This window comes from Pseudomonas sp. B21128, assembly GCF_044218865.1.
Taxonomy (GTDB): domain Bacteria; phylum Pseudomonadota; class Gammaproteobacteria; order Pseudomonadales; family Pseudomonadaceae; genus Aquipseudomonas; species Aquipseudomonas iridis.
This window is the reverse complement of the sequence record NZ_CP162590.1, coordinates 460,378-921,750: the sequence shown is the minus strand read 5'-3', so window position 1 is coordinate 921,750 and position 461,373 is coordinate 460,378. Positions and strand designations below refer to the sequence as shown.

The 461,373-nt window shown below is 60.0% G+C and carries 390 protein-coding genes, 4 tRNA genes, 3 pseudogenes and 1 riboswitch (1 of these 398 only partly in view); of the genes and pseudogenes, 204 read left to right on the top strand and 193 right to left on the bottom strand.

Translation table 11 applies throughout. From position 1 onward, the window contains the following. The 5 genes from AB4P91_RS04020 to AB4P91_RS04000 form a co-directional block, all read right to left on the bottom strand. A protein-coding gene (locus tag AB4P91_RS04020; RefSeq protein WP_395604360.1) for a DEAD/DEAH box helicase crosses the window boundary here: on the bottom strand, positions 1-32 show its 5' end (the start). The gene continues 2,551 nt to the left of window position 1, outside the view; only the first 32 of its 2,583 coding nucleotides appear in the window; the start codon lies at positions 30-32; its stop codon lies off the left edge, out of view. 408 nt (positions 33-440) lie between these two features. Further along, positions 441-1,706, bottom strand: a complete 1,266-nt coding sequence (locus AB4P91_RS04015; RefSeq protein WP_395604359.1) for a type II toxin-antitoxin system HipA family toxin — start codon at positions 1,704-1,706, stop codon at positions 441-443. After that, positions 1,703-2,197, bottom strand: coding sequence for a helix-turn-helix domain-containing protein (locus tag AB4P91_RS04010; RefSeq protein WP_150596776.1), 495 nt, complete (start codon positions 2,195-2,197; stop codon positions 1,703-1,705). The genes AB4P91_RS04015 and AB4P91_RS04010 overlap by 4 nt, the downstream gene beginning before the upstream one ends. Before the next feature lie 312 nt (positions 2,198-2,509). Continuing rightward, positions 2,510-2,809, bottom strand: coding sequence for a hypothetical protein (locus tag AB4P91_RS04005; RefSeq protein ID WP_150593843.1), 300 nt, complete (start codon positions 2,807-2,809; stop codon positions 2,510-2,512). Positions 2,810-3,200: 391 nt separating this feature from the next. Then, on the bottom strand, positions 3,201-3,524 hold the full coding sequence (locus tag AB4P91_RS04000; RefSeq protein WP_395604358.1) for a hypothetical protein: 324 nt from the start codon (positions 3,522-3,524) through the stop codon (positions 3,201-3,203). Positions 3,525-3,816: 292 nt separating this feature from the next. On the opposite strand from AB4P91_RS04000, the gene AB4P91_RS03995 reads away from it, so the two are divergent. The 4 genes from AB4P91_RS03995 (at position 3,817) to AB4P91_RS03980 (ending at position 8,475) form a co-directional block, all read left to right on the top strand. Next, on the top strand, positions 3,817-4,320 hold the full coding sequence (locus tag AB4P91_RS03995) for a polysaccharide deacetylase (protein WP_150593845.1): 504 nt from the start codon (positions 3,817-3,819) through the stop codon (positions 4,318-4,320). 182 nt (positions 4,321-4,502) lie between these two features. Further along, a complete protein-coding gene (locus AB4P91_RS03990) occupies positions 4,503-6,437 on the top strand; it encodes an ATP-dependent DNA helicase RecQ (protein ID WP_395604357.1) in 1,935 nt (644 codons plus the stop codon). A gap of 227 nt (positions 6,438-6,664) precedes the next feature. Then, the gene (locus tag AB4P91_RS03985) at positions 6,665-7,891 is read left to right on the top strand and encodes a 3-hydroxyacyl-CoA dehydrogenase NAD-binding domain-containing protein (protein ID WP_395604356.1); all 1,227 of its coding nucleotides are present in this window, start codon (positions 6,665-6,667) and stop codon (positions 7,889-7,891) included. Positions 7,892-8,043: 152 nt separating this feature from the next. Then, positions 8,044-8,475 (top strand): acyl-CoA thioesterase, encoded by a 432-nt coding sequence (locus AB4P91_RS03980; protein ID WP_395604355.1) that lies wholly within the window; start codon positions 8,044-8,046, stop codon positions 8,473-8,475. Positions 8,476-8,547: 72 nt separating this feature from the next. Here the strand turns inward: AB4P91_RS03980 and AB4P91_RS03975 are convergent, their stop codons facing one another. The 4 genes from AB4P91_RS03975 to AB4P91_RS03960 all read right to left on the bottom strand — a co-directional run bounded on the left by AB4P91_RS03975 (position 8,548) and on the right by AB4P91_RS03960 (position 13,530). Continuing rightward, complete coding sequence (locus AB4P91_RS03975; RefSeq protein WP_150593849.1) at positions 8,548-9,027, bottom strand: glycine zipper domain-containing protein; 480 nt, start codon at positions 9,025-9,027, stop codon at positions 8,548-8,550. Positions 9,028-9,365: 338 nt separating this feature from the next. Then, positions 9,366-11,714 carry an FdhF/YdeP family oxidoreductase gene (locus AB4P91_RS03970; protein ID WP_150593850.1) on the bottom strand — a complete coding sequence of 783 codons (2,349 nt, stop codon included), beginning with the start codon at positions 11,712-11,714 and terminating at the stop codon, positions 9,366-9,368. Further along, entirely contained in the window at positions 11,711-12,550 is an 840-nt protein-coding gene (fdhD, locus tag AB4P91_RS03965; RefSeq protein WP_395604354.1) for a formate dehydrogenase accessory sulfurtransferase FdhD, read from the bottom strand. The genes AB4P91_RS03970 and fdhD overlap by 4 nt, the downstream gene beginning before the upstream one ends. 92 nt (positions 12,551-12,642) lie before the next feature. Then, entirely contained in the window at positions 12,643-13,530 is an 888-nt protein-coding gene (locus AB4P91_RS03960; protein WP_150593852.1) for a LysR family transcriptional regulator, read from the bottom strand. Positions 13,531-13,669: 139 nt separating this feature from the next. Between AB4P91_RS03960 and lysM the strand changes: the two genes are divergently transcribed. Continuing rightward, on the top strand, positions 13,670-14,110 hold the full coding sequence (gene lysM / locus AB4P91_RS03955; RefSeq protein WP_042557154.1) for a peptidoglycan-binding protein LysM: 441 nt from the start codon (positions 13,670-13,672) through the stop codon (positions 14,108-14,110). A gap of 92 nt (positions 14,111-14,202) precedes the next feature. On the opposite strand, the gene yrfG is transcribed toward lysM, so the two are convergent. After that, the gene (yrfG, locus tag AB4P91_RS03950) at positions 14,203-14,865 is read right to left on the bottom strand and encodes a GMP/IMP nucleotidase (RefSeq protein ID WP_150593853.1); all 663 of its coding nucleotides are present in this window, start codon (positions 14,863-14,865) and stop codon (positions 14,203-14,205) included. An 88-nt stretch (positions 14,866-14,953) separates the two neighbouring features. On the opposite strand from yrfG, the gene nudE reads away from it, so the two are divergent. Both nudE and cysQ read left to right on the top strand, forming a co-directional pair. Continuing rightward, on the top strand, positions 14,954-15,520 hold the full coding sequence (gene nudE, locus AB4P91_RS03945) for an ADP compounds hydrolase NudE (protein WP_150593854.1): 567 nt from the start codon (positions 14,954-14,956) through the stop codon (positions 15,518-15,520). 11 nt (positions 15,521-15,531) lie between these two features. Beyond that, complete coding sequence (gene cysQ, locus AB4P91_RS03940) at positions 15,532-16,359, top strand: 3'(2'),5'-bisphosphate nucleotidase CysQ (protein WP_150593855.1); 828 nt, start codon at positions 15,532-15,534, stop codon at positions 16,357-16,359. A 204-nt stretch (positions 16,360-16,563) separates the two neighbouring features. Here the strand turns inward: cysQ and AB4P91_RS03935 are convergent, their stop codons facing one another. The 4 genes from AB4P91_RS03935 to rfbC are packed head-to-tail and all read right to left on the bottom strand — an operon-like array spanning position 16,564 to position 20,791. Then, positions 16,564-17,019: a YiiD C-terminal domain-containing protein gene (locus AB4P91_RS03935; protein WP_047299311.1), complete on the bottom strand. Its 456-nt coding sequence runs from the start codon at positions 17,017-17,019 to the stop codon at positions 16,564-16,566. Further along, the gene (locus AB4P91_RS03930; RefSeq protein WP_150593856.1) at positions 17,016-18,398 is read right to left on the bottom strand and encodes a sigma-54 dependent transcriptional regulator; all 1,383 of its coding nucleotides are present in this window, start codon (positions 18,396-18,398) and stop codon (positions 17,016-17,018) included. The genes AB4P91_RS03935 and AB4P91_RS03930 overlap by 4 nt, the downstream gene beginning before the upstream one ends. Continuing rightward, positions 18,395-20,203: an ATP-binding protein gene (locus AB4P91_RS03925; RefSeq protein WP_150593857.1), complete on the bottom strand. Its 1,809-nt coding sequence runs from the start codon at positions 20,201-20,203 to the stop codon at positions 18,395-18,397. Before AB4P91_RS03925 ends, AB4P91_RS03930 begins: the two co-directional genes overlap by 4 nt. A gap of 42 nt (positions 20,204-20,245) precedes the next feature. Beyond that, the gene (gene rfbC, locus AB4P91_RS03920) at positions 20,246-20,791 is read right to left on the bottom strand and encodes a dTDP-4-dehydrorhamnose 3,5-epimerase (protein ID WP_150593858.1); all 546 of its coding nucleotides are present in this window, start codon (positions 20,789-20,791) and stop codon (positions 20,246-20,248) included. 363 nt (positions 20,792-21,154) lie between these two features. Between rfbC and AB4P91_RS03915 the strand changes: the two genes are divergently transcribed. From AB4P91_RS03915 to AB4P91_RS03900, 4 genes are all read left to right on the top strand, one after another. Beyond that, positions 21,155-24,067 carry an aminotransferase gene (locus AB4P91_RS03915; RefSeq protein ID WP_395604353.1) on the top strand — a complete coding sequence of 971 codons (2,913 nt, stop codon included), beginning with the start codon at positions 21,155-21,157 and terminating at the stop codon, positions 24,065-24,067. A 305-nt stretch (positions 24,068-24,372) separates the two neighbouring features. Continuing rightward, positions 24,373-25,251: an N-carbamoylputrescine amidase gene (gene aguB, locus AB4P91_RS03910; protein ID WP_395604352.1), complete on the top strand. Its 879-nt coding sequence runs from the start codon at positions 24,373-24,375 to the stop codon at positions 25,249-25,251. A gap of 5 nt (positions 25,252-25,256) precedes the next feature. Continuing rightward, a complete protein-coding gene (aguA, locus tag AB4P91_RS03905) occupies positions 25,257-26,363 on the top strand; it encodes an agmatine deiminase (RefSeq protein ID WP_395604351.1) in 1,107 nt (368 codons plus the stop codon). Between the two features lie 245 nt (positions 26,364-26,608). Further along, complete coding sequence (locus AB4P91_RS03900) at positions 26,609-26,821, top strand: hypothetical protein (RefSeq protein ID WP_150593862.1); 213 nt, start codon at positions 26,609-26,611, stop codon at positions 26,819-26,821. Positions 26,822-27,005: 184 nt separating this feature from the next. On the opposite strand, the gene AB4P91_RS03895 is transcribed toward AB4P91_RS03900, so the two are convergent. Continuing rightward, positions 27,006-29,099 (bottom strand): TonB-dependent receptor, encoded by a 2,094-nt coding sequence (locus AB4P91_RS03895; RefSeq protein WP_395604350.1) that lies wholly within the window; start codon positions 29,097-29,099, stop codon positions 27,006-27,008. Between the two features lie 256 nt (positions 29,100-29,355). Between AB4P91_RS03895 and AB4P91_RS03890 the strand changes: the two genes are divergently transcribed. From AB4P91_RS03890 to AB4P91_RS03865, 6 genes are all read left to right on the top strand, one after another. Then, positions 29,356-30,024, top strand: a complete 669-nt coding sequence (locus AB4P91_RS03890) for a DsbA family protein (protein WP_395604349.1) — start codon at positions 29,356-29,358, stop codon at positions 30,022-30,024. A gap of 297 nt (positions 30,025-30,321) precedes the next feature. Continuing rightward, complete coding sequence (locus AB4P91_RS03885; protein ID WP_395604348.1) at positions 30,322-31,608, top strand: OprD family porin; 1,287 nt, start codon at positions 30,322-30,324, stop codon at positions 31,606-31,608. Positions 31,609-31,840: 232 nt separating this feature from the next. Next, positions 31,841-32,587, top strand: a complete 747-nt coding sequence (locus tag AB4P91_RS03880; RefSeq protein ID WP_042557169.1) for a 2OG-Fe dioxygenase family protein — start codon at positions 31,841-31,843, stop codon at positions 32,585-32,587. Between the two features lie 79 nt (positions 32,588-32,666). Beyond that, on the top strand, positions 32,667-33,044 hold the full coding sequence (locus tag AB4P91_RS03875) for a GNAT family N-acetyltransferase (RefSeq protein ID WP_150594162.1): 378 nt from the start codon (positions 32,667-32,669) through the stop codon (positions 33,042-33,044). After that, positions 33,041-33,757: an AzlC family ABC transporter permease gene (locus AB4P91_RS03870; protein WP_395604347.1), complete on the top strand. Its 717-nt coding sequence runs from the start codon at positions 33,041-33,043 to the stop codon at positions 33,755-33,757. Before AB4P91_RS03875 ends, AB4P91_RS03870 begins: the two co-directional genes overlap by 4 nt. Next, positions 33,736-34,053: an AzlD domain-containing protein gene (locus tag AB4P91_RS03865; RefSeq protein WP_047299318.1), complete on the top strand. Its 318-nt coding sequence runs from the start codon at positions 33,736-33,738 to the stop codon at positions 34,051-34,053. The genes AB4P91_RS03870 and AB4P91_RS03865 overlap by 22 nt, the downstream gene beginning before the upstream one ends. Here the strand turns inward: AB4P91_RS03865 and AB4P91_RS03860 are convergent. Beyond that, a complete protein-coding gene (locus AB4P91_RS03860) occupies positions 33,970-34,896 on the bottom strand; it encodes a LysR family transcriptional regulator (RefSeq protein WP_150593866.1) in 927 nt (308 codons plus the stop codon). The genes AB4P91_RS03865 and AB4P91_RS03860 overlap by 84 nt on opposite strands. 333 nt (positions 34,897-35,229) lie before the next feature. Between AB4P91_RS03860 and AB4P91_RS03855 the strand changes: the two genes are divergently transcribed. The 4 genes from AB4P91_RS03855 to AB4P91_RS03840 all read left to right on the top strand — a co-directional run bounded on the left by AB4P91_RS03855 (position 35,230) and on the right by AB4P91_RS03840 (position 37,041). Then, positions 35,230-35,640 carry an MbcA/ParS/Xre antitoxin family protein gene (locus AB4P91_RS03855; RefSeq protein ID WP_042557176.1) on the top strand — a complete coding sequence of 137 codons (411 nt, stop codon included), beginning with the start codon at positions 35,230-35,232 and terminating at the stop codon, positions 35,638-35,640. Continuing rightward, entirely contained in the window at positions 35,637-36,317 is a 681-nt protein-coding gene (locus AB4P91_RS03850) for an RES family NAD+ phosphorylase (RefSeq protein ID WP_395604346.1), read from the top strand. The genes AB4P91_RS03855 and AB4P91_RS03850 overlap by 4 nt, the downstream gene beginning before the upstream one ends. 156 nt (positions 36,318-36,473) lie before the next feature. Continuing rightward, the gene (locus tag AB4P91_RS03845; protein WP_395604939.1) at positions 36,474-36,767 is read left to right on the top strand and encodes a transcriptional regulator; all 294 of its coding nucleotides are present in this window, start codon (positions 36,474-36,476) and stop codon (positions 36,765-36,767) included. Beyond that, the gene (locus tag AB4P91_RS03840) at positions 36,757-37,041 is read left to right on the top strand and encodes a DNA-binding transcriptional regulator (protein ID WP_191624038.1); all 285 of its coding nucleotides are present in this window, start codon (positions 36,757-36,759) and stop codon (positions 37,039-37,041) included. Before AB4P91_RS03845 ends, AB4P91_RS03840 begins: the two co-directional genes overlap by 11 nt. Positions 37,042-37,401: 360 nt before the next feature. Here the strand turns inward: AB4P91_RS03840 and AB4P91_RS03835 are convergent. From AB4P91_RS03835 to AB4P91_RS03810, 6 genes are all read right to left on the bottom strand, one after another. Further along, a tRNA-Thr gene (locus AB4P91_RS03835) sits at positions 37,402-37,477 on the bottom strand. A 417-nt stretch (positions 37,478-37,894) separates the two neighbouring features. After that, complete coding sequence (locus AB4P91_RS03830; protein WP_395604345.1) at positions 37,895-39,130, bottom strand: methyltransferase; 1,236 nt, start codon at positions 39,128-39,130, stop codon at positions 37,895-37,897. Further along, positions 39,111-39,800, bottom strand: coding sequence for an ABC transporter permease (locus tag AB4P91_RS03825; RefSeq protein WP_047299330.1), 690 nt, complete (start codon positions 39,798-39,800; stop codon positions 39,111-39,113). Before AB4P91_RS03825 ends, AB4P91_RS03830 begins: the two co-directional genes overlap by 20 nt. Next, positions 39,797-40,492: an ABC transporter permease gene (locus tag AB4P91_RS03820; RefSeq protein ID WP_047299331.1), complete on the bottom strand. Its 696-nt coding sequence runs from the start codon at positions 40,490-40,492 to the stop codon at positions 39,797-39,799. The genes AB4P91_RS03825 and AB4P91_RS03820 overlap by 4 nt, the downstream gene beginning before the upstream one ends. Before the next feature lie 78 nt (positions 40,493-40,570). Further along, entirely contained in the window at positions 40,571-41,320 is a 750-nt protein-coding gene (locus AB4P91_RS03815) for an ABC transporter substrate-binding protein (protein ID WP_150596795.1), read from the bottom strand. Positions 41,321-41,333: 13 nt separating this feature from the next. Beyond that, complete coding sequence (locus tag AB4P91_RS03810) at positions 41,334-42,107, bottom strand: ABC transporter ATP-binding protein (RefSeq protein WP_042557182.1); 774 nt, start codon at positions 42,105-42,107, stop codon at positions 41,334-41,336. A 553-nt stretch (positions 42,108-42,660) separates the two neighbouring features. On the opposite strand from AB4P91_RS03810, the gene gabP reads away from it, so the two are divergent. Beyond that, complete coding sequence (gabP, locus tag AB4P91_RS03805; RefSeq protein WP_042557183.1) at positions 42,661-44,052, top strand: GABA permease; 1,392 nt, start codon at positions 42,661-42,663, stop codon at positions 44,050-44,052. Between the two features lie 70 nt (positions 44,053-44,122). On the opposite strand, the gene vapC is transcribed toward gabP, so the two are convergent. The 5 genes from vapC to AB4P91_RS03780 all read right to left on the bottom strand — a co-directional run bounded on the left by vapC (position 44,123) and on the right by AB4P91_RS03780 (position 46,777). Continuing rightward, positions 44,123-44,530, bottom strand: coding sequence for a tRNA(fMet)-specific endonuclease VapC (gene vapC / locus AB4P91_RS03800; RefSeq protein WP_395604344.1), 408 nt, complete (start codon positions 44,528-44,530; stop codon positions 44,123-44,125). Then, positions 44,530-44,760: a type II toxin-antitoxin system VapB family antitoxin gene (gene vapB / locus AB4P91_RS03795; protein ID WP_150593873.1), complete on the bottom strand. Its 231-nt coding sequence runs from the start codon at positions 44,758-44,760 to the stop codon at positions 44,530-44,532. The genes vapC and vapB overlap by 1 nt, the downstream gene beginning before the upstream one ends. Positions 44,761-44,924: 164 nt before the next feature. Next, entirely contained in the window at positions 44,925-45,377 is a 453-nt protein-coding gene (locus AB4P91_RS03790) for a hypothetical protein (protein WP_395604343.1), read from the bottom strand. Between the two features lie 6 nt (positions 45,378-45,383). After that, positions 45,384-45,797, bottom strand: coding sequence for a hypothetical protein (locus AB4P91_RS03785; RefSeq protein WP_150593875.1), 414 nt, complete (start codon positions 45,795-45,797; stop codon positions 45,384-45,386). Between the two features lie 29 nt (positions 45,798-45,826). Next, positions 45,827-46,777: an alpha/beta fold hydrolase gene (locus tag AB4P91_RS03780; protein WP_395604342.1), complete on the bottom strand. Its 951-nt coding sequence runs from the start codon at positions 46,775-46,777 to the stop codon at positions 45,827-45,829. Between the two features lie 310 nt (positions 46,778-47,087). Here AB4P91_RS03780 and AB4P91_RS03775 point away from each other — a divergent pair, with 310 nt between their 5' ends. After that, on the top strand, positions 47,088-47,303 hold the full coding sequence (locus tag AB4P91_RS03775; protein WP_224787133.1) for a YceK/YidQ family lipoprotein: 216 nt from the start codon (positions 47,088-47,090) through the stop codon (positions 47,301-47,303). Between the two features lie 13 nt (positions 47,304-47,316). On the opposite strand, the gene AB4P91_RS03770 is transcribed toward AB4P91_RS03775, so the two are convergent. The 7 genes from AB4P91_RS03770 to AB4P91_RS03740 form a co-directional block, all read right to left on the bottom strand. Then, positions 47,317-47,664 carry a hypothetical protein gene (locus AB4P91_RS03770; RefSeq protein WP_150687640.1) on the bottom strand — a complete coding sequence of 116 codons (348 nt, stop codon included), beginning with the start codon at positions 47,662-47,664 and terminating at the stop codon, positions 47,317-47,319. Positions 47,665-47,694: 30 nt separating this feature from the next. After that, positions 47,695-49,173 carry a PLP-dependent aminotransferase family protein gene (locus AB4P91_RS03765; protein ID WP_395604341.1) on the bottom strand — a complete coding sequence of 493 codons (1,479 nt, stop codon included), beginning with the start codon at positions 49,171-49,173 and terminating at the stop codon, positions 47,695-47,697. A 27-nt stretch (positions 49,174-49,200) separates the two neighbouring features. Then, the gene (locus tag AB4P91_RS03760) at positions 49,201-50,625 is read right to left on the bottom strand and encodes an L-lactate permease (RefSeq protein ID WP_395604340.1); all 1,425 of its coding nucleotides are present in this window, start codon (positions 50,623-50,625) and stop codon (positions 49,201-49,203) included. A gap of 264 nt (positions 50,626-50,889) precedes the next feature. Further along, positions 50,890-50,965: transfer RNA gene (locus AB4P91_RS03755), tRNA-Phe, on the bottom strand. A gap of 103 nt (positions 50,966-51,068) precedes the next feature. Beyond that, positions 51,069-51,341, bottom strand: coding sequence for an oxidative damage protection protein (locus AB4P91_RS03750; RefSeq protein WP_095190072.1), 273 nt, complete (start codon positions 51,339-51,341; stop codon positions 51,069-51,071). Next, on the bottom strand, positions 51,338-52,405 hold the full coding sequence (gene mutY, locus AB4P91_RS03745) for an A/G-specific adenine glycosylase (protein WP_150593880.1): 1,068 nt from the start codon (positions 52,403-52,405) through the stop codon (positions 51,338-51,340). Before mutY ends, AB4P91_RS03750 begins: the two co-directional genes overlap by 4 nt. Next, a complete protein-coding gene (locus AB4P91_RS03740) occupies positions 52,402-54,627 on the bottom strand; it encodes an AsmA family protein (RefSeq protein ID WP_150593881.1) in 2,226 nt (741 codons plus the stop codon). The genes mutY and AB4P91_RS03740 overlap by 4 nt, the downstream gene beginning before the upstream one ends. Positions 54,628-54,980: 353 nt before the next feature. Between AB4P91_RS03740 and AB4P91_RS03735 the strand changes: the two genes are divergently transcribed. The 6 genes from AB4P91_RS03735 (at position 54,981) to hisF (ending at position 60,124) form a co-directional block, all read left to right on the top strand. Then, entirely contained in the window at positions 54,981-56,645 is a 1,665-nt protein-coding gene (locus AB4P91_RS03735; protein ID WP_150593882.1) for an OFA family MFS transporter, read from the top strand. Positions 56,646-56,916: 271 nt separating this feature from the next. Next, positions 56,917-57,510, top strand: coding sequence for an imidazoleglycerol-phosphate dehydratase HisB (hisB, locus tag AB4P91_RS03730; RefSeq protein ID WP_042557195.1), 594 nt, complete (start codon positions 56,917-56,919; stop codon positions 57,508-57,510). Then, positions 57,510-58,148: an imidazole glycerol phosphate synthase subunit HisH gene (gene hisH / locus AB4P91_RS03725; RefSeq protein ID WP_150593883.1), complete on the top strand. Its 639-nt coding sequence runs from the start codon at positions 57,510-57,512 to the stop codon at positions 58,146-58,148. The genes hisB and hisH overlap by 1 nt, the downstream gene beginning before the upstream one ends. Continuing rightward, complete coding sequence (locus AB4P91_RS03720) at positions 58,149-58,409, top strand: DUF2164 domain-containing protein (protein ID WP_150593884.1); 261 nt, start codon at positions 58,149-58,151, stop codon at positions 58,407-58,409. A 101-nt stretch (positions 58,410-58,510) separates the two neighbouring features. Next, entirely contained in the window at positions 58,511-59,260 is a 750-nt protein-coding gene (gene hisA / locus AB4P91_RS03715) for a 1-(5-phosphoribosyl)-5-[(5-phosphoribosylamino)methylideneamino]imidazole-4-carboxamide isomerase (RefSeq protein WP_042557197.1), read from the top strand. 93 nt (positions 59,261-59,353) lie between these two features. Next, entirely contained in the window at positions 59,354-60,124 is a 771-nt protein-coding gene (hisF, locus tag AB4P91_RS03710; RefSeq protein ID WP_007897430.1) for an imidazole glycerol phosphate synthase subunit HisF, read from the top strand. A gap of 60 nt (positions 60,125-60,184) precedes the next feature. Here hisF and AB4P91_RS03705 read toward each other — a convergent pair whose 3' ends face one another. Next, entirely contained in the window at positions 60,185-61,681 is a 1,497-nt protein-coding gene (locus AB4P91_RS03705) for a trypsin-like peptidase domain-containing protein (protein WP_395604339.1), read from the bottom strand. 292 nt (positions 61,682-61,973) lie between these two features. On the opposite strand from AB4P91_RS03705, the gene AB4P91_RS03700 reads away from it, so the two are divergent. Next, positions 61,974-62,729: a substrate-binding periplasmic protein gene (locus tag AB4P91_RS03700; protein WP_395604338.1), complete on the top strand. Its 756-nt coding sequence runs from the start codon at positions 61,974-61,976 to the stop codon at positions 62,727-62,729. Here AB4P91_RS03700 and AB4P91_RS03695 read toward each other — a convergent pair. The 5 genes from AB4P91_RS03695 to gpmI all read right to left on the bottom strand — a co-directional run bounded on the left by AB4P91_RS03695 (position 62,710) and on the right by gpmI (position 69,404). Continuing rightward, positions 62,710-64,077 (bottom strand): Vps62-related protein, encoded by a 1,368-nt coding sequence (locus tag AB4P91_RS03695; RefSeq protein WP_395604337.1) that lies wholly within the window; start codon positions 64,075-64,077, stop codon positions 62,710-62,712. The two genes, AB4P91_RS03700 and AB4P91_RS03695, sit on opposite strands and share 20 nt — an antisense overlap. A 109-nt stretch (positions 64,078-64,186) precedes the next feature. Next, positions 64,187-64,963, bottom strand: coding sequence for a divergent polysaccharide deacetylase family protein (locus AB4P91_RS03690; RefSeq protein ID WP_395604336.1), 777 nt, complete (start codon positions 64,961-64,963; stop codon positions 64,187-64,189). Between the two features lie 2 nt (positions 64,964-64,965). Continuing rightward, a complete protein-coding gene (locus AB4P91_RS03685; protein WP_150593889.1) occupies positions 64,966-66,285 on the bottom strand; it encodes a S41 family peptidase in 1,320 nt (439 codons plus the stop codon). Positions 66,286-66,316: 31 nt separating this feature from the next. Then, positions 66,317-67,621 carry a murein hydrolase activator EnvC gene (locus tag AB4P91_RS03680; RefSeq protein WP_150593890.1) on the bottom strand — a complete coding sequence of 435 codons (1,305 nt, stop codon included), beginning with the start codon at positions 67,619-67,621 and terminating at the stop codon, positions 66,317-66,319. A gap of 253 nt (positions 67,622-67,874) precedes the next feature. After that, positions 67,875-69,404: a 2,3-bisphosphoglycerate-independent phosphoglycerate mutase gene (gpmI, locus tag AB4P91_RS03675; RefSeq protein ID WP_395604335.1), complete on the bottom strand. Its 1,530-nt coding sequence runs from the start codon at positions 69,402-69,404 to the stop codon at positions 67,875-67,877. A 153-nt stretch (positions 69,405-69,557) separates the two neighbouring features. On the opposite strand from gpmI, the gene AB4P91_RS03670 reads away from it, so the two are divergent. Genes AB4P91_RS03670 through secB form a run of 3 tightly spaced genes read left to right on the top strand, consistent with a single transcriptional unit; the run spans position 69,558 to position 70,769 of the window. Further along, entirely contained in the window at positions 69,558-69,971 is a 414-nt protein-coding gene (locus AB4P91_RS03670; RefSeq protein WP_042557204.1) for a rhodanese-like domain-containing protein, read from the top strand. Between the two features lies 1 nt (position 69,972). Next, positions 69,973-70,227 (top strand): glutaredoxin 3, encoded by a 255-nt coding sequence (grxC, locus tag AB4P91_RS03665; protein WP_150593892.1) that lies wholly within the window; start codon positions 69,973-69,975, stop codon positions 70,225-70,227. Positions 70,228-70,283: 56 nt separating this feature from the next. Then, on the top strand, positions 70,284-70,769 hold the full coding sequence (gene secB, locus AB4P91_RS03660) for a protein-export chaperone SecB (protein WP_042557206.1): 486 nt from the start codon (positions 70,284-70,286) through the stop codon (positions 70,767-70,769). A gap of 97 nt (positions 70,770-70,866) precedes the next feature. Here secB and AB4P91_RS03655 read toward each other — a convergent pair whose 3' ends face one another. Then, complete coding sequence (locus AB4P91_RS03655) at positions 70,867-71,322, bottom strand: tRNA (cytidine(34)-2'-O)-methyltransferase (protein ID WP_150593893.1); 456 nt, start codon at positions 71,320-71,322, stop codon at positions 70,867-70,869. On the opposite strand from AB4P91_RS03655, the gene AB4P91_RS03650 reads away from it, so the two are divergent. Then, entirely contained in the window at positions 71,321-71,758 is a 438-nt protein-coding gene (locus tag AB4P91_RS03650; RefSeq protein ID WP_150593894.1) for a hypothetical protein, read from the top strand. The two genes, AB4P91_RS03655 and AB4P91_RS03650, sit on opposite strands and share 2 nt — an antisense overlap. A gap of 623 nt (positions 71,759-72,381) precedes the next feature. On the opposite strand, the gene ntrC is transcribed toward AB4P91_RS03650, so the two are convergent. The 5 genes from ntrC to glnA form a co-directional block, all read right to left on the bottom strand. Beyond that, on the bottom strand, positions 72,382-73,818 hold the full coding sequence (gene ntrC / locus AB4P91_RS03645; protein WP_042557208.1) for a nitrogen regulation protein NR(I): 1,437 nt from the start codon (positions 73,816-73,818) through the stop codon (positions 72,382-72,384). Next, complete coding sequence (glnL, locus tag AB4P91_RS03640) at positions 73,815-74,900, bottom strand: nitrogen regulation protein NR(II) (RefSeq protein ID WP_150593895.1); 1,086 nt, start codon at positions 74,898-74,900, stop codon at positions 73,815-73,817. The genes ntrC and glnL overlap by 4 nt, the downstream gene beginning before the upstream one ends. A 231-nt stretch (positions 74,901-75,131) precedes the next feature. After that, on the bottom strand, positions 75,132-75,755 hold the full coding sequence (locus tag AB4P91_RS03635; RefSeq protein WP_395604334.1) for a DUF4124 domain-containing protein: 624 nt from the start codon (positions 75,753-75,755) through the stop codon (positions 75,132-75,134). Beyond that, entirely contained in the window at positions 75,752-76,264 is a 513-nt protein-coding gene (locus AB4P91_RS03630; protein WP_395604938.1) for a DUF4124 domain-containing protein, read from the bottom strand. Before AB4P91_RS03630 ends, AB4P91_RS03635 begins: the two co-directional genes overlap by 4 nt. 352 nt (positions 76,265-76,616) lie before the next feature. Beyond that, positions 76,617-78,023, bottom strand: a complete 1,407-nt coding sequence (glnA, locus tag AB4P91_RS03625; RefSeq protein ID WP_042557212.1) for a glutamate--ammonia ligase — start codon at positions 78,021-78,023, stop codon at positions 76,617-76,619. Between the two features lie 327 nt (positions 78,024-78,350). On the opposite strand from glnA, the gene thiI reads away from it, so the two are divergent. Beyond that, positions 78,351-79,805, top strand: a complete 1,455-nt coding sequence (gene thiI / locus AB4P91_RS03620; protein ID WP_150593900.1) for a tRNA uracil 4-sulfurtransferase ThiI — start codon at positions 78,351-78,353, stop codon at positions 79,803-79,805. A gap of 139 nt (positions 79,806-79,944) precedes the next feature. After that, a complete protein-coding gene (typA, locus tag AB4P91_RS03615) occupies positions 79,945-81,765 on the top strand; it encodes a translational GTPase TypA (RefSeq protein WP_042557214.1) in 1,821 nt (606 codons plus the stop codon). Positions 81,766-82,188: 423 nt separating this feature from the next. On the opposite strand, the gene AB4P91_RS03610 is transcribed toward typA, so the two are convergent. Continuing rightward, the gene (locus tag AB4P91_RS03610) at positions 82,189-82,626 is read right to left on the bottom strand and encodes a YkgJ family cysteine cluster protein (RefSeq protein WP_042557215.1); all 438 of its coding nucleotides are present in this window, start codon (positions 82,624-82,626) and stop codon (positions 82,189-82,191) included. A 258-nt stretch (positions 82,627-82,884) separates the two neighbouring features. On the opposite strand from AB4P91_RS03610, the gene AB4P91_RS03605 reads away from it, so the two are divergent. The 5 genes from AB4P91_RS03605 to AB4P91_RS03585 all read left to right on the top strand — a co-directional run bounded on the left by AB4P91_RS03605 (position 82,885) and on the right by AB4P91_RS03585 (position 92,482). Further along, positions 82,885-85,335, top strand: coding sequence for a glycogen/starch/alpha-glucan phosphorylase (locus AB4P91_RS03605; protein WP_395604333.1), 2,451 nt, complete (start codon positions 82,885-82,887; stop codon positions 85,333-85,335). Between the two features lie 253 nt (positions 85,336-85,588). After that, positions 85,589-89,161, top strand: coding sequence for a DUF2339 domain-containing protein (locus tag AB4P91_RS03600; RefSeq protein ID WP_395604332.1), 3,573 nt, complete (start codon positions 85,589-85,591; stop codon positions 89,159-89,161). Beyond that, positions 89,158-90,522 carry a DUF3999 domain-containing protein gene (locus AB4P91_RS03595; RefSeq protein ID WP_395604331.1) on the top strand — a complete coding sequence of 455 codons (1,365 nt, stop codon included), beginning with the start codon at positions 89,158-89,160 and terminating at the stop codon, positions 90,520-90,522. The genes AB4P91_RS03600 and AB4P91_RS03595 overlap by 4 nt, the downstream gene beginning before the upstream one ends. A gap of 343 nt (positions 90,523-90,865) precedes the next feature. Beyond that, a complete protein-coding gene (locus tag AB4P91_RS03590; RefSeq protein WP_042557219.1) occupies positions 90,866-91,876 on the top strand; it encodes a class 1 fructose-bisphosphatase in 1,011 nt (336 codons plus the stop codon). A 3-nt stretch (positions 91,877-91,879) separates the two neighbouring features. Next, positions 91,880-92,482, top strand: a complete 603-nt coding sequence (locus tag AB4P91_RS03585; RefSeq protein ID WP_150596814.1) for a DUF924 family protein — start codon at positions 91,880-91,882, stop codon at positions 92,480-92,482. Between the two features lie 183 nt (positions 92,483-92,665). Here the strand turns inward: AB4P91_RS03585 and AB4P91_RS03580 are convergent, their stop codons facing one another. Continuing rightward, the gene (locus AB4P91_RS03580) at positions 92,666-93,430 is read right to left on the bottom strand and encodes a methyl-accepting chemotaxis protein (RefSeq protein ID WP_390896384.1); all 765 of its coding nucleotides are present in this window, start codon (positions 93,428-93,430) and stop codon (positions 92,666-92,668) included. A gap of 141 nt (positions 93,431-93,571) precedes the next feature. Next, a pseudogene (locus AB4P91_RS03575) lies at positions 93,572-94,423 on the bottom strand (cache domain-containing protein); the annotation flags it as partial. A 417-nt stretch (positions 94,424-94,840) separates the two neighbouring features. On the opposite strand from AB4P91_RS03575, the gene AB4P91_RS03570 reads away from it, so the two are divergent. After that, entirely contained in the window at positions 94,841-95,095 is a 255-nt protein-coding gene (locus AB4P91_RS03570; protein ID WP_042557222.1) for a lipoprotein, read from the top strand. Positions 95,096-95,125: 30 nt separating this feature from the next. Further along, positions 95,126-95,695: a lipocalin family protein gene (locus AB4P91_RS03565; protein ID WP_047299365.1), complete on the top strand. Its 570-nt coding sequence runs from the start codon at positions 95,126-95,128 to the stop codon at positions 95,693-95,695. A 107-nt stretch (positions 95,696-95,802) separates the two neighbouring features. Here AB4P91_RS03565 and AB4P91_RS03560 read toward each other — a convergent pair whose 3' ends face one another. Then, positions 95,803-97,167, bottom strand: coding sequence for a formimidoylglutamate deiminase (locus AB4P91_RS03560; RefSeq protein ID WP_395604330.1), 1,365 nt, complete (start codon positions 97,165-97,167; stop codon positions 95,803-95,805). A gap of 145 nt (positions 97,168-97,312) precedes the next feature. On the opposite strand from AB4P91_RS03560, the gene hutC reads away from it, so the two are divergent. The 18 genes from hutC (at position 97,313) to AB4P91_RS03470 (ending at position 119,743) form a co-directional block, all read left to right on the top strand. Then, positions 97,313-98,023: a histidine utilization repressor gene (gene hutC / locus AB4P91_RS03555; protein WP_181818442.1), complete on the top strand. Its 711-nt coding sequence runs from the start codon at positions 97,313-97,315 to the stop codon at positions 98,021-98,023. Beyond that, positions 98,020-98,589, top strand: a complete 570-nt coding sequence (locus tag AB4P91_RS03550) for a HutD family protein (protein ID WP_150593906.1) — start codon at positions 98,020-98,022, stop codon at positions 98,587-98,589. The genes hutC and AB4P91_RS03550 overlap by 4 nt, the downstream gene beginning before the upstream one ends. 437 nt (positions 98,590-99,026) lie before the next feature. Continuing rightward, the gene (hutU, locus tag AB4P91_RS03545) at positions 99,027-100,718 is read left to right on the top strand and encodes a urocanate hydratase (RefSeq protein ID WP_395604329.1); all 1,692 of its coding nucleotides are present in this window, start codon (positions 99,027-99,029) and stop codon (positions 100,716-100,718) included. A 73-nt stretch (positions 100,719-100,791) separates the two neighbouring features. After that, a complete protein-coding gene (locus tag AB4P91_RS03540; RefSeq protein WP_395604328.1) occupies positions 100,792-102,264 on the top strand; it encodes a purine-cytosine permease family protein in 1,473 nt (490 codons plus the stop codon). A 70-nt stretch (positions 102,265-102,334) separates the two neighbouring features. Further along, a complete protein-coding gene (locus AB4P91_RS03535; protein ID WP_150593909.1) occupies positions 102,335-103,303 on the top strand; it encodes an ABC transporter substrate-binding protein in 969 nt (322 codons plus the stop codon). An 83-nt stretch (positions 103,304-103,386) separates the two neighbouring features. Further along, positions 103,387-104,238: a proline/glycine betaine ABC transporter permease gene (locus AB4P91_RS03530; RefSeq protein WP_042557230.1), complete on the top strand. Its 852-nt coding sequence runs from the start codon at positions 103,387-103,389 to the stop codon at positions 104,236-104,238. Next, complete coding sequence (locus tag AB4P91_RS03525; RefSeq protein WP_150593910.1) at positions 104,235-105,065, top strand: glycine betaine/L-proline ABC transporter ATP-binding protein; 831 nt, start codon at positions 104,235-104,237, stop codon at positions 105,063-105,065. Before AB4P91_RS03530 ends, AB4P91_RS03525 begins: the two co-directional genes overlap by 4 nt. A 142-nt stretch (positions 105,066-105,207) precedes the next feature. Further along, entirely contained in the window at positions 105,208-106,731 is a 1,524-nt protein-coding gene (gene hutH, locus AB4P91_RS03520) for a histidine ammonia-lyase (RefSeq protein ID WP_395604327.1), read from the top strand. A 117-nt stretch (positions 106,732-106,848) separates the two neighbouring features. Then, positions 106,849-108,381 (top strand): histidine ammonia-lyase, encoded by a 1,533-nt coding sequence (gene hutH / locus AB4P91_RS03515; RefSeq protein ID WP_395604326.1) that lies wholly within the window; start codon positions 106,849-106,851, stop codon positions 108,379-108,381. 247 nt (positions 108,382-108,628) lie between these two features. Beyond that, positions 108,629-109,834: an imidazolonepropionase gene (gene hutI / locus AB4P91_RS03510; protein WP_395604325.1), complete on the top strand. Its 1,206-nt coding sequence runs from the start codon at positions 108,629-108,631 to the stop codon at positions 109,832-109,834. 10 nt (positions 109,835-109,844) lie between these two features. Continuing rightward, complete coding sequence (gene hutG, locus AB4P91_RS03505; protein ID WP_395604324.1) at positions 109,845-110,648, top strand: N-formylglutamate deformylase; 804 nt, start codon at positions 109,845-109,847, stop codon at positions 110,646-110,648. A 162-nt stretch (positions 110,649-110,810) separates the two neighbouring features. Next, on the top strand, positions 110,811-111,782 hold the full coding sequence (pip, locus tag AB4P91_RS03500) for a prolyl aminopeptidase (protein ID WP_150593915.1): 972 nt from the start codon (positions 110,811-110,813) through the stop codon (positions 111,780-111,782). Then, complete coding sequence (dtd, locus tag AB4P91_RS03495) at positions 111,779-112,216, top strand: D-aminoacyl-tRNA deacylase (protein ID WP_150593916.1); 438 nt, start codon at positions 111,779-111,781, stop codon at positions 112,214-112,216. The genes pip and dtd overlap by 4 nt, the downstream gene beginning before the upstream one ends. A 351-nt stretch (positions 112,217-112,567) precedes the next feature. Continuing rightward, entirely contained in the window at positions 112,568-114,352 is a 1,785-nt protein-coding gene (locus tag AB4P91_RS03490) for a glucan biosynthesis protein G (protein WP_191624040.1), read from the top strand. Beyond that, entirely contained in the window at positions 114,345-116,915 is a 2,571-nt protein-coding gene (gene mdoH, locus AB4P91_RS03485) for a glucans biosynthesis glucosyltransferase MdoH (RefSeq protein WP_395604323.1), read from the top strand. Before AB4P91_RS03490 ends, mdoH begins: the two co-directional genes overlap by 8 nt. Before the next feature lie 188 nt (positions 116,916-117,103). Beyond that, positions 117,104-117,901, top strand: coding sequence for a transporter substrate-binding domain-containing protein (locus AB4P91_RS03480; RefSeq protein WP_150593919.1), 798 nt, complete (start codon positions 117,104-117,106; stop codon positions 117,899-117,901). Between the two features lie 155 nt (positions 117,902-118,056). Beyond that, the gene (locus AB4P91_RS03475) at positions 118,057-119,016 is read left to right on the top strand and encodes an amino acid ABC transporter permease (RefSeq protein ID WP_395604322.1); all 960 of its coding nucleotides are present in this window, start codon (positions 118,057-118,059) and stop codon (positions 119,014-119,016) included. Then, the gene (locus tag AB4P91_RS03470) at positions 119,009-119,743 is read left to right on the top strand and encodes an amino acid ABC transporter ATP-binding protein (protein ID WP_042557240.1); all 735 of its coding nucleotides are present in this window, start codon (positions 119,009-119,011) and stop codon (positions 119,741-119,743) included. The genes AB4P91_RS03475 and AB4P91_RS03470 overlap by 8 nt, the downstream gene beginning before the upstream one ends. A 154-nt stretch (positions 119,744-119,897) precedes the next feature. On the opposite strand, the gene AB4P91_RS03465 is transcribed toward AB4P91_RS03470, so the two are convergent. The 11 genes and pseudogenes from AB4P91_RS03465 to ubiE form a co-directional block, all read right to left on the bottom strand. Continuing rightward, complete coding sequence (locus AB4P91_RS03465; protein ID WP_395604937.1) at positions 119,898-120,602, bottom strand: methyl-accepting chemotaxis protein; 705 nt, start codon at positions 120,600-120,602, stop codon at positions 119,898-119,900. 198 nt (positions 120,603-120,800) lie between these two features. Continuing rightward, positions 120,801-121,697, bottom strand: a pseudogene (locus AB4P91_RS03460) (methyl-accepting chemotaxis protein); the annotation flags it as partial. 232 nt (positions 121,698-121,929) lie between these two features. Next, positions 121,930-122,637: a 16S rRNA (uracil(1498)-N(3))-methyltransferase gene (locus tag AB4P91_RS03455; RefSeq protein ID WP_150593922.1), complete on the bottom strand. Its 708-nt coding sequence runs from the start codon at positions 122,635-122,637 to the stop codon at positions 121,930-121,932. Further along, positions 122,634-123,425 carry a twin-arginine translocase subunit TatC gene (gene tatC, locus AB4P91_RS03450; RefSeq protein WP_395604321.1) on the bottom strand — a complete coding sequence of 264 codons (792 nt, stop codon included), beginning with the start codon at positions 123,423-123,425 and terminating at the stop codon, positions 122,634-122,636. Before tatC ends, AB4P91_RS03455 begins: the two co-directional genes overlap by 4 nt. Continuing rightward, a complete protein-coding gene (tatB, locus tag AB4P91_RS03445; RefSeq protein WP_395604320.1) occupies positions 123,422-123,871 on the bottom strand; it encodes a Sec-independent protein translocase protein TatB in 450 nt (149 codons plus the stop codon). The genes tatC and tatB overlap by 4 nt, the downstream gene beginning before the upstream one ends. Positions 123,872-123,881: 10 nt before the next feature. Then, positions 123,882-124,163, bottom strand: a complete 282-nt coding sequence (locus AB4P91_RS03440; RefSeq protein ID WP_042557245.1) for a twin-arginine translocase TatA/TatE family subunit — start codon at positions 124,161-124,163, stop codon at positions 123,882-123,884. A gap of 25 nt (positions 124,164-124,188) precedes the next feature. Next, positions 124,189-124,521, bottom strand: coding sequence for a phosphoribosyl-ATP diphosphatase (locus tag AB4P91_RS03435; RefSeq protein WP_003220849.1), 333 nt, complete (start codon positions 124,519-124,521; stop codon positions 124,189-124,191). Then, a complete protein-coding gene (gene hisI, locus AB4P91_RS03430; RefSeq protein ID WP_150593926.1) occupies positions 124,514-124,915 on the bottom strand; it encodes a phosphoribosyl-AMP cyclohydrolase in 402 nt (133 codons plus the stop codon). Before hisI ends, AB4P91_RS03435 begins: the two co-directional genes overlap by 8 nt. 120 nt (positions 124,916-125,035) lie before the next feature. Next, positions 125,036-126,640 carry a ubiquinone biosynthesis regulatory protein kinase UbiB gene (gene ubiB, locus AB4P91_RS03425; RefSeq protein ID WP_150593927.1) on the bottom strand — a complete coding sequence of 535 codons (1,605 nt, stop codon included), beginning with the start codon at positions 126,638-126,640 and terminating at the stop codon, positions 125,036-125,038. Further along, entirely contained in the window at positions 126,637-127,260 is a 624-nt protein-coding gene (locus AB4P91_RS03420) for an SCP2 domain-containing protein (RefSeq protein ID WP_042557247.1), read from the bottom strand. The genes ubiB and AB4P91_RS03420 overlap by 4 nt, the downstream gene beginning before the upstream one ends. Continuing rightward, positions 127,260-128,030, bottom strand: coding sequence for a bifunctional demethylmenaquinone methyltransferase/2-methoxy-6-polyprenyl-1,4-benzoquinol methylase UbiE (gene ubiE, locus AB4P91_RS03415; protein WP_395604319.1), 771 nt, complete (start codon positions 128,028-128,030; stop codon positions 127,260-127,262). The genes AB4P91_RS03420 and ubiE overlap by 1 nt, the downstream gene beginning before the upstream one ends. Before the next feature lie 166 nt (positions 128,031-128,196). Here ubiE and AB4P91_RS03410 point away from each other — a divergent pair, with 166 nt between their 5' ends. From AB4P91_RS03410 to AB4P91_RS03400, 3 genes are all read left to right on the top strand, one after another. Further along, entirely contained in the window at positions 128,197-128,472 is a 276-nt protein-coding gene (locus AB4P91_RS03410) for a polyhydroxyalkanoic acid system family protein (RefSeq protein ID WP_042557248.1), read from the top strand. Positions 128,473-128,721: 249 nt separating this feature from the next. Next, the gene (locus AB4P91_RS03405) at positions 128,722-129,144 is read left to right on the top strand and encodes a phasin family protein (protein WP_047299389.1); all 423 of its coding nucleotides are present in this window, start codon (positions 128,722-128,724) and stop codon (positions 129,142-129,144) included. A gap of 10 nt (positions 129,145-129,154) precedes the next feature. Further along, a complete protein-coding gene (locus AB4P91_RS03400) occupies positions 129,155-130,060 on the top strand; it encodes a phasin family protein (protein WP_150596827.1) in 906 nt (301 codons plus the stop codon). 259 nt (positions 130,061-130,319) lie between these two features. On the opposite strand, the gene AB4P91_RS03395 is transcribed toward AB4P91_RS03400, so the two are convergent. The 10 genes from AB4P91_RS03395 to AB4P91_RS03350 form a co-directional block, all read right to left on the bottom strand. Next, positions 130,320-130,940, bottom strand: coding sequence for a TetR/AcrR family transcriptional regulator (locus tag AB4P91_RS03395; RefSeq protein ID WP_042557251.1), 621 nt, complete (start codon positions 130,938-130,940; stop codon positions 130,320-130,322). 30 nt (positions 130,941-130,970) lie between these two features. Next, positions 130,971-132,653 (bottom strand): class II poly(R)-hydroxyalkanoic acid synthase, encoded by a 1,683-nt coding sequence (phaC, locus tag AB4P91_RS03390; protein WP_395604318.1) that lies wholly within the window; start codon positions 132,651-132,653, stop codon positions 130,971-130,973. A 138-nt stretch (positions 132,654-132,791) separates the two neighbouring features. Further along, positions 132,792-133,646, bottom strand: coding sequence for a poly(3-hydroxyalkanoate) depolymerase (gene phaZ / locus AB4P91_RS03385; protein ID WP_395604317.1), 855 nt, complete (start codon positions 133,644-133,646; stop codon positions 132,792-132,794). 94 nt (positions 133,647-133,740) lie between these two features. Next, a complete protein-coding gene (gene phaC / locus AB4P91_RS03380) occupies positions 133,741-135,420 on the bottom strand; it encodes a class II poly(R)-hydroxyalkanoic acid synthase (protein WP_150595997.1) in 1,680 nt (559 codons plus the stop codon). 258 nt (positions 135,421-135,678) lie between these two features. Continuing rightward, positions 135,679-136,050, bottom strand: a complete 372-nt coding sequence (locus AB4P91_RS03375) for a gamma-butyrobetaine hydroxylase-like domain-containing protein (protein ID WP_150593932.1) — start codon at positions 136,048-136,050, stop codon at positions 135,679-135,681. Positions 136,051-136,126: 76 nt separating this feature from the next. Beyond that, positions 136,127-137,464 carry an ATP-dependent protease ATPase subunit HslU gene (gene hslU, locus AB4P91_RS03370; protein ID WP_395604316.1) on the bottom strand — a complete coding sequence of 446 codons (1,338 nt, stop codon included), beginning with the start codon at positions 137,462-137,464 and terminating at the stop codon, positions 136,127-136,129. A gap of 48 nt (positions 137,465-137,512) precedes the next feature. After that, the gene (gene hslV / locus AB4P91_RS03365; protein ID WP_003220875.1) at positions 137,513-138,049 is read right to left on the bottom strand and encodes an ATP-dependent protease subunit HslV; all 537 of its coding nucleotides are present in this window, start codon (positions 138,047-138,049) and stop codon (positions 137,513-137,515) included. Positions 138,050-138,281: 232 nt separating this feature from the next. Continuing rightward, positions 138,282-138,977: an SPOR domain-containing protein gene (locus AB4P91_RS03360; protein ID WP_150593934.1), complete on the bottom strand. Its 696-nt coding sequence runs from the start codon at positions 138,975-138,977 to the stop codon at positions 138,282-138,284. 1 nt (position 138,978) lies between these two features. Further along, positions 138,979-140,715, bottom strand: coding sequence for an arginine--tRNA ligase (gene argS, locus AB4P91_RS03355; RefSeq protein ID WP_395604315.1), 1,737 nt, complete (start codon positions 140,713-140,715; stop codon positions 138,979-138,981). 238 nt (positions 140,716-140,953) lie between these two features. Beyond that, entirely contained in the window at positions 140,954-143,173 is a 2,220-nt protein-coding gene (locus AB4P91_RS03350) for a primosomal protein N' (protein ID WP_395604314.1), read from the bottom strand. A 334-nt stretch (positions 143,174-143,507) separates the two neighbouring features. On the opposite strand from AB4P91_RS03350, the gene rpmE reads away from it, so the two are divergent. The 3 genes from rpmE (at position 143,508) to AB4P91_RS03335 (ending at position 146,003) form a co-directional block, all read left to right on the top strand. Further along, positions 143,508-143,735, top strand: a complete 228-nt coding sequence (gene rpmE, locus AB4P91_RS03345; RefSeq protein ID WP_016984589.1) for a 50S ribosomal protein L31 — start codon at positions 143,508-143,510, stop codon at positions 143,733-143,735. 65 nt (positions 143,736-143,800) lie between these two features. Beyond that, positions 143,801-144,550, top strand: coding sequence for a thermonuclease family protein (locus tag AB4P91_RS03340; protein ID WP_395604313.1), 750 nt, complete (start codon positions 143,801-143,803; stop codon positions 144,548-144,550). Positions 144,551-144,734: 184 nt separating this feature from the next. Beyond that, positions 144,735-146,003, top strand: a complete 1,269-nt coding sequence (locus AB4P91_RS03335; protein WP_042557260.1) for a malic enzyme-like NAD(P)-binding protein — start codon at positions 144,735-144,737, stop codon at positions 146,001-146,003. A 339-nt stretch (positions 146,004-146,342) separates the two neighbouring features. On the opposite strand, the gene AB4P91_RS03330 is transcribed toward AB4P91_RS03335, so the two are convergent. Next, on the bottom strand, positions 146,343-148,790 hold the full coding sequence (locus tag AB4P91_RS03330; protein ID WP_150593938.1) for a penicillin-binding protein 1A: 2,448 nt from the start codon (positions 148,788-148,790) through the stop codon (positions 146,343-146,345). A 216-nt stretch (positions 148,791-149,006) separates the two neighbouring features. On the opposite strand from AB4P91_RS03330, the gene AB4P91_RS03325 reads away from it, so the two are divergent. From AB4P91_RS03325 to hemE, 11 genes are all read left to right on the top strand, one after another. Further along, positions 149,007-150,071, top strand: a complete 1,065-nt coding sequence (locus tag AB4P91_RS03325; RefSeq protein ID WP_150593939.1) for a pilus assembly protein PilM — start codon at positions 149,007-149,009, stop codon at positions 150,069-150,071. Then, positions 150,071-150,637, top strand: a complete 567-nt coding sequence (locus tag AB4P91_RS03320; RefSeq protein ID WP_150593940.1) for a PilN domain-containing protein — start codon at positions 150,071-150,073, stop codon at positions 150,635-150,637. Before AB4P91_RS03325 ends, AB4P91_RS03320 begins: the two co-directional genes overlap by 1 nt. Continuing rightward, positions 150,634-151,257, top strand: coding sequence for a type 4a pilus biogenesis protein PilO (pilO, locus tag AB4P91_RS03315; protein WP_150593941.1), 624 nt, complete (start codon positions 150,634-150,636; stop codon positions 151,255-151,257). Before AB4P91_RS03320 ends, pilO begins: the two co-directional genes overlap by 4 nt. Then, positions 151,254-151,781 (top strand): pilus assembly protein PilP, encoded by a 528-nt coding sequence (locus tag AB4P91_RS03310; RefSeq protein WP_395604312.1) that lies wholly within the window; start codon positions 151,254-151,256, stop codon positions 151,779-151,781. The genes pilO and AB4P91_RS03310 overlap by 4 nt, the downstream gene beginning before the upstream one ends. Before the next feature lie 13 nt (positions 151,782-151,794). Then, on the top strand, positions 151,795-153,870 hold the full coding sequence (gene pilQ / locus AB4P91_RS03305; protein ID WP_150687610.1) for a type IV pilus secretin PilQ: 2,076 nt from the start codon (positions 151,795-151,797) through the stop codon (positions 153,868-153,870). A gap of 4 nt (positions 153,871-153,874) precedes the next feature. After that, entirely contained in the window at positions 153,875-154,393 is a 519-nt protein-coding gene (gene aroK / locus AB4P91_RS03300; RefSeq protein ID WP_042557267.1) for a shikimate kinase AroK, read from the top strand. Between the two features lie 151 nt (positions 154,394-154,544). Beyond that, on the top strand, positions 154,545-155,645 hold the full coding sequence (aroB, locus tag AB4P91_RS03295) for a 3-dehydroquinate synthase (protein WP_395604311.1): 1,101 nt from the start codon (positions 154,545-154,547) through the stop codon (positions 155,643-155,645). A 10-nt stretch (positions 155,646-155,655) separates the two neighbouring features. Next, on the top strand, positions 155,656-157,242 hold the full coding sequence (locus AB4P91_RS03290) for an AAA family ATPase (protein WP_395604310.1): 1,587 nt from the start codon (positions 155,656-155,658) through the stop codon (positions 157,240-157,242). Between the two features lie 349 nt (positions 157,243-157,591). After that, on the top strand, positions 157,592-162,037 hold the full coding sequence (gene gltB, locus AB4P91_RS03285; protein WP_395604309.1) for a glutamate synthase large subunit: 4,446 nt from the start codon (positions 157,592-157,594) through the stop codon (positions 162,035-162,037). Between the two features lie 123 nt (positions 162,038-162,160). Further along, the gene (locus AB4P91_RS03280) at positions 162,161-163,579 is read left to right on the top strand and encodes an FAD-dependent oxidoreductase (protein WP_042557272.1); all 1,419 of its coding nucleotides are present in this window, start codon (positions 162,161-162,163) and stop codon (positions 163,577-163,579) included. 246 nt (positions 163,580-163,825) lie between these two features. Continuing rightward, positions 163,826-164,893 carry a uroporphyrinogen decarboxylase gene (gene hemE, locus AB4P91_RS03275; RefSeq protein ID WP_007909440.1) on the top strand — a complete coding sequence of 356 codons (1,068 nt, stop codon included), beginning with the start codon at positions 163,826-163,828 and terminating at the stop codon, positions 164,891-164,893. Between the two features lie 175 nt (positions 164,894-165,068). On the opposite strand, the gene AB4P91_RS03270 is transcribed toward hemE, so the two are convergent. Continuing rightward, a complete protein-coding gene (locus AB4P91_RS03270) occupies positions 165,069-166,340 on the bottom strand; it encodes an MFS transporter (protein ID WP_395604308.1) in 1,272 nt (423 codons plus the stop codon). 118 nt (positions 166,341-166,458) lie between these two features. Between AB4P91_RS03270 and AB4P91_RS03265 the strand changes: the two genes are divergently transcribed. Next, the gene (locus AB4P91_RS03265) at positions 166,459-167,355 is read left to right on the top strand and encodes a LysR substrate-binding domain-containing protein (protein WP_395604307.1); all 897 of its coding nucleotides are present in this window, start codon (positions 166,459-166,461) and stop codon (positions 167,353-167,355) included. A gap of 52 nt (positions 167,356-167,407) precedes the next feature. Here the strand turns inward: AB4P91_RS03265 and AB4P91_RS03260 are convergent, their stop codons facing one another. From AB4P91_RS03260 to AB4P91_RS03155, 22 genes are all read right to left on the bottom strand, one after another. Continuing rightward, complete coding sequence (locus AB4P91_RS03260; RefSeq protein WP_224790547.1) at positions 167,408-167,584, bottom strand: hypothetical protein; 177 nt, start codon at positions 167,582-167,584, stop codon at positions 167,408-167,410. 153 nt (positions 167,585-167,737) lie between these two features. Further along, entirely contained in the window at positions 167,738-168,541 is an 804-nt protein-coding gene (locus AB4P91_RS03255) for a hypothetical protein (protein WP_150593950.1), read from the bottom strand. 25 nt (positions 168,542-168,566) lie between these two features. Beyond that, positions 168,567-169,793 carry a beta-ketoacyl-ACP synthase gene (locus AB4P91_RS03250; protein ID WP_395604306.1) on the bottom strand — a complete coding sequence of 409 codons (1,227 nt, stop codon included), beginning with the start codon at positions 169,791-169,793 and terminating at the stop codon, positions 168,567-168,569. Beyond that, positions 169,793-170,521 (bottom strand): 3-oxoacyl-ACP reductase FabG, encoded by a 729-nt coding sequence (fabG, locus tag AB4P91_RS03245; protein ID WP_150687603.1) that lies wholly within the window; start codon positions 170,519-170,521, stop codon positions 169,793-169,795. The genes AB4P91_RS03250 and fabG overlap by 1 nt, the downstream gene beginning before the upstream one ends. Further along, the gene (locus AB4P91_RS03240; protein ID WP_395604305.1) at positions 170,514-170,978 is read right to left on the bottom strand and encodes a hotdog family protein; all 465 of its coding nucleotides are present in this window, start codon (positions 170,976-170,978) and stop codon (positions 170,514-170,516) included. Before AB4P91_RS03240 ends, fabG begins: the two co-directional genes overlap by 8 nt. Continuing rightward, the gene (locus AB4P91_RS03235; protein WP_395604304.1) at positions 170,975-172,171 is read right to left on the bottom strand and encodes a beta-ketoacyl-[acyl-carrier-protein] synthase family protein; all 1,197 of its coding nucleotides are present in this window, start codon (positions 172,169-172,171) and stop codon (positions 170,975-170,977) included. Before AB4P91_RS03235 ends, AB4P91_RS03240 begins: the two co-directional genes overlap by 4 nt. Next, positions 172,168-172,650 (bottom strand): hypothetical protein, encoded by a 483-nt coding sequence (locus AB4P91_RS03230; protein WP_150593954.1) that lies wholly within the window; start codon positions 172,648-172,650, stop codon positions 172,168-172,170. Before AB4P91_RS03230 ends, AB4P91_RS03235 begins: the two co-directional genes overlap by 4 nt. Positions 172,651-172,781: 131 nt before the next feature. Then, positions 172,782-173,507, bottom strand: a complete 726-nt coding sequence (locus AB4P91_RS03225; RefSeq protein WP_395604303.1) for a class I SAM-dependent methyltransferase — start codon at positions 173,505-173,507, stop codon at positions 172,782-172,784. Further along, positions 173,504-174,751: an NAD(P)/FAD-dependent oxidoreductase gene (locus AB4P91_RS03220; protein WP_150593956.1), complete on the bottom strand. Its 1,248-nt coding sequence runs from the start codon at positions 174,749-174,751 to the stop codon at positions 173,504-173,506. The genes AB4P91_RS03225 and AB4P91_RS03220 overlap by 4 nt, the downstream gene beginning before the upstream one ends. After that, complete coding sequence (locus AB4P91_RS03215; protein ID WP_395604302.1) at positions 174,738-175,901, bottom strand: sodium:proton antiporter; 1,164 nt, start codon at positions 175,899-175,901, stop codon at positions 174,738-174,740. The genes AB4P91_RS03220 and AB4P91_RS03215 overlap by 14 nt, the downstream gene beginning before the upstream one ends. Further along, a complete protein-coding gene (locus AB4P91_RS03210; RefSeq protein ID WP_395604301.1) occupies positions 175,898-178,237 on the bottom strand; it encodes an MMPL family transporter in 2,340 nt (779 codons plus the stop codon). Before AB4P91_RS03210 ends, AB4P91_RS03215 begins: the two co-directional genes overlap by 4 nt. Further along, entirely contained in the window at positions 178,221-178,823 is a 603-nt protein-coding gene (locus AB4P91_RS03205) for an outer membrane lipoprotein carrier protein LolA (RefSeq protein WP_150593959.1), read from the bottom strand. Before AB4P91_RS03205 ends, AB4P91_RS03210 begins: the two co-directional genes overlap by 17 nt. Next, positions 178,820-179,245: a thioesterase family protein gene (locus AB4P91_RS03200; protein ID WP_095187415.1), complete on the bottom strand. Its 426-nt coding sequence runs from the start codon at positions 179,243-179,245 to the stop codon at positions 178,820-178,822. The genes AB4P91_RS03205 and AB4P91_RS03200 overlap by 4 nt, the downstream gene beginning before the upstream one ends. Further along, the gene (gene hutH, locus AB4P91_RS03195; RefSeq protein WP_150687599.1) at positions 179,238-180,782 is read right to left on the bottom strand and encodes a histidine ammonia-lyase; all 1,545 of its coding nucleotides are present in this window, start codon (positions 180,780-180,782) and stop codon (positions 179,238-179,240) included. Before hutH (AB4P91_RS03195) ends, AB4P91_RS03200 begins: the two co-directional genes overlap by 8 nt. Beyond that, a complete protein-coding gene (locus tag AB4P91_RS03190) occupies positions 180,763-181,710 on the bottom strand; it encodes a glycosyl transferase (protein WP_150593961.1) in 948 nt (315 codons plus the stop codon). The genes hutH (AB4P91_RS03195) and AB4P91_RS03190 overlap by 20 nt, the downstream gene beginning before the upstream one ends. Further along, the gene (locus AB4P91_RS03185) at positions 181,707-182,441 is read right to left on the bottom strand and encodes a glycosyltransferase family 2 protein (protein ID WP_150596018.1); all 735 of its coding nucleotides are present in this window, start codon (positions 182,439-182,441) and stop codon (positions 181,707-181,709) included. The genes AB4P91_RS03190 and AB4P91_RS03185 overlap by 4 nt, the downstream gene beginning before the upstream one ends. Next, positions 182,434-184,113: an AMP-binding protein gene (locus AB4P91_RS03180; protein ID WP_395604300.1), complete on the bottom strand. Its 1,680-nt coding sequence runs from the start codon at positions 184,111-184,113 to the stop codon at positions 182,434-182,436. The genes AB4P91_RS03185 and AB4P91_RS03180 overlap by 8 nt, the downstream gene beginning before the upstream one ends. Further along, positions 184,110-184,655 (bottom strand): hypothetical protein, encoded by a 546-nt coding sequence (locus AB4P91_RS03175; protein WP_150593964.1) that lies wholly within the window; start codon positions 184,653-184,655, stop codon positions 184,110-184,112. Before AB4P91_RS03175 ends, AB4P91_RS03180 begins: the two co-directional genes overlap by 4 nt. Next, positions 184,652-184,906: an acyl carrier protein gene (locus tag AB4P91_RS03170; protein ID WP_042557293.1), complete on the bottom strand. Its 255-nt coding sequence runs from the start codon at positions 184,904-184,906 to the stop codon at positions 184,652-184,654. Before AB4P91_RS03170 ends, AB4P91_RS03175 begins: the two co-directional genes overlap by 4 nt. Positions 184,907-184,915: 9 nt before the next feature. After that, the gene (locus tag AB4P91_RS03165) at positions 184,916-185,176 is read right to left on the bottom strand and encodes a phosphopantetheine-binding protein (RefSeq protein WP_047299425.1); all 261 of its coding nucleotides are present in this window, start codon (positions 185,174-185,176) and stop codon (positions 184,916-184,918) included. Next, positions 185,157-185,966 carry a 1-acyl-sn-glycerol-3-phosphate acyltransferase gene (locus AB4P91_RS03160; RefSeq protein WP_150593965.1) on the bottom strand — a complete coding sequence of 270 codons (810 nt, stop codon included), beginning with the start codon at positions 185,964-185,966 and terminating at the stop codon, positions 185,157-185,159. Before AB4P91_RS03160 ends, AB4P91_RS03165 begins: the two co-directional genes overlap by 20 nt. Beyond that, positions 185,942-186,667, bottom strand: a complete 726-nt coding sequence (locus AB4P91_RS03155) for a beta-ketoacyl synthase chain length factor (RefSeq protein WP_150593966.1) — start codon at positions 186,665-186,667, stop codon at positions 185,942-185,944. Before AB4P91_RS03155 ends, AB4P91_RS03160 begins: the two co-directional genes overlap by 25 nt. Before the next feature lie 356 nt (positions 186,668-187,023). On the opposite strand from AB4P91_RS03155, the gene AB4P91_RS03150 reads away from it, so the two are divergent. After that, entirely contained in the window at positions 187,024-187,794 is a 771-nt protein-coding gene (locus tag AB4P91_RS03150; RefSeq protein ID WP_339478820.1) for a ParA family protein, read from the top strand. Positions 187,795-187,828: 34 nt separating this feature from the next. On the opposite strand, the gene trxC is transcribed toward AB4P91_RS03150, so the two are convergent. Beyond that, positions 187,829-188,263: a thioredoxin TrxC gene (trxC, locus tag AB4P91_RS03145; RefSeq protein WP_150687594.1), complete on the bottom strand. Its 435-nt coding sequence runs from the start codon at positions 188,261-188,263 to the stop codon at positions 187,829-187,831. A gap of 194 nt (positions 188,264-188,457) precedes the next feature. Here trxC and AB4P91_RS03140 point away from each other — a divergent pair, with 194 nt between their 5' ends. Further along, a complete protein-coding gene (locus AB4P91_RS03140; protein ID WP_150593969.1) occupies positions 188,458-188,754 on the top strand; it encodes a type II toxin-antitoxin system HigB family toxin in 297 nt (98 codons plus the stop codon). After that, the gene (locus tag AB4P91_RS03135) at positions 188,751-189,152 is read left to right on the top strand and encodes a type II toxin-antitoxin system HigA family antitoxin (RefSeq protein WP_395604299.1); all 402 of its coding nucleotides are present in this window, start codon (positions 188,751-188,753) and stop codon (positions 189,150-189,152) included. The genes AB4P91_RS03140 and AB4P91_RS03135 overlap by 4 nt, the downstream gene beginning before the upstream one ends. 183 nt (positions 189,153-189,335) lie before the next feature. Here AB4P91_RS03135 and selO read toward each other — a convergent pair whose 3' ends face one another. From selO to AB4P91_RS03115, 4 genes are all read right to left on the bottom strand, one after another. Then, on the bottom strand, positions 189,336-190,799 hold the full coding sequence (selO, locus tag AB4P91_RS03130) for a protein adenylyltransferase SelO (protein ID WP_150593970.1): 1,464 nt from the start codon (positions 190,797-190,799) through the stop codon (positions 189,336-189,338). A 48-nt stretch (positions 190,800-190,847) separates the two neighbouring features. Continuing rightward, positions 190,848-194,225, bottom strand: a complete 3,378-nt coding sequence (mscK, locus tag AB4P91_RS03125) for a mechanosensitive channel MscK (RefSeq protein WP_150687593.1) — start codon at positions 194,223-194,225, stop codon at positions 190,848-190,850. A gap of 34 nt (positions 194,226-194,259) precedes the next feature. Beyond that, a complete protein-coding gene (locus AB4P91_RS03120; RefSeq protein ID WP_042557305.1) occupies positions 194,260-196,002 on the bottom strand; it encodes a potassium/proton antiporter in 1,743 nt (580 codons plus the stop codon). Between the two features lie 433 nt (positions 196,003-196,435). Next, positions 196,436-198,061, bottom strand: a complete 1,626-nt coding sequence (locus AB4P91_RS03115) for a methyl-accepting chemotaxis protein (RefSeq protein WP_395604298.1) — start codon at positions 198,059-198,061, stop codon at positions 196,436-196,438. A 276-nt stretch (positions 198,062-198,337) separates the two neighbouring features. Between AB4P91_RS03115 and AB4P91_RS03110 the strand changes: the two genes are divergently transcribed. Together AB4P91_RS03110 and AB4P91_RS03105 are read left to right on the top strand one after the other, a co-directional pair. Beyond that, positions 198,338-198,568: a hypothetical protein gene (locus AB4P91_RS03110; RefSeq protein ID WP_042557307.1), complete on the top strand. Its 231-nt coding sequence runs from the start codon at positions 198,338-198,340 to the stop codon at positions 198,566-198,568. Beyond that, positions 198,565-198,867 (top strand): cell division protein ZapA, encoded by a 303-nt coding sequence (locus tag AB4P91_RS03105; RefSeq protein ID WP_150593973.1) that lies wholly within the window; start codon positions 198,565-198,567, stop codon positions 198,865-198,867. Before AB4P91_RS03110 ends, AB4P91_RS03105 begins: the two co-directional genes overlap by 4 nt. Before the next feature lie 75 nt (positions 198,868-198,942). Here AB4P91_RS03105 and AB4P91_RS03100 read toward each other — a convergent pair whose 3' ends face one another. The 3 genes from AB4P91_RS03100 to putA all read right to left on the bottom strand — a co-directional run bounded on the left by AB4P91_RS03100 (position 198,943) and on the right by putA (position 205,404). Further along, positions 198,943-199,266 (bottom strand): hypothetical protein, encoded by a 324-nt coding sequence (locus tag AB4P91_RS03100; RefSeq protein ID WP_150593974.1) that lies wholly within the window; start codon positions 199,264-199,266, stop codon positions 198,943-198,945. 125 nt (positions 199,267-199,391) lie between these two features. Next, positions 199,392-201,194 carry an acyl-CoA dehydrogenase gene (locus AB4P91_RS03095; RefSeq protein WP_150593975.1) on the bottom strand — a complete coding sequence of 601 codons (1,803 nt, stop codon included), beginning with the start codon at positions 201,192-201,194 and terminating at the stop codon, positions 199,392-199,394. Positions 201,195-201,450: 256 nt separating this feature from the next. Next, positions 201,451-205,404 (bottom strand): trifunctional transcriptional regulator/proline dehydrogenase/L-glutamate gamma-semialdehyde dehydrogenase, encoded by a 3,954-nt coding sequence (putA, locus tag AB4P91_RS03090; protein ID WP_395604297.1) that lies wholly within the window; start codon positions 205,402-205,404, stop codon positions 201,451-201,453. A gap of 457 nt (positions 205,405-205,861) precedes the next feature. On the opposite strand from putA, the gene putP reads away from it, so the two are divergent. From putP to AB4P91_RS03065, 5 genes are all read left to right on the top strand, one after another. Further along, on the top strand, positions 205,862-207,346 hold the full coding sequence (gene putP / locus AB4P91_RS03085; protein ID WP_150593977.1) for a sodium/proline symporter PutP: 1,485 nt from the start codon (positions 205,862-205,864) through the stop codon (positions 207,344-207,346). A gap of 352 nt (positions 207,347-207,698) precedes the next feature. Next, positions 207,699-209,714, top strand: a complete 2,016-nt coding sequence (locus tag AB4P91_RS03080; protein ID WP_395604296.1) for a type VI secretion system tip protein VgrG — start codon at positions 207,699-207,701, stop codon at positions 209,712-209,714. Continuing rightward, positions 209,704-210,411, top strand: coding sequence for a DUF4123 domain-containing protein (locus AB4P91_RS03075; RefSeq protein ID WP_395604295.1), 708 nt, complete (start codon positions 209,704-209,706; stop codon positions 210,409-210,411). The genes AB4P91_RS03080 and AB4P91_RS03075 overlap by 11 nt, the downstream gene beginning before the upstream one ends. A gap of 333 nt (positions 210,412-210,744) precedes the next feature. Further along, positions 210,745-211,062 carry a hypothetical protein gene (locus AB4P91_RS03070; protein WP_150596030.1) on the top strand — a complete coding sequence of 106 codons (318 nt, stop codon included), beginning with the start codon at positions 210,745-210,747 and terminating at the stop codon, positions 211,060-211,062. Between the two features lie 277 nt (positions 211,063-211,339). Continuing rightward, positions 211,340-212,179: a 23S rRNA (adenine(2030)-N(6))-methyltransferase RlmJ gene (locus AB4P91_RS03065; protein WP_150593982.1), complete on the top strand. Its 840-nt coding sequence runs from the start codon at positions 211,340-211,342 to the stop codon at positions 212,177-212,179. Between the two features lie 124 nt (positions 212,180-212,303). Here AB4P91_RS03065 and msrA read toward each other — a convergent pair whose 3' ends face one another. From msrA to aceE, 5 genes are all read right to left on the bottom strand, one after another. Then, positions 212,304-212,969, bottom strand: a complete 666-nt coding sequence (gene msrA, locus AB4P91_RS03060; protein WP_150593983.1) for a peptide-methionine (S)-S-oxide reductase MsrA — start codon at positions 212,967-212,969, stop codon at positions 212,304-212,306. Positions 212,970-213,080: 111 nt separating this feature from the next. Then, positions 213,081-215,777 carry a putative bifunctional diguanylate cyclase/phosphodiesterase gene (locus tag AB4P91_RS03055; protein WP_395604294.1) on the bottom strand — a complete coding sequence of 899 codons (2,697 nt, stop codon included), beginning with the start codon at positions 215,775-215,777 and terminating at the stop codon, positions 213,081-213,083. A gap of 253 nt (positions 215,778-216,030) precedes the next feature. After that, a complete protein-coding gene (locus AB4P91_RS03050) occupies positions 216,031-217,425 on the bottom strand; it encodes an alkaline phosphatase D family protein (protein ID WP_395604293.1) in 1,395 nt (464 codons plus the stop codon). 275 nt (positions 217,426-217,700) lie between these two features. Beyond that, positions 217,701-219,668 (bottom strand): dihydrolipoyllysine-residue acetyltransferase, encoded by a 1,968-nt coding sequence (gene aceF / locus AB4P91_RS03045; protein ID WP_395604292.1) that lies wholly within the window; start codon positions 219,666-219,668, stop codon positions 217,701-217,703. Positions 219,669-219,679: 11 nt separating this feature from the next. Next, complete coding sequence (aceE, locus tag AB4P91_RS03040; protein ID WP_150593987.1) at positions 219,680-222,325, bottom strand: pyruvate dehydrogenase (acetyl-transferring), homodimeric type; 2,646 nt, start codon at positions 222,323-222,325, stop codon at positions 219,680-219,682. A 384-nt stretch (positions 222,326-222,709) separates the two neighbouring features. Between aceE and glnE the strand changes: the two genes are divergently transcribed. From glnE to AB4P91_RS02985, 11 genes are all read left to right on the top strand, one after another. Next, positions 222,710-225,649, top strand: coding sequence for a bifunctional [glutamate--ammonia ligase]-adenylyl-L-tyrosine phosphorylase/[glutamate--ammonia-ligase] adenylyltransferase (gene glnE / locus AB4P91_RS03035; protein ID WP_395604291.1), 2,940 nt, complete (start codon positions 222,710-222,712; stop codon positions 225,647-225,649). Between the two features lie 996 nt (positions 225,650-226,645). After that, positions 226,646-227,680, top strand: a complete 1,035-nt coding sequence (gene waaF, locus AB4P91_RS03030; RefSeq protein WP_150596036.1) for a lipopolysaccharide heptosyltransferase II — start codon at positions 226,646-226,648, stop codon at positions 227,678-227,680. 1 nt (position 227,681) lies between these two features. Then, positions 227,682-228,743: a lipopolysaccharide heptosyltransferase I gene (gene waaC / locus AB4P91_RS03025; RefSeq protein WP_150593992.1), complete on the top strand. Its 1,062-nt coding sequence runs from the start codon at positions 227,682-227,684 to the stop codon at positions 228,741-228,743. Beyond that, the gene (locus AB4P91_RS03020) at positions 228,743-229,864 is read left to right on the top strand and encodes a glycosyltransferase family 4 protein (RefSeq protein WP_395604290.1); all 1,122 of its coding nucleotides are present in this window, start codon (positions 228,743-228,745) and stop codon (positions 229,862-229,864) included. The genes waaC and AB4P91_RS03020 overlap by 1 nt, the downstream gene beginning before the upstream one ends. After that, positions 229,865-230,671, top strand: coding sequence for a lipopolysaccharide core heptose(I) kinase RfaP (gene rfaP / locus AB4P91_RS03015; RefSeq protein ID WP_150593994.1), 807 nt, complete (start codon positions 229,865-229,867; stop codon positions 230,669-230,671). After that, positions 230,671-231,405 (top strand): lipopolysaccharide kinase InaA family protein, encoded by a 735-nt coding sequence (locus AB4P91_RS03010; protein WP_150593995.1) that lies wholly within the window; start codon positions 230,671-230,673, stop codon positions 231,403-231,405. The genes rfaP and AB4P91_RS03010 overlap by 1 nt, the downstream gene beginning before the upstream one ends. Then, positions 231,402-232,154, top strand: coding sequence for a lipopolysaccharide kinase InaA family protein (locus tag AB4P91_RS03005; protein WP_150593996.1), 753 nt, complete (start codon positions 231,402-231,404; stop codon positions 232,152-232,154). The genes AB4P91_RS03010 and AB4P91_RS03005 overlap by 4 nt, the downstream gene beginning before the upstream one ends. Then, the gene (locus tag AB4P91_RS03000) at positions 232,154-233,605 is read left to right on the top strand and encodes a lipopolysaccharide kinase InaA family protein (protein WP_395604289.1); all 1,452 of its coding nucleotides are present in this window, start codon (positions 232,154-232,156) and stop codon (positions 233,603-233,605) included. Before AB4P91_RS03005 ends, AB4P91_RS03000 begins: the two co-directional genes overlap by 1 nt. Positions 233,606-233,950: 345 nt before the next feature. Next, positions 233,951-235,705: a carbamoyltransferase gene (locus AB4P91_RS02995; RefSeq protein WP_047299460.1), complete on the top strand. Its 1,755-nt coding sequence runs from the start codon at positions 233,951-233,953 to the stop codon at positions 235,703-235,705. Next, a complete protein-coding gene (locus AB4P91_RS02990) occupies positions 235,698-236,606 on the top strand; it encodes a glycosyltransferase family A protein (protein ID WP_150593998.1) in 909 nt (302 codons plus the stop codon). Before AB4P91_RS02995 ends, AB4P91_RS02990 begins: the two co-directional genes overlap by 8 nt. Before the next feature lie 74 nt (positions 236,607-236,680). Further along, complete coding sequence (locus AB4P91_RS02985; RefSeq protein WP_395604288.1) at positions 236,681-238,120, top strand: hypothetical protein; 1,440 nt, start codon at positions 236,681-236,683, stop codon at positions 238,118-238,120. Between the two features lie 3 nt (positions 238,121-238,123). Here the strand turns inward: AB4P91_RS02985 and AB4P91_RS02980 are convergent, their stop codons facing one another. Further along, complete coding sequence (locus tag AB4P91_RS02980; protein WP_395604287.1) at positions 238,124-238,777, bottom strand: lipopolysaccharide kinase InaA family protein; 654 nt, start codon at positions 238,775-238,777, stop codon at positions 238,124-238,126. A gap of 124 nt (positions 238,778-238,901) precedes the next feature. On the opposite strand from AB4P91_RS02980, the gene msbA reads away from it, so the two are divergent. The 7 genes from msbA (at position 238,902) to AB4P91_RS02945 (ending at position 247,146) form a co-directional block, all read left to right on the top strand. Next, positions 238,902-240,722 carry a lipid A export permease/ATP-binding protein MsbA gene (gene msbA, locus AB4P91_RS02975; RefSeq protein ID WP_042557335.1) on the top strand — a complete coding sequence of 607 codons (1,821 nt, stop codon included), beginning with the start codon at positions 238,902-238,904 and terminating at the stop codon, positions 240,720-240,722. Further along, complete coding sequence (locus AB4P91_RS02970) at positions 240,716-241,612, top strand: GNAT family N-acetyltransferase (RefSeq protein ID WP_150596041.1); 897 nt, start codon at positions 240,716-240,718, stop codon at positions 241,610-241,612. The genes msbA and AB4P91_RS02970 overlap by 7 nt, the downstream gene beginning before the upstream one ends. Before the next feature lie 4 nt (positions 241,613-241,616). Beyond that, a complete protein-coding gene (locus AB4P91_RS02965; RefSeq protein ID WP_395604286.1) occupies positions 241,617-243,017 on the top strand; it encodes a PIG-L deacetylase family protein in 1,401 nt (466 codons plus the stop codon). 64 nt (positions 243,018-243,081) lie between these two features. Further along, on the top strand, positions 243,082-244,503 hold the full coding sequence (hldE, locus tag AB4P91_RS02960) for a bifunctional D-glycero-beta-D-manno-heptose-7-phosphate kinase/D-glycero-beta-D-manno-heptose 1-phosphate adenylyltransferase HldE (protein ID WP_042557338.1): 1,422 nt from the start codon (positions 243,082-243,084) through the stop codon (positions 244,501-244,503). Between the two features lie 130 nt (positions 244,504-244,633). Beyond that, positions 244,634-245,608: a glycosyltransferase gene (locus AB4P91_RS02955; protein ID WP_395604285.1), complete on the top strand. Its 975-nt coding sequence runs from the start codon at positions 244,634-244,636 to the stop codon at positions 245,606-245,608. Beyond that, complete coding sequence (locus AB4P91_RS02950) at positions 245,609-246,295, top strand: hypothetical protein (protein ID WP_150594004.1); 687 nt, start codon at positions 245,609-245,611, stop codon at positions 246,293-246,295. A 50-nt stretch (positions 246,296-246,345) separates the two neighbouring features. Beyond that, positions 246,346-247,146 carry a hypothetical protein gene (locus AB4P91_RS02945; protein ID WP_150594005.1) on the top strand — a complete coding sequence of 267 codons (801 nt, stop codon included), beginning with the start codon at positions 246,346-246,348 and terminating at the stop codon, positions 247,144-247,146. 7 nt (positions 247,147-247,153) lie between these two features. Here AB4P91_RS02945 and AB4P91_RS02940 read toward each other — a convergent pair whose 3' ends face one another. The 4 genes from AB4P91_RS02940 to AB4P91_RS02925 form a co-directional block, all read right to left on the bottom strand. Continuing rightward, the gene (locus AB4P91_RS02940) at positions 247,154-248,116 is read right to left on the bottom strand and encodes a hypothetical protein (RefSeq protein WP_047299465.1); all 963 of its coding nucleotides are present in this window, start codon (positions 248,114-248,116) and stop codon (positions 247,154-247,156) included. Between the two features lie 31 nt (positions 248,117-248,147). Beyond that, positions 248,148-248,960, bottom strand: coding sequence for an aldo/keto reductase (locus AB4P91_RS02935; protein ID WP_115145955.1), 813 nt, complete (start codon positions 248,958-248,960; stop codon positions 248,148-248,150). Beyond that, a complete protein-coding gene (locus AB4P91_RS02930) occupies positions 248,957-250,132 on the bottom strand; it encodes an FAD-binding oxidoreductase (protein WP_150594006.1) in 1,176 nt (391 codons plus the stop codon). The genes AB4P91_RS02935 and AB4P91_RS02930 overlap by 4 nt, the downstream gene beginning before the upstream one ends. A gap of 197 nt (positions 250,133-250,329) precedes the next feature. Beyond that, complete coding sequence (locus AB4P91_RS02925; RefSeq protein WP_150596045.1) at positions 250,330-250,662, bottom strand: multidrug efflux SMR transporter; 333 nt, start codon at positions 250,660-250,662, stop codon at positions 250,330-250,332. A 102-nt stretch (positions 250,663-250,764) separates the two neighbouring features. Between AB4P91_RS02925 and AB4P91_RS02920 the strand changes: the two genes are divergently transcribed. Together AB4P91_RS02920 and waaA are read left to right on the top strand one after the other, a co-directional pair. Beyond that, positions 250,765-251,667 (top strand): LysR family transcriptional regulator, encoded by a 903-nt coding sequence (locus tag AB4P91_RS02920; protein ID WP_395604284.1) that lies wholly within the window; start codon positions 250,765-250,767, stop codon positions 251,665-251,667. 11 nt (positions 251,668-251,678) lie between these two features. After that, positions 251,679-252,953: a lipid IV(A) 3-deoxy-D-manno-octulosonic acid transferase gene (gene waaA, locus AB4P91_RS02915; protein WP_395604283.1), complete on the top strand. Its 1,275-nt coding sequence runs from the start codon at positions 251,679-251,681 to the stop codon at positions 252,951-252,953. 84 nt (positions 252,954-253,037) lie between these two features. Here waaA and AB4P91_RS02910 read toward each other — a convergent pair whose 3' ends face one another. Further along, on the bottom strand, positions 253,038-254,471 hold the full coding sequence (locus tag AB4P91_RS02910; protein WP_395599464.1) for a TolC family outer membrane protein: 1,434 nt from the start codon (positions 254,469-254,471) through the stop codon (positions 253,038-253,040). Between the two features lie 196 nt (positions 254,472-254,667). Then, positions 254,668-254,773: riboswitch (TPP riboswitch) on the top strand. A 146-nt stretch (positions 254,774-254,919) separates the two neighbouring features. On the opposite strand from AB4P91_RS02910, the gene thiC reads away from it, so the two are divergent. Both thiC and cytX read left to right on the top strand, forming a co-directional pair. Then, on the top strand, positions 254,920-256,809 hold the full coding sequence (gene thiC, locus AB4P91_RS02905; protein ID WP_150594010.1) for a phosphomethylpyrimidine synthase ThiC: 1,890 nt from the start codon (positions 254,920-254,922) through the stop codon (positions 256,807-256,809). Between the two features lie 103 nt (positions 256,810-256,912). Then, positions 256,913-258,205 carry a putative hydroxymethylpyrimidine transporter CytX gene (cytX, locus tag AB4P91_RS02900; protein ID WP_150596049.1) on the top strand — a complete coding sequence of 431 codons (1,293 nt, stop codon included), beginning with the start codon at positions 256,913-256,915 and terminating at the stop codon, positions 258,203-258,205. On the opposite strand, the gene AB4P91_RS02895 is transcribed toward cytX, so the two are convergent. Then, positions 258,174-258,920, bottom strand: a complete 747-nt coding sequence (locus AB4P91_RS02895; protein ID WP_150594012.1) for an RsiV family protein — start codon at positions 258,918-258,920, stop codon at positions 258,174-258,176. The two genes, cytX and AB4P91_RS02895, sit on opposite strands and share 32 nt — an antisense overlap. Positions 258,921-259,148: 228 nt before the next feature. Between AB4P91_RS02895 and AB4P91_RS02890 the strand changes: the two genes are divergently transcribed. From AB4P91_RS02890 to AB4P91_RS02850, 9 genes are all read left to right on the top strand, one after another. Continuing rightward, complete coding sequence (locus AB4P91_RS02890; RefSeq protein WP_115145950.1) at positions 259,149-259,766, top strand: NUDIX domain-containing protein; 618 nt, start codon at positions 259,149-259,151, stop codon at positions 259,764-259,766. Further along, positions 259,757-260,209 carry a DUF1249 domain-containing protein gene (locus tag AB4P91_RS02885; RefSeq protein ID WP_042557354.1) on the top strand — a complete coding sequence of 151 codons (453 nt, stop codon included), beginning with the start codon at positions 259,757-259,759 and terminating at the stop codon, positions 260,207-260,209. The genes AB4P91_RS02890 and AB4P91_RS02885 overlap by 10 nt, the downstream gene beginning before the upstream one ends. Positions 260,210-260,307: 98 nt before the next feature. After that, the gene (cpdA, locus tag AB4P91_RS02880; RefSeq protein WP_150596050.1) at positions 260,308-261,123 is read left to right on the top strand and encodes a 3',5'-cyclic-AMP phosphodiesterase; all 816 of its coding nucleotides are present in this window, start codon (positions 260,308-260,310) and stop codon (positions 261,121-261,123) included. 291 nt (positions 261,124-261,414) lie between these two features. Further along, entirely contained in the window at positions 261,415-262,023 is a 609-nt protein-coding gene (locus AB4P91_RS02875; RefSeq protein ID WP_042557356.1) for a YqiA/YcfP family alpha/beta fold hydrolase, read from the top strand. 41 nt (positions 262,024-262,064) lie between these two features. Beyond that, positions 262,065-263,969: a DNA topoisomerase IV subunit B gene (gene parE, locus AB4P91_RS02870; protein WP_395604282.1), complete on the top strand. Its 1,905-nt coding sequence runs from the start codon at positions 262,065-262,067 to the stop codon at positions 263,967-263,969. Further along, positions 263,969-264,958 (top strand): esterase-like activity of phytase family protein, encoded by a 990-nt coding sequence (locus tag AB4P91_RS02865; protein ID WP_150594014.1) that lies wholly within the window; start codon positions 263,969-263,971, stop codon positions 264,956-264,958. Before parE ends, AB4P91_RS02865 begins: the two co-directional genes overlap by 1 nt. Further along, the gene (locus AB4P91_RS02860; RefSeq protein ID WP_395604281.1) at positions 264,955-265,479 is read left to right on the top strand and encodes a TIGR02281 family clan AA aspartic protease; all 525 of its coding nucleotides are present in this window, start codon (positions 264,955-264,957) and stop codon (positions 265,477-265,479) included. Before AB4P91_RS02865 ends, AB4P91_RS02860 begins: the two co-directional genes overlap by 4 nt. Before the next feature lie 7 nt (positions 265,480-265,486). Then, on the top strand, positions 265,487-267,751 hold the full coding sequence (gene parC / locus AB4P91_RS02855) for a DNA topoisomerase IV subunit A (RefSeq protein ID WP_395604280.1): 2,265 nt from the start codon (positions 265,487-265,489) through the stop codon (positions 267,749-267,751). Between the two features lie 176 nt (positions 267,752-267,927). Beyond that, positions 267,928-268,641 (top strand): membrane integrity-associated transporter subunit PqiC, encoded by a 714-nt coding sequence (locus AB4P91_RS02850; RefSeq protein ID WP_150594017.1) that lies wholly within the window; start codon positions 267,928-267,930, stop codon positions 268,639-268,641. A gap of 505 nt (positions 268,642-269,146) precedes the next feature. On the opposite strand, the gene AB4P91_RS02845 is transcribed toward AB4P91_RS02850, so the two are convergent. After that, positions 269,147-270,658, bottom strand: coding sequence for an AhpA/YtjB family protein (locus AB4P91_RS02845; protein WP_150594018.1), 1,512 nt, complete (start codon positions 270,656-270,658; stop codon positions 269,147-269,149). A 134-nt stretch (positions 270,659-270,792) separates the two neighbouring features. On the opposite strand from AB4P91_RS02845, the gene serB reads away from it, so the two are divergent. Then, complete coding sequence (gene serB / locus AB4P91_RS02840; RefSeq protein WP_395604279.1) at positions 270,793-272,007, top strand: phosphoserine phosphatase SerB; 1,215 nt, start codon at positions 270,793-270,795, stop codon at positions 272,005-272,007. A gap of 129 nt (positions 272,008-272,136) precedes the next feature. Here serB and AB4P91_RS02835 read toward each other — a convergent pair whose 3' ends face one another. From AB4P91_RS02835 to AB4P91_RS02820, 4 genes are all read right to left on the bottom strand, one after another. Then, positions 272,137-273,888 carry a molecular chaperone gene (locus AB4P91_RS02835; protein ID WP_150596056.1) on the bottom strand — a complete coding sequence of 584 codons (1,752 nt, stop codon included), beginning with the start codon at positions 273,886-273,888 and terminating at the stop codon, positions 272,137-272,139. Positions 273,889-273,953: 65 nt separating this feature from the next. Then, positions 273,954-274,814: an archaetidylserine decarboxylase gene (asd, locus tag AB4P91_RS02830; RefSeq protein WP_150594021.1), complete on the bottom strand. Its 861-nt coding sequence runs from the start codon at positions 274,812-274,814 to the stop codon at positions 273,954-273,956. 18 nt (positions 274,815-274,832) lie between these two features. Beyond that, positions 274,833-275,648, bottom strand: a complete 816-nt coding sequence (rhdA, locus tag AB4P91_RS02825) for a thiosulfate sulfurtransferase (protein WP_150594022.1) — start codon at positions 275,646-275,648, stop codon at positions 274,833-274,835. A 42-nt stretch (positions 275,649-275,690) separates the two neighbouring features. Further along, positions 275,691-277,229, bottom strand: coding sequence for an HDOD domain-containing protein (locus AB4P91_RS02820; RefSeq protein ID WP_150596058.1), 1,539 nt, complete (start codon positions 277,227-277,229; stop codon positions 275,691-275,693). A 166-nt stretch (positions 277,230-277,395) separates the two neighbouring features. Between AB4P91_RS02820 and motA the strand changes: the two genes are divergently transcribed. Together motA and motB are read left to right on the top strand one after the other, a co-directional pair. Beyond that, positions 277,396-278,247, top strand: coding sequence for a flagellar motor stator protein MotA (motA, locus tag AB4P91_RS02815; protein WP_150594024.1), 852 nt, complete (start codon positions 277,396-277,398; stop codon positions 278,245-278,247). Between the two features lie 3 nt (positions 278,248-278,250). Continuing rightward, positions 278,251-279,318 carry a flagellar motor protein MotB gene (gene motB, locus AB4P91_RS02810; protein ID WP_150596059.1) on the top strand — a complete coding sequence of 356 codons (1,068 nt, stop codon included), beginning with the start codon at positions 278,251-278,253 and terminating at the stop codon, positions 279,316-279,318. Between the two features lie 239 nt (positions 279,319-279,557). On the opposite strand, the gene AB4P91_RS02805 is transcribed toward motB, so the two are convergent. From AB4P91_RS02805 to rsgA, 4 genes are all read right to left on the bottom strand, one after another. After that, positions 279,558-280,043: a toll/interleukin-1 receptor domain-containing protein gene (locus AB4P91_RS02805; RefSeq protein WP_150594026.1), complete on the bottom strand. Its 486-nt coding sequence runs from the start codon at positions 280,041-280,043 to the stop codon at positions 279,558-279,560. Then, a complete protein-coding gene (locus AB4P91_RS02800; RefSeq protein ID WP_150596061.1) occupies positions 280,043-281,002 on the bottom strand; it encodes a caspase family protein in 960 nt (319 codons plus the stop codon). Before AB4P91_RS02800 ends, AB4P91_RS02805 begins: the two co-directional genes overlap by 1 nt. A gap of 2 nt (positions 281,003-281,004) precedes the next feature. Further along, on the bottom strand, positions 281,005-281,412 hold the full coding sequence (locus tag AB4P91_RS02795; RefSeq protein WP_395604278.1) for a TIR domain-containing protein: 408 nt from the start codon (positions 281,410-281,412) through the stop codon (positions 281,005-281,007). Between the two features lie 211 nt (positions 281,413-281,623). Next, positions 281,624-282,655, bottom strand: a complete 1,032-nt coding sequence (gene rsgA, locus AB4P91_RS02790) for a small ribosomal subunit biogenesis GTPase RsgA (RefSeq protein ID WP_042557374.1) — start codon at positions 282,653-282,655, stop codon at positions 281,624-281,626. Between the two features lie 107 nt (positions 282,656-282,762). Here rsgA and orn point away from each other — a divergent pair, with 107 nt between their 5' ends. From orn to AB4P91_RS02760, 6 genes are all read left to right on the top strand, one after another. Next, the gene (gene orn, locus AB4P91_RS02785) at positions 282,763-283,305 is read left to right on the top strand and encodes an oligoribonuclease (RefSeq protein WP_150594029.1); all 543 of its coding nucleotides are present in this window, start codon (positions 282,763-282,765) and stop codon (positions 283,303-283,305) included. Between the two features lie 82 nt (positions 283,306-283,387). Further along, complete coding sequence (locus tag AB4P91_RS02780) at positions 283,388-283,999, top strand: trimeric intracellular cation channel family protein (protein WP_150594030.1); 612 nt, start codon at positions 283,388-283,390, stop codon at positions 283,997-283,999. Between the two features lie 179 nt (positions 284,000-284,178). Beyond that, complete coding sequence (locus tag AB4P91_RS02775) at positions 284,179-285,210, top strand: hypothetical protein (protein ID WP_395604277.1); 1,032 nt, start codon at positions 284,179-284,181, stop codon at positions 285,208-285,210. Positions 285,211-285,396: 186 nt separating this feature from the next. After that, positions 285,397-287,778, top strand: a complete 2,382-nt coding sequence (locus AB4P91_RS02770) for a hypothetical protein (protein WP_395604276.1) — start codon at positions 285,397-285,399, stop codon at positions 287,776-287,778. A 337-nt stretch (positions 287,779-288,115) separates the two neighbouring features. Next, positions 288,116-289,102: a hypothetical protein gene (locus tag AB4P91_RS02765; RefSeq protein ID WP_395604275.1), complete on the top strand. Its 987-nt coding sequence runs from the start codon at positions 288,116-288,118 to the stop codon at positions 289,100-289,102. 84 nt (positions 289,103-289,186) lie between these two features. After that, positions 289,187-293,959: an RHS repeat-associated core domain-containing protein gene (locus AB4P91_RS02760; protein ID WP_395604274.1), complete on the top strand. Its 4,773-nt coding sequence runs from the start codon at positions 289,187-289,189 to the stop codon at positions 293,957-293,959. 28 nt (positions 293,960-293,987) lie between these two features. On the opposite strand, the gene queG is transcribed toward AB4P91_RS02760, so the two are convergent. Beyond that, positions 293,988-295,061 carry a tRNA epoxyqueuosine(34) reductase QueG gene (gene queG / locus AB4P91_RS02755; RefSeq protein ID WP_150594035.1) on the bottom strand — a complete coding sequence of 358 codons (1,074 nt, stop codon included), beginning with the start codon at positions 295,059-295,061 and terminating at the stop codon, positions 293,988-293,990. Positions 295,062-295,124: 63 nt separating this feature from the next. Between queG and AB4P91_RS02750 the strand changes: the two genes are divergently transcribed. The 12 genes from AB4P91_RS02750 (at position 295,125) to AB4P91_RS02695 (ending at position 310,115) form a co-directional block, all read left to right on the top strand. Continuing rightward, positions 295,125-296,624: an NAD(P)H-hydrate dehydratase gene (locus tag AB4P91_RS02750; protein ID WP_395604273.1), complete on the top strand. Its 1,500-nt coding sequence runs from the start codon at positions 295,125-295,127 to the stop codon at positions 296,622-296,624. Then, entirely contained in the window at positions 296,612-297,082 is a 471-nt protein-coding gene (gene tsaE, locus AB4P91_RS02745; RefSeq protein ID WP_042557383.1) for a tRNA (adenosine(37)-N6)-threonylcarbamoyltransferase complex ATPase subunit type 1 TsaE, read from the top strand. The genes AB4P91_RS02750 and tsaE overlap by 13 nt, the downstream gene beginning before the upstream one ends. Beyond that, the gene (locus AB4P91_RS02740; protein ID WP_150594038.1) at positions 297,083-298,513 is read left to right on the top strand and encodes an N-acetylmuramoyl-L-alanine amidase; all 1,431 of its coding nucleotides are present in this window, start codon (positions 297,083-297,085) and stop codon (positions 298,511-298,513) included. It begins immediately after the preceding gene. Further along, a complete protein-coding gene (gene mutL, locus AB4P91_RS02735) occupies positions 298,510-300,420 on the top strand; it encodes a DNA mismatch repair endonuclease MutL (protein WP_150596068.1) in 1,911 nt (636 codons plus the stop codon). Before AB4P91_RS02740 ends, mutL begins: the two co-directional genes overlap by 4 nt. Next, complete coding sequence (miaA, locus tag AB4P91_RS02730) at positions 300,420-301,391, top strand: tRNA (adenosine(37)-N6)-dimethylallyltransferase MiaA (RefSeq protein WP_150594040.1); 972 nt, start codon at positions 300,420-300,422, stop codon at positions 301,389-301,391. The genes mutL and miaA overlap by 1 nt, the downstream gene beginning before the upstream one ends. 94 nt (positions 301,392-301,485) lie before the next feature. Beyond that, complete coding sequence (gene hfq, locus AB4P91_RS02725; protein WP_007902656.1) at positions 301,486-301,746, top strand: RNA chaperone Hfq; 261 nt, start codon at positions 301,486-301,488, stop codon at positions 301,744-301,746. Between the two features lie 12 nt (positions 301,747-301,758). Beyond that, positions 301,759-303,060, top strand: a complete 1,302-nt coding sequence (hflX, locus tag AB4P91_RS02720; protein WP_042557387.1) for a ribosome rescue GTPase HflX — start codon at positions 301,759-301,761, stop codon at positions 303,058-303,060. A gap of 96 nt (positions 303,061-303,156) precedes the next feature. Next, entirely contained in the window at positions 303,157-304,326 is a 1,170-nt protein-coding gene (gene hflK, locus AB4P91_RS02715) for an FtsH protease activity modulator HflK (protein WP_395604272.1), read from the top strand. Then, positions 304,326-305,195, top strand: a complete 870-nt coding sequence (gene hflC / locus AB4P91_RS02710; RefSeq protein WP_042557389.1) for a protease modulator HflC — start codon at positions 304,326-304,328, stop codon at positions 305,193-305,195. Before hflK ends, hflC begins: the two co-directional genes overlap by 1 nt. A 313-nt stretch (positions 305,196-305,508) precedes the next feature. Then, entirely contained in the window at positions 305,509-306,696 is a 1,188-nt protein-coding gene (locus tag AB4P91_RS02705; RefSeq protein WP_150594042.1) for an ATP phosphoribosyltransferase regulatory subunit, read from the top strand. Positions 306,697-306,750: 54 nt separating this feature from the next. Continuing rightward, on the top strand, positions 306,751-308,040 hold the full coding sequence (locus AB4P91_RS02700; RefSeq protein WP_150594043.1) for an adenylosuccinate synthase: 1,290 nt from the start codon (positions 306,751-306,753) through the stop codon (positions 308,038-308,040). 140 nt (positions 308,041-308,180) lie between these two features. After that, the gene (locus AB4P91_RS02695) at positions 308,181-310,115 is read left to right on the top strand and encodes a methyl-accepting chemotaxis protein (RefSeq protein WP_395604271.1); all 1,935 of its coding nucleotides are present in this window, start codon (positions 308,181-308,183) and stop codon (positions 310,113-310,115) included. 116 nt (positions 310,116-310,231) lie between these two features. Here the strand turns inward: AB4P91_RS02695 and AB4P91_RS02690 are convergent, their stop codons facing one another. From AB4P91_RS02690 to AB4P91_RS02670, 5 genes are all read right to left on the bottom strand, one after another. Further along, complete coding sequence (locus AB4P91_RS02690; protein ID WP_150594044.1) at positions 310,232-311,797, bottom strand: iron ABC transporter permease; 1,566 nt, start codon at positions 311,795-311,797, stop codon at positions 310,232-310,234. Next, complete coding sequence (locus AB4P91_RS02685) at positions 311,797-312,807, bottom strand: iron ABC transporter substrate-binding protein (protein WP_150596073.1); 1,011 nt, start codon at positions 312,805-312,807, stop codon at positions 311,797-311,799. Before AB4P91_RS02685 ends, AB4P91_RS02690 begins: the two co-directional genes overlap by 1 nt. Before the next feature lie 12 nt (positions 312,808-312,819). Further along, the gene (locus AB4P91_RS02680; protein WP_150596074.1) at positions 312,820-313,068 is read right to left on the bottom strand and encodes a hypothetical protein; all 249 of its coding nucleotides are present in this window, start codon (positions 313,066-313,068) and stop codon (positions 312,820-312,822) included. Beyond that, positions 313,039-313,125: transfer RNA gene (locus tag AB4P91_RS02675), tRNA-Leu, on the bottom strand. Before AB4P91_RS02675 ends, AB4P91_RS02680 begins: the two co-directional genes overlap by 30 nt. Before the next feature lie 181 nt (positions 313,126-313,306). Next, positions 313,307-313,393, bottom strand: a tRNA-Leu gene (locus tag AB4P91_RS02670). Positions 313,394-313,618: 225 nt separating this feature from the next. Here AB4P91_RS02670 and rnr point away from each other — a divergent pair. The 7 genes from rnr (at position 313,619) to dnaB (ending at position 320,916) form a co-directional block, all read left to right on the top strand. Continuing rightward, entirely contained in the window at positions 313,619-316,249 is a 2,631-nt protein-coding gene (gene rnr, locus AB4P91_RS02665) for a ribonuclease R (RefSeq protein ID WP_042557395.1), read from the top strand. Further along, the gene (gene rlmB, locus AB4P91_RS02660) at positions 316,246-317,013 is read left to right on the top strand and encodes a 23S rRNA (guanosine(2251)-2'-O)-methyltransferase RlmB (protein WP_042557396.1); all 768 of its coding nucleotides are present in this window, start codon (positions 316,246-316,248) and stop codon (positions 317,011-317,013) included. Before rnr ends, rlmB begins: the two co-directional genes overlap by 4 nt. A 307-nt stretch (positions 317,014-317,320) precedes the next feature. After that, complete coding sequence (rpsF, locus tag AB4P91_RS02655; RefSeq protein WP_003236224.1) at positions 317,321-317,743, top strand: 30S ribosomal protein S6; 423 nt, start codon at positions 317,321-317,323, stop codon at positions 317,741-317,743. 28 nt (positions 317,744-317,771) lie between these two features. Next, a complete protein-coding gene (gene rpsR, locus AB4P91_RS02650; protein WP_003171373.1) occupies positions 317,772-318,002 on the top strand; it encodes a 30S ribosomal protein S18 in 231 nt (76 codons plus the stop codon). A 36-nt stretch (positions 318,003-318,038) separates the two neighbouring features. Continuing rightward, a complete protein-coding gene (locus AB4P91_RS02645) occupies positions 318,039-318,932 on the top strand; it encodes a hypothetical protein (protein ID WP_395604270.1) in 894 nt (297 codons plus the stop codon). Positions 318,933-318,950: 18 nt separating this feature from the next. Then, a complete protein-coding gene (gene rplI, locus AB4P91_RS02640) occupies positions 318,951-319,397 on the top strand; it encodes a 50S ribosomal protein L9 (RefSeq protein ID WP_042557398.1) in 447 nt (148 codons plus the stop codon). A gap of 121 nt (positions 319,398-319,518) precedes the next feature. Then, on the top strand, positions 319,519-320,916 hold the full coding sequence (dnaB, locus tag AB4P91_RS02635) for a replicative DNA helicase (protein ID WP_042557399.1): 1,398 nt from the start codon (positions 319,519-319,521) through the stop codon (positions 320,914-320,916). Between the two features lie 43 nt (positions 320,917-320,959). Here the strand turns inward: dnaB and AB4P91_RS02630 are convergent, their stop codons facing one another. Together AB4P91_RS02630 and AB4P91_RS02625 are read right to left on the bottom strand one after the other, a co-directional pair. Next, entirely contained in the window at positions 320,960-321,841 is an 882-nt protein-coding gene (locus AB4P91_RS02630; RefSeq protein WP_395604269.1) for an NEL-type E3 ubiquitin ligase domain-containing protein, read from the bottom strand. 210 nt (positions 321,842-322,051) lie between these two features. Further along, positions 322,052-323,839, bottom strand: coding sequence for a hypothetical protein (locus tag AB4P91_RS02625; RefSeq protein ID WP_395604268.1), 1,788 nt, complete (start codon positions 323,837-323,839; stop codon positions 322,052-322,054). Between the two features lie 221 nt (positions 323,840-324,060). On the opposite strand from AB4P91_RS02625, the gene AB4P91_RS02620 reads away from it, so the two are divergent. The 4 genes from AB4P91_RS02620 to AB4P91_RS02605 all read left to right on the top strand — a co-directional run bounded on the left by AB4P91_RS02620 (position 324,061) and on the right by AB4P91_RS02605 (position 333,538). Beyond that, positions 324,061-326,373: a YgiQ family radical SAM protein gene (locus AB4P91_RS02620; RefSeq protein ID WP_150594050.1), complete on the top strand. Its 2,313-nt coding sequence runs from the start codon at positions 324,061-324,063 to the stop codon at positions 326,371-326,373. Positions 326,374-326,797: 424 nt separating this feature from the next. Further along, a complete protein-coding gene (locus AB4P91_RS02615) occupies positions 326,798-330,073 on the top strand; it encodes a DUF2126 domain-containing protein (protein WP_395604267.1) in 3,276 nt (1,091 codons plus the stop codon). Positions 330,074-330,161: 88 nt separating this feature from the next. Further along, a complete protein-coding gene (locus AB4P91_RS02610) occupies positions 330,162-332,648 on the top strand; it encodes a circularly permuted type 2 ATP-grasp protein (protein ID WP_150596079.1) in 2,487 nt (828 codons plus the stop codon). Next, a complete protein-coding gene (locus AB4P91_RS02605) occupies positions 332,648-333,538 on the top strand; it encodes a transglutaminase family protein (protein ID WP_150596080.1) in 891 nt (296 codons plus the stop codon). Before AB4P91_RS02610 ends, AB4P91_RS02605 begins: the two co-directional genes overlap by 1 nt. Before the next feature lie 133 nt (positions 333,539-333,671). Here the strand turns inward: AB4P91_RS02605 and AB4P91_RS02600 are convergent, their stop codons facing one another. Together AB4P91_RS02600 and AB4P91_RS02595 are read right to left on the bottom strand one after the other, a co-directional pair. Continuing rightward, the gene (locus tag AB4P91_RS02600; RefSeq protein ID WP_042557406.1) at positions 333,672-333,860 is read right to left on the bottom strand and encodes a hypothetical protein; all 189 of its coding nucleotides are present in this window, start codon (positions 333,858-333,860) and stop codon (positions 333,672-333,674) included. A 68-nt stretch (positions 333,861-333,928) separates the two neighbouring features. After that, positions 333,929-334,516 carry a TIGR00730 family Rossman fold protein gene (locus AB4P91_RS02595; RefSeq protein WP_047299503.1) on the bottom strand — a complete coding sequence of 196 codons (588 nt, stop codon included), beginning with the start codon at positions 334,514-334,516 and terminating at the stop codon, positions 333,929-333,931. Between the two features lie 344 nt (positions 334,517-334,860). Between AB4P91_RS02595 and azu the strand changes: the two genes are divergently transcribed. Beyond that, a complete protein-coding gene (azu, locus tag AB4P91_RS02590) occupies positions 334,861-335,307 on the top strand; it encodes an azurin (protein WP_042557408.1) in 447 nt (148 codons plus the stop codon). A 173-nt stretch (positions 335,308-335,480) separates the two neighbouring features. On the opposite strand, the gene nadE is transcribed toward azu, so the two are convergent. The 3 genes from nadE to AB4P91_RS02575 all read right to left on the bottom strand — a co-directional run bounded on the left by nadE (position 335,481) and on the right by AB4P91_RS02575 (position 338,649). Continuing rightward, a complete protein-coding gene (gene nadE, locus AB4P91_RS02585) occupies positions 335,481-336,308 on the bottom strand; it encodes an ammonia-dependent NAD(+) synthetase (protein ID WP_395604266.1) in 828 nt (275 codons plus the stop codon). Between the two features lie 4 nt (positions 336,309-336,312). After that, positions 336,313-337,536 (bottom strand): nicotinate phosphoribosyltransferase, encoded by a 1,224-nt coding sequence (gene pncB, locus AB4P91_RS02580; RefSeq protein WP_042557410.1) that lies wholly within the window; start codon positions 337,534-337,536, stop codon positions 336,313-336,315. A gap of 210 nt (positions 337,537-337,746) precedes the next feature. Beyond that, positions 337,747-338,649, bottom strand: a complete 903-nt coding sequence (locus AB4P91_RS02575; protein WP_150594057.1) for a LysR family transcriptional regulator — start codon at positions 338,647-338,649, stop codon at positions 337,747-337,749. A 163-nt stretch (positions 338,650-338,812) separates the two neighbouring features. Here AB4P91_RS02575 and AB4P91_RS02570 point away from each other — a divergent pair, with 163 nt between their 5' ends. The 9 genes from AB4P91_RS02570 to AB4P91_RS02530 all read left to right on the top strand — a co-directional run bounded on the left by AB4P91_RS02570 (position 338,813) and on the right by AB4P91_RS02530 (position 349,991). Then, complete coding sequence (locus tag AB4P91_RS02570) at positions 338,813-340,303, top strand: aldehyde dehydrogenase family protein (RefSeq protein WP_042557412.1); 1,491 nt, start codon at positions 338,813-338,815, stop codon at positions 340,301-340,303. A gap of 152 nt (positions 340,304-340,455) precedes the next feature. Then, the gene (locus AB4P91_RS02565) at positions 340,456-341,739 is read left to right on the top strand and encodes an NAD(P)/FAD-dependent oxidoreductase (protein WP_395604265.1); all 1,284 of its coding nucleotides are present in this window, start codon (positions 340,456-340,458) and stop codon (positions 341,737-341,739) included. A gap of 368 nt (positions 341,740-342,107) precedes the next feature. Beyond that, positions 342,108-343,241: an ABC transporter substrate-binding protein gene (locus AB4P91_RS02560; RefSeq protein WP_150596085.1), complete on the top strand. Its 1,134-nt coding sequence runs from the start codon at positions 342,108-342,110 to the stop codon at positions 343,239-343,241. Positions 343,242-343,481: 240 nt separating this feature from the next. Then, on the top strand, positions 343,482-344,396 hold the full coding sequence (locus AB4P91_RS02555; RefSeq protein ID WP_042557415.1) for a branched-chain amino acid ABC transporter permease: 915 nt from the start codon (positions 343,482-343,484) through the stop codon (positions 344,394-344,396). A 3-nt stretch (positions 344,397-344,399) separates the two neighbouring features. Continuing rightward, positions 344,400-345,701 (top strand): high-affinity branched-chain amino acid ABC transporter permease LivM, encoded by a 1,302-nt coding sequence (gene livM, locus AB4P91_RS02550; protein ID WP_150594061.1) that lies wholly within the window; start codon positions 344,400-344,402, stop codon positions 345,699-345,701. After that, on the top strand, positions 345,698-346,570 hold the full coding sequence (locus tag AB4P91_RS02545) for an ABC transporter ATP-binding protein (protein WP_150594062.1): 873 nt from the start codon (positions 345,698-345,700) through the stop codon (positions 346,568-346,570). Before livM ends, AB4P91_RS02545 begins: the two co-directional genes overlap by 4 nt. Further along, the gene (locus tag AB4P91_RS02540; protein WP_150594063.1) at positions 346,567-347,283 is read left to right on the top strand and encodes an ABC transporter ATP-binding protein; all 717 of its coding nucleotides are present in this window, start codon (positions 346,567-346,569) and stop codon (positions 347,281-347,283) included. The genes AB4P91_RS02545 and AB4P91_RS02540 overlap by 4 nt, the downstream gene beginning before the upstream one ends. 838 nt (positions 347,284-348,121) lie before the next feature. Next, positions 348,122-348,886 carry an SDR family oxidoreductase gene (locus AB4P91_RS02535; RefSeq protein WP_150596087.1) on the top strand — a complete coding sequence of 255 codons (765 nt, stop codon included), beginning with the start codon at positions 348,122-348,124 and terminating at the stop codon, positions 348,884-348,886. Between the two features lie 199 nt (positions 348,887-349,085). Further along, positions 349,086-349,991 carry a cation diffusion facilitator family transporter gene (locus tag AB4P91_RS02530; RefSeq protein WP_150594065.1) on the top strand — a complete coding sequence of 302 codons (906 nt, stop codon included), beginning with the start codon at positions 349,086-349,088 and terminating at the stop codon, positions 349,989-349,991. A 122-nt stretch (positions 349,992-350,113) separates the two neighbouring features. Here the strand turns inward: AB4P91_RS02530 and AB4P91_RS02525 are convergent, their stop codons facing one another. The 7 genes from AB4P91_RS02525 to AB4P91_RS02495 all read right to left on the bottom strand — a co-directional run bounded on the left by AB4P91_RS02525 (position 350,114) and on the right by AB4P91_RS02495 (position 355,396). Beyond that, positions 350,114-351,247: an AGE family epimerase/isomerase gene (locus AB4P91_RS02525; RefSeq protein ID WP_395604264.1), complete on the bottom strand. Its 1,134-nt coding sequence runs from the start codon at positions 351,245-351,247 to the stop codon at positions 350,114-350,116. Positions 351,248-351,448: 201 nt separating this feature from the next. Next, positions 351,449-352,021: a HupE/UreJ family protein gene (locus AB4P91_RS02520; RefSeq protein ID WP_150594067.1), complete on the bottom strand. Its 573-nt coding sequence runs from the start codon at positions 352,019-352,021 to the stop codon at positions 351,449-351,451. Positions 352,022-352,048: 27 nt separating this feature from the next. Next, entirely contained in the window at positions 352,049-352,663 is a 615-nt protein-coding gene (gene ureG, locus AB4P91_RS02515; protein WP_150594068.1) for an urease accessory protein UreG, read from the bottom strand. 37 nt (positions 352,664-352,700) lie between these two features. Beyond that, positions 352,701-353,375 carry an urease accessory protein UreF gene (locus tag AB4P91_RS02510; protein WP_150596089.1) on the bottom strand — a complete coding sequence of 225 codons (675 nt, stop codon included), beginning with the start codon at positions 353,373-353,375 and terminating at the stop codon, positions 352,701-352,703. After that, the gene (gene ureE, locus AB4P91_RS02505) at positions 353,372-353,872 is read right to left on the bottom strand and encodes an urease accessory protein UreE (RefSeq protein WP_150594070.1); all 501 of its coding nucleotides are present in this window, start codon (positions 353,870-353,872) and stop codon (positions 353,372-353,374) included. Before ureE ends, AB4P91_RS02510 begins: the two co-directional genes overlap by 4 nt. Before the next feature lie 301 nt (positions 353,873-354,173). After that, entirely contained in the window at positions 354,174-354,806 is a 633-nt protein-coding gene (locus AB4P91_RS02500; protein WP_042557424.1) for a TetR family transcriptional regulator, read from the bottom strand. Between the two features lie 170 nt (positions 354,807-354,976). After that, positions 354,977-355,396, bottom strand: a complete 420-nt coding sequence (locus tag AB4P91_RS02495; RefSeq protein WP_042557425.1) for a hypothetical protein — start codon at positions 355,394-355,396, stop codon at positions 354,977-354,979. A 385-nt stretch (positions 355,397-355,781) separates the two neighbouring features. On the opposite strand from AB4P91_RS02495, the gene AB4P91_RS02490 reads away from it, so the two are divergent. Continuing rightward, positions 355,782-357,857, top strand: a complete 2,076-nt coding sequence (locus tag AB4P91_RS02490) for an AsmA family protein (protein WP_150596090.1) — start codon at positions 355,782-355,784, stop codon at positions 357,855-357,857. Between the two features lie 117 nt (positions 357,858-357,974). On the opposite strand, the gene AB4P91_RS02485 is transcribed toward AB4P91_RS02490, so the two are convergent. Both AB4P91_RS02485 and AB4P91_RS02480 read right to left on the bottom strand, forming a co-directional pair. Beyond that, complete coding sequence (locus tag AB4P91_RS02485) at positions 357,975-358,508, bottom strand: bacterioferritin (protein WP_150594072.1); 534 nt, start codon at positions 358,506-358,508, stop codon at positions 357,975-357,977. Between the two features lie 91 nt (positions 358,509-358,599). After that, positions 358,600-358,818: pseudogene (locus AB4P91_RS02480) on the bottom strand (LysR family transcriptional regulator); the annotation flags it as partial. 193 nt (positions 358,819-359,011) lie between these two features. On the opposite strand from AB4P91_RS02480, the gene AB4P91_RS02475 reads away from it, so the two are divergent. Further along, positions 359,012-359,890: a triacylglycerol lipase gene (locus tag AB4P91_RS02475; RefSeq protein ID WP_150594073.1), complete on the top strand. Its 879-nt coding sequence runs from the start codon at positions 359,012-359,014 to the stop codon at positions 359,888-359,890. A 122-nt stretch (positions 359,891-360,012) separates the two neighbouring features. Here AB4P91_RS02475 and AB4P91_RS02470 read toward each other — a convergent pair whose 3' ends face one another. Next, entirely contained in the window at positions 360,013-360,900 is an 888-nt protein-coding gene (locus AB4P91_RS02470) for a DMT family transporter (RefSeq protein ID WP_395604263.1), read from the bottom strand. Positions 360,901-360,996: 96 nt separating this feature from the next. On the opposite strand from AB4P91_RS02470, the gene AB4P91_RS02465 reads away from it, so the two are divergent. The 3 genes from AB4P91_RS02465 to AB4P91_RS02455 all read left to right on the top strand — a co-directional run bounded on the left by AB4P91_RS02465 (position 360,997) and on the right by AB4P91_RS02455 (position 363,470). Continuing rightward, the gene (locus AB4P91_RS02465) at positions 360,997-361,791 is read left to right on the top strand and encodes an AraC family transcriptional regulator (protein WP_395604262.1); all 795 of its coding nucleotides are present in this window, start codon (positions 360,997-360,999) and stop codon (positions 361,789-361,791) included. Between the two features lie 63 nt (positions 361,792-361,854). Beyond that, positions 361,855-362,160 (top strand): PsiF family protein, encoded by a 306-nt coding sequence (locus AB4P91_RS02460; RefSeq protein WP_042557433.1) that lies wholly within the window; start codon positions 361,855-361,857, stop codon positions 362,158-362,160. 296 nt (positions 362,161-362,456) lie between these two features. Further along, positions 362,457-363,470, top strand: a complete 1,014-nt coding sequence (locus AB4P91_RS02455) for an AI-2E family transporter (RefSeq protein WP_042557434.1) — start codon at positions 362,457-362,459, stop codon at positions 363,468-363,470. 102 nt (positions 363,471-363,572) lie between these two features. Here the strand turns inward: AB4P91_RS02455 and AB4P91_RS02450 are convergent, their stop codons facing one another. Next, positions 363,573-364,841 carry an Hsp70 family protein gene (locus tag AB4P91_RS02450; protein ID WP_042557435.1) on the bottom strand — a complete coding sequence of 423 codons (1,269 nt, stop codon included), beginning with the start codon at positions 364,839-364,841 and terminating at the stop codon, positions 363,573-363,575. A gap of 292 nt (positions 364,842-365,133) precedes the next feature. Here AB4P91_RS02450 and AB4P91_RS02445 point away from each other — a divergent pair, with 292 nt between their 5' ends. The 3 genes from AB4P91_RS02445 (at position 365,134) to AB4P91_RS02435 (ending at position 367,957) form a co-directional block, all read left to right on the top strand. Continuing rightward, a complete protein-coding gene (locus tag AB4P91_RS02445) occupies positions 365,134-366,084 on the top strand; it encodes a DnaJ C-terminal domain-containing protein (RefSeq protein WP_150594076.1) in 951 nt (316 codons plus the stop codon). A 23-nt stretch (positions 366,085-366,107) separates the two neighbouring features. Beyond that, positions 366,108-366,413, top strand: coding sequence for a chaperone modulator CbpM (locus tag AB4P91_RS02440; RefSeq protein WP_042557437.1), 306 nt, complete (start codon positions 366,108-366,110; stop codon positions 366,411-366,413). Positions 366,414-366,631: 218 nt separating this feature from the next. Then, positions 366,632-367,957: a hypothetical protein gene (locus AB4P91_RS02435; RefSeq protein ID WP_395604261.1), complete on the top strand. Its 1,326-nt coding sequence runs from the start codon at positions 366,632-366,634 to the stop codon at positions 367,955-367,957. A 69-nt stretch (positions 367,958-368,026) separates the two neighbouring features. Here AB4P91_RS02435 and ureC read toward each other — a convergent pair whose 3' ends face one another. From ureC to cbiE, 19 genes are all read right to left on the bottom strand, one after another. Continuing rightward, positions 368,027-369,727: an urease subunit alpha gene (gene ureC, locus AB4P91_RS02430; protein ID WP_150596094.1), complete on the bottom strand. Its 1,701-nt coding sequence runs from the start codon at positions 369,725-369,727 to the stop codon at positions 368,027-368,029. A gap of 123 nt (positions 369,728-369,850) precedes the next feature. Beyond that, positions 369,851-370,156 carry an urease subunit beta gene (locus AB4P91_RS02425; protein WP_150594078.1) on the bottom strand — a complete coding sequence of 102 codons (306 nt, stop codon included), beginning with the start codon at positions 370,154-370,156 and terminating at the stop codon, positions 369,851-369,853. Further along, positions 370,156-370,689 (bottom strand): GNAT family N-acetyltransferase, encoded by a 534-nt coding sequence (locus AB4P91_RS02420; protein ID WP_395604260.1) that lies wholly within the window; start codon positions 370,687-370,689, stop codon positions 370,156-370,158. The genes AB4P91_RS02425 and AB4P91_RS02420 overlap by 1 nt, the downstream gene beginning before the upstream one ends. A 5-nt stretch (positions 370,690-370,694) precedes the next feature. Beyond that, positions 370,695-371,228, bottom strand: coding sequence for a GNAT family N-acetyltransferase (locus AB4P91_RS02415; RefSeq protein ID WP_395604259.1), 534 nt, complete (start codon positions 371,226-371,228; stop codon positions 370,695-370,697). A gap of 9 nt (positions 371,229-371,237) precedes the next feature. Next, positions 371,238-371,540 (bottom strand): urease subunit gamma, encoded by a 303-nt coding sequence (gene ureA / locus AB4P91_RS02410; protein WP_042557443.1) that lies wholly within the window; start codon positions 371,538-371,540, stop codon positions 371,238-371,240. A gap of 433 nt (positions 371,541-371,973) precedes the next feature. Beyond that, positions 371,974-372,813 carry an urease accessory protein UreD gene (locus tag AB4P91_RS02405; RefSeq protein WP_150687539.1) on the bottom strand — a complete coding sequence of 280 codons (840 nt, stop codon included), beginning with the start codon at positions 372,811-372,813 and terminating at the stop codon, positions 371,974-371,976. A 43-nt stretch (positions 372,814-372,856) separates the two neighbouring features. Beyond that, entirely contained in the window at positions 372,857-373,555 is a 699-nt protein-coding gene (gene urtE / locus AB4P91_RS02400; RefSeq protein ID WP_047299522.1) for an urea ABC transporter ATP-binding subunit UrtE, read from the bottom strand. A 140-nt stretch (positions 373,556-373,695) separates the two neighbouring features. After that, the gene (urtD, locus tag AB4P91_RS02395; RefSeq protein ID WP_395604258.1) at positions 373,696-374,565 is read right to left on the bottom strand and encodes an urea ABC transporter ATP-binding protein UrtD; all 870 of its coding nucleotides are present in this window, start codon (positions 374,563-374,565) and stop codon (positions 373,696-373,698) included. Continuing rightward, positions 374,562-375,641 (bottom strand): urea ABC transporter permease subunit UrtC, encoded by a 1,080-nt coding sequence (gene urtC, locus AB4P91_RS02390; protein ID WP_047299523.1) that lies wholly within the window; start codon positions 375,639-375,641, stop codon positions 374,562-374,564. The genes urtD and urtC overlap by 4 nt, the downstream gene beginning before the upstream one ends. Then, a complete protein-coding gene (urtB, locus tag AB4P91_RS02385) occupies positions 375,641-377,143 on the bottom strand; it encodes an urea ABC transporter permease subunit UrtB (RefSeq protein WP_150594083.1) in 1,503 nt (500 codons plus the stop codon). Before urtB ends, urtC begins: the two co-directional genes overlap by 1 nt. A 236-nt stretch (positions 377,144-377,379) precedes the next feature. Then, positions 377,380-378,645, bottom strand: coding sequence for an urea ABC transporter substrate-binding protein (urtA, locus tag AB4P91_RS02380; protein WP_150594084.1), 1,266 nt, complete (start codon positions 378,643-378,645; stop codon positions 377,380-377,382). A 351-nt stretch (positions 378,646-378,996) separates the two neighbouring features. After that, positions 378,997-380,373 carry a PepSY-associated TM helix domain-containing protein gene (locus AB4P91_RS02375; protein ID WP_395604257.1) on the bottom strand — a complete coding sequence of 459 codons (1,377 nt, stop codon included), beginning with the start codon at positions 380,371-380,373 and terminating at the stop codon, positions 378,997-378,999. A gap of 148 nt (positions 380,374-380,521) precedes the next feature. Next, positions 380,522-382,642: a TonB-dependent copper receptor gene (locus AB4P91_RS02370; RefSeq protein WP_395604256.1), complete on the bottom strand. Its 2,121-nt coding sequence runs from the start codon at positions 382,640-382,642 to the stop codon at positions 380,522-380,524. An 84-nt stretch (positions 382,643-382,726) separates the two neighbouring features. Further along, complete coding sequence (locus AB4P91_RS02365) at positions 382,727-383,158, bottom strand: DUF2946 domain-containing protein (RefSeq protein ID WP_395604255.1); 432 nt, start codon at positions 383,156-383,158, stop codon at positions 382,727-382,729. A gap of 21 nt (positions 383,159-383,179) precedes the next feature. Beyond that, positions 383,180-383,659: a copper chaperone PCu(A)C gene (locus tag AB4P91_RS02360; RefSeq protein WP_395604254.1), complete on the bottom strand. Its 480-nt coding sequence runs from the start codon at positions 383,657-383,659 to the stop codon at positions 383,180-383,182. Between the two features lie 48 nt (positions 383,660-383,707). Beyond that, positions 383,708-384,106, bottom strand: coding sequence for a DUF2946 domain-containing protein (locus tag AB4P91_RS02355; RefSeq protein WP_395604253.1), 399 nt, complete (start codon positions 384,104-384,106; stop codon positions 383,708-383,710). A 700-nt stretch (positions 384,107-384,806) separates the two neighbouring features. After that, positions 384,807-385,535 carry a cobalt-precorrin-6A reductase gene (locus AB4P91_RS02350; RefSeq protein ID WP_395604252.1) on the bottom strand — a complete coding sequence of 243 codons (729 nt, stop codon included), beginning with the start codon at positions 385,533-385,535 and terminating at the stop codon, positions 384,807-384,809. Next, on the bottom strand, positions 385,532-386,629 hold the full coding sequence (locus tag AB4P91_RS02345) for a cobalt-precorrin-5B (C(1))-methyltransferase (RefSeq protein WP_395604251.1): 1,098 nt from the start codon (positions 386,627-386,629) through the stop codon (positions 385,532-385,534). The genes AB4P91_RS02350 and AB4P91_RS02345 overlap by 4 nt, the downstream gene beginning before the upstream one ends. Next, a complete protein-coding gene (gene cbiE / locus AB4P91_RS02340; RefSeq protein ID WP_150596107.1) occupies positions 386,622-387,833 on the bottom strand; it encodes a precorrin-6y C5,15-methyltransferase (decarboxylating) subunit CbiE in 1,212 nt (403 codons plus the stop codon). Before cbiE ends, AB4P91_RS02345 begins: the two co-directional genes overlap by 8 nt. A 132-nt stretch (positions 387,834-387,965) precedes the next feature. On the opposite strand from cbiE, the gene cobG reads away from it, so the two are divergent. The 5 genes from cobG (at position 387,966) to AB4P91_RS02315 (ending at position 399,777) form a co-directional block, all read left to right on the top strand. After that, on the top strand, positions 387,966-389,270 hold the full coding sequence (cobG, locus tag AB4P91_RS02335; protein ID WP_395604250.1) for a precorrin-3B synthase: 1,305 nt from the start codon (positions 387,966-387,968) through the stop codon (positions 389,268-389,270). After that, complete coding sequence (locus tag AB4P91_RS02330) at positions 389,270-389,896, top strand: precorrin-8X methylmutase (RefSeq protein WP_150594096.1); 627 nt, start codon at positions 389,270-389,272, stop codon at positions 389,894-389,896. Before cobG ends, AB4P91_RS02330 begins: the two co-directional genes overlap by 1 nt. Continuing rightward, positions 389,893-390,627, top strand: coding sequence for a precorrin-2 C(20)-methyltransferase (locus AB4P91_RS02325; protein ID WP_395604249.1), 735 nt, complete (start codon positions 389,893-389,895; stop codon positions 390,625-390,627). Before AB4P91_RS02330 ends, AB4P91_RS02325 begins: the two co-directional genes overlap by 4 nt. Beyond that, on the top strand, positions 390,627-392,327 hold the full coding sequence (gene cobJ, locus AB4P91_RS02320) for a precorrin-3B C(17)-methyltransferase (protein ID WP_395604248.1): 1,701 nt from the start codon (positions 390,627-390,629) through the stop codon (positions 392,325-392,327). Before AB4P91_RS02325 ends, cobJ begins: the two co-directional genes overlap by 1 nt. A gap of 415 nt (positions 392,328-392,742) precedes the next feature. Beyond that, complete coding sequence (locus AB4P91_RS02315; protein ID WP_395604247.1) at positions 392,743-399,777, top strand: TcdA/TcdB pore-forming domain-containing protein; 7,035 nt, start codon at positions 392,743-392,745, stop codon at positions 399,775-399,777. 56 nt (positions 399,778-399,833) lie between these two features. Here AB4P91_RS02315 and AB4P91_RS02310 read toward each other — a convergent pair whose 3' ends face one another. Beyond that, positions 399,834-400,427: a MarC family protein gene (locus AB4P91_RS02310; RefSeq protein WP_042557462.1), complete on the bottom strand. Its 594-nt coding sequence runs from the start codon at positions 400,425-400,427 to the stop codon at positions 399,834-399,836. Positions 400,428-400,658: 231 nt separating this feature from the next. On the opposite strand from AB4P91_RS02310, the gene AB4P91_RS02305 reads away from it, so the two are divergent. The 3 genes from AB4P91_RS02305 to AB4P91_RS02295 are packed head-to-tail and all read left to right on the top strand — an operon-like array spanning position 400,659 to position 402,857. Next, positions 400,659-401,459 (top strand): hypothetical protein, encoded by an 801-nt coding sequence (locus AB4P91_RS02305; RefSeq protein WP_395604246.1) that lies wholly within the window; start codon positions 400,659-400,661, stop codon positions 401,457-401,459. Between the two features lie 58 nt (positions 401,460-401,517). Further along, positions 401,518-402,231 (top strand): hypothetical protein, encoded by a 714-nt coding sequence (locus tag AB4P91_RS02300; protein WP_395604245.1) that lies wholly within the window; start codon positions 401,518-401,520, stop codon positions 402,229-402,231. Next, positions 402,216-402,857, top strand: coding sequence for a hypothetical protein (locus AB4P91_RS02295; protein WP_150596113.1), 642 nt, complete (start codon positions 402,216-402,218; stop codon positions 402,855-402,857). Before AB4P91_RS02300 ends, AB4P91_RS02295 begins: the two co-directional genes overlap by 16 nt. A 5-nt stretch (positions 402,858-402,862) precedes the next feature. On the opposite strand, the gene AB4P91_RS02290 is transcribed toward AB4P91_RS02295, so the two are convergent. From AB4P91_RS02290 to gcbA, 12 genes are all read right to left on the bottom strand, one after another. Further along, entirely contained in the window at positions 402,863-405,637 is a 2,775-nt protein-coding gene (locus tag AB4P91_RS02290; RefSeq protein ID WP_150596114.1) for a hybrid sensor histidine kinase/response regulator, read from the bottom strand. A gap of 99 nt (positions 405,638-405,736) precedes the next feature. Beyond that, a complete protein-coding gene (purD, locus tag AB4P91_RS02285; protein WP_395604244.1) occupies positions 405,737-407,032 on the bottom strand; it encodes a phosphoribosylamine--glycine ligase in 1,296 nt (431 codons plus the stop codon). A gap of 153 nt (positions 407,033-407,185) precedes the next feature. Beyond that, on the bottom strand, positions 407,186-408,793 hold the full coding sequence (gene purH / locus AB4P91_RS02280; RefSeq protein WP_150594103.1) for a bifunctional phosphoribosylaminoimidazolecarboxamide formyltransferase/IMP cyclohydrolase: 1,608 nt from the start codon (positions 408,791-408,793) through the stop codon (positions 407,186-407,188). Between the two features lie 82 nt (positions 408,794-408,875). Beyond that, on the bottom strand, positions 408,876-409,196 hold the full coding sequence (gene fis / locus AB4P91_RS02275) for a DNA-binding transcriptional regulator Fis (RefSeq protein ID WP_003221275.1): 321 nt from the start codon (positions 409,194-409,196) through the stop codon (positions 408,876-408,878). Next, the gene (gene dusB, locus AB4P91_RS02270) at positions 409,193-410,203 is read right to left on the bottom strand and encodes a tRNA dihydrouridine synthase DusB (protein WP_395604243.1); all 1,011 of its coding nucleotides are present in this window, start codon (positions 410,201-410,203) and stop codon (positions 409,193-409,195) included. Before dusB ends, fis begins: the two co-directional genes overlap by 4 nt. Before the next feature lie 185 nt (positions 410,204-410,388). Further along, the gene (locus AB4P91_RS02265) at positions 410,389-411,657 is read right to left on the bottom strand and encodes a DUF3426 domain-containing protein (protein WP_395604242.1); all 1,269 of its coding nucleotides are present in this window, start codon (positions 411,655-411,657) and stop codon (positions 410,389-410,391) included. A 30-nt stretch (positions 411,658-411,687) separates the two neighbouring features. Further along, a complete protein-coding gene (gene prmA, locus AB4P91_RS02260; RefSeq protein WP_150596118.1) occupies positions 411,688-412,566 on the bottom strand; it encodes a 50S ribosomal protein L11 methyltransferase in 879 nt (292 codons plus the stop codon). 282 nt (positions 412,567-412,848) lie between these two features. Then, on the bottom strand, positions 412,849-414,207 hold the full coding sequence (accC, locus tag AB4P91_RS02255) for an acetyl-CoA carboxylase biotin carboxylase subunit (RefSeq protein WP_042557473.1): 1,359 nt from the start codon (positions 414,205-414,207) through the stop codon (positions 412,849-412,851). Positions 414,208-414,224: 17 nt separating this feature from the next. After that, positions 414,225-414,683, bottom strand: a complete 459-nt coding sequence (gene accB, locus AB4P91_RS02250) for an acetyl-CoA carboxylase biotin carboxyl carrier protein (protein WP_042557474.1) — start codon at positions 414,681-414,683, stop codon at positions 414,225-414,227. 48 nt (positions 414,684-414,731) lie between these two features. Further along, positions 414,732-415,184, bottom strand: a complete 453-nt coding sequence (gene aroQ / locus AB4P91_RS02245; protein WP_042557475.1) for a type II 3-dehydroquinate dehydratase — start codon at positions 415,182-415,184, stop codon at positions 414,732-414,734. 177 nt (positions 415,185-415,361) lie between these two features. Further along, on the bottom strand, positions 415,362-416,405 hold the full coding sequence (locus AB4P91_RS02240) for a methyl-accepting chemotaxis protein (RefSeq protein WP_395604936.1): 1,044 nt from the start codon (positions 416,403-416,405) through the stop codon (positions 415,362-415,364). A 954-nt stretch (positions 416,406-417,359) separates the two neighbouring features. Beyond that, positions 417,360-419,030 (bottom strand): diguanylate cyclase GcbA, encoded by a 1,671-nt coding sequence (gene gcbA, locus AB4P91_RS02235; protein WP_150594108.1) that lies wholly within the window; start codon positions 419,028-419,030, stop codon positions 417,360-417,362. Positions 419,031-419,444: 414 nt separating this feature from the next. On the opposite strand from gcbA, the gene AB4P91_RS02230 reads away from it, so the two are divergent. The 7 genes from AB4P91_RS02230 to AB4P91_RS02200 all read left to right on the top strand — a co-directional run bounded on the left by AB4P91_RS02230 (position 419,445) and on the right by AB4P91_RS02200 (position 427,026). After that, the gene (locus AB4P91_RS02230; protein WP_150594109.1) at positions 419,445-420,512 is read left to right on the top strand and encodes a DUF2333 family protein; all 1,068 of its coding nucleotides are present in this window, start codon (positions 419,445-419,447) and stop codon (positions 420,510-420,512) included. A gap of 3 nt (positions 420,513-420,515) precedes the next feature. Beyond that, positions 420,516-421,073, top strand: coding sequence for an NUDIX hydrolase (locus AB4P91_RS02225; RefSeq protein ID WP_150596121.1), 558 nt, complete (start codon positions 420,516-420,518; stop codon positions 421,071-421,073). A 187-nt stretch (positions 421,074-421,260) separates the two neighbouring features. After that, a complete protein-coding gene (locus tag AB4P91_RS02220; RefSeq protein ID WP_016984929.1) occupies positions 421,261-421,632 on the top strand; it encodes a translation initiation factor Sui1 in 372 nt (123 codons plus the stop codon). A gap of 219 nt (positions 421,633-421,851) precedes the next feature. Then, a complete protein-coding gene (gene speA, locus AB4P91_RS02215) occupies positions 421,852-423,765 on the top strand; it encodes an arginine decarboxylase (RefSeq protein ID WP_042557480.1) in 1,914 nt (637 codons plus the stop codon). A gap of 233 nt (positions 423,766-423,998) precedes the next feature. Next, a complete protein-coding gene (locus AB4P91_RS02210) occupies positions 423,999-425,342 on the top strand; it encodes a type VI secretion system Vgr family protein (RefSeq protein ID WP_395604241.1) in 1,344 nt (447 codons plus the stop codon). Further along, positions 425,339-426,133 (top strand): DUF4123 domain-containing protein, encoded by a 795-nt coding sequence (locus tag AB4P91_RS02205; protein ID WP_395604240.1) that lies wholly within the window; start codon positions 425,339-425,341, stop codon positions 426,131-426,133. Before AB4P91_RS02210 ends, AB4P91_RS02205 begins: the two co-directional genes overlap by 4 nt. Before the next feature lie 17 nt (positions 426,134-426,150). After that, positions 426,151-427,026, top strand: coding sequence for an alpha/beta hydrolase (locus AB4P91_RS02200; protein WP_395604239.1), 876 nt, complete (start codon positions 426,151-426,153; stop codon positions 427,024-427,026). Here AB4P91_RS02200 and AB4P91_RS02195 read toward each other — a convergent pair. Next, on the bottom strand, positions 427,020-428,369 hold the full coding sequence (locus AB4P91_RS02195) for an MATE family efflux transporter (RefSeq protein WP_395604238.1): 1,350 nt from the start codon (positions 428,367-428,369) through the stop codon (positions 427,020-427,022). The two genes, AB4P91_RS02200 and AB4P91_RS02195, sit on opposite strands and share 7 nt — an antisense overlap. Positions 428,370-428,663: 294 nt before the next feature. Beyond that, positions 428,664-428,957: a hypothetical protein gene (locus tag AB4P91_RS02190; protein ID WP_150594113.1), complete on the bottom strand. Its 294-nt coding sequence runs from the start codon at positions 428,955-428,957 to the stop codon at positions 428,664-428,666. A 241-nt stretch (positions 428,958-429,198) separates the two neighbouring features. Between AB4P91_RS02190 and AB4P91_RS02185 the strand changes: the two genes are divergently transcribed. The 5 genes from AB4P91_RS02185 to AB4P91_RS02165 all read left to right on the top strand — a co-directional run bounded on the left by AB4P91_RS02185 (position 429,199) and on the right by AB4P91_RS02165 (position 433,726). Further along, entirely contained in the window at positions 429,199-429,501 is a 303-nt protein-coding gene (locus tag AB4P91_RS02185; RefSeq protein WP_007951009.1) for a MazG-like family protein, read from the top strand. Then, positions 429,501-430,250 carry a methyltransferase domain-containing protein gene (locus AB4P91_RS02180; RefSeq protein ID WP_150596126.1) on the top strand — a complete coding sequence of 250 codons (750 nt, stop codon included), beginning with the start codon at positions 429,501-429,503 and terminating at the stop codon, positions 430,248-430,250. Before AB4P91_RS02185 ends, AB4P91_RS02180 begins: the two co-directional genes overlap by 1 nt. 12 nt (positions 430,251-430,262) lie before the next feature. Continuing rightward, complete coding sequence (locus tag AB4P91_RS02175) at positions 430,263-430,883, top strand: DUF4136 domain-containing protein (RefSeq protein WP_395604237.1); 621 nt, start codon at positions 430,263-430,265, stop codon at positions 430,881-430,883. A gap of 27 nt (positions 430,884-430,910) precedes the next feature. After that, positions 430,911-431,468, top strand: coding sequence for a DUF4136 domain-containing protein (locus AB4P91_RS02170; protein ID WP_395604236.1), 558 nt, complete (start codon positions 430,911-430,913; stop codon positions 431,466-431,468). Positions 431,469-431,728: 260 nt separating this feature from the next. Continuing rightward, entirely contained in the window at positions 431,729-433,726 is a 1,998-nt protein-coding gene (locus AB4P91_RS02165; RefSeq protein WP_395604235.1) for a pilus assembly protein TadG-related protein, read from the top strand. Here AB4P91_RS02165 and AB4P91_RS02160 read toward each other — a convergent pair. Both AB4P91_RS02160 and AB4P91_RS02155 read right to left on the bottom strand, forming a co-directional pair. Next, positions 433,711-436,458, bottom strand: a complete 2,748-nt coding sequence (locus AB4P91_RS02160) for a PAS domain-containing protein (protein ID WP_395604234.1) — start codon at positions 436,456-436,458, stop codon at positions 433,711-433,713. The genes AB4P91_RS02165 and AB4P91_RS02160 overlap by 16 nt on opposite strands. After that, a complete protein-coding gene (locus AB4P91_RS02155; protein ID WP_150594119.1) occupies positions 436,455-436,895 on the bottom strand; it encodes a TadE/TadG family type IV pilus assembly protein in 441 nt (146 codons plus the stop codon). The genes AB4P91_RS02160 and AB4P91_RS02155 overlap by 4 nt, the downstream gene beginning before the upstream one ends. 75 nt (positions 436,896-436,970) lie before the next feature. On the opposite strand from AB4P91_RS02155, the gene AB4P91_RS02150 reads away from it, so the two are divergent. Next, complete coding sequence (locus tag AB4P91_RS02150; protein WP_395604233.1) at positions 436,971-437,441, top strand: prepilin peptidase; 471 nt, start codon at positions 436,971-436,973, stop codon at positions 437,439-437,441. A 124-nt stretch (positions 437,442-437,565) separates the two neighbouring features. Further along, the gene (locus tag AB4P91_RS02145; RefSeq protein ID WP_150594121.1) at positions 437,566-438,339 is read left to right on the top strand and encodes a response regulator transcription factor; all 774 of its coding nucleotides are present in this window, start codon (positions 437,566-437,568) and stop codon (positions 438,337-438,339) included. A gap of 51 nt (positions 438,340-438,390) precedes the next feature. Here the strand turns inward: AB4P91_RS02145 and AB4P91_RS02140 are convergent, their stop codons facing one another. After that, positions 438,391-438,798 (bottom strand): response regulator, encoded by a 408-nt coding sequence (locus AB4P91_RS02140; RefSeq protein WP_395604232.1) that lies wholly within the window; start codon positions 438,796-438,798, stop codon positions 438,391-438,393. 59 nt (positions 438,799-438,857) lie between these two features. Next, a complete protein-coding gene (locus AB4P91_RS02135) occupies positions 438,858-439,145 on the bottom strand; it encodes a Flp family type IVb pilin (RefSeq protein WP_395604231.1) in 288 nt (95 codons plus the stop codon). A 266-nt stretch (positions 439,146-439,411) separates the two neighbouring features. Between AB4P91_RS02135 and cpaB the strand changes: the two genes are divergently transcribed. The 8 genes from cpaB to AB4P91_RS02095 are packed head-to-tail and all read left to right on the top strand — an operon-like array spanning position 439,412 to position 446,849. Continuing rightward, a complete protein-coding gene (cpaB, locus tag AB4P91_RS02130; RefSeq protein ID WP_395604230.1) occupies positions 439,412-440,362 on the top strand; it encodes a Flp pilus assembly protein CpaB in 951 nt (316 codons plus the stop codon). Positions 440,363-440,383: 21 nt separating this feature from the next. Further along, positions 440,384-441,628: a type II and III secretion system protein family protein gene (locus tag AB4P91_RS02125; RefSeq protein ID WP_395604229.1), complete on the top strand. Its 1,245-nt coding sequence runs from the start codon at positions 440,384-440,386 to the stop codon at positions 441,626-441,628. Next, positions 441,625-442,815 carry a pilus assembly protein gene (locus AB4P91_RS02120; protein ID WP_150594126.1) on the top strand — a complete coding sequence of 397 codons (1,191 nt, stop codon included), beginning with the start codon at positions 441,625-441,627 and terminating at the stop codon, positions 442,813-442,815. Before AB4P91_RS02125 ends, AB4P91_RS02120 begins: the two co-directional genes overlap by 4 nt. Beyond that, positions 442,812-444,083 carry a CpaF family protein gene (locus AB4P91_RS02115; RefSeq protein ID WP_150594127.1) on the top strand — a complete coding sequence of 424 codons (1,272 nt, stop codon included), beginning with the start codon at positions 442,812-442,814 and terminating at the stop codon, positions 444,081-444,083. The genes AB4P91_RS02120 and AB4P91_RS02115 overlap by 4 nt, the downstream gene beginning before the upstream one ends. An 11-nt stretch (positions 444,084-444,094) precedes the next feature. Continuing rightward, positions 444,095-444,979: a type II secretion system F family protein gene (locus tag AB4P91_RS02110; protein WP_395604228.1), complete on the top strand. Its 885-nt coding sequence runs from the start codon at positions 444,095-444,097 to the stop codon at positions 444,977-444,979. After that, positions 444,976-445,866 (top strand): type II secretion system F family protein, encoded by an 891-nt coding sequence (locus tag AB4P91_RS02105; protein ID WP_150594129.1) that lies wholly within the window; start codon positions 444,976-444,978, stop codon positions 445,864-445,866. The genes AB4P91_RS02110 and AB4P91_RS02105 overlap by 4 nt, the downstream gene beginning before the upstream one ends. Before the next feature lie 10 nt (positions 445,867-445,876). Continuing rightward, positions 445,877-446,566, top strand: a complete 690-nt coding sequence (locus AB4P91_RS02100; protein WP_150594130.1) for a tetratricopeptide repeat protein — start codon at positions 445,877-445,879, stop codon at positions 446,564-446,566. A 10-nt stretch (positions 446,567-446,576) separates the two neighbouring features. Next, entirely contained in the window at positions 446,577-446,849 is a 273-nt protein-coding gene (locus AB4P91_RS02095; protein WP_150687511.1) for a DUF3613 domain-containing protein, read from the top strand. Positions 446,850-446,996: 147 nt separating this feature from the next. On the opposite strand, the gene AB4P91_RS02090 is transcribed toward AB4P91_RS02095, so the two are convergent. The 4 genes from AB4P91_RS02090 to AB4P91_RS02075 all read right to left on the bottom strand — a co-directional run bounded on the left by AB4P91_RS02090 (position 446,997) and on the right by AB4P91_RS02075 (position 453,305). Next, a complete protein-coding gene (locus tag AB4P91_RS02090; protein WP_395604227.1) occupies positions 446,997-448,664 on the bottom strand; it encodes a ShlB/FhaC/HecB family hemolysin secretion/activation protein in 1,668 nt (555 codons plus the stop codon). 132 nt (positions 448,665-448,796) lie between these two features. Next, positions 448,797-450,782 (bottom strand): collagen-like triple helix repeat-containing protein, encoded by a 1,986-nt coding sequence (locus AB4P91_RS02085; RefSeq protein WP_395604226.1) that lies wholly within the window; start codon positions 450,780-450,782, stop codon positions 448,797-448,799. Between the two features lie 313 nt (positions 450,783-451,095). Then, complete coding sequence (locus AB4P91_RS02080) at positions 451,096-451,950, bottom strand: MaoC family dehydratase (protein WP_395604225.1); 855 nt, start codon at positions 451,948-451,950, stop codon at positions 451,096-451,098. A gap of 2 nt (positions 451,951-451,952) precedes the next feature. Beyond that, positions 451,953-453,305, bottom strand: a complete 1,353-nt coding sequence (locus AB4P91_RS02075) for a 3-oxoacyl-ACP reductase (RefSeq protein ID WP_395604224.1) — start codon at positions 453,303-453,305, stop codon at positions 451,953-451,955. A 238-nt stretch (positions 453,306-453,543) separates the two neighbouring features. On the opposite strand from AB4P91_RS02075, the gene AB4P91_RS02070 reads away from it, so the two are divergent. The 3 genes from AB4P91_RS02070 to AB4P91_RS02060 all read left to right on the top strand — a co-directional run bounded on the left by AB4P91_RS02070 (position 453,544) and on the right by AB4P91_RS02060 (position 457,625). Next, the gene (locus AB4P91_RS02070; protein ID WP_395604223.1) at positions 453,544-454,821 is read left to right on the top strand and encodes an acetyl-CoA C-acetyltransferase; all 1,278 of its coding nucleotides are present in this window, start codon (positions 453,544-453,546) and stop codon (positions 454,819-454,821) included. Positions 454,822-455,225: 404 nt separating this feature from the next. Further along, positions 455,226-456,122, top strand: coding sequence for a PA4780 family RIO1-like protein kinase (locus AB4P91_RS02065; RefSeq protein ID WP_042557508.1), 897 nt, complete (start codon positions 455,226-455,228; stop codon positions 456,120-456,122). Between the two features lie 294 nt (positions 456,123-456,416). Then, positions 456,417-457,625 (top strand): MFS transporter, encoded by a 1,209-nt coding sequence (locus AB4P91_RS02060; protein WP_395604222.1) that lies wholly within the window; start codon positions 456,417-456,419, stop codon positions 457,623-457,625. On the opposite strand, the gene cueR is transcribed toward AB4P91_RS02060, so the two are convergent. The 3 genes from cueR to AB4P91_RS02045 all read right to left on the bottom strand — a co-directional run bounded on the left by cueR (position 457,579) and on the right by AB4P91_RS02045 (position 460,957). Then, positions 457,579-457,992 (bottom strand): Cu(I)-responsive transcriptional regulator, encoded by a 414-nt coding sequence (gene cueR, locus AB4P91_RS02055; RefSeq protein ID WP_047299627.1) that lies wholly within the window; start codon positions 457,990-457,992, stop codon positions 457,579-457,581. The genes AB4P91_RS02060 and cueR overlap by 47 nt on opposite strands. Then, a complete protein-coding gene (locus tag AB4P91_RS02050) occupies positions 457,989-460,382 on the bottom strand; it encodes a heavy metal translocating P-type ATPase (RefSeq protein WP_395604221.1) in 2,394 nt (797 codons plus the stop codon). The genes cueR and AB4P91_RS02050 overlap by 4 nt, the downstream gene beginning before the upstream one ends. Positions 460,383-460,573: 191 nt before the next feature. Continuing rightward, the gene (locus AB4P91_RS02045) at positions 460,574-460,957 is read right to left on the bottom strand and encodes a hypothetical protein (RefSeq protein ID WP_150594141.1); all 384 of its coding nucleotides are present in this window, start codon (positions 460,955-460,957) and stop codon (positions 460,574-460,576) included. 147 nt (positions 460,958-461,104) lie between these two features. Between AB4P91_RS02045 and AB4P91_RS02040 the strand changes: the two genes are divergently transcribed. Continuing rightward, positions 461,105-461,302, top strand: coding sequence for a cation transporter (locus AB4P91_RS02040; RefSeq protein ID WP_042557513.1), 198 nt, complete (start codon positions 461,105-461,107; stop codon positions 461,300-461,302). Positions 461,303-461,373: the final 71 nt, after the last annotated feature.

Sequence of the window (461,373 nt, the reverse complement as noted above, 5' to 3'; positions counted from 1 at the left end):
AGCGTTACATTTGTTTGTTTTTTAAATGCCATTTCAAAATTCCATTTTGTTAACGGTTTGAATTAAAGTCAGAAGTCTGATGGATGATTCGGTGGATTTACCCTCAGTGCACTTTTCAAATGTCAGTAAGATTCAAAGCTAAGCTTGATGGACTTATTCCTAAGATTAAATGTAGTTATAGATTTCGGTTTTCTCAAATCCAATTCGAAATTATTCTTCCCGCGAGCACGTTGAGCGTCAATTCATCGGCTCCATCGGCGTTATGAGTGCTCTGGCGGTTTGATCGAGAGGGCTCGCGCCATGATCAATCAGTATCGCTGATGGAGCTAATGACGCGGTATTTGGTAGGAGTGTGGTTGTACTTTCTCTTCAGGCTAGAAGTACTCGTAAGGTTTTATCTGGATTACATAGAATTGAATGCTCGACTATTCGTATCAAGATCACCAATTCTTAAATGCAGGCGTCATGGTTTCCTGTTCTTGCCTGGACAACCCAATTGCCGCGGCCAATCTCGGCCATTGGCTAACCACTTCTTGAAGATGCTTAATGATGCTTTCAGCATCCGAGCGGCTAACTCGAAAATACTCCGCCACTTCCCTCGCCAGTTCCAAATCCAGCGCATTGTCAGAATCAGTGATGTTCAGCTTCAACCCATCCGCATGCGCCACCGGGTTCATGTCATACGCTGCCGACAAGCGCCACCCTCGACCAGGATCCAGAACAAAACCATGGTTGCGGAGGTGGTCGTCGGTGTTGGATACGAGGATGTTGAAGACAATTCGCGACCACAGCTCACGAAGATCTGCGTTGGGTTCCGAGCCGTGTTCCATGATGACTTCCGCCAACTCAAGATAGCTGGCGCCGGTTGAGGCGTCGTCGCCGTCGACGCGGTTGGTCATGGTCATGGCTGATGCGAAGTGATGTCGGCCGCCGCGTTCGGTTCGGTCGAAACGCTTCACCAGGAAGCAGTGGTGATCGCTTGCGTAGCGTCGGGCCATGGCGGTGGCAACACGTAGACCACAGTTGACCGCCAAAGCGTTTACTACAAATTCCCAACCACCAACATCGTAGTCATCCCTCGTACTTGGGAATTTGGCGATCCATAGTTGGCCGAACTCGTCGACGACGCTGGCTTTCGGTCTGGCGCCGCCCAGTGAGCCGCCCGGTGCGATGAGCATTCTTAGCCATTCGCGGCCCTCGCTGGCTGTGTTGTCCCTGTCGTTTTCCAGGGCGAGACTTGCCTGCTCTAACGCGCGCAGCTCGACAAAGGGTGGAGCGGCAATGCCGTCGCGGTCGTCGAGGAAGTTGCCTTCGTCATTGAGTTTGTACCGAAGGGCGCCGACACGGAAAAGGTCGTGTACGCCAAGCAGGTAATCGGATTCGAACAGCTTGCTGTCCTTGGGAATCAAGCCGTCACGAATGTCCCTTTCCAAGCGGCGTTTCATCAACAGTTGTCCCCAGCGATCAGGACTTGAATCTGCAAATACGCCAAAGCGGCTCTGATGTTCGCCGGGGAATTGGCGGCCTTCGAAGGGGCCGATGCGCGGGTCTAGAGTTATGGAACTCAACTCGGGATCGGCCAACGCTTTCGGGTCGTACTCAAATTCGAACACGTTGGTGTTGCGTGTTTTCCTCACATGCAGAAATCCGAGGCGTCTGGCGCCTTTCAAGGATTCCCAGTCCGCATAAACAGCAATCAGCGTCATTCTTCACCTGTTGGGGGATCAGCCTTTTTCTTCTTGTTCAAAAGGCTGGAGAGTGAGTGTGTGCTGAATGGGAAGTCAGCCGGGATTTTCGTGGTAGTGGCGGCATCGATAACGTTTGAAGTCCCGACGTGTTCGGGTGAGCCCTTTTTTACCGCGCTGGCTGCTCGCACTCGCTGGGGCTTTTTGGCTGCGGATCGTGTTGCAGGCATTAACTGCGCATCCTGCAATTGGCGACCCATTTCATCGGCTGCAGCCAGTTTGTTCAGGTCCTTTTCCAGCCCCAGCACCTGCATGACCGACAGGTAGGCCCCGATGGTTACCCCTGAACCGCCTGACTCCAGATGGCGCAAGGTTGTCAGCGACATGCCTGATCTTTCGGCGACTTGCTTGGCCGTCAATTTGCGGCGTAGGCGAGCCAGCTTCAGTCGTTCACCAAGGTCGACTAAAAGCCGAGCAGTGGAGGGCAAAAGCGGTGCTGTTTTCTTGGCCATGTGGCAGTATTCCTTCATTTTTAAACCTTAACTGCCAGAATAATAGCACTTAAGCTGAAGGACGCTGTTTGCTGCAAGATCCGTGAAAAACGAAGTTAAGTGGCATTATTCCATCTGTTTTCGGTTCATATAGCTAGAATACTGCCACTTAAATATTAGCGCTTCCACGAGTCAGTCCGGTTTTTGCCGGTATTTTTCGAGAACGCTTGGCATCAGTTCATCAAAGAATTTGCTCATGGTTGCTCCCATGTTTGGTTACCGATTTGTTGATCGCTCTTACAGAGTGCATAAGAGCGATACGATCACTCAATTTCAGGCTGGAGCCTTCCAATTGAGCATCTGCTGCTGCGCGACTTGCAGCAGGTCACAGCCATCCTGCGTCAGCAGATAGAGGGCATGGGTGATGTGGGGGATGTCTTCGACGTCGGCTTGTTTGAAGCTGAGGCAGTAGAGAGTGCGTAGCAGATCGGCGGAGGCGCGTAGACGCTGGACCGCGCATTCGAGGATGTCTTGCGGGTTGGCGTTTGTGTCGATGATCAGGGGCTTGGTGTCGGTGAGGTTGGATTCGAGTGGGCGGTAGCGATCGGGGGTGAGCGGGTTCCATGCTTTCATTGTTCTTCTCTCTATGGGCGTTCCAATAGCCGCCGCCATCATGACCAAACGATGGGAGGCGACTGTGTTCGGGTTGGTCAACCAGAGAGAGAGAACTCTGTGTACGCCGAAGCGTCCCAAACACAGCCGCCATAAAGCGTGCCGCGCAATAGATCGCGGCAAGCATACAAGCGCATGCGCAGTTTCTCTCTCTCAATTTCAGGTGACCAAACCCGAGCCGCTGATTTGGCAGCGACAGTCACGACTATAGAGACGAGCTACAGGGCGGCGATAGAAGACAAGGAGTCTGCCCTTGTAGGAACGGGACGGAGATTTGATAGGTCATTGCTGCTGTTCCATCAACAGTTTTAAACGAGCGCGCTTATCTGTCGGCGGATGTGAACAGCGGGATTCAGAGTGCCGGGTTGTTTTCAAGAGGGTTGTTGGTTGCTCGTGGGTGTTCGATTTTAAACTTGGCAACCTCCAGCAGTTCGCAGCCATCCTGAGTCAATAAGTACAGCGCATTGATAATGTTCGGGATGTCTTTGACGTCTGCTTGTTTGAAACACAGACAGTACAGAGTTTCCAGAAGATTGTTGGCGGCGCCCAATCTCTGTTGCGCGGCATTCAGCAAATCTTCATGACAGGCTTCTGTATCGATGACCAGCACCGGCTTGTCGCTGTAGCAGGTTTTCAAACGGCGGTAGCGGTTGAGGGGGAGTTGAGGTGGATTCATGGATCAAGCCTGTCCTTTGAGAGATCGCTACGGCGGGATTCAGTCGCGTCGGCCACTATAAGAGGGCGCTGCGCCGTGGGACAAGACAGCCAGGATGGACAGCGTTTGTAGGGGGTTTACCGGGGTTCGGGTATTTGCCCTACATGTTTTCCAGGGATTTTCAGGGCAAAACCCTTAGACGGAATTTTTCCTACAGGTTTGTCAGGCGTTTCGCGGTAAACCGCTGTATTGTGCGCGCCAGAATCTGTGGGACGTTTCCAAACGTCCGATACGCGCTTAAAGGGAATTAGGTATGAACTGGCTACGAATGGCCTCGATCGTATTGCTGTGGGCCAGTGGTTGTCGTTTGGCAATGTCCGCCGACGTTGGCAATCCGCTGGTACTCGATCATTTGAATCGCACCGGATGGCCGGACGCGCTCACCAGCCAGGCGAATGTCGACACGGCGTCGCGCGCCGAGGTGTTGATGTTCGGCAAAGCCTTGCTCGCCAGCGAAGCGTTGGACGAGTCGGGTTTGAAGCAGAAGCTGGGTGTGCCGAAAGTGCAGTTGAAGTCGATCAGACAACTGCGTGATGGTTTGTGGGATCACTTGCTGGGCACTTATCGCAACGCCAGTCAGGACTGTGCTGAACAACCGTTTTGCCCACAGGTACGCAGTGTTGCCGATCTGCGTCAATTGGCGGCAGCGTTCACCGGCGACATCAGCCCGGCCCATGCGCTATGGGCGAGCAAGAGCCTGGGCGTGCACGAGCAGAGGTTGAATGAGCAACTGCGGGTGGCAATGTTGCGGCCGTGAACGTTTAGATTTTGTGTCATTAGTGCGGGCCTCTTCGCGGGCAAGCCCGCTCCCACAGGGACCGTGGCGTTCAGGTGAATCGCTGTATCATTCCGTATCGATTTGGCCCCCGACCTTTTCTCGACTCGCTGCGATCGCCCGCTAGGCTATTGGCATGGCAGCAGTCAAAGGAGTGACAGCGAATGCACAACACCCTGGAACAGGTTTTTGGTTATCCACAGTTCCGACCCGGACAAGAGGCCGCGATCAGCGCGGTGTTGGCCGGACGCTCGGCAGCGGCGATTTTTCCCACAGGTTCCGGCAAGTCCCTTTGCTATCAATTGTCGGCACTGATGCTGCCGAATCTGACGCTGGTGGTCTCGCCGCTGCTGGCGTTGATGCAGGATCAATTGGCGTTCCTGCAACGCCATGGCATTGCGGCGGGCAGTATTGATTCGGCGCAGAGCCGCGATGATGCCAATGACGTGATGGCTCGCGCCCGATCAGGTGAATTGAAGATCCTGATGATCTCCGTGGAGCGGCTGAAAAACGAACGCTTCCGCAACTTCTTGCAGCAGGTGCCGATCTCGCTGCTGGTCGTGGATGAGGCGCATTGCATCTCCGAGTGGGGGCACAATTTCCGCCCGGACTACCTCAAGCTGCCGGACTACCAACGGCAGTTCAACATCCCGCAAACCTTGCTGCTGACTGCCACGGCAACGCCGAAAGTCATCACCGACATGCAGGCTAAATTTGCCATCGCAGCCGAAGACGTGGTGACCACCGGTTTCTATCGGCCCAACCTCAATCTGCTGGTGGAACCGGTGCGCGGCCAGGACAAGCGTCGGCGCCTGGTGGAGTGGATGGCTGAGCGTCCGGGTCAGCCGAGCATTGTCTACGTCACCTTGCAGAAAACCGCCGAACACATTGCCGAGCACCTGGAGCGTAACGGCATCCAGGCTGAGGCTTACCACGCCGGTTTACCCCACGATAAGCGCGAGGCGATCCAGAAACGCTTCATGGCCGGGCAGTCCAATTGCATCGTCGCGACCATCGCTTTCGGCATGGGCATCGACAAGAGCGACATCCGCAATGTGGTGCACTTCGACCTGCCCAAATCCATCGAAAACTACAGCCAGGAAATAGGCCGCGCGGGGCGTGACGGGCAGCCGTCGGATTGTCTGGTGCTGGCCAATCGCGACAGCCTCAACGTGCTGGAAAACTTCGTTTACGGCGACACACCGGAGCGCGAGGGTATCCGCTATGTGCTCGATGAGTTGAAAGCCTCGGTGCCGGAAGGGCAGTGGGAATTTCTGCTCGGTCCGCTCGCGGATCAAAGCAATATCCGCGCGTTACCGCTCAAGACATTGCTGGTGCAATTGGAGTTGCGCGGCCTTATCGCGCCGCGCTACGCGTACTACGCCGAATACCGTTTCAAATACTTGCTGGAGCCGGATGCGCTGCTTGAACGTTTCGAGGGCGAACGCAGGGAGTTTGTCGCGGCGATCATCCAGACGTCGAGCCGTGCGCGAACCTGGGCAACCGTGAGTTTCGAGGCGATGTACACGCAATATTCGGCAGAGCGAAATCGGGTGGTGAAGGCACTGGATTATTTCCAGGAGAAGGGCTGGGTCGAGCTTGAAAGCAAGCAGATGACCGAGGTCTACAGTGTGCTGCAGAGCGACTTTGACAGCGACGTGTTGAGCGCTGAACTGCATGAATACTTCACCCGCCACGAGCAGGCCGAAGTCGCGCGAATTCACGCGATGCTTGAGGTGTTTGGCACTGAGCGCTGCCTGGGTTATCGCCTGGCCGAGTATTTCGGCGACCACAATGCACCCAAGCGCTGCGGGCATTGTTCGGTGTGTCATGGGCAGGTCGCGCGGTTGCCGGAACCCCCGCCATTGCCGCCGCTTGTGGATAAAAACTTTACAGCGCTGTGCGGCGACTTTATCCACAAGCACGAGCAGCACACCGGCAACGTCCCGACAGCGGAACGACTGACGCGGTTTCTGTGCGGGATCAGCGTACCGCTGTTTACCAAGCTCAAGGCCCGGACGATTTCCGGGTATGCGGCGTTGGAAGACTATCCCTACGCCGAGGTGCGCCGTTGGGCTGACAACCATTTGCTCGACTGAACACAAACCCTGTGGGAGCGAGCTGGCTCGCGAAGGCTTCGTATCGGTCGACCGTTCTTTACATGACACACCGCTTTCGCGAGCCAGCTCGCTCCCACAGGGATTGTGGTGATCAAAGAGAGCTGCATCCATCCGCTGAATATCGATCATCACGGTAATAAACTTCAAAAAGTGTCGTTGGCTGACTATGGTGAGACCAGTCTTTGGATCGCCAACAAGAGAACAATATGAGCCAGACATCTTTCGATATTCAGCAGGCAGCGGTGATCGGTGCGGGCACCATGGGGCGTGGCATTGTCATGTGTCTGGCCAATGCCGGTGTGACGGTGCAATGGGTGGACACCAATCCACAGATGCTCGAGCAGGCGCTCGCAACCGTGGCCGAGACTTATGCACATAACGTGCGTCAGGGCCGGATTGATCAGGCCGAGGCTGATGCGCGTTTGTCCCGGGTCAGCGCCGCGGCGGATTACGCGGCGATCCGCAATGCCGATTTGGTGATCGAGGCGGTGTACGAAAACCTCGAACTGAAGCAGAAGATTTTCCGTGAACTGGATGGCCTGCTGAAGCCGCAAGCGCTGTTGGCGAGCAACACGTCGGCACTGGATATCGATGCAATTGCTGCGGCCACCAAGCGGCCTGAGCAAGTGTTGGGCCTGCATTTCTTCAGCCCCGCGCACATCATGAAACTGCTGGAAATCGTTCGTGGTGCGCAGACTTCGCCGGCAGCACTGGACGCTGCGCTGGTACTGGGCAAGCGCATGGGCAAGGTCAGTGTGGTATCGGGCAACTGCCACGGGTTTATCGGTAACCGCATGCTGCATCCGTATGTGCTGGAGGCACGCAAGATGCTGCTTGAAGGCGCTTATCCACAGCAGGTCGATGCGGCGTTACAGGGATTCGGTTTCGCCATGGGGCCGTTCCGCATGTACGACGTGGTGGGCATTGATCTGGAATGGCGTGCGCGTGAGCTGGCCGGCAAGGGCCAGGATGCCCCGGAAGTTCAGGTGGATAACCGCTTGTGCGAGATGGGCCGGTTCGGTCAGAAGTCTGGTAATGGTTATTACCACTACGAGCCGGGCAGTCGTCAGGCAGAGCATGACCCTGAGGTCGATGCGCTGGTGTTGCGTGTCAGTGAGGGTTTGGGTTTCCAGCGCCGTGAAATCGGCCCGGAGGAGATTCTCGAGCGCTGCCTGCTGGCACTGGTCAACGAAGGCGCGAAGATTCTGCAGGAAGGCATCGCCGAGTCGGCGCATGACATCGATCTGGTGTACCTGAACGGTTATGGCTTTCCGGCGGACAAGGGCGGGCCGATGGCCTGGGCGGATCAGCAGGGGCTTGCAGATATTCATCAACGGCTGCTGGCGCTGGAGACGCGGCAGGGTGATCAGTGGAAACCGGCAAGGCTGATGGGTGAGTTGGCGGCGCAGGGCAAGGGGTTTGCTGACCGCTGAATGACGTGGCGCCTGTGCTGGCGCCTTCGCGAGCAGGCTCGCTCCCACAGGGGATTTGTGTGGTTCGCAGATCCCGACCTCACTGAAGAACCTTGTGGGAGCGATACGCTGTTTAATCAGACTGGCCACTTACCTTCAGGAATCGAAAATTGATGTCCAACCCGACCCCTCAACGCACTGACTACCCGCATTTCCAGCCCATCACCACGCGCTGGCATGACAACGACGCCTATGGCCACGTCAATAACGTCACTTATTACAGCTACTTCGACACGGCTGTGAATACCTACCTGATCCAGGTCGGTGGTCTGGATATCCATGACGGCGACGTTGTGGGTTTTGTGGTCAGCTCGGCGTGCGATTACTTCGCTTCGATCGCGTTCCCGGATCTGATAGAGATCGGTTTGCGGGTCGGCAAGTTGGGCAACAGTTCGGTGCAGTACGAATTGGCGGTGTTCAAGGTCGGCGAAAGCGAAGCCTGTGCGGCGGGGCGTTTCGTCCATGTCTTCGTCGATCGGGCGAGCAATCAGCCAGTGCCGATTCCTGCCGGGTTGCGCGCTGCGCTGGAAAGATTGGTGGTGTGAAAAAGGCAAAAAAAATCGCAGCCCGAGGGCTGCGATTTTTGCTTTACCGGCTAACGAGGTGCTCCGGGCGCCTCAGTCGCGGTAATACTTGTGATGCTTGCGGTGACCGTAGGCGTGGCCGCGTCCCGGGTGACGGTCGCGATAGTAGCGACGGTCGTCGTGACGGCGATCATAGCGACGATCATCGTCATCGCTCTTGTTGCCCATGTAGTTACCCAGCGCGCCGCCGGCGCCGCCACCTGCTGCCGAACCGATCAGGCTGCCGGTAGTGCCGCCCACGCTGCGGCCAACCACGTTACCGCCGGCTGCGCCCAACGCACCGCCGATGGCGGCTTCGCCACGGCTGCGTTTGTCTGCGCCGACCGCGCTACCACCCGCGCCGCCCAAGGCTGCGCCGATGGTGGAACCTGTATTGCCGCCTAAAGACTGACCGACGACCGAGCCAAGAACCCCGCCCAATGCGCCGCCCACACCTGCTTCGGTGGTGCCGCCTGCGGACGCAAAACCACTGACCAGGCCAAGGGACAACAAGAGAATCGAGGAGAACTTCATAGAGGAGCCTCAAAGGGATGACGGCGCCGATCCTGAGGCTGTGTAACACGCGTGACAATCGAAATCCGACGAATAACACGACGTGTATACAATTACGCAAGTTACTGTTTTAGCAGCGGAACTTAAGCGATTTTCGCCGGTCTTTAATTACTTCGGACAGGCCGCTTTTGTGAAAAAGCGGCCTTTTTTGTGGGCGATGGGAAAGTGCAGGGGCGAAGTAGTGCGTTAAATGTCCGGCCGTTTTCGCGAGCAGGCTCGCTCCGACAGTGAGCGCATTCTTGCATAAGGAACGCGATCCAATGTGGGAGCGAAGGGGCCAGTCCAGTCACTCTTTAAGCTTAAGCAGACCTGGCCATGATCAACCCGGTCTCACTCGCCGCTTCCAAGCGGATCGCGATGAACTTCGAGGTCGGCGTATGGCTGCCGTCGCCAGTGCTTTCCAGCGGCACCAGTGGATTCACTTCCGGGTAATACGCAGCGGCCTGGCCGGCAGGGATATCAAACGCCAGCAGTGTGAAGCCCTTCACCCGACGCTCGCGCCCATCGTCCCAGATCGACACGATGTCAGCCTTCTGCCCCGGACGGAAGCCCAGGCGAATAATGTCGGCCTCGTTGGCGAACAGCACATCGCGCTGCCCCTTCACCCCGCGATAACGGTCGTCGAGGCCATAAATCGTGGTGTTGTACTGATCGTGCGAGCGCATCGATTGCAGGATCAGATCCGGCAACTGACCGGTGGCGCGGGTACGTTCGTGGACCAGATCTTTAGGCAGCAGGTTCGGGCGGAAATTGGCGCGGCCCGACGGCGTGTTCCACTTGCGTGCACCGGCGCTGTTGCCGAGGTAGAAACCACCCGGATTCTTGATCTTTTCGTTGAATTCCTTGAAGCCCGGGATGGTGTCGGCGATCAGCTCGCGGATGCGCCCGTAATCGGCCACCAGCCAGTTCCAGTCCACCGGTTTGCTGCCCAGGGTCGCGGCAGCGATGCCAGCGATGATCGACGGTTCTGAGCGCATCTGGTTCGACAGCGGCTGCAACTGGCCGTTGGAGGCGTGAACCATGCTGAACGAGTCTTCGACGGTGACCGCTTGCGCGCCTTCAGTCTGGATGTCGATGTCGGTGCGACCGAAGCACGGCAGGATCAAGGCGTCTTTACCGTGAGCCAGATGGCTACGGTTGAGTTTGGTGCTGATCTGCACGGTCAGGTCACAATTGCTCAGTGCCTCGAACGTGCGCGGGCTGTCCGGTGTGGCTTGGGCGAAGTTGCCGCCCAGACCGATAAACACCTTGGCGCGGCCCTCGGCCATGGCGTGGATCGCCTCGACCACGTTGTGCCCGTTGTGACGTGGCACCTTGAACTGGAAGCGACGCTCCAGCGAATCCAGGAACGCCACGGGTGGACGCTCGTTGATACCCATCGTGCGGTCGCCCTGCACGTTACTGTGACCGCGCACCGGGCACAGACCGGCGCCGGGTTTGCCGATGTTGCCGCGCAGCAGCATCAGGTTGGCGATTTCCTGAATGGTCGGCACCGAATGGCGATGCTGGGTAATGCCCATCGCCCAGCACATGATCACGTTTTTGCCTGTGGCGTACATGCGCGCCGCTTGTTCGATTTCGACCAGGGTCAGGCCGGATTGCTCGACGATCTGTTCCCACGGCGTGTCGTCGACGACACCGAGATACTCCAGCACATTGGCACTGTGTGCATTGAGGAAGTCGTGATCGAACACCGCTGGCTCACCAGCCTTCTGCGCGTCGCGTTCCCATTGCAGAAGGAACTTGGCCATGCCGCGCAGCAGCGCCATGTCGCCACCCAATGCCGGGCGGAAGTACGCGGTGTTGGTCGGTTTGTCACCGTTGGTGAGCATTTCAATCGGGTGCTGCGGGTGCTGGAAACGTTCCAGGCCACGCTCCTTGAGCGGGTTGACGCACACCACCTGAGCGCCACGCTTCACGGCTTCACGCAGGGGTTCGAGCATCCGCGGATGGTTGGTGCCGGGGTTCTGGCCCCAGACGAAAATCGCGTCGGCGTGTTCGAAGTCATCGAACGTCACGGTGCCTTTGCCGACACCGACACTTTGCGCCAACGCCACGCCGCTGGCCTCGTGGCACATGTTCGAGCAATCGGGAAAGTTGTTGGTACCGAAGGCGCGCACGAACAGCTGATACAGATACGCCGCTTCGTTGCTGGCGCGACCCGAGGTGTAGAACTCGGCTTGATCCGGGCTCGACAGGCCTTGCAGGTGTTTGGCGATCAGCGCGTAGGCGTCGTCCCAGGCAATCGGTTTGTAGCGGTCGGTCTCGGCGTCGTAGACCATTGGCTCGGTCAGACGACCCTGATATTCGAGCCAGTAGTCGCTCTGCTCCAGCAACGCGGTAACGCTGTGTTTGGCGAAGAACTTTGCATCCACCCGACGCTTGGTTGCTTCCCAGTTCACCGCTTTGGCGCCGTTCTCGCAGAACTTGACCATGCCGCTTTCCGGCGAATCGCCCCACGCGCAACCCGGGCAGTCGAAGCCGCCGTTCTGGTTGGTCTTGAGCATCATGCGCAGGTTTTTCAGCGCATTGTCGCTGGTCAACCAGGCCTGGGCCACGCTGATCAGGGCACCCCAACCGCCGGCTGCGCCTTTGTAGGGCTTGTAGCGCGGGACAGGTTTCTGGTCGGCTTGATGATGTTGGCTCACGCTTGATTCTCCATCGCGGGGCTATACACCCGCGGCGCATTTTTCTGCGGCAGGTGGATGAGATTGAGGTTGTGTCGACGGGCCCATTGCACGGCAAGGCCCGTCGGTGCGGACAGGCTGACCAGAGTCTGGATGCCGGCGCGCAAAACTTTCTGGATCAATTCGAGACTGCAACGGCTGGTGACAATCGCCAGGCCGCCATCCGTGGCTATCTCCTGGCGGACCAGCCCGCCGATCAGTTTGTCGAGAGCGTTGTGGCGGCCGATGTCTTCGCGCCCGAGCAGCAATTCGCCGCTGGCATTCATGAAAACCGCCGCGTGTACCGCACCGCAATGCTGGCCCAGTGGCTGGAAGGCGCCGATGCGTTGGCGCAGACCGTCGAGCCATGCACTCGGCGGCAACGGCGCACCGGGCAACACCTTGAGATCAGGCAGCGCCTGTTCCACCGCTTCAACACCGCACAGTCCGCAACCGCTGGTACCTGCCAGTTGCCGACGCTGGGTCTTGAGATTCCAGAACGCACGATTGGCGATGGTCACTTGCGCGTATTGCGCCGAACCCGCGCCAGTCAGTTGCAGGTCATAGATCTCATTGGCGTCTTCGATGATGCCGCTGCCGAGGCTGAAACCGACGATGAAGTCTTCGAGGTCCGTCGGGGTCACCAGCATGACGGCCTGGCTGATGCCGTTGTAGGCGATCGCCAACGCCACTTCCTCGGCCAGCGCGGTGCTGGCCGATTCCTCAAGAGGCAGATCGCTGTAACTGTATGTCTGGCTGGCAGCAGGCGCGGGCGTTTCGCGTGCGGGCGCCGCGCAGGCTGGGCGCTTGGTGTTCATGGCATCACCAACGGTTTGATCAACGTTAAGACTAGGCGCGGCAAGATGTCGCGTCTAATCGCTAATGTTGATCTACCGATAGATGCCGTCGATCAAGACTCGCCTGGCGATTTTTGATACAGCGCAAAACAGGCCTCGGCCAGCGCTGAGCGTGGGGCACCCCGGCGCATGATGAACCCCAGCCGGGCGAGGGTTTGGGCACTTTCAATCGGCTGCAGACGCAGATCATCGGTGAGGTTTTCCAGTCCGCCGTCCAACGGCATCACCGCGCAACAGAACCCGCCATGCACAGCTTGTAATAATTGATGCACGGCATCGGTTTGCAGCAGCGTCTGTGGCGTCAGGCCACGGCTGTGGAAATTGTGGTCGATCGACTGGCGAAAGTGCATGCCGCTGGTGAGCATGCCCAGGGGCAGTTCGATCAGCGATTCCCAGGTTAACGGTGCTTCGCCGAAGGAGAAGAAACGCTGGTCATACAGCAATCCCATGCGGGTTTCGCTGAACGCCAGGGATTCGAAGCGCTCACTGTCCAGCCGATCAAGATAGGACACGCCGATATCGATGCGGTTGTTCGCCAGTTGTTCGAGGATCTGTTCGGAACTCAGCGCTGACAATTCAAAACGCAGGTTCGGGTGCTGCCCGTGCAGACGCTGCATCAGCGGCAACGCATCGAAACTCGACAGCGGCACCACGCCCATGCGCAATGTACCGACCAGATTGCCGCGGCACGCTGCCGCTTCCGCTTGCAAGCCGTCATACGCCGCCAACACCGTGCGTGCCCACGCCAGCACCCGTTCGCCCGGTGCGGTGAATCCTTCGAACCGCTGACCCCGGTTAACCAACGGCAGGTCGAGTTCTTCTTCGAGGCTACGCAGGCGCATCGACAGGGTCGGTTGCGTAATGTGACAACGCGCAGCGGCCTGGCCGAAGTGACGGGTTTCGTCGAGGGCGATGAGGAATTTCAGCTGCTTGATGTCCATCTTCGCTCCGAAGGGTGTGGGCGGGGGTGGGCGATTCTAACGCTTGTGGGGTGACAGGGTCATTGGTCGGCTTGGAACCGGGGTTGTCATCGGTGGTCTAGGCTTTGACGTCTGGAACCCAAATCAAGGAGTGTGCGCCATGAGTCTTTTTAGCTTTGTGAAAGAAGCCGGTGAAAAACTGATCGATCTGCTGACCCCGGGCAATGCCAATGCCGGTGAGCAATTGAAGGAACACATCAGCAAGGTCGGGCTGGGCAATCCGAATGTTCAAGCGACGGTCGACGGTGACAAGGTCACGGTGACCGGCGAAGTGGCGAGTCAGGAAGAGAAAGAGAAAATTCTGCTGGCCGTGGGCAATATCGAAGGCGTGGGCAGTGTGGATGACCAGATCACTGTGACCGGCCCGGTAGTGACTGCTGCACAGTTTGTGGTGGTCAAGTCGGGTGACACGCTGAGTGCAATTTCCCTGCGTGTTTACGGCGATGCCAACAAGTATCAAAAAATCTTCGAAGCCAACAAACCGATGCTCAAAGATGTGAACAAGATCTACCCGGGGCAGACGCTGCGTATTCCTGAGTAATTGCGGATAACGCTTTCGCGAGCAGGCTCACTCCCACATAGGATTGCGTTTCAAGTGGGAGCGAGCCTGCTCGCGAATAGGGCAACTCGGTATCAGAGGCCTGTGACCAGGTCGCGGTAGTCTTCAACTGCGGCAAACTCGGCGGTGTCCTTCGGACCTTTTCGGCTGTCGGGCTCTTTGACGGCCAACAGGTGCGCCACGCCAAAATCCCGCGCACTGCGCAGAATCGGCAAGGTGTCATCAATGAACAGACTGCGCGCCGGATCGAAGCCGATGTCCGCCTGCAACGCATCCCAGAATTGCGGATTTTCCTTCGGAAAACCGTAGTCATGCGAGCTGATCAATCGCTCGAAATAGGGCGCCAGTTCAATCCGCTCCAGCTTCAACGACAGCGAATCACGGTGCGCATTGGTGATCATGATCACCCGTTTGCCGGCGCGTTTTATCGCTTCAAGAAAGGTGTCGGCGTCGGTGCGCAAGGCGATCAGGTGCGCGGTCTCTTGCTTCAGTTCACGCACTGACAGTCTCAGTTCGCTGCTCCAGAAATCCAGGCAGTACCACTGCAACTGACCGGCATGGCGCTCGAACAACGGCTGCAACTCCATCTCGGCCATGGCGCGGCTGACCCCGTGCAGTTCGGCGTAGCGCTGGGGCAGGTGTTCCAGCCAGAAATGGTTGTCGAAGTGCAAATCCAGCAGCGTGCCGTCCATGTCCAGAAGAACGGTATCGATGTCGGACCAAGGTAATGAAGGCATGGCAACGTCTCGAGCGGTAGAAAGATATCCGACGTAAACAATCGGGAAAGCCGCGTTATAGTAGCGCGTTCACGCCAAGGAGCTTTGCATGCGCCAGAAACCCACCGTACTTGCCCGCGAGATCGTCGCCACCAGTCGCCTGTTTTGCGTCGAAGAGCTCAAGCTGCGTTTTTCCAACGGTGTGGAACGCACCTACGAACGTCTGGTGGGCAAGGGTGCCGGATACGGCGCGGTGATGATCGTGGCAATGCTTGATGCCGAGCACGCTGTATTGGTCGAGGAATACTGCGGCGGTACTGACGAGTACGAATTGTCCCTGCCCAAAGGCCTTATCGAACCCGGTGAAGACGTGCTGGCGGCGGCCGAGCGTGAGCTCAAGGAAGAGGCCGGTTTTGGCGCGCGGCAACTGGAGCATCTGACCGAACTGTCGCTGTCACCCGGTTACATGAGCCAGAAGATTCAGGTGGTGCTGGCCACTGAGTTGTACGAAGAACGTCTGGAGGGCGACGAGCCTGAGGAAATGCGGGTCGACAAGGTCAACCTGCGTGAACTGTCGGCGCTGGCGTTGAATCCGCAATTCACCGAAGGGCGTGCCTTGGCGGCGTTGTACCTGGCGCGTGATTTGCTGAGCCAGCGCGGTGCCTTTCAACTATGAGTGAGCAATTGATGAACTTTCCCCATCCGTTGATGGCGCCAGTGATTGCGCTGGCATTGAAGGCTGGCGAGGCAATTTTGCCGTTCTGGCGGTCAGGCGTTGAAGTCACCGCCAAGTCCGATGAATCACCTGTGACCGCTGCAGATCTGGCCGCGCACCACGTGATTGTGGACGGATTGGTCGCGCTGGATCCGAGTATTCCGGTGCTGTCCGAAGAGGACGCCAGTATTGCGCAGAGCATACGCGCCGGCTGGCAGCGCTGGTGGCTGGTAGATCCGCTGGATGGCACCAAGGAGTTCATCAGCGGCAGCGAGGAATTCACCGTCAATATTGCGTTGATCGAAAACGGTCGCGTGGTATTCGGTGTGGTGTCGATGCCGACCAACGGCCGTTTCTACGTCGGTGGCGCCGAGCTCGGTGCCTGGCGCTGTGACGCGGGCGGTACTCCGGTTGCGATTCAGGTGCGTGACGTGCCGGGGCCGGGCGAAGCGTTCACCGTGGTGGCCAGTCGTCGGCATTCCAGTCCCGAGCAGGAGCGCTTGCTGGCCGGGTTGAGCGCGAGCCTGGGTGAGCTGCAATTGGCCAATATTGGCAGTTCGTTGAAGTTTTGCCTGTTGGCCGAAGGGGCGGCGGATTGCTATCCGCGACTGGCGCCGACTTCGCAGTGGGACACGGCGGCGGCCCAAGGCGTGCTGGAAGGCGCGGGCGGTGAGGTGCTGGATTTGCAGGGCGAGGCGTTCTGTTATCCGGCGCGGGAATCGTTGCTGAATGAGTTTTTTCTGGCGCTGCCGGCGAAGGCGGCGTGGCGGGCGAGGTTGTTGGAGTTGGCCCGAGGTTAGAGCCAGCCCCGGAAAAGCCCTCACCCCAGCCCTCTCCCAGTGGGAGAGGGGGCCGACCGAGATGTGTTGCGTCGTACATCGACCTGAAAGATCGAGTCGATTATGGATTCAACAAGGTTCTTTCAGGTCGGTGGATCTTTGAAGCATTCCCCAATCGGTCCCCTCTCCCCCCAGGAGAGGGTTAGGGTTAGGGGCTCTTGACCTTCAGCGGTGCAAAACATACTGCCCGCTAAACGTCACCGCATCCTCATCACTTCCGGCATTGACGATCCGAGTATTCAGCGTCAACCGCGCCCGCCCGTAACGCTGATACATCGCCAGAAACTTCTTCCACACCGCCGCATCCGGCGCCGGGCAAATGGCTGTCGCATCCCCAGTCACCGGCAGCGGATAACTGATTTGCCCTTCCTGAATCACGATGTGGCCGTCGATGATCCCTTCTTCCTTCAAGCGCAAATGCAACCAGCCCCAACCCGCCAGCACCGCGCCGCAGTAGAGACTGCCGCCGAACATGGTGCTTTTGTGATTGACGTTGGGCTCCAAAGGCAAATGCAGACTCAACTGCTGTGCCTGCCAGTCGAGTACCTTGATGCCCATGTCCCGGGTCAGGGGAATATCGCGATGCAGCACCGACTCCAGATAGTGAGTGTCCGGGTTCATTCGTTCTCCTCCCCATGGCTGCTGTCGCCGAAGTTGAGGCCGTGTTTGCGCAGTTTGTCGTGCAGGGTCTTGCGCGGTATGCCCAGCGCTTCGGCAAGACTGCGTACCGAGCCGTGGGTGCGTGCCAGTTCGGCGGCGATCAACGACTTCTCGAAGTTTTCCACTTGCTCACTGAGCCCGCCGCCAGTGATTTGGACGGTGGCGCCGCCGCCCTCGTCGCCGCTGTTATCCAGCGCCAGTTCAAGGCCCAGCGCAAAGCGTTCGGCCGCGTTTTGCAACTCTCGCACGTTACCCGGCCAGGTATGGCGCAGTAGCAGGGCGCGCTGTGCCGGTTGCAATTCGTGAGGTGGCAAGCCGTGGCGGGCGCTGGCTTCATCGGCGTAATACTGGAACAGCATCAATGCATCTTCACCACGCTCGCGTAGCGGCGGAATGCGCAGCGGCGCGACGTTGAGGCGGTAATACAAATCGGCACGGAAACGGCCCTGATCGGCAGCCTGGCGCAGGTCTTCCTTGGTGGCGGCGATGACGCGGATATCCAGCGGGATCAGTTGATTGCCGCCCAGGCGTTCGACGACTCGTTCCTGCAGCATGCGCAGCAGTTTCACTTGCACATCCATGCTCATGCTTTCGATTTCATCGAGGAACAAGGTGCCGCCGTTGGCGAATTCGAACTTGCCGATACGGCGTTTTTGCGCGCCGGTGAACGCGCCCGGCTCATGACCGAACAGCTCGCTTTCCACTACCGATTCGGCCAGCGCACCGGCATTGATTGCCACAAACGGCCCGTTGCGACGGCTCGACAGGTCATGCAGCGCACGGGCCACAACCTCTTTGCCAGCGCCGGTTTCGCCGAGGATCAGCACGTCAGCCTTGGTCGCCGCCAGCGCCCCGATCTGCTCGCGCAGGCGCAGCATCGGCTGCGAATGGCCGACCAGTCGCGTGCTCAATTCGTTGCGATCGCTAAGGGCCAGACGCAGACTGCGGTTGTCCAGCACTAGGCGGCGCAGGGCCAGCGCGCGGCGCACGCTGTCGAGCAGGGCGTCGCTGGCGAAGGGTTTTTCAAGGAAGTCATACGCCCCGGCGCGCATCGCCTGCACGGCCAGCGGCACATCGCCGTGGCCGGTGATCAGCAGCACGGGCAGCTCGGGGTCCTGAGCGTGCAGTTCGCTCAATAATTCCATACCGTCCATGCCCGGCATGCGGATGTCACTGACCACCACGCCCGGCCAGTCGCGTTCCAGTTGTCCGGCCAGGCCCTTGGCTTCGGACAGCGGCAGGATTTTCAGCCCGGCCAGATCCAGTGTCTGGCCCAAGGCCTGACGCAGGTGCGGATCGTCGTCGATCAACACCACCTGAATGCGATTGTCGATGGTCATGCACTTCGATCCTCGGACGGTTGCAGGCTGACCCCGGGCGCACCGGCACGCAGCCGCAGGGTTATCAAGGCGCCACCTTGCTTGTGGTTGGCGAACGACAGTTCACCACCGAAGGCGCGCATCAGGGTTTCACAAATCGCTAGGCCCAGACCCAGACCCTGGGTGCGCGTCTTGGTCGTGTAGAAAGGCTCGCTGGCGCGGCCGAGGGCTTCCATGCAGAAACCCGGACCGTTGTCGCGAATGTACAGGTTGACGCCATCGGCCGTGGATTCGGCACTCAGCCACAGTTTGCGCGGCGGACCTTTTTCGGTGAGGGCGTCGAGGGCGTTGGCCAGCAGATTGCCGAGCACTTGGCGCAGGCGGGTTTCCCCGGCCTCGACCCACAAGGTGGCGGCGGGCAGGTCGCGGATCAACTCGACTTCCATGCTCCGTCGACGTTTGGCCAGCAAGGCCAGCGCATCATCCAGCGCCGGTTGCAGGGCAACGCTTTCCGGGGCGTGCCGATCGCGGCGGGCGAAGGCGCGCAGATGGGCGATGATCGAGGCCATGCGCCCGGTCAATTCGCTGATCAGCTTGAGGTTGCCGCGCGCCTCTTCGGTGCGTTGATGATCGAGCAACACTTCGGCGTTTTCGGCGTAGCTGCGGATCGCCGCGAGAGGTTGATTGAGTTCATGGCTGATGCTCGCCGACATCGTGCCCAGCGCCGACAGTTTGCCGGCTTGTACCAGATCGTCCTGAGCGCGCACCAATTCCTGCTGCGCCTGTTCACGCTCCAGCACTTCCTGCTTCAGACGACGGTTGAGGCCTTCGAGGTCGCTGGTACGTTCGGCGACCCGGCCTTCCAGTTCCTGCCGCGCCTTGGCTTCGAAGGCGATTCGCTCCAGATAGTGGCGGCGGCGCTGCATCATCAGACCCACCAGCAACATCACCACCAGCAGCGTGGCGCCGCCGATGGCGACCACCGTGCGCACCGGCCGATCAATCAGCGTGCGCGGCGCGAGGATGCTGACGCTCCAGCCGGTTTCGGCGATGTCGTGGGTTTGTGTCAGCCAGGCGTCGGTGCTGAGATTCAGCGGCCGGGGTTCGCGGGTCGGGTAGGGCTGGATCGCCGTGATTGCCAAGCGCTCGGCATCGCTCAAGACACGGGTCGAGCGAAAGCGCCATTCCGGGCGTGACGTAAGGATGACCACGCCGTTGTGGTCGGTCACCAGCAGTTGTTCCGGCGTTTTGCCCCAGAGGCTTTCGGTGTGGTCGAGATCGACCTTGATCACCAGTACGCCGATGATTTTTTCACCGTTGCGCACGGCGGCGGCAAAGAAGTAACCGCGTTTGGCCGACGTGGTGCCGAGACCGAAGAACCGTCCAAGTCGCCCGGCCATGGCTTCGCTGAAATACGGGCGGAAGGAGAAATTACGGCCGACGAAGCTGTCGTGTTTGTCCCAATTCGACGCCGCCAGCGTTTGCCCGGAGGTGTCCATCAGGTACATCACTTCGGCACCGGTTTGGGCCGAGATGTTTTTCAACAGACGATTGGCATTGCCTTGGGTGACGCCATCGTCCGGCGCTCCGAGCACGGCGCGCAGGGCTGGCAGGTCGCCGAGGATCTGCGGCAATACTTCATAACGGTGCAGGGTGCCCAGCAGGTTGGCGACGTACAGGTCGAGGGTCTGGCGATTCTGTCCGGCCAGTTCGCTGCGGTAATAGCGCTCGGCCAGATGTTCCAGCGGCCACAGCAGCGGCGCCAGACACAATGCCAGCAGGGCGAGGCTGCGCCAGCGGGGTCTGCGGGGGAGAGGTGGTTTCATATGCCGGATGCGCCTGTAGTGACAGGCGCATTATGCCCGGCCTCAGGAAAAGACGTCAGCGTCCTTGAACAACACTGCCGTCTGATCTTTCGCTGACAACTTTGGTGCTTCGTCCAATTGCCAGTCGATGCCAAGATCAGGATCGTCCCACCGAATGCTGCGCTCCGCCGAAGGGGTGTAGTAGTCAGTGGTTTTGTAGAGGAACTCGGCAAACTCGCTCAGCACCACAAAACCGTGGGCGAAACCTTCCGGTATCCAGAGTTGACGATGGTTTTCGGCCGACAGGCGCATGGCCACCCATTTTCCGAAGTTCGGCGAGCTGCGGCGGATGTCCACGGCCACATCGAGCACTTCACCGGCCGTCACGCGGACCAGTTTGCCTTGGGTATTTTGCAGCTGGTAATGCAGGCCACGCAGCACGCCTTTTTGCGAGCGCGAATGGTTGTCTTGCACGAATTGGGTATCAAGGCCAGTTGCGTCCTTGAACGCCTTGGCGTTGAAACTCTCATAGAAGAAACCTCGCTCGTCACCGAACACCTTGGGTTCGATAATCAGAACACCGGGCAAGTTGGTGGTGATTACATTCATGCGGATTTCCAGAAATGTTGAGTGGATGGCTGACATTCTTGCGCAAAGTGCGGTTTGGTGCGAGTGCTGCCAGCGTAGTCCATACGACGTAAGCGACGCGCAATGTTGTGCAGCTTTCATTGGAGTGTGCGAGGCGGCGCCGAGACACTTTGCTGAGGTTTACCCTGACGGGTGGGCTTGAGGCGGTACAGGTTGAAGAGGCCTGCAGCGAAACGCAATCTGAAAATCCTGTAGGAAAAATCAACAATGGCTGTCTTGGGAATCCGCTGGCCTCTTGGTCGGATCGGGAATCGGTATAAGGGGTTGCGTCTTGCCAGAAGCAATGGCGATATAAGCGCCTAATAAAATTTCAGGGGTCGTTTCATGTCGCTCGCCACGTTGATTCATCGCGCCAGTCTGCCCAGCCCGCATGTCAGCGAGGCGCAGGCCTCGCAATGGCTGGCCGAGCATTACGGGCTCAGCGGCACGCTGCAGGCCCTCGGCAGCCAGCAGGATCTCAACTACCGCGTTGACAGTGCGCGCGGGCGGTTTGTACTGAAAATCTGCCGGGGCGACTACGCCCTGGTAGAGCTACAGGCCCAACACGCCGGCCTCAAGTATCTGGCCGAGCACTCTGATGTGCATGTGCCGCGGGTGATTGCGGCCAATAGCGGTGAGGATTTGCTGTCGCTTGAGGTCGACGGTGAGGCCGTCCATGTGCGACTGCTGGATTACATCGAAGGCCAGCCGCTGACGCACCTCGATCACCTGGGCCACGCCGTGGTCGCCGGGTTTGGTCGGCTCTGCGGTGAGATGGACCTGGCTTTGGCCGGGTTCGACCATGCAGGTCTGGAGCGTACGTTGCAGTGGGATGCGCGCCACGCCAGCGCATTGATCGCCCACTTGCTACCGGTGATCAAGGACGAGCAGCAACGCACGTTGATCGCCGACGTCGCCAGGCAGGCCGAGCGCCGTTTGCAGCCGTTGCTGGAAAAACTGCCGGTGCAGGCGATCCACATGGACATCACCGATGACAATGTGGTCTGGCAGCGTGACGCGCACCGCCACTGGCAATTGCAGGGTGTCATCGACTTCGGCGATCTGGTGCGCACCTGGCGTGTCACCGATCTGTCAGTGACCTGCGCGGCGTTGCTGCACCATGCCGGTGGCGATCCGTTTGTGATTCTGCCGGCGGTTCAGGCCTATCACGCGGTCAATCCGCTGCAACATGAAGAGCTGCAAGCGTTATGGCCGCTGATCGTCGCCCGTGCAGCGGTGCTGGTGCTCAGCGGCGAACAACAAGTCAGTATCGATCCGGATAACACCTACAGCCGCGACAACCTCAGTCACGAGTGGGAGATTTTCCGCGTCGCCACATCAGTGCCGTTGGCGTTGATGGAGGCGGCGATTCTCAGTGCGGTGGGTCAGACATTGCCGGCAATCAACAGCGAGGGTTTCGCCCCGTTGTTGCCAGAGCTGGTCGGGCGTGAATTTGCGCTCATCGATCTCGGTGTACTCAGCCCGCATTTCGAGGCCGGCAACTGGGAGCAGGAGGGCATTGACCAACGCCTGCTGAACGAAGCCGCCGCCGCCCATGGTCTGGCGGCGAGTCGTTATGGTCAGTACCGTTTGTCACGCACCCGGCCGGACAGCGCGGATGAACCGGATACCTTCCCGCTGCACGTCGAGTTGCGCGTGCCGAATGGCACTGCAGTGGAAGCGCCGTTTGCCGGCGTGTTGCATCAAAGGGCAGGCGGGGCATTGCAACTGGACGGCCCGCAGCTCAGCGTTCGGCTGTGGGGGGTGGCGCCAACGCTGCACAGTGGCGCGGCGCTGGTCAAAGGTCAGGTGCTGGGTGCGGTCAGCGGACCATTGAGCGTGCAACTGATTCGCGGCGCGGATCTGGAGGCGCCGTTGTTCTGTACGCCGTCCCATGCACCGGCGTGGCAGTCGTTGTGCCCGTCACCGGCCGCTTTGCTGGGACTGGCCTGCGATGCCGAACCGGAGCTGGATTCGCAAACGTTGCTCGAACGCCGAGATGCCAGTTTCGCCCGCACGCAAAAACATTATTACGTCGATCCGCCACGCATCGAACGCGGCTGGCGCAATCACCTGATCGACATGCAGGGCCGTTCGTACCTCGACATGCTCAACAACGTGGCGGTGCTCGGTCACGGCCATCCACGCATGGCGGCAGTCGCGGCCCGTCAGTGGTCGCTGCTCAATACCAACTCGCGGTTCAACTATGCGGCGGTGGCCGAATTTTCCGAACGCTTGCTGAAACTGGCACCGGAAGGGATGGATCGGGTGTTTCTGGTCAACAGCGGCAGCGAAGCCAATGACCTGGCGATTCGTCTGGCGTGGGCCTACAGCGGCGGTCGCGACATGATCAGCGTGCTGGAGGCTTATCACGGCTGGACGATCGGTGCCGATGCGGTGTCGACCTCGATCGCCGACAACCCGAAAGCCCTCGAAAGCCGTCCGGACTGGGTGCATCCGGTGCCGGCACCGAACACGTATCGTGGCGAATTCCGCGGCCTCGATTCGGCGCCGGACTACGTGCGCAGCGTCGAACATCATCTGGAAAAAATCGCCGAACAGAAACGCCAATTGGCCGGGTTCATCTGCGAGCCGGTGTACGGCAATGCCGGGGGCATATCGCTGCCGCCGGGTTACTTGAAGCAGGTGTATGCGCTGGTGCGCGCGCAGGGCGGCGTGTGCATTGCCGACGAAGTGCAGGTTGGATACGGGCGCATGGGCCATTTCTTCTGGGGTGTCGAAGAGCAGGGCGTAGTGCCGGACATCATCACCATGGCCAAAGGCATGGGCAACGGTCAGCCACTGGGTGCGGTCATCACCCGCCGGGAAATCGCCGAGGCCCTGGAAGCCGAGGGTTACTTCTTCTCCTCGGCCGGCGGCAGTCCGGTGAGCTGCCAGATCGGCATGGCCGTGCTGGATGTGATGGAAGAAGAAAAGCTCTGGGAGAACGCTCAGGTAGTCGGTGGCCATTTCAAGGCGCGGCTCGAAGCGTTGATCGATAAACATCCGCTGGTCGGTGCGGTGCATGGGTCCGGTTTCTATCTGGGTGTGGAACTGATCCGTCATCGCGAGACGCTGGAGCCGGCGACTGAAGAGACCACGTTGCTGTGTGATCGCCTGCGCGAGCTGGGGATTTTCATGCAGCCGACCGGCGATGACCTGAACATTCTCAAGATCAAACCGCCGATGGTGACATCGCGTCAGAGTGTGGATTTCTTCGTCGACATGCTCGATCGGGTGCTTACCGAAGGCTTGTAAACCCTGCAAATCCGCTGTGGGAGCGAGCCTGCTCGCGAAAGCGGTGTGTCAGTCGACCTTTTCAGTGACTGACACATCGCGTTCGCGGGCAGGCTCGCTCCCACATTTTTTTCGGATTGTAAGTTCGATTTGTATCGGTATTAATCTTATCATTTCAGACGAAATACTTTTTTAAAGCTTTTATAGCCGATATTTATCGGCTATAAAGTCGCCATTGCTCCGGCATGGCGATGGCTGTCCGGTGCGTGCGTTTTTTCTCTTCGGTCGAATCCTCGACCTTCAAAGCACTTGCCCGGAGATGATTCATGAGCCGTACCGTTACCGTCGCCGCCACTCAGATGGCCTGTTCGTGGGATCTGGAAGCCAACCTCGACATTGCCGAAAGACTGGTGCGCGAAGCCGCTGCCAAAGGTGCGCAGATCATCCTGATCCAGGAATTGTTCGAAGCGCCGTACTTCTGCCAGAAGCCCAACCCGGACTATCTGCAACTGGCCACGACGGTTGAAGAGAATGTCGCCATCAAGCATTTCCAGAAAATCGCCAAAGAACTGCAAGTGGTGTTGCCGATCAGCTTTTACGAGCTGGCCGGGCGTGCGCGGTTCAACAGCATTGCGATCATCGATGCCGATGGCAGCAACCTCGGGATTTATCGTAAAAGCCACATTCCGGACGGCCCGGGGTACCACGAGAAGTACTACTTCAACCCGGGCGATACCGGCTTCAAGGTGTGGGACACCCGTTATGCGAAAATCGGCGTGGGCATCTGCTGGGATCAGTGGTTCCCGGAAGCTGCACGCAGCATGGCCCTGCAAGGTGCGGAAATCCTGTTCTATCCAACCGCGATCGGCAGTGAGCCGCACGACAAGACTATTTCGTCGCGCGATCACTGGCAGCGCGTGCAGCAGGGGCATGCCGGCGCAAACCTGATGCCGTTGATCGCCAGCAACCGTATTGGCAACGAAGAACAGGATGGCTACGACATCACCTTCTACGGCTCATCGTTCATCGCCAACCAGTTCGGCGAAAAAGTGCAGGAGCTGAATAAAACCGAAGAAGGTATTCTTGTGCACACTTTCAACCTCGACGAGCTGGAACATATTCGCAGCGCGTGGGGTTCATTCCGCGACCGCCGGCCGAATCTGTACGGCGCGTTGAAAACCCTCGACGGTTCCCTGGAGTCCTGATCCCGATGACCACATTGAAAAGTACCCCACGCGCCGACGGCTTCCACATGCCGGCCGAGTGGGCGCCACAAACCCAGACCTGGATGATCTGGCCCGAGCGCCCGGACAACTGGCGTCTGGGCGGCAAACCGGCGCAGGCCGCACACGCGGTGGTGGCCAAAGCCATCGCCCGTTTCGAGCCGGTGACCGTTGCCGTGTCCGCCGGCCAGTACGAAAACGCCCGCGCGCGCCTCGACGTGCCGAATATCCGCGTGGTCGAGATGTCCAGCGATGACGCCTGGGTACGCGACAGCGGCCCGACATTCGTCATCAATAACAACGGTGAAGTGCGCGGTGTGAACTGGGACTTCAACGCTTGGGGCGGCTTCGACGGTGGTCTGTACGCGCCGTGGAATCGCGATTCGCAGGTTGGCGGCAAGATCCTCGAGATCGAGCGCAGCCCGCGCTATCGCACTGAAGGTTTTGTACTTGAAGGCGGTTCGATTCATGTCGACGGCGAAGGCACGTTGATCACCACCGAAGAGTGCCTGCTCAACCGCAATCGCAACCCGCATCTGGGGCGCGAAGAGATCGAAGCGGTGCTGAGCGACAATCTGGCTGTGGATAAAATCATCTGGCTGCCAGACGGTTTGTTCAATGACGAAACCGACGGCCATGTGGATAACTTCTGCTGCTACGTGCGTCCGGGTGAAGTGTTGCTGGCGTGGACCGATGACCCACAAGACCCGAACTACCCGCGCTGCCAGGCGGCAATGAACGTGCTGCAAAACAGCACCGATGCCAAGGGTCGCCCGTTCACGGTGCACAAGATGCCGATTCCGGGGCCGCTGTATGCGACCGAAGAAGAGTGCGCCGGCGTCGATCCGGTGGATGGCTCGCAGGAGCGTAATCCGAGCGTGCGCCTGGCCGGTTCCTACGTGAACTTCCTGATCGTTAACGGCGGCATCATCGCGCCGAGCTTCGACGATCCAATGGATGCCCCGGCCCGGGAAATTCTGCAGAACCTGTTTCCGCAGCATGAAGTGGTGATGGTGCCGGGCCGCGAACTGTTACTGGGTGGCGGCAATATTCACTGCCTTACCCAACAGCAGCCAGCGCCGCACAAAGAGTGAGTTGAGTCGTAACAGCTTGAGCTGATTGGCAAAACAGCCGAGCAATGATTAGCTCGCTATGTGCATATAGAGGCCCGCAGCCCGACAGGACTGCGGGCCTTTTTGTATCCGCTTGTCGACAAATCGCAAACTTTGGCACAGCTCTTGTATTTGTCCCGGTGCACTAGGGAGGGAGGAGAACTTCAACAGTTCTGTCATAAACCTTGGATAACGTAGCCGCTCACGAACGGGGAGAGAGCGCTGAAATGAACGCCGAAGTGAACGTAGTCAGCGAGCGGACATTGCATCCCATGGCCGTAAACGGCGAATCGCTCCAGATGGTCGCGCACTTTTTGAGGTCCAATGGAACGCGTCAGATCAGGGAACCCGATCCGCGTCGGATGATGATCGAGCGCTACCCCGCTGACCTGTTCAGCGAGGACGAACTGGAAGCGTTGTGGGCTGTGATGGAAGGATAAGGAAAACAACAGGGATTGGTGAAAGCGCTGCCGGGATGGCGGCGCTTTTTTTTGCACGGTTATTTTGTACATACCCATTCATGTGGGAGCGAGCCTGCTCGCGAAGGCGTCAGACCAGCCAGTATCTTCGCTGGCTGATCCACCGCTTTCGCGAGCAAGCTCGCTCCCGCAGGGTTCAAGGTGATTAGAAGGAATAGGTCCCCGTCATCACCACGCTACGCGGTGCCCCCGGCATGATCTGCGCGGCGCTGGTCGCCGACGCGTAATACTCGCGATCGGTGATGTTGTTCAACGCCGTACGCAAATCCCAGTCCTTGAAGCGATAACCGACCAGCGCATCCCAGCGGCCATAGCCCGGCAGCACGGTGGTGTTGGCGTTATCGGCATAACGCTGGCCGACCAGGGTCAGGCCGGTTTCGCCGTACCAGCCCATCTCCGGTTTCCAGGTCAGGAACAGACTGCCGTTGTGCTTGGCGACGTTGTTGATGCGTTTGCCTTCCAGGCCGTTATTGTCCTTCTCGATCTTCGCATCCTGCATACCGACGCCACCGCGCACGTACCAGTTGCCGACGAGGTTGCCGGTAGCGGTCAGTTCGATCCCGCGCGAGCGTTGCAGACCGGACATCACCGTCAGGGTCGGATCATTGGGATCGGTGGTGCGACGGTTGTAGAGCTCCAGGTCATAGATCGCCAGCGTGGTGCTGAGGCGATCATCGAGCCAGTCGCTCTTCACGCCGATTTCTTTCTGCTTGGTCAGCTCGGGGCTCAGGTCGTTGGTGTTGCCCGCCGCCCCCGGCGAGATGCCGATCAGGCCGCCGCCCACAGGCGAGAAGGTCTTCGACCACGACGCGTAGAAGGAATGATTTTGCAGTGGCGTCCAGACCAGGCCCACGCGCGGACTGGTGCTGTGGCTGTCGCGATCTTCGGACATGTTGCGCAGCTTGTTGGTCGACTCGATATCAAACGTGTCGTAGCGCAATCCGCCGAGCAGTTGCCATTGATCGTTCAGACGCAGTTGATCCTGCACGAAGACCGCGCGGCTTTCGACTTCGGTGTGGCTGCTGCTGGAGACCTGCATGGCGCCGGTGTGGCGCAGATCGCGATTCGGGTTGAACAGGTCGAGCGACGGCACCGGCTGCGCGCCTGGCGTTCTGCCGGTGGCGGCGTTGTACAACGTCGGATCGCGGCGCTGGCTGCCGATTTCGATACCGGTCAGCAAACGATGCTCAAGGCCAAACGTATCGAAGCCACCTTCCAGTTCGACGGTGTTGTAGACGTTGCGGGTGGTCAGATCCTGCTGCCAGTGCTGGCGCGTGACCTTGTTGGTCGCGGGCGTGTAACCGGTGAGGTAGGTGTTGTCGAAATCGCTGTCGAGCTTGAACACGCCGAGGGTCTGGCGCAGTTGCCAGTTGTCGTTGATGTCGTAAGTGAGTCTGGAGCGCAGCGATTGCGACTTGTCGTCGATGAAGTCGTGATCGTTGCCGTAGGTGGTGTCGCGGCCGACATCGGCCGGCCGGCCATTCACGCCCGGAATACCGCGATCGGGGGTGCGGTTGTAGCGACTGTATTCGTATTGCACCAGCCAGTTCAGGTCGGGCGTCAGTTGCCAGCTCATCGACGGTGCGAACAGTTGGCGGTTACCGCTGACGCCGTCGCGAAAGCTGTTTTCATCCATGTTGCCCATGTTCAGGCGCAGGCTGATGTTCTCGCTCGGGTCGGTGCTGAGGTCGGCATACAGGCTGCGCAGATCTTCGCTGCCGCCCTGGGCTTCGATGGTCGAGCGGCGGCCGGCCTCAGGCGCTTTGCTCACGCGGTTGACGATCCCGCCCTGACTGCCGCGGCCGTACAACACGGCCGCCGGGCCTTTGAGCACTTCGACGCGTTCGATATTGTGCAAGTCGCGCTTGTATTGGCTGTCGTCGCGAATGCCGTCCAGATAGAAGTCGTTGCTGGCGTCGAAGCCGCGGATACGCAAACTGTCGAAGCGGGTGTCGGCGCTGCTGCTGACGTTGGGCATGCCACTCAGGGCATCGCCGATGTTGTTGGTGCCGTAATTGGCGACGTTCGACGTTTTGATCGAATCGATGGCCTGGGGCACATAACGCACCGGGGTCGAGGTACGGGTCGCGGTGTTGCTGACCTTGACGCGCGGATCATCGGCTTGCGTTTCAGCGCTGATGGCGGTGGCGGGTAATTCGGTCGCGGAGTAGGCAAAACCGCTGGACAGCAAAGCAGAAAGCCCAAGGGTGATGGGCGTAAGACGGAACGGGGCAGGCATTGAAAAGCGCATCCGGAAGGTTGGGAAAAATCAAACGCGTGAATGGTAATGCTTTGCATTTGCTTCCGTTAATTATTCCTGAGAAGTTCCCTTGCGCGATTGTTTCCATTTGTGTCGGTTTCGATACACCCTGACCGTTCGGACAATTCGCCCGATTCACGAAACAGTCTGAGAGCCATTCCGGCGTTTTTCCGCATTGGCTTGAGTACTAGTCTGCCGGCATCAATTTTTCCCACATTTATGCCGGAGTTTTCTGATGGTCCTTCACTACATATACGACCCTTTGTGCGGTTGGTGCTATGGCGCCAAACCGCTGGTGGAAGCGGCGCAACTCGTGCTGCCGGTGAGCGCTCATGCGGGCGGGATGATGAGCGGCGCCAACCGCCAAGGCGTTTCACCGCAGTTGCGCAATTACGTCATGCCCCACGATCGGCGCATTGCCGAATACACCGGGCAGCCTTTTGGCGACGCGTATTTCGACGGCTTGCTGCGCGATCACACGGCCGTCTTTGACTCGACACCACCGATCGCTGCCGTTTTGGCGGCAGAGGCAATCGACGGCCGTGGTCTGGAGGTGCTCGGGCGTTTGCAGGCTGCGCATTACGTGGAAGGGCGGCGGATTGCCGATGAATCTGTCCTTCTGGAGCTCGCAAGTGACTTGGGCTACGTCGAGGAAATCTTTCAGCCCGCGCTTAAATCCGTGGATACCGAGCAACATATAAAAGCCAGTCGCGCACTGCTGGCTCAGTTGGGCGGGCAGGGATTCCCGACGCTCGCGTTGGAACATGACGGCCACTACACGCTTATCGATATCAGCCCTTGGCTGGGCAAGCCGCAGGCCTTTGCCGATTGGTTAGGTCAGGCGATTCGCAGTGATGGTACTGGCGAGTCTTCTGCGTTTTGTGGTCTTGACGGTTGTGCTTGATATGCGCGGGATTCACTGGGTTAACGCATTTCCGTGCAAGGAGTGAGCGGGAAATTTACGTTTCTTAGACGATTTTCGCCTATTTAAAGACGATTCTTGAAATTGACACAATGTTAAGGGCGCGGCTACGATTCGGCCCAACGCCTGTGGCCAACCGCCATGACTCAAAAATAATAAAAAGGCCCGCCATGACTTTGTCGTGGGCGGGCCTTTTTGTTTCGGGGTGAAAAAAGAGCGCAATAGCGCCGTTTCAGCCGTTCGACACAGCGCGTTTCAACCCGAAATAAGGAAAATAAAATGTTGAACAAGCGAATCAGCCTGATCGCTCTGGGGATGTTGAGCGCTACACAGGCCATGGCTAACGACCAGGCCGAATCCAAGGGTTTTCAAGAAGACAGCAGCCTCAAAGTGCTGCTGCGCAACGCCTACATCAATCGTGATTACAAAGACGGTAACGACGACAAAGCGGAGTGGGGCCAAGCGGCCATCGGTACGTTCTCGTCCGGTTTCACTCAAGGCGCCATCGGTGTCGGCGTGGACGCTTTCGGTCTGTACGCACTGCGTCTGGATGGCGGCAAAGGCCGTAGCGGCGCCGGTGGTATCGATTTCTTCAAGCAAGAAAATGACGGTCGCGCGAACCATGACATAGCGAAGGCCGGCGCAGCGGTGAAATTCCGCTTCTCCAACACCGTGCTGACCTACGGCGACCAGATGCCGGCCCTGCCGGTGCTGAACTACGACAACTCCCGCCTGCTGCCGGAAAGCTACACCGGTACCTTGATCACTTCCAGAGAGATCAAAGGCCTGGAACTGAACGCCGGTCGTTTCACCGCCGAATCGCGCAAGAGCGATGAAGGCCGTGACAGCGGTGGTCTGAAGTCCATCAACGTTTTAGGTGGTAGCTACCAGTTCACTGAACGCTTCAAAGGTGCGCTGTACGCTTCCGACGTTGAAGACGTATTGAAGAAACAATACGTGAACGCCAACTACGTGTTGCCGTTCAACAAGGATCAGTCGCTGACCCTGGACTTCAACGGTTATCGCACCAAGCTGGACAACTCTTATGTCCGCGAAAACGGTGTAACTGGCGACGACAACAAGATCTGGAGCCTGGCAGCGACTTTCGCCACTGGCCCGCACTCGTTCACCGTGGCGCACCAGCGCTCCACCGGCGACAGCAACCTGGGCTACGCCTACGGCGGCTATCAGAAAGATCAGAACCGTGTCGGCGACGGTGGCAACACCATCTACCTGGCCAACTCCTACTGGTCCGACTTCAACGCTGAAGACGAGCGCAGCTGGCAGTTGGGCTACGGTCTGGACTTCGGCGCATTCGGCGTACCCGGCCTGAGCTACAACTTCGCTTACGTGCGTGGCGACAACATCACCACGTCCACCAGCGAAGGCGGCACCGAGCGCGAAATCTTCAACCAGTTCAAGTACGTCGTGCAAAGTGGCCCGGCCAAAGACCTGAGCGTGAAACTGCGCAGCTCGATCCTGCGTGTTTCGCAGAAATCCAGCGAGTACAACGTCAGCGGCAACGAGCTGCGTGTATTCGTGGACTACCCGATCAACATCTTCTGATGAACGATCAGGTGTAAGAAGTTTGAGAAAAACCCCGACTGTTTCGGGGTTTTTTTTCGACGGATTTTTATAAAAAACCGGAAAAAACCCGTTTTTTTGTCATGTAAAAGTTGTTTTTCAGTCGCTTCAAACCCCGTTTCAAACAGCGCTTTAAATGCCTGAAATTCTTTCTCATGGACGCAAATTCTGCACCTAATAGATTAGGCCGCTCAATGCAGCGGAGAATTTGGTAATGATCGTTTTGAACAGAGAAGTGGGCGAATCGCTACGGCGCGACAAATACGTCAACGTCCAGGGTGGTGACTTCAATCTCTACGGTCATTTCGCCGACTTCGTCAGACTGACCAAAAGTTGGGAAAACATGGAACCTGACAGTTACTACGGTCAGGCCGAAGCCGGCATGCGTTTCCGTCGTTACAGTGATTTTGAGTACAACCCCAAGACTCGCGAACTGAAGCAGCTCGAACATCGCGCGTACGTGCAGTCCAAGGAAAACAACGCCTATGTCGGCGGTCTGGTCAGGCACTTCCAGGACTTTTCCGATGAAGTGATTTCGTCGCCGGTGATGCGCAGCCTGATCGACACCGACTTTGAGGTGTACAAAAGCGTATTGCCGGAAGAGCTGCACGATGAAATCTGGCAGTGCCAGATCCATCAAATTCGCATCGAGATCAAACCCGGCAAACAGCTGGAAATCACTCCCGAAGGGATTCATTGCGACGGTTATCCGTTCAGCGGTGTGCACTTCTGGGGCCGCAACAATGTCGAGGGTGCAGAGAGTCGTTTGTACGACATCCACGAGCATCAACTGGCGTCGACCACTTACCAGGAAATTCTCGATACCACCTACTTCCTCGACCGCGACATGCGCCACTACGTGACCCCGGCGCGCAACTCGCACACCCATGCCATGGCGTACCGGCAGATTCTGGCGATTTCCTTCTCGCGGCCCGGGACCGCTTTCGACATTGTTCGCTAATCAGATCACCCCAATCGACGGCGTCGAGTGCTCGACGCCGGTGCTGCTGCGGCGCGCCACGGCCAAGGATGCGCAGCGCATGGAGCGCTTCTTCCGCCAGTTCGACGAAGTGTCCTTCTGCGAATGGCAGGACGCCAAGTGCCTGCGCGGCGTATTAATCCAGAAAACCACCACGGCCTTTCTGGCCTTCGACGTGGCCGGCGAGATCGTAGGAGCAGTGCTGGGCGGAATGCTCGGCAGTCGCGGCACGATCAATCATCTGGCGGTCAGTCCGCTCTATCGCAGTCAGGGCGTCGGTCAACGCCTGGTTGAAGCGGCGTCATCCGACATGAAACGTGTCGGTGTGTTGCGGATGTTTCTGTTCGTCGACGATGCTAACCTCGCGGGCAAGCGTTTTTGGGCTGCCCAGGGTTTTTGCGAGCCTCACGGCGAACGGACATTTGAGAGGGATCTATGAATGAAACGTCCGGCAGTGCGCCGCTGATGGTCAACCATCAGCCGTCGCGTACATTAGCCGAAGCCAGCCCGGTGGTCGCCGGGTATTTCACGGTGGCGTTCGTATTCGGCTTGATGGCCGTCAACGCGGGGCTGCCAATGTGGCTGCCCGTGGCGATGTGCTTGTTCGTCTATGCCGGCGCTTCGCAATTTGCCGCGTTGGCGCTGATCTCCAGCGGTGCTTCGCTGACCACCATTGTGCTGACCACATTCCTGATCAATGCGCGGCACATGTTGATGTCGGTGTACATGGCAAAAGCCCTGCGTGCCTTAGGGCTCAGTCGCATGGAGCGATGGTGCTACGCCGGTGGCCTGACCGACGAATCCTTTGCTTTCCACAGCGTGAAACTCGGCACCGGCGCGCCGGTCAACGTGCGTTATCTGATTGGTTTCAACCTGTTCTGCCACACCTCGTGGGTGCTCGGTGGCTTGCTCGGCGCGGTCTGTGCCCAGTACGCGGCGCACTTGATCAAATATCAGCTCGACTACGCACTGACGGCGATGATGCTCTACGTGCTGGTTTCGCTGTGCAACACCCGCAACAAACTCATCGCCGCCGCGGCTGCTGTGGTTTGCATGGGCGCACTGAGCCTGGTCGGCAGCTCGCCGTTTAATGTGTTTATCGCCACGTTTGTGGGCTGCGGAGTGGGTGTATGCCTGACCAAACGTTCCTGATTCTGGTGGTCGCGCTGATGATGGCCGTGACCTTCCTGCCACGGGCATTGCCCTTGCAGATCAACACCGATCACTGGCCGCCGTTTATCGCGCGCGCGCTGGAATACCTGCCAGTGGCGATCGTCGCTGCGATCAGCCTGACGCCCTTGTTGATCAAGGATCAGCACATACAGCTCGATCGCCCGGAGTTCTATGCTGCGATTCCGACGTTGTTATGTGCGTATTTCAGCAAAAACCTCTTTCTCAGTGTGGCGGTTGGGACGGCTGCGTACATTGCGCTCGGCTCGTTCATGTAACGGCAGATCGACCACGTCGCTCAACGCCTGGTTCGACAGGTCCGGGTTGTTGATCGCCAGCCGCACCTCAAGGAAATCCTCGAAACCGGGGAAGATCGTCAGGCCGTTCTTCTGCGCGGCCTCGCGGGAGACCATGCCAACTGCATCCATCTGCGTGATCAGCGACAGCGTAAGGGTCTCGCTGCAGGAGTAGACCATGCGTTGACCGTTCTCGTGATTGCCCAGTCCGGCGTCGAGAAAACGCAGGAAGCTGTGGGAATACGGACAATCTTCCGCAGGACGCACCTGAAACTTGTTGCCCAGCAACGTCAGCGGATCGTTCTCCTGCCCACAATGCGCGCCGACCACCTGCACCTGCACATCCGGCAGGACAATGCTCGGCAAACCCGGACGCTGCGGGCCGATCAGCACCGCGAGGTCAAAGTCTTCATTTTTTAGCTTGCTGAGGTTTTCCATCGACTCGGCATAGCTGAATTCCATCTGATAATCGGGAAACACCTCAATCAGGCGTCCGATCATTCGCCGATTGAAGTCAGGCGACAACGTGTTGTTCAACGCAACCTTCAACGTGCGTTGCCCCGGCACTTTGAGCGCCTCGACTTTTTCTTCCATCTGTCGCGTGGCAATCAGCACTCTGTCCATATAAGGCGTCAGCTCGGTGCCTTGCGGCGTCAGCGTCAGCCCTTTGTTGGAGCGACGAAACAAGCGGAAACCGAATTGCTCTTCGACCTTGTTCAACTGCGCGGCCAATGCCTGCACGGTCAGGCACGAATGCTCGGCTGCGGCCGACAACGAGCCGGTCTGCGCGATGCGCATGAGGTTGCGTAAGGTTCTGCTATCCATGGGTAATGCCCTCTGAAGTGGGCTGGGTATTGTTATTTACGAGACGACCGGTCCGGCGCCATATGCCGGCTATATTCCTGCACCTGAGCATAGTTGTCGCGGGTTTAGTAGCGAATTGATGTCCCCGCCGATGGCTGGAAGCTGACACAGGATCGGGGTTTTTGATGACTCGGGGGTGATTGGGGTCAAAAAATACTCACTGGAAATAACAATTCGCGCCGTTTTTAACTTTCTTGATAGAAGAGTAAAAAAATACGTGTACGGATTAAATGAGGGAAAAAATCCGTATCTGTACTAGTCTTGAAATCATGTCAGCTATCAATGGAGGCGGTTATGCCCACCTCAACCCCGGCCCTCAACCCGCGCGAACAACTTGACGCCCCCGAAGCAGGCCGTGTCGCGCTGAAGTTTTTCTTCAACCTCATGGAGCGGTGGGGCTGCAACGCCGAGCAGCAACGCACATTGCTCGGCGGTGTCGGCAACACCACGTTCTACAAGTACAAACACCTGCCGCCAAACGTTCGCCTACCCCACGACACCCTTGAGCGCATCTCCTACCTGATGGGCATTCACAAGGCGTTGAGCATCATCTTCAGCAACAGCCGCGAACGCGCTTATACGTGGGTCAGCAGCCCGAACACTGCCGCGCCGTTTAATGGGCAAACCGCTCTGGACTACATGCTGGCCGGACGCGTGGTCGATATCGCCGATGTACGACGCTATCTCGATGGAGTGCGCGGTTGAGCGCGCCAGCCCTGGCTGATCCGCATTGGCCGCGTGCCTACCGGATCGTTAACAGCAGCTTCCCGCCAATTGCGCTGTTCGAAGACGTACTCGATCCCGAAGACCTGGAAATTGCCTACGCCCTCGAAGCGCTGACCAACGATCGTCTGATCGCCCAGGCGGGAGTCCTTGATCGGGTGCGCCCGGAAGACCGGCTCTCAGGCCCCGGATCGACCCCGGTGATGGCTGCGTTCACGCACATCGGCAAAAGCAGCCGCTTCACCGACGGCACCTTCGGCGTCTACTACGCCGCCAGCAGCCAGGCCGCGGCTATCGCCGAAACCTGTTATCACCAGGAACGCTTTCTCGCAGCCACCAACGAAGCAAACCTCGAATTGACCATGCGCACCTACGTCAACCGAGTGGTCAAACCGCTGCACGACATTCGCCATGGCTATCCGAATCTGCACAATCCTGATCCCGATGCCTACGGTCCTTCTCAGGCATTTGCCCGGCAGCTACGTGAAGCCCAATCCTGGGGTTTGCTTTACAACAGCGTTCGATTGGCCGGGCACGAATGCGTCGCCGCGTTCCGGCCACCGGCGGTTTCGATTCCGAAGCAGGGCAAGCATCTGAGATATGTTTGGAGCGCGAGCCAGAGGAGGATTTCGTTTGTGTTTGAGGTCAGTCAGGTTTGAAACGCAAAAAGCCCTCGCCGTAGGGAAGGCAATTTACCTCAATGGCTTTCTGTTGGTGCATTCAGGATATTCACCACGTCGTCGGAAAACGTTTATCGTTCGTTTATACGGCATAGCCGTATAGTCGGATTCATGTAGACAATCATCGAAACGGAAATTTTCAAGCGCTATGCCAACGCCATATGGGTCGATGGTGAACGCCATGAATTCATAAATTGGCTTGCTGCAAATCCATTGGCTGGTGATGTCGTGCCTGGCAGTGGCGGTTTGCGCAAGGTGCGCCGGACTCGCAACGGCATGGGTAAGCGAGGTGGTACGCGGGTCATTTATTACAACGCGCTTTCTGAAGGCTCAATTGGGTTGCTCATTGCCTACGCCAAGGCAAAATTCGACAACTTGCCCGCAGCCTTCCTTAAGCAATTGAAGGAGGAAATCAGCGATGGCCAATGAACTGGAGCAATTCCAGCAGGACTTGCTGGGCTCTGTGCGTCAAATGAAAGAAAGAAAAGCCGCGCGGGTAACTCATGTGCCGCTTTCTGCAGCAGCAGAAGCTCGTGCCAAGGTGGGCGTTTCCCAAAGCGCGTTTGCCAAGCTGATCGGTGTGAGTTTGCGGACGTTGCAGGATTGGGAGCAAGGCCGCAGGCAGCCGACGGGCGCGGCGCAAACCCTGCTGCGTGTTGCGAGTCAGCATCCTGAAGCGTTGCGGGATTTGCATCCTGCTTAAGACCGGAAATAAACAAAGCCCCTGCATTTCTGCAGGGGCTTTTTCGTAATGAATGCCTCGCAGCCTAACTCCACCATCAAAGCTCCTCAGCCAGTTCTGGGCACTGAAAAATGCCGCTTATGCAATTACAGCTTTGATGAGCACGCCATAATTATTGCCAGCTCATAATTTGCCATAAATGGAAATCTGAACCTTTAGGGCAAAGCGGTGCTTTCGGGGATTGTATGAAGAGGTGTGGCGAGTCAGTCGAAGTGTGCGAGGGAAGGGGGGCTGTTTCTACTGAAGGTTTGGCGTTGCCAAAAATATAAACACGCCAGAAACAACAAAGCCCCTGCATTTCTGCAGGGGCTTCGTTTTGTATGGTGCCGGCACCAGGAGTCGAACCCGGGACCTACTGATTACAAGTCAGTTGCTCTACCAACTGAGCTATACCGGCGTGTGGGCGACGATTATAGCGATTGGGTTAAATCTGTAAACCCCTGAATTCAGACTATTTTTATGCGGGTGCAGGATCAGGCTCAACGAAGGCGTTATCTCTGGGTTTCCACCCTTGAAAACAGGCACTTTCAAGGTTTGTATTCCTACCCTGAGGCGGCGACTTTTTTGTCAGACCTGCTTCGTATTAGGTGATTTATGCCGTTTTGAATGGAAGCTTATGCACAACTGATCGGCGTGCCCGCGCTCAAGTGCGAGTATTTGTGAACGCATTCTCATTTTGTTCGCAAATCCCTGTTTTACTGGTTATTTATTCATGTGAACAAAAAATGACCAGCAGTGTTAAAGCCACGAAACAGGCGTGGATATTGGATCCAGAAGATTTCCATCAACAGAGTTATCCACAGGCTGGGGTGTTTTAAGCGCGTTCGGCGAGCAGCAGCAAATTGCGCGGTGTGAGTGGCGCATCGCAGAAGGTGCCAAGGCGCACGACGTATCCCTGTTCGGCGAGGAAAAGTGCTCGATCCAGATTTAGCCAAAGCTCGAGTGGTCGTCGGAATAATCCGCGGAGTAATTCCAGGTTGCGAACTTCGGCTAACCGCTGCCAACCGGCCGCCTCTAGCGCTGGCCAATCCTGCGGACCGATTGTGGATAACTGTTTGAGCGCTGCCAGCTCGCGGCAGTAATCGGCGAAGGTTTTTTCCAGCCAGGCGCTGGGTAGCGAAGGGGTGGGCAGGTATTGGTCGATGCCGCTCAGTTGCCGTTGCAGCAAGTCAAAGGCAAGGCGTCGTGCCATGGAGATGTCGCGTTGGCGTCGGACTCGTGCACCGGCGGTGACAGTTTCGCTCATCGGTAGCGCCAGATCTTCTAGCGAGAGCCGTAGGAGCGATCCCGAGCCGGCCAGGGATAACGCCTGATATTCCGTGCGATTGATCCGGTTGTAGCAGCACGGGGCGATTGCCATTTGTCGGCAACCGGCGGCGCTGGCCAGTTGCATCAGTCGCACATGCAGATCGCCGCAGGCGTGGAGGGCAACCGGAGTGTGTCGGGCGTTCAATACGGCTGAAGCATCTGCCGCCAGAACATCCCGTTCAACATGACGCGCATTTAATTGATGACGCTGGCTCAGCGCCTGACCACTGGCAACCAGCGCCGGATCGTACTCAACGCACGTCAGTTGTTGCCCGGTGCTCAGCAGGCGCCGCCCCAAGTGTCCCTTGCCGGAGCACCAGTCCAGCCAATGCGTCGGTTGCGATGCGAAGGACAGTCGACTGCCGAACGCCTCGATCTGCTGCCATTTGCGCCCTGGTACATCCACATTCAAGCGCTGGCTTGCAGCTTCCAGCGCATGCCCGGGTAACTCTCCGACCTCGCTCAATTCAGCCGACAACGCCGCCAATGAGGCGAACGGCTCCGGCGCATCGGCAAGATTGGCAGGGTGGTTGTGCGCATTTTCCGCCTCTTGCAGCGACCGCCCGCGCAGCCATGAGGCCAGCTCCGGGTAGGACGCTTCCCAGGGAAGCTGCAGATGAGTGAACGGTCGAGGTTTCCACAACGCCTGATGCGCTGTCAGAAAAGTATCCAGTGTCGTGAAGCGGGCGAGTAAGTCCTCGCCCGTCAGCACGTGGGAAGTTTCAGCGCCCTTGGCAGGCATCGACGCGCAGCCAGCGCTCCAGCAGCTTGAAGCCGCGCACCAGCACGTAAGCCATCACCAGATAGAACACGCCAGCGGCGAAGAAGATTTCCACCGGCAGGTAGGTGCGAGCAATGATCGTGCGGGCCATGCCGGTCAATTCAAGCAGGGTGACGGTGCTGGCCAGGGCGCTGGCCTTGAGCATCAATATCACCTCGTTGCTGTAGGCCGGCAGGCCGATGCGTGCTGCCCGCGGCAGGATGATGTAGAACATCGCTTTGGGCTTGGACATGCCCAGGGCACGCGCCGCTTCGATCTCGCCCGGTGGGATCGCTTGAATCGCGCCGCGCAGGATCTCGGCGATGTACGCCGCGGTGTGCAGGGTCATGGTTACCGTTGCGCACCAGAACGGATCGCGCAGGTAAGGCCACATTGGGCTGTTACGCACAGCGTCGAACTGCGCCAGGCCGTAATAGACCAGGAACAACTGAACCAGCAACGGTGTGCCGCGGAAAAAGAAGATGTAGGCGTAGGGCAAAGCACGCACGTACCACAGCTTCGAAGAGCGGGCGATGCCCAGCGGAATCGCCAGCAACAGGCCGGCGATCACGGCGATGGCCACCAGTTCCAGGGTCAAGGTCGCGCCCTGCGCCAGTTTTGGCAGCCACTTGATGATGACTTCCCAGTTCATTGAGCGCTCCTCGCAAAGCCGCGGGCGGCGCGTTTTTCCAGGAAGTGCATGCCGGTCATCGCCACCACCGTCAGGCCGAGATACATGAGCGCGGCAACCATATAGAAGGTGAACGGCTGTTTCGACATGGTCACGCCGATCTGTGCATGACGCATGATTTCTTCCAGGCCGATCACCGACACCAGCGCGGTGTCTTTCATCAGGATCATGAACAGGTTGCCCAGGCCCGGGAGGGCGATGCGCCACATCTGCGGCATGATCAGCTTGGTGAAGATCCGCCATTTCGACAGGCCCAGGGCCACGCCGGCCTCACGGTGACCTTTGGGAATGGCGAGGATTGCGCCACGAAACACTTCCGTGGCGTAGGCGCCGAAACACAAACCGAGCGCGATGACGCCCGCGGCGAAGGCGCTGAGTGCCAGATCGGGATTGCCGAAAAACTCGCCGAGCGCGCGCATCAGGTTGACCGTACCGAAGTAGATCAACAGCACCCAGAGCAATTCCGGGACGCCGCGCACCAGGGTTGAATAAAAGCCGCCAAGCCATTGCAGCGGCTTGTACGGGGAAGTCTTGGCCAAGGCGCCGAGCAGACCGAGCACCAGACCCAGGCACAGGGCCGAGAGAGCCAGTTTGACGGTCATCAGCGCGCCAGCGGCGAGCGCCGGGCCGAATCCGTAAAGGTCGATAATCATGGATTTCTTTTCAAATCGCGGCAGGCAAGGTCGGGAGCCGGCGCCGTTGCATCACGGCGCCGGTTCCGCAGGTCAGGATCAGTAGATGCTGAACGGGAAGTACTTGTCGTTGATCTTCTTGTAGGTACCGTCAGCGACGATTTCCTTCAGTGCAGCGTTCAGCTTCTCGCGCAGTGGATCGCCCTTGCGCACAGCAATGCCAATCTTGTCGCTTTCCACAACCGGGTCGCCTTTGAACTCGTAGTTCTTGCCGGCTTCGCTTTTCAGCCAGTCATAGTTGGCGTACTTGTCGGCGAGGATGGCGTCGACGCGGCCGGAGGTCAGGTCGAGGTAGGCGTTTTCCTGGGTGTCATAGAGGCTGACCTTGATGTCATCCGCGTAGGTGTCTTCCAGCCAGGTGCCGGCCAGCGTGGCACGCTGCGTACCGATGGTCTTGCCTTTGAGCGAGTCCTTGTCGGTTTTGAAGTCGACGTTTTTCGGTGCGATGAATTGCAGCTTGTTCGAGTAGTACGGGTCGGTGAAGTCCACCGCGCCTTTGCGCTCTTCGGTGATCGACAAAGACGAGATCAGGAAGTCGAATTTCTTCGCGTTCAGCGACGGGATGATGCCGTCCCAATCAGAAGTGACGACGGTGCACTCAACTTTCATCTTGGCGCACAGGGCGTCGCCGATGTCTTTGTCGAAGCCGACCACGTTGCCACTGGCGTCTTTATTGTTGAACGGCGGGTAAGCCGCTTCGATGCCCATCTTCAGGGTTTCGGCCATGGCACCGGCGCTGAACGCCAGCGAGACGGCCGCAGCCAGGAAGACCTTTTTATAGTTCTGCATGCATGTTGCTCCGTTAGCGGTTGCTGGACATGAATTGTTTGCAGCGCGCCGAAAGCGGGTTTTCGAACACCTGCTGTGGCGATCCTTGCTCTTCTATCAAGCCTTGGTGAAGGAACACCACTTCGCTGGAGACCTGACGGGCGAAGCCCATTTCGTGGGTCACGAGCAGCATGGTGCGGCCTTCTTCGGCCAATGCGCGGATGACACTAAGTACTTCCTGAACCATTTCCGGGTCAAGGGCGGAGGTGGGCTCGTCGAACAGGATCACCTTCGGTTGCATCGCCAGCGTGCGCGCGATGGCCGCGCGTTGTTGCTGACCACCGGACAGTTGCGCCGGGTAGGCGTGGCGCTTGTCGGCGATGCCGACCTTGGCCAGCAGTGCTTCGGCGACTTCGATGGCTTCGGCCTTGCTCTGGCCGAGCACGCGGCGCGGGGCTTCGATGATGTTGTCGAGCACGCTCATGTGCGGCCACAAATTAAAGTTTTGAAACACAAAACCAATCTCGGAGCGCAGGCGGTTGATCTGTTTGCCGTCAGCGGCAACCAGTTCGCCATTCTTGGCAGCCTTGAGCTTGAGTTCTTCACCGGCCACCAGGATCTGGCCCTGGTGCGGGTTTTCCAACAGATTGATGCAACGCAGGAACGTGGACTTGCCGGAACCGGAGGAACCCAGGATCGAGATCACATCGCCGTCGCGGGCGGTCAGCGAGATGCCTTTGAGCACCTCAAGCTGTCCGTAGCGTTTGTGCAAGTTGCGGATTTCAAGCGCGGGCGTGGCCTCAGCCATGTGCGTTCCTCATATATGTTGCGCTCCTGCTGTTGGATGGCCTTCCTGGCGAGGCGGCCAAGCTAGCATAGCGTTTCAATGGCAGCCAACAGCGCTACGAGCGGTAAACGGGTGGCATGTGGCGGGTTGTCGCATCAGCACAGCAGACTGTCGCCCCATCAACAACCGAACGGGTGTTTGAACGTGCAATCGCGTGGGTGTCGCGTAAAAAAAGGCGCGATGTTGCCAGCTTTGGCGGGGTGTTGGAAGCGCTATCCGGCCGAACGTTCCCGATTCGCCCTTTTATTGTGCATCCCACAATTTTTCAGTGCGTTTCTGGTGCGCGGATTCGTCTTCAAAGTGAGTCGCAGGGTAACGCTCTGGCAGATTGCCATTAAATCCAAGGACTTGCGATGACTGTCCGGTCGCGCTCAAAGCCCCGGCCCGAAAGACTTTGAAATATTTTGGCGCAATTATTGCGTGCAGAATAAGGAACGCCCCGTTGGTTTCTTTTTACGAGAAGGAAATTTCGGACGGGCCGGACGCAATCGCTTTCCTTGCAAAGGTAGTTTCGATGAGCAGTACCCCAAGCTCCAATGGCCTCGAACAGGGGCTCAAACCGCGTCATGTGACCATGTTGTCGATCGCCGGTGTTATCGGCGCCGGTCTGTTCGTTGGCTCCGGCCACGCCATTGCTGCCGCAGGTCCTGCAGTGCTGCTGGCCTATGCAGCCGCCGGTACCCTGGTGGTGCTGGTGATGCGGATGCTCGGCGAAATGGCGGTTGCTTCGCCCGACACCGGTTCTTTCTCGACGTATGCCGACCGCGCCATCGGGCACTGGGCCGGCTTCACCATTGGCTGGTTGTATTGGTGGTTCTGGGTGTTGGTGATTCCGCTGGAAGCCAACGCCGCCGCGACCATCCTGCACGCGTGGTTCCCCGATGTAGGCATCTGGGCGTTTGCGCTGGTCATCACCCTGCTGTTGACCGTGACCAACCTGTTCAGCGTGAAAAACTACGGTGAGTTCGAATTCTGGTTTGCCCTGGTTAAGGTACTGGCGATCATCGGGTTCATCGGGCTCGGTCTTGCGGCGATTTTCGGCTACCTGCCGAACAGCCAGGTCAGCGGCGTTTCGCACTTGTTCGACAGCGGCGGCTTCCTGCCCAACGGCATGGGCGCGGTGTTGGGCGCGATTCTGACCACCATGTTCTCGTTCATGGGGACCGAGATCGTGACCATTGCGGCCGCGGAATCGAAGGACCCGGGCAAGCAGATCTCCAAGGCCACCAACTCGGTGATCTGGCGGATCGGCCTGTTCTACCTCGTTTCGATCTTCATCGTCGTGGCGCTGGTGCCATGGAACGATCCGATGCTGGCCAACCTCGGCTCCTACCAGACTGTGCTGGAGCGCATGGGCATCCCGAACGCGAAAATGATCGTCGACATCGTGGTGCTGGTCGCTGTAACCAGTTGCCTGAACTCGGCGCTCTATACCTCATCGCGGATGTTGTTCTCCCTCGGCAAGCGCGGTGACGCACCGGCCATGTCGACCCGCACCAACAAAAGCGGTACGCCTTACTGGGCGGTGATGTTGTCCACTGGCGCCGCGTTCCTCTGCACATTCGCCAACTACGTGGCACCGGCCGCCGTGTTCGAATTCCTGCTGGCCAGCTCCGGCGCGATCGCACTGCTGGTGTACCTGGTGATCGCGTTCTCGCAACTGCGAATGCGCAAACAGCGCATGGCCCGTGGCGAGAAAATCGACTTCAGCATGTGGCTGTTCCCGGGCCTGACCTACGCGGTGATCATCTTCATCGTCGCGGCCCTGACCATCATGTTGTTCCAGGAAGCGCACCGCGTGGAAATCCTCGCCACCGGCCTGCTGAGCCTGATGGTAGTGGCGACCGGTCTGCTGGTGTCTCGCCGTCGCAAGCAGGAAAAACGTGGTGCGGTGGTGTTGAACTGATCCGTAGCGCGTAATACAAAACGGCCGCTGTCAGTGATGACTAGCGGCCGTTTTTGTTTGTGAGCATTACTCAGTCGGGATGAACCCAGTCCTCTATGCGCAAACCCGAAACTTGTTCAAATTCCCGCACATTGTTCGTCACCACAATAAGTCCAAGTGATCGCGCATGGCCTGCGATCATTTGGTCGTATGGCCCGATCGGTGTTCCGGCTTTCGCCAATTCAGATCGAATCATCCCTGTCTGTGCTGCTGCGTCATCGTCGAAAGGCAAGACTTCCAACCGCGCGACGAAACCTTCGACAATTGCGAGATTCTTTTCCGGGGCCGCTGACTTTTCAGCGCCGTAAATAAGCTCCATGAGCGTGATAGCGCTGATGCACAATTGTCCGGAATGGCGATTGAAAGCTTCCCGGACAATTTGGGGTTTGTTCTTGATAGTGAAAATGCAGATGTTGGTATCCAGCATGTATTTGATCATCAGAACGACTCACGCTCCTGATCGAAAGCTTGATCACGATCATCCATAAAATCGCTTGTGACGCTGTCGCCATCGAACCAGCTGTCCCAGCTTTCGCCAACAGGCGTGATCACGCGTGTCCTGCCAATGGCGATAACTTCTACTCGTTTTACATCGCCGGGCATTGCAACTGCCTTGGGCAGGCGAACAGCCTGGCTCCGATTGCTCATGAAAATTGTGGTCTGTTCCATAGTTGAGCCCCAAGGTCTGCTCGTTCGATGAAGCAAAGGATAGATAGAGGGTGGGATATGTCAACGGGATATACGCTTCCTTCTGACGAAGGGTGATGCTCTACTCATACGAAAACGGCCGCTGTCAGTGATGACTAGCGGCCGTTTTTGTTTGTGAGCGCGGATTACTCGCTCTTTTCTTCCTGCGATTCCACTGACTTGGCATACGTATCCAGCGCAATCCCGAAGTCGGTGATGAACTGCGGCTCGCTCAGCCAGGCCTGGGCGGCTTCGATCGTCATGCCATCGGCCCACATGCGGTAGTCGATCAACATGTCGGCGGCCAGGTGGGTGGCGGCCATGCCTTCGTTTTCGGCGTTTTCCATGTCCAGCAGATCAGGGTGATCGATGATGATGAACGCCAGTTCGCGCAGCAGTGTCAGCAGCATGTCGTTACGGCTGACGGCTTCGGCGTCGCGCATTTTGCTGAACATTGCCAAGGTGTATTCCGGGATCGGCTCGGCGAGGTGGCCGAGGTCTTCGTCCTGGTCCAGCGGCTTGCGGCCAACCATACGGATTTGCTTGGCTTTGGCCTTGGCGCGTTTGGCGCGTTTTTGTTGCTTGTTCAGGGATGCCATGGGGACTCAGTTCTTCTCTTGGGTTTGTGCAGCGATAGCGTCGGACGCCGCCACATAGTCGGCCTGGAACGCGGGGGATTCGATCCACGCCAGCGCGCCGGCCTCGTCGGTTTCCTGCGACCACTGGCGATACTCGATCAGCGCTGCGAGGATGAAATCCATGGAGCCTTCTTCGCCTTCCTGCTCGTAGACCAGTTCCAGCAGCGGGTCTTCGAGGAATGCGGTGCACATCGCTTGCTGGCTGATCTTCTCGGCGTCGATCATTTTCTTGAACAGCTCGGTCAGGTCCACCGATTCGAAGTCGATGCGGTCATCGTTCGGGTCCAGCTCGACCGGTGCCTCGGCGCGTTTGGTGCGGTTCTGCTTGGCCTTGGTCTTGGCCCGGGCGGCGCGTTTTTGCTGCTTGTTGGCGGAGGCCATGATGTGTTCCGTCGTGCGTTGAATGAGGCTCAGCTGCGCGGTACTTCCCGCCCCGGTGTGTCGGGGGCCAGTTTGCCGGTTTGCAGCCAGTTCAGAGCGATGGGCCATAGTGTGGCTTGGTATGCGCTGCGAAAAAAGGCGAAATGTCCGACTTGTTGCTCGCCGATGTCCTGCGGGTCGATGCGCAGATGGGTATTTGGCGCATGGCTGAAGTAGTTGAGCAGGCGCTCGATGGCTGCAATTGTGCCGTAAGGGTCATCGCTGATGCTGATCGCCAAGGTCTGGGCGCGGAGGTTGGCAAAGGGCAGATGGCCTGTTCTCGCCAACATCGCTCGCCCGCTTGGACGACGCTCGTAACGCGCAGTAGGCGTGCTCCAGTCGCGCACGACGCCTGCCGGCGTGTCCTCCAGCCAGCCGAGCCGTTTGCCGGGAAAGTAACCGCAGAACAGCGTCAGCAATGGCATCAGCAGATGCCATTTGCCGAACATCCGCCAGCGCTGTTCGGGCGAGTAATCGCGCCAGTAGGCGAACTGCGCGCCGACGGTGACCAGCCGTCGGATGACCTGCCCGGATTCACCGAGCCCTGCCGCGCAGCCACCGAAACTGTGGCCGACGACATCGATTGGCTGCCCGGAGAATTCCCGTTGCGCGCGTCGGAGCATCGCCTCGAAGTCCAGCGCGCCCCAGTCTGTCCACGAGGCGTTAAGACCTTTGATCGAACCGAGTCGAGATTCTCCGATGCCACGGTAATCGTAGGTGATGACGTCGAAGCCATTGGCGAACAGATAGGCAGCGAAACGCGAGTAATGACGGCAGTGCACCGACGTGGCGGCGTTGATGATCACCACCGGGCGCTGGGTGTCGGGCAGGGCCTGGCGCCAGGTGAAACCGCCAAGGACAAAGCCGTCGGCGGCTGTTTCCTTGAAGGATTGACTGACCGTTGCTGTATCGCGCGAACACGCTGTGCTGCATGAGCTCATGAGAACCGGACCTTGGCGGAATCCGACCGAGAATGAACTTCAACGTGGTGATAGTGCAATGAATGGGGCGCACTGCGGTCCAGGTTTAGATTAATTGCATCTCGGGAATCTGTGACGCGGTGCGTCACGAATCGATCGCCTCGTTAATGCGCAACCCCACTTCGCGACCGTAGCGATTAGTGGCGAAGGATCGACGCGAGTACAATCGCGCGCCTCATATTGGGATGGCAAAGGAAGCACGGCTTTGAAAGGGATTTTGCGTTTCGGCTCGGTAATATGCCTGTTTTTGATGATGGCCGGTTGTGGAACCATGATTGGTCGCTTGAACGGCGCCTCTGAAGAGCCTTACTACAAAGGCGTCGATGGCAACCTGCACTTGCTCGGCGTGAGAGGAGGAGACGGTATGGCAGAGGCTGTGATCTGTTACGTCATGATCGTGTGTCCGTTGATCACTGTTGTTTCCCTTCCGGTGGACGCTGCGCTGGACACGGTCTTGCTGCCAGTCGACTACGTCAACACCCTCTGAGGGCGATCCTCGCTTATCGCCGAGTCCGCTTGCCTTTCGGCTTCTTCACAGGCTCCTGCACTTTGCGATAAATCCACAATCCGAACACCCCGATAAACAGCAGGAACGCGGTGCCTATGCTTTGCGACACGAACTCGATCCAGAACCGCCGCGGTTGCAGGGCCAGGGTGTAGGTGTCTTTCGGGCCGCGATTGGTTGTGGTGATGGAGCCGCTGGTCCAGCTGTCGAACAGCATCCAGATGGATGCGCCGAAAGCGAAGGTAATCAGAACGCCAACGAGTACGGTCAGCCAGAAGGTCGCCCGGCTTTGGCGATAAGGCGGCGGATGGGGCAGGGGGATGCGGGTTCTTTTCTGGTTCATCAGGTGGCTCTGCGAAAGTCCTTTTCGCGGTCAGGAAACCGCTGTTTCTTGAAGTTGTTCAGTCAGCATCTGCCGCGCGTCTGATGGTCGCCAAGCGAGGTGTGCGCACTCGGCAATCACCTTCAGAATTGCGATCACATCCGAGGTCAGCGCTGTGCCAAGACAGATGCGCACGCCCGTGGAGGCATGCCCGTCGGCGAAAAAAATCCCGCTCCCGGCCACGTGGCAACCGCGCTCGCTGGCCAATCGATCCAGCGCCATCATGTTCGTGTGTACCGGCAACTCGATCCAATGGATGAACCCCCCGCGTGGTGGCACATACACGGTTCCCGCAGGGAAATCCGTGCGCACCAGCGCTTCGACAAAGCCCGCATGCGATGCCAGTTGCGACCTGAGCCTGGCGCAGTGCTCTTCCATGTAGCCGCGCCCGATGAATTCGTTGAGGACATTTTGCGCAAGGCTGGAAACCGCCAGGTTGCGGGAAAACATCTGCGCCAGAATCGCGTTGCGGTATTTGCCGGCCAGACACCAACCGACGCGATAACCGGGCGCGATGGTCTTGGAGAATGACGAACAGTAAATCGTCTGCCCGCTGCTGTCGTAGCTCTTGATGGCGCGCGGGCGCTCGCCTTCGGGGACAAGGTCGAAAAAAATGTCATCCTCGATTATCGGCACGTCCGCGTCGCAAGCGATCTGTGACAGCCGTGCGCGCGTCTCATCGGGCATGATGAAACCGCGAGGGTTCTGCAGAGTTGGATTGAGAAAGATCACCGCGACCTTTTTCAGTTTCAACGCTTCTTCGAGATGATCGACGTCGAGGCCGAGTTTGCCGTGCGTGCGGATCGGCAGGGCGCGCATGCCCAGGCGTTCGATGGTTTGCAGGATGCCGTAATAGGTCGGGGTTTCGATGGCGACGGTGGCGCCTCGCGGCGCGACGGCTTCCAGTGCCAGCTCCAGGGCGATCGTGTCGCCCGACGTCACCAGAATATCGTCTGGCCCGCAAACCACGCCACGGGTCAGCATCAGCCCGGCAATCCGCCGGCGCAGCGCTGGCAGGCCGGGCGGTGCGACCAGTCCGGTCAGCGAGTTGTCGGCTTTGCCGGCCAGCGCCGAAAGGCACTTGTTGAGCAGCACATTGGGGGTCAGATCGCTGTGCAACACGGCCGAGTTCAATGACGCGGTAGTGCGCGAAGCCGCTTGGGAGAGCATCGCGACCACCGCATGATTGACGTTGACCGTGACACTGGAGAAATCAACGCCGCTGGCCGGTTTCGCCTGGCCTGAAGCCGAGACGAAATAGCCAACCCGGGGGACAGTCGAAACGTAGGCATCGGCTTCCAGATCTGCCAGCGCGCGTTGAACGGTGGTGATGCTGGTTTCAAACATTCGGGTCAGGGCGCGGATCGAGGGTAGCTTCGTATCGGCCGGCCATTCCCCGCTGTCGATCTGACGAATGATCCAATCCTTGACTATCCGCCAGCGCTTGTCCGGCAAATCAAACCTGTCCATGAGTTCTCTGTTGTGTCGCGAAACAATTCAGAGAAAGTAGAGTAAAACGCCCCCCGTTGCAGCAACTATGACGATGTTGAGCGCCACCAGGCCGAAGGCGAATCGGATCAGATTGTGCTCTTCAAGCCGGTTGGCGCCCGCCAGCCCGGTGATCAGCGACAGAATCGACAGCGACCCCAGCGCCCCGTGCCCGGCCGCACTGTTGACCATCGCGGCCAGCCACGCACCGTGCTCAGTGGTCAGTGCAGCGATGGACGGCATGACGAGGGTATTGCCGCCGACGTTGGAGCCGGTGACATAACCGGCAATCCCCGCCAGCAACGCAATCGTCGGTGCAAGTGAAATTCCCGACAGCGATTGCAGCGTGCGCTGTGCCTCGACCAGGAACCCTGCGTTGACCATCACTTGGGACAGCAGCAAAAAAAGGAAAATCGTCGTGACCGGAAATTTCGCCCGGTCGAACAGCGCACTCCACGGGAAGCCCGTTGCAGTGCTTTGCCGAATCGCCATCCACAAAGTGACGATCAGCAAGGCCAGCCCCGGGGACGCCAATGGCTTCCACGAAACGTGTTCGCCTTTGACGATCCACAGCGCATCCCAGCCCGACAGAACAAACAACCCGCGCGAGGCAACGATCACCCCCAGCAAGGCCAGGTACGGCCACGCCGCGCTCGGCCAGCGCACGCGTTTTTTGCGTTGCGCGAACGAGATGCCCAAGCCTATGCAGGCTACGGCCAGACCGGCCAGCACACCGGAGACTTCCGGCCCGATCCACAGGTTGATGGAAAACAGCACCGCAACAAACAGCGCCGTCACCCCGATCAGCCCCAGCCACGGCGAGACGCTACGGATGCCGCCCTGCCACATGGCAATCGCGGCCAGGCAGAGGAACACCGGCGCACTGATCAGCGCCGAATGACTGCCGAGGGTTGCCGCCGGCAAGTGCGTGAGCAGCGCGCCAATCACCGTCGCCAGCCCCAAAGTGCCCCACGGCATGATGACCATCCCGGCCAGCGCGATTTTCATCCCCGACTGTCGCGTGAACAGGCCCATCAACAGCGGCACCGTGGCGATCAGCGAGACGCCGAAACCCGTCATGGCTTCAAGCAACGGCGCCAGGCCCAGCACGATGAAGATGATCTGTGCCGGCGGTGTCCAGCCGAGCTCCTTGACCCAGGCACCGATGGCCTGAGGCGCACCACCGCGCTCGACCAGGATGACGAAAGCCAGCCCCGGAACGATCACGCACGCGGTGCTGAGAAACAGGAGCGTGGTGTCTTGAAAGATCGCCGATGAGATCGCCGCCGACACAGGCCCGGCAGCGCCCAACGCCCACAACATCAGCACCAGCGCCACGCCGGCCAGCGCGGCTTGAACCGGCGGCCGGCGCACGATCAGGATCAATGCGATGACCAGAACGATGGGGGACATTTGCAACAAGAGAGAGCTCATGCACAGTTTTCCAGAACAGGTAATGCGCTCTGATGACTTGAAAGGTCCAGAGTGTTTGCGGGGCGCGAGGTATGGCCAGGCACGGGATCGCCAAGGCTTGTAGAAATACTGGCGAGTTTTCCTGCGCGGGGAGAGATACAGATTTCGGGTTTTTTCCAATACACCCGAGGGAGATGGATGCCGAGAGAAGCGCAGGCGAGGGGGAGGGGATTAAATCGCAGGCATAAAAAAACCCTGAATCTTGCGATTCAGGGTTTCGGTATTTGGTGCCCAGAGACGGAATCGAACCGCCGACACGGGGATTTTCAATCCCCTGCTCTACCGACTGAGCTATCTGGGCAACGGGGCGCATTAAAAGGGTTTTTCGGATTCTCGTCAACGACTTTTTTAAAATTTCTTAAATTAATTCCGTCGCTTACGATCCGACCCCCGATTTGACGGGGTTACTGCGCAGGCGGAACGTAGCCTTCGGCCTGGGCGTATTCCTCGCCGGAGAAGTACTTGTCCATTTCGCCCTGCAGAAATTTGCGATCTTCGGCATTCATCATGTTCAGGCGTTTTTCGTTGATCAGCAGGGTCTGGTGTTTCTGCCAGTCGGCCCAGGCCTTGGCCGAGACGTTGTCAAAAATGTCCTGCCCTTTGGCGCCCGGGTACGGTGGGCGTTCCAGGCCTTCGAGTTGTTCTTTGTACTTGCGGCACATTACGGTGCGGGTCATGGCGACTCTCCTGCATTCAAGACGGCGGCCGCGCGTTCGAGCAAGGTTTTGACCGGGGCGGCGAGGCCCAGGCGCGGCGGGGTGGCGAGGTTATACCAGAGCCAGTCGGCCTCGGCCACGTGATGGCTGGCTTCCTGCACCTGAACCAGCCAGGGTTCGATGGACAGCTGGAAATGACTGAACGTGTGGACGAGGCTCGGCAGCGCCTGCTGCTCGCCCAGTGCCAGGGAGTGCTGATCGGCGAGATGTTGCAGGTCGTCGAGGTCGTCGAGTTCCGGCAGGCTCCACAAACCGCCCCACAAACCCGTCGAAGGGCGGCGATAAAGCAGAATCGCCCCGTCACCATTGGCGAGCATCGGCATCAGCGTGCGCTTCTGCGGGATGGTTTTGCGCGGCTTGGGAATCGGATAGCGCGTCTCCAGGCCGAGCATGTGGGCTTCGCAGCCACGCTCCAGCGGACACAGCAGGCAGCTCGGCTTGCTGCGGGTGCACAGCGTGGCGCCGAGATCCATCATTGCCTGGGTGTAGGCGTTGACCCGATCATGCGGTGTAAAGCGCTCTGCATTGGCCCACAGCTGTTTGGCGACTTTCGGCTCGCCGGGGTAGCCCTCTTGCGCGGTAAAACGCGCCAGAACGCGTTTGACGTTGCCATCGAGGATCGGCGCGCGCAGGCCCATGCTGATGCTCGCGATGGCACCAGCGGTGGACAGGCCGATCCCCGGCAGCTCCACCAGCTTCTCGACATCGCGCGGAAACTCGCCAGCGTACTGGCTGACGACGATCTTCGCGGTTTTCTGCAGATTGCGTGCGCGGGTGTAGTAACCCAGGCCGGTCCACAGGTGCAGCACTTCGTCTTCCGGCGCTTCGGCCAAGGCTTCGACTGTTGGCAGCGCGGCCATGAAGCGGTCGAAGTAGTTGAGCACAGTGCTGACCTGAGTCTGCTGCAACATGATTTCCGACACCCACACCCGATACGGGTTGATGTCCTGCTGCCAAGGCAAATCGTGGCGGCCATGGCGGTCGAACCAATCCAGCACCGCCTCTGAAAACTGCTCCGCTCTCATCGCTTGAACAGCCCCTTCAATGCGTTTTTCAATTCCGGGCTGACCTTGTCGCCAAGTTTCTCGTCGATCTTCTCGCTGAGTTTGTCGCCGGCCAGTTTGCTTGCGACCTGGCCCATGCGTTCGTTGTCCAGGCGGCATGCCTTGGCGCCCAGTTCCAGCGGACCACGGCAACGCAGTGGCCACTCGATGCCGACGAATTTGTCGCCGACCTGACAGGCCGGATCCGGCATGGCGCTGGTGTCGCCTTCGACGATGATGCCGACGCGGTAGTCCATGCCCAGCACTCGCAGATCGATGTCGCCGTCACCGTTGACGGTCATGCCCGGAATACGAACCTTGAGGTCCGGGTTGCTGGCGATGCCGTTACGGAAGGTCAGGTTGCCCTTGAGTTCCTGGAACGGAGTGTCCTTGCCCCGTGGCTCGCCACTGAGTGATTTGCGATTGAGGGTGGCGATGCCTTTGCACAGCTGCTGCTCAAGGTTGGCGTTGAGCAGCACGCCGTTGTTGATGACAAAACTGGCGTTGCCGTTGAGGCTGTCGATCAGCGCCTGTTGGCTGTTGCCGCTGCCGGTGAGGTTGCTGGTCAATGTTACCAGGCCTGTGACGGGCGGTTTTTTGCCTTGGCTTTCGAGGATTTTTTCCGCTGGCACGCGGTTGATTTTGGTCTGCAGGTTGAGCACCGGAGCGCTCGGGCGCACGTCGAGGGTGCCCTTGGCTTCGAAGCCGCCGTTGTACAGCTCGCCGCTGAGGTTGCCGAGGGTCAGCAGACCGCCCTGGCCGGTGGCTTTGAGCGCGGCATTCTGGATCGGCAGTTTGTCGAGGGTCAGTTGGCCGAAAGTGAGGTCGGCGTCCACATCGAGTTTGGCCAGGCGTTCAACCGGCAGCAGGCGCTCGGTGCTCCAGGCGGTTTTGCTCGGCTTGTCTGGCAGCGGCGTAGAACCCGCACCGGCGATGGCATTGGCTTCGGTGCTGGCGACTTCGGCCTGACGCGTTTGCGTGGCGCTGTTGGCCTTTTCCGATTTCGGCGGCAGGTAACGGTCGACGTTGAAGGTGTCTGCCTTGAGGATCGCCCGCAGCGATTGCTTGGCGAAGTCTTCGACGGCGATGCGCCCGCTGAAGCTGCTGTCGTCAAGTTTCAGGTTGATGTTGTCGAACGCGACGCTGGTCGGTGTGGCCGCGATGCGGCTGACCAGTTCGACTTTGCTCAGGCTGCCTTCGGCCATGGCCGGCAGTTTTTGACCGATGCTGTCGACGAATTTCGCCAGATCAAACTGGGCGATCGAGATGCCGCCAGTGATCTGCGGGGTCTTGTCGAGGTCGTTGGCTTTCAGTTCACCCAAGGCGCGCAATTGGTTGGCGGAGATCTTGATCCCGGTCCATTCGGCGACGTTTGCGGCTTTATCGAGCAATATCTGCCCTTGGGCGGAGAAGGTCATGGTCTTGCCTTGCAGCGGATCGCCCGCCACTTCGCCGGAGAGCTTCATGTCTTCGAATTTATAGCGTTGCAGGGCGCGCTCGAAGCGCAGCTCGCCGTTGAGTTCGGTGCGCACGCGCAGCACCGGTTGATTGGTGCCGAGAAATGCCGTGGCCTTGATCGGGATGTTGGTCGAGTCGTGCACCGGGCCGGTGCTCAACTGAATGCTCTCGGCGCTGAACTGCTTGCCGCTCAGTTCGTCGGTGTATTCAACGCGGGCGTTGTTGACGGTCAGGCTGTCAATGTCGAGGCGGATTGGCTGCGCCGGTTTTTCCACCGCTACAGTGGGCTCGCTGGCGGGTTGGCCTGGGGTGGTTGCTGGCGGCGTTGCACCGGGCGCGACTGGCACCTTGCCGATGTCTTCCCAGTTGCCGTGGCCGTTCTTGTCACGGTTCAGGCGCAGGTTGAGACCTTCGACGCGCACATCGCTCATCTGCACTTCGCGGCGCAACAGCGGCAGCACGCGCACGGACAGGCCGAGCATCTGCAAGTCGGCAAACGGTTCGGCGGGTTTGGCCAGGGTGGCGACGCTGGCTTCGTGCAATTCCAGGCCGAGCCACGGGAACAGGCTCCAGCCGATATCGCCATTGAGCGTCAGCTCGATGTGGGCCTTGTCGCGGGCTATCTGGCGGATCTCGTCTTTATAGTCGTTGGGATCGAAGAGGTGGGTCAGGGCAAAGCCTGCCGCCACAATGATCAGCAACAGCCCGAGAAGTACCAGACCCAGGATTTTGCCGAACGCTTTCATGGGCGAGTCCTTGTAATTAGTCGAATTCGTAATTTAGCCGGGGAGTATAGCGCTGCATCAGTCTTCACTGCTGAGGCGTCCTGCCGAGGTCGTTGACTCGCCGCTTGTAGCGCTTCGACAACGGATGCGATGGGGGTTCCCCGCACAGATGAGATCAGGTGACAGAAAAAAGGTGATATCAGTTTGGTTTTTCTGTCACGTGCAAATGGTAACCTTTGCCGGTTCGTCCGTCCTTCTGCGACTTAACGTCGCGCCTTCAAGGAGCTTCACTCAAAAAAACGGTCATGCCTGCGTGCATAAGGCCGGGGGTGAACAGTGGCTGGCGAACCATACTAATAATTGGGGGATACACAATGAGCACGAGCATCACGGCGGACGGCTTCAAAGCCGATCAGCCCGCGTTCCTGTCCAAGGAACGCATCATCGCCAAGCCCGGTTTCAACCGTTGGCTGGTTCCACCGGCCGCTCTGGCCATTCACCTGTGCATCGGCATGGCTTACGGCTTTTCGGTGTTCTGGTTGCCGTTGTCCAAGGCGCTGGGCGTTACTGCACCGGTGGCTTGCGCGCCGGACATGAGCTTCATCGCACAGGTCTTCTCGTCGCAATGCGATTGGCCGATCTCGATGTTGGGCTGGATTTACACCCTGTTCTTCATCTTCCTCGGCTGCTCGGCAGCGATCTGGGGTGGCTGGCTGGAACACGCCGGGCCACGTAAGGCTGGCGTGGTATCGGCTCTGTGCTGGTGCGGCGGTCTGCTGATTTCGGCGCTGGGGATTTATACCCACCAGATCTGGTTGATGTGGATCGGTTCCGGCGTGATCGGTGGTATCGGTCTGGGCCTGGGCTACATCTCGCCGGTGTCGACCCTGATCAAGTGGTTCCCGGACAAGCGCGGCATGGCGACCGGCATGGCGATCATGGGCTTCGGTGGTGGCGCGATGGTCGGTGCACCGTTGGCTGCAGCGCTGATGGGCCACTTCGCATCGCCGACCAGTGTCGGCGTGTGGCAGAGCTTCCTGGTGATGGCCGCGATCTACTTCGTGTTCATGATCGGCGGGGCATTGTCCTACCGCGTGCCGCCAACCGGCTGGAAGCCTGAAGGCTGGACCGCTCCGGCGAAAAAAGCCGCGAACGCGATGATCACTCATCGTCACGTACACGTGAATGTGGCGTGGAAAACCCCGCAATTCCGTCTGGTGTGGCTGGTGCTGTGCCTGAACGTCTCTGCCGGTATCGGCATCCTCGGTATGGCTTCGCCATTGTTGCAGGAAGTGTTCGGCGGCAAATTGATTGGTGTTGACCTGCCGTTCGGCCAGCTGGATGCCGGGCAACTGGCTTCCATCGCCGCGATTGCTGCCGGTTTTACCGGTCTGCTGAGCCTGTTCAACATTGGTGGCCGTTTTTTCTGGGCATCGTTCTCGGACTACCTGGGCCGTAAAAACACTTATTTCGTGTTCTTTGCGCTGGGCTTTGCCCTGTACGCGCTGATCCCGAACCTGGGACACCTGGGCAACGTTGCGCTGTTCGTGGCGGCGTTCTGCATCATCCTGTCGATGTACGGCGGTGGTTTTGCCACGGTTCCGGCGTATCTGGCCGACCTGTTCGGAACGCAGATGGTTGGCGCGATCCACGGTCGTCTGTTGACCGCTTGGGCGGCGGCCGGTGTGCTTGGTCCGGTGCTGGTGAACTACCTGCGTGAGTACCAACTGAGCATCGGCGTTGAGCGCGCTGCCGCTTATGACATCACCCTGTATATCCTCGCAGGTCTGCTGGTGCTGGGCTTCCTGTGCAACCTGCTGGTGCGCCCGGTGGCTGACAAGTACTTCATGACCGACGCTGAACTGGCTGCCGAACAGGCGCTGGGCCATGACAAAGGTGCCGATGCGACCACCGTTCTGGAATGGAAAGCGGCACCGGGCAGCAAGCCGTTGGCCGTCGCTGCGTGGCTGGTGGTGGGTATTCCGCTGGCGTGGGGTGTGTGGGTGACCCTGCAGAAAACGGCGGTACTGTTTAACTAGGTCATTGGTAAAACGCAGTATCCATGTGGGAGCGAGCTTGCTCGCGAAGACGGAGTGTCAGTCGACATCGGTGTTGGCTGACACTGCGCATTCGCGAGCAAGCTCGCTCCCACATTTGTATCTGGTGCCTCCAAATCCGCTTGTATGCACATGTCTAGCCGCGACACCCCCGGATTCACTCCGTCAGTCATATCACCTCTCGTGTTTCTGTTTCGCGCCCGCGTGCCTATAATGGCTGCCTTTTTCGCCCAATGATTTTGCGGAGCTGGTGATGGCCGAACGTAAGGCTTCTGTCGAGCGCGACACTCTGGAAACCCAGATCAAAGCCTCGATCAACCTTGATGGCACCGGAAAGGCCCGATTCGATATCGGTGTTCCTTTTCTTGAGCACATGCTGGATCAGATTGCCCGTCACGGGTTGATCGACCTGGATATCGAATGCAAGGGCGATCTGCATATCGACGACCACCACACGGTGGAAGACGTCGGTATCACCCTCGGCCAGGCTTTCGCCAAAGCCATCGGCGATAAAAAAGGCATCCGTCGCTACGGCCACGCCTATGTACCGCTCGATGAAGCGCTGTCGCGCGTGGTGATCGATTTCTCCGGTCGTCCGGGCCTGCAAATGCACGTGCCGTACACCCGCGCCACTGTTGGCGGCTTCGACGTTGACCTGTTCCAGGAATTCTTCCAGGGCTTCGTCAACCACGCGCTGGTCAGCATGCACATCGACAACCTGCGTGGCACCAACACTCACCACCAGATCGAAACCGTGTTCAAGGCTTTCGGCCGCGCGCTGCGCATGGCTGTCGAGCTCGACGAGCGCATGGCCGGGCAGATGCCATCGACCAAAGGCGTTCTGTAATGCAGACGGTTGCAGTTATCGATTACGGCATGGGTAACCTGCACTCGGTGGCCAAGGCCCTCGAGCACGTCGGCGCCGGTAAAGTGTTGATCACCAGTGATGCGGACGTGATCCGCGAAGCTGACCGCGTGGTGTTTCCGGGTGTCGGCGCGATTCGCGATTGCATGGCGGAGATCCGTCGCCTCGGGTTTGATTCGCTGGTGCGTGAAGTCAGCCAGGACCGTCCGTTCCTCGGCATCTGTGTCGGCATGCAAGCCTTGCTCGATACCAGCGAAGAGAACGACGGCGTCGACTGCATCGGCCTGTTCCCGGGCGCGGTGAAGTTCTTCGGCAAAGACCTGCATGAAGACGGCGAACACCTGAAAGTCCCGCACATGGGCTGGAACGAGGTGAAGCACAAGGTCAGTCACCCGCTGTGGCACGACATTCCGGACATGGCGCGTTTCTATTTCGTGCACAGCTACTACATTGCCGCCGCCAACGCGCGGCAGGTGGTGGGCGGCGGTCATTACGGTGTGGATTTCGCTGCAGCGCTGGCCGATGGTTCGCGGTTCGCCGTGCAGTTTCACCCGGAGAAGAGCCATACCCATGGCCTGCAATTGCTGCAGAACTTCGCTGCGTGGGACGGTCGCTGGTAAATGGCTGCCAAGAAGTCCAGACCGCCGATCCTGACCCTCACTCCCGAACAGGAGAACGAGGCCAATCACAAGATCAAGCGGTTCATGGAGGATCGTTTCGAACTGGACCTGGGTTCGTTCGAAGCGGCAGAAATTCTTGAGCTGTTTACCCGCGAAATTGCTCCGCACTATTACAACAGGGCGATTTTCGATGTGCAGACCCACCTCAAAGAGCGGTTTGAAAGCATCGAAAGCGACCTGTGGGCGCTCGAAAAAAATTAGGAGCAGCTGCAAGCTTCAAGCTGTCAGCTGCAAGAATCAGACACACGTGCGCGCTTGCAGCTTAAAGCTTGCAGCTTGCAGCTCTTTGACGAAGGAAAAGCATGCTAATTATTCCTGCTATCGATCTTAAAGACGGTGCCTGCGTGCGTCTGCGCCAGGGCCGCATGGAAGATTCCACGGTGTTCTCCGATGACCCGGTGAGCATGGCTGCCAAGTGGGTGGAGGGCGGCTGCCGTCGTCTGCATCTGGTCGACCTGAACGGCGCCTTCGAAGGCCAGCCGGTCAACGGCGAAGTGGTTACCGCCATCGCCAAACGCTATCCGAACCTGCCGATCCAGATCGGCGGCGGGATTCGCTCGCTGGAAACCATCGAGCACTACGTCAAGGCTGGCGTGAGCTACGTGATCATCGGCACCAAAGCCGTGAAAGATCCGGCCTTCGTCGCCGAAGCGTGCCGCGCGTTCCCGGGCAAAATCATCGTCGGCCTCGACGCCAAGGACGGTTTTGTCGCCACTGACGGCTGGGCTGAAATCAGCACCGTGCAGGTCATCGATCTGGCCAAGCAGTTTGAGGCCGACGGCGTGTCTTCGATCGTTTATACCGACATCGCCAAAGACGGCATGATGCAAGGCTGCAACGTACCGTTCACCGCTGCGCTGGCTGCTGCAACCAAGATCCCGGTGATCGCTTCCGGCGGTATCCACAACCTCGGTGACATCAAGTCGCTGCTCGACGCCAGGGCGCCGGGCATCATCGGCGCCATCACCGGCCGCGCGATCTATGAGGGCACTTTGGATGTTGCAGAGGCTCAATCTTTTTGTGATGGCTACGCGGCCAGCTCCAAGTTGTAAGCTGCAAGCTGCAAGTTAGAAAATCGACCGTGATCGGCTTTTTCTTGCAGCTCGTAGCTTGAAGCTTGCAACTCTTAATCGGAGATTAGGCCCATGGCGTTAGCCAAGCGCATCATCCCTTGCCTGGACGTGGATAACGGCCGGGTCGTCAAAGGTGTGAAGTTCGAGAACATCCGCGACGCCGGTGACCCGGTGGAAATCGCCCGTCGTTATGACGAGCAGGGCGCCGACGAGATTACCTTTCTCGATATCACCGCCAGCGTCGATGGCCGCGACACCACGCTGCACACCGTCGAGCGCATGGCCAGTCAGGTGTTCATCCCGCTGACCGTTGGCGGCGGCGTGCGCACCGTGCAAGACATTCGCAACCTGCTCAATGCCGGCGCGGACAAGGTGTCGATCAACACCGCAGCCGTGTTCAACCCGGAATTCGTTGGCGAAGCCGCGCAGCACTTCGGCTCGCAGTGCATCGTCGTCGCCATTGATGCGAAGAAGGTTTCCGGCCCGGGCGAAACCCCGCGCTGGGAAATCTTCACCCACGGTGGACGCAAGCCGACCGGTTTGGACGCGGTCGAGTGGGCGAAGAAAATGGAAGGCCTGGGTGCCGGTGAGATCCTGCTGACCAGCATGGATCAGGACGGCATGAAAAACGGTTTCGACCTCGGCGTGACCCGTGCCATCAGCGATGCACTGGGCATTCCAGTGATCGCTTCCGGTGGTGTCGGCAACTTGCAGCACTTGGCCGACGGCATTCTTGAAGGCCACGCCAGCGCAGTGTTGGCGGCGAGTATTTTCCACTTCGGCGAATACACTGTGCAGGAAGCCAAGGCCTATATGGCCCATCGCGGGATTGTGATGCGCTAAACGCCACGGATGGGGCGGCGCCGCTTGGCGGTTCAGATCGATCGTCAAGCGGCCAGGTCATCAATCTGTGCCAGAGCGTTGCAGCTGATCTGTACGGACCTCTGAAGTGCTTAGATTCCGATCCATGGTGTAACTGCACAGCGTCAATGGCAGAGCATCGAGCGGTACCAGAAAGCTGTCGCCTATCTTGGTGTAGGACATGGGATCGACAACTGCGCAGTCAGTTGCTCCCACGGGGCCGGCGTATATCTGAGTCCAGTTATTGCGATCGTCGGGTTCACGATATTTGATTAAAAGATAATCAGCGTCAGGCGTGATTTCAGGTGTCGGTTCGGGCAACCTGCTTGCAACAGCGTCGACGAGACGTGCGGCCAGGATTTGTACGTTTTCAAGTGAGCCGACGGTGAGTTGTTGCTCCACGGAGTCGGTGCCCACAACACACAGATAATATAAACCAGCCTCGCGGCCGATCGGTGTATCTATCATTCCGCCTAGTGTACTTACGGCATCGTTGTAGTGTGCTGGTGAATAACAGTCCTGTGCATCACGTACAGTTTTTGATCGATAGAAGTTTCTATTCATAGAATATTGGATGCCCCAAGCCGGTGTTTTAATATCGCTGGCAGCAGGAGTTTTATGAAGGGCAATATCTGTATGGTTTTTAGACCTGAAGTCGAAGTTGGGTTTTAACCTGCACGACGATGCATCAATATTGAACCGCCCTTCAGTGAAGCAGGACATGAGGTAATCAGCTGCAAAACTTTGGCTGGCCTGATCGGGCAAGATCGATCGGCTATCGCGATTGCCGCAGAGCCCATGCCAAAAGCACAAGTCATCGGCCGTGATGCCGTAAGTGGTCCCGGACATGACTCCGGTCACTTCGCCTGTCGTCGCATCCAGCACAGCAGAGCCCGATGAGCCCGGTTCAATGCCTTTGCAGTTCTGTTTCTGATAGCGCGTATGAACGGTCGAGAATTTGATCAGCGTGGTATCCGCCTGTTCCTGCGTGCAGGTAGAAAGTCGCAGTCCGGGGGCGCTGGCGGGTGCCCCGATGACCTGAACCTGCATGGGGCTGTCAGGTGCGGCGGAGGCGGTTTTCAGCGGGTTTATGCCGTCGTCGAGCAGCGTTTCAAATGAGCTCTCAAGCTGCATGATTGCGACATCGGTGCCGGCCAGACTTGCCCACTTGACCTTTTGAATCTCGTAGCGCTTTGCGCCTTCCAGAGTGTCTTGAAAGTACTTGAACTGCACTTGGCCCTGATAAGGCGCATCGACTGCTGTTCCCATGCGCAGTGAAGCGCAGTGTGCACTGGTCAATACATAGGCCGGGCCTTGCGCATTGCTATCGCCATCGCGAGTGTCGAGCAGGAAGGCTGTGCAATATCTTCTGGTTCCTCTGAGGATTTGCCCAATGCCATTCAAGTGACTGTTTTCACCCTTGGCATTATTCAATAACAGGGGTTCTGGTGCTTCGGGCACAGGCTGTGCACAAGATGTCTGGGTAAGACAAAGCAATAACAGGAAGAAGACGGATAGCATTTTACTTTTATATTTCATGACCGATCCTTGGCCTGTTTTTAAGCTGAGAGTTAGATGGGCGGTTGTAGTTGAAAGAGTTTAAGTTAAGTAGTTTGGTATGCGTTGTTGGTTGTGTGCCCAGTTGTAAGCGTACTCTTTCTGTCAGATGTTTTTTATTTGATTTTCTGTACCCTGCCAGATGAAAGAGCGCCAACTGGAATCAGTCCGATGAGTACCGCGAGATTCGGATGCGCTAAAACGGTACAGGCCAGTGGACAGCATGGCGTGCCCAAGGCACTCTTGGGCACGCCATGGATTTCGGTAGCCCGACATGATCAAACGCCTGCTTCTTGTTCTTGCCAGTGCCTCTGTGTTGCTGCTCAACACCGTCCGGGCCGAAAACAGCCCCGACACTGATCTGGTGCTCCTCACCGAAAATTTCCCGCCCTACAACATGGCGAAGAACGGCAAGAATTTCGCCCAGGGCGACAACATCAACGGCATCGCTACCGACATCGTTCGCGAGATATTCCAGCGTGCCGGCGTCACTTACAGCCTGACCCTGCGGTTCCCCTGGGAGCGGGTGTACAAACAGGCGCTGGAAAATCCCGGTTACGGCGCCTTCGTGATGGCGCGTCTGCCGCATCGCGAAAAACTCTTCAAGTGGGTCGGTCCGATCGGCCCCGACGACTGGATCCTGTTGGCCAAGGCTGACAGCAAGATCACCCTCGAAACCCTCAATGACGCGCGCAAGTACACAATCGGCGCCTATAAAGGCGACGCGATTGCCGAGACGCTGACAAAGCAAGGTTTGAAGCCCGTGGTCGTGCTGCGCGATCAGGACAACGCCAAGAAACTGGTCAGCGGACAGATTGATCTGTGGGCAACGGGAGATCCTGCCGGGCGTTACCTCGCGCGGCAGGAGGGTGTGACGGGGCTGAAAACGGTGCTGCGCTTCAATAGCGCCGAGTTATACCTGGCGTTAAACAAGGACGTCTCCGATGACGTCGTCGCCAGGCTGCAGGACGCGCTCGATCAACTGCGCAAAGAAGGTGTAGTGGACGAAATCATGGCGCGGTATCTGTAGTGCTGGACACCTCCGCTTCCGGTGTTACGCCCGCGTTCTCGTTATCAACCGGGATGTCCACGACCGTTGCCTCTTCCGGTTCCGCTACGGGAGCGATAATGGCTGCCGGCGCCCCTGGCGTGTACTGGCTGATGTGCAAGCTGCGGCCATCTATGAAATGCGTGTATACCGCGCTGGTGCCGTCCGAGCGCACCAGCCTGTAGTCGCTCTGGATCAGATAAACCGCCACTGCTTTATTGCCATCCACAACCGCGACAACGTCGATGGGTGAGGTGTCGAGCCATTCTCTGGCAGGTATTTCGCATTGAGCCAGATCAGAGTTCAGCCGCGCCGAAAACAGAAACGGATCGGGCTGTTGGCTGGTCCATTGGGCGCCGAACTCGACTGAAGTGATTCTGGAAAATGCCCATTGGCCTCTTGTTCCCTGCGCGCGTTGGGCCGACCACCTGAACGTCGTGCTTTCTTGCCCGGTGTTGTGACCATGACCGATGAGGATGTACTGATCCGTGCGTTCCAGTTGGTAGGACGGTGAGTGTTGTCGCTGCTCAAGCGGCGTGAACAGCGGGTCTTTCACTGCAAACCAGGGAAGTCTGGCGATGAAAGTCGGCTGATCAGGCTCGTTAAGAGGTGTCGGCATTTCTCCAAGAAGCACTGGCGCTGTTGGCTTCGGATTGATTTGAAGCGGGATGTGCATGCGCAACGAGTAAACAAGAAAATTCTCCGGTAACGAATGGCCGCTGGACCCGATAAAAATGCCCGGAGCCAGGTGTATTTCACCCGATGCGGCGGCAGGTGGAACGGCACTCCAGGTGCTGACGCTCTTCACTGCACCGCTGCCCTTGTCGTTCCATATCGGCACGCAGGCGGCTGACGCGCTCACCAAGTCGGCGCGCACGCAACGTACGGCGTTGCGAGAGGGCTTCTCGTAATGGCTGGAACACACAGATCCGAGGGCCACATAACCCTCCGGCGGGATGGGGCGCCAGATCGAACCGCTTTTGGTTGCGCCCGAGCCCAAGTCATTCCAGATCAGCTCGTAGTCGACAGGCGCGGCGAGTGCCTTGCCTTTGTCGGGATCGGTGCCCTGCGTGGTCGCCTCGCACACGACGGCCACGATTTTTCTGTCGTCGATGTTTTGCCGGCCAAGAACGGCAACGTCGCCCAATGGAAAATAGCCGGGCAACACGTCGGGGGCTGGGGTGGGGCGCCAGAAGGAGGCCTGTACCGAGTCTGAACCGTAGGTATCCCAGATACTCCGGTACTCGGTTGTGAAGTCGATCAGCAGGTTGTCCACCCTGATGGGCGCTCTTTGCCAATCGGATGGTGCAGTGTTGTCTAGGGTAGTCATGATCAATCCTGATAGTTGAAAAAGCGACTCAACGGAGTCGCGACCTGTTGGAGGTCTCACTATCGGAATTTGGGTGATGCTGCTGGTGGTATCTATATATCGTATGGAATTACCGATACGTCCCGTCTTTGCCATGACCGGCCATGGCGCGATTGCTGCGCACGCTGATCATTTGTTTGATGTCGATCCAATCAATGCCTTGAGCCTTGAGCTTGGGTAACTCTCGCTCCAGCACGGCCAGCGTTTGTGGGTAAGGATGGCCGATCATTACCGCTGAACCCTGTTTGCGCGCGAGGCTGATCGCGGTCTGCAACTGGGTGAAGATCGCCGCCTCGGTGCGCTCGTCATCGAGAAAAACATCGCGCGAAACACTCGCCAGATCAATCTTCTGCGCTTGCTGCGCAGCCACGGTCTGCGCACTGGTGCGGCTGTCGACGAAGAACTTGTGACGGCGCTGCAATTCCCCCATCAACCAGGCCATTGCCTCCGGTTGCGCCGTCATTCGGCTGCCCATGTGGTTATTGATGCCAGCGGTGTAGGGGACCATTTTGAACGCGGCGTTCAGGCGCTTTTCGAGTTCTTCGATGGGCAGTTCGGGATGCCAGGCGTACGGGCCGGTCGCCGGATCCATCGGCATGTGCAAGATGACGATCTTGCCGGCACGATGGGCTTCACGGGCGAACTCGGTGGCGTGGGGGGTGTCGGGCATGATCGCCGCGGTCACCGGGCCGGGCAGGGCCAGCACACGGCGATCCCGGGGCAGGCTTTGCCCCAGGTCGTCGATGATCAGTGTCAGGTAGGCTTTGTGAGGCGTAGAGCCGGCGGGTTGTGCGTGAGCAGCACCCGCCAGACAGCACAGCAGAACCAGGACGAAACGCAAAGACATCCTCAGCGGCCGGACGTAATGCTCAGGCCTTTGAGCAGGCTCAGGGCCTGGGCCAGTTGGTAATCGTCATCCTGCGGCATGGCCTTGGCCTTGCCTGCGGAACCGCTTGGTTTGTCGGCGCCGCCGTTGCCGTTGCCCAAGTGGCCCTGCAGATCGGCTTCCTTGAAGTATTCGCTGTCCGCCTCGCTGGTGATCTTGGCTTTGCGCACTTCGATGTCCGGGACGATGCCCTGGGCCTGGATCGAGCGGCCATTGGGCGTGAAGTACAGCGCGGTGGTGATCTTCAGTGCGCGGTCGTTGTTCAGCGGCAGCACGGTTTGTACCGAGCCTTTGCCGAAACTGGTGGTGCCCATGACCACGGCGCGTTTCTGGTCCTGCAGGGCGCCGGCGACGATTTCCGACGCCGAGGCGCTGCCACCGTTGATCAGCACGACCATCGGCACTGCTTCGCTTTCGTCTTTGCCGGTGGCAGAGAAGCGCAGCTCGGAGTTGGCGATCCGGCCTTTGGTGTAGACGATCAGACCTTTGGTGATGAAGTGGTCGACCACTTCCACCGCGGCCTGCAACACGCCACCCGGGTTGTTGCGCAGGTCAAGAATGATGCCGTTGAGCTTCTTGCCGTTGTCCTTGCGCATCTTCGCCAGGGCCTTGGAGACCTCATCGCCGGTCTTGACCTGGAACTGAGTGATGCGGATATAGCCGTAGCCCGACTCCAGCAGCTGCGACTTGACACTCTTCACCTGAATCACGGCGCGCGCCAGGGTCACGTCGAATGGCGGGCCACCGTCGCGTACCAGGGTCAAGGTGATTTTCTGGCCGATCTTGCCGCGCATCTTGTCCACGGCTTCGGTCATGGTCTGGCCGCGAGTCGGCTGACCGTTGATCTTGACGATGAAGTCGCCAGCCTGAATGCCGGCCTTCGACGCAGGCGTGTCATCGATTGGCGAGACGACCTTGATAAAGCCGTCTTCGGCGCCGACTTCAATGCCCAGGCCGCCGAACTCGCCGCTGGTGCTTTCCTGCAGCTCGGTGAAGTCTTCAGGGCCCAGGTAAGCCGAGTGCGGATCAAGGTTGCTGAGCATGCCCTTGATCGCGTTTTCCAGCAGGGTCTTGTCGTCCACCGGCTCGACGTATGCGGCTTTGATCCGGTCCATGACCTCGGCAAAGGTGCGCAACTCTTCCAGCGGCAGCGGGGCCTTGGAGGTCGCAGCTGTGCCTGCCGGAGCGACGGCCGGAGCCGGTTGAGCGGCAAACGCCAGAGGCGCGCCGATCACCAGGGCGATCGTCAGGGCCAGCGAGGTAAGGCGGGACAAATGCAGCATGTCGAACAAACTCCTGAATTAGGCGGTGCGCTTATCCTTGCGCACGACACCATTGCGCCGGATCACTCGGGTGACCCTGCTGACGAATTGCGAAATACAGCGCTGATGTGTCCTGACCGCCACTGTTACCGACAGTAGAGATGGACTCACCGGCTTTAACCACGTCACCCGCCGACTTGAGCAGTGTCTGGTTGTGACCGTAAAGACTCAGAAAACCATTGCCGTGATCGAGGATCACCAGCAACCCGGCGCCCCGCAGCCAATCGGCAAACACCACGCGCCCACCGTGTACGGCATGCACCTGGCTGCCGGCGGAGGCGCTGATCATCACGCCATCCCACTTGGTACGGGCGTCATCGCCACGGCTTTCACCGAAGCGTGCCAGCAGTCGACCATCAACCGGCCATGGAAGTTTTCCCCGGGTGGCCGCGAAAGCCCCGCCAAAGGTTTCGCCGCTGCTGGAAACCAGTGCGCCGGGAGACGATTTGACAGGTTTTCGTGGAGCGTCGCTGGTGTCCGATTCTGCATCCGCGTGGGCTTGCGCCTCACGCAAACGCTTTTTTTCCGCTTCCTGCTGGGCGATCAGCGCTTTTTTTCGCGCTTCTTCTGCCTCACGGGCCTGACGGGCCAGGGTTTCTTCAATGGTCTTGAGGACTTTAGACAGGTCTGCCTGATCCTGCTCGCGGGCGGCGAGTTTCTGGTCGCGAGCCTTGACGTCCTCGTTGAGCTTGGCCAGCACTTGCTGGCGCTCCTTGCGAACTGTTTCGAGTTCGTCGCGCTGAGTGTCGAGGTCGCTTTTCTGGACCAGCAATTGCGCTTGCTGCAAGCCGATGTCTTTTTCGACATTCGCCAGCTGGCGCAGGGTTTCGTTGAAGTTCTTCAGCTGCTCCAGGCGAGCCTGGCTCAGGTAATCGTAATAGGTGAGGGTGCGGGCGAACTTCTCGGGGTTCTGCTGGTTGAGCAGCAGTTTGAGGTACTCCTGACGGCCGTTCTGATAAGCCGCACGGGCCTGAATGGCGATCAGTCGTTGCTGTTCAGTGCGCGCGCTCTGGAGTTTTTTTTTCTCTGCATCGAGTCGTTGCAGCTCGGATTCGCTTTTCTGCAGTTCTTTCTGCAGCGCATCGACCTGCTTCTGCAACTTGCCCAGCTCGGTCTCAGTGCCCTTGAGCTGTTTCTGCACGCCGGACTTTTCTTCCTGAACCTTGCTCAGCAGCTTTTTCAGCTCGGCAATGTCCTGACGCGTGGCGTCCAGCTGCTGTTGGGTTTGCGCGCGCTCGTCAGCGAAGGCCGGTTGGAGCAGGCAGGTCAGAGCGAGGGCAATCAGGACGCGAAGCATAGGGGCGGGCGGCACCAGGGTAATGGACGGCCTAGTATGCCCGCCCGAGGCTGCAAAAAAAACGCCCAATTGGGGCTGTGTGATAACTGGAGCGCCAGACGGGATTAATTCCATTTGGAAAACCCCATAAACCCCTGTGGGAGCTGGCTTGCCAGCGATGGCGTCTGACCATTCAACAGAGTTGTTGGCTGTCAGATTGCTATCGCTGGCAAGCCAGCTCCCACAGGGTTGAGCGGTGTTTTGAGACCGCGGATTACACCAGAATCGAAGTCCCGGTCATTTCCACCGGTTTTTCCAGGCCCAGCAACTTGAGCATGGTCGGTGCCACATCCGCCAGCACGCCGCCTTCACGGACCTTGAGGTCACGCTTGCCGACGTAAATGAACGGCACCGGCTCGGTGGTGTGTGCGGTGTGCGCCTGGTGCGTTTCTTCATCGGCCATTTTTTCGACGTTGCCGTGGTCAGCGGTGATCAGCGCTTCGCCGCCCACCTTGTCCAGTGCTTCGACGATGCGCCCGACGCAAGTATCCAGGCATTCAACCGCTTTCACTGCCGCGTCAAACACGCCGCTGTGGCCGACCATGTCGCCGTTGGCGTAGTTGACCACGATCACGTCGTAGCGCTGGTTTTCAATGGCGTCGACGATGCGGTCGGTCACTTCCAGTGCACTCATTTCCGGCTGCAAGTCGTAAGTGGCGACTTTCGGCGACGGGATCAGGATGCGTTCTTCGCCCGGGAACGGTTCTTCACGGCCGCCGGAGAAGAAGAAGGTGACGTGCGCGTATTTCTCGGTTTCAGCGATGCGCAGCTGGGTTTTGCCGTTTTTTGCCAGATAGTCGCCCAGCACGTTTTCCAGGCTGCCCGCAGCGAACGCCGACGGCGCAGGAATGCTCGCGGCGTATTGCGTCAGCATGACGAAACCGGCCAGTTTTGGCTGACGCGCGCGTTCGAAATCCTTGAAATCGTCTTCGACAAAAACGCGCGTCAGCTCGCGAGCACGGTCGGCGCGGAAGTTCATGAACACCACGGCGTCACCGTCTTCGACTTTGACCGGCTCACCGATGGTGGTGGCTTTGACGAATTCGTCGCTCTCGCCACGGGCATAAGCGGCGTCCAGGCCTTCCTGAGCGGTGGCAGCGTTGAATTCGCCGTTGCCGTCGACGATCAGGTTGTACGCCTGGGCCACGCGATCCCAGCGGTTGTCACGGTCCATGGCGAAGTAGCGGCCGACGATGCTGGCGATGCGGCCCTTGCCGAGGGCCTGGAACGTCGCATCAAGCAGTTCGATCGACGAAGCGGCGCTTTTTGGTGGCGTGTCGCGGCCGTCGAGGAAGGCGTGCAGGTAGATTTTTTCGGCGCCGCGCTTGAAGGCCAGTTCGGCCATGGCGATCAGGTGATCCTGGTGGCTGTGCACGCCGCCCTCCGACAGCAGGCCCATGAAGTGCACGGCTTTGCCGGCAGCCACGGCTTTGTCCACAGCGGCGCAGATGGTCGGGTTCTCGAAGAACTCGCCGTCGCGGATCGATTTGGTCACGCGGGTGAAGTCCTGATACACCACACGACCGGCGCCGAGGTTCATGTGGCCGACTTCGGAGTTGCCCATCTGGCCGTCCGGCAGACCGACGTCCATGCCGCTGCCCGAGATCAAGCCGTTCGGCTGGTTGGCCGTCAGGCGATCCAGCACAGGCTTCTTCGCCGCAAAAACGGCATTGGATTCGGGGCTGTCGCTGTGACCGAAGCCGTCGAGAATGATCAGGACCAAAGGTTTAGGCGTGGTAGTCATGGAATCCACTCGTGGCTAATAAAGAAGAGGGCGATGGAAAAGGGAGTTGGAGTTTAAAGCGAAGTTCCGACCGCGTCACCGCCGGACGGGGTTTGGCCCACCATAGTGGCTGTGTATACTGGCCGACATTTTAACGCCCTGGAACCTCCTTCGATGGTTGCTCACCTGATTGAATTTGCCACTAACCACTACATTCTTGTCGGTATCTTCGTCGTACTGCTGGCTCTGCTGCTGGCGCACACGATGCAGGGGGGCGGTAAAAGCCTGAGCACCGGTGAGCTGACCGCACTGGTCAACAAAGACGCGGGCGTGGTGGTAGACATTCGCACAGCCAAGGATTTCGCTGCCGGCCACATCGTTGGCGCGGTGAATATTCCCCAGGACAAACTGGCCGCACGCGTCGCCGAGCTGGAAAAGCACAAGGCCAAGACCATCATTCTGGTCGATGCCCTGGGCCAGACCGCTGGCACCCATGCCCGCGAACTGATGAAATCCGGCTTCACCGCCGCCAAGCTGTCCGGCGGGATCTCCAGCTGGAAAGGCGACAACCTGCCGTTGGTGAAGTGACATGAGCGAAGTCATCGTCTACTCCAGCGATTACTGCCCTTACTGCTCGCGAGCCAAGTACCTGCTCGAGAACAAAGGCGTGGCCTTCAAAGAGATCAAGGTCGATGGCAAGCCGCAGGTGCGTGCCGAAATGACCCAGAAAGCCGGACGCACGTCCGTGCCGCAGATCTGGATCGGCAGCAAGCACATCGGCGGCTGTGACGATTTATTCGCCCTGGAGCGCGCCGGCAAGCTCGACGCGCTGCTCAAGGCCTGAACGGCTGCACCCACGTACAGCAATCCCTAAAGACCCAAGATCAGAAAGGATCTGAGATGACTGACCAACAGAACACTGCAGCCAGCGAAGAAGAAACCGCACCGCAATTCTCCTTGCAGCGCATCTACGTACGCGACCTGTCCTTCGAAGCCCCGAAAAGCCCGGCGATCTTTCGCCAGCAGTGGGACCCGGCGGTCGGTCTGGATCTGAACACCCGTCAGAAAGAACTGGAAGGCGATTTCTACGAAGTCGTGCTGACCCTGTCTGTCACCGTGAAAAACGGTGAAGAAGTCGCCTTCATCGCTGAAGTGCAACAGGCCGGTATCTTCCTGATCAAGAACCTGGACGCGGCTTCGATGAGCCACACCCTGGGTGCGTTCTGCCCGAACATCCTGTTCCCGTACGCGCGCGAAACCCTGGACAGCCTGGTAACCCGCGGTTCGTTCCCGGCGCTGATGCTGGCTCCGGTGAACTTCGATGCCCTGTACGCGCAAGAGCTGCAGCGCATGCAGGAAAGCGGCGAGACGCCAACCGTACAATAACGGCGCCGATACCTATCGCGGGCAAGCCCGCTCCCACAGGTTCTGCACATTCCTGTGGGAGCGGGCTTGCCCGCGATTTGTTTGTGTCAGGCGAAAATTACTTGAAGTCGTTCTGCCGCCACGCTTCATACACGGCCACCGCCACGGTGTTGGACAGGTTCAGGCTGCGGCAGCCTTCACGCATCGGCAGGCGCAGGCGCTGTCCGGCAGGCAGGGCGTCGAGCACTTCGGGTGGCAGGCCTCGGCTTTCCGGGCCGAAGATGAACGCATCGCCCGGCACGAACGCCGCATCATGAAACGGCCGCGAACCCTTGGTGGTGAACGCGAACAGGCGTGGATTGCCTAAACTTTCCAGGCAACTGGCGAGGTCGGCGTGGCGTTGCAGCGTGGCGTATTCGTGGTAGTCGAGACCGGCCCGACGCAGGCGCTTGTCGTCCATCTCGAAGCCCAGCGGTTCGATCAAATGCAGGTGGCAGCCGCTGTTGGCGCACAGCCTGATAACGTTGCCGGTATTCGGCGGAATTTCTGGTTGAAAAAGGATGACGTGAAACATGCACGGCTCCGAAGGTAAAGATGACGCGCATTCTACGCCGCTAGCGGACTCGCGTTCGAAACTATTCCCGCGGGTGATCGGTTCGCTGGCGATTGTCGGTTTGATGATCGGTTTGATGATTGGCCGCCTTACCACGCCAGATCCGAGCGTATTGCAGCAGGTCGACGTGACTGAAAGCGGATTGGTGGTGTGGTTCAACAACGAACCGAAACTGCACGGCGAGATCATCGACGGCACGGTGGCGCTGTTGTTTCAGGCTGATGGGCGGGCGCAGAAAGGCCAGCTCAAGCTCAATGGCAAAGATGTGAATTGGCGTTTGCGAATGAGTGATGGCGGGTTGTTGCTGACGGTGCTGGCGGCGCGACCGCTGCAGGGAGATTGGGCCGGCAGCGAGGTCGATGACCGCTGGCGGCTGGAGATTCACCTGCGAGAGTAATAAAAGCGGGAATCCCTGACCTGCCTGTATCAGGGTTCCCAAAAGGCTGGACTTCGCTCAAAGCGTCTGTCCGGTGTAAAGAGGGAACCCCCGGCCTGCCTGTACCAAGGATCCCAAAAGGGTGAGCTCGTCGCGTCGCGTTGCGGTGCGAGCCCGATGTAAAGAGGGGAATCCCCGGCCTGCCTGTACCAAGGTCCCCGAAACGGGTGGTGAAACGAATCACCTGTAATCGGTATTGCAGGGGGCGTGCCAGGTTTCAATTTTTTGAAACAAAAGCAGCTGTCGGAAACACGAAAGCCCCGGATTACGGGGCTTTCGTGTTTTTGAAGTTGGTGTTTTGCGGTGGTTTTGATTTGTGTAGTCAGCCGCCGGATATGCTCGATTGCGGGTCAAAGTGCCTTACGGTGGTGCACGGCTGAATTGCCCTCACCCTAACCCTCTCCCAGAGGGAGAGGGGACTGACCGAGGGATACTAAAGAGATACGCCGACCTGAAAGTCCGTCGCCGAACTCAGGTTTTGAAAAGCATGAAGATCTGTTCCCTTTCCCCCTCTCCCATTGGGAGAGGGCTGGGGTGAGGGGCTGGATTCAGAATGCAGCGAAGGATTGGAGCGAACGAGGTTTTTACCCCTCATCCCCCTCATCATCATCCCCGCCATCGACTTTCATCCCCAGTTCCTTGATCTTGCGCGTCAGGGTATTTCGTCCCCAACCCAGCAAGACCGCGGCATCACGACGACGCCCGGCGGTATGCTTCAGAGCCGTCTCGATCATGATCCGCTCAAACGCCGGCACCGCGCTGTCGAGCAGGTTCGACTGGCCACGCGCCAACGCCTGATCGGCCCACTGGCGCAGCGCTTGCTCCCAGTTGGTCACTGGCGCCGAATCCTGCGGCAGGTTGAGCAACTCTGGCGGCAAGTCGCTGATGTGCACTTCGCGCCCGGACGCCATGACCGTGATCCAGCGGCAGGTGTTCTCCAACTGACGCACGTTGCCGCCCCACGGCAGGTTTTTCAGGTACTCCTCAGTCTCGCTTTTCAGCAACTTCGGCTCGACCGCCAGTTCCTGCGCAGCGCGGCTGAGGAAGTGCCGGGCCAGCGTCGGGATGTCTTCGCGACGATCCGACAGGCGCGGAATGTGGATGCGGATCACGTTGAGGCGGTGGAACAAGTCCTCACGGAATTTCCCGGCGTGCACCAGGGTTTCCAGATTCTGGTGAGTCGCGGCGATGATCCGCACGTCAACCTTGACCGGCACATGGCCGCCAACGCGATAGAACTCGCCATCGGCCAGCACCCGGAGCAGACGGGTTTGGGTGTCCGCCGGCATGTCGCCGATTTCATCGAGGAACAACGTGCCGCCGTCGGCCTGTTCGAAACGCCCGCGACGCAGGTTGGCCGCGCCGGTGAACGCGCCTTTCTCATGGCCGAACAGCTCGGATTCCATCAGGTCCTTGGGGATCGCCGCCATATTCAGCGCGATGAACGGCGACGCCGCACGCGGGCTGTGACGGTGCAGAGCGTGGGCCACCAATTCTTTACCAGTGCCGGATTCGCCGTTGATCAGCACGGTGATGTTGGAATGACTCAAGCGCCCGATGGCACGAAACACTTCCTGCATCGCCGGCGCTTCGCCGATGATTTCAGGGGTGCGGGTCAGTGCTGGCACGACCTGCAGGCCTTGCTGTTCTTGTGCGTGCTGATTCGCGCGCTTGACCAGCGACACCGCCTCATCAACGTCGAACGGCTTTGGCAGGTACTCGAACGCACCGCCCTGATAGGAGGCGACAGCGCTGTCCAGATCGGAGTGAGCGGTCATGATGATGACCGGCAGCCGTGGGTGCTGCTCACGAATCCGCGCCAATAGGTCCAGACCGCTGGCACCCGGCATGCGGATGTCGGAGATGATCACGTCTGGCTGTTGACGGGCCAGGCGACTCATCACGCCATCGGCGCTGTCGAAGCTTTGGGTGGTCATGCCTTCTTGCTGCAGGGCTTTTTCCAGAACCCAACGGATAGAACGGTCGTCATCGACGATCCACACGGTTTCACTACGGCTCATGTCGATGTGGCTCCTTGTTCCAGTGGCAGAAAGATCGAGAACGTGGTGTGGCCTGGATGGCTGTCACATTCGATCAGGCCCTGGTGCTGGCTGATGATGTTCTGGGTGATGGCCAGGCCCAGCCCGGTACCGTCCGGGCGGCCGCTGACCATGGGAAAGAAAATGGTTTCCTGCAGTTCCGCCGGAATGCCCGGGCCGTTGTCGATGATCTCGATCTTGGTCACCAGACGATGGCGGACGTGGCCGATGGTGAACTGGCGCATGGTCCGGGTTCGCAAGCTGATGCGGCCCAGACGCAGCTCGTTCTGGCTGCTGATCGCCTGCATCGCATTGCGCACGATATTCAGCACAGCCTGAATCATTTGCTCGCGGTCGATCAACACGTCGGGAATGCTTGGGTCGTAATCGCGCACCAAGGTGATGCAGCCCTGGCTTTCGGCTTCGACCAGATGGCAGACGCGCTCGAGCACCTCGTGAACGTTGCACATGGCCAGCGACGGCAACTTGTTCGAACCCAGCATGCGGTCGACCAGATTGCGCAGGCGATCGGCCTCTTCAATGATCACGTTGGTGTAATCGCGCAGGCTTTCTTCCGGCAGCTCGCGGGCCAGCAATTGCGCAGCGCCACGGATGCCGCCGAGCGGGTTCTTGATCTCGTGGGCGAGGCCGCGCACCAGCATCTTGCTGGTTTCCTGCTTCGACAGCTGCGCCTCTTCCTTGGTGATCCGCAGCAGGCGATCACGCGGGTGGACTTCCAGCAGGAGCAAAGTCGCGCCGTTGTTGAGGATAGGCGTCACCGCATAATCCACCGTCAGGGTCTGACCGGTGAGGGCGGTGAGCATGGCTTCGCGCTTGGTGAACGGGTGCGCCTGTTCCACGGCCTGGCGCAACGAATTAAGCGCCTCGGCGGACTCGGTGAACAGCTCACTGATGAACTGCCCATGGCTGCGCTGACCACTGATGGCCAGCAGCATCTCCGCCGCCGGGTTCATGTACTCGAGGCGCAATTCGGCATCGAGCAAGATGGTGGCAGTGGTCAGGTTGTCGAGCAGCAAGCGTGGGATTGCGTCGCTAATAGTCATCAAGGCCTCTTTTGGGGGCGGAGCGTGCGCAAGAAACAAGCGTGTTTAGAGGGAAAATGCAAAAACCAAACCAAGGCTCCGAAAAGAAGCGTTCAACCCCTGAAACGGGCGTTCGACGCTCGTTTGCGTGGCGTTCTGCCAGCTTGAACGGGAAGTTTCGAACCAAAATGGGATGGAATGTGAGTACGGTGCACTGTATTGCACCAATATAGTGCGCAAAGTCGAGTAGCGTTAGAAGACACGCAGGAAGGAATTTTTCGGCTCTTCGGGTTTGTCTTTCAGCGGACACTCGGGACGCACGCCGTAGTCCTCCGTAACGCAGGGCTTGACCTGGCGCTTTTGCGCAAGCGAGATGCGCAGCATGTGGAAGGGCTGGTTGGCGGTGCGCTCGACGGTGCGGCCCTGTGCATCAAGAATTTCTACCGAGAGGCTGTGGCTGCCACGGTCGATATTGCTCAGCGGAAAAACCGGACTGACGCCGGGCTCGCCCGTGGCCTTGCCGTCCAGCAGCAAGCGATAAAAATGGCCCTTTTGCAGGCGAGGCTCGCTGGTGATACTGACGATCAGCTCACCGGCGCTGCTGCGAATGGTCGCGTCGGGCTCGGGCACCAGAACGCGCAGCATGTCGTAATGGAACGGAGGTTGTTCCGGCGATTTTTTCGCGGTGGTCATCGGCGCAGCCGCCGTGGGCGTAGCCGGCATGCGATTACTGGTGGCCAGCGGCACCCGCTTGGCGTTGCCGCGTGGCTGATCGGTGTAGACACGATTGCCCTGCGCATCGATATAAGTGAACACCTCGGCCGAAGCGTGCAGCGCTGTCATGGCCAGCCCGGCGATCAGCCATGCGCGGATCATGGCTTGTGCACCCGTTGCACGGTGAAGACTACTGGCGGGCTCTGCTGGACGATCGTTTCGCCGTCGATCACCTGCACGGCCAGACGATGTTCGCCGCGATCGACATTCACCAGTTGCAGGATCGGCACGTTGCTCGGCTGCCCGTAAGACTCGTCGTCCAAAACCAGTCTTAATTGATGTGGCGGTTGCAGGCGCGGCTTGATCAGCACATTGACGGTGAAGGTGCCGTTGTTGGCGCGCAGGGCTTCTTCAGTGGGTAGGCCGGCCAGTTCCAGCACCTCATAAGCGTTGCGCTCAGGCTGGCGGTTGTCCGTCTCGACCGCTGGCGGCGTGCTCGGCGATTGCGACTCGACACGGTTGAGCGGCGGCAACTCCACCGGCTGCGCGTCGACGCCGTCCGGCGAATGATCGCTGTACACCGTTTGGCCGTTGGCATCGGTGTATTTGTAGATCTGCGCGTGGGCGGGCAGAGCGAACAACAGGAGAAGGTAGAGATAGGTGCGACCCATGAAATCGACCGGATTGGATACGATGGGGTGCAGCATAGGCCAGTCGCGGCGGTTGGCCCAATTTGGTACATATCTGGTAATGCGCTCACCCTAACCCTCTCCCAGAAGGAGAGGGGACCGACAGTGTTGATTTCTTGGAATACATCGACCTGAACGACCACCATGTCCGCAGGCTTGGCCAGCCCGGGCTCAGTAGTGGAGTCGCAGGTCGGCGTAGAACACCCAGTCACTCCGGTCAGTCCCCTCTCCCTCCGGGAGAGGGTTAGGGTGAGGGGTTTTTTTGATCTGCAATAAAAAAGGCCTCCCGAAGGAGGCCTCTTTTTGTCACGCCGCGTAGCGCGGCGCTACCGGATCAGCAGCTGTAGTACAGCTCATATTCCAGTGGGTGTACGAAGGTGCGGACCTTGATTTCTTCTTCGGATTTCAGCGCGATGTAAGCGTCGATGAAGTCGTCGGAGAACACGCCGCCCTTGGTCAGGAACGCACGGCCCTTGTCCAGCTCTTCCAGGGCTTCTTTCAGGCTGCCGCAAACTTGTGGGATCTCTTTCGCCTCTTCAGGCGGCAGGTCGTACAGGTTTTTGTCAGCGGCATCGCCTGGGTGGATCTTGTTCTGGATACCGTCCAGGCCGGCCATCAGCAGTGCTGCGAAAGCCAGGTACGGGTTGGCAGCCGGGTCCGGGAAACGTGCTTCGATACGACGGCCTTTAGGGCTGTTGACGTATGGAATACGGATCGAGGCGGAACGGTTGCGGGCCGAGTAGGCCAGCATTACCGGCGCTTCGAAGCCTGGCACCAGACGCTTGTAGGAGTTGGTGGCCGGGTTGGTGAAGCCGTTCAGTGCCTTACCGTGCTTGATGATACCGCCGATGAAGTACAGAGCGGTTTCGGACAGGCCGGCATAGCCTTCGCCCGCGAAGGTGTTCTTGCCATCTTTGGAGATGGACATGTGTACGTGCATACCCGAACCGTTGTCGCCGTACAGCGGCTTCGGCATGAAGGTAGCGGTGCGGCCGTAAGCGTCGGCAACGTTGTGTACAACGTATTTCAGAGTCTGAACTTCGTCAGCTTTCTTCACCAGGGTGTTGAACTTGACACCGATTTCGTTCTGACCGGCAGTCGCCACTTCGTGGTGGTGAACTTCAACGGTCTGGCCCATTTCTTCCAGTGCGTTGCACATGGCAGTACGGATTTCGTGGTCGTGGTCGAACGGCGGAACCGGGAAGTAGCCACCCTTGATACCAGGACGGTGACCCTTGTTGCCGCCTTCGATGTCCTGGTCGGACATCCAGGAACCTTGTTCGGAGTAGATCTTGAACATCGAGCCGGAGATGTCCGACTTGAATTTCACTTCGTCGAAAATGAAGAATTCTGGCTCTGGGCCGGCGAAGACGGTGTCACCGATACCGGTGGTCTTCAGGTATTCCTCGGCGCGGTGAGCAATGGCGCGCGGGTCGCGATCGTAGCCTTGCATGGTCGACGGTTCGATGATGTCGCACACCAGGATCAGGGTGGCGTCTTCGGTGAACGGGTCGAGAACGGCAGTTTCGTCGTCCGGCAGCAAAATCATGTCGGAGGCTTCGATGCCTTTCCAGCCAGCGATGGAGGAACCGTCGAACATCTTGCCGACTTCGAAGAAATCGTCTTCCAGCGCATCGCGAGCCGGCATGGTCACGTGGTGCTGAGTGCCTTTGGTGTCCGTGAAGCGCAGATCAATCCACTTGACGTCATGATCTTTGATGAGTTGAACCGACTTCGACATAGTGTCCTCCGGGTGAATTAGGGCGGGTAGTGGATGCCCTTAATAGTGGTGATGCCGGCGCGAATACTCTGCCAAGGCAACCTGCCTCACAAGGGAGCAAATTGCATGCCAGTGCCCCAGCATGGGTTTTATGCCCCATATTCACGCTTATTAAGGTGCAAAACCTCTTAATGCAGAAATTAACGCCCTCTAATGTAGCGCCTCAATCTGAAAATGACCCGTTTTGGTGCATGCAAAACCTTCTGCACATTAACTGGTTAAACCTTGAGCAATTTCCGCTATAATCCGCGCCCCCCTTTTTCGGCTGGCCCTGCGCGCGCTGTTTTCATGAAACTAATCGTAAAAGTCTTCCCCGAGATCACCATCAAGAGTCGACCTGTCCGGACGAAATTCATCCGCCAGTTGGCCAAAAACATCCGCGCCGTGCTCCGCGATCTGGACCCGGCTGTGGTGGTGAACGGTGTGTGGGACAACCTCGAACTGGAAACCCGTGTTACCGACGCCAAAGCCCTTAAAGAAATGGGCGAGCGCCTGACGTGCATGCCGGGCATCGCACACTTTTTGCAGATCGACGAGTACCCGCTGGGCGACTTCGACGACATCACCGAGAAGTGCAAACAGCACTACGGCGATGCGCTGGCGGGGAAGGTTTTCTCGGTGCGCTGCAAGCGTGCAGGCAAGCACGTGTTCAGCTCGATGGACGTCGAAAAATACGTCGGCAGCAAGCTGCGCCGTGAGTGCGGCGCCGCTGGAATCGACCTGAAAAAGCCGGAAATCGAAGTCCGCATGGAAATTCGCGACAAACGGTTGTTTGTCATCCATAGCCAGCACAACGGCATCGGCGGTTACCCGCTCGGCGCTTTGGAGCAGACGCTGGTATTGATGTCTGGCGGCTTTGACTCCACCGTTGCGGCCTACCAGATCATGCGCCGCGGCCTGATGGCGCACTTCTGCTTCTTCAATCTGGGCGGTCGTGCCCACGAATTGGGCGTGATGGAAGTCGCGCACTTCATCTGGAAGAAGTACGGCAGCTCGCAACGCGTGCTATTTGTCAGTGTGCCGTTCGAAGAAGTGTTGGGCGAAATTCTCGGCAAAGTCGATAACAGTCATATGGGCGTCGTATTGAAGCGTATGATGTTGCGCGCGTCCTCTGTCATCGCCGACCGCCTGAGCATCGATGCACTGGTCACCGGCGAAGCGATCTCCCAGGTCTCGAGCCAGACGCTGCCGAACCTGTCGGTGATCGACTGCGTGACTGACAAGCTGGTGCTGCGCCCGCTGATCGTCGCGCACAAACAGGACATCATCGACACGGCCAACGAAATCGGCACTGCCGATTTTGCCCGGCACATGCCGGAGTACTGCGGGGTCATCTCGGTCAATCCGAAGACCGCCGCCAAGCGTGGCCGCGTTGAACACGAAGAGAAAGAATTCGACATGGCGGTGCTCGAGCGTGCGCTCGCCAACGCCAAACTGGTCGCCATTGATCGAGTCATCGATGAATTGGGCCAGGACTTGCAGATTGAAGAAGTCGGCGAAGCGCTGGCCGGTCAGATCGTCATCGACATCCGTCACCCGGATGCCGCTGAAGACGAACCGCTGGAGCTTGCCGGCATAGAGGTACAGACGATGCCGTTCTATGCAGTGAACGCACGTTTCAAGGAACTGGACCCTACTCGCCAGTACCTGCTGTATTGCGACAAAGGCGTGATGAGTCGCCTGCATGCCCACCATTTGCTCAGTGAGGGGCATGCCAATGTGCGCGTTTATCGACCGAGCTAAGTGCCCGGGGCTGTTTGCCTGTGGCCTGCGTCACCGGCCCCCCGACACCGCCGTCAAGCTGTAACGGCCATGCCGGACACTACTGCTAATCGCTGCCAAGACTTGTCAGCAAACCGAATCCTCTGATCGAGATACACAAGTGATCGAAAATCTACGCAACATCGCCATTATTGCCCACGTTGACCATGGTAAAACCACCCTGGTAGACAAACTCCTGCGTCAATCCGGCACTCTGGAGCGCAACGAGCTCAACGACGAGCGCGTGATGGACTCCAACGACCAGGAAAAAGAGCGCGGTATTACCATTCTGGCGAAAAACACCGCCATCAACTGGAACGGCTACCACATCAACATCGTGGACACCCCGGGCCACGCCGACTTCGGCGGCGAAGTTGAACGTGTAATGTCGATGGTTGACTCCGTTCTGCTGCTGGTTGACGCTCAAGACGGTCCTATGCCGCAAACCCGTTTCGTGACCAAGAAGGCTTTCGAAGCCGGCCTGCGTCCGATTGTGGTCATCAACAAGGTTGACCGTCCAGGCGCGCGTCCGGACTGGGTTCTGGACCAGATCTTCGACCTGTTCGACAACCTCGGTGCTACCGAAGAACAACTGGACTTCCAGGTTGTTTACGCCTCGGCCCTGAACGGCATTGCCGGTCTGGATCACACCGACATGGCTGAAGACATGACCCCGCTGTACCAAGCGGTAGTCGACCACGTTCCAGCGCCAAAAGTTGACCGTGAAGGTCCGTTCCAGATGCAAATCTCGGCACTGGACTACAACAGCTTCCTGGGTGTTATCGGCGTTGGCCGTATCGCTCGTGGTAGCGTCAAGCCGAACACTCCGGTTGTGGCTATCGGTGCCGACGGCAAGAAGCGTAACGGTCGTATCCTGAAGCTGATGGGTCACCACGGTCTGCACCGTATCGACGTTGAAGAAGCTTTCGCAGGCGATATCGTTTGCGTCAGCGGTATGGACTCGCTGTTCATCTCCGACACCCTGTGCCACCCGGACACTGTCGAGGCGATGAAGCCTCTGACCGTCGACGAGCCAACCGTTTCGATGACCTTCCAGGTAAACGACTCGCCATTCTGCGGTAAAGAAGGCAAGTTCGTGACGTCCCGTAACATCAAGGACCGTCTGGACAAAGAGCTGCTGTACAACGTTGCTCTGCGCGTTGAAGAAGGCGACACCGCTGACAAGTTCAAGGTGTCCGGCCGTGGTGAGCTGCACCTCTCGGTACTGATCGAAACCATGCGTCGCGAAGGCTTCGAACTGGCCCTGGGCCGTCCGGAAGTGATCATTCGTGAAGTAGACGGCGTCAAGCAAGAGCCGTTCGAAAACGTGACCATCGACATCCCTGAAGAAGCTCAGGGCAAAGTGATGGAAGAAATGGGCCTGCGTAAGGGCGACCTGAGCAACATGGTGCCGGATGGCAAAGGCCGTGTGCGCCTGGAATACAACATCCCTGCTCGTGGTCTGATTGGTTTCCGTAACCAGTTCCTGACCCTGACCAACGGTGCTGGCATCCTGACCTCGATCTTTGATCGCTACGACACCGTCAAGTCGGGCCACATGTCCGGCCGTCAGAACGGCGTTCTGGTTTCGGTTGAAACCGGCAAGGCGCTGACCTACTCCCTGGAAACTCTGCAGGCGCGTGGCAAGCTGTTCGTTGAACACGGTCAGGAGATCTACACCGGTCAAATCGTCGGCCAGAACAGCCGCGACAACGACCTGGGTATCAACCCAACCAAAGGCAAGAAGCTCGACAACATGCGTGCTTCGGGTAAAGACGAAACCATCGCTCTGGTTCCACCAGTGAAGTTCACTCTGGAACAGGCTCTGGAATACATCCAGGAAGACGAGCTGTGCGAAGTTACTCCTAAGTCCATCCGTCTTCGCAAGAAGATCCTGGACGAAAGCGAGCGTACCCGCGCTGCCAAGAAAGCCAAGATCTAAGTATTTAGTTCAGGCTGAATGAAAACGCCCCCGGTCGCGAGACCGGGGGCGTTTTTGTTTGTCTGGGATTTGTGTAGAAGATCAAGAGCCCCTCACCCTAGCCCTCTCCCGGAGGGAGAGGGGACTGATCGGGGGATGCTTTAGCGATACGCCGAACTGATCGGGCTGTACCGAATCCATAATCGTCTGTGTGCTTCAGGTCGATGTACGGCGCAAGACAAATCGGTCGGCTCCCTCTCCCGGAGGGCGAGGAGACTGGATCGGGGGGATGCTTTAGCGATACGCCGACCTGATCGGGCCGTACCGAATCCATAATCGACGGGGTGCTTCAGGTCGATGTACGGCGCAAGACAACTCGGTCGGCTCCCTCTCCCTCGGGAGAGGGCTGGGGTGAGGGGCTGGATCTGAAACGCTGCGCAAATATCAGAACTTCTCGATCGCCCGAAAATTCTGCTCGCGCACCACTTCCTTCGGCTTGTACGCGCAATACCCTGGCCGTGGGCCAATCTTCGGGTGGTTGCGGCAAGTGTCCGGGCGTTTGTCATAAATGGTGCACAGGCGGCTCTTACGATCCAGGTAGTAGCAATCGTTGTTGCTCATGCGCTGGAGGGTGAAGATGCCCGACTTCTGATTGAAACGTTCAACCAGGCCTTCCTTTTGCAGACGCTTGGCGATGTTTTTCGGCGGATCGCCCAGTTCGAACTCGTCGACCACGCCGATGCGCACCAGATCCTTGATCTTGACCTCGACCGGCAGTGTGCAGCAGCTGGATATACAAGAGCCACACATCGGGGCCGTATATTTGGCCCACGTATCGAGACGATCGATCTCGGCGGCGGCAATCAGGTTGGGCTTCATCATCGGGAGTTACCAGGCGTGTGCATCAGGGCGCGCGATCATACCGGGACTGGTGGATTTTTGAACAACCTTTCGCCAGATTTTTTCTGCATGCAGGCAATTTGCCGAACAATTCGGCACGGCCCCTGCATTCATTAGCTCATCCGCCAAGGTAATGCCGGGCCGTCTCACGGTCTCAGGAAATACTGCCGAACCAGAGCCTCTGCCGTCGGTCAGACCGTCTAGGCTCAGACAATTCCCCGCTCGCCCGAGGTCGTATCAATGACTCAAGAACCACTAGTTCGCGAAGCAGAGGTGGCCGCATTCCGCGACGCCGTCTTGACCAAACTCACCTATGCAGTGGGCAAAGACCCTGATCACGCCTTCGACCATGACTGGTTCGAAGCCATTGCGTTGGCCGCGCGTGATCACATGGTCGAGCACTGGATGGACCACACCCGGCAGATCTACCGCAAAGGTCAGAAGCGGGTGTATTACCTCTCGCTGGAATTCCTCATCGGCCGCTTGCTCTACGACAGCCTGAGCAACCTTGGCCTGCTCGATGTGGCGCGTGAAGCCCTGACCGAACTCGGCGTCGATCTTGAGCGCATCCGCCTGCTGGAGCCCGACGCGGCGCTCGGCAATGGCGGCCTCGGCAGACTGGCGGCGTGCTTCATGGAAAGCATGTCGACCCTCGGCATTGCTGGCCACGGGTACGGTATTCGTTACGAACACGGTTTGTTCCGTCAGGCCATTGTCGATGGCTGGCAGCAGGAACAGACCGAGCACTGGCTGGATTTCGGTAACCCGTGGGAGTTCGAGCGTCCGGAAGTCGCCTACCCCATCGGCTTCGGTGGCAGCGTGGAAACCGTCATCGATGCCAACGGCCAATCCAGGCAAGTCTGGTCACCCGCCGAGACCGTCCGCGCCATTGCCTACGACACACCGGTAGTCGGTTGGCGCGGGGCGAGCGTCAATACCTTGCGCCTGTGGCGTGCGCGGGCGATGGAAGATCTGCACCTGGAGCGCTTCAACGCGGGTGACCACTTGGGCGCCGTCGCCGAAGTGGCCCGTGCCGAAAGTATTTCCCGCGTGCTCTACCCGGCGGACAGCACGGAGGCCGGGCAGGAACTGCGCCTGCGTCAGGAATACTTCTTTGTCGCCGCCTCGTTGCAGGATTTGCTGCGTCGCCATCGCAACACGCACACCTCGGTGCTGACCCTGGGCGATCACGCCGCCATCCAGCTCAACGACACGCACCCCTCGATTGCCGTCGCCGAACTGATGCGCCAATTGGTCGACGTCTACGATGTGGCATGGGATGCGGCGTGGCAGGTGACGGTCGATACGCTCTCGTACACCAACCACACATTGCTGCCCGAAGCGCTGGAAACCTGGCCGGTCGGCTTGATGGAACGCATGCTGCCACGGCATATGCAGATCATTTACCTGATCAACGCGCAGCACATCGACTCGCTGCGCGCCAAGGGCATTCATGACTTCGACGTGCTGCGCGCGGTGTCGCTGATCGAAGAGGACAACGGTCGTCGGGTGCGCATGGGCAACCTCGCGTTTCTCGGTTCGCACAGCGTCAACGGCGTGTCCGGGTTGCACACGCAACTGATGCGCAAAACCGTATTCTCCGAGCTGCACAAGCTTTACCCGGAGCGGATCAACAACAAAACCAACGGCATCACCTTCCGCCGCTGGCTGTACCAGGCCAACTCCGAGCTGACGTCGATGCTGGTTGATGCCCTCGGCCCGGACCTGCTCGACAACCCTGAAGAACGTCTGCTGGATCTGGAGCCATTCGCCGAGCAACCCGCGTTCCGCAAAGCCTTCGCCGAACAACGTCTGCACAGCAAAAAAGCCTTAGCCTATCTGATTCATGAACGGCTGGGGGTCGCGGTCAATCCGGCGGCGATGTTCGACGTGCAGGTCAAACGGATCCACGAATACAAGCGCCAGTTACTTAATCTGCTTCACACCGTGGCGTTGTATCAGGCGATTCGCGCTGAGCCGGAAGTCAACTGGGTGCCGCGCGTGAAGATCTTCGCCGGTAAGGCGGCGGCGAGTTATCACCAGGCCAAGTTGATCATCAAGCTGACTAACGATATCGCCCGAGTGGTGAACAACGATCCGACCGTGCGTGGCCTGTTGAAAGTGGTGTTCCTGCCCAACTACAACGTCAGCCTCGCGGAGAGCATTATTCCGGCAGCGGACCTTTCAGAACAGATTTCCACCGCCGGTTTCGAGGCGTCGGGCACCAGTAACATGAAGTTCGGCCTCAACGGTGCGCTGACCATCGGCACCCTCGATGGCGCCAACGTGGAGATGTGCGAGCGTATTGGCGCCGAGCACATGTTCATCTTCGGCCTCAGCGCCCAGCAGGTTGAAGCGCGCAAACAGAACCACGAGTTCAGCGCTGCGCCGGACATCGCGGAATCCCATCGCCTCAACGATGTGTTGCAAGCGATCCGCAGCGGCGTGTTCTCGCCGGATGACACTTCGCGCTATACCGGGCTGATCGATTCGCTGGTGGATTACGACCGCTTCCTGGTCTGCGCCGACTTCGACTCCTACTGGGAGGCGCAGAAGCGTGTCGAAGCGCATTGGCATGACGCTGATAACTGGTGGCGTTCGGCGGTGTTGAATACATCGCGGATGGGCTGGTTCTCCTCCGACCGGACGATTCGCGAGTACGCCACGGATATCTGGAAGGCGCTGGAGTAATTTTCCGCAACAAATGTACGCAAGGCCCAACGGTTGTTGGGCCGGATCGATATACTGAGCGCCGCTTACCGGACGTATCAGTCACCGCGGAACAAATGTGGGAGCGAGCTTGCTCGCGAAAGCGTCGGGGCAGTCAACTTCAATGTTGAATCTGCTGGCCTCTTCGCGAGCAAGCTCGCTCCCACAAGGTTTGTGCCTAGACTGAAGCAATCGCCGGACTCGCCCCCCTGTGGGCCGCTTAGGGATATCGACCATGCAATGGATGTTCATGTTGATCGGGCTGGTGCTCGGCTGGCTGCTCGACGAGTCGCTCAGTGATGCGCTGCTGGGTGCGTTGCTGGGGCTGGCGATCGGTCAGACGATCCGCATCGCGCGCCTTGGCACGCAGATGGCGGAGCAACAGCACCAACTTGAACAGGTGAGGGTGGCTTTGCAAGGCGTTGCCCAGCGTCTGTTTTTGCTGGAAGGCTCGCCGTCTCATGCGGTGCCACCGCCAGGCGTTGAACCGGTCAGTGAGTCTGTCGACATCGTCGAAGGCGCCCCGGCACCCGAACTGGTTTGGGAGTTGCCGCCCGAACTTGAGCCAATATCCGCCGTCGCCAGCGAAGCCGTTCAACCATTGCCGGACGATGTCTGGCGTCTGGACGCCGTCACTACCGAACCCAAACAACCCGCCGAACCCCGTGGCCCGAATGTTGTCGAGCGCGGCATCAGCGCTGCACGCAACTGGTTGTTCGGCGGCAACACCGTGCTGCGTGTCGGCGTGGTGCTGTTGTTTTTCGGTCTGGCGTTTCTGCTGCGTTACGCCACCGAAGGCATGGTGGTGCCAATCGAATTGCGTTACGCCGGGGTCGCGGCCGCGGCATTGGGTCTGCTGGCGCTGGGCTGGTGGCTGCGCCAGCGTAACAACGGCTACGCATTGATGCTGCAAGGCACCGGGATCGCGGTGCTGTACCTGACGGTGTTTGCGGCGATGCGATTGCATCCGCTGCTTGATCCGTCCGCCGCCCTGGGTTTGCTGGTGGCGGTCACGGTGTTCTCGGCGATCCTCGCTATCACGCAAGATGCGTTGGGCCTGGCTGCGGCGGCTGCGTTGGGCGGTTTCGCCGCACCGATCCTGACCTCGACCGGCGCCGGCAACCATGTCGCACTGTTCAGTTATTTCGCACTGCTCAATGCCGGCATTCTCGCCATCGCCTGGTTCAAGGCCTGGCGCTTGCTCAACTTGATCGGCTTCGTCGGCACTTTCGGTATCGGTTTCGCCTGGGGCCTGCGCTCGTACGCGCCGGAACTGCTGTGGAGCACCGAGCCATTCCTGATTCTGTTCTTCCTGATGTACCTCGCCATCGGCCTGCTGTTTGCCCGGCGTAAATTGCTCGATATGCCCGACGCTCCTGCGGACGGTGATCGCGAGGCGCTGCTGCACTGGTCGGCGCGCAAGGGCGATTACGTTGACGGAACGATGCTGTTCGGCCCGCCCATCGTGGGCTTCGGGTTGCAGTTTGCGCTGGTCCAGCATCTTGAGTTCGCCGCCGCATTCAGTGCCCTGGCGCTGGGCATGATTTACATGGGCCTGGCCAAAGTGTTGATGGGCGGGCGCGCGGTGCTGCTCGGCGAAACCTGTCTGGCACTCGGGGTGATTTTCGCCAGCCTGGCGATTCCGCTGGGCCTTGATGCACGCTGGACATCGGCGGCATGGGCGGTGGAGGGCGCAGGGATTTTCTGGCTGGGCTTGCGTCAGCAACGGCCGTTCGCACGGGCCTTTGCGTTGTTGCTGCAATTCGGTTCAGCGCTGGCGTTTCTCAGCCAATTGAACGTCGGGGAAAGCAGCCTGCTCGATGGTGCTCCATTGGGCGCGTTGATGCTCGGCGCGGCGCTGTTGTTCAGCTTCTATCAACTGCGCAACGCCACGCCGGAGCAGGCTTCGCCTTGGGAACGCCAGGGGTTGCCGGTATTGGCGTGCCTGGGGCTGACGTTCCTTTATCTGCTGGCGCCGTTGTTCTTCTTCATCCAGGGCACGGCGATCAGTTGGGCGTTGGCCGGTCTGGCGACCTTGTTTGTAGGCCTGCGGCTGCAATCGCGCACGTTCCTGTTCACCGCGTTCGGGGTGCAATTGCTGGGCAGTGCGTTGTTCCTGCTGCGGCTGCAAGGCGCTGGCGAAGATTCGGCGGCAGTCTTCAGCGCCGGTTGGAGCGGTCTGCTCAGTGCGTCGTTGATTGGCCTGGCGCTGATCGCCGGCATGCTTTTGGCCGCTCGCGACGAAATGGTGCGCGGCGACGTACGCCTGTTGCGCGGTTTGTCGGTGGTGCTGCTGGCCGGTCTGGTGCTGATCAATCTGGCGGTGTTGTTTGTCCTGCCGTGGCAAACGGCGAGTGCAGTGTGGGCCGCCAGCGGTTTGCTGATTATCTGGCTGAGCCTGTATCTCCAACAGCGAGTGAGTTTTGTCTTCGGACTGCTGTTGCAGGTGATCGGTGGCGCGGCGTTTTTGCTCGCCGGCCCCGAGTTGCTCGGGCCGTTGTCTGCCGAAGGTCTGAAGCCGTTGGCCCATGGCGGGTTCTGGACGCCGCTGGTGCTGGGGCTGGCGGCGATGATCGGTGCCTGGCGCCTGCAACGGGGCAATCACGCTTCAGCATTTGATGCGCTGAGTTTGCAGCGTCTGTCCCAAGTCTTGCTGGTGTGGGGCGCTGGTTGGTGGGCGTTGGCGTGGGTCAGTGAGGTGCTGCGTTTTGCACCGGTGACTCTGCAAGGTACGTTGCTGCTGTTGGTAGCGGCGTTGAGTGTTGTGTTGTGGACGCTGCTGTCGCTGCGCTTGAAGTGGCCGGCGCTCGGCGTGCTTTGCACGCTGCTGATCCCCGCGGCAGGCTGGGTGTTGCTGGCGGCTTGGCACTCGCGTTATCACCCGGCGGCTGACTTCGGCTGGGTGGCGTGGACATTGGTGTTCGCTGTGCACTTCTTCAGCTTGCGCCGTGTGGCGCCAATGCTGCCGGCACGCGCCTTGAGCACCGCCCATGTGCTCGGTTGCTGGCTGCTGATCGGCGTGCTCGCGCTGGAGTTGCGCTACGGCTTGCTGCTGTTGTCCGAGCAATACAACGCCTGGCGCTGGTTGGGTTGGGCGCTTCTGCCGAGCCTTTATTTGTTGCTGGCGGCAGCCCAACGCAACTGGCCTTGGCCGGTGGCGGCGTTCGCCCGCGAATATCGTCTGTATGCCGCCGCGCCTTTGGCAGTGTTGATGCTTGCGTGGTTCTGGCTGGCCAACGGGGTCAGCGATGGTAACGCTGCACCCTTGCCGTACGTGCCGCTGCTCAATCCGCTGGAACTGGGTTTGCTGTTCGCCTTGTTCGGCGTTTACGTCTGGTCGCGCAGTGCAGTTTCGCAGCTGTCGATCCGTCAGGACTACGCCGATTACGCCACGCAACTGGTCGCCGGGGTTTCTCTGTTCGCTTTCTGCACCGCGTTGGTGACGCGCGCCGCGCACCACTGGGCCGGCATTCCATTCGAACTCGATCAACTGCTCGCTTCTATGCTGGTGCAGGCCGGGTTGTCCATCGTCTGGACGCTGATGGCGCTGGGACTGATGATCGGCGGACACCTGCGTCATCGTCGCGAAGTCTGGCTGATCGGCGCAGCGCTGATTGCGCTGGTGGTGGCCAAACTGATTTTTGTCGAACTGAGCAACCGTGGCGGCCTCGCCCGGATCGTCTCGTTTATCGGCGTCGGCGTGTTGTTGTTGGTGGTGGGCTACTTTGCGCCGCTGCCACCCAAACGCGTCGAAGCTGACCCGGAGGCGCAAAAGCCAGCCCCGGAAACCGAAGGAGTTGCATCTTGAGTCGCATGCTGAATCTGGGGTGGTTGGCGTTGGGCGTGGTGATGGTTGCCGGCGCTCAGGAAAAATCGGCGGACTTCGCCACGCAGGTGCCGCTGTCGGTGACGGGCGATGGGCCGTGGTATCGCCTGGAATTGCCGCTGAGCGCGCAATTGCAGGCGCGCCAGACCGATCTCAGTGACTTGCGTGTGTTCAACGCTGCCGGCGAACCACAGGCCTATGCCTTGGCCCGCGAATCGGCGAAAACCCGCGACGACGGCCAGTTGCACGAAGTGAAGTGGTTCCCGCTGTACAACGCCGCCGACGCCACGGAGCGCGCGCCCAACGTCCGGGTGCAATCCACCACCAACGGCACGCTGGTTGAGGTGCAGCCATCCAGTCAGTTGGAGGCGGGTGAAGAAGTGCTGCGCGGCTGGTTGCTCGATGCCAGTGCGATCAAGGCGCCGTTGCAGCAGTTGATCCTCGACTGGACCAGCGAGCGCGATGGCTTCCAGCGTTTCAGCATCGAGGCCAGTGACGACTTGCAGCGTTGGCAGCCGTGGGGCGAGGGTCAGGTGGCGCGGCTGACCTTTTCCGATGAGCGAATCGAGCAGCATGAGGTGACTTTGCCGGGGCAATCGGCGCGTTATCTGCGCCTGCTCTGGGAGTCGCCGAACTCGGCACCGATCCTGACCTCGGCCCAGCTGAAAAGCAGCGACCCGCGCAACGTGCCGCTGCCGTTGGTGTGGTCGCAAGCGTTGGCGGGCAGTAGCAGCAAACCCGGCGAATACACCTGGCAATTGCCAATGGGGCTGAATGTCGAGCGGGTCCAGGTTGAGCTGAAACAACCGAACAGTCTGGCGCCGGTAACCTTGGCCGGCCGGCGCGAGAGCAGCCTGCCGTGGCAGACGTTGAGCAGCGGTCTGCTCTATCGCCTGACGCAGAATGCCCAGGACGTGGTGCAGAACGAAATGCAGCTGTACGGGCAAACCGTGCAGCAGTTGAAGTTGACTGTGGATGAGCGCGGCGGCGGTTTGGGTGATCAGGTGCCGAGCCTGAAATATGCGGTGCGGGCGACGCAGGTGATCTTCCTCGCACGAGGGGAGGGCCCGTACAGTCTGGCGTTAGGCAATCCGAATGTGAAAACGGCGAATCTGCCGTTGACGACGCTGATACCGGATTTCAAACCGGAGAAACTGGCGACGTTGGGCAAGGCGACGGTTCAGGCAAATGTGGTCGCAACCCAGACGTCGACCGCGACCATAGCGGCCGTGGCGCAGACCAATTGGAAGAAGATCGGGTTGTGGGCGGTGTTGTTGCTGAGTGTGGTGTTTCTTGGGGCGATGGCGTTCAGTCTGTTGCGCAAGCCTCCTGCCAATTCCTGATAATGGCCGGCGCTGCGCGCCATTCGCGAGCAAGCTCGCTCCCACAGTGGAGTCTCCAGTGGGCACAAATGTTGTGATCAATCGAGATCCCTGTGGGAGCGAGCTTGCTCGCGAAGGCGGCCGATCCAGTCGACAAACATACTCAACCGGTTGCCATCCGCGAATCACCACCCATCCCATTTCCAGCTACGCTAAACCCGCTACCTGAACTCTCTGCACCCATTCACGTCTGATACAAGCAATTGCGCCCCGACGCACGTTACCGGGCGTCTTCGCTCGCTACGTTTTCAGACTCCCTGTAAACTGCGCGGGTTTTTAGCCCCCCATTCCACCGGAGCCGTCCATGTCCCGCGTTACCCTGAGTCGCTATTTGATTGAGCAGACCCGTAGCAACAACACTCCTGCCGATCTGCGTTTCCTGATCGAAGTGGTGGCGCGCGCCTGTAAAGAAATCAGCCACGCCGTGTCCAAAGGCGCCCTGGGTGGTGTTCTGGGCAGCATGGGCACTGAAAACGTGCAAGGCGAAGTGCAGAAGAAACTCGACGTGATCTCCAACGAGATCCTGCTCGAAGCCAACGAATGGGGCGGTCACCTGGCCGGCATGGCGTCCGAAGAAATGGACAATGCCTACCAGATCCCGGGCAAATACCCGAAAGGCGCGTACCTGTTGGTATTCGACCCATTGGACGGTTCTTCGAACATCGACATCAACGCGCCGGTCGGCACGATCTTCTCGGTGCTGCGTTGCCCGAACGAATACCTGACCCAGAACGAGCCGCTGAACGAAAAGGCTTTCCTGCAGCCAGGCACTCAGCAGGTGGCTGCCGGCTACGCGATCTATGGCCCGCAGACCATGCTGGTGCTGACCTTGGGCCACGGCGTCAAAGGCTTCACCCTGGACCGCGAAATGGGCAGCTTCGTGCTGACCCACGAAGACATCACCATTCCTGAATCGACCCAGGAATTCGCCATCAACATGTCCAACCAGCGTCACTGGGAAGCTCCGGTACAACGTTATGTTGGCGAGTTGCTGGCCGGTGAAGAAGGCCCGCTGAAAAAGAACTACAACATGCGTTGGGTCGCGGCGATGGTTGCCGACGTGCACCGCATCCTGACCCGTGGCGGTCTGTTCATGTACCCACGTGACAGCCGCGAGCCATCCAAGCCTGGCAAACTGCGTCTGATGTACGAAGCCAACCCGATGTCGTTCCTCGTGGAACAGGCGGGCGGCGCGTCCACCGACGGTCACCAGCGCATCCTCGACATTCAGCCGGACGGCCTGCACCAGCGTGTTGCGGTGTTCCTGGGCTCGAAAGAAGAAGTCGCACGCGCTACGGCCTACCACAAGGAATAAACCATGAACGCGCCCTGGCAGCCGTTGCTCGATTGGTGGTTCGGAAATGCCGAATCACCGGATGAGATATCGGCTGACAAGGGCAAGTTGTGGTTCGGCAAGCGTGACAGCCAAGACCTCGAAGCGCAGACGCGTTTCGGGGTCTTTGTCGATCAGGCCCTGGCTGGTGAATTGACCGAGTGGACGCAACGTCCCGAAGGTTGGCTGGCGGTGGTGCTGCTGCTCGATCAACTGCCGCGAATGATCTTTCGGGACACTCCCAAAGCTTTCTCCGGTGATTTGCGCGCACAGAAGCTTGTCGCGCAAGGCATTGCTGCGGATTTTGATCGGCAGCTAAAGCCCATTCAGCGAGTGTTCATTTATCTGGTGTTCGAACACTGCGAAAACCTCGCGGTGCAGAACGAGGCGGTTTCCAGATTCATCGAACTGGTGGCTGAACAGCCGGAAGCGGAGCGGGCAGTGTTTGCCGACAATCTGGATTATGCCGAGCGGCATCAGAAGGTGATTGCGCGGTTTGGAAGGTTTCCGCATCGCAATGCGGTGTTGGGGCGGGCGTCTACGGCTGAGGAACTCGAGTTTCTTTCGGGGCCTGGGTCGCGGTTCTAGAAGCTTACCCTCACCCTAACCCTCTCCCGGAGGGAGAGGGGACTGACCGAGTAGCCTGGCATTACGACATCGACCTGAAAGTATCCAGTCGAACTCAGGTTTGAACAGCATGAAAATCGGCTCCCTTTCCCCCTCGCCCCCCTGGGGGAGAGGGCTGGGGTGAGGGGGTAAAGCCCTTGATCTTCAGATCCTGAAGCTACCCACCAACTGCTTCAACCGCGCCGCCTGCTGCTCCAGATCCGAGCAAGCCCGCAACGTCGCCTGCAAGTTCTCCACACCTTCCTGATTCAGCGTGTTGATCTCGTTGATATCAACATTGATCGACTCAACCACAGCAGTCTGCTCTTCAGTCGCGGTGGCTACCGACTGGTTCATGCCGTCGATCTCGCCGATGCGCTGGGTCACGCTGCCCAGGCGTTCGCCGGCCTGGTTGGCGATGCCGACGCTGCTTTCGCTCTCGCGCTGGCTCTCGGTCATGATGCTGACCGCCTGACGCGCGCCGACTTGCAGCTCTTCGATCATCTTCTGCACTTGCTGCGCGGAATCCTGAGTGCGGTGCGCGAGGTTACGCACTTCGTCAGCGACCACGGCGAAACCACGACCGGCTTCACCGGCACGCGCGGCTTCGATCGCGGCGTTCAGCGCCAGCAGGTTGGTTTGCTGGGAGATGCTGGTGATCACTTCCAGAATCTGGCCGATGTTCACGGTGTTGCTGTTGAGGGTTTCGATGTTGCCGCACGAATCGCTGATCTTCGCCGAGAGCTGTTGCATCGCGTGGATGGTTCTATCCACCACCTGCTGACCGTCGACAGCGAGGCTGCGCGCTTCGCTGGAATGCTGCGAGGCGAGGGCGGCGTTCTGGGCGATTTCCTGGGCGGCGGCGCCGAGTTGGTTGATCGCTGCGGCCACACTGTTGGTGCGAGTGGCCTGTTGATCGGAGTTGTACATCGACGAGTTCGAGGCCGCGACCACGCGCAGGGCGACTTCGTTGACCTGGCCGGTCGCCGAGGACACTTCGCGGATCGAGGTGTGGATACGCTCAACGAAACGATTGAACGATGTGCCCAGCGCGCCAAACTCGTCGTTGCCGTGGATGACCAGACGTTTGGTCAGGTCGCCTTCACCTTCGGCGATGTCGTGCATGGCGCGGCCCATGGTCAGCAGCGGTTGCATCAGCACGCGGATCAGCATGCCGAGCAGGAAGATGATGATCACCACGGCAATGACCATGGCGATCAGCGCCGAGGTGCGGAATTCGCTAAGCATCGAGAATGCGGTGTCTTTGTCCAGAACCAGCGCCACGTACCAGTCGGCCGAGGGTACGCCGTTGACGCGGGTGAAGGAGATCAGCTGGGTCTTGCCGTTGAATTCGACTTCTTTCAGGCCCGGACTGACTGTCGGTGCGCCGTTGGGGTAAGCCTCGGCCAGGGTCTTGAGCACCAGTTTGCTGTCCGGATGAATCAGGATTTTGCCATCGGCACTGACGATGAATGCGTGGCCGTGGCCGCCGAAGTTCAGCGAGTTGATGATCGCGCTGACGCTGGTCAGGTCGATGTCGGCACCGGCCACGCCGAGCATCTGGCCCTGGCGCTGCACCGGGGTGGCAACGGTGATCACCAGTTTGCCCGACGAGGCGGCAATGTACGGTTCGGTGACGATGGTCTGCTGCGCGCTGTTGGCCGCTTTGTACCAGCCGCGGGCGCGCGGATCGTAATCCGGCGCGCGGTTGCCGGCGGGCACGGAGAACATCACGCCGTCAGCACCGCCGAAGTAGCTGAGCTGGAAATTGCCGGTGTAGGCGGGCAGGTCGATGATGCGTTTCAGGCTGGCGGGGGCGTTGCCGTCAACCGCGACCTGCTGGGACAGCGATTGCAGCAGTTGAATGCGGCTTTCCAGCCAGGTCTGGATGTTGCTGGTGGTCAGGCTGCCGAGTTCCTGCATGGTCGACTCGGTGCTGCTGCCCAGCGCTTCGCGTTGTCGATAATCGTTGAAGAAAATGAAACAGGCGAACGCAACGGCCACCACAAGGGCGGCAGCCAACAAGATTTTGTGGCTGAATTTCATGTTTCTGGTCATCGAATGAACTACCGCGAAGGGGCTGGTCGAGAAAGGGCGGCAATTTGCCACACTATCGGGCTTTGCGCTGCCATTTATTTCGACCGCCGTGCGCCAAAGATTAGGCGGCTTTGCGTAAATGCGACGAAATGCTCAATAGCCCTGGAAAGTGACTGATTTAAAGGTAAAAGTCAGACGGGCGGGCTAATAAATAGCCTTTTTTGTACGGAACCAGATGACGGTTTTCTCTTCTAAGCTTCTGGTTGGCACCCTGCCATCCCCCCTCGTTCCAGGAGTTACACAATGTCGCTGCGATCTATCGCCCTTCTGTCGTTTTGCGTGCTGTTGGCCGCATGCAGCAAGGTCAATCAGGAAAACTATGCGAAGCTCTCGGCTGGCATGGCCAAGGCTGAAGTAGAAACCCTGCTCGGCAAACCGACTGACTGCTCGGGCGCGCTCGGCATGTCCAGTTGCACCTGGGGCGACAAGAACAGCTTTATCAGCGTGCAGTACGCCGGTGACAAAGTGCTGATGTTTTCCGGCCAAGGCCTGAAGTAAACCGGGGCTTCGCGCCCACGGAGAAGAAAAATGAAGCGGTTATTGTTTGTCCTTTTTGCCGGCCTGGTACTGGCCGGCTGCGCCACTTCCGGCGTGGATTCGTTGGCGCCGAAAACCGTCGACAGCGTCAACCTCAAGCGTTATCAGGGGACCTGGTACGAGCTGGCGCGCCTGCCGATGTACTTCCAGCGCAATTGCGCGCAATCCGAAGCCCGCTACACCCTCAAGCCTGACGGCAACGTTGCGGTGCTCAATCGCTGCCTGACCCCGGACTGGCAGTGGGAAGAAGCCAAGGGCACGGCTTATCCACAGGTGCCGGGCAAGACCGACAAGCTGTGGGTCGAATTCGATAACTGGTTCTCGCGACTGATTCCGGGTGTGGCGAAGGGCGAATACTGGGTGCTGTACGTCAGCGACGACTACAAGACCGCCATCGTCGGCGACCCGAGTCGCAAGTACCTGTGGCTGCTGTCGCGCACGCCGACCGTCAACGGTGTGGTGCGCGAAGAACTGTTGAGCAAGGCCCGCCAGCAGGGTTACGACACGACGCGGTTGATCTGGCGAGCGTCGGATCGGCAGATGGCCAAGACCTCAAACTAATCGAAACGGTGGGAGCGAGCTTGCTCGCGAAAGCGGACTGTCATTCAACATCTGCATTGGAGGTGACGGCCCTTTCGCGAGCAAGCTCGCTCCCACAGGTTTTTGTGTCAGCCTAATAGTTCGCGCAGGACTTGGGTGAACGCGCGAGCGCTTTGTTCCTCTGCCGCGTGGCGTCCATCACGCACAACCCACTGGCCATTGACCAGCACATCACGCACCTGGCGATCACCGCCAGCAAACAACCAGCGATTCAAAATACCGTCCCCACTCGCCGTCGCCAGATACGGGTCGTTGCCATCGAGCACAATCCAGTCAGCGCGCTTGCCGACTTCCAGCGCACCAATCGGCTGCCCCAATGCCTGAGCGCCGCCGTCCAGCGCCGCGTCGTACAACGTGCGTCCGACCATCGGCTGATCCGCGCCATATAAACGGTTACGCCGCTGATCACGCAAACGCTGGCCGTATTCCAGCCAACGCAATTCCTCGACCACGCTTAGCGACACATGGCTGTCAGAGCCGATACCCATGCGCCCGCCCTGAGCCATGAAATCCACCGCCGGAAAAATCCCGTCGCCCAGGTTGGCTTCGGTGGTCAGGCACAGGCCGGCAATGGCGCGACTCTTGGCCATCAGCGTGACTTCTTCCGGGTTGGCGTGAGTGGCGTGGACCAGGCACCAGCGCTGATCGACTTCAGTGTTTTCATACAGCCATTGCAGCGGACGGCGACCGCTCCAGCTCAGGCAGTCGTCGACTTCTTTCTGTTGTTCGGCGATGTGAATGTGCACCGGGCAATGCTTGTCACTGGCCGCCAGGACTTCGCTGATCTGCTGCGGGGTCACCGCGCGCAACGAGTGGAAACACAGACCCAGCGATTGCGCCTTTTGCTGCGCCAACAACGGCTGCAAACGCGATTGCAGATTCAGGTAGTTTTCGGTGCTGTTGATAAACCGGCGCTGGCCGTCGTTCGGCGTCTGGCCGCCGAAACCGGCGTGGCTGTAGAGCACCGGCAGCAGGGTCAAACCGATGCCGCTTTCGCTGGCAGCCTGACTGATGCGCAGCGCCAGTTCCGCCGGATCGGCATAGGGCTGACCATTGCTGTCATGGTGAACATAGTGAAATTCAGCGACCGAGGTGTAACCGGCCTTGAGCATTTCGATGTACAGCTGCCTGGCGATCACGCCGAGTTGATCCGGGCTGATTTTTCCGACGAGGCGATACATCAGGTCGCGCCAGGTCCAGAAGCTGTCATTGGGATTGCCGGCGACTTCGGCCAGTCCGGCCATCGCTCGCTGAAAAGCGTGGGAGTGCAGGTTGGGCATTCCCGGCAGCAACGGACCGCTCAGCCGTTCGGCGCCATCTGCGGTGGAATCGGCCTGGATTTGGGTCAGCAGGCCATCGGCGCTGACCTCAAGACGTACATTATTGGCCCATCCGTTAGGCAGCAGCGCGCGTTCGGCAAAGAAGGCGGACATGGTTCAGCACCCCATCGTGTGTTATTTGTATATACATATACAGACGTTTGCCTGCCCGGTAAACTCCGGCAAGCTAGCAACCTCTACCGACGAACAAGGATCCACCGTGCCGACTCCGCCTCCAGTTTCCCCGTTGGCCGCGAACATGGGCGACAGTCCGGCGCCCTTGTACGCTCGCGTCAAACAGATGATCACCCAGCAGATCGACAGCGGTAACTGGCCGCCGCACTACCGCGTGCCGTCCGAGAGCGAACTGGTCAATCAGCTCGGTTTCAGTCGTATGACCATCAATCGCGCGCTGCGCGAGATGACCGCCGACGGCCTGCTGGTGCGCATGCAAGGCGTCGGCACCTTCGTCGCCGAGCCGAAGAGCCAGTCGGCGCTGTTTGAAGTGCATAACATCGCCGATGAAATCGCCTCGCGCGGTCATCGCCACACCTGCCAGGTCATCACCCTCGAAGAAGAGGCCGCCGGTTCCGAGCGTGCGCTGGCGCTGGACATGCGCGAAGGGCAGAAGGTCTTTCACTCGCTGATCGTGCATTACGAAAACGACATTCCGGTGCAAATCGAAGACCGTTTCGTCAACGCGCTGGTGGCCCCGGAATACCTCAAGCAGGACTTCACCCTGCAAACGCCTTACGCCTATCTGAACCAGGTGGCGCCGCTGACTGAGGGCGAACATGTGGTCGAAGCGATCCTGGCCGAAGCGTCCGAGTGCAAGTTGCTGCAGATCGAAAAAGGCGAGCCATGCCTGCTGATCCGCCGTCGCACCTGGTCGGGCCGTCAGCCGGTGACCGCTGCGCGCCTGATTCACCCCGGTTCCCGTCATCGTCTGGAAGGGCGGTTCCATAAATGAGTTCATTGAACGTCCTACGCGCCGAAGGCTATCCGCGCATGCCGTGGAAAAACGGCGGCGGCAGCACTGAAGAAATCACCCGTGACGCTGGCGCTGGCCTCGAAGGTTTTGGCTGGCGTCTGTCGATTGCCGACATCGCCGAGTCCGGCGGTTTTTCGAGCTTTTCCGGTTACCAGCGGGTGATCACTGTGTTGCAGGGTGACGGCATGACCCTGTGCGTCGACGGCGAAGATACTCGGCCACTGTTACCGCTCGACCCGTTTGCCTTCAGCGGCAAGAGCCAGGTTTCCTGCACCTTGCTCGGTGGCGCGATTCGCGACTTCAACCTGATCTATGCGCCGCAGCGTTACAGCGCGCGGTTGCAGTGGCTGGATGGCGAGCAACGATTTTTCAGTTCGGCGGGGACGGTGCTGGTGTTCAGTGTCAGTGAGTTGCTTGAAGTTGTCGTCGGGGAGAAGGCGGCACAACTTGGCCGACACGACTGCCTGCAACTGGACGGTAACGCCGGGCTGGTTGAGATATCCGTCAATGCCGGTTGCTGCGTGATCGAACTCACTACACGCTGATCCGCAAATAATCCAAAGATCGTAGCCTTTCGGCAGTTCCTACAGTGGGATTGATGTACACCCTGTAGGCGCTGCCGAAAGCTGCGATCTTTTGCTTTTAAGGTGTTCCCAACCACGCACCAACTTGTTACCGAACGCCCCAGCGTGGCGCAAACCCTGCTCTCGTAACCCTCCCCCCAAATCCCAAAATCAGCCCCTCGAAAAATTTCATCATCGCCAGAACCCTTGATTCAGGCGATCTCCAGCCGTGTCCGCGATTTTTCATGAACAGCCCACTGCCAAGTTGGCCGCTTGATTGCATATGCTTGTATGTACAAGTAAAGACGTATGCGTATGAGTCCGCAGCGTCCACTGATTCGCTTGTCGCGCATTGATGCGCACAGGCTGCTTGCCCACTGCCAGGGTTGGTTTGAATTGATCGCTGAGGAGTCTTTTTCGTGACTGACAATACCCAGAAACCTACAAAGTATCGTGACATCGAAATCCGTGCCGCCCGCGGCAACAAGCTGACCGCCAAGAGCTGGCTGACCGAAGCGCCGCTGCGCATGCTGATGAACAACCTCGACCCGGAAGTCGCCGAAAACCCGAAAGAGCTGGTGGTTTATGGCGGTATCGGTCGCGCCGCCCGTAACTGGGAGTGCTACGACAAGATCGTCGAGAGCCTGACCAACCTGAATGACGACGAGACCCTGCTGGTGCAATCCGGCAAGCCGGTCGGCGTGTTCAAGACTCACAGCAACGCCCCGCGCGTCCTGATCGCCAACTCCAACCTCGTACCGCACTGGGCGAGCTGGGAGCACTTCAACGAACTCGACGCCAAAGGCCTGGCCATGTACGGCCAGATGACTGCCGGCAGCTGGATCTACATCGGCAGCCAAGGCATCGTTCAAGGCACCTACGAAACCTTCGTTGAGGCCGGTCGTCAGCACTACAACGACAACCTCACCGGCAAGTGGGTCCTGACCGCGGGTCTGGGCGGCATGGGCGGCGCTCAGCCGCTGGCTGCAACGCTTGCTGGCGCCTGCTCGCTGAACATCGAATGCCAGCAGGTCAGCATCGATTTCCGTCTGAAAAGCCGCTACGTCGACGAGCAAGCCACTGACCTCGACGACGCGCTGGCACGCATCGCCAAATACACCAAAGAAGGCAAAGCGATCTCCATCGCCCTGCTGGGCAACGCGGCGGAAATTCTGCCGGAACTGGTCAAGCGCGGCGCGCGCCCGGACATGGTCACCGACCAGACCAGCGCCCACGATCCACTCAACGGTTACCTGCCGGCCGGCTGGACCTGGGACGAATACCGCGCTCGCGCCAAGACCGAACCGGCCGCTGTGATCAAAGCGGCCAAGCAGTCGATGGCCGTGCACGTCAAAGCGATGCTGGAGTTCCAGAAGCAAGGCATTCCGACCTTCGACTACGGCAACAACATCCGTCAGATGGCGCAGGAAGAGGGCGTCGAGAACGCATTCGACTTCCCGGGATTCGTGCCGGCTTACATCCGTCCGCTGTTCTGCCGTGGCATCGGCCCGTTCCGCTGGGCGGCGCTGTCGGGTGATCCGCAAGACATCTACAAAACCGACGCCAAGGTCAAAGCGCTGATCCCGGACGACGCCCACCTGCACAACTGGCTGGACATGGCCCGCGAGCGCATCAGTTTCCAGGGGCTGCCGGCTCGTATCTGCTGGGTGGGCCTGGGCCTGCGCGCCAAGCTCGGTCTGGCCTTCAACGAAATGGTTCGCAGCGGTGAATTGTCGGCGCCAATCGTGATCGGTCGCGACCACCTCGATTCCGGCTCGGTCGCCAGCCCGAACCGCGAAACCGAATCGATGCAGGACGGTTCCGACGCTGTGTCCGACTGGCCATTGCTCAACGCTCTGCTCAACACCGCGAGCGGCGCGACCTGGGTTTCCCTGCACCACGGCGGCGGTGTCGGCATGGGCTTTTCGCAGCACTCGGGCATGGTGATCGTCTGCGACGGCACCGACGAAGCGGCCGAGCGAATCGCCCGCGTGCTGCATAACGACCCGGCCACCGGTGTCATGCGTCACGCCGATGCCGGTTACCAGATCGCCATCGATTGCGCGAAGGAACAGGGCCTGAACCTGCCGATGATTACCGGCGGCAAGTAACACACACCGCAGCTCCCACAGGGTTCCGAGTAAGCCCGAGTGAACAATTCAAACAATCCACAGAGGTTGAATCATGGCTGTTGACACCGATCGTGCAGGCAACAAACCGTTGATCGAAAGGCGTTCGATCGACTACATCCCGGAAGTGGAAAGACACGGTCGTCTGTTCAGCCAGTTCACCCTGTGGATGGGTGCCAATCTGCAGATCACCGCGATTGTCACCGGGGCCCTGGCCGTGGTGCTGGGCGGTGATGTGTTCTGGTCGTTGATCGGTCTGCTGATCGGTCAACTGCTCGGCGGTGGCGTCATGGCGCTGCATGCTGCGCAAGGACCCAAACTGGGCTTGCCACAAATGATCTCCAGCCGCGTGCAGTTCGGTGTGTATGGCGCGGCCATCCCGATCGTGCTGGTGTGTTTGATGTACCTGGGTTTTACCGCCACCGGAACCGTGCTTTCCGGCCAGGCGCTGGGCCAGTTGTTTGGTGTCAGCGACAGCGCCGGCATCCTGATTTTCGCCAGTGTCATCGTCTTGGTCACGGTGCTCGGTTATCGAGTGATCCACTGGATTGGTCGTGTCGCCAGCGTCATCGGCGTGATCGCTTTTGTTTTCCTGTTCTGGCGTCTGATGAATCAGACCGACGTCGGCGCACTCCTGCAAATCCGCCACTTCAGCTGGAGCAGTTTCCTGCTGGCGGTGTCGCTCGCCGCTTCCTGGCAGATCGCTTTCGGCCCATACGTGGCTGACTATTCGCGCTATCTGCCGAGCAGCACTTCCTCGGTAAAAACCTTTTTCGCCGCGGGTGCCGGCTCGGTGATTGGCGCCCAGGTGGCGATGATCCTCGGCGTATTCGCGGCGGCTTCGGCGAACGGCCAATTCGCCGGTCATGAAGTGGCTTATATCGTAGGTCTGGGCGGTACCGGCGCCACCGCTGCGCTGCTGTACTTCAGCATCGCGTTCGGCAAAGTGACCATTTCCACGCTGAACTCCTACGGCAGCTTCATGTGCATCGCGACCATCATCAGCGGTTTCCGTGGTCACCTGAAGGTGTCCCGCATGCAGCGTCTGGTATTCGTGCTGTTCATCGTCGGTGCGGCAACCCTGATCGCATTGCTCGGTCAGCATTCGTTTCTCGGGGCGTTCAAGTCTTTCATCCTGTTCCTGCTCGCCTTCTTTACGCCATGGAGCGCGATCAACCTGGTGGACTACTACTGCATCACCCGTGAGCGCTATGACGTGCCGGCGCTGGCCGATCCGAATGGTCGCTATGGCCGCTGGAACATCCTCGGTATCAGCGTTTATGTGTTCGGCGTGCTGGTGCAGCTGCCGTTTATCTCCACCAAGTTCTACACAGGTCCGCTGGTGGCGGCGCTGGGTGATGTGGATATCTCCTGGATCATCGGTCTGGTGGTGCCCGCCGCCGTGTATTACGTCTGTGCAAAAAAATGGCACAGCGCCGTACCTGATCACCTGATGCTGCCGACCGAGCAGGACAGCGATGCACAACCTGAAAAAAGCGGGGCCAGCCGCGTTGCGGCGCAGGCCTGATTGGACGTGGACAGGGCTGGATGCCTCTTGACTGCCGTAAGCCCAATTCATGATTAGGAGCGTCACGACAATGAAATCGAACAAGACCCTGCTGACCACTGTGCTTTCCATGGGCCTGCTCGCCAGTGCCGGTGCCACCCAGGCGGCCGGTTGGTGCGAGTCAGGCAAACCGGTGAAGTTCGCCGGCCTGAACTGGGAAAGCGGCATGCTGCTGACCGACGTCATGCAAGTGGTGCTGGAGAAAGGCTACGACTGCAAGACCGACAGCTTGCCGGGCAACTCCATCACCATGGAAAACGCCCTGAGCAGCAACGACATCCAAGTGTTCGCCGAAGAGTGGGTCGGCCGCAGCGAAGTCTGGAACAAGGCCGAGAAGGCCGGCAAGGTCGTCGGTGTCGGCGCCCCTGTCGTGGGTGCTATTGAAGGCTGGTACGTGCCGCGTTATGTGATCGAAGGCGACGCCAAGCGCAAGCTTGAACCGAAAGCGCCAGACCTGAAAAACATTGCTGACCTGGCCAGGTATTCCGCCGTGTTCAAAGACGCTGAAGAGCCGGCCAAGGGCCGCTTTTACAACTGCCCGGCCGGCTGGACCTGCGAGCTGGACAACAGCGAAATGCTGAAAAGCTACGGCCTGGAAAACAGCTACACCAACTTCCGCCCAGGTACCGGCCCGGCGCTGGATGCGGCGGTGCTGTCGAGCTACAAACGTGGCGAGCCGATTCTCTTCTACTACTGGTCGCCAACCCCGCTGATGGGCCAGGTCGATCTGGTCAAACTGGAAGAAAAACCGGGCGTCGACAAGACCGTGACGATCAAGGTCGGCCTGTCCAAGACCTTCCACGAGCAGGCCCCGGAGCTGGTGGCTGTGCTGGAAAAGGTCAACCTGCCGATCGATCTGCTGAACCAGAACCTGGGACGCATGGCGAAGGAACGTATCGAGTCGCCAAAACTGGCGAAAATCTTCCTCAAGGAACATCCTGAAGTCTGGCACGCGTGGGTCAGTGAAGACGCTGCCAAGAAAATCGACGCGGCGCTGTAGGTCGCTACCTCCCGGCCAACCGTGAGGCAGGCCGGGAGATATGCCGTCATCGCTTGATTGAGATTTCTGATTGAGAGCCGCTTATGTTTCCCGAAAGCTTTACCTTTTCCATCGCCGACTGGGTCAACGGTTGGGTCGATTCGCTGGTCACCAACTACGGTGATGTGTTCCGCCAGATCTCGGACACCCTGCTGTGGGCCATCGTCAATCTCGAAGGCCTGCTGCGTGCAGCGCCCTGGTGGCTGATGCTGGCGATCGTCGGTGTCGTCGCCTGGCATGCAACGCGCAAAGTCGTGACCACGGCAGTGATCGTCGGTCTGTTGTTTCTCGTAGGCGCTGTCGGCCTGTGGGACAAACTCATGCAGACGCTGGCGCTGATGATGGTGGCGACGATCATTTCGGTGCTGATCGGCATTCCGCTGGGGATTCTCTCGGCACGCAGCAATCGCCTGCGTTCGGTACTGATGCCGCTGCTCGACATCATGCAGACCATGCCGAGTTTCGTGTACCTGATCCCGGTGCTGATGCTGTTCGGTCTGGGCAAGGTCCCGGCGATTTTCGCCACCGTGATCTACGCCGCGCCACCGCTGATTCGCCTGACCGATCTGGGCATTCGCCAGGTCGACGGCGAAGTCATGGAAGCGATCAACGCGTTCGGCGCCAACCGCTGGCAGCAACTGTTCGGCGTGCAACTGCCGCTGGCCCTGCCAAGCATCATGGCCGGGATCAACCAGACCACCATGATGGCCCTGTCGATGGTGGTCATCGCCTCGATGATCGGCGCCCGTGGCCTGGGTGAAGACGTGCTGGTGGGGATTCAGACCCTCAACGTCGGACGCGGGCTTGAGGCCGGTCTGGCGATCGTGATTCTCGCAGTGGTCATCGACCGCATTACTCAGGCGTACGGTCGACCACGGCATGAGGTGAGCAAATGAGCAACGCAACCGTGAGCAAGATCGAAGTCAAAAACGTCTTCAAGATTTTCGGCAACCGCGCCAAGGACGCCTTGGCGATGGTTGGCCAAGGCAAGACCAAGGATCAGGTGCTGAGCGAAACCGGCTGCGTGGTCGGCGTCAACGACCTGTCGCTGAGCATCGGCACCGGCGAGATTTTCGTGATCATGGGCCTGTCCGGCTCCGGCAAGTCGACGCTGGTGCGCCACTTCAATCGCCTGATCGACCCGACCAGTGGCGCGATCCTGGTCGACGGCGTGGACATCCTGCAATACGACATGCAAGCCCTGCGCGAATTTCGCCGGCACAAGATCAGCATGGTCTTCCAGAGCTTCGGCCTGCTGCCGCACAAGAGCGTGCTCGACAACGTCGCCTACGGCCTGAAAGTGCGCGGCGAGAGCAAGCAACTGTGCGCCGAGCGGGCGCAGCACTGGATCAACACCGTGGGCCTCAAGGGCTACGAAAACAAATACCCGCACCAGCTCTCCGGCGGCATGCGTCAGCGTGTGGGCCTGGCCCGCGCCTTGGCGGCGGACACTGACATCATCCTGATGGACGAAGCGTTCAGCGCGCTGGATCCGCTGATCCGCGCCGAGATGCAGGACCAGTTGCTGGAACTGCAAAAGACTCTGCACAAGACCATCGTCTTCATCACCCACGACCTCGACGAGGCGGTGCGTATCGGCAATCGCATTGCGATCCTCAAGGACGGCAAGCTGATTCAAGTCGGTACGCCGCGCGAGATCCTGCATTCGCCGGCGGATGAGTATGTCGACCGGTTCGTGCAGCGGCGGGCTGCGGTGGTTTAAACAGATTTGTAGTGATGCTGCTGGCCCCTTAGCGAGCAAGCTCGCTCCCACAGGGGATCGCATTCCAAGGTGGGAGCGAGCTTGCTCGCGAAGGGGCCGGTAGGGCTGCATGGATATTCAGGTTTTTCGGATGAGGTTTCAGATGTCCCAGGCTGAAAAAATCGTGATCACCGGCGCCCACCTGCGCTGGCAAGACGTAGTCGCCGTCGCCCGTCACGGCGCGCCACTCGAGCTGTCGAGCGGCACGTGGGCGCGCGTCGAAAACGCGCAAGGTATCGTCCAGCGCATCGTCGCCAGCGGCGAGCGCGCTTATGGCGTCAACACCGGCCTGGGCGGGCTCTCCAACGTCTCGCTGAAAGACGAACAGCTCAGCCAGTTGTCACGCAACACTTTGCTCAGCCATGCCTGCGGCGTCGGCCCGGTGCTGGCTGACGAACAAACCCGCGCGATCATCTGTGCCGCCGTCCACAACTACAGTCATGGCAAATCCGGCATCCATCGCCGGGTGGTCGAAGCGCTGCTGACGCTGCTCAATCGCGGCATCACGCCGCAGGTGCCGTCGCAAGGCTCGGTGGGTTATCTGACCCACATGGCGCACATCGGCATTGCGCTGCTAGGCATCGGCAACGTCAGCTATCGCGGGCAAATCACCTCTGCTCAACAAGCGCTGGCAGAAGAGGGTCTGCAACCGGTGCAACTCGGCGCGAAGGACGGTTTGTGTCTGGTCAACGGCACGCCGTGCATGACCGGCCTCAGCTGCCTGGCCATCGCCGACGCCACGCGTCTGCTGCAATGGGCCGACGTGATCGGCGCCATGAGTTTCGAAGCGCAGCGCGGGCAGATCGCCGCGTTCGATGCCGAGATCATTGCGTTGAAACCGCATCCGGGGATGCAGCAGGTTGGCGTCAATCTGCGTGCATTGCTCGACGGCAGTGAAGTGATCGCATCGAGCAAAGGCATTCGCACTCAGGATGCGCTGAGCATCCGTTCGATTCCGCAGGTGCACGGCGCCGCGCGCGATCAACTGGAACACGCGATCAAACAGATCGAAAGCGAACTCAATGGCTGCACCGACAATCCGCTGCTGCTGGGTACACCGGACGAATTCCGTGTCATGTCGCAAGCCAACCCCCACGGTCAGTCGGTGGCAATGGCCGCAGATCTGCTGGCGATTGCCATGGCGGAAATCGGCTCGATTGCCGAGCGTCGTCTCGATCGCCTGGTGAATCCGCACGTCAGCGGTCTGCCAGCATTTCTGGTGGCCAATCCGGGGGTTAACTCCGGGATGATGATCGTGCAATACGTCGCCGCGTCGCTGTGTGCGGAAAACCGCCAATTGGCGCAACCGGCGGTGCTCGACAACTACATCACGTCAGGTTTGCAGGAAGACCACTTGAGCATGGGCACCAACGCCGCGCTCAAACTGCATCGCGCCCTGGAAAACTGCACGCAGATCCTCGCCATCGAATATCTGCTGGCGGCGCAGGCGTTTGAATTCCTCAAGGAACAACGTTTCGGCGCGGGCACCGATGTTGCGTGGCGACTGCTGCGCGAAAAGGTCCCGGCTTATGATCAGGATCGCTGGCTGGCGCCGGATATCGCCGCCGCCGCGAGTGTTTTGAAAGACTCGAACTTGCTGCACCGCGTATTACCGAATCTGCACTGAAAATCTATCTATGCCAGCGTGCCAAGGCGCGGCTCCCCAAAAGGGCAGACGCGACGGACAACGGACATCTCCGGAGCGTCTGGCGAGTTAACAATAAACTCTCAAAAGGAGCACAAAATGACTGCGCTGAACCTGATCCCCGGCCAACTGAACCTGGCCCAGCTGCGTGACGTGTACCAGAACCCGGTCAAGCTGACCCTCGACGACAGCGCCTCGCAGCAGATCGAAGCCAGCGTCGCCTGCGTCGAGCAGATCCTCGCCGAGAACCGTACCGCCTACGGCATCAACACCGGTTTCGGCCTGCTGGCCTCGACCCGCATCGCCAGCGAAGACCTGGAAAACCTCCAGCGCTCGCTGGTGTTGTCCCACGCTGCCGGCGTCGGCGCGCCGATCAGCGATGCGCTGGTGCGGCTGGTGATGGTGCTCAAGGTCAACAGCCTCAGCCGTGGTTTTTCCGGCATCCGTCGCGTTGTGATCGATGCGCTCATTGCACTGATCAATGCCGAGGTCTATCCGCACATTCCGTTGAAAGGTTCGGTCGGTGCTTCTGGCGATCTGGCTCCTTTGGCGCACATGTCGCTGGTGCTGCTTGGCGAAGGCAAGGCGCGTTACAAGGGCGAGTGGATGGAAGCGACGCAAGCGCTGAAAGTCGCTGGCCTGACGCCGCTGACACTGGCGGCGAAGGAAGGTCTGGCGCTGCTCAACGGTACTCAGGTTTCTACTGCTTTTGCGTTGCGTGGTCTGTTTGAAGGTGAGGATTTGTTTGCGGGCGCTATCGCGCTGGGCGGTCTGACGGTTGAAGCGGTGCTCGGTTCGCGCTCGCCGTTCGATGCACGCATTCACGCGGCTCGCGGGCAGAAAGGCCAGATCGATGCGGCCGCTGCTTACCGCGATTTGCTGGGTGAGCGCAGCGAAGTTTCCGACTCGCACCAGAACTGCGACAAGGTCCAGGATCCTTACTCCCTGCGCTGCCAGCCGCAAGTCATGGGCGCCTGCCTGACCCAGTTCCGTCAGGCGGCTGAAGTGCTGGCGGTTGAAGCCAACGCCGTCTCCGATAATCCGCTGGTATTTGCCGCTGAAGGCGATGTGATTTCCGGCGGTAACTTCCACGCCGAACCCGTGGCCATGGCCGCTGACAACATGGCGCTGGCGATCGCTGAAATCGGCTCGCTGAGCGAACGCCGCATCTCGCTGATGATGGACAAGCACATGTCGCAACTGCCGCCGTTTCTCGTGGCCAATGGCGGCGTGAACTCCGGTTTCATGATCGCTCAGGTGACGGCTGCCGCACTGGCCAGTGAGAACAAGGCGTTGTCCCACCCGCATTCGGTGGACAGCCTGCCGACTTCAGCCAACCAGGAAGACCACGTTTCAATGGCGCCTGCGGCCGGCAAGCGTCTGTGGGAAATGGCCGAGAACACCCGCGGGATTCTCGCCGTGGAATGGTTGGCGGCGGTGCAGGGGCTGGATCTGCGCAATGGCCTGAAGACCTCGGCAAAGCTGGAACAGGCTCGGGCCATTCTGCGCAAGGAAGTGCCGTTTTATGAAAAGGACCGGTTCTTTGCACCGGACATCAATGCGGCGACTGAACTGTTGGCTTCGCGGTGTTTGAACGAGTTGGTGCCGGCGAAATTGCTGCCTAGTTTGTGAGTGGCTTTTCAGCGGGGATTTTTGTTGTCAGGGAAATCGATCCCCCTCACCCCAGCCCTCTCCCCCAGGGGGGAGAGGAGGAAGGGAGCCGATCTCTGTGCTTTTCAAGAATTGAGTTCGACACAGAAATTTCAGGTCGGCGTATCTCGAAAGAACAACACGGTCAGTCCCCTCTCCCTCCGGGAGAGGGCTAGGGTGAGGGGCTTTTGAAGGCCGCCCACCAAACCAACTTTAACGGAGGCCAACAGTGAAAACCCTCTGGCAACACTGCCACGTCGCAACCATGGCGCAGGGCGTCTACTCGATCATCGAGGATGCCGCCATCGTGACGTCCGGTACGCTCATCGAGTGGGTCGGCCCGCGCAATCAATTGCCGTCCGGCGAATACCCGGCGGTCTGCGACCTGCAAGGCGCATGGGTCACCCCCGGCCTGATCGACTGCCACACCCACACGGTGTTCGGTGGCAATCGCAGTGGCGAATTCGAAAAACGTCTGCAAGGCGTCAGCTACGCCGAGATCGCCGCGGCCGGCGGCGGCATCGCCAGCACCGTGCGTGCGACTCGCGAAGCCACTGAAGATGAATTGTTCGCCAGCGCCGCCAAACGCCTGAAAAGCCTGATGCGCGACGGCGTGACCACGGTTGAGATGAAGTCTGGCTACGGGCTCGATCTGGCCAACGAACGGAAGATCCTGCGGGTCATCCGTCGTCTGGCAAAAGAGCTGCCGATCAGCGTGCGCAGCACCTGCCTGGCCGCTCACGCGTTGCCGCCGGAGTACCAGGATCGCGCCGACGATTACATTGATCACATCTGTACCGACATGCTGCCTGCGCTGGTCGCCGAAGGTCTGGTCGATGCGGTGGACGCGTTCTGCGAATACCTGGCGTTCTCGCCGGAGCAGGTCGAACGCGTTTTCATCGCCGCGCAATCACTCGGTCTGCCGGTGAAGTTGCACGCCGAGCAACTGTCGGCGCTGCACGGCTCCAGCCTCGCCGCGCGTTATAAGGCGTTGTCCGCCGATCACCTGGAGTTCATGGACGAAGCCGATGCCATCGCCATGGCCGCGTCCGACACCGTCGCGGTGCTGCTGCCGGGCGCGTTCTACTTCCTGCGCGAAACCCGGTTGCCGCCGATGGACGCCTTGCGCAAACACAAGGTGAAAATCGCCATCGCCAGCGACCTCAATCCGGGCACCTCGCCTGCGTTGTCGCTGCGTTTGATGTTGAACATGGCCTGCACCTGTTTCCGCATGACCCCGGAAGAGGCGTTGGCTGGCGCGACTATTCATGCCGCGCAAGCGCTGGGCATGGCCGCCACCCACGGCTCGCTGGAAGTTGGCAAGGTCGCGGATTTCGTCGCCTGGCAGATCGATCGCCCGGCGGATCTGGCGTATTGGCTCGGTGGCGATCTGGACAAACGCGTCGTGCGTCACGGCGTTGAATCAAGTCTGTAGGAGAGCGGTTGTGGATAAGGTTCTGAATTTCAATCAAGGTCGCGTGCCGCTGCTGATCAGCATGCCTCATGCCGGTTTACGTCTGACCCCGGTGGTCGAGGCCGGCCTGATCGGCGACGCGAAAAGCCTGCCGGACACTGACTGGCATATTCCGCAACTGTACGACTTTGCCGAAGCGCTGGGCGCCAGCACCCTGGCGGCCGAGTATTCGCGCTTCGTCATCGACCTGAACCGGCCGTCCGACGACACACCCTTGTATGCCGGGGCGACCACCGGCCTGTATCCGGCAACGCTGTTTGATGGCATCCCGTTGTTCAAGGAAGGGCTGGAGCCGTCGAAAGAAGAGCGCGCGACGTATCTGGAGCAAATCTGGACGCCGTATCACCGCACTTTGCAGCAAGAGCTGGCACGGCTGAAGGCCGAGTTCGGCTATGCGCTGCTGTTTGATGCGCATTCGATTCGCTCGATCATCCCGCACCTGTTTGACGGCAAGCTGCCGGACTTCAACCTCGGCACCTTCAACGGCGCCAGTTGCGATCCGCAGCTGGCGACTCGACTGGAGGCGATCTGCGCGCGCCACAGCGACTACAGCCATGTGCTGAACGGGCGCTTCAAGGGCGGCCACATCACCCGTCACTACGGCAACCCGGCCGAGAATATTCACGCGGTGCAACTGGAGCTGGGGCAGTGCACCTACATGGAAGAATTCGAGCCGTTCCGCTACCGCGCCGATCTGGCCGAGCCGACGCGGGTGGTGCTCAAGGAATTGCTGCAGGGCTTGCTGAAGTGGGGCGAATCGCGCTACCGCACGTAATCCCACAGGTTTTCTGTGTGGCTCAAAACCGCTTTGGTTTATGGCGGACAGACGGCGACAGCGCACAGGCATGCTCATTGACGTAATTCGGGTTTATGATGCCAAACGGCAGAATAATAGAAGTCCCCCCAGGGATGACCTCGACCCCTTACGGAGCGCGCAATGCAGACTTTGTTTCCGCAGATCAAACCTCACGCCCGGCACGATCTGGCTGTCGATGATACCCATACGCTGTACGTCGACGAAAGCGGCTCACCGGAAGGCTTGCCGGTCGTGTTCATCCATGGTGGTCCGGGCGCCGGTTGCGACGCCCAGAGCCGTCGCTATTTCGATCCGAATCTTTATCGCATCGTCACCTTCGACCAGCGTGGCTGCGGACGCTCCACCCCGCACGCCAGCCTCGAAAACAACACCACCTGGGATCTGGTCGCTGACCTTGAGCGCATCCGCAAGCACCTGGGCATCGATAAATGGGTGCTGTTCGGCGGTTCGTGGGGTTCGACCCTGGCGCTGGCCTACGCGCAAACCCATCCGGAGCGTGTTCACGGTCTGATCCTGCGTGGGATCTTTCTTTGCCGTCCGCAGGAAATCGAGTGGTTCTATCAGGCGGGTGCCAGCCGCCTGTTCCCCGATTACTGGCAGGACTACATCGCGCCTATCCCACTGGACGAGCGCGATGACTTGCTCGGTGCCTTCCACAAGCGCCTGATCGGTAACGACCAGATCGCCCAGATGCATGCAGCCAAGGCCTGGTCGACCTGGGAAGGGCGCACCGCGACGCTGCGGCCGAATCCGCTGGTGGTCGATCGCTTTTCCGAGCCGCAGCGTGCGCTGTCGATTGCGCGCATCGAATGTCACTACTTCACCAACAATGCCTTCCTTGAACCGAACCAGTTGATTCGTGACATGGGCAAGATCGCTCATCTGCCGGGCGTGATCATCCACGGTCGGTACGACGTGATCTGCCCGCTCGACAACGCCTGGGAATTGCACCAGGCCTGGCCGAACAGCGAATTGCAAGTGATCCGCGACGCCGGCCACGCCGCATCCGAACCGGGCATCACTGATGCGCTGGTGCGCGCGGCGGGCAATATGGCGCGTCGTCTGCTCGATCTGCCGCCCGAAGAAGCATGAAGGGGCTTTTACAGCGCGTGCGGGGTGCGCGAGTGGAAGTGGCGGGCGAGGTGGTTGGCGCGGTCGATCAAGGCTTGCTGGTGCTGGTAGCGGTAGAACCCGACGACACGCGTGCCAGCGCCGACAAACTTCTGCATAAGCTGCTTAACTATCGGGTATTCAGCGACGCCGAGGGCAAGATGAATTTGTCTCTCGCCGATGTTGGCGGTGGGTTGCTGCTGGTCTCTCAGTTCACCCTGGCTGCCGACACAAAAAGTGGATTGCGCCCGAGTTTTTCGAGCGCTGCACCTCCGGCCCTTGGCGAAGAGTTGTTCGACTATCTATTAGGCAAAGCGAAACTGATGCATGGCACTGTGGCATCAGGTAGATTCGGCGCGGATATGCAGGTGCATCTGGTCAATGATGGCCCGGTAACCTTCCTGTTACAGGCCTGAAAGCGCTTGAAACATCTTTTTCAAGGCGTTTCGACTGTAAACAGGCATTTTTCGCGATAAATACTTTGTTACCCCTGATGCGTTGTCATGCGGGCTACTAGATAATCGCGCGCTACGGGGATCGGCGTTCGTTGGTCCGTTTTGACTTAGGTAGAGACTTGTCCGGATCCGATTGGGGAATCATTTTGCCCCAGCGGAGTCGGAACAATGCTCGCCAACTTGGCAAGAGTGTGCTGGAAGGTCGGCTTTTCGAAGCCCAAAACCCCACAGGCACTTCATCTGGCCGTTGGTTTATTGATCTGTTTTCGGCGAGGGTTGCTCGTGATTGTTAGTCCCTGTAATGCAGCAAAAATGTCTGCCAAACGCATGCGAAGTGCTCTGGTAGCGGGTTCGGCGCTCCTGTGCCTGCTCAGCGCCGGTCAGCTTTGGGCGTTCAATCTTGACGATGTGTCGGCCAAGGCTAAAGAGCTGGCCGGGCAGAAGTTCGAAGCCCCGCGCAGCAACCTGCCGAACGAATTCCGCGACATGAAATTCGCGGACTATCAGAAAATCCGCTTCCTCACCGAAAAGGCTGAGTGGGCTGATAAGAAGACGCCGTTCAAGCTCTCCTTCTATCACCAGGGTATGCACTTCGATACGCCGGTGAAAATCAACGAAATCACCGCCAACAGCGTCGATGAGATCAAATACGATCCGACTCGCTTCGATTTTGGCGACCTGAAGTTTGATCCAAAAGCCACCGAGCAACTGGGTTATGCCGGTTTCCGTGTGCTGTACCCGATCAACAAGGCCGACAAGCAAGACGAAATCATGACCATGCTCGGCGCGAGCTACTTCCGCGTCGTCGGCAAGGGCCACACCTACGGTCTGTCGGCCCGCGGCCTGGCGATCGATACCGCGTTGCCGTCGGGTGAAGAATTCCCGCGTTTTCGCGAGTTCTGGATTCAGCAGCCGAAACCGGGCGACAAGCATCTGGTGATCTTCGCCCTGCTTGATTCGCCGCGCGCTACCGGTGCCTACCGTCTGATCCTGCGCCCTGGCAGCGACACCGTTGTCGACGTCAAAGCGCAGATGTTCCTGCGAGACAAGGTTGGCAAACTGGGCATCGCACCGCTGACCAGCATGTTCCTGTTCGGCGCCAACCAGCCGTCGAAAGTCCTCAACTACCGTCGTGAACTGCACGACTCCAGCGGCCTGTCGATCCATGCTGGCAACGGCGAGTGGATCTGGCGTCCGCTGAACAACCCGAAACACCTGGCCGTGAGCAACTTCAGCGTCGAAAACCTGCGTGGTTTTGGCTTGCTGCAACGTGGCCGTGACTTCAGCCACTACGAAGACCTCGACGACCGCTACGACAAGCGCCCAAGCGCCTGGATCGAGCCGAAGGGCGACTGGGGCAAAGGCACCGTCGATCTGGTCGAAATTCCAACCGCCGACGAAACCAACGACAACATCGTTGCGTTCTGGAGCCCGGAAAAATTGCCGGAGCCAGGTCAACCACTCGACTTCGCCTATCGCATGCACTGGACCATGGACGAAGCGGCGATTCACGCGCCGGACAGCGCCTGGGTTGCGCAGACTCTGCGCTCCACCGGTGACGTCAAGCAATCGAACCTGATCCGTCAGCCGGACGGCAGCGTTGCTTATCTGGTCGACTTCGAAGGTCCATCGCTGGCGGCTCTGGCCCCGGATGCGGACGTTCGCAGCCAGGTCAGCGTTGGCGACAATGCCGAGCTGGTCGAGAACAGCGTGCGTTACAACCCTGAAACCAAGGGCTGGCGTTTGACCCTGCGCATGAAGATCAAGGACGCGAGCAAGGCGACCGAGATGCGTGCCGCTCTGGTGCAGCCAATCGTTACGGCGGATCTGGCCAAGTCTTCGGTGCCTGCGTCCAACTCCTCCGTTGCCAAGGCCGACAAAGTTGCCGCCAAGCAACAAGAGAAACTCGACAAGGAAGCCAAGGCAGCCGAGGCCAAACAGGCTGAAGCCAAGCCAGCCGCAGATGCCAAGGACAAGGCCAACAAAGACGCCAAGCAGCCAGTCGCTGCGGACGCGGCCACAGCCACACCGGAATCGGCACCGACTGAAGAAGTCCTGACCGAGACCTGGAGCTATCAGTTGCCTGCCGATGAGTAACTCTCAAGTACAGCCAGAGACTCTGTCCGAGTACCTGGCGCATCTGCCGATGACCGACGAGCAGCGCGCGGAACTCGCGGGCTGCCAGTCGTTCAGCGAGCTGCATGAACGCCTGTCGTCCTCGACGTTCGACGCCCCTGCCGAAGCCGCCCAGGCTTCGGTGGGCAAGCGCCTAACACTGAGCACCGCTGAAGAGCTTGAAGAAGCGGAAATGCTGGTGCTCGACGCCAGCGGTCGGGTCAGCCTCAAGGCAACGCCACCGATCCGTCGGACCAAAGTCGTGCCGGAGCCGTGGCGCACCAATATTCTGGTGCGCGGCTGGCGCCGCTTGACTGGCCGCACCAACCCGCCGCAACCGCCCAAGGACGAGAACGTCCTGCCGGCGGCGCGCTGGCGCACGGTGGGTTCGATCCGTCGCTACATCTTGCTGGTGCTGATGCTGGGTCAGACCATCGTCGCCGGCTGGTACATGAAAGGCATCATGCCGTACCAAGGCTGGTCGTTCGTTGATCTGGATGAAGTCCTGCATCAGCCACTGCTGCAAACCGCCACGCAAGTGCTGCCGTATGCGCTGCAAACCAGCATCCTGATTCTGTTCGGGATTCTGTTCTGCTGGGTTTCGGCCGGTTTCTGGACCGCGCTGATGGGCTTCCTCGAGCTGCTCACCGGTCACGATAAGTACCGCATCTCCGGTAAAAGCGCCGGCAACGAGCCGATTGCCAAAGAGGCGCGTACCGCACTGGTGATGCCGATCTGCAACGAAGACGTGCCGCGTGTATTCGCCGGTTTGCGTGCAACCTTCGAATCGGTCGCCGCTACCGGTGATCTGGATCGTTTCGACTTCTTCGTGCTCAGCGACAGTAACGACTCCGACATCTGCGTGGCCGAACAACAGGCCTGGCTGGACGTCTGCCGCGAAGCCAAGGGCTTCGGCAAGATCTTCTACCGTCGCCGTCGTCGTCGCGTGAAGCGCAAGAGCGGCAACCTTGACGACTTCTGCCGTCGTTGGGGCGGTGACTACAAGTACATGGTCGTCCTTGACGCCGACTCGGTCATGAGCGGCGAGTGCCTGACCAGTCTGGTGCGCTTGATGGAAGCCACGCCGGACGCCGGGATCATCCAGACCGCGCCGCGTGCGTCGGGGATGGACACCCTGTATGCGCGCATGCAGCAGTTCGCGACCCGTGTGTACGGCCCGCTGTTTACTGCCGGCCTTCACTTCTGGCAGTTGGGTGAATCCCACTACTGGGGGCACAACGCGATCATCCGCATGAAGCCGTTTATCGACCACTGCGCCCTGGCGCCGTTGCCGGGTAAAGGGGCGTTCTCCGGTGCGATCCTGTCTCACGACTTTGTTGAAGCCGCGCTGATGCGTCGTGCCGGTTGGGGCGTGTGGATTGCCTACGACCTGCCGGGCAGTTACGAAGAGTTGCCGCCCAACCTGCTCGACGAACTCAAGCGTGACCGTCGCTGGTGCCACGGCAACCTGATGAACTTTCGACTGTTCCTGGTCAAGGGCATGCACCCGGTACACCGTGCGGTATTCCTGACCGGCGTGATGTCGTACCTGTCGGCGCCGTTGTGGTTCTTCTTCCTGGTGTTGTCGACTGCGCTGCTGGCGGTGAACACCTTGATGGAGCCGCAGTACTTCCTTGAACCGCGTCAACTCTATCCACTGTGGCCACAATGGCACCCGGAGAAGGCGATCGCGCTGTTCTCGACAACCATCGTGCTGCTGTTCCTGCCGAAACTGTTGAGCATCATCCTGATCTGGGCCAAGGGCGCGAAAGAGTTCGGTGGCAAGTTCAAGGTGACCCTGTCGATGCTGCTGGAGATGCTGTTCTCCATGCTGCTGGCGCCGGTGCGGATGATTTTCCACACCCGTTTCGTTCTGGCCGCGTTCCTCGGCTGGGCCGCGACCTGGAACTCGCCGCAGCGTGACGACGATTCCACGCCATGGAGCGAGGCGGTCAAACGCCACGGTCCGCAGACCCTGTTGGGCTTCTTCTGGGCCTTGCTGGTGATCTGGCTGAACCCGAGCTTCCTTTGGTGGCTGGTGCCGATCGTGGGTTCGTTGATGCTGTCGATTCCCGTGTCGGTGATTTCCAGCCGTGTCGGTCTGGGCCTCAAATCCCGTGACGAGAGCCTGTTCCTCATCCCTGAGGAATACAATCCGCCACAGGCGCTGCAGGCCACCGATCAGTACACCCACGAAAATCGCTGGCACGCACTGAACGACGGCTTCGTGCGCGCGGTGGTCGATCCGCAGCAGAACGCTTTGGCGTGCTCGCTGGCGACCTCCCGTCACGGTCAGGCCGAGCCGATTGAGTGGCTGCGTCAGGAGCGTGTGCGTCACGCGATCAAGGTTGGCCCTGCCGGGCTGAATAACCATGATCGCTTGCAACTGCTGAGCGACCCGGTTGCTCTGGCGCGCTTGCACGAGCAGGTTTGGGGCGAAGGCCATGCCGAGTGGCTGGACGCATGGCGGGCCTCGGTGAAAGCCGATCCGCATGCGCCGTTGCTGCCGCTGCGACCGCTGAGCATGCAGGCTCAACCGGCCTGATGAAGAGACCCCGCTGATGTAGCGGGGTTTTTTTATGGCTGCCCTTGATTGTCAAACAAATCCCCCATTAACCCTTGTGCAAAAGAACGAGTGCGTTAGCATCCGTCCCCGAATTGGCGCGCCCGGGCTTTTTTGCCCGTCACTGTTGGTTTTCGCGCCGCAAACGCAATGGTTTTGGGGACTTGAAGATGAAGAAGTATCTGTCGATGCTGCTGGTCGGCGTCACGGCACTGGTTGCAGTCAATGCGGCACACGCGGGCGCAATCGATGACGCGGTCAAGCGCGGCACCTTGAAAGTCGGCATGGATCCGACCTACATGCCGTTCGAGATGACCAACAAGCGCGGTGAAATCATCGGCTTCGAAGTCGATATCCTCAAAGCCATGACCAAGGCCATGGGCGTCAAACTGGAGCTGGTCTCCACCGGTTACGACGGCATCATCCCGGCGCTGATGACCGACAAGTTCGACATGATCGGCAGCGGCATGACTCTGACTCAGGAACGCAACCTGCGCCTGAACTTCAGCGAACCGTTCATCGTGGTTGGCCAGACCTTGCTCATCCGCAAGGAGCTGGAAGGCACCATCAAGTCCTATAAAGACCTGAACACCGCCGACTACCGCATCACCTCCAAGCTCGGCACCACCGGTGAGATGGTCGCCAAGAAGCTGATCTCCAAAGCCAAGTACCACGGCTACGACAACGAGCAGGAAGCCGTGCTCGACGTGGTCAACGGCAAGGCCGACGCCTTCATCTACGACGCGCCGTATAACGTCGTGGCGGTGACCAAGGTCGGTGCAGGCAAACTGGTGTTCCTCGACAAGCCGTTCACCTACGAGCCGTTGGCCTTCGGCCTGAAGAAGGGCGACTACGACAGCCTCAACTTCATCAACAACTTCCTGCACCAGATCCACGAAGACGGCACCTACGATCGCATCCATGACAAGTGGTTCAAGAACACCGAGTGGCTCAAGGACATGGAATAGCACTCGGTCAGACAGACCGAGTCGCACCATTCGCGAGCAAGCTCGCTCCCACAGTGATTCAGGTGAACACAGATTTTGTGTCCGGCACTGATCCTGTGGGAGCGAGCTTGCTCGCGAAGAGGCCCTCCAGGGCAACACCAATCCCGGAACCTGCAATGAAACATAAAAAAGCCCAATGGCCCTGGCACGTCCTCACCGTGCTGGTGTTGATCGGTCTGGCGGGCGCGTTGTATTACGCCACGTCGCTGATGTCCTACGAATGGCGCTGGAACCGTGTGCCGCAGTACTTCGCCTATCAAGCCGAAGACACCCAGCGCGCCACGGACATCTCCACCGTCATTGAACTGGTGCGCAAAGGCAGCAGCGCTGAAGTCACCCTGCGCAACGACGCGGGCGACGAACAGCACCTGACCGTCGACGAGAACAGCCTGCAATTCGCTCAGGGCGACGACGTGGCTGAAGGCGACGTCGTGGGTGTTACTCGGCATTGGGCGGCAGGGCCGCTGTTATGGGGGCTGTGGACCACGCTTTGGCTGTCGGTGGTCTCCGGCGTTCTCGGTTTGCTGATCGGTCTGGTCACCGGGCTGTGCCGCTTGTCGAGCAACCCGACCCTGCGCGACCTGTCGAGCATCTACGTCGAACTGGTCCGCGGAACACCGCTGCTGGTACAGATTTTCATTTTCTACTTCTTCATCGGCACGGTGATGAACCTGTCCCGGGAGTTTGCCGGGATCGCCGCGTTGTCGCTGTTCACAGGCGCGTACGTGGCCGAGATCATCCGTTCCGGCGTGCAGTCGATTGCCCGGGGCCAGAACGAAGCCGCGCGTTCGCTCGGGCTGAGCGCCGGTCAGTCGATGCGCCACGTCGTGCTGCCGCAAGCGTTCAAACGAGTGCTGCCGCCGCTGGCCGGGCAGTTCATCAGTCTGGTCAAGGACACCTCGCTGGTGTCGGTGATCGCCATCACCGAGCTGCTCAAAAGCGGCCGTGAAGTCATCACCACGTCGTTTTCGCCGTTCGAGATTCTGTTCTGTGTTGCCGGTCTGTACCTGTTGATCAACCTGCCGCTGTCGAAAATCGCCAGCCGGCTTGAGCGGAGGCTCGCGCAAAGTGATTGAAGTCCGCGATCTGGTAAAAGTCTTCGACACCCGTGGGCAAGTGGTCCGCGCGGTGGATAACGTCAGCACCTCGGTCGCCAAGGGCGAAGTGCTGGTAGTGATCGGCCCGTCCGGTTCCGGCAAGTCGACCTTCCTGCGTTGTCTCAATGGCCTGGAAGAGTTCGATTCCGGCTCGGTGAGCATCGACGGTCTGCAACTGGCCGACCCGAAAACCGACGTCAACGCCTACCGCCGCGAAGTCGGCATGGTGTTCCAGCATTTCAATCTGTTCCCGCACATGACCGTGCTGGAAAACCTCTGTCTGGCACAGAAGGTCGTGCGCAAGCGCGGCAAGAAAGAGCGCGAAGCCAAGGCTATGGCATTGCTGGAAAAGGTCGGAATCGCGCAGAAGGCCAACGAGTTTCCGTCACGCCTGTCCGGTGGTCAGCAGCAGCGCGTGGCGATTGCCCGGGCGTTGGCGATGGAACCGAAGGTGATGTTGTTCGATGAGCCGACATCGGCCCTCGACCCGGAAATGGTCGGCGAAGTGCTGGATGTGATGAAGAACCTGGCCGTGGAAGGCATGACCATGGTGTGCGTCACCCACGAAATGGGTTTTGCCCGGGAAGTGGCGGATCGGGTGCTGTTCTTCGATCACGGCAAGTTGCTGGAGGATGCCTCGCCAGCGGAGTTCTTTGATGCGCCGAAGGATCCGCGGGCGCAGGCTTTTCTACGCCAGGTCCTGTAACTTCGGCGTCCTCTCGGACGCCATCGCTGGCAAGCCAGCTTCCACTGTGAATCGGCTGAACACACACCTTGTGATCGACTACAAACCTGTGGGAGCTGGCTTGCCAGCGATAGCATCACCTCGGTCCTCAGCGAACCGAGGCAACTGAATCACCTCAAACCTTGAAGCGTCCCACTAGCGTCTGCAAGTGCGTCCCCAACCGCGCCAGCTCAACGCTGGACGCCGCTGTCTCTTCACTTGCCGCCGATGTCTGATCCGACACATCGCGTACGTTCAGCACGCTACGGTTGATCTCTTCCGCCACCGCGCTCTGCTGTTCAGCCGCCGCAGCAATCTGCTGGTTCATCGCCTGAATCGCCGACACCGTGCGCGTGATGCTTTCCAGTGAACCACCGGCCCGGCGGGTCAGCTCGACGCTGCTATCGGTGAGGCTCCGGCTGTTGTCCATGATCGTCGCCACTTGCTGGGTGCCGTTTTGCAGGCCGACGATCAGCTCTTCGATCTCTTCTGTGGACTTCTGAGTGCGCTGTGCGAGGCTGCGCACTTCATCGGCAACCACCGCGAAACCACGTCCGGCTTCACCGGCACGCGCCGCTTCAATCGCAGCGTTGAGCGCCAGCAGGTTGGTTTGCTGGGCCACGGATTTGATCACGTCGAGCACGCTGCCGATTTTGTCGCTTTCGCGCTTGAGCTCGCCCATGGCTGTGGTGGAGTTGCCGACTTCAACGGCCAGACGTTCGATCTGGGCGATTGCTTCGCCAACCACCTTGTCGCCTTCGCGGGCCTGTTGGTCGGCGGCGACGGCGGCTTCTGAGGCCTCTTCGGCGTTACGCGCGACTTCCTGCACGGTGGCGGTCATTTCGTTCATGGCCGTGGCAACCTGATCGGTCTCGATCTTCTGATTGTTGACCCCGGCGCTGGTCTGCTCGGTCACCGCCGACAGTTCTTCAGCGGCGCTGGCGATCTGGGTTACGCCCTCGCTGATCCCGCCGATCAGCTCACGCAGGCCCTGGGTCATGCTCTGCATGGAGCGTTGCAGCTGGCCGAGTTCGTCGCGGCGCAGCGAGACCAGATTGTGGGTCAGATCGCCGGCAGCTACACGTTCCGCGACTTTCAGGGTCTGGTTCAGCGGAATGATGATCTGCCGGGTGATCGCCCAAGCGGCCAGCAAGCCGAAGGCCAAGGCCAGCAGGGTGGCGATCAACAGCATGTTCTTGGCGTGGGCGGCATCGGTGTCGCGCACGACCGTTTGCGAAGCCGTCAGCTTCTTGCTGAGGTCGATCAGAATGTCGCCCTGAGCAGACATGCGCGCCTGTGACGTGGCACTGGTGACCTGCGAATCGCGGAACTGAGCGACCGCCGCGCGATAGGCCTTGATCGAGTCGGTGGCCTGTTGCAGGTTGGCGATGTGCTGTTCCGGCAGTTGCGAAGGCAGGCTTTCGAGATTTTTCAGGGCATTGTCGATGGCAGCCAGAGCCGGTTGCTCTGCTTCGGCCTTGCCGCTGTAGGTGTAGCCGCGCACTTGATAGCGCGCCTGTTGCAGCAGTTTGCTCAGCTCGATCACGCTGTTGAACTGCGCAACACTGTCACCCTGCAGCATTGATTTTTCGACTTCGGAGACTTTGGCTACAGCGTTGTCGGCGTTGGCGCCCAGCTTGCTGCGGGCGTCTTCGCGCTGCACGGTGGCCTGGGCCATATCGGCGAAGGCGCGTTTGTATTCGGCAACGGCGGCCAGTTGCTGATCGACCATGGCGGCATCGGACGGTTGTTCGATCAGGCTGCGAGCGGTTTGCAGACCGCTGTCGAGTTTGCTCAGCAGTTCGTTGACCGTGCCCGGGCCTTGTTCGCCACGGCGCGCTTCATAGTCCAGGCGTGCCAGTCGAAGGTCCTTGGTCAGCTCGTTAAGGCTGGAGATGAACCCGAGCTTGTCGCCGCGGCTGATGATGCCGCTCATGCCGGTCCAGCCGGTAAAGGTGATCAATAACGTCAGCAACAGCACCAGGCCGAAACCGATTCCCAGTTTGCGTTTGACGCTGACGTTTCCAAGACTCTCGGCTAACCAACGGTACATGCGACGACTCCCTTGAACCACTAATTGGACTTATGGGAGCTGTATCGGCCGAGTGATGGCATTCTGTAACACCGTTTGTCTACAAAAAATCGAGATTTTGTAGCGAGGTGTCGGTTTAGAAAAGGCGGGCGAGGAGGGCGGTCACGGCGGTTTCGACGCGCAGGATGCGATCGCCGAGCTGCACCGGTTGCAGGCCGGACTTGGCCAGCAGGTCGATTTCGTAGGGAATCCAGCCACCTTCCGGGCCAATGGCCAGGGTCACCGGTTCGCTCAGGGCGCGAGGGCATGGCGGATAGTTACCGGGATGGCCGACCAGGCCGAGGGTACCTTCAGTGATCATCGGCAGTCGATCTTCGACAAAAGGCTTGAAGCGTTTCTCGATGACGATCTCTGGCAGCACCGTGTCGCGCGCCTGTTCGAGGCCCAGGATCAATTGCTCGCGAATCGCTGCCGGTTCAAGAAACGGCGTCTGCCAGAAGCTTTTCTCGACGCGGTAGCTGTTGACCAGAATCACCTTCGACACGCCCATGGTCGCCACGGTCTGAAACACGCGTCGCAACATCTTCGGGCGCGGCAGGGCCAGCACCAAAGTCAGCGGCAGCTTGGCCGGCGGCGGCTGATCGAGGGTGACGCGCAGCTCCGCTTCACCCGCCTCCAGCCGCAACAGTTCAGCCGAACCCATCAGCCCATTGATGCGCCCGACCCGCAGGCTGTCACCGACTTCCGAGCGATGGACTTCCTGCATGTGTGTCAGGCGTCGATCACGCAGCACCACACGGTCGGCCGCAATGAAGTCGGCCTCCTCGAGCAACAACAGGTTCATGCCTGGGTCGCTGGCGGCTGGTCGTTGTGATCGTCGGCCGGATGCTCGTCCGGGCGTTCGCGTTTGCTGATCAGGCCACCGAACAGGATGCCGATCTCAAACAGCATCCACATCGGCACGGCCAGCAGGGTCTGCGAGAAGATGTCCGGCGGCGTCAGGATCATGCCGACCACGAAGCAACCGATGATCACGTACGGGCGGATCTTCTTCAGGTAGGCGACGTCGACTACACCGATCCACACCAGCAGCACCACGGCCACGGGGATTTCGAATGCCACGCCGAAGGCGAAGAACAGCGTCATGACGAAATCGAGATAGCTGGCGATGTCGGTCATCATTTCCACGCCGGCCGGCGTGGCTGCAGCGAAGAACTTGAAGATCAACGGGAACACGAAGTAATAGGCGAACGCCATGCCGATGTAGAACAACAGGATGCTGGACACCAGCAACGGCACCGCGATGCGCTTTTCATGCTTGTACAGGCCTGGCGCAATAAACCCCCAGATCTGATGCAGGATCACCGGGATCGCCAGGAACAGCGAGACCATCATCGTCAGCTTCAGTGGCGTCAGGAACGGCGACGACACGTCGGTGGCGATCATCGTCGCGCCGACCGGCAAGTACTGGCGCAGCGGCGTCGAGACGAAGGTGTAGATCTGCTGGGTGAACGCGAACAGCCCGGCGAAGATGATGAAAATCGCCGCCACACAACGCAGCAGGCGGGTGCGCAACTCGGTGAGGTGCGATACCAGCGGCATGTGCTGGTCGTTTTCGGGGAGATCGCTCATGGGGCTCGCGGCGGCAATGTTGGGTCGTGAGGGGCCGGTGTTATCGGCGCTGCTGTCGGAGCTACGTGTTCAACCGAAGTGTCTGCCACAGCGGGGACCGATGCTGTCGGAGCTTTAACAGGGGCTGGTGCAGGAGCAGCGGGCGCATGAATCGTCTGCTGTCCGACATGTTCAACTTCAACCGGCGTCGGCTCTTGCTGAACCGGATTGAAAATCTTCCGCGCCTCCTGCTCCAGCGACAGAATATGTTCGTTGTGCAGTTGCCGACGAATCTCGTCGGCACCGATTTCACGTTCAACTTCCTGTTTGATCGCGTTGAAGCTGCGCTTCAGCCGTCCGACCCACAGGCCGGCGGTGCGCGCAGCACCCGGCAGACGCTCGGGGCCCAGCACCAGCAGGGCGACGAGGCCGACGAGCAGCAGTTCAGAGAAGCTGATACCAAACATTAGTCAGTGCTCACACGTCTTTGCGGATCGGCTCTTCGACTTTCTGCGCCTGCACGTCGATGGTGTGCGGCGGGTTGGCCTGAGCGGTGGCTTGCGGCTGCACCGGTGGTACCGGTTGCGCAGGCGTCACGGTCGGATCGACGTTTGGCTTCTCGTCGTCGTTCATGGCTTTGCGAAAGCCCTTGATCGACTCACCGACGTCGGTGCCGAGGTTTTTCAGTTTCTTGGTGCCGAACACCAGCACCACGACAACCAGAATGACGATCCAGTGTTTCCAGTCAAAAATGCCCATGTTGCTGTTCCTCTCTAAAAATTGTTCAGGCGGACGGACGCGAGGCTTTCTCGACGTGTCCGGACAGACCGAAGCGGCGATCCAGTTCATCCAGTACAGCCTGCGGATGCTGCCCCAGTTGGGCGAGCATGACCATGCTGTGGAACCACAGGTCGGCGGTCTCGTAGATCACATCGCTGCAGTCGCCGCTGATGGCAGCGTCCTTGGCGGCAATAATGGTTTCGACCGACTCTTCGCCGACTTTCTCCAGAATCTTGTTCAGGCCCTTGTGATACAGGCTGGCCACATACGAGCTGTCGGCCGCTGCGCCTTTGCGCTCTTCAAGTACCTGAGCGAGGCGCGTCAGAGTGTCACTCATGTTTGTGTCCTGCGGAATAGATAGCGTGCGGGTCTTTCAGCACCGGGTCGACCGTTTTCCAGTCGCCGTTTTCGAATACGCGGTAAAAGCAGCTTTGACGGCCGGTATGGCAAGCGATGTCGCCGATCTGTTCGACCATCAGAATGATCACGTCGGCGTCACAGTCCAGACGCATTTCATGCAAGGTCTGTATGTGGCCGGACTCTTCGCCCTTGCGCCACAGCTTGCCACGGGAACGTGACCAGTAGATTGCACGGTTTTCCGCGGCGGTCAGCTCGAGCGCTTCGCGGTTCATCCACGCCATCATCAGCACGCGTCCGGTCTTGTGATCCTGGGCAATCGCCGGCACCAGGCCATCAGCGTCCCATTTGATCTCGTCCAGCCAGTTGTTCATCTTCAATTCCCGAAACGCAGGTAAAAGCTTTGAGCTTCAAGCTGCAAGTAAAAGCAGATTGCGGTGTTTCAGTATCGTCAGGCTTGCAGCTCGCAGCTTATAACTTGCAGCTGATTCGTGCTATCGGCGAACGACCAGATACAAACCGACAGCCACCATGATGCCTGCTGGCCAATGCGCCAATTCGAGCATCGGCCCACCGGCGGCGAGAATCGCACCGCCCGCCAGATGGGCACAACCGAGCAGCCGCAGGAACCAGTCGTCCTTGCGTTTGTGCCACGGCGGCGGTGGGTCGTAGGCGTGTGGCTGGGACATGCGCTCGAGCAGATCGCGGGCCATGTTGGCCAGGTGCGGCAGTTGTTCGAACTGGCTCTGCACGTTGCCGAGCAAGGCTTTCGGGCTGACTCGCTCGCGCATCCAGCGCTCAAGGAACGGCTGCGCAGTGTTCCACAGATCCAGATCGGGATAGAGCTGACGGCCGAGGCCTTCGATGTTCAGCAAGGTCTTTTGCAGCAAAACCAACTGCGGCTGCACTTCCATGTTGAAGCGCCGCGCCGTCTGGAACAGGCGCATCAACACCTGGCCGAATGAAATATCTTTTAACGGTTTTTCGAAGATCGGTTCGCACACGGTGCGGATCGCCGCTTCGAATTCGTTGAGCTTGGTTTCTGCCGGCACCCAGCCCGAATCAATGTGCAACTGGGCCACGCGGCGGTAGTCGCGCTTGAAGAACGCGAACAGATTGCGTGCCAGATAATCCTGGTCTTCCGGGGTCAGGCTGCCGACGATGCCGCAGTCGATCGCGATGTACTGCGGGCTCCACGGGTTAACGGTGCTGACAAAGATGTTGCCCGGGTGCATGTCGGCGTGGAAGAAACTGTCGCGGAACACCTGGGTGAAGAAGATCTCCACGCCGCGTTCGGCAAGCATTTTCATGTCGGTGCGCTGATCGGCGAGGGTCGCCAGATCGGTCACCTGAATGCCGTAAATGCGCTCCATCACCAGCACTTTCGGCCGGCACCAGTCCCAATAGACCTGCGGCACGTAGAGCAGCGGCGAACCTTCGAAGTTGCGCTTCAACTGGCTGGCGTTGGCGGCTTCGCGCAGCAGGTCGAGTTCGTCGTAGATGGTTTTTTCGTAGTCCTGCACCACGTCCACCGGGTGCAACAGACGCGCGTCGGCTGACAGTTTTTCAGCCGCGCGGGCGAGGATGAACAGCCATGCGAGATCCTGCGCGATGATTGGCTTCAGGCCCGGGCGGATCACCTTGACCACCACTTCTTCGCCGGTTTTCAGCTGCGCGGCATGCACCTGCGCCACCGAGGCCGAAGCCAGCGGCTGGACGTCGAAACGGCTGAACACTTCGCTGATCTTCTTGCCGAGCTGCTCTTCGATCAGCTTGATCGACAGCTGCGAGTCGAACGGCGGCACGCGGTCTTGCAGCAGCATCAGCTCATCGGCGATGTCTTCGGGCAAGAGGTCGCGGCGGGTCGAGAGAATCTGCCCGAACTTGATGAAAATCGGCCCCAGATCCTGCAATGCCAGACGCAATCGCGCGCCTCGGCTCAGCTCCAGCGTCTTGCGCGGGAACCAGCGCCACGGCAGCACATAACGCAGCGCCAGGAGAAACCAGGGCAGCGGCAGATCGAACAGCAGGTCATCGAGGCGGTAGCGGATCACGACGGACTGGATGCGCAGCAGACGGCGGACGGCGAGCAGCTTCATGCGTTATCGCTTGGGTCGAGGGATCGGGAAAGGCGCTCGAAACGCGCCTCGAGACGTTCCAGATCAAGTTTGATCCGGTCCAGTTCGCTGAACCGCGCTTCGGCTTCGCGCTGCCCGACGAGGGTGCGCGATTCTTCGGCGAGGTATTCGGCGAGGTTCTGGTTGAGGCTGGCAAATCCTTGTTGATACCAGCGCGCGCGGCTGCGCAGATGACCGCCAACCAGTTGCGTGGCAACCGGGCCGAGCCAGCGCGAGAGTTCGTACTCCCAGTCCAGCTCAAGATCCTGCAGCACGCCGGCCAGCTCCAGCAGCACGCCACTGTCGCCATCGAGCTCGACTTCCGGGGCATGCAGCACCGCGGTCTTGTCTTTGCTCAGGGCCAGTTTCAGCAGGCTGGACGCCGGCGCACGCAGGGTGCAATCGACGCCGGTTTCCCAGTGCGAGGCCAGCATCAGGCCTTCGTCGCTGGGCAAAATGAACAGCTGCAGCGCCGGACTGCGGCAATCGACGGCAATCACCTTGCCGGTCAAATGCGCCAGCCGCGGCAGCGCCGTGCTGTCGAGACGCAGCACCCGGTTCAGGCCGAGTTCAACGCTGGCGAGCAGCCCGGTGAGCAGCATCAGGGCTTGATGCCGCGGTGCAGGGCGACGATGCCTGCGGTCATGTTGTGATAGGTCACGCGGTCAAAACCGGCCTCGACCATCATCGATTTCAGGGTTTCCTGATTCGGGTGCATGCGGATCGATTCGGCCAGGTAACGATAGCTTTCCGAGTCGTTGGTGATCAGCTTGCCCATCAGCGGCATGAAGGCGAACGAGTAAGCGTCGTAGGCTTTGGACATCAGCGCGTTGGTCGGCTTGGAGAATTCCAGCACCAGCAGACGACCGCCGGGCTTGAGCACGCGCAGCATCGAACGCAGGGCGTCTTCCTTGTGCGTCACGTTGCGCAGGCCGAAAGCGATCGTGACGCAGTCGAAATGATTGTCCGGGAAAGGCAGTTTTTCTGCGTCGGCCTGGACGAATTCGACGTTGCCCGCCACACCCAGATCCAGCAGGCGGTCACGGCCGACCCTGAGCATGGATTCGTTGATGTCGGCCAACACCACCTGGCCGGTCGGGCCAACGAGGTGCGAAAACTTTTTGGTCAGGTCACCGGTGCCGCCGGCGATGTCGAGCACGCGATTACCGCTGCGCACGCCCGACAGCTCAATCGCGAAACGCTTCCACAAACGGTGCATGCCGCCCGACAGAAGGTCGTTCATCAAGTCGTACTTGGCGGCTACGGAGTGGAACACCTCAGCGACTTTTTCCGCTTTCTGGCTTTCCGGAACGTTTTTGAAGCCGAAGTGAGTGGTGGGTTCGGCATCGCTGCCTTTGCGCTGATCAGTCATATCGCTGTCACCAAAAGAGAATGCGCGACATTCTAATCCCCAAGGCATGCTTTGTCTTGGAATGGCTAAAGGTAAGATGAGCAACCTTCGGGACGATTTGCCGCAGATGCGGTCAAGATTTACCGACAAGCATTCATAGCTGTATTCAAAAAGAAGGAGCCACCCAATGGCCAAAATCAGTGTTGAGCGTGCCCACAGCCTGGGCAAGGAAGCCGCCCGTGAGAAGGCCGACAAACTGGCCAAAAAGCTTAATGAACAATACGGCCTGGAGCCGCAATGGTCGGGCGACGTATTGAATCTCAAGCGCTCGGGTGTCAAAGGCGCGGTGCATGTTGGTGATGACTCGATCCGCGTCGACGTGGAACTGGGCCTGATGATGTCGGCCATGAGCGGCATGATCAAAGCCGAGATCGAGAAAGCCCTCGATAAAGCGCTGGTCTGATCGCGATTTTTCGATAAACCGAGATCTCCTGTGGGAGCGAGCCTGCTCGCGAAAGCGGTGTGTCAGTCGACTCAACTATTGACTGATACGCCGTATTCACGAGCAGGCTCGCTCCCACATTTGTTTTGGGGTGCCCCTGCTGTTTATGTCAGTTGTTAGGGTGCCGTTTCTAATTTTTCTACTTACTTTGTGCCTGAGCCCGACACTTGCGCGGGCAGTTCCTCAAACCTTCTGCGCGTGAGGTGCACCATGGCCAAAGTAATTTTGAAGAAAAAAATCGACGCTTCGACTTCTGCTCTGAGCGACGTCAAATCCTATGCCCGCAAGATCTGGCTGGCAGGCCTGGGTGCCTACGCCAAGGTTGGCCAGGAGGGCGGCGAGTACTTTCAAGAGTTGATCAAGGCTGGTCAAACTGTTGAAAAGAAAGGCAAAAAAGTCGTCACCGAAAAACTCGAAGCGGCCAATGCCGAAATCGACGAAGCCCGGGATGAAGTCAGTTCTTTCAAAGGTCGCGTTGAAGTTCAGCTGGACAAGGTCGAGAAGGCGTTCGACACCCGTGTAGCAAGCGCCTTGAATCGTATCGGCATTCCGTCTAAACATGACGTTGAGACACTCTCTGCTAAGCTCGATGAGCTGACGGCATTGCTCGAACGCGTCGCGCGTAAATCTTAAGGAGAACGGGATGGCTGGTAAAAAGAACACCGATAAAGAAGGCAGCTCGTGGATTGGGAAAGTCGAAGACTACTCCCGCAAAATCTGGCTGGCTGGTTTAGGCGTGTACTCGAAGATCGACACTGACGGCAGCAAGCTCTTCGATACATTGGTCAAAGACGGCGAGAAAGCCGAGAAGCTCACCAAGTCGGTAGTCGGCAAAAAAGTCGATGCCGCCAAGGATTCTGCTTCTTCTGCCAAGTCTCGCATCAGCGGCGTGAAAGATCGCGCGCTGGGCAAGTGGGACGAGCTCGAAGGGGCTTTCGACAAGCGCCTGAACAGCGCGATTTCGCGCCTGGGCGTACCAAGCCGCAATGAGGTCAAGGCCCTGCACAGCAAGGTTGAAACCTTGACCAAGCAGATCGAAAAACTCACCGGCGAGAAGGCGCGTCCTGTCGCGGCGAAAACCGCTGCGGCAAAACCGGCAGCTAAAACTGCAGCGGCCAAGCCAGCAGCCAAAACCGCGGCCAAGCCATTGGCCAAAGCAGCTGCCAAACCTGTCGCGAAGGCGAAGGCTGCGGTTAAATCCGTAGCGAAAACGGCGGCCGCCAAACCTGCTGCAAAAGCAGCGGCCAAACCGGTTGCTGCTGCCAAGACCGCTGCCAAGTCGGTTGCCAAACCTGCTGCAAAAGCAGCCGCCAAGCCAGCCGCGAAAACCGCTGCCGCCAAGCCAGCAGCCAAACCGGCTGCAGCGAAGAAGCCGGCAGTGAAAAAACCGGCCGCGCCGAAAGCCGCTGCGCCAAAACCGGCCGCTCCAGCAGCCAAGCCTGCGACCCCGGCAACCCCGGCCAGCGCGTCGAACTCCGCCGCTGCACCAACTCCGGTTGCAACCCCGACTGCTGCATCGACGCCGTCGACGCCAACCAGTCAGTCCTGATTTTTCAGGGCAAAACAAAACGCCCGGCCTGTGAAGGTCGGGCGTTTTTTGTTTGTGCCGTTTTTAAAGCTGACCCTCACCCCAGCCCTCTCCCGGAGGGAGAGGGGGCCGACCGAGGTGTCTTTCGCTATACATCGACCTGAAAGACCTTATCGATTACGGATTCGGAAACGCACTATCAGGTCGGCGTAAATCTCAAGCATTCCCCGATCAGTCCCCTCTCCCTCCGGGAGAGGGCTAGGGTGAGGGACTTTTGAAGTCAGTCATGATCTTCAAGATACTGAAGAGCCATCCGCTCAGTCGCCACCTTCACCGGCGGCAACAAATGCGGCGCCACCAGCATCATGATCTGGTACACGACCAAGCGAACCTCGCCTTCGCGATCCAGAATCCGCTGATAATCCAGCGAAAACAGCAACGTCATGGTGATCTGCTCCACCAGTTGCCCCAACGCCTGGGTATCACTGACCAACTGCCCCGAAGCCTTCAACCGCGCCAGCAACGACGCCAGCGTGCGCTTCAACGCATTGAGCAGATGACGAATGCCTTTCGCCAGTTTCGGCAATCGCCCCGCCAGGTTCGACAGGTCCTGAAACAGGAACCGGTACTGCGCCAGCCGCTCGACGATCAAATGCAAAAACAGCCAGTAATCCTCCGGCGCCAGCTCGACGTCCGGCGGTGGATCCAGCAGCGGTGCCAGTTCATTCTGGAAGCGATCGAACAGCCCGAGTATCAGCGGTTCCTTGCCGTGAAAGTGGTAGTAGAGGTTGCCGGGGCTGATCCCCATTTCGTTGGCAACTTCCATGGTGGAAACGTTCGGCTCGCCCTTTTCGTTGAACAATTGCAGAGCACATTCGAGAATCCGGTCGCGGGTTTTCATCCAGTCTTCTTAGAAAAGTTCGGTTAGGCGTCAGCGCACACGCACGTAGGTACCGGGTGCTGCCTCCATCGGTGGGTAGTTCGGGTTGCCGAGGGTCATCTGGGTTTCGTGCTGGGCGCCCGAGCGCTGCTGAATCCATTCCAGCCACTTCGGCCACCAACTGCCCTCGACGTGTTTGGCGTCGTAGTACCAGGCGCGTGGATCACTGCTCATCTTGCCGTTCTCGACATACGCGGCTTTCGGGTTGCTGGGCGGGTTGAGAATGCTCTGCACATGGCCGCTGTTGGACAGCACGAAACGCCGGTCGCCACCCAGTAACAGGGTTGAGCGATACACCGCATCCCATGGCGTGATGTGGTCGTTCATGCCGGCGACGCTGAAGCTGTCGACCGTGACTTTCTGCAGGTCAATCGGCGTGCCGCACACTTCCAGCCCGCCTGGGTGGGTCAGCGGGTTGTGCTTGAAGAAATCCAGCAGGTCGCCATGCAAGGCTGCCGGCAGACGGGTGTTGTCGTTGTTCCAGTAGAGAATGTCGAAGGCTGGCGGCTCCTTGCCCAACAGGTAATTGTTGACGAAGTAGCTCCAGATCAAATCGTTCGGGCGCATCCAGGCGAACACCTTGGCCATGTCGCGACCATCCAGCACGCCTTTTTGATAGGAGCGACGCTTGGCGGCTTCGAGGGTCTGCTCATCGGCAAACAGCGTGGCCGGGGTTTCGATCTGGCTGTCGAGCAGGCTGACCAGGTAGGTGGCGCTGGAGATGCGGCGCAATTGCCGCTTGGCCTGCAAATGACCTTGCAGTGCGGCGATGGTCAGGCCGCCGGCGCAGGCGCCCATCAGGTTGACCTCGCGGGCGCCGGTGATCGCCCGGCACACGTTCATCGCTTCTTCCACGGCCTCGACATACGTCGACAAGCCCCACTCCCGGTGGCGCACATCCGGGTTGCGCCAGCTGATCATGAACGTCTGCAGGCCGTTCTTCAGGGCGTACTGCACGAAGCTGTTCTGCGGGCTGAGGTCGAAAATGTAGTACTTGTTGATTTGCGGCGGCACCACCAGCAGCGGCTTGGCGTACTGTTTTTCGCTCATCGGCTTGTACTGGATAAGCTCGAGCATCTCGTTGCGAAACACCACCGAGCCTGGTGTGGTGGCAACCGTTTTACCGACTTCGAAAGCCTGACGGGTCACCTGCCGTGGCAGGCCATCGTTGTGCAGCAGATCATCGAACAAATGACTGAGGCCGCGCACCAGACTGTTGCCGCCGGAGTTGAACAGCTCCTTGATCGCCAGCGGGTTGAGCAGGGTGTTGGACGGCGCCACGGCGTCGTTGAGCAGGGTGAAGGCGAAGTGGGCGCGGGCGCGGTCCTCCGGGTTCATGTTGCTGTCGTCGATCCAGCTCTTGACCTGCTTCTGCCAGGCCAGATACGCCTGCAGACTGCGTCGATAAAACGGATTGAGGCTCCACGCCGGATCGGCAAAGCGGCTGTCCTGCGGATTGGTGGGATGCAGGGTCTCGCCGAGCAGCACACGACCGAGTTGGCCACCCAGTTTCAGGGCGTGCCTGGCGCTGTGGATCGGGTTGCGCAGACCGTGGGCGGCGACGCTGCGCAGCGTCGAGATCAGATCCCGACCGCGCAAACCGGTGATCGCACTTTGTGCGTTGATGAACACCGCTGGGCTTGGCACTACGCCCGTCGCTGGTTTGTCGCGCATGACTCAACACTCCTTCGTCTTCAGGCCAAAAACAAACTCACCGAACCAGAACACCATAGACGCTGTTGTGGGTTGCTGCCTGCGCGGCGTCCTGCCGCGCACTCTGTACAAGGCCTTGCATAAAGCCTGCCGCAGCGATTAACCGCCCTGCGGTGTCGGGTGCGGGTGCATCACCGCTCGCTGACGTTCCTCCTGGAGGAATTTCATGATGATCGGTGCCACAGCTTCGGCACGGGTAATCAGGAACAGATGGCCGTCATCGATGATGTGCAATTGGGCGTTGGGAATTCGCCAGGCGAGCATGCGCATATTGACCAACGGGATCAGCGGATCGTCGTCGCCGGCCAGCACCAGCGTCGGTTGATTGATCTTGTGCAGCCAGTGAACGCTGGTCCAGCCAAGGCCGGCGAACAGTTGCCAGTAGTAACCGAGCTTGCCCGCCGAACGCACTTTCGCGGCATGGCTGGCAGCCAGCGTTGGGTCGCGGCGAAACGAGCCGCCGTAGATCATCGGCGCGATGCGGATCACATGCGACGGCTGGATGTAGCGCCTGGGGCTGGCCATCATCCACAGCACCTTCGGTTTGCCCGGCACCATCACGGCACCGGCAGCGGTCGCCGCCAGCACCAGTTTCTTGCAGCGCTCGGGGTAGTCGTAGGCGAATTGCTGCGCGAGCGCGCCGCCCCACGACACGCCGATCACATTGACCTGACCGTAGTCGAGATAATCGAGCATCCGTGACGTCAGTTTGGCCAGGCCAGGAAAACGGTAGGGCCGATTGGGCGTCGAGGAGCCGCCGACACCGGGCACGTCGAAGGCGATCACTTCCAGATCCGGGTCCAGCGCCGCGACAAATGGAAACACCAGCTCCAGGTTGGCGCCGATGCCGTTGAAAATCAGCAAGGGCGTCAAGTGAGGCTTGCCGGGACGTACCGCCGTGCGGAGGGTCTGGCCATCCAGCTCGACGGTACGGAATATGAACGGTTGCGGCATGCGTCAGGCCCTTCGGGTTAGAGTGGAGCAGCTACAAGCCGCAAGCTTCAAGCAGCACGTGCCCAGCTTGCGGCTTGTAGCTTGTGGCTTGCCGCTATCTTTCATGTACGTAAGTGCCCGGCGATGCTTCGCCCGCCGGGTAAGCCTTGTTGCCCAGTTTGGTCGGGGCCTTTTTCAGGTTGCCCGCCCGCTCGGCCTGCCACGCCTGCCAATGCAGCCACCAGGAATCCGTGTGCTTGGTCGAGTTCTCTTGCCAGTCTTCGGCATTCGCGGCCATCTCTTCGCCGGTCATGTATCGGGATTTCGGGTTGCCCGGCGGGTTCAGAATGCTTTGGATATGGCCGCTGCTCGACAACACGAACTCCACTTTGCCACCAAACAATTGCGCCGATTTGTAGCAAGACTTCCACGGGGTGATGTGGTCATTGGTGCCGGCCAGCGAATAGATATCGGCGGTGACCTGCTTGAGGTCGATCGGTGTGCCGCACACTTCCAGTGCATTGGCACGAATCAGTGGATTGTTTTTGAACATCTCGATCAGGTCGCCGTGGAACGCTGCCGGCAACCGCGTGGTGTCGTTGTTCCAGAACAGGATGTCGAACACCGGCGGCTCGTTGCCGAGCAGGTAGTTATTGACCCAGTAGTTCCAGATCAGGTCGTTGGGGCGCATCCACGCGAAGACCTTGGCCATGTCTTTGCCCTCAAGCACCCCGGCCTGATACGAGAGGCGCTTGGCGGTCTCCAGGGTCTGTTCGTCGACGAACAGGGCGACGTCGCTGTCCAGCGTGGTGTCGAGCACGCTGACCAGCAGGGTCAGGGCATTGACCTTGTTCTGGCCGAGCGCCGCATAGTGGCCGAGCAGGGCGGTGCAGGTGATGCCGCCGGAGCAGGCGCCGAGCATGTTGATGTCTTTGCTGCCGGTGATCGCGGTGACCACGTCGACCGCCTCTTTCAGCGCATCGATGTACGTCGACAGGCCCCACTCGCGCTGCGCCTTGGTCGGGTTACGCCAGCTGACAATGAAGGTCTGCACGTTGTTGCGCAGGCAGAAACGCGCCAGGCTCTTGTCCGGGCTCAGGTCGAATACGTAAAACTTGTTGATCTGTGGCGGCACCACCAACAGTGGGCGCTCGTGGACTTGCTCGGTAATCGGCCGGTACTGGATCAGCTCCAGCACATCGTTGCGAAACACCACGGCGCCTTCAGTCACGCCCAGGCTCTTGCCGACCTCGAACGCGCCCATGTTGACCTGGCTCGGCATGCCGCCGTTGTGCACCAGATCCTTGGCCAGATGGGAGAGGCCGTCGAGCAGGCTTTTGCCACCGGTTTCGAAGAAGCGCTTGACCGCTGCGGGGTTGGCCGCGGTATTCGTCGGGGCCATGGCCTCGGTCATCAGGTTGATGACGAAGTGGCCACGCGCGATGTCTTTGGGCGACAGGCTGCTGTCGTCGATCCAGGCATGGAGTTCCTTGCGCCACGCCAGATAGGTTTGCAGATAACGTTTGTAGAGCGGGTTCTGGCTCCACGCAGGATCAGCGAAACGGCGGTCATCGCCTGCCGGTTGCAGTTCGGATTTACCAAACAGCACGTTTTTCAGTTCGAGGCCGAAATGGGTAACGTGCCTGACGCTATGGATCGGTTGTCTGATGGCCTGTTTCAGCACCATACGAGCAGAGGCCAGCAGATCCTTTCCGCGCAGCCCAACGACGGGATTAAGCCCCAAGGTGTTTTCCGAGGCTTGGTACTTCAGGTCATCGTTATTCTTGTTACTCATCTACGACGCTCCATTGTCCTGAGACGAGTACCCGGTTATCTGCTGTGCAGTTCCACAGCGATTGCCAGGTACTACTGCTCGGGTGACCGTTGATTCTGCATAGCTGCTTTACAGTCGTAGAGCACTGCAGGGAACTTGCCAGCTCCATTGGTTACCCGAGTTTAATTTTTTTCGCAAGCGGGCCGATCCTCGACGCCGCAGCGGAGCATTCAAACAGATGAAGTTAGAAAATGCCCTCTAAAGAGCAGGACCCTCGGACTAGAGCATCAGCTTGACGATCGACTCGTCCGGATCACGGGTTTTACCAGCGGCTTTGAGCTCGGCCAGATAATCGGCCCAGAGTGCGTCATGACGTCGCCCCAGCTCATAGAGATATTCCCAAGTGAACAAGCCACTGTCGTGGCCGTCATCGAAGGTCAGTTTCAGTGCGTAGTGACCGGCCGGTTCCAGCTTGCTCAGACCGACGTTGAGCTTGCCGAATTGCAGGATCGGTTTGCCGTGGCCCTGGACCTCGGCGGAGGGAGAATGCACACGCAGAAATTCCGCGGGCAGGGTGAACTCCTCGCCGGACGCGTAGGTGAGCGTCAGGGTTTTCGAGGCTTTGTGCAGTTTGATGTCGGTAGGAATCATAGGAAAAGCCTTCAGCTGCAAGCTATAAGCGGCAAGCTTAACTCAGCTTGCCGCTCGCGGCTTGCAGCGTGCAGCTCTACAGAATGTAGCGGGACAGGTCTTCGTTCTGCGCCAATTCGCCGAGGTGGCTGTTGACGTATTCAGCGTCGATCAGGATCACCTTGTCATCGTGACTGCTGGCCAGATCGCCGGCACTGAACGACACCTCTTCCAGCAGGCGCTCGAGCAGCGTGTGCAGACGACGAGCACCGATGTTCTCGGTCTTCTCGTTGACCTGCCAGGCGATCTCGGCGATGCGCTTGATGCCTTCGGGCTGGAACTCGATGTTCAGGCCTTCGGTTTTCAGCAGCGCGCAATATTGCTCGGTGAGCGAGGCATGTGGTTCGCTGAGGATGCGCTCGAAGTCTTCCGGGCTCAGGGCCTTGAGTTCAACGCGGATCGGCAGACGGCCTTGCAGCTCCGGTACCAGATCGCTCGGCTTGCTCAAGTGGAATGCGCCGGACGCGATGAACAGGATGTGGTCAGTCTTGACCATGCCCAGTTTGGTGTTGACGGTGCAGCCTTCGATCAGCGGCAGCAGGTCGCGCTGCACGCCCTCGCGGGACACGTCGACGCCACCGGAATTACCGCGCTTGGCGACTTTGTCGATCTCGTCGATGAACACGATGCCGTGCTGCTCGACTGCTTCGAGGGCCTTGGCCTTCAACTCTTCTTCGTTGACCAGACGCCCGGCTTCTTCGTCGCGCACCAGTTTCAGCGCTTCTTTGACCTTGAGCTTGCGCGACTTCTTCTTGCCCTTGCCCATGTTGGCAAACAGGCTTTGCAACTGGCTGGTCATCTCTTCCATGCCTGGCGGCGTGGCGATCTCGATGCCGGCCACTTCGGCGACTTCGATCTCGATTTCCTTGTCGTCCAGCTGACCTTCGCGCAGACGCTTGCGGAACAGCTGACGCGTGTTGGAATCCTGACTCGTTGACTCGTCGCTGTTGAAGCCCATGCGGGCCGGCGGCAGCAGCGCGTCGATGATGCGATCTTCGGCAGCGTCCTCGGCGCGATGGCGAACGCGGGACATTTCCTGTTCGCGCAGCATCTTGATCGCAGCATCGGCCAGATCACGGATGATCGACTCGACGTCACGGCCGACATAACCGACTTCGGTGAACTTGGTCGCTTCGACCTTGATGAACGGTGCGTTGGCCAGTTTCGCCAGACGACGGGCGATCTCGGTTTTACCGACACCGGTCGGGCCGATCATCAGGATGTTCTTCGGGGTCACTTCAACGCGCAGCTCTTCAGGCAGCTGCATGCGGCGCCAGCGGTTGCGCAGGGCAATCGCGACGGCGCGCTTGGCATCGTCCTGGCCGATGATGTGGCGGTTGAGTTCGTGGACGATTTCGCGGGGAGTCATGGACATAATTTTTGGCGGTCCTCAAGCAGAAAAAAGCCGTGGCACGGGGCCGAGTCAGGCTTCTTCAGCGAGATCCTGCTCCTCAATGGTCTGAGTGTGGTTGGTGAATACACAGATGTCGGCGGCGATACCGAGTGCGGTTTCAACGATTTCGCGGGCCGACAGATCGGTCTTTTTCAGCAGCGCGCTGGCCGCAGCCTGGGCGTAACCGCCACCGGAGCCCATGGCGATCAGGCCGTTTTCCGGTTCGACCACGTCACCGTTGCCGGTGATGATCAGGGATGCATCCTTGTTGGCGACCGCGAGCATGGCTTCGAGGCGGCTGAGGGAACGGTCGGTGCGCCATTCTTTGGCGAGTTCGACAGCAGCGCGGATCAGGTGACCCTGATGTTTCTCGAGCTGGCCTTCGAAGCGTTCAAACAAGGTGAAGGCGTCCGCGGTGGCGCCGGCAAAACCGGCGATGACCTGGCCGTGGTACAGGCGACGAACTTTTTTTGCGTTGCCTTTCATCACGGTGTTGCCGAGAGAAACCTGGCCGTCGCCGCCCATGACGACTTTGCCGTGGCGGCGGACTGAAACGATGGTGGTCAAGGGAAGAGTCTCCACGCAGCGGGGCGAAAATGCCTATGCCCATTCATATGGGGGTGGCGCAGAGGATTTCAACCAGGGAGGGCAATGGGAGACGAATGGCGTGTGATGGATCAGGGATATGTGAGGTTGGATATGACGCCTTCGCGAGCAAGCTCGCTCCCACAGGGTATTCGCCGTACCTGTGGGAGCGAGCTTGCTCGCGAAGAACGATAACGCGGTGTTCCCGCCTGGATCAGCGGCTCTGGCGTTGTTGTAACAACAGGTTGCTGAAGCCACTTCCGGCCAGTTGTTTCTGCGCCGTGGTCAGCTGCTCACGGTTGCTGAACGGGCCGACCAGTACGCGATACCAGGTTTCATCCTTCACCGTGCCCGACTCAACCGCCACCGCCTGGCCGAGCAAAATAATCTGCGCCCGAACCTTGTCTGCATCTGCCTCTTTACGGAACGAACCGGCCTGGAGGAAGAATTTGGTCACCGGCGCTGCTTTCACCGGCGGTGCCGGCGGCGGGGTAATGCCCGCCAGTGCTGCCTGAGCCCGCGCAGTGTCGATTTTTGCTGCTTCCGCCGGGGTGACCGGTGTTGTCGGCACTTGCGGCGTCGGCAGGGTTTTCTCCGGTACGGCGTCCGCCGGCACGATCACTTCCGACTCCGGCAGCAGGGTGTAGAAGTCGTATTTCGGCTTCACCGGTTGCGTCGGGCTCGGCGGGGTCTTGTTGGCTTCGGCGATTTTCGCTTTCTGCTGTTGCTCGACCTTCTCGCGCTTGACCGTATCGCTGCCCTTGCCAGGCTCCAACTTCATCAGGAACACGATGAACGCACCGACCGTCAGGCCGATGGCCATCCACAGCCAGCCCGGGATCGGCTGCTTCGCAGGCGCCTGGTAACGACTGGCGCCACGTTTGGGTGCAGGTTTTTTCTTGGCAGCCAACTTACATACGCTCCAGAGTTTCCAGACCCAACAGCTCCAGGCCTTGCTTGAGGGTGCGACCGGTCAACGCGGCCAGACGCAGACGGCTCTGCATCAGGGCCGGGGTTTCGGCGGTGAGGATCGGGCAGTTCTCGTAGAAGCTCGAGAACAGGCCGGCGACGTCGTACAGGTAGGTGCAAAGAATGTGCGGCGTGCCTTTCTCGGACACGTTGTTCAGCACTTCGCCGAACTGCGCCAGCTTGGCTGCGAGCTCATGTTCGTGTGCCGCTTCGAGGACGATCTGGCCGTCGACTTCGCTGAAGTCCTTGCCCAGTTTGCGGAATACACCGGCCACACGGGTGTAGGCGTACAGCAGATACGGCGCGGTGTTGCCTTCGAAGTTGAGCATCAAATCGAAGTTGAAGCTGTAGTCGCTGGTGCGGTGTTTGGACAGGTCGGCGTATTTCACCGCACCGATGCCGACGACCTTGGCGATGTTGCGCAGCTCGTCTTCGGCAAGCTCCGGGTTCTTCTCCTTCACCAGGTTGTAGGCGCGGTCCTGAGCTTCGCTCAGCAGATCGATCAACTTCACGGTGCCGCCGTCACGGGTCTTGAACGGACGGCCATCGGCGCCGTTCATGGTGCCGAAGCCCATGTGCTCCATTTCCATCGGATGGGTCACGAAACCGGCCTTGCGTGCCACGGCAAACACTTGCTGGAAGTGCAGCGCCTGACGCTGATCGACGAAGTACAGTGCGCGGTCGGCTTTCAGTTTGCCGCTGCGATAGCGCACGGCTGCCAGGTCAGTGGTGGCGTACAGGTAGCCGCCGTCAGCCTTGACGATGATCACCGGCAGCGGGTCGCCGTCGGCGTTCTTGAACTCGTCGAGGAACACGCACTGGGCGCCGTTGCTCTCGACCAGCATGCCGGCCGCTTTCAGGTCGTTGACCACATTGATCAGGTCGTCGTTGTAGGCGCTTTCGCCCATCACGTCGGCCATGGTCAGTTTGACGTTGAGCAGTTCGTAGATCTTCTGGCAGTGCGACAGCGAGATGTCCTTGAACTTGGTCCACAGCGTCAGGCACTCGGCGTCGCCGGCCTGCAACTTGACCACCAGGCCACGGGCGCGGTCGGCGAATTCGGCGGACTCGTCGAAACGCTGCTTGGCGGCGCGGTAGAAGTTTTCCAGGTCCGACAGTTCGTCGCTGGTGATCGGGTTCTCTTGCAGATAGGCCATCAGCATGCCGAACTGGGTACCCCAGTCGCCGACGTGGTTCTGACGGATGACTTCGTCGCCGAGGAATTCAAGTACGCGCGCCACGCCATCGCCAATGATGGTCGAGCGCAAGTGGCCGACGTGCATCTCTTTGGCCAGGTTCGGTGCAGACAGGTCGACCACGGTGCGCTGCGCAGGACCTGCCTTGCGCACGCCGACATGGGCGTCAGCCAGGGCGGCGTCGAGTCGCGAAGCCAGCGCCTGAGTGTTCTGGAAGAAGTTGATGAAGCCCGGGCCGGCGATTTCGGCTTTGGTGACGTTCTCGTCGCCCGGCAGCGCAGCGATGATTTTTTCCGCCAGATCGCGCGGCTTCATGCCTGCAGGCTTGGCCAGCATCATCGCGATGTTGCTGGCGAAGTCGCCGTGAGTCTTGTCACGAGCGTTCTCCACCTGAATCGCCGGCGACAGGCCTTCAGGCAACACACCTTCGTTGACGAGTTGGGTGAGGGCTTGTTGGATCAGCTGGCGAATGGTGTCTTTCATGGTCTTCTCTTTCGACCGCAAGCGCGGCGGCGCATCGATGCGCGGGTGGAAAAACTGGGCATTATCCGTTGCGAAGACGGGCTTGCCAACCTTAGCAGGCAGCTTATGGATATGTGGTGACAATCAGACCGCTTTCGCGAGCAAGCTCGCTCCCACATTGGACCAGCAGCGTGCATACATTATGTGTCTGGCGCCAATCCCCTGTGGGAGCGAGCTGCTCGCGAAGACGGTCTGACAATCAATACAAGTCGACGGGATCAACGTCCAGTGACCATCGCACCGCCCGCCCGCTGGGCATCTGCTCCAGGACCAGCAACCAACTCGCCAGCAGTCGATGCAGCGGTGCCCGTGCGGTCGCCTGCAGCAGCAACTGCGCGCGATAACGCCCGGCACGCCGCTCCATCGGCGCCGGCACCGGCCCTAACAGTTCAATCCCGTTCAGCCCCTGCTCGACCAGTAAACGCTCGGCCTCGCTGCACGCTTCATCGAGAAAGCCTTCGGCCTGCCCCGGTTTGTGCGCTTCGGCACGCAGCAGCGCCAAATGCGCGAACGGCGGCAGGCCGGCGGCGCGGCGCTCGCTCAAGGCCTGTTCGGCAAAGGCGAAATACCCTTGTTCGGTCAGTTGCACCAATAAAGGATGGTCGGCGAGGTGGGTCTGAATGATCACCTTGCCCGGCTCTTCCGCCCGGCCGGCCCGACCGGCGACCTGCACGATCAGCTGTGCCATGCGCTCGCTGGCGCGGAAGTCGCCGGAGAACAGGCCACCGTCGGCATCGAGAATCGACACCAGCGTCACCCGCGGGAAATGGTGCCCCTTGGCCAACATCTGCGTGCCGACCAGAATGCAGGGCTGGCCCTTCTGGATCGTCGCGAACAGCTGATTCATCGCGTCCTTGCGCGACGTGCTGTCGCGGTCGACCCGCAGCACCGGGTAATCCGGGAACAGAATCGCCAGGCGTTCCTCTGCACGCTCGGTACCGGCGCCGACCGGGCGCAGATCGACCTTGTTGCACTTCGGGCATTGGCGCGGCGTGCGCTCGACGTAGCCGCAGTGGTGGCAGCGCAATTCGCCGTGGCGCTGGTGCACCGTCATCCGTGCATCGCAGCGTGAACATTCGGACATCCAGCCGCAATCGTGACAAAGCAGCGTTGGTGCAAAACCGCGACGGTTGAGAAATACCAGCACCTGTTGCCCATTTGCCAGGGTCTGCCCGATGGCTTGCTGCATCGGCCCGGAAATCCCGCTGTCCAGTGGGCGGCTTTTCACGTCCAGGCGCAGGAAGCGCGGTTGCTTGGCACCGCCGGCGCGTTCGTTCAGGCGCAGCAGTCCATAACGGCCGGTGTAGGCGTTGTGCAGGCTTTCCAGCGAAGGCGTGGCGGAGCCGAGGACAATCGGGATGTTTTCCTGCCGCGCGCGCACCAGCGCCAGATCACGGGCGTGGTAGCGCAAGCCTTCCTGCTGTTTATAGGAGCCGTCGTGCTCTTCGTCGATGATGATCAGCCCCGGATTCTTCATCGGGGTGAACAGCGCCGAGCGGGTGCCGATAATAATGTCGGCCTCGCCGTCGCGGGCGGCGAGCCAGGCTTCGAGGCGCTCGCGATCATTGACGGCCGAGTGGATCAGGGCGATCCGCGCGTTGAAACGTTGTTCGAAGCGCGCCAGCGTCTGCGGACCCAGGTTGATCTCAGGGATCAGCACCAGCGCCTGTTTGCCGGCTTCGAGGGTTTCGCGGATCAGTTGCAAATAGACTTCGGTCTTGCCACTGCCCGTGACGCCGGCCAACAGAAACGCGTGATAACTGTCGAAGCCTGCGCGAATCGCCTCATACGCGGCGCGCTGCTCGGGGTTGAGCGGCAGCTCCGGTTGCGCCAGCCAATGTTCATGGCGGGCGCCGGGTGCATGGCGGCGGATCTCGACTTGCACCAGATTTTTCGCCAGCAGCAGATCGAGGCTGTCCTTGCTCAGCATCAGTTTGCTCAGCAACTGATGGGCGACGCCGTGAGGGTGTTGGGCCAGCGTGGTCAAGGCTTCACGCTGACGCGGCGCACGGGCGATGCGCGGATCATCGACGCTGGCGCCCGGCAGGACCGACCAGAAGCGCTCCTGCCGGGCTTCGGCCAGTTCACCCTGACGCAAGAGCACCGGCAGCGCCCAGCTCAAGGTGTCGCCGAGGCTGTGCTGATAATACTGGGATGTCCAAAGGCACAGCTTGAACAGCGCTGGCGGCAGTGGCGGGGTGGCGTCGAGCAGGGCCAGCGCCGGTTTGAGTTTCTCCGCCGGCACTTCGCTGGTGTCGGTCACCTCCACCAGGATCCCGATCATCTCGCGTCGGCCAAAGGGCACCCGCAGGCGCATGCCCGGTTGCAACTGCGCGCGCAGTACGCCGTCCGGCGCCCGATAGTCGAACAGGCGGCGCAAAGGCGAAGGCAGGGCGAGGCGCAGAATGGCGTCGGGCACGCGGGGGGATCTCGATCAACGAACACTGGAAAGAAAGATGCAGGCATAACCTGTGGAAGCGAGCTTGCTCGCGAAAGCGGTGTATCAGACGACATGAATGCTGACTGACACGCCCTCTTCGCGAGCAGGCTCGCTCCCACAGGGACAGCGCAATGGGTCGGGAGCCTAGCAGACAGTCGGTTCTGTGTCCTCCGTCAGCATTGAACAGCTTTTCTGATGGAGGGCACCCGGGACAGCTTGCGCGATTGCAAAGGTCTGGTAGAATCCGCGGCCTAATTACGTGCGGTATTCAACAATAGTGTTGGATGGCGGCACGCTAGCTGAGGAAGACACCATGAAAGCTGATATCCACCCGAATTACCCAGTCATCGCTGTTACCTGCAGCTGTGGCAACAAGTTTGAAACCCGTTCGACCTTCGGCAAAGCTCTGCCAATCGACGTGTGCAACGAATGCCACCCGTTCTACACCGGTAAGCAAAAGACTCTGGACACTGGCGGCCGCGTTCAGCGCTTCGCAGACCGTTTCGGTGCTTTCGGCAAGAAACCTGCTGCTGCAGAGTAAGGTTGAAGAGCCCGGTGGGCTTTTCCTCGCTGCTGAAAAAGGCGTCCCTCGCGGGCGCCTTTTTTATGCCTGCGATTTGGCTTTCGACCGCCCTTGCATACTGCCCGGCACCCGCCGGACTGACGCAAGTTGCCGTGCAGCGCGTCGTCGATGGCGACACCTTGCGCCTGAGCGACGGCCGCAGCGTGCGGATGATCGGCCTCAATACGCCTGAACTCGGCAAGCAAGGTCGCAGCGACGAGCCATTCGCCATGGCTGCGCGTAAGCGCCTGGAAACACTGGTGGCTGACAGCGGCGGGCGCGTCGGCGTGCTTCCCGGCAAAGAGTCAAAAGACCATTACGGCCGTACGCTGGCCCACCTCTACAGTGCCAGCGGCGCCAACCTCGAAGCGCAAATGCTCGCCGATGGCCTGGGTTTCCAGGTCGCGGTGGCGCCGAATGTCGATCTTGTTGCCTGTCAGCAAGCGGCCGAACGCGATGCGCGACAGGCGGGTCGAGGCCTCTGGCGGCAATCACCTGTACTGAAAGCAGAGCAGATCCAGCGCTCGGGTTTCGCCGTGGTCAGTGGTCGTGTGAGCAAAGTGCAACGCAATCGCGGTGGAATCTGGATCGAGTTGGAAGACTCGCTTGTATTGCGTGTTGCACCCAATCTGGTCGGACAATTCGACAATGCCCGTTTGCAAGCGCTGAAGGGCAAGCAAATCGAGGCGCGTGGCTGGGTGGTCGATCGTTCGCGGCGCGGTGGGTTGAAACCGGGTCAGCCGCGTTGGCTGCTGCCGCTGACCGATCCTGCCATGCTGCAGAGTGCACGCTGAATAAAAATTGTAGACATTTTTTCTGTCGATTGTGAACAGTCAAGCCCTTGTGCGCCGTGGCTCTTGGCCCAAAGTCGTAGGGCAGGGCGCTTGACAGGGGTGACCGCTCAGTCTTGTGGGGACTTTGCGAGGCGCGTATCCTCGCTGACCAGTCTGTCCAACAGTAAAAAAGCGGAATGCCAAAATGTCTGATCTGAAAACTGCCGCTCTCGAATACCATGCTCATCCTCGTCCAGGGAAGCTGAGTGTCGAGCTCACCAAGGCCACTGCTACCGCCCGCGACCTGTCGCTGGCCTACAGCCCCGGCGTAGCTGAACCAGTGCGCGAGATCGCTCGCGATCCTGAACTGGCCTACAAGTACACCGGCAAGGGCAACCTGGTTGCAGTCATTTCCGATGGCACCGCGATTCTCGGCCTGGGTAACCTCGGCCCATTGGCTTCCAAGCCCGTCATGGAAGGTAAAGGCGTGCTGTTCAAGCGCTTCGCCGGCATCGACGTGTTCGACATCGAAGTCGACTCCGAAAGCCCGCAAGCCTTCATCGACACCGTCAAGCGTATCTCCATCACCTTCGGTGGCATTAACCTGGAAGACATCAAGGCCCCTGAGTGCTTTGAGATCGAACGTGCTCTGATCGAGCAGTGCGACATTCCGGTATTCCACGATGACCAGCACGGCACCGCGATCGTGACCGCTGCGGGCATGATCAACGCCCTGGAAATTGCTGGCAAAACCCTGCCGGAAGCGAAGATCGTCTGCCTGGGCGCCGGCGCTGCCGCCATCTCCTGCATGAAGTTGCTGGTGAGCATGGGCGCAAGCATCGAAAACATCTTCATGGTTGACCGTACCGGCGTGATCCACTCCGGCCGTGACGACCTGAACCAGTACAAAGCCGTGTTCGCCCACGCTACTGACAAGCGCAGCCTGGCTGACGCGCTGCAAGGCGCTGACGTGTTCGTCGGTCTGTCCGGCCCGAACCTGCTGAGCGCTGAAGGCCTGCTGTCGATGGCGGCAAACCCGATCGTGTTCGCGTGCTCGAACCCGGATCCGGAAATCTCCCCGGAACTGGCCCACGCCACCCGTAGCGACGTGATCATGGCGACCGGCCGTTCGGACTACCCGAACCAGGTCAACAACGTTCTGGGCTTCCCGTTCATCTTCCGTGGCGCTCTGGACGTTCGCGCCAAGCGCATCAACGAAGAAATGAAAGTGGCTGCCGCCAACGCCCTGCGCGAACTGGCCAAACTGCCAGTGCCTCAGGACGTGTGCGATGCCTACGGTGGTGCTCCGCTGGCATTCGGTCGTGAGTACATCATTCCGAAGCCAATGGACAAGCGCCTGATCACCCTGATCTCCGACGCTGTGGCCAAAGCCGCAATCGAGACCGGTGTGGCCACCCTGCCGTATCCGAAGAACTACCCGCTGAAAAGCGTGGATGATGTGTTCAACGGCTAAGCTGTTGTAGCGCTTCAAGCCATAGCCCCGACTCGTAATGACTCGGGGCTTTTTTGTGGCTGCCAAAAGCCCCTCACCCTAGCCCTCTCCCAGAGGGAGAGGGGACCGACCGTGGGATTTTTGAAAGCTACGCCGACCTGGAAGTACGGTGTTGAATCCATAATCGACTCGGTCGTTCAGGTCGATGTATGAAGCCAGACACCTCGGTTGGCTCCCTCTACCTCCGGGAGAGGGATGGGGTGAGGGGGTGGATTCCTGTAGCGCCCCAATGTCCAGCCAGCAAGTATAAAAAAGCCCCGCACTTCTCACGAAGGCGGGGCTTTTCAGTGTGCGCCGGGATCAGAACAAATCGATCGGCGCCTGTTCATCCGCCGGCAGCGGACTGCCCGGTACGGAGCCATTCCCCAGCTCATTCACCGATGGCGGCGTGTCTTCTGCCTTGAACAGCTCGAAGTAGGCCCCCGGCGTGCTCGGCGTCGCCGCGCGACCACTGGCCGGGTCCACCCGCAGGCTTAGCAGACCTTCCGGCTCAGGCTGGACGTGGGGCGGCTTGTCCTTGAGGGCGGCCGCCATATAGTTCATCCAGATCGGCAGTGACACAGTGCCGCCGAACTCGCGGCGACCGAGGCTTTCCGGTTGATCGAAACCGGTCCAGACGGTGGTCACGTAGTCGGCGTTGTAACCGGAGAACCACGCATCTTTCGATTCGTTGGTCGTACCGGTTTTACCGGCGATGTCGCTGCGGCCCAAGGCTAGCGCACGACGCCCCGTGCCGCGCTTGATGACGTCTTGCAGCATGCTGTTGAGGATATATGTCGTGCGAGCGTCGACGATGCGCTCAGCGACTGCCGGGGTTTGCGGCGCGGCAGCGGTGCCCGGTGCTTCGCCCGGCACCGGTGCGGCGTTGACGGTAAACGATTCAGTGGCCGGCGCCGCGAGGCCATCAGTGGCCGAAGTACCTTGCGGAACGGTCGGCGGATTGGCGACGAACAGCGTGTCGCCATTGCGGCTTTCGATCTTGTCGATGATGAACGGCGTGACCTTGTAGCCGCCGTTGGCGAACGTCGCCCAACCGGTGGCGATCTCCATCGGCGTCAGCGTTGCGGTCCCCAGCGCCAGCGACAGGTTCGGCGGCAGGTCCTGCTTGTTGAAGCCGAAGCGGGTGATGTAGTCGATGGTCTTGCCTACGCCCATTGCTTGCAGCAAGCGGATCGAAACGAGGTTGCGCGACTTGTACAGCGCTTCACGCAAGCGGATCGGGCCGAGGAAGGTGTTGGTGTCGTTCTTTGGGCGCCAGACCTTGTCCAGGTACTCGTCGACGAACACGATAGGGGCGTCGTTGACCAGCGTGGCGGCGGTATAACCGTTGTCCAGTGCCGCGCTGTAGACGAACGGCTTGAAGCTCGAGCCGGGCTGACGCTTGGCCTGCATGGCGCGGTTGTAATTGCTCTGCTCGAAAGCAAAGCCGCCGACCAGCGAGCGGATCGCGCCGTTCTGCGGATCCAGCGACACCAGCGCGCCTTGTGCCTGGGGAATCTGGCTGAACTTCAGCGAATTGTCTTTCTGGCGCTGCACGCGCACCAGATCACCGATCTGCGCAACATCCGACGGCTGGCGCGGGTTGGCGCCCATGCTGTTGGTATTAAGGAACGGTCGCGCCCATTTCATGGTGTCCCACGCGACATGTTCTTCGCCGGTGCGGGTCAGCACTTGCAGGCCATTTTTGTCCACCTGAGTGACGATGGCCGGCTCAAGGCTGCTGATGGTGCGTTGTTTGGTCAGCTCGGTGGCCCATGCTTCGCGGGTCTTGCCCGGCAGGCGCGATTCGGGGCCACGGTAGCCGTGACGCTGATCGTAGGTCATCAAGCCTTCATGCAGCGCGGTGTTGGCCATTTCCTGCAGGTTGCTCGGCACCGTGGTGGTGACCCGAAAACCCTCGGTGTAAGCGTCGCTGCCATAGCGGCCGACCATTTCGGCACGGGCCATTTCGGCAATGTATGGTGCGTTCACTTCCGGGGTAGGGACGTGATAGCTGGCATTCAAAGGCTCGTTGATCGCCGCGGTGTACTCAGGCTCGGTAATCTTGCCGAGCTTGTACATGCGCCCCAGGATCCAGTCGCGACGCTCTTTACTGCGCGCCGGGTTGGCCAGTGGATTGAAGCGCGAAGGGGCTTTCGGCAGGCCGGCGATCATCGCCATCTGCGCCAGGCTGACGTCGCGGATCGACTTGCCGTAATACACCTGCGCCGCCGCCTCGATGCCGTAGGCGCGGTTGCCCAGATAGATCTTGTTCACGTACAGCTCAAGGATCTCGTCCTTGGTCAGTTGCCGTTCGATCTGCAAGGCCAGAAGAATTTCGGTGGCTTTGCGCGAGAAGCTGCGTTCGCTGGAGAGGAAGAAGTTCTTCGCCACCTGCATGGTGATGGTGCTGCCGCCGGACTGAATGTGGCCGCTCTTGACCAGCTGGGTCGCGGCACGCATCAGGCTGCTCGGATCGACGCCGTAGTGGTTGGCGAAATTGTCGTCTTCAGCACTTAGTAACGCATTAATGAAATTGGGGGGAATGTCGGCGAAACGGATCGGAGTGCGGCGCATTTCGCCAAACTCTGCGATCAACTTGTCGTCGCTGCTGTAGACCCGCAGGGGAATCTGCAACTGAATGCTTCGCAGAGCCTCCACAGACGGCAAACCCGGACTAAGGTAAAGATAAGCGCCGCTGAGACCTAAAAGCAGTCCGCAGAAAACGGCGACGATGGACCAACCGAAAAATTTCAGCAGACGAATCAAGGCTTTTGGACATCCAGAGCAAAAAATGAATTTGGCGACGGGGTTCCGGCTACACACAGAACTGTCCGCGCAGGCAGTAAAAAGCGGAAAAAATCGCTGGGCATTATAAGCACTTTTCTGCTGGGGGCGTCATTTGCGCTTCTGTCAAGACGGGGTGAAGGAACGCAATGTGTATTACAGAGTCCGTAACTCACGGAAAGTCATAGGGAATTGGTAGTGCTGGGACTCTTCAATAAAAAGACCAATGCGTTACTGGGGATCGACATCAGCTCCACGTCGGTGAAGCTGCTGGAACTGAGTCGTCAGGGTGATCGCTACCGGGTCGAGGCTTATGCGGTAGAGCCGCTGCCACCGAACGCCGTGGTCGAAAAAAACATCGCCGAGCTCGAGGGCGTGGGCCAGGCCCTGACCCGGGTGCTGGCCAAGGCACGCACCGGGCTGAGAAGCGTGGCGGTGGCGGTGGCCGGTTCAGCGGTGATTACCAAGATCATCGAGATGGACGCCGGGCTTTCCGACGACGAACTGGAAAACCAGCTCAAGATTGAAGCCGACCAGTACATTCCCTATCCGCTCGACGAAGTCGCCATCGACTTCGAGGTTCAGGGCGTGTCGCCGCGCAACCCTGAACGGGTCAACGTGTTGCTGGCTGCCTGCCGCAAGGAAAACGTCGAAGTCCGTGAAGCGGCACTGGCGCTGGCCGGGCTGACCGCGCGCGTGGTGGACGTCGAAGCGTACGCGCTGGAGCGTTCGTTCGGCTTGCTCGCGACCCAGCTGGCGGCTTCTCAAGAGCGCTTGACCGTGGCGGTGGTCGACATCGGCGCCACCATGACCACCCTCAGCGTCCTGCACAACGGCAAGATCATCTACACCCGCGAGCAGTTGTTCGGCGGTCGGCAATTGACCGAGGAGATCCAGCGTCGCTATGGCCTGACCATCGAGCAGGCGGGGCTGGCAAAGAAGCAGGGCGGTCTGCCCGACGATTACGTCGGCGAGGTGTTGCAGCCGTTTCGCGAGGCGCTGGTGCAGCAGGTATCGCGTTCGTTGCAGTTTTTCTTCGCTTCCGGCCAGTACAACGCGGTCGATCATATTCTGCTGGCTGGCGGCACGGCGTCGGTGCCGGGGCTGGACCGGCTGATCGAACAGCGCCTGGATACTCCGACCCAAGTGGCCAATCCGTTTTCCAATATGGCCCTGAGCAGCAAGGTCAATGCCGGGGCGCTGGCCAGTGACGCGCCGGCCTTGATGATCGCCTGCGGGCTCGCGCTCAGGAGTTTCGACTGATGGCGCGGATCAACCTTTTACCCTGGCGCGAGGAGCGTCGCGAAGAGCGGCGCAAACGCTTCCTGCTGGCGCTGACCGGCGTGGTGGTCGGTTCGATCGGCGCGGTGTTCATTGCCGATCAGATCATCAGTGCGGCCATCGACCGGCAAGTGGCGCGCAACGACTACATCGGCAAGCAGATTGCCGTGGTCGACGAACGCATCAAGCAGATCAGCGAACTCAAGGCCCATCGCCAGCAGCTGGTCGAGCGCATGCGCATCATTCAGGACTTGCAGGGCAACCGGCAGGTCAGCGGCCGAATCTTCGATCAACTGGCGCGCACATTGCCCGACGGTGTGTATTTCACTGACGTGAAGATGGCCGGTAAAACCTTGTCCATCAGCGGTGCGGCAGAGTCGAACAACCGCGTCTCCGAGCTGATGCGCAATCTGGATGCGTCCGACTGGTTCGATGCGGCAAGCCTCACTGAAGTCAAAGCGACCAGCGCCGATCAGGTGGAGCAGACCAACGTCTTTCAGCTGACCGTTCGTCAGACTCAGCCGAAGATTGTGGAGGACGAGCAATGAAGCCGTCCGAATGGCTGGAGAGTCTACGCAACGTCGACTTCAACGATCTCGACACCAGCAACATCGGGTCCTGGCCGGGCGCGGTCAAGGCCATCGCCGGGGCGCTGTTGATGGTGCTGGTATTGGCGTTTGGCTATAACTTTTTCATCAGTGACATGCAAAACCAGCTGGAGCTCAAGCGCGAAGAAGAGGCCACGCTCAAGCAACAGTTCGCCAGCAAGGCACACATTTCCGCCAATCTGGAGCTGTACACCCAGCAGATGAAGGAGATGGAAAACTCCTTCGGCGTGCTGCTGCGTCAATTGCCCAGCGACACCGAAGTGCCGGGCTTGCTCGAAGACATCACGCGTACGGGTTTGGGCAGTGGTCTTGAGTTCGAAGAAATCAAACTGCTGCCGGAGGTTACCCAGCAGTTTTACATCGAGTTACCTATCCAGATTACCGTCACCGGTGCCTACCACGACCTTGCGACGTTCGTCAGCGGCGTGGCCGGATTGCCGCGCATCGTTACCCTGCATGATTTTGAACTGGCCCCGGCCAGCAAAGAGGGTGGGTCGAAGTTGCGCATGAGCATCCTCGCCAAGACCTACCGCTATAACGACAAGGGGCTGCAGAAATGACCCTCGTTCGTTATTCCGCCGGCTTGATTGCCCTGCTGGCATTGAGCGGCTGTGGTGGCAGCAATGACTTCGACGACCTTGACGCCTACATGAACGAAGTGCGCTTGCGTCCGCCAGGCAAAATTGAACCAACCCCGACATTCCGGTCTTACCCAACATTCACTTACAGCGCTGCCAACCTGCGCAGTCCTTTCTCGCGTCAGGTGCGCGTCGATCTGGCCGGGCAGCAACGTGGTTCACGCAACGTCAAACCCGACCCCGCCCGGGTCAAGCAATACCTCGAAGGTTTCAACATCGAGCAGTTCGAGATGGTCGGCACGATTGCCAATGCTTCCGGTTCCTTCGCGCTGTTGCGTGGCGCCGGTGGGGTGCATCGCCTGAAGGTTGGCGATTACCTGGGCCGCAACGATGGCCGCATTGTCGCCATCAGCGCCACCCAGGTCGATGTGGTTGAAATCGTCCCCGACGGCGAAGGGACCTGGCTGGAACGTCCGCGCACCATTCCTTTGAAAGAGCATTCATAGTGGAAGTCGAATAATGAACAGGATTTTCTCCACCCTCGGTTTTTCGCTATGGATAGCGCTGTTGTCACCGATGGTACAGGCGGCCAACTTGAAGGCGCTGGATGTGGCGGCGTTGCCGGGTGATCGCGTCGAACTGAAGCTGTCGTTCGACGGCCCGCCACCGCAGCCCAAGGGTTACACCACCGAGTCACCGGCGCGAATCGCGCTGGACTTGCCCGGTGTGGCCAGTCAACTGGCGAGCAAAAATCTCGATCTGGGCAGTGGCAATGCGCGCACGGCCACGGTGGTTGAAGCCAAGGATCGCACGCGGCTGATTGTCAGCCTCACGCAATTGGCGCCTTACGACACTCGGGTTGAGGGCAACTATTTGTTCGTGGTGGTTGGTCAGGGCGCGCCGGCCAAGGCGCCGCGACCGGCAGTGGCGGCACCACGCGCGGCGACTACTGCTGCACCCGCCAAGGCGTTCGTACCGAAATCCCGCGCCATTCGCGGTGTGGATTTTCAACGCGGCACGGCGGGTGAGGGCAATGTCGTCATCGACCTGTCCGACCCGACCATCGCCCCGGATATCCAGGAGCATGACGGCAAGATCATCCTCAGCTTCGCCCGCACGCAATTACCGGAAAAGCTGCGAGTGCGTCTCGACGTCAAGGATTTCGCCACGCCGGTGCAATTCGTCAACGCCGGCGTAACCGGTGATCGCACGGTCATTACCGTCGAGCCCAGCGGCACCTTTGACTATTCCACGTTCCAGACCGACAACAAGCTGACCGTCAGCATTCGCCCGATGACCGTCGACGACCTGCAAAAACGCAATGCCGATCGTCAGGCCTATGTCGGTGAAAAGCTCTCGCTGAATTTCCAGGACATTGACGTGCGCTCGGTGCTGCAACTGATCGCCGACTTCACCAACCTCAATCTGGTGGCGAGCGACACGGTGCAGGGCGGCATTACCCTGCGTTTGCAAAACGTGCCGTGGGATCAGGCGCTGGATCTGGTGCTGAAAACCAAAGGCCTGGATAAACGCAAAATCGGTAATGTGCTGCTGGTGGCCCCGGCTGATGAAATTGCCGCGCGCGAACGTCAGGAGCTGGAGTCGCAGAAGCAGATCGCCGAACTGGCGCCGCTGCGTCGTGAGCTATTGCAGGTGAATTACGCCAAGGCTGCGGACATCGCCAAGTTGTTCCAGTCGGTGACCAGTGCCGAGGCCAAGATCGACGAGCGTGGATCAATCACTGTCGACGAACGGACCAACAACATCATTGCCTACCAGACTCAGGATCGTCTCGACGAGCTGCGGCGGATCGTGGCGCAACTGGATATTCCAGTGCGTCAGGTGATGATCGAGGCGCGCATCGTCGAGGCCAACGTCGATTACGACAAGAGTCTGGGGGTGCGCTGGGGCGGCTCGATCCAGAACAAGGGCAACTGGAATGCTTCCGGGGTCAACGGTTCATCGACCACCATCGGCACGCCGGGCAGCACCAGTACCAACTCGCCATTTGTCGACATGGGGACTGTCGGCAATACTTCCGGGATCGGTATCGCGTTCATTACCGACAACGTTCTGCTCGATCTGGAGCTGACGGCCATGGAGAAGACCGGCAACGGTGAAATCGTTTCGCAGCCCAAAGTGGTCACCTCCGACAAAGAGACCGCGAAGATCCTCAAAGGCACCGAGATTCCTTACCAGGAAGCCAGCTCAAGCGGCGCCACGTCGGTGTCGTTCAAGGAGGCTTCGCTGTCGCTGGAAGTGACCCCGCAGATCACCCCGGATAACCGCATCATCATGGAGGTCAAGGTCACCAAGGACGAGCCGGATTACCTGAACAAAGTGCAGGATGTACCGCCGATCAAAAAGAACGAGGTCAACGCGAAAGTGCTCGTCAATGATGGCGAAACCATCGTGATTGGCGGTGTTTTCTCAAATACTCAGAGCAAGGTCGTAGATAAGGTGCCATTTCTTGGCGATGTGCCGTATCTTGGCCGCCTTTTCCGGCGTGATGTGGTTTCGGAGAAAAAATCCGAGCTGCTGGTATTTCTCACTCCGCGTATCATGAATAACCAGGCGATTGCTGTGAGTCGTTGATTCTGTGCGAAATTTGATTCTTGTAGGTCCGATGGGTGCTGGCAAAAGCACCATCGGCCGATTACTGGCCAAAGAGCTGCGCCTGCCGTTCAAAGATTCCGACAAGGAAATTGAACTGCGCACGGGCGCCAATATCCCGTGGATCTTCGACAAGGAAGGCGAGCCGGGCTTTCGTGACCGTGAGCAGGCGATGATCGCCGAGCTGTGCGAGTTCGACGGCGTGGTGTTGGCGACCGGCGGCGGCGCGGTCATGCGCGATGCCAATCGCAAGGCCCTGCATGAGGGCGGGCGCGTGGTGTATCTGCACGCTTCCGTCGAGCAGCAGGTCGGCCGCACGTCCCGCGATCGCAATCGACCGTTGCTGCGCACCGCCGATCCGGCGAAAACCCTGCGTGACCTGCTCGCCATCCGCGATCCGCTCTATCGGGAAATTGCCGATCTGGTGGTGGAAACCGACGAACGGCCGCCGCGTATGGTAGTGCTCGACATTCTCGACCGCCTGGCGCAGCTTCCTCCCCGTTAAAGCATCGCCCGAAATGCGCTATCCTCGGCGTCCTGTCACAGCCCGCCAGGGTTGTGGCGGATGGCGTGCCGGCGGCGTCATACCCGCTATAGGCCGCAGTAACCAATAATTCAGGGCAGGATGCCTGCTTCCATCTTCACTGTGGGGACACATGCAGACACTCAAGGTCGATCTAGGCGAGCGCAGCTACCCGATTCATATTGGCGAAGGTTTGTTGGATCAGCCCGAGTTGCTGGCTCCGCATATCCGCGGGCGCCAGGTGGCAATCATTTCCAATGAGACCGTTGCGCCGCTCTATCTCGAACGTCTGACGCGCAGTCTGGCGCAGTTCTCGGTTATTTCCGTGGTGTTGCCGGACGGCGAAGCCTTCAAGAACTGGGAAACCCTGCAACTGATCTTCGACGGTTTGCTAACCGCCCGTCATGATCGCCGCACTACTGTTATCGCCCTCGGCGGCGGTGTGATCGGCGACATGGCCGGTTTCGCTGCTGCCTGCTATCAACGCGGCGTCGACTTCATCCAGATCCCCACCACGTTGCTGTCCCAGGTCGATTCGTCGGTGGGCGGCAAAACCGGGATCAACCATCCGCTGGGCAAGAACATGGTCGGCGCGTTCTATCAGCCGAATGTCGTGCTGATCGATACGGCGTCCCTGAAAACCCTGCCACCACGCGAGCTGTCGGCGGGTCTGGCTGAGGTCATCAAGTACGGTCTGATCTGCGACGAGCCGTTCCTCGGCTGGCTCGAAGACAACGTCGACGCCTTGCGCGCGCTGGATCAAACAAGCCTGACTTATGCCATCGAGCGCTCCTGCGCAGCCAAGGCGGCGGTGGTCGGCGCCGATGAGAAGGAAACCGGCGTACGCGCCACGCTCAACCTCGGCCACACCTTCGGCCACGCCATCGAGACCCACATGGGCTATGGTGTCTGGTTGCATGGTGAGGCGGTGGCGGCTGGCACCGTGATGGCGCTGGAGATGTCAGCGCGTCTGGGCTGGATCAGCGAGCAGGAGCGCGATCGCGGCATTCGTCTGTTTCAGCGGGCCGGCCTGCCAGTGATTCCGCCTTCTGAAATGAGCGAAGCCGATTTTCTTGAACACATGGCAATCGACAAAAAAGTGATCGACGGTCGTCTGCGCCTGGTGCTGCTGCGCCGGATGGGCGAAGCGGTAGTGACCGACGATTATCCGAAAGAGGTTCTACAGGCCACGCTGGGAGCGGATTACCGCGCCCTGGCTCAGCTTAAAGGTTAATAAGATTCCGATGACTAGTTTGCATGCCGACGAGGCGTTCCTCGGCCATTTCCAGTTAAGCCACGACCCCTTCGCGCCGCGCGTTCCGGGCTTCAAATTCTTTCCGGCCCAGCGCAAACCGGTGCTCGGCCAACTGCATCACCTGGCGCGTTACAGCCAGTTGCTGCTGGTGGTCACTGGCCCGCAGGGCAGCGGCAAGACTTTGCTGCGTCAGGCGCTGGTCGCCAGCACCAACAAGCAATCGGTACAGAGCGTTGTGGTTTCCGCGCGCGGTGCCGGCGATGCCGCTGGCGTACTGCGTCAGGTGGCGCAGGCGCTGAACGTGGCTCAGGCCGAAGTCGGCGCGATTCTGGATCAGGTGGTGCAGCTGGCACTGACCGGCCAGGAAGTCTATTTGCTGGTGGACGACGCCGAGCAACTCGACGAATCCGCCCTCGAAGCGCTGATGGCGCTGGGTGCCGGTGCGCCGGAAGGTCGCCCGCATGTTTTCCTGTTCGGTGAGTCGTCGCTGATCGCTCAGCTAGAGGCTTTGCACCTCGAAGAAGAGCGCTTCCACGTCATCGAATTGCAGCCTTACACCGAAGAAGAGACGCGCGAGTATCTCGACCAACGGCTCGAAGGTGCGGGCCGGGGTGTCGAACTTTTCACCGCGGATCAGATCTCTGATATTCACGAAAGCTCCGAGGGTTGGCCTGGCAACATCAACCAGGTCGCTCGCGATGCACTGATCGAAGTCATGATTGCCAGCCGCTCTGCGGTCAAGCGTCCAAGTATGGGGTTCAACATGCCGAAGAAACACGTATTGGCGATTTCCGCCGTCGTTGTGGTCGCGGTCGCCGCCGCCTGGCTGATGCCGGGTCGCAACAAGGCGCCAACCACCGGCGCACCCGCCAACGAACAGGCACAACTGCCATTGGGTCAGGGCGCAGCCAATGGCGAGGCGCCGAACGTCGAATTCGCCGGTAATACGCAGCCGATGCCATTGCCGCTGGTTGGCAATTCGCAACCGGTCATGCGCGGCCCGCTGGCCGAAGCTGCTGGCGGTATCACCGAGGGCGACGACGGTGTGCCACTGGAAGGCTCCAGTGATACACCGCCGACCGTGACCACTTCGGCGCCACCCGCGGGCGTTCCGGCTGGTCCGGCCCCAACCCCGGCCCCAACCCCGGCGCCTGCCCCTGCCCCGACACAAATCGCCACCGCCAAGCCTGCTCCGGCAGCGCCAGCGGCCAAACCTGCTCCAGCACCAGCCAAACCGGTTGCCGCCGCCAAACCAGCCGAAAAGCCGGTTACCGTGGCCAAAGCCGCTGGTGGCAGCTGGTACGCCGGGCAGCCGACGAGCAACTACGTGGTGCAGATCCTCGGCACCAGCTCCGAGACGGCCGCGCAAAGCTTCGTCAAGGAGCAGGGCGGCGAGTACCGTTATTTCAAGAAAGTCCTCAACGGCAAGCCTCTTTACGTGGTCACCTATGGCAACTTCGCCAATCGTGATGCGGCTGTTTCTGCCATCAAGGCCTTGCCAGCGAAGGTTCAGGCTGGTAAACCTTGGCCTCGCACTGTCGCCAGCGTCCAACAGGAACTGGCAACAACTCGCTGAAGATTCGGCGGCCTTACCCAGGCCGCCTCTCCAAGCACCTCAAAATTTCTACATGTGCGCGCCGTCCCTGCGACCGCGTGCCTTGTGGTGTCTGCGTCACAGTAGTCTTTGAGTCGTTGCAGTCAAAATTAAAAAAGTTTTGACTAGCACAGCAGATCGCTTTAAACCTTTCACAAATGCGACATGAATTTGCGACAGTTCGTCGTCAAATTTGTGAGCCTCTGTGTCGCTGTGTACAATGACCACCCTTTTGCCCCCGCTAAGCCGGCGTACGTTCGGCGCGGATCGCAAGTGGTTGAATTGAAAAGAAATTTGCCTCGAAAAGAGGCAGCCTGGTGAGAAAGTGTCTATGAAAGCAGGTCTGTACCAACCAGATGAATTCAAGGATAACTGCGGTTTCGGCCTGATAGCCCATATGCAGGGCGAGCCCAGTCATACCCTTTTGCAAACGGCCATTGAGGCCCTGACCTGCATGACCCACCGCGGTGGGATTAATGCCGACGGCAAGACCGGTGACGGTTGCGGTCTGCTGATTCAAAAGCCCGACGCCTTTCTGCGCGCTATCGCTCAGGAAGCCTTCAGCGTCGAGTTGCCCAAGCAATATGCCGTGGGCATGGTCTTCTTCAACCAGGATTCGGCCAAGGCTGAAGCCGCTCGCGAGAACATGAACCGCGAGATCCTCGCCGAAGGCCTGCAACTGATCGGCTGGCGCAAAGTGCCAATCGATACCAGTGTCCTCGGCCGCCTGGCCCTTGAACGCCTGCCGCAAATCGAGCAGGTGTACATCGGCGGCGAAGGCCTGAGCGATCAGGACATGGCGGTCAAGCTGTTCAGCGCCCGTCGCCGTTCGTCGGTGACCAACGCTGTCGACAGCGACCACTACATCTGCAGCTTTTCGCACAAGACCATCATCTATAAAGGCCTGATGATGCCGGCCGATCTGGCCGCGTTTTATCCGGACCTGAGTGACGAGCGCCTGCAAACCGCGATCTGCGTGTTCCACCAGCGCTTCTCCACCAACACCCTGCCGAAATGGCCGCTGGCTCAGCCATTCCGCTTCCTCGCCCACAACGGCGAGATCAACACCATCACCGGTAACCGTAACTGGGCTCAGGCCCGTCGGACCAAGTTCACCAATGATCTGATGGATCTGGAAGAACTCGGCCCGCTGGTTAACCGTGTCGGTTCCGACTCCTCGAGCATGGACAACATGCTTGAACTGATGGTCACCGGTGGCATCGACCTGTTCCGTGGCGTGCGGATGATCATTCCGCCTGCGTGGCAGAACGTTGAAACCATGGACCCGGATCTGCGTGCGTTCTACGAGTACAACTCGATGCACATGGAGCCGTGGGACGGCCCGGCCGGCGTGGTCATGACCGATGGTCGCTACGCGGTCTGCCTGCTCGACCGTAACGGTCTGCGCCCGGCGCGCTGGGTTACCACCACCAACGGTTTCATCACCGTTGCGTCGGAAATCGGCGTCTGGAATTACCAGCCCGAAGACGTGATCGCCAAGGGCCGCGTAGGCCCGGGCCAGATCCTGGCCGTGGATACCGAAACCGGGCAGATCCTCGACACCGATGCGATCGACAACCGTCTCAAATCCCGTCATCCGTACAAGCAATGGCTGCGCAAGAATGCCCTGCGCATTCAGGCGACCATGGAAGACAACGACCACGGTTCGGCTTTCTACGACGTCGATCAGCTCAAGCAATACATGAAGATGTATCAGGTCACGTTCGAAGAGCGCGATCAGGTACTGCGTCCGCTGGGCGAGCAAGGCTACGAAGCCGTTGGCTCGATGGGCGACGATACGCCGATGGCCGTGCTGTCGCAGCGCGTGCGCACGCCGTACGACTATTTCCGCCAGCAGTTCGCGCAGGTCACCAACCCGCCGATCGACCCGCTGCGTGAAGCGATCGTGATGTCGCTGGAAATCTGCCTCGGTGCCGAGCGCAACATTTTCCAGGAGTCGCCGGAACACGCCTCGCGCGTGATCCTCAGCTCGCCGGTCATTTCCCCGGCCAAGTGGCGCTCGCTGATGAACCTTGATCGCCCGGGTTTCGAGCGGCAGGTCATCGACCTCAATTACGACGAAGGCGTCGGCCTCGAAGCGGCGATCCGCAACGTCGCCGATCAGGCTGAAGAAGCCGTGCGCGCCGGTCGTACCCAGATCGTTCTGAGCGACCGTCATATCGCCCCGGGCAAACTGCCGATCCACGCTTCGCTGGCGACCGGTGCGGTGCACCATCGCCTGACCGAAAAAGGCCTGCGTTGCGATTCCAACATCCTCGTTGAAACCGCTACCGCGCGTGATCCGCATCACTTTGCGGTGCTGATCGGTTTCGGTGCCTCGGCGGTTTATCCGTTCCTGGCTTACGAAGTGCTGGGCGACCTGATCCGTACCGGTGAAGTGCTGGGCGACCTCTACGAGGTGTTCAAGAACTACCGCAAAGGCATCACCAAAGGCCTGCTCAAGATTCTGTCGAAGATGGGTATCTCGACCATCGCGTCGTACCGTGGTGCGCAGTTGTTCGAGGCCATTGGTCTGTCTGAGGAAGTGTGCGACCTGAGCTTCCGTGGCGTGCCGAGCCGCATCAAGGGTGCGCGTTTCGTCGACATCGAAGCCGAGCAGAAAGCCCTCGCTGCCGAAGCCTGGAGCCCGCGCAAGCCGATCCAGCAGGGCGGTCTGCTGAAGTTCGTCCACGGTGGCGAATATCACGCGTACAACCCGGACGTGGTCAACACCCTGCAAGCCGCTGTGCAGCAGGGCGACTACGGCAAGTTCAAGGAATACACCTCGCTGGTGGACAACCGTCCGGTGTCGATGATTCGCGACCTGCTCAAGGTCAAGACCCTCGACACGCCTTTGGACATGAGTGAAATCGAACCGCTGGAATCGGTGCTCAAGCGCTTCGACTCTGCCGGTATCTCGCTGGGCGCTCTGTCGCCGGAAGCTCACGAAGCCCTGGCCGAAGCCATGAACCGCCTTGGTGCGCGTTCCAACTCCGGCGAAGGCGGCGAAGACCCGGCGCGTTACGGCACCATCAAGAGCTCGAAAATCAAGCAGGTCGCGACTGGCCGTTTCGGCGTGACACCGGAATACCTGGTCAACGCCGAAGTGCTGCAGATCAAGGTCGCCCAGGGCGCCAAGCCGGGCGAGGGGGGACAACTCCCGGGCGGCAAAGTCAACGGGCTGATCGCCAAGCTGCGTTATGCAGTGCCGGGCGTGACGCTGATTTCGCCACCGCCGCACCACGACATTTATTCCATCGAAGATTTGTCGCAACTGATTTTCGACCTCAAGCAGGTCAACCCCAAGGCGCTGGTCTCGGTGAAACTGGTCGCTGAAGCTGGCGTCGGCACCATCGCCGCCGGTGTGGCCAAGGCCTACGCGGACTTGATCACCATTTCCGGCTACGACGGTGGTACCGGTGCTTCGCCGCTGACCTCGATCAAGTACGCGGGCGCACCGTGGGAACTCGGCCTGGCCGAAACCCACCAGACTCTGCGCGGCAACGACCTGCGCGGCAAAGTCCGGGTGCAGACTGACGGCGGCCTGAAAACCGGCCTCGACGTGATCAAGGCAGCGATCCTCGGCGCCGAAAGCTTCGGCTTCGGCACCGCGCCAATGATCGCGCTGGGCTGCAAATACCTGCGCATCTGCCACCTGAACAACTGCGCCACCGGCGTTGCCACTCAGAACGAGAAGCTGCGCAAGGATCACTACATCGGCACCGTCGACATGGTGGTGAATTTCTTCACCTACGTCGCCGAAGAAACCCGTGAGTGGCTGGCCAAGCTGGGCGTGCGCTCCCTCGAAGAGCTGATCGGCCGCACCGATCTGCTGGACATCCTCGAAGGCCAGACCGCCAAGCAACATCACCTGGATCTGACGCCGCTGCTGGGCAGCGATCACATCCCGGCGGACAAGCCGCAGTTCTGCCAGGTTGAGCGCAACCCGCCCTTCGACCAGGGCCTGCTGGCCGAGAAAATGGTCGATCTGGCGACGTCGGCGATCAACGACCTCAGCGGCGCCGAGTTCGAACTGGACATCTGCAACTGCGACCGTTCGATCGGCGCGCGGATCTCCGGCGAAATCGCCCGCAAGCACGGCAACCAAGGCATGGCCAAAGCGCCGATCACCTTCCGCTTCAAAGGGACGGCGGGTCAGAGCTTCGGCGTGTGGAACGCTGGCGGTCTGAACATGTACCTGGAAGGCGACGCCAACGACTACGTCGGCAAAGGCATGACCGGTGGCAAGCTGACCATCGTGCCGCCCAAGGGCAGCGTTTATAAGACTCAGAACAGCGCCATCATCGGCAACACCTGCCTGTACGGCGCCACTGGCGGCAAGCTGTTCGCCGCTGGCACCGCAGGCGAGCGTTTCGCCGTGCGTAACTCCGGTGCCCACACGGTTGTGGAAGGCACTGGCGATCACTGCTGCGAGTACATGACCGGTGGTTTTGTCTGCGTGTTGGGCAAGACCGGTTACAACTTCGGCTCTGGCATGACCGGTGGTTTCGCCTATGTGCTTGACCAGGACAACAGCTTCGTTGACCGGGTCAACCACGAACTGGTGGAAATCCAGCGGATCAGTGGTGAGGCGATGGAATCCTATCGCAGCCACCTGCAAAACGTGCTGAACGAGTACGTCGCGGAAACCGACAGCGAGTGGGGTCGTGAACTCGCCGAAAACCTCGATGACTACTTGCGCCGTTTCTGGCTGGTCAAACCGAAAGCGGCGAGCCTGAAATCTCTGCTCTCCAGTACTCGTGCGAGTCCGCAATAACGGCGCAGCTGCAAGCGGCGAGTTACAAGCCGCAAGTTAACAGCAGTGCGCGATGTGCCTGCAGAGTGATTTTCTTGCAGCTTGAAGCTAGTAGCTTGAAGCTGCTGTTATGAGGTTTTGAAGATGGCCGAACGTCTCAGTAACGACTTTCAATTCATCGATGTCGGGCGCAAAGATCCGAAGAAGAAACTGTTGCGTCAACGCAAGAAAGAGTTCGTCGAGATCTACGAACCGTTCAAACCCCAGCAGTCGGCCGATCAGGCCCACCGCTGCCTGGGTTGCGGCAACCCGTATTGCGAGTGGAAGTGCCCGGTGCACAACTTCATTCCCAACTGGCTGAAGCTGGTGGCCGAGGGCAACATCCTTCAGGCCGCCGAGCTGTCGCACCAGACCAACACCTTGCCGGAAGTCTGCGGCAGGGTTTGTCCTCAGGATCGTCTGTGCGAGGGTGCCTGCACCCTCAACGACGGCTTCGGTGCGGTGACCATCGGTTCGGTCGAGAAGTACATCACCGACACCGCGTTCGCCATGGGCTGGCGCCCGGACATGTCCAAGGTCAAACCGACCGGCAAACGTGTCGCGATCATCGGTGCTGGCCCCGCAGGTCTGGGCTGTGCCGACGTGCTGGTACGAGGCGGTGTGACCCCGGTGGTGTTCGACAAGAACCCGGAAATCGGCGGTCTGCTGACCTTCGGTATCCCCGAGTTCAAGCTGGAAAAGAGCGTGCTGAGCAATCGTCGCGAAGTCTTCACCGGCATGGGCATCGAGTTCCGGCTCAACACCGAAGTCGGCACAGACGTGACCATGGAGCAACTGCTCGCCGAATACGATGCAGTCTTCATGGGCATGGGTACTTACACCTACATGAAGGGCGGTTTTGCCGGTGAGGACCTGCCGGGCGTGTATGACGCGCTGGACTTCCTGATCGCCAACGTCAACCGCAACCTGGGCTTTGAAAAGTCGCCGGAAGATTTCGTCGACATGAAAGGCAAGAAGGTTGTGGTGCTCGGTGGCGGCGACACGGCGATGGACTGCAACCGCACCTCGATCCGCCAGGGTGCCAAGTCGGTCACCTGCGCTTATCGTCGTGACGAAGCGAACATGCCCGGCTCGCGCAAAGAGGTGAAGAACGCCAAGGAAGAAGGCGTGAAATTCCTCTACAACCGCCAGCCGATCGCCATCGTCGGCGAAGACCGGGTCGAAGGCGTGAAAGTGGTCGAGACCCGTCTCGGCGAACCGGACGCCCGCGGCCGCCGCAGCCCCGAGCCGATCCCGGGCTCCGAAGAGATCATCCCGGCCGACGCCGTGGTCATCGCCTTCGGTTTCCGTCCGAGCCCGGCGCCTTGGTTCGGACAGTTCGAAATCCAGACGGATAGCCAGGGCCGCGTCGTTGCGCCTGAGCAAGGTCAGTACAAGCACCAGACCAGCAACCCGAAGATCTTTGCGGGTGGCGACATGGTCCGCGGTTCCGACCTGGTAGTGACGGCAATCTTCGAAGGCCGTAATGCCGCCGAAGGGATCCTCGATTACCTGGGCGTCTAAACCGTCTAGCTGACTGCAATACAATACCTGTGGGAGCTGGCTTGCCAGCGATAGCATCACCTCGGTCAATCCGGCAAAACGAGGTCTCTGCATCGCTGGCAAGCCAGCTCCCACAGTATTTTGTGGCGTCACAAGGTCTGCATTCCCACGCAATAAATTGACCCGATAGACAAAAGGCTGACCTGCATCCGTGCCTTTTCCCTCGCGCTCTGAGAAAATGCCCGCACTTTTTTTCCGGATGCCGACATGACTGCCCTGAAGAACGACCGTTTCCTGCGCGCCCTGCTCAAGCAACCCGTAGACGTCACCCCCGTGTGGATGATGCGTCAGGCCGGTCGCTACCTGCCGGAATACCGCGCCAGCCGTGCCCACGCCGGTGACTTCATGAGCCTGTGCATGAATCCGGAGTTCGCTTGCGAAGTCACCATGCAACCGCTCGACCGCTATCCGCAACTGGACGCGGCGATCCTGTTTTCCGACATCCTCACCATCCCCGATGCCATGGGCCAGGGCCTGTACTTCGAGACCGGTGAAGGTCCGCGCTTCAAGAAAGTCGTCAGCACCCTGGCCGACATCGAAGCTTTGCCGATTCCTGATCCGCACAAAGATCTCGGCTACGTGATGGACGCGGTCAGCACCATCCGTCGTGAGTTGAACGGCCGTGTGCCGTTGATCGGTTTCTCCGGCAGCCCGTGGACACTGGCGACGTACATGGTTGAAGGCGGCTCGTCGAAAGACTTCCGCAAGACCAAAGCCATGCTCTACGACAACCCGCAAGCCATGCACCTGCTGCTGGACAAGTTGGCGCAGTCGGTGACCTCGTACCTCAATGGCCAGATCATGGCTGGCGCGCAAGCGGTGCAGATCTTCGATACCTGGGGCGGCAATCTGTCGGCGGCGGCGTATCAGGAATTCTCGCTGGCCTACATGAAGAAAATCGTCAGCGGTTTGATCCGCGAAAACGACGGTCGCAAGGTGCCGGTGATCCTGTTCACCAAGAACGGCGGCCTGTGGCTGGAAAGCATCGCCGAGGCCGGCGCCGACGCACTGGGCCTGGACTGGACCTGCGACATCGGCAACGCCCGCGCCCGTGTTGGCGACAAGGTTGCCCTGCAAGGCAACATGGACCCGACCGTGCTCTACGCCAAGCCGGAAGCCATCCGCACCGAAGTCGGGCGCATCCTCGCCAGCTACGGCAAGGGCAGTGGCCACGTGTTCAACCTCGGCCACGGCATCACCCCGGAAGTCGACCCGGAACACGCCGGCGCTTTCCTGCGTGCGGTGCATGAGTTGTCGGCTCAGTATCACGAGTGATCGATACGCAATAAAAAACGCCCGGCCAATGCCGGGCGTTTTTTTATGCGTAATCCACAGTCGGACGCTGATCAAATGTGGGAGCGAGCCTGCTCGCGAAAGAAGCGGATCAGCAACATTTGTGTCAATTGGCGCGACGCCTTCGCGAGCAAGCCCGCTCCCACATGAAGCGTATTCAGGCCTTCACGCCAGCCAATGGCGGTAACTTCGCCAGCTTCAACGCCACCAACAGCGCCACCAGCAACAACGCGCCGATAAACAGTCCAATCCCGTTCCACCCACCCAAATGCCAGAATACTCCGCCCGCCGTCCCGGCAATGCTCGACCCGGCGTAATAGCTGAACAGGTACAGCGACGACGCCTGGCCCTTGGCCTTGATCGCTCGACGGCCGATCCAGCTGCTCGCTACCGAATGCGCGGCGAAGAAGCCGAAGGTGAAAATCAACATGCCGACGATCACCAGCAGCAACGGTGTAAACATGGTCAACGCGAGACCGGCGAACATCAGCGCGATAGTTGCCCACAACACTTTGCGCCGCCCCAGTTGGTCCGCCAGCGAACCGATTTTCGCCGAACTGTAGATCCCTGACAGGTACACCACCGAGAGTAAACCGACGAACACTTGATCGAGGTTGTACGGTGCGGCCAGCAAGCGATAGCCGATGTAGTTGAACAGCGTGACAAACGCGCCCATCAGTACGAACGCTTCAAGAAACAACAGCGGCAGACCGGCATCGCGAAAGTGCATGGTGAAACCGTCAAGCAAGCTGCGCGGATGCAGCGAGCGTGAGCGGAAGTTGCGCGACTCCGGCAGGATCTTCCAGAACACCGCCGCCGCAATCATCGCCAGACCGCCAATCACCAGCATCGCCGTGTGCCAACTGACGAAATCGATCAACACCCCGGTAATCAGGCGTCCGCTCATCCCGCCAATTGCGTTGCCGCCGATGTACAAACCCATGGCAAGGCCGATGTGTTGCGGATGAATTTCCTCACTGAGATAGGTCATCGCCACCGCCGCCAGACCGCTCAACGACAGGCCGATCAGCGCGCGCATGATCAGCACGCCTTGCCAGCTCGGCATCATTGCACTGGCCATGGTGCACAGCGCTGCCGCGAACAGCGCGGCAACCATGACCGGTTTACGCCCGACCCGATCGGAAATCGGCCCGGTGATCAGTAAGCCAATGGCGAGCATGCCGGTGGCCACCGATAGAATCAGGCTGCTCTGCGCCGCGTTGATTCCGTATTCATGCGACAGCAACGGCATCATCGGCTGCACGCAATACAGCAGCGCAAACGTCGCGAACCCGCCGCTGAACAGCGCCAGCACCGTACGCATGAACATCGGCGTGCCTTTTTCGATGTAGATCTCTTGCAGCTCTACGACGACATCGTCCGCTGCAGGCGGAACCTCATGGGCAAGGGGGGCGGTGGCAGTTTTCACATCGGACCTCGGGGAGCGCAGCCGGGCAGGCAATGAAAAAATCATATAGCTGGCTAATGTTTCTATCCAATATATTGTTCGACCTGTTTGATAGCTTTAACGACCTAATGGGGTTTCTATGGAATTGCGTCACCTGCGCTACTTCATCGCCGTCGCCGAAGAACTGCATTTCGGCCGCGCAGCACAGGTGCTGGGCATCTCCCAGCCACCACTGAGCCAGCAGATTCAGGCGCTTGAGCAAGAGGTCGGCGCACGTCTGTTTGAACGGACCAATCGTCGGGTCGAGCTGAGTGAGGCCGGCAGATTGTTTTTGGAAGAGGCGCGGCTGGTGCTGGCGCAAGTCGACAAAGCGGCGGATGTCGCCCGTCGTGCGCAACTCGGCGAACTCGGGGAACTGAAGATCGGTTTCACCTCATCGGCGCCGTTCAACTCGACCATTCCGCAGGCGATCTTTGCATTTCGCCAGCGGTTTGCGGCGGTGCATCTGCATTTGCGTGAGATGAGTAGCACCCAGGTTGCCGAGGCGCTGGCCGACGAATCAATTGAAGTCGGCATCATGCGCCCGCTGGGTTTGCCGGATTCGTTAAGCGTGGTGGAGTTGATGCGTGAACCGCTGGTAGCGGTGCTCAGTGCCAAGCATCCGTTGGCGCAGGGCAGCGAGGAGGGTTTGTTTCTCTCAGCGCTGGCGCTCGAGCCTTTCGTGTTCTTCCCGCGCAGTTATGGCAGCGGTCTCTACGCACAGCTGCTCAGCCTGGCGCGCGACGCCGGTTTCAGCCCGCATTTTGCCCAAGAGGCCGGCGAAGCCATGACCATCATCGGTCTGGTGGCGGCGGGATTGGGCGTGTCGGTGTTGCCGGCGTCCTACCAGCGGATGCGCATCGACGGCGTGGTCTACCGACCGTTGCTCGACCCCGCAGCGGTGTCGGCCGTATGGCTGGTGCAGCGCAAGGATCAGAAATCGCCGATGGCCAAGGCGTTTGTCGACCTGCTCACGCGCAAGGTCGAAGAAGCCTGACGGCTATGCCGTCAATCGCTGGCAAGCCCGCTCCCGCAGGCTTCAGTGTTGTTCACATTCTCTGTGTACACCCAGAACCCTGTGGGAGCTGGCTTGCCAGCGATGGCGCCCGCTCAAACACCGCAAGGCTCAAGGCGGTCTCGAACGGCATGTACATCAGATGGGTGGCGTGGCTGGCGCCGGGGAGCAGAAAGAGGAGCGTGGCGGCCATCAGGGCTTTCACTTGCATGGTCATCTCCTGGACGGTGAAAGAGAACCGCGAGTGTTTGATCGATGGGGGCTCGCCGTTCTGGCAGGTGGCGCGGTTGCCTGCTTGATCGAGTGTAGATGGGCAAAATGAAAAGGGCGCCGAAAGGCGCCCTTAATCGTTTCTACAGTTCCATCAATCCACGTGCGCCAAATCCCCACGCAACGCCACACTCGACACGACCAGCCCGGCGCGGCACTGAAATTTTTCGGTGTCTTTGTAGAGGTCGCGCTGGTCGACACTGGCGATGTTGATCACGGCGTTGGCGTCGGCCTTTTTGGCGGCGTTCTGCAGGGTTGCGAGGGCCGATTGCAGGGCCCAGAAGCAGGCGTCTTCGTCGGACTTGTTCGAGCCGTTGGTCTTGCGGCTGCTGCTGACGGTGTCGAGTTTGCGCACCTGTTTTGGCAGGGTTTCGCCGGCCAGGTAGAACGTGACGCTGCCGTCGAGCAGGCCGGCGTCGGTGGCGCGTTTGACGCCTTCGCGGAAGCTGAGGTAGGTCGGCTCGTCGGCGCCTTGCTTGATGATGCCAAGGCTGTTGACGGCTTCGATGTCCGGGTTGATCGACAGCTCTTTGAGGACGTTGTCGCGCAGACGGTTGACCCAGCGGTTGTAGTTGCCGTGGATCTTGCCGTCCTTGGCATTCAGGCCGTAGCTGCTGCGGTAGTCGATTTCGAACGAAGTCGGGGTGAATGGGATGTCGACTTCGGCGTGATGCCGACCCCGCACGGTGATCGCAGCTTTGATCATGCCCGGACGCACCGATTGCACGACCCATTGGCGATCATTGAGCGCAGTGACGATGGCGCGGCTCATCTGCGATTCGGTGAAACCCAGGTTGCTGGAGAACTCTTCCTTGGCGTTGTACACCGGTTTGCTGGTGCAACCGCCGAGTACAAAAGCCAGGGCCAGCAGGGCGGCGATGCGGTGAAACTGAGTCATTCCCTTTACTCCAAACGTGTAGCGGTCAGTGCCAGCGGCGGAAAATCAACGAGGTGTTGACGCCACCAAAAGCAAAATTGTTGTTCATCACGTATTCGTTGCTCATCTGGCGGAATTCACCGCGCAGGTAGTCGAGCTTGCCGCAGTGCGGATCGACCTCATCGAGGTTGAACGTGTGCACGTACAGGTCACGGTTGAGCATTTCGATGCTGAACCACGACTCCAGCGCTCCGCAGGCTCCCAGCGTATGGCCGAGGAAACTCTTCTGCGAGCTGATCGGCATGCGTTCACCGAATAAGCTGCTGGTCGCCAGGGTTTCGGCAATATCGCCTTGTTCTGTAGAGGTGCCGTGGCCATTGACGTAACCGATCGCATCCGGTGTGAGCCCGGCGTCTTCAAGCGCCAGTTCCATCGCGCGGCGCATGGTGGTTTGTTCGGGGCGGGTGGTGTGTTGGCCGTCGGCGTTGCTGCCGAAACCCACCAGCTCGGCGTGGATCTGTGCACCGCGGGCGAGGGCGTGATCCAGCTCTTCGAGCACCAGCATGCCGCCACCTTCACCGATCACCAGGCCATCGCGGCCCTTGTCATACGGGCGTGGGCTGGTCTGTGGCGCGTCATTTTTCAGGCTGGTGGCGTAGAGCGCGTCGAACACCATCGCTTCGGTCGGGCAGAGTTCTTCGGCGCCGCCGGCGAGCATCAGCGGCAGGCGTCCGAACTTGATTGCCTCGTAGGCATAACCGATGCCCTGACTGCCGCTGGTGCAGGCGCTGGACGTCGGAATCAAACGCCCGGTGAGGCCGAAGAAGATGCTGATATTCGCCGCTGTGGTGTGCGGCATCATGCGCACGTAGGAGTTGGCGTTGAGGCCCTCGGCCACCGAGTTGAGCAGCATGTTGCCGAACGCCTTGATCTCGTCGGTGCTGCCGGTGGACGACCCGCAGGCCACGCCCATACGCCCGTCCTTGATCGATGCGTCGCCGAGCAGGCCGGCGTCGGCCAGGGCTTGTTCCGCTGCACCGACAGCCAGGCGCGAAACCCGGCCCATGCTGCGCAGTTGCTTGCGGGTCCAGTGCGCCGGGACGACGAAATCATCGATGGGGCCGGCGAGGCGCGTGTTCAGTTCGCTGAAGCGATCCCACTCGTCCATCCGGCGGATGCCGCTGCGGTTGGCCGCGAAGTTGCCAGCGATGGTCTGCCAGTCGCTGCCCAGCGAGGTGATGCCGGCCATGCCGGTGACAACGACGCGCTTCATCAGCACAAGCCTCCGTTGACCGCCAGGACCTGGCGGGTGATGTACGAGGCTTCCGCCGACATCAGGAAATTCACCGCACTGGCCACCTCTTCAGGGGTGCCCATGCGTTGCGCGGGGATCATTTTCATCAATTCTTCCACCGGCACGTTTTCGTCGAGCATCGCTGTGTCGATCAGGCCTGGTGCGACGCAGTTAACGGTGATTTTGCGCTTGCCCAGTTCGATCGCCAATGCCTTCGCAGCGCCAATTACGCCGGCCTTGGAGGCGCTGTAGTTGACCTGGCCACGGTTGCCGATCAATCCCGACACCGACGTGATGCAAACAATGCGACCAGCGGCGCGGCGACGGATCATCGGCATCATCACCGGGTGCAGGACGTTGTAGAAACCGTCGAGGTTGGTGCGCAGCACCACGTCCCAATCGTCGTCGCTCAGGGCTGGAAAGGCACCGTCGCGGGTCAGCCCGGCATTGAGCACCACACCGTAATAGGCACCGTGGGTTTCAACGTCGGCGTCGAGAATGGTTTTGCAGGTTTCACGGTCGGCGACATCGAACTGCAGGATGCGCGCGTTGCGGCCCAGCGCTTTAATTTCAGCCTGCACTGCCTGGGCTTCGGCGACGCCGCTGCGGCAATGCAGGACGATGTCGTGCCCGGCCTGCGCCAGACGCAAGGCAATGGCGCGGCCGATGCCACGGCTGGAGCCGGTGACCAGTACGGATTCAGTCATCGTTCGACTCCTGTGTCTGTTGCAGGTATTGGGACGGTTGGGGCGGGCGGAACACATTCAGTCGAGCGCTGGCCTGGATGCCGGGCGCAGTGATGTGGCATTCGAACACGCCCATGCCGTTGTCATCTTCCAGCGAGCGGATGCCATGGACGGTCAACTCGCTGCCGGCCGGAAACGCTTCGACGTTGCACTCGAACTTGCGTGTGCCGAGCAGGAAACCCAGTTCCACCGGATTGCCTTTGCGCCGAGCATGACAACCGGCGAACGCGGCGACGCTTTGTGCCATCAGCTCGACGCCGACCCACGCCGGCAGGCTGCCGTCGGGCAGGCTGAACAGGCCATCAGGCTTGACCGTGAGGTAGGTGTAAATCTGTTCATCGTCAAAGCGGGTGATCTTGTCGATCAGGATCATGTCGCCTGCGTGAGGCAGCAGTTCGGCGAGCGGCCAGTCAGTCATGGGGCGTCTCCGATAATCAGGCTGACGTTGTTGCCCCCGAAGGCAAACGAGTTGCTCATCAGGTAGCGGGGTGCAATGGACGTCAGGGGCTCACTTGCGGTCACCCACTTGAGCGCTGGCAAGTCGGGATCGGGTTGGCCGTCCCAGACGTGCGGCGGTAGCGCGTGGCCTGGGTTGTCAGCGCTCAGGCTCAGCCAGCAGAACGCTGCTTCCAGCGCACCGGCAGCACCGAGCGTGTGACCGGTCATCGGTTTGGTCGACGAGCACGCCACGCCGTTGGGGAACAGCGTGGCGACCGCCAGGCTTTCCATGGCGTCGTTGTGTTGGGTGGCGGTGCCGTGCAGGTTCAGATAGTTGATTTGCCCAGGCTGCAACTGCGCGCGACTCAAGGCTTTTTGCATCGCTTGCAGCGCGCCGCGCCCGCTCGGTTCCGGCGCCGAGATATGGTGCGCATCGGAACTGGCGCCAGCGCCGAGCAGGGCGATGGCCGGACCCTCCCCGCGTTGCTTGCTCATCACGAACAGCACCGCGGCTTCGCCAATGTTGATGCCGTTGCGATTGGCCGAGAACGGATTGCAGCGCTCATCGGATACCGCTTCCAGCGATGAAAAACCGTTGAGGGTCAGCTTGCACAGGCTATCGACGCCGCCGCACAGCACTGCATCGCACAGGCCCAGATCGAGCAGGCGCTGCGCGCTCATCAGGGCGCGTGCGCTGGAAGTGCACGCGGTAGAAATCACGTAGGCCGGACCGCTCAGTTGCAGCCAGTCAGAAAGGAAATTCGCCGGGGCGCCGAGTTCCTGTTGCCGATAGTCGTATCCACTCGGGAACTGCTGTTCACGAAGGAAATGCGCCAGACCACGACTGGCTTCGTCGATGCCCGAGGTGCTGGTGCCGAGCACCACGCCGATGCGCTCGCGGCCATAAATCTCAATGGCCCGGTCGATGTCGTCGCGGATCTGCAACGCAGCTTCCAGCAAAAGCTGATTGTTGCGGCTGCGCTGGTCGGCCAACTCCGGCGGAATCGCTGCCAGCTCACCGTGCACGGCGGCCACTGGCAACTCACGCTCCGGCACCCAACCGGATTCGCGACGCATGCCGGAGCAGTCGCCAGCGAACAGGTTGTGCGCCACTTCATGCTTGTTGCGGCCGAGTGCGCAGATGACGCCGAGGGCATTCAAATAGGCGGTCATGGCGTCGGTTCACCGAGGGGGGAGACGCGGTAGTGCGGGCCTTGAGGCAGTTTCAATTCGAAGCTCAACGGTTGTGAATAGCGGATATCCCAGCGCGCTGGCAGGGAGCGATGCTCGCCCTGTTGCTGCGCGGCGGGGTAGAGGCGCAAGAGTTCGCTGGACGGGGTCAGGGCGAACAGTAGCGCGGCGAACAACTCCCGGGCTTCGGGATTAGGCGGCAGCAGGCCATCGGCCTGCCAGCGCCCGTCGATCAGTTGCTGACGGGCCTGGGGGATGCCCAGCGGGTCCATCATCGACCAGCGGATGCCGGAACCTTCACGCTGCATCACCAGCAGCCAGTCCTGGCGTTGTTCGGCGAGGTTGCGTTCGATGTGCAGTTGCAGGGGCAGCGGCAGAGTCGGATTGTCCGTTGGCAGTGGTGCCTGAGTTGCGCAGGCACCTAGCAGCGCGATGCAGACCAACAAAAACAGTCGCAACACCCAAAAACCTGTGGGAGCTGGCTTGCCAGCGATTGCGTCGGCACGTCCAATATTGAGGATGACTGATCCACCGCTATCGCTGGCAAGCCAGCTCCCACAGGGTGGGTTGTGTACTGATCGACTGCCGTACATCAGATCTCACCTTCCAGCGGCTTGCGCGCAACCACGTTCACCAGCGTCTCTTCCCGCTGCCCGAACGCTTTGGGCTTGAGCAATCCAAACCGCTCCAGCAAACCGAAATCCTTCGACCGGCTCCACCACAAATACGGGTACGAAACATTGCGCTCGCCAAACTCAAAACCCTGCGCGCGAATCATCCCCAGATACTGCGCGGCACTTTTCTGCACGTGCATTGGATGGCGGAACAGCCAGCGAATCACCCAGGTATCGATGTAAGCCTCGGTCGATTCGGCGAACAGTAGATAACCGCCAGGCTTGAGCACCCGATAGAACTCGGCCAAGGCCTTTTCCTGCTCGACCAGATGATGAAAGGTCTGGTGGCAGAACAGCAGATCGACACTGGCGTCCGGCACGTTGAGCGTTGCGCAATCGCTGCCGATCAGCTCGACGTGCAATCCCTGACGCGCCGCTTCTTCGGCGCTCAATTCAAGGCTGTGCGGATCGGCATCGATGCCGATCAAACGCTGAGGTGCAAAGGTCTGGCGCAAATGGCCGAACGACTTGCCCTGACCGCAACCGGCATCGAGCAGCACCGGGTTTGCCGGCGGTGCTTCGCTGAACAGCCCACGCAGATCGTTGATTGCCACGCGCAACACGTGATGCTGCCAGGTGTGGCTGCGCAGGAACCAGAAACCGAAGCGGGTTTCCTCGACGTAACTGTCGCTCAGGTAATTCATGGGGCGTCCTTTGCGCAGAGTTCGGAAATCATCTTCAACCGGCGCCGAGCTTCGCTGACGAACGGGTTGCGTTCATCCCAGGCATAACCGGCGAGAATCGAGCAGATCATCCGGCGAATGTCTGCCTGACTGTCTTCATAGAAAATCACGTCCTGGAAAGTCCCCGCGTACCAGCCCTCGACATAGCAGCGGAAGGTGTCGACGCCGCGTTTCAGCGGCTCGGCAAACTCGCTTTGCCAATCGACCGTTTCGCCCTGCAACTGACGATGCAGCACTGCCGCCGCCATGCTCGCCGAACGCATGGCGATGGTTACGCCGGAGGAGAACACCGGATCGAGAAATTCCGCCGCGTTGCCGAGCAACGCAAAGCCCGGACCGTGCAGGGTTTTGACGTTGGCTGCGTAGCCGCCGAGGGTGCGCGCCGGAGTATCCCACACGGCGTTGTTGAGGACGCCGGCCAGACTTGGCGTTTCGGCGATGAAACCGCGCAGACAGGCGTCAAGATCGGTATCGCGACCTTCGAAGTGTTCGGCAGCGGCGACCACGCCAACCGAGCAGCGACCATTGCTGAACGGGATGGTCCAGAACCAGATGTCGCGATGCAGCGGGTGCGTGGTGACGAGGATTTTTTCGCGGTCGAACGCCGGGGTGTCGATGTGATCTTCGACGTGAGTGAATACCGCCTGGCGCACCGGAAAATTCGACGGTGCCTCCAGATCCAGCAAGCGTGAAAGCACGCGACCGTAACCGCTGGCATCCAACACAAAATGCGCTTCGACGCGGTATTCGCTGCCGTCTTCGCGGCGCACATCCAACTGCGGTTTTGCCCGGTCGAAATCGACGCTGACGATAGCATCGCCATAGCGAATCTCGGCGCCTTGCAGCGCGGCTTGATCGGCCAGCAGTTTGTCGAAATCGGCGCGCTGCACCTGGAACGTGGTCGGCTTGCCGTTGGTGAAGGTGTCGGCAAAATCAAACGCGCTGTAGCGCTCGCCCCAGGCAAACGCAGCGCCGGTCTTGCGCTGGAACCCGGCGGCGTTGACGGCGTCGAGCATGCCGGCTTCTTCGACGAAGTCCAGGCAATGGCTGAGCAGGCTTTCGCCGATGGAAAACCTTGGGAAGTGCTGACGCTCGATCACCAGCACGTCGTGCCCTTTGCGCTTGAGCAAGGCGGCGGCGATGGCGCCCGAGGGGCCTGCGCCGATGATCACGACCTGACGCGATTCCATTTCAACGATTGGCACGTGAGCTCCGGGGCAGTGGGTTGTTCAAATTCAGTGGGGCGCGATGCAGGCCGATCAGGGCCGGCAGCAACGTCGCGATCAGGCCCATCAGCATCAGCGCGAAGTACAGCGCCGGCGCGATGAGCTGTTGTTGCAACAGCAAGTTGAGAAAGACGATTTCGCTCAGGCCGCGAATGTTCAGCAGCACGCTTTCCCGCCAGCGACTGGCACCCTCGAACGAGGCCCCGGCCCAGCCGAGGCCAAGCCAGTTGCCAAGCAGTTTACTGGCAATCGGCACCAGCAGCAGTGCCGTCCATTGCAGCGCGCCAAGGCTGGCGAGGGCGGCGTGTACGTCGATTTGCACGATGCCGAACGTGAGGATCAACGGGATCGCGATCCACGTCTGCAAACGGCTCATCCAGCGCGCCGGCAACGGCAGCACCAGCGGTACTTTCAGCGTGGCCATGCACAACAGGTAACCGATGCCGAAAATCAGCGCATTGAGTTTGTAGTGCTCGGCCAGCACCAATAACGCGAAGAAGCCGAGGCTGTAAGTCAGCGGTCGCTGGACACCGAACAGGCGCAGCAGCAAGGGCACGCACGCCAGCCCCAGCGGCAGCAACAGACTGCTCAAATGCAAACTGCCTTGGGCGAGGCCGAACAGGGTCCAGCAGGTCAGATCGATCAGGATCGCGGTTTGCACCAGCCGTCGTGTGGCGGCTGGCGGGTAGTCGATGTGGCGCAGATACAGGTACAGCACCGGAATGGCGGTGATGGCGAACACCAGACCTATGGCCAATGAATTGAGCCACGGTTGCGCCGGCAGCAACCAATAGGCGGTCGCCAAGCCACAGGCGAACGGCACGGCGAAACTCGGTATGGCGATTTTCACGCTCTGGCGATCCAGGCGCAGGTCGATCACATCGCTGAGGATGTGCCCGAGCAACAGTGCAAAACTCAGGCTGTAGAGGTCTTTCAGCCACGTCGGCGCAATCAGTTCGGCGCCGCTGAGCTGCCAGCCCGGTTCGATCCAGAAATACATCAGCAGCGGCAAACCGAAACTCGCCAACAGCAACTGGCTGACAATTGGAATCAGGCCGAAGTGGCGACCGACGCGGGTCGCGACAAAGAACAGCGCCAGGGCCAGCAGCCAGAATCCGACGATCATCATGCTGCCGGCTCCGCGACTGTCGCGGTGTGAGGGTGACGCCCGGCCCACGGTGCAAGCATGAAGCTGAAGGCCAGCCCGAGGCTGACCGATAAACCGAAGTTGCTCACTGCTGGCGTGCTCGATACCGCCAGCAAACCGAATGACAGCCACGTCGTCACGGCCGCCAGCAACGTGCCGAGCAGACTCACCGCCGCGCCGCCGACTTGCTCACGCATGAGAATCGCGTAATCGACGCTGATCGCTGTCACCAGCAGCAGGCCGAACAGGCTGAACAATGTCAGCGGCTGGCCGAGCCAACCGAGGCTGGCCAGACTGCACAGCGCTGCCAGCAACGGCAGCGTGACGATGCGCAGGGCGCCGCCGAGACCAAACGGCAGAATCAACACCAGCACGATCAACACGCAGGAGGCGAGTTTCAGTTCTGCCGCGCTGATCTGCGTGGCGGCGAAAACACTGTTCAATTCCCCGAGGCGATCCACCAGCACCACCCCCGGTAAGTCCAGCGCCTGCACCCGCAGCAGCGAAGAATTGTTCAGGCCTTGCAGACTGGTGATCGCCCCCACGCCCTCTTCGGTCGGGCCGAGCCACAGCGTGCGGTAGGGCTCGCCGAGCGGACCGACCAGCGCGGCGTCGATGTCCTCAAAAGGCAATGTTTGTAACTGCTGCAACTCGTTTTGCAGGGCCGTTACCGGCACGCCGAGATCGAGCAGCGGCTGCCAGAACTGTGGAAGCCTGTTCAGCGCTTCGCGCACTTGCTGTTGCTGACTCGGCGGGCTGACCAATTGATCGAGCGCCAGAAAACCTTGCAGCTTGTCGAGGTTGACCAGTTGCTCCAGACGTTCGCTCAGTGCCGCTTGTCGTGCGAGCAGTTCTTGCTGATTGGCCGCGCGCACGAGGAAGAATTGGCTGGTCGGCTGATACCCGGTGATGCGTGCGATGGTCTGCGCTTCGTCGGTCAGTTGCTGTGGCGCGCCGACCCATTGGCGGATGTCGTTTTTGCTTTGCAGTTGCACGAGACCGCCCACACAGAAGGCGATCAACAGCGCCAGCAGTATTGGCGTGCAGATGCGCTCCAGCAGTTTTTCCCGCAGGTTTATTAGCCGTTTGGCCAGATGCAGCGGCCATTGCGCCGGGCGCAGTTCGACATTCTTCAACAGCGCCGGCAGCAGGCACACCGCCGACAGATAGGCGCCCAGCAAGCCGGCGGCGGAGAACACGGCGATTTGCGTCAGCGCCGGGAAGGGCGTCCACGCCAGCGCCAGATAACCGATGGCGCTGGTGATCAGGCTCAGCGTCAGCCCGGGCAGGGTCAGGCGCAAGGCGGGCCAACTGCGCCACGGTTTCAGGCTCCAGCTCTTCGACAGATAGTGCAGCGGGTAATCCACCGCCACACCGATCAGGCTGGAACCGAGTACCAACGTCATCACGTGCATATGGCCGAACAGCGCCACACACGCCACGGCACCGAACAACATGCCGACCAGCACCGGCACAAATGCCAACAGCACGCGCCAACGGCGGAACGCCAACAGCAGCAACAGCAGAATCCCGACTGTGGCGCCGCCGCCCACCCAGGTCATCTCGCGAGTAGCCTGTTGCTGACCACTGGCCGCGTACAGCAGACCGCTGGCGGCCAGAAGCTGCACGTCGGATTTCGCTGCCTGATCACGACTGTGCTCAAGCAGATCGGCCACTTGCAGCGGCAGGTTCATGTCGAAGGCATTGCTGGTGGTGCGTGCGCGCAACAGCACCCAGCTCTTGCCGTCGGCATCGGCGACCAATGCACCGCTGCCGATGTCCAGCTGCACCGCGCCGTGTTGCGGCTGGCTGTTCTGGATGCGTGCAGTTAGGCCCAGCCAGTCGTCCTGACTCGGCACCAGACTGAAACCGCTGAACGGGTCGAACAGTGCCTGCACCCGTTGCTGAATGAAGGCGTCGGGATGTTCGATCAGGAGCTGCCGATCATTCGCCGAGAGCATCGCCAGTCGCCCTTGCAGCAATTGCGTGCGCAGGGCCGGGAGGTCTGCTTGCAGGTTCCACTGCACTTTTTCGAACAGTCCGCTGGCTTGCCATTGCTCGCCCAGCGTTTGCGCCATGGCCACTGCTTGCTGGCGATCGGCGTGGCCGACCAGCACCAGCATTTCGCGGTTGAGAGGCTCCTGCATGCGTTGTTCGGCGCGCAGTTCGAGGGCGTCCGGATCGGTGCCTGGCACCAGTTCCATCAGGTTGGCGGACAGCGGCGCACCGTCGCGCCACTGCCAACCGGCCAGCGCGACGACTGCCAGCAGCAGAATCAGGAACAGCCAGGGCAGCTTGCGTTCACTCGGCAAAGTCATGTTGCTCCGCGTCGCTCAACGGTTGGCCGGCGGTGCTGTCCTGCATGCGCAACACGGTGCTGTCGCCTTGGGTTTCCAGCAGTTCGATGGTTTGCACCAGTTCGCCGCCGTCAATGTTGATCTGGTTGAACACTTGCTTGAGCAACAGCGAACGTGGGGTCAGGGTGAGTTTCCACCGTTGCGCGTCGCCACTGAGCGCCAGTTCGAAGTCGCGTTGCAGGCCGCTGCTGTCACCTTGCAGCACGGCGAGGAACAAGCGGTTCTGCTCGGCCCCGGCGCTCTTGTTCGGCAGCAGTTGCCAGCCGTTGCCGTCACGCCGGGCAATGCCTTTGGCGCTGATGCGGTAATCCTGTTGCAGCGGGGTTTTCAGCAGCCAGAGCAGGCCATGGTTTTTTGCGATGACGAAACTGCCCTTGCTGATCAGCGGCTGGGGCAGGGCGCGCAGGTGTTTTTCCTGGATGAACTGGCCGTGGATCACGTCCGGCTTGGCCAGTTGTGCGCTCAGTTGTTGCAGGTCAAAGGCGTGGGCCAGTGATGACACGGCCAGCAGCACCAGCGCACCAAGACTTTTAGAAAACAGGTTCATCGCAGCATCCTTTCCACGGCATCAGTGAAGACTTTTGGTGAAGCCAGTTGCATCTCGCGGCTGCTCACTTCGACCGCGACTTGCACGGAGCTTGCGCGAGTCAGGCGTTCGCCGCTTTGCAGGTCGGTGATCAGATAGTTGATCTTCAGACGGTTTTCCCACTCGACCAGGCTGGCGCGCACGTTCAACTTCTGCCCGAACACCGCGCCACGCACGTAGCGCAGTTGCAGGTCGATGATCGGCCAGGCGTAACCGGACTCGACCATGTGCGTGTAGTTGTGGCCGATCTTGTCGAGCAACGCACAGCGCGCTACTTCGAGGTATTTGACGTAATGGCCGTGCCAGACCACGTGCATGGTGTCGACGTCGAAGAACGGAACGAGGATTTCCGTATCGGCGTGCAGTACGCCGGCGCTACGCATGCAGCCTCCAGTGTTGCGCGGCGATGCGTTGCAGGCACAGGCGCAGTTCGCCTTCCAGTGCGCGGTCTTCAATGACCGGCGGGAAGTCCTTGGCGAGTTCTTCGTGCATGGCGGCCAGCACAGGCGGCAGCGCTCGGGCGTCTTCGGCTTGCGCGCGCAGCCATACGCCTTGGTTCGCGGCGAGGAGCGTGGCGGCGGCGACCTGTTCGGTCAGCTCCAGCACGCGGATCGCATCACGGGCCGCGATGGTGCCCATGCTCACCTTGTCCTGGTTGTGGCACTCGGTGGAACGCGAGAAGACGCTGGCCGGCATGGTGTTTTTCAACGCCTCGGCGGTCCAGGCGCTGGTGCCGATCTGCACAGCCTTGAAGCCGTGGTTGAGCATCGCGCGATCCGCCGTGGCACCGGACAGATTGCTCGGCAAACCGTGGTTGTAACGTTCATCGACCAGCAGCGCGAGTTGACGGTCGAGCAGGTCGGCGACGTTGGCCACGAGGTTCTTCAGGCTGTCCATGGCGAACGCGATGTGCCCGCCGTAGAAGTGCCCGCCGTGCAGCACACGCTCGGCTTCGGCGTCGATGATCGGGTTGTCGTTGGCGCTGTTGAGTTCGATCTCGATGAACGAACGCAGCCAGTTCAGGCTGTCGGCCAACACGCCGAGGACATGCGGGGCACAGCGCAGCGAGTAGCGATCCTGCAAGCGGTGCAGCGGCGCGGTCGGCGCGTCGATCGCCAGATCCTTGCGCAGCCACGCGGCCACTTGCATCTGCCCCGGATGCGGTTTGGCGGCGAACAGGCGTTCGTCGAAATGCTCCGGATTGCCTTGCAGCGCCACGACGTTCAGCGCGGTGATGCGGGTAGCCAGTTGCAACAGGTAATCGGCGCGGGCGTAGGCGAGGCAGGCGAGGCCGGTCATCACGGCGGTGCCGTTCATCAGTGCCAGCGCTTCTTTGGGGCGCAACACCAACGGCGTCCAGCCGAGTTCGCGATGGACGTCGGCCGCTTGACGGCGCTCGCCACGGAACATCACTTCACGCTCACCGGACAGGGTTGCCGCGACGTAGGACAGCGGCGTCAGATCGCCGCTGGCGCCCACCGAGCCTTCTTCGGGAATCAGCGGCAGGATGTCGTATTCGAGGAAGGCGTGCAGGCGCTCGAGCAGTTCAATCCGCACCCCGGAAACGCCGTGGCACAGCGACTGCAAACGCGCCGCCAGCACTGCGCGGGTGGCTTGGGCGTCGAGCAGTTTGCCCAATCCGCAACCGTGGAAAGTGTAGAGATGACGCGGCAGCGCCTCGACGTGATGCAGCGGCACCGCGACCACGCAGGAGTCGCCGTAACCGGTGGTCACGCCGTAGATCACGCCTTCCTTGTCCAGCAGCGAATCGAGGAACCGTGCGCCCTTGGCGATCCGTTCGCGGTAGTCGGCGTCGCTCTGCAACTGTACGGGCGCCTGACGGTTGGCCAGGGCCAGCACGTCTTCGATGCGCAGAGGGCGTTCGCCGAAGGTTACCGGCTCATGGGTTGGCGTCGTCATCGGTTTTCCAGAAAGGGTAAAAGTTGAACCATTGCTGCGGAGCTTCAAGGCAATAGTGACTCAGGCGCTGCGCGTAGCGGGTGGCCCACTGATGAATGACCTGCTCGCGCTCGCTGCGCTTCCACACGACGGCGTCGGCGAAGGGTTCGAGGGTCAGGCGATAGTGGCCGTCGGGTTGCTTGAGGCACATCAGCAGATTGACCGGGCATTTGAGGAGCCCGGCCAGCAGCCATGGGCCTTGCGGGAATGGCGCCGGATGGCCGAGGAAGTCCACGGTCACGCTACGGCCGCCGTGCAGCGGCACACGGTCGCCGGCAATCGCCAGCCACTCGCCGCGCTCCAGGCGTTCGTGCAGTTGCAGCATGATCACCGGGTCGAGTTCGCTGACCTGGATCAGGCGCAGATTGGTCGCCCCGGCTTCCCCCAGCAAGCGGTTGAACTGCTCGGCGTGCTTGGTGTGCACCAACACGTTCATCGTGACCTTTTCGCCGATCTCCGCCAACGCCCGGCACACTTCGAGATTGCCCAGGTGCGCGCCGACCAGCAACTGCCCGCGACTGCCGCGCAACTGAGTGCGCAGCAGTGCCGGGTCGATGATTTCGATTTGCTCGATGCGCAGCTTGCCGTTCCACACGTCGAGCTTGTCGAGTAGCGAATCGGCGAATGCCATGAACTGGCCGAACACCCGCCAATGGCTTGGGCGCAAGTCTTCGCGTTGGCTCCAGTCGGCCAGGTGCTGCTGGTACTGTCGGGCGCTGTGTCGGGCCGTGCGGCCGAACAGGAAAAAGTACAGGACGATGCCGTATAGCAACGGGCTCAGCAGGCGGCGACCAAGCACTTTGGCGGCGAGCGCGGTGAATTTCATCAGCAGGAAACTGCCGCGCTCCTCGCGGTCGGCCCAGTGCTTTTTATCGGTTTCGACGGTCATGTCCGCCACCGTCGCCAGAGGATCACCGGCCAACGCAGCAACATGCCGAAGAACAGCCGCGTGTGCATGCTCGAAATCAGCGCGTTGTCATGGAACAGCCGGAAGTGCGAGACGCCATCCAGCGGGTAATGCACGCTGGTCTGCAGCCAGCGCATCGGCTGATTGCGCCACGCCAGGCGCACCAGAATGTCCGAGTCGAAATCCATGCGTTTGCCGACCTTGGCCGAGTCGATCACCGCCAGCGTCGGGGCCAGCGGATAGACGCGAAAGCCACACATCGAATCGCGGATCTGCAGCGACAGTGTGTTGATCCAGACCATCACGTGGGTCAGGTAGCGCGCGTATAAGCGGCCCTTGGGGACGCTTTCGTCGAACAGCGGATAGCCGCAGATCATCGCTTGCGGATGTGCGCGGGACTCCTCAACGAAACGGGCAACGTCGTGCAGATCGTGCTGACCGTCAGCGTCGACCTGTAGCGCGTGGCTGAAGCCCAGCCGCGAGGCTTCGCGCAGCCCGGTCATCACCGCGCCGCCCTTGCCTTGATTGATGGTTAGCCGCACCAGATGCACGTTGTCGCGCTCGGCCAGCACGTCCAGCACCCGCGCGCAGGAGGGCGTGCTGGCGTCGTCCACCAGCAGGCACGGCAGACCTTGGGCGAGCAGGGCATCGACCACGGTGCTGATCGCGGTTTCGTGGTTGTAGACCGGGATCACGGCGCAGGGGTTATGCATGGCCAGTCTCCAGCAGGATGCGGCCACTGGAGCAGGTCGCCATGTCATTGCGATAGGCGAAATACAATTTGCCGCGTTCGGGATCGAAGCGCAGGTGCAGCTGGATTTCATCGCCGGGACGCACCAGTTGCTGGAATTTCAGCACTTCCATGCCAGCGAAGGCACCGCTCAGGTTGAGCAGTTGCCGACCGAGGTTCAGTGCCCATTCCACTTGCACCACGCCGGGCAACACGGGGGCTTTGGGGAAGTGGCCGCTGAAGTACGCGAGATCCGGCGGTACGCTCAGTTGCAGGCTCCATTCGCCGTCCGTTTCGGTTTGCTCCAGCACCTCGGGGGCTTTCGGTCGAGGGCCGAGCAGCAGCGCCTCGATATCCGCCTGCGGCAGCTTGCCCTGGCTGTTGAGCGGCATTTGGCGCATCAGTCGCCAGCGACGCGGCAAGGCCAGGGCTTCGCAGTGCTCTTTCAAGTGCTGGCGCAGGGCTTCGGTCAGGCTACGTCGACCGTGTTCGCGCAGAGCAAACAGGCCGGACTCGCTGAGCACCAGCAAGGCGCCGAGGGACGCACGATTTTCCTGAACAACGCCCAAGCGCGCTTCGGCAACCCAGTCGTGGGCGACCAAGGCCTGCTCAAGCATCGGCAAGGAGATGCGTTTTTCTTCGAGTTTGACGATTCGGTCCAGTCGCCCCAGTAGTTCAAAACGGCCATCGGCGGCAATGCGTGCTGCATCGGCGGTGTGTTCGACATGCCCGGCAGGCAGGTACGGTGAGGCGATCAGCAGTGCACCGTCGTTGTCCTGACTCAATTCGACGCCGGCGAACGGCTGCCACAGCGGCTCACCCTGACGCCAGGCGATGCCGCCAGTTTCCGAGCTGCCGAGGATTTCAGTCGGCCACTGTTGCAAGCGTTGATGCAGGCTTCGAGCGGCGTCTACAGGCAGTGCGCCGCCCGAGGAAAACACCCGGCGCACGGCGCTCAAGGCTGGCCAGTCGAGGTTGTCACCCATGCGCTTGAGCAGCGCCGGGCTGGCAACCCAGGCGAAGGCTGGATACTCGCGGCTGGCGCGTTGCAGGTCTTCGGGGAATGCCAGTTGTTTGCGCACGAACGTTCGCCCGGCGCACAGCGGCCACAACACGCGAAACAGCAAACCGTAAATGTGCTGGGTGGCGACGCTGCCGATGATGCATGCCTGGGCGAGATCCGCGCCCCACAGCTGTTCCAGCGCCTGGACCTCATTGGCCAACTGGCGCAGGGTCTTGTCGATGCGCTTGGGCTCGCCGCTGGAGCCGGAAGTGCACAGGCTCAAGCGACACTGATCCAGATCCAGCTCGGCGCCGGGAAGTGGCGGCTGATGGAAATCAGCTAAACCCCTGTCGCCGGTCTGATCGCTCAGCCACAGATCCACTTCGCCGGACCAGCGCTGGCGGGTTTGCGCTTGCAAGTCCGAGGGCAGCAATACGCTGACGCCAGCGCGCCAGGCACCAAGCAGGGCGATGGCCAGGTCGGCGGCATCTTCCAGATGTACGGCCAAACGCTGCACGCCTTGGGCTTGCAGGCCGGCAGCCACGCTCAACGCTTGCTCGCACAGCTGTGCGTGATCCAATGCCGGGGCGTGGCTGATCGCCCGCGCCGGCAACGCCTTGAGCAACAGTTGCTCAAGTTTTATCCAGTTCATGTACGGCCTCTTACCCGTTGTCGTATCAGCCATTCAATGGCAAACATCAGGCCGATCAATCCGTAGGAGATCAGGCCGGTGTACAACATCCACCAACTCAGCGGCGCCCACAGGGTCAGGAGCGCGGCGCACAAACCGTTGCAGAAAAAAAACACGCTCCAGGCCACCGTGACCTTGCGCGTGTAGGCAATTGCATTGGCCGGCAACTGCGGCTCACGTAGCCGCGCCAGGCGTTCGACCATTGGCGGGCCGTATTTCAGGCTCAGGCTGAACAGCACCAACATGAAGCCGCTGATCAGCACCGGATACCAGCGCAGCAATAGCGGGCTGTCAAACAGCGCCAGCAACAGGCAAAACATCATCGCCACGCAGGCCATCCACACACTGCCGGGTTTGCGTTCGCCCGTCAGTGCTCGCGCCAGCCACAGGCTGCCCAGCAGCAGGCCGAACTGCCACGGGGCAAAGTGCTCCATGCCGAAATACACCGCAAAGGGATACAGCAGACCGGCCAGCAGCAGGCCGAGGCCGATCAATCGGCTCATGCGGCCGGGTGAACCAGACGGTAGACCGCCTCGACCACGTCACCAACAGTGCGCACCGATTTGAATTCTTCGGCGGCGATCTTCTTGCCGGTCTGGCGCTTGATGTGATCGATCAGATCGACCGCGTCGATGCTGTCGATCTCCAGATCCTGATACAGGTTGGAATCCAGGCTTACACGGGAGGGATCCAGTTCGAACAGCTCGACCAGGGCATCACGCAGGGTGTTGAAAATATCGTCACGAGTTTGCATGGTCCGGTCTCAAGCTGCCTGTTTTGCCATGACGAAGGCCGCAAGGCTCGCCACGTTGGAGAAATGGTTGCGGGTGTCTTTGGCGTCGGCATCGATCTTGATGCCGTACTTTTTCTGGATCGCCAGACCCAGTTCCAGTGCGTCGACAGAATCCAGGCCCAGGCCTTCGCCGAACAATGTTTGATCGTCGCCGATGTCGTCGACGCTGATGTCTTCGAGGCCGAGGGCGTCGATGATCAGCAATTTAATCTCACGGTGTAGATCGCTCATCTTCGGCGAGCTCCTTGATGAAGTAAGAATGCAAATAGTCGTTGAGCTTGCGCGAGGCCTGCGGTGCCGGGCCTTGTGCGGCGAATGTCTGTGGATCTATATCGGCCCCGACACGAAAACTGAAGTGTACGCGGCGGCTGGGGATCCGATACCAGGGCTCGGCTTTGGTCAGGGTGGTCGGGTTGACCTTGATGACCACCGGCGTAAGGATTTTCGCACCCCGCAGGGCAATCGACGCAGCCCCCCGATGAAAGGCTGGCGCCTGGCCCGGTTGAGTACGGGTGCCTTCAGGGAAAATGATCAGGGTCTGGCCGTTTTGCAGGGACTCGGCGGCCGCATCGAGCATGTCCATGCTGCCATCGTTGCTGATGTATTCGGTGCTGCGCAGTGGGCCACGGGTGAAGGGGTTTTCCCATAGGCTTTTCTTCACCACGCAGTTGGCCTGGCGCACCAGACCGATCAGGAACACCACATCGATCAGCGATGGATGATTGGCAATGATCATCTGCCCCGGACGCCCGAGGCGTTCAGCGCCCTGAATGTCGTAGGTCAATACGCCGGTGCGAGCCATGAATCGGACAAAAAACCAGAACAGCCGACTGACGGTCTGCCGCGCACGGTGCCGGTGCTTCAGGGCATCGCCGGGCAGACAGCCGAGCACCGGGAAAACCAGCACGCGCAGGCACAGCCCGCCCAGCCCGAACAGTGCGAAACTCGCCGCGGTGGCCACCAGACGCCAGTAGTAGGCGTCGCGGTTCTTCTTGGTCACGGGTTGCGTTGCCAGGTCCATACACGACGTTTCCAGGCATGTTGGCATAGGGACTGCTGGCCGAGCAGGGTGCGTAGCAAGTTGAGCGCGTGGGGCCAGTGCGCTCTGGACGGTGCTGCTGTGGTGCTGTTCAGGGTCAGCCGCCAGTCGGTACCGGGGGTGAGCAACAGACCCAGCGCGTAAGGGAACGGCACATCGTCGATCCACTGCGAATAGGCTTCTGGCGGCTGTTCTTCGGTGATCACCAGCAACACCGCCGGAGCACCTTCATTGAGCAGGGCCGCTGCTTCGAGCATGCCGTGTTCGAGACCGTCGCCAGCGGCGGCGAGGGCGGTCATTTCGCTGGTTTCGCCGCGCATGATCGACCACAAGCCGATGATCGCGTTGTGCACCGAGAGGCTGAATTGCGTCGGCGACAGCGGTTCATCTTTGGCAAGGTCACTAAGGATCTCGTAAGTGCGTGGGGTTTCGCCGTGTCGCGAAACGAACACCAGAGGCAGGTTCTCCCGTCCGTCGGCCAGGGGCCAGCCAACACTGAAAGCCATTCTGGCGAGTCGGCTGAGGCGGCGGCGTTGCATGGCCGGCAAGAACGACACATCGGGCGCGGCATCACTGCTCTGGAGTACGACCGGTTGGCGGCTCCAGGTTTGCCATGCGTCCACGCTTTCGAGCCCCGGGGCCCACGCGCGCCATTGGGCGATGTTGAAGTTGATCACGGGCATTCATCCCGCCCCTGCGGGCTTTTTGTTGAAGCGTGAGTCGTCAAAGCCGCAGCAGGCTTGACGTGGCGCTTGGCGCCGGGTGGCGCGCATTATCCCGGTGACACGGGTGTGTAGCAAATGCTGGTTACATTTTGTGCAGTGAAATGTACCGAGTGGTACGCGGTGAAACTGTCACTTGGCCATTATCCAGATTGTCAGCGGCTTGTCTGTCGGCCATCTCGGCGATGGGTGGCGGTTTTTACTCGTCCCGCACGCGGAAAAAGGCATCTGACCTTGTAGTCCATGTCCGCGAAGGTAGCGAAGCGAGGCGGCGCGCATCTACACTCGGTCATTCTTTGATACACGGAGGTTTTGTCATGCGGCGCGTGGTGTTCAATCAGAAAGGTGGCGTAGGCAAATCCAGCATTGCCTGCAATCTGGCAGCGGTCAGCGCCAGTGAGGGTTATCGCACACTGTTGGTCGATCTCGATGCTCAGGCCAACTCCACTCAATATCTGACGGGACTCACCGGCAACGACATCCCGATGGGCATTGCCGATTTCTTCAAGCAAACGCTGTCTTCAGGGCCGTTCTCGAAAAAGAATCAGGCGGATATCTACGAAACCCCGTTCGACAACCTGCACATCATCACTGCTACCGCCGAGCTGGCCGATCTTCAGCCGAAGCTTGAGGCGAAGCACAAGATCAACAAGCTGCGCAAATTGCTCGATGAGTTGTCCGAAGATTACGACCGGATTTATCTCGATACACCGCCGGCGCTGAATTTCTATGCAGTATCAGCGCTGATTGCTGCAGATCGCGTGCTGATTCCCTTCGATTGCGACAGCTTTTCGCGTCAGGCCTTGTATGGGTTGATGGCGGAAATCGCAGAACTGAAGGAAGACCACAACGAGGGGCTGGAAGTCGAAGGCATCGTGGTCAACCAATTCCAGGCGCGGGCCAGCCTGCCGCAGCAGATTCTCGATGAGCTGATTGCCGAAGGTTTGCCGGTATTGCCGGTGTACCTGTCCAGTTCAGTGCGCATGCGTGAATCGCATCAGGCGAGCATCCCGCTGATCCACCTCGATCCGCGGCACAAGCTGACCCAGCAGTTTGTCGAGTTGCACAACCTGCTCGAAGACGCGTGATCTCTCGAAGCTCCCACAAGGTGGATGAGGCGTGTCAGATGCCTTGGCTACGCAGCCACGCCATCAACTGTGGCAACGGAAACGCCCCACTCTGGCGCGCCACCTCCCGGCCGTTCTTGAACAGAATCAGACTAGGAATCGAGCGAATCCCCAGCTGCGCCGACAACTGCTGATTCGCCTCGCTATCAAGCTTGGCCAGCCGACACTTGCCCGCCAACTGCGCCGCCGCCTGCTCGAACACCGGCGCAAACGACTTGCACGGCCCGCACCAGTCCGCCCATACGTCCACCAACAAAGGCAGATCACCCTTGATCTGGCTGGCGTAATCGCCTTGCTTGAGTTCGAAGGGTTTGTTCAGCAGCACCGCGGATTTGCAACGGCCGCACTTCGGCTGGTCAGCGAGGCGCTCGGCGGGAATGCGGTTGAGGCCGTTGCAGGCGGGGCAGGGGATGAGCAGTGGGGTGGTCATGAGCAAGGTCCGGTGAAGAGCTGATAACCGTAAGTTGGAGACGTTTGCTCATATTTTCAATCGTGCAGGCTTCAAGGTTGCTCCTAGGCTGAAGCACACCGAGCGGGTCCGTTGGTCCGCTCAGTAGTATCGCAACTTGCGATAATTTCGATCTGTGATTAACTTTCTATAGCAGAATGCGATAAGGATGTTGCATGCATGTGTTCAGTGAAAAACCCATTAGAGAGGCCAAGGCACGGTGGCCACAGGCAGAAAACGCGCTGGCGCAGTGGTTTCGTCTGGCAAGCAGAAGTTATCCAAAGGATTTCGCGGCGATGAAATCGATATTTCCCGCAATCGACAAGGTGGGCGAATTTCATGTCTTTGACATCGGCGGCAATAAGCTGAGGTTAATTGCTTTTGTCAGCTACCGATCACAGAGGGTTTTTATAAAGCATGTGTTGGATCACCGCGAATATGACCGTGGGAAATGGAAGGAGGCAAAGGTATGAGTGTGTTGATCAAGACGGTTGCTGAACATTGGGAGTTTGTTTCTCCATTGGTTAGAAAACCCAAGAGCGAAGATGACTACGACTCCCTGGTTCGGGCAGTCGACGAGATACTCGAGATTACCGGCGATGACGAGTCGCATCCGTTGATGAGCCTGGTCGACATCATTGGTGACTGGATCAAAGAATGGGATCACACCCATCACCCCATGGCTCAAGCGAGCGGCGAAGAGGTTCTCGGTTACATGATGCGTGAACACGGCTTGACCCAGAGCGATCTGCCGGGTGTCGGTACGCAGTCGGTTGTTTCTGAAATTCTGAATGGCAAGCGCAAGCTCAACTTGCGCCAGGTCCGCTGGTTGGCAGAGCGCTTCAATGTGCCGGTAGATGTTTTTATCTGAAGGGTATGGCAAGACCCTGCAACGCCATGAAAGTCGCACTCAGCTAGCATGTCGCGCGGCTTTTTCAGCCGTCGCTGTCAACTAGAGGGAATTAACGGTCATGAGCCACACCCAAGAGGCCGCTCTGCCCGCACCGTTTGGCAGCGCCGGCGCTGCAGTTTACGCCTGGCCAGTTTGATGCCATCACGACGAACAACTGATCTCCAGATGCTTGCCCCACTCGGGCGGGCGCTCGGCATAGCTGTCCATCCCCGGTTGTTCGTCGAACGGCTTGCTCAACACCGCGTACAACCGGCGAACCTCTGAATAGTCCCCTTGTTCCGCCGCATCAATCGCCTTTTGCGCCAGATAATTACGCAGGATGTACAGCGGATTGACCGCGTGCATGCGCGTGCGGCGTTGCTCTTGATCGAGCGCGCCATCACGGGCAACCCGCGCCACATAGCGTTCGCCCCAGGCGTCGAAGCCTTTGATGTCGACGAAGTCGTCACGCAATTGAGCAACGGCCAGTTCTGCGGATTGCTCACCGAGCCGGCGGAAGAATAGCGTGTAGTCGACGCCGCTGTTCTGCATCAGTTGCAGCAGGTTTTCCAGCAGCAATTGATCGTCATCCTCAGCCGTGGTGAAGCCGAAGCGACGGCGCATCAGGTCGAGGTAGTGCGCCTGGAACAATGGCAAATACAAGCCGAGCGTTTCGCGCAGGGCTTCAACGCTGATGAACGGCGTCAACGCCTGAGCCAGGGCACTGAGGTTCCATTGGCCGATGGGCACTTGATTGCTGAACGAGTAGCGGCCCTGGTCGTCCGAGTGGTTGCAGATGAAGTTGGCGTCGAAGTCATCAAGAAAGGCGAACGGGCCGAAGTCGAAGGTGATGCCCAGGATCGACATGTTGTCGGTGTTCATCACGCCGTGGCAGAACCCGTAGGCCTGCCATTTGGCGATCAGTTCGGCGTTGCGCTCGACGATCTCGCGGAACATCGCCAGATACGGTTCGGGTTGCTCCAGGCATTGCGGAAAATGCATCGCCAGCACATGCTCGCCGAGCAACTTCTGCTGCTCGGGACGCTTGGTGTAATAGAAATATTCGAAGTGGCCAAAGCGGATATGGCTCGGTGCCAGGCGCAGCACCATCGCGGCGCGTTCCTGCTTTTCACGCCAGACCGGGGTGTCGGAGCCGATCACGCAGGCGGCGCGCGAGGAAGGAATGTTCAGCGCGTGCAGCGCTTCGGAAGCGAGGAATTCACGGATCGACGAACGCAGCACGGCGCGACCATCGCCCATGCGCGAAAACGGCGTCTGCCCGGCGCCCTTGAGGTGCAAGTCCCAGTGCTCGCCGGCCGCGTTGTAGACCTCGCCGAGCAATAAGCCGCGACCATCACCCAGTTGCGGTGTGTAGCCGCCGAACTGATGCCCAGAGTAAACCATCGCTCGCGGCTCGGCATCGGCCCACAGCTTGTGGCCGCCGAACAGTTCGGCAAACTCTTGGGTTTCGGCGGTGGCCGGCTCTAGATCCAGCAGCGCGAGCGCTGCGGGACTGGCGACGACCAGACGCGGGTTGTCGATCGGCTCAGGCAGCACATGGGCGGAGAACGCATCGCCGAGGCGGGCGAAACGATTGTCGAAGGTCAGTTCGTCGAGGGCTTTCAAGGGCCGGCTCCAGCAGAATGTCCGAGCATTCTGCTGGGATTAGACAGGTTAGTCGAGCTTGGTCGGTGGCGGCTCTTGCAGAGGCTCTTGCGGCGAATCTTGCAGCGGTTTTTGCTCGGCGCCAACCGGCACGATGGTTTTGGTCTCCGCTTCGAGGGGCACCAACTTGTATTCCTGGCCATGCAGGTTCTTCAGGTAAACCTCCATCTGGCGGAACGAAATGTTGATGTGCTGCTTCTTGAACTCGCGGTTGATAAAGCGGTTGACCTCATCAAGCACCGGGTTGCGGTCACCCAGATCGCGTACGTGCATGCGCAGTTCGTGGTCGAGGGTGCTTTCGCCGAAGTTGAGGAAGTACACAAGCGGTTCCGGTTCCTTGAGCACGCGCGGGTTTTCCCGGGCGGCCTTGAGCAGCAGCTCCTTGACCAGATCCAGATCTGAACCGTAATCGACGCCCAGTTTGAGCGTGACGCGGGTGACAGTGTCGGTCAGCGACCAGTTGATCAGTTGCCCGGTGATGAACGTCTTGTTCGGGACAATGATGTCCTTGCGGTCGAAGTCGGTAATGGTCGTGGCGCGGATGCGGATCTTGCTCACCGTGCCTGACAGGTTGCCGATGGTGATGGTGTCGCCGATCCGCACCGGGCGTTCGAACAGAATCATGATGCCGGAGATGAAGTTGGCGAAGATCTCCTGCATACCGAAACCGAGGCCGACCGACAGCGCCGCCACCAGCCATTGCAACTTGTCCCAACTCACGCCGAGGGTCGACAGGGTCGTGACGAAGCCGATGCCAGCGATCACGTAGGACAGCAGCGTCGTGGTCGCGTAAGCACTGCCCTGCGCCAGATTGAGTTTTGACAGCACGAACACTTCGAGCAGGCCGGGCAAGTTGCGCGCCAGGGCAAAGGTGATGCCAATGATGATCAGCGCACCCAGCATGTCGCCGATGCTGATCGGCACCATGCTCATGTTGGCGCCGGTGCCACTGGTGTATTCGTAAAGGGTGATGTTGTCGAGGTACGAGAACACTGAGATCAGGTCCGACCAGACCCAGTACAACGCCGCGATGAAACCGCCGAGCAGGGCCAGACGGATCAGGCGCAGGGACTGTTCGTTGACCTTTTCGATGTCCAGCGTCGGCTCTTCAATGACGGCTTCGCCGTCGCCGGCCTCTTTCGCGGCCTGGCGCTTGGCCAGGGCACGCTGGTAGGCCAGACGCCGTGCGGCAACGCTGAGGCCGCGAACGAAGGTGGCTTCGATCACCAGCCAGAACATCAGCAGATAGAGCGTGTTGATCAGGCGATCGCTGAGTTTCAGCGCGGTGTAGTAGTAACCAAAGCAAACGGCGACGAACAACGCGATGGGCAGCAGGGTAAACATCACGCCCAGCGCCTTGCGGAACAGCGAGGCGTTTTGGTGGGTAGGGCTGCTGATCAGCAGGCGGCTGAGCAGCCATGCCATCAACGCGTAGCAGGTCAGCACTACCGGCATGCCGAGGACGTCGTCGGCCAGGGCCGCCGGCTGCAATTCGGCGACCGCGACCACAGCCACCAGTGCCATGACCACCAGGCCAAGTCGACGCACCCAGCCTTGCAGGAATTCGACTTGGGGTTTTTCCCAGCGGAAGTGCAATTCGGCCACGCCGCCCGGCGCCAGAATCCGGTAGGCGGTGTAGAACACCAGCCATGCCTGACCCATTTGCAGCAGCGCCGCGCCCATGTTGGCGTTCTGCCCTCGGGCGTCGATCTGCAGGGCCAGACCGCACAGACCCAGCCCCAGCGCCACCGGCATCGCCAGCAGAATATTGATCAGGATCGCCTGCGGCGTGTGCCACTGGCTGTCACGTTTGAAGTGACCGATGTCCTGGTGAACCTTGTTCAGGCGCCCATACAGACTCTTGCGCCGCCACAGCAACGCGCCGATCAGCAGCGCCAGTGGCAGGAACAGCAACGGGCGCTGGGTCAGACCGTCGGTCAACTCGCTCAGGCTGGAAGCCCACGGCAACGTATCGACCTGACGCTTGAGGCGATCCGGCACGCCGCGCATCCACTCCAGGTCCAGCGGCTTGTTGCTGGGAATCCAGAACATCTGCTCGTCGAGGGTCGCGCGCAGGCTTTGCGCTGTACTCAACAGTTGCTTCTGGTTGAGTTGCAGGGTGATCGATTCGTTGAGCATCGCGCTCAATTCGCGATTGAGCCGCTCCAGCAGGTCGGCGCGCGTGTTGGCCAGGTCCAGCAGGCTTTTGCGCAACTGCGGCGTGATCTGTTCCGGCGGCTGGGTCGTCAGCAGGTTCTCGACATAAGACGCCGGATTGCTCAGCAGTTCACGCTGCTGGCTGACATCAAACTGATACAGGCGGATGTCAGCGATCTGATCCGCCAGATCACGGTCGACCTTCAGGCGTGGCAGAGCCTGTTTCTGTTTGTAGAGAATCTTCGACAGCAGCAGGCTGCCCTTCAGAACGGCGATCTGCTCGTCGAGGGCTGAATCGCTCTGGGTCAGAGTGTCGAGTTGCTGTTTGGTTTGCAGGTTCTGCTGAGTGACTTCATTGAGACGATCGGTACTCTTGAGCAGATAGTCCGAGAGTTTGAGGTTGGCGGCGCTTTCGGTGGCGAGCAGGCTGCTGCTGCCGGCCTTCTGTGCCTCGATCGATTGCTGGGTGACGGTTTCCTGAGACTGCGCCAGACGCTTCTGGTTGATCAGGGTCTGCAGTTCCTGGATCTCGCGGTCGAGGCGGTCGGTTTTTTCGGACAGCAGGTCATGTTGAGCGTTGCCCAGATCCTGCAACTGGTTATTGCCGGCCAGTTCCTGGCGGCGCAACGGAATCAGCGCGTTCAGCGCCGCCAGCTCGGCATTCAACTGGTCGCGCTGCTCGGCGCTGACGGTCTTGCCCGCGTCCTTGCCGGACTTGAGGATATTGTTGATCTGCTGAATGCGCGTCTGGCTGGCAGAGATTTCTGCCTGAGCCCGCTCGGGGCGAGTCTGCGCGGTGATGATCAGGCTGTTGGCCTCGGCCAGCGCTTTTTGCAGATCACTTTGCTGGGTCGAGCGATCCGTCAGGATTTGCTCCAGCTGCTGGATCGACTCCTTGGGGAAACGCTGCGTCACCGGCACCACCGCAGTGGCCTTCAGACGCGTCAGCTCGCGGGTGCTCTCGATGGTCTGCCGGGGCGCGGAGGCAAGTTGCTGCTTGAGATCGATCAGCTTCTGTTCGTAATCACGCTGATTGTTCAGATGATTGAGCGTGCTCTGCAGGACAGTTTGCAGGGTCTTTTTATCGGCATCCGGCAGTTTACTGTCGGCAAGCTTGTCGAGGCTGGCCTGCACGGATTGGCTCGACGGTGGTTCGGCGGCGTACAGCGGGCCGACAGTAAGACTCAGGCCCAGAAGGGCCGCGACGAAAAAGGAGCGCAGGGTAGGCATAGAGACCGGTCAAGCAAGTGATAGTGGACGCAGTTTAGAGGAAGAGTCCGGGGCCCGGGCGACTTCCTTCGGGGAATCTGACGCCCACTTTGGCAATCTTGTTCCCGTCCATGACCGCCACCGTCCAATGGGTATTGTTCCACTCCACCTGGTCACCTACGATCGGCGCCCCCCCGACTTTGTGAGCAATGAAGGTGCCCAGGGTCATGTCCGGATCAATGCCTTCGGCCGGCAAGCCATAAAGCGCAGCAACCGCTTTAAGCTGGGCGTCTCCTTCGAGCACGAAGTCGCCGAAGAAACGCAGGTCGAGGCCACGTTGCGGTGCCTGACTGAACAGTTTTCCGAGCGCCGGCAAGTTGTGTTCATGGCCGATAACACACAACAAATCATCGACTTCCAACACCGTACTACCCGACGGATGGAGCAGTTGCTGGCCTCGGAACAGCGCGGCGATGCGCGTGCCTTCGGGCATTTTCAGCTCGCGCAGGGGTGAACCGATGCACCATTTCTCCGCGCCGAGCTTATAAACGAACAGCTCCCACTCGCTGGTGATGTGCACTTCCAGTGCGGATCGCGAAATCGGCGCAGGCTCCGGCGGTACGGTAACCTTCAGCAGTTTGGCCACCCACGGCAGGCTTGTGCCCTGCACGAGCAGTGACACCAACACGATGAAGAAGGCGAGGTTGAAGTACAGCTGAGCGTTTGGCAGCCCGGCCATCAGCGGGAACACCGCAAGAATGATCGGTACCGCGCCGCGCAGGCCAACCCAGGAAATAAAGACTTTCTCGCGGCCATGGAACGCCTTGAACGGCAGCAGGCCGACCATCACCGACAGCGGTCGCGCAAACAGAATCATCCACAGCGCCAGGCCGAGGGCGGGCAGGGCGATGGGCAGCAAATCGTGCGGCGTGACCAGCAGCCCCAGCACCAGGAACATGCCGATCTGCGCCAGCCACGCCATGCCATCGAGCATGTGCAGGATGCCATGACGGCTGCGCACCGGGCGGTTGCCGATCACCAGTCCACACAGGTACACCGCGAGAAAGCCGCTGCCATGCAAGGCGTTGGTCAGGGCAAACACCACCAGACCGCCAGCGATCACCAGAATCGGATACAGGCCGGCGGCGAGGTTGATCCGGTTGACCATTTGCAACATCAACCAGCCACCGCCGAGCCCGACCATGCCACCGATACCGAACTCGCGGATCAGGTGGGTCAACAGGCTCCAGTGCAAACCGGTCTGGCCGCTGGCGAGCATGTCGATCAGGGTCACGGTGAGGAACACCGCCATCGGGTCGTTGCTGCCGGATTCGATTTCCAGGCTGGCGCTCACCCGTTCGTTCAGGCCCTTGCCGCCGAGGAGCGAGAACACTGCCGCGGCGTCGGTGGAGCCGACGATGGCGCCGATCAGCAGGCCCTGGATCAGGTTCAGGTCGAACAGCCACGCCGCTGCCATGCCGGTCAGTCCGGTGGTGATCAAGACTCCGACCGTCGCCAACGACAGCGCCGGCCACAACGCCACGCGGAAACTTGATACCCGCGTGCGCAAACCGCCGTCGAGCAGGATCACCGCCAGCGCGAGGTTGCCGACCAGATAAGCCGTGGGGTAATTGTCGAAAATGATCCCGCCGCCATCGACCCCGGCGGCCATGCCGACCGCGAGAATAATGACCAGAATCGGAATGCCGAGCCGGGAAGAGAGTGAGCTGACAAGAATGCTTGCGCCTACCAGCAACGCGCCGATCAAGAACAGGCTGTTGATGGTCGTCGCATTCAAAGGCAGTACTCCAGAAGCGTAAAGACGGGCGAAAACTGACCATGCAGTCTGCGTGCCAGCGATTCTAACCTGTTGAAATGTGATGCTGTCAAAAAGGTTTTCACGCTGGGGTGTTCGAGGATTCAGTTTGGCTCGCGATGGCTGCCCTCACCCTAACCCTCTCCCAGAGGGAGAGGGGACTGACCGGGGTGCTTGTGCGGGCTACGCCGACCTGAGATGCCGAGTCGAACTCAGGTTTGGAAAAGCACGAAGATCTGCCCCCTTTCCCCTCACCCGGAGGGGAGAGGGGGCTGAGCGCGGAGTTCTCGCGAGGTACACCAACCTGAGATGTTGAGTCGAACTCAGGTTTTGAAAAGCACGATGATCTGCTCCCTCTCCCTCGGGGAGAGGGCTGGGGTGAGGGGGCTTTTGATCTTGATCTTGGTTTACAGAATCAAAGGCTGAACCGCCCAACCATATTGTTCAGATCCAGCGCCAGCCGCGACAACTCGTTACTCGCCGCACTGGTCTGATTCGCCCCGGTCGCCGATTGCACCGACAGATCGCGGATGTTCACCAGATTTCGGTCGACTTCCCGCGCCACCTGCGCCTGCTCTTCAGCAGCGCTGGCGATTACCAGGTTGCGTTCGTTGATCTCGACGATGGCGGTGTTGATGGTGTCCAGCGACATCCCGGCACCGCGGGCAATATTCAGCGTCGACTCAGCACGCTCAGTGCTGTTGCGCATCGAATCCACGGCGTGTTCGGTGCCGCTTTGAATGCTGCCGATCATGCGCTCGATTTCGCTGGTCGACTGCTGTGTGCGATGGGCCAAGGCACGCACTTCGTCCGCCACCACCGCAAAACCACGACCGGCCTCACCGGCACGGGCGGCTTCAATCGCGGCGTTCAGCGCCAGCAGGTTGGTCTGATCCGCCAGGCCACGAATCACGTCCAGCACCTTGCCGATGTCACGGGATTCATTGGCCAGCTCGCCGATCAGGCTCGCCGTGCTCTGCACGTCGGCGCTCATGCGTTCGATGGCGCTGACCGTCTCCTGCACCAGGTCACGACCGTCGCCTGCCGAAGTGGTGGCGTTCTTCGAAGCTTCCGAGGTGCTGACCGCGTTGCGGGCGACTTCTTCGACCGCGCTGGTCATCTCGTTGACCGCTGTAGCCGCCTGTTCGATTTCGTTGTTCTGCTGAGTCAGACCGCGAGCGCTTTCGTCGGTGACGCTGTTCAGTTCTTCAGCGGCCGAGGCAAGTTGCGTGGCCGAGCCGGAAATCCGCTGCAGGGTGTCACGCAGCTTCGATTGCATCTTGGCCATTGCCGCCAGCAGGCGTCCGGCTTCGTCGCTGCCGTCGACGTGGATCGGCTGCGTGAGGTTGCCTTCGGCGATGGTCTCTGCCGCTTCCAGGGCTTTGGAGATTGGCTTGGTGATGCTGTTGGTCAGCAACCAGGCGAACAGCAAAGTCAGGCCGCTGGCGATGATCAGCAGAGTGACCACCAGGTTGAACGACATGGCGTACTGGTCAGACGCACCCTTATCCGTTTCGGCGATTTGCTGGGTGTTGATTTCCAGCAAGCGCGCCAACGCAGCATTCACCGCTTCCGAATTGCTCAGCAAGTCGCTGTTGAGCATCTGCCGCAGTTCATCGATCTGGTTGTTGCGCGACAGGGTTTTCATCCTGTCTTCCATCTGGCGGTACTGCGCGAGCAATTGCACGTACTGGTCGTAAGCCGAGCGTTCCTGTGGGCCGTCGATCAACGGTTCATAGGCGCGTTGTGCGTCGGCGATCTGCTTGTTGCGCAGCTCGAAGAGCTCGAAGGTTTTTTGCTGGACGTCCGGTTCGCGGTTGATCAGCAAGCGATACGACAGCACTCGAAGGCGTAGCGTCAGTTGAGTGAATTCATCGAGGGCCTTGATGGAAGGCACGCTGGCGGTGGCGATGTCTTCGCCTGCCGCGCGGATTTTGCTCATCTGGTTCAGGGCGAACACACCGAGAATCAACATCAGGCCGCCGATCAGGGCGAAACCGGTGAACGCCCGGGGGGCGATATTCATATTGCGGAGGGACATGGGCGGGTACCGAGAAGGGCCGCATCCATGCGGGCTGAGACTGCTATTGCATGACTTATCGGTCGGGCAAATGAACTCTTTAGTTCGTGTGCGTATTTGTCGCACCCCGCATTGAGCGACGAAGTGCAGGAACCAGATCGGCAGATCACAGTCTTTTAAACTCGCGAGAACGGTCGGCCGTCAGGCAAATCAAGGCTTTGCGCCGGTTTAAACCTAGCGTCCACGACGACTTTTCTTTATCGTACGCGCCCTTTGAAAAACGCTTGGAAGATCAAAATGTTGGAAGCATCCCTCAGCCAGTTGGAACAGCTCGTCAGCGACCTGGTGCAACAGAACCAGACCCTTTCGCAAACCAACCAGACCCTGTCCACGGAACTGGCCCAGGCCAAGGATGAAAACGAAAGCCTGCAACTGAACCTGATGGAACAGGAAGAAAAACACGGCGCCACCGCCGCGCGCATTCAGGCTCTGGTTGATCGCGTCAACGCAGGTCCTGTCAGCGCATGAACCACCACTCAGCAGGGGTAAAAGTCGTCTCCATTCTTGGGGAGGACTATTCGATCAAGGCACCGGCCGGGGAAGAACAGACCCTGCTGGACGCAGCACTCATGCTCAAGGCCGCGCTGGACGACACCAAAAGGAAATACCCGACGCTGATCGGCGACCGCCTGCTGGTGCTGGCGGCGATGAATCTGTGCTCGCAGCAGATCGAAATGAAGAAACAGCACCAGCAAGAACTCGACCGTTACCAAGAGCAAGTCAGCGCCACGGTCGACACCATCGCCAAGACCATCAATCAGGGCTAATGAGGCCTTTGGCCAATGCCGCCTCGAAAGAGCGCTCTTGTTCAGAGCGCTCAAGCCCGCTCAGCGTGCCAGCGTTCAAATCTGCAATTCGCAGAAATATTCGCCGCCAGATTCGTAGATCACCTTAGCTTTTACAGTGCGCTTCGTTCCGTTGAAGTCGAAGGTATCGTCCTTTTGAGCGGCCCACAGCATCTGGTCATGGCTGACGGGTTGTTGCGACGTCAGGGTTTCACCCGATAAGGTCACTTCAACCTTGTAATCCCAATCACTTGCAGCAAAGTGTTTTGCGCTGACCACTTTAGCTGTGCTGCCTCGAAGCAGCTTCTCGCCGATATTTATGTGTAGCAGCATGTGGTCGAGGGGCTCGGCTCTTGCGGCTTTCAATTGTCTCTCGGTCATACCCGCCTCCGTTGTGTGCTGTAACTTCGAAGAGACGAAGGTATACCTGCAGTGTTGCAACGTAACCTGTCAGGTTTTACAGGTGTACAAACGGCGCGCGTTATGGGCGTGCCGAGGGTCAGCCTTTAAAACCACTCATCCTGCATCGCCAGGCAGGTATCATCCCGCGCCTCCAGCAACGCCAACTCGTGGTGACAACCCGGCACTTCCCACGTCAGGAAATACCGCGCCGCCTGCAACTTGCCCTTATAGAAGTCGGTATCCGCCGCATTGCCCTTGACCAAGCCTTCCTCGGCGCGAATAGCCTGCTCCAGCCAGCGCCAGCCAATCACCGTGTGGCCAAACACTTTCAGATACAGCGCCGAATTCGCCAGGCTGCTGTTGACCTTGCCCTGAGCAAGATCGGTCAGCAAACCGATGGTCACCACTTGCAGGCGCGCCACCAGTTTTTCCAACGGCTCACGCAGTGCGGTTAACGATTCGTACGCAACAGCGCGTTCAGCGGTGTCGGCGATCAGCCGCACCAGTTGCTTCAAGCCTGCCCCACCGTTCTGCGCCAGTTTGCGCCCGAGCAAGTCCAGCGACTGAATGCCGTGGGTGCCTTCGTGAATCGGATTCAAACGGTTGTCGCGGTAATACTGCTCAACCGGGTATTCGCGGGTGTAGCCGTGGCCGCCGAGAATCTGGATCGCCAGTTCATTCGCCTTGAGGCAGAACTCCGACGGCCAGGATTTGACGATGGGTGTCAGTAAATCCAGCAGTTCATGGGCGTGCTTGCGCTCGGCTTCGGTTTCCAGTGTTGTGGTGTCATCGAACAACCTCGCCGCATACAGCCCGAGGTCAAAGGCACCTTCGACGTAGGACTTTTGCGTCAGCAGCATGCGTCTGACGTCGGCGTGCTGAATGATCGCCACGGGCGCAGTGGTTGGGTCCTTGCTGTCCGGCACCCGGCCTTGCGGACGTTCGCGAGCGTACTCCAGCGAATACAGGTAACCGGCGTAACCGAGCATCACCGCGCCCATGCCAACGCCGATTCGCGCCTCGTTCATCATCTGGAACATGTAGCTCAGACCGCGATGCGCTTCACCGACCAGATAGCCGACACATTCACCGTTATCGCCGAAGTTCAGCGCGGTAGACGTCGTGCCACGCCAGCCCATCTTGTGGAATAGCCCGGCCAGCAGCACATCGTTACGTTGGCCCAGGGTGCCGTCATCGTTGACCAGAAACTTCGGCACGATGAACAGCGAGATACCTTTTACCCCCGGCGGCGCGTCTGGCAGCTTGGCCAGCACCATGTGCACGATGTTTTCCGAAAGCGGATGATCACCGCCGGAAATAAAGATCTTGTTGCCCTTGAGGCGATAGGTGCCGTCGGCCGCAGGCTCGGCGCGGGTGCGAATATCCGACAGGGAAGAGCCCGCGTGCGGCTCGGTCAGGGCCATGGTGCCGAAGAAACGGCCATCGATCATCGGTTGCAGGAAGCGCTGCTTCTGTTCATCTGTGCCGAAGCTTTCGATCAGGTTGGCCGCGCCCATGGTCAGGAACGGGTACGAAGTCGAAGCCGCATTGGCCGACTGGAAATGCGCGAAGCAGGCTTGCGACAGCAGGGTAGGAAGTTGCATGCCGCCGGCGTCGAAACTTCTCGCAGCGTTGAGGAATCCGGCTTCGAGGAAAGCGTCCACCGCCGGTTTCACCTCGGGAATCAGAATCGCCTGACCGTTCTCGTAGCGCGGCTCGTTCTCGTCACCCTTGCGGTTGTGCGGCGCGAAGTATTTCTCGGCAATGTTGCGGGCCGTGCCAATGGCGGCATCGAACGTCTCGCGGTTGTGCTCGGCAAAGCGCTCACGCCGGGTCAGGCCCTCGGCATCAAGAACTTCATACAGCTCGAAAGCCAGATTGCGGGAACTGAGCAGCGTCTCGGACATGGCGGCCTACCTGAAATTGGGTTGGGCCGAGTCTAGGCGTGCGGATAAAGGCTGAACAGGATGATTGATAAGCGTGATGTTGGAGCCGCGCGCCGACTTAACAAACACCCCAAAACACTGTGGGAGCTGGCTTGCCAGCGATGGCGGCAGATCAGTCAACATTAATGGTGACTGACACATCGCTATCGCTGGCAAGCCAGCTCCCACAGGGATTGTTGCCATGCCGGGCACCTATGCAGGTGCCCGTTTTTCGGTACTAACCGATCGTCATCAAACTCGCATTGCCACCCGCCGCAGCGGTGTTAACGCTCAACGCGCGTTCAATCACCAGACGCTCCAGCGCAATGTTGGTCTCGCCCTGGGACAAGCCCTGAACTCCAACGATCGCGCCGGCACGCTTGGCAATCTGCTGGCAAACGCCGCGCAACTGGTCCGAATGGCCGTGGTGCAGAACGGCATCGAATACCACGTCGTCCTTGTTCCAGTCGGCTACCAGTTTGATCCGCGCCTGAATTTCCTTCGGCAGACGTGCGAACAATGCCTTGCTGATGTCGGACTCTGGCCATACCGCCGAACCGCCTACAGCCAGTACCGCGGCCAGTTGGGTCAGTAGATCGCCTTCAACGTCCGCCAGGCACAACACGTGTTCACGCGGCAGGATCGCGTAGCTGTTCTTCTCACCGGTCGGGCCGGCCAGCACGCGGGTAATGCCGCTTTGCGATTGCGCGGCGTACTGAACGCACAGGGTGCTCAGGTCAGCGAACTTGTTGCTGTCAGCCCAGGCTTTCAGGGCGGTCAACGGCTTGCTCATGGCGTCACGCAGGCGAACGTCCGGGGCTACGGCAGCATCAACGCGAGCGAAGGATTGTTCGATAGCATCGGTCGGACGCGTCGACAGCAAGCGATACAGGTACAGCGGGCCACCGGCTTTCGGGCCAGTACCCGACAAGCCTTCGCCGCCGAACGGCTGCACGCCGACCACGGCACCGACGATGTTGCGGTTGACGTAGACGTTACCGGCGTTGACGTTGTCGATCACCTTGGCGATGGTCTCGTCGATACGGGTGTGCACGCCGAGGGTCAGGCCATAACCGGAAGCGTTGATCTGGCCGATCAACTGGTCGATCTCTTTGCGCTTGTAGCGAACCACGTGCAGCACCGGGCCGAAGATCTCGCGTTGCAGTTCGTCGAAGCTTTCCAGCTCGATCAGGGTCGGCATGACGAAGGTGCCGCGTTTGACTTCTTCGGTGTCAGCGATAGCCACCTGGTACACGTTGCGACCTTTGTCGCGCATGCCCTGGATGTGCTTGTCGATGCCGGCCTTGGCTTCAGCGTCGATCACCGGGCCAATGTCCACGGACAGACGCTCAGGGTTGCCGAGACGGGATTCCGCCATGGCGCCTTTAAGCATTTCGATGACGCGATCAGCGGAATCTTCCTGCAAGCACAGTACGCGCAGGGCCGAGCAACGCTGGCCAGCGCTGTCGAACGCCGAGGACACTACGTCGATCACGACTTGTTCAGTCAGAGCAGACGAGTCGACGATCATGGCGTTCTGGCCGCCGGTTTCGGCGATCAGCGGAATCGGACGACCCTGGTTGTCGAGGCGACCGGCGATGTTGCGTTGCAGCAGACGCGCGACTTCGGTGGAGCCTGTGAACATCACGCCTTTGACGCGATCATCACCAACCAGGCCAGCGCCGACGGTTTCACCGCGACCCGGCAACAGTTGCAGCACGCCTTCCGGAATCCCGGCTTCGAGCATCAGGCGCACAGCCTGAGCCGCCACCAGCGGGGTTTGTTCGGCCGGTTTGGCCAATACCGGGTTACCGGCAGCCAGAGCGGCGGCGACTTGACCGCTGAAGATCGCCAACGGGAAGTTCCACGGGCTGATACACACCACTGGGCCCAGTGGGCGGTGGGCGTCATTGCTGAAGTCGTTGCGTGCCTGCACCGCGTAATAACGCAGGAAGTCGACCGCTTCGCGGACTTCGGCGATGGCGTTGGCGAACGTCTTGCCGGCTTCGCGAGCCAGCAGGCCCATCAGCGGCTGGATCTCGCCTTCCATCAAATCAGCGGCACGTTCCAGAATCGCGGCACGTTCAGCGGGCGGGGTGGCCTGCCAGATCGGCGCAGCGTTCAGGGCGCATTGAATAGCGTTGTCGACGTCTTCAACTGTAGCTTCCTGCACGTGGCCGACCACATCACGGTGATCCGCAGGGTTCAGCACGGGCGCAGGCGTTTCGGTGCTGGAAGCGCAACCGAGCATCGGCGCGGCTTTCCAGTCGTTGTGTGCGGTAGCAAGCAACGCGCAGGACAACGACGCCAAACGGTGTTCGTTGGCCATGTCGATGCCGCTGGAGTTGGCGCGCTCGGCACCATAAAGGTCACGCGGCAGCGGGATACGCGGATGCGGCAGGCCGAAGCCACCTTCCACGGTCGCCATCTGCTCGATCTGGGCAACCGGATCGGCCACCAGCTCCTGAATCGAAATCGACTGGTCGGCGATGCGGTTGACGAACGAGGTGTTCGCACCGTTTTCCAGCAGACGACGCACGAGGTACGCCAGCAGGGTTTCGTGAGTGCCAACCGGTGCGTACACGCGGCACGGACGGTTCAGTTTGCCTTCGGAAACTTTGCCTACAACCTGCTCGTAGAGCGGTTCGCCCATGCCGTGCAGGCACTGGAATTCGTACTGGCCGGGGTAATAGTTCTGACCGGCAATATGGTAAATGGCCGACAGGGTGTGGGCATTGTGCGTGGCGAACTGCGGGTAGATGACTTCCGGCACCGACAGCAGTTTGCGTGCACAAGCGATGTAGGAAACGTCGGTGTACACCTTGCGGGTGTAGACCGGGTAGCCTTCCAGGCCTTCGACCTGGGCGCGCTTGATTTCGCTGTCCCAGTACGCGCCTTTCACCAGGCGGATCATCAGGCGATGACGGCTGCGGCGAGCCAGGTCAATCACGTAGTCGATCACATACGGGCAGCGCTTCTGGTAAGCCTGGATGACGAAACCGATGCCGTTCCAGCCAGTCAATTGCGGTTCGAAGCACAGGCGCTCGAGCAGATCCAGCGACAGTTCGAGACGGTCAGCTTCTTCAGCGTCGATGTTCAGGCCGATGTCGTATTGCTTGGCCAGCAAGGTCAGCGACAGCAGGCGCGGATACAGCTCTTCCATCACACGCTCGTACTGCGCACGGCTATAACGCGGGTGCAGTGCCGACAGCTTGATCGAGATGCCCGGGCCTTCATAAATCCCACGACCGTGAGAGGCTTTGCCGATCGAGTGGATCGCTTGTTCGTACGACGCCAGGTACTTTTGCGCGTCGTGTTCGGTCAGCGCTGCTTCACCGAGCATGTCATAGGAATAGCGGAAGCCCTTGGCTTCAAACTTGCTCGCGTTGGCCAGTGCTTCGGCGATGGTTTCGCCAGTCACGAACTGCTCGCCCATCAGGCGCATGGCCATGTCGACGCCCTTGCGGATCATCGGCTCGCCGCTCTTGCCGATGATGCGGCTCAAGGAAGAAGTCAGGCCGGCTTCGTTGTGCGTCGACACCAGTTTGCCGGTCAGCAGCAGACCCCAGGTAGCGGCGTTGACGAACAGCGACGGGCTGTTGCCCAGGTGCGGGTGCCAGTTGCCGGTGCTGATCTTGTCGCGGATCAGCGCATCGCGAGTGCCCTTGTCCGGGATACGCAGCAGCGCTTCGGCCAGGCACATCAGCGCCACGCCTTCCTGGGACGACAGGGAAAATTCCTGCAACAGACCTTGAACAATGCCTGCACGACCGCCGGCACTTTTCTGGTTGCGCAGTTTTTCTGCGATGGACGCAGCGAGTTTGTTGGTGGCTTCGGCCATTGCGACCGGCAGGCGAGCCTGCTCGATCAGCATCGGTACCACTTCCGGCTCAGGGCGACGGTAAGCGGCAGTGATGGAGGCGCGCAGCACCGATTGCGGCAGAATGCTTTCAGCGAATTCAAGGAAGCACTGGTGGGCGTGATCGTTGTGGACTTCGCCCGAGTCGTCGGCGTCCTTGGCGGTCAAACCGTTCAGCTCGGTCAGGGTTGCACCACCCTCGAGTTTTTCCAGGTAATTGAAAATTGCCTGCTTGATCAGCCAGTGCGGTGTGCGATCAATCGAGGTTGCGGCGGCCTTCAGGCGCTCGCGGGTCGGGTCATCAAGTTTGACCCCAAGGGTGGTGGTAGCCATATTTTTATCCTCATGGTTGCCACAGTTGCGTGGCATCAGCTGGCCGCAAGATTAGCCGTGCACCGAAAGAGGTGCAACCGGGTGCAACCCTTTTTTTGTCGGAATTATAGGCAGCTCGTCAGGAAATAATTTCTGGTACGAAAGTGCTGCTCCTGTTTGGTGCTTTTGCTTCTAGCAAAAGGCCATAACTGTTACAAAAGGGAGCAAAAACGGGGTCTTCTTCGATAAATCCGACTAGGTGCAACTTATTCTGGCGAAACTGGTTGCACCTTATTTGATTTGTTGCATAGCATTCGCGCCCAAGGTGCAACCGGAATACCCGATGCACCCGGCTGATGGCTTTCCTGGGGAAACATCAGTCCTAAATGCGCGGGATCCCGGATCGTCTGCCAAACGTCGTCGTTTGCGAGCGGTTCACCACCGCCGCTACATAAAAACAAAGCCAGGGCGTAACTCAATGAGCGTAAGTAATCCAACCCTGATCACATTCGTGATCTACATCGCAGCAATGGTGCTGATCGGTCTCATGGCCTATCGCTCCACCAACAACCTTTCTGACTACATTCTGGGCGGCCGTAGCCTGGGCAGCGTCGTGACCGCACTGTCTGCCGGTGCCTCCGACATGAGTGGCTGGTTGTTGATGGGCCTGCCGGGCGCCATCTATATGTCTGGTCTTTCCGAAAGCTGGATCGCCATTGGCCTGATCATCGGTGCCTACCTGAACTGGCTGTTCGTTGCCGGCCGTCTGCGTGTGCAGACCGAGCACAACGGCGATGCACTGACCCTGCCGGACTACTTCTCCAGCCGTTTCGAAGACAAAAGCGGCCTGCTGCGGATTATCTCGGCCGTTGTGATTCTGGTGTTCTTCACCATTTACTGCGCTTCGGGCATCGTCGCTGGCGCCCGTCTGTTCGAAAGCACTTTCGGCATGACCTACGAGACGGCGCTGTGGGCCGGTGCTGCGGCAACGATTGCCTACACCTTCGTCGGTGGTTTCCTCGCGGTGAGCTGGACTGACACCGTCCAAGCCACGCTGATGATCTTCGCGCTGATCCTGACGCCGATCATCGTGCTGCTGGCCACCGGCGGCGTCGATACCACCTTCCTGGCGATCGAAGCACAAGATCCAAGCAACTTCGACATGCTCAAAGGCACGTCCTTCATCGGCATCATCTCGCTGCTGGGCTGGGGTCTGGGCTACTTCGGCCAGCCACACATCCTTGCGCGTTTCATGGCCGCTGATTCGGTCAAATCGATTGCCAAGGCGCGTCGCATTTCCATGGCCTGGATGATCCTGTGCCTGGGCGGCACCGTCGCTGTGGGCTTCTTCGGTATTGCTTACTTCTCGGCGCACCCGGAAGTAGCGGGTCCTGTGACCGAGAACAACGAACGCGTGTTCATCGAACTGGCCAAACTGCTGTTCAACCCATGGGTTGCCGGTGTGCTGCTGTCGGCCATTCTGGCTGCCGTCATGAGCACCCTGAGCTGCCAATTGCTGGTGTGCTCGAGCGCCCTGACCGAAGACTTCTACAAGGCGTTCATTCGCAAGACCGCTTCGCAGAAAGAGCTGGTCTGGGTCGGTCGCGCCATGGTGTTGCTGGTTGCACTGGTCGCCATCGCACTGGCCGCTAACCCGAAAAACCAGGTGCTGGGTCTGGTCAGCTATGCCTGGGCCGGTTTCGGTGCAGCATTCGGTCCAGTTGTGTTGATCTCGGTAGTCTGGAAAGGCATGACCCGTGACGGCGCACTGGCCGGTATTCTGGTCGGCGCGATCACCGTGGTCGCCTGGAAGCAGCTGGACGTGATGGGTCTGTACGAAATCATCCCGGGCTTCATCCTCGCCAGCCTGGTCATCTACATCGTCAGCAAGCTCGGTACGCCGACGGCTGGCATGGTGCAGCGTTTCGAAGCAGCTGAAAAAGATTACAACCTGAACAAGTGATTGTTCTGAGCTGAGGCTCACTAAAAACGGCTCGTCTCCCATAAAGAGGCGGGCCGTTTTTTTGTGCCAGTGATTTCTATAGAACACTGGAACACCCTGTGGGAGCTGGCTTGCCAGCGATGGCGGCTTGTCAGTCACTGCATCTGTTAAATGTGCTGGCCACTTCGCTGGCAAGCCAGCTCCCACGGGGTTCGGTGCAGGGTTCGAGGGATCTGTCTGTAGTTGGATGCGGCAATTTGAGTAGGGCATTTAGACAGTCAAAGTAGGGCAAATCTGATTTTTCCGTCACCCACCCAGCCTCCCTTGCCTCTCATGCAGAATCGCCCGCCCTTCATTTGCAGAGAGACATCGGATGTTCGCGCCTGCCAATCAACCGCGTTTCACGTTGACCCTCGAAGGCGCCTCGCACGACCTCAAAGTCCTTGAGTTCACGGGCACGGAAGCCATCAGCCAACCCTTTCGTTTCGAGCTGGAACTGGTCAGTGAGCGGCCGGACCTGGAGCTCGAAAGCCTGCTGCACGGTCAGGCGTTTCTGAGCTTTGATGCGGATGGTGCCGGTATTCACGGTCAGATCTATCAGGTCGGACAGGGCGATTCCGGGAAACGTCTTACTCGTTATCACCTGAGCCTTGTCCCGCGTCTGACGTACCTCGGGCACCGCATCAATCAGCGGATATTTCAGCACCAGAGCGTGCCGCAGATCGTTGCGCAGGTGCTCAAGGACCACGCGATCCTGCGCGACGCCTTCGAATTTCGCCTCGGCAGCGAATACCCGGTGCGCGAATATTGCGTGCAATACGCAGAGAGTGATCTCGCGTTTATCCAGCGCCTGTGCGCCGAAGTCGGCATTCACTACCATTTTCAACACAGTCCCGAAGGCCATCTCTTGGTGTTCGGCGACGATCAAACGGTGTTCCCGCGCCTGGCCGAGCCGACCCTTTATTTGCCGGGCACTGGCATGGCAGGCGGGGCGCCGGCGATTCAGCGCTTCAATGTTCGCGTGCAAACCCGTACCAGTGTGGTCACCCGGCGCGACTACAATTTCGAGAAGCCGCGCTTGCAACTGCAGAGTCGCATCGACGGCGAACAGAACCCTGTGCTTGAGGATTACCGCTTTCCCGGCCAATTCAACGACCGTGAAACCGGCAAGCACCTCGCCCAGCGTGCACTTGAGCGCCATATCGCCGATTACCGTCAAGCCGAAGGCATCAGCGATGAATCCGCACTGGCTTGTGGACATTTCCTGCAACTGACCGGGCATCCGCGTCAGGTATGGAATGATCTGTGGTTGCTCACCGCCATCGAACACCGTGGTCGGCAGCCGCAAGTGCTGGAGGAATCGGTGACCAGCGATGGGGAAGAATTCCGTGGTTACCGTAATACCTTTCTCGCGACGCCGTGGGACGTGTTCTTTCGTCCAGCCTTGGGGCCGGAAAAGCCACGGATGCTCGGCTATCAACCGGCCGTCGTCACCGGGCCGCAGGACAGCGAAATCCATTGCGACGAATACGGTCGGGTCAAGGTGCAACTGGCCTGGGATCGCGACGGCGAGTTCAACGAACACGCCAGTTGCTGGCTGCGAGTTGCCACTGGCTGGGCTCACGATCGTTATGGCAGCGTGTTGATTCCAAGGGTCGGCATGGAAGTGCTGGTCGGTTTCATCGATGCCGACGCGGATAAACCGCTGGTGATGGGGTGTCTGCCAAACGCAGCGACCCCGGTGCCACTGGATCTGCCAGCGGACAAGACCCGCAGCATCTTTCGCAGCCAGAGCAGCCCCGGCGGCGGTGGCTACAACGAACTGCGCATTGAAGACAAAAAAGGCGCCGAGGAAATTTACCTGCGCGCCCAGCGCAACTGGACTCAGCATGTGTTGAATGATCAACAAGTGCAGGTCGACAACCAGCGCAGCATCATCGTCACCGGCATCGCCAGGCATGAGCTGAAGGCTGACGAACAACGCATCACCCACGGCCAGCGCCAGACTGAAGTGAGGCAGGACGATCATCTGACCGTCGTTGGCGATCGGCATATCCGCGTGAGGAATCAGGCGACCAGCGCCAGTGCGCAATTCCACGTCAGCGCCGGCCAGCAAGTGGTGATTAATGGCGGCGCCAGCGCGACGATTCAGGCGGGCGGGCAGTGGATCAACATCGGCCCCGGCGGAATTTTCAGCAGCGTGCCGATTGTGGTGGGTGGTGCGCCGATGGCGGCGATGAATGCGGCGCCGAGTGTGCCGGGGCTGCCGGAAAATTTGGTGGCGGCCCCGGCAGCGATGCTGACGGCCGCGCAGATCATGAGTTTCAAAGGTGACGCGCCATTCTGCGAAGAGTGTGAGCGCTGCAAGGAAGGTGTTTGTGCAGCCTGAATGTCTTGACCCGCACGCATGGCTGGCGCGTGAGCCGCTGAAAACGTCGGAGCAGTTGTTCGCGATCTTCAGCAATGCCAGCGCTGCCAAGCCGCCGATGCAGTTGGCGCCGAGCCCGGCTTGGGCGGACACGATCTACGCCGAGTGGGATGCGGTGATGCCCTTCGTGGGAATTGTCGCGGCGGACAGTGAGTTTCTGGATTGGGTGGCGACAACCGAGTCCCGCGACTGGGGGTGGTTGGCGGTTTCTTCGGCGAGTCTTGAGGTGGTGGTCGAGCATTTTCGCAGCCTGACGCAAGTGTTGATGCCGGACGGGAAGGCTGTGTTTTTCCGCTTCTGGGATGGACGGTTCTTGTTGCCGATCCTGCAGTCTGAAGAAGTGGAATCGGCGCAGTTGTTGCCGGTGGTCGCGCGCGGACTCATCAATGGTCAGCCTGTTGATATCGGGGGCAGGGCGCAGGTTTCGGGGCGGGTGTTTCCTTGGTGGACGGTGCCTGACTCGGTATTGGCTGTGAGTGGTGATGAGGTTCAGGTCAGCAATGCTGTGCAATGGCTGAGCGAGGAACATCCGGCGTTGTACGAGGCATTTCCCGAGGCTGTTCTGCGCTGCAAGGTCAGGCAGTTTTTCCGGGTTGCAGTGTCGGAAGAATCGTCGCAATCGGCGTTATTGGAGTTTTTGCTGGCAGAGTCGGTGTGAGATTTCTGGGCGAAGGCCTCGGACGTTTCCTTCGAGTTGCGGCGGTTTTCATGAACTGGTGGGCGTTGGGTTGCAGGGGTAGGCTTTTCGTTGTCACTGCGAGAGTGGTGACAGGGTGTAGGAACCCTCGCTTTCATGGAGTCGCAGTCGGTTGGATTTTTGCGGCACTTGATTCAAGTCCGTAAGATCGTTCGCGGCGGCTGTGCGCGGGACACGCTTCGGCGTGACCGAGGTCCATGATTGCTCGGTTCCTACTCTTGCGCACAGCTGCCACCCAAACCTGTAGGAAGGTGCGTTTGGCTGCTCACGTTCATCAATCATGGAGCTAACAAAATGACGACTTTGCATCCCGATCCACCCTACGAAAAAATCATCCCCCATCCTGACAACCGCTTCATGGCCCTGACCGGCAATTGCAGCGATATGCCCACCCTGTTCATCGACACCCACGTCCCCCTGGACATCCTCCTGGACGCCGCCAACCATCGCCTGCGCGCCGTGATCCAGGTCCTGGAAAACATGTGCATGCGCGGCTCGGTCGAATGCGACTCCGTCATCCTCAGCGACTTCGCCCAGCTCTGCGTGATTCCGCTGCGCGACGGCTGTGATGTGCTGGATGTCATCGGCAAGCGGTTGCGTGCGATGCCATAAAAGCAAGAGCCCCTAACCCTCTCCCAGAGGGAGAGGGGACTGACCGAGTTGTATGGGTGATGTACGCCGACTTGCGACTCCTGCGGCGATCTACGATTGGCCAAGCCTGAGATCACGTTGATCTTTCAGGTCGATGTAACTCGCAAGATCACCACCGTCAGTCCCCTCTCCCTCCGTGAGAGGGTTAGGGTGAGGGAAGGCTTTTGCCCGCTCGGCCGCCACCCCCTGACTTGCCGCCCGGTAAAAGGTAAACTTCGCGGCCTTCGCAGGAGCAATCATGAATTATCGTCACGCCTTCCATGCCGGCAATCACGCCGATGTGTTCAAACACCTGACCTTGACCCGCCTCATCGCCCTGATGTCGCGCAAGGAGCAGCCGTTTGCCTATCTCGACAGCCACGCCGGCATTGGTCTGTATGACTTGCAGGGCGATCAGGCCAACCGTACCGGCGAGTACCTGGAAGGCATTGCGCGCTTGTGGGATCAACCGGACCTGCCGGCGCTGACCGCCGACTACATGAAAGTGCTGCACGAGATGAACCCGGATGGCCAGTTGCGCTACTACCCGGGTTCGCCGGAGCTGGCGCGGCGTCTGACCCGGCCGCAGGATCGGGTAATGCTCAACGAGAAGCACCCTGAAGACGGCGTGCTGCTCAAAGACAACATGGCCGGCGATCGCCGGGTGAAAGTGCATCTGGGTGAGGGCTGGCATGTTGCGCGGGCGATGTTGCCGGTGCAGGAGAAGCGCGCGGTGATGTTGATTGATCCGCCGTTCGAACAGCTCGATGAAATGCAACGTTGCGCGGCGTCGATGAAAGAGGCCATTGGCCGGATGCGTCAAACCGTGGCGGCGATCTGGTACCCGGTGAAAGATCAGCGTGCCTTGCGCCGTTTCTACCAGGACCTGGCCGGTACTGGCGCGCCGAAATTGTTGCGCGTGGAGTTGCTGGTGCATCCATTGGATACGCCGAACAGCCTGAACGGCTCGGGGATGGCGATTGCCAATCCGCCGTGGGGGCTGGAGGAAGAATTGCGTGAGCTGCTGCCGTGGTTGTCCAAAAAACTGGGCCAGACCCAGGGCGGGTGGCAGATGGATTGGCTGATTGCCGAGAGCTGATCTGTAAGTTCAGTGGCGTTTGATCGGACGCCATCGCGGGCAAGCCCGCTCCCACAGGGTCATGCGCCATTTTGATATCGGCGCTAAACCTGTGGGAGCGGGCTTGCCCGCGATGCTTTTGGGGTTAGTTGCCTGCCAGACTCGGTGGCATGCACACGCCGGTGCCGCCAATCCCGCAGTAGCCTTCCGGGTTTTTCGCCAGGTACTGCTGGTGATACGTCTCGGCAAAGTACACGGTCGGTGCCTGTTCGATCTCGGTGCTGATTTCACCCAGGCCCGCTTTCGACAGTTCAGCCTGATAGGTCGCCTTGCTCTCCAGCGCGGCATCCAGTTGCTCTGGCGAGGTCGCGTAGATCACCGAGCGGTACTGCGTGCCGATGTCGTTGCCCTGACGCATGCCCTGAGTCGGGTTGTGCAGTTCCCAGAACATCGCCAGCAGTTCCTCGTAGCTGACTTGCGCCTTGTCATACACCACCAGCACCACTTCGGCATGGCCGGTCAGGCCTGAGCAGACTTCTTCGTAAGTGGGGTTCGGCGTGAAGCCACCGGCATAACCCACCACCGTGCTGACCACGCCTTCGCGCTGCCAGAAGCGACGTTCGGCGCCCCAGAAGCAGCCCAGACCGAAGATTGCGAAATCGACGTCCTGGAAAAACGGGCCGAGCAGCGGGGTTTCTTCGAAGACAAAGTGCTTTTCAGGCAGGGTCATCGCGGTTTCGCGGCCGGGCAGAGCTTGTTCTTTAGTCGGGAGCACGTTTTTGTTCACCAGAATTTCCGAGCGCAGAACCATGATCGTTCCTCTCAGTCAGGATGGGATGTAAAAAAGTAGACCGCCAGTGTGCCCAAAGCTATCCGGATGCGCACTACCCAATGTAGGAGCTGCAGTGTTGGCGAGAAGGGTTTACAGGCAGAGCGGGCCGCGCGGGTAGCGTTTCAGGGCCTGGATCAGTTCGGCGCCGGGGATCGGCCGGTCGAACAGGTAGCCTTGACCCACATCGCAACGATGGCGGCGCAGGAACGCCAGTTGCTCGGCGGTCTCGATGCCTTCGGCCACGACCTTGAGTTTCAGGTTGTGGGCCATGGCGATCACCGCAGAGGTGATTTCCATGTCGTCCTGGTTGTCGGGGATTTCGTGGATGAAGCTGCGATCGATCTTGATGACGTCGATCGGGAATTTCTTCAGGTAGCTGAGCGACGAGTAGCCGGTGCCGAAGTCATCCATGGCCAGGGTCAGGCCCAGGCGCTTGAGTTGATCGAGTTGCAGGTGCGTGTCTTCGGTGGCTTCCAGCAGCAGGCCTTCGGTCAGTTCCAGCTCCAGCAGATTGGCCGGCAGCGCTTCTTCCTTGAGGATGTTGGCGATGGACGCGACCAGATCCGGATCGGAGAACTGCTTGGGCGACAGATTGATCGCCACTTGCAGATTGCCCAGGCCGGCAGCGGTCAACCCTTTGCTCATGCGGCAGGCCTGACGGGCGATCCATTTGCCGATCGGAATGATCAGGCCGGTTTCTTCGGCGACGCTGATGAACTGGTCCGGACGAATCATGCCGCGCTCCGGATGATTCCAGCGCAACAGCGCTTCCATCCCCAGCAAGCGACCACTGCGCAGGCACAGCTTGGGCTGGTAGAACACGTCCAGTTCGTTCTGGGTCAGGGCGCGCCGCAGGTTGTTCTCGACGAACAGCTTGTAGCTGGCCTCGGCGTTCAGCGCTTCGGTGAAGACTTGCACCTGATGTTTACCGTTGGCCTTGGCCTTGTGCAGGGCCAAACCGGCGTTACGCATCAGGGTTTGTGGGTCGCGGCCGTGCAGGGGCGCGCAGGCAAGGCCCACGGAACCGGTGACGCTGATCAACTGGTTGTCGACGAACATCGGTTTGTCGAGGGTCATCAGCAGTTGGCTGGCGATCTGCTGGCCGACCTCAAGGTCGGTGTCGTCGAGCAGCACCGCGAATTCGTTACTGGCGAACCGGGCAAGGCTGCCGCTCGAGCTCAGGCTGTTGCGCAACCGCCGGGCCAGACTGATCAGCAGTTTGTCGCCGGTCTGGTGGCCAAGGCTGTCGTTGATGCGCTTGAAGTTGTCGATGTCCACCAGCAGCAGGCTGATCGGAGTATCGCTATCGCGGGCGAAGCGTTCGTCGAGGTTGCGGATGAACGCCGGGCGGTTGCCGAGGTTGGTCAGGTTGTCGGTGTACGCCAGACGTTCAATGCGCTGCTGCGCCAGTTTGGTCTGGGTGATGTCTTCGTAGATGCCGATGTAATGGGTCAGCTCACGGTTGTCGCCGTAAACCTTGGAGATCGACAACTGCCCCCAGTACGGTTCGAGGTTTTTCCGGCGGCTCTTGAATTCGCCCTGCCAGCTGTTGCTCTTGGCCAGCGCCGAGGGCGCGTCGAACAGCAGCTCGCTGAGGTTTTCCAGGGCCGGCAGTTCCGACAGGCGCTGGCCGTGGACTTCCTCGGTGGTGTACTGGGTGATCGCGGTGAAGCTCGGGTTGACGTACTCCACCACGCCGTCGCAATTGACCAGCAAAAAGGCATTGGCGCTTTGCTCGACCGCACGCTGGAACAGGTGCAGGGCGCTGGTGGCGGTGCGCCGGTTGTGGTTGTTGATGACTTGGGCGAACTGGTCGGCCAGTTCACCGGCAAAGGCGATTTCATCAGACTGCCAGGCACGGGTGACGCCGGTCTGCTCCAGACACAGCACACCGACCACATGGCCGTCGACGCGGATGCTGGCGTCGAGCATGGCGTTGACGTCGCGCGGGCGAAGCGCTTCGGCCATCTCGCGGGTGCGCGGGTCACGCATGGCATTGTGTGCGTCGATGGCGCGGCTGCTGTGCAGGGCGTCCATGTAATCAGGGAAGCCGCTGATGTCGATCGCGTCCGGGATAATGTATTCCTGGGTCGCGCGGTGGTAAGCCGAGATCGGCAGCAGTTGCTGGCCTTCAAGATTCCACAGGCTGGCGCAGTCGATTTCATAGATATCGCAGGCGCAGCGGGTGATCAGTTCGGCGGCTTCTTGCAGCGAGTTGTGCGTGCTGTAGCGCTGGCGGGCGAGCAGCAGAATCAGATCCTGCTGGGCACGCACCCGCTCCAGATGCTGCAGTTGTTCCTGCTGGGCACGCTGGTTGAGTTCGAGGGCGATTTGCAGGCGCGAATTCTGGGTTTCGAGATCAACTGAGGGCGGCAGCGGCGTTTCGCCGAATACGTTATCGACCGCCAGCAGATAGCCGCGCAGCAAGTGCCGATTGTGCTGCTTGTAGGCTTCGCCGAGTTCCAGGATGGACAACGCACCGGCAGGGGTGTGCAGCGTGTAACGCACCAGATAATGCGGGCTGGCACCGAGTTGCAGTTGGATTGTGTCGTGCAACTGATAGCGCGCTTCCGGCTCCATCAGGCTGGCGTAAGGCGAGCCGACCAGAGCACACAGCTCGACGGCCGGTTGACCGAATTGACGTTCGCAATTGGGATCAAGAAACAGCATTGCCCAGCTGGCTTCATTCAAGCGCTCGAAACGCAGCATGCCGAGCCGCGAGGGCACCGGCAATTGCGTCACTACCTCGGCCACCATACGGCTGGCGGCATCGGGTTGGCTCTTCATGGAGGGAAACTCGCTTGGAAATATGCTGAACGCGCTGGGCTCTCGCCCTCTTTACTGTTGCTTGCGGCAAGGTTGCATCATTGCGGCACTGACTGACAAGAGTGATGAAGGCCAAGTGCTATAAGAATGTGTCGGCCGCGCGGGGCATTTCTCCAGTGTCTGTCGGAAAAGAACGATTGATCGCAGCTTGCGACAGTTGCTACAGGGACATTTGACCTTTGCAGGCGCTGCCCAAGCTGCGATCTTTCAAGGTTTAACGCAGTTTTATGGCAATCGACTGTAGCTGCTTGCCATCCCGATCATGGTAATTGACCAGAATCTGATCGGCTTCGACCACCACGTGGGCAAAGTTGTCTTCACTGACCACCGTGCTGGTCAGTTCATGCCGATAGTCCCCCGTCGCTGTACGCACCAGCGGTTGATCGAGCATAAAAGTCGAGGCTTTGGCGTAGGGGAGCAATTTGCTGTTGCACAGTGGCGAGGAAACGATGGTGTGAACCTCAAAGTCCGGATCTTCGCTGTGGGTCAGACGCGCAGTCAGCGAGCCGTGCACGTCGCCCGAAACGAACACTACGTTTTTGATCCGCCGGGTGCGAAGGGTTTCCAGAAGGCGCAGGCGCTGTTCCGGGAAGGCTTGCCACGCATCGCCGTCAGGTTGTTTGCGATCCGGGTAGAACATCACGCTGGTCACGACGAACTTCACCCGCGCCGGACTGTTGATCAGCCATTTCAGCAGCGCGTGTTCTTGAGCTTCATCGAGAATGCGTCGGTCCTCGGGCGACAAGTTGCGTCGGGTGCGGCTGTCGGTCACGAACCATTCGATATCACCGTCACTGAATTGATACCAGTAATGCTCAAGTACAGCGCGATTAATCTGGCCGTTAGTTGTCAGCGGATGCACCGGGCTGTGACTGGCTTGATACAACTCATAGGCCGCCATGGCATTGCGATATAACGCGCTGTCGGACTTGCTGGCATTGGCCGGCCAGTTATCTTCAATTTCATGGTCGTCGAGAATCATGTAAGTCGAAGTGCTGGACATCAATCGCTTTATATTGGGTTGCGAGAAAGCCGCGCGGTATTTGCTGAGTATGTCCTTGTATTCGCGATCCGGTGCGAACAGGTTCATGTCGTCGACATAAATTTGATCGCCGGTCATTAGCGTGGCGCTGATCGGGGGTTGTGCGCCCTCGATCAATTGGTTGATGGACGCGAAAATCCGGTCGCCCAACTGGGGCAAGGAAGCAATGCCGGCGGTCATGCGCAAGTAGCGGCAGGAGCCGACAATGTAGGCCCTTGCGTGCTTTGCTGTTGAGCGGGTGCGCAGACGATAGATCTCCCGAGGCCACTGCAGGGGCAGTTCTGCCACCGAGTCCTGGGTATGAACCGGATTCATCGGGCTGAACCAGCCTGCCTGATATTCGTATTCCGTATCGCTGCTCAAGTTGTTGAGTGCGAACACTTCCGACATATCTCGCAGTTCGCTCAGTTTGGCGAAAATACCGTTAGACCATTGTTGTGTGTCGGCGGGGCGATAACGTATACCGGCAAACACGGTGGCGTTGTCCTGGCGGTCGCCGCGGATAAACAGGCGTGCATGATCAGTTGTTACATGGCCGATAATCGGGCCGATAGTGGGTTTTAGCATTTCGAATCCATTCGAATGAATTGCTGAATAGGTTTTAGTGTCAAGTTCGATTAATGAACTTGCTGGGCCAAGGTTAGTTGTAAGTTGAATGAATAAGGCGGCGTAAAGTTGACTGGAGTCGTGGCCGATGTCAGCGCAACTTGTAGGAAAAACACGAAGCCTGGTTTATGTCAGGCAAAAAAAAGCCCCGCCAATTGACGGGGTTGAGGTACGAGCGTGTGGCGCTCGAAAACGTGGAGCACAATCGGCCCTCCGTCGCCGGAGGGCCGTCTGGATTACAGCAGGATGGTGCGGATGTCCGCCAGCAGGCTGCCCAGACGCTGGGTGAAGCGTGCGGCAGCAGCGCCGTTGATCACACGGTGATCGTAGGACAGCGACAGCGGCAGCATCAGTTTCGGCTGGAAGGCTTTGCCGTCCCAGACTGGCTGGATGGTTGCCTTGGAAACACCGAGGATCGCCACTTCCGGCGCGTTGACGATCGGCGTGAAGCCGGTGCCGCCAATGTGGCCGAGGCTGGAAATGGTGAAGCAGGCGCCTTGCATGTCGTCAGCGGTAAGCTTCTTGTCGCGGGCTTTGGCGGCCAGTGCAGCGGCTTCGGCTGCCAGTTGCAACAGACTCTTCTGGTCGACGTTCTTGATGACCGGTACCAGCAGGCCATCCGGGGTGTCGACGGCGAAGCCGATGTTGATGTACTTCTTGCGGATGATCGCCTTGCCGCTTGGTGCCAGCGAACTGTTGAAGTCCGGCAGCTCCTTGAGCATGTGCGCGCACGACTTGAGCAGCAGCGGCAGGATGGTCAGCTTGACGCCGGCCTTCTCTGCAACGGCTTTCTGGGCGACGCGGAACGCTTCCAGCTCAGTGATATCAGCCGAATCGAACTGGGTCACGTGCGGAATATTCAGCCAGCTGCGGTGCAGGCTCGACGCACCGATTTGCATCAGGCGAGTCATCGGCACTTCTTCGATTTCGCCGAAACGGCTGAAGTCGACGACCGGGATCGGCGGGATGCCCGCACCACCGGTAGCGCCAGCAGCAGCGGCCGGAGCTTCCTTGGCCTTCTGCATCATCGCTTTGACGTAAACCTGCACGTCTTCTTTCAGAATACGACCGTGCGGACCGCTGGCGCCGACTGCGTTCAGCTCAACGCCGAATTCGCGGGCCAGTTGACGCACGGCTGGGCCGGCGTGAACTTTCGCGCCCGGCTTGGCCGGGGCGGCGGCTGGTGCGGCAGCAGCGGGTGCAGGTGCAGCGGCAGCCGGGGCAGCAGCGGCAGGTGCCGGAGCACTTGCAGCGGCAGCGGCAGCTGGAGCCGGGGCAGCAGCAGGCGCCGCGCCTTTGACTTTCAGCTTCAGAATCAGGTCGCCGGTGCCGACTTCGTCATCCAGCTTGATGGAAACGCTTTCGACCACACCAGCGGCAGGCGACGGGATTTCCATGCTCGCCTTGTCGGACTCCAGCGTGATCAGCGATTGATCAGCTTCGACGGTGTCGCCAGCCTTGACCAACACTTCGATGATCTTGGCCTTGCCGGCCGAACCGATGTCCGGCACGTGGATGTCCTGAACGCTGTCGGCCACCGGTGCAGCTGGCGCGGCTGCCGGGGCAGGCGCAGCAGCAGCGGCTGGCGCAGCAGCCTGAGCCGGAGCGGCAGCAGCAGGGGCCGCAGCACCCGCCACTTCCAGATCCAGAATCAGGTCGCCGGTACCCACTTCGTCGTTGAGCTTGACGCTGATGGCCTTGACCACACCAGCGGCAGGCGACGGGATTTCCATGCTCGCCTTGTCGGATTCAAGGGTGATCAGCGATTGATCAGCTTCGACGGTGTCGCCGACCTTGACCTGGATCTCGATGATCTGCGCCTTGCCCGACGAACCGATGTCCGGCACGTGCACTTGCTGAACCGAAGCGGCAGCAGGGGCAGCGGCTGGCGCGGCAGCAGCAGGAGCGGCAGCCGGTTTGGCTTCAGCTTTTGCAGCAGGCGCCGCGGCAGGCGCAGGGGCTTCAGCGGCGCCCTCGACTTCCAGCTCCAGCAGTTCGTCGCCTTCTTTCAGGCGGTCGCCCAGCTTCACTTTCAGGCTTTTGATGACGCCGGCTTTCGGGGCCGGCACTTCCATGCTGGCCTTGTCCGATTCCAGGGTCAGGATGCTCTGGTCGGCTTCGATACGGTCGCCGACCTTCACAAACAGTTCAATTACTTCACCTTCACCGCTGCCGATGTCAGGTACGCGAATGAGTTCGCTCACAAAATGTCTCCTCAGCAGTCCAGTGGGTTGCGTTTTTCCGGGTCGATGCCGAACTTGGTGATGGCTTCAGCCACAACCTTGGGTTCGATATCACCACGGTCAGCCAGTGCTTCCAGGGCTGCCAACACCACGAAATGACGGTCGACTTCGAAGAAATGACGCAGTTTCTTGCGGCTGTCGCTGCGGCCGAAACCGTCGGTGCCCAGGACCTTGAATTCCTTGGACGGTACCCACTGACGGATCTGCTCGGCGAACAGCTTCATGTAGTCGGTAGAGGCAATGACCGGACCTTTACGGCCGCTCAGGCACTCTTCAACGTAGCTCTTCTGAGGCTTCTGGCCAGGCTTGAGGCGGTTGCTGCGCTCTACGGCCAGGCCGTCGCGACGCAATTCGTTGAAGCTGGTGACGCTCCACACGTCGGCGCCGACGTTGAACTCTTCACGCAGGATCTTCGCCGCTTCACGCACTTCGCGCAGGATGGTGCCGGAGCCCATCAGCTGTACGTGGTGTGCTGCTTCGCGGGTGTCTTCTTCGAGCAGGTACATGCCCTTGATGATGCCTTCCTCTGCACCGGCCGGCATGGCGGGTTGCTGGTAGGACTCGTTCATCACGGTGATGTAGTAGAAAACGTCCTGCTGCTCTTCGGTCATCTTCTTCATGCCGTCCTGAATGATCACCGCCAGCTCGTAGCCGTAGGTTGGATCAAAGGTGCGGCAGTTCGGGATGGTCGCGGCCAGGATGTGGCTGTGACCGTCTTCGTGTTGCAGGCCTTCACCGTTCAGGGTGGTCCGGCCCGCGGTACCGCCGATCAGGAAGCCACGGGTACGGCTGTCGCCTGCTGCCCAAGCCAGGTCGCCAATACGCTGGAAACCGAACATCGAGTAGAAGATGTAGAACGGCAGCATTGGCTGGTTGTGGCTGGAGTACGAAGTACCGGCAGCGATGAAGGAGCTCATGGCGCCCGCTTCGTTGATGCCTTCTTCGAGGATCTGGCCCTTTTTGTCTTCCTTGTAGAACATCACCTGGTCTTTATCGACTGGCTCGTAGAGCTGGCCGACGGACGAGTAGATGCCCAACTGACGGAACATGCCTTCCATACCGAAGGTACGGGCTTCGTCCGGGATGATCGGCACGATGCGCGAGCCGATTTCCTTGTCCTTGACCAGTTGCGCGAGGATCCGCACGAAAGCCATGGTGGTGGAGATTTCACGGTCGCCCGAGCCGTCGAGGATCGCCTTGAGGGTATCGAGTGGCGGTGTAGGAATGTCGAAAGACTTGGCGCGGCGCTGTGGCACGAAACCGCCCAGTGCAGTGCGGCGCTCGCTCAGGTAGCGGGCTTCGGCGCTGTTTGCCTCTGGCTTGAAGAACGGCAGGTTCTCCAGCTCTTCGTCCTTGACCGGGATGTCGAAGCGATCGCGGAACAACTTCAGGCTGTCGACATCGACTTTCTTGGTGTTGTGCGCAGTGTTTTTCGCTTCGCCGGCACCGGTGCCATAACCCTTGATGGTCTTGGCCAGGATGACGGTTGGCTGTTCTTTGTGGTTGACCGCTTCGTGGTACGCCGCATAGACCTTGTAAGGGTCGTGGCCGCCACGGTTGAGTTTCCAGATCTCGTCGTCGGACAGATCGGCAACCATCGCCTTGAGTTCTGGCGAGTTGAAGAAGTGTTCACGCACGAACGCGCCGTCTTTGGCTTTGTAGTTCTGGTACTCGCCGTCGATGACTTCATCCATACGACGTTGCAGGATGCCGTCGACGTCTTTGGCCAGCAGTGGGTCCCAGAAACGGCCCCAGATGACTTTGGTCACGTTCCACTGAGCACCGCGGAACACGCCTTCGAGTTCCTGGATGATCTTGCCGTTACCGCGAACCGGGCCGTCGAGGCGCTGCAGGTTGCAGTTGATGACGAAGATCAGGTTGTCGAGCTTCTCGCGGCCAGCCAGGGAGATGGCGCCCAGGGATTCTGGTTCGTCGCACTCGCCGTCGCCCAGGAAGCACCAGACTTTCTGCTTGCCTTCCGGGATGAAGCCACGAGCTTCCAGGTACTTCATGAAACGTGCCTGGTAGATCGCCTGGATCGGACCCAAACCCATCGATACGGTCGGGAACTGCCAGAAATCAGGCATCAGCCAAGGGTGCGGGTAGGACGACAGGCCCTGACCGTCTACTTCCTGGCGGAAGTTGTTCATCTGGTCTTCGGTGATGCGGCCTTCCATGAATGCACGGGCGTAAACGCCTGGCGAGGTGTGGCCCTGGAAGTAGATCAGGTCGCCGCCGTGTTCGTCGGTCGGGGCCTGGAAGAAGTAGTTGAAGCCGATGTCATACAGGGTCGCACTGGAAGCGAAGCTGGAGATGTGACCACCCAGGTCAGAATCTTTCAGGTTCGTACGCATTACCATGGCCATCGCGTTCCAGCGTACCAACGAGCGAATGCGGCGTTCCATGAACAGGTCGCCAGGCATGCGTGCTTCGTGGGTCACGGGGATGGTGTTGCGGTAAGGCGTGGTGATGGCGTAAGGGAGCTGCGAGCCGCTGCGGGTCGCGAGTTCGCCCATACGGGTCATCAGATAGTGAGCACGGTCTTCGCCTTCTTTGTCGAGAACCGATTCCAGGGCGTCCAGCCATTCCTGGGTTTCGACGGGATCGAGGTCTTGCATGGCTTGCTCCAGGGCGGAAAGGCTTCCAGAATCGGTTGCCTGAGTTTGCGACTGGCCTTGTGGGCAGACGATTTAAAATTCTTGGATTGCCGACAGGTTGTTCCGGCGGCGTGTAGTTTTACTACAAATCTTCCGGCATTTCAGCCTTTCGAATGTATAGACGAGTAGTAAAACTACAGATGAAAGGCTTGTGGCCTCCGACTACGTTGTGAGAATAATCGTTAAGGTTGGTCGATTGCCATCCGAAAAAGGTGAAAGTTTGATGCTGGCTGCCAAAGAAAAAGAAATATCAGCTATTTCTAACTTTTGTTCGACAGTCCTTCAGGTAGCGGGTTTTCACCGTTCACTACAAGCGGCCATTTACACGCCGATCAAGGATAGACCATGACCCTGCCCGTGCTTGCCGAACTGCCCGCCATTCTCCTGCCGTTGGTCACTCGATCCGAGCAGTCGTTCCGTACGGCCGTCGCCGCGCTTGAAGACGATCATGGCTTCTCGAACTGGACATCCGAACGCTGGGCGCAATTTGCCCGCGTCACCGGCGCCAGCGAGTTCGTCATTGAACAGAGCGTTCGTGACCCTTTGATGTTACTTACGCTGGTGCAGTCCGGTGAGCTCGATCGGCCGTTTGCGCCCGGCGAATTGTGCGCGCAAATAGCCGCCGCAGTGGCGGCCGCGCAGACTGAAGATGAGCTCGGTCATGTCCTGCGCCGTCAGCGCGCTCGTCATCAGGTGCGAATCATCTGGCGTGATCTGACCCGCCAGGCCAATCTCGTGCAGACCTGCCGTGATCTGTCAGACATGGCCGATGCCTCCATCGATCAAGCCTATCAATGGTTGTACAGCCGCCATTGTCAGCAATTCGGCACGCCGACCGGGCGTCGCAGCGGTTTGCCGCAGCAGATGGTCATTCTTGGCATGGGCAAGCTCGGCGCGGTTGAGTTGAACCTGTCCTCGGACATCGACCTGATCTTCGCCTACCCCGAGGGCGGCGAAACCGTTGGCGTGAAGCGCGCGCTGGATAATCAGGAATTCTTCATCCGTCTGGGCCAGCGTCTGATCAAGGCGCTGGACCCGATGACCGTCGACGGCTTCGTGTTCCGTGTCGACATGCGTCTGCGTCCGTATGGTTCATCGGGCGCGCTGGTGCTGAGCTTCAATGCGCTGGAGCAGTATTACCAGGATCAGGGTCGCGACTGGGAACGCTACGCGATGATCAAGGCGCGTGTGGTGGCTGGCGATCAAGTGGCCGGCGCACAGTTGCTCGACATGCTGCGGCCGTTTGTTTACCGGCGTTATCTGGACTTCTCGGCAATCGAAGCGCTGCGCACCATGAAGCAGCTTATTCAGCAGGAAGTCCGGCGCAAGGGCATGGCCGACAACATCAAGCTCGGTTCGGGTGGGATCCGCGAGGTCGAGTTCATCGCCCAGGCTTTTCAGCTGATCCACGGCGGGCGCGATCTGAGCCTGCAACAGCGTCCTCTATTAAAGGTGTTGAGCACGCTGGAAGGTCAGGGTTATCTGCCACCCGCGGTGATCAGCGAGTTGCGCGAGGGGTATGAATTTCTGCGTTACACCGAGCACGCGATCCAGGCGATTGCCGACCGCCAGACCCAGATGCTGCCGGATGGCGCTCAGGATCAGGCGCGTATCGCCTTCATGCTCGGGTTTGCCGACTGGGAAGCCTTCCACGAAAAACTGATGTTCTGGCGCGGTCGGGTGGCTTGGCACTTCGCGCAGGTGATCGCTGACCCTGATGAGGAAGAGGGCGCCGAAAGCGAAGTGGTGGTTGGCGGTGAATGGTTGCCGCTGTGGGAAGAGGCGCAGGACGAAGAAGCCGCCTGCCGTCAGTTGGAGGAGGGCGGTTTCAGCGATGCACCGAAAGTGCTGAAGGCCTTGGCCGGGCTGCGCGGCAGTCCGCAACTGCGGGCGATGCAGCGTCTGGGACGCGAACGTCTGGATTTGTTCATCCCGCGCCTGATCGCCCAAGCGGTTGAGCATGACAACCCGGATCTGGTGCTGGAGCGTGTGCTGCCGCTGGTTGAAGCGGTGGCGCGGCGCTCGGCGTACCTGGTGTTGCTGACGGAAAACCCCGGTGCGCTGCGTCGCTTGTTGACGTTGTGTGCGGCAAGTCCGTGGATTGCCGAACAGATCACTCGCTTTCCGCTGTTGCTCGATGAATTGCTCAACGAAGGGCGCTTGTTCAAACCGCCATTGGCGCCGGAACTCGCCGCTGAATTGCGCGAGCGTCTGACGCGGATTCCCGAAGACGACCTCGAACAACAGATGGAAGCCCTGCGCCATTTCAAACTGGCCCACCGCTTGCGCGTCGCCGCGTCGGAAATCGCCGGCAGTTTGCCACTGATGAAGGTCAGCGATTATCTGACCTGGCTGGCCGAGGCAATTCTTGCGCAAGTGCTGGCGCTGGCCTGGCGCCAGACCGTGGCCAAGTACGGCACGCCGTTGCGTACCGACGGTACGTTGTGCGATCCCGGGTTCATCATTGTCGGTTACGGCAAAGTCGGCGGCCTGGAATTGGGGCATGGTTCGGACCTCGATCTGGTGTTCATCCACGACGGCGATCCACAGGCAGAAACCGATGGCCCGAAACCGATTGATGGCGCGCAATTCTTCACGCGGCTGGGGCAGCGGATCATCCACTTGCTGACGGCGCAGACCAACTCCGGCCAGCTTTATGAAGTGGATATGCGTTTGCGGCCGTCCGGTGCGTCGGGATTGCTGGTGAGTTCGCTGGGTGCGTTCGCCCGCTATCAGGAAAACGAAGCCTGGACCTGGGAGCATCAGGCGCTGGTGCGGGCGCGGGTGCTGGTCGGCAGCCAGGATGTCGGGCAGGCCTTCGAGAAGGTTCGCGCCCAAGTACTGGGTAAAACCCGGGACCTGGCCAAGCTGAAACAGGAAGTCAGCGAGATGCGCGCGAAGATGCGCGATAACCTCGGCAGCAAGAGCACCGCAGCCGGCACAGCGGCAAACGCCTTCGAGGCCACGGCGCCGTTCGACCTCAAGCAGGACGCCGGAGGTATCGTCGATATTGAATTTATGGTGCAATACGCGGCCCTGGCGTGGTCGCAAAGCCACCCGCCATTGCTGCGCTGGACCGATAACATCCGCATTCTGGAAGAGCTGGAGCACGAAGGGCTGATGCCTGCCGAAGATGCCAGTCTGTTGCGTGAGGCCTATAAAGCCTACCGCTCCGCCGCCCACCGGCAGGCCTTGCAGAAGGACGCCGGGGTGATTGCAGGCGACCAGTTTGCCGAAGAACGGCGACAGGTTTTGCGAATATGGCGTGAGCTGGGGCTAAGCTGAAAGAGGCCAGTGAGGGCTGTGAAATTCAAATGTGGGAGCGAGCCTGCTCGCGAAAACGGAGTGTCAGGCGACATTGATGCTGGATGTGCCGGCCCTTTCGCGAGCAAGCTCGCTCCCACAGTGATCTGCGGTGAATTGCGGATGTTGGAACGGATGCAAAACCCTGTGGGAGCTGGCTTGCCAGCGATGGCGGAGTATCAGACGACAATAATGTTGAATGTGACGACCCCTTCGCGAGCAAGCTCGCTCCCACAGTGATCTGCGGTGAATTGCGGATGTTGGAACGTATGCAAAACCCTGTGGGAGCTGGCTTTCCAGCGATAGCGGAGTATCAGACGACAATAATGTTGAATGTGACGACCCCTTCGCGAGCAAGCTCGCTCCCACAGTGATCTGCGGTGAATCGCGGATGTTGGAACGGATGCAAAACCCTGTCGGAGCTGGCTTGCCAGCGATAGCGGAGTGTCAGGCGACATTGATGCTGGCTGTGCCGGCCCTTTCGCGAGCAAGCTCGCTCCCACAGTGATCTGCGGTGAATTGCGGATGTTGGAACGGATGCAAAACCCTGTGGGAGCTGGCTTGCCAGCGATAGCGGAGTATCAGACGACAATAATGTTGAATGTGACGACCCCTTCGCGAGCAAGCTCGCTCCCACAGTGATCTGCGGTGAATTGCGGATGTTGGAACGGATGCAAAACCCTGTGGGAGCTGGCTTGCCAGCGATAGCGGAGTGTCAGACGACAATAATGTTGAATGTGACGCCCCATCGCGAGCAAGCTCGCTCCCACAGTGATCTGCGGTGAATTGCGGATGTTGGAACGGATGCAAAACCCTGTGGGAGCTGGCTTGCCAGCGATGGCGGAGTGTCAGACGACAATAATGTTGAATGTGACGACCCCATCGCGAGCAAGCTCGCTCCCACAGTAGATCTACAGTGTTTGTAGAATTCTCGAGGCGGGGAGGCATTGGCCTCCCCGGTTCGTTTTTGGAAACCACATGAATATTCTGATCGTTGGGCCCAGTTGGGTCGGTGACATGGTGATGGCACAGACACTGTTTCAGTGTCTCAAGCAACGCCACCCGCAATGCGAAATCGACGTGCTGGCCCCCGAGTGGAGCCGTCCGATCCTTGAGCGCATGCCCGAAGTGCGCAAGGCCTTGAGCTTTCCGCTCGGCCACGGCGCGCTTGAGTTGGCGACCCGTCGACGGATCGGCAAGTCCCTGCGCGGCCAGTACGACCAGGCGATCCTGCTGCCCAACTCGCTGAAATCGGCGCTGGTGCCATTCTTTGCCGGCATCCCGAAACGCACCGGCTGGCGCGGCGAGTTCCGTTATGGCCTGCTCAACGACGTGCGCACGCTTGATAAAGCGCGCTATCCGCTGATGATCGAGCGTTTCATGGCGCTGGCCTATGAACCAAACGCCGAACTGCCGAAACCGTATCCACGACCAAGCTTGCAAATCGACCCGGTCACCCGCGAAGTGGCGCTGGCCAAGTTTGGCTTGAGCCTCGACCGCCCGGTGTTGGCCCTTTGCCCCGGAGCCGAGTTCGGCGAATCCAAGCGCTGGCCCTCCGAGCATTACGCCAAAGTTGCCGAAGCGCGGATTCGTGAAGGCTGGCAGGTGTGGCTGTTTGGTTCGAAAAACGATCACTCGGTCGGCGAAGACATCCGCGCGCGGCTGATTCCCGGCTTGCGTGAAGAGGCGGTGAATCTGAGCGGTGGCACCTCGTTGGCCGAAGCCATCGACCTGCTGTCCTGCGCCGACTCGGTAGTCTCCAATGACTCCGGCCTGATGCATGTCGCCGCCGCGCTGAACCGCCCGTTGGTGGCGGTTTATGGTTCGACCTCCCCGGGCTTTACCCCGCCGCTGGCCGAGCACGTCGAAATCGTCCGTTTGGGCCTCGATTGCAGCCCGTGCTTCGACCGCACCTGCCGTTTCGGCCATTACAACTGCCTGCGCCAGCTGATGCCGGACGCGGTCAACGATGCCTTGCAGAAATTGCACGGCTCTGTGGTCGAGGTTCATTAAGTTGCGGGTATTGCTGATCAAGACTTCATCGCTGGGCGACGTGATTCATGCGTTGCCGGCGCTGACCGACGCGGCCCGGGCCATCCCCGGAATCAAGTTCGACTGGGTGGTGGAAGAAGGCTTCGCCGAGATTCCGACCTGGCACCCGGCCGTTGACAACGTGATTCCGGTGGCGATACGTCGCTGGCGCAAAAGTCTTTGGAAAACCATCACCAGCGGCGAGTGGAAACGCTTCAAGCAAAGCGTGCGCGCGAACCAATACGATTTGGTGATCGACGCGCAGGGCTTGCTGAAAAGCGCCTGGTTGACCCGTTACGTCAAAGCGCCGGTGGCCGGTCTCGACAAAGGTTCGGCCCGTGAACCAATGGCTGCGCGATTCTACGATCGCAAGCTGGCCGTGGCCCGTGGTCAACATGCCGTTGAGCGTGTGCGTCAGTTGTTCGCCATCGCTCTCGGATATGACCTGCCCAAAGGCTTGGGCGATTATGGCCTCAACGTCGAGCGTCTGGTCGAGCTGCCGCGCAAGAACGCCTTCGTGGTGTTCCTCCACGGTACGACGTGGGACACCAAACATTGGCCGGAAGCTTACTGGCGCGAGCTGACCGAGCGTGTTGGTTATCTCGGCGTTGGCGTGAAACTGCCATGGGGCAACCCACTGGAAAAGGCTCGCGCCGAGCGCATCGCCGCCGGTTTCAAACACGCCGAAGTCCTGCCGAAGCTGAATCTGGCCGGGGTCGGCAAAGTCCTTGCCGGCGCACAAGCCTGTGTCGCGGTGGACACCGGTCTCGGTCACTTGGCGGCGGCGCTGGACGTGCCGACCATCTCGCTGTTCGGTCCGACCAACCCGGGCCTGACCGGGGCCTACGGCAAGTTGCAGATTCACATGGCCAGTGACTTCCCGTGCGCGCCGTGCCTGCAGAAAAAATGCACTTATCAACCGACCGAGCAGGATGCCCGTCAGTTTGACCTGAAGCGTGAACAGCCTCTGTGCTTCACGCGTCTGAACCCCGAGCGTGTCGCCAGCCGACTGAGCACGTTGTTAATGGCTGAGGAGCTGCGCTGATGCAATTGGCATTCGTCCTGTACAAATATTTCCCGTTCGGTGGCTTGCAGCGCGATTTCATGCGCATTGCCCTCGAATGCCAGAAGCGCGGCCACCAGATCCGCGTCTATACGCTGATCTGGGAAGGCGACGTACCGCCCGGTTTCGAAGTGCTGGTGGCGCCGGTCAAGGCCTTCTTCAATCACCGTCGCAACGAGAAACTCACTGCGTGGATGGAAGCGGATCTGGCCAAGCGCCCGGTGGATCGTCTGATCGGTTTCAACAAAATGCCAGGCCTGGACGTGTATTACGCCGCCGACGGTTGCTTCGAAGACAAGGCGCAGAACCTGCGCAATTCGCTGTACCGTCGCTGGGGCCGCTATCGCCACTTCGCCGAGTACGAGCGCGCGGTGTTCGCCAAAGAGGCGAAAACCGAAGTGCTGATGATTTCCGAAGTGCAGCAGCCGCTGTTCATCAAACACTACGACACGCCACTCGAGCGCTTCCATTTGCTGCCGCCGGGCATTGCTCAGGATCGTCGCCGTCCGGCGGATGCCGATGAGATTCGCGCCGGTTTCCGTGCCGAATTCAAGCTCAAGGACGACGACCTGCTACTGGTGCAGATCGGCTCCGGGTTCAAGACCAAAGGCGTCGATCGCAGTCTTAAAGCCCTGGCCGCATTGCCTGCCGAACTGAAGAAACGCACCCGGCTGTTTGTAATCGGCCAGGATGACCCCAAATTGTTCCAGATGCAGAGCGCCACTTTGGGCCTGGGCGACAACGTGACGTTCCTCAAGGGCCGCAGCGATATTCCGCGGTTCCTGCTCGGCGCCGATCTGTTGATCCACCCGGCGTACAACGAAAATACCGGTACAGTGCTGCTCGAAGCGCTGGTCGCGGGCCTGCCTGTGCTGGTCAGCGCGGTGTGCGGTTACGCCCACTACATTGCCGAGGCGGATGCCGGGCGAGTGCTGGACGAACCGTTTGATCAGGCGCAACTGACGCAATACCTGACCGATATGTTGAACGACGACGCTGCACGCGCGGCCTGGAGCCGCAATGGTCTGGCGTTCGCCGAAACGGCCGACCTTTACAGCATGCCGCAACACGCGGCGGATGTGATTCTGGCGGAGCACGCTTAAATGAAGTTGATGCTGGCTGAACCGTTCAAGAGCCTCTGGGCCGGACGCGACCCGTTCGCCGAAGTCGAGGGCTTGCAGGGCGAGGTGTACCGCGAGCTCGAAGCGCGCCGGACGCTGCGCACTGAAGTCGACGGCCATGGATTTTTTGTGAAGATCCATCGTGGCATCGGCTGGGGTGAGATCTTCAAGAACCTGCTGACCGCCAAGCTGCCGGTACTCGGCGCGGGTCAGGAGTGGAAAGCCATCCAGCGCTTGCAGGAAGTCGGTGTGCCGACCATGACCGCCGTGGCGTATGGCGAAAAGGGCAGCAACCCGGCCGACCAGCATTCGTTCATCGTCACTGAAGAACTGGCGCCGACCATCAGCCTTGAAGACTTCAGCATCGACTGGCCCAAGCAGCCACCGCAGCCGAAACTCAAGCATGCGCTGATTGCCGAAGTGGCGCGCATGACCGGCATGATGCACCGCGCGGGCGTCAATCACCGCGACTGCTACATCTGCCACTTCCTGCTGCACACCGACAAACCGGTGACGGCGGATGATTTCAAACTCTCGGTGATCGACCTGCACCGTGCCCAGACCCGCCCAAGAATCACGCAGCGCTGGCGCAACAAGGATCTGGCGGCGCTGTACTTTTCCGCCCTGGACATCGGCCTGACCCGTCGCGACAAGCTGCGATTCCTCAAGGGTTATTTCCAGCAGCCGCTGCGGCAGGTTCTGGCAGAAGAAGCGCCGCTGCTTAACTGGCTGGAAGGTAAAGCCAGCAAGCTCTACGCGCGTAAACAGCGTTACGGGGATGCGCTCTGATGGCAGGTTGGACTCTTGAGCCGACGTACAGCGATCTGGCCGAAGATTTCGGCAGTCTGGAAGCCGTATTTGCCCTGCAAGGCGAGCGGCTTACGCGCGATCCGCTGTCCGAAGTGGTTCGCGTGCAGCGCGCTGGCGTCAACTATTACGTCAAACGCTACGTCGGTGCTGGCAAAGGTCTGCGCCGGTACCTCGGCAAACCGCGCGTGAAGATGGAGTGGCAGAACCTCAAGCGGTTCGCCAAATGGGGTATCCCCACCGCTGAAGTAGTGGCGTGGGGGCTTGAGCGACGCGGCGCGGCTTACGACCGTGGTGCGATGATCACCCGCGAACTGCCCAATACCGAAGACCTCGCCGCACTCGCCGAGCGCAAGGATCCCAAGCTCAAGGATCGCGCCTGGGTGGACGCCGTCAGCCAACAGTTGGCCGGTTATACGCGCACGATGCATGATCACCGTTTTACCCATAACGATTTGAAATGGCGCAACCTGTTGATCGACGACCAGGCGCGCATATTTCTTATTGATTGCCCAAATGGCGAGTTCTGGCGCGGCTTCTGGCTCAAGTATCGGATCACCAAGGATCTGGCCTGTCTCGACAAACTCGCCAAATATCACCTGTCCAATACCCAACGCCTGCGCTTTTATATGCAATACCGCCAGTGCGACCGGCTGAATACTGCCGACAAGAAACGGATTCGGCACGTGGTGAGATTTTTCGAGGGACGCGAATGACTGATTTTCTCGCCAATGAAGACCGTGCGTTGCTTGAGCGCCACGGTCTGGGCACTTTTGACGCCCTGTGGGCCAAACAGCTTGAAGCGGTGGACGAGCCCAATACCGCCCGGGGCGGTTGGAGCAGCGTATTCCGTCTGGAACTCGAAGGTCAGGGTTTCTACCTCAAGCGCCAGAGCAATTACCTGACCCGCACCTTGCATGCGCCGTTCGGCGAACCAAGCTTTGCTCGCGAATTTCGTAATATCAGCCGCTACCGCAAGCTCGGTATCCCGGCGCTGCAAGCGGCGTTTTTCGGTGAGCGCAAAGTCGCTGGCGAAGTCCGCGCGATTCTGCTGACGCGTGCACTGGATGGCTGGAGCGACCTGGAATCGCTGCTTGCGCGCTGGTCGCAGCTCGGCGCCGGCCAACAGTCGGCCATCCTCAAGGCCTGCGGGTTGCTGGCGCGGCAGCTGCACGGCGTGCGTCAGGTGCATGGCTGTTTCTATCCCAAACACATTTTTCTTCAGGCCAGCGGCGACGGGTATCAGGCGCAATTGATCGACCTGGAGAAAACCCGGCCGTTGTTGTTCGGCATGCGTGACCGGATCAAGGATCTGGAGCCGCTGCAGCGCCGTGCACCGCAGTGGAACGAGGCGCAACTGCGCGAGTTGCTGGCGGCCTATCTCGATCAGCCGGTCGACAGTTCTCTGCTCGACAGTTGGCTCGCGCGGCTGACTGCACGTCGCAGTCACAAGGAGACTCGCTGATGCAATTGTCCGAGCTGGCCGCTGTCGGGCGTACCCCGCAATTGCCGCTGACAGTCACCCTGGCCGATGCGGCCGGTGCTGCGGATTTGCAGTTGCTGAGCCTGCTGCGCGTGTTGCCGGGGCAACGTTACGTCGGTGCCGGTGTTTGGCGTGGTCGTCCGGTACTGGCCAAATTGCTGGTCGGCAGCAAGGCTGCTCGACATTTTCAGCGTGAACTGGAAGGCGTGCGCCTGTTGGCTGCACAAGGGCTGACGACACCGCTGCTGCTGGCCGATGGCCTGAAAAACGGTGAGGGTGGCTGGCTGCTGTTCGACTTTCTGGAAGGCGCGCAAAGCCTTGGCGACGCCTGGGCGCAAGTCGAGGCGCTGCCGCCGCTGGCGGATGAACAAACCGCGGTGCTGGCCGAGGCGCTTGCCGCCATTGGCCAGTTGCACGGCAAAGGGCTCTGGCAGGAAGACCTGCACCTGGACAATCTGCTGCGCCACGGCGGTCAGTTGTACTTGATCGACGGTGCCGGCATTTGCGTGGAAACCGCCGGTCAGCCGTTGTCACGGCAAAAAGTGCTGGAAAATCTCGGCGTGTTCTTCGCCCAGTTGCCCAAGGCGTTTGAACCGTTCACCGAAGAGCTGCTGGTGTATTACCTGCTGAGCAACAGCGAGCACGCTTTGCCGCTGGAAGCCTTGCAGAAGCAGATCGACAAGGTGCGCCGCTGGCGCCTGAAGGATTACCTGATCAAGGTCGGCCGCGAATGCACGCTGTTCAGCGTCCGCCGTGGTGCGTTTGGCCTGCAGGCGATTCGTCGCGAGGAAGAAGCGGCCATGGTTCCAGTGCTTGAGCAGGCGGATGCGCTGCTTGAACGCGGCCATCTCTACAAGACCGGCGGCGCGGCAAGCGTCGGCAAGGTCGAAGTGGGGGCGCGCCAATTGGTGATCAAGCGCTACAACATCAAGGGTTTCGCGCATTGGCTCAAGCGGTTCTGGCGTCCAAGTCGTGCCTGGCATTCGTGGCGTGAAGGCAATCGCCTGGCGTTTCTCGGGATTGCCACGCCCAAGCCGCTGGCGGTGCTGGAAAAGCGCTTCCTGTGGTTGCGCAGCCGCGCCTATCTGGTGACCGAGTTCCTGCCGGGGCCGGACATCATCGAGCGTTTTGCGCCGTACGTTGCCAGTGGTCAAGCACCGGAATCTGAGTTGCAGGCACTGGATCGGTTGTTTGCCCGATTGATTGCCGAGCGCATCAGTCATGGCGATTTCAAGGGCCACAACCTGTTCTGGCACAACGATCGCTGGGCGCTGATCGATCTTGACTCGATGTGTCAGCATGGCTCGCCGGGCAGCTTTGCCCCGGCCTATGCCCGGGACCGGGCGCGATTCATGCGTAACTGGCCCGAGAACAGTGCGTTATATCAAGTGATCGATCAGCGATTACCGAAAGATATTTCGAGTGGTGTCTGATTCGGCTGAGAGATAACGGCTTCTGGAGTGTCTTACAGTTTTTTCGCAAGCCATGAGCTGTACACAACGGCCTCGGTGCTGATTTTCAGAGATTGCCATCAGTAGCCCGGGTCGAAAATCAGCAGAACGCAGCACGACTGCGTCGAACATTTCGACGCGTGGGCGGTTATTGAGTCAGCGGACAAGGAATATGCAAACCATTCACCCCGGGGCAATTCGCACAGGGTAATTCCCGTCACGTTTACGCTATAATCCCGCCCTTTAGCTGTCTCTCGCCCTTTGCGAGGACACATCAATTTACAAGGCGCATCGCGCCTGCACGCAGACTAAAGAGGCTAGACCCCTGTGGCATTGACGATTCTTGGCCTGTCCGGCGCCCTTAGCCACGATCCTTCAGCAGCCTTGTACATCGACGGCAAGCTGGTGGCGGCGGCTGAAGAAGAGCGCTTCGTACGCGATAAGCATGCAAAGAACCGCATGCCCTACGAATCGGCGAAGTTCTGTCTTGAACAGGCCGGCATCAAGCCGTCCGATGTCGACGTAGTGGCAATCCCTTTCGCGCCGATCAGCCTGTTCGGCAAGGCTCGCTGGCACTATGCCAAGCGCTACTGGTACGCCCCGGACCGCGCGCTTGATGCGATCCTGATGGGCAATCGTCGCTACAAGCGCTACCGCAACAAGATCGTCTGGTGCCTCGAGCAACTGGGTTTTGATCCGAAAAAGATCAAGATCGAACCGGTTGAGCACCATTTGGCCCACGCCTCCAGCGCTTACCACTGCTCCGGCTTCAAAGAGAAAACCGCGATCCTCGGTATCGACGGCAAGGGTGAGTACGCCACGACCTTCTTCGGGTACGGCGAAAACGGCAAGATCCACAAGATCAAGGAATTCTTCGATCCGGACTCCCTCGGCGGCCTGTACGGCGCAATCACCGAGTTCCTCGGTTTCGAGATGCTCGACGGTGAGTTCAAGGTCATGGGCATGGCACCCTACGGTGACGCCAGCAAATACGATTTCTCGCGTCTGGCGTCGTTCGAAAATGGCGAACTGGTGATCAACACCGACTACGCCAACGTCATCGGCCTGCGTCGCTACAAAGAGAAGGGCAAAGGCTTCTACTTCTCGCCGAAGCTGATCGAATGGCTGGGCCCGAAACGCGAAGGCGATATCGCTGACGAACCTTACATCCACTACGCCGCGAGCATGCAAGCGCTGTTCGAAAAACTGGCGTTGCAGATGATCGACCACTATTTGGGCGACGTGCTCAAGGAAACCGGCAAACTGGCTTTCGCCGGCGGCTGTGCGTTGAACGTCAAGCTGAACCAGAAAATCATCGCCCGCGATGACATCAAGGAGCTGTTCGTGCAGCCGGCGTCCGGCGATGCCGGCACCGCGGTTGGCGCAGCAGCCTATGTGTCACACGCTCGCGGCGTTCCGGTCGAGAAGATGGAACACGTCTACCTCGGCCCGTCGTACAGCAACGAAGACGTGATCGCCGCGTGTGCCCGGCACGAGAGCAAGCCTGTCTGGCGCAAGCTCGACAACATGCCGGAGCAGATCGCCAAAATCATGGTCGAGGGCAATCCGGTGGCCTGGTTCCAGGGTCGCATGGAGTTCGGTCCGCGCGCATTGGGCGGTCGTTCGATCATTGGCTGCCCAAGCGTGGCTGGCGTAGCCGATCGGATCAACCACCAGATCAAGTTCCGCGAGCGCTGGAGGCCTTTTTGCCCGTCGATGCTCGACACTGTCGCCCCACAGATGATCAAGATCGATCACCCGGCGCCGTTCATGACGTTCACCTTCGAAGTGTCTGAAGAGTGGAAAACCCGTGTGCCGGAAGTGGTCCACGAAGATGGCACGTCTCGCGCCCAGGTGCTCAAGCGCGAATACAATCCGCGCTACTATGACATGATGAAAGCGCTGGAAAACCTGACTGGCAACGGCGTGTCGCTGAACACTTCGCTCAACCGTCGTGGCGAACCGATGATCTGCTCGCCGACTGACGCGCTGAACATGTTTTTCGGCTCCGATCTGGAGTACCTGATCATGGAAGATATTCTGGTCGTTAAAGAGGGTGTAAAAGGATACGCAATTGACTGAAACCCTGATCAGCGTCGTGATCCCCGTTTACAACTACGCGCGAACCCTGCCCCGCGCAGTGGAGTCGGTGTTGGCGCAGTTGGATGAAGCGACGGCGGATTTACTGGTCATCGACGATGGGTCGACGGACGAGACGCCTGAGGTGGTGGAATCGCTGCTGCTCAAGCATGGCGGGCGTTTTCGCGCGCTGCGCAAAACCAATGGCGGGTTGTCTACGGTGCGCAATCGGGGGCTTGAAGAAACGACCGGTAAGTATCTGGTGTTTCTCGATTCCGACGACGAAATGGCACCCGGTGCACTGGCCGCGCTTTCCCAGCATATTGCCAGCAACCCGCAAACTTTGATGGTCATTGGCGCGCATTGGTCGGTATTTGCTGACGGCAGGCGCAGCTTGCAGAGCGCCAAGCCTTTGCCGTTGACGTCTCGGCAGCGTTTGCAGGGTTACCTGCTGGACAAGACCGTATCGATATCCAACGGCGCCTGCGCAATGCATCGCAGCGTGTTCGCTCCGGGCAATTACCCGGAACATTTGCGCAACGTTGAGGACCTGCCGGTGTTTGCCCAGGTATTGGCGCGCTATCCTTGCACCGTCCTCGACAAACCCCTGGCACTGATCTACAAGCATGCCGACAGCATGCGCCATGATTTGCGCCAAAGTCTTGCTGCCGGTACGGAGCAGGTCGTCAGCGAGGTGTTTTCGAGTCGACGCATGCCAAAGGAGATGCACGACCTGCGTCAGGCCTTTTTGGCGCAGCGTTGCTTGTCGCTGTTTCGCGATTGTTACTCACATGGCGAATACAGCCTGGCCAAGGGCTTCTATTTTCAGGCTCTGCGTGCAGACTGGCGCACCTTTTCGCGCTGGTCGTACACCCGCAAGGCTTTGCGTCTGCTGTTTCGATAGAGGGTCCGCGGTGACTGCGCGTGCCTTGTAATGAGTGTTGATGAGGTGGCTGGGTGAAAGGCAGGAGCGGGAAAGTGGGTACTCAGGTCGCCAGGATCATCGACGAATACCCGGTATGGCTGGCATTTTTTGGCAGTTTGCTGTTGTCGCTGATAGCGGTCATGGGGACTGCGACAGTAGGGCGTGATGCCGCGCTTTACATTGATGTCGCACAACAAGTCACCGAGCAGGGGCCCGATGTCGCCTGGGCCGCGTTCGACTGGCCGTGGTTTTCCCTTTTGCTTGCCGCTACCCATTCCATCCTGCGGTTGCCATTGGAACTGAGCGCCTACCTCTGGTGTGGCCTCTTCTTTGCCGGCACCAGCGCGTTAATGGTGGACTGCGTCCGTCAGCGTTCACCCGACATCACCCGTTGGGCCTGTCTTGTCATGCTGGCAATGCCGGCGGTCAATGCCTTTCGAAATGACATCATCCGTGAGTGCGGCTTCTGGTTTTTTTGCACACTGGCGCTGTGGCTCGCATTGCGCTGGCACGCACGTGGAGGCTGGTTGCGTGCGGCATTCATTCATATGGCAATTGTCGCGGCCGCCTTGTTTCGGCTGGAGGCGTTGTTGTTGATACCGGCGTTGGCGCTGTGGCAATTGCCCGGCCTGTGGTCGTCGAGCCGTCGCCTGTCGTTCTTCCAGTTTTCTTTGTTGCCGGTCGTTGGGTTGCTGGTCGTCTCGGTGACAGGCGTGCTCCTGTCGGCGCGCGTGGTGCTGTATCTGGACATGATTGAGCCGCACGGTGTGTTCGCCTCGTTCCAGATGCTCTGCGATCAGTTCGCCAATTCACTCATCAACAAGTATTCCCAGGATGAAGCGGGCCGAATCATTTTCTTCGGCATCCTTGCGACCATGACGATTACGTTCGTCAAGTTGATGGGGCCGTTTGCCGTCCCGTTCATATTGCGGCGCAACTGGGGCGTGCTGGGCATCTACTGGCGCGACTATCGTCCTTTCGCCTGGGCAGCGTTGCTCTACCTGGTGGTACTGGTACTGTTTTTCATCAAGCAACAGTTCATGAACGCGCGCTACATGAGTTTTCTGAATCTGTTGTTTGTGCCTGTGCTGGCGATGGGGCTGGCAGCGTTTGCTCGCGAATTTCCGCGTCTGGGCAAGGGGCTGGTAGTGCTGGCGCTGCTGGTGATGCTCTCGAACGTCATCTCCACCGGGGCCGGGAAAACCCACTATATCGAGGCCGGCCACTGGATGTCCGCCCATGTCGAATCGGACGCACCGACTTACTTTACCGATGGGCGGATCAGCTATTACGCAGGTCGCGGCTACGTGATGCCAGTCCTGACGCAGGAAGAGGCAATATCGCCAGCGCATGCTGGCGACTATCGCTATTTCGTGATCGAGGCGAAAGGTGACGAGCCATGGCTGAACGAGTGGCTGGCAGCACACAAGCTGCGCATCCTTGAGCATTTCGCCAATCGCAAAGGCGCGACCGTTGTGGTGATTGGTCGCTAGGGTTCAAGCAAGCAGTGGGCGCAGGCGCGAGATCAACGGCGCTTGCCGGTTACTCGGCAGGGCCTGTCGGTAACCTTCGATAAAGGTGTCGCCGGCGTCCTGGCCCAGCAGCCATTGCCGATCTTCCTTGTAGCGCAGCAGGTGAGCGAAATTGCGCAGGCGTTTGCTGTCGCTGAGCGAGCGCTTCTGGCAGCGCAGATCGGCGATGTCGATCAGGCCCAGATGGCCGTCGGGGGTCAGCACCACGTTGCCGAAGTGCAGCGATCGAAAGTACACGCCTTTCTCGTGCAATTGAGCAAAGTACGCGCCCAGTTGGCATCTCAGTGAGTCAGTCTCTTCGCTGGTGCCTTGTAACTGGCGTACGGTATTGCCCGCCAGCGGACTGTAATACACGCAGTCACGCTCGATGCTCGGGATGCGGTACACCGCGATGACCTTGGGGCAGAGGATGCCGCGTTGTTCAAGGGCCCGGGTGTTGTCGGCGAAGCGTTGCGCGTAGGGGTAGAACAGCGCAGAACTGAGCAGTCGTTTGCGACGGAACAGTTTGAGCATGCGTCCATCGGCCAATCTGAGCACCTTATCGCCGGAGCCGTCGGCTTCCAGTACGTGTGCACCTTTGCGCAGTGCCTCGTAAGTGCTGTGATCAATCGATTGCATATCTGGCTCCCATCATTAGCGGCGTATCTTAACCGACTTGCTCCAAGGCTGGCGTGAAGTCATGTTTATCGAGGAAAAAACGCGTGTGATATCATCCGCGCCTCACTGAATTGTGCGGATCACCATGAGCAGTCCTGAACCGAAAGCCCAGTCAACGCTGGCGATCTATTTCCGCCTTTTGGCTTACGTGCGGCCTTACGCCGGTCTCTTCCTTCTCAGCATCGTCGGGTTTCTGCTCTTCGCATCGACCCAGCCAATGCTCGCTTACATCCTCAAGTACTTTGTCGACGGTCTGGCCAATCCTGAGGCCAGTCTGTTTCCGGGCAACCCTTATCTGGGCAAGTTGCAGTTGCTCGAAACCGTGCCACTGATGATTGTGTTCATCGCCGTGTTGCAGGGTGTGGGTTCGTTTCTCGGCAACTTCTTTCTGGCGCGGGTTTCGCTGGGCCTGGTGCATGACTTGCGGGTCGTGCTGTTCAACAAGTTGCTGGATTTACCCAACCGCTTCTTCGACAAGAACAACTCCGGTCATCTGATTTCCCGAATCACCTTCAACGTGACGATGGTCACGGGGGCGGCGACGGATGCGATCAAAGTGGTCATCCGTGAAGGCATGACCGTGATTTTCCTGTTCTGCACCCTGTTGTGGATGAACTGGAAACTCACCCTGGTGATGGTCGCTATCCTGCCGGTGATCGGCATTATGGTGAACAGCACCAGCAAGAAATTCCGCAAGCAAAGCAAAAAGATCCAGGTGTCCATGGGCAACGTCACGCACGTCGCCTCCGAGACCATTCATGGTTATCGCGTGGTGCGCAGTTTCGGTGGCGAAGTCTATGAAAAAGACCGTTTTCGCGACGCCAGCCAAAGCAACACCGACAAGCAACTGACCATGACCAAGACCGGCGCGGTCTACACACCGATGCTGCAACTGGTGACGTACAGCGCCATGGCCGTGGTCATGTTCCTCGTGCTTTATCTTCGCGGTGACGCATCGCCGGGCGATCTGGTGGCTTACATCACCATGGCCGGTTTGTTGCCCAAGCCTATTCGCCAGCTCTCCGAAGTCAGCTCAACCATCCAGAAAGGCGTGGCCGGTGCCGAGAGTATTTTCGAGCAACTGGATGAGCCGGCGGAGGTGGATCAGGGCACGGTCGAGCGCGATCGTCTTGAAGGCCGTCTGGAAGTGCGCAATCTCAGCTTCCAGTACCCGGACACCGACAAAAAAGTGCTCAACGACATCAGCTTTGTCGTCGAGCCTGGGCAGATGGTCGCTCTGGTCGGGCGTTCGGGCAGCGGCAAGTCGACACTGGCCGGGTTGATTCCGCGCTTCTACCAGCATGAGCAGGGTCAGATCCTGCTCGATGGCGTAGAGGTTCAGGATTTCACCTTGCGCAGCTTGCGTCGCCAGATCGCTCTGGTGACCCAGGCCGTCACGCTGTTCAACGATACGGTGACCAACAACATCGCTTATGGCGATCTGGCTGGCGCGCCTTTCGAAGAGGTCAAACGCGCCGCTACCGAGGCTTATGCTGACGAGTTCATCGTCAAGATGCCGGAGGGTTACGAGACCATGGTCGGCGAAAACGGCGTTTTGCTGTCCGGCGGCCAGCGTCAGCGCATCGCGATCGCCCGGGCCCTGCTCAAGGATGCACCGTTGCTGATTCTCGACGAGGCCACGTCGGCTCTCGATACGGAGTCGGAACGGCACATTCAGGCAGCACTGGATCATGTGGTGCAGAACCGCACGACGCTGGTCATCGCTCACCGTTTGAGCACCATCGAGAAGGCCGATCTGATTCTGGTCATGGATGAAGGCCGCATCGTCGAGCGTGGCACTCACGCGCAGTTGCTCGAGCAGAACGGCTACTACTCGCGTCTGCATGCCAAAGAGTTTGAAGAGGGTGACGAACCTCAGCCGGCCCACGTGACCAACGTATGCTGACAATGTTTCGCAGCTTTCGTGAGCGCGGCTGGAGTGAAATCGACCGGGATGCGTACGCGGGTGCCTGGCAGCGTTTCGGTGGCAGTTTCGCGACACATCCCGAGGTGGTCGAACGGCTGTCGGCCTTCGTTGGCATCGAGCTGCGTTACCTGGGCTGGATCGTTGGCGGTGAGGTGCTTGCCGCCATTCCCTGCTGGGGGCGCCACGTCGCCTTGTCCAAGGAAGTGCTCAAGCGCGAGGGCAAGCGCGGCTTGCTGGACATGGGCAATGCAGAAATCATCCTGCCGATTGCACCCGATATCGTCGTGCCGGTCCGTCAGCGCATGGCCTATGTTTCCCAGCTGAATGCCGAGCAGATCAGTACCTTGAAAGCGCAGCCGGAGGGCCTGGCCCTGGCCCGGTTGCCGGAAGAGTATTCGAAGAAATTTCGCTACAACCAGCGTCGCGAGCAGCGCTTGCTGGAAGAGGCGGGTGGCTCGCTGGTGCCGATGTCCGACTTTACCCCGCAAGAGCAGGCCGCCGCTTACGGCGATCTGTTTCAGCGTCGCTGGGGCTTTGAAGTACCGGGCAAGGCCGGGCTGGTCGAGGTCTTCACGCTGTTGCGCGAATTCATGACCGGCTCGGTGGTCATGCTCGAATCGGCCCCCGTGGCCATTCAGGTTTTGTATCGCGTCGAAGCGCCCGAGTGGGTGTCGCTTGAATACGTCAATGGTGGCGTCGACCCGCAGAGCCGCGAGTTCAGCCCTGGCAGCGTCCTGAGCTTCGTCAACACCCAACAGGCCTGGGCAGACGCGCAAGCGCTGGGCAAGCCTCTGCGTTATTCATTCGGTCGTGCCGACCGTGAGTACAAGGATCGCTGGTGCCACACGGTGCCGGTCTACAAGGTCTGAATTCATGAGCGCTCGCAAGCAACAGCTTCTCAAGGCCCATCGACGTAACAAGCGCATGTTCCTCGTGGCCTTTCTGGTCGCGCTGCTTGTGATCGGGTTACTCATCGCATGGTGGCTGGTGCCGCTGTTGCTGGTGCTGGCCTGGGTCGCCCACGAGGCGTGGTTTGCCGATCATTTGTTCTACCGGCCCTCTGACGATTATCAATACGCGTTTCCTGCAGACGCGGCGCGTCAGGCGGTGAGTCTGAGCGATGGAGTTGTGCGCCTGAGCGAGCCGTTGGCAGCAGGCGAAACGCTTATTCTCGAACTTGAATTGAAGGCCGGCTGGCTGGGGCGCTGGATCGATCCTTACGTTCAGGTCGGCGATGATCGCCAGGATTTTGAGCGCGGGGTCAGCGGACGGCGCTTTCTGAATCTGTCTGGTCAAGCCGAAGCATTGCAGCAGGGCTCACTGACCCTGCGCGGCCGTTATTGTGCAGCGGGCACCGCCGGCACATTGTGGGTCATGGCCAGCCCTGACTACAGCCGTCAGCCTGTGATGGTCGTCGCGCCCCATGCCGATGATGCCGAGTTGGCAGCGTTCGGCCTGTATAGCCGCTGCGAGGACGTCAGCATCGTCACTCTGACCCAAGGCGAGATCGAGGCTGAAGATTTCCAGCGCCTGGGTCTGGATCAAGCTGCGGCTGCCCGGTTGAAGGGGCGTTTGCGCAGTTGGGACAGTCTGGCGATTCCGCAATGGGGCGGAGTGCCCGCCGAGCGTTGCGTGCAACTGGGTTATTACTGCCTGCAATTGCCTGCGATGGCTGCCGAACCGGGCAAGGCGTTCGGCTCCCGGGAGTCGCAGGAAAGCGATGTGCGCAGTGTGCGCCGGCACAATCCGCTGGCCTTGCCCGGTGATGTCGATGGTCAGCCGACCTGGCAGAATCTGGTCGGCGACCTGGCGAAACTGCTGGAACACTATCGTCCCGAGGTGCTGGTCACGCCGCATCCTGAGCTCGACCCCCACAGCGATCACGTCGCCTCCACTCAAGCCCTGCTTGAAGCCATTGCCCTGAGCAACTGGAAGCCGACGACCCTGCTGATGTACGCCAATCACCTGCATGACAATGACCGCTGGCCGATGGGGCCTGCCGGTGCCGGTATCGCCTTGCCGCCCGCGATCGAGCCGTTGCCGGCTGACCGCTTGTGGAGCCCGTTGCTGTCGGCGGATACGCAACTGGACAAGGCCATGGCGCTGGCGATGGAGCATGACTTGCAGGGCGGGCAAGCGTTCAAGCGCCAATTGCGCCGCTGGATCCAGCAGGCTCTGGCCGGGCGCCGCTGGCCTGTCACGGGCAGTAACGAATTTTTCCGCAAGGCTGTCCGGCGCCACGAATTGTTCTGGGTGCGCGACCTTTCAGATTGAGGCGGACGGCGCTTTTCCCTGTGTTAATATCGCGCCCCTGTTCATTTTGTATGTGGGTTGCTCCATGAAGTTGTCCATGCCGCGTTTCGATCAAGCCCCGGTCTTGGTAGTCGGCGATGTCATGCTCGACCGTTACTGGCATGGCGGAACCTCACGGATCTCCCCTGAGGCCCCGGTGCCGGTCGTTAAAGTCGAGCAAATCGAAGATCGTCCGGGCGGTGCCGCGAACGTTGCCTTGAACATTGCCGCGCTGGGTGCGCCGGCGTCCCTGGTCGGTGTGACCGGTGACGACGAAGCTGCCGACAGCCTGAGCAACAGTCTCAAGGGCGCGGGCGTACGTGCCTTGTTCCAGCGCATTGCGCACCAGCCAACCATCGTCAAGCTGCGGGTCATGAGCCGGCACCAGCAATTGCTGCGAATTGACTTTGAAGAACCGTTTGCCACCGATGCCCTGGCCCTCGCCTCGCAGGTCGATGATCTGCTGGAAGGCATCAAGGTGCTGGTGTTGTCCGACTACGGCAAAGGCGCACTGAAAAACCATCAGGCGCTGATTCAGGCTGCCCGCGCCAGGAATATCCCGGTGCTGGCCGACCCGAAGGGCAAGGATTTCTCGATCTACCGTGGCGCCAGCCTGATCACCCCCAACCTCAGCGAATTCGAAGCCATCGTCGGCGGTTGCGCCGATGAGCATGAGCTGGTGAGCAAGGGCGCTGCGCTGATGCACGACCTTGAGCTCGGTGCGCTGCTGGTGACCCGTGGCGAACACGGCATGACCCTGCTGCGTCCTGATCATCCGGCGCTGCACCTGCCGGCCCGTGCGCGAGAAGTGTTCGACGTCACCGGTGCCGGTGACACGGTGATCTCGACGCTGGCTGCTGCCATCGCCGCCGGCGAAGAGCTGCCCCATGCCGTGGCGCTGGCCAATCTGGCCGCAGGCATTGTGGTCGGCAAACTCGGTACGGCGGCCATCAGTGCTCCGGAACTGCGTCGCGCCATTCAGCGTGAAGAAGGCTCCGAGCGCGGTGTGCTGGGCCTGGAACAGTTGATTCTCGCGGTGGCCGATGCCCGGGCACATAACGAAAAGATTGTGTTCACCAATGGCTGCTTCGACATTCTGCACGCCGGCCACGTGACCTATCTGGAACAGGCGCGCGCCCAGGGCGATCGTCTGATTGTCGCGGTCAACGACGATGCTTCGGTCAGTCGCTTGAAGGGGCCGGGTCGCCCGATCAACAGTGTCGACCGCCGCATGGCCGTTCTGGCAGGGTTGGGCGCGGTGGACTGGGTCATCAGTTTCCCTGAAGGCACCCCGGAAAACCTGCTGCGTGAAGTGAAACCGGACGTGTTGGTCAAGGGCGGCGATTACGGAATCGACCAGGTGGTCGGCGCCGACATCGTGACGTCTTATGGCGGCACCGTGAAAGTGCTGGGGCTTGTGGAAAACAGCTCGACGACCGCCATTGTCGAAAAAATCCGCAGTCGCTGATCAGATGAATTTTTACCGTTGTGTACTGCGTGTGAACGGATTTTGCCTTGGGGATCTAGCCGTTTCCGTTGATGTCGGCAGGTTTGAATCCGATGCGCTTGCCTGCCTACGTCGCGTGGTCAATTAACCTATGAAAGTCATGCTACTGGTGATGGACGAGCAGCGGGTCATTCTCGACCGGCTCTACGACATCGTGCAGCAGAACTGTGATGAATGCGTCATCTACCGTCTGAGCAAGCAGCAACAGATGAATCTCGGGCCGTTTCTGGCTTCGGTTGACTATCAGACGTTCGACCGCGTGGTGATCTTCTCCCGGGTCAAGCGCCTGGCCACGCAATTGCGGGTGCTCAAGTGCATTCCCGGGCTGGTGTTCCTGGAGCACGACGCCTACCAGAACTACATGCCTGCCAGCAAATACCGTGGCGTGTATTCGCGTCTCTACAGTCGTCTACCGAGCTGCCGCGCGCTGGTGTCGGGCGCCGTGGTTGCCCGCAAAATGCTCGCTGATGGCATCGACACAGTCTTCGTCTCCAAGGGTTACGACGAGCAGATGCTGCGCAATACTGGCGCTGAGCGGGATATCCCCATCGGTTTTCTGGGCAGCCTGAAAAGCACCGAGTACGCCGAGCGCAAGGCGATGCTTGAGTCGCTCGCGCAACGTACCGGCATGCTGGTGACTCGCACTAAATCGGGTTCGGAATACCTCGAAACACTCAATCGCATCAAGATTTTCGTCAGTGCTGACATCGGCATGAACGAGTTCATGATCAAGAATTTTGAAGCCATGGCCTGTGGCTGCGTGCTGCTGGCCTGGAGCCAGGGTGAAGAAGACCAGTTGCTCGGTTTTGAAGACATGCACAACACCGTGTTTTACCGCAGCGCAGACGAGGCCGTTGCGAAGATAAAACTGCTGCAGGACGACCCGGAGCTGGCGCAACGCATCGCCATGAAGGGGCAGGAGTTTGCGCAAAGTCGCTATTCTTTCGCCCGCGTTGGCCAGGCCCTGGCCACGGAAATCCAGCGCGAGATGCGCCCGTGGCAGCCGCCTTCGGCGTTCACGCAGTTCTGGGTCAAGCTACGCTACGGGATGAAGGTGCCGACCTGAATGAAGGACGAACATATGGCGCTGGACGCGCTGCCTGGCGGTCACCAGTCGGTTCTGGAGGCGCTGCCCGAGCCATTGCAGGCATGCCTGAACCGTGCGCCCAGGGTCGTATTGATCGCCAATAATCCGGCCATAACGGCGGCGGATTTTCAGGCGTTGAACATCGGCGTCGATGACGTCGTGGTCAGCTTCAATACCTGCATCAAGGCCTCACTGCTCGACTCGCGAAGCGTGAACGTCGTCGTGCATGGCTATAACGCGCAGGACGCGTACTTTTTTGGCCTGCCTCTGGGGCCGGACGTGCAGCGGCTGTTTGATCAGGCGGGTGAGCGCTGTTTCACCATGCTGGTCGGCTGTGCCGCACCGATGAGTCCGCTGACTCGGGTGGCCATGTACTGGGATCGCATTCCGCTGCCACCGCTCTGGAACTATCCGGTCGACCGGCCGGGCGGCAAGCGCTACGTTGGCCCCTCCACCGGTTTCAACACGCTGGTGTTGTTCGACTGGTTGCGCGGTCACGCCGGTTACACCTATCAGCTCATGACCCTGGGTTTTTCCAACGAAGCTGGAAAACTGTGGGGTGGGCATGCCTGGGATTACGAGCGCGACTGGCTGCAGAAATCGGACGTCATCGTCGTGCCGCTGCAACCCCGCCGCTGGTGGCAGAAGTTGTTTCGCCGCAAATAAGCGAGTCCGTGCCGGCCGACCCGTACAACTTTCGAAAAAGGTGCTGTTGAGTGTTGAAAATTGCCGTGGCTTTTTTCGGTATCCCGAGAAACTCGCCGATTTGTTTTCCTTCCATCGAGCAGAACGTACTGGCGCAGTTACCGGCGGGCAGCGACGTGAAGTGCTTTTATCACCTGTACAAAATCGATGAAGTGCAGAACTCCCGTTCAGGCGAAAAAGGCGAGCTGGCGGCGGACAACTACCAGCCATTCGAGTCGATGACCGGGACGCTGACCTCGACCGAAGGCGTGCTGGAGCGTTGGGATTTCGAGCAGGTCAAGGCACAGGGCGATACCTGGGCGGATGATTTTGCATCGTTGCGCAACCTGACCTATCAGCTCAACTCACTGCACACCGTCACCCGCATGATTGAATCCTTCAATCCCGATTTCGTGGTGTTCGTGCGTCCGGACAATTTCTTCCACAACCCGCTACCTGCCTATGTGTTCAATCATCCAGAAGCGCGGCGGCACAATGCCTACATTCCCGACTGGCAATGGTGGGGTGGATTGAACGACCGCTTTGCCATTTGCGGTCGCGATACTTATGTTGCGTATGGCAAGCGGATCGAGCGCATCTTCGAGTTCTGCAAAGCGACGGGGAGGAAGCTGCACTCCGAACGCTTGCTCAAATTCGCGTTGCAGCAGGCCGACGCCAAGGTTTGCACACTGAAGACCCAGGCTTCGCGGGTGCGTATTACCGGCGCGTTTGCCGAGGAGTCGTTTTCGCCCAAGCGCGGCATGGGCAAACGCGAGAATCGTTACTTCCACTTCTTCGCCACGGTGCGCACGTGGCTGGATCGCCGGCGCTGACCGGCAGTCAGCGCGCGCGCTTCTTGCCCAGGCCCACAAGGCGCAACGCCTTGAGGCTTAGCTGCTTGAGGCCCGCACGAGGGGGCTTTGCCGGTTGCAGGCCCTGTTGCACGAGCCAGTCTTTCCAGCGAATCCGCTCTTCGCGCACCACCCAACCTTCTTGATTCGCAAAGCTCTCGGCCAGATACAGCCCGCGGGTGCTGGCCGGTAGCAGTTTGTCGCGCTTGAGGGTGTACAGCTCGGCCAGTGGCGCGCCGTCCTTGAGTGGCATCAAGTACAGATCGGGGCGCTTGCGGTCGAGTCGCGCCACCAGTTGATCGCCTTCCAGACGCTCATCGACGTGGAACAGGCTCAGGGATTTGGCTTCCTTGGGCACGTCCAGGCGCAAGTCATAGATCAATTGCAGCGACGCCGTCGGCAAATGCACATAGGCCCGCGGCCGCTCCAGCAATTGCAGATTGGCGCTACGAATGGGGCGTGCCGAACCGGACAACGGCGTCAACCGAAACGGCAAAGCTTCGCGATAGTGCAGGGCAGAGGAGTAGGGCGCTGGCAGCCAGGTGTCGTTGAAACGCCCGCCGAGCCAGCCTTCGGGGGTTTCCAGCAAACACTCTTCGGCGATTTCCTGAATGGCCGTGTGCAGCGGAATATTCAGTTCGTGAGCCGGTACGTAACCGGATATCAGCTTCAGTACCACATCGCCGCGATCCTGCCGGCGCTGGCGCACCAACACCCAGTAGTCGCGATTCTGCCAATGCAGGGTCAGGCGCACCGAGACTCCCAGATTCGCCAGCTCCAGCGAGAAGCGCTCGGCATCCGCCACGCTGACCGGTTTGCGTCGCTGCAAGGTCTGGGTGAAATTCAGCGGCATTCCGACGCTCTGATACGTCAGGCCTTCGGGCGTAGCTTCGACGAACAGCGGCAGAGTCTTGAAGTTGCTCGGGTTCTTTCTGATGAGCGTGCGCGGCATATCGGCTCCTGCTTAAGGCCGCGGGGCGGCGTCAGTGACTACGAAGGACCTGGGCAACGGTCGCAACGTTGTGGGCGAGGTGCAGCGGATTGATCGTCCCGACGATAGCACTGGCGACGCCAGGTTGCGCGAAAAGCAACTCGAAGCTGGCGCGCACCGGATCCACGCCCGGGCTCAGGCAAACGTGACCGCTGGCCAGGGCCTTCTTCACCAGAATCGCTTTGCCGTGCGCAGCAGCATAGTCAATGACAGCCTTCTCGTTTTGTTCGTTCAGATTGTAGGTGACCATCGCGCAGTCGCCTTGCTCCAATGCTTTGAGGCCACCTTCGACGGTCTTGCCGGAAAAACCGAAGCCGCGAATCTTGCCCTCGGCCTTGAGCGCGGCGAGTGTGGCATAAACCTCTTCGTGCTCAAGAATGGCCAGGTCGTTGCCATCGGAGTGCACCAGCACCAGATCGATAACGTCCGTTTCCAGACGTTGCAGGCTGCGTTCGACCGACAAACGCGTATGCGCCGCGCTGAAATCGTGTCGCGAGAGGCCGTCGGCAAACTCTTCGCCGACTTTGCTGACGATCACCCAATCCTGACGCTGGCCGCGCAACAGCGGGCCAAGACGCTCTTCGCTGCGACCGTAGGCCGGGGCCGTGTCGATCAGATTGATGCCCAACTCGCGTGCCTGCCTGAGCAGCATCCGCGCTTCGTCGTCATCGGGAATCTGGAAGCCGTTGGGGTATTTCACCCCTTGATCGCGGCCAAGTTTGACCGTGCCCAGGCCCAGCGGTGAGACCGTCAGGCCGGTACTGCCCAGCGGGCGGTGAAAGTCATGCAGGGTGGCAATGCTCATGGCAACAGTTGCTCCCAGGCCGGAACGCCCATCGGTGGTTTTGGCAGCGCTGGCAACGGTTCGCCGGGTTGCGGCTGGATACCGTCGCGCTGCAAAGAGGCCATCACTCGGTCAGCAAAGTCCGGCGCCAGCGCCAGCTTGGTCGGCCAGCCGACCAGCAAGCGACCTTCTTCGGCGAGGAACGCGTTGTCCGGGCGCGTCAGACCGGTTTGCAGCGGCTCGGCCCGGTCGACGCGCAACGTCGCCCATTGCGCGGTGCTGAGGTCGATCCACGGCAACAACTGGGCGATTTCTTTTTGCGCGGTGGCGATCTGTTCGGCGGGTTCGCGGTTCACGCCTTCACTTTCGGCAATGTCGCCACCCATGTACCAGACCCACTGGCCATCAGCCGCCGGATGCGTGGTGACGGTAATGCGCGGTTTGGTGCCGCCGCCCAGGCAGTGGGCGTACAGCGGTTTCAGGCCGGGGCCTTTGGCGAGGATCATGTGCAGCGGCCGGCGTTGCATGGCCGGTTTGCTCAGGCCCAGGTGCTCGAGCAAATGCGCGGTGCCTTCGCCAGCACTGAGCACGATGCGCTGGGCGCGGATCTCGCGACCGTCGACCTTCAGGCCCACCAGCACGCCTGCTTCCAGCAACGGCTCGATGGTCTGCCCGGCGAGCAGACCGTCACCGGCCAGCTCGGCCAGACGCTGGATCAGGCTCGGCACATCGACCACCAGTTCGGCCAGGCGATAGACCTTGCCCTTGAAACGCTTGTCTTGCAGGGCTGGCGGCAGTTGATCGCCCTTGACCTGATCGACGCGGCCGCGCACGGCTTTACTGGCGAAGAAACTGGTGAGGTTGCCGGCGAGGGTGCCCGGCGACCACAGGTAATGGGCTTCAGAGAGCAGGCGCACGCCACTCAGATCCAGCTCGCCGTTGCCGGCCAGCGCTTCACGCCAGCGTCGCGGCATGTCGGCGATGGCTTCCGAAGCACCGGTCAACGCGCCGTGCAGCGCGTACTTGGCACCACCGTGAATGATGCCTTGGGATTTCACACTCTGCCCGCCACCGAGGCTGGCACTTTCCACCAGCACCGTCGAAAACCCCTGGCGGCGCAGGCGCGCATTCAGCCAAAGGCCGGCGACACCAGCGCCGACAATCAGAACGTCGGTGGAAATAACGGATGGCATGCAGCGACCTCAGTGTTCAAGACGAGGGCGCAGTATACAGACTCGGGAAAGAGGCGGATTTGTCGGTGATCAATCGGCATCCCGCAAACCCTGTGGGAGCGAGCTTGCTCGCGAAGAGGGAGTGTCAGTCGAGAAAAATGTTGCCTGATACACCGCTTTCGCGAGCAAGCTCGCTCCCACAAGGAGTTTGGTTGGCCTTAATGGCCCGCCGTTTTCGAGAATAGCTGGATAACGACCACGCCCAGAACAATCAACCCCATCCCCAGCATCGCCGGCACATCCAGCTTCTGCCCATAGATGAACAGTGCCGCGACACTGACCATCACAATGCCCATTCCGGCCCACACCGCGTAGGCGACACCCACCGGCACCGTGCGCACCACCAGGATCAGCATCCAGAACGCGACGGCGTAACCCACGATCACTACCAGCAGCGGCAGCGGTGTACTGAAGCCTTTGACCGCTTTCATCGAAACGGTGGCCATGACTTCGGCGCAGATGGCGATGGCAAGGTAGGCGTAGGCGTTCATGTGTAATCCTCGTGTGTAACGTTACTTTCTGAGGTCGGCATTTTAGAGGTTGTTCAGATGCGGTAAAGTCATTACCTATCTGGTTGGGAGATGGGTTGCGCGATGAGTATGCAGTGGAATCTGGATCAGTTACGCGTGTTTATCGCGGTTGCCGAACAGCGTTCGTTCTCCGCCGTGGCCCGGCAACAGCGCAAGGCGCAGTCGGCGATCAGCAGTACCATCGCCATGCTCGAGGACGATCTGGGGGTGAGCCTGTTTGAGCGTAGCAGCGGTCGTCAGCCGAGGCTCACCGAAGCGGGGGAGGCGCTGCTCGAGGAGGCGCGAGAAGTCTTGCGCCAGTGTGAGCGCCTGAATGGCCGGGCCATGGCGATGATGCGCGGCCAGGAAGCGCAACTGCGCGTGGCGCAGGATGAGGCGATGCCCTATCAGGCGCTGGTGGAAAGTTTCGGCGCGCTGGCCGATCAATTTCCCAGCCTGGAAGTACAACTCACCAGCGCTGCTCAAGGCGAAGTCGCACGCAAACTCGTCGAGCGCCGCGCCGATCTCGGCTTGCTGTTCTACCACGATGAAATCCCCGAGGCGCTGGAGCGACGAGTACTGGGGAGCGTGGAAATGGTCACGGTCTGCGGGATCAATCATCCGTTGGCGACGCAGACGTATGTGACCTGCCAACAACTGGCGCAACACCGGCAACTGTTGATGTCGACGCAAACCAGTGTCTACCCCGGCAACGAGCCGGCCAGCCCACAGGTGTGGCGTGCCGACAGTTTTTACGTGATGGCCGAATGGCTGGTGCGCGATCTGGGCTGGGCGTGGCTGCCCAGGCACGTGGTGCAGTACTCGGCCTATCAGGGCTTGATGGTCGAACTCGACAGTGAATGGACGCCGCCAGCGCTGGTGGTGGAGCTGGTCTGGCGGCGCGACGAGCCGCTCGGCCCGGCTGCGCGTTGGCTGGCCGAGCGTTTTGCCGTGCACTTGCGCGCGATCGACGGAAAAAGTCGATAAACTCCGCCGCCATGAATAGAACTCTCTACACCGCGCTGTTTTACCTGGGGCTGCCATTGGTGGCGATTCGGCTGTGGCTGCGGGCGCGCAAGGCGCCGGCGTATGCCAAGCGCATTGGCGAACGTTTCTCTTACGCGATGCCGGCGCTGCAACCCAGCGGTATCTGGGTACACGCGGTGTCGGTGGGCGAAAGCATCGCCGCCGCGCCGATGATCCGCGCGTTGCTGCAACGTTATCCACAGCTGCCGATCACCGTGACCTGCATGACGCCGACCGGCTCGGAGCGGATTCAGGCACTGTTCGCCTCCGAGCCGCGCATCCAGCATTGCTATCTGCCCTATGACTTGCCATGTGCAGCGGCGCGTTTTCTTGATCGCGCACAGCCGAAACTGGCCGTGATCATGGAAACCGAACTGTGGCCCAACCATATTCATCAGTGCGCCAAACGCGGCATCCCGGTGGCGCTCGCCAACGGACGATTGTCCGAACGCTCGGCCAAGGGTTATGGCCGCTTCAGCAAACTGACTGCGCCGATGCTCGCCGAAATGAGTTTTTTTGCCGTGCAGACCGAGGCCGAAGCTCAGCGCTTCCGCGATCTGGGTGCGCGTCCGGAGACCGTCGAGGTCACTGGTTCGATCAAATTCGACCTGACCATCGACCCGCAACTGCTGCAACGCGCCGCCCAATTGCGTGGTCAGTGGCAGGCGCTGGAGCGACCGGTTTGGATCGCCGCCAGCACCCATGACGGCGAGGATGAAGTGGTGTTGAACGCCCATCGGCGTTTGTTGGCCAATCATCCGGATGCGTTGCTGATTCTGGTACCGCGTCACCCGGAGCGCTTCCACTCGGTGTTCGAACGGTGTCAGCGCGAAGGTTTTGCCACGCTGCGTCGTTCGACCGCCGCCAATGTCGATGCGCAAACTTCGGTGCTGCTCGGCGACACCATGGGTGAGCTGCTGTTTCTCTACGCCTTGGCCGACAGCGCCTTTGTCGGCGGCAGCCTGGTGCCGAATGGCGGACACAATTTGCTGGAGCCCGCCGCACTGGCGAAACCGGTGATCAGCGGCCCGCACCTGTTCAACTTCCTCGACATCGCCGCGCAGTTGCGCGAGGCCGGGGCGTTGGTTGAAGTGGATGACGCCGAAGGGCTGGCAGTGGAAGTCCAGCGCCTGTTCGAACTGCCACGGGATGCACAGCGTATGGCTGATGCGGGGCTGGCGGTGATGCGCCGCAATCAGGGCGCGTTGCAGCGTTTGCTGGATGGCTTGGGCCGACTGATCAAATAAAGCAAAAAGATCGCAGCCATCGGCAGCTCCAGCATGGAAATGCATTCCAATGTAGGAGCTGCCGAAGGCTGCGATCTTTTGCTTTTAAGGGCGGGCCTTGAGTTGCTCTTCCGCAGCCTTGGCCAGATCCGGTGGCAAGAAGTCCTTGTCCGGGTTGTAGTCGGCTTTCAGGTAACGGCGCAGATCCTCCAGATCACCTGGGTTCAACGTCCCCGCCGCCTGCTTCAAGCGCAGGTTGTCGAGGATGTAGTCATAACGCGTGTTGTTGTAGTTGCGCACCGAGGTATACAACTGGCGCTGCGCATCGAGCACGTCGACGATGTTGCGCGTGCCCACCTGATAACCGATTTCCGTGGCTTCCACCGCGCTCTGGTTTGAGATGATCGACTGGCGGCGCGCCTGCACCTGCTCGACGTCGGTGTTCACCGCGCGATGCAGGTTGCGAGTGTTTTCGACGACTTGCCGGCGCAGGGCTTCGCGCTGCTGCTCGGTTTGGTCAAGCCGCGAGTAGGACTCACGCACCTGGGAGCTGGTCAGCCCGCCGCTGTAGATCGGAATGTTCAGTTGCAGGCCCAGTGTGCTCTGCTCGACGTTGCCACCGTAGGGTGTGCCAAAGGCGTTCGGGTTGGCGAAACCGAGGGCGTCGTTGTCACCTTTTTCGTATTTGGCCACCGCATCGAGGGTCGGCAAGTGGCCGGCCTTGCGCTGTTTCAGGGTCTGCTCGGCGGAGCTGACGGCGTAGTTGCTGGCGAGCAGATTAAGGTTCTGTCGGGCGGCGGTGTCGACCCATGACTTGGCGTCATTCGGCGCCGGCGGCAGGATCGGCAACGTGTGGACAATGCCCTGAATCGAGTTGTACTGGCGGTTGGTCAGGGTGATCAGCGCTTCGAACGCATCATCGACCTGACGCTGCGCGACGATGCGGTTGGCGCGCGCGGTGTCGTAGCTGGCTTGCGATTGCAGCACATCGGTCTTGTCCGACAGGCCGACGTCGAAGCGTTCGTTGGACTGGTCGAGCTGGCGCTTGAATGCGGCTTCTTCAGCCTTGGTCGAGGCCAGGTTGTCCTGGCTGCGCAGCACGTTGAAGTAGCTCTCGGCCGATTGCAGGATCAGGTTCTGCTCGGTGGCCGACAGTTGCAGCGCGGCTTGTTCGTTGACGTCTTTGGCAGCCTGGTACTGGAACCAGCGATCGGCGCGGAACAGCGGCTGAGCCAGGGTCGCCTGATACGAGTGAGCGCTGCGGTTGGCGATGGCTGACGGCTGGTCGAGCGAAGTGCGCACATCAGCGACTTCGGCGCCACCGGACAGATTCGGCAGCAATCCGGCGCGAGCCTGTGGCACCACTTCTTTCTGTGCACCGTACTGGGCGCGGGCAGCGGCCAGGTCGGCGTTGTTGTCGACCGCTTCCTGATAGACGCTGACCAGATCGGTTTTGGTCGACAAGGGCGCTTCTGCTGCCCAGGCCATTGCGTTGGACGCACAAGACACGGCAAGAGCCAGTGAAAGTTTGCGCAGCATGAGGCGATCCCTAGCATGAATATTATGAAAATAATCCGGGCGCCAAAGGTAAGGCGCAACCCCCGTAGCGTCAAGGCTCGGCGGGGCAGAGCGAGTGTAGTTGCGCCTGCGTTCGGCAACAATCCGTTAATTGCGCCATTCATCATGGTGTTTGCCGCGGTGTTGGCGTTCTTTGCCGGTTGTGTCTAGACTGGCCGGGTTCTTGTCGGGGTGCCTTGCTATGAGGCTGAGATCGAATAATTTCGGATCCCGTTGAACCTGATCAGGTTAGCGCCTGCGTAGGGAACAAGATTTCTCGTCACCCGGCGAGTCCTCTTGTGCTTCGTCCGGGAAATTGTTCGACAATCGAACGCTCGACGACGATGCACAGCACCTGTCCTGGTGCGTCCGTGCCTTTCAGGTTCTGCTCCGACAATCCACTGCCTGGATGATGTCTGGAGAGCCCGTGATGACTACAAAACCAAAAAACGCGATCAACCTGAGTGACTCGGCCAAGGTCGACGAGCAATCGGTCAAGCCGTTCACCCGTTCGCAAAAAGTCTACGTTCAGGGCTCCCGCCCGGACATCCTCGTGCCGATGCGCGAAATCAGTCTCGACGTGACGCCGACCGACTTCGGCGGCGAGATCAACGCGCCGGTCGTCGTGTACGACACCTCGGGCCCGTACACCGATCCCAATGTCATCATTGATGTGCGCAAAGGCCTGGGCGATGTGCGTTCGGCGTGGATCGAATCCCGTGGCGATACCGAGCGCCTGCCAGGCTTGAGTTCCAGTTTTGGCCAGGAACGCCTGGCCGATGCCGAGCTGACCAAGCTGCGCTTTGCCCATGTGAACAACCCGCGCCGCGCCAAGGCCGGGGCCAACGTCAGCCAGATGCACTACGCGCGCAAGGGCATCATTACCGCCGAGATGGAGTACGTCGCCATCCGCGAAAACATGAAGCTCGAAGTGGCTCGCGCCGCCGGCCTGCTGGACCAGCAACACGCCGGGCACAGTTTCGGTGCCAGCGTGCCGAAAGTCATCACACCTGAATTCGTTCGAGAAGAAATTGCCCGTGGTCGCGCGATCATTCCGGCCAACATCAACCACACCGAACTGGAGCCGATGATCATCGGCCGTAACTTCCTGGTGAAGATCAACGGCAACATCGGCAACAGTGCTTTGGGTTCGTCCATTGAAGAAGAAGTGGCGAAACTGACCTGGGGCATTCGCTGGGGTTCGGACACCGTGATGGACCTGTCCACCGGCAAGCACATTCACGAAACCCGCGAGTGGATCATCCGCAACTCGCCAGTGCCGATCGGCACCGTACCGATCTACCAGGCGTTGGAAAAAGTGGGTGGCGCCGCTGAAGACCTGACCTGGGAGCTGTTCCGCGACACGCTGATCGAGCAGGCCGAGCAGGGCGTCGATTACTTCACCATCCACGCCGGCGTTTTGCTGCGCTATGTACCGCTGACCGCCAAGCGTGTGACCGGCATCGTTTCCCGTGGCGGTTCGATCATGGCCAAGTGGTGCCTGGCGCACCACAAAGAGAACTTCCTCTACACCCATTTCGACGAAATCTGCGAAATCATGAAGGCCTACGACGTCAGCTTCTCGCTGGGCGATGGCCTGCGTCCCGGCTCGATTGCCGACGCCAACGACGAAGCGCAATTCGGCGAGCTGGAAACCCTCGGCGAGCTGACCAAGATCGCCTGGAAGCACGACGTGCAGTGCATGATCGAAGGCCCGGGCCACGTGCCGATGCAGTTGATCAAAGAGAACATGGACAAGCAGCTGGAATGCTGCGACGAGGCGCCGTTCTACACCCTTGGCCCGTTGACCACTGACATCGCGCCGGGCTACGACCACATCACCTCTGGTATCGGTGCGGCGATGATCGGCTGGTTCGGTTGCGCCATGCTTTGCTACGTCACGCCGAAGGAGCACTTGGGCCTGCCGAACAAGGATGACGTGAAGACCGGGATCATCACCTACAAGATCGCCGCGCACGCAGCGGACCTGGCCAAGGGGCACCCGGGCGCACAGATCCGCGACAACGCCTTGAGCAAGGCGCGATTCGAATTCCGTTGGGAAGACCAGTTCAACCTCGGTCTCGATCCGGACACCGCGCGTTCGTATCACGATGAAACCTTGCCGAAAGACTCGGCCAAGGTCGCGCATTTCTGCTCGATGTGCGGGCCGAAATTCTGCTCGATGAAGATCACTCAGGAAGTCCGCGAATACGCGGCCAACCAGCGGATCGAAGCGGTCGACGTGGACGTCGCCCAGGGCCTGGCGGAACAGGCTGAGCGGTTCAAGAAGGAAGGCAGTCAGCTTTATAAAAAAGTGTAAGCGGCAAGCTACAGGCTGCAAGTTAGAAGCAGATGCGAAACCTGCTTTTTCTTGCAGCTTGTGGCTTGCAACTTGTGGCTATCACTCCGTGAGATCAACACCCTTGAGCATTCAACCCGGTACCTACTCCCCCGATCTCCCCGTGCCCGCCGACAGGCGTGTATTCGGCGGTCGCGATCTGTTTTCCCTGTGGTTCTCCCTCGGCATCGGCCTGATGGTGCTGCAGACCGGCGCATTGCTCGCGCCGGGTCTGGGCTTGTCCGGTTCGCTGCTGGCCATTTTCCTCGGCACACTGGTCGGCGTTTTGCTGCTGGCGGCCGTCGGCGTGATCGGCAGCGACACCGGCCTGTCGTCGATGGCCGCGCTCAAGCTCAGCCTCGGTAGCAAAGGCGCGAGCCTGCCGGCGCTGCTCAATCTGCTGCAACTGATCGGTTGGGGCTCGTTCGAAATCATCGTCATGCGCGATGCGGCCAGCCTGCTCGGCACCCGCGCATTCAGCGAAGGCTCGCTGTGGTCCAACCCGGTGTTGTGGACGCTGTTCTTCGGCGCTCTGGCAACCCTGCTTGCCGTCAGCGGGCCGCTGACGTTTGTCCGGCAGATCTTGCGCAAATGGGGGATCTGGCTGCTGTTGGCCGCGTGCCTCTGGCTGACCTGGAACCTGTTCGCCAAGGCCGATCTGACGGCGCTCTGGGCGAGTGCCGGTGACGGTTCGATGCCGTTCGCCGTGGGCTTCGACATCGCTATTGCCATGCCGCTGTCGTGGCTGCCGCTGATCGCCGACTACTCGCGTTTCGGCAAGCGTGCGAAGAACGTTTTCGGCGGCACCGCCGTCGGTTTCTTTATTGGCAACTTCTGGCTGATGAGCCTCGGCGTGGCTTACACCCTGGCGTTCGCGCCGAGCGGTGAAGTCAATGCGTTGCTGCTGGCACTGGCCGGTGCCGGGTTGGGTATTCCGCTGCTGCTGATCCTGCTCGACGAATCGGAAAACGCCTTCGCCGACATTCATTCGGCAGCGGTGTCCAGCGGGATTCTGTTGCGCCTGAAAGTCGAGCATCTGGCGCTCGCCATCGGCGTCATCTGCACGCTGATTGCACTGCTGGCGCCATTGGCGCAATACCAGAATTTCCTGCTGCTGATCGGCTCGGTGTTTGCGCCGTTGTTCGGCGTGGTGCTGGTGGATCACTTCATCCTGCGCAAGCGTCGGGGGCAGGTCGCATCAGCCGCGTTGCGCTGGCCGGCGTTGTTGGCGTGGCTGGGGGGTGTCAGCACCTATCACTTGCTGGCGAATCTGTATCCGGACGTCGGCGCCACCCTGCCGGCGCTGGTGCTGGCAGGGCTGCTGCAGTTTGTGCTCGGTCGGGCCTTCAGTTACGGCCGGGAAACAGCTCAGGCTTGAGAATGCCGTTCAGACGTGGATAAGGGATCTTCAGTTCGACGTGGCCCAGCGCGTAAGGCGCGATGGTGCTCACTTCGTACTTGAGGATCACCCCGCCGTAGGTCAACGCCACGTGCGGGGTTTTCACGAATGGCCAGCTCTTGACGAACTCGGCTTCCTGATCGAGCTTGGTGCTGATCAGCCAGCTGTTGTGCGCCACTTGCGCAGCCTTCCAGAACGCCTCTTCCTGCCCCGGCATCAGCATGTCGGACAGGTTCAGCACTTTGTGCTGCTGGCGCGAATAGTTGATGAAACCGCGACCCGGTGTGCCATGGGCGCCACCGGTGTCGAGGTAGCTCGACAACTCGATGATCACCAAGCCGTCATGCTGCTCACGTACTTTCGCTTGCAGATAGCTGCTGTTGCGCGGGCCGGCGTTGGCCAGGAACTGCTCGCGGTAGGCCGCCAGTGTCGGCGCGACAGGCGCGCCCGGCTCGGTGCGGGTCATTTGCAGCAGGCGTTTTTCGATGATCGGGTCCAGCGCGGGCTCTGCCGGGAAACGCAGGGTGTCGATGTTCACCAGTGGGCAATCGGGGGTGGAACATCCCGGTTTCAGCTGTTCCGACGCATCGCGGGTGGTTTCCAGCGGCGTGCGATAGTTGGGCTGGAACAGGCTCGCGCACGCGCCCAGGGTCAGGGCAATGGCGGCCACGGAGGCAATTTTGAAAAGCGACATGGGCGTCCTTTCGAAAGCAGGGGAAAGCAAAAAGTTACCGCTTCGACTCTCAACGAAGCAGTCAGTTCGCCACTAAGCTAATTAGAGTGGGTTTCGCCGCCACCGTCCATCCCGATGACGGTAAAGGGGCTGCATCAAACGGTACGGGCGCGTTAGGATGGCGCGAAGTCGAGGTTGCCGGTAACGATTAGGAACCTCGTAATGGATTCGCAGTAAACGAGGATGCTCATGACTGACTTTGCCAACGCCATTCCGACCGCCGTCGACATCGTGCGCCGCGAGAGCTGCTATCAGGGCTTCTACAAGCTCGACCGTGTGCATCTGCGCCATGAGCTGTTCGCCGGGGGCATGAGCCGCGAGATCAATCGTGAAGTGTTCGTGCGTCATGATGCCGTGTGCGTGCTGCCGTACGATCCGCAGCGCGACGAAGTGGTGCTGATCGAACAGTTTCGCGTCGGCGCGATGGGCAAGGCTGACAATCCGTGGCTGGTAGAACTGGTCGCTGGTCTGATCGACAAGGATGAACAGCCGGAAGAAGTTGCTCACCGCGAGGCGCAGGAGGAAGCTGGGCTGGACATCAAGGCTCTGTGGCCGATGACCAAATATTTCCCGTCACCGGGCGGCAGCAACGAGTTCGTGCATCTGTATCTGGGGCGTTGCAGCACCGATGGCGTGGGCGGCCTGCATGGGCTGGAGGAAGAGGCAGAAGATATACGCGTCACGGTCTGGGCCTTTGAAGATGCCTTGCAGGCCGTCCGTGACGGACGCATTGCCAACGCGGCGAGCATCATCGCTTTGCAGTGGCTGGCGCTCAACCGCGCCGAAGTGAGGGGGTTATGGTTGTAAACAAGTTGCGCGATCGTTATCGAGTCGACCTCGTGGGGCTACAGGCTGCCTGCGAGGCCAACTACGCGCGCCTGATGCGACTGGTGCCGGACATGCGCAACGAGCCCGAGGCGCGGCGCATCGCCGTGACTCAGGGCGAGCAGATGCTCGGCGTACTGGCCCTCGAAGTGCTGCAAACCTGCCCGTATACCACCACGTTGCAAGTGCGTCAGGAGCACAGCCTGCCATGGCTGCCGGTGCCGCAACTGGAAGTGCAGGTCTATCACGACGCGCGTATGGCTGAAGTGATCAGCGCCGAACATGCACGACGCTTTCGCGGCATCTATCCTTACCCGAACGCCGCGATGCATCAGCCCGATGAAAAAGCTCAGCTGAATCTGTTCCTGGGGGAATGGCTGAGTCATTGTCTGGCGCTGGGGCACGAGTACGAAGTCGTACGCTAGTTGTGAACTGCGTCCGGTTCCCCGGTTTCCTCTTTCAGTAATCCCCCAGCATAATTGCGGCACTTAACGATTCCGTGCTTTTGCCTTGGGAGAACGCCTTGCCGAGCGTATCCACATTGACCACCGCCGATCCGGCGTTGCTGGTGCAGTTGTCCGACAGCCATCTGTTCGCCGAAGCGGGTGGCTCGCTGCTGGGAATGAACACCCGCGAGAGCCTGCAAAAGGTCATCGAGTTGGTCCTGGGGCAGCAGCCACGGATCGATCTGCTGCTGGCCACCGGGGATATTTCCCAGGACGGCACGCTGGAGTCGTATCAGCACTTTCGGGAAATGACCGCGCAGATCGATGCGCCGGCGCGCTGGATTCCCGGTAACCACGACGAGCCGATGATCATGGCTGAGGCCGCCGTGCAAAGCGCGTTGCTCGAATCGGTGGTCGATCTCGGCAACTGGCGTGTGACGATGCTGGATTCGGCGGTACCGGGTTCGGTGCCGGGGTATTTGCAGGACGATCAGTTGCAACTGCTGGCCCGCTCGTTGAGCGAAGCGCCGGAACGTCATCATCTGGTGTGCTTTCACCATCATCCGGTGTCGATCGGTTGTGCGTGGATGGAGCCGATTGGTTTGCGCAATCCAGAGGCGTTTTTCGAAGTGCTGGATCGTTTTCCGCAGGCGCGGGCGGTGCTGTGGGGGCACGTGCATCAGGAAATTGATCGCCAGCGTAATGACGTGCGTTTGATGGCGTCACCCTCGACCTGCATCCAGTTCGAGCCAGGGAGTGAAGACTTCAAGGTCGGTGAGCAGGCACCGGGGTATCGCTGGTTGCGGTTGTTGCCGGATGGACGGATTGAAACCGGGGTTGAGCGCGTGACTGATTTCGCCTTCCAGGTTGATTACGGTTCCAACGGTTACTGATAACGAATCAAAGAGCCCCTCACCCCAGCTCTCTGTCTGAGGGAGAGGGAGCCGACCGGGGTGTCTGGCGCTATGCGTCGACTTGAAAGACCCGGTCGATTATGGATTCGGTGAAGATTTTTCAAGTCGGCGTATTTCGCCAATCCCCCCCCAATCAGTCCCCTCTACCCCTGGGAGAGGGCTAGAGTGAGGGTCGCCCCTGCTGAATGACCGATTTCTCGAAACCGCCCCCAATCCGCTCTTCTCTCCCTGTAAACTCCGCAAACCCAAACCGACACCCAGGGAGCTCAAATGTCCGGTTCGATCCTCTATATCCACGGTTTCAACAGCGCTCCGACCTCGAAAAAGGCCTGTCAGCTGGTGGCGGTGATGGAACGGATGGGTTTGAGCGAGCAATTGCGTGTTCCGGCCCTGCATCACCATCCGCGTGAAGCCATCGGTCAGTTGGAACAGGCGATTGCCGAGCTAGGCCAGCCGTTGCTGGTGGGAAGCTCACTCGGCGGCTACTATGCGACTCACCTGGCCGAGCGCCATGGCCTGAAAGCCCTGCTGGTCAACCCGGCGGTCAGCCCGCACCGGATGTTCGACGGCTATCTGGGCACGCAGAAAAACCTGTACACCGATGAAACCTGGGAATTGACCCACGACCACGTTGCGGCCCTGGCCGAGCTGGAAGTGCCGGCGCCCCAGGATGCGCAGCGTTTTCAGGTCTGGTTGCAGACCGGCGATGAAACATTGGATTATCGCCTCGCCCAGCAGTATTACCGGGCCTGTGCCTTGCGCATCCAGGCCGGTGGCGACCACAGTTTCCAGGGTTTCGCCGGGCAATTGCCGGCGTTGCTGAGTTTTGCCGGCATTGGCGCCGATTTGTATCAGGCAATCGATTTCACCGCACTGTGAAGTCTTGCCCCTATTTCATGAATGACTGACGACGAGACCCTATGGCCACTCCCAGCGCTAGCTCTTATAACGCCGACGCCATCGAAGTCCTCTCGGGCCTCGACCCGGTGCGTAAACGCCCCGGCATGTACACCGACACCAGTCGGCCGAACCACCTCGCCCAGGAAGTCATCGACAACAGCGTCGACGAAGCCTTGGCCGGCCACGCCAAATCGGTGCAGGTCATCCTGCACGCCGACCACTCGCTGGAAGTCAGCGACGATGGCCGCGGCATGCCGGTCGACATCCACCCTGAAGAAGGTGTGTCGGGCGTTGAGCTGATCCTCACCAAGCTCCACGCGGGCGGCAAGTTTTCCAACAAGAACTACCAGTTCTCCGGCGGTCTGCACGGGGTGGGTATTTCCGTGGTCAACGCCTTATCGACCGAAGTCCGGGTGCGCGTGAAGCGTGATGGCAACGAGTACCAGATGACGTTCGCCGATGGCTACAAGGCCACCGAACTTGAAGTCGTCGGCACCGTTGGCAAGCGCAACACCGGCACCAGCGTGTATTTCGCGCCGGACCCCAAGTATTTCGACTCACCGAAATTCTCCATCAGTCGCCTCAAGCACGTGCTCAAGGCCAAGGCTGTGTTGTGCCCGGGCCTGCTGGTCAGCTTTGAAGACAAAGGCACCGGCGAGAAAATCGAGTGGCATTACGAAGACGGCCTGCGCTCTTATCTGGTCGACGCTGTCAGCGAGTTCGAACGCCTGCCGAACGAACCGTTCTGCGGTGCTTTCGCCGGTAATAAAGAAGCGGTCGATTGGGCATTGCTGTGGCTGCCGGAAGGTGGCGACGCGGTGCAGGAAAGCTATGTCAACCTGATCCCGACGGCACAGGGCGGTACCCACGTCAACGGTCTGCGTCAGGGCCTGCTCGATGCGATGCGCGAATTCTGCGAATTCCGCAGTCTGCTGCCGCGTGGCGTGAAGCTGGCGCCGGAAGACGTCTGGGAGCGCATTGCCTTCGTTCTGTCGATGAAGATGCAAGAGCCGCAATTCTCCGGCCAGACCAAAGAGCGTCTGTCGTCCCGTGAAGCGGCGGCGTTTGTTTCCGGTGTGGTCAAGGACGCGTTCAGCCTGTGGCTCAACGCCAACCCGGAAACCGGCCTGGCGCTGGCCGAACTGGCGATCAACAACGCCGGACGTCGTCTGAAAGCAAGCAAGAAAGTCGAGCGCAAACGCGTCACCCAGGGGCCGGCGCTGCCGGGCAAACTGGCCGACTGCGCCGGGCAGGACCCGATGCGTTCCGAACTGTTCCTGGTCGAAGGTGATTCCGCCGGCGGTTCCGCCAAGCAAGCGCGGGACAAGGAATTTCAGGCGATTCTGCCGTTGCGCGGCAAGATCCTCAACACCTGGGAAGTCGACGGCAGCGAAGTGCTGGCCAGTCAGGAAGTGCACAACATCGCCGTGGCCATCGGTGTCGATCCAGGCTCGACCGACATCGCCCAACTGCGCTACGGCAAGATCTGCATCCTCGCCGACGCCGACTCAGACGGTCTGCACATCGCAACCTTGCTCTGCGCGTTGTTCGTCCAGCATTTCCGCCCGCTGGTGGACGCCGGTCACGTCTACGTCGCGATGCCGCCGCTGTACCGCATCGACCTGGGCAAAGAGATCTACTACGCCCTCGACGAGGCTGAGCGTGACGGCATTCTCGACCGTCTGGTCGCCGAGAAGAAACGCGGCAAGCCGCAGGTCACCCGATTCAAAGGTCTGGGTGAGATGAACCCGCCGCAACTGCGTGAAACCACCATGGACCCGAACACTCGGCGTCTGGTGCAGTTGACCCTGGAAGACTTCGACGCGACCTCGGAAATGATGGACATGTTACTGGCGAAAAAACGCGCCGGTGATCGCAAATCCTGGCTGGAATCCAAAGGCAACCTGGCCGAGGTTCTTGGTTGATGCGGGTTGGCTTTGCCCTGGCGTGTGCGTTACTCCTGACCTCTGTTTCGGCGCTTGCCGAACCGGTGCCGGAGTTGCGCGTGCTGTCCGAGCATCCGGTAGACGGCATGCGCGGCGGCAACCTGTCGGGGCTGGCGCAGTGTGGCAGCGAGTTGTGGACGGTGTCCGATCGCGACGATGATCAGATCTATCGCCTCGATACGCGGCAAACCACCTGGCAGGCCGAAACCGTGCACATCAACGTGCCTGAATTACCCGAGACCGGGCTGCCCTGGGGTTTGCGTTCGCGCAACTGGGCGGCGTCGTTCGTGCGCGGCGGCGATCTGGATTTCGAAGGCATCAGCTGCGACAGCGCCGGCAATCGCTACCTCGTCAGCGAGGGGCATGCGGCGGTGTTGCAACTGCCTGTGAACGGCCCGGCGAACTGGCTGAAGATCTCGCCGATGATGGTTCGCGAAGCGCGAGCCAAGGGCATGTTGCAGAAATTCAACGCGATATTCGAAGGTCTGGCGATCAATCCGGCGGGGGATCAGATGTGGTTGGCTGCCGAGCGCCAGAGCCGTGGCTTGCTGTTGATCAAGCGCCAGCAGACGGTGTGGGGCTGCGACGGTCGCTGTGTACTGCTGAGCGAAGGTGGCAAGGACATGCAGCCGGCGCAGTTTCCCAAAGCCAAAGCGGTCGACCGGGATTTTTCCGACCTGTCATTTTTCAACGGCAAGCTGTTCACCCTCGAGCGCAACGCCTTTCAGATTTGCCGTCGCGATCCGCTGACGGCCAAGGTCGAGCGCTGCTGGTCGTATGCCGCGGAACTGTTGCAGGAAAATCGCCGTTATTCACAGAACTATGGACTGGAAGAAGCGTTGATCGTCGATGCTGACGGTGCGTGGATTGGCGTCGACAATAATTTCGGCCCGCGTGCCGATGGCGAGAACCGCCCGATTGTCTGGCGCTTCGCAGCGCCGCAAGGTGGCTGGAGCGCCAGGCCATGAGCCAGCAACCACCGGGCAAGCGCGCCGGTCGGGTGCTGATGATTCTGGCCTGGTGCGCAGCGCTGTTTCTGGCCACGCGGTTTTTTGGTCAGTGGGAACAACGCCAGCAGAATCCGAACGTCGTCGTGAGTTCGGAGCAGGGCGCAGGATTTATCGAAGTGAAACTGGCGAGCAATGCCCAAGGGCATTTTGTCGCCAGCGGTCAGATCAACGGCCAACCGGTCGAGTTCATGCTCGACACCGGCGCAACCGATGTCGCGATCCCGGCGGATCTGGCCAAGCGTTTGAAGCTGGAAGAAGGTTTCGGTGTGACCCTGAGCACGGCCAATGGCCTGAGCCAGGGCTACCGTACAAAAATCGCTCGCCTGCAACTGGGCGACATCGTGTTGCGGGATGTCCGCGCACTGGTGGCGCCGGGGTTGCATGGTGATCAGGTGCTGCTCGGCATGAGCGCCCTGAACAAACTTGAATTTACTCAGCGCGGTGGCACCATGCTGCTGCGCCAGACAACGAACCGATGAGGCCTGCATGAGCAATCCCCTTGATCTTAGCCTGGACGGTGTTGAACGCCGCTCGCTGGCTGACTTCACCGAAAGTGCCTACCTCAACTACTCCATGTACGTGATCATGGACCGTGCCCTGCCGCATATCGGCGACGGCCTGAAACCGGTGCAGCGGCGGATCATCTACGCGATGAGCGAGTTGGGGCTGGACGCCGATTCCAAGCACAAGAAATCGGCGCGTACCGTCGGCGACGTGCTCGGCAAGTTCCACCCGCACGGCGACTCGGCGTGCTACGAAGCGATGGTGCTGATGGCCCAGCCGTTCAGCTATCGCTACACGCTGGTCGACGGTCAGGGCAACTGGGGTGCGCCGGATGATCCCAAGTCCTTCGCCGCCATGCGTTACACCGAAGCGCGTTTGTCGCGATATTCCGAAGTGCTGCTCAGCGAACTGGGCCAAGGTACCGCGGACTGGGGCCCGAACTTCGACGGCACCCTGCAGGAACCGCTGGTATTGCCGGCGCGCTTGCCCAATATTTTGCTCAACGGCACCACCGGTATCGCCGTGGGCATGGCCACCGACGTACCGCCGCACAACCTGCGCGAAGTCGCCACCGCGTGCGTGCGCTTGCTCGATGAGCCCAAAGCCACGGTCGAACAGCTCTGCGAACACATTCAAGGCCCGGATTATCCGACCGAAGCGGAAATCATCACACCGCGCGCCGACCTGCTGAAAATGTACGAAACCGGCAAGGGCTCGGTGCGCATGCGCGCCGTGTACCACGTCGAGGACGGCGACATCATCGTCACTGCGCTGCCGCATCAGGTCTCCGGGGCCAAAGTGCTGGAGCAGATCGCCGCGCTGATGCAGGCCAAACCGTCGAAAGCGCCGCAGATTGCTGACCTGCGTGACGAATCCGACCACGAAAACCCGTGCCGCATCGTGATCATTCCGGTCAACAGCCGCGTCGATCACGAAGCACTGATGCAGCATCTGTTCGCCAGTACCGAGCTGGAGTCGACCTACCGGGTCAACGTCAACATCATCGGTCTGGATGGCAAGCCGCAGCTGAAAAACCTGCGCGCATTGCTGGTGGAATGGCTGGAATTTCGCGTGCAGACCGTGCGTCGCCGCCTGCAATTCCGCCTCGACAAGGTCGAGCGTCGCCTGCACCTGTTGGACGGTTTGTTGATTGCCTACCTCAACCTGGATGAAGTGATCCACATCATCCGTACCGAGGAACACCCGAAAGCCAAGCTGATCGAGCGATTCGCCCTCAGCGAAATCCAGGCCGACTACATTCTCGATACGCGTCTGCGGCAATTGGCGCGACTGGAAGAGATGAAGCTGCGCGATGAGCAGGACGAACTGCTCAAGGAACAAGCCAAGCTGCAAGCCCTGCTGGGTAGCGAAGCCAAGCTGAAGAAACTGGTGCGCACCGAGCTGATCAAGGATGCAGAGACCTATGGCGACGACCGCCGCTCGCCAATCGTCGAGCGCGCCGAAGCCAAAGCGCTGACCGAACACGATCTGCTGCCGAACGAGAAAGTCACCGTCGTGCTCTCGGAAAAAGGCTGGATCCGTTCTGCCAAGGGGCATGACATCGACGCCACCGGCCTGTCGTACAAGGCTGGCGACGGCTTCAAGACCTCGGCGGCGGGGCGTTCCAACCAGTCTGCCGTGGTGATTGATTCCACCGGCCGCAGCTATTCGGTCGCCGCGCACACGTTGCCGTCGGCTCGCGGCCAGGGCGAACCGTTGACCGGTCGTCTGACACCGCCACCGGGTGCGACGTTTGAATGCGTGCTGATGCCCGAAGACGATGCGCTGTACGTGATCGCCTCCGACGCCGGGTATGGTTTCGTGGTTAAAGGTGAAGACCTGCAAGCCAAGAACAAGGCCGGTAAAGCGCTGTTGAGCCTGCCGAACAACGCCAAGGTCATCGCGCCGCGTCCGGTGGCTGATCGTGAGAACAACTGGCTGGCCTCGGTCACGACCGAGGGTCGCCTGCTGATCTTCAAAATCAGCGATCTGCCACAATTAGGTAAGGGTAAAGGCAACAAGATCATCGGTATTCCCGGTGAGCGTGTCGCCAGTCGCGAAGAATATGTCACGGACATCGCCGTCATTCCGGAAGGCTCCACCCTGGTGCTGCGAGCCGGAAAACGCACGTTGTCGCTGAAGGCTGACGACCTCGAACACTACAAAGGTGAGCGTGGACGTCGCGGTAACAAGCTTCCGCGTGGTTTCCAGAGGGTGGATGCGCTGCTCGTCGAAAACCTCAATTAGGCGTCCTAGAGAGCTCGATCTACGATTTAACGCGTAGATCGACGCTTTGGCGCTGGAGTCGGAACGCATATTCACGGATGATATGGCCTTTCAAGCGCCGGCGTGGCCGAGCGTTCTTCATATTTATTGAGTATTTTCACTGTGGTCAGCTTTGTGGCGGCCACCTGGACGGGATGATGACTGCGCTGCGCCTTCCAATTATTTTGTTACTCGCTGGCGTTCTTGGCCTGGCGGGTTGCAGCGTTCACCAGCCGGTGTCGCTCTATCAACTGGACAGCGGAAGTCCGGTTCAGCCTGCGCAAAGCGCGGGCATGGCGGTTTTGTTGGGCCCGGTAGTCGTAGCCGATTACCTGCAACGTGAAACCCTGCTGCAACGTCAACCGGACGGCAGTCTGCAAGCAGCGACCGACGGTCGTTGGGCCGGCAGCCTTTCGTCGGATATTGATCAGTTGCTGATGCGTCAGGTTGCCGGTCATCTGGACAGCCAGCGTGTTGTGCTGGCACCGGCCACTGGCGGGTTCACCCCGGATGTGCAGGTGTTGCTGACCATCACGCGTCTGGACTCCGGTGCGAAACAACCAGCGATTCTCGATGCGCAATGGCGCTTGATTGACCGTCGCGGCAAGGTGCGCGATAACCGCATCGTTCATCTGCAAGAGTTGCATGCGGGAAGCACAGCGTCGCAGGTAAAGGCGCAAGGTATTCTGTTGCAACGTCTGGCCGAGCAACTGTCGGTAGCGCTCAAGCCATTGGCCAATCAGCCTCCTGTGGCAGAAGCACCGCGTAAAGCGGCGCAGAAACCGGCAGCACGGGCCGACGAAGCCGAGAAGCAGCCGAAGATCCCGATGGCATCGCCGATTCGTACGGACATGGAAGTGTTTCGCTTCTAAGGCTGGATCGAGTCAAGACAGAGCCCGCCCTTGTGCGGGCTCTGTTGTGTCTGGGGTTCTGTAGAAGATCAAAAGCCCCTCACCCTAACCCTCTCCCAGAGGGAGAGGGGACTGACCGAGGTGTCTTTCGCTATACGTCGACCTGAAAGACCCAGCCGATTATTGATCTGGTAAAGCGATGTCAGGGTCGACAGTGGATTCGGTGCAGTACGTTCAGGTCGGTGGATATGTCGAGCATTCCCCAGTCATCCCCTTCTCCCTATGGGAGTGTATGTACCGGAGGGAGAGGGGGCCGACCGGGGTGTCTTTCGCTATACGTCGACCTGGAGGATCTGGGCGATTGTGGATTCAAAGCAGGGTGTTCAAGTCGGTGTAACTCTGGAATATCCCCCAATCAGTCCCCTCTCCCTCTGGGAGAGGGTTAGGGTGAGGGGCTTTTAGGGGGCCACAAAAAAGCCCGCAGACAATCACTCGTCTGCGGGCTTCTGAGTATCAGGGCTAAGGCTTAAGCGCGACGCTCATGCATCCGCGCCAGTTGCCGCTCGAGCATCGATGGATAAGGCTCCATCAACCGCTCGACACAGCACGCGCCCTCAGGGCTGGCGATCGGCCGGATCCGCGCACGCTGGCGGATCAGCGCGTCATCGCTGATCTTGCGCTCGACCAGCAGCAGGTTGCGGCTGTGTTGCGACAGGGCCAGGGCGTCCTGCGCCGAATCTGTCAGCAGCAGATCAATCTGACTCAAACCGAACAACTCATCGCCAAGGGTCAGACCCAGCTGCAATTGCAGCGTGATACCGCTGTCGGCGACTTCGATTTGCAACTGATGACCCAGTGCGCGCAGCAACTCGCCGCAGCAAATCGCGTTGGTCAGGTAGTCGTCGCCGCTGTCTTCGGTGTGGAACAGCATCAGCGTGCTGCCGTCGTTCAGGGTTTCGATTTCGCCCTGGTACAACGAAGCGGCTTGATCCAGACACTCGCGGTAGCGCGCCTGCAATTCTTCCAGGCGTGCCCGAGGCAAACGGCGCAGTTGGTCTTGCGAGCCCAATTGCACCGCCAGCACTGCCGTGTGTTGCGGTACGTTCGGCGTCGCTTTGCGCACGGCCGGTTGCGCGACAGCAGTCAAAGACTCATCGCGCAGGTCGGCGAACGCGTCGTCGTCATCATCGTCTTCGACGGTGCTGACCACATGGCGCGCAGCAGGCTTGTGCGCGGCCAACGGGCGGGTTTCGTCAAAGCTCGGGTCGCGCAGATTGCGTACTTCGAACTCCGGCTCGTCTTCCTCGTCCTCGAATTCAGGTTCCGGCTCAGGCTCGGGCGCAGGTTCCGGCGCGTAGTTGGCGTGCAGCTGACGGGCGAGATCGCCAATTTCATCCTGACGCTCGATGCCCGGCGTGTGCTCGTCGATCCGGCGCAGCCAGACGCGTAATTGCAGCAACGGTGTGGACAGGTAACGGCCCATGCGCAGGCTCAAGGCCAGTGACAGCGCCAACAGAATTGCACTGAGAATGCCCATGCTCTGCAAGCTGATGGTCATTGGCTGCTGGAACTGATCCATGTCCAGGCTGATGCGCAGTTGCCCGGCCGTCACGTCCTGGAAAGTGATCTTGCTCTCGTACATGCCCTCGGCTTCGCCCAACAGGCTGTGCTTGGGGCGCTGACCGGATTCGGCGAGGATGCGGTTATCCACGCTATAGATAGCCGCGTGGGCCACCAGTTTGTTCTTGGTCAGGTTATTGAGCAGCACGTTAAGGCTGAGGATGTCGTTGGACACCAACAGCTCCGTGGCGGAGGTGGCGGTCTGCGTGGTCAGGCTTTCGCCCAGCGCATCGGCCTGCTCGTGCATGGCCTGCTTGAATTGCAAACCCATCACGCCGGCATAGATCACCAGGGCCAGAGCGACCAGGATCACGTTATGGCTGGCAATGCGCAATGCAATCGGTACACGGCGGTGGCGCAGTGCACGGAAGATCAGCAGGAAGAAGTTATCGGTTTTGACTGGCGTAGGCCGGTTCACTGAGCTCGGCTCTTTTGTCCGTGAAGTTGACGCGCAGTATAGCGACAGGCCCTAGACCGGCAAAGCGCTCGCTGTGCCCGATGGTCACTGAAAGTGGGTAGAATGCGGTTTTTTTCCAGTTGCGGGGGTGCGCGTTGCGCGAAATCGTCCTGATTAACATCACGGGAGTCGACCGTCCGGGTCTGACGGCGGCCATTACGGGTGTTCTGGCCCAAGGTGGCGTGAACATTCTCGACATCGGTCAGGCGGTGATCCACGACACCCTGTCGTTCGGCATCCTGGTTGAAATTCCCGACTCCGAGCAAGGCAAATCCGTGCTCAAGGACATCCTGTTCAAGGGCTACGAGCTCGACCAGCAGGTGCGCTTCACCCCGGTGTCCGAAGAGCATTACCAGCAATGGGTGGGCAATCAGGGCAAGAAACGCCACATCGTCACCCTGTTGACCCGCAAAGTGACGGCCGGCCAATTGCAGGCTGTCAGTTCGATCACGGCCAAATACGGCCTCAACATCGATCACATTGACCGTCTGTCGGGTCGCATGCCGCTGGACACCCCGGCCGACAAGGGAAAGGGCTGCATCGAGTTCTCCGTGCGTGGCGAAGCGGCCGATCCGCAGGCCTTGCGTGCCGAGTTTCTCAGTGTCGCGCACGAATTGAACGTCGACATCGCTTTTCAGGAAGACTCGCTGTTCCGTCGCAACCGTCGTCTGGCGGTGTTCGACATGGACTCGACACTGATTGAAGCCGAAGTCATCGACGAACTGGCCAAGGCGGCCGGTGTTGGCGAGCAGGTTTCGCAGATCACCGAGCGCGCGATGGCTGGTGAGCTGGATTTCCGTGCCAGTTTCAAAGAGCGTCTGGCCTTGCTCAAAGGCCTCGACGTCAGTGTGCTCGATTCGATCGGTGCTTCGCTGCGCCTGACCGAAGGCGCCGAGACCCTGTTCGCCGAACTCAAGCGTCTGGGCTACAAGACCGCCATCCTGTCGGGCGGCTTCACCTACTTCGCCAAGCAATTGCAGGCCAAACTCGGCATTGATTACGTGTTCGCCAACGAGCTGGAAGTGGTCGACGGCAAGTGCACCGGCGTGGCGATCGAGCCGATTGTCGATGCGCAGCGCAAGGCTGATCTGCTGAAAGAGTTGGCGCATAAGGAAGGCTTGCGTCTGGAGCAGACCATTGCGGTTGGCGACGGCGCGAATGATCTGCCGATGCTGGCCATTGCCGGGTTGGGTGTGGCGTTCCGCGCCAAGCCGCTGGTCAAGCAGTCGGCGAAACAGGCGATCTCCACGCTTGGGCTGGACGGTGTCCTGTACCTGCTGGGCTTGCGCGATCGCGACGGACAGCTGTGAGTTCTCGATAACCTGAGCGGGCCCCTTCGCGAGCGGGCTCGCTCCCACATTGGATCTGTGTCGTTCACAAATTTCCTGTGGGAGCGAGCCTGCTCGCGAAGGCTGCACCGCCGATTTATCGTCGAATACCTAAAGCGACTTCCACAATGAATCAAAATCCTCCTCGCTCCCGCCATTTTGCGCAGGCTCCAGCGAGCGATAAGCAAACTGATTGAAGCTGTGCGTACTCGCGACCCGTCGGTCCAGCCCGGCGCAGTGTTCCTCGCCATGGGTGTTGATCAGCACTTTGCTGCCTTCCTGAAACGGCAAGCGCGGTGCCAGTAACGTAGCTGGCAGATCGATCGCGCTGATCTGCGGCAACAGCAATCCTCGTAAGTATTGGCTGTGATCGTCCCGCGAGCGCACCAGTTGCAGGCCGCACGGCTCGGCATGCGGCGCCACCAGTTCGATGCCCATCTGCGTGCCGCTGCCGCGCACCTGACGAATCCAGCGAATCACCGCAATGCTCCAGCCAAGACTCACGCTGTCCTGAATCCCGAGCATTTCGCCGGCCTGCAACTCGGCCGGCGCTTCTTGCGGCCAGCCCAGGCAATACCCGCCGGGGCTGTGATTGATCACCGGCAACGCATAAGTCGGGTAGTGCGTTGTGCTGTCGGTGCTGTTTTCGTCCTCGAGCAGACGGTCGTACTGGATTTCTTCGTAGGGTAAAAACTCGTCAGCCTTGCTCTGCGGCGCGGCGTCGAACGCCTGGCTCCAGCTGTCCTTTTCACCCTTGGCGACGACGCTGCTGAAGTTTGCTGCATGGGTGCGAGGATGTTTCAGCAGATCGCTGAATGTACGCTCGCCACCCAGAAAGAAGTGCAGGGCGCTCATGCCGACGCACACAGTCAGGCTGCCCTGACCCACGGTACGCTGAAAACTGCGCTCGGCCGCTTGACCCCAGGTCGCGTGCAAATGCTGCAGGGTGTCGAAACTGAGTCCCGCCGGGACGGGCAAAGGCGTGGAGGTGTCCTGACGCAGCAGCTGCGCTTCGATGGCATTCACCAATAGCTTAGGGTCAAAGCCGAGCAGTCCGGCCTTTTGCTCGCTGCGGAACATACTGCGATAGCGCGGACCGGCGTCGATTTCTGCGCTGACCGCAAACAGGCCATCGTCCGGGCTGCCGGGATGGAGCTTGAGCAGCGCGCTCCACGACTCCAGGACTTCCGCGAGCCGCGCGATCTGGTTCTGGCGCAGTTGATTGCAGCGCGCACTGCCCAACAACAAAGTGGCGATGTAAGTCTGTTCGACGCTCAGGTCGGTTGTCAGGCTGGCGAGATCATCGTGTACGCGACGTTGTTGCAGCTGCAACGCACACGCGGTGCGATACAGCTGATGCAGCTCGAACCACAGATGCTCCGGCGGCGAACTGTATAACTGCGTCGCGCGCACCAGTTGTCCTTTGAGCGCATGGGTCGCCCGTTGCAGGGCCAGGCTGAGCAATGCCGCACGATCTTTGCTGTATTTCGGCGCGATGCGCAGCACGATCTGCTTGTAGCCGATGGCCAGATGACTTTGCAGTGCCTGGCACAGGTTGCTGACCTTGCGTGACCGCTCGTCGAGCATGATCGCCTGATGCAGAAAGTGCCGTTCCAGATGCTGGCAGACGAAATACACCTCGGGCCGCAGCAGCTCCAGCAGTTGCAGGCGATTGTCGCTGGGGGTCAGCAATTGGTTGAGTTCGCCGAGGCCTTGGTACAACTGACGGGCCGTTTCGCCGATGTTGGCCTTGGGCAGGCCGGCGATCCAGCGCTTGAGATCGCGCGCAGTGGCTTCGCAAAACGACAGGCGCGTTTGCGTCGGGGTAGTGGCGCGTAGCTGGGGGGAAATGGTCTGGCTCATGCCAAAAACCATAGCAGCAATTGCAGCAGTCTGTGGGAGCCGAGGCGGCTCCCACAGCGTGAGCATCAGGCTTTCGGCAGTGCCAGACCCTGGCCCATTTGCACTGGCGAGCCGGCAACCAGTTCTTCGACCCACTTCACTTGATCAGGGCCGAACAGCACGATCGCGGTAGAACCAAGCTTGAAGCGACCCAGTTCCGCGCCTTTTTCCAGATGAATCGGCGCACGGGCGGCTTCGTCGTAGCGGAAGGTTTTCAGCTCGCGCTTCGGCGGGGTGACCAGGCCAGCCCAGACGGTTTCGATCGAAGCAACGATCATTGCGCCGACCAGCACGACAGCCATCGGTCCGCGCTCGGTATCGAAAATGCACGCCACACGCTCGTTGCGGGCGAACAGCTCCGGGACGTTTTCGGCGGTGGTCTGGTTGACCGAGAAGATCCGGCCGGGGATATAAACCATTTCACGCAGGGTGCCGGCCAGCGGCATGTGCACGCGGTGGTAGTCCTTCGGCGACAGGTAAATGGTGGCGAAGTCGCCGCCCATGAACGGCGCGGCATTGGCAGCGTCACCGCCGAGCAGTTCCAGCACGCTGAAGCTGTGGCCCTTGGCCTGGAACACGCGACCGTGTTCGATCGGGCCGAGTTGGCTGACCGCACCGTCGGCCGGGCTGAGGATCGCGCCCGGGGTTTCATCCAGCGGCCGCGCGCCGTCTTTCAGGGCGCGGGTGAAGAAGGCGTTGAAGTGCTCGTAAGCGGTCACGTCTTCAACCAGCGCCTGCGACATATCAACTTGATAGCGCTTGGCGAACCAGGTAGTGAAAGCATTTTTGAACCAGCGCACGCGGCACTCGGCAATGCAGCCGGCCAGGCGTGACAGCAGGTGATGAGGCAGCAGGTATTGGCTGAGAATAAACAGACGCTCTTTCATTAGTTGTCCTTAAAAACCTTAAATCTCGACTGGCGTGTCAGGGTGGTTGCCCCATTCGCCCCAGGAACCGGCGTAGCCTTTGACCCGCGGATAACCGAGGGACTTGGCCACCAGATAGGTGAAGCCCGACCGGTGATGGGTCTGGCAGTGGGTAATGATTTCTTTGTCCTTGGTGATCCCCAGGTCTTCGAGGATCTGCGGCATGTCAGTGCGAATGCGCAACTGCCGCGCCTTGTCCATGCCGGCAGTCCACTCGAAATTGACCGCGCCGGGAATATGGCCTGCCTTGGCAGCCAAAACCTTCTCGCCGGAATACTCCAGCGGCCCGCGTGCATCCCAGATCGCCAGATCGGCAGCGCCGAGGCGGCTTTGCAGGTATTCGCGAGTGGCGGTCGGCTCTTCATGCAGGGTCAGGGCGACCGGGCCGCCGACGGCGGGTGGCACCTGGATCGACATCGGCGAACCTTCCGCCAGCCAGGCCGGCAGACCGCCATCAATATAGTGGTACTTGTCGTGTCCGATCACGTCGAGCAGCCAGATGAAGCGCCCGGCCCAGCCACCGCCCTCGTCGTCATAGACCACGTAGACCGCGTCCTTGCGGTGGCCCAGCTCACCGAACAGCGCTTCCAGATCGGCTTTCCCCGGCAGCAGCCCCGGCGCCGGCGGGTGGCCGAGCTGGGTGCGTTTCGGGTCGACAAAGCGTGCGCCGGGCAGATGACCCTCGGCATAGCGGGCGGGACTGGTCAGGTCCACCAGGATGAGTTCGCTGGCATCGAGGCGAGGGAGCAGGTCGCTCGGTTCGATAACGAGCGGCAAGCCAGAGAAGTCAGACATGTGAGGTCTCCAGAGCACAAAGGGGGGGATTGTAGCGCAGCCTCACCGGCCACGGCTGCTAAAGCTGTGCAGGGCTTTTTCGATGCACTGCGCGGTTTTGCCAAAGGCTTGCACGGTGATGTCGGCGAACGGCCCGCCGCCCTGATCGGCGACGACGATCATGATCACCCGGCCGTTATTGACCAGTGAACGCAGGAACAGATGCTCGCCACGAAACAGCGTGCGCAGGCCCGGCGGCAGCAGTGCGGAGAATTGCGCGTTGTTCTCTGGATTGATCCGCACCTGTGCCTGCTGCGCGAGCAACCGTTGCAGGACTTTGCTCTGGCTGACGACAAAATTCAGCGCGGCAGCCTCTTTCGGCAGGCCAACCGTTTGGTGCACGCGCAGATTGGACTGCGTGCGATCAGCCATCAGGATCATCACCCGCCGCATGCCGCTGGCCACCAGTGCATCGCGCGCGGCGACGGTCAGGCTCATGGCATTGGTGAAGCGACTCGGTTCGGCCAACAGTTCGGCGCATTGCCGGCGCCACTGGGTCAAATCTTCGGCATTGGGCGCCGCAGCAGGCAGCATGCCAGCGGGCAAGCGACGCGTACCCCACGGCCACAGCAACGAAACTGCCGGGTGCCACAGATCAGGCATCGCATGCTGGCGCGCACTGTTGGCGGCTTGCTGGTGCAGTTGTTGTTGCACCTCGTCCATCGAAATCTGTAGATAAAGACTGGTCAGGTACTGCCAGCGCTCACTGTGCGGGCTGTCCCACGCCTGCTGCGCCGACAGCGCCAGGCCGTTGGCCAGCAACACGGTATTGGCTGGCTGATTGAGCCAGCGGCGCAGAGTCGGATCATCGTCCAGACGGTTTTGCTGGCGCAGCGGATGCTCGCTGTCGCGCGCGATGCGCAGCACTTTGACCAGTTCGCGTTGCTCGCTGAGCAACAATCTATAGCCCTGTTGCACCCAGATCGGCAGATGCCAGACGGTGACCAATGCTTCAGCAATTTTCAGCAGACGCACGCCAAACAATTGCTTCTCGACAGTGCGCGCCGATTCACCCTTGTGGATAACGCGCAGCTCCCACTCTTCAAGTAATTGCGGATAAGTCAGCGCCAGCGGCCACAGCGGCGAGAGGAACAGCAGACTGCCCCAATGAATGTCCTGCCACAGCCGCGCCAGGCGACTGGCAAAAAAACCGTTGGCCTGTTGCGTGGCGTGCTGGCTGATCATTTGCAGTTGGCGCAGGGCCTTGGGGATCTGCATCTGCGCAACGGCGGGCAGGCGCGCGAGCAATTCTTCGGTGCGGGCGAGGCCGAGTCGATTGATCGCCACTTCCAGATTTTCTGCCGGCGTGGCCATGTTGCCGTGGGTGTGACGATTGGCCTCACGGATGATGCTCAAGGCCAGCGCCGGGCTGTCCTGCATCAGGTCGGCAATGTCGCGAAGCGAGCTGCGATTGTCGCGGATCGCGCGGCAGACCTTGTCGTGCGCCTCCTGCGGTACGGGCAGCAGGACGCTGTCGAGCAGTTTTACCCAGCCCTCGAGTGTGGTCGGTTGTGCGTGTGGGACGTTCGTTTCATTAGCCATGTCTGGACGAGATCTTCACTGACTGTAGACGCGCCCGGCATGGGCTAAATTGGCTTTTCGCCTGAACTGGCTATAGTCTGGCGCAGTTTTGCCGATAAGTAGAAGAAGAGATTTTTTAACTTCCGAATATGACCTTGAACCCGACTTAAATAAGTACTTTCTACCTATGGCTAAAATTATCGGCATCATCGTCGTATTCGCGAGCGTGCTCGGCGGATACGTGCTCTCCCACGGCAAAATTGCGGCCCTGATCCAGCCTTTCGAGGTGTTGATCATCGGCGGTGCTGCACTGGGCGCTTTTCTCCAGGCCAACCCCAGCTATATGACGATGCACGTGCTCAAGAAATCCCTGAGCATGTTCAGTTCGCGTTTCACCCACACGTTCTATCTGGAAGTGCTGGGGCTGATCTACGAGATCCTCAACAAGAGCCGCCGCGAAGGCATGATGGCCATCGAGGGCGACATCGAAGATGCCGCCGCGAGCCCGATCTTCGCCAAGTACCCGGCGGTGCTTAAAGATGAACGCATGACCGCGTTTATCTGCGACTACCTGCGCATCATGTCCTCCGGCAACATGGCTCCGCACGAGCTGGAAGGCCTGTTCGACATGGAGCTGTACAGCCTCAAGGAAGACCTCGAGCACCCATCTCACGCGGTGAACGGCATTGCCGACGCCATGCCGGGTTTCGGTATCGTTGCGGCGGTACTCGGTATCGTGGTGACCATGGCCTCCCTGGGTGAAGGCGATCAGAAATCCATCGGCCTGCACGTTGGTGCCGCACTGGTCGGTACCTTCTTCGGTATTCTGGCGGCGTACGGTTTCTTCGGTCCGTTGGCGCATTCCCTGGCCCACGATGCCAAGGAAGAGCTCAACGTCTACGAAGCCATCAAGGCCTCGCTGGTGGCTTCGGCTTCCGGCATGCCGCCATCGCTGGCGGTCGAGTTCGGTCGCAAGGTTCTGTACCCGGCGCACCGTCCAAGCTTTGCCGAGCTGGAACAAGCGGTTCGCGGTCGATAAGTCATGGAAAATAATCAGCCGATTATCATCAAGCGCGTCAAGCGCATAGCCGGCGGGCATCACGGCGGGGCGTGGAAAATCGCCTTCGCCGACTTCGCGACGGCAATGATGGCGTTCTTCCTGGTGCTGTGGCTGTTGTCCACTGCAACGCCGGAACAGAAGATCGCCATCGCCGGTTACTTCAAGGACCCGGTCGGCTTCTCCGAAAGCGGTACGCCGTACATCATCGATCTGGGCGGTACGCCGACGCTGGCGCCGGAAAACACCCTCAACCCCGAGGTGAAGTCTCAGCCGCAACCGGACAAGGTCACCGTCGACACCGAACAAGTCGAAGGCATGGCCGAAATGGTCGAGAAAGAACGCCTGGAACTGTTACTGCAGGAACTGCAGAACAAGGTCGACGAGAACCCGCAGCTGCAGAAATTCAAGGACCAGATCCTCTTCGAGATCACGCCGAACGGCTTGCGCATCCAGATCATGGACGCCGAGAACCGGCCGATGTTCGACTCGGGTTCCGCGCGCCTGAAACCTTATTTCGAAGACATCCTGCTGGCCATGGCCGACACCATCAAAGCGGTGCCGAACAAGATCAGCATCAGCGGCCACACCGACGCCAAGCCGTATATCGGTAGCGGCGACTACGGCAACTGGGAGCTCTCAGCCAACCGAGCCAACGCTGCACGGCGTGCGCTGATCGCCGGCAGTTATCCAGACGCGCAAGTGGCGCGGGTGGTGGGTTACGCCTCGTCGGCGTTGTTCGACAAGGAAAAACCGTTCAACCCGATCAACCGTCGCATCGACATCGTGGTGCTGACCAAAAAGGCTCAGGCGGCCATCGAAGGTGCGCAAGGCCCCGACGCTGCGAAGCCGGCCGAACAAGGTCAGAATGGTGCCGCGCCGGCAACCCCGGTCGACCCGAACGCCTTGCCGGCGGACCAGCAGCCGGTGCCTGCGCACGAGTTGCGCGAACGGCTGAACCTGTTCGACGACGCCGCGCCCAAGCCGGCTGAGCCGGGGAGTGCGCCGACCGCACCACCAGCCACTGCACCGGCCCCTGCGCCGAAGCAGTGATTCACAAAAAAGCCGCGAGATGATCGCGGCTTTTTTGTGTCTATGATCGGCTCCCTTTCCCCCTCACCCCAGCCCTCTCCCCCCGGGGGACGAGGGGGAAAGGGAGCCGATCTTCATGCGGTTCAAAACCTGAGTTCGACTCGGTGTTTGACGGCGGCGTAACTCGAACACCCACCTCGGTCAGCCCTCTCTCCCTTTGGGAGAGGGCTAGGGTGAGGGCTTTCGAGGGCGATGCGTTTTCAGAATCCGCGCCGAATCCGGTTCTTCAATTGTTCGTGGAACATGTCGGCATTGCGTTTGTAGCTGCCCTTGACGGATTCACTCATTGATTCCAGTGACATCGACCGCTTGTTCGACACCTCCTCACGATACGCATCAATAAAGAAATCCAGATCACTTTCCGTGCTCAGCTTCGGCCATTTGTCCAGATACAGCGGTAACTCCGCTGGCCCGGTCCTGAAGGAACAGATCCGCCGGTTGCTGATGGTCGCTTCGCCGATTTCAAACGGCACCCACCACGACAACGCGGTTTTCTCCGAAACCACTGCGAGCAAGTGCGTGCATTCGGTGATGTTGCGCGTAATGACCCCGGTGATGTCATCCGTGGTCTGCGATTCCAGGTCCAGCACGTCAAGGTAAGTCTTGATGTTGGCCCTGATCAGGCGGCTGTTGATGGCCATCGCGTACGCGCGATCCATGTGGCGGTAGCTGATGAAGACTGGCATCAGAAATGTCCTTTGAGGGCGAGTTCGCGGTAATAGGCGCCGAGGGCGGTGAGTCGGCAGCCGGTTGAGTGGATGGCCGCGTAATACATATGTTCGGCGTCCATCGGTTCGATCAGGCTGTGGCGGTTGCACTTTTGCAGTTGGGCGAAGACTTCGCCGTGTTCCGGCTGGAAAGTGGCTTCGGTGGGTTCGTAGCTGGGATCGAGCGGGAAAACCGACTCCGCTTCGGAAAACCATTCAGGGAGTTTGCGCAGGATTTCCTTGGGGATCAGCGGCGAGACTTCACGCAGGGAAATGAATTGCGACACGTTGGTCTTGAACACCGGGCGCTGTTCCCAGGCGTCGAGCGCATTGTCGACGAAGGAATAGAGGCTGCCGGGGGTGATCTTGCCGAGGATGTTGGCTGCGCCGCCATGCAACGCCTGCAACAGAAGCCCGGTGAACACACCGTGTTGCGCGCCTTCCAGGGCCGACTCTTCCTTTTTGCACGCGGTCAGGATGGTCATGCCTTCGCCGACCACGCTGCTTTCACTGCGCAAGGCGCGCACCTCGCCGGCCGCGCCGCTTTGGCAGCAGTCGAGAATGATCACCTTGTTCTTGATCCTGGTCGCTTTGGCTGCCCAGTTGAGGATGTCGCTGATGCGGATGCCATCCTTGGTGTTGCGGTAATCCTGCGGCAACAGCATGCCTTCATCATTGTCAGTGTCGAAGCCGCCATGCCCGGCGAAGTACAGCAGCGCGACGTTGCAGTCGCCGGAAAACAGTTCGCGCATCTGGTCTTCGAGTTTCTCCCTGCTCAAGTGATCCTCGGCGGACGTCAGCACCACGTTCTTGAAGTTGGGGTCGCCATTGGCGTCGGTTTTCAGTACGGACGCCATGGCCATGGCGTCATTGCTGCACCCGCTCAAGCGCGAGATGTGTTTGTAGTCGTTGATCCCGATAAACAGTCCCTTGCGCATGATTACTCCGCCGTATGCAGACGAATCGCGCTGATAATGCTGTTGGTGTTCCACGCGCACTCGGCCTGTGCGGCGTTGCGCACCACGGTGGAAATCCGCTCGGCGCCAAACGGTTTGATTGCGATGATTACCTTGCCCATCCGCTTGGCGATCTCGATCTCCTTGTTGATCCACTTGCTGTAGGTCGAATACATCCCGGCCATGATCAGCACTGCCGAGCAGGGCCGGATCTTGTCTTCGATGGCCAGTTCAAGTTGCTTGTCGGTTTGCGCGCCCATGATCGGGTTGTGCGGCGGTACGGAAAAATTCTTGAATGTGAAATCCGCCTGAGCGCCGAGCAGGCGTACCAGATTGTCGTGGGCATGGGAGTAGTTCCACGAATGACTGATGAACAAATGGTAGGTTTGCATGGGGTTCCTCGGAGGTCGCGAAAGTGCGGACGAGGAACTGAATGTAGGCATCTGGGAGATGCCTACAAGATGTGTGCGGCAAAAGAGAAATGTCCTGCAAGCAGGCGTGTGCAGGCCTTACAGAAAATTCTGATGTTTAAAAAACAGGGGGTTTGTAAGGGCGGGTCCGACAACCGGCAGCACCCGAGACAGGCGCTGCCGGCTTGGCTGTTTAATAGCCGCTTTCAGGCAGACTGGCGATGATCGAGCGATAGCTGTTCATCCGTTGCTGCTGCACGCGGCCATCTTCCAAGGCCTTGAGCAGTGCGCAACCCGGTTCGCGATCGTGCTTGCAGTCGCGGAAGCGGCAGGTGCCGAGCAGGTCGTTGAACTCGATGAAGCCGGCTTCGACGTCGGCGCGGCTGACGTGGCCGAGGCCGAATTCGCGGATGCCCGGGGAGTCGATCAGTTCACCACCGCCGGGGAAGTGGAACAGACGCGCGGTGGTCGTCGTATGCGTGCCCTGGCCGGAGAGTTCGGACAGCGGCCCGACGCGGGTTTCAACCTCTGGCAGCAGGCTGTTGACCAGCGACGACTTGCCGACGCCGGACTGGCCGACGAACACACTGATGCGCCCATCGAGCTGCTGTTGCAGCTGTTCCATACCGTTGCCGTGGTGCGCCGAAACTTCCAGCACCGGATAGCCGAGCGTGCGGTAAACCGCCAACAACGCGTTCAGCGCCGGGGCGTTCTGCTCGTCGATCAGGTCGAATTTATTCAGCAGCAACAGCGGACGGATGCCAGCGTGTTCAGCGGCGACCAGGTAGCGGTCGATCAGGTTGGCATGCGGCTCGGGCAGCGGGGCGAACACGATGACGATCATGTCAACGTTGGCGGCGACCGGTTTGAGCTGGCCACGGCTGTCCGGGCGGCACAACTCGGTGGTGCGCGGCAATTGCGCGACGATCACACCGATGCCCTGGTTGCCGGCACGCCACACGACGGTGTCGCCGGTCACCAGCGCCGGCAGGTTGGCGCGTAGGTGGCAACGGAACACCTGGCCGGCGAGTTCGCCGTCCTTGGCCTCGACTTCGACCTGCACACCGAAGTGCGCGATCACCAGGCCGGTCTGTTCCGGGCCCAGGTCGCCACCTTCAAGTGCCTCGACAGCCGAGGACTCGCGTTTGGCGGCGCGTGCGGCGCGCTCGCCCTGAATTTTTTCGATGCGCCAGTTTTGACGTCGATTGAGTTGGCGTTTGGCCATGGGTGTTCCGTCTGAAGAATGCAGCGATTAGGTAAAACGGCCGCGAGTTTAGCACGCCCGGCCACCGGCCTAAGCTAAACTGCGCAGCATTGCCTAGGAGCCCGAATATGCAGAACCCGCAGAACTTGATCTGGATCGACCTGGAAATGACCGGTCTGGATCCGGATAACGACGTCATCATCGAAATGGCCACTATCGTCACTGACAGCGACCTCAACACCCTGGCCGAAGGCCCGGTCATCGCCATCCACCACAGCGACGAAGTCCTCGCGCGCATGGACGAGTGGAACACCCGCACCCACGGCAACTCCGGCCTGACCCAGCGCGTACGTGAAAGCCGCGTCAGCATGGCCGAAGCCGAAGCCGAAACCATCGCCTTCCTCGAAAAGTGGGTGCCGAAGGGCAAGTCGCCGATTTGCGGCAACAGCATCTGCCAGGATCGTCGCTTCCTTTATACCCATATGAAGGCGCTGGAAAGCTACTTCCACTATCGCAACCTCGACGTCTCGACACTCAAGGAACTGGCGGCCCGCTGGGCGCCGGACGTACGCGATAGCTTCAAGAAGGGCGGTACACACCTGGCGCTCGACGACATCCGCGAGTCGATCGCCGAGCTACAGCACTACCGCGAGCATTTCATCAAGTTCTGACATCGGAGGACTGCGCTGCTGCCCTCTTTTGGTGCCATGGCGAAGTGAGTAGACTGCGCGCCTTCCTGCAAGGATCGCCACCATGTTGCTAATGCTCTACCTCGTCGCCATCACCGCTGAAGCCATGACCGGCGCACTGTCTGCCGGTCGTCGTGGCATGGACTGGTTTGGTGTGGTGCTGATCGCCTGTGTCACGGCGTTGGGCGGTGGTTCGGTGCGTGATGTGCTGCTCGGGCATTACCCGCTGACGTGGGTCAAACATCCGGAATATCTGGTGCTGACCTCGCTCGCCGCGATGTTCACGGTGTTCACCGCACGCTGGATGCGCCACCTGCGCTCGCTGTTTCTGGTGCTCGATGCTGTCGGTCTGGTGGCCTTCACCCTGATCGGCTGCATGACCGCGCTGGAAATGGGCCACGGCATGTTGGTGGCTTCGGTCAGCGGCGTGATCACCGGAGTATTCGGCGGCATCCTGCGCGATATCTTCTGTAACGACATCCCGCTGATCTTTCGTCGGGAGCTGTACGCCAGTGTCTCGTTTGCGGCGGCGTGGTGCTACATGCTTTGTCTGTATCTAAACTTGCCGAATGAACAGTCTATTCTGATCACACTGTTTGGTGGTTTTCTGTTGCGCTTGTTGGCAATCCGTTTTCATTGGGAAATGCCCAAGTTTGTCTACAATGATGAACATTGATGCTTGATAACATGGGTGTTGTTTTGAGTTGACAAGTGACTGCTTGTTGTTAACTTATAAGTGCATGTTTCTTACATCTTTTGCTTTGCTGCTGATTTGACGGTCATGTTATTCCTTTGCTCAATAGCTTGTTCATTGGCTATTACGCCAAGTCACTATAACGTCAAAGGAACTGCAGCATGATTGAAAATATGGGTGAAGTGCAGAGTCAACCAATTCATTCGGGTGCCATCGACGGCATCACTAACTTCAGAGTTAAGTTTGACGCCGGTGAAGCCGCCCGAAGCAAGTCTCTGTTCGGCAATGGTCGTATGCAGGTGAAAGTGCAAGTTCTGGTCTCTGCAGCTGACATCAATGGCGATAGGGTGCCGGTACCGGCTGACGTAATGAATAGCATCGAACTTATTCATTACACCACTGGCAAACCGTTGCGTGATGGCTGGACCTCAAGTACTGAGCAAGGGCGCTTTACCCTTGAAGCGCCGAATTCGGGCATTACCGCGTCGGTTCTCGAGGACGAGGAAGTGGATGACTTGCTCCATCCGCAGGTCCGCACCTTCTGGGTTTCCTCGTCCGTGGCAGGCACGACCCAAGTGGCCGCGCGCCTGTCCCTGGCCGGGCAAACGATTCGTTCCAATGCAAGTACGCTTGCCAGTATCCACGACAGCAGCGTGACCCTGGAAGCACTTCCACCTTTGTCCTATGCCATTGAACAGTTTCGCTGGAAGGCGACCCGACGCGGTAATGAGGAGCCGGGCAATCGAATCTGGAACTATTATCTCGGACTTTATCCGCAAGGGCAGCAAATCAAACTGGTTGACTGGGTGGCCGACGTACGCGCTGATACTGATCCTGTGTTTGCTGCCGCCAACAAGCTTAATGAATATGAGACAAACTTTTTTACAGCTGTTTTGGTGCGCCCAAGAGAACGCGCGTTGAGTGTCGGCCTGCCTTTCAATGGAAACTCTATAACTTACACCTTCACGGCGGATGCCATAACGCGGGAGAGAAAATTTTATCCCGTAACGGTCAATGACCGTGACGGCGAACTCACGGTGGTGCAAGGACTGTCGGTGTACTCGAGTTTGGAGCGCTCGTACAAGAATGGCAACGTATTCCCTTTTCGCGCAATCGATCAACACGGTTCGGAACATAAGCTGGCGATACGCACGGACTTCGTGTCCCGCGCCTTGAATCTGGAACGCGGGTAAGTTCAGTGTCTCTCAATTTTCATCTGATGGATGTGGTAGACAGATATACCGTTGCACAGCGTACATGCGGATAAGCTGAGCCTTCCAAACGTCAAGTATTCGAAATTAGCGTACTTGTACCTATGTCATGCGTTGACCCCGGCGTAATGCGGGGTCTTTGCAATTGCACCTCAAGGATGAGAATTCATGGCTGGCAAACCGCCAAAGATCAAACCTGCACACACTAAAAATCTCGACTTCAACGCTGGCACCCCACATCGGCCTCCGCGTGTCGATCCGCCCTTGCCATCTGTGTCGCATCGCCCGGATCCACTGCTGTCTTTCTGGAGGCCAGATTCGGCAGAAGCGGTGGAGGTCATCAGCGTAATCCCGAGCCTGATGCCGCCCGCTACGCCTGACGTCGGGAAACTCGTCGCGAAGCCGTCCTTGGAGGATTACTGGATACCCACTTCGAATAACCTCGGAAAAGCCGACGCACTGGGCATTCGGGCGTTGAAGCAACGTCAATATGTCGCCGTGGATGAGGAGCATTTTGTACAAGTGGTCAGGGACGCCGAAAGCGGGATGTTTCGTGCAGCAATCACTCGAGAGCGCGAGGCTTCCGGCCCCTTACTCGCGCCGGACAGCGAAGGCAGATTCTGGTACCCGGTGGATAGCCACTCGGCGCATGGGCGAACGGCCGCACTGTTTCACCGCATGGGATATTCCATCTACGAGTTTTCCGAGGTCACGGTCGCACGTATTCTTGCAGTGAGTGGCTTTGATGACACGCGGGCACGCCCGGTTGACGCTCGTCTGCATCCTGGCGCGCTACTTCAGGACACCCTTCGGCGATTTCGCCTCGATCAGACAATGGGCCGCACGGAAAAACAGGATCGCGCCGCGCTCTTTCAGGCGCATGAGCGCGCATTCGAGCTCGACTGCGATGAAAACACATTGCAGTTGCGACGAATTTTTCCTGAGTTGCCGAAAACCTTCGCCGAGGCGATATGGCGCACTACCAGCTCCGCCGAACGTTTGCATATGCACAACCAGTCAGGCATACCCCGGAGAGTGGCAGAGGAGGCGCTAATGGTCCTGCGAGCAATTCGCCTCGCCAGAGCAGTTGAAGGGGTTTATTTGAACGCGGTCTCCCATCCGGACAGTGACCGGTTGGCGCTGCACATGGTCGGGCGTCTCGCGGATTGGCCGCAGCAGGTTCGAATCGAGATGCGCCAGGGCGCATTCGACGGACATCTTTTGAACGCTATCGGCGATGCTCGCTCGCCGGCTCGTCACGTACTGGTTCGTCAGGATGCGGGTTATGCCGTGCAAAGCACGGACAGTCCGTCACCTCAAACGGTGAATGACCTTCCCTCGGCAGTCTGGTCCGTGTTGTCGCCTTCACAGCGAAAGGCGCTGGGCATGACAGGGGGCTCGGGGGCGTCATTACTACAATTGATCCGTGTACAACCCTTACCCTCGAACCAAGCTCTAAGCGAAGTGTTGGGGTTGGCACCGTTGCCCTATATTTATGAGGCACCTTTCGCGCCGCACCGGCAGGCTGGCCATCTGCGGGGCGGAGCCGATCACTACCCGGCAGCGCCGAAGCCTGTTGCCGATCGGGTTCGTGATCTTTACCCGGCAATTTCGGAAGACGATGTGGCGACGTTTATAAATGAGCGTTTACACAGCGATCCGCACGGCGTTTTGATTCGGCTGGAGAAAGAACTCGCAGGGCTGCGTCAGGAATTGGCGAGGTGGAGTACCGAGGAGCCTCCCCATCCGACGGGGGGCAAAGCATGGAGTGTCGACGCGCTTGCCGAGCAGGTACAGAGGCGTCAGAAGTTCAGTGCGATGCTGCAAGATATCTGGCAACGCAAGTCAGTCTCGCAATGGGGTTACGGCGACTATCAATTTTTGTCCTTCTTCGACTTTGCTGGTGAATTACCACGGTTATCCGCCAGATTCGAGTACGTAACAGAGTTAGTGTTGTCAGCGAAAAACCCTGGCGCACAGATAGGTGCATTTCTCGACAGTTTCCCCAATGTTCAACAACTCCTGGTCACTGGCGTCGAAATGAAGGTTTTTCCACCAGGGATTTTTCAGATGCGTGAACTACGTCAGCTTATGCTGCGTAATTGCTCGCTCAGGCTTTCTGAGGCAACGGCTGAGGGGTTGTCCAGGATAGAAACCATTACCTACCTGAGTCTTGAACATAATCCACTGACAGTTGCCCCGCATGTGGGCTACATGCACGGCTTGACGGAATTGATAATGCACGACGCCCACCTGTCGCAAATGCCTTCGGGAATAGGCGGGCTCAAGCAACTCAATGTGCTGTCGCTGGAGAACAACCTTATTACCGATGTGGGGCACGAGCTGCTCGATATCCCGGACACGCAAGCTCTATTTATCGACTTGACCGGCAACCCCTTGACTGACGTGTCGAGAAATCGCATCACCCAGTACCTGGAACAGGCCAGCATGGATCGGGAGATGAAAATCATAATCGAAGAGGTTTTTTCAGAGGCGGAGTCTGATTCTGACTCTTCAGAGCGTGGATACTGGACGGATTCAGAAAGTTGACCGAGTGTTAATGAAAGTAACCCCGAGGCTGGTTTTTTCTAACCAGCCTTGATCATATCCAATCGTTTAAGACGTCCAAAGCTGAACGTCAGAAGCCTGTGATCCTGGAGTTCAAAGGTCCTGGAGATCAGCGGCATAAGTCATGTTTTAACTTTGCAGTTTTTGAATGTTTAAGCAGTTGCTGTGATTCGTAAGATCTTGTTTTCATATGTTTCGTAAGTTGTGTTATCTCACAGCTTGTCGAATGTCTGAGGTTCTATTGTTGTAGTGGTTGTGTGTCAATACTCCTGGCTGCCTCGAAAGGGGCGCACTTTATTAATTTATCCGGAGCTATTGTATGCGCGACGAGTCACTTAATGTTTCTCGAATTGAAGTGAAGTTAGACTCCGCAAGGTCTGGCCGACATAAAACGCTCTACGCCAACGGTCGCATGCAAGTGCGCGTGTTGGTATTTATCTACGGCGTCGATAACGATGGAGACGGCGCTTCGTTGTATGGGCATCCCGCATTGCAGTCGCTGCGCTTGATTGCTTACAACGGCGGTCGGCCGCTTGACGGTGAATGGACCGCCTCTGTGCAGGAAAATCGCTACGCCCATGAAGTGTCCGGTGGAGCACCACGGGTTACGCAGATCCCGCGGGTGAGTGATAACCGCATCAGCGACGATGCTGATCCAGTGCAAATTTTTGAGTTTTGGGTTTCCGCTTCCAGGCCAGGCATTATGGAAGTGGCCGCCGAAATCGTCATTAATGGCGTGGTATTACGAAGCAATGGTGTTGGGTTTGACAGCAGCATCACACTGGAAGCCATACCGCCGAAAGAGTACCCACTCAACAGTTTTTCGTTGAATAAACACAATGACGCGCAGCAAAGGGCCCAATTTGATTCGGTCCAGATCTATCACATCGGCCTCCACGCCGAAGGCCGGCAAATACACCTCCTTGACTGGTATAGCAGTGAGGTGAAATTGCACGCCTATGATTCCGAAGATGCGGTGCGGGTTTACTTGTCCGGAAATATTCGCGGTACTGAAGATGGTCGCAGAAATATGTATGGTTATATGGCGCCGATTTATGGGCAGGTTGCGCGAGTTCGCAGTCCGCTGGGACCTATGACCGTGCCTATCAATGAAGTGCCCGGCAAATTAACGCTGGTTAAATATATTTCTGCCGATGCTCAGGATGGGCGCGAAAACACCAGCGCATTTGAATTTGCAGTCATCGATGAATTCGGTTCGGAGCACAGGCTGTCTCTCGATGGTGATAAAGAACTTCGCACTTTTATTCTGGGTCAGTCCAAGCGATCGATGAAGCGGCTCAGCTGACTTGGTCATGGCTGATAAGAGACTTTTTCGCCGGTCAGCCTGATTGGGGATTATCCGGATATTGCAAACAGAGAGCGTTGTTCCATGAAAAATAACTCATCTACCGCTGTTCATTCAAATGCGTTCAACTTTGGGGAGTTTGTTTCCGGAGGGGTTGATCCGCGTACCGGCATGTATACGTGCGCTCTGTCGCTGGGCAAGTTGCACTCGGCCGATCTCAATGGTCCCGACGTAACATTTTCACTGAGTTTCAATCCGCTCAATCAGGCGGATGTCGGTTTCGGTGTGGGCTGGTCTTTGACCATGACCCGTTACGACTTGCGCAGCAAAATCATGACGCTGTCCAACGGTGAGCGATATAAGGCTGTCGAGACGTCTACCGGTCTGAAGTTCAAGGAAATGAAGCTGCAAACCGCCAAAGTATTAGTGACCGGGCCTGGACGCTACGAGGTCCGGTACAAGGACGGTCGGCGTGAGCTGCTGAAAGTAATGGCGGCCGCTCAAATCGCGGTAGTGGAGAAAATAGTCGCGGCTAATGGTGTGAGCATCACGCTCAAGCATGATGTGTTCAATCAGTTTCCCGTGTTGACCGAAATCAATGATGCAAAGGAATGCCTGCTGAGGATTGCGCGTAAGGCAGGTCAGGTGACATTGACCCGGCATCCTGATACTGCGTCCAGCTCCGATTACAAGTTGATCTTGAAAAACAGTCTGGTCACGGCCATCGAACTACCGGTCGGCAAAGGTTGGGACCTGGAATATGAAGTCATTGATGGTGCGCGCTATCTGCACCGCGTCGTCAACCCATTGCGCGCTGTCGAGATCATTCGCTACAAGCAGCAAGGTCACCACTTCGTCAATGGCGTGGAACGGACACTGCCGTTTGTCATCGCCCACGATGTTTACCCAGGGCGTGGTCAATCGAGGCTCTGCAAGACGTATACGTACTCTGACCGGAACTTTCTCGGGCATGGCCTCATCCCCGCCAAAGATGACGACGGGGATCCGCTTTATCGAGCCCCTGGCACCTACGTCTACACCTCGGACGAGCAGTTGGTGGTCGGCGGCAAGTTGCACACGCTGATTAAACGTACCTACAACAAATTCCATTTGCTGGTCGCGCAAGTTACGACATGCGGTGACGCGCAGACCACTGTCGCCACCGAGTATCACTGTTCCGTCGCCAAGCCGTTCAATGAGCAGCCGGCGCAGTTCCGCATGCCCAAGGTCCATACAGTGACCTATCTTGATCGGCGCACCCACCAGCAGCGCAAGGAAACCACCGTCACCGAGTTCGACGGTGAAGGTAACTTGCTCAAGTATGTCGAGCCGAATGGGGTGACGACTGTATCGGAGTTCTATCCGGCAACCGGCGGGGACAACTGCCCGGAGGACCCGCTGGGTTTCGCCAGATTCCAGAAAAAAAGCACGGTCACCGCTGCGGCAGCGGGTGGGCCCTCGACCGTCACGTACTACGACTATGTGTTGCATCCCGCACTGGCCGGTGCGGAACTGGCATCTGTCTTACCGATTGAGGAGCGTGATTTCGAGTTGGTGCAGGGCGTTGAGGTGCTGCGCTCGAAAACCGAGCGCAGTTACCTCGATACGCCAGACGATCCGCTGAAGCACGGCGCCACGAGAGAGCAAAGCGTCACCCGAAACAATAAAACGATCCGTACGGCATTTTCCTATGAGCTTGAGGGCACCAGACTGCGGGTGATTTCCAGCACACGTGGGTTTGATGACGCCCTGCAGACCAGCGAAAAAGTGCTTTCGACGCGGACCGGATTACCGTTGGCAGAAGTCGGCGTCGATGGCGAGCGTATCGAATATGAATACGACGCGATCGGCCGGGCACTGCGCAAGACGATCGCCGCCGGTACGATCTACGCCGCCTCTACCCAGTGGGCCTATCTGGCCGCCAGTAAGCAGCAGATGGCCACGATGGTGACCACGGATTCGTCTGGCGGTGAGCAAAGAGTGGCCTATGACGGCCTGGGGCGGGTTGTCACCGTTCAGGAAAAGGACACCGACCATCCGGATAAGGAAGGGCTCATCCCGACTCGCACCCTTTATAGCGCCATGCATGATGCGGCTGGCCAGAAGGTCAGATCGACGCTGACCGACTGGCGCGATGGCAAGCCGTGCCCGGTTGTCACCCTCTACGAATTCGACGACTGGGGCCAAATCAGCAAGACGCTCCATGCCGATGGGCGCATCGAACATACCGTCGCCGATCCGGTTCTGCGCCAGCAAACGGCGTGGCTGGAGGGTCTGGGCAAAACGGTGACCCTCGTCAACGAGTTCGGCAAACCGCTGAGTGTCGAGCGCTTCAGTCTCAAGGACAAGAGCCTTGGTAAAACCGTCTACACCTATGACGGATCAGGACGCACAACCAGCCAGACCGATCCCGTCGGTAATACCACTCGATATGAGTACGACGCTTTTGACCGGTTGGTTCGCACTGTTCTGCCCGACGCCAGCGAGATGGTCACCGCTTACACCGATCACAGCGACGAGGCGGTGCCGATCAGCATTGCTGTCGATGGTCGGGTGCTGGGCGAGCAGACCTATGACGGCTTGAATAGGCTGACGGCCAGTATCGTAGGCGGACGCAAGTCCGAGGCCGGGTATGAAGCCGGATTCACGCAGCCAAAGTGGTTCAAGGGTGCAGATGGCAATAAAACCGAATTCGGCTATCTGCGCGAGCTGGGCGGTGTGCTCATTGAGCGTAAGTCGGGAGCTCTGCTCAAGACCATGGCTTACGGCCCCGCTGATGGCCAACTCGTGAGCTGCAGCGAAAACGGCAGAAAGAGTGAGTTCACCTATCATGCTTCCGGGCGCCTCAAGTCGGAAACGATTGCGTGCGGCGATATCGCCAAAACGACTTCCCATACGTATTCCTTCGCCGGGCTACCGATCAGTCATGTCGATGTTCTCGGATGCGCCACCACCTCCGAATACGATCAACATGGCCGCCTCGTCGCCACCTTGCAGGGTTCGCTGAAGACCCAGTTCCACTACGGCAGCCAGACAGGGATGCTGGAGTGGACGAAGACCGAAGAGACTGCGCTCAAGCGTCAAGTGATCACGCGGTATGCCTATGATGATCTCGGTCGAGAAAGTTGCCGTACTGTCGAGTGCAAGAGGCAGCCAGACCAGACGCTGGCGTCGACTTATACGCTGGCCGGCAAGCTGGCGCGCAAAGTGTCCAGACGTGGCACGCAACTGCTGCGCGATGAGCAATTTGCCTATGACGTGCGCGGGCGCCTGATCCAGTACGACTGCGTCGGTACCCATAAGCCGCGCGATCCCTACGGCAAGGAGATTTTTCAGCAGACATTTACGTTCGATGCTCTGGATAACATTCTTACCGTTAAAACGCGGTTTGCGCTGGGTTTGAATCTGACCACGTTCAGTTACGACAATCCGGATCCTGTGCAGGTCAGCGCCGTCAAGCATTCCCATGCCGACTATCCGGCGCCGGTAATGCTGGAATACGACGCCAACGGCAGGATGATCAAAGATGATCAGGCGCGAACCCTGGCTTATGACGCGTTTGGACGGCTTGAGACGCTGACCGACGTTCAGGGTTCGGTCATTCGTGGCTACCACTACGACGGCTTCGACCGTTTGGTTGAACTGGCGGAGCCGGGCACGCCAACGGCTCAACGTTATTACCATGGCGGGCGGGTAGCCAATGAAGTCAGTGGCCGGCATTCATCCAGCGTCGTGCGCCACGGAGGCCTGCTGGTGGGGCAGGAACAAGTCGGCCCGAACGCCACCACGCAACTGTTCGGCACCGATCAACAGCAGAGCGTATTGGTTGAGCTGAGCGATGGCGCGTTGACCGATTGCGCTTACAGCCCTTACGGGCATCGTCCTGCCGAAGGGGGGGTGTTCAGTCTGGCAGGGTTCAACGGCGAGCAACTGGATGGGGCGACTGGCCTTTATCTGCTGGGCAACGGGTACCGGGCCTATAGCCCGACTCTGATGCGCTTTCTTGGCCCCGACAGCATGAGTCCATTCGGTGAGGGTGGATTGAATGCCTACGCTTATTGCCTGGGCGATCCTGTCAATCGTGTTGACCCCACCGGGCATATGTCCTGGCAATCGATCCTGGGCATCGGCCTCAGTGTTCTCGGTGTCGTTGCGAGTGTGCTGACCATGGGCGTCGCGACGCCATGGGCACTGGCTAGCGTGGGGCTGGCCGTTGCATCTGGATTGGCGGGTATCGCCAGCGAGCTGGTCAATGAATTTGCACCGGGCTCTCCAGCCGGAGAGGTGTTGGGTTGGGTCAGTCTGGGTCTTGGGTTGGCGTCGCTGGGGACAGGTTTGACGGCGGGTGCAAAAGCAGCTGTGAATGTTGGCAGAAAGCTTTCGTCATCCTTTAGCCAGGGGCTCGCAGGAAAGGGCACCGCCAAAGCGGCAAAAGCCTGGGAAAAAGCAGCCAAGGCTGCGGCCCGCAAAGCCAACACACCGGTGGAGTTGACAGAGGATGCGCCTTGGCAATTGATCAGGGCGTCCGGTGCCGACGACGTATTGGCCGCCAACAACGCTCAAGGCAAGATCGCTCATGCGGACCGACTCTACGCGCTGATTGAAAGCGGCATCTCCCCAAGCGATGCAACCGCCCGAGTTGAAATGTTGTACACGCAGCTGAGGAGCTACGGCGGGACGAAGAGATTGATGCATGCTTATCTGACGTCGACGACGGGCCGTGGGGATCGTATATATATTCTGGAGGACAGCTCAGTAAGAGTAGCCAGAGTGCTCCAGTCAGGCGGCCATTGGAGTCCAGGCACAACCAGCAAATTTATAGCGTCGGCCAAAAACATGACAACGCCGCGCGCGTGAGCTACGAATTGAGCACTGTGCCTGCCAGTTATGCGTGCGCAGGTCTGGCGTGCTGTTCCAGCGCCCACTCCACATGCTCCCTGACCAGCTCCGACGGATAATCGCGTCGCGCCTTCAACGCTTCCAGCACCACAATCGTTGAAGGCGCATTGCCCAACCCCACCGCCAGATTGCGCAACCAGCGCTCATACCCGGCCCGGCGCAATGGCGAGCCCTCGGTGCTGCTCAAGAATTTCTCTTCATCCCACAAAAACAGTTCAGCCAGTTCGGCGTTGTCCAGGTTGTGCCGTGGCTTGAAATCGCTTTCCGTCGAGGGCCGCGCGAAGCGGTTCCACGGGCAAACGATCTGGCAATCGTCACAGCCAAACACCCGATTGCCGATCAGTGGCCGCAGCTCTTCAGGGATGGCGGTTTTCAGTTCTATGGTCAGATACGAAATGCAGCGTCGCGCATCCAGCACGTACGGGCCGACGAAGGCATTGGTCGGGCAGATATCCAGACATGCAGTGCAGCGCCCGCAGTGTTCGGTGCTGTGCGGCTCATCCACCGGCAGCGGCAGATCAACAAACAGTTCGCTCAAGAAGAAATAGCTGCCCGCCTTGCGATTCAACACCAGCGTGTTTTTACCGATCCAGCCCAGCCCAGCCTGCTCGGCGATGGCTTTTTCCAGCACCGGCGCGCTGTCGACGAAAGCGCGAAAACCGAACGGGCCGATCTCGCCTTGAATCTTGTCCGCCAATTGTTGAACACGTTTACGGATCAATTTGTGGTAATCGCGGCCCAAGGCATAACGCGACACGTAAGCTTTTTCCGGTTGGGCCAGACGTTTGGCCATCTCGGTGTCGCCCGGCAGGTAGTCCATGCGCAGGGAAACCACACGCAAAGTACCGGGCACCAGCTCTTCGGGATGCGAGCGTTTGCTGCCGTGGGCGCCCATGTAATCCATTTCGCCGTGGTAGCCGGCCTCGAGCCAGCGCTGCAAGTGCTGCTCATGCTCGGCCAGATCGAGGCCGCTGATGCCGACTTGCTGAAAGCCCAGCTCCCGGCCCCAATCCTTGATCGATTGGGCCAGGGCGGGCAGGTCTGTGGTGATGGCGGACATGAGGCGAGAGAAACCGGAGCTGAGGTGCGTATAATTCTGCCAGACATCGGAGCCCGAAGACGCATGCCGCACACGAAAGATGAATTACCCGACGCGCTGTATGGCGCCGCACAGGTGCGCGAGATCGACGCACGGCTGATTGCCGCAGGCACGCCGGGCTTCGAATTGATGCAACGCGCCGCGCATGCAGCCTGGCGGGCACTGGTGCGGCAATGGCCGGCAGCCGATGAAATGACTGTGCTTGCCGGCCACGGCAACAATGCGGGCGATGGCTATTTGATCGCTGTGTTGGCGCAGCGGGCCGGTTGGTCGGTGCGGGTGTTGGCGGTCGCTGATCCGCAGCGTTTGCAAGGTGATGCCGCACTGGCGCACGCCGAAGCGCTCGCCGAGGGCGTCAGTGTGCTGGGCTGGGCCGGTCAAAACGAATTGCGCGGGGTCATTGTCGATGCCTTGCTCGGCACCGGCCTGACCGGCGACGTACGCGAGCCTTATCGCACGGCCATCGCGGCGATCAACGCCAGCGGCCTGCCGGTAACGGCAGTCGATATTCCTTCCGGGCTGTCCGCCGACACCGGGCATGCACTGGGCACTGCCGTGTGCGCCGATCTCACCGTCACCTTCATCGCCTTGAAAGTCGGCCTGTTCACCGGTGATGCGGCGGATCATATCGGCGAGCTGGTATTTAATGATTTGCAGGAGACGGCCGAAACCTGTGATGACATTCCCGTCAATGCCAGGCGCCTGCATGCGGCTAATCTTCCACGGCTGGCGCCACGTCGACCCTGCTCCCACAAAGGCCGCTTCGGGCATGTGCTGCTGATCGGCGGCGATCACGGTTTTGGCGGGGCGATCCTGCTCAGCACCGAAAGTGCCTTGCGCAGCGGTGCCGGCATGGTTTCGCTGGCGACTCGTCCGGAACATGTGCCAGCGGCATTGACCCGCATTCCGGAAGCCATGGCCCTGGGTATTTCCTCGGCCAATCAATTGATGGGCCTGCTGGAAAAGGTTTCCGTGCTGGTGGTCGGGCCGGGGCTGGGGCAGGTTGGCTGGGGACGGGCGCTGTTGTCGGCGGCAGCCAATGCGCCGCTGCCGCAGGTGTGGGACGCCGATGCATTGAACCTGCTGGCCGAAGGGTTTGTCAGCTTGCCCAGGGATTGCGTGATCACGCCGCATCCGGGTGAGGCGGCACGGTTGCTGGGAATCAGCACCGCGCAGGTACAGGCCGATCGTCCTGCCGCTGCGTTGGCGCTGAGCAAAAAATATACAGCGGTTGTGGTGCTCAAAGGCGCCGGTAGCCTGATCGCCCATCCCGATGGGCGTCTGGCGTTGTGTCATCAGGGCCATCCGGCCATGGCCACCGCCGGGCTCGGCGATGTGCTGGCCGGTTTGACCGGCGCGCTGCTGGCACAATGCATGGATGGCTTCGATGCCGCGTGCCTGGCGGTCTGGCTGCACGCCAATGCCGGGATGCAACAAGGAAAATTCGGCCGTGGGCTGGCGGCCAGTGATCTGATTCCAGCCATTCGTCAGTTGTTGGAGGAGCATGCACCGTGTCTGAAGTAACCCTGTACCTGGCCGATGAACAGGCCATGAGCGACTTTGGCACACGGATCGCCCGCGTGACCCAGGGCCACGGCCTGATTTTTCTTGTTGGCAACCTGGGCATGGGCAAGACCACGCTGTCGCGAGGGATCATTCGCGGGCTGGGCCATGTCGGAGCGGTAAAAAGCCCGACCTTCACATTGGTCGAGCCCTACGAAATCGGTGACATCCGCGCCTTCCATTTCGACCTGTATCGCTTGGTTGATCCGGAGGAACTGGAGTTTCTCGGGATCCGCGACTACTTCGACGACGACGCCCTCTGCCTGATCGAGTGGCCCGATAAAGGTGCAGGCTTTTTGCCAAAGCCTGACCTGACCATTACCATTAGCCCGCAAGACAGCGGGCGTTCGCTGAATATTTTGTCCCAGGGCTCGCGTGGCGAGGCCTGGTGTGCCGCTTTGGCATTGGAAACCAATTAGATGATGGGGTTAGGTATGCGCTTTCGCGCGTTGGTGGCTGCCGCAGGACTGATGTTGATGGCAGTAACCGTCACTGCTGTGGCCGATTCAAAGGTCAACAGCGTGCGCCTGTGGCGGGCGCCGGATAACACGCGACTGGTCTTTGACCTGAGCGGCCCGGTGCAGCACAGCGTTTTCACCCTGACTTCACCGGATCGACTGGTGATCGACATCAATGGCGCCACCCTCGGCGCGCCTTTGAATGTGCAGACTGCGAACACGCCGATCACCGCGATGCGCTCGGCCCAGCGCACCCCGTCCGACCTTCGGGTGGTCATCGACCTGAAAAAAGCCGTCACGCCCAAAAGCTTCTCGCTGGCGCCGAACGCGCAATACGGCAATCGTCTGGTGGTCGATCTGTTCGACAACCCGGCCGATGCCGCTCCGCCGCCTGCACCTGCACCGCGGGTTGCGACGGTGCCGGCCGTGCCGGTCACCCCGACCGAACCAACCATCAAGCTGCCGCCAGCCCCGGCCGGCAAGCGCGATATTATTGTGGTGATTGACGCCGGCCACGGTGGCGAAGACCCGGGTGCGTCCGGCTCGCGCGGGCAGCGTGAGAAAGACGTGGTGCTGCAGATCGCCCGTGAATTGCAGCGTCAGGTCAATGGCATGAAAGGCTTCCGCGCCGAACTGACCCGTACCGGTGACTACTTCATTCCGTTGCGCGGGCGGACCGAGATTGCCCGCAAGAAGGGTGCTGATCTGTTCGTCTCGATCCACGCCGATGCCGCGCCATCTGCGGCGGCCTTCGGTGCTTCGGTGTTTGCCCTGTCCGATCGCGGTGCGACGTCCGAGACCGCTCGCTGGCTGGCCGACAGTGAAAACCGTTCCGACCTGATCGGCGGTGCGGGCAACGTCAGCCTCGACGACAAGGACCGCATGCTCGCGGGCGTGCTGCTTGACCTGTCGATGACGGCCTCGTTGACCTCCAGCCTCAATGTCGGGCAGAAAGTCCTGACCAACATCGGCCGGGTTACGCCGCTGCACAAACAGCGTGTGGAGCAAGCCGGGTTCATGGTGCTGAAGTCGCCGGACATTCCGTCGATCCTGGTCGAAACCGGGTTTATCTCCAACGCCAACGAAGCCAACAAGCTCTCGGCGTCGAGCCACCAGCAAGCACTGGCGCGTTCGATCAGCAGTGGCGTGCGCCAGTTCTTCCAACAGAACCCGCCGCCGGGTACCTACATTGCCTGGCTGCGTGATTCCGGCAAGATTGCCCAGGGCCCGCGCGATCATCGGGTCAATCCGGGCGAAACCCTGGCGATGATCGCCGTGCGTTATCAGGTTTCGCCGGCGGCGCTGCGCAGCGCCAACAACCTGAAAAGCGATGACCTGAAAGCGGGTCAGCACCTGACCATTCCCGGCACCGAACTGGCGTCCAAAGAATGACTCAGGTCCTGAACATGGCCCGCATCGAGCTGCTCAGCCCACGGCTGGCGAACCAGATCGCCGCCGGCGAGGTGGTCGAGCGACCGGCGTCGGTGATCAAGGAGCTGCTGGAAAACAGCCTCGACTCCGGTGCCAAACGCATTGACGTCGACGTCGAGCAGGGCGGCGTCAAGCTGCTGCGGGTGCGCGACGATGGCAGCGGCATTTCTGCCGATGACCTGCCGCTGGCGCTGGCCCGGCACGCCACCAGCAAGATTCGCAATCTGGAAGACCTGGAGCAGGTGATGAGCCTGGGCTTCCGCGGTGAAGCCCTGGCCTCGATCAGCTCCGTGGCGCGCCTGACCCTGACTTCGCGTACCCGTGACGCCGATCAGGCCTGGCAGGTCGAGACCGAAGGTCGAGACATGGCGCCTCGCGTTCAGCCGGCCGCGCATCCGGTGGGCACTTCGGTGGAAGTGCGCGACTTGTTCTTCAATACGCCGGCACGACGCAAATTTCTCAAGACCGAAAAAACCGAATTCGATCACCTGCAAGAAGTGATCAAGCGGCTGGCACTGGCGCGTTTCGACGTGGCTTTCCATCTGCGCCACAACGGCAAGACCATCCTCAGCCTGCACGAGGCCCACGATGATGCGGCCCGTGCCCGGCGTGTGGCAGCGATCTGCGGCTCGGGTTTTCTTGAACAGGCGCTGCCGATCGAGATCGAACGCAATGGCCTGCACCTGTGGGGCTGGGTCGGTTTACCGACCTTCAACCGCAGTCAGGCGGACTTGCAGTACTTCTTTGTGAACGGCCGTGCGGTGCGCGACAAACTGGTGGCGCACGCCGTGCGCCAGGCTTATCGCGACGTTCTGTTCAACGGTCGCCACCCGACGTTTGCGTTGTTTTTCGAGGTTGATCCGGCTGCTGTGGACGTTAACGTTCACCCGACCAAGCACGAAGTGCGCTTCCGTGACGGGCGCATGGTGCATGACTTCCTTTACGGCACGCTGCACCGGGCGCTGGGCGATGTGCGTCCGGAAGATCAGCTTGCCGGTTCGGTCACCACTGCCGTCGTCCGCCCGACAGGGCTTGGTGCCGGTGAGTTCGGGCCACAGGGCGAAATGCGTCTGGCGGCCAATGCGCTGCTGGAGCAACCGCAGGCACAACCGGCGTTCAACACGTCGTCGGGCGCCAGTGCTGGCGGCGCTTATCAGTATCAATACACGCCGCGTCCGCCATCCGCTGTGCCGCCGGTCGCTGAGGCTCAGGCTGCCTATCGCGAGTTTTTCGCACCCTTGCCAGAAGCCAATGCCAACGCATTGCCGGCCGGTCAGGAAGACATTCCGCCGCTCGGTTACGCATTGGCGCAGTTGAAAGGCATCTACATTCTGTCCGAGAACGCCCAAGGCCTGGTGCTGGTGGACATGCATGCTGCCCACGAGCGGATCATGTATGAGCGCCTGAAAATCGCCATGGCCAGCGAAGGCCTCAGCGGCCAGCCGTTGCTGGTACCGGAATCGCTGGCGGTCAGTCAGCGTGAGGCTGATTGCGCTGAAGAACACGCTGCGTGGTTCCAGCGACTGGGCTTTGAGTTGCAGCGTCTGGGCCCGGAAACATTGGCGATCCGCCAGATTCCAGCACTGCTCAAGCAAGCTGAAGCCAACCGTTTGGTTGGCGACGTGCTGTCGGACCTGATGGAGTACGGCACCAGCGACCGGATTCAGGCACACCTGAACGAATTGCTCGGCACCATGGCCTGCCACGGCGCCATCCGCGCCAACCGGCGTCTGGCCCTGCCGGAAATGAACGGTCTGCTGCGTGACATGGAAAACACCGAGCGCAGCGGTCAATGCAACCATGGCCGACCGACCTGGACCCAATTGGGCCTGGACGATCTGGACAAACTGTTTTTGCGCGGTCGTTGATGAGCCAGCTTCCTCCAGCGATTTTCCTGATGGGCCCGACCGCTGCGGGCAAGACCGATCTGGCCATCGAGCTGACCAAAGTGTTGCCGTGCGAGCTCATCAGTGTCGATTCGGCGCTGGTCTATCGCGGCATGGACATCGGCACCGCCAAGCCCTCAAAAGCGCTTCTCGCCGAATATCCTCACCGTCTGATCGATATTCTCGATCCGGTTGAAGCCTATTCGGCTGCGGATTTTCGTCGCGATGCCCTGCAAGCCATGGCTGAAATCACCGCGCGTGGAAAAATTCCGCTGCTGGTCGGCGGTACGATGCTCTATTACAAGGCTTTGGTCGAAGGTCTGGCGGATATGCCAGCGGCTGATCCCGACGTGCGCGCGCAGATCGAAGAAGAGGCTGCACGCCTTGGCTGGCAAGCCCTGCACGATCAATTGGCGGTGATTGATCCGGTGTCCGCTGCGCGGATTCACCCGAACGATCCACAACGCTTGAGTCGCGCGCTGGAAGTCTATCGGGTCAGTGGTCAGAGCATGACTGCGCTACGTGAGCAACAATCTGCGCAAAGTACTGAAGCAGCCGCTTCGGGACTGCAACAATTGCCCTATACTGTCGCGAACTTGGCCATTGCCCCGGCGAATCGTCAGGTACTGCACGAGCGCATTAAACAAAGATTCACAAATATGTTGGAACAGGGATTCATCGACGAGGTCGTAGCCCTGCGTAAAAGAAGTGACCTGCATTCGGGGTTGCCGTCTATACGTGCGGTAGGCTACCGCCAAGTCTGGGACTACCTGGATGGCAAACTGACATTGGCTGACATGCAGGAGCGCGGCATCATCGCCACGCGCCAATTGGCCAAACGCCAGTTCACCTGGCTACGCAGCTGGGAAGATTTACATTGGCTGGACAGTCTTGATTGCGACAATCTGCCACGCGCCTTGAAATACTTAGGGACCATCTCCATATTGAGCTGAGTCCTTGCAATTGCCGTCTATCCTTGGGGGTGTGACGGCCAAAGCCATCTGAATTACCTATTTTTATTATTGAATCCTTAAAGGAGTGCGGCACATGTCAAAAGGGCATTCGCTACAAGACCCTTACCTGAATACTTTACGTAAAGAGAAAGTTGGGGTTTCCATCTACCTGGTCAACGGTATCAAACTGCAAGGCACGATCGAGTCGTTCGACCAGTTCGTGATCCTGCTGAAAAACACCGTCAGCCAAATGGTTTACAAACACGCTATCTCGACAGTCGTGCCGGTTCGTCCAATTCGTCTGCCTAGCGCAACCGAATCCGAAGCAGGTGACGCTGAGCCAGGTAACGCCTGATAGGAGTCTCCTTTGTTCTTTGAGCGCCACGGTGGTGGTGAGCGAGTAATCCTCGTTCACTTGGATGGACAGGACCCTGAGGCGCGCGAAGATCCGCAGGAGTTTCAGGAACTGGCTAATTCGGCAGGCGCCGAGACCGTTGCGTTTTTTAACGTGCCGCGTCATCGGCCAACTGCCAAATTCCTGATTGGCAGCGGCAAGGTCGAGGAACTGCGCGACCTGGTCCATGCCGAAAAGGCCGATCTGGTGATTTTCAATCACATCCTCACGCCCAGTCAGGAACGTAACCTCGAACGTGTTTTCGAGTGTCGCGTGATTGACCGTACCGGTCTGATTCTCGATATTTTCGCGCAGCGCGCCCGTACCCATGAAGGCAAGCTCCAGGTCGAACTGGCCCAGCTTGACCACATGAGCACGCGGCTGGTTCGTGGCTGGACTCACCTTGAGCGTCAGGGTGGCGGTATCGGCATGCGCGGTCCGGGTGAAACCCAGCTGGAAACCGACCGTCGTCTGTTGCGGGTTCGCCTGCGACAGATCAAGGGCCGACTGGAAAAAGTGCGCAGCCAGCGCGAGCAGTCGCGGCGCGGCCGTTCCCGTGCGGATATTCCTACCGTGTCTCTGGTGGGCTATACCAACGCCGGTAAATCCACGCTCTTCAACAACGTGACGAAATCCGACGTGTACGCGGCTGATCAATTGTTCGCCACGCTGGACCCGACCTTGCGCCGTCTGGAACTGGATGACCTGGGGCCGATTGTCCTGGCCGACACGGTAGGTTTCATTCGTCACTTGCCGCACAAGCTGGTCGAGGCTTTTCGGTCTACGCTCGAAGAGTCGAGCAACTCCGACCTGCTGTTGCACGTTATCGACGCGGCCGAACCGGATCGCATGTTGCAGATCGAGCAGGTGATGGTGGTGTTGGGCGAGATTGGCGCCCAGGACTTGCCGATCCTCGAGGTCTATAACAAACTCGATTTGCTTGAAGGCGTTGAGCCGCAAATCCAGCGCGACGCCGATGGTAAACCGCAACGGGTCTGGTTGTCGGCGCGTGATGGCAGTGGTCTGGAATTACTTGAACAAGCCATTTCCGAGTTGCTGGGCGGTGATTTGTTTGTGGGTACATTGCGCTTGCCGCAACAATTCGCTCGACTGCGTGCGCAGTTTTTCGAACTGGGTGCGGTGCAAAAAGAAGAGCACGACGAAGAAGGCATCAGCCTGCTGGCCGTTCGTTTGCCCCGGGTCGAGTTGAATCGACTGGTAAGCCGCGAAGGATTGCAGCCGATGGAATTCATCGAGCAACACACTTTGCAATAAAAGCCTGACAAAGCGGTTGTGCCGCAACGTCAGGCATTCTGTAGCATTGGTCGGCGCGCCGTGGGTGCGTCTTTGCTTTATCAGATGGAGAGCGCTATGGCTTGGAATGAGCCGGGTGGCAACTCGAATAATCAGGATCCTTGGGGTGGCAAGCGCCGCAATAACGGCGACCGCAAGGGGCCACCAGATCTCGACGAGGCCTTCCGAAAGCTGCAGGAAAGCCTGAACGGTTTGTTCGGTGGTGGCAAGAAACGTGGTGATGACGGCGGTGGTTCGGGCAAGAGCGGTGGCGGCTTCGGCGGTCTGATCGGTATCGCCCTCGTTGTGCTGGCGGCTGTCTGGCTGTACAGCGCGGTTTACGTGGTGGACGAGCAGGAGCAAGCCGTAGTGCTGCGCTTCGGCAAATACTACGAAACCGTCGGCCCGGGTCTGAACATCTACTTCCCGCCGATCGATAAAAAGTACATGGAGAACGTCACGCGTGAGCGTGCCTACACCAAGCAGGGCCAGATGCTGACCGAAGACGAGAACATCGTCGAAGTGCCGCTGACCGTGCAGTACAAGATCAGCAACCTGCAGGACTTCGTACTGAACGTCGACCAGCCGGAAATCAGCCTGCAGCACGCCACCGAAAGTGCGCTGCGTCACGTGGTGGGTTCCACCGCGATGGATCAGGTGCTGACCGAAGGTCGTGAGCTGATGGCCAGCGAAATCAAGGAACGTCTCCAGCGTTTCCTCGATACCTATCGCACCGGTATCACCGTTACTCAGGTCAACGTACAGAGCGCCGCTGCACCGCGTGAAGTACAGGAAGCCTTTGACGATGTGATCCGCGCCCGTGAAGACGAGCAACGTTCGCGTAACCAGGCAGAAACCTACGCCAACGGCGTGGTGCCGGAAGCTCGTGGTCAGGCCCAGCGTATCCTTGAGGATGCCAACGGTTACCGCGACGAAACGGTCTCGCGCGCCAAGGGTGAGGCGGATCGCTTCACCAAACTGGTTGCCGAGTATCGCAAGGCACCTGAAGTCACCCGCGAGCGTCTGTACCTGGACACCATGCAGGAAGTCTTCAGCAACACCAGCAAGGTACTCGTGACCGGCAACAAGGACGGCCAGAGCAATCTGCTTTACCTGCCGTTGGACAAAATGATCCAGAACAGTTCGGGCAGCGCACCGGTAACCGGTTCGGCCGCCGCCAGCAGCAACACGGACGTCACGCCGCATGTCACTGACGTGCCGCAGTCGCGCACAAGGGAGACCCGCTGATGAGCAATAAATCGCTGATCGCCCTGATCGTTGGCGTCGTTGTCGTACTGGTTGGCTGGAACTGCTTCTACATCGTGGCTCAGACCGAGCGTGCGGTGTTGCTGCAGTTCGGTCGTGTGGTTCAGGCGGATGTCCAGCCGGGTCTGCATGTGAAAGTGCCTTACGTCAACCAGGTGCGCAAGTTCGACGCCCGCCTGCTGACGCTGGATGCACCGACGCAGCGCTTCCTGACCCTGGAAAAGAAAGCCGTGATGGTCGATGCCTACGCCAAGTGGCGCGTGAAAGATGCCGAGCGCTTCTACACCGCAACTTCCGGCCTCAAGCAGATCGCCGACGAGCGTCTTTCCCGTCGACTGGAATCCGGTCTGCGTGACCAGTTCGGTAAGCGCACCCTGCACGAAGTCGTGTCGGGCGAGCGTGATGCGCTGATGGCTGACATCACCGCGTCGCTGAACAAGATGGCAGAGAAAGAGCTGGGTATCGAAGTCGTCGATGTCCGGGTCAAGGCCATCGATCTGCCGAAAGAAGTGAACCGCAGTGTGTTCGAGCGTATGAGCACCGAGCGTGAGCGTGAAGCTCGCGAACACCGCGCCAAGGGTAACGAGCTGGCTGAGGGCATCCGTGCCGACGCCGATCGTCAACGCCGCGTGCTGCTGGCTGAAGCCTATCGTGAATCTGAAGAGGTTCGCGGTGATGGTGATGCCCAGGCCGCTGCGATCTACTCCAAGGCTTACGGTCAGGATCAGGAGTTCTACGGTTTCTACCGTAGCCTGCGTGCCTACCGTGAAAGCTTCGCGAACAAATCCGACGTCTTGGTCCTCGACCCAAGCAGTGACTTTTTCCGGTACCTGGAAAAGTCCAAGCCTTGATACGGCGTTGACCTGAATCATTCCGCCCGGCGGCTAAAACCTCGGGCGGGGTGATCCTTTGGGAAAACGTGTGTATGATGCGGCAGCCGGGAAATTCCCGGCTTTTTTGCGTCTGCACGTTTGATTGCTGTTTTTACTGCAGAACATCGAGTTGAATGGCTCGACAGTTTTTCGAGGAAAGTGATGGGCGAAGCCGGTTAAAGGCCTTTCGCTGCGTCGTTCATGCGCGTGCGTTTTGAACGGGCCGGTCATTTTCTGCTTCACTCAAGGCTCGCCCTAGTGCTGGCCGCCCGGATCAAAGGGGAATGGCGTAATGGCAACGGTAGACCGCTGGCTGCTGCCAGATGGCATCGAAGAAGTACTGCCACCAGAAGCGGCGCGCATTGAAGTCGCGCGTCGTCAGGTGTTGGATCTGTTCCAGAGCTGGGGTTACGAGTTTGTCGTGACTCCCCATATCGAGTACCTGGAATCCCTGCTGACCGGTGCAGGCTCGGACCTCGATCTGCGTACCTTCAAGGTCATCGACCCGCAGTCGGGGCGGCAGATGGGTTTCCGTGCCGACATCACGCCGCAAGTGGCGCGCATCGATGCGCACACCCTGCGTCGCGAGGGCCCGAGCCGTCTGTGCTACGCCGGCAGCGTTTTGCACGCCCAGCCGCGTGCATTGTCGTCGTCGCGCAGTCCGATCCAGTTGGGTGCCGAGTTGTACGGCGATGCCAGTCCGAGCAGCGACGTTGAAGTGATCAGCCTGATGCTGGCCATGCTGCAACTGGCCGATGTGCCGGACGTGCACATGGATCTCGGTCATGTGGGTATCTACCGTGGTCTGGCGCGCGCCGCCGGTCTGTCGGGCGAAGTCGAACAGCAGTTGTTCGATGCGTTGCAACGCAAGGCCATCGACGAGGTCATTACCTTGACCGAAGGCTTGCCGGCCGACCTGTCCGGCATGCTCCGTGCGCTGGTTGACTTGTGTGGCGGCCGTGAAGTGTTGAGCGCTGCCCGCGAGCGTCTGGCCAATGCGCCGGCGCCGGTGCTGGAAGCACTGGAAGATTTGCTGGCGATAGCCGAGCGCCTGTCGGCTCGCTTCCCGGAGCTGCCGCTGTACTTTGATCTGGGCGAGTTGCGCGGTTATCACTACCACACCGGTGTGGTGTTCGCGGTGTTCGTACCGGGCGTTGGCCAGTCCATCGCTCAGGGCGGCCGTTACGACGACATCGGCGCCGACTTCGGTCGCGCCCGTCCGGCGACTGGCTTTTCCACCGATTTGAAAACCCTGGTGACCCTGGGGCGTGCTGAGATCGAGCTACCGTCTGGCGGTATCTGGATGCCTGACAGTACGGATGCAGCACTCTGGCAGCAGGTTTGTCAGTTGCGCAGTGAGGGTCAGCGTGTCGTTCAGGCATTGCCTGGGCAACCTTTGGCCGCCGCCCGTGATGCGGACTGCGACCGGCAATTGATTCAGCAGAACGGGCTTTGGCAAGTATCGCCACTGGCTTCTTGAGTTTTCCTGCCGGCCATCGCCGGCACCAAGTTTGCGCGAATGAGGACAAGTGTTATGGGTAAGAATGTCGTAGTCCTGGGCACCCAATGGGGTGATGAGGGCAAAGGCAAGATCGTTGATCTGCTGACCGAACATGCTGCCGCCGTAGTGCGCTACCAAGGTGGCCACAACGCTGGTCACACCTTGGTGATCGACGGCGAAAAAACAGTCTTGCACCTGATTCCGTCGGGCGTGCTGCGCGAAGGCGTGCAGTGCCTGATCGGCAACGGCGTAGTGGTTGCACCTGACGCCCTGCTGCGCGAGATCACCAAGCTGGAAGAGAAAGGCGTCCCGGTGCGCGAGCGCCTGCGTATCAGCCCGTCCTGCCCGTTGATCCTGTCCTTCCACGTAGCGCTGGACCAGGCTCGTGAAAAGGCCCGTGGCGAGCTGAAGATCGGTACCACCGGTCGCGGCATTGGCCCGGCTTATGAAGACAAGGTTGCACGTCGTGGCCTGCGTGTGGGCGACCTGCTCAACATGCCGCGCTTTGAAGACAAGCTGCGTGAACTGGTGGATTACCACAACTTCATGCTGGTTGGTTACTACAAAGAGCCTGCCATCGAGTTCGAAAAAACCCTGGCCGAGTGCAAGGAATACGCAGAACTGCTCAAGCCGCTGATGCTGGATGTGACGGCCGAGCTGCACGACCTGCGTCGCGCCGGCAAAGACATCATGTTCGAAGGCGCCCAGGGTTCGTTGCTCGACATCGACCACGGTACCTATCCGTACGTGACCAGCTCCAACACCACCGCGGGTGGCGTGGCGACCGGTTCGGGCGTTGGCCCGATGTTCCTGGACTACATCCTGGGCATCACCAAGGCTTACACCACTCGCGTAGGTTCGGGCCCGTTCCCGACTGAGCTGTTTGACGAGGTGGGTGCGCACCTGGCCAAACAAGGTCACGAGTTCGGCGCTACCACCGGCCGTGCCCGTCGTTGCGGCTGGTTCGACGCCGTTATCCTGCGTCGCGCTATCGATGTGAACAGCATCTCGGGCATCTGCCTGACCAAGCTGGACGTGCTCGACGGCCTGCAAACCATCAACATCTGCGTCGGCTACAAAGATGCCGAAGGCAAGGACGTTGCTCCAACTGACGCTGACAGCTACGTGGGCCTCCAGCCTGTGTACGAAGAAGTGCCGGGCTGGACCGAATCGACCGTGGGTGCCAAAACCCTGGAAGAGCTGCCCGCTAACGCTCGTGCCTACATCAAGCGCGTTGAAGAGTTGATCGGCGCGCCGATCGACATTATTTCGACGGGCCCGGACCGCAACGAAACCATCGTTCTGCGTCATCCGTTTGCTTGATAAGTCGTTGATGTAAAAAAACAAAGGCCCCTTAATCGGGGCCTTTGTCGTTTATGCCTGTTGGACGGCATGACCTTTGCTGTGAATCTTCCTACAAGAGTGCCATCAAATTAATGGCGTCAGAAGTAGAGGGATTCATAGTGTCAGCCGTTCTCTCACTGTTACAAAGCCGTCTGTTGCGGCCCGTGTTCGTTACCCTTGGTATCGCCCTTTTGGTGCAGGTGTTGGTGGCCGTTGCCCTGACGCGGAGCACGGTCACGGCACTGGAAGCGGATCTGGCGGTGCGCCTTGGTGCCGACAGCCAGAAACTCTCCGGGGAACTGGAGCAGGCCGGACGTGAAGTCACGTCGAGCCTCGACGCCTTGTCCGCTAGCACCCGTCAACGTCTTACCGCCGGTTTGTCTTCTCGCCTGAAGGACGAACAAACGCAATTGCGGGCGACGCTGGAAAAGGATCTGAAGGATTCGGCCAATGACATGGCCCAATTGCTGGCTTCGGTCGCACCCCGCGCCATGTGGGACAGCGACGTGCCGACCCTGTCCGAGTTTGCCCGGCGCGCCCAGCGCAATCCCAATGTGCTGTTCGTGGTCTACGACGACGCCACTGGCCAACATTTGACCCGTTACCTCAATCGCGAAAACCCGATCAACAAGGCCTTGCTGGAGAAGGGGCAGGGCGAACGTGCGCTGGATAAAGTGCTGGATGCGGCAAAGAACGATCCTTCGGTTTATTACCTTGAAGCGTCGATCAGCCCTAACGGCGTTGAAATCGGCAAGGTGCTGATGGGCGTCTCCACGGCCTCGGTAGAGACCGATCTGGCTGCGCTCGACAAACGCTTCCTGGCCTTGATTGCCAGCAGCGATCAATTGGTTGGCGACAGCCTCAAAGGCGCCGCAGCCGATAGCGCCACAGCGATGCGCGCGCGTCTGCAATCGGCTCAAACCACCGCCACCGAAATGAAATCCAACACCGCCAGCACTGTGCAGGACGCTGCCGCGACCTTGCGTTGGCGCATCGGTTTGGGCCTCGCGCTAGTCGGCTGCGGCGTGCTGTTGCTGCTGGCCGTGGTGCTTGGCCATCGCGTGGTCAACCGCTTGAAGATGCTCAATGCAGCGATGGACGACCTTGCGGCGGGCGAGGGTGACCTGACCAAGCGCGTACAGATCAACAGCAAGGACGAGATCGGTGACATGGCTGCAGCAGTCAACCGCTTTGTCGACAAGTTGCAGCCGATCGTGCGTGAGGCGGGTGATGTGGCCCAGCGCACCGGCGTGGAAATCGGCGCGATGACCCTGCGCAATGCCGGTGCCGATGCGGCGGCCGGGATGCAGCGTGACGAAGTCGCGGAAAGTCTGCGGGCGCTATCGCAAATGGCGGACGAGGCCCAATCGGAAAGCCACGCGATGCAGGCAGCGTTGAAGCAGGTGGTCGATATCCGTCAGGCCACTGATGAGAACACCCGCACGTCGGCCAAGGTCGGCAGTCTGATCGAGGCGCTGGCCGGGCAGGTCGACACGGGGGCGAAAGTCATCGAGCGGCTCGCGCAGCAGAGTGAGCAGATTGAAGTGGTGCTGACGGTCATTCACGGGATCGCCGAGCAAACCAACCTGTTGGCATTGAACGCTGCAATCGAAGCGGCACGGGCAGGCGAAACCGGGCGGGGTTTCGCTGTTGTGGCAGACGAAGTTCGGGCGCTGGCGAGCAAGACACAAAGCTCTACCGGCGACATCCAGGCGCACATCGTCGCGTTGCAGCAAGGCGCGCGTGAGGCGGTGGAAGCGATCGGGCAGGCCGGACGTCAGGCCAGTGAAGGTTTGCTGGTGCTGCGCGACAGTGCGCGGTTGCAACAGTCGGTACAGGCTTCGGTCGAGCAGGTGCATGCAGCGATTGGTCTGGCAACGCAGGCGGCAGCGCATCAGGCGGCGGGTGCGCAAGCGGTACGTGGGCGCGTCGAAACGATCCATGTGCAGGCCGAGAAAGCGGCCCAGGCTGTGGTGGAAACCACGGCCAGTGGCAAGGTCCTGGATGGTTTGGCTGCGCAGCTTAAGGCGAGCCTGGGGCAATTCCGGGCTTAATGGTGTCAGGGCCGGCCCCTTCGCGAGCAAGCTCGCTGCCACAGGTTTCGAGGTGTACGCAGGGTTTGCGTTCACCAATAATCATTGTGGGAGCGAGCTTGCTCGCGAAAGCTGCATCAGCGGCTCAGATACATCCGGGTGGTCAGCAAATAAACCGGCAGTCCCGAGACCAATATCAACAGCGCCGCGTAAGGCGCCGCCGCCGCAAATTCGACATTCGCGGTGTGCGCCCAGACTTCGGTGGCTAATGTATTGAGCCCGGTCGGACTCAACAGCAGCGTCGCCGTCAGCTCTTTCATCGCATCCAGAAAAACCAACGCAAACGCTGCGCCCAATGCCGGGAAAATGATCGGCAGCGTCACCCGGCAAAATGCCGTGAACGACGATGCGCCCAGCGTGCGCGCCGCTTCTTCCAGTTGCGGTGCAGCCTTGTTCAGCGCAGTGCGAATCGGTGCCTGAGCCAGCGGCAGAAACAGCAGCGCATAAGCGATCAGCAGCAAACCAGATGTCTGGTACAGCGCCGGCACGTAATGCAGGGCGAAATACACCAGCGTCAGTGCGATCACCAGACCTGGCAGCGCATGCAGCAGATAGGGCAGGCGCTCGGCCCAGATCGCCAGTTGACCTTTATAACGCACCACCAGCAGGCCGACCGGCACCGCCAGCAGCAGGCACAGTGCTGCGCCACCCAGTGACAACGCCAGCGACGACAGCAGCGCTTCGGTAATTGCCGCGACCGGGAATGCCGCCGATGACCCGACGGCCAGCCAATACGCCAACATGCCCAGCGGAATCCCGCTGCCGATAATCGCCAGCGTCAGGCAATACACCTGACCGACAGCGGCCCAGGGTCCCAGCCTGACTTGCTCGGCCTGACGCGCCGCGCCCTGGCCGGTGCGTACGTGTCGGCCTTTGCCGCGCACGCGCAGTTCCAGCCACAACAGCACCAGGCACAGCGCTAGCAATACCGCAGAAAGCATCGCCGCATTAGCGTTGCTGAACTCCAGTTCGAACTGCTGATAGATCGCGGTGGTGAAGGTTTGCAGACCGATGATCGACAGCGCGCCGAACTCCACCAGCATGTGCAAGGCAATCAACAGCGAGCCGGCCAGCAGCGATGGCCAGAGCAGGGGGAGGGTGATGCGAAAAAACACCCCCCAACGGTTCTGGCCCAGGGTGCGGGCGGATTCTTCAAGGGATGGATCGAGATTGCGCAGGGTCGCGGCGACAGGCAGGAAGATCAGCGGGTATTTCGACAGGCTCATCACCAGAATCGCACCGCCAAGGCCTTCGAACTGTGCGCTCAGCGACACCCAGGTGAAGCTGCTGACAAATGCCGGCACCGCGAACGGCAGGCATAAAATCACGCCCCATAGGCGTCGCCCCGGCAAATTGCTGCGTTCCAGCAGCCAGGCCAGCGACAGACCGATCACGCCGCAGGTGACGGTCACGCCGACCATCAATGCCAGGGTGTTGCGCAGCAGGCCGAAAACGTAAGGGCGCCACAACAGGTGCAGCGCTTCGGCCCAGCCGGCCTGCCAGGTTTTCAGCCCGACATACGCCAGCGGCAGCAGGCTCATCACTACCAGCAACAACACGGGCAGTAACAGCCAGATCGACGGCCGCTTGCGTCGTGGCACGTAACCCCCGCGCATGGCGGGGGTGGTTAACGGTGCGGTCATCAGTTCAAGCCAACTTCGCGTTCCAGATCCAGCGCTTCTTCGGCATTGCCCAGGTCGGCCGGGGTGACGTTCGGCGCTTCCAGCTCGCTGAACGGCTTGAGGCCACGATCAGATTCCATTCCTTTATGCAGCGGGTATTCGGCCGTGGTCTGAGTGACCACCCGCTGACCTTCTTCGCTGGCCATATAGGCGAGGAATTGCTGGGCTTCTTTTGGATGCTTGCTGGATTTCAGCACGGCGGCACTGGAGACGGTGATCAGGCCGCCGACGTCGCCGCCGGTGAAGTAGTGCAGTTTCGAATCCAGTTTGCCTTTCTCGCGCTGCAGGGCGAACCAGTAGTAGTTGTTCACCAGCACGGTGGCGACTTCGCCGTTTTCCACCGCTTTGAGCGCAACCATGTTGTTGCTGTAGGTCTTGCCGAATGCGCGCAGACCGGTCAGCCATTCTTCGGCGGCGTCACGACCGTGCATCTTGATAATGGCCACGGCCTGTTCCTGGAACGCGCCGCTGGTTGGCACGAAGCCGACCTTGCCTTGCCATTGCGGATCGGAGAACTCCATCACCGATTTCGGCAGGTCTTTCTCATCGATCAGTTTCGGGTTGTAGGCAACCACACGGACCCGGGCGGTTACGCCGATCCAGGTGCCGTTGCTTGCGACGTATTTTTCCGGCAGCACGGCCAGCGTGGCGTCATCGGCCTTGGCCAGCAGGCCTTGTTCGCCAAGTTTGTTCAGTGGCGGGGATTCTTCGGTGTAGATCACGTCGGCTGGCGAGCGGTCGCCTTCTTCGACGATCTGGCTGGCAAGCTGATTGCTGCTGCCCTTGCGGACATTAACGTGTATGCCGGTCTTGGCTTCGAAGGCTTTGGCGATCGCATCGCCGACCTCCTTGTGCTGGCCGTTGTAGAGAGTCAGGGAAACCGCATCGGCAGCCTGGGTGAGGGGAGTGGCGAGTGCCAGGCCGAGGAGGGTGAAGGTCAAGCCTCGGCGCAGGGTATTTCGAAACGTCATTCTCAGGGTTCCTCACTGTCGCATTGCAAAATCTTGCAACAATGATAAACGATATTGTTTCTCAAGTGCGCCTTGCGGGGTGAGGAGGGGTCTGATAATGCAGTTGGTGTTCATTCCTGCAGGGTGCAATCGAATTCCGATTAGGGCGTCGGAAATTTCAGGAACGCAGAAACGCAAAAACCCGCTTTCGCGGGTTTTGAGAAATTCAGGGTCGAAACCTTGAATTTGAATTGGTGCCCAGAAGAAGACTCGAACTTCCACGACCTTGCGGTCACCAGCACCTGAAGCTGGCGTGTCTACCAATTTCACCATCTGGGCAATCATCGCAAGCGTTGCCGCTGTTGATGTGGCGCACTATACGGAGCGCTTTTTGATCTGTAAACCCCTGATTTAATTTTAATAAATCGGTTTTAACAAATCCTTTTCTTAGAATGCAAAAAACCCGCTTTCGCGGGTTTTTGGCTGAGTCTTGAAACTGATCTAGTCTCAAACTCTAAATTGGTGCCCAGAAGAAGACTCGAACTTCCACGACCTTGCGGTCACCAGCACCTGAAGCTGGCGTGTCTACCAATTTCACCATCTGGGCAGTATCGGCAGCGCTTGTGCGTCGTCGATGGCGCGCACTATACGGAGCGTCTTTTTAACTGTAAACCCCTGCTGCCAAATATTTTGATTTTTTTTACCAGCGGTGTTCAAAACCGCTTTAAAACGGCGATACAGTGCTTTAGATGGGCCTTTATAGTCTGAAATTTCCCGTTTGATGGCGCCTATGCCAAACTAACCCGTATATAGACAAGGTGAAAACTCTCTAATGGCCGATTGGCAGTCCCTCGATCCCGAGGCCGCTCGTGAAGCGGAAAAATATGAAAACCCTATTCCAAGCCGCGAACTGATCCTTCAGCACCTTGCTGATCGAGGTTCGCCAGCTGCCCGCGAGCAACTGGTCGAAGAATTTGGTCTGACCACAGAAGACCAGATCGAAGCCCTGCGTCGCCGTCTGCGCGCAATGGAGCGCGACGCTCAACTGATCTATACACGTCGTGGCACTTATGCACCGGTCGATAAACTCGACCTGATCCTGGGCCGCATCAGCGGCCACCGGGACGGTTTTGGCTTCCTGGTGCCGGACGACGGCAGCGACGACCTGTTCATGAGCCCGGCGCAAATGCGTCTGGTGTTCGACGGTGACCGTGCGCTGGCCCGTGTCTCCGGCCTCGACCGTCGCGGTCGCCGCGAAGGCATGATCGTCGAAGTGGTCTCGCGTGCTCACGAAACCATCGTCGGCCGTTACTTCGAAGAGGGCGGTATTGGTTTCGTCGTTGCGGACAATCCGAAGATCCAGCAGGAAGTGCTGGTCACGCCGGGCCGTAACGCCAACGCCCAAATCGGTCAGTTTGTCGAAGTGAAGATCACTCACTGGCCGACGCCACGCTTTCAGCCGCAAGGCGATGTGGTTGAAGTCGTGGGCAACTACATGGCGCCGGGCATGGAAATCGATGTCGCCTTGCGCGCTTACGATATCCCGCACGTCTGGCCTGAAGCGGTATTGAAAGAAGCCGCCAAGCTCAAGCCTGAAGTCGAAGAGAAAGACAAAGAGAAGCGCATCGACCTGCGCCACCTGCCGTTCGTGACCATCGACGGTGAAGATGCTCGCGACTTCGATGACGCGGTCTACTGCGAAGCCAAACCTGGCAAGTTGCGCCTGTTCTCCGGCGGCTGGAAGTTGTACGTGGCCATTGCCGACGTCTCCAGCTACGTGAAGATCGGTTCGGCGCTGGACAATGAGTCTCAGGTTCGCGGCAACTCGGTGTACTTCCCCGAGCGTGTCGTGCCGATGCTGCCTGAGCAACTGTCCAATGGCCTGTGCTCGCTGAATCCGCACGTCGATCGTCTGGCCATGGTTTGCGAGATGACCATCTCCAAATCCGGCGAGATGACCGACTACTGCTTCTACGAAGCGGTGATTCACTCCCACGCTCGCCTGACCTACAACAAGGTCAGTGCGATGCTGGAAACGCCGAAACTTACCGAGGCGCGTCAGCTGCGCGGCGAGTACAACGACGTGCTGCCGCACCTCAAGCAGCTTTATGCGCTGTACAAGGTTTTGCTGGCCGCTCGTCACGTTCGTGGCGCCATCGATTTCGAAACGCAGGAAACCCGGATCATCTTCGGGACCGAGCGCAAGATTGCCGAGATCCGTCCAACCGTTCGCAACGATGCGCACAAGCTGATCGAGGAATGCATGCTGGCGGCCAACGTGGCCACCGCTGAATTCCTCAAAAAGCACGAAATTCCTGCGCTGTATCGCGTTCACAACGGCCCGCCGCCGGAGCGTCTGGAAAAACTGCGCGCGTTCCTCGGTGAGCTTGGTCTGTCCCTGCATAAAGGCAAGGAAGGCCCGTCGCCGAAGGATTATCAGGCACTGCTGGCCAGCATCAAGGACCGTCCGGATTTCCATCTGATCCAGACCGTGATGCTGCGTTCGCTGAGCCAGGCGGTGTACAGCGCTGACAACCAGGGCCACTTCGGTCTGAATTACGAAGCGTATACCCACTTCACTTCGCCGATCCGTCGTTACCCGGACCTGCTCACGCACCGCGCCATCCGCAGCGTGATCCATTCGAAACAGGACACCCCGCACGTTCGCCGTGCTGGTGCGATGACTATTCCGAAGGCGCGTATTTATCCGTACGACGAAGCAGCGCTGGAGCAACTCGGCGAGCAATGCTCGATGAGCGAGCGCCGTGCCGACGAAGCCACTCGTGACGTAGTGAACTGGCTCAAGTGCGAGTTCATGAAGGATCGCGTGGGCGAATCGTTCCCGGGCGTGATCACTGCCGTGACCGGTTTTGGTTTGTTCGTCGAGCTGACCGATATCTATGTCGAAGGTCTGGTGCATGTCACCGCGCTGCCGGGCGACTACTACCACTTCGACCCTGTGCATCACCGCCTTGCGGGCGAGCGTACCGGTCGCAGCTTCCGTCTTGGCGACACCGTTGAGGTGCGCGTCATGCGTGTCGATCTCGACGAGCGCAAGATCGATTTCGAGATGGCCGAAAAAACCATCAGCGCACCGATTGGTCGCAAGAAGCGTGGCGCCGAAACGGCTGCACCTGCTGCCAAAGCCGCGGCGGAACCGGCTCCAGCGAAAACCGCTGGCCGCCGTCCTGCCAAGGAAAAGGTCAGTGATGCCTATCGCCCAAGCGATGCCGTGGCGAAAAACGCCGAGCTGCGCAAAAGCCGTGAACTGAAGCAGGCTTTGCTCGCCGATGCGAAAAACGGTGGTAAAGCGGCGTCCGGGGGAAAGACCGGACGGTCGGCGCCTGAAAATGCGACCGGCGGCAAGCCAGCCAAGCCGAGCAAACACCGTAAAGGCCCGCCGAAAGCGGGTTCGGCTCCAGCCAAAAGTGGCGGGGCACGTAAACCGAAGGCGAAGTCATGAGTCAGTTGGAAAAAATCTACGGCGTTCACGCGGTAGAAGCGTTGCTGCGTCACCACCCCAAGCGCGTCAAACAGATCTGGCTGGCTGAAAGCCGCAACGATCCGCGCGTGCAGACCTTGATCGAACTGGCTAACGAGAATCGTGTCCAGGTGGGTCAGGCCGAGCGTCGGGAGATGGACGCCTGGGTTGAAGGCGTGCACCAGGGCGTGGTTGCGGACGTCAGTCCGAGTCAGGTCTGGGGCGAGGCAATGCTCGACGAATTGCTCGATCGCACTGACGGTGCGCCATTGTTGCTGGTGCTCGATGGCGTGACCGATCCGCACAACCTCGGCGCCTGCCTGCGTTCGGCAGATGCTGCCGGTGCGTTGGCAGTCATCGTGCCAAAAGACAAGTCAGCCACCCTGACACCTGTCGTGCGTAAAGTGGCCTGCGGCGCGGCGGAAGTGATTCCCCTCGTTGCAGTGACCAACCTGGCACGCACGCTGGAAAAGCTCCAGCAGCGCGGTCTGTGGGTTGTCGGTACGGCGGGCGAGGCCGAGGTCAGTATCTATGACCAGGACCTGACTGGCCCGACCATCCTGATCATGGGTGCTGAAGGCAAGGGCATGCGTCGCCTGACCCGTGAGCATTGCGACTATCTGGTGAACCTGCCGATGGCCGGTAGCGTCAGCAGCCTCAACGTTTCGGTGGCAACTGGCGTGTGCCTGTTCGAGGCGCAGCGTCAGCGCGGTGCCAAGGCCAAGGCTTCCGCGAAGAAGTCCTGAGTCGTACACGGTTCAAATGTGGGAGCGAGCCTGCTCGCGAAAGGGGGGCTGTCAGTCGACGTAAATGTTGCTGGCAGACCGCATTCGCGAGGAGGCTCGCTCCCACAGTGTTAAGTGGTGTGGCATGAATTGGTGATTGTTCAAATAATCACCAATTGCCTTGCACCTCTTCAGTCCCTTCTCTACAATTGCGCCCCTTGCTGTGACGGCAGGCACGCATGTGCCCCGCGCCAGCAAGTCCATAAGTGTCATTCACTCCTTGTCTGACCGTTTTTGAGCGGCAGGCTACAACCCGTAAGGAGCATTCATGCGTCATTACGAAATCATCTTTTTGGTCCACCCGGATCAAAGCGAGCAAGTCGGCGGCATGGTAGAGCGTTACACCAAGCTGATCGAAGAAGACGGCGGCAAAATCCACCGTCTGGAAGATTGGGGCCGTCGTCAACTGGCCTACGCAATCAACAATGTTCACAAGGCTCACTACGTGATGCTGAACGTTGAGTGCACTGGCAAGGCCCTGGCCGAGCTGGAAGACAACTTCCGCTACAACGATGCAGTGATCCGTAACCTGGTCATCCGTCGCGAAGAAGCCGTTACCGGCCAATCCGAGATGCTCAAGGCTGAAGAAAACCGCAGTGAGCGCCGTGAGCGTCGCGACCGTCCTGAGCACGAAGGCGCTGATAGCGCTGATAGTGATGACAGCGACAACAGCGATAACGCTGACGAGTAATCCACGGACCTTTTAAGGAGCCTATCAAATGGCACGTTTCTTCCGTCGTCGTAAATTCTGCCGCTTCACAGCTGAAGAAGTGAAAGAGATCGATTACAAAGATCTCAACACTCTGAAAGCCTACGTATCCGAGACCGGCAAAATCGTTCCAAGCCGCATCACCGGTACCAAAGCTCGTTATCAGCGTCAGCTGGCCACCGCTATCAAGCGCGCCCGCTTCCTGGCCCTGCTGGCCTACACCGACAGCCACGGCCGCTGAGACCGGGCAGTCGACAAGTAGCAAAGGATTGAATGCATGCGTGCCTTAGCTGAGTTCATTATGCGAGGCCGTATGCAGGCCACTCTCGTAGTGGCCGGATGTGCAACATTGCCGTTGTTGTATTGGTTGGGTGCTGCCGCCGGGAGCCTTGTGCTTCTGCGGCGCGGATTGAAAGACGCTCTTGGCGTTCTTTCACTGGGGCTGCTGCCAGCGTTGATCTGGTGGTTGTATGCCGATGACCCACGGGCGCTTCTGGTGCTTTTGGGGTCTTCGGGGCTTGCGTTGGTTTTGCGCGCAAGTGAGTCCTGGGTTCGCACGCTGCTGGTTAGCGTAGCCGTTGGAGTGGTGTTTTCAGTGGTGCTCGGGGCGGCGTTTGCGGCCCAGATCGAGATGCTCGCGCAGGCCCTCATAAAGGTCATGCCAGCGCTTCTCGGTGAGACCTACAAGCAATTGTCGGTTGATGAGCAAGCGCGTTTCGCGTCCCTGATTGCGCCAGTCCTGACCGGACTGATTGCGGCTTTGTTGCAGATCGTCAGCGTGCTGAGCCTGATTGTCGGGCGTCATTGGCAGGCGTTGTTGTACAACCCGGGTGGTTTTGGTCGCGAGTTTCGCGCCATCCGGATCCCGCTGGGGCCGGCGATGTTACTGCTGGCGTTGATGCTTCTGGGCCCGAATCTCGGTGCACAGATGGCCATGTTGACGCCGTTGTGCAGTGTACCGCCGGTGTTCGCCGGACTTGCCTTGATTCATGGGCTGGTCGGGCAGAAGCGACTGGCCGGTTTCTGGCTGGTGGGGTTGTACGTCACGCTGTTGCTGTTCATGCAGCTGATCTATCCGTTGCTGGTGGTCTTGGCCATTGTCGACAGCCTGATTGATTTTCGCGGTCGTCACGTGTCGAAAGACACCGACAGCGCGAACGGTGAAGGTTAAAAGTTAGAGGATTTTCACATGCAACTGATCCTTCTGGAAAAAGTCACCAACCTGGGCAACCTGGGTGACAAAGTAAACGTTAAGGCCGGTTACGGCCGTAACTACCTGCTGCCTTACGGCAAGGCTACCGCAGCGACCCCAGCGAACATCGCTGCGTTCGAAGAGCGTCGTGCCGAGCTGGAAAAAGCTGCCGCAGACCGTAAAGCATCGGCTGAAAGCCGTGCTGCCCAACTGGCCGAGCTGGAAGTGACCATCACTGCCACCGCTGGCGACGAAGGCAAGCTGTTCGGTTCGATCGGTACTCACGACATCGCTGACGCACTGACCGCTTCCGGCGTTGAAGTGCAGAAGAGCGAAGTTCGTCTGCCGAACGGCACCATCCGCAACGTAGGCGAATTCGACGTAGCCGTGCACCTGCACGCCGAAGTTGAAGCCACCGTACGCGTTGTAGTGGTAGCAGCTTAAGCAACACCTGATCGGCTGGCGGCTTGTACGTCAGACGGTTAACATCGGGCACGATCCTGTTTACAGGTCGTGCCCTTTGTCTTTCTGCATTCCCTGTTTTTACTAAACAACTCAAGTGGCCATGAACGATATCTCCGCTCCCGAGCAATACGATCTGCAAACCGCTGCCCTGAAGGTGCCGCCGCATTCCATCGAAGCCGAACAGGCTGTTCTCGGTGGTCTGATGCTGGACAACAACGCCTGGGAACGCGTGCTCGATCAAGTCTCCGACGGCGATTTCTATCGACATGACCACCGCCTGATATTCCGCGCGATCGCCAAACTGGCCGATCAGAACTCCCCGATTGACGTCGTGACCCTTGCCGAACAACTGGACAAGGAAGGTCAGACGTCTCAGGTTGGCGGTCTCGGTTACCTCGGCGAACTGGCGAAAAATACGCCGTCCGTCGCCAACATCAAGGCCTATGCGCAGATCGTTCGTCAGCGTGCGACGCTGCGCCAACTGATCGGCATCAGCACCGAGATCGCCGACAGTGCCTTCAACCCGGAAGGCCGCACTGCCGAGGAAATCCTCGACGAAGCCGAGCGCCAGATCTTCGCAATTGCCGAGGCCCGGCCTAAAACCGGCGGCCCGGTGGGTGTGAACGAGTTGCTGACCAAGGCCATCGACCGAATCGACACACTGTTCAACACCGACAACGCCATTACCGGCCTGTCGACCGGTTACACCGACCTCGATGAGAAGACCAGCGGCCTGCAGCCGGCTGACTTGATCATCGTTGCTGGCCGTCCGTCGATGGGTAAAACCACCTTCGCGATGAACCTGGTGGAAAACGCCGTACTGCGCAGCGACAAGGCCGTTCTGGTGTACTCCCTCGAGATGCCAGGCGAATCGCTGATCATGCGTATGCTCTCGTCCCTCGGCCGGATCGATCAGACCAAGGTGCGTTCCGGTCAGTTGGAAGATGACGACTGGCCGCGCCTGACCTCGGCGGTCAACCTGCTCAATGATCGCAAGCTGTTCATCGATGACACCGCCGGCATCAGCCCGTCAGAGATGCGTGCCCGCACCCGGCGGCTGGCGCGTGAACACGGTGACATCGGCCTGATCATGATCGACTACCTGCAACTCATGCAGATTCCAGGTTCCGGTGGCGACAACCGGACCAACGAGATTTCCGAAATCTCGCGTTCCTTGAAAGCCCTGGCCAAGGAATTCAATTGCCCGGTGGTCGCACTGTCCCAGCTCAACCGCTCCCTGGAGCAACGTCCGAACAAACGCCCGATCAACTCCGACCTCCGGGAATCCGGAGCGATCGAGCAGGATGCCGACGTCATCATGTTCGTTTACCGGGACGAGGTGTATCACCCGGAGACCGAGCACAAAGGCATCGCCGAAATCATCATCGGCAAGCAGCGTAACGGCCCGATCGGCTTTATCCGGCTGGCGTTTATCGGTAAATACACACGCTTCGAAAATCTCGCGCCGGGCAGCTACAACTTCGACGACGACGAATAAAGGCTGGCCGCAATCGCCCGGCCAGCCTATTGGCGCAAAGGCATCAGGCCGTCGTGCCTGCCGCCTCCCCAACGGTGCTGCCGGTTGAATACCCGGCCAGCTCCTGGCGGGTCAGGGATTCGATCAATACGCTTTCCGCAACGATCCATGATGCTTGCAGTGAATTGGACTGCGTCTGGTAATCAGCCGGTGCCAGTTCGTTGGCCGCATGCAAATCGTCGAGCGCTGCCTGGCGATCCTGAAACGGTTGCCGCTGCGTTTCAAAATCCACCTGGTACTTGTTGGTGATGAATTTCTGCCAGAACTCCCTGGTCACCACCGCCTGGAACTCTTGCGCGGAGTTGTCCAGCGCCAGCACGCTCTGGTGAGCCGCGTTCACCTGCTCATCTGAAACATCGACCAGACGATCGAAGCCCATGCGCTCAGGTTGCCCGGGCAATAGCAGGCGGTCGCGCAGGGCGTGGCGATAGAACAATCTGATTTCGACCTCTTCCGGTATCTGCGGCGCGGGCAGCCGACGCGCCTCTTCAGGCGGCCTGGATTGGGCGATTGCGGCCTCGCGCTGGGCAATATCGGCCGCCGCGAGGGTGTCGACCTCGTGTAACCGGAACAAGGCCCTGGACAGTTGGAACAGCGCTGGCCCCTGTTCCCTGTCGCCGGCCTGGGCGAGTGCGTGATGCATCATGACTCTGGTTTCGAGGTTGGCGAAGGTGAATGCCGCACGATCACAGCAGGTGGCTTCTCCCGCCCGATCGAACACTTCCCGGCGCAAGTTTTCGGATCGCTCGCTGTTTTCGCTCATGCTGTCGATCAGTTTCCACACGCGCTGTTGCAGGTCGGCGCGGCCGGCACCCTCTGGCAACAACAGGCGGTCAAGGGTATCGAACAGGCCGCCCGAGCCCTGCTGAGCCTCCAGGCCTGCCATTGAATCCTTCTGGCCTGCACGGCAACCTTGCTCAAAGGTTTGCGAACCGAGTTGCCTGTATTCGGTGGTTTTACTGCGATGGGGCCGGACGGGCCCTTTGGTTTTTTGCCGATCATGAATACTCATCCTTGAGCAATCGTCGAGCAGCCCTGTCAGTCAGGGCTGCTGCAAGTTCAGTGAAGGTTTGTGTCCGCCAAGGTGTCTCTCGTCCTACTGTTGCTGAGGGGGCAGTGGCGCGGCGATTTCGCTCAGCAGAGTCTGCGGGCGCGCATCGGTGAAGCCGGCGATGCGCAGGCGCACCAGATACAGCCTCAATTTTTCGAGGGTGGCAGCGGAAAGCGGATTGTCCCGAACATAAATCTTGTTGCTCAACATTCCCGACCGCACCAGCTGGTCTTGTGAGGGCGAGATAATCGAGTCGGCAATTTCGGTAAGCTGGTTGGACCGCAGATCGAGAATTTCAAGAAACGCTGCCTCGTTCACACCCTCCGGCCATTGCGTCAGCCCTGTGCGCGCCAGTCCGAGCTTTCGCAGAAACAGCAGGCGACTGAGGTTTAGCCTTTCCTTGATCAGGTTGTCGTTCAGCACTACCACCTCCAGTTTTAATGGCAGCGGTGAGGTGTACTTGTCGATGGTAATCCGGTTTTTCTCAAGGTTCAGGTGGGTCAGACCGTGCATGTCGCGCAGGTCGTAGGGCAGGTCGATCAGTTCATTTCTCGACAGGTCAAGGCTGGTGATGTGTTTGAAAGGCTTGAGGTGCGTGGCAAGAATCAATTTGTTGTTGCTCAGATCCAGGGCGGTCACATGACGGAAGTCGATGCCGTCCAGAGAGGGCAGGTTGGTCAGGCCAAGACCACTCAGATCAAGTTTTTCGCCCAGCAGCGGGCCAGCGGCGGCCAGATGCACAACCCCCTTCTTTCTCCAGCAATCGATAATTCGTTGACGGGCGACAGTCTGGTCGCCGTGGTGCCAGAAGGTTAGCTGGCGCTGCAAGGCGTTCAGCTCCCGTTCGTACTGCGCCAGGCGCCCCGGCGTATCCGCGCCCATGTTCTGCAGCATTGCGTTGATCTGATTCTCGTCCAGGAAGGGGAATAGCGCGCGTGCGCGGCGGTGCGGGGGTAGCAGCGCGCGCAACCTTTCGCCGTAGGAGTCCGGGTTGAACCACGGTATCTGTGTCTCTGCGCGGTACAGGCCACCGGCACCCGGCACCGCCGCTTCGATCCAGCCGTGCCGAGGGTCGAAAACCACCGGCTCCGAACGACCCGGTCGAGTGCCCACGTAGACATTGTCGACATCGGCAGCGACGGGGTCTTGGGCGCGAACGATGCGCCAGACCGGTGTGGTCGGTGTAGACACTTCAAGGTCACGCACGACTTGATAGGCGTGGCTGCGGATCAGGGCGTAAAGCCTGCCGTCAAAATGGTGCAGGCCATCGGCGTCGGGCGCGATGCCGGTGAAATCGATCTCGCTGCGAAAGGCCTCCAGGCGACGGTCACTCAGGTGGCGCGGTGATGCTTCGTGGCGAGGAACTTCGCGCCAGTACTGGCCGTCGGCGTCGGGTTGCAGGAGTGGGCCGGACGGCGTGCGCTCGCTTGAGTGCCTGGCCCGGTAGAACCCGGTTTCAGGATCCATCGCGATCTGCACGATGTGGTTATCGGGCAGAGTGACGTAGGTGCGCCCCTTGATGATGCGCGCACCTTCGGCAGGGGTGTCGTCCCACCCCGACGGCGTCACCCGGTAATTTTCCAGGCCACGCGATAACGCGGGCGACGTCGCGTTCAGCGGCGACTGCATGGCGTTCACCTGTACGGTGGGCACGGGCCTGATGGCGTCAGGGTCGACGCCATCAGGTCGCGTGATCGCAGGTCGATGGGGCAGGACCGCAGGATGAACCGTGGGGACGTCGATGCGCGGATGACCATCAGGTCCCGGCGCGCCGGTTTTCGGTAATGTTGTCGTGGTGGCGCCGCTGGCGCCCTTGCTGGTCTTGCCGATCATGAGTACTCATCCTTGAGTCGTTGTCATGTTCGCCCCGCAATAATGCAAGGCTTGGATATCGTGATTGCATGGCCGGTACGCTTGCCCCGGCAGGGGGGGTGGGCGTCCGACGGCCTCTGTGATGCAGGGATGAAGAGAAACCGACCATTGCCGTCGGAATTGGTTATTTTTTGTGCTATATTCCGCGCCCGCGATTTTTCATCTCAACACCGGTCGTCGACATGCAAACAGCCAAGCCGTTATTTGACTATCCAAAATATTGGGCCGAATGTTTCGGACCAGCGCCATTCCTGCCGATGAGCAGGGAGGAGATGGATCAGCTTGGCTGGGATTCCTGCGACATCATCATTGTTACGGGAGATGCCTACGTCGATCACCCGTCGTTCGGCATGGCAATCATCGGCCGGCTGCTGGAGTCGCAAGGCTTCCGCGTCGGGATCATTGCCCAACCGAACTGGCAGTCCAAAGACGACTTCATGAAGCTCGGCGAGCCGAACCTGTTCTTCGGCGTCGCGGCCGGCAACATGGACTCGATGATCAACCGCTACACCGCCGACAAGAAAATCCGTTCCGATGACGCCTACACCCCGGGCGGCATGGCCGGCAAGCGTCCGGATCGCGCCAGTCTGGTCTACAGCCAGCGCTGCAAGGAAGCCTACAAAAACGTGCCGATCGTGCTCGGCGGCATCGAAGCTTCGCTGCGCCGCATCGCGCACTACGACTACTGGCAGGATCGCGTGCGTAACTCGATCCTGATCGACGCCTGCGCCGACATCCTGCTGTACGGCAATGCCGAGCGGGCGATTGTCGAAGTCGCCCAGCGTCTGTCCTACGGTCACAAGATTGAAGACATCACTGATGTGCGCGGCACCGCGTTCATCCGTCGTGACACGCCTGCGGGCTGGTACGAAGTCGATTCCACGCGCATTGACCGTCCGGGCAAGGTCGACAAGATCATCAACCCGTACGTGAACACCCAGGACACCCAGGCCTGCGCCATCGAGCAGGAGAAGGGGCCGGTTGATGATCCGGAAGAAGCCAAGGTCGTGCAGATTCTGGCCAGCCCGCGCATGACCCGCGACAAGACCGTGATCCGTCTGCCGTCGATGGAGAAGGTGCGGGGCGATGCGGTGCTGTACGCCCACGCCAACCGCGTGCTGCATTTGGAAACCAACCCGGGCAACGCCCGTGCGCTGGTGCAGAAACATGGCGAAGTAGACGTCTGGTTCAACCCGCCACCGATTCCGATGACCACTGAAGAAATGGACTACGTGTTCGGCATGCCTTATGCCCGTGTCCCGCATCCTGCGTACGGCAAGGAAAAAATCCCGGCCTACGACATGATCCGTTTCTCGGTGAACATCATGCGTGGCTGCTTCGGCGGCTGCACCTTCTGCTCGATCACCGAGCACGAGGGCCGGATCATCCAGAACCGCTCCGAAGAGTCGATCATTCGTGAAATCGAAGAGATCCGCGACAAGGTGCCAGGCTTCACCGGCGTCATTTCCGACCTCGGCGGCCCGACCGCGAACATGTACCGCATCGCCTGCAAGAGCCCGGAAATCGAATCCGCGTGCCGCAAGCCGTCCTGCGTGTTTCCGGGGATCTGCCCGAACCTGAACACCGACCATTCCTCGCTGATCCAGTTGTACCGTAGCGCCCGCGCGTTGCCGGGTGTGAAGAAGATCCTGATCGCTTCCGGCCTGCGTTATGACCTCGCGGTCGAGTCGCCGGAGTACGTCAAGGAGCTGGTGACCCACCACGTGGGTGGTTACCTGAAGATCGCCCCGGAACATACCGAGGAAGGTCCGCTCAACCAGATGATGAAGCCGGGCATTGGCAGCTATGACAAGTTCAAGCGCATGTTCGAGAAGTACACCAAGGAAGCGGGCAAAGAGCAGTACCTGATTCCGTACTTCATTGCCGCACACCCGGGCACCACCGACGAAGACATGATGAACCTGGCCCTGTGGCTCAAGGGTAATGGTTTCCGTGCCGACCAGGTGCAGGCGTTCTACCCGTCGCCGATGGCCACCGCCACCGCGATGTACCACTCGGGCAAGAACCCGCTGCGCAAGGTCAGCTACAAGAGTGACAGCGTGACCATCGTCAAGAGCGAAGAGCAGCGTCGTCTGCACAAGGCGTTCCTGCGTTATCACGACCCGAAAGGCTGGCCGATGCTGCGTGAAGCGCTGCAACGCATGGGCCGTAGCGATCTGATCGGGCCGGGCAAGGATCAATTGATTCCGTTGCATCAGCCGTCTACCGACACCTACCAGAGCGCCCGTCGCAAGAACTCGACGCCGGCTGGCAGCCATAAAGTGGCGAAGGAAGGTAAAGAGAAGACCACCAAGATTCTCACTCAGCACACCGGCCTGCCGCCGCGTGCCAGTGATGGCGGCAATCCGTGGGACAAGCGTGAACAGGCCAAGGCTGCGGCGTTCGCCCGCAACCAGCAGGCTGCCAAGGAGCGCAAGGACGCGGCCAAGGGCAAAGGGCCGAAGCCGACACGCAAACCGGTCGTGCCCCGCTAAACATTGCTTGAGCTGAACAAAACGCCAACCTTCGGGTTGGCGTTTTGCATTTCAGGGGGCGGGGAACCAGGTGTCAGGAAGATCGACTCCCCCTCACCCCAGCCCTCCCGAAACGTCGCACCGCCCCCAAGGGGGCGAGGGGGAAAGGGAGCCGATCCCCACGCTGTTCAACCATCAGTTCAACTCGGTCTTTCACGTCGGTGTAGCTCGAATAAACGACTCGGTCAGTCCCCTCTACCTCTGGGAGAGGGCTAGGGTGAGGGCAAGCTTCGCAACATTTACGTGCATCGGGTCCAAACCATTTCCCCGCATCGCCCGATTTTGGTGCTGTACTGCCCTGAGCATTCCGCGAGAGCGCCCAAGCCTGTGCATGGCATAAGTCTTGCGCGCTTTCGAATACGCTTAGGCTCGCAGGAGGCACGCCGTGTCGATTCATGTCGCATTGCATCACGTCACGCATTACCGCTACGACCGCGCTGTCGAACTCGGCCCGCAGATCGTTCGCCTGCGCCCGGCGGCCCACAGCCGCACGCGGATTCTTTCGTATGCGCTGAAAGTCTCGCCCGAGCAGCACTTCATCAACTGGCAGCAGGACCCGCAGGGCAATTACCTCGCCCGGTTGGTATTCCCGGAGAAAACCGACGAACTGCGCATTGAAGTCGACCTGCTGGCGGAAATGGCGGTGTTCAACCCGTTCGACTTCTTCCTCGAACCCTACGCCGAGAAAATCCCCTTCGCCTATGCCACCGATGAGCGCAAGGAGCTGGCGCCGTACCTCGAAACCTTGCCGCTGACGCCGGCATTCAAAGCCTATCTCGACGGCATCGACCGTACGCCGCTGCCCGCTGTGGATTTTCTGGTCGCGATCAATCAGCGTCTGAGCGAAGACATCAGTTACCTGATTCGCATGGAGCCGGGCGTGCAAACCCCGGAGCACACCCTCGAACATGCCTGCGGATCGTGCCGCGACTCGGCATGGCTGCTGGTGCAATTGCTGCGCAACCTCGGACTGGCGGCGCGGTTTGTCTCCGGTTACCTGATTCAACTGACCGCCGACGTGAAAAGCCTCGACGGACCATCCGGCACCGAGGTCGATTTCACCGACCTGCATGCCTGGTGCGAAGTGTATTTGCCGGGCGCTGGCTGGATCGGCCTCGATGCCACGTCAGGGCTGTTCGCCGGTGAAGGGCACATCCCGTTGGCCTGTAGTCCCGATCCGTCCTCGGCGGCACCGATCAGCGGCATGGTTGAACCCTGCGAGACTCAGTTCAGCCACGAAATGTCGGTTGAGCGAATCTGGGAAGCGCCAAGGGTCACCAAGCCCTACACCGACGAGCAGTGGCTGGCGATTCAGGCGCTGGGCCGGCAAATCGATGCCGACCTGCTGGAGGGCGACGTACGCCTGACCATGGGCGGCGAACCGACCTTCGTTTCCATCGATGACCCGGACGGCGCCGAATGGAACACCGCCGCCCTCGGCGAGGACAAGCGGCGGCTCTCAGCCGAGCTGTTCCAGCGCATGCGTAAACATTACGCGCCGCAGGGGCTGGTGCATTTCGGCCAGGGCAAGTGGTACCCCGGTGAGCAACTGCCGCGCTGGTCGCTCAATTGCTATTGGCGCCGCGACGGCGTGCCGATCTGGCGCAACAACGCGTTGATCGCCGATGAACAGCAGGATTACGCCGCCGATGGCGAACTGGCCGGACGCTTTCTGGCCAGTGTTGCCGAACGCCTGAAACTGCCTGCGCGGTTTGTGTTCCCGGCCTACGAGGACAATTTCTATTACCTGTGGCGTGAGGGTACGTTACCGAGCAACGTCAGCGCCGAAGATTCGCGTCTGGAAGAACCGCTGGAGCGTGCGCGGCTGCGAAAAGTCTTCAGTCAGGGACTCGACAAGGTCATCGGCCAGGTGCTGCCGCTGGCGCGCACCGCCAAGGGCGATCAATGGCAGAGCGGGCGCTGGTATCTGCGCGACGAGCATTGCCGTCTGGTGCCGGGCGACTCGCCGCTGGGCTATCGTTTGCCGTTGGGCGCGCAGCCTTGGGTGAAAGCGGCCGAGTATCCGTTTATCCATCCGCAGGACCCGAATCAGGACTTCCCCGAGCTACCGCAGACAGCGCAACTCAACAGTCACGGCGAACCGGCCTCGGCTCACGAACGCCAACCGAAAATCGAGGAATCCGCCGACTGGCTGACCCGCACCGCGTTCTGCGCTGAAGCACGAGAAGGGCGCTTGTACCTGTTCATGCCGCCGCTGGAGCGGGTCGAGGATTATCTGGAATTGGTCGCAGCCATCGAAGCCACCGCCCAAGAGCTGCGCTGTCCGGTGCTGCTGGAGGGCTACGAGCCGCCCAGCGATCCGCGCCTGAGCAACTTCCGGATCACCCCGGACCCGGGCGTGATCGAGGTCAACGTGCAGCCGTCGGCGACCTGGGACGAATTGGTCGAGCGCACCGAGTTTCTTTATGAAGAGGCGCGGCAAACCCGCCTGACCACTGAGAAGTTCATGATCGACGGGCGCCATACCGGCACCGGCGGCGGCAACCACTTCGTCCTCGGTGGCGCGACGCCGGCGGACTCACCGTTTCTGCGCCGTCCGGATCTGCTGCGCAGCCTGATCAGTTACTGGCACAACCATCCGTCGTTGTCCTATCTGTTTTCCGGCTTGTTCATCGGTCCGACCTCGCAGGCGCCGCGCGTCGATGAGGCGCGTAACGACGCCTTGTATGAACTGGAAATCGCCTTCTCGCAGATGCCGGAGCCGGGCGAAGCGTGCGCACCTTGGCTGGTCGATCGACTGCTGCGCAACTTGCTGATCGACGTCACCGGCAACACCCACCGCGCAGAATTCTGCATCGACAAACTCTATTCACCGGACGGCGCCACCGGGCGCCTCGGCTTGCTGGAGCTGCGCGCCTTTGAAATGCCGCCGCACGCGCGCATGAGCCTGGCCCAGCAATTGTTGTTGCGGGCGCTGGTCGCACGTTTCTGGCGCGAGCCTTATGCGCCGTCGAAACTGGCGCGCTGGGGCACCGAACTGCACGATCGGTTCATGTTGCCGCACTTCATCGAACAGGATTTCGCCGACGTTATCGTTGAACTCAACAGTGCCGGTTATCCGCTGCGGGCCGAGTGGTTCGCGGCGCATCTGGAATTTCGTTTTCCCAAGGTTGGCGATTACGCGGTCAACGGTATCGAACTGGAACTGCGTCAGGCCCTTGAACCGTGGCATGTGCTGGGTGAAGAGGGCACGGCGGGCGGCACGGTACGTTACGTCGATTCATCCCTGGAGCGCTTGCAGGTCAAGCTCAAAGGCCTGCCACCGCAACGCTACCTGCTGACCTGCAACGGCATCGCGGTGCCATTGCATCCGACCGGGCGAGTCGGCGAGTTTGTCGCCGGCGTGCGTTACCGCGCCTGGCAACCGGCCAACTGCCTGCAACCGACCATCCCCGTGCACGCGCCACTGGTGTTCGACCTGCTCGATACGTGGATGGCGCGCTCTGTGGGCGGCTGTCAGTACCACGTCGCGCATCCGGGCGGGCGCAATTACGAATCGCTGCCGGTCAACGCCAACGAAGCGGAGAGCCGGCGCATGGCGCGTTTCTTCCGGGTCGGACATACCCCGGGGAAACTTCCTATACCCGATGTGGAAGTAAACGACGAGCTACCGATGACAATCGATTTACGCCGTTTCTGAATCGCACACAGCGCCCGGATGTTTCGTCTATCCGGGCGTCATGTGCCTGCGTTAGTCTGATCTTTCCCTGCTGTCTGCCGAGCTTTCCATGCCTGACCTGCTAGACCGCTACCCGCTGACGGCGGGCACTTATCATGAACTGCTGGATGCCAGCGGTGCGGTGCGCCCGCATTGGCAGCGGCTGTTCGACCAACTGCAACGCAGCACCCCGGCGCAACTGGTGCAGCGTCAGGCGTTGCTGGCGCGGCAGATTCAGGAAAACGGCGTCACTTATAACGTCTATGCCGATCCCAAAGGCGCGGATCGGCCGTGGGAACTGGATTTGCTGCCGCATGTGATTGCGGCGGATGAGTGGCAGCAATTGTCGGCCGGGATCGCCCAGCGAGCACGACTGCTCAATGCCGTGCTGGCCGATTTGTATGGGCCGCAGCGCTTGATCAGCGAAGGCTTGCTGCCGGCGGAACTGGTCTTTGGTCACAACAATTTTCTGTGGCCGTGTCAGGGCATTGTGCCGCCGGCCAGTGCTTTTCTGCATCTGTACGCCGTGGATCTGGCGCGCACGCCGGACGGGCGCTGGTGGGTGACGGCAGATCGCACGCAGGCACCCTCGGGTGCCGGGTACGCCTTGGAAAACCGCACCATCGTGTCCCGCGCCTTCCCCGAGTTGTACCGTGATCTGAAGGTGCAGCATCTGGCCGGCTTCTTTCGCACGTTGCAGGAAACACTGGCTCGACAGGCGCCCACTGATGACGAAGCGCCGCTGGTGGTGTTGCTGACGCCGGGGCGGTTTAACGAAAGCTACTTCGAACACCTCTATCTGGCGCGTCAGCTCGGTTATCCATTGGTGGAGGGCGGCGATCTGACGGTGCGTGATGCCACGGTCTACCTGAAAACCCTCAGCGGCCTGCGCCGCGTGCACGCGATCATGCGGCGGCTCGACGACGACTTCTGCGATCCACTGGAGCTGCGCACGGACTCGGCGCTCGGCGTTCCCGGTCTGCTTGAAGCGGTGCGGCAGGGGCGGGTGCTGGTCGCCAACGCGCTGGGCAGCGGCGTGTTGGAGTCGCCGGGGTTGCTGGGTTTTCTGCCGAGGATCAACCAATTCCTGTTCGGCGAAGACTTGATCCTGCCCTCCATCGCAACCTGGTGGTGTGGTGAGGCGCCGGTGTTGGCTCAGGCGCTGGAAAAGCTGCCTGAACTATTGATCAAACCGGCCTTTCCTTCACAAAGCTTCGCGCCGGTATTCGGCCGCGATCTGAGTGAAAAGCAGCGCCAATCCCTCGCGGAGCGCATGCAGGCGCGCCCTTACGCCTATGTTGCGCAAGAGTTGGCTCAGCTTTCCCAGGCGCCAATCTGGCAAGCCGAAGACGGCCAGTTGCAACCCCGTGCGATCGGTATGCGTGTGTACGCCGCGGCCAGCGGTGATGGCTATCGAGTGCTGCCGGGTGGGTTGACCCGAGTGGCGGCCGAGGCTGACGCCGAAGTGGTGTCGATGCAGCGCGGCGGGGCGAGCAAGGACACCTGGGTGCTGGGCGATCGTCCGCCGAGCGGCGAACAGTGGAAGACCCAGCGCAACGTCGGCGTGCACGATCTGGTCAGGCGCGATCCTTATCTGCCGTCGCGGGTGGTGGAAAACCTGTTCTGGTTCGGTCGTTACTGCGAGCGCTGCGACGACAGTGCGCGGCTGCTGCGCATCATGCTCGCGCGGTATGTCGACGGCGACGACCCGCAAGCGCTGCAAGCCGCGGTCGAGCTTGGCGAGCGACTGTCGCTGTTGCCGGACGAAGGTGAGCTGCCGGAGCGTTTGCTGGCCGCGCTGCTCGGCGAAGACTGGTCGTTCAGCCTGCGCTCCAACCTGCAACGCTTGCAGTGGGCGGCCTCCCAGGTGCGCGGCAAGCTCTCCAGGGAAAACTGGCAGGCGCTGGTCGAGTTGCAGCGTGAAGCGTTGGAGCTGGAGACCGACGAGCCGGATTTTGGCGAGTTGCTGGATTTTCTCAACCGTCTGGTGATGTCGCTGGCGGCACTGTCAGGGTTTGCCCTGGACGACATGACCCGTGACGAAGGCTGGCGCTTCCTGATGATCGGTCGGCGCATCGAGCGCCTGCAATTTCTCAGCAGCAGTCTGGCGGGGTTCCTGCGTGGCGCCGGTGCGTTCGATCAGGCCGGGCTCGAGTGGTTGCTGGAATTGGGCAACAGCAGCATCACTTACCGCTCACGCTATCTGGCGGTGGCGCAGTTGATTCCGGTGCTCGACCTGTTGCTGCTCGATGAACAGAACCCGCATGCGGTGTTGTTCCAGCTGAAACTGGTGACCCGCACGTTGAAACGCCTGAACGATGATTTCGGCGTGCCACGGGAGGCCGGACTGCCGCAACTGGTCGAACGCCTGGCACGATTTGATCTGGGCTGCCTGGAGAATCCATTGTTCGGAGCATCCAGCGTGCGCTCGGCGCTCGATGGTCTGGCGGATCTGCTGCAAGAAATCGCCGAAGCCAGCGGCCAAGTCTCGGATCGACTGGCCCTGCGCCATTTCGCCCATGTCGATGATGTCAGCCAGCGCACGGTGTCCGTCTGATGAGCGCGCATTACCAGATCTTTCACGACACCTGTTATCACTACGACAGCCCGGTTTCCTTGGCCCAACAATTGGCGCACCTGTGGCCGCGCGAGTGCAGTTGGCAGCGCTGCACGCAACGACAATTGCTGATCAGCCCGCAACCATCGGCCCGTCGCGATGAGCTGGATGTGTTCGGCAATCCGTTGACGCGGCTGGCGTTCGAGCGACCGCACGATGAGTTGCAGGTCAACGCCCGGCTCACCGTTGAAGTGCTGGCGCGACCTTTACTCGATTTCAACCAGTCTCCGGCGTGGGAGCTGACGCGCAATGCCCTGACCTACAGCAGCCGGCCGCTACCCTGCGATCTGCTTGAGGCTAGCCGTTATCGTTTCCAGTCACCGTACGTGCATTTGAAACGCAGTTTCGTCGAGTTCTCGCAAAGCTGTTTTCCACCCGGGCAGCCGTTACTGTTGGGTGTCCAGGCCCTGATGCAGAAGATTTTCAGCGAGTTCACCTTTGATGCCGAAGCCACCCAGGTGGCGACGCCGCTCGTGGAAGTGCTTGAGCGCCGTCGTGGGGTCTGTCAGGACTTCGCGCATCTGATGCTGGCCTGCTTGCGCTCAAGAGGCCTGGCGGCGCGTTATATCAGCGGCTATCTGTTGACTCGGCCGCCACCGGGGCAGCCACGATTGATCGGCGCCGATGCGTCGCATGCCTGGGTATCGGTGTTTTGCCCGGTGCTGGGCTGGGTGGATTTCGATCCGACCAACAATGTGCAGCCGGCGCTGGAGCACATCACTTTGGCGTGGGGACGGGATTTTTCTGATGTGTCGCCGTTGCGCGGGGTGATTCTGGGCGGGGGGAGCCATGATCCGGAAGTGCGGGTCACGGTGATGCCAGTCGAGTAACACAATCCCTGTGGGAGCGGGTTCTCGTGGGGTGTTCGGATGTGGCGGGGAGAACTGTGAGGGCCGGCGGTCATACCGCCAGCCCCTTCACGGATCCGCGGGGTCTGATTTCAATCATCAAACCCGGTGGGGCTCAGGCGTCGGGCGCCTGATCTTTCGGTGCTTCGGTTGCATCAACATCATCATCCGTCGCCACTTCACCGTCAGGGTTCAGTGCCGCTTCTTCAGCTACTTGTTTCTTGCGCTGAAGCTTTTCCTCTTTCTTCTTTTCCTTTTCCAGGTCTCGTTGACGTTTGGCGAAGGAGTAATTGGGTTTGGCCATGGGCGATCCTCTAGGGTCGAAGGTGAGGTTGAGCGGCGCGTATTCTGCCCTGTATCGGTGCCCGGCGGTTAGCCGGGTTTTTGGTCGACCCACTTTGGCGTGACGGTCGGCTTCCAGTTATCCAGGGCGTGGAGCAGCGTTTGCGGCGATTCGCTCACCTGCAGCATGTCACGGTGTGGCTCGCGAACGAAGCCTTCGCCGACGATATGGTCGAGAAAAGCAGTCAGTTTGCTGTAGAACCCCTTCACTTCCAGCAGGCCTAGCGGCTTGCCGTGGTAGCCGAGCTGGCCCCAGGTCCAGACTTCGAACAGTTCTTCCAGGGTGCCGAGGCCACCGGGCAGCGCGATAAACGCATCGCTGAGTTCGGCCATCCGCGCCTTGCGGGCGTGCATGCCGTCGACCACTTCCAGACGCGTCAGGCCTTTGTGACCGATTTCCTTGTCCATCAGGCTCTGCGGGATGATGCCGATCACCTCGCCACCGGCGGCCAGTGCGGCATCGGCAACGATGCCCATCAAACCGACGGCGCCACCGCCATAGACCAACGTCAACTTGCGCTCGGCCAATGCGCGACCAAGGGCCACGGCGGCTTCGGTGTAAGCTGGGTCAGTGCCGGCGTTGGCACCGCAAAATACGCAAACGGACGTGAGAGACATGCCTTTCTCCGGTATCGAATCAGTCGCACAGGGTACTGGCTGGCACGCCTCGATCCAAGGTTTAGCGTTCGCGCTCCGGCGATTCAAAGGTACCGCTGGCGCCACAAGCATAGGCGGCGAGCAAGCTGCACACCAGGCCGTTAAAGATCATGACAGACGCTCCGTTTCACTGAGATGCGCCGATCATGGACTCAGCCGGGTGATCTGGCCGTTAGATTGTGTCGATGAGTGTCATAGCTTGAAAGTTGTATACAATTTTTGACTCAAGTCATAGGAACTTGCGAAGATTTCAGGCAGTCTTTCAACCATTAGTGTTTTTGTTAACCCTGCCTTGGAGATTCACCATGTTTTCCAAAGTTGTTGCGGTATCCCTGCTGGCGTTGGCCAGCAGCCAATTGATGGCTGCCGAGTGCAAAACCACCGTTGACTCCACCGACCAGATGTCCTTCAACACCAAGGCCATCGAAATCGACAAGAGCTGCAAGACCTTCACCATCGAACTGACCCACTCCGGCAGCCTGCCGAAGAACGTCATGGGCCATAACCTGGTGATCAGCAAAGAAGCTGACATGCAGCCGATCGCCACCGATGGCCTGGCTGCCGGTATCGACAAGAACTACCTGAAGGACGGTGATGCACGCGTCATCGCTCACACCAAAATCATCGGCGCCAAGGAAACCGACTCGGTGACCTTCGATGTATCGAAGCTCAATGCCAGTGAAAAATACGGCTTCTTCTGCTCGTTCCCTGGCCACATCTCGATGATGAAAGGCACTGTGACCCTGAAGTAATCAGGTTCACCGCGTCATCGTTATTCGCGGGCAGGCTCGCTCCCACATTCGACCTCGTTCAACTGTGGGAGCGAGCCTGCTCGCGAAAGGGCCTGGTGCATCGACAGATAATCTGGCCAAAGAAAAGCCCGCTGAGGATCACTCCCCAGCGGGCTTTTTCATTCGTTCACGGTTTACGGCGCGAACGGCATCACGCGTTTGTGATGGGTCTTGTTGTACGTATCAACAATGATCTTGAACGCCTCTTCACGCAGCGGCTCACCGTGCAGGAACGCGTCGATCTCGGTGTAGGTCACGCCATGGGACGCTTCGTCCGGTTTGCCCGGCGACAGGTCTTCGAGGTCCGCCGTCGGGACTTTCTCGACCAGCGACTCCGGCGCGCCGAAGCTGCGGGCAATCGCCCGTACCTGGTTTTTCACCAGACCGCTGAGTGGGGCGAGGTCACAGGCGCCGTCGCCGAACTTGGTGAAAAACCCCATCACCGCTTCCGCTGCATGGTCGGTACCGATCACCAGACCACCCGCCGCGCCAGCAATCGTGTACTGCGCCACCATGCGCATCCGCGCCTTGGTGTTACCGAGCACGAAATCCACTGACGCCACTTGCTTGCCTTCGAACGCCGCGACTTCACTGGCCAGCGCTTTCACCGCCGGGCCGATGTTGACGGTGTGGCGTTCGTCCGGATTGATGAAATCCACCGAAGCCTGAGCGTCGTGCTCGTCGAACTGTGTTTCATACGGCAGGCGTACGGCGATGAATTTGTACGCATTGTCGCCGCTACGCTCGCGCAATTCACGCATCGCGCGCTGGGCCAGCAGCCCGGCGGCCAGCGAGTCGACGCCGCCGCTTATGCCCAGCACCAGCGCCTTGAGCCCGGAATTGACCAGGCAGTCCTGAATGAAGGTAATGCGCCGGGCGACTTCGGCTTGCAGGGCCTGGTGGTCGGCGAACGGCGGTTGCACCTTGAGCTGTTCAGCAATCTCACGCTGTACGGCTTGCATGAATTCACTCCTTGCTAGATAGACTGGAATCGGCAGGAACCTGGAAAACGTGTCGCAAATAGGCGACAAAATTCGGATCTTTGCAGTGGGTCTTGCCTGGCTCGTCGGAGATCTTCGCCACCGGTTGGCCGTTGCAGGCGGTCATTTTAAGCACGATGCTCATCGGTTCGACACCCGGAATGTCACAGGTCAGGTTGGTGCCGATGCCAAAGCTCACGTTGATCCGCTCGTGCAGTGCGCGGAATATCTCCAGCGACCGGGGCAAGGTCAGGCTGTCGGAGAACACCAGCGTCTTGCTCATCGGGTCGATGCCGAGCTTGTGATAGTGAGCGATGCATTTTTCGCCCCAGGCTACAGGGTCCCCGGAATCGTGGCGCAACCCGTCGAAAAGCTTGGCAAAGAACAAGTCGAAATCGCCGAGGAACGCATCGGTGGTGATGCAGTCGGTGAGGGCGATCCCCAGCAACCCCCGGTACTCGCGGACCCAGCAATCGAGGGCGGCAATCTGGCTGTCGATCAGCCTTGGCCCGAGTTGCTGGTGCGCCATGATCCACTCGTGGGCCATGGTGCCCAGCGGTTTCATGTCCAGTTCACGAGACAGGTGCACATTGCTGGTGCCGACGAATCGGCCGGGGAAATCGTGCTTGAGCACGTTCACCACTTCTTCCTGCACCCGGTAGGAAAACCGCCGACGGGTACCGAAATCGGCGACCTGCAATTGCGATAGTTCATCGGCCGAAGCATTGGCGGTGAGCCAATCGAACTTGCGATAGAGCTGTTCACGCGCCTGTTCGAGCACGGTCTCGCGATAGCGATAACGGTTGCGCACTTCGCTGACGATGGCCAGCAGCGGTACTTCGTAGAGGATCACATGCAGCCACGGCCCGCGCAGGCGGATAAACAGTTCGCCGTTTTCGATACCGGTGTGCAAGTAGCGCAGATTGAAGCGGAACAGGCCGAGGAAGCGCAGGAAGTCCGGTTTCAGAAAGCTGATGCGCTCCAGAAAGCTCAGTTGATCGGCGCTCAGGCTGAGTTCGGCCAGACGCTCGATCTGAAAGCGGATCTCGGCCAGATACGGACGCAAGTCCTCACTGTTACGGCAACGAAACTCCCATTCGACTTCGACGTTGGGGTAGTTGTGCAGCACCGCCTGCATCATCGTCAGCTTGTAGAAGTCGGTGTCGAGCAGGTTCTGCACGATGCGATCGGCAAACACACTCTCGCTCATAACGGGGTCTCCAGGTGCGCCGCGCCGTGGCGCGGTCTCGAACAATGGCGCTAGTGGCGCATATCAGCGGTGGGGATTGCCAGCGCTTTTTTAGACAACATCAATCTCTGTGGGAGCGAGCCTGCTCGCGAAAGCGTCATGGCGATCGACATTGATATTGAATGCGACGGCCTTTTCGCGAGCAGGCTCGCTCCCACAGTTTGAATATGATCAGGCAATGGGACTGTCGATCTGCTCCAGCATCCACTTCACAAAATCCCTCACCTTGGGCACTTCCGCAGAATGTTCCGGGTAGGCCAGGTAGTAGGCGTCGGTGCTGGGCAGTGCATGCTGCCAGGGAATGACCAGTTTGCCGTCGGCCAATTCCTCTTCCACCAGAAACCGTGGCAGCAGCGCTACACCGCAGCCGACCTGTGCGGCGCGGATGCACATGTAAAAGGTTTCAAAACGCGGGCCGTGGTAGCTGTGTTCGGTCTGATGACCCTGACTGTCGAACCAGTCGTGCCAGGCCTGTGGGCGCGAGGCATTCTGCAGCAGCACCAGATCGGTGAGTTGCGTCGGATCGGTGAAAGGCTGGTCGGGCAGGCTGCCGGGCGCGCACACCGGCACAAGCTCTTCGCCGAACAGCTTCAGGCATTCAGTCCCCGGGCGTGAGCCTTGGCCGAAATAGAACGCCAGATCGCTGCGCCCTTGCAGCAAATCGTCGGCCTCCTGCTCGTTGCACAGGTCCAGATGGATCGACGGATGGCGCAAGCGCCAGCCTTTCAGGCGGGGTACCAGCCAGCGGGCGCCGAAGGTCGAAGGCGTGGAGACGCGCAGGACTTCGGTTTCACCGCCGTAGGAACGCAGGTAATGGGTCGACATCTCTACCTGCGTGAGGATTTTTCTGACTTCCACCAGGTACAAATCCCCAGCCGGAGTCATCTGCAAACGCCGACGTATCCGGCGGAACAACAAGTGCTGCAACAATTCCTCCAGCTGCGCGACCTGTTTGCTGACGGCGCTTTGGGTGAGGTTCAGTTCCTCGGCGGCCCGGGTGAAACTCAGGTGCCGGGTCACGGCCTCGAAGCACTGCAATGCGGTGATCGAAGGCAAGTGGCGTTTGTTCAGCATGGCCGATCCTTTTCTTGTCTTTCTATGCGCAGCATGAATAAACGGAATGATATCTCGCGTAAAGGTCGTTTGTTGCCTCGCCGTACTGACGCTACAACTAAAGGCCTGCCCGGTCGTGAAAAACCGACCGCACACATTCAGTTTTTTGCTTGAGGAGTGACCCATGGTTGCCGCATTGCTTGATCGTCTTGGTGTGAACCCGGCCCTTTATCAGAACGGCAAAGTGCCGGTGCATTCGCCGATCGACGGCAGCCGCATTGCCGCCGTCAACTGGGAAGGCCCGGCCGAAGTCGAGCAGCACATCAGTCGTGCAGATCATGCATTCGAAGCGTGGCGCAAGGTGCCGGCCCCGCGCCGCGGCGAACTGGTGCGCCAATTCGGCGAAGTGTTGCGCGAGTACAAAGCCGATCTCGGCGAGTTGGTCTCGTGGGAGGCGGGCAAGATCACTCAGGAAGGCTTGGGTGAAGTGCAGGAGATGATCGACATCTGCGACTTCGCCGTCGGTCTGTCCCGCCAACTGTACGGCTTGACCATCGCCTCCGAGCGTCCGGGCCACCACATGCGTGAAACCTGGCATCCACTGGGCGTGGTCGGCGTCATCAGCGCCTTTAACTTCCCGGTTGCGGTGTGGGCGTGGAACACCACGCTGGCGCTGGTCTGCGGCAACCCGGTGGTGTGGAAACCCTCGGAGAAAACCCCGCTGACGGCGCTGGCCTGTCAGGCGCTGTTTGACCGCGTGGTGAAGAATTTCAGCGATGCTCCGGCGAGTCTCTGCCAAGTGATCATCGGTGGCCGTGACGCCGGTGAGGCGCTGGTCGATGACCCGCGAGTGGCGCTGATCAGTGCAACCGGCAGCACCCGCATGGGCCGCGAAGTGGCGCCGAAAGTCGCCGCGCGTTTCGCGCGCAGCATTCTCGAACTGGGCGGCAACAACGCGATGATCCTCGGTCCGAGTGCCGACCTCGACATGGCCGTGCGCGCAATCCTGTTCAGCGCGGTCGGCACTGCCGGCCAGCGTTGCACCACGCTGCGTCGCTTGATTGCCCATGAGTCGGTGAAGGAAGAAATCGTCACTCGCCTCAAGGCGGCGTACGCGAAAGTACGTATCGGCCACCCGCTGGAAGGCAATCTGATCGGCCCGCTGATCGATAAACACAGCTTCGAAAACATGCAGGATGCGCTGGAGCAGGCGTTGAGCGAGGGCGGCCGGGTGTTCGGCGGCAAGCGTCAATTGCAGGACCAATTCCCCAACGCTTACTACGTCTCGCCAGCGATTGTTGAAATGCCGGAGCAGAGCGACGTGGTCTGCAGCGAGACCTTCGCGCCGATCCTGTACGTGGTCGGCTATAGCGATTTCGAGGAAGCGCTGCGCCTGAACAACGCTGTGCCGCAAGGTCTGTCATCGTGCATTTTCACTACGGATGTGCGCGAGGCTGAACGGTTCATGTCGGCGGTCGGCAGCGACTGTGGCATCGCCAACGTCAATATCGGCCCGAGCGGCGCGGAAATCGGCGGCGCGTTTGGTGGCGAGAAGGAGACCGGTGGCGGTCGTGAGTCGGGTTCCGATGCCTGGCGCGGGTACATGCGCCGCCAGACCAACACCGTGAACTATTCGCTGGAGTTGCCGCTGGCGCAGGGCATTACGTTCGACTGATATCAGGGCGGCTCTTTCCCTGTGGGAGCGAGCCTGCTCGCGAAGACCATGAGTCAGTCGACATCAATGTTGGCTGAAACGCCGCTTTCGCGAGCAGGCTCGCTCCCACAGGATCAGCAGTGTGTTTGGCAGGTTTCTGTTGGAGTCTGGCAATGCCGTTACGCGAAGAGTGTCTGTGGGAAAAGCTCACGCCACTGAGGCCCGATAACATGGCGCTCAAGGGTGAGGTCAAGGTGGATGTCTGCGTGATCGGCGCCGGGTTCACCGGGTTGTCGGCGGCCCTGCATCTGTTGGAAAAAGGCAAAACCGTCTGCGTGCTGGAAGCTCATCGCGCCGGTCACGGCGGCTCCGGGCGCAATGTCGGGCTGGTCAACGCCGGTATGTGGATCCCGCCGGACGAGATCGAAGCCGGTTTCGGCGAGGCGGTCGGCAGCCAGCTCAACCGCATGCTCGGGGCAGCGCCTTCACTGGTGTTCAGCCTTGTGGATAAGTACAACATCGATTGCCAGTTACGCCGCGAAGGCACGCTGCACATGGCGCACAACGCCAAGGGCGAGGCGGATCTGCGCAGTCGTGAGCAACAATGGAAACGCCGCGGCGCACCGGTCGAATTACTGACCGGCAAGGCCTGTGAACAAGCCACCGGTACCCAGAAAATCGCCGCCGCCCTGCTTGATCGTCGGGCCGGCACGCTCAATCCGATGGCCTATGTCACCGGTCTGGCGAATGCCGTGATCAGCCTCGGTGGGCAGATGTTTGATCATTCTCCGGTCACTCGACTTGAACGGGTTGGGCAACAATGGTCGGTGCAGACCGAGCACGGTTCGGTGCTGGCCGAGCAAGTGGTGATCGCCTCCAACGCCTACACCGAAGGCGACTGGACCGAACTCAAACGCAACTTCTTCCCCGGTTACTACTATCAGGTCGCCTCGGTGCCACTGACCGAAGAGGCCGCGCAGGACATTCTGCCGGGCGGGCAGGGGTCGTGGGATACGCGGCAAGTGTTGAGCAGCATTCGCCGCGACAAAGAAGGGCGGTTGTTGCTCGGCAGTCTCGGCAACGGTAATCAGAAACCGACCTGGTTTCTCAAGGCCTGGGCCGATCGGGTGCAACAGCATTACTTCCCCAATCTGAAACCTGTCGAATGGGAATGCACCTGGACAGGGCGTATTGCGTTCACACCCGATCACTTGATGCGCCTGTTCGAACCGGCGCCGGGTCTGGTTGCCGTCACCGGTTATAACGGCCGTGGCGTGACGACCGGCACCGTGGTCGGCAAGGCCTTCGCCGATTACCTGTGTGATGGCAATCCTCAGGCCCTGCCGATTCCCTTTGCACCGATGCAGCCGCTGGCAGGCGTGGGCTTGCGCAGTTGCTTGTACGAGGCCGGGTTCTCGCTGTATCACGCGGGCCAGTGCCTGCGCATCGTCATTTGAGTGTTGAAATATGTTGCGTGAAGCGGCGCTTTTTCGCTTAGCGACTAGCCTGTAATGGTGCGGGTTGTAGCAGTCCCGCACCAGCAGTGTGCAGTTCGGTGACGCGGGCTGTTACAGGCTGGTTGCACGTCGATTGGTGCCGCGGTTGCAATGATGGCGCAAGCGGGTTGCGCCTGAAAAAATAAATGGTTTCACCTTCCGCGGTTTAGACGGTTGCACGCCCAATGAAAATGGGAACGAAACAGTCGAAATAACAAGAAAGCAGCGACTTTTTGAAGAATAAAAAACCGATGGCACGGCCCTTGCTCTGAGCATCAGGAGAAGTGAAGTCGCAGTGCCAACTAAAAAAAACCTTGGAGCACCACCTCATGTCCCAGACGTTTTACAAGAAAGGCTTTCTGGCCCTCGCAGTGGCTACTGCGTTGGGTGTTTCTGCGTTTGCTCAAGCTGATGTGAAAATCGGTGTAGCGGGACCCATGACTGGCGCCAACGCGGCATTTGGCGAGCAGTACATGAAGGGGGCACAGGCAGCGGCTGATGCGGTCAACGCAGCAGGCGGCGTCAACGGGGAAAAAATCGTACTGGTCAAGGGCGATGACGCCTGCGAGCCGAAGCAGGCCGTGACGGTCGCCAAGGACCTCACTAACCAGAAAGTCGCCGGCGTGGTCGGTCACTTCTGCTCCTCTTCGACCATTCCAGCGTCGGAAATCTATGACGAAGCGGGCATCATCGCGATCACTCCGGGTTCCACCAACCCGCAAGTGACCGAGCGCGGTCTGAGCGCCATGTTCCGTATGTGCGGCCGTGACGACCAGCAAGGTATTGTTGCCGGCGACTACATCGTCGACGTGCTCAAGGGCAAGAAAGTCGTCGTGCTGCACGACAAAGACACCTACGGTCAGGGCCTGGCGGATGCTACCAAGGCACAGCTTGAGAAGCGTGGCGTGAAGCCGGTGTTGTACGAAGGCCTGACCCGTGGTGAAAAAGACTTCAGCACCATCGTCACCAAAATCCGCGGCGCTGGCGCCGACGTTGTCTACTTCGGTGGTTTGCACCCGGAAGCCGGCCCACTGGTTCGTCAACTGCGTGAGCAAGGCCTCAAAGACGTCAAGTTCATGTCCGATGACGGCATCGTTACCGACGAACTGGTGACCACCGCTGGCGGCCCGCAATTCGTCGATGGCGTGCTGATGACCTTCGGCGCCGACCCACGCATGCTGCCGGACAGCAAGGCTGTGGTGGATGCCTTCCGCAAGGCTGGCACCGAGCCTGAAGGCTACACCCTGTATGCCTACGCTTCGGTTCAGACCCTGGCCGCCGCTTTCAATGGCGCCAAATCCAACAACGGTGAAAAAGCCGCCGAGTGGCTGAAGAAAAACCCGGTGAAAACCGTCATGGGCGAGAAAGCCTGGGACACCAAGGGCGACCTGAAAGTCTCCGACTACGTGGTTTACCAGTGGGACAAGGACGGCAAATATCACCAGCTGGAAAAACAGAAGTAAGGGCTGACGCGATCAGATGATCCACAGATCCCCTGTGGGAGCGAGCTTGCTCGCGAATACGGGGTGTCAGTCGCCACAAACGGTAACTGATACGCCGCTTTCGCGAGCAAGCTCGCTCCCACAAGGGGCTGGGGTGGGTCTTTCTGATCGTGGCTGACATTGCTCCGACGTAATTCTGTATTTTTCCTAGAAGAACCGCACATCAACGATGTGCAGGTTCTCACTGCGTGAGATTGCGTTATGGATGGTATTTTCCTGCAGCAACTGGTCAACGGCCTGACCCTCGGGTCGGTCTATGGCCTGATCGCCATCGGCTACACAATGGTCTACGGCATCATCGGCATGATCAACTTCGCCCACGGCGAGGTTTACATGATTTCCGCTTACCTGGCGGCAATCAGTCTGGCTCTGCTGGCTTACTTCGGTATCGAATCTTTCCCTCTGCTGATGCTCGGCACCCTGATTTTCACCATCGTCGTCACGGCGGTGTATGGCTGGGTCATCGAGCGTGTTGCCTACAAACCCCTGCGTAACTCCACACGGCTGGCGCCGCTGATCAGCGCCATCGGTATTTCGCTGATCCTGCAAAACTACGCACAGATCGCCCAAGGCGCCAAACAGCAGGGTGTTCCGACGCTGCTCACCGGTGCATGGCGGGTTGAAGTCGGTACCGGCTTCGTACAACTGACCTACACCAAAGTCTTCATTCTGGTGGCCGCATTCGTCGGCATGGGGCTGCTGACCTACATCATCAAGTACACCAAGCTCGGCCGCATGTGCCGCGCCACTCAGCAAGACCGCAAGATGGCCTCGATCCTGGGAATCAACACCGACCGGGTGATTTCCTACGTGTTCATCATCGGTGCTGCCATGGCTGCACTCGCTGGTGTGCTGATCACCATGAACTACGGCACCTTCGACTTCTACGCCGGCTTCATCATCGGCATCAAGGCGTTCACCGCAGCGGTACTCGGCGGGATCGGTTCGCTGCCCGGCGCCATGTTGGGCGGGATCATCCTCGGCATCTCCGAGTCGCTGTTCTCCGGCCTGGTCAACTCCGACTACAAAGACGTGTTCAGCTTCTCGCTGCTCGTACTTGTTCTGGTCTTCCGGCCGCAGGGCCTGTTGGGCCGTCCTCTTGTGTCGAAGGTGTAAGCGATGTCTGCAACCACTGAAAAATCCATTGATATCAAAAAGAGCCTGGTCGAGGCGATTCTCGCCGGTCTGATTGCCCTGATCGTTTTCGGACCTATCGTCGGTGTCGTGCTCGACGGTTACAGCTTCAACCTGGAAGTGACCCGCGTGGCGTGGATCATTGCCATCGTCATGGCTGGCCGCTTTGCCCTCAGCCTGTTCCTGCAAACGCCCAAGGGCCTGAAGATTCTCGACGGATTCGAGAGCACCGGGTCTGGCGTGCATGTATTGCCACCGGACTACAAATCCCGGCTGCGCTGGATCATCCCGCTGATGATTGTGCTGGCCGTGGCCGTACCGTTCTTCTCCAACTCGTACTTGCTGGGCGTGGTCATCCTCGGGTTGATCTACGTGCTGTTGGGGCTGGGGCTGAACATTGTGGTTGGCCTTGCCGGTCTGCTCGACCTCGGTTACGTGGCGTTCTACGCCATCGGTGCCTACGGCCTGGCGCTCGGTTATCAATATCTCGGTCTGGGTTTCTGGACGGTGCTGCCGCTGGCGGCGATCACCGCTGGCCTTGCCGGCTGCATCCTCGGTTTCCCGGTGCTGCGCCTGCATGGCGACTATCTGGCGATCGTGACCCTGGGCTTCGGGGAGATCATTCGTCTGGTGCTCAACAACTGGCTGTCCCTCACGGGTGGCCCGAACGGCATGGCGGCGCCGCTGCCGACGTTCTTCGGCCTGGAGTTTGGCAAACGAGCGAAGGATGGCGGGGTGCCGTTTCATGAGTACTTCGGTATCGCCTACAACCCGGACGTGAAGTACTACTTCATCTACGCGGTGCTGTTCCTGGTCGTGCTGGCGGTGCTGTACATCAAGCATCGACTGGTGAAGATGCCGGTCGGTCGCGCTTGGGAAGCCTTGCGTGAAGATGAAATCGCCTGCCGCTCGATGGGCCTCAACCACGTACTGGTCAAGCTCTCGGCCTTCACCATCGGCGCGTCGACGGCGGGTCTGGCGGGTGTGTTCTTCGCCACTTATCAAGGCTTCGTCAACCCGACCTCGTTTACGTTCTTCGAATCGGCCCTGATCCTCGCCATCGTCGTCCTCGGCGGCATGGGCTCGACCATCGGCGTGGTGATTGCAGCGTTTGTGCTGACCGTCGCCCCGGAACTGCTGCGCGGCTTTGCTGAGTATCGCGTGCTGCTGTTCGGCATTCTGATGGTGTTGATGATGATCTGGCGACCACGCGGGTTGATTCGCATCAGCCGTACCGGGGTCAAACCACGCAAAGGTGCCATTCACTACGAGAGGACTGCGCCATGAGTGAAGTCGTACTCTCTGTTGAAAAACTGATGATGCATTTCGGTGGCATCAAGGCGTTGAGCGATGTCAGCCTGAAGGTCAAACGCAACTCGATCTTCGCCCTGATCGGCCCCAACGGTGCCGGCAAGACCACGGTGTTCAACTGCCTGACCGGTTTCTACAAGGCGTCCGGCGGCAAGATCGAACTCAACGTGCGCGGCCGGCAGACCAACGTCATCCAGCTATTGGGTGAGTCGTTCAAACCGACCGACTTCGTTTCGCCGAAAAGCTTTCTCAGCCGGATGTACTACAAGATGTTCGGCGGCACCCATCTGGTGAACCGCGCAGGCCTGGCTCGTACCTTCCAGAACATTCGTCTGTTCAAGGAAATGTCCGTGCTGGAAAACCTGCTGGTGGCCCAGCACATGTGGGTCAACCGCAACATGCTCGCCGGCATCCTTAACACCAAAGGCTATCGCAAAGCCGAAAGCGACGCGCTGGACTGTGCGTTCTACTGGCTGGAAGTGGTCGATCTGGTCGACTGCGCCAACCGTCTCGCCGGTGAGCTCTCGTACGGCCAGCAACGCCGTCTGGAGATCGCCCGGGCCATGTGCACGCGGCCGCAGATCATCTGCCTCGACGAACCGGCCGCTGGCCTCAACCCTCAGGAAACCGAAGCACTGAGCGCAATGATCCGGCTGCTGCGCGACGAGCATGATCTGACCGTGGTGCTGATCGAACACGACATGGGCATGGTAATGAGCATTTCCGACCACATCGTGGTGCTGGACCACGGCATCGTTATCGCTGAGGGGGGACCTGAAGCCATCCGTAACGACCCGAAAGTGATTGCCGCCTACCTGGGCGCGGATGAAGAGGAGCTGGTATGAGCCAACCGATCCTCGAACTGAAAAACCTGGACGTGTTCTACGGCCCGATCCAGGCACTCAAAGGCGTTTCGTTGCAGATCAATGAAGGGGAAACCGTCAGCCTGATCGGCTCCAATGGCGCGGGTAAATCAACATTGCTGATGTCGATCTTTGGCCAGCCCCGGGCGGCGAATGGGCAGATCATTTATCAAGGCGTCGACATTACCCACAAGTCCTCGCACTACATCGCCTCCAACGGCATTGCGCAGTCGCCGGAAGGACGGCGGGTGTTCCCTGACATGACCGTCGAGGAAAACCTGTTGATGGGCACCATCCCGATTGGCGACAAGTATGCCAAAGAGGATATGCAGCGCATGTTCGAGCTGTTCCCACGGCTTGAAGAGCGGCGCACGCAGCGGGCGATGACCATGTCCGGCGGTGAACAGCAGATGCTCGCCATTGCTCGCGCATTGATGAGCCGACCCAAGCTGTTGCTGCTCGATGAACCGAGCCTGGGTCTGGCGCCGATTGTGGTGAAGCAGATCTTCGCGACCCTGCGGGAACTGGCCAAAACCGGCATGACGATCTTCCTCGTCGAGCAGAACGCCAACCATGCGTTGAAGCTGTCGGATCGCGCGTACGTGATGGTCAACGGCGAGATTCGCCTGACGGGCACCGGTAAGGAGTTGCTGGTGAACGAGGAGGTGCGTAACGCCTATCTGGGCGGGCACTGAGTTTCATCGTTATGCACAAGCCCCGACGCGCGAGCCTCGGGGCTTTTTTATCCCTGCGATGCACCCCAATCCCGGTGGGAGCTGGCTTGCCAGCGATAGCGGTTCACCATCCAGCCAGGGTGTTGTCAGTGACTCCCCCATCGCTGGCAAGCCAGCTCCCACAGGTTCATTGGTGCACTCTGATGAAATTGTGGAAAACAAATTCCGCTACCTGCCAAAGCGCGACATATAGACGCTGCAAATGGCTGTTTTTCCACAGTTTTGACTTGTCCCCGTTTACTGTGGAGCTGGCTGTGAATAACGTGGGAGTAGCTGGCTGAAACCCTTTAGATCCGTGGCTCTCAGGCGTGTGGTTGTTTTTTGATCAGGCGTTTTTGCTGACGTGGCAGACGTCTTTGTCAACCTTTTTGTGGGGACTGCATCGCCGCAGTTTTGATGGGTGTAAGGCTGTGGATAAGTCTGTGATTAAACTCTGGAAAGACCCCGCTAAGGGCCGTAATTACTGGCCTCGCGCAATCACTGCTCCAACCGACCTGTCGTGCAAAATGCCATGTCCCGCACAGGTAGCGCTCCGTGGTCAAGCAAAAAACTTTCCATTCCGCCCGCAAAGCCTTGTGTGGCGCGGCTTTGCGCGCTTCCACTTGCCCCCGGAAACTGTGGAAGGGACTGTGGATAACATGCGTGCACATGGCTACAGGCCACGCTGGCTATGGCGTCGGAACGATTGTTTGTTTTTTATACAGCGAGCGGGTGTTGCCCGTGCTTGCGTGGCCGGGCATGCTGCCTGCTGATTTTCTATTCCAATGGCTGCCCTCGCGGTCGAAGCAAGGAGAACACGATGTCCAACACCCTTTTTATCACCGGCGCGACGTCCGGTTTTGGTGAAGCTTGCGCCCGTCGTTTTGCCGAGGCTGGCTGGAAACTGGTGCTAACCGGTCGTCGTGAAGAACGCCTCAACGCCCTTTGCGCTGAGTTGTCCAAGCAGACGGAAGTGCATGGCCTGGTGCTTGATGTGCGCGATCGCAAGGCGATGGAGGAGGCGATTGCCAACCTGCCTCCATCGTTCGCCACACTGCGTGGCCTTATCAATAACGCGGGCCTGGCGCTGGGCGTGGACCCTGCGCCGAAATGCGATCTGGATGATTGGGACACCATGGTCGACACCAACGTCAAAGGCCTGATGTACGCCACTCGCTTGCTGTTGCCGCGCCTGATCGCCCATGGTCGTGGCGCTGGTATCGTCAACCTCGGCTCCATCGCCGGCAACTATCCGTACCCTGGCAGCCATATCTACGGCGCGACCAAAGCGTTTGTTAAGCAGTTTTCGCTGAACCTGCGCTGCGACTTGCAGGGCACCGGCGTGCGCGTCAGCAACATTGAGCCGGGGCTGTGCGAGAGCGAATTCTCGCTGGTGCGTTTCGCCGGTGATCAGGAACGGTACAACGCCACCTACGCCGGGGCCGAGCCGATCCAGCCGCAGGACATCGCCGAGACGATTTTCTGGGTGATGAATGCGCCGGCGCATATCAACATCAATAGCCTGGAATTGATGCCGGTGAGCCAGACCTGGGCCGGCTTTGCCATCGAGCGGAACAAGGCTTAAGACCGCGTAATGACCATCGCTGGCAAGCCAGCTCCCACAGGGTCTTCGGCCTAGACATAATCTTGTGACCGACTCGATACCTGTGGGGGCTGAGTTGCCAGCGATGGGCCAAAACAGGCAATAAATCCCGATAAGGTAGACTCCTCTCCCAGCAACCCCACCGCACCCCGCGGTTTTCAAGGTTTTCAGAGGAGGCTACGTGAGTAACCGAGGTGAGCAGTCGCTGCTCAAACAATCGACCATCCTGATGTTCGCCGTGTCGATTGCCGGGATCGTCACCGGTTTTGTTTCAGGTTCCCAATCCATCCTGTTCGATGGTTTTTTCTCGCTGATCGCAACCTTCATCAAAGTACTGATGCTGATCACTGCCAAGCTGATCGCCAAGCAAAGCAATCACCGTTTCCAGTTCGGCTTCTGGCATCTGGAACCCATGGTGCTGCTGATTGAAGGCAGTTTCCTGCTGTTGATTGCCATCTACGCGTTTCTCAACGGTGTGTTCGGCATCATCGACGGTGGCCGGGACATTGAGTTGGGTCTGGTGATCATCTATGCCGCCGTGTTTACCGTGGTCGAGTTCGCGTACTTCTTCTACGTGCGTCGGCGCAATCGCAAGCTCAAATCCAGTCTGATCCAGTTCGACAACATCAGTTGGCTGGTGGACGCGATGCTTTCTGTGGGCCTGTTGATCAGTTTCCTCACGGCGTTGCTGCTCAAGTCCCAGGGCTATGGCGAATGGGCGGTTTACGTCGATCCGCTGATCCTGATCGTACTGGCCCTGACCATGCTGACACCGGCCTTCAAGATCCTCGGCCCGGCATTACGCGATGTGCTTGGCATTGCACCGGACACGCTGAATGACCACGTGCGCCAGGTGATGGACGCGGCGAAGGCCGAGCATGGTTTCGACGATTACGTGTCCTACGTGCAGAAGCACGGGCGGGCGCGGTTTATCGAGATTCATGTGGTGTTGCCGGTGGATTACCGACTGGAGCACGTCGGGCAACTCGATGCGCTGCGTGAAGAGATTTCCGCGAAGCTGGGCAAACCGGATGCGGCGCGATGGTTGACCATCAGCTTCACGGGCGACAAGAAATGGATTGCCTAGATACCGTGTAACGCCGTACGCGAGCAAGCTCGCTCCCACAGGTGATCTGCGCCGTTCACAAAGAGTGTGTTCGGCGCGAATCCAATGTGGGAGCGAGCTTGCTCGCGAAGGCAATGTTCAAATCAGTGAAGATATTCAGCCAGCCCGCGATAGCACGTCGCCAAGTGATAGGGCGTGGTGGAAGGCATGTCCTTGCGGCTGACTTCGCCCTGCTCATCGCGGCACTCATGCCAGCCACCGGCATGCAGAAAGCGCTGTTGCAATGCCTGCAATTGATGCAGCACCACGGCTTCGCTGTCGGGGCGCAAGGTCAGCGCACGCAGGTATTCGGCCTGCGCCCAGATGCGCTGGGTTGAATCTTTTGGACGTCCGTCCATTTCCAGATCAAGCATTGCGCGCACCGCACCGGACGGCTGCTCCACGCCGAATTGCTCGGTGAAGGCAAAGGCCTTGTCCAACGCGCGATGCAGTTTCGATTCTCGCAACAGATCTGACGATTGCAGCAGGAAATACCATTCGAACTGGTGCCCGGGCTCATACCAGTTATCCACAGCGCCCAACGGTTTTTCCATCAACACGCCATGTTGCGGGTCGATGAAACGCTTGTGCATGGCTGTGCATAACTCAAGCAGCGCCTGTTGCGTCGCGCTGTCCTGGCGCACGTGCAGAGTGGCGAGGAAGGCTTCGGCCAGGTGCATCAGCGGGTTTTGCAGCGGGCCGGTTTGCAACGTCATCCAGTCGCGGTCCAGGCACGCTTCGTACAGGCCATCGCCGGTGGCGAATCGCTGACCGATGACTTCCAGCGCGGCGTTCAACGTCGATTCCACCAGCGGCTCGCGGGATTTTTGCCAGTAATGCGCGCAGGCAAACAGGATGAACGCGTGGGTGTAGAGATCCTTGCGCTGATCCAGCGGTTTGCCCTGCGCATCGATGCTGTAGAACCAGCCGCCGTGCTCGGCATCGTGGAAGTGGCGTTGCAGAGAACGGAACAGCGCGGCCGCACGCTCTTCGGCGTTATCCACGACGCCGATCAGGCTGGAAAACAGATACAGCTGCCGTGCACAGGCCATCGCCCGATAACGTTGCGCTGGCAAGGGCTGGTGCGCGGCGTCGAGTGCTTCGTAGGGCAGTGCCATGTCGGCATTCCAGCCCGGGCCTTCCCAGAGCGGCACGATCACGTTGACGAAGTGCTGCTGCACCTCGCTGAACAGGGCGGTCAATTCAGGCAGGGATTTGGAGCGGGAAGCATGGGGCATTGGCGGACGTCGTCACGGCTGGGGCGATTGCGCGACATGGTAGCAGAGAGACCGACCTGAGCGATGCGGTGTCTGATCGGCCGCCTTCGCGAGCAAGCTCGCTCCCACATTGGAATTGCGCCGAACACAACAGTTGTGAACGACTTGGATCACCTGTGGGAGCGAGCTTGCTCGCGAAGGGGCCAGTTCAAACAAGAGACGTTAGCCCGCCAGCAACCACGCCCCGGTCATTGCCGAAGCCGCACCCGCCAATCGCACCAACGGCGCCGCCGCTTGCGGCAACACGCGCACCACGCCATAACCGGCGGCATGCAGTGCAGCAGTCGCAGCTACAAAACCTGCCGCATACGCCCAAGGGCTGCTCATCTCCGGTAACTCAAGGCCATGCGCGACACCATGGAACAACGCAAACAGCGCCGTCGCCGCTACCGCCATTACCAACGGCGGACGCACCGCCAGTGCCACGGCCAGGCCCAGCGCCAGCACCGATGCGGCGATCCCGCTTTCCAGCGCCGGCAGTTCCAGCCCTTCAAAACCGAGCATGCCGCCGATCAGCATGGTGCCAACAAAGGTGCACGGCAGCGCCCAGCGCGCCGCGCCTTGTTGCTGAGCGGCCCACAAGCCGACGGCGACCATCGCCAACAAGTGGTCGAGACCGCCAATCGGGTGGCTGATGCCCGCGACCAAGCCGCTGTCGCCGTGACCCGGATGTGCGAAGGCCAGTGCCGGGGTCAGCAGCAGCGCAACGGCGCCGAGAATACGTTTGAGTGTCATGGATAAGCTTCCTTGTTGATAAGTGAATCAGGCTGCGGTCAGCAAGCCCTGGCGTTCGATGAAGGCGATGATTGCGTCCAGCCCCTGACCGGTTTTCTGGTTGCTGAACACGAACGGCTTGCCGTTGCGCATGCGCTTGGTGTCGCTATCCATCATTTCCAGCGAGGCGCCGACCAGCGGCGCCAGGTCGATCTTGTTGATCACCAGCAGGTCAGATTTGCAGATGCCCGGCCCGCCCTTGCGCGGCAACTTGTCGCCGGCCGAGACGTCGATCACGTAGATGGTCAGGTCAGACAGTTCCGGGCTGAACGTCGCCGACAGGTTGTCGCCGCCGGACTCCACCAGAATCAGGTCCAGCCCCGGAAATCGCCGGTTCAACTGATCGACCGCTTCGAGGTTGATCGAGGCGTCTTCGCGGATGGCCGTGTGCGGGCAGCCGCCGGTTTCCACACCGATGATCCGCTCCGGTGCCAGCGCTTCGTTGCGCACCAGAAAATCGGCGTCTTCGCGGGTGTAGATGTCGTTGGTGACCACGGCAAGGTTGTAGCGCTCGCGCAAGGCGAGGCACAGGGCCAGGGTCAGCGCGGTTTTACCGGAACCGACCGGGCCGCCGATACCGATACGCAAAGGTTGTGTGTTCATACGGCTTCTCCAAAATAAATGCCCAAAATGACGGGCCCTAGGAACGAAACAGACGGCTGTACTGGCGCTCATGGGCCATGCACGTCAGGGACAGGCCGAACGCGGCGCTGCCCATGTGTTCGGGTTTGATGTGGGTCGCGTCTTGCTGCGCCTGTTGCAGCAGCGGCAGCAATTCGCTGGTCAGGCGCTGGGCGGCTTGCTGGCCCAGCGGCAAGGTTTTCATCAGCACGGCGAGCTGGTTTTCCAGCCAGCTCCACAGCCACGCGGCGAGGGCGTCTTGGGGGCTGATACCCCAGGCGCGTGCAGCCAGTGCCCAGCCGAGCGCCAGATGCGGTTCGGCGCATTGCTCGAGAAAGCTGCGCGCTGGCGCGTCGAGTTCTGGCAAGCCGTTGAGCAACTGCTGCAGCGAGTAACCCATCTGCCGACTTTCCAGGTGCAACTCGCGAGTCTCGCGGCTGGCACGGTGGGTTTCGCAGATGTGCTGCAGTTCGCCCCAGTGTTCCTCGGCGGCTGCCTGGCAATGAGCAAGCAGCAGCGGCGCTTCGAAACGGGCGAGATTGAGCAGCAACTGATCGCTGATCCAGCGGCGGGCGCTGTCCGGGTTGTTCACGCGGCCGTTATCCACAGCCATTTCCAGGCCTTGCGAATAGCTGTAGCCGCCAATCGGCAATTGCGGACTGGCCAGGCGCAGCAGCGCCCAGGCTGGGTTCATGAACGAACGCCGAACTGGTGCAGTTTTGGCGCGTAGTTGAAATCTTCGTCGCCGTGCCGCGAATGGTGATGGCCGCCGCCGTAGGCGCCGTGTTCCGGTTGGAACGGGGCTTCAAGCGCTTCGACCTGCGCACCGAGTTGTTCCAGCATGGCTTTGAGCACGTAGTCGTCGAGCAAGCGCAGCCAGCCATCGCCGACTTGCAGGGCGACGTGGCGATTGCCCAGGTGATACGCGGCGCGGGTCAGTTCGAAGGCATTGGCGCAGGTGACGTGCAGCAGTTGTTCGGCGCGGGCGCAGACACGCACGATGCGCCCGTCCTCGGCCTGTAGGCATTCGCCGTCATACAGAGGCGGCTGACCGCGCTCCAAAAACAACCCGACGTCTTCGTTCTCGGCACTGAAACAGCGCAAACGGCTCTTGCTGCGGGCTTCGAAGGTCAGGTGCAACTCGGCGGCCCAGACGGGTTGAGGGTCGATTCTGCGATGAATCACCAACATCGGAAAGCTTCCAGCAGTGGACAATACTCAGGCTAGAGCAAGGGGCTTGCCAATCGGACGATATGTAGGAAATCCCTGAAGGATCGTAGAGGGTGTTGCAGGATGTTGCGGGGATTTGAAGCGTTTTGGTGCATGAAGTTTTTTACATGCACCAATTTGCGGCGCCAACGCTGAGCCATTGTGGGAGCGAGCTAGCTCGCGAAGGCGGCTTTCTGGTCAACATTGATGTTGAATGACAGATCGCTTTCGCGAGCAAGCTCGCTCCCACAGGGACTGGGTTGTGATAAGGAAAAGAGGTGATTTATTCGGTACTGCCCAACCCTTGCCAGTGCTTGAGCCCGATAAAGATGAAGCGCAACTGCTGCGTGATCTTCGCCTGCGGCGTCAAATGCTCGGGCAAGGCGTCGGCTGGCGGGTCAATGATGTCCGGCAGGGTGGCGAACACCGATTTGACGATCAGATCGGCCATCACGCTCAGGCCGTCAGCGTCCAGATGCTGAAGCTTGGGCATCATCGTCAGGTCGGCCGCGAGGTCGGAACTGATGTTTTCGCGCAGACGGCCAATCGCCTGACGCACCGGCAGCGAACCACCGTACTGCTCGCGCGCCAGAAACAGGAACTGCGAACGGTTGGCGCTGACCACATCGAGGAAGATCCGCACCGACGCATCGATGATGCCGCCCATGACGAATTCGTTATGGCGCACCAAGCGGATGGTTTCGCGGAAGGTCTGGCCCACTTCGCTGACCAGCACCAGACCGAGTTCGTCCATATCGGCAAAATGCCGATAGAAACCGGTGGGCACGATGCCGGCGGTCTTCGTCACTTCGCGCAGGCTCAGGCTGCCGAATCCTCGGCCGCTTTCCATCAAGTGGCGGGCAGCGTCCATCAGGGCGTTGCGGGTCTGTTGCTTCTGTTCGGCGCGGGGCAGCATCGCAGGTGTGTTCTTTGGCAGGACAAGCGCCGCACTCTAGCAAATCGGCTTTATCGGCGTCGAACGGCAGCGGGGCAGGTAGCGGGGAAATGGCGACTTATCAAGGGCTGCGGCTAAAAAGGCAAAAGCCCAATCCGGGGATTGGGCTTTTTTTCAGGGCCGCCATGGGCTCAGCTCACAGCGCTGTTGCGTTCGATCACACGGTCACCACCACCTTCGGCAAGCGCTTGGCCTTGTGGGGTTTTGTCATAGCCGTCTTCGACCAGACCTTTTTCTTCCAGGCGATTGCGACCGTTTTCAGCGACAGCCTGGCCTTGTGGGGTGTTGTCGTAGCCGTCTTCAACCAGACCTTTTTCTTCCAGACGATTGCGACCGTTCTCGGCAAGTTGACCTTGTGGAGTTTTGTCGTAGCCATCTTCAGCCAAGGTCTGACCTTGTGGGGTTTTGTCATAGCCATCTTCGGCCAGGGTTTGGCTGAACACCGAGTGACTGTCTTTGACTTGTGGAGTGGCTTGTTCGGCAGCGGGCAGAGCGAAGGCAGTGCTGGCTAGCATCGAAAGGGTAAGACTCAGTAGTAATTGGCGTTTCATGATGGGTTGCTCCTTGGGGGGGCGATAAAGTGGGTACGAGGGCAATGCTACTCTCGATAAGTCGATATAAAAGTTCATAAACGCAATGGTAATAATCAACAGAATTGATTGTTCTGGCCGGAGGCTCTAGATCAAGCCTTTCAGAGGCATGCTTTTGCACCGCAGTGGGTATTTTCGACCCACTCGCGCCTCGTAAAAGTGCGGGTGGCGGTAACGTTGCTTGACCGATCAGTCGGATTAGGCGCGGCTTTTTGCGTCTTAATCGGTCTTTCGATTAAACCTGCGGGCCTTTTGCCAGTCACAGATTTCATAGGGGCCGCTTTGGCCCGCCGTTTCAGCTGTGCGCCGTGGATTGGGCGTGCGGTCGTGATCAGGAGTTTTGTGCATGACGCGCACTGGAAAAATCTTAAGCTGGACCTTCGCCACCCTCGTACTGCTTCTGGCCGTACTGGTGCTGATCATCGTGTTCTTCGACTGGAACCGGATCAAACCGCCGCTCAACGCCAAAGTCTCGGAAGAACTGCACCGACCGTTTGCCATCAACGGCAACCTCGCGGTGATCTGGCAGCGCGAGCCGGATGAAGGCGGCTGGCGCGCCTGGGTGCCTTGGCCGCATGTGGTCGCCGAGGATTTGAGCCTGGGCAACCCGGACTGGTCGAAGCAGCCGCAGATGGTCACGCTCAAGCGCGTCGAGTTGCGTATTTCGCCGTTGGCCTTGCTGGCGCAACGGGTGGTGATCCCGCGCATCGACCTGACCGAACCCAACGCCGAGTTGCAACGCCTGGCCGACGGCCGCGCCAACTGGACGTTCAAGTTCGATCCCAAGGATCCGAATGCCGAGCCGTCCAACTGGGTTGTTGATATCGGGGCCATCAAGTTCGACAAAGGCCATGTCACGCTTGATGATCAGACCTTGAGGACCCACCTTGATGTGCTGATCGATCCATTGGGCAAGCCGATTCCTTACAGCGATATCGTCGGCGACAAAGCGGCGAAAACCACGCAGGACAAGGTCGGCGCGCCGCAGGATTACGCTTTTGCATTAAAGGTGAAAGGTCAGTATCACGGCCAGAATCTCAGTGGTCAGGGCAAAATCGGCGGGCTGCTGGCCTTGCAGGATTCGAGCAAACCGTTCCCGCTGCAGGCCCAGGCGAACATCGGCGATACCCGCATTGAACTGGCCGGCACCCTGACCGACCCGCTCAACCTCGGCGCCCTCGACCTGCGCCTGAAACTGGCCGGTGACAGCCTTGGTAACCTCTATCCGCTGACCGGAGTGACTCTGCCGGACACGCCGCCGTACGCCACCGATGGTCATCTCATCGCCAAGTTGCACGATGACGCCGGCGCGAAATTCACCTATGAACAATTCAACGGCAAGATCGGCAGCAGCGACATCCATGGCGACCTGATTTACGTTGCCAGCCAGCCTCGGCCCAAGCTCAGCGGCGCGCTGGTGTCCAACCAATTGCTGTTTGCTGACCTCGGGCCGTTGATCGGTGCCGATTCGAACGAGAAGCCAAAAACTGGCAGTGCACAGAGCAAGCAACCGGCAGACAAAGTCCTGCCAGTGGACGAATTCAAAACCGACCGCTGGCGCGCGATGGACGCCGATGTCGAGTTCACCGGCAAACGTATTGTCCACAGTGAAGAACTGCCGTTCACCGACCTCTATACCCATCTCATCCTCAACGACGGCGAACTCAGTCTGGAGCCGCTGCGCTTCGGCGTCGCTGGCGGCAAGCTCGATGCGCAAATTCGCCTGAATGGGCGCACCGAGCCGCTTGAAGGCCGGGCCAAGTTGACGGCGCGCGGGTTCAAACTCAAGCAGTTGTTCCCGACCTTCGAACCGATGAAAACCAGTTTCGGCGAGCTCAATGGCGACGCCAATATCAGTGGGCGCGGTAATTCGGTAGCGAAACTGCTGGGCGGCGCGAACGGCAGCCTGAAGATGCTGATCAATGACGGCGCGATCAGTCGCGAATTGATGGAGCTTGCAGGTCTCAACGTCGGCAACTACGTGGTCGGCAAAATCTTTGGCGACAAAGAAGTGAAGATCAACTGCGCGGCGGCGGACTTCGATATCAAGACGGGTTTGGCGTCCACGCGGCTGTTTGTCTTCGATACCGAGAACGCCATCATCTATATCGACGGCACGGCGAACATGGCGACCGAGCAACTGGACCTGACGGTGACGCCAGAATCCAAGGGCTGGCGTTTGATCTCGCTGCGTTCGCCGCTGTATGTACGCGGCAAGTTCATTAAACCCGACGCTGGTGTTAAACCCGTCCCGCTGTTATTGCGCGGCGCGGGGATGGTGGCGTTGGGAGTGATTGCGGCGCCGGCGGCGGGGCTGCTGGCGTTGGTGGCGCCGAGCGGCGGCGAGCCGAATCAGTGTGCGCCATTGCTGGAACAGATGAAGGCCGGTAAGGCCCCGGTGACGGTAAAACCGACAAAATAGCGGGTGCCCATAAGCGCCTCTTCGCGAGCAGGCTCGCTCCCACATTCAACCGCATCCCTCTGAAGGAATGCGGTCAACTGTGGGAGCGAGACTGCTCGCGAAGGCGATTTTGAAGGTTTACAGATCTTTCAGAATGTCGGCCATGTCATCCGCATGCTCTTCTTCCTGCGCGAGGATGTCTTCGAAGATGCGGCGGGTGGTCGGGTCTTTTTCGCCGATGTACTGAATGATCTCGCGGTAACTATCAATCGCGATCCGCTCGGCCACCAGGTCTTCGTAGACCATCTCCTTCAAATTGTTGCCGGCTACATATTGTGCGTGGGACATTTTCGACAGCATGTCCGGATTGAACTCCGGTTCGCCGCCCAATTGCACAATGCGCTCGGCCAGTCGGTCAGCGTGTTCGCTTTCCTGCTTGGCGTGTTCGAGAAACTCATCGGCGGCGGTGCTGGCCTTCAGACCGCTGGCCATGAAGTAGTGACGTTTGTAGCGCAAAACGCAGACCAGTTCAGTGGCCAGCGATTCGTTGAGCAAGCGCAGCACCTCTTCACGGTTGGCGCTGTAGCTTTCAGTTACGGCGCCGTTCTCGACGTGTTGGCGCGCACGTTCGCGCAGGGTTTGGACATCAGACAGATGCAGGTCGTCGCTCATTTCAGTCTCCTGGAGGCTAATCCGATTGGCGCCACGCTCTACAGGCGCGATCGCCTACCCAGGTTGTGAGTCATACGCGATGCAAAAAGTTTTATGAGATTTGCACGGCTTGCCCTGTGTGCGTTGCCAAAGGCTGTGACCTTGGTGCCAGCCCTGACAAAAGTGCCTCTTCCTGCAACCACGCAAAAAACGCCCGCACCGGCGGATGCCGCTCGCGCCCCGGCACACACCGTGCGCTGTAGCCGGCACCGTCGACTTGCCCTTCGACTTGAAAGGGCACCAGCAAAGCACTGGCAATGCTTAGCGAGACCGGATTTGCGGGGTCGGTGGCCGAGGCTGAGCAGCGCTTGCTCGAACTCGCGAGGGCGTTCCAGCTGGGCTGATTGTGGCGGGGGGTGTAGGGCTGAAGTAGGCTGGACGCTGCGTTGTCATCATTACAGCGGATGCTTGGCGGGCGTTTTGCACGCCTTGCATCCACTCACCGACCACAAGGACGTTTGCCCATGTCGACGCGTTATCCATTGGTGCTGGTGCCGGGAATGCTCGGGTTTATCCGGCTGGTGATTTATCCATATTGGTACGGGATCATCCAGGCGTTGCGCCGCGGTGGTGCAACCGTGATTGCGGTGCAGGTGTCGCCACTCAATTCGACCGAGGTGCGTGGCGAGCAGTTGCTCGCGCGCATCGACGAGATTTTGCGCGAAACCGGGGCGCAGAAGGTCAACCTGTTTGGCCACAGTCAGGGCTCGTTGACGGCGCGTTACGCCGCAGCGAAACGCCCGGATCTGGTGGCGTCGGTCACGTCGGTGGCCGGGCCCAATCATGGTTCGGAACTGGCCGACTATCTGCACAAACACTACCCCGCAGACAGCGCCAAGGGTCGTATCCTCGTGGTGCTGCTGCGTGTTGTCGGCTGGCTGATGGCGTTGCTGGATACCGGTTATCACGGGCCTAAACTGCCGGTGGATATCCACGCCTCGCATCAATCGCTGACCACTGAAGGCGTGGCGCTGTTCAATCAGCGTTATCCACAGGGCCTGCCTGAAACCTGGGGCGGCCACGGGCCGGAAGAGGTCAACGGCGTGCGGTATTACTCGTGGTCAGGGACGTTGCAACCGGGCAAGACGGATCGTGGCGGCAATTTGTTCGACGGGACCAATCGCAGCTGTCGGTTGTTTGCGAAAACCTTTGTCCGTGAGCCGGGGCAGTGCGACGGGATGGTCGGGCGTTACAGCTCGCATCTGGGCACGGTGATTGGCGACGACTATCCGCTGGATCACTTCGACATCGTCAACCAGTCGCTGGGGCTGGTGGGCAAGGGCGCGGATCCGGTGCGGCTGTTTGTCGAGCATGCGGCGCGCCTGAAGGCTGCCGGGCTTTAACTCACAACCGAGTCATCGTTCATCGCTGGCAAGCCAGCTCCCACATTGATTCGGGGTGGTTACAAAACTTGTGCCTGACGCCGAAAAATGTGGGAGCTGGCTTGCCAGCGATTGAGGCCAGATCAGGCAACGCTGAGTTTGCGGCCCAACACCGTCGTCCAGCGCTCGGACAGAATCACCCCGCCCAACGTCAGCAAACCACCCACCAGGTGAAACATCGCCAGTTGCTCCTTCAACACCAGCGCGGCAATCAGCGCGGTAATCAACGGCAGCAAGTTGAAGAACAACGTCGTCCGGCTCGGCCCCAGGCGCATCACCGCTTGCATCCACGCCAACGGCGCGAGCATCGAGGCCAGCAGGCACGCATACAACACCAGCGGAATATTCTGCAGCGTCAGCCCGGTTTTCGGTGAGGCGGCAAACAGTGGAAACAACACCACAATCGCCACCAGCACCTGCAGGTACAGCAACACCAGCGGCGGCAGGCGCAGCTGCCATTTCTTCAGCAACGTGCTGTAAATCGCATAGGCCAGCGTGGCAATCAGCATCATCGCATCGCCCAGGTTCACGCCGTGTTGCAGCAACGCGCCGAGGCTGCCCGACGACACCACCACCAGCACACCGGCAAACGACAGCACCGCCCCCACCAACGCACCGGCAGTCAGGCGCTGGCCGAGGCTGATGATTGCCATGGCCAGCGACATCAACGGCATCAGCGACAGGATGATGCCCATGTTGGTTGCCGTGGTCAGGGTCGCGGCGAAGTAGGCGAGGCTTTGATACACCGCCATACCGAGCACGCCGAGGACGAAAATCTTGCCCAGGTTCGGGCGGATCTGCGGCCAATGCGCGATCACTTGTTTGAACATGAACGGGGTGAACAGCAAACCGGCGAGCAGCCAGCGGTAGAAACCGATTTCGGCCGGGAAAATCGCGCCGACCGCGAGTTTGTTGATCACGGTGTTGCCGGCCCAGATAAAGATCGCCAGCAGGGGAAAAGCGTATTGCATGCGTTGAAACCAGTACGTTGATGAAACGTGATTATCCCCTGTCTGGATACAGCCCTATACTTCGAACCAGACAACCTGCCACTGAAAGCGGACAGCATGAACAGTAAACACATCAATCTGCTCGATTTCAGCGAACTGCCGTCAGCGGTGTACTTCCGTTACGCCGATTTCAACGCCCATGAGTTTGCCGCGCCACACCGCCATCCGTGGGGCACTTTGGAGTACGCCGCTCACGGGGTGTTGCACATGGACGTCGACGGCAGTCGTTTCATGTCGCCACCGCAATACGCGGTGTGGGTGCCACCGCAGGTCGAGCACAGTTTCTACAGTCATCAACCGGTCAATTACCGGGCGGTATGTCTCGATCCCAAGGTTTGTACCGAACTGCCGACGCGGGCCTGCACATTGGCGATCAGCGACATCCTCAAGGCAATCCTCAAGGACTTCGCTGCTCGTGACGTGAAGATTCCCGAACGGGAGGCTGATCAACGTCTGGCTCAGGTGCTGGTCGATCAACTGCAACAGGCGCCGGTGCATGAGTGTTATCTGCCGTATGCAAGCAGCCCCGGACTGCTGGCGATTCTTGAGACCCTGCAAGCGGAGCCAGGCAACAACCAGCCGCTGGCGCACTGGGCGTTGCGGGTGCATGTCAGCGAGCGCACGTTGGCGCGGCAGTTTGTTCGAGAACTGGGGATGAGTTTCGGTGAGTGGCGCCAGCGTCTGCGTTATCTCGCGGCCATTGAAGCGCTGGAAACGCCGCGCAGCGTGCAGGAAATCGCTTTTGATCTCGGCTACAGCAGCGGCTCGGCGTTTATCGCCATGTTCGCGCGGCAGGCCGGTTGCACGCCGGAGCAGTACCGCCGCAGCCACCTGGAAGGCAGGAAGATGTAACAGGATTTGGCTACACTCCAGCGAAGGCCGCCTCCCTCGAAGCGGCGACAAGGAGAAAACTCCATGAAGATGTTGCGTGTGCCTTTGTTGATGATTGGTTTGCTCCTGTGTTCCCAGGGTTTCGCCGCCACGGCGCAACAGAACAAAATGACCACCTGCAATGCCGATGCGACCGCCAAGAGTCTGAAAGGCGATGAGCGCAAAACCTTCATGAGCACTTGCCTCAAGGCAGCGCCAGCGGCCAATGACGCCAAGGCCCTGACCCCGCAGCAGCAGAAGATGACCACGTGCAACGCCGATGCGAAAACCAAAGCCCTGAGCGGCGATGCGCGCAAGGCATTCATGAGTGAGTGCCTGAAGAAAAAATAGCGCGACAGCCAGCCCTCACCCTAACCCTCTCCCGGAGGGAGAGGGGACTGATCGCGTTGTTTCAGTACATGCATCGGCCTGCAAGATCCGGTCGATTATGGATTCAACGCAGTCCTTTCTGGTTGCCGGAGTTCTTCGCCATCTCCCAATCGGTCCCCTCTCCCTCTGGGAGAGGGTTAGGGTGAGGGCTGGATCTCCAGTCGGGCACCGGAATCCGATACACCGCATATCCCTAGTGCTCCCCCTCGATCGCTGGCAGACTGCCCATCCTTTAACGCCGTTCGTTTTGAGGCTGTATGCCAACGTTTTCTGAGCGTCATGTTGTGTTCTGGGTCAGTTGCATCATCATTTTCGGCGGGTTGCTGCTCGTCCTGCCGCTGCGCTTGCTGCCCAGCCTGCTGGCCGGGTTGCTGGTGTTCGAGCTGGTCAACATGCTCACCCCACAACTGCAACGGCTGATCGAAGGCCGCCGTGCCCGTTGGCTGGCGGTGGCACTGCTCGGTACGCTGGTGGTCAGTGCGCTGGCGCTGCTCTTCGCCGGGGCTATCAGTTTCCTCCTGCACGAGGCAGAAAATCCCGGCGCCTCTCTGGACAAATTCATGGGCGTGGTCGACCGTGCGCGCGGGCAATTACCGCCGTTCATCGACGCCTATTTGCCGGCCAGCGCCGCTGAGTTTCGCGTGGCCATCGGCGAATGGATGAGCAAACACCTGTCCGATCTGCAACTGGTGGGCAAAGACGCGGCGCACATGTTCGTGACGTTGCTGATCGGCATGGTGCTTGGCGCGATCATCGCCTTGCAGCGCATACCGGACGTGACCAAGCGCAAACCGCTGGCGGCCGCGCTGTTCGACCGTCTGCACCTGCTGGTTCAGGCCTTTCGCAACATTGTTTTCGCGCAGATCAAGATTTCTCTGCTGAACACGTTTTTCACCGGGATTTTCCTCGCGGTGGTCCTGCCGCTGTTCGGCATTCATCTGCCGCTGACCAAAACCCTGATCGTCCTGACCTTCCTGCTCGGCCTGTTGCCGGTGATCGGCAATCTGATATCGAACACGCTGATCACCATCGTCGGCCTGTCGCTGTCGATCTGGGTGGCGATGGCCGCACTGGGTTATCTGATTTTTATCCACAAGCTCGAATACTTCCTCAACGCGCGCATTGTCGGCGGGCAGATCAGTGCCAAGTCGTGGGAGTTGCTGCTGGCGATGCTGGTATTCGAGGCCGCATTCGGCCTGCCCGGCGTGGTGGCGGGGCCGATTTATTATGCGTATCTGAAGAGTGAGTTGAAGCTCGGCGGAATGGTTTAAAACGGCAGCTTCGAGTTTTCAGCTGCAAGCTGCAAGTAAGGGCAAAAGCAGATGCGCTTTTGATCCTGCTTGCAGCTTCAAGCTCGCAATTTGCAGCTGGCGTTAAACGCCATACCGTTTACGGGCTTCAATCGCCAAACCGCTGCCAATGCTGCCGAAGATGTTCCCCTCGACATGTCGCGCATTCGGCAACATCGCCGAAACACTGTTGCGCAGCGCCGGGATGCCGCTGGAACCACCGGTGAAGAACACCGTATCGACTTGATCGACGCGCACATTGGCGTCGTTCAGCAAATTCGTGACGCTGCCGCGCACCCGCTCCAGCAGCGCATCGATCGCTGATTCAAACAACGCCCGCGTCAGTTCCACGCTCAACCCGGCTTCGATGCGGTCCAGCGGCACATGGCGGCTGTCGGCGTGGGTCAGCTCGATCTTGGTTTCCTCGACTTCCATCGCCAGCCAGTGCCCGGCGCGTTGTTCGATCAACTTGAACAAGCGGTCAATGCCGCCCGTGTCTTCGATGTCGTAACGCATGCTGCCCAGCGCCAGACTCGATTTTTGCGAGTACACCGAGTTGATCGTGTGCCAGGTCGCCAGGTTCATGTGGTGGCTGGTCGGCATGTAGGCGCCGCTCTTCATGCGGCTGCCGTAGCCGAACAGCGGCATCAGGCCCTGCAGGCTCAGCTGTTTGTCGAAGTCGGTACCGCCGATGTGCACGCCGCCGGTGGCGAGGATGTCGTCGTGGCGGTTATCCACACCGCGACGCTCGGGCGACAGGCGGACCAGCGAGAAGTCGGATGTACCACCGCCAATGTCGACGATCAGGACCAGCTCTTCCTTTTCGATGGTCGACTCGTAGTCGAAGGCCGCAGCGATCGGTTCGTACTGGAACGAGACGTCTTTGAAACCAATCTTTTTCGCCACGTCCACCAACGTGTCTTCGGCTTCCTGGTCGGCCAGCGGATCGTCATCGACGAAAAACACCGGGCGGCCGAGCACCACTTGCTCGAATTCCCGACCAGCGGCGGTTTCGGCGCGGCTCTTCAATTGGCCGATGAACAGGCCGAGCAGGTCCTTGAACGGCATCGCCGTGCCGAGGACGCTGGTGTCGTGCTTGATCAGCTTGGAGCCGAGCAGGCTTTTCAGCGAGCGCATCAGGCGGCCTTCGTAGCCTTCCAGGTACTCGTGCAGCGCCAGGCGACCGTACACCGGGCGGCGCTCCTCGAAGTTGAAGAAGACCACCGACGGCAGGGTGATCTTGTCGTCTTCCAGCGCGATCATCGTTTCCATGCCGGGGCGCAGCCAGCCGACGGTGGAGTTGGACGTGCCGAAGTCGATGCCGCAGGCACGGGCTGGAGAGGCGTCTTTCATGTCTTTCGGTTCCGGTCAAAAAAACGGCCGCGCAGTGTATGTCAGTGCGCGGCAGATTCGTAGGCCGGTCATCTGCTATTTGATGACTAATCTTGCTTGAAACTCGCCGCTTTGCCCCAAACTTGCTGGCATGGGCCGGCAGATACACCGGCGGTCGCAAGAACCGCCGTCCACTGCCGATAAACTTCTGCAGCGCCACCCGGTCACAAACTTGAGATCGGTCAACCCGGCACGCGCGAATCGGCGCATGCTGGCATGGGCGCGAAATCGATAACGGATGGTGATTCCTTCAATGGACTTCAAAGACTATTACAAGATACTCGGCGTGGAGCCGACAGCAGACGACAAGGCTATCAAGGCTGCCTATCGCAAGCTGGCGCGCAAGTACCACCCCGATGTCAGCAAGGAAAAAGACGCCGAGTCCAAATTCAAGGACGCGTCGGAAGCCTATGAAGCGCTGAAAAGCGCCGACAAACGCGCCGAATACGACGAGCTGCGCCGCTACGGCCAGCACGGTCAGCCGTTCCAGGGGCCACCGGGCTGGCAGAGCCGTGGCGGTTTTGGCGGCGGCGGTCAGGACACCGGTGACTTCTCGGACTTCTTCAGTTCGATCTTCGGCAATCGCGGCCCCGGTTTCGGTGGCGGTGATGGTCGGCAACAACGCAGTGCAGGGCGCCGAGGGCAAGACGTGGAAATGGAACTGCCGATCTTCCTCGAAGAAACCCTTTCGAACGAATCGAAAAAGGTCACCTTCCAGGTGCCGCAATACAATGCGGCGGGCCAGCACGTCAGCAACACCACCAAAAGCCTGAACGTGAAGATCCCCGCGGGCGTGACCGACGGCGAGCGCATTCGCCTCAAAGGCCAGGGTGCGCCGGGTGTGGGGGGTGGAGCGAGTGGCGATCTGTACCTGACCATTCGTCTGGCGCCGCACCCGAAATTTGATGTCGAAGGCGAGAACCTGATCATCACGCTGCCGTTGGCTCCGTGGGAGTTGGCGCTGGGTGCCGAAGTGGCCGTGCCGACCCTGACCGGCAAGATCAACCTCAAGGTGCCGGCCGGCAGCCAGAACGGCCAGCGCATGCGCGCCAAGGGCCATGGTCTGAAAAACAAGGCCGGTGAGCGTGGTTATCTGTTCGTGCAGCTCAAAGCCGTCATGCCAAAGACCGCCGACGACGAGGTCAAGGCACTGTGGCAGGAACTGGCGAAGAAAGCCGCTTTCAATCCGCGAGAGAACTTCTGAACCCGACGACGGAGTAGCCCATCATGAGCAGCCCCCTGATCGTTCAACTGGACATGGCAGAATTCTGTGAGGCGGCCGATTTGTCGGACGTCTACGTGATCGAAATCGTCGAACACGGCATCCTCGAACCTCAGGGCGCGCAGCCCCGGGAGTGGCGCTTCACCGATTACGAACTGGCTTTGGCCAAACGCGCCGCCAAGCTGCGGCGCGATCTCGATCTGGAGTGGGAAGGCGTCGCACTGGCGCTTGACCTGCTCGAAGAGGTTCGAGAATTGCGCGCCGAGAACCTCATGCTCAAGCAGCGGTTGGGGCGACTGGTCGTCGAATGATCGAATCGCGGCCCAGGTAGGGGCGGGCGTAATTTCCCGTCAGCAGGCCACTTTCAGTATCGATTATTCGGTTTCATTTTTTCATCCGGGTGTGATTAAGTCGGCGCCGCGCATATGGATATGCGCGCCAGTGCCACCGTTGAGTACGTGCATTGCGGCTTTGCCGGTGCCGCCTCGACGGGCCACGACGCCCGATAACCTTTCAAGGATGAACAGCAATGCCCAAAAGACCCTCCCGCCGAGCGAGCGGCTCGGCCGATGCACACCCTCGCCCCGCCCAGACCACCGATGCACATTCGCGATCAGAACCGCCGCTACGTGTCGACGTCGGCTCATCGCACCCCTTGCGTTCCTCATCCTCCGGAGAGCCGGCAGCAGGCTCAGTCGACCCCGACCTGCCGACGGCGACTGCTTCGATCCGGGTCACAGAGCTCTTTACGCCACCGACCGAATCCGTCGCTGCATTAGGTGAGCGTCACCGACCGGTTATTGCGCAGTTCGGCCTGCCCGAGGCGGATGCCCAAGGGTTTCGGATGTTCAAGGACCGCCTGTATGTCGATTTGCCTGACGGCGTTCTGCAAATCGGTGTCGACCCGCAAACCGGGCGATACCGCGCCAAGAAACCGAGTGAGCGGATTCCCTCAGGTCCGGAGCTTGTGTTCGACCCTGTCAGCAAGTTCTGGGTCCCTTCCACGCCGAAACGAGCTGAGGCGGCACCGAACAGATCGCGCAGTGAGACTGATACAGGTCGATCTGATGACGAGTTCGAGCTGGCTTCCGAATCGATGCCGATCGCGCACTTCACCGAACGCGAACTGGTGGCCATGAGGCGCGAAGAGCACTATTCCGCCGACATCAACACGTTGGGTTCCTACGACCGCGTCAACAACGGCAAGTACCCGCTCAGAGACCGTTTTGGCAGGCCTGTGCGCATTCGCAAGCTTGAGCGCGAAGTTGTTCTGGAATCAGGCGAGCGCTACACGTCCGAGCAGATCAAGCCCTATATCAAGTTTCAGGGATATGAGCAGGTCGCCAGGTTGTACGAAGAAAAGTTGCAGTGGCGGCGGTTCACCGAAGCGGATGTAAAGGTCCCCGGCGAGGCTGCGCTGATCGGACAATCCATGGTGGTTGCCAACAGGCGCATCGCCAATGGCGAGTTGATCGGTGTTTACGGCGGCACATTACGCCCCGGACGGTTCCTGCAGCCCAACGAGCTGACATTCGCCATGTCTGTCTCCGACAATACGCTTAAGGCCAGCGTAGCCATTCCCCGAATGCATGTCGCCGGGGACAACATCATCTCCAGAATCAACACCTGTTTTATTTACGATGCCGCTGGCAAGCCCGTGGCGCAGGCGGGCGATGGTTATAACCTCCAGGTGGTCGGCTTCACTGTCGAGGCTGATCTGTTGATGGGGGACAAACCGAACCGCAACAAATACTCATTGAATGCATTCTTTGCGACGCAGGATATTGCGGCCGGAACGGAATTGCGCTGGGACTACAACTACTCTGATGAAGCGATGAAGCTGCTCTTCCCATAACGAGCGACCAAGGCGCGCCATGTGCTTGGGGAGGTGTCGAGCTTTCCACCTCCCGAAGACAGGTCGCGATCAGAACAGAAAGTAACGCTGCGCCATCGGCAGCGTTTCTGCGGGTTCACACCACAGCAACACACCGTCGGCCTTGACCTGATAGGTCTGCGGATCGACATCGATGTTCGGCAAGTAATCGTTGTGGATCAAATCGGTTTTCTGCACATCGCGGCAACCTTTGACCACTGCGATTTTCTTCTTCAATCCCAGTTGTTCCGGCAAGCCGGCTTCCTGTGCCGCCTGACTGATAAACGTCATGCTGGTGGCGTGCAGCGAGCCACCATAACTGGCGAACATCGGCCGGTAGTGCACGGGTTGCGGTGTCGGAATCGAGGCGTTGGCGTCGCCCATCAGGCTGGCCGCAATGGCGCCGCCCTTGAGAATCAACGTCGGTTTCACGCCGAAAAACGCCGGACGCCAAAGCACCAGATCCGCCCATTTCCCCACTTCAATGGAGCCCACCTCATGGCTGATGCCATGGGTGATCGCCGGGTTGATCGTGTATTTGGCGATGTAGCGTTTGGCGCGGAAGTTGTCGTTGCCCGCGCCGTCCTGTGGCAGCGGGCCACGCTGCTTTTTCATCTTGTCGGCAGTCTGCCAGGTGCGCGTGATGACTTCGCCGACGCGCCCCATGGCCTGGCTGTCGGAGCTGATCATCGAGAACGCGCCGAGGTCGTGGAGAATGTCTTCGGCGGCAATGGTTTCGCGGCGAATGCGGCTCTCGGCGAACGCCACGTCTTCGGCAATGCTTGGGTCGAGGTGGTGGCAGACCATCAGCATGTCGAGGTGTTCGTCGATGGTATTGCGAGTGAACGGTCGGGTCGGATTGGTCGAGCTGGGCAGCACGTTGGCGAAACCGCAGGCCTTGATGATGTCCGGCGCATGGCCGCCACCGGCACCTTCGGTGTGATAGGTGTGAATGGTGCGGCCCTTGAACGCACCGAGGGTGGTTTCGACAAAACCGGATTCGTTGAGCGTGTCGGTGTGGATCGCCACCTGCACGTCGTACTGATCGGCGACGTTCAGGCAGTTATCGATGCTGGCCGGGGTGGTGCCCCAGTCTTCGTGCAGCTTGAGGCCGATGGCGCCGGCCTTGACCTGCTCGATCAACGGCTCCGGCAGGCTGGCGTTGCCCTTGCCAGTGAGGCCGATGTTCATCGGGAACGCGTCGGCGGCCTGAAGCATGCGCGCCAGGTGCCACGGCCCGGAAGTGCAGGTCGTGGCGTTGGTGCCGGTGGCCGGGCCCGTGCCGCCGCCGATCATGGTGGTGACGCCACTCATCAGCGCTTCTTCGATCTGCTGCGGGCAGATGAAGTGGATGTGCGTGTCGATGCCGCCCGCGGTAAGGATCATGCCTTCACCGGCAATGACTTCGGTGCTGGCGCCGATGGCGATGGTCACGTCGGGCTGCACGTCCGGGTTGCCGGCCTTGCCGATTGCGGCGATGCGCCCGTCCTTGAGGCCGACGTCGGCCTTGACGATGCCCCAGTGATCGATGATCAGCGCGTTGGTGATCAGCGTGTCGACGACTTCGGCGGCCAGGAGTTGGCTTTGGCCCTGACCGTCACGGATGACTTTACCGCCACCGAATTTCACTTCTTCGCCGTAGGTGGTGAAGTCCCGTTCGACTTCGATCCACAGTTCGGTGTCGGCCAGGCGCACCTTGTCGCCGACGGTGGGGCCGAACATGTCGGCGTAGGCTTGGCGGGAGATCTTCATTTCCTCGTTCCTCGGAACTGAGCTGCAAGCTTCAAGCTGCAAGCCTCAAGTAAAAGCGAATGTGCGAGCGCCAGAAGACTGCTTTTTCTTGCAGCTTGCGGCTTGCAGCTTGAAGCTGCCTTTTTAGAGTTCACCCATGATCCGCCCGGCAAAACCGAACACCCGCCGATGCCCGGCGTAATCCACCAGCTCGACTTCCCGGCTCTGCCCCGGCTCAAAGCGCACCGCCGTGCCCGCCGCGATGTTCAGGCGCATGCCACGGCTGGCCGCACGATCAAACGTCAGAGCGTCGTTGGTTTCGAAAAAGTGATAGTGCGAGCCGACCTGGATCGGCCGATCGCCGCTGTTGGCGACCTTCAGACTGACGGTGCGGCGGCCGACGTTGAGTTCAATGTCGCCGGGCTGGATCTGGTATTCGCCAGGAATCATCACTGGGCTCCTTGCAGAATTTTGTAATAAAGGGTGGTGGGTCGATACGTGCCGTGCGGGTCGCAGGCGTAGTCGGGAATGGCCCCGGCGCGGGTGTAACCCAGGGCTTTGTAGAAATCTTCAGCCGGCGAACCCGCTTCTGTGTCGAGGTAGAGCATGCCGCGCTTGTGCTTGCGCGCTTCGAGCTCCAGCGCACTCATCAATTGCTGACCGAGGCCGCGACGACGGGCGTGTTCGCGCACCAACAATTTCTGCACTTCGGCGCGGTTCAGACCATTGGCCTTTTGGCACAGGCCCAACTGCACACTGGCCAGCACTTGCTCGTCGTTGACCACCACCCAAAGCAACACGCTGCCCTTGTTGACGTTGTCTTGCACCTCATCGAAATAGGCGCGGGCCTGCGCGGCATCGAGGTCGGCCATGAAGCCGACACTGGCGCCATACCCCACGGCATCAAGCAGCAGATCGATCAGACCCTGACGGTAGTGCGCAAAACTTTCAGCATTGACGCGGCGCAGTTGGGCGGCGTTCATCGGTGTCACTCCTTGTCGGCTGCAGGCGGCTCCGCGCCAGGGTTGAGGGTCAGTTGCATGAAGGTCAGGTCCAGCCAGCGGCCGAACTTGGTACCGACTTGCGGCATCTGCCCGGTGACGATGAAACCGGCGCGCTCGTGCAATCTAATCGAGGCGGCGTTGCCGCTTTCGATGGCGGCGACCATGACGTGTTTGCCGCAGGTTTTTGCGCGTTCGATCAGTGCCGTCATCAGGTGCGGCCCGAGGCCGTTGCCGCGTTGGTCGCTGCGTACGTAAACCGAATGCTCGACGGTGTGGCGGAAGCCGTCGAAGGGCCGCCAGTCACCGAACGAAGCGTAGCCGAGCACTGTGTTGTCGCTGTCGACGATCACCAGGATCGGGTAAGCCTGAGCCTGGCGTGCGGCGAACCACGCTTGCCGGTTGCCGAGGTCGACGGCCGATTCGTTCCAGATCGCCGTGGTGTTGAGCACGGCGTCGTTGTAGATATCGCGGATCGCCGGCAGGTCGGCGTGAAGGGCATCGCGAATGGCGTAAGTCATGGCGCGGCCTCAGACAATCGGTTGGTGGACGGTGACCAGTTTGGTGCCGTCGGGGAACGTTGCCTCAACCTGAATCTCCGGGATCATTTCCGGAATGCCTTCCATTACTTGGTCGCGGCTGAGCAGGGTGGTGCCGAAGTGCATCAGCTCGGCCACGGTGCGGCCATCACGGGCGCCTTCGAGCAGGGCTGCGGAGATGTAGGCCATGGCTTCCGGGTAGTTGAGCTTCACGCCGCGAGCCAAACGCCGCTCGGCGACGAGGCCGGCGGTGAAGATCAGCAGCTTGTCTTTTTCGCGTGGGGTCAGGTCCATTGTGGATATCCATCAGGGCAGATTTGTGTGGTTCTTGCGGTGAGTGGCGTGCCAGTTGCAGCCGCCCCTCACCCTAACCCTCTCCCGAGGGAGAGGGGACTGATCTCGGTTGTTTGTTCTGGCCGGTTCAGTCAGTTGAATGCTTTGAAATAACCAATCTCTTTCATTCGCCTCGGCCAGACTTTTCTCCCTCCAGAGGGGGACTGATCTCGGTTGTTTGTTCTGGCCGGTCCAGTCAGTTGAATGCTTTGAAATAACCAATCTCTTTCATTCGCCTCGGCCAGACTTTTCTCCCTCCAGAGGGGGGACTGATCTCGGTTGTTTGTTCTGGCCGGTTCAGTCAGTTGAATGCTTGAGTCGGAAATTTTTCCAGCAAGCGCATCGGTCAGGCTCCCTCTCCCTCCGCGAGAGGGCTGGGGGTGAGGGTGGCTTTTCAAGTGCTCCATATTCTTGGCGCGACAGCCTCACGTCCCAGCAGCACCGGTCGCAGCAACCGCCATAAATCAACCAACCAGGCCCGCGCCAACAACGCTTCACTGGCCAGACAACGGGCAACCACCAGCCCCGGCAGTTGGGTCAGGTCACCGCGCACCTCATGGCCCAACGAGCGGCAGCGCTCCAGCAGTTCAGCATCAATTTCGCCGGTGACCAGCAACGTCGCAAACACCGGTTGCCCGTCCAACCCGATCGGCGAATCGAGCAAACCGTCCCCGCCGACAATGCGCTGACGTTCATGCCAGAGCAATCGACCATCACGACGAATATCCAGATGACTCTGAAAATGGCCCAGATCAAAGCGCTCGCCACTGGCCGGACGACCCAGCGCGACCACGTCCCAGTAGAACAACCGCGCATCGCCTTCAAGATCAATCGACGTCGTCAGTTCAGCCTGCGCGGCGCTGTAGACGATGGTCTCTTGCGGTAACCATTCCAGCGTCGCCCCGGCAGCCACCTTCAAATCCAGCTGCTGATACGCAGGGCCTGCCGCGCGGTACCACTTGGCCGCGCCGGGGCTGGTGATCTGCGCCCAGGCGTGCTGTTCGACGCGCGCGCTGATGTCCAGCCGATCGCCGCCGGCGATCCCGCCGGGCGGGTGGACGATGATGTGTTGGCACACTTCAGGACCTTCGGCGTACAGATGCTTTTGCACTCGCAGCGGGCCGAGGTGACGGCGCATGACCGGGCGCGTGCAATCGCCGAAGCGCGCGTAGGCCAGCTCCAGCTCAGCGTGCCAGCTCGGGGTAAACAGGGCAGTGGAAATGGGTAAATTCATGGTTTGTAATTATCATTAGGAAGCTACAGGTTAGATCGTATCGTTAAATCGTGACTAGCCCGCGCACACCTTCGGCCTCCATATTTTCGCCGCGACCCTGTTGCACGATCTCGCCCCGGGACATCACCAGGTACTGATCGGCCAACTCCGCGGCGAAATCGTAGAACTGCTCGACCAGCAAAATCGCCATGTCGCCCCGCGCCGCCAGCTTCTTGATCACCGCACCGATCTCCTTGATCACCGACGGCTGAATGCCTTCGGTGGGCTCGTCGAGGATCAGCAGGCGCGGACGGCTGGCCAGTGCTCTGCCGATGGCAAGCTGCTGTTGCTGACCGCCGGACAAGTCGCCGCCGCGACGCTGTTTCATCTGCAGCAGCACCGGAAACAGTTCGTAGATGAACGCAGGGACTTCCTTCGCTTCGCTGCCGGGAAACCGCGAGAGGCCCATCAGCAGATTTTCTTCCACCGTCAGCCGGCCGAAAATCTCGCGACCCTGGGGCACATAGGCAATTCCGGCGTGGACCCGTTGGTGCGGTTTGAACGTGGTGATGGGTTTGCCTTCCCAATTGACCGCGCCTTCTTTCGCCGGCAGCAGGCCCATCAGGCATTTGAGCAGCGTGGTCTTGCCCACGCCGTTGCGCCCGAGCAGGCAGGTAACTTCGCCGACCTTCACGTCAAAGCTCAGGCCACGCAGGATGTGACTACCGCCGTAATACTGGTGCAGCTTTTCGACTTGCAGCATGTCCAAATTCCTTCTGTTCCACACAGAGCCCTGTGGGAGCTGGCTTGCCAGCGATTTCGGTGGTTCAGTCGCCATCGATGCTGGATGTGCCGGCCTCATCGCTGGCAAGCCGGCTCCCACAGGTTTTGTATTTGCAAGGTTCAGCGGCCGAGGTAAACCTCGATCACCCGCTCGTTTTCCTGCACCTGCTCCAGCGACCCCTCCGCCAGCACGCTACCCTGGTGCAACACCGTCACGTGGTCGGCAATCGAGCCGACAAACCCCATGTCATGCTCCACCACCATCAGCGAATGCTTGCCGGCCAGGCGCTTGAACAGTTCTGCCGTGAACTCGGTTTCGGCATCGGTCATGCCCGCCACCGGCTCATCGAGCAACAACAGTGGCGGGTCCTGCATCAGCAACATGCCGATTTCCAGAAACTGCTTCTGCCCGTGGGACAACAACCCGGCCTGACGGTTGACCGAGGTGGTCAGGCGAATGGTGTCGAGGACTTCGCTGATCCGGTCTTTCTGCTCGCCACTCAGACGCGCACGCAAACTGGCCCACACCGATTTGTCGGTTTTCTGCGCCAGCTCAAGGTTTTCAAACACGCTCAGCGCTTCGAACACCGTAGGTTTCTGAAACTTGCGACCGATGCCGGCCTGAGCGATCTGCACCTCGCTCATCTGCGTCAGGTCCAGGGTTTCGCCGAACCAGGCTTTGCCGTGGCTGGGACGGGTCTTGCCGGTGATCACGTCCATCAGCGTGGTTTTGCCTGCGCCGTTGGGGCCGATGATGCAGCGCAATTCGCCGACGCCGATGTACAGGTTGAGATTGTTCAGTGCGCGAAAGCCATCGAAGCTGACGCTGATGTCTTCCAGGGTCAGAATCGTGCCGTGACGGGTATCGAGGCCCGGGCCGACGCGTTGGCCGAGGCCGATGGAATCGCGGCTGGTGCCGGCGTCCTTGTTCGGCTCGACGGGAAAGAAGGCGGGTTCAAGCATGAATTCTGCGCTGGCTGTGACTCTCATGATTCACCTCGTTTTTTCAGCAGACCGATCACGCCTTTGGGCAAATACAGGGTCACGATGATGAACAGCGCACCGAGGAAGAACAGCCAGTATTCAGGGAACGCCACGGTGAACCAGCTCTTCATGCCATTGACCACGCCAGCGCCCAGCAACGGGCCGATCAAGGTGCCGCGTCCGCCGAGGGCGACCCACACTGCCGCTTCAATCGAGTTGGTCGGCGACATTTCGCTCGGGTTGATGATCCCGACCTGCGGCACGTACAACGCACCGGCCAAGCCGCACAGCACCGCGCTCAATACCCAGACAAACAGCTTGAAACCGCGGGGGTCATAGCCGCAGAACATCAGACGGTTTTCCGCATCGCGCAGCGCGGTGAGCACCCGACCGAACTTGCTGCGCGCCAGGCGCCAGCCGATAAACAGACTCGCCACCAGCAACAAGACCGTCGCCAGAAACAGCACCGCGCGGGTGCCCGGTTCAGTGATGCCGAAACCCAGAATCGTGCGGAAATTGGTGAAGCCGTTGTTGCCACCAAACCCGGTCTCGTTGCGGAAAAACAGGAGCATGCCGGCGAAGGTCAGGGCCTGGGTCATGATCGAGAAATACACGCCTTTGATCCGCGAGCGGAAGGCAAAAAAGCCGAACACCAGCGCCAGCAATCCCGGCGCCAGCACCACCAGACACATGGCCCAGAGGAAGCTGCTGGTGCCGGTCCAGTACCACGGCAATTCGCTCCACGACAGGAAGGTCATGAACGCCGGCAGGCCATCGCCGGCTGCCTGACGCATCAGGTACATGCCCATCGCATAACCGCCGAGGGCGAAGAACAGGCCGTGGCCCAGCGACAGCAAACCGGCGTACCCCCAGACCAGATCCAGCGCGAGAGCGACGATGGCGTAGCAGAGGATTTTGCCGACCAGCGTCAGGGTGTACGCCGAGACGTGCAGCGCGTTATCCGGCGATAACAGTGACAGCAGCGGCAGGGCGATCAGCAGTGCGAGGATCACACCACCCACCGCCAGCGTGATTTTCGGGCCGGCCTTTTGCGTGGCCGTAACGAGCAGGGGCTGGTTCATCAGTCGATCACCCGTCCTTTCAATGCGAAGAGGCCTTGCGGACGTTTCTGGATGAACAGAATGATCAACGCGAGGATCAGGATCTTGCCGAGCACCGCACCGATCTGCGGTTCAAGAATCTTGTTGGCGATGCCCAGGCCGAATGCCGCGAGTACGCTACCGGCCAACTGGCCAACACCGCCGAGCACCACCACCAGGAACGAGTCGATGATGTAGCTCTGGCCCAGGTCCGGGCCGACGTTGCCGATCTGGCTCAGCGCCACACCGCCGAGTCCGGCGATGCCGGAACCGAGGCCGAAGGCGAGCATGTCGACGCGACCGGTGGGCACGCCGCAGCAGGCGGCCATGTTGCGGTTCTGCGTGACCGCGCGAACGTTGAGGCCCAGGCGTGTCTTGTTCAGCAGCAGCCAGGTGAGGACAACCACAAACAACGCGAAAGCGATGATGACGATGCGGTTGTACGGCAGCACCAGATTGGGCAGCACCTGAATCCCGCCGGACAGCCACTCGGGGTTGGCCACTTCGACGTTCTGCGCACCGAACAGCAAACGCACCAACTGAATCAGCATCAGGCTGATGCCCCAGGTGGCGAGCAGGGTTTCCAGCGGTCGGCCGTAGAGGTGACGAATCACCGTGCGCTCCAGCGCCATGCCAATGGCGGCAGTGACGAAAAATGCCACCGGCAGTGCGATCAGCGGATAGAACTCGATGGCCTGCGGGGCGTAGCGCTGGAACATCAACTGCACCACATACGTCGAGTAGGCGCCGAGCATCAGCATCTCGCCGTGGGCCATGTTGATCACGCCGAGCAGGCCGAACGTGATCGCCAGACCCAACGCCGCAAGCAGCAGAATCGAACCCAGCGACATGCCGCTGAACGCCTGCCCGAGCACTTCGCCGATCAGCAGTTTGCGTTTGACCTGGGCGAGGCTGGTTTCGGCGGCGGTGCGCACGCTGGCATCGGTTTCGACGCCGGGTTCGAGCAAACCTTCGAGGCGCGTGCGGGCCAGTGGGTCGCCGGTTTCACCGAGCAGACGCACTGCGGCGAGTCGCACTGCCGGATCACTGTCGACCAGTTGCAGATTGGCCAGCGCCAGGCTCAGGGCCGCGTGGACACTTTCATCTTTTTCGCCAGCCAGTTGCTGGTCGAGGAATTTCAGCTGCGCCGGTTTGGCGCTTTTCTGCAATTGCTGCGCGGCGCCCAGACGGATTTTGGCGTCGGCGGCGAGCAATTGGTGGCTGGCCAGAGCGGTGTCGATCAGACCCCGCAGGCGATTGTTCAGGCGCAGGGTTTTCGGTTGGCCGTCGATGGTCAACTCGCCTTGTTGCAGCGCGTTGATCAGTTCGATACGGGCCGGGTCGGGCTGCGCAGCCCAGGTTTCCAGCAGTCTGGCTTGTTGCATGGGATTGGCGGCGACGAAGTCTTCGGTGTCACCGGCAAATGCAGCCATCGGCAAGAGCAGTGCGATGGCCAGAAACAAGCGGTATATGGCAGTGGGCATTAGTGGTGTCCTGTTCAACCGCCCCCTCACCCTAACCCTCTCCCGGAGGGAGAGGGGACTGAGCGAGGTGTTTGGACGCTGTGCTGCGACCTGCGAATTCGAGTCGAACTCAAGCTTTGAAAAGCATGAAGATCAGCTCCCTTTCCCCCTCGCCCCCTTGGGGGCGGTCCGACGTTTCGGGAGGGTTGGGGTGAGGGGGAAAAGATTTCCGCCCCACCTCAAAGCTCAAGTCGGACTCAGTTGCTCTTCACCGCATAATCCGGCTTCTTGTCGTTGCCATCGATAAACGGACTCCACGGCTGCGCCCGAATCGGCCCCTCGGTCTGCCACACCACGTTGAACTGGCCGTCGGCCTGAATCTCGCCGATCATCACCGGTTTGTGCAGGTGGTGATTGGTCTTGTCCATGGTCAGGGTGTAGCCCGACGGTGCGGCAAATGTCTGGCCGGCGAGGGCTTCGCGGACTTTGTCGACGTCGGTGGATTTGGCTTTCTCTGCGGCCTGCGCCCACATGTGGATGCCGACGTAAGTGGCTTCCATCGGGTCGTTGGTGACCGCTTTGTCAGCGCCCGGCAGGTTGTGTTTCTTCGCGTAGGCTTTCCAGTCGGCGACGAATTTCTTGTTCGCCGGGTTATCCACCGACTCGAAGTAGTTCCACGCGGCGAGGTTGCCCACCAGCGGTTTGGTGTCGATACCGCGCAACTCTTCTTCGCCCACCGAGAACGCCACCACCGGAACGTCGGTGGCTTTCAGGCCCTGGTTGGCCAGTTCTTTATAGAAGGGCACGTTGGAGTCGCCGTTGACGGTCGAGATCACCGCAGTCTTGCCGCCGGCCGAGAACTTCTTGATGTTGGCAACAATGGTTTGATAGTCGCTGTGACCGAACGGGGTGTAGACCTCTTCGATGTCCTTGTCGGCGACGCCTTTGGAATGCAGGAACGAACGCAGGATTTTGTTGGTGGTGCGCGGGTAGACGTAGTCAGTGCCGAGCAGGAAGTAGCGCTTGGCGCTGCCACCTTCTTCGCTCATCAGATATTCAACAGCGGGGATGGCCTGCTGGTTCGGCGCGGCGCCGGTGTAGAACACGTTCGGCGACATCTCTTCGCCTTCGTATTGCACCGGGTAGAACAGCAGGCCGTTGAGTTCTTCGAACACCGGCAGCACCGATTTACGCGACACCGAGGTCCAGCAGCCGAACACCACAGCAACCTTGTCCTGAGTCAGCAACTGCCGGCCCTTTTCCGCGAACAGCGGCCAGTTCGAGGCCGGGTCGACCACCACCGGCTCAAGCATTTTGCCGTTCACGCCGCCCTTGGCGTTGATCTCGTCGATGGTCATCAGCGCCATGTCTTTGAGCGACGTTTCGGAGATCGCCATGGTGCCGGACAACGAATGCAGAATCCCGACCTTGATGGTCTCGGCTGCCTGGACAGTCCAGGTCATGCCCATCGCGGCAATGGATGCCGTGAGTGTGAAAGCCTTGATCAAACTGCGACGCTTCATTGTGCGATCTCCATGAACGTTAAAGTTTTTTATGGTTGGCAGATGCGGACGACTGAAGGGTGTTTTGCAAGGGCTGTGCCCGGTCGGGTTTGGGCAGGGAAATGTCGTGTTAGAGCGCTTGGGCACGGGCGGCATGCACCATGAACGAACGCCCAGGGCGCGTCGGTGCAGGCGTGCGCGCCAGATTGGGGCGCGATTTCATCGCCACCGTAAAACTATTGGGGGAGCGAGCTTGCTCGCGAAGAGGTCGTGTCAGCCAACATCATCGTTGAATGACACGCCGCCCTTCGCGAGCAGGCTCGCTCCCACAAGTTGATGTGTGCTTCCTCAGGAGAAACGGCGCGGAGGCGCTTATGAAGAGGAGGCCGATTCAGCCTGGCTGCCAAACCGCGACAGCAGCAGTCGATCCAGCAGCCACACCACCACCAGCGAAGCCCCCACCAGCGGAAAGATCACCGCCAGTGCGAGCATGATTACCACGCCGGTTTTCCATTTCGGCAGGTCATGACGCAGCGGTGGCACGCCGAACTTGCCCTGTGGGCGGCGCTTCCACCAGATCACCACGCCGCTGACGGCGCTGAGCAAAATCATCAGGCAGATCAGCAGCACAACGATCTGGTTGAAGGTGCCGAACATCTTGCCTTCGTGCAGCATCACGCCGATTTCCGTGGCCCGCGCGACCGTGCCGTAATGCTCGAAGCGCACGTCGGCGAGGACCTTGCCGGTGTACTGATCGACATGCAGCGTGGCGTCATTGCGTGGGTCGTCGGCAAACACGGCGATGGTGAACACACCGGTCGCGGTGGTTGGCAGGGTGATGCTGTAGCCCGGTTCGACTTTGCGTTCAGAGGCGATGTTTTGCACATCTTGCAGGCTGATGCTCGGCGCGGCCGGGCCGGCCGGGGCAGCGCCGTGGGCCATGTGTTCGGCGTGGTCGCCGGACATTGGCATCGGCGTGTTTTCCATCGCCCATGGCACGGTCTGGCGCGTGGCGCTGTTGAGGCTGCGGGCCTCGACGTCGGAGGTCGGCACGTTTTCCCACATCGCCGCCGGGAACACGTTCCACACCTGCGCGTATTGCTTGCCCCAGAAGCCGGTCCAGGTCATGCCGCTGAGCAGCATCACCAGCAGCAATGTCGCGCCCCAGAACCCGGTGACCGCATGCAGATCACGCCACAACACGCGGCCGCGACTGTTCAGGCGTGGCCACAGAATCCCCGCCGCCTGACCGCGCGGCCACCACAGGAAAACCCCCGACACTACCAGCACCACCCCCCAACCGGCGGCCATTTCGATCAGCCGGTCACCGACGGTGCCGATCATCAACTCGCCGTGGATGGCGCGGGCGATGGCTTGCAGATTCTGCTTGGCATCCTGTTCGCCGAGGATGTCGCCGTGGTACGGATCGACGAATACGTTCAGCTCCTGCCCGGCATTGGTCACGACAAATTGCGCGCTGCGCTCGGGGTTGACCGGTGGCAGGTACTGGGTGATCTGGCCCTGAGGATAAGCACTTTTGACCCGCTGCAGCAGGTCATCGGCGGGCACGGTGTGATGACCGGCCGGGACGTTAAGCAGACTGCTGTACATCAGCGAATCGAGTTGAGGTTTGAACAGGTAAATCATGCCGGTCAGGGCCAGCATCACCATGAATGGCGCGACGAACAGTCCGGCATAAAAATGCCAACGCCAGGCCAGGTTGTAGAAATTCGGTTTGGGCTTTTGCATCACGTTTGCTCCGCTTGGCGAATCTTTTAGTTGTCTGCAACCCTGTGGGAGCGAGCTTGCTCGCGACAGCGTCCTGTCAGGCGACATCAATGTCGGCTGTAACGCCCGCTTCGCGAGCCAGCTCGCTCCCACAGGGTGGGGGTTTCTGTCAGAAACTCATGTCCACCTTGGTCCAGAGCGTGCGCCCCGGCTCATTGATGGCTTGCGGGTCGTTGGCCGGGTAGCCGAAACCGGCGTTGCCCGCCAGGTTCAGGTGTTCGGCGTAAGCTTTGCCGAACAGGTTGTCGACGCCGCTGCTGACCTTCCAGTTTTTGTTGATCCGGTAGGCACCGTTGAGCGAGAACACGCCGAAGCCCGAACTCTTGTCGTAATCCTTGCCGACCACGTTGCCCTTGTTCTGGTCGATACGGTTTTGCGCGGCAACCACCCTCCACAGTGCGCCGGCGCTCCAGTTGTTTTCGCTATAGGTCAGGCCCATACGTGCGTCCAGCGGCGGCATTTGTGGCAGGGCCGAACCGTCGCTGCTGTTCTTGCCCCAGGCGTAGGCCAGAGTCGCATCGGCCTTCCAGTGGTCGGTGAGGTTGTACGCGGCGCCGAGTTCACCGCCCATGATCCGCGCGTCGATGTTCTCGGCGCGCGAGGTGCTCATGCCCATCATTCCCGGGGTGTAGTCGAAGAGGATGTAGTCGCGCACCACGCCGATGTACCCGGAGGCCCAGGCCTCAAGATCGGCACTCTTGTAGTTCACGCCGACATCCAGCTGGGTGGTCTTTTCCGGTTTGATCGAGTCGAACGCATTGACCGAGCCGGCAGGTCCGGATTTCGGCGAAAACAGCTCCCAGTAATCCGGGAAGCGCTGTGCATGGCCAATACCGGCGTAGAGCGTGGTCGGGCTGTCGGCCAGATCATGCTCGTAGCGCACGAAGCCGCTCGGCAAGGTGTCGGCGCGGGTGTCATCGGCGGTCGGATTGGGCCGGGCCATCATTCCCGAACCGCTGGCCTGGCGGTAATCCTTGGCCGATGCACGGTCAACGCGGGCGCCGGTAATCAGCCGATCACGGTCGGCGGCGTACCAGGTCATTTCGCTGAACACGCCGTAGTTATGGAAGTCGGCGTCCTTGGTGTAGGGCTGATCCTTGTAGGTATCGATGCCCATGCCGCTGCGCTGGCGGTGTTCGTTGGTCTGCGCGTCGAGGCCGGTGATCAGCTGAATGTCAGCCCAGCGCCACGTTGCCTTGACCCGTGCGCCAAGGGTGCGGCGGTCGACATTGGATGCCATTGGTCCCGCCATCATGCCGGTGCCGGACGGGGTGCGCAGGCTGTAGTTGTCCATCACATGGTCGGCGTAGTTGTAATAGACCTGCGCTTCCAGCTTTTCCAGCACGTCGGTGATGTTGGATTTTTCGATACGCAGGCCGAGGCTTTCACGCAGGAACTGTGAACCGTCCATGCCGCGTCCGGCGTAGCGGGCTTCACCATCACCCTTGCCGGCGGTGAGTTCGATCAGGGTGTCGGCGTCCGGCGTCCAGCCCACGGCGACATCGCCGTTCCACTTGTCGTAGCGCGAGGCGACGATGTCGTTGTTGCCGTCGCGGTAGTCATCGGAGTGCGCGGTGTTGCCGATCACCCGAACGTAGCCCAGCGGCCCGCCGGCAGCGGCGTCGACAACTTTGTCGAAGCGCCCGTGGGAGCCGGCCAGAATGCTGGCGTTCACCCGCGTGCCGAGTTCGCCGAAGCTCTCCGGTTCACGGTCGAACAGCACGGTGCCGGCCGAGGCGCCCGGGCCGTAGAGCACGGTTTGCGGGCCTTTGATGACCGTGAGTTTGTCGTAGGTTTCCGGCGAGATGTACGAGGTCGGCGCGTCCATCCGGCCTGGGCAGGCGCCGAGCATCATGCTGCCGTTGGTAAGAATATTCAGGCGCGACCCGAACATCCCACGCAGTACCGGATCACCGTTGGTGCCACCGTTGCGCACCAGTGCAAAGCCGGGAATGGTCTTCAGATAGTCGCCGCCATCGCTGGCCGGCACTGGCTGGCGCGGGTCTTTGGGGTTGGTGACGATGGTCAGCGGCGAGCTTGGGGCGATGGCGGTAATCACCGTCGGGCTCAGTTCTTCACGGTGATCGGCGTGATCATCGGCCAGCACCAGCGGGGACAGCAGGATGCCGCAAAGGACGGCGATAGCGTGCCTGAAACGAATGCGCGATTCGTTCAAAGCGAAGGACGCCTGGGCAGAGCCCGAGCGGGAAACAGCAGAAAACCTGGACATGACAATTTCCATCAAACAGTCGTAAACGACACGGCCGGCAGCCTGAGGCTGTCTTTTCAACCGTGTGCAGTCAAAGGTGCGTGTTTACGCTGTGACGGGCGGGGCGCGGGGGCGGGCGCCGGGAAAGAAGGTTGGCCGGGCATGACCCAGGCGTGGCGAGGGTGAAGTGAAGGTGTTTAGCGGCAGGATATCGAAGGCAACGAAATCGCCGCCGCCGGTCAGTGCCGGGCAATTGAACAGCAGGCTGCAATAGCCGCATTTTTCCCACAGCACATGCTGCGAGGATTGTGGCGGGCAATGTTCGGCGGAGGGTGTTGCGCCATGCCCGGCGTGATCCATGCCGGGCATGTCCATCGACATGTCCATGCTCATTGGCGCGGGTGTCGAGGCGTGCTGATTCATCGGCATCGACTGAGAAATCAGTGGGCCGATGAAGATCATCAACATGGCGAACAGGGCGATCCAACTGCCGTGCTGACGGCGGTTGTCGATGGACCTGGCGCGAGGCGGGCGCATGGGCAGGATCAGCCGGGCTGATTACTGAGCGTGCGCGTGGGCCTTTGTCGTTTCCGGCGGTTTCTTCTGCACGGCGACTTCGACGGTGACGTCCCCGGCTTTCTCGAAGTGCATGGTCAACGGGAAGCGTTTGCCGTCGCTGAGCAGGTTGCGGTCCGTCGGGTTGAGCAGCATGACGTGATAGGCCATTGGCGCGAAGGTTACGTTGCCGCCCGCAGGAATAGCGACACTCGGCACCTGCTGCATCTTCATCAGATCGCCCTGCATCACATGCTCATGCAGCTGCGCTTCGGGGGCGATGGGCGAGTCGACACTGAGCAAACGGTCGGCGGTTTTACCGTTGTTGTGAATCACGAAATACGCGGCAACCGTGGGTGCATTGGGCGGTAATTCCTGTGACCACGGGTGGGCAATTTCAAGCTCGCCGGCCTTGTATTCGTGGGCATGGGCGAAGCACGCAGGCAGCAACAGCGCAGCGATGACGATGAATTTGTTCAACATGGCAGTTCTCCAGAACGATTTGAAACGCAGATTAATTGCGCGAACAAATCAAACCAGAGGGGAGGCGCGGGGGTTCAGGCTCGGCCATTGCTGGCGCGGCGTGGAGGTTTGCAATGGGGCGGGCGCCACGCTGCGATTGCTTTCGAAACGCGCGAAATACAGCTGCGGTGCATGCCCCGGCAGCGCCACCAGCGGCGCTGAGCCCGAGCAACACCAGCAATGCTGCATGTTGGAATGGGTGTCATTCGGCGGGGCTTGCTGATCCGTGGTGCCGATGTTGATCGCCACCATTTTCGTCCCGCTGCCAGTGCAGAAACTGCTCCACAACAATTGCTCGGCCGGTGAATTGGCCGCCTGTGCCATCGTTCCCGTCATCGGCATGGCGAGCAGGTTGAACAGCACTGCAAAGCAGGCAATCCAGGCAAGCGCGAGCCGTTGTCGGTTCATGGGACAGGTCCATAGGGTGGGCGATCAGGCGTGGCTATTTAGCCTGATCAGGGCCGATAAGTAAAAAAGCGTCGTGCGGTTTGGTGTCGCAGAGCTTCCTGCAAGAGTTTGAGAAGTCTGCGGCCCAGCTCGATTTCGCCGTTATAAATGAGTGTAGCGGCTTCGATTCGCATTGCCTGGGCGAAATCCGAGTCGCTTTCTATTCGTGCGCGAATGGTCTGCTTGACGTCTCGAAGCGCTACCCGGTTGAGCTGCCCATCGCCGGAGTCTTCGATCTCACAGCCCTTGATGTATTCGCTAAGATCGACAGGTGTTTCAGGTAATCCTTGACGTCGAAACGGGAGAATTTTTCTGACATTGGATGTATACGCCTTTGGAATCAAAGACGGTGAGCGTAAATGTAGACCCTGGCTGCCGATAATCAGCGATTCGTTAAGTTGTTGTGGGCAGTGTCTGCCTTGGTTGTAGGATTCACGTCAGATATCCAGCCGAGCCCGTGACATTGTGGGAGCGAGCCTGCTCGCGAAAGCATTGGGTCAGGCAATGGATGTGCAAACTTTGCCGACGTCTTCGCGAGCAGGCTCGCTCCCACAGTGGTCGGTGGCGACCACATAGCCTGTTTACCCCGCGAACACAGTGGGAGGGGCGGTGCGACGATTCGACTTGCCCGCGCAGGCGGCCGTGAGATCTGTGCTTATTTTCAGATACGGTTAAAGGTCGAGAGGGCAGCGAGAATTTCGTCGACCGACCCAAACTCCCGATCAACCCCCGGCAGCCCCGGCCGCTTCAACACAATCACCGGCACCCCACGCTCCCGCGCCACTTCCAGCTTCGGTTCGGTCGCCGTGCTGCCGCTGTTTTTGCTGATCAGCACATCAATCTGGCGCCGCTCGAACAGCGCCCGTTCATCCTCAAGCACAAACGGCCCGCGTGCGCCGATGACTTCGCAGCGTTCGTTGCCGGGATAAACGTCGAGGGCGCGCAGGGTCCAGAATTGTTCGGCGGGGATGTCGTCGAGGTGTTGCAGCGGTTCGCGGCCCAAGGTGAACAGCGGGCGGCGAAAGGGTTTGAGGACGTCGATCAGTTCGGCCCAGTCGCTGACTTCACGCCAGTCATCACCGGGCTGCGGCTGCCACGCCGGACGGCGCAGGGCCCAGCAGGGGATGCCGGCCTGTTGCGCGGCGGTGGCGGCGTTCTGGCTGATTTGTGCGGCGTAGGGATGGGTGGCGTCGAGCAGCAGATCAACGCCTTCATCCCGAATGAACTGCGCCAGACCTTCAGCGCCACCGTAGCCACCGACGCGCACCTGACAGCGCAGATCGGTGGGCACACGACCCACTCCGGCCAGGCTGTAAATATGTTGCGGGTCGAGGGTACGGGCAATCGCCAGCGCCTCAGTCACGCCGCCCAACAACAGAATCCGCTTCATGCAAAACCTCCGGCATGGCCAACGACACCGCCCTGACGATCAATCGCAAATACCTCGACCTGCACCTGCGCTGGCACCACGCTACGGGCGAAATTCAGCGCGTGACGGCAGACTTCATCGCCCAGTGCGATGCCCACGGCACTGGCCATCGCCAACGCCTGCTGGCTGGTGTTCGCCTCACGAATATTCTGCTGCAAAGTCTCATCGGCGCCGATTGCCGCCGCCCAGTCGGCCAGTTGCGGCAGGTCAATGCTGGAATGGCGAGAGTGCAGATCCATGTGACCGGCCGCCAGTTTGCTGATCTTGCCGAAACCGCCGCACAGGCTGAGTTTATCCACAGGCACTTTGCGCAAATGCTTGAGCACCGCGCCGACAAAGTCGCCCATTTCGATCAGGGCGATTTCTGGCAAATCATAGACCCGGCGCATGGTGTCTTCGCTGGCGTTGCCGGTGCAGGCGGCGATGTGCAGGTAGCCGTTGGTCTTGGCGACATCGATGCCTTGGTGAATGGAGGCGATGTACGCCGCGCAGGAAAAGGGCCGGACGATGCCGCTGGTGCCGAGGATCGACAAGCCGCCGAGAATCCCCAGGCGCGGGTTCATGGTCTTCAGCGCGAGGGCTTCGCCGCCCTCGACGTTGACGGTGACCTCAAAGCCGCCGGCATAACCGGTCTCGGCCGCGAGCAGGCTCAGGTGGTCGCTGATCATCTTGCGCGGCACCGGATTGATCGCCGGTTCACCCACGGCCAGCACCAGTCCCGGCCGGGTCACGGTGCCAACGCCCGCACCGGCATTGAAGCGAATCCCCGGTTCGGCCAGCAGTCGCACCCGCGAATAAAGCAAGGCGCCGTGGGTCACGTCCGGGTCGTCGCCGGCGTCCTTGATCGTCCCGGCTTCGGCGCCGTCGTCGGTCAATCGGCAGAACTCCAGCCGCATCTGCACCTGTTTGCCCTTGGGCAAGATGATTTGCACGGCATCGGCGCAGGCTCCGCCAAGCAGCAGGCGGGCGGCGGCGAGGCTGGTGGCGGTGGCACAGCTGCCGGTGGTCAGGCCGCTGCGCAGGGGCGCGGGTTGTTCGGCGGTTTCGTCACGCATCGAAAGGTTTGACCAGATCGAGCAGCGTGATCGGCAGCGCCTGACGCCAGGTGTCGAATTCGCCGAGCGGTTGCGCCTGAGCGACGTGGATGCGCGTCAGCTCGCCGCCGTAGCGTTCGCGCCAGTGCATCAGAGTGACTTCGCTTTGCAGGGTGACTGCGTTGGCGACCAGTCGACCGCCGGGTTTGAGTTGCTCCCAGCAGGCCTCGAACACGCCTTCGCGGGTCACGCCACCGCCGATGAAAATGGCGTCCGGTCGCTCCAGTCCCGCCAATGCCTGCGGTGCTTTGCCGCGAATCAATTGCAGCCCCGGCACACCCAGCGCATCGCGGTTGTGTTCGATCAACTGCTGACGGCCGTCATCGGCTTCGATGGCCAGCGTGCGGCAGCTTGGGTGAGCCCGCATCCACTCGATACCAATCGAACCACTGCCCGCACCGACATCCCACAGCAGTTCGCCGGGAGTCGGGGCGAGGCGGGCGAGGGTGATCGCGCGCACGTCGCGTTTGGTCAGTTGGCCGTCATGCCGGAATGCCGAGTCGGGGAGGCCGGCGAGACGCGACAGTCGCGGGGTGTCGGCGTTGGCGCGGCATTCGATGGCGATCACGTTCAGATCGGCAATCGGTGGATCGCACCAGTCATTGGCGCTGGCGTCGATGCGCCGCTCGGCGTCGCCGCCCAGATGTTCAAGCACGCTTATGCGACTCGAACCAAAGCCCCGTTCACGCAGCAATTGCGCGACGGCCGCGGGACTGGCGCCGTCATTGCTCAACAGCAACAGACGCACGCCGCTGAACAACTGCGCATTGAGCGCGGCCAGCGGACGGGCGACCAGCGACAGTGTCACGACGTCTTGTAACGGCCAGCCGAGGCGGGCGGCGGCCAGCGAGCAGGAAGATGGCGCGGGCAGGATCAGCATCTCGTCGCTCGGCAGTTGCCGCGCGAGGCTGGCGCCGACGCCGTAGAACATCGGGTCACCGCTGGCCAGTACGCACACCGCTGCACCGCGTTGTTCAAGCACCGGCGCCAGCGAAAAGGGGCTCGGCCACAACTGCCGCTCGCCGCTAATGCACACTGGCAACAAATCCAGTTGGCGCTGACCGCCGACGATCCGCGAGGCGCCCATCAGGGCACGCCGGGCGTTTTTGCCCAGGCCCTTGAAGCCGTCTTCACCGATTCCCACAACCGTCAGCCAGGGTGACATCTATATTCCTCTAAACATGCCGTTCCGACGGGCAGTCTTTTCATGCCGCCGGACAAAGCAGGCATAATACCGCGCCTTCGCCCGCGAAGCGCCTTTCCCACGCAGCCGGTCAGCCCCTTGAACGAACGCCCGATGTCCACCGCCATACGCCCCTCGGCTTGCCCGGGGTTGCTGCGTATCGTCCAGGCATTGGACGGCGGCATCTGCCGGATCAAGCTCGATGGTGGCTCAATCAGCGCCGATCAGGCTGACGCGGTGGCCAATGCCGCCGAACAGTTCGCTGGCGGGGCGATTGAGGCGACCAATCGCGCCAACCTGCAAATCCGTGGCATCGGCCAGCAATCCGCTGCCCTGATCGACAGTTTGCTGGCTGCCGGACTCGGGCCGCGCACCGCCGCAGGCGATGATGTGCGCAACCTGATGCTCAGCCCAACCGCGGGGATCGACCGGCAGATGCGCTTCGACACCCGCGCACTCGCCGAGCAGATCCTCGACACGCTGCAGAGCCATCCACGTTTCCACGAGTTGAGCGCCAAGTTCGCCGTGCAACTCGATGGCGGTGAAGCACTGGCGATGCTCGAGCATCCCCACGACCTGTGGTTGTCGGCGTTCGAGCGCGATGGCGAGACGTTGCTGGCGTTCGGTCTGGCCGGGTGCCTGACCGATCAAGCGGTCGGCGCAGTGACGCTGGAAAATGGCCATGCGCTGGTGGTCGCGGTGCTGGAGCTGTTCCTCGAACTGGCGCGGCGCGAGCAAACGCGCATGCGCCATTTGCTCGATGAACTGCCGGTGCTGGCGTTTCTTGAGCAGCTCAGAACACGCCTGCCGATCACAGTGATCAGCGGTTGGCAGCGTCTGCCGGTTGCGGACGATCTGCACATCGGCCCTCATCCGCAAAACACTAACAACCTTGTCTACGTCGCAGGCGTGCCGCCACTCGGTCGCCTCGACCCGGCCATGCTGCGCGGTGCAGCTCAACTGGCTCGTCGTTTCGGTGACGGCAGCCTGCGTTTCACGCCGTGGCAAAGCCTGCTGCTGCCGAACGTGACGCAGAACGACGTAAACCAGGTGATCGAAGGCCTCAACCAACTGCGCCTGCTGACCGATGCCGCTGAGCCACTGTCGAGAATGATCGCCTGCACCGGCGCCAACGGCTGTGGCAAAGGCCTGGCCGACACCAAAAGCGATGCCCGTTTGCTGGCGACGCTGTTGCCGCAAGCGCAAAGCGTGCACCTGTCCGGTTGTGCGCGTTCGTGCGCCGCCGCGCACTGTGCCCCGGCGACCTTGCTGGCCGTCAGTGCCGGTCACTACGACCTCTATTTTCGCGATGCAGCGCAGCCGGGTTTCGGCACGCTGCACGCACGCAACCTTACTATTGAAGCGGCCGCGGCACTCCTTATCGATGCTTGCCCGACGCCCGCTCCCGGAGCCCCTTGATGCTTGATTACATCCGCGATGGTCAGGAGATCTATCGCAACTCCTTCGCGATCATTCGCAGCGAGGCCAATCTGGCGCGCATCCCCGCCGATCTGGAGAAACTCGCGGTGCGAGTCATTCACGCCTGCGGCATGGTCGAGGCCATCGACGGTCTGCAATTCTCTGAGGGTGCGGGCAAGGCCGGGCGTGCTGCGCTGGCCGCGGGTGCGCCGATCCTCTGCGATGCGCGAATGGTTTCCGAAGGCGTGACCCGCGCGCGCCTGCCGGCCAACAACGAAGTGATCTGCACCCTGCGTGACGACAGCGTGCCGGCGTTGGCACTGGAGCTGGGCAACACCCGCTCCGCCGCCGCGCTGGAACTGTGGCGCCCGCACCTGGAAGGCAGCGTCGTGGTGATCGGCAACGCGCCGACCGCGCTGTTTTATCTGCTGGAAATGCTCGATGCCGGCGCACCGAAACCGGCGCTGATTCTCGGCTTCCCAGTGGGCTTCGTCGGTGCCGCAGAATCGAAAGCGGCGCTGGCCGCCGACAGCCGTGGCGTGCCGTTTGTGATCATGCAAGGTCGACTCGGCGGCAGCGCCATGGCGGCTGCGGCGGTCAATGCCCTCGCCACGGAGATCGAATGATGCAGGCCAAAGGACGTTTGATTGGTCTGGGCGTCGGCCCCGGTGATCCGGAACTGATCACCGTCAAGGCCTTGCGCCTGCTGCGCGAATCGCCGGTGGTGGCGTACTTCGTCGCCAAGGGCAAGAAGGGCAACGCGTTCGGCATCATCGAAGCGCACCTGCAGGACGCGCAGAATCTGCTGCCGCTGGTGTACCCGGTGACCACCGAAGCGCTGCCGGCGCCGCTCTCGTATGAACAGGTGATCAGTGATTTCTACGATGAAGCCGCCGAGACGATTGCGGCGCATCTGGACGCCGGCCGTGACGTGGCGGTGATCTGTGAAGGCGATCCGTTCTTCTACGGCTCCTACATGTATTTGCATGATCGACTGGCCACCCGCTATGAGGCGCAAGTGGTGCCGGGCGTGTGCTCGATGCTTGGCGGCGCGTCGGTGCTGGGCGCGCCGTTGGTGTATCGCAATCAGAGTCTGTCGGTGCTCTCCGGCGTGTTGCCTCACGAAGAATTGAGGCGACGTCTGGGCGATGCCGACGCGGCAGTGATCATGAAGCTGGGACGCAATTTCCACAAAGTGCGGCAGGTGCTGGAAGAACTCGGCCTGGCCGAGCGGGCGCTGTACGTCGAGCGTGCGACCATGGCCAATCAGAAGATCGTACCGATCGACCAGGTCGAGCCGATGTCGTCGCCGTACTTCTCGCTGATCATCGTGCCCGGCGAACGGTGGCAAGGCTGATGACGTCATCCACTCCCGCGATTGTCATTCTTGGTCAGGGCAGCCTGGCCACGGCCCGGCGCATCCAGCAGGTGTATCCGGCGGCGCAGATCCACGGTCTCGCCGGCCGTGTCGAGGGCGCCGACTGCACGTATCAGGCATTCGGCGCGACCCTGCGCGAGTTGTACCAGCAGGCCACGCCGATCATTGCCTTGTGCGCCGCCGGCATTGTCATCCGCACACTGGCGCCGCTGCTGCTGGAGAAAGGCGATGAGCCTGCGGTACTGGCCGTCGCCGAAGACGGCAGCGCCGTGGTGCCGCTGCTCGGTGGCCTTGGCGGGGTGAATGTCATGGCGCGGGAGATCGCTGCGGCGCTGCAAGTCGCGCCGGCGATCACCACCAGCGGCGAACTGCGCTTTGGCACCTGCCTGCTCAATCCTCCGAGCGGCTACGCGCTGGCGGACCTGGAGTCGGGTAAACGTTTCGTCTCCGATCTGCTGGCCGGGCATAGCGTGCGCATCGAAGGCGCGGCGCCGTGGCTGGATCAGGCGCTACTGCTGGAAGATCCACAGGCGCAGCGTTCGATTCATGTCGGCAGTGCCGAGCGTGCGGCGAGTGCCAATGAGTTGCTGATCTATCCGCGCAGTGTGGCGGTGGCGGTGAGCGCTGACGTGGCGGATTTGCCGAGTGTGATTCGTGCGGCGTTGCAGCAGGCGAACGTCGCGGTTCAGGCGCTGGCTTGTCTGGTGGCGGCTGATACCGCCATGGCGTCGGCTAACCTGCGCGAAGCCGCACTTGAACTGAATGTGCCGTTGCGGTTTGTCACGGCGCAAAGCGACATCGGCGCACTGGCGCGCGTTGCGGTGCCAGAAGCCAGAATCGTTGAGCATAACGGTCTGGCCGTCGCTATCGCCGAGCAGCCACTGGACGTCGCGCACATCGGTCGCCCGCGCGGTCGTCTCGCGGTGATCGGCCTCGGCCCCGGCGCTGCCGAACTGATGGTGCCCGCGGTAAAGGCGGAACTGGCTCGCGCCACCGACGTGCTCGGCTATGAAACCTACGTGCGCATGGCCGGCCCGTTCCGCGACGATCAAGTGCAGCATTGCACCGACAACCGCGAAGAAATGCAGCGCGCCCGCCACGCCTTTAGGCTGGCCGCCGAGGGCCGTTCGGTGATTGTGGTTTCATCCGGCGATCCGGGTGTATTCGCCATGGCGGCGGCGGTGCTCGAAGCGTTGCACGAGTCCGATGATCCGGCGTGGCACCGTGTCGATCTGGAAATCCTCCCGGGCGTCTCAGCGTCCCTCGCCACCGCTGCCCAGGCAGGCGCGCCGCTGGGCCATGACTTCTGTGTGATGTCGCTGTCGGACAACCTCAAACCGTGGTCGATCATCGAGAAGCGTCTCGATCTGGCCGCGCAAGCGGACCTGGCGCTGGCGTTCTACAACCCGATCTCGCGCGCCCGTCCGTGGCAACTGGGGCGGGCCCTGGAAATCGTCGCGCAACATCGCACACCTGAAACACCAGTGGTGCTGGGACGTGACATCGGCCGGCCGGGGCAGACCCTGCGCACTACGACCCTTGGTGCGCTGACGCCGGACCAGGTGGACATGCGCACCATGGTGTTGATCGGTTCCTCCACAACTTGCACGTTTGCCCGCGCCAGCGGAGGGGAATGGGTGTATACGCCTCGTTGGTATGGTGAAAAGCCGATTGGCTGACAATTCACTCATTGATCGGCCAAGGAAGTTGTAAGTAACTTCAAGTTGGCGTGACATTGAGTTAATCCTTCGCATTTAAAGTGTGATAGCAAACACCAGGCTGCGACCCTGTCGGGCTCGCGGCCTTGTGTGTTTGCAGGCAGAAAGTAGGCGCTGGGCATGTTGCTAAATCGTGCAGTTGTGCACTTTGAATGTTGTTCGATGTTTCGCGTGACACTGGTTGAGTTTCTTTTTGGTTTGAGTGCGCCCTGTTTAAACAATAGTTTTTGTTTTCATGTTCTAACTATTGACTCAAGGATGTATGCAGATGGGCGCTACGGAAAGTTATGCAAACACGAACGGATTTGTTTCGACGGAGGATTTTTCAATACTGCAACTTGCGTTGATCGAGTTTGCCGATTCAGCGGAATACGCGATGCTGAATACACATCATGAAGTTGCCAGTCAAACCGTTGATGCTGCCGAAAAGCTACTGGCGGTGAAGTTGTTTCAGGAAACGCTGGGATCACTACTAAGCCGCAGTAAACCGTCCGCCCCTGTGGCGATCAATCGGATTCAAGGCGGGTTGAACGAATATATTGCGCGACTTTCAGCGACGGTGGAGATCCTTTCCGGAGCGGCAACACCGGTACCGAACATCATGCACTTCGTATGGGTGGGCGGCAGTGAAGTGGGGGCGATCCAGCGTGACTACATGAATATCTGGCGCGAAGTGCTCAAGCCTGAGCAGTACCGGTTCAATCTCTGGTACGACAGCGACGCCTTGCTCGCTTTTGAAATGAATCGGGTGATTCTCGACAGCGCACGTGTTGATGCGATGGAGTCGGGAGGCGCTCTGGCCGGGCAACCCAGCGAACTGGCCCGAATGATCGAGGATCGCGCGCGCGTGTTGAAGCACCAGATGTTCGCGTACATCGAACAACCGCAATGGCGCGGCAGGGCGGATGAGGCCCGTATTGACCTGATGGTGCGGGCGTATGGCAAGGATCGCGCGACGCTTGAGGCCTTTCGCCAGAAGTGTCTGGCTTCGCATCAGGCCATGGCGGGACCGGATCTGGATTTGCGCGACGTGCGTCAGGCGTTCGCCGGACACTTTTTACAGGATGTCTATCAGCGCGAAGTGGCCATGCGCGGCAACTTCGCGGCCGCCAGTGATGTGGTGCGTTTGCAGGCCGTGCACCTCGAGGGTGGCCGTTACAGCGACATGGATTACCTGCCACCGTTGGCCGACAAGTTGGGTGGCGTGGATATCAGTGGTTTCAATGGAGAGCAGCGATTCGCGGTTCTTAAACTTTTACTGGATCACAATGAAGCGTTGATGCAGGGTCGCGATGCGCTTCGTTACGAAGGCATCAGCGGAGAAATTCCTGCGCGGCATGTCGAGGCGTTAACCACATTTGCGCGCAGCAAACCGCGCGCTCTGGATATTTTTGTTGCGCCACGGGACAAGGGAGTTCCTCGGCAAGCCATTCGCTTGGGGACTGCGCACAGTGACCCTTCGAGGGGGGAAATGAATGCGCATATGTTGGCCCATCCCGGTAGTGGTATGACCCGCTCCATCATGGAGGTCATACGGGTCAACTACGACTGTCTCACCGAAGTCGAACGGCGGATGGGTGCAGCAGGCGCGGGATGGGGGGAGAAAGCACGGCTGAATAAAGCCATCGCCGATGTAATGGAAGAAAAAGCCGCACGCGTTAGCGCACTGTCGCATGCGGATGAGTTGTATCTGCCCCGGCTGGAACTGGCGATTCTTCAGTATTACTCAGACGGGATTCGCCCCGAATCACGCGGCACGATTGTATTGAGCGGTCCGAGTGCTGCCAGTGCAGGGCTCGGTCAGTACGCGGCCACCCATCTTCAACTTGCTCAATGGTTGGCCGTGCGTGACAAGCTCAAGTTGACGCAGGGCTATAACGTATTTACCGAAGAGGAACTCGTTAGCGGCTGGACGGTAAACGGTACCGAGGAGGAATGGTTAATAAAAGAAGTGGAAAAATGGCAAGCCGGCAAACTAAAGTCGCGTTACGCCGGCCAACTGGCTGACCTGTTGAAGCAACACACCCTGACGTTCAAGCAGGGTTGGCCGGTGATTGAAGGCAAACCCGTGTTGTTGACTTCGGTATTACAAACGTTGATGGATGAACTGGGCGGTTCCTTCATTCGCGTGATGAAAGATAAGTTGAGCGGTGATGTCACCTTTGATACAGCCTTCTCCATAGATTTTGAAACGCGGCAGCAAATCATCGCTCAACCCGACAGCCAGATTCCCGCTTCCCATGGCGTCGAACCCACCAGCAACCTGAATGAACTGTTCACTCACGTCGCCCACGGCTCGCTCAAACCTGAGCACCTGAGCCCGATGCTGCGCGTGATACTGGGCGGCATTTTCGGCGCGACGAGCCTGGATGACGCCGGGTTCGCCGGTGTTTGGCAGCAGGTCTCGGATATCGCGCACGCAACCACGCAAGACGGTCTGTTCGACCGCTACAACGCCATCGAGAACGCCGTGCGCCAGCGTCAGTCGGCGGTCAACGAAACCGCCCCGGCGCTGCGTGGCCTGCCTGACAGCCACACTTCGCGGGAGCTCAAGGTGATCGCCTTGACCGAACCGTTGACGCTTGACAGGTGGCATGAACGCGTTGAGCAGATCAACCGCACCGCGCGACGTGAGTATCACGCGCAAATCCTCAAGCGCGGCGGGCAGGTGCGTAATCTGTTTTTCAAGGCGGGTGCCATTTCCACCCGGCAGATGCCGCAGGATTTGCTGATGAACACAGCCGGCGATCCGGGGCGCCGCTGCTATCCGCTGGCGCTGCTGACTGCGTCGGCACTCGCTCAGGGCGAGTCGGCCGAGCGTGCACTGATCGGGCGTGTCGCCAACGCTGGCAAGACACCCGATGACGCTGATTCCCGCGCGTTGCTGCTGGCGCTGGATGAGCTGCATCAGACGCCAGTCACCGATCACGGTACCGCCCTCGGCCTGCATGGGGTCGAGGGTGTCGTGCAGATGCTGCAAGCGAAAACGGCACCCGCCGTCATGCTGCTCGATACTGGTAATCACGCGCTGCTGGTGGCCAAAGTCATGCAGGGCGACACGCCGGTTTTTCGTTTTTACGACCCCAACTTCGCGATTTTCGGCTTTGCCGGGGCGCCAGAACTGACCTTGGGCATGGCGCTCTACTTGAGCGCCGGAAAGAGCGCGATGGCCAGGCTTTACGGTCTGGACGACATCGCCAAAGCACAATTCAACGTGATCGAACTGAACACCACGAAGATAGCCGACACTGTGCTTTCTTCGAATCTGCGGCTCGACAGCTTTCTGCACAGTGAGGCGATTACGGATATTCAAGGTGTTTCGGTCTGGGGAAAACAGGCGCTCGGGCGCACCCGCTCGTTGAATGAAAACGCTCGAATGGGAGCCAGTCTGGCGCAACTGGATGCTCGTTACTGGACGCAGGAGTTTGCTCAGGCCACCGACCTTTTGCGTGCCGAGTACAAACTGGGACGTGAATATCTTCCGTTGCTGGACACCGTCGAAAAAACGCCGGAGGCGGGTTACTCGTTGACCATGGCTGACGTTCTCCAGCCGCAGAACACACTCAAGGTTTCCACCCGCGACGCGCGGTTCAGCAAGATCAGGCATCACCTTCAGCGTCTGGCAAAAAACCTCGCCGGTGAGGCCACCCATGCGGGTGAAGCCGACGGCGGGAATCGCTTGAGTTTCGCCTTTGCGATTCAGACGCTGATTACCGAAATGCGCCAGCGGGATTACCAGAGCGGTGAAGGACAGATGCCGACATTGGCGATTGCCCTTCAGGTTCAGGTGTATGTGAACTACGCACAACTGAGTTTTGGCGTGGTCAGCGATGGGGTGCAGATCGCCCGGCTGGTGCAGCAGGTGTCGACCGCCGAACAGGCGCTGAAACAGACCTCGGTTTCGGGACGTTTGGCCGGTCGTGCGGCCACTGGCGTCGGTTTCCTGTTCTCCCTGGCGAATATCGGCTTCGATATTTACAACCTGTCGATTGCCGAAAACCATGAGCAGCGATCGCGGTTTTCCACCTCGCTGGGCTTCAACGTGGCGGCGTTGGGCCTGGATATCGTTGCGCTGGCGGCCGGTGGCGTCGCTGGCGGGGTAGCCGCTTTCCTGTCTGTACCTTTGCTCGGTATCGGCATCGGCGTGACAGCCATCGCCAGCAATCTGGGGCAGATCCGGGACAAGGCCACGGCCGTCGGCAACCACCTGCGCGATATCCAGAATGCTTACACGCCTGGCGCCTATACGCTTGAACAAGGGGTTCTACAGTTCCCGGCCGAGGCGGTCATCACGCGCCTTGATCTGCAAGGTAATCAAGTCCGGTTCAGCAGCCAGAGTTTTTACCCGTGGGTGGGCGGTCCTCTGGAGTTGCCGCAATACACCAGTGCCGCACAGCATATGCACCGCGCCATCAACATTCGGGAGGCTTTGGAGCTGCCCGCCGTCATGACGCTCGACAAGGGCCGAGCCGGCGATCGCCATACGGTCGTGCTGCCGTGTACGCCTGTTTGTTTTTACGGATACGAGTATCAACTGGGGGGCACGGGACACGAGTACGTGCCAAAGCCAGGAGAGGTGGTTGCGCCGCGAGCAGCGAGTGAGGCCCCCGGGCCGCAGTGGTATTCATACCTCTCGCCTCTTGCGGCGGCCATCGAAGCGATTGCCGACAGCTTCAACGATGGCATCTATACCCGCTATCCCCAATTACGCAACAGTGCCGCTTACAAGCTGGAGTATGACAAACAAGGTAATCAACGGTTTTACCTGTACAGCACGCCATCGCTGAAACACATCCTCTACAAACTGCTCCCGGTCCATAAGCCGACGAACATAGAAGTGCAGCTGGATGAACATGTCCGTCAGTTGGTCGTCCCGCAGTTGCCGAAGGAGTGGAAGCAGTGCATCTCTTACGAGATCTTCAGCCACTCACCAGGCACGCGTCAGCTCTGGCTGACGCCGGGCCTTGTTGCGGTTTCCCTGCGCAACTATGCGGCGACGCAGTGGATACTTCACGCACCGTGGGCCAGCGAAAAAAGCGTTGGTTTTGATGGCGCGTCGCTCAACGTCGACGGGATTCGCATCGACGGTCATGTGGATTTCATCGAGCTGGCGAACGGTGAATTGTTCCGTCTCGACTGGAAGGCCGTGCGGCTGATCCTGGTGTCCATCAGGCTGGAGCATCCCACTGCCTTGGCCAATGCTTCTACATTGCACATTTCGATCGGCAGAGAAACCTCGCCGGCTGCGGTGCTGGCCCGAATTCGAATGCTGGTGGCAGAACAACGCGTGGCCACCGCTTATGTGCCATTGAACAAGTTCAGGGTGCCGCTGAGCGCGGCAAACCAACCGGTGTTCGTCACTGCTTACTATGACGTGGCGAACGCCCGGTTGTTGTATGCACGCAACCTGCCTGAGGCAACCAATGATGGCGTGATCCTGGCGGCAATCGATGCCAGGCACGCCTGGTTCTATCACCCCGAGCATGCAACGGTCTGGCGCGTCGACGTGATCACCGGCACGGTCAACCATCGCTACCGGTTGATGAATCCCGCCAGTGGCTCAAGGATTATCGGTTGTGAACAGACTGTCGGCGGCATTCGGGTGCGGCAAACGATGCTTGCGGTCGACAGCGGCGTAGAGAGCGGTTTTGAATATTTTCTGACTGAGTCCACGGTAACGCTTGAGTGCATCAACACTTCGGCTGCCTGGGGCGATTACACACCGCGTCGGCCGGCCAGTTACTGGCGCTCATTGGTTGATCGCTTCAAAACGCCACGTGACTACGCCGATAGCACCTCCGGTATGGCGGCGAGCGTGGGCATGTGGCGGCCAGCTCAGTTTGTGCAGATACGCAGTCACGTCCAGCAAGCGGTTCGAGATATCGGCTGGATCCGTCTGGCCGATGGTCTGCATTTCCAGCCAGACCGTGCCAATGGCCTCGATCTGGATACGAAGATGCTGGTCTGGGATGCGGGTCTGGGCGATCTCCCGCTGTTCTACAGCAAAAGCGCCGGACTGCTGCAGCGGGGGGCTGGAACGGATGACGCGCAAGTTATCGCAACCGACGTCATTGATGTCAGCCAATTCGCCCAGCGTTTCATCGCCACCCGGGAGGACGGTCTGTTGTTCGAGGTCGACAAGCAAGGCGTGATGAAGTTTGTGGGCGTCGGGACGCACTGGTTGCACAAGCAGACGGATTGGCTCGCCGCTTTACCGGCGCTTGCCGAAACGTGGAAAGCGGCGCCGTTCTCGGTCAATGGGCTGAGCAATGCCGGCGACACACATTCGCTGGCGATGTGGTGCATCGACGACACGTTCTTGCTCGTCAACCTCGGTGGTGCCACGGAGCTGAATCTGGTTGGACTGACCCCAGACAAACAGGCCGCATGGTTGCTGGATACCTGGGGACAACTCTATCGCCAGCCTCTGATGAACATCGAGGCACTGCGTCGGGCGTTTGCCGATGGCAGTCGTTTGTTACATCCGGAGCAGTTGCCAGGCGCGCAAAAGGTCTGGTCGCAATGGTCCTTTACCCAAGTGCTGATGGACGGCCGAGGCCTGCTCGGGCAAACCCGCGAAGGCGTCAACCTGGAGCTGTTGGATCAGCAGCCTGCACGCATTATCAGCTTCGAAAACAAATGGTCGGATGTGGCCGGCCAACGTCCCGAACAGTTGCAGGAGCGCTTGCGAGCACTGTTGAACAAGCAAGACCAGGCACCGTTCCTGCCAATCAAACGCCATGCGGATCGCTACACGTACTACGTGCCGCAACTGGACCGGCTGTTCGATGTTACCGGTCGCGCCGATGGGCAGTGGGCGGTGTTTCTGGGGCATCGCGGGGAGTCGGTGCCGCTGCTGTTCGATCCGGTGGACGGCTTGATCCACAGCCGTGGTGCGGCGAAGGACATCTGGCTGCCGGGCAGTTACGCACAGCGTGAAGGGGAGTTGCTGTCGCTTGAAGTGAGTGGCGAGGTCAGCGATCTCGTGGCGCTGCTGCCGGACGGGATCAACACGTTGGTACTGGCTTTCGGTGCGCAGACGTCAAGCTACCGGGTCTCGGATGACGCGTGGCAGCGTCTGGATTGCATTGTGGTTGATAGTCGCCGGCCATCCGCCCGGCAAGTCGCCGGCGAGGGTACGCTGGTGCTGGACATGGCTGGCAATGAGCGTCTGCTGATGACGCAGGTTGATAGGCAACTGGTGTTCACCGATCCGGACAACGCACACAGTCTGATCGTGCGACATGCCACACCCGAAGAGGGCAAACCGGGCATGCCGATGCAGATAAGCGTCAGGGTTGCAGACGAGCATTGCGTTTTCCCGGTCGAACGATGGCTGAGCGCCGTTTTACAAAGCACAAATGATCAAGGGGTTGCCACGCTGAAAACAGTCGTTGAAAAGATCGGCTGACCTATCACGGCAAACTGAACACGCAGGGTTGTGAGCGGATCAGCTCACGACCCTTTTTACCCCAGATAGCCTTTGATCCCGGTAAAGATGATCTGCGCCGCCAGTGCGCACACAAACAATCCCATCAAACGGCTGACAATCTGCAAACCCTGATCGCCGAGGATCCGCTCGATGCGGTTCGACAGGTACAGCACCACGCCGACGGTGAAACTGGCCAGCGCAATGCTCACAATCGCCGTGAGTTTGTCGTCCCAGTGTGGCTGGCTGACGCCCATCACCAACAAGGCGCCGATGGTGCCGGGGCCGACTGTCAGCGGAATGGTCAACGGCACGATGGTCACATCCTGCTGCACATTGTCGGTTTGCACCACCGACTTGCCTTGCGCCATGCCCAGCGCCGAGATGAACAGCACGCTGCCGGCACCGATCCTGAACGCGTCCACGGTGATGCCGAACACGTCGAAGATCACGCGCCCGAACAAATACAGCAGGACGCTGGAAACCAGGGTAGCGATCGCCACTTTCCACGCCAGGCGCCGTTGCTCCTTGCGCGAATAACCACGGGTCAGACTGATAAAGCAGGACAACACGAAGAACGGGCTGTAGAGCACCAGCATCTTCAGGTAAACGCTGAACAACACGTGGAGCATGGTTTTGGCTCACGACAGGAGAGTGTGGAAATGGAGTCTATCAGTCGTTCAGGTTTTTGTCGGTAGCGACTTTTTAAAGTGTTTCGAGTTGCTGTTGTTGGGTGGTTAGTTATTGTTTTGTTTGTTTGATGATTGTGTTACATGTTCAGGTTTGTATGTTTTTGACTGGTTGGTTATGGTTGCTCTCGCAAGTTAATGAGGACTTGTTTTAATAACGATAAGGAATTCGTGATGAGTAATCAGGTAATGCAGAAAGCGTTTGTTGAGAAGTGTTTGAGTGATATTCAACAATATGACGTAAGTGAGATGCCTGTCATTCGTAGTCGCAGTTTTTCTCCGGGCATTAATGCGGGCGATACGGTTGTGGTGCCGGAAAAAGGCTCTGTCGTGGGTGAAGGCATTCTGACCTTTACCGGTTACCTCAGTGAGGTCAATCGAACCGACGCACAAAATGCCTATCTTTTCGCAAGCCTGGTAGCGAACAAGAAATATCCGCGGGAAGACCAGGGCCAGGATTGGTATCTGTTGTTCCGGGATGTGATGAGCAAAGCGGGTTGGACGCCTACCAGTATCTATTACAATAATCTTGAAGTCGGCGGTACCAGTGTCCGGATGGACAAACTGGTACTGGAGATTCTGGCTTCGGTTATCTCGGGTCTGGCTTTGCCCGGCCCGACTAGCGCATTGATGTTGAAAGTGGCAACCGATGCAATTGCAGCGCTGAGCAAACGTGAGACTGCCTTAACGCTGTATGAACGAAACCTTCTGAATAACGGCGTGGGTGGTATCTCGACCGGTGCCTGCACCGAAGTAAATGGTGTGCCCTTGATGGCTGTCGGTGCAGTTCGTTTTCAGCGCAGGAATACGTCGGACAAAGTGCTGTTCGTCGATGTCGATGTTCGCAACGTGAAAATGTACCGCGGCGAGACCGTATTTGAAAAAAATACGGATACCGCCAATGCGACTCGCGACTATATACGCACCAAGTTGGGTCTGAATGCACTTTCTAAAATCGAAGAGTTCGAGATTTAATCAGTGTTGGAAGGGCGGTCGATGTCGGCTGCCCTTTTTTATATTCAGGAGGGGTGACATGGTCGACGAATATTTGACGATGGTGGTGGGGAATTCCATTGTACTTGTGCCTGAAGTTGAGGGTGCGGCGGCTTACGATGATCTGATCAATTCGATCTTGCTTGCACAACTGGTGGCTAATAAAAAGATTGAAAAAAAGCCTGAGGTAATCTGGTATGACGCCTATATGGAAGTTCTCGATGCCTACTGGTTACGACCCCAAAAGGCGAATCAGACATGGGGGTTCAGGCACAACGCAGAAGAACTCGCGCCAAATGCGTTTGCGGCCATGTTGACTCACGGTGCATTAGGTAACGCCCATACAATCGCCGCGGTTTTGGCGCGAATTGCAAAGTTACCGGACGAAGAGCCGGCGCTCCAACTGCTGCGAAGTCACATGCAAGCATCAGTGGAGCCTGCACGAGCCAAAGTGTCCGCTGCGGCGACGAGTGTACGTTTGCTGGTGATAGACGCGAAATCTCCCACCTCCATTACTAGTGCGTGTGTCGAGTTCAAGACGCGAAAGGTATTGAGCCCCAATCCGTTCCAGCAGTCGTATCAATCGGGTGATTTACACGGTTTGGTTCACGTGCATCACGCGTGTGAAACCCTTGTTGAACAGCTCTACGGCCCTGTGCGTGCGGCTATTGCTATAAAAGTCAGGGACAGGCTTGTGGGCAATGTCGCGACGTTGACCCTGCCAAAGGAGGTGAAGTCATGTCGGATTCCATGACACCGCAGGCCGCCGTGGTGGGCGCCAGTGTTGTGGCATTCGCCAGCGGTGTGCCGACGCCCCATCGAGATGACATCTACATGAGCACCGCCCATGCGCAAATGGCGACACGCGCGGCAATTGAAGATGGGCTATCGACTGACTGGTTTGAGTACTACTGCAAGGTACTCAGGTTTATCGGTTGGGATGTGCCGAAACCGCAGACTCTGACGCCATCGCGCAACAGTCTGCTGGCCGGCCAGGCGACGCAACGGATCTCAACCATCATGGGCGAGGAATTTTCCGAGCCAATGCGTCGTGCGCTGGTGGCAATTGAGCGTAATACCTTGGCGCTCAAGCGGTTCGAGTCCACGAGCATTCATGGCGATGCCGGTTACTTTCAGATAATTCCCTGCGTCATGAGCGGCCCGAACAAGGTTGAGATGGGCATTTATCATCGTCAGTTCAGGATCAGGCGACAGGTCTCAGGATTTCTGTTTGGCGAAGACGAGACACTGATCCACAACAGCGTCGAACAGATCGCCGCCATCACGTTCAACACCCTTCATTACGCCCGGTTTCGGGAAAGGGTCAAAAAGTCGGTGCTGACCGGCTCGCTCAACTACCTGAGCAGTCTTGAGATCTGAGCGAATCAGAAGGTCGACGCCGTGCGGTTCTGTTGATCACGTTGGGCCACCCAATGCTCGATCAACTCGCGCAATTGCGACAGCTCGACCGGTTTGGACATGTGCCCGTCCATTCCGGCCTGGCGTGCGCGCTCCTTGTGTTCGGCGAGAATGTGCGCGGTCAGCGCGACGATCGGCGTGCGGATGCGTTGGTTGCTGACTTCCCATGCGCGCAATTGCTGGGTTGCGGAGAAGCCGTCGAGGATGGGCATCTCGCAGTCCATCAACACCAGGTCGTAACGCTGGGCTTTCATCGCTTGCAGCGCCTCTTCGCCGTTGCTGGCGGTGTCGGGTTGCAGGTTGAGCTTGCCGAGCATGCCGCGAATCACTTTGGTCGAAATCGTATTGTCTTCGGCAACGAGGATGCGGAAGTCGCTCGGCACTTTGGCCACCGTGGCCGCGGTCACCACTTGCGGCTGGAACACCACCTGGCCTTTGTTGCGCTGGTTGAGTTCGTCCGCCAGGGTGGTCTTGAGCGTATAGCCGGCCACGGGTTTGGCCAGAATCCTTTTGATCCCCGAGTTACGCGCGATGATCTTGCTCGGCGCGTTGCTGATGCCGGTGAGCATGATCAACAGGATGTCGTGGTTCAGGCTCGGATCTTCCTTGATCTTGGCTGCCAGTTGCATGCCGGTCATGCCGGGCATGTTCTGATCGAGCAGCACCACATCGAAGTAATCACGCAGGTGCGCCTTGGTGCGCAGCAGCGCCAGCGCTTCCTTGCCCGACGGCACGGCGCTGACGTTCAGGCCCCAGGCGCTGCATTGCTGCACCAGCACTTTGCGACAGGTGTCGTTGTCATCGACCACCAGCACCCGCGCGCCTTGCAGCGGGCTGTCGAGGTCGGAGGTCGGGTGTTCAAGCCGATCCGGGTCCAGCGGCAGCGTCAGCCACAAGGTGCTGCCCTGATTGGTGCCGCTTTTGATGCCGAATTCACCCTGCATCAACCGGATCAGTTGCCGCGCGATCACCAGGCCCAAATTGCCACCCAGACGATTGGCCGAAAGGAAATGCTTGCTGTGCAGCTCGGCGTGCATCAGCGCGTCACGCTCCTCCTGCTCCATCGGCTGGCCGCTGTCCTGCACGGCGATGCGCAGACGCGGTTTGCTGCTGCGCTCATCGAGGGCGACGACGATCAGCACTTCGCCTTCGTCGGTTTTCTTCAGGGCGTTTTCCAGCAGACTCAGCAGGGTCTGGCGCAGACGGGTCGGGTCACCGCTGATCACCCGCGGCACTTGCGGCTGAATGAAGCTGATCAGTTCGACGTTCTGCTGTTCGGCCTTGGCGCGGTAGATGCTCAGGCAGTCATCGATCAACGCGTTGAGATCGAACTGCACGTCGTCCAGTTCGATCTGCCCGGATTCGAGTTTGGAGATGTCGAGGATCTCGTTGATCAACGTCAGCAGTTCGTTGCCGGCGCTGTGGATGGTCTGCACGTAATCGCGCTGTTTGACCGACAACGGGGTCCCGAGGAGCAACTCGGTCATGCCCAGCACGCCGTTCATCGGCGTGCGGATCTCGTGGCTGATCTTGGCGAGGAATTCGGCTTTGGCGTTGATCTCGGCGTTGCTTGCGGCGAGGTCGCGACTGATGCTGAAACGGCTTTCGGTGATGCTGCGTTGACGCTCGCCCAGCGCAATGCTCATCAACAGCCCGCTGATGCAGATAAACACCATCAACGTCATGATCAGGCCTTGCGGCGCGACCAGTGTCAGGCCCAGCAATGCGGGAAGAATGATCAGCGTACCGATGTTGAACACCACCATGGCAGCAACAAACAGCCGCGCCGGGCGGTAGCCCTTCTGCCAGTGATAGAACGCCACAAACAACATGCTCAGGCCGGCGAGTGCCACCAGCGCATAAGTGATGATGTTGAGGGGCAAGGTGTTGACGAATAACAGCAACAAGCTGCACGTCACGATGAACAGAATGTCGCCCAGCAACAGTTTGTTCAGCGGATGCGGGCCCAGTGGGGCGAAGAAGCGCAGGGCGAACATCAAACCGGCCGGTGCGGTCAGCAGCAACGCGAGATAAGCCCCGGGCGTCTGGATCGCATGCCAGTTCGGCAGCCAGGGGCCGGCGAGGTTGAGCAACAGCAACAGGCTGAGTCCCAACAGACCCTCGCAGATCGCCAGCCACAGGCTGCTGCGTGAACGGGAGTAGGCGTAGCGCACGAGATTGTGCAGCAACAGCATGGCGAGGCAGCCGAACAGCAGGCCGAAGATCAGTGTCTGGTTCTGGTCGGCCGCGCTCATGACCGCCGATTGCAGGGTGATGTGCGGGCGCAACTGGTGGTCGGAAACCAGCCGCACGTAGACGTCGAGAGGCTTGCTGCTTTGCGGCAGCGGCAGCATGAAGTCGCTGCTCGGTAGCGGCCGTTCAGCCTGGGGCTGGTCGGTGCCGGTGTTGCGTTGCTCGATCAGCTGGTCGCCGTCGAGCACGTACAGATTGAGGTGTGACAGGTCCGGGGCGAAGACCCGTAGCACTTGTTCGTGCTTGCCGGGCGCGAGCCTGAAACGCAGCCACAATGCTCCCTCGGGCTCGGCCGCGGTGAGGCGGTCTAGGTCGATGGGGCTGAATTGGTTGGTGTAACGGGCTGAGCGGATATCGCTCAGTTGCAGATTGCCCAGATCGTCGAGCAATACCGACCAGCCACTGCCTTGCGTGGCCTGGGCCGGGAGCATGCAGAGCAAGGTCAGCAACGTGACGGTGAAGCTTATGGCAATCCTGAGCCAGCGCACGGCGAAATCCCTTCTTAGGTTGATGCCAGAGTATAACGACGCGCGGCGGCGGAACAGCCCGGCGAGGAGCGGTATCCCTCACCGGACTTCATGGACAGCTTATTCCTGGGTTTCGCCACGTTCACGGGCAATGGCGCGGTAGCCAATGTCCTTGCGGTAGAAGCTGCCTTCCCAGTCGATCGCGGCCGCCAGCTTGTAGGCTTGCTGTTGCGCATCACTGACGCTGGCGCCCATTGCGGTGGCGCAGAGTACGCGACCACCGGCGGTCACGACCTGGCCATCTTTGAGTGCGGTGCCGGCGTGGAAGACTTTGCCTTCCAGGCTTGCCGCAGCGTCCAGACCGTTGATCGCGGCGCCTTTGGCGTAGTCGCCCGGGTAGCCGCCAGCGGCCAGCACGATGCCGACGCTCGGACGTGGATCCCACTGCGCTTCGACCTTGTCCAGCGCTTGCGCCAGAGCGGCTTCAACCAGCAGCACCAGGCTCGACTGCAAACGCAGCATCACCGGTTGGGTTTCCGGATCACCGAAACGGCAGTTGAACTCGATGACTTTCGGGTTGCCGGCCTTGTCGATCATCAGACCGGCATAGAGGAAACCGGTGTAGACGTTGCCTTCATCGGCCATGCCGCGCACGGTCGGCCAGATCACCAGGTCCATCACGCGCCTGTGCACGTCGGCGGTGACTACCGGGGCAGGGGAGTAAGCACCCATGCCGCCGGTGTTCGGACCGCTGTCGCCGTCGCCGACGCGTTTGTGGTCCTGACTGGTGGCCATCGGCAGGACGTTCTTGCCGTCGACCATGACGATGAACGACGCTTCTTCGCCGTCGAGGAATTCTTCGATGACCACGCGCGAACCGGCATCGCCGAAAGCGTTGCCGGCAAGCATGTCGCGTACGGCGTCTTCGGCTTCAGCCAGGGTCATGGCAACGATCACGCCTTTACCGGCGGCCAGGCCATCAGCCTTGATCACGATCGGTGCGCCTTTTTCACGCAGATAAGCCAGGGCTGGCTCGATCTCGGTGAAATTCTGGTAGTCGGCGGTCGGGATCTTGTGGCGCGCCAGGAAGTCCTTGGTGAATGCCTTCGAGCCTTCCAGCTGTGCAGCGCCAGCGGTCGGACCGAAGCAGTCCAGGCCACGGGAACGGAACAAGTCGACAACGCCAGCCACCAGCGGTACTTCCGGGCCGACGATGGTCAGGGAAACGTTTTTCTCGGCGAAATCGGCAAGCTGCTCAAGGGCCAGCACGTCGATGGCGACGTTCTCGCACTTGGCTTCAATCGCCGTACCGGCGTTGCCCGGTGCAACGAAAACCTTCTGCACACGCGGATCCTGAGCCACTTTCCAGGCCAGAGCGTGTTCACGGCCACCGCTGCCAATGATCAAAACATTCATTTCAAAAACCTCGGATGACGCTAATTCTGTGGAGCACCGCAGAGATGCTTTTCTGTGGGAGCTGGCTTGCCAGCGATGCAGGCGACTCGGTTCATCAGTCAGACCGAGGAGATGCTATCGCTGGCAAGCCAGCTCCCACAGTGGATCGTGTACTTAGTGACGGAAGTGGCGCATGCCCGTAAAGACCATGGCGATGCCTGCCTCATCGGCCGCAGCAATCACTTCAGCATCACGCATCGAGCCACCTGGCTGGATCACCGCAGTGATGCCGACCTTGGCCGCATTGTCGAGACCGTCGCGGAACGGGAAGAACGCGTCCGATGCCATCACCGAACCCGCCACTTGCAGGCCCGCGTGTTCAGCCTTGATCGCAGCGATACGTGCGGAGTTTACGCGGCTCATCTGGCCGGCGCCGACACCGATGGTCTGACGGTTCTTGGCGTAGACGATGGCGTTGGATTTGACGTACTTGGCCACTTTCCAGGCGAAGATCAGGTCGTTGATTTCCTGTTCGGTCGGTGCACGCTTGGTCACGACTTTCAGGTCTTCGCTGCCGATCATGCCGATGTCGCGGCTTTGTACCAGCAGGCCGCCGTTGACGCGCTTGTAGTCCCACGCGGCAGCGCGGTCAGCCGACCACTCGCCACAGGCCAGCAGGCGCACGTTGGCTTTGGCGGCAACGATGGCCCGGGCTTCTTCACTCACGGAAGGGGCGATGATCACTTCAACGAACTGACGCTCGACGATCGCTTTGGCGGTCTCGGCATCCAGTTCACGGTTGAAGGCAATGATGCCGCCGAACGCCGATTCGGTGTCGGTAGCGTAAGCCAGTTCGTAGGCCTGACGGATGCCGCCTTCGGCGTCCGGGCTCACCGCCACGCCGCACGGGTTGGCGTGCTTGACGATCACGCAGGCTGGCTTGACGAAGCTCTTCACACATTCCAGCGCAGCGTCGGTGTCGGCCACGTTGTTGTACGACAGCTCTTTGCCTTGCAGTTGGGTCGCGGTAGCGATGCCGACTTCGGCAGGTTTGGCTTCCACATAGAACGCCGCGCTCTGGTGCGGGTTCTCGCCGTAGCGCATTTCCTGAGCCTTGATGAACTGGCTGTTGAAGGTGCGCGGGAATTCGCTGCGACCTTCCGTGCTGAGGGTGTCAGCGGCCTGGTTCACGGTGCCCATGTAGTTGGCGATCATGCCGTCGTAGGCGGCGGTGTGTTCGAACGCCTTGAGCATCAGGTCGAAACGCTGAGCGTAGGTCAGGCCACCGGACTTGAGGTTTTCGAGGACGTTGGCGTAATCGCTGGCGTTGACCACGATCGCGACGTCTTTATGGTTTTTTGCTGCCGAACGGACCATGGTCGGGCCGCCGATGTCGATGTTCTCGATGGCGGTCGGCAGGTCGCAACCTGGCTTGTTGATGGTCGCTTCAAACGGGTACAGGTTGACCGCTACCAGATCGATCGGCTTGATGCCGTGCTCGTTCATGATGGCGTCATCGATACCGCGACGACCGAGGATGCCACCGTGGATTTTCGGGTGCAGGGTCTTCACCCGACCGTCCATCATCTCCGCAAAACCGGTGTAATCCGCGACTTCCACTGCGGCAACGCCGTTGTCGCGCAGCAGCTTGAACGTTCCGCCGGTGGAGAGGATCTCGACGCCCAGGGCTTCAAGCTCCTTGGCGAATTCGAGGATCCCGGTCTTGTCGGAAACGCTGATCAAGGCGCGGCGGATCGGCAGGCGGGTAGTCTGGTCGGTCATCTCAATTTCCATCAAAAGCAAAGGAAGTCAGCAAAAAAGGCGACCGGTTTTACGCGGGCGCCTTTCTGGTTTGATTGAATGCTTACAGCAGATCGTACTGCTTGAGTTTCTTGCGCAGCGTGCCTCGGTTGAGTCCGAGCAGCTCGCTGGCCTTGGTCTGGTTGCCCTTGACGTAGTTCATCACGCTTTCGAGCAGGGGAGCCTCGACTTCGGAGAGCACCAGGTTGTACACATCCGTGACGGACGCGCCCTCAAGGTGGGCGAAATAATTGTGCAGCGCCTTCTCGACACTCCCGCGAAGGGTCTGACCTTCTTCGCTCGGCGTATTGAGGTGCTGTTTCAAATTCACGTTGTCGCTCACGGGTGCTGTTCCACTCACTAAAGTCTCGGTCATCATCGTCATGCGGCCACCCCTTCTTCGTCCCCTGTCAGGCTCTTGTAACGCTCGGCGAAGAACTCCCGAACGTTGGCGCATTGTGTTTCCGTACCATCCAAACGATTGAAGTGGGCGCGAAACTCCTTGGCGCCCGGCAAGGTTGCGAGATACCAGCCCACATGCTTTCGAGCAATACGCACGCCCATCACATCCCCATAAAAAGCGTAAAGTGCGGCCAGATGCTCTAGCAGAATGTGTTCCACCTCGATCAGCTCCGGTGCCGGCAATTTCTCGCCAGTGCGCAGGAAGTGATCGATCTCGCGAAAAATCCATGGCCGCCCTTGGGCGGCTCGGCCTACCAACAGGCCATCGGCACCGGTCGCGTCGAGCACGTAACGGGCCTTTTCCGGCGAATCAATATCGCCATTGGCAAACACCGGGATCGACACGGCCTGCTTGATCGCGGCAATCGTGTCGTACTCGGCTTCACCTTTATAAAGATCGGCGCGAGTGCGGCCATGCACTGCCAGCGCGGTGATCCCGGCCTGCTCGGCGATCTTCGCCACGGTCAGCCCGTTCTTGTTGTCGCGATCCCAGCCAGTGCGGATCTTCAGGGTGACCGGCACATCAACCGCCGCCACGACGGCCTGCAGGATCTCGGTCACCAGTGCTTCATCTTTCAACAACGCGGAGCCGGCGGCCTTGTTGCAGACCTTCTTTGCCGGGCAACCCATGTTGATATCAATAATCTGTGCGCCCAGTTCGACGTTGGCGCGGGCCGCATTTGCCAGCATCTGTGCATCACCACCGGCAATCTGTACCGAGCGTGGCTCGGGATCGCCTTCGTGGATCATGCGCATGCGCGACTTGCGGGTGTTCCACAGGCTCATGTCACTGGTGACCATTTCCGAGACCACAAGCCCTGCGCCCAAACGCTTGCAAAGCTGACGAAAGGGCTGGTCGGTGACCCCCGCCATCGGGGCGAGAATCAAGCCGTTCTGTAATGTATATGGGCCGATGCGTACCGCCGACATAGGACTTCCCTGAAGTGGGGCCGGATCATGAGAGTTCGAAAAAGGGTTGGCATGATACCCGCTCTCGATGACTGGATAAAGGCTGAATTGAACAAAATCTGAACAGTTATTTTCTTATCGCCAGCGGTTCGGTAGCCCGGCGCGAAGTCAGAAAATTGCCGTCAATTCAGAAACGATGAAGCGATTCACTCGGGCGAGTGAAAACTCAGGCTGTAATTCACCGCTTTAGGGCCTGGATCGAGAATATCCAGCGCGATGTGGATCGGCGTTTGTGGCGGCATCTCCGCCAAACCTTCGAGATCGCCGCTCAAGTATTCGCCGGGCTTGAAGCGCCGACTGGCGATCAGGTGGCCGTTGAGGTCGGCAAACCGCAGCTCCAGCAACGGAAACGGCTGGGAGAACGTTGCACGGTTATAAATGATCGCGTCGACCACCAGCGCGCCGTTGAACTCCGGATGGCTGCGCACCACCAGGTTGCTGCTTTTGATTCTGGCAATGTCGACCTTGGACGGCACCGTGCAGCCGATTTGCGGGCAGACTTGCTGGAACCATGGGCGGTATTGATCCTGCCGCGCCAGTTCGTCGAAATGGTAGGCGATATACTGGGCGGCGAGGCCACCAGCGGCGAGCAACACCAACACCAGCCAGAGCAGGCGACGGGCCCAGGGTGAGCGACGCTTTTGCCAGTCCAGTTGCAGCGGGTCGTCAGTAAGGTCCTGCAAGACTTCGGCGCGTACACCGGGGTCTGCGCGCTCACGTTTTTTGCGCTGCGGTTCGAGCAATGGCAGATCGTCATCGCTGTCGTCACTGGCGGACAGGCGTTCGCGGCGGGCATTCGGATCGATCGGATCGTGCAGGCGCAATTGCGGGATCGCCGGTTCATCATCCAGATCCACCGGCTCCAGCGACAGCGACAGCGAGGGCTCGGTGCGTGCGGGTTTGATCGGTTCCTCGACCACTTGCGGTTCGGCTTCAGGCTCTGCTCTCTCATCGGCAGGCTGGCTGAACAGGCTGCCGGGCCAGACCGCTTCATCCGGTTCCGGACTGTCGCGGCGGGCACTCAGAGAGTCTTCGCGCGGACGACCGAATTCGGTGGTTGGCTGGATTTCCCGTTGTTCGAGGCGGGCGAGTTCTTCGTCCAGGTCGAGACTGTCGAGGTCCAGCTCCGAGGCGCTCCATTGCTTTTGGCTGATGGCGCGGGTGACAGGTGGCTCGACAATCGCGGGCGATTCAACCACCGGCGGTGGTGCAACCGGCAGTTGTTCGGCATTGGCGGGTGCAACCGGCGTCACCGCATCCTTGCCCGCGTGCTGCTCAAGCAGCTGTTTGGCGGCGTTGAACACTTGCAGGCAGGAGCCGCAGCGAACCACCCCGCGGGCCACGCTCAATTGAGCATGGCTGACGCGGAAACTGGTTTGGCAATGCGGGCACTGAGTGACGAAGCTGTCGGTCATGCGGCGATCCGGATTATGCAGGCGGCCATTCTAGCGCCGACGCCCGGTGATGCGCACCCAGCCATCGCGATTGGCGATCGGGTCGAGATCAAAGTCCTGAGCGTAGGCAGCAGCGACTTCATCACCTTGTTCAGCGAGGATGCCCGACAGCGCCAGACGCCCGCCGGGTTTGACCAGGCTGGACAATTGCGGTGCCAGCGAAACCAGCGGGCCGGCGAGGATATTGGCGACCAGCACGTCGGCTTTGACCTGCGGCAGATCTTGCGGCAGGTACAGCGGGAACAGCTCATCGGCGATATTGTTGCGCCCGGCGTTGTCGCGCGAGGCTTCCAGCGCCTGCACGTCGATGTCGGTGCCGACGGCTTCCTTGGCACCGAGCAGCAGGGCGGCGATGGCCAGAATCCCCGAGCCGCAGCCGAAATCCAGCACGTTGCAGTCTTTGAGGTCCTGACCGTCGAGCCATTCCAGGCACAGCGCGGTGGTCGGGTGGGTGCCGGTGCCGAACGCCAGGCCCGGATCCAGCAGCAGGTTGACTGCGTCAGGCTCGGGCGCGGCATGCCAGCTCGGGACGATCCACAGGCGCTGGCCGAAACGCATTGGCTGGAAACCATCCATCCAGCTGCGTTCCCAATCCTGGTCTTCGATGACTTCACTGTGGTGCTCGGGCAGCGGGCTGCCGGTCAGCAATTCGAGGTGGGCCAGCACGGGGGCAGGCTCGGTGCCGCCCTCGAACAGGGCCAGCAGGTGAGTGTGCGCCCACAGCGGAGTGGTGTTGAGTTCCGGCTCGAAGATCGGCTGGTCTTCGGCGTCCATGAAGGTCACCGAAACAGCGCCCACTTCAAGGAAAGCGTCTTCGTAGGTTTCGGCTTGTTCCGGGCTGATGGCGAGTCGTACTTGCAGCCAAGGCATGGCGGGCACCTTTGAAAAATATTGATTGCAGACTAGCGGTCTGCGAGAAGCGCGCAAGTTTACGCGAGCGCGCAGGGTTTGTGGGAGCTGCATTTGTAGCGCAGAGGTTGAGCGAAGCGTGGAGCCTGTGGGAGCGAGCCTGCTCGCGAACGCGGTGGGTCAGCAATGAAGGTGGCGACTGGCACGGCCTCTTCGCGAGCAGGCTCGCTCCCACAGGGGGGGGGAAACCTGTAGATACAACAAAGCCGCCCGAAGGCGGCTTTGTCTGGTGCGGGCTGAAGCTTAGTGCTTCTCGTCAGCCAGCTTGTGCTCGAGGTAGTGAATGTTCACGCCCCCTTTGCAGAAGCCTTCGTCACGAACCAGATCACGGTGCAGCGGGATGTTGGTCTTGATCCCGTCCACCACGATTTCGTCCAGGGCATTGCGCATGCGGGCCATGGCTTCGTCGCGGGTAGCGCCGTAAGTGATCAGCTTGCCGATCAGCGAGTCGTAGTTCGGCGGAACGGCATAACCGCTGTACAGGTGCGAATCGACGCGAACGCCGTTGCCGCCTGGCGCGTGGAAATGCTTGACCGTACCCGGGCTCGGCATGAAGGTTTTCGGGTCTTCAGCGTTGATCCGGCATTCCAGCGAGTGACCGCGGATCACCACGTCATCCTGAGTGAACGACAGCTTGTTGCCAGCGGCGATGCTGAGCATCTCCTTGACGATGTCGATACCGGTAACCATTTCCGAAACCGGGTGCTCCACCTGAACACGGGTGTTCATTTCGATGAAGTAGAAACGACCGTTCTCGTACAGGAACTCGAAAGTGCCGGCGCCACGGTAGCCGATGTCGATGCACGCCTTGACGCAGCGAGCCAGAACTTCCTGGCGAGCCTGCTCGTCGATGCCCGGTGCCGGCGCTTCTTCGAGAACCTTCTGGTGACGACGTTGCAGCGAGCAATCGCGGTCGCCCAGGTGGATGGCGTGACCCTGGCCGTCGGACAGAACCTGCACTTCGACGTGACGCGGGTTGGTCAGGAATTTTTCCAGATAGACCATCGGGTTCCCAAATGCCGCGCCTGCTTCGGTGCGGGTCAGTTTGGCGAACGAGATCAGGTCTTCTTCCTTGTGCACCACGCGCATACCGCGACCACCACCGCCGCCAGCGGCTTTGATGATCACCGGGTAGCCGACTTCACGGCCGATGCGCAGCGCCGTTTCTTCGTCTTCCGGCAGTGGGCCGTCAGAACCTGGAACGGTTGGCACGCCTGCTTCGATCATCGCGTGCTTGGCCGATACCTTGTCGCCCATCAGGCGAATGGTGTCGGCTTTCGGGCCGATGAAGGCGAAGCCGGAGTTCTCGACCTGCTCGGCAAAATCGGCGTTTTCCGCGAGGAAACCGTAGCCTGGGTGAATGGCGGTAGCGCCAGTCACTTCGGCAGCAGCGATGATGGCCGGGATGTGCAGGTAAGACTGAGAGGCCGAGGCCGGGCCGATGCAGACGGATTCGTCTGCCAGACCCAGGTGCATCAGCTCTTTGTCGGCCTTGGAGTAAACGGCGACGGTCTTGATGCCCATCTCTTTGCAGGCACGCAGAATCCGCAGGGCGATCTCACCGCGGTTCGCGATCAGAACTTTTTCCAACTTCGCAGTCATCAAAGGCTCTCCGCAGTTCAAACGATGGTGAACAGCGGTTGGTCGTACTCAACCGGCTGGCCGTCTTCGACGAGGATGGACTCGATCACACCGCTGGTTTCAGCTTCGATGTGGTTCATCATCTTCATGGCTTCAACGATGCACAACGTGTCGCCTTTCTTCACGGTCTGGCCGACTTCAACGAAGGACGGCGAGGCTGGCGAAGACTTGCGGTAGAACGTGCCGACCATCGGCGAACGGGCAACAGTGCCGTTCAGCGCCGGGGCAGCAGCGGCAACCGGAGCAGCTGCAGCTACAGGGGCGGCGGCTGGTGCAGCGGCCGGCGCTTGCATCGGTGCAGGCGCGTAGTACTGCTGAGCCGGGGTCTTGCTGTGACGGCTGATGCGTACGGACTCTTCGCCTTCCTTGATCTCGAGCTCGTCGATGCCGGACTCTTCCAGCAATTCGATCAGTTTCTTAACTTTACGGATATCCATGAATCATCAACTCCCAAGGGTCGGTCAGGGGCGCTTAACGCTTGTCGTTCAAGTCGTTGCCTGTGTTTCAAGCAGTTCTAGTGCAGCCTCCAGGGCCAGTCGGTAACCACTGGCGCCAAGGCCGCAGATCACTCCCACCGCTACGTCGGAGAAGTAAGAGTGATGGCGGAAAGGTTCGCGCTTGTGCACGTTGGACAAATGCACTTCGATGAATGGGATGCTCACTCCCAGCAACGCGTCACGTAATGCAACGCTTGTATGTGTAAATGCGGCCGGATTGATCAGGATAAAATCCACACCTTCGCCGCGTGCGGCGTGGATGCGGTCGATCAATTCGTACTCGGCATTGCTTTGCAGATACAGCAGATGATGGCCGGCTTCACGGGCGCGACGCTCCAGATCCTGATTGATCTGCGCCAGGGTCGTCGACCCATAGGTGCCCGGTTCGCGGGTGCCGAGCAGGTTCAGGTTGGGGCCGTGCAGCACCAGTAGGGTTGCCATCTGCGTTGTCCTTGTCATGAATGAGCAGTCGTCAGAACCCGGCGACTATGCCGCAAAGACTTTATGACTGTCCAGTTCTATGCAATAGCCAGCACGATGGCCGATGTTTGCGCAAAATATGTGACCGAGTGATCGGATCCGGTCATTTGCATCACGCAGCTCCGACAGGGAATGTTGTCAGACGCGAAAGGCTTGCACGGCTGTGTGCAACTGTCCGCCCAACACCAGCAAGTTCTCACCCTGTTCGCGACCCTGGCCGATACGCAGCAAGTTATCCCCACCCAACTGGTGAATCCGCTCACTGTGATTGCGAATTTCGCTGACGGCGCCACTTTGCTGGGCGGTGATATCGGCGATGCGGATCGCTGTCTCGGAAATGGTCTGGATCGCACCGACAATCTTGTCCAGCGCACCGTCCGCCGCTTGTGCCTGATTCGCCGTCGCTTCGGCGTGCTCGACTTGCGCACGCATGCCTTCGACCGATTGCCGGGCCGCGGTTTGCAGGCCGGCGATCAGGGTTTGAATTTCCGCCGTCGCCCCGGCCGTACGCTGCGCCAGGGAGCGCACTTCCTCGGCCACCACGGCAAACCCGCGGCCCATTTCCCCGGCGCGCGCCGCTTCAATGGCCGCGTTCAGTGCCAGCAGATTGGTCTGGTCGGCAATCGAGCGGATCACCGTCAGCACGCCGCCAATGGTCGCTGACTCTTCAGCCAGGTGCTCGATCATCTGCGCATTGCCCTGCACTTCGCCGACCAAGGCGTGCAGGCCCGTGAGGCTCTGGCCGATGACAGTCTGACCCTGCTCGACAGCCAAACCGGCGTGACGGCTGGCATCGGCAGCCTGACGCGCGTCCCCGGCAACTTGCTGGATAGTCGCCTCCAGTTCGCCGAGCGAATCGCGTATCAGCGCGGTATCCCCGGCCTGATGTTCGGCGCCGCTGTGCAAGTCGTTGCTCAACTCGGCGAGGGTACGACTGCTGCCCGCGACTTGTTCGGCGTTGCCACGAATGGTCCCGACCAGATCCACCAGGTACGCGCGCAAGCGATTGAGCGAGGCCTCGATGTCGTGCAGTTCGCGGTTGGTCTTGCCCAGTTGAATGTCGCGACTGAAATCGCCGTCGGCCCAAACGGACAATGCCGGCGCGAGGTTGGTCAGGGTTCGCGCAAGACGCCGTTGCAGGGTGTCGATCAGCAGTGCAATCAGCAGGATCAGGCCGATCATCACGCCTTGCATCAGCCGCACTTCGCCCTGAATTTGCCCGTGCTGGGCACGCACCACCGGCTCCAGACCGGCGATGGCGTGTTGCACGGCAGCGATTTTCGCGTGGGTGGCGGTGCTGAGTTCGCTGCGTTTCTGGATTTGCTCGCGGGTGCGCGCAAGCTCTGCCGGGTAGCGACCGAGCAGGCTGTTGAGTTCACGTTTGAGGCCGACACCGGCATCCTCGGCGGCGGCTTTATCGCTGCTTTCGATGCCCATCATCGCCGCGAAGTCGTCGCTGCTCGATTCGTTGCTGGCCACTACACCCAGCAGGGGCAGGGCATCGATCAACTGTGCTTGAGCACGGATATTGCTGACTTCGCGCTCAACGTCGACCGCCAGTTCACTGCGGCCGCTGCTGACCAGTTTGTCTCGCGCCAGTGAAAGTTTGCCCAAGTGCTGAGAGGCGGCAAGCAGCGGCGTCAGGTAGGCCGCGTTGCCGCTGGCATAGGCGCTGAGCTGGTCGAGGCTGGCGCTCAATTCGCGCTCGGCCTGCAACAGCAATGCCTGCGGATCACCGGCCAGTTTGCCGGCGGCGAGCAAATCGGTTTTGCTGAATTCATCGAGGCCTGACAGGCTCGGGCGCAACGTATCGGCCAGCGCCGGTGGCAGTTCGCCGAGTTGTTTTTGTACGCTGTCGATGGCCTGACTGGCGCCGCTCAGACGCAAGGCATCGCCGCTGGCGAGGTAGTCCTCGACGTTGCGCGCCACCTCGTTCTGAAATTGCTGCGACAGCCCCAGATAACGCTCCATCAACAGATACGGGCGTTCCAGCGCTTTTTGCGACCACCACAGCGTGGCGCCGAGTGCGAGGCACACGGCGACCAGCAGCAGGGTATTAAGATTTGTGAGCAACTTCAGGCGCATGACCGCTACCAACGACAGAAATGGTAAGCGCCTGAATTTATTGCGGTTCTATTACAGGGTTATGACCGAATCGGTTGATTCCGATGAAATAGTGGCACTTTGCTTTGAATCCCGCGCCTTTTGCACTCGATTACGCCCGCCATTCTTGGCGCGGTACAGCGCCTCATCGGCCTGGCTGGCCATCATCAGGCTGTCGGAATCATCGCGCATCTCCACCACGCCGGCGCTGAAGGTGCACCACAAATCATGAGGTTGTGCCGGGTAATGGATTTCGGCGAAACGCTGACGAATCTCGTCGAGTACCTTGTGTGCGGCTTCCATGTCAGTGTCGGGCATGACGATGGCGAACTCTTCGCCGCCGTAACGGCCGATGAAATCGGTTTTGCGCAAACGTTGCTTGAGAAACAGTGCAAGGCTCTTGATGACGCGGTCGCCCATCGGGTGGCCGTGGCTGTCGTTGACCCGTTTGAAGTGGTCGATGTCGAGCATGGCAAAGCTCAGCGGCTTGTTCTCGCGACGAGCGCGGAATGAGCAGTCTTCGAGCAGTTGCAGGATATGCGTGTGGTTATACAAACCGGTGAGGCTGTCGCGCACCATCCGTGCTTTCAAGTTGCGCGCGCGGGCAGCGCGGTTGCGCACGGTGGTGATCAGATGACGCGGCTTGATCGGTTTGGTCAGGAAGTCGTCGCCGCCCTCGCTCATGGCGTCAAGCTGCTTGTCCAGATCGTCCTCGGCCGACAGGTAAATGATCGGCACGCTGACATAGCGGTCGTTGTGGCGGATCACTTTGGCCAGTTCGGTGCCGGTGCAGGCTGGCATGTACATGTCGAGGATGATCAGGTCAGGCTGGAAATCCGCCAGTTCAGCCATCGCCTGAATCGGTTCGATCAAGGTGCGGGTGACGATCCCGGCGCTGTTGAGCAGGCGTTCGGTGTGCATGGCCTGGGCGCGGGAATCATCGATGATCAGCACTTTATAAGGTTCGTACTGGGCGACGCAGGTCAGGACTTCGATCTTTTCCAGCAGGCTCGACGCTTCGAGGGTGCCGGTGAGGAATTCCTGGCCCCCGGCGCGTACTGCCGCGAGGCGTGTCGGGGTGTCGGTTTCGTGCAGGCTGAAAAACAGCAACGGCAACGGTTCATCCAGGCCGACCTGGGCTTCGGCCGCGAGTTTCAGGCCAACGCCGGCACCACTGAAATCCACGTCCATGACGATCGCGGCCGGCAAGCGCTCGACCATCGATGAGCGAAACGCCGCGACGCTGTCCAGCGACTGGGCGCTAAGGCCGAAGAATTCCAGTTGCTTGGCCAGCCGCTCGGCGCGGTCGTGATCCTGCAGCATCACGTAGATGGGTTTGCGCAACGGTGGCAGGAAGGTCTGGTCGAGCTGATCGCCCTGGCGCAAGCCGGTACGCGATAATCGCTGCATCAAACGATTGAGGTCAGTGATCAAGCCACTGCTCAGGCGCCCACGATTGGCGTCCACGGCTTCCAGCGACTGACTGATGTGGCGCGCGAGCTGGGTGTGTTCAGGCTGTTCGAAGCGCTCGGCAAAGCGCAGCAGGCGCAGGTTGGCCTCACTCAGTTCGGCGAGGTCGACGGTGGACCATTCACTGCGTTGCAGGCGCTGCCATATCTCAAGAATCTGACGTGCCTGATGAATTACCCGCTGGGCAAAGTGGTGCTTGAGACGCTCACGGCTGGGGTCTTCTGGCTCGGTCATATCCTGACTACTAGTTAGGGTGCATGCTGAGATCGACTGGTGGCTCTATGCTAGCACCTCTTTTCCCTTAGACGAGTGTCGTACGTCAATAATCTGTAATGCGTCACCATTCAGTTTCTGACCGAGTGGTTTTGTTTTCGGCCTGGACGTGGGCAAAGGGCCTGTAAGCAGGGCGCTTTAATATATAGCGGCTAACATTTCAGGTAACTCTGGGCGTCTCACACCCATTGAGCAAGTGGGGTTTTAACGGCGCTGCGTCAGGTGAATGGCATCAGGGATTCCCTTAGGCCGGACGGATGCGTCGAGCGCCTGCACCATTTGCGGCATATCTTCACGCGCAGGTGCCCGGCCTTGGCACGTTGTTGTATGGTTGTGGTCGAACCGTTGACCCCAAGTGATTGAAAGGATATCGCCATGCTGGACTGGAAAAACCGCGCGGGCGCCGCGCCTGAACGTGCCGCCGAGCCCAAATCGGCCGCCCGCAGCTATGTCGGCGGGCTGTTGTTCAGCCGTGCGTTGGCCACTCTGCTCGGTATTTATTTGTTAGTGACCATTGGCCTGGGCTGGTACTGGAGCCAGGAGCCGGCGTTATTTCCGGTGGCGCAAAACGCGCAACTGGCCGCCGAGAAAGAAGGCAAGCAGATGGTGATCGGCTACACCACCGTCGAAACCCTGAAGTCCGTGGCCGGCACATTGCTCGACAAGCCGGGTGGTTACATTTCCAACGACCGTTTTCCCCCTGGCCTGTGGATGGACAACACGCCGAGCTGGGAATACGGCGTACTGGTGCAGGTCCGTGACCTGACCCGCGCCTTGCGCAAAGACTTCGCCCGTTCGCAATCGCAGTCGGCCGAAGACTCCGATCTGGCCAAGGCCGAACCGCGTTTCAACTTCGACAACAAGAGCTGGATCCTGCCGTCGAGTGAGTCCGAATATCAGGAAGGCATCAACTCCCTGAGCCGCTATCAGGCGCGCCTGTCTGATCCTTCGCAGAAAAACGCGCTGTTTTACGCACGCGCTGACAACCTCAACAACTGGCTCGGCGATGTCGGCACGCGTCTGGGTTCACTGTCGCAACGACTGTCGGCCAGTGTCGGTCGGGTCAAACTCAACACTGCGCTGAAAACCGAAGTTCCGGCTGTCGGCGAAGTGCCGCAGCTTGACGAAGAAGTCGTCGAAACCCCATGGATGCAGATCGACAACGTGTTCTACGAAGCGCGCGGCCAGGCCTGGGCACTGTCGCACTTGCTGCGTGCCATCGAAGTCGACTTCGCCGATGTGCTGGCGAAGAAGAACGCCACGGTCAGCGTGCGTCAGATCATCCGTGAGCTGGAAGCGTCGCAAGAGCCAGTGTGGAGCCCGATGATTCTCAACGGCAGCGGCTTCGGCGTATTGGCCAACCACTCGCTGGTCATGGCCAACTATATTTCCCGGGCCAACGCGGCTGTGATCGATTTGCGTCAACTGCTCAACCAGGGCTGATACATGAGTCAGAACGCCAAAGAGGCGGCCCATCGCGCCGCCTCGGATGCCGAACAGATCGCCTGGGTCGACGAGCAGGACAACCTGCTCGGTGCCCTGGTGCGTGCCGATCTGCGTGAGCGCGGGCTGATCGGTCGCGGCACTTACATCATGTTGTTCAATTCCGCCGGTGAACTTTGTGTGCACCGGCGAACCTTGAGCAAGGCGATCTACCCCGGTTACTGGGACGTGGCAGCGGGCGGCATGGTGCAGGCCGACGAAACCTATGCCGAGTCGGCTGCCCGTGAGCTGGCGGAAGAGTTGGGCGTCAGCGGTGTGGAACTCACTGCTCACGATCATTTTTACTTCGAGGACACCGGCAATCGTCTGTGGTGTTCGGCGTTTTCCGCCGTGTGGGACGGCCCGCTGAAACTGCAGCCGGAAGAAGTCCTGGAAGCGCGCTTTATTCCGGTCGAACAGGTCATGCAGGAAATCCGGCAAAAGCCTTATTGCCCGGACTCTCTGGCCGCTTTGAAGCGCTATCTGAAGGCGCAACAAAGCGACGTCGCAAAGAACACATAAATTGGCGCTGATTGGCACTTAGCAATTGGCTTTTTTGCCGTTACACTGCGCGACCTTTTCAAGCTGCACCGACCTGCTTTTGTTGAAGCGCCGGTGCAGTAGCGCTGCCCCTGCCTGAGTGGGGCTTCGCGGTCGATAACCTTGCCCAAGGTTGCGATCAGTCTTTGTCCTCCCAAGAGGATTGCCGGTGGCCAAAAAAGCCGCATCCTTCGCCGCCCTTGGCGGTCTGGTATTTTCCACCGACGCAGGTCGTCATTGCCCGGAATGCAGTCAGCCGGTGGACGCCTGTATCTGCAAACAAACCGTGATCCCTGCCGGTGACGGCATTGCCCGCGTGCGTCGCGAGAGCAAGGGCCGGGGCGGCAAGACGGTGACCACCATCACCGGCGTGCCACTGGCCGAAGACGCGCTCAAGGAGCTGGCGACAACGTTGAAGAAACGTTGCGGCACCGGCGGGGCGTTGAAGGACGGGATCATCGAAATCCAGGGCGATCATGTCGAGCTGCTCTTGGCCGAACTGATCAAGCACGGTTTCAAAGCGAAGAAATCCGGCGGCTAGCAGCCTCTGTGAAAGCCACCAGCGGCTTGATCCGGAGCTGAACAGGTTCATCTCCGGCGTCGTCTCCATGGTTTTCACAGAGCCTGTTCATGACCGGTTTCTAAACTCCACGCGGTCAGCGCGGTCTACCGCCGCGCTGACGAACCGTCATTTTCATACTTTAGACTGCGCCGGCCTGAGATCAGGCGACGCACTATGACTTCTTTATAGGGGACTTCGATGTCCGTACGACGCACACGCAAAGACGATGGCAGCCAATGGACAGTTGCGGACAGCCGCAGTGTTTACGGGATTCGCCATTGGGGGGCCGGGTATTTCGCGATCAATGACGCCGGTCGCGTCGAAGTTCGTCCGAACGGCCCGAGCAGCTCGCCTATCGACCTGTTCGAGCAAGTCGACCAACTGCGCAAAAGCGGTTTGTCCTTGCCGTTGCTGGTTCGTTTCCCCGACATCCTGCAAGACCGTGTACGCCAGCTGACCGGCGCGTTCGATGCGAACATCGAGCGTCTGGAATACCAGAGCAAGTACACCGCGTTGTACCCGATCAAGGTTAACCAGCAAGAAGCGGTGATCGAGAACATCATCGCCACCAAGGACGTGTCCATTGGTCTGGAAGCCGGCTCCAAGCCTGAACTGCTGGCCGTGCTGGCGCTGGCGCCGAAGGGCGGCACCATCGTCTGCAACGGTTACAAGGACCGCGAGTTCATCCGCCTGGCGCTGATGGGTCAGAAGCTTGGCCACAACGTGTTCATCGTGATCGAGAAAGAGTCCGAAGTTGCGCTCGTGATCGAAGAAGCGGCCTCGCTCAAGGTCAAGCCACAGGTCGGCTTGCGCGTGCGTCTGTCGTCGCTGGCTTCGTCGAAGTGGGCGGACACCGGCGGCGAGAAATCCAAATTCGGTCTGTCGGCGGCGCAATTGCTGTCGGTGGTCGAGCGCTTCCGCGCGGCCGGCCTGGATCAGGGCATCCGCCTGCTGCACTTCCACATGGGCTCACAGATTGCCAACCTGGCTGACTATCAGCACGGCTTCAAGGAAGCGATCCGTTACTACGGCGAGCTGCGCAATCTCGGTCTGCCGGTCGATCACATCGACGTCGGTGGCGGTCTGGGTGTCGACTACGACGGCACGCACTCGCGCAACGCCAGTTCGATCAACTACGACATGGACGATTACGCCGGTGTCGTGGTCGGCATGCTCAAGGAATTCTGCGACGCGCAGAGCCTGCCGCATCCGCACATCTTCTCCGAAAGCGGCCGCTCGCTGACCGCGCACCACGCCATGCTGGTGGTGCAGGTGACCGACGTCGAGAAGCACAACGACGAGATCCCGAAGATCGAAAACAAGGAGTCGCTGCCGGAAACCGTGCAGTGGCTGGTTGACCTGCTCGGCCCGACCGACATCGAAATGGTCACTGAAACCTACTGGCGCGCCACCCACTACATGAGCGACGTGGCTGCGCAATACGCCGATGGCAAGCTGACCCTGGCTGAAAAAGCGTTGGCCGAGCAGTGCTACTTCGCCGTGTGCCGTCGCCTGCATAACTCTCTGAAGGCCCGTCAGCGTTCGCACCGTCAGGTGCTCGACGAGCTCAACGACAAGCTGGCCGACAAGTACATCTGCAACTTCTCGGTATTCCAGAGCCTGCCGGACACCTGGGCAATCGATCAGGTCCTGCCGATCATCCCGTTGCACCGGCTCGACGAAGAGCCGCTGCGTCGCGCGGTGCTGCAGGATTTGACCTGCGACTCCGACGGCAAGATCAACCAGTACGTCGACGAGCAGAGCATCGAGACCAGCCTGCCTGTGCACGGCTTGAACGAAGGCGAGGACTATCTGTTGGGCGTGTTCCTGGTCGGCGCCTATCAGGAAATCCTCGGTGATATGCACAACCTGTTCGGTGACACCGACTCGGTGAACATCTATCAGAACGCCGATGGCAGCGTGTACCACGCCGGCATCGAGACCCACGACACCATCGAAGACATGCTGCGTTATGTGCACTTGTCGCCGGAAGAACTGATGACCCACTACCGCGACAAGTGCGCCAGTGCCCGCATCAGTGCCAGCGAGCGCACGCAATTTCTCGATGCCTTGCGTCTGGGCCTGACCCGCTCCTCCTACCTGTCTTCCTGAGACCAGGTTGCTGTCTCGCCGGGTTGTCTGAAATTTTCCCTTTTATTGTGGAAATTTCGGATAGCCCGGTGGGATATATCCCAAAATCTTCGCGATATGTTTGGCTATCCCGGTCAGCAAAGTCATCCGGTCTGCTTTTCGCGTAGGTCATTTCCTAAGTTGTACTTCAGCTCTCTACTCGGCCATGGCTCTCGGCGAGAATCCCCGACCGCCCCTCCTGTAGAGATCTGCCTATGTTCGATCCAGTCAACGAGTCGTCATCTCGTCTCGATGTAGCGGGCCTGTCCGACCCTTTCGAAGTCCTGGCCTTTACCGGTAGCGAAGCCCTCAACGAACCTTTTGCGTTCGAAATCGATGTGTTGATCGACGATCCGCAACTGGACCTCGCCGGCCTGCTTTATCGTTCGGCGTTCCTCTGTTTCGGACCGTCGGGGGAGGGCGTGCACGGGCAGTTGCAGAGCCTTGTCCAGCATGAGCACGGACTCGGTTCGCGGTTGAGCCGGATCCGTCTGGGACCGAAACTCGCTTGCCTTGATCTGCGCATCAGCCAGCGGATCTTCAGCGGCCGCTCGGTGCCACAGATCATCGAGCAGGTGCTCAGGGAGCACGGGATCGTCGGTGCGCAGCGACGCTTCGAACTGCGTGGCGACTACCCGGCCCGCACGTTCTGCACGCAATACCGCGAATCGGATCTGCAACTGCTGCAACGCTTGTGCACACAGGCGGGTATTCACTATTTCTTCGAGCATACGCACGACAGGCATTGCCTGGTGTTCGGCGATGACCCGGCGCATTTTCCGCTGACTGGCGCCGCGCTGTATCAAGGTGAACAGAACGGCAAAAGTGCCTGTCCTGCGGTGCACCATTGGCAGTTGCATGAAGCGATGCAGGCCGGTCCGCAAGGCTTGCGGCAGGCCACAAATGCCGAAGGACGCAGTGATCTTGCGGCGTTGCGCAGCGGGCATTGGCTGCGCCTGGTCGGGCATCCTTTCCCCGAATGCAATCGGCAATGGTTGTTGACCCGAATCGAACACAGCGCTGATCTTTCCCTTGATTTGCCGTACGCCAACCGATTGTTCGCCGCCGTGCAGTTACCCTCATCGGCGCCGTCGCGCTTGCGCATGCACAGCCTGCAGCGGGCCTGGGTGGTGACCGTAGACGAACCGCAACCCGACCGTTTCCGGCCGGTGGCGGTGCAGTTCGACTGGCTCTACCAAGGCGAAGGTGCGGCGCCGAGTCATTGTTGGCTGCCGCTCGCGCCGGCCTTGGCCGAAGCACCTTTGCACGCATTGGGCGATGGTGTCGAAGTGGTGGTGAGCTTCTTTGAGGGTGACCCGGATCAGCCAATGATCAGCGGCGTTTTACAATCGTCAGTCGCTGCTGCGCAAACCAGCGATGCGCCAACGCCGCCGCTGCCGGACAGCCTGGCGAGTGAAGGCTTGCAGCAAATGCTGGCGTCAGGCGAGCCATTGCTGTTGTTGTGCCTGATCCCTGGGGGCGGCAGTTTCAACCATTGCACAGAGGCGGTTTGCAGTTGTCGGCTGGTCACCACGCTTGAACAGAGCAGCGCAAGATGAGCGGCGTGGCGCTTGAGCCGATAGCGCAATGGCTGTTGCTCGACGGCGCGGACGCAGCGCGGGCCTTGACGACGCTGCGCCAGGGTTTCGCCGGGTTGCCGAGTTTCAAGCTGTTCGACGGCACCGAGTTTGAGCCAGTCAGCGACCACGGTCCCGTGCTGGTCGATATGCGCGACAGTCCGGCGCTGGCGTCGTTGTGTCACACCGATCCGGACACCTGGCGCGGGCTGTTGATGGACAGTGAAGCATCGCCCCGAGAACTGCTGAGCCACTTGCAACGCATGCTCACGGTTTCGTTCGGGATGAGCCATCGGGCCCTGCTCAGCTATTACAACCGCCAAACCGCGAGCTATTTTTTCGACGCCTGCGACGCCGCTGAGCTGAGTCGCTGGCTCGGGCCTATCCGCCTGTTGCACTGGTTCGGTGGCACCTGGGCCGATCGCGCCATTGGCAGTCAGGGCTGGCAGCAGTTGCGCAATCCGGGGCTGGCCGTGGAGCCGTTGAGCATCGAAGAGAGCCTTACCCGGCGACAGTGCGAACGCCTGCAAACCTGCCTGCTGGAGCAACACATCTGGCGCTGGTGCCAATCGTTGGGAACCGATTACGCGGCGATGGCCTCCCATGTTCAACAAGGCCTGGCGTTGGGCTTCAGCGACCGCACCGTGCTCGAAAGCTGGTTGTGGCTACGTTTGCAGCATCCGCGTGCAGTACTGGTGCCGCCACCGCAGGATTTGACCCAGCAAGAGCGGCTCGACCATGTGCGGCGCCAATGGCGCGGCGATCAAATTTGACTTGAGGTTCGACGCGTATGGCAGGTTGTTTCCGGCAAGGATTCGCTGCAATGTTCGGCGGTTTGTTGCTGTTGGCGTTGAGTGCCTGTTCGCCGGTCAAGCTGCTCAATGCGCTGACCCCGGACAGCACGTTCGACAAAACTGCCGGTATTGCTTATGGCGACGATCCACGACAAAAACTTGATGTGTACGTGCCGCGTCACGCGTTGCCCGATGCGCCGGTCGTGGTGTTTTTCTACGGCGGCAGTTGGAACAGCGGTGCACGCGAGGACTACAACTTTGTTGGCGAGGCGTTGGCGTCGCGGGGCATTGTCGCGGTTGTGGCGGATTATCGGCTGTATCCGCAGGTGCGTTATCCACTGTTTCTGCAGGACGGCGCGCGAGCGGTGGCATGGACCAAGGCGCACATCCGCGAGTTTTCCGGCAATCCACAGCGTTTGTACCTGATGGGGCACAGCTCGGGTGGCTACAACGCGGCGATGCTGGCACTGGACGGCGATCTGCTCGCTGCGGCGGGCATGTCCCCCAAGGACCTGCGCGGCTGGATTGGTCTGGCCGGGCCGTACGACTTTCTGCCGATCGAGAACCCCGCTGTGCGCCCGGTGTTTTTCTGGCCCGACTCGCCGCCGCAGTCGCAGCCGATCAATCATGTCAGTCGCGGTGCGCCGCCCGCGCTGCTGATCGCGGCGAGCGAGGATGATCTGGTCAATCCGACGCGCAACACCGGCGGCCTGGCGCACAAACTGCGCGCGGCCGGGGTGCCGGTGCAGGATTTCTACTATTCGCGGCCCAATCACATAACGCTGGTGGCGACGCTGTCGCGACCGTTACGTGGACTGGCGCCGGTGCTCGATCAAGTGGTCGGCTTCATCAAGCACACGCCGACTCAGTGAGCGGTGCCGGTGAACCAGCCGTCGTTGCGCTTCAGCCACCAGGCTTGCGCACCGAGGGTCAGGCTGCGCAGCACCATGAACAACAGGAACGTTATCCACAGGCCATGATTGCCCAGACCTTGCAGCGCCCAGGCGAACGGCAGGAGCAAAACCACCGTCATGAGCATGCCGTTGCGCATTTCCCGGGCCCGGGTGGCGCCGATAAACAGACCGTCGAGCAGGTAGCTCCACACCGCAACCAATGGCAGCACGGCGAGGTAGGGCAGGTAGACGAAGGCGGTGTCCCGCACGTTCTGGATGTCGGTTTGCATCTCGATGAACAAGTGCCCGGCCAGGAGAAACAGCAGGGCAAAGCCGAGACTGGCGATCAGTGACCAGCCACCGGCAACCACCAGTGAACGGCGCAAGGCCAAGCGATCACGGGCACCGATGGCGTGTCCGCAGAGCGCTTCGACCGCATGAGCCAGACCATCCAGGGCATGGGCGGTTAGCAACAAGCCATTGAGCAACAGCGCGTTGGCGGCGACCGTCGCATCACCGAGCCGCGCACCTTGCACCGTGATCAGGAAAAACACCGATTGCAGCGCCAGGCTGCGGATGAAGATATCGCGATTGACCGCCAGCAGCGGTCGCCAGCTCTGCCACACCTTCAGCGCGGCCCAGGCGATGTGCCCGGGATAGGCGCGCAACGCTTTGCGGGTCAGCAGCAAGCCGAGCAGGGCGCCGCTCCATTCGGCGATGACCGAGGCCCGAGCGGAGCCGACCACGCCCCAGTCCAGGCCGATGACGAACCATAGATTGAGGGCGATGTTGATCAGATTGGTCGTCAGCAGAATCGCCAGCGGCGCCCGCGCGTTCTGGGTGCCTAGGAACCAGCCGACCAGCGCATAACTGGCCAGCGCGGCGGGCAGGCCGAATAGCCGGGTGTGGAAGAACTCACGAGTGAGCTGATCAAGCTCCGCCGACGGCTGCATGAAATGCAACGCCACGCCGCTCAGCGGAACACCCAGGGTGCCAAGTACCAGCGCCAGTCCCATTGCCAGCAGCAAGCCTTGCAACAGAATCTGCCGCAGCGCCGCACCATCACTGCGCCCGGCCGCTTGTGCGGCGAACCCGGTGGTGCCCATGCGCAGGAAACCCATGGCCCAGGCGAGAAAGGTATACAGGCTGGAACCGACTGCCACCGCGCCCAGTTGATGGGCGTGGGGCAAGTGGCCGATGACGGTGCTGTCGACCAGCGCTACCAGCGGCACGGAAATATTGGAAAGGATCATGGGCGCCGCGAGCGCCCAGACCTTGCGGTGAGTCGGGCGGTCGCGCCAGTCGGCAATCAGGTTGGACATGCGGGCTCCTTGGGGGAGCGGGGATTGTAGCGCTAGAAGCACCCTCACCCCAGCCCTCTCCCGGAGGGAGAGGGGGCCGATCTCAGTCGTTTGCAAAACCTGAGTTCGACTCGGTATCTCACGTCGGCGTATGGCCGCAGAACACCGCGGTCAGTCCTTCTGAGAGGGGGCCGATCTCCGTCGTTTACAAACCTGAGTTCGACTCGGTATTTCATGTCGGCGTATAGCCGCAGAACACCGCGGTCAGTCCCCTCTCCCTCCGGGAGAGGGTTAGGGTGAGGGGCTTCCAGAGGTCTAGTGAATAATCCAGCTCAACAACCATAACCCCAGCAACAACCAGATAATCCCGGCAATGATCGACGCATTCATGAACGCACGGATCGCCGACCACAGCAGCATCAAGCCGACAATCAGGGCAATGATGCTGATGATCGATGTGTCCATCCCCAGCGTCCTGGCCAGGCCGTCGACAAAGTTGCCACCGGCGTTGCTCAGTATGTTGAACAAACCACTGAGGCCATCGACGATAAAGCGGATGACCGCACCGAGTGCCTGGCCGAGCCATTCGAAAAAGCTTTCTACCTGCATGTGTGCATCCTGATGAAAGAGCTGAGCCTTGGGCCACAACGCAGGTGGCCGAGTTCCCTGCAACTATAGAGGGTTGCAGGGACCTGTGGGAGCGAGCCTGCTCGCGAAGGCGGCGTTTCAGGTAAATCAATGGTGGATGACCTAACGCTTTCGCGAGCAGGCTCGCTCCCACAAAAGCGCCGCATGTTCGCTTGCGTTCAGTCGCCTTCCCCCCGAAGCTATACGCCTTCAGGAGAACCCGATGAACCTTGTTGAACTGACCGAACGCCTGCACGCCATTCGCGATCGCAATGACTGGCGGCAATTTCACAGCCCGAAAAACCTTGCCATGGCCGCCAGCGTCGAGATGTCCGAACTGGTGGAGATCTTCCAGTGGCTGACGGAAGACCAGTCGCGCCAGTTGCCGGCGGACAAACTCGCCCACGCCGGGCAGGAAGTGGGTGACATCGTCTTGTATCTGTTACTGCTGTGCAGCGAGTTGGGGTTGGACATGAATGAAGTGGTACGCAGCAAACTCGCCGACAGCGAACGGCGGTTCAGCTGATGAGCGACCGGCATTTCGATCAGTTGGCGACGCGTTTCGCCGAAAAAATCTATGGCGGCGCCAAAGGTGCCATTCGCCTCGCGGTGCTGCAGGCTGACCTTGCCGAAGCGCTGCCGGATCGCCCGATGCGGGTGCTCGACATCGGGGGTGGTCTGGGGCACATGTCGCTGTGGCTGGCAGAGCGTGGGCACGATGTAACCTTCACCGAGCCGGCCGAGCCGATGCTCGAAGGCGCTCGCCAGCGCTTTGCCGAAGCGGGGCAAACGGCGACATTCATTCAGGCGCCGTGGCAAGAACTGCCCGGCCAGCTCACTGAACCCTACGACCTGGTGATCTGCCACGCCGTGCTGGAGTGGCTGGCCGAACCCCACGCGATTTTACCGGTGCTGCATCAGTTGACCCAGCCCGGTGGCTGGTTGTCGCTGGCGTTCTACAACCGCGATGCGCTGATCTACCGCAATCTGCTCAAGGGCCATTTCAAGAAAATGCGCAAGAACGTCATGGCCGGCGAAAAGCAGAGCCTGACCCCGCAGCAGCCCCTCGACCCGCGAGAACTTGCAACGCAACTCGAAGGCTTGTGGCAGGTCGAAAGCCAGAGCGGAGTGCGGGTTTTCCACGATTACATGCCGGTGGAATTCCAGGCCCGCGTCGAACTCGCGGATTTACTCGAGATGGAGCTCGCCCACCGTCGTCACCCAAGCTTCGCCGGGCTTGGGCGTTACTTGCACTGGATCTGCCGGCCGATCTGATCGGAGCGCGACATGAAAGCTCAATCCGGGTTATTGCTGATCTGTCTGGGGTTGGCTGCTTGCCAGGGCAGCAATCCGTACGTGGCGCAGTCGCGACCCTTGCCACCGGCGCCGCCGCAAGCCGCCCACACGTTTGACCGCAGCGCCTACCCGGCGCCACCGCGTGATTATGGGCGCTATCGCAGTTGGGCCTGGCTCAACGGGCAATTGCCGCCGGGCACTGCGTGGGCGGATTCGGCGCAAGTCGCCGAAGCGGTGAGCAATGCGCTGGATCAGCGTGGTTTACGGCCGTTGCATGACAATCGCCCGGCGGATCTCTTCGTCACCGCCGACCTGCGTCTGGAAACCCGCTTGCGTCAGGAACGGGACGATTACGGCTACTACGGCGGATACGGTGGGTACGGCAGCCATGATCGATACGGACGCGGTTACGGCATGTACAACACTGTACCGATCGTCCGTACCTATCAGGAACAGGTCGTGGTGGTGCGGGTCGATCTGTTCGATGCCGGGACCGGTCAACCGGTGTGGAGCGCCAGCGCCGAAACCGCCAACAAGGGCAGCCAGATCGACCGCACCGATGCGATTCGCGAGGCTGTGGAAAAGGCCATGTCGGCGTATCCTCCGAGTTAGCTTCCTGCCTACGAGTGGAGAAAACCCATGTTCCGCCGTCTCGCTTTACTGGCCATGGCCGCGCTGCTCAGCGCCTGCGCCTCGAACCAGGTCAACCATGACTTTGATGCCAGCCGCGACTTCGCGGCCTATCGCAGCTGGAGCTGGAAAGATCCCGCCCTGCAATATCGCCCGGATGACCCACGGATCAAGAGCGACTTGACCGAACAAAGGATTCGTCAGGCGGTGACCGATCAGCTCGATCAACGGGGTTTGCGTCCCGCTGCGGCAGGCGTGAAGGGTGACCTGAACGTGCAGACTTACTTGATTGCCGAGGATCGCCAGCAGCAAGTGACGACGAACTACGGCGGCGGTTGGGGTGGCCCATGGAATGGTTACTGGGGCGCGCCGATGTACAACGAAACCCGCAACATCACCTACAAGGTCGCAACCATCCAGGTCGACTTGCTCGATGGCAAGGACGGCAAACTGGTGTGGCGCGGCAGTGATGAGCAGATGCTCGCCAGCAGGCCGAATCCAGAAGACCGCAGCAGCGCGATACGTGAGACCGTCGCGCGCATCCTGGCCAACTACCCCCCGCGCTAAAACCTGCCAAGTAAGGGAGCCACTGAGCTCCCGTTTCTTTGCCCCACCACAAATCCCCTGTGGGAGCGAGCTTGCTCGCGAAAGCGGTGTGTCATTCACGATCAGTTTTACTGACAAGACGCCTTCGCGAGCAAGCTCGCTCCCACTGTGTTTTGTGATGACAGAACTGGCTTGGTGCCAGCAGCCTCGCCGGGCCCCGTCTACACTCAAATCCACCCATGGAGGTTGCGCTCGGCGGTGCGCCGGCAAAGGAGTGCGCGATGTTCCCTCGTTCACAATTCAACAGCCCGGCCCGACAGCGCGGGGCGATCGGTCTGACGGCGGCAATGACCCTCGGCGTTGCGGTGTTGATGATGTTGCTGGTGGTCGATACCGGCCGCTTGTACATGGAGCAGCGCAAACTGCAGCGCGTGGTGGATAACGCCGCCCTGGAAGCGGTGAGTCGCGGTGGCCATTGCCTGCCTGGCCTGACGGCAGCTACTTACGCCGGGCAAAGCGCCGTGCGCAATGGTTACACCGTCGATACCGCCAATACCCTGGCGACCAGTTGTGGCACTTTGCTGACCGGTGCCGACGGGATGCGCACGTTCACCGCTGATGCGGCTCAGTCGGCCGCGGTCCGGGTTGCGGCCAGTCGCACGGTGACCACCAGTTTCGCCCGTGGCATACGCGCGTTGTTCTCGGGGGCATCGGTCAGCCAGAACACTACCTTGCAGGCTTCCGCCGTTGCCGCAAAACCGCAGCCGACCGTCGCCCAACTGAACATTCGCAGTAATCTGGCGAGCATCGATACCGCTCAGTCGAATATTCTCAACCCGCTGTTTTCGGGACTGCTCGGTGGCAACGTCAACCTCACCGCGCTGGGCTGGGATGGACTGTTGAAGACTGATATCAACCTGCTCAAATACCTTGATCAACTGGCGATCAACCTCAATGTCGCGGCCGGCAACTACAGCCAATTGCTCAACACTCAAGCCTCGGTCACGCAACTGATTCAAGCCGCTGCGACAGTGGCGCAACTCAACGGCGCGACCGCTGAAGTGATCACCGCGCTCGGCGCGCTGCAAGTGGCCGCGATCAACGCGGCGCCGGTCAGGCTCGGCGAGATTCTGCAATTGCAGACCGGCACCACATCGGCCGGGCTGGATGCCAATCTGCAACTGCTGCAACTGATACAGGGCGTGGTGCAACTGGCCAACAGCAAAAGCGCGGTAGCGGCGACGTTGCCGATCAATCTGCCGGGGTTGGCGAACGTTACGGTGCGGGTGAAAGTGATCGAACCACCGCAGTTTTCCGCGATTGGCGACCCGGCCCGAGCCAAGGCCAACCCGCTGGGGCCGGACCGGATCTTTGTGCGCACGGCGCAAGTTCGTACGATGTTGTCAGTCAATCTGCCGGTGCTTACGGGGGTCACCGGGTTGGCCAACGCAGTGCTGGGATTAGTCGGCACATTGACCCCGACGTTGAATGCGCTGTTGAGCCTGAATCTGGTGGATACGCTTAATTCCGTGTTGTGTTTGCTGGGCGCTGGTTGCGAACAGCTTGATCCGAAATTGCTGCCATCCCCGCGAATCGATATTGCCCTCGATGCCGGCGGCGCGAAGAGTTATGTCACTGATTACAGTTGCCCGACCGGCAGCACGGGTACGAAAAGCCTGACCGCCCACACCATTACCTCTATCGCCGATCTCAAGGTCGGCCAGATCGACCCGATCAACGCTTTCTCGTCGGTCGCCGAGCCGACGGTCATGCCGCTGCCGTTGATCGATCTTGGCACTGTCACGTGTCACAAGATTCTCGGGATTGGCTCGTGCAATCCCGCCACCCATGTGCCATATCGCGCCGGTGGAATCGGGATCAAACTCGACACCAGCGTTGCGCAAAACTCGCAGGACTTGCTGTTTTCCAGCGCCACGCCGTTCGCCACCCCGGCCAACCTGAAACTGCCGCCAAGTATTCAGGCGGTGGTACCGACAAACGATATCGTTGCAAGCCTGGCCAATAGCCTGGCGGGCATCAACCTGATCGTCTACAGACCGGTGGGCAGCAACCCGCTGGGCGCTATCGTGACGGGCGTGGCGTCCTTGATCAGCGATGTCACCAATCGTCTGTTGCCAGTGGTGACCGGGCTGATATCGCCGCTGCTCGACCCCCTGCTCAACAACCTGCTGAAAAGCCTGGGCATTAATCTGATGGACGTCGATGTGGGCGCCAACATGACGTGCGGGCAGACGGGCAGAGCCTATCTGGTGATCTGATCGCTGGGTGCAATCGGTAGCTCGATACAGAACCGCGCACCCTCGTCGCCATTGCGCACGCTCAGGCGCCCGCCCATGTTTTCGATGATGCCGTAACTCACCGACAAGCCCAGACCGGTGCCGACGCCGACGGGTTTGGTGGTGAAAAACGGCTCGAAGATTCGCTCCAGCAGGCGCGGATCAATGCCGCCGCCGTTGTCCTCGACCCACAGCCGCACCACATGCTCGTCGCACTCGGCGTGCACGGCGATCCATGGCTGAAAGTCGCGATGGGTCTCACGCTTGCCGAGCAGGGCGTCACGGGCATTGACCATCAGGTTGATCAGCACTTGCTCAAGCTGATCGACGTAACCGCGCACCTGAACCTCAAAGCCAGCCTCTTTGATTCGCAACTCGACGCCTTTGCCGCGCAGGCCTTCGGACAATAGCGCCAGCGTGCCTTCAATGGCATCGAGGGGGTTGAAGGGGTGTTGTTCGATTTCCGAGCGGCGGCCGAACACACGCATGTGATCCACCACTCGCGCCGCCCGTTGCACCTGGGCGTCAATGCGTTTGAGCTTGTCGGTCAGATAGTCGATCTGCACATCGCCGTTGCTCAAACGCTTGAGTACATTGACGATGGCCATGCGCATCACGTTCAGCGGCTGATTGATCTCGTGCGCCAGGCCGGTGGCCATTTCGCCGAGGGTGGCCATTTTTGCGCTCTGCGTCAGTTGCTGCTGCGAGCGGCGCACTTCGGTGTTGTCGCGGCCCACTGCTTGCACTTCGAGCAAACGCCCGTGCTCATCGAACACGCCACGATCCGACCAGACCCACCACGCATGCTCGCGACCGGGCAGGCGCAGATTGATTTCGGCGGTACTCACCGGCAGTTCCGGGGTCAGTTGCGCCAGGCGCTGAACAAAGGCTTCGCGCTGTTCGTCAGACATCCAGTTGCCCAGATTCACCCCGGGCAACTGCTCCGGCGCGCACTCCAGATAAGTCGCCAACGGCCGGTTGCCGAAGGTCAGTGTCAGGTCCGGGCGGTAGCGGCAAATCATCGCCGGCGAATCTTCGACCAGAATCCGGTAGCGCTCCTCGCTGGCCTTGACCTGCTCGGCGGCGAGCGTCGCTTCGGTGACGTCCAGCCACAGGCCCACCGCTTCGACGGGCAGGCCGAGATCGTCGCGCAGCAGTTTGGCTTCATCGAGCAACCAGTGCGCCTGACCCTGACGGTCGATCACCCGATAACGAGCGCTCACCGAGCCTTCACGCAGCAACTGGCGAGTGCGTTCGAAATAGCGCGGACGGTCTTCGGGGTGGACGTGCTCCACCAGTCGACCATCGGCACAATCGGCGAGATTCCACCCGAGCAAGGGTTGCAGGCTGGCGCTGAAAAACGTCGGTTGCAGCGCGCCTTCTACGTAGCGCTGCACGTAAATCACCGCGGGTGAACTGGCGATCAGATTGTCCAGTCGCGCATGAGCAGCGGCGGCCTGCTGCTGTTGATTCTTGATGTCGCTGATGTCGAGCATGAACCCTACCAGTCGGCGCTCGGCACCGATGCCCAGCGACCGGCCTTGCAGGCGATACCACAGCGGCAACGATTGATCGCTGGTTTGCAGGCGCACGCACAATTCCAGCGGGGTGCCGTCATCCTGCAAGGCTTGCAGATGGCTGCGCAGCTCATCGCGGTCGGCGGGATGCACGTGGCTGAACCAGTCCTCGATCGAGATGCGCTCGGCCTGCAGGCCGAGGTGCTCAGCCAGTATCGGCGCCAGTTGCACTTCGGCGCTGGCGCTGCTGACTTCCCACCAACCGGTGCTGAGCAATGCCTGGAGGAGTTCCAGTCGTTCCAGCTGTTGATGATGACGGTGCTCGCGCAGTCGCTCCAACAAAGGCGCGGCGACGGCGGCAGCCAACAACAGCCAGTCGTGATCGTTCAGGTCGGGCACCTGTTGCGCCGCGTTATAGTCCGCGCACAGCAACCATGCCGCCACGCCTTGAGCGTCGCGGTAGGGCACGGCAAAACCTTCGTTCGGGCCGAGCAACGCACTCAGTCGCGGCTGCTCGCTCGCCAGCAAACGTTGCGGCAGGGCGCCGTTCAGGCTGTCGAGGGCGGTGCCCAGGCGCTGCTGATCACGCCACACCTGCGGTGCATTCGGCGCCGCGTAGTACTGATGAATCTGCCAGCCCTGACCCTGCTCATCGAGCAGGGCCACCGCCACGCTGGGAATGCGCAAGTGCTGACCCAAGCGTTGCAGCTGTTCGCTCAGCATCTGCGGAAGGCGGGCGAGGCTGCCCAGACGCAGTTGATCGCGAACCTGTGTGGCCAGCCACTGGCATTGCTCACGGCTGCGCGCCTGCCGCCGTTCGCCGAGCAGGTCACTGATGTCCAGCAATTGCAGAAGCCAGCCGTCACCTTGCGCCTGCACCCAGCCGCGCAAATGCAATGGCAGGCCAGCCAGGCTGAAAAAATCCAGGTCGAGCAGTTGGCCTTGCCAGTCGAACGGTCGACCTTCCAGCGCAAGGCGGCTGTGCGGCAATAAATATTCGAGCAGCGACGCGGTATGGCTGCCGGGCTTTTGTTGCGCAAGCAAATGGCGCAATGGTCCGCTCAAATGCTCGACGTGGCCGTCGTCATCCAGATACAGCTGCAAGCCGACGCCTGGCACGACAGGATTGTTCAGAGGCTGAGACGGGCCGGGTTGTCGGTTGAGCAGGCGGGCGAACAGCTTGTCACCCGTATTCAAAATTGCAGGCTCGACGAGGCGCTCAATGTCGCTGGCAGGCGCGGCACTGAACCGATCCCCGGCAGCACCAGGAACGGCAGCGCCTGATTCAATTTGCTGGTGGGATAGTGGATGGTTACGGTCAGCACGCCTGCGACGTAAGTGATGGTGCTGTCCGAGGTGGCGTTGAAGTCCAAGGCGCCGGGTAGCCAGGCCAGTTGTCTGGCCAGTTCGGTTCTGGCAGTGGTGGTGACGACGGTGGGGTAATTGTCGGTGGCCGGATCAAGCGCCACGCTGCGCCGCACAGCCTCGGCCGTCGATTCGTTGAACGACTGCATCAGCAACAGCGGCAAGCTGTAGCTGACCAGGCCATAAAACACAGCAAAAAAGATGATGAAGACCAAGGCGAACTCGATGGCGACTGCGCCTTTTTGCTTGCGGGGGAGGCCGGATTTCATGACTGCGTCTACCCTGACATTCACTACGTAATGTCAGCATAGAATCATTCGGCCAAAACGGACGTTTTTTACCGCATGCACAGCTTTGTCCTACTGATCTGGCTGGCGCTATGCGCGGCGCAGGATGCCCGGCAACGGCGTATTGGCAACGCCCTCACGCTGGGTGTCGGCAGCCTCGCCGCGGCGTACTTGCTGTTGACCGGTCACACCTGGATCGGGGCCGATGCGGCACAAGGCGGCTGGGCAGTATTGCTGGCGCTGGTGCTTACTCTTCCCGGTTGTATTTTGAAACGTTTTGGCGCGGGCGATGTGAAATTAATGACAGCCTTGGCCATTGCGACGGACGGTGCGCACTTGCTCGGGGTATTTATCGGTGCAGCGCTGACCAGCGCCCTGTGGATACTGCTGGTGCCAAAACTCTGGCTGCATATGCGTCAAGGACTTAGAGAACATCTTCGATATATGGCACCAGAGATGTCAAAAAAGCTGCCATTTGCACCGTTCGTGCTGGCTGGAACAATTCTCGCTCTGCTCTGGTTCCACTAGTCGTCCCTTGCCACTACTGCTATGTACATAGTCAGAAAGTGCGTCTACTTTCAAAGCAACGCTGTACAGCATTGCGCTGTAAGTACAGGAACGGTCAGCCTTTGGCCTGGGCATGGAGTGGCAAGTGAACAAGCTTACGTCTGCAATAAAGGTTCTGGTAGTCGACGATCAGCCGCTGGTTGTCGAAGAACTCTGCGAATTCCTCGAGAGCAGCGGCTATCGTTGCGTGCCTTGCGAATCAAGCAAGCAGGCGATCGAACAATTCATCGAAGACTCAGCCATCGGCCTGGTGTTGTGTGACTTGCATATGCCGGACATGGACGGCATTGAACTGGTGCAGGAACTGCAACGGTTGTCGGGCAAGCACCGTGCTTTCGAAGCCATCATGCTCACGGGGCGCGCCGACAAGCAGGACGTGATCAAGGCATTGCGCGCCGGGATTGCCGACTACTACCAGAAGCCGATTGATCTGGACGAACTGCTCGAAGGTCTGCAACGCCAGGAAGTGGCACTGCAAGAGCGGCAGAAAACCCTGCAACTGGGCCATCTGAATCAGAAGCTGCAATACCTGTCCGAGTCGATTGACGACCTTTACCAGGACCTCGACAAAGTCCGCCGCGGTCCTGCCACGGTGAGTGACGAAGCGTCGGGTAATGTCGAAGGGCTGGAGATACCGGCGATTTTCAATCAGCTGTCGCCACGCCAGCTCGATGTCGCGCGGTTGGTAGGCAAGGGCCAGACCAACTACCAGATCGCGTGTGAACTGGGGATTACCGAAAACACGGTAAAACTCTATGTCTCGCAGGTGCTGCGCCTGACGCATATGCACAACCGCACCCAATTGGCTTTGGCGTTGTCACCGAGCAACTCGGGACGTCAACGCGTGACCGCGCACTGACCCTTGTCGACCCCGCTCTTGCGCGGGGTCACCTACCTCAACCGCCGCAACTCAACCGATAGAGATCTTCGACTTGGGAAACAGGTTGTCGAGGGTTTCCAGCAAGCGCACGTGATAAATCGGTTTGCGGAACAGGTCCAGCACCTGCAGACGCAGCATGTCGCTGACATCCTCCATGTCCGCATGCCCGGACGTGACGATCACCGGCAAATGCTGGCGCGAGGTGTGTTCACGCAGACGCTTGATCAGCGACATCCCGCTTTCTTCCGGCATGCGCAGATCAGTGATCACCAAGGCGATATCGGGATGGCGGGTGAGATGGTGCAAGGCGAGCTTCACCGACGTTGCGGTGTGACAGGTGAAGCCTTCGCCCTCCAGCAACTCCGCAAGCTCCAGCAGTGCGTCCTCTTCATCGTCGACGAGGAGCAACTGCTGGCGCGGAGTATGTGAAGAGTTCATGGGCAACACCTGCAATGGACTAAGTGCTGACGTTAGAACCCAATGGCTGCATTGACAAGTTAACTGCCGGTGACGGCGGGTGTCAGCGCGGTTTGGATAGCGGTCAAAATCCTGGTGACCTGCGTGCCGATGCCGTTCCCGAACGCAGCAATCACCAGCGCCACCAGACCAACCACCAGCGCATATTCGATAGCCGAAGCACCCTCAGTGTCTTTGGCCAGGTTTTTGAAGAACGCGAATTCGGATTTGATTTTCGCAACAACGCGGGAATACGACATGAGGATTCTCCTTGAGCGCACCAGGTGTTGCGCGTTCGCAACATGATTTCCCTGTGCCAGCATCAGCATTGTCGGCATTTCCTGCCCCAACAACTGTAAGAACGAATTAACGCTTTAGTAGAGGTGCGCGGTTTAACGGCATAAAACGACGTTTGGCGCGTTAGCCCTCTGATTTTCGCGGATATTTGAGCGTGTTTAATGGCGTTTTGTTCGCGCTGCGCTACCGTCAAATAGCGAAATAGTTACTTGTTCATAGCTGCCTGATTGCGAATTTGTCTCGATGGATACACGGGTCATTGCAAAAGACACAACGCAGCAGGAAAGGGAGAGCCGTCATGAACAGTCGCGTCACTTTGGGTCTGGCCGGATTGCTGCTGCTAGGCGCCATCCTCGCCGGATACTGGGGGCTGACTTTGAGCCGTCAACCGGCCGTTGAACCGGCCGCAGCGCCCGCTGCTGTAGCTGTCGTAGCACCGAACGTTGCGCCTGCGACACCGGTTGAAGACCCGACCCGCCAACCCGTTGTTGTCCTGCTGCGCGATATCGCGCCGTTCGTGAAAATCACCGCGGCCGATGTCGCGGTGGAAAAACTGCGCACTGCTCCCGCCGGCAGCCTTGGCGGTGTCGACCAGGTGATCGGCCGCACGCCTTGGCGCCCGTTGAGCGCCGGTAGTTGGTTGAGTGAAGAAAGCTTCGAAGCGGGCAGCCAACTGGCACGCATGATCCGCCCTGGCGAACGCGCGTTGGCCGTGGCGGTGGATGAAGTGATTAACGCCGGTGGCCAATTGGCGCCCGGCGATTACGTCGATGTGCTGCTGTTTCTGCGCAAGGACGAAAGCAACTCGCAGGCCTCGGCGCAACTGGTGGTGCCAGCGGTGCGCGTGCTGGTCGTCGGCAGCCAGATGGGCCTGACCAACGAGGGTCAACCCGCCAGCCCCACGCGTACCGAGGAAGAGCGCCTAAAACAGGAACAACAACGCCTGGCCGCGCGCAGCGTGGTGCTTGCGGTGCCGGAACCGTTGCTCAGTCGTTTGATGCTGGCGTCGGGCGCCGGTGTGCTACGCCTCGCTGTGCGCAGCGCCGATGAGCAGCAACTGGCGAAATACTGGGCCGGCGAAAACGATGTGGCCACACGGCTCGATACACCGCGTCGGGATTTGCTCGAGTTCAGCCAATTGTCCCTGACACCCCCGCCCAGGCCCGTCGCTGTGGCCGGCCAACCGGCTGCGCGCAAACCCGCCGTGGAAGTCATCCGCGGTGCAGACACCGCCCAACCCACTCCCTGATCCGAGCAAGGACGCCTTTACATGCGCAAACGCTTTACGCCTCTGTTCAACGGCCTGTTTCGAGTCTCGCTGCTGAGCGTCGCCTCGATCGGCACTGCCGCCGCCAGCAACTGCGCCGCGCTCGGTCCGTTGCCGGCGACACTGGAAGTCGGCGAAGGCCTGCAACAAGCGCTGCAATCACCCGTGCCCATCACTCGGGTGGCGGTGGGTGACCCGAAAATCGCCGATGTGCGCGTGACCGGCGATCAAGGGGTGTTGCTCACCGGCGTCGCGCCCGGCGCCACCACGTTGATGATCTGGAGTGCCTGTGCCAGCGCGCCGCTGCAAAGCATGGTGTTTGTGCAGGGCAAGGCCAGTGCGGCGATGACCGCTGTTGCGTTACCGGCAAGCGCCGACTTGAACCTGCCGTCGCAAGTACAGACCGACATCCGTTTTGTCGAAGTCAGCCGCACCAAACTGAAAGAGGCCGGCACCTCGATCTACGGTAAAGGCTCCAACAACTTCCTGTTCGGCGGCCCGGGCACGGTGCCAGGCACCGTAGTCAGGCCGGGTACGGTGCCGGTCATTGCGCCGAGCATTCCGTTGGTCAACGACGCGTTCAACATTGTCTGGGGCGGCGGCAGCAGCAAATTTCTCGGCATCGTCAATGCGCTGGAAGGCAGCGGTTTTGCCTACACCCTGGCGCGGCCAAGTCTGGTGGCGTTGAGCGGGCAGAGCGCGAGCTTCCTTGCTGGCGGTGAGATTCCGATCCCGGTGCCGAGCGCCAACAGCAACAGTTACTCCATCGAATACAAGGAGTTCGGCATCCGCCTGACGCTGACCCCGACCGTGGTCAGCAACAACCGCATCGCGCTCAAAGTCGCCCCTGAAGTCAGCGAGCTGGACTACAACAATGGCGTGACCATCGGCGGCACCACCGTGCCGGCATTCACCATCCGCCGCACCGACACCAGCATCTCTCTGGCCGACGGTGAAAGCTTTGTGATCAGCGGGTTGATCAGCACGCGCAACGCCTCTGAAGTGAACAAGTTTCCCGGCCTTGGCGACATCCCGGTCCTCGGCGCATTTTTCCGCAACTCGTCGATCAATCGCGAAGAGCGCGAGTTGCTGATGATCGTCACCCCGCACCTGGTGCAGCCACTGGCTGCCAATGCGCCGCTGCCTTCGCTGCCGGGGGAAAAACTGCGCAACTACGACCCGAACTGGTATCGCCTGTACTTCCTCGAAAACGGCAACTTCGATAAACGCAGCGGATTATCGCAATGAGCCAGAACCTGAGTCAGACCTTCCTCGCCATCACCCGTAACGACACCGATCTTGAGTGGCTGCAAGGTGCGCTGGCGCCACTGGGGCAAGTGGTCAGCGCCGGTGGCGGCAGCCTTGACGAGTTGCTGGCGCTGGTCGATGTGACCTTCGCCAGCCTGGTGTTCGTGGGGCTTGATCGTGATCATCTGGTGGCGCAAAGCGCCCTGATCGAAGGAGTGCTGGAAGCCAAGCCGATGCTCGCCATCGTCGCCCTCGGTGACGGCATGGACAATCAGTTGGTGCTCAACGCAATGCGCGCCGGCGCGCGGGATTTTGTCGCCTACGGTTCACGCTCCAGTGAAGTGGCCGGGCTGGTGCGACGCCTGAGCAAACGCCTGCCGGCGGTGACGCCGAGCACTCAGCTCGGTGGTTTGACCGTGCTCTACGGCGTACAAAGCAACGCCGACGGCGCACTGCTCGCCAACCACATGGCGCTGGTGGTGCAGAAGAGCGGCCAGCAAACCTTGCTGCTCGATCTGGGCCTGCCGCGCGGCGACAGTCTGGCCTTGCTCGGGCTCGAGAGTTCGTTCCATTTCGGCGATGCGCTGCGTCACTTGCGGCGGCTCGACACGACCCTGATCGACAGCGCCTTCACCAGCGCCGAAGCGGGCCTGCGCATTCTTGCCTACGCCAATGGCGACGAGCCGCTGGAGCGCACCAGCGCCGCCGAGTTGTACATGTTGCTCAGTGCCTTGCGCCAGCACTTCCAGCACATCGTGGTCAACCTCACCGGTCAGCCCGACAGCGAAGCGCTGCGCACCTTCGTCAGCCATTGCGACAAGCTGATCTGGTACACCGACCAGAACGTTCTCGACTGTCGGCGCAACCTTGCGGTGCTCAATCTGTGGCGCGAAAAAGGCATGAAACTCGACCACTGCCGGCTGTTGGTGGATCGTTACCTGCGCAACGTCGCACCGGATTCCGACACCCTCGGCAAAACCTTCGGCCTGGAGGTAATCGCGGTGCTGGCCTACAGCCCGGAGGTCCGCCTTAACGCCAAAAACCAGGGCGTCAGCCTGTTCGAACTGGCCCCGCGTGAAGCCATCAGCCAGAGCCTGCGTACCCTCGGCGAACGTCTGGCAAAACGCTCCGAGGGCCTGGCCAAACCCAAAGTCAGCTGGTTCGACCGCTTGCGAGGCACCTCATGAACGGCGAGCAATTGTTCGGCGGGTCGCAGCGCCCCGCGTCCGGCAACACCGATCACGATGGCCTGAAACTGGTGCTGCACCGTTACATCATCGACGCCATCGAAGAGTCAGGGAAAAACCTGCTGGAAGGCTCGCGGCAGGTGCTTTCGCAATTCGTCATCGACAAGGTCGCCGAATACATCGCGCGCCTGCATTTGGCGATTTCCCGTTATGAGATGGAGCGTCTGGCCGAAGAAATCGTCGATGAGCTGACCGGTTTCGGCCCGCTGGAGGTGCTGCTGCGCGACAGCGCGGTGACCGAGATTCTGGTCAACGGCCCGCACCGGGTGTTCATCGAACGCGACGGCGTGCTGCACCTTAGCGACCTGCGCTTTATTGATGCGCACCACGTTGAACGGGTGATGCAGCGCATTCTCGGGCCACTGGGTCGGCGTCTCGATGAGTCGTCGCCGATGGTTGATGCACGCCTGCCCGATGGCAGTCGGGTCAACGCCATCATTCCGCCGATTGCCCTCGACGGGCCGTGCCTGTCGATCCGCAAATTTCGCAAGGACATGCTCAAGAGCACTGACTTGATGGCAATGCAAACCATCGATCAGGCGATCTTCGACTTCATCCAGGAGGCGGTGGGCAAGCGCTGCAACATCCTCATCAGCGGCGGCACCGGCACCGGCAAAACCACCTTGCTAAACATCCTCAGTCAATTGATCAATCCTAATGAACGTCTGGTGACCATCGAAGACGTTGCCGAATTGCAGCTCGGTCATCCTCACGTCGTGCGCCTCGAAACCCGGCCGCCAAACGCCGAAGGCCATGGCGAGGTGAAAGCCAGCGACCTGATCCGCAACGCTCTGCGCATGCGGCCCGACCGGATCATCCTTGGCGAGATTCGCGGCGTTGAAGTGGTCGATGTGCTGACGGCGATGAACACCGGTCACGACGGCTCGATGAGCACCGTGCACGCCAACAATGCCCAGGACGCCTTGCTGCGTCTGGAGACCCTGGTCGGCCTGACCGGGCGCACCATCGCCGAACGCACCCTGCGCCAGATGATTTGCGCCGCGCTGGATGTGGTGATTCAACTGACGCGCATGCCGGACGGCCGTCGCTGCGTCAGTGAGGTGGTGGAGGTGGTCGGCGTGCGCGATGACGTCTACGTCACCAATACGCTGTTCCGTCTCGACCGCCGCACAGGCTTCGGCTTCATGCGCGAGGCGGTCAACCCGGCGGGCGACAAGTTGCGCCGTGAACCGATGCTTGCGCACTGAGGGCCCACAGCATGCTCAAACCGCTGTTGCTGATCGTGATTTGCCTGACCTTGCTGGGGTTGTCGCTGCGGCTGTTCTACAGCGGCTGGCGTCAGGGCGGGACCGAACGGGTGCTTGATCGGCTGAATCAGGGGCAACCGCCATTAACGGTGGAGGCACCGTGCTGGGCGGGGCTTGAACGCGCGTTTCTGCGTGCGGGACTGGGCCGGCCGACCGAGCGTATCGGCCTCTGGTTGCTGCTGTGGGCCTTTGCGATGCTCATCGGTTTCGCCGTGGCGGGGCTGGTTGGCTTGCTGGTGCTGTTCGTCTTGCCGCCGCTTGCCCTGCGCGGGTATGTCAGTTGGCGCTATCAACGTCGGCTGCGGCGAATGATCGAACAATTGCCGCAATTGCTCGACCACACTGTGCGCAGCCTGAAGTCCGGACGTACCCTCGCCGATGCGGTGCTCGGTGCCATCGACGCCAGTGAAGATCCGCTCAAGGATGCCATGGGCCGTGTGCAGCGCGGCGTGCAGTTGGGCGTGAGTCTGCCGGACGCCGTGTCGGATCTGGCCGAACTCTATGAGCGCGACGAGTTTCGCCTGTTCGCCCTCGGCCTCAAGGTCAATCATCGTTACGGCGGCAACGCCAGCGAGCTGCTGGAAAACCTGATCAAGATGATCCGCGAGCGCGATCAGGCCGCGCGTCAGTTACGCGCGATGACCGGTGAAACCCGCCTCACCGCTTGGGTGCTGGGCCTGCTGCCGATCACCATGGCCGGGTATTTCCTGATGGCCAATCCGATTTATCTGGTCGCCATGTGGCACGACCCTTCCGGGCAGCGGATGCTGGCCACGGCGTTCGGCATGCAGGTGATCGGCAGTCTGTTGCTCTGGCGGATGTTGCGCAGCCTATGACGACGCCACTGATGATCAGCGCCTTGCTCTTGCTGGGCGCCGCGCTGTTGCTGCTTTTCAGCCTGCTGGATCAGCGCCGCCGCAGCCAGCAGATCAGCCGGCGACTGGAGGGCGACCTGCTGCGGCAGAATCGCTTCGGCAATCTGCTGCACGTGCTTGGCGAGAGCAAAGTCGGCCAGCACAGCGTCAAGCTCGATAACGAAACCCAGACCCTGCTCAACCGTCTCGGCTGGCGCAGCGCCCGTCAGCGCTCGCTGTTCGCCGCCTGCCAGATTGGCTCGCCGTTGTTGCTGCTGGCGCTGACCGTGCTGCTGCAAGCGGTATTTTTTCCCGCCGTGGAAAAACAGTGGATCGCGCCGCTGTTCGCCCTCGGCGTGGGCTATCTGTTGCCCAAACGGCTGTTGGTGATCGCGGTCGCTCGCCGGCAAAAACAACTGGCCAGCGAGATCAGCACGTTCATCCCGCTGTTGCGCATCCTCTTCGAATCCGGCATGGCCGTGGAGCAGGCGCTGCGTGTATTGAGCCACGAAAGTCAGGCGTTGCTGCCGGTGCTGACCCAGGAATTACGTCTGGTGCTGGCGCGGGTCGACTCTGGTCTTGAACTGGGCGAAGAACTCAACAAAGCCACGCAGTTGCTGGCGGTCGACGAGTTCACCGACACCTGCGTGATCCTCCAGCAACTGCTGTATCAGGGCGGCGGCGCGATGAAATCGCTGCTGTCGCTCAAGCAACTGCTCGATGACCGGCGCCTGACGCGCCTGCAGGAATACATCTCGAAAATGTCCGCGAAAATGTCCGTCGTGATGATGCTGTTTCTCTTCCCGGCGTTATTGATTGTCCTGGCCGGCCCGGGCTTCACCGCCCTGGCGAAGGCGTTGGGGGCTTGAAGGAGGGGTGATGAAAGCAATGATTGCAGGTGTCTGTTTGCTGATGCTCGGTGGCTGTGCCAACACCGGGCAAAACCCGTGGCAAGCGCTGACCAGTAACGCCAGTTGCGCCAAGTTGAATTCCGATCAACAGCTGTCGCTGAACCTCGCCGATGACATGGCCAGCGACGGCAAACTGCACGCCAGCCTCGCCAACCTGCAAAGCCTGCCGGACAACATCGCGGATGTGCGTCTGCGCAAGGCCAAGGCGTACCGCTTGCTCGGTCGCAGCGAGGCCGAGCCTTTGTATCGCAGCCTGCTCGGTTCATGCCTGGCCGCCGAAGCCGAACATGGCTTGGGCCAATTGGCAGCCGCCAGGTCCGACTACGCCCAGGCGCAGGCGCACTTGCAACGCGCCGCACGCCTGGCGCCGACTGACGAAAAAATCCGTAATGATCTGGGGGTGGTTTACCTCAACCAGTTGCGCATTGAAGACGCACGCTTCGAATTCCTCACCGCCATGGAGCTCAAGCAGAGCGATCAGTTGGCGGCGCTGAACCTGGTGACGCTGTTGCTTTATCAGGACGACTGGAACCGCGCCGCCGAACTGGTCAGCCGTCTCGGCCTGAGCCCTGCGCAGTTCAGCGAAGCCCAGGGCCGCGCGGAAAAACTCAAAGTGCCGAGCCCGGCCACCGCCGCCGTCACGGCGATGCTCAAGTAAGGAGACCGCGATGAGAGCTGCCATTTTTTTTGTTGGCCTGCTGGCACTGCCGCTGACCAGCCACGCCATCGATGCCGGCCCGGCCTCGGCCCAGCAACAGGAAACCGAAGGCTGGCTGCTGCTGCAAAGCCGCAACAAGGTTGCCTCGCCGGTCGTGCAAACCCAGACGCCGACTGAACGGGAACTGGCCATGCAGCGCTGGCTGAAAAGCTACCTGCATGAGATTCCGCAGTATTTCGATCAGGACGAGGGCGGGGAGGTCGACAGCGGATCGGGCGGCTGATCTGGTCGGCAGGTTCACCGCGTTATCGTTCATCGCTGGCAAAGTCAGCTCCCACAGGGTCCGCGCTGATATGAGACTGGCGCATGACCTGTGGGAGCTGGCTTGCCAGCGATGGCGGTCTGTCAGCCCTACAAACTGGTCTGCCCCCTACAACTGATAACTGAAGCTGATGCTGTACCGCGGTTTGCGATTGAAAGTGTCCAGTGCCTCATCGGACATCGCCTTCGCCGCCTCCAACGCAATGTTGTAGTACTTGGCGTCACCAAACCTTAACCCGATCGCTGTCGATGACAGGTTATTGGCCTGCACCGGCAAATCATTGAACCAGCTGCGTGAGCGGTCGAGCACCACGTACGGTTGCAGGATGCGCACCCAGTTGCCTTCCCGGTTGAAGCTGTAGTTGACCTCGTAAGCCACCCCCCAACCCTTGTCGCCGGACGCCTGGTCATCGGGATAACCGCGACCGAAATTCTGCCCGCCGAACACGGCGCGCTCGCTGTCGGGCAGGGTGTCGTCGCTCCAGTACAACGCCGCCGACAGCACGCCTTGCCAGTTATCGAAGAATTTGTCGCTCTGCACACCGGAGAGCCGCGCGCGGAAGAAGTCCAGGTCGATGTCGTCGAAGTTGGTGTGCGCGCCCAGGCTGTCGAAACCCTGATAGACGCCTGCGCTGAGGATGCGCAATTGGCGGGCATCGGCCTTGCGCCAGTCACCTTCGAAGGCGAGGGCGCGAATGTCGGTGCGGAATTCCGTGCTGAACGGAAAGTTGATGCCGTCGTAGCGGGTCTTGTCGTCGACCGCGTACAGGCGCGAGCCGGCAGTCAGCAGTTCGTTGGCGGAGGCAATCAACGGCACGCTGAAGCCGATCGAGTAACGGTCGTTTTCGCGATGGGTATCGAGGCGGCCGCCATTGTTGACCAGCACCTCGGTACCGGGGTCGGCACGGTAGCGCGAGGCCGACAGATTCAGTTGTGTACCTTCAGCATCGAGAAACTGGCTGTAGTCGAGGCGATAGTAACGTTCGTGGTCATCCCCCGGCGGGAACAGGCCGCTGAGGGTCAGTTGCTCGCCCATGGACGTCTGCGAATTGCTGCTGACACCGAGCAATGCTTGCGTGCCGTTACGGTTGTTTTCGGTGGCGCTCAGCGTGCTGGTGAACGGTTTGCGGCTGGCCTCGGCGATCAGCGTCGTAGCGCCGTCAGTGGTGCCGGGCGGCGGCACCTGGGCCTGAATCGTCACGCCGGGGATGCGCGTCATCAGCGTGGTGTAGCGCTCGAAGGTCTTGCGCGTCAGCGGCCGTTCGGCCTGGATTTTCGCCGCCAGTTTGTCGAGCAGGCCTTTGACCCGACCGACATCGCCCTGCATCTGCACATCGCGAACGTAGCCTTCGACCAGCACCACGCGCGCCACGCCGTCGTCGAAATTCTGTTGCGGCAGGAAGGCATAGGACAACAGATAGCCGTCCTGTTGATAGCGTCGGGTGATGTTGCGCGTGGCCTCGATCAGGTCGGCGAGGCGGGTCTGGCGGCCGATCAGCGGCTTGTAGACTTCGGCCAGTTCGTTGAGCGGATAAATCGTTCCGCCTTCGATCTGCACGGTCCTCAGATTGACCTTGGTCTCCATTTGCAACGGTTGCGCGGCAGCGCCGGGGTCAGGCACTTCCAGCGGCGTGGTGCTTGGGCGATAAGCGTCGGCCGGCAGGTTGGGCACGGGCAGGTTGCGGGTGGTTTCGTTGCTATTGAGAAAGCTGGGGAGGGTGTCGGCGAGGGCGGAGGAACTGAGACTGAGGCACAGCAGGGATGCCATAACGCGCATAGGACACTCCATGGTCAGAACACAGCGAAGGGCTGATTTTCCTAAGAAAAAAGCGGAAGACTCGTGGGAATCTTCCGCCCTCAACCAAGCGTAGGCGCTGTAGGTAAGGCCGTCGAATCGGCCAGGTGCAATTTAGCGTTTATTGCCTCCCAGAGCGCCGGTCAAACCACCGAGCACGCCGCCCAGCCCGCCAGTTGTGGTGCCGCCGGTAGTGCCTGCACCGGCACCGCCATCGACCAGCCCACCGACGGCGCCGACGGTAGCCCCCACGTTGTTGACCAGACCTCCGACGGCTGTCGTGACCGGGTTGTTGGTGGCAGCGATTGTGTTGCCGATGTTGCTGACTGCGCCGCCGACCTGGGTGGTGAGACCGGCCACAGGTGCGGAGATCCCGGTGGTGGCGCCGACATTTTGGGTCAGGCTGGTGACCGCGCTGGTAACCGGGTTCAGACCAGCACCCACTGTGGCACCGACGGTGGCCAGTGCTGACGTCGGAGCGGTGATCGGTGTGCCCGATCCGCCAAGTGCAGTGTTGATCGAGGCGATGGTATTGCCCAAACCACCGGCCGCTACACCACCTGCACTGACCACGCCGTTGGTGCTGCCGGCATTCAAGCCTGCGCCGACGTTGGCCACTGCGCCGCCGACGGTTTGCAGCAGGCCCGTGCCGGCCAGAGCGCCGCCGACCCCACCGACGCCACCGCCACCGACACTGCCGCTACTGATAGCGCCACCGACCGCCGCGACGGCGCCGCCGACACCACTGACAGCGCCGCCTACGGTACTGCCGGCACCGCCTGCACCACCTATGCCACCGACCGCCCCACCGATACCTGCGACAGCGCCGCCGACACCACTGACAGCCCCACCCACAGCGCCGCCGACACCCCCGACACCCCCGACACCGCCGATACCACCGGTACCCGAGCCGGTGCCGTTGGACACCAGGCCACCGGCCTTGCCAACGGCTGTGCCGGTATTGCTCAGCGCACCGCCGAGGGTGTTGGTCAGGGCATTGCCATGACCGGCGTCGGTGACCTTGCCACCCAAGCCATTCACCGCGCCGCCGACTTGCGAGATCACACCTTTGAGCGGAGTGCCCAGGCCGGTGGCGCTACCGATTTTGTCAGTCGTACTTTCAACCATGGCAATCACCGGCACCAGTTTGCCGCCAACGGTATTGGTCAGTTGGCTGGTTGGGCCGGTACTGAGTGTTGTGTTCAACGTGTCGCCGAGCATGGTGACTTTCACGCCTACGCCATCGAGCAACGGAGCCACTTTGGTGACCACGCCGCCGACCACCGGGACGCGATTGGTTGCAGTCGCCAGTTTGCCGCTCAGATCGGAGACGCCGTCACCGACATCCTGCACAACGCCGCCGACCGAAGAGACGGTAGTGGTGAGGCCTTTTGGATCAGTCGCCAGTTTACCAATGCCGTTGGTTACGCCATCACCCAGTGTGGTGACGACGTTGCCAGCAGTGTTGGCCGCGCTCTGCACTACGCCGCCGACGATTGGCGCGCCGCTCAGGGAGTCGCCCACCTGGCCAACACCATCGCCGACGCCGCTGACTGTTTTACCGACATCCTGCACGAGGGTGGTGGTCACCAGCGCTGGAGGGGGATTAGTCGGGTTGGTTGGATCTGTCGGGTTCGTTGGATTGGTTGGATCTGTCGGGTTTGTAGGGTTTGTCGGATTGGTAGGATCAGTACCGCCGGTGCCACCCGTTCCCCCGGTCCCCCCGGTTCCACCCGTGCCGGCGGTATCACCGGGTCCGCCTGTGCCGCCAGTGCCGCCTGTGCCGCCTGTGCCTCCGGTATTGCCAGTGCCGCCTGTGCCACCCGTTCCGGCGGTGTCACCGGTTCCGCCAGTGCCGCCAGTGCCGCCAGTGTCACCGGTTCCGCCAGTGCCGCCAGTGCCGCCAGTGCCGGCAGTATCACCGGTTCCGCCTGTTCCACCCGTTCCGCCAGTCCCATCGGTACCGGCGGCGCTGTCCGACGAAGAGCTGCCCGGAGTGCTCTTGTGACCGCCACCGCCGCTGCTGCAACCGGTGAGGCCGAGGGAAAGCATCAATGCCAGAGCGATTGCCGATTTGCACCACACGTTTTGAGTTTTCATGATCGAGTACCTGCACCTGTCACAACGTTCGTCGTCTTCGATGGCTCGCCGATCTGTTGTCGGTGATGCCTCGTCCGTTGTGTCAATCTCAGTCCGGGGGCAGGGTTCGCACCATTCTCAAGTTGGTATTAACGCCTTTATATAGAAGGCGCTGTTCAGCGCCTAAGGACTAATACCCACGATATAAACGCCCAAAAAAAAGCCTTGAAAATCAAGGCTGGTTGTTTGCCGGATCGGGGGGCAGAGCGCGCAAAAACTTAAGTGATATATACACAATTTACAGGCTTGCCCCCCGTCACGACCGGAATGGCATTCAGCTAATCGGCTGCCAACTACCCACCATGTGCTCAAGGTCTCCCGCGCCCACCAGTCGCAATTGGCCGCTGGACCCTGCCTCGCTCGCGAGCAATGTCACCTCACTCGGCAATCGCACCGGTTTGCGAAAGTGCACGGTGACTTCGAAATTGGCCTTGGGCAAATGATCCGCCAATGCCGCGAGTGTCCGAGCCTTGTTCCACAAACCATGGGCAATGACCGTAGGGAAACCGAACAGCTTGGCGCTGGCCGCACTCAAGTGAATCGGGTTGTAGTCACCGGACACCTTGGCGTATTGCCGGCCGATGTCTGCCGGTGCTTTCCAGTGCGCCACTTCAGTCAGCGCTTGCGACGGTTCCCAGCGCTGATCGACGGCCTCACCGTCGAGTTTCACACCGCGACAGAGCATCTGGCTTTCGGCTTCCCACAGCGGCCCGAGCTGATCGTCCAGGGTGGTCAACAGATCGAACGTAGCCCCTTTGGGATGCGGTTGCAGGTTGTGTACGCGCACGCTGACTTGTGCCCGGCTGATCCCGCCCATCGGCCGCAGCACGCGAATGCGGTTGCGCAAATGAATCAACCCCAACAGCGGAAACGGAAAGTCCTTGGCCGTCAGCAATTGCATCTGCAAGGCAAACGCGAGGATGTGTGGATAAGTCGGCGGCAGCAGACCATCGTCGTTAAAACCGCAGACCTTGCGATAGTCCGCCAGCCGTTTGCGGTCGACATCGACCCAGCAGCGCAAACCACTGTCGGGCAGTTGCGTGCCGGTGATCTTGCGGCGTGTTGCTGCCCGTGCGTATAGCCCGGGCAAACTCGGTTCGCGGTCCAGCGTGTGCCATTCGATGCTCATGCCTATGCCCCCAGAACACTTTGCCCACAGACGCGCAGCGCCTGCCCGGTGAACGCGCCGGTGCCCGGTTGCGCCAGCCACGCCACGGCTTCGGCGACGTCCTGCGGCAAGCCGCCCTGGCCCAGCGAACTCATGCGTCGGCCGGCTTCACGCAGGCCAAACGGGATGTGTGCGGTCATCTGGGTTTCGATAAATCCCGGGGCCACGGCGTTGATGCTGATGCCGCGCTCCTGCAACGTCGGTGCCCAGGCCTGCGCGAGGCCGATCAAACCGGCCTTGCTTGCGGCATAGTTGGTTTGCCCGCGATTACCGGCGATGCCGCTGATAGAGGCCAACAGCACAACCCGCGCATCGTCATGCAAGGTGCCGCTGTCGAGCAGGGCCTTGGTCAGTACCTGCGGGGCGTTGAGGTTGACCGCCAGCACCGCGTCCCAGAATTCCGGGGTCATGTTGGCCAGGGTCTTGTCGCGAGTGATCCCTGCGTTGTGCACCAGAATGTCGAGGCCGTCCGGCAACTGCCCGATCAATTGCGCGGCGGCATCTTCGGCGCAGATATCGAGGGTGATGCTACGAGCACCCAGGCGTGCGGCGAGGGCTTCCAGATCGGACTTGGCCGGTGGCACGTCGAGCAGGATGACGTCAGCGCCATCGCGCGCGAGGGTCTCGGCAATCGATGCGCCAATACCGCGCGCCGCGCCGGTGACCAACGCCTTGCGCCCGGCGAGTGGCCGCGTCCAGTCCGTTACCTGTTTTGCGCACGCGGTCAGACGAATCACTTGCCCGGAGACAAAGGCACTTTTGGGCGACAGGAAAAACCGCAGCGGCCCTTCCAGTTGATCCTCAGCGCCTTCGCCGACATAGATCAATTGCAGCGTGCCGCCGCTGCGCAATTCCTTGGCCAGCGAGCGGGAGAAACCTTCCAGTGCACGTTGGGCGCTGGCCGCGAACGGATCGCGCAAGCCTTCCGGCGCCCGGCCAAGAATCACCAGATGGGCATTGTGCTCAAGGTTTTTCATCAGGGGCTGGAAGAACTCGCGCAGCTGTTTGAGCTGGTCGGTGTGCTGCAAGTCACTGGCGTCAAACACCACCGCTTTGAGTTTTGGGCCAAGGCCCGGAATCCACTCAGTGGCCGTCGCCGGTTGCTCGCCGTAACGGTAAATCCCCTCGGTCAAACGGTTGGCGAAAGCACTGATGCGCTCGGTCAACGGGCCACCCCCGATCAGCAGCGCACCTTCCACAGGCCGCAGGCGCCCGGCCTGCCAGCGCTCCAGTCGCACCGGCGACGGCAGGCCCAAGGCCCCGACCAGGCGATGGCCGATGGACGAGTTGGCGAAGTCGATATAGCGGTCAGACATGGAACGCTCTCCAGAAGTTGGGGTTCAAAGTGTGGACTGCCCAAGGCAATCGATCGTTCGATCCACGCAATAAGGCCTACGCTAGAACAGCAGAGTAGACCAATGCCCCTGTGGGAGCTGGCTTGCCAGCGATGGCGGACTGTCTGCCAATGAATGTGTTGGATGTGCCGGCCCCATCGCTGGCACGCCAGCTCCCGCAGGGGGCTATGTGAATCTGGAATCCAAACAGGAGCTTTTCATGAGTCAGCTGCGCCGCGTCGCGATCATCGGCGGTAACCGTATCCCCTTCGCCCGTTCCAATGGCCCTTACGCCGCGGCCAGTAATCAGGCGATGCTCACCGCAGCCCTCGAAGGCCTGATCGAACGCTACAACCTGCACGGCCAGCGCATTGGCGAAGTGGTGGCGGGCGCGGTGCTTAAATTGTCACGGGATATGAATCTGACCCGCGAATGCGTGCTCGGCTCACGCCTGTCACCAGCCACCCCGGCCTATGACATTCAGCAAGCCTGCGGCACCGGGCTGGAAGCGGCGTTGCTGGTGGCCAATAAAATCGCCCTCGGCCAGATCGATTGCGGCATTGCCGGCGGTGTCGACACCACTTCCGACGCGCCGATCAGCGTCAGCGAAGGCCTGCGCAAAATCCTCCTGCAAGCCAACCGTGCGAAGACCACCGGCGAAAAACTGAAAACGTTTCTGCAACTGCGCCCGCAACACCTGATCCCGGAATTTCCGCGCAACGGCGAAGCGCGCACTGGCCTGTCGATGGGCCAACACTGCGAGTTGATGGCGCAGACCTGGAATATTGCTCGCGAAGATCAAGATCAGTTGGCCCTCGAAAGTCATCACAAACTGGCCGCGTCTTATGGCGAAGGCTGGCACAACGATCTGGTGACGCCGTTCCTCGGACTGACCGGTGACAACAACCTGCGCCCGGACCTGACCCTGGAAAAACTCGCCGCGCTGAAACCGGCTTTCGAGAAAAGCGCCAAAGGCACGCTGACGGCGGGTAATTCCACACCACTGACGGATGGTGCATCGGTGGTACTGCTTGGCAGTGAGGAATGGGCGAACGAGCGTGGCTTGCCGATCCTGGCCTACCTGCGCGATGGCGAAACGGCGGCGGTGGACTTCGTCAACGGCGCCGAAGGCCTGCTGATGGCGCCGGTGTACGCGGTCCCCCGGTTGCTGGCGCGCAACGGCCTGACCTTGCAGGATTTCGACTATTACGAAATTCATGAAGCGTTCGCCGCGCAGGTGTTGTGTACGCTCAAGGCCTGGGAAGATCCCGAGTACTGCAAAACCCGTCTGGGGCTCGATGCGCCGCTGGGTGCTATCGACCGCAGTCGCCTCAACGTCAAAGGCAGCTCACTGGCGGCGGGGCATCCGTTTGCCGCGACTGGCGGGCGGATTGTCGCGAATCTGGCGAAGTTGCTGGATGTGGCGGGGCAGGGAAGGGGGTTGATTTCGATCTGCGCGGCGGGGGGGCAAGGTGTTACTGCGATAATTGAGCGCTAGAAAAGCCTCTCACCCTAGCCCTCTCCCGGGGGAGAGGGGACCGATTGGGGGATGCTTAAGAGATACACCGACCTGATCTGGTTTTACCGAATCCATAATCGGTAAGGAATATCAGGTCGATGGAGGACGCAAGACGACTCGGTTGGCCCCCTCTCCCTCGGGAGAGGGCTGGGGTGAGGGGCAAGGGCCTGAAAACCCGATGTCAGATTCTGTCGCAAATGCCCTCAACACCGTTTACCAACATTTACCACCGGCTCAGCTATGATTCGCTGCGGTCGATTTTTCGGCACAGTGTGTGCATTCATGAGGTTCACAGGTCGGCAACCCCTCCCCGAAGCGCGAGGATTGCCGTATAACGAGTGACATTCGCGTGTTTGGTAATAAAGGACCCACAATAAAAGCTGATGAAGACTCCAAAACGCATTGAACCCCTGATCGAGGACGGTCTGGTCGACGAAGTGCTGCGCCCACTGATGAGTGGTAAAGAAGCAGCTGTTTATGTGGTGCGCTGCGGCAATCAGTTACGTTGCGCAAAGGTCTACAAGGAGGCGAACAAACGCAGTTTCCGCCAGGCGTCCGAGTATCAGGAAGGTCGCAAGGTTCGCAACAGCCGACAGGCTCGAGCGATGGCCAAAGGCTCGAAGTTCGGCAAGAAAGAAACCGAAGACGCCTGGCAGAACGCTGAGGTCGCCGCGCTGTTCCGGCTGGCCGGCGCTGGCGTTCGGGTTCCGCAACCGTACGACTTCCTTGAAGGCGTGCTGTTGATGGAGCTGGTGGCCGATGAGTACGGCGATGCCGCGCCGCGTCTGAACGACGTGGTGCTGGAGCCCGATCAGGCGCGCGAGTATCACGCGTTCCTGATTTCGCAGATCGTGCTGATGTTGTGTACCGGTCTGGTGCACGGTGACCTCTCGGAGTTCAACGTGCTGCTGACGCCGACCGGCCCGGTGATCATCGATCTGCCGCAGGCAGTGGACGCGGCGGGCAACAACCACGCGTTCAGCATGCTCGAGCGTGACGTTGGCAACATGGCTTCTTACTTCGGGCGCTTTGCCCCGGAGTTGAAGAAGACCAAATACGCCAAGGAAATGTGGGCGTTGTACGAAGCCGGCACCTTGCACCCGGCCAGCGTGCTGACCGGTGAGTTCGACGATCCGGAAGAGCAGGCGGATGTTGGCGGCATTCTGCGTGAGATCGAAGCGGCGCGACTCGATGAAGAGCGCAAGCAAGCGATTCGTGCGGCGGATGACGAGCCCAAGGGCAAGTCGGACGAACCACCGCCTCCTCCGTGGATGCAGTGATTGCTTGAACAGAAACCCGGCTTCGGCCGGGTTTTTTGTGGGTGTGAATCGCCCTCACCCCAGCCCTCTCCCGGAGGGAGAGGGCGCCGACCGTGTCGGCCCGCGTGATACATCGACCTGAAAGACTGAGTCGATTATGGATTCGGCGAAGCCATAACAGACCGGCGTATGTTTAAAGCATCTCTCGGTCAGTCCCCTCTCCCTCGGGGAGAGGGCTAGGGTGAGGGCCACTTTCGGATCCTCACAAATTCGCGTCTACTGTCCACCGCTCCAACCCACACTCAAGGACTGAATGTGACCACCACTCGCAACGCCCCTCTGATCATCACGGCCCGGCTGATCTCCGATTTCGGCGCCTTCCTCAACATGGTCGCGCTGGCTACCTACGTTTATCTGCTCAGCAACAGCGCCATGAGCGTGGGGATTTTCCTTGCGAGCCGCGTGGGGGGCGGGATTTTTGCCAGTCTGATTGGCACGCGTTTTTATAGACGCTGGAGCGGCCGTCTGCCGCTGATCGCGTTCGATCTGCTGCGCGCCAGCGTGCTCGGATTGTTGCTGATCGTGCCGGTCAGTCAGCAAACGCTGCTGTTGCCGGTGATTGCCTTCGCTTTGGGCTTGGGTAATTCGATGTTTGCCATCGGTCTCAACAGTCAGCTACCACGGCTGATCGAGCCGTCGCAGTTGCTGAAGACCAACGGCTGGATCACCTCGGCTTCTTCCGCAGCCATGGTCGGTGGCAGTCTGGTTTCGGGGTTGCTGGTGGCGGGGTTTGGTTTCGAAACGGTATTTGCCCTGAACGCACTGACCTATTTGCTGGCGGCGTTGATGATTGTGCCGCTGCGTTTCGCACCTGCGACTGTCAATCCGGCGCCCGAGCACGGGGACTGGTCGGCCCTCAAGCAAGGTTTGCGCAGTGTTCCGGTGATTGCGGCGATGCTCGCGGTGACGATGGCCGACACCTTGGGCAGCGCCGCGCATAACGTCGGATTCCCGATCATTTCCAAACTGCTGTCACCGGATTCAGCGAGCACAACCCTGGGCCTGATGCTGGCGGTGTGGGCCAGTGGCAAACTGCTCGGCGCGCGGATCGCCAGCCGTTTGAAAGGCTCGGACAACATTCACCTGGAGCGTCGGTTTTTCTTCGGGGTGGCATTGATGTCCTGCGGTTTTATCCTGATGTTCCAGCAGCACAGCCTGTATGGACTGCTGTTGTTTTCGTTGCCGGCGGGGCTGGGTGACGGCTTCTCCGAGGTCGGTCTGATGTCGCGCCTGCAACGCGAGCCCGAGCATTTGCGCCTGCCGATTTTCAGCTTTTTGACGTTACTGCAGATGACCGGGTTCGGCGTCGGCATGCTGATCGCCGCACCGTTTTACGCAGGGTGGACGCCGGGTGCCGTGGTCATGTTGTTCCACGGCATTCCACTCGGCATGTTGCTGGCGGTGAAGGGGCTGGCGCTCAGGCGCGGGCGGGTTGCGCGCAGCAGCCCGACGCCAGTTCCTTGAGGATCGGGCAGTCGGGGCGATGATCGCCCTGACAGTGTTCGACCAGGTCCTGCAGCGTGTCGCGCAACTGGCCGAGCTCGCGGATCTTCTGGTTCAGTTCGTCGATGTGCTGACGCGCCAGCGCCTTCACATCGGCGCTGGCTCGTTGACGGTCCTGCCAGAGCGTCAGGAGCTTGCCGACTTCTTCCAGTGAAAAACCCAGGTCTCGCGAACGCTTGATGAAGGCCAGTGTGTGCAAGTCATCAGCGCCGTAGACCCGGTAGCCGCTGTCGGTGCGATGGGCCGCTTTGAGCAGGCCGGTCGACTCGTAATAGCGAATCATTTTCGCGCTCAGGCCACTTTGCCGGGCCGCTTGGCCGATGTTCATCGATGCTCCTCCAGATCCTTGGGTTTCCAGGTTTTCAACAGTAGCGCATTGCTCACTACGCTGACGCTCGACAATGCCATCGCCGCGCCGGCCAGCACCGGGTTGAGAAAGCCGAACGCCGCCAACGGAATGCCGATCAGGTTGTAGACGAAGGCCCAGAACAGGTTCTGGCGAATCTTCGCGTATGTCTTGCGGCTGATTTCCAGTGCCGCCGGCACCAGCCGTGGATCACCGCGCATCAGCGTAATGCCCGCCGCGTGCATGGCGACGTCGGTGCCGCCGCCCATGGCAATGCCGATGTCGGCCGCCGCGAGTGCCGGGGCGTCGTTGATACCATCGCCGACCATGGCCACGACACCGGTTTTTTTCAGTTCGGTGACGGTGGCGGCTTTGTCGGCAGGCAGCACTTCGGCGTGGACGTTGTGGATGCCCAACGCCTCAGCCACCACGCGCGCGCTGCCCCGGTTATCGCCGGTCAGCAAATGGCTTTGGATATTTCGAGCGGCAAGCTGTTGCACCGCTTCCAGGGCACCGGGCTTCAAGGTGTCACCGAACGCGAACAAGCCCAGCACACGCGGCTCGGGGCTTTGCTCGATCAGCCACGAAAGCGTACGGCCCTCGGCTTCCCAGGTCTTCGCTGATTCAGCCAGGTCACCGGCGCTCACGCCACTTTCTTCGAGCATTCGCCGATTGCCCAATGCCAGACGCCGACCGTCGAGATTGCCGGCAATGCCACGCCCGGTCAGCGACTGGCTATCGCTGACGTCCGGCACGCTCACGTTGCGTTCAGCGGCAGCGTCGAGCACCGCTTTGGCTAACGGGTGTTCACTGCCGCGTTGCAGGGCGCCGGCCAGTTGCAGCAGATGATCTTCATGACCGTCGACGGCACTGAAGTGCGCGATACGCGGCGTGCCGGAGGTCAGCGTGCCGGTCTTGTCGAACACCACGCTGCTGACTTCATGGGCGCGTTCCAGGGCTTCGGCGTCCTTGATCAGAATGCCGTGGCGCGCGGCCACGCCGGTACCGGCCATGATCGCGGTGGGTGTGGCGAGGCCGAGGGCGCAGGGGCAGGCGATCACCAATACCGCGACGGCGTTGATCAGCGCTGTCTCCAGCGGCGCGCCGTACAGCCACCAGCCGACCAGTGTCGCCAAGGCCAATACCAGCACGGTCGGGACGAACACCTGGCTGACTTTATCCACCAGTTTCTGGATCGGTGCTTTCGCCGCTTGGGCGTCTTCTACCAGGCGAATGATGCGCGCCAGCACGCTTTCCGCGCCGAGGGCGGTGGTGCGCACCAGCAGCCGGCCTTCGCCGTTGATGGCGCCGCCGGTAACGTTGTCGCCGGGCTGTTTCGGCACCGGCAGGCTCTCGCCGCTGATCAGTGCTTCGTCAGCGTGGCTTTGGCCTTCCAGCACTTCGCCGTCGACCGGGAAGCGCTCGCCGGGTTTGACCAACACCCGATCGTTGAGGCGCAGCGCGCTGATGGCGACATCCTGTTCGCGACCGTCAATCACTTGAATCGCCCGCTCCGGACGCAAAGCTTCGAGGGCGCGGATGGCGCTGGCGGTCTGGCGTTTGGCGCGGCTTTCCAGGTACTTGCCGAGCAGGACCAGCGCGATGACCACCGCCGACGCTTCGAAATACAGGTGCGGCATGCGCCCGGCGGCGGTGGCCCATTCGTAGAGACTCAAACCATAACCGGCGCTGGTGCCGAGGGCGACGAGCAAGTCCATGTTGCCGGCCCCGGCGCGCACGGCTTTCCATGCCGCCACGTAAAACCGCGCGCCGAAGATGAATTGCACGGGGGTGGCGAGGGCAAACTGCGCCCAGGCAGGGAGCATCCAATGGATGCCGAACGGTTGCAGCAACATCGGCAACACCAGCGGCAAGGCCAGGGCGATGGCGCAGATCAGTGCCCAGCGCTCACGTTGCAGACGCTGTTGCTGGTGATCGCTTTGAGGGTGTTCGGCTTGCCAGACGCTGGCGGCGTAACCGGCCTTGCTCACCGCGTCGAGCAGGATCTGTGGATCGATTTGACCGAGCAATTGGAGGTGGGCGCGTTCGTTGGCCAGATTGACGCTGACGCTGTTAACCCCGGGAACTTTGTTCAGGGCGCGCTCGACACGACCGACGCAGGACGCGCAGGTCATGCCGTCGATGCTCAATTCGAGGGTCTGTTGCGGCACGCTGTAACCGGCACGTTCAACGGCGTCCATCAACGCCGGCAGGCTGTCCTCGGGCGCCTCGACGCGGGCCTGTTCGGTGGCGAGGTTGACGCTGACGGCACTGGCGCCGCTGACTTTACTCAAGGCCCGCTCGACACGCCCGGCGCAACTGGCGCAGGTCATGCCGGCAATCGGCAGATCGAAAGTGATGGATTCGGACATCGGTTACGCTCCCTGTAGAAGTTGCCTACAGGATCAACCTTGCCATGCGGGCAAGGTCAAGCGCCAATCTTGAGAATGCCGCAAGACAATAAATGTGGGAGCGAGCTTGCTCGCGAAGGCGTCGTGTCAGTCAATATTCTTTCGCATGACACACCGCTTTCGCGAGCAAGCTCGCTCCCACATGAATTTGCTTAGTAACCGAGATCGGCGCGCTTGAGGTACATACCTTCCTGCGTCATCGCGATCCGGTACTTCTGGATATCACCGGCCTGCAATTTGATTTCCTGCGAGCCCGGCGCCAGCATTCCCGGACTGCAACCGACGACTTGCCCCGGCAGCAATTTCAGGCGCAACGACACGGTGCCTGGCGGCAGATTGAACGAGGCACTTTGTTCCTGGAACAGCCGCGCCGACAGTTGATCCTGGATATACACGCCGATTTCGCAGGAGGTCGCTACTTCAAGACGCTCGCGGGAAATGATCAGCACACCATAGTCCTCACCTGCGGCGTGCACCGAAGGGATGGCGGCAAAGAGGCCGAGAAAGCCCAACAGGCTGAAAGCTGACCAGCGCATGGCTGAATCTCCTGAATTCATGTCATTGATGGATGCAGCTTGGCCGAGCGCGACGCCGATTGCCAGCCCGGCAGTTTATTCAAGAACTTGACCTTGCCATCGTGGCAAGCTCGAAACTGCCGGCAATCTCACTGAAGGAGTCATCCCATGCAAGTGTTCAATGTTCAAGGCATGTCCTGCGGTCACTGCGTCAAAGCCGTCACTCAAGCCGTCCAGGCAAAGGATCCGGCGGCCAGTGTGCGCGTTGACCTGGCCGCAAAAGAGGTCGGCGTCGAAAGTACGTTGAGTGCCGAGCAGGTCATCGAGATCATCAGCGAAGAAGGTTACGCGGTGAAACTCGCCTGATTGATCTTGTGATCCGGCTTTTTAATTGTTAGCCAGCTATCGGAATGTTCAAGGCGTCCATGCCCGGCTAG

Bases quoted from the DNA above. Each gene is read 5' to 3' on its own strand.
- AB4P91_RS03585 (WP_150596814.1), top strand. From the start codon at position 91,880: ATGAACGCGCCCTGGCAGCCGTTGCTCGATTGGTGGTTCGGAAATGCC.
- AB4P91_RS02345 (WP_395604251.1), bottom strand. From the start codon at position 386,629: ATGCGTGACGAAACCGCCGAACAACCCGCGCCCCTGCGCAGCGGCCTG.
- AB4P91_RS02685 (WP_150596073.1), bottom strand. From the start codon at position 312,807: ATGACGTTTCGAAATACCCTGCGCCGAGGCTTGACCTTCACCCTCCTC.
- hslU (WP_395604316.1), bottom strand. From the start codon at position 137,464: ATGTCCATGACTCCCCGCGAAATCGTCCACGAACTCAACCGCCACATC.
- AB4P91_RS02980 (WP_395604287.1), bottom strand. From the start codon at position 238,777: ATGCAATCGATTGATCACAGCACTTACGAGGCACTGCGCAAAGGTGCA.
- AB4P91_RS03055 (WP_395604294.1), bottom strand. From the start codon at position 215,777: ATGAAGAGCCAACCCGATGCCGCCAGCCGTATGGTGGCCGAGGTAGTG.
- AB4P91_RS03375 (WP_150593932.1), bottom strand. From the start codon at position 136,050: ATGATTCCTACCGACATCAAACTGCACAAAGCCTCGAAAACCCTGACG.
- AB4P91_RS03340 (WP_395604313.1), top strand. From the start codon at position 143,801: ATGCCTGCGATTTGGCTTTCGACCGCCCTTGCATACTGCCCGGCACCC.
- AB4P91_RS03405 (WP_047299389.1), top strand. From the start codon at position 128,722: ATGGCCAAAGTAATTTTGAAGAAAAAAATCGACGCTTCGACTTCTGCT.
- putP (WP_150593977.1), top strand. From the start codon at position 205,862: ATGAGCGTAAGTAATCCAACCCTGATCACATTCGTGATCTACATCGCA.
- AB4P91_RS03930 (WP_150593856.1), bottom strand. From the start codon at position 18,398: ATGACCATCGACAATCGCATTCAGGTGGTGTTGATCGACGACGATCCG.
- putA (WP_395604297.1), bottom strand. From the start codon at position 205,404: ATGGCTACCACCACCCTTGGGGTCAAACTTGATGACCCGACCCGCGAG.
- AB4P91_RS02890 (WP_115145950.1), top strand. From the start codon at position 259,149: ATGACTGACTTTGCCAACGCCATTCCGACCGCCGTCGACATCGTGCGC.
- ubiB (WP_150593927.1), bottom strand. From the start codon at position 126,640: ATGAAGCTGCTCGCCGTCCGCCGTCTGCTGCGCATCCAGTCCGTCGTG.
- livM (WP_150594061.1), top strand. From the start codon at position 344,400: ATGTCTGCAACCACTGAAAAATCCATTGATATCAAAAAGAGCCTGGTC.
- AB4P91_RS03395 (WP_042557251.1), bottom strand. From the start codon at position 130,940: ATGAAAACCCGCGACCGGATTCTCGAATGTGCTCTGCAATTGTTCAAC.
- miaA (WP_150594040.1), top strand. From the start codon at position 300,420: ATGAGCCAGCTTCCTCCAGCGATTTTCCTGATGGGCCCGACCGCTGCG.
- AB4P91_RS02795 (WP_395604278.1), bottom strand. From the start codon at position 281,412: ATGCAAACCTACCATTTGTTCATCAGTCATTCGTGGAACTACTCCCAT.
- AB4P91_RS03655 (WP_150593893.1), bottom strand. From the start codon at position 71,322: ATGTTTCACGTCATCCTTTTTCAACCAGAAATTCCGCCGAATACCGGC.
- glnA (WP_042557212.1), bottom strand. From the start codon at position 78,023: ATGTCGAAGTCGGTTCAACTCATCAAAGATCATGACGTCAAGTGGATT.
- AB4P91_RS02210 (WP_395604241.1), top strand. From the start codon at position 423,999: ATGTTCGATCCAGTCAACGAGTCGTCATCTCGTCTCGATGTAGCGGGC.
- aguA (WP_395604351.1), top strand. From the start codon at position 25,257: ATGACCACATTGAAAAGTACCCCACGCGCCGACGGCTTCCACATGCCG.
- AB4P91_RS03855 (WP_042557176.1), top strand. From the start codon at position 35,230: ATGCCCACCTCAACCCCGGCCCTCAACCCGCGCGAACAACTTGACGCC.
- AB4P91_RS03610 (WP_042557215.1), bottom strand. From the start codon at position 82,626: ATGATGAAGCCCAACCTGATTGCCGCCGCCGAGATCGATCGTCTCGAT.
- AB4P91_RS03540 (WP_395604328.1), top strand. From the start codon at position 100,792: ATGGCTGTTGACACCGATCGTGCAGGCAACAAACCGTTGATCGAAAGG.
- AB4P91_RS03590 (WP_042557219.1), top strand. From the start codon at position 90,866: ATGTCCCGCGTTACCCTGAGTCGCTATTTGATTGAGCAGACCCGTAGC.
- AB4P91_RS03155 (WP_150593966.1), bottom strand. From the start codon at position 186,667: ATGCCCGTGATCAACTTCAACATCGCCCAATGGCGCGCGTGGGCCCCG.
- msbA (WP_042557335.1), top strand. From the start codon at position 238,902: ATGAGCAGTCCTGAACCGAAAGCCCAGTCAACGCTGGCGATCTATTTC.
- phaC (WP_150595997.1), bottom strand. From the start codon at position 135,420: ATGAGTAACAAGAATAACGATGACCTGAAGTACCAAGCCTCGGAAAAC.
- AB4P91_RS03400 (WP_150596827.1), top strand. From the start codon at position 129,155: ATGGCTGGTAAAAAGAACACCGATAAAGAAGGCAGCTCGTGGATTGGG.
- rfaP (WP_150593994.1), top strand. From the start codon at position 229,865: ATGAAGTTGATGCTGGCTGAACCGTTCAAGAGCCTCTGGGCCGGACGC.
- AB4P91_RS02080 (WP_395604225.1), bottom strand. From the start codon at position 451,950: ATGAGCATCGAATGGCACACGCTGGACCGCGAACCGAGTTTGCCCGGG.
- AB4P91_RS03770 (WP_150687640.1), bottom strand. From the start codon at position 47,664: ATGAACCAGAAAAGAACCCGCATCCCCCTGCCCCATCCGCCGCCTTAT.
- hutH (WP_395604326.1), top strand. From the start codon at position 106,849: ATGACTGCGCTGAACCTGATCCCCGGCCAACTGAACCTGGCCCAGCTG.
- AB4P91_RS03635 (WP_395604334.1), bottom strand. From the start codon at position 75,755: ATGATCCGCGCATGGCTGATCGCCGGGCTGGCCATGACAGCGCTGCAC.
- AB4P91_RS02940 (WP_047299465.1), bottom strand. From the start codon at position 248,116: ATGCCGCGCACGCTCATCAGAAAGAACCCGAGCAACTTCAAGACTCTG.
- hisH (WP_150593883.1), top strand. From the start codon at position 57,510: ATGCAGACGGTTGCAGTTATCGATTACGGCATGGGTAACCTGCACTCG.
- gcbA (WP_150594108.1), bottom strand. From the start codon at position 419,030: ATGACCGAGCCAGAAGACCCCAGCCGTGAGCGTCTCAAGCACCACTTT.
- AB4P91_RS03885 (WP_395604348.1), top strand. From the start codon at position 30,322: ATGTTGAACAAGCGAATCAGCCTGATCGCTCTGGGGATGTTGAGCGCT.
- AB4P91_RS02110 (WP_395604228.1), top strand. From the start codon at position 444,095: ATGCTCAAACCGCTGTTGCTGATCGTGATTTGCCTGACCTTGCTGGGG.
- AB4P91_RS03750 (WP_095190072.1), bottom strand. From the start codon at position 51,341: ATGACCCGCACCGTAATGTGCCGCAAGTACAAAGAACAACTCGAAGGC.
- AB4P91_RS02240 (WP_395604936.1), bottom strand. From the start codon at position 416,405: ATGATCGGCCTGATCCTGCTGATTGCACTGCTGATCGACACCCTGCAA.
- parE (WP_395604282.1), top strand. From the start codon at position 262,065: ATGGCCACTCCCAGCGCTAGCTCTTATAACGCCGACGCCATCGAAGTC.
- AB4P91_RS03740 (WP_150593881.1), bottom strand. From the start codon at position 54,627: ATGAAAGCGTTCGGCAAAATCCTGGGTCTGGTACTTCTCGGGCTGTTG.
- AB4P91_RS02420 (WP_395604260.1), bottom strand. From the start codon at position 370,689: ATGAACGCCGCCCAACTGCGCCGCGTCAATGCTGAAAGTTTTGCGCAC.
- vapB (WP_150593873.1), bottom strand. From the start codon at position 44,760: ATGGAACAGACCACAATTTTCATGAGCAATCGGAGCCAGGCTGTTCGC.
- urtC (WP_047299523.1), bottom strand. From the start codon at position 375,641: ATGAACCAGCCCCTGCTCGTTACGGCCACGCAAAAGGCCGGCCCGAAA.
- AB4P91_RS02475 (WP_150594073.1), top strand. From the start codon at position 359,012: ATGTCGACGCGTTATCCATTGGTGCTGGTGCCGGGAATGCTCGGGTTT.
- AB4P91_RS03865 (WP_047299318.1), top strand. From the start codon at position 33,736: ATGCCTGACCAAACGTTCCTGATTCTGGTGGTCGCGCTGATGATGGCC.
- AB4P91_RS02835 (WP_150596056.1), bottom strand. From the start codon at position 273,888: ATGAGCCAGACCATTTCCCCCCAGCTACGCGCCACTACCCCGACGCAA.
- AB4P91_RS02610 (WP_150596079.1), top strand. From the start codon at position 330,162: ATGCCTGACCTGCTAGACCGCTACCCGCTGACGGCGGGCACTTATCAT.
- AB4P91_RS02115 (WP_150594127.1), top strand. From the start codon at position 442,812: ATGAACGGCGAGCAATTGTTCGGCGGGTCGCAGCGCCCCGCGTCCGGC.
- AB4P91_RS02195 (WP_395604238.1), bottom strand. From the start codon at position 428,369: ATGTCCAACCTGATTGCCGACTGGCGCGACCGCCCGACTCACCGCAAG.
- AB4P91_RS02750 (WP_395604273.1), top strand. From the start codon at position 295,125: ATGCCGCACACGAAAGATGAATTACCCGACGCGCTGTATGGCGCCGCA.
- AB4P91_RS03170 (WP_042557293.1), bottom strand. From the start codon at position 184,906: ATGCAAACTCGTGACGATATTTTCAACACCCTGCGTGATGCCCTGGTC.
- AB4P91_RS03685 (WP_150593889.1), bottom strand. From the start codon at position 66,285: ATGCTGCATTTGTCCCGCCTTACCTCGCTGGCCCTGACGATCGCCCTG.
- AB4P91_RS04015 (WP_395604359.1), bottom strand. From the start codon at position 1,706: ATGACGCTGATTGCTGTTTATGCGGACTGGGAATCCTTGAAAGGCGCC.
- AB4P91_RS03870 (WP_395604347.1), top strand. From the start codon at position 33,041: ATGAATGAAACGTCCGGCAGTGCGCCGCTGATGGTCAACCATCAGCCG.
- AB4P91_RS03650 (WP_150593894.1), top strand. From the start codon at position 71,321: ATGCACGGCTCCGAAGGTAAAGATGACGCGCATTCTACGCCGCTAGCG.
- AB4P91_RS03290 (WP_395604310.1), top strand. From the start codon at position 155,656: ATGACTAGTTTGCATGCCGACGAGGCGTTCCTCGGCCATTTCCAGTTA.
- lysM (WP_042557154.1), top strand. From the start codon at position 13,670: ATGAGTCTTTTTAGCTTTGTGAAAGAAGCCGGTGAAAAACTGATCGAT.
- motA (WP_150594024.1), top strand. From the start codon at position 277,396: ATGGCTAAAATTATCGGCATCATCGTCGTATTCGCGAGCGTGCTCGGC.
- nadE (WP_395604266.1), bottom strand. From the start codon at position 336,308: ATGCAAGCCGTACAGCGTGAGATTGCTGAACAGCTCAAGGTGCAACCG.
- AB4P91_RS02780 (WP_150594030.1), top strand. From the start codon at position 283,388: ATGTTGCTAATGCTCTACCTCGTCGCCATCACCGCTGAAGCCATGACC.
- AB4P91_RS03670 (WP_042557204.1), top strand. From the start codon at position 69,558: ATGGTTGCTCACCTGATTGAATTTGCCACTAACCACTACATTCTTGTC.
- AB4P91_RS03975 (WP_150593849.1), bottom strand. From the start codon at position 9,027: ATGAAGTTCTCCTCGATTCTCTTGTTGTCCCTTGGCCTGGTCAGTGGT.
- AB4P91_RS02370 (WP_395604256.1), bottom strand. From the start codon at position 382,642: ATGTCCAGGTTTTCTGCTGTTTCCCGCTCGGGCTCTGCCCAGGCGTCC.
- AB4P91_RS02150 (WP_395604233.1), top strand. From the start codon at position 436,971: ATGCACAGCTTTGTCCTACTGATCTGGCTGGCGCTATGCGCGGCGCAG.
- speA (WP_042557480.1), top strand. From the start codon at position 421,852: ATGTCCGTACGACGCACACGCAAAGACGATGGCAGCCAATGGACAGTT.
- AB4P91_RS03320 (WP_150593940.1), top strand. From the start codon at position 150,071: ATGGCGCGGATCAACCTTTTACCCTGGCGCGAGGAGCGTCGCGAAGAG.
- AB4P91_RS03980 (WP_395604355.1), top strand. From the start codon at position 8,044: ATGTCCAACCCGACCCCTCAACGCACTGACTACCCGCATTTCCAGCCC.
- AB4P91_RS02085 (WP_395604226.1), bottom strand. From the start codon at position 450,782: ATGAAAACTCAAAACGTGTGGTGCAAATCGGCAATCGCTCTGGCATTG.
- hutC (WP_181818442.1), top strand. From the start codon at position 97,313: ATGGGCGACAGTCCGGCGCCCTTGTACGCTCGCGTCAAACAGATGATC.
- AB4P91_RS02620 (WP_150594050.1), top strand. From the start codon at position 324,061: ATGCAAACAGCCAAGCCGTTATTTGACTATCCAAAATATTGGGCCGAA.
- AB4P91_RS02630 (WP_395604269.1), bottom strand. From the start codon at position 321,841: ATGGCAGGCCTGGAGGCTCAGCAGGGCTCGGGCGGCCTGTTCGATACC.
- AB4P91_RS03475 (WP_395604322.1), top strand. From the start codon at position 118,057: ATGAAACATAAAAAAGCCCAATGGCCCTGGCACGTCCTCACCGTGCTG.
- AB4P91_RS03190 (WP_150593961.1), bottom strand. From the start codon at position 181,710: ATGACCGTCGAAACCGATAAAAAGCACTGGGCCGACCGCGAGGAGCGC.
- AB4P91_RS03160 (WP_150593965.1), bottom strand. From the start codon at position 185,966: ATGGACCTGGCAACGCAACCCGTGACCAAGAAGAACCGCGACGCCTAC.
- AB4P91_RS02440 (WP_042557437.1), top strand. From the start codon at position 366,108: ATGAGCAGCCCCCTGATCGTTCAACTGGACATGGCAGAATTCTGTGAG.
- hutH (WP_395604327.1), top strand. From the start codon at position 105,208: ATGTCCCAGGCTGAAAAAATCGTGATCACCGGCGCCCACCTGCGCTGG.
- AB4P91_RS03205 (WP_150593959.1), bottom strand. From the start codon at position 178,823: ATGAACCTGTTTTCTAAAAGTCTTGGTGCGCTGGTGCTGCTGGCCGTG.
- AB4P91_RS02365 (WP_395604255.1), bottom strand. From the start codon at position 383,158: ATGCGCCCGCCTCGCGCCAGGTCCATCGACAACCGCCGTCAGCACGGC.
- AB4P91_RS03235 (WP_395604304.1), bottom strand. From the start codon at position 172,171: ATGACCGCCTATTTGAATGCCCTCGGCGTCATCTGCGCACTCGGCCGC.
- purD (WP_395604244.1), bottom strand. From the start codon at position 407,032: ATGAATGTTTTGATCATTGGCAGCGGTGGCCGTGAACACGCTCTGGCC.
- AB4P91_RS02155 (WP_150594119.1), bottom strand. From the start codon at position 436,895: ATGAAATCCGGCCTCCCCCGCAAGCAAAAAGGCGCAGTCGCCATCGAG.
- AB4P91_RS02465 (WP_395604262.1), top strand. From the start codon at position 360,997: ATGAACAGTAAACACATCAATCTGCTCGATTTCAGCGAACTGCCGTCA.
- AB4P91_RS02850 (WP_150594017.1), top strand. From the start codon at position 267,928: ATGACTGCGCTGCGCCTTCCAATTATTTTGTTACTCGCTGGCGTTCTT.
- AB4P91_RS03580 (WP_390896384.1), bottom strand. From the start codon at position 93,430: ATGTACAACTCCGATCAACAGGCCACTCGCACCAACAGTGTGGCCGCA.
- AB4P91_RS02965 (WP_395604286.1), top strand. From the start codon at position 241,617: ATGAGCGCTCGCAAGCAACAGCTTCTCAAGGCCCATCGACGTAACAAG.
- AB4P91_RS03105 (WP_150593973.1), top strand. From the start codon at position 198,565: ATGAACCACCACTCAGCAGGGGTAAAAGTCGTCTCCATTCTTGGGGAG.
- motB (WP_150596059.1), top strand. From the start codon at position 278,251: ATGGAAAATAATCAGCCGATTATCATCAAGCGCGTCAAGCGCATAGCC.
- AB4P91_RS02045 (WP_150594141.1), bottom strand. From the start codon at position 460,957: ATGCGCTGGTCAGCTTTCAGCCTGTTGGGCTTTCTCGGCCTCTTTGCC.
- thiC (WP_150594010.1), top strand. From the start codon at position 254,920: ATGACTACAAAACCAAAAAACGCGATCAACCTGAGTGACTCGGCCAAG.
- AB4P91_RS02765 (WP_395604275.1), top strand. From the start codon at position 288,116: ATGCGCGACGAGTCACTTAATGTTTCTCGAATTGAAGTGAAGTTAGAC.
- fabG (WP_150687603.1), bottom strand. From the start codon at position 170,521: ATGACTGAATCCGTACTGGTCACCGGCTCCAGCCGTGGCATCGGCCGC.
- AB4P91_RS02105 (WP_150594129.1), top strand. From the start codon at position 444,976: ATGACGACGCCACTGATGATCAGCGCCTTGCTCTTGCTGGGCGCCGCG.
- AB4P91_RS03280 (WP_042557272.1), top strand. From the start codon at position 162,161: ATGGCCGAACGTCTCAGTAACGACTTTCAATTCATCGATGTCGGGCGC.
- AB4P91_RS02800 (WP_150596061.1), bottom strand. From the start codon at position 281,002: ATGCGCAAGGGACTGTTTATCGGGATCAACGACTACAAACACATCTCG.
- AB4P91_RS02935 (WP_115145955.1), bottom strand. From the start codon at position 248,960: ATGAGCATTGCCACCCTGCATGACTTTCACCGCCCGCTGGGCAGTACC.
- AB4P91_RS03435 (WP_003220849.1), bottom strand. From the start codon at position 124,521: ATGAGTGACACTCTGACGCGCCTCGCTCAGGTACTTGAAGAGCGCAAA.
- AB4P91_RS03605 (WP_395604333.1), top strand. From the start codon at position 82,885: ATGACTCAAGAACCACTAGTTCGCGAAGCAGAGGTGGCCGCATTCCGC.
- AB4P91_RS03135 (WP_395604299.1), top strand. From the start codon at position 188,751: ATGAGTGTGTTGATCAAGACGGTTGCTGAACATTGGGAGTTTGTTTCT.
- hemE (WP_007909440.1), top strand. From the start codon at position 163,826: ATGACTGCCCTGAAGAACGACCGTTTCCTGCGCGCCCTGCTCAAGCAA.
- AB4P91_RS03535 (WP_150593909.1), top strand. From the start codon at position 102,335: ATGAAATCGAACAAGACCCTGCTGACCACTGTGCTTTCCATGGGCCTG.
- AB4P91_RS02950 (WP_150594004.1), top strand. From the start codon at position 245,609: ATGAAGGACGAACATATGGCGCTGGACGCGCTGCCTGGCGGTCACCAG.
- AB4P91_RS02595 (WP_047299503.1), bottom strand. From the start codon at position 334,516: ATGTCTCTCACGTCCGTTTGCGTATTTTGCGGTGCCAACGCCGGCACT.
- argS (WP_395604315.1), bottom strand. From the start codon at position 140,715: ATGAAAGACACCATTCGCCAGCTGATCCAACAAGCCCTCACCCAACTC.
- hfq (WP_007902656.1), top strand. From the start codon at position 301,486: ATGTCAAAAGGGCATTCGCTACAAGACCCTTACCTGAATACTTTACGT.
- hflC (WP_042557389.1), top strand. From the start codon at position 304,326: ATGAGCAATAAATCGCTGATCGCCCTGATCGTTGGCGTCGTTGTCGTA.
- glnL (WP_150593895.1), bottom strand. From the start codon at position 74,900: ATGACTATTAGCGACGCAATCCCACGCTTGCTGCTCGACAACCTGACC.
- ureA (WP_042557443.1), bottom strand. From the start codon at position 371,540: ATGGACCTGACCCCACGCGAAAAAGACAAGCTGCTGATCTTCACCGCC.
- AB4P91_RS02175 (WP_395604237.1), top strand. From the start codon at position 430,263: ATGAAAGCTCAATCCGGGTTATTGCTGATCTGTCTGGGGTTGGCTGCT.
- AB4P91_RS03890 (WP_395604349.1), top strand. From the start codon at position 29,356: ATGGTCCTTCACTACATATACGACCCTTTGTGCGGTTGGTGCTATGGC.
- waaA (WP_395604283.1), top strand. From the start codon at position 251,679: ATGAATAGAACTCTCTACACCGCGCTGTTTTACCTGGGGCTGCCATTG.
- AB4P91_RS03695 (WP_395604337.1), bottom strand. From the start codon at position 64,077: ATGACTACCCTAGACAACACTGCACCATCCGATTGGCAAAGAGCGCCC.
- AB4P91_RS02120 (WP_150594126.1), top strand. From the start codon at position 441,625: ATGAGCCAGAACCTGAGTCAGACCTTCCTCGCCATCACCCGTAACGAC.
- fis (WP_003221275.1), bottom strand. From the start codon at position 409,196: ATGACGATGATGACCGAGACTTTAGTGAGTGGAACAGCACCCGTGAGC.
- AB4P91_RS02450 (WP_042557435.1), bottom strand. From the start codon at position 364,841: ATGAAAGACGCCTCTCCAGCCCGTGCCTGCGGCATCGACTTCGGCACG.
- AB4P91_RS03410 (WP_042557248.1), top strand. From the start codon at position 128,197: ATGGCCAAAATCAGTGTTGAGCGTGCCCACAGCCTGGGCAAGGAAGCC.
- AB4P91_RS03050 (WP_395604293.1), bottom strand. From the start codon at position 217,425: ATGCTAAAACCCACTATCGGCCCGATTATCGGCCATGTAACAACTGAT.
- pilQ (WP_150687610.1), top strand. From the start codon at position 151,795: ATGAACAGGATTTTCTCCACCCTCGGTTTTTCGCTATGGATAGCGCTG.
- nudE (WP_150593854.1), top strand. From the start codon at position 14,954: ATGCGCCAGAAACCCACCGTACTTGCCCGCGAGATCGTCGCCACCAGT.
- AB4P91_RS02355 (WP_395604253.1), bottom strand. From the start codon at position 384,106: ATGAACCGACAACGGCTCGCGCTTGCCTGGATTGCCTGCTTTGCAGTG.
- hldE (WP_042557338.1), top strand. From the start codon at position 243,082: ATGAAGTTGTCCATGCCGCGTTTCGATCAAGCCCCGGTCTTGGTAGTC.
- AB4P91_RS02125 (WP_395604229.1), top strand. From the start codon at position 440,384: ATGCGCAAACGCTTTACGCCTCTGTTCAACGGCCTGTTTCGAGTCTCG.
- AB4P91_RS03335 (WP_042557260.1), top strand. From the start codon at position 144,735: ATGTCTGATCTGAAAACTGCCGCTCTCGAATACCATGCTCATCCTCGT.
- AB4P91_RS03630 (WP_395604938.1), bottom strand. From the start codon at position 76,264: ATGGGTCGCACCTATCTCTACCTTCTCCTGTTGTTCGCTCTGCCCGCC.
- AB4P91_RS02310 (WP_042557462.1), bottom strand. From the start codon at position 400,427: ATGCTCCACGTGTTGTTCAGCGTTTACCTGAAGATGCTGGTGCTCTAC.
- AB4P91_RS03185 (WP_150596018.1), bottom strand. From the start codon at position 182,441: ATGCATAACCCCTGCGCCGTGATCCCGGTCTACAACCACGAAACCGCG.
- rpmE (WP_016984589.1), top strand. From the start codon at position 143,508: ATGAAAGCTGATATCCACCCGAATTACCCAGTCATCGCTGTTACCTGC.
- AB4P91_RS03095 (WP_150593975.1), bottom strand. From the start codon at position 201,194: ATGTCCGAGACGCTGCTCAGTTCCCGCAATCTGGCTTTCGAGCTGTAT.
- AB4P91_RS02865 (WP_150594014.1), top strand. From the start codon at position 263,969: ATGCGGGTTGGCTTTGCCCTGGCGTGTGCGTTACTCCTGACCTCTGTT.
- AB4P91_RS02575 (WP_150594057.1), bottom strand. From the start codon at position 338,649: ATGCTGAACAAACGCCACTTGCCTTCGATCACCGCATTGCAGTGCTTC.
- AB4P91_RS03915 (WP_395604353.1), top strand. From the start codon at position 21,155: ATGTCGCTCGCCACGTTGATTCATCGCGCCAGTCTGCCCAGCCCGCAT.
- AB4P91_RS02875 (WP_042557356.1), top strand. From the start codon at position 261,415: ATGTCCGGTTCGATCCTCTATATCCACGGTTTCAACAGCGCTCCGACC.
- rhdA (WP_150594022.1), bottom strand. From the start codon at position 275,648: ATGTCTGACTTCTCTGGCTTGCCGCTCGTTATCGAACCGAGCGACCTG.
- AB4P91_RS02545 (WP_150594062.1), top strand. From the start codon at position 345,698: ATGAGTGAAGTCGTACTCTCTGTTGAAAAACTGATGATGCATTTCGGT.
- AB4P91_RS02205 (WP_395604240.1), top strand. From the start codon at position 425,339: ATGAGCGGCGTGGCGCTTGAGCCGATAGCGCAATGGCTGTTGCTCGAC.
- AB4P91_RS02095 (WP_150687511.1), top strand. From the start codon at position 446,577: ATGAGAGCTGCCATTTTTTTTGTTGGCCTGCTGGCACTGCCGCTGACC.
- purH (WP_150594103.1), bottom strand. From the start codon at position 408,793: ATGACCGACCAGACTACCCGCCTGCCGATCCGCCGCGCCTTGATCAGC.
- mutL (WP_150596068.1), top strand. From the start codon at position 298,510: ATGACTCAGGTCCTGAACATGGCCCGCATCGAGCTGCTCAGCCCACGG.
- ntrC (WP_042557208.1), bottom strand. From the start codon at position 73,818: ATGAGCCGTAGTGAAACCGTGTGGATCGTCGATGACGACCGTTCTATC.
- AB4P91_RS02570 (WP_042557412.1), top strand. From the start codon at position 338,813: ATGGTTGCCGCATTGCTTGATCGTCTTGGTGTGAACCCGGCCCTTTAT.
- AB4P91_RS03550 (WP_150593906.1), top strand. From the start codon at position 98,020: ATGAGTTCATTGAACGTCCTACGCGCCGAAGGCTATCCGCGCATGCCG.
- AB4P91_RS02305 (WP_395604246.1), top strand. From the start codon at position 400,659: ATGAGTAATCAGGTAATGCAGAAAGCGTTTGTTGAGAAGTGTTTGAGT.
- AB4P91_RS03310 (WP_395604312.1), top strand. From the start codon at position 151,254: ATGACCCTCGTTCGTTATTCCGCCGGCTTGATTGCCCTGCTGGCATTG.
- AB4P91_RS02140 (WP_395604232.1), bottom strand. From the start codon at position 438,798: ATGAACTCTTCACATACTCCGCGCCAGCAGTTGCTCCTCGTCGACGAT.
- AB4P91_RS03070 (WP_150596030.1), top strand. From the start codon at position 210,745: ATGACGACTTTGCATCCCGATCCACCCTACGAAAAAATCATCCCCCAT.
- AB4P91_RS03690 (WP_395604336.1), bottom strand. From the start codon at position 64,963: ATGTCTTTGCGTTTCGTCCTGGTTCTGCTGTGCTGTCTGGCGGGTGCT.
- ureC (WP_150596094.1), bottom strand. From the start codon at position 369,727: ATGAAGATCTCCCGCCAAGCCTACGCCGACATGTTCGGCCCCACCGTC.
- urtA (WP_150594084.1), bottom strand. From the start codon at position 378,645: ATGAAGCGTCGCAGTTTGATCAAGGCTTTCACACTCACGGCATCCATT.
- AB4P91_RS02520 (WP_150594067.1), bottom strand. From the start codon at position 352,021: ATGACACTCAAACGTATTCTCGGCGCCGTTGCGCTGCTGCTGACCCCG.
- dnaB (WP_042557399.1), top strand. From the start codon at position 319,519: ATGAACGATATCTCCGCTCCCGAGCAATACGATCTGCAAACCGCTGCC.
- AB4P91_RS02495 (WP_042557425.1), bottom strand. From the start codon at position 355,396: ATGAAACGCCAATTACTACTGAGTCTTACCCTTTCGATGCTAGCCAGC.
- AB4P91_RS02375 (WP_395604257.1), bottom strand. From the start codon at position 380,373: ATGCAAAAGCCCAAACCGAATTTCTACAACCTGGCCTGGCGTTGGCAT.
- hflK (WP_395604272.1), top strand. From the start codon at position 303,157: ATGGCTTGGAATGAGCCGGGTGGCAACTCGAATAATCAGGATCCTTGG.
- AB4P91_RS03260 (WP_224790547.1), bottom strand. From the start codon at position 167,584: ATGCAAGTGAAAGCCCTGATGGCCGCCACGCTCCTCTTTCTGCTCCCC.
- AB4P91_RS02180 (WP_150596126.1), top strand. From the start codon at position 429,501: ATGAGCGACCGGCATTTCGATCAGTTGGCGACGCGTTTCGCCGAAAAA.
- AB4P91_RS03005 (WP_150593996.1), top strand. From the start codon at position 231,402: ATGACTGATTTTCTCGCCAATGAAGACCGTGCGTTGCTTGAGCGCCAC.
- fdhD (WP_395604354.1), bottom strand. From the start codon at position 12,550: ATGAACACCAAGCGCCCAGCCTGCGCGGCGCCCGCACGCGAAACGCCC.
- AB4P91_RS02135 (WP_395604231.1), bottom strand. From the start codon at position 439,145: ATGCTGATGCTGGCACAGGGAAATCATGTTGCGAACGCGCAACACCTG.
- AB4P91_RS03995 (WP_150593845.1), top strand. From the start codon at position 3,817: ATGAACTGGCTACGAATGGCCTCGATCGTATTGCTGTGGGCCAGTGGT.
- cysQ (WP_150593855.1), top strand. From the start codon at position 15,532: ATGAACTTTCCCCATCCGTTGATGGCGCCAGTGATTGCGCTGGCATTG.
- AB4P91_RS04010 (WP_150596776.1), bottom strand. From the start codon at position 2,197: ATGGCCAAGAAAACAGCACCGCTTTTGCCCTCCACTGCTCGGCTTTTA.
- AB4P91_RS03780 (WP_395604342.1), bottom strand. From the start codon at position 46,777: ATGAGCTCATGCAGCACAGCGTGTTCGCGCGATACAGCAACGGTCAGT.
- AB4P91_RS02645 (WP_395604270.1), top strand. From the start codon at position 318,039: ATGCGTGCCTTAGCTGAGTTCATTATGCGAGGCCGTATGCAGGCCACT.
- AB4P91_RS03860 (WP_150593866.1), bottom strand. From the start codon at position 34,896: ATGGATAGCAGAACCTTACGCAACCTCATGCGCATCGCGCAGACCGGC.
- AB4P91_RS02970 (WP_150596041.1), top strand. From the start codon at position 240,716: ATGCTGACAATGTTTCGCAGCTTTCGTGAGCGCGGCTGGAGTGAAATC.
- AB4P91_RS02230 (WP_150594109.1), top strand. From the start codon at position 419,445: ATGCTGGACTGGAAAAACCGCGCGGGCGCCGCGCCTGAACGTGCCGCC.
- AB4P91_RS02930 (WP_150594006.1), bottom strand. From the start codon at position 250,132: ATGCCATCCGTTATTTCCACCGACGTTCTGATTGTCGGCGCTGGTGTC.
- AB4P91_RS04000 (WP_395604358.1), bottom strand. From the start codon at position 3,524: ATGAATCCACCTCAACTCCCCCTCAACCGCTACCGCCGTTTGAAAACC.
- gabP (WP_042557183.1), top strand. From the start codon at position 42,661: ATGAGCAGTACCCCAAGCTCCAATGGCCTCGAACAGGGGCTCAAACCG.
- AB4P91_RS02460 (WP_042557433.1), top strand. From the start codon at position 361,855: ATGAAGATGTTGCGTGTGCCTTTGTTGATGATTGGTTTGCTCCTGTGT.
- aguB (WP_395604352.1), top strand. From the start codon at position 24,373: ATGAGCCGTACCGTTACCGTCGCCGCCACTCAGATGGCCTGTTCGTGG.
- mscK (WP_150687593.1), bottom strand. From the start codon at position 194,225: ATGCCTACCCTGCGCTCCTTTTTCGTCGCGGCCCTTCTGGGCCTGAGT.
- AB4P91_RS03080 (WP_395604296.1), top strand. From the start codon at position 207,699: ATGTTCGCGCCTGCCAATCAACCGCGTTTCACGTTGACCCTCGAAGGC.
- AB4P91_RS03115 (WP_395604298.1), bottom strand. From the start codon at position 198,061: ATGTCCCTCCGCAATATGAATATCGCCCCCCGGGCGTTCACCGGTTTC.
- AB4P91_RS02525 (WP_395604264.1), bottom strand. From the start codon at position 351,247: ATGCCCCATGCTTCCCGCTCCAAATCCCTGCCTGAATTGACCGCCCTG.
- hisI (WP_150593926.1), bottom strand. From the start codon at position 124,915: ATGAACAACTGGCTGGACGAGATCAAATGGGACGCTGATGGCCTGGTG.
- AB4P91_RS02690 (WP_150594044.1), bottom strand. From the start codon at position 311,797: ATGACCGCACCGTTAACCACCCCCGCCATGCGCGGGGGTTACGTGCCA.
- tatB (WP_395604320.1), bottom strand. From the start codon at position 123,871: ATGTTTGGTATCAGCTTCTCTGAACTGCTGCTCGTCGGCCTCGTCGCC.
- AB4P91_RS02415 (WP_395604259.1), bottom strand. From the start codon at position 371,228: ATGACTTACGCCATTCGCGATGCCCTTCACGCCGACCTGCCGGCGATC.
- AB4P91_RS04005 (WP_150593843.1), bottom strand. From the start codon at position 2,809: ATGAAAGCATGGAACCCGCTCACCCCCGATCGCTACCGCCCACTCGAA.
- trxC (WP_150687594.1), bottom strand. From the start codon at position 188,263: ATGACCACCCCACTGCTCATCCCCTGCCCCGCCTGCAACGGCCTCAAC.
- AB4P91_RS03530 (WP_042557230.1), top strand. From the start codon at position 103,387: ATGTTTCCCGAAAGCTTTACCTTTTCCATCGCCGACTGGGTCAACGGT.
- AB4P91_RS02500 (WP_042557424.1), bottom strand. From the start codon at position 354,806: ATGCTGCCCCGCGCCGAACAGAAGCAACAGACCCGCAACGCCCTGATG.
- AB4P91_RS02185 (WP_007951009.1), top strand. From the start codon at position 429,199: ATGAACCTTGTTGAACTGACCGAACGCCTGCACGCCATTCGCGATCGC.
- AB4P91_RS03925 (WP_150593857.1), bottom strand. From the start codon at position 20,203: ATGAAACCACCTCTCCCCCGCAGACCCCGCTGGCGCAGCCTCGCCCTG.
- AB4P91_RS03875 (WP_150594162.1), top strand. From the start codon at position 32,667: ATGGAGCGCTTCTTCCGCCAGTTCGACGAAGTGTCCTTCTGCGAATGG.
- rnr (WP_042557395.1), top strand. From the start codon at position 313,619: ATGGCCGATTGGCAGTCCCTCGATCCCGAGGCCGCTCGTGAAGCGGAA.
- AB4P91_RS02445 (WP_150594076.1), top strand. From the start codon at position 365,134: ATGGACTTCAAAGACTATTACAAGATACTCGGCGTGGAGCCGACAGCA.
- secB (WP_042557206.1), top strand. From the start codon at position 70,284: ATGACTGACCAACAGAACACTGCAGCCAGCGAAGAAGAAACCGCACCG.
- AB4P91_RS02425 (WP_150594078.1), bottom strand. From the start codon at position 370,156: ATGATTCCTGGCGAATACCAGATCCAGCCCGGCGACATTGAACTCAAC.
- cueR (WP_047299627.1), bottom strand. From the start codon at position 457,992: ATGAACATCGGCCAAGCGGCCCGGCAAAGTGGCCTGAGCGCGAAAATG.
- AB4P91_RS02565 (WP_395604265.1), top strand. From the start codon at position 340,456: ATGCCGTTACGCGAAGAGTGTCTGTGGGAAAAGCTCACGCCACTGAGG.
- AB4P91_RS03960 (WP_150593852.1), bottom strand. From the start codon at position 13,530: ATGGACATCAAGCAGCTGAAATTCCTCATCGCCCTCGACGAAACCCGT.
- AB4P91_RS03000 (WP_395604289.1), top strand. From the start codon at position 232,154: ATGCAATTGTCCGAGCTGGCCGCTGTCGGGCGTACCCCGCAATTGCCG.
- AB4P91_RS03150 (WP_339478820.1), top strand. From the start codon at position 187,024: ATGCGGCGCGTGGTGTTCAATCAGAAAGGTGGCGTAGGCAAATCCAGC.
- AB4P91_RS03600 (WP_395604332.1), top strand. From the start codon at position 85,589: ATGCAATGGATGTTCATGTTGATCGGGCTGGTGCTCGGCTGGCTGCTC.
- AB4P91_RS03240 (WP_395604305.1), bottom strand. From the start codon at position 170,978: ATGACTGACTGGCCGCTCGCCGAACTGCTGCCTCACGCAGGCGACATG.
- AB4P91_RS03880 (WP_042557169.1), top strand. From the start codon at position 31,841: ATGATCGTTTTGAACAGAGAAGTGGGCGAATCGCTACGGCGCGACAAA.
- msrA (WP_150593983.1), bottom strand. From the start codon at position 212,969: ATGGTTCTGCGCTCGGAAATTCTGGTGAACAAAAACGTGCTCCCGACT.
- AB4P91_RS03935 (WP_047299311.1), bottom strand. From the start codon at position 17,019: ATGAACCCGGACACTCACTATCTGGAGTCGGTGCTGCATCGCGATATT.
- AB4P91_RS02040 (WP_042557513.1), top strand. From the start codon at position 461,105: ATGCAAGTGTTCAATGTTCAAGGCATGTCCTGCGGTCACTGCGTCAAA.
- ureE (WP_150594070.1), bottom strand. From the start codon at position 353,872: ATGTTGGTGATTCATCGCAGAATCGACCCTCAACCCGTCTGGGCCGCC.
- waaF (WP_150596036.1), top strand. From the start codon at position 226,646: ATGAATATTCTGATCGTTGGGCCCAGTTGGGTCGGTGACATGGTGATG.
- rlmB (WP_042557396.1), top strand. From the start codon at position 316,246: ATGAGTCAGTTGGAAAAAATCTACGGCGTTCACGCGGTAGAAGCGTTG.
- AB4P91_RS03765 (WP_395604341.1), bottom strand. From the start codon at position 49,173: ATGGACAGGTTTGATTTGCCGGACAAGCGCTGGCGGATAGTCAAGGAT.
- AB4P91_RS02740 (WP_150594038.1), top strand. From the start codon at position 297,083: ATGATGGGGTTAGGTATGCGCTTTCGCGCGTTGGTGGCTGCCGCAGGA.
- mutY (WP_150593880.1), bottom strand. From the start codon at position 52,405: ATGAGAGCGGAGCAGTTTTCAGAGGCGGTGCTGGATTGGTTCGACCGC.
- pncB (WP_042557410.1), bottom strand. From the start codon at position 337,536: ATGAGCGAGAGTGTGTTTGCCGATCGCATCGTGCAGAACCTGCTCGAC.
- AB4P91_RS02625 (WP_395604268.1), bottom strand. From the start codon at position 323,839: ATGATCGGCAAGACCAGCAAGGGCGCCAGCGGCGCCACCACGACAACA.
- AB4P91_RS03525 (WP_150593910.1), top strand. From the start codon at position 104,235: ATGAGCAACGCAACCGTGAGCAAGATCGAAGTCAAAAACGTCTTCAAG.
- AB4P91_RS03465 (WP_395604937.1), bottom strand. From the start codon at position 120,602: ATGACCGCCACCGTGCAGGAAGTCGCGCGTAACGCCGAAGAGGCCTCA.
- pilO (WP_150593941.1), top strand. From the start codon at position 150,634: ATGAAGCCGTCCGAATGGCTGGAGAGTCTACGCAACGTCGACTTCAAC.
- thiI (WP_150593900.1), top strand. From the start codon at position 78,351: ATGAAACTAATCGTAAAAGTCTTCCCCGAGATCACCATCAAGAGTCGA.
- AB4P91_RS03200 (WP_095187415.1), bottom strand. From the start codon at position 179,245: ATGCGTAGCGCCGGCGTACTGCACGCCGATACGGAAATCCTCGTTCCG.
- queG (WP_150594035.1), bottom strand. From the start codon at position 295,061: ATGTCCGCCATCACCACAGACCTGCCCGCCCTGGCCCAATCGATCAAG.
- AB4P91_RS03735 (WP_150593882.1), top strand. From the start codon at position 54,981: ATGAGCACGAGCATCACGGCGGACGGCTTCAAAGCCGATCAGCCCGCG.
- AB4P91_RS03570 (WP_042557222.1), top strand. From the start codon at position 94,841: ATGTCGCTGCGATCTATCGCCCTTCTGTCGTTTTGCGTGCTGTTGGCC.
- urtD (WP_395604258.1), bottom strand. From the start codon at position 374,565: ATGAGAGTCACAGCCAGCGCAGAATTCATGCTTGAACCCGCCTTCTTT.
- AB4P91_RS02535 (WP_150596087.1), top strand. From the start codon at position 348,122: ATGTCCAACACCCTTTTTATCACCGGCGCGACGTCCGGTTTTGGTGAA.
- aroQ (WP_042557475.1), bottom strand. From the start codon at position 415,184: ATGGCAACCCTACTGGTGCTGCACGGCCCCAACCTGAACCTGCTCGGC.
- cpaB (WP_395604230.1), top strand. From the start codon at position 439,412: ATGAACAGTCGCGTCACTTTGGGTCTGGCCGGATTGCTGCTGCTAGGC.
- AB4P91_RS03210 (WP_395604301.1), bottom strand. From the start codon at position 178,237: ATGACTTTGCCGAGTGAACGCAAGCTGCCCTGGCTGTTCCTGATTCTG.
- AB4P91_RS02470 (WP_395604263.1), bottom strand. From the start codon at position 360,900: ATGCAATACGCTTTTCCCCTGCTGGCGATCTTTATCTGGGCCGGCAAC.
- AB4P91_RS02895 (WP_150594012.1), bottom strand. From the start codon at position 258,920: ATGTCGCTTTTCAAAATTGCCTCCGTGGCCGCCATTGCCCTGACCCTG.
- gpmI (WP_395604335.1), bottom strand. From the start codon at position 69,404: ATGACTACCACGCCTAAACCTTTGGTCCTGATCATTCTCGACGGCTTC.
- AB4P91_RS02200 (WP_395604239.1), top strand. From the start codon at position 426,151: ATGGCAGGTTGTTTCCGGCAAGGATTCGCTGCAATGTTCGGCGGTTTG.
- AB4P91_RS02330 (WP_150594096.1), top strand. From the start codon at position 389,270: ATGCTTGATTACATCCGCGATGGTCAGGAGATCTATCGCAACTCCTTC.
- AB4P91_RS02065 (WP_042557508.1), top strand. From the start codon at position 455,226: ATGAAGACTCCAAAACGCATTGAACCCCTGATCGAGGACGGTCTGGTC.
- aroB (WP_395604311.1), top strand. From the start codon at position 154,545: ATGCAGACACTCAAGGTCGATCTAGGCGAGCGCAGCTACCCGATTCAT.
- AB4P91_RS02225 (WP_150596121.1), top strand. From the start codon at position 420,516: ATGAGTCAGAACGCCAAAGAGGCGGCCCATCGCGCCGCCTCGGATGCC.
- tatC (WP_395604321.1), bottom strand. From the start codon at position 123,425: ATGAGCGATCTCCCCGAAAACGACCAGCACATGCCGCTGGTATCGCAC.
- ubiE (WP_395604319.1), bottom strand. From the start codon at position 128,030: ATGACTGATCAGCGCAAAGGCAGCGATGCCGAACCCACCACTCACTTC.
- AB4P91_RS03265 (WP_395604307.1), top strand. From the start codon at position 166,459: ATGGAATTGCGTCACCTGCGCTACTTCATCGCCGTCGCCGAAGAACTG.
- AB4P91_RS03560 (WP_395604330.1), bottom strand. From the start codon at position 97,167: ATGTCCGCCTTCTTTGCCGAACGCGCGCTGCTGCCTAACGGATGGGCC.
- AB4P91_RS02485 (WP_150594072.1), bottom strand. From the start codon at position 358,508: ATGAGCGACGACCTGCATCTGTCTGATGTCCAAACCCTGCGCGAACGT.
- AB4P91_RS03720 (WP_150593884.1), top strand. From the start codon at position 58,149: ATGGCTGCCAAGAAGTCCAGACCGCCGATCCTGACCCTCACTCCCGAA.
- AB4P91_RS03840 (WP_191624038.1), top strand. From the start codon at position 36,757: ATGGCCAATGAACTGGAGCAATTCCAGCAGGACTTGCTGGGCTCTGTG.
- asd (WP_150594021.1), bottom strand. From the start codon at position 274,814: ATGAAAGAGCGTCTGTTTATTCTCAGCCAATACCTGCTGCCTCATCAC.
- AB4P91_RS03175 (WP_150593964.1), bottom strand. From the start codon at position 184,655: ATGAGCCGATTGATCGGCCTCGGCCTGCTGCTGGCCGGTCTGCTGTAT.
- rsgA (WP_042557374.1), bottom strand. From the start codon at position 282,655: ATGGCCAAACGCCAACTCAATCGACGTCAAAACTGGCGCATCGAAAAA.
- AB4P91_RS02455 (WP_042557434.1), top strand. From the start codon at position 362,457: ATGCCAACGTTTTCTGAGCGTCATGTTGTGTTCTGGGTCAGTTGCATC.
- AB4P91_RS02315 (WP_395604247.1), top strand. From the start codon at position 392,743: ATGCTGAATACACATCATGAAGTTGCCAGTCAAACCGTTGATGCTGCC.
- AB4P91_RS02100 (WP_150594130.1), top strand. From the start codon at position 445,877: ATGAAAGCAATGATTGCAGGTGTCTGTTTGCTGATGCTCGGTGGCTGT.
- AB4P91_RS03180 (WP_395604300.1), bottom strand. From the start codon at position 184,113: ATGAACTGGATAAAACTTGAGCAACTGTTGCTCAAGGCGTTGCCGGCG.
- cobJ (WP_395604248.1), top strand. From the start codon at position 390,627: ATGACGTCATCCACTCCCGCGATTGTCATTCTTGGTCAGGGCAGCCTG.
- AB4P91_RS02300 (WP_395604245.1), top strand. From the start codon at position 401,518: ATGGTCGACGAATATTTGACGATGGTGGTGGGGAATTCCATTGTACTT.
- phaZ (WP_395604317.1), bottom strand. From the start codon at position 133,646: ATGCCGCAACCGTTCATATTCCGTACCGTCGAGCTGGATGGCCAGACC.
- rfbC (WP_150593858.1), bottom strand. From the start codon at position 20,791: ATGAATGTAATCACCACCAACTTGCCCGGTGTTCTGATTATCGAACCC.
- AB4P91_RS03455 (WP_150593922.1), bottom strand. From the start codon at position 122,637: ATGAACCTGTTGTTGCTCGAGGAGGCCGACTTCATTGCGGCCGACCGT.
- AB4P91_RS03065 (WP_150593982.1), top strand. From the start codon at position 211,340: ATGAATTATCGTCACGCCTTCCATGCCGGCAATCACGCCGATGTGTTC.
- AB4P91_RS03140 (WP_150593969.1), top strand. From the start codon at position 188,458: ATGCATGTGTTCAGTGAAAAACCCATTAGAGAGGCCAAGGCACGGTGG.
- cobG (WP_395604250.1), top strand. From the start codon at position 387,966: ATGTCCACCGCCATACGCCCCTCGGCTTGCCCGGGGTTGCTGCGTATC.
- hisB (WP_042557195.1), top strand. From the start codon at position 56,917: ATGGCCGAACGTAAGGCTTCTGTCGAGCGCGACACTCTGGAAACCCAG.
- AB4P91_RS02075 (WP_395604224.1), bottom strand. From the start codon at position 453,305: ATGTCTGACCGCTATATCGACTTCGCCAACTCGTCCATCGGCCATCGC.
- AB4P91_RS02600 (WP_042557406.1), bottom strand. From the start codon at position 333,860: ATGGCCAAACCCAATTACTCCTTCGCCAAACGTCAACGAGACCTGGAA.
- dtd (WP_150593916.1), top strand. From the start codon at position 111,779: ATGAAGGGGCTTTTACAGCGCGTGCGGGGTGCGCGAGTGGAAGTGGCG.
- AB4P91_RS03760 (WP_395604340.1), bottom strand. From the start codon at position 50,625: ATGAGCTCTCTCTTGTTGCAAATGTCCCCCATCGTTCTGGTCATCGCA.
- pip (WP_150593915.1), top strand. From the start codon at position 110,811: ATGCAGACTTTGTTTCCGCAGATCAAACCTCACGCCCGGCACGATCTG.
- AB4P91_RS03490 (WP_191624040.1), top strand. From the start codon at position 112,568: ATGTCTGCCAAACGCATGCGAAGTGCTCTGGTAGCGGGTTCGGCGCTC.
- accB (WP_042557474.1), bottom strand. From the start codon at position 414,683: ATGGATATCCGTAAAGTTAAGAAACTGATCGAATTGCTGGAAGAGTCC.
- AB4P91_RS02325 (WP_395604249.1), top strand. From the start codon at position 389,893: ATGATGCAGGCCAAAGGACGTTTGATTGGTCTGGGCGTCGGCCCCGGT.
- AB4P91_RS03225 (WP_395604303.1), bottom strand. From the start codon at position 173,507: ATGAATTACCTGAGCGACAGTTACGTCGAGGAAACCCGCTTCGGTTTC.
- AB4P91_RS02775 (WP_395604277.1), top strand. From the start codon at position 284,179: ATGATTGAAAATATGGGTGAAGTGCAGAGTCAACCAATTCATTCGGGT.
- mdoH (WP_395604323.1), top strand. From the start codon at position 114,345: ATGAGTAACTCTCAAGTACAGCCAGAGACTCTGTCCGAGTACCTGGCG.
- AB4P91_RS02435 (WP_395604261.1), top strand. From the start codon at position 366,632: ATGCCCAAAAGACCCTCCCGCCGAGCGAGCGGCTCGGCCGATGCACAC.
- AB4P91_RS03700 (WP_395604338.1), top strand. From the start codon at position 61,974: ATGATCAAACGCCTGCTTCTTGTTCTTGCCAGTGCCTCTGTGTTGCTG.
- AB4P91_RS02920 (WP_395604284.1), top strand. From the start codon at position 250,765: ATGAGTATGCAGTGGAATCTGGATCAGTTACGCGTGTTTATCGCGGTT.
- AB4P91_RS03785 (WP_150593875.1), bottom strand. From the start codon at position 45,797: ATGGCCTCCGCCAACAAGCAGCAAAAACGCGCCGCCCGGGCCAAGACC.
- AB4P91_RS02295 (WP_150596113.1), top strand. From the start codon at position 402,216: ATGTCGGATTCCATGACACCGCAGGCCGCCGTGGTGGGCGCCAGTGTT.
- AB4P91_RS02510 (WP_150596089.1), bottom strand. From the start codon at position 353,375: ATGAACCCAGCCTGGGCGCTGCTGCGCCTGGCCAGTCCGCAATTGCCG.
- AB4P91_RS02820 (WP_150596058.1), bottom strand. From the start codon at position 277,229: ATGGCTAATGAAACGAACGTCCCACACGCACAACCGACCACACTCGAG.
- AB4P91_RS02860 (WP_395604281.1), top strand. From the start codon at position 264,955: ATGAGCCAGCAACCACCGGGCAAGCGCGCCGGTCGGGTGCTGATGATT.
- orn (WP_150594029.1), top strand. From the start codon at position 282,763: ATGCAGAACCCGCAGAACTTGATCTGGATCGACCTGGAAATGACCGGT.
- AB4P91_RS03705 (WP_395604339.1), bottom strand. From the start codon at position 61,681: ATGAAATATAAAAGTAAAATGCTATCCGTCTTCTTCCTGTTATTGCTT.
- rpsF (WP_003236224.1), top strand. From the start codon at position 317,321: ATGCGTCATTACGAAATCATCTTTTTGGTCCACCCGGATCAAAGCGAG.
- AB4P91_RS03480 (WP_150593919.1), top strand. From the start codon at position 117,104: ATGAAGAAGTATCTGTCGATGCTGCTGGTCGGCGTCACGGCACTGGTT.
- AB4P91_RS02605 (WP_150596080.1), top strand. From the start codon at position 332,648: ATGAGCGCGCATTACCAGATCTTTCACGACACCTGTTATCACTACGAC.
- AB4P91_RS03825 (WP_047299330.1), bottom strand. From the start codon at position 39,800: ATGAACTGGGAAGTCATCATCAAGTGGCTGCCAAAACTGGCGCAGGGC.
- yrfG (WP_150593853.1), bottom strand. From the start codon at position 14,865: ATGCCTTCATTACCTTGGTCCGACATCGATACCGTTCTTCTGGACATG.
- AB4P91_RS02490 (WP_150596090.1), top strand. From the start codon at position 355,782: ATGACGCGCACTGGAAAAATCTTAAGCTGGACCTTCGCCACCCTCGTA.
- AB4P91_RS02070 (WP_395604223.1), top strand. From the start codon at position 453,544: ATGAGTCAGCTGCGCCGCGTCGCGATCATCGGCGGTAACCGTATCCCC.
- hisA (WP_042557197.1), top strand. From the start codon at position 58,511: ATGCTAATTATTCCTGCTATCGATCTTAAAGACGGTGCCTGCGTGCGT.
- AB4P91_RS03100 (WP_150593974.1), bottom strand. From the start codon at position 199,266: ATGACCGAGAGACAATTGAAAGCCGCAAGAGCCGAGCCCCTCGACCAC.
- prmA (WP_150596118.1), bottom strand. From the start codon at position 412,566: ATGCCTTGGCTGCAAGTACGACTCGCCATCAGCCCGGAACAAGCCGAA.
- AB4P91_RS02090 (WP_395604227.1), bottom strand. From the start codon at position 448,664: ATGCGCGTTATGGCATCCCTGCTGTGCCTCAGTCTCAGTTCCTCCGCC.
- AB4P91_RS03790 (WP_395604343.1), bottom strand. From the start codon at position 45,377: ATGGCATCCCTGAACAAGCAACAAAAACGCGCCAAACGCGCCAAGGCC.
- glnE (WP_395604291.1), top strand. From the start codon at position 222,710: ATGACCCTGCCCGTGCTTGCCGAACTGCCCGCCATTCTCCTGCCGTTG.
- AB4P91_RS02555 (WP_042557415.1), top strand. From the start codon at position 343,482: ATGGATGGTATTTTCCTGCAGCAACTGGTCAACGGCCTGACCCTCGGG.
- rpsR (WP_003171373.1), top strand. From the start codon at position 317,772: ATGGCACGTTTCTTCCGTCGTCGTAAATTCTGCCGCTTCACAGCTGAA.
- AB4P91_RS03985 (WP_395604356.1), top strand. From the start codon at position 6,665: ATGAGCCAGACATCTTTCGATATTCAGCAGGCAGCGGTGATCGGTGCG.
- AB4P91_RS03820 (WP_047299331.1), bottom strand. From the start codon at position 40,492: ATGATTATCGACCTTTACGGATTCGGCCCGGCGCTCGCCGCTGGCGCG.
- phaC (WP_395604318.1), bottom strand. From the start codon at position 132,653: ATGCGCGACAAACCAGCGACGGGCGTAGTGCCAAGCCCAGCGGTGTTC.
- AB4P91_RS03255 (WP_150593950.1), bottom strand. From the start codon at position 168,541: ATGACTCAGTTTCACCGCATCGCCGCCCTGCTGGCCCTGGCTTTTGTA.
- AB4P91_RS02540 (WP_150594063.1), top strand. From the start codon at position 346,567: ATGAGCCAACCGATCCTCGAACTGAAAAACCTGGACGTGTTCTACGGC.
- AB4P91_RS02190 (WP_150594113.1), bottom strand. From the start codon at position 428,957: ATGCAGGTAGAAAGCTTTTTCGAATGGCTCGGCCAGGCACTCGGTGCG.
- dusB (WP_395604243.1), bottom strand. From the start codon at position 410,203: ATGTCGGCGGTACGCATCGGCCCATATACATTACAGAACGGCTTGATT.
- parC (WP_395604280.1), top strand. From the start codon at position 265,487: ATGAGCAATCCCCTTGATCTTAGCCTGGACGGTGTTGAACGCCGCTCG.
- urtE (WP_047299522.1), bottom strand. From the start codon at position 373,555: ATGCTGCAAGTCGAAAAGCTGCACCAGTATTACGGCGGTAGTCACATC.
- AB4P91_RS03680 (WP_150593890.1), bottom strand. From the start codon at position 67,621: ATGCTTCGCGTCCTGATTGCCCTCGCTCTGACCTGCCTGCTCCAACCG.
- AB4P91_RS03420 (WP_042557247.1), bottom strand. From the start codon at position 127,260: ATGCTGCTCACCGGGCTGCTCGCCAGCGTTGAACTCGGCCTGAACCGG.
- AB4P91_RS03565 (WP_047299365.1), top strand. From the start codon at position 95,126: ATGAAGCGGTTATTGTTTGTCCTTTTTGCCGGCCTGGTACTGGCCGGC.
- AB4P91_RS03895 (WP_395604350.1), bottom strand. From the start codon at position 29,099: ATGCCTGCCCCGTTCCGTCTTACGCCCATCACCCTTGGGCTTTCTGCT.
- AB4P91_RS02405 (WP_150687539.1), bottom strand. From the start codon at position 372,813: ATGAATTTACCCATTTCCACTGCCCTGTTTACCCCGAGCTGGCACGCT.
- AB4P91_RS02760 (WP_395604274.1), top strand. From the start codon at position 289,187: ATGAAAAATAACTCATCTACCGCTGTTCATTCAAATGCGTTCAACTTT.
- AB4P91_RS03810 (WP_042557182.1), bottom strand. From the start codon at position 42,107: ATGGCTGAGGCCACGCCCGCGCTTGAAATCCGCAACTTGCACAAACGC.
- AB4P91_RS02770 (WP_395604276.1), top strand. From the start codon at position 285,397: ATGGCTGGCAAACCGCCAAAGATCAAACCTGCACACACTAAAAATCTC.
- AB4P91_RS02805 (WP_150594026.1), bottom strand. From the start codon at position 280,043: ATGCCAGTCTTCATCAGCTACCGCCACATGGATCGCGCGTACGCGATG.
- AB4P91_RS02265 (WP_395604242.1), bottom strand. From the start codon at position 411,657: ATGACCGACAGCTTCGTCACTCAGTGCCCGCATTGCCAAACCAGTTTC.
- azu (WP_042557408.1), top strand. From the start codon at position 334,861: ATGTTTTCCAAAGTTGTTGCGGTATCCCTGCTGGCGTTGGCCAGCAGC.
- AB4P91_RS03775 (WP_224787133.1), top strand. From the start codon at position 47,088: ATGATTGGTCGCTTGAACGGCGCCTCTGAAGAGCCTTACTACAAAGGC.
- AB4P91_RS03215 (WP_395604302.1), bottom strand. From the start codon at position 175,901: ATGATGATCGTCGGATTCTGGCTGCTGGCCCTGGCGCTGTTCTTTGTC.
- AB4P91_RS03250 (WP_395604306.1), bottom strand. From the start codon at position 169,793: ATGAAGCGCGTCGTTGTCACCGGCATGGCCGGCATCACCTCGCTGGGC.
- AB4P91_RS03990 (WP_395604357.1), top strand. From the start codon at position 4,503: ATGCACAACACCCTGGAACAGGTTTTTGGTTATCCACAGTTCCGACCC.
- AB4P91_RS02700 (WP_150594043.1), top strand. From the start codon at position 306,751: ATGGGTAAGAATGTCGTAGTCCTGGGCACCCAATGGGGTGATGAGGGC.
- AB4P91_RS03900 (WP_150593862.1), top strand. From the start codon at position 26,609: ATGAACGCCGAAGTGAACGTAGTCAGCGAGCGGACATTGCATCCCATG.
- AB4P91_RS02955 (WP_395604285.1), top strand. From the start codon at position 244,634: ATGAAAGTCATGCTACTGGTGATGGACGAGCAGCGGGTCATTCTCGAC.
- AB4P91_RS03165 (WP_047299425.1), bottom strand. From the start codon at position 185,176: ATGAGCGATCTACACCGTGAGATTAAATTGCTGATCATCGACGCCCTC.
- AB4P91_RS02885 (WP_042557354.1), top strand. From the start codon at position 259,757: ATGGTTGTAAACAAGTTGCGCGATCGTTATCGAGTCGACCTCGTGGGG.
- vapC (WP_395604344.1), bottom strand. From the start codon at position 44,530: ATGATCAAATACATGCTGGATACCAACATCTGCATTTTCACTATCAAG.
- accC (WP_042557473.1), bottom strand. From the start codon at position 414,207: ATGACTGCGAAGTTGGAAAAAGTTCTGATCGCGAACCGCGGTGAGATC.
- grxC (WP_150593892.1), top strand. From the start codon at position 69,973: ATGAGCGAAGTCATCGTCTACTCCAGCGATTACTGCCCTTACTGCTCG.
- aceE (WP_150593987.1), bottom strand. From the start codon at position 222,325: ATGCAAGACCTCGATCCCGTCGAAACCCAGGAATGGCTGGACGCCCTG.
- AB4P91_RS03830 (WP_395604345.1), bottom strand. From the start codon at position 39,130: ATGCCTGCCAAGGGCGCTGAAACTTCCCACGTGCTGACGGGCGAGGAC.
- AB4P91_RS02705 (WP_150594042.1), top strand. From the start codon at position 305,509: ATGGCAACGGTAGACCGCTGGCTGCTGCCAGATGGCATCGAAGAAGTA.
- AB4P91_RS03815 (WP_150596795.1), bottom strand. From the start codon at position 41,320: ATGCAGAACTATAAAAAGGTCTTCCTGGCTGCGGCCGTCTCGCTGGCG.
- cbiE (WP_150596107.1), bottom strand. From the start codon at position 387,833: ATGTCACCCTGGCTGACGGTTGTGGGAATCGGTGAAGACGGCTTCAAG.
- AB4P91_RS03440 (WP_042557245.1), bottom strand. From the start codon at position 124,163: ATGGGCATTTTTGACTGGAAACACTGGATCGTCATTCTGGTTGTCGTG.
- AB4P91_RS03020 (WP_395604290.1), top strand. From the start codon at position 228,743: ATGCAATTGGCATTCGTCCTGTACAAATATTTCCCGTTCGGTGGCTTG.
- ureG (WP_150594068.1), bottom strand. From the start codon at position 352,663: ATGAACACACAACCTTTGCGTATCGGTATCGGCGGCCCGGTCGGTTCC.
- hisF (WP_007897430.1), top strand. From the start codon at position 59,354: ATGGCGTTAGCCAAGCGCATCATCCCTTGCCTGGACGTGGATAACGGC.
- gltB (WP_395604309.1), top strand. From the start codon at position 157,592: ATGAAAGCAGGTCTGTACCAACCAGATGAATTCAAGGATAACTGCGGT.
- AB4P91_RS02350 (WP_395604252.1), bottom strand. From the start codon at position 385,535: ATGAAGCGGATTCTGTTGTTGGGCGGCGTGACTGAGGCGCTGGCGATT.
- AB4P91_RS02050 (WP_395604221.1), bottom strand. From the start codon at position 460,382: ATGTCCGAATCCATCACTTTCGATCTGCCGATTGCCGGCATGACCTGC.
- urtB (WP_150594083.1), bottom strand. From the start codon at position 377,143: ATGCCCACTGCCATATACCGCTTGTTTCTGGCCATCGCACTGCTCTTG.
- AB4P91_RS02170 (WP_395604236.1), top strand. From the start codon at position 430,911: ATGTTCCGCCGTCTCGCTTTACTGGCCATGGCCGCGCTGCTCAGCGCC.
- AB4P91_RS03010 (WP_150593995.1), top strand. From the start codon at position 230,671: ATGGCAGGTTGGACTCTTGAGCCGACGTACAGCGATCTGGCCGAAGAT.
- AB4P91_RS03110 (WP_042557307.1), top strand. From the start codon at position 198,338: ATGTTGGAAGCATCCCTCAGCCAGTTGGAACAGCTCGTCAGCGACCTG.
- hutH (WP_150687599.1), bottom strand. From the start codon at position 180,782: ATGACGACGCCAACCCATGAGCCGGTAACCTTCGGCGAACGCCCTCTG.
- AB4P91_RS02360 (WP_395604254.1), bottom strand. From the start codon at position 383,659: ATGTTGAACAAATTCATCGTCATCGCTGCGCTGTTGCTGCCTGCGTGC.
- AB4P91_RS02165 (WP_395604235.1), top strand. From the start codon at position 431,729: ATGTTCCCTCGTTCACAATTCAACAGCCCGGCCCGACAGCGCGGGGCG.
- AB4P91_RS02560 (WP_150596085.1), top strand. From the start codon at position 342,108: ATGTCCCAGACGTTTTACAAGAAAGGCTTTCTGGCCCTCGCAGTGGCT.
- AB4P91_RS02925 (WP_150596045.1), bottom strand. From the start codon at position 250,662: ATGAACGCCTACGCCTACCTTGCCATCGCCATCTGCGCCGAAGTCATG.
- rplI (WP_042557398.1), top strand. From the start codon at position 318,951: ATGCAACTGATCCTTCTGGAAAAAGTCACCAACCTGGGCAACCTGGGT.
- AB4P91_RS02910 (WP_395599464.1), bottom strand. From the start codon at position 254,471: ATGCTGCGCAAACTTTCACTGGCTCTTGCCGTGTCTTGTGCGTCCAAC.